Genomic DNA, 329,905 nt, shown 5'->3' with positions numbered 1-329,905 from the left:
CCCCCCCACACCCCCCCCCCCCCCCCCCCCCCCCCCCCCCCCCCCCCCCCCCCGCGCTCGTACTGTGGGTTCTCAGGCTTTGCGTGCCGTCTTCATTGCACGGTCCACTTCCCAGAATGCTCGAAGCGACGCGATCTTGCCGTCGTCGTTCACGCGATAGACGAACACGCCCTCGGCGTCGATGATCGAGCCGCCGATGGTGGTCCGGATCTTGCCGATGTTGACGTTCTCGTTGCCGCACACCAGTGAATCGTCGATCAGAAATTCGAGCTTGTCCGCGTTCGCGATCGTCATGTCGTAGAACTTGGAGATCGCTTCGCGCCCGTGATGGCCTTTGCCTTCGGGATCGAAGCCCGAAGGCCCGACCGGATCCTCCACCCAACCGTCCTCGGCGAAGAGGTCCAGCCAGGCTTCCTTGTTCTTGCCACTCGCTGCGGCGCGCGAAGCGTTACCCGCGACGCGGGCGGGGTGTTCGTCGGTCATCGCGGCTCCTCAGTTGATGTACTGCTCGGCGAATTTGCGCATCGAATCCTGCTTTGCCTCCAGTGGGGCATCGAATCCGATTCCGTCGAAAACCCAAGGCACGGTGATGATGTCCGTGACGCCGGCATCTTCGAGCTCTGCGTAACCGTCCTTGCCGAAACGGTCGATGCACACCGTCTGGATTTCGAACGGCTCGTTCTCGCGGCCGTACTCGGCGCGCAGTTCGCGTAGTCGTGCGATCACACCCACCAGGTCGTCGAACTTGATCATCGCCGAGGTCCAACCGTCGCCGACTCGCGCAGCACGCTTGAGTGCGACCTCGGTGTGGCCGCCGACGTAGAACGGAACCGGCTTGGTGGGGGCCGGGCTCATCTGCAGGCGATCGAAATCGAAGAACTCACCGTGATACTCGACCATGCCGCCGCCGAGGATCAGTTTGAGGACGTCGATCATCTCGTCCACACGTGCGCCCCGACGCTTGTACGGAGCGCCGCACCACTCGAACTCTTCCGGAGCCCAACCGATTCCGACGCCGAAGCCGAAACGGTTGTTCGTCAATGCGGCCACGGAACCGACCTGCCGCGCGAGCAGGACGGGATTGCGGCTACCCAGCTTGAGCACCTGGGTGTAGAACTCGATCTTCTCGGTCACCGCGCCCATTGCAGCCGCGGCGATGAGCGGATCGACCCAGGGGGTCTCGGCATTCCACATCCGAGACCCGTCCGGGGTGTACGGGTAATCCGCCGCCTGCGTTTCCATGAAGAACAGTGAATCGGGGAGAGCGATCGACGAAAAGCCGCATTCCTCGGCAGTTTTGGCGATACCGGCTAACTGGTCCAAGGGGTTCATGGCAACCCCGACGGTGTACTTCATCTTCGGCCTCTTCCTGATCGGCGTGTGTGCTGCTGCTTACGTGGTGGGACGTTCGGAGCCGACGACCCACATCGAGAAGTACTGCGAGCCACCGCCGTAGGCATGGCCGAGAGCCTTGCGAGCATCGGCTACCTGGTGATCGCCGGCGCGGTGCATGACCTGCATCGCCGACTCGGCAAAACGGATCATGCCCGAGGCGCCGATCGGGTTGGAGGAGAGAACACCGCCCGAGGCATTGACCGGGAGCTTGCCGCCGATCGCGGTTTCACCCGCCTCGGTGAGCTTCCAGCCCTGGCCTTCCTCCGCGAAGCCGAGGTTCTCGAGCCACATCGGCTCGAACCACGAGAACGGGACATAGATTTCGGCGCAGTCGATCTCGTTGAGCGGATCGGTGATTCCCGCTGACTTCCACAGTGCTGCTGCAGCGTCACGGCCGGCCTGCGGATTGACCTGATCGCGTCCGGCATAGAAGGTCGGCTCGGTGCGCATCGCCGTCGCGTGGATCCACGCGACCGAACGACCCTCGGCCTCGACCTGTGCGGCCGCTTCCTCGTTGCCGATCACCAGAGCGCACGCGCCATCCGAGGACGGGCAGGTCTCGTCGTAGCGGATCGGATCCCAGAGCATCTGAGATGCCTGTACCGATTCGAGAGTGATGTCCGGCTGCCGCAAGTGCGCATACGGATTGAGGCTGCCGTTGAGTCGATCCTTCACAGCGACGAGGTAGCCGATGTGCTCCGGTGCGCCCGATCGACGAATGTACGAACGGACGTGCGGCGCGAAGTATCCACCGGCACCGGCGCCGACGGGCATGTTGAACGGAACCGGTACGGACAGCGCCCACATGGCGTTCGACTCGGACTGCTTCTCCCAGGAAACCGTCAGAACCCGCTTGTGGACACCGGATTTGACCAGGCTGGAGGCGACGATAGCTGTCGAACCGCCCACCGATCCGGCAGTGTGAACACGCAGCAACGGCTTTCCGTTTGCGCCCAGAGCATCCGACATGGCGAGTTCGGGCATCATCGAACCCTCGAACAGGTCGGGGGCCTTTCCGATGACGACGGCGTCGATGTCGTCCCAGCCGACGTTGGCGTCGAGCATCGCGGCGTCGATGGCTTCACGAACCAAGCCCGCCATCGAGACATCGTGACGCTTTGCGACGTAGTGAGTTTGGCCGGTGCCGAGCACGGCCGCGAGTTGAGGCGTTCCGGCCATCAGTTCCGTCCCTCCAAGACTGCTACCAGGTTCTGCTGCAGCACAGGGCCGCTTGTTGCATGGGCCAGAGCGCGATTCGCCTGGCCGTCGAAGATTGCCTTGGCGGCGTGGCCGATTCGTTCCAGACCACCGGCGAACAGTGGGTTGCCGCTGAGCGGACCGCCGGACGGATTGATCGTGGTGGCGTCGGTCAGGCCGATCGCTTCCTTCAAGATCAATTCCTGGTGAGTGAACGGTGCGTGCAGTTCGGCGACGTCGATGTTGCCGACCTCGCCGCCCGTTGCCGCCTTGGCTGCGGACGTAGTGGACGGTGAGGTGGTCAGGTCACGTGCACCCAGGTTGGGGGAGTCGATGCGATGCTCGAGTCCGGTGATCCACGCCGGCCGCTCGCAGAGATCGCGGGCGCGGTTACCCGAGGCCAGGACGATTGCTGCCGCGCCGTCGGTGATGGGCGCACAATCGTGTGCGCGCAACGGATCTGCGAGGAAGGGGCTGGCGAGAAGGGCCTCGATGTCGACCTCGCCTGCGAGCTGAGCCTTCGGATTGCTCAGCGCGTGACGACGGCTACGAGCGGCAACCTCCGCCATGTCCTCGTGCGTCCACTTACCCGCGTCGAGTCCGAGTCGGGCTTGAAGTCCGGCGATCGAGACGGAGTCCGGCCACAGCGGAGTGACGAGGTACGGATCGAGCTGCATGGACAGGATCTTGCGCAGGTGCCCGGCGGAGGACTTGCCGAATCCGTACACCAGCGCGGTCTCGACCTCACCGGTCAAGATCTTGATCCACGCTTCGTAGAAGGCCCACGCGGCGTCCATCTCGACGTGAGATTCGTTGATCGGCGGGACCGCTCCGATGGAGTCGATGGCCGAGATGAAGGAGAACGCTCGTCCGGCCAGGTAGTCGGAAGATCCGGAGCACCAGAAGCCGATGTCTGACTTGGTAATTCCCAGATCGCTGTAGAGCTGCTGGAAGCACGGGACGAGCATCTCGACGCCGTTGGTGGTGCCGTTGGTTTCGCGGACGTGGGGTGCCTGAGCAAAGCCCACGACTGCGATGTCTGCAGAAGTCATTTCAGGAGCCTCACAGGTGGTGTTGGAAGGTGGAGTACTCGGCGTCGGGTTCACCTGTCGGCCGGAAGTATTCGATGTTCTCGAGGGTGTAACCCCACTCTTCGCGAGGCTTCCACTTGGCTTCGACGCGCATGCCCATGCGTACGTCCGCGGCATCACATTCGAGAATCAAGTGCAGGAACGGAATGTCGGCCCCGTCGAGAAGCACGTAGGCGGCCACGTAGGGCGGTTTGATTCGCTGCCCGAGGAACGGGACGTTGACGATGCAGAAGGTGGTGACGATTCCCTTGTCCGGCAATTCGATCTGCTCGCTCGTCGGCTTCCCGTTGGTGGGATTCGCGCCGCGCGGTGGGATGTAGATCTTGTCTTCGGGTCCGCTGCGACCACCGATCAGCTTGCCTTCTGCGAGACCGCGGAGGTAGAAACTCTCCTCGGCCGAAGCGGAATGCATGAAGTGCAGATCGACAGGCGTCGTGATCATGGTGACAGGATCGGCGCTGGAATCGACTGTCGCGATTCCATTTTCGCTCTCACCTGGTTCGAAGCACTCGATGTCCTTGATCTGCCCGATCCGCTCCGACGCCCAGCGAGCACGAACCCGCAGGCCGGTGCTGATGTCGTCGGGGGAGTCGACGTCGACTGCGTGGAGCATGGACGTGTCCGCGCCGTCGAGCTTGATCAGGGCCCACGCGAAAGGCTTCGTCAGTGGTTGACCCTCGATGGGTTCGGGCATCCACGTCCAACTCACGACCGTTCCGCCGTCGGAGACTCCGACGAAGTCGGTCAGTGGTTCGGCCGTGTCCGGATCGAATTCCGGTGGCGGCACGAAGACACGACCGTTCGACCCACGTGCGCCGATCACCTTGCGATCACGCAGGGCAGTCACGAACGCGCCGATGGTCGGTCCCGTCGATCTGGTGTAGTCGAAATGGAGATTCAATGGTGCGCTCAGGGGCTTGTCGGCCACCCCGCTCTTTCCGATGGTCACAAGATCGAGTAGAACAGGTTCTAGAGATTGTGGCAAGAGTCACTTCTGATCACCGGCAATGTGGAGGCCTGCGATGAAGCTTGGGTTGCAACTCGGATACTGGGGCGCACAGCCGCCGGCAAACGCCCCGGAACTGATCGAGGCCGCGGAAGGCGCGGGATTCGACGCGGTCTTCGCGGCGGAGTCGTGGGGCTCGGACGCGTTCACCCCGCTCGCCTGGTGGGGATCGCGCACCGAGAACGTCCGTCTCGGCACCTCCGTCGTACAGATTTCGGCGCGAACACCGACCAGCTGTGCCATGCACGCGCTCACTCTCGATCACCTCAACGGTGGGCGAACGATCCTCGGGCTCGGCGTATCCGGACCGCAGGTCGTCGAAGGTTGGTACGGCCAGCCGTTCGAGAAGCCGCTCGCGCGCACCCGCGAATACGTCTCGATCGTGCGCCAGGTCCTCGCCCGTGAAGCGCCCGTCACCAGCCCCGGCCCCCACTACCCTCTGCCGTATGCGGGACCGGGCAGTTCGGGACTTGGCAAGCCGCTCAAGCCCATTACGCACCCGCTGCGTGCGGACATCCCGATCTGGCTCGGCGCCGAAGGGCCGAAGAACGTCGCGCTCGCCGGTGAAATCGCCGACGGCTGGCTGGCGATCTACTACACCCCGCGCCTGGCCCCGATGTACAACAAGTGGCTCGACGAAGGGTTCGCGCGCGCCGGGGCCCGTCGTAGTCGCGAAGACTTCGAGGTGGCCGCCACGTGCCAGGTCATCGTGACCGACGATCGCGCCGCTGCCATCGCTGCTCTCAAGCCGATGACCGCCCTCTACGTGGGCGGAATGGGCGCCCCGGAGTTGAACTTTCACGCGCAGGTCTACAAGCGGATGGGCTACGAGAAGGAGGTCGACGAGATCGGTCGCCTCTTCATGTCGGGCCGCAAGGACGAAGCTGCTGCCGTCGTCCCCGACGAGATGGTCACCGAGACCATGATCATCGGCAACGTCGACGAGGTGCGCGCAGACGTGAAGCGTTGGGAGGAAGCCGGAGTCACGATGCTGCTGGTGACCTGCCGCGACGCCGACCATGTGCGAGAGCTCGCGGCCGCGGTGGGTGGTTGAGCGGGGCACCCCCCCCATTTTCGAGCGGTACCCCCCCTTTTTCGAGCGAACGGCACGTTCAGCGCATCTGAGGCGCTGAACGTACCTTTCGCTCGCCCAAAGTTATCCACAGGCGCACCGAAACCCCAGTTCGCCGCCGGGGCCCGCGCTGATGCTCGAGTCATGCTGCAACCATGCGGCGAGGAACGTGGGGCGATGATCTGGACGCGATTTACCGCGTCAGTCGAAGCGGAGTGATCCGAACGGCGGAGTTGGCGCGATTGGGCGTGTCCAACTCCGCAGTGCACACCCGGTGTCGGGTAGGTGGACCGTGGCAGCGCATATTGCCGGGGGTCATTCTGCTCAGAAACGGTCAACCGACGCCACGTCAACGCTCGATCGCTGCGCTCATGTTGAGCGGTGACGATTCCCTGCTGACCGGGCGATCAGCCATGTCGGAGTACGGATATCGAACGCACTCGGGGGATGTGCAGGTGCTCATCCCCATCGACCGTCGAGTTCAATCGGTTGGGTTCGTCACGGTGGAGCGCACTGTTCGACTGCCCGAGCCGGAGATTCGGAACGGTCTGCGCTGTGCTCCGCTGCCGCGAGCGTTACTCGACGCTGCGAGGCGGTACAAGGCGCTCGATCCCACACGGGCACTCATCGCTGAGGCTGTTCAGCGCGGCGATGTCTCGGTGCGCGAACTTGCGAAGGAACTCGAAGCGGGTAGCAGTCGGGGTTCCGCGCTACCTCGGGTCGTGTTGCGCGAAGTGAACGCGAACGTCCACTCGGTTCCGGAGGTTCACGCGCGAAAATTGTGGCAGCGGAGCGGGCTGCCGGAAATGTTGTTCAACCATGAGATCCGGGATGCCAACGGGGACTTCATCGCAGTTCCGGACGGATGGATCGATTCGGTTGCCTTCGCGTGGGACATCGACTCCTTGGAATGGCATGCCGCGCCGACGGACTACAAGCGCACGGTGGAGCGTCGGACGCGTATGCAGAATGCGGGAATCATCGTGTTGCCGACGGTGCCCAGTGCACTGCGAACGGACCCTGATCGCGTGATCGAGGACCTGCGTGCGCACTACAGATTGGCGCAGTCACGTCCCCGGCCGCAGGTGTTCGCGAGGTCGAGATGGGTGAAATTGGACGAAACCGGCTGAGCGAAAGTGCCTTTCGGCGCACTGAAGGCGCCGAAAGGTACGTTCGCTCGAAAAGGGGGTGGGTGGGACCGAGAGCGGACAGGAAAGGGGGCTCAGCCGGGGGTCGGTCAGACGGGGGTGGCTCAGACAGGGGTGGGTCAGACACCCTTGAACTGGGGCGCCCGCTTCTCACCGAAAGCCCGCGGGCCCTCCTTGGCGTCGGCGCTCATGAACACCTTCATGCCCAGCTGTGCGTCGATCTGGAAGGCCTCTTCCTCGTGCATGCCCTCGGTGTCGCGGATGGTCTTGAGAATCGCCTGCACGGCGAGAGGGCCGTTTGCACTGATCAGGTCCGCGAGCTCCAGCGCCTTGTCGAGGGCCTGGCCGTCCGGGACCACGTGGCCGATGAGCCCGATCTCCTTGGCCTCCGGAGCCTTGATGTGACGACCGGTGAGCAGGATGTCCGCCGCGATCGTGTACGGAATCTGTCGCACCAGGCGCACTGCGGAACCGCCGAGCGGGAAGAGCCCCCACTTGGCTTCGGAGACGCCGAACTTGGCGCTCTCACCCGCGACGCGGATGTCGGTGCCCTGCAGGATTTCGGTTCCGCCGGCGATAGCTGCACCCTCGACGGCGGCGATCAGTGGCTTGGTCAACCGACGACCCTTGAGGAGGCCTTCGATCTTGGACATGTCGACGCCACCGCCCGCGAAGGAATCTCCCGGCGGCTTGGCGGACATGTTCTTGAGGTCGGCGCCGGCGCAGAAGTCGCCGCCCGCACCGGTGAGGATGGCGACACGAATTTCGGGGTCGTTGTCGACCTGATCCCAGGCGTCGACCATGATCGCCATCATCTCGCCGGTGATGGCGTTCTTACGCTCGGGGCGATTCATGGTCACGATGAGAACGTGGCCACGCTTCTCCACGAGGCAATGCGGCGCGGTTTCCGAAATGTCTGATTTTTCGGTCGTCGAAGTGGACACTGATGGCTCCTGGCGGGTCTGTGAGCTGGCTCTCAAATTGGGTCTTGCCAGAAACGGTAACACGTTCTACTTTGAACTCGTGGCCCTTAACATCGCAGACTTCGTAGAGCACGCAATCGACCTCGTTCCGGACCGCGTTGCGCTGGTCTCGGACAACCGCGAGATGACTTATGCACAGTTGGAGGACCGAGCAAACCGCCTCGGTCACTACCTGCGTGAACATGGCGTTCAGCCGGGTGACAAGGTCGGCATCTACTGCCGGAACGTCATCGAGGCGATCGAGGCCATGGTCGCGGTCTTCAAGATCCGGGCCGTGATGGTGAACATCAACTACCGGTACGTCGAGAACGAGTTGCAGTACATCTTCGACAACTCCGACATGGTTGCGCTCATTCACGAGCGCCGCTACTCGGACAAGGTCGCGAACGTCCTGCCGAACACTCCCAAGGTCAAGTCCGTCATCGTGGTCGAGGACGGCACCGATCTGGACTTCAGTGCTTTCGGCATCGGCTACGAGGACGCACTCGCGCAGAGTTCGGGTGAGCGTGATTTCGAAGAGCGCAGCAACGACGACATCTTCATGCTCTACACGGGCGGCACCACCGGAAGTCCCAAGGGCGTCATGTGGCGTCACGAGGACTGGTGGCGTGTTCTCGGCGGAGGCATCAACTTCGTCACCGGAGTTCCGGTCGAGGACGAGTACGAGATGGCGAAGGTCGGCGCAGCCAACCCGAGCATGATCCGCTACCCGATCCCCCCGATGATTCACGGCGGTTCGCAGTCGGCGGTATTCCACAGCCTCTTCGGCGGTGGAACCTGTTTGATGCACCCGGAATTCGACGCCCACGAGGTGTGGCAGAACATCGACAAGCACAAGGTCAACCTGATCTTCATCACGGGTGACGCGATGGGCCGTCCGATGCTCGACGCACTCATCGCCGGAAACCCGGAGACCGGTGAGCCGTACGATCTTTCGACGCTCTACGTGATGGCCAGCAGTGCTGCACTCTTCTCGCCGAGTATCCAGGAGCAGTTCCTCGAACTGTTGCCCAACCGCCTGCTGACGGACTCCATCGGAGCATCCGAGACCGGCTTCGGTGGACTCGCCGTGCTGAGCAAGGGCCAGAAGCACACTGGCGGTCCGACGGTCAAGATCGACGCCTCCACAACGGTTCTCGACGACGACGGCAACGAGGTCGAACCCGGATCGGGCAAGCGCGGCATGCTCGCTCGCAAGGGCAACATCCCGCTCGGCTACTACAAGGACGAGGTCAAGACGGCCGAAACCTTCCGCACCATCAACGGCGTTCGCTACTCGATCCCCGGCGACTATGCGCAGGTCGAAGCCGACGGCACGGTCACGATGCTCGGCCGCGGTTCGGTGTCGATCAACAGCGGCGGCGAGAAGGTGTACCCGGAAGAGGTCGAGGGCGCTTTGAAGGCGCACCCGGACATCTTCGACGTCCTGGTGGTCGGTATCCCCGACGAGCGCTTCGGCCAGCGCGTTGCCGCAGTGGTCCAGGTACGCGAAGGCACGTCGCCGACGCTGCACGACATCGCCACCGCAGCACGCAAAGAGATTGCCGGATACAAGGTTCCGCGCAGCGTGTGGTTCGTGGACCAGATCAAGCGCAACCCGGCAGGCAAGCCCGACTACCGCTGGGCGAAGGCCGAAACGGAATCGCGCGAGGCCGATGATCACAACGGAAACGGCGCTCCTGTGGCGTCCGCAAACGAAAGCGTGGAAGCCTGATGCGTTCGGATCTCGCCGACAAGTTCGGCATCGAATACCCGATTTTCGGATTCACTCCTTCCGAGCACGTCGCGGCCGCGATCAGCCGCGCGGGAGGTCTGGGCGTGCTCGGTTGCGTCCGGTTCAACGACCCGGAAGAGCTCGAAGCCGCACTGACGTGGATGGACGAGAACACCGACGGTAAGCCGTACGGCGTCGACATCGTCATGCCGGCCAAGGTGCCGACCGAGGGCGGCGCCGTCGATCTCGACAAGCTGATTCCGGAGGAGCACCGCGCCTTCGTCAACCGCACGCTCGACGAGCTCGGTGTGCCGCCGCTTTCCGACGACGTCGAGCATGCGACCGGCGTACTGGGATGGCTTCACTCGGTGGCGCGGTCACACGTCGATGTTGCTCTGGGACACCGGATTGCGTTGATTGCGAATGCACTGGGATCACCGCCGAAGGACGTCATCGATCAGGCACACGAGAAGGGCGTACCGGTAGCAGCGCTGGCCGGCGCCGTCGAGCATGCACGTCGTCACGTCGAGAACGGTGTCGACATCGTGATCGCGCAGGGCTACGAGGCCGGCGGTCACACCGGCGAAATCGCATCGATGGTTCTCGTTCCGGAAATCGTTGATGCACTCGGTGATTCAGCTGCCGTACTGGCTGCCGGCGGTATAGGCAGCGGCCGTCAGGTGGCTGCCGCACTTGCACTCGGTGCGTCCGGAGTGTGGATGGGCTCGTACTGGCTCACCACGTCCGAATACAAACTCGGCAGTGCATCGGGCGAGGGCCCGTCCGCTATTCAGCGTGCACTGTTGGGCGCGACGTCGGCCGACACCGTTCGTTCGCGCATCTACTCGGGTAAGCCCGCTCGGTTGCTCAAGACCAAGTGGACGGAAGCCTGGTCGAACCCGGAAGCACCGGCGCCCTTGCCGATGCCGCTGCAGAACCTTCTGGTCAGCGACGCTCATCAGAGAATCGCTGCATCGGAGAACCCGGAAGTTGTGGCAATGCCCGTCGGTCAGATCGTGGGACGGATGAACGAGATCCGCCCGGTCGCCGAGGTCATGGCAGAGCTGGTGTCCGGGTTCGAGGACGCGCGAACCCGACTGGATTCGATGAAGTAGTAGATGACACGTGCGTGTGCCCTCGGCCGAGTTTCGGCCGAGGGCACACGTCGTTCAGCCGGCGAGGTCGTCCGGTCCGACGGTGTCCGACAACCATTCTCCGCGGCTGAGGGCGCCGTCGTCGCGGCGGCGTGCGATCACGAAAATGACCAGGGCGGCAGCGAGGACAACTGCGAGAACGCGCGAAGGCGTCAGGTTCGGGTTCTTCATACCTGTAATTTTGCCGGAAGAACGGGCGCGATGGTGAGCCAGCGGAGCAAAATCACGTGTTTCGAAATTACTGCGCTTCGGACGCATGGAGACTCGCGATCCGCTCGCGCAGGCCACCGAAGTGCACATCGAGAGTGTGCGCCGCCTCGACTGCATCACCCGTACGGATCGCGTCGAGAATCGCACGGTGCTTCGACGCGATGTCGATCAGTGGCGTATCCGAATGCCCGATGGCCTGCTGTATCTCGCTGTACACCTGCCAGAAGACGTCCATCAACTGACCGAGGACCTGGTTGTCGAGAGGGGAGTACAGGCGGGAGTGGAAGGTCGCATCGATGTCGGAGAAGTTCTTCCCGGCAGCGGCACGGACCTCCATGCCGGTGACGAGTTCGTCGAGGTCGGCGTGGTCGGCCGACGTCATCTCGGCCATCGCCGCACCGATCAGTCCGGTCTCGAGTGCCTGACGAATGTCGACCAGTTCCATCGCCTCGTGCCCGGTGCCCTGCAAGGACAACCGGCCACGGAAGGTCAGGCCGTCGGCGAGAGCGTCGAAGTTGCTAGGGGCGACGAACATTCCGAAGCCGTGACGGATCTCGACGACGCCCAAGGCCTGCAGAACCTTGAGCGCCTCCCGGAGCGTGTTTCGGCCGATACCCAATTCCTCGGACAGTTCGGCCTCGGTGGGCATCGGGTCGCCGGGGGAGAGCCTGCGTTCGAGGATCAAGTTCATGATGTCCGTCTGAAGTGCGCGCATGCGGTTTTGCGCGCTGAAACGAGCGCCCTGTGTGCCACTCCGGACAGACATCGATTCCCCTTTTCTGATACGAACGTCCTTCATCCTATGTCCGGTCATCCGCTCCATTGGTCAACCCACGTCAACGGTGCGTTGCAGGAGGCTGGGCGCCGCACCCAGCAGTTTGGCCGTGTACGCATCGGACGGGCTGTCGAATACTTCCTCGGCCGTTCCCTGCTCGACGATCCGCCCGGCGTTCATGACGACGATGGTGTCGGAGACGTACCGCACCGTCTGTATGTCGTGCGAGATGAACACCATGCCGAGCCCCAACCGAGCCTTGATGTCGCTGAGCAGATTCAGGATCTGCGCTCGCACCGAGACGTCGAGCGCCGACGTCGGCTCGTCGGCCACGATGACGTCAGGTTCGAGCGCGAGTGCACGCGCGATCGCGACACGTTGCCGCTGACCGCCGGAGATCTGGCTCGGGATGACTTCGAGCGCAGATTGGGGGAGTCCGACCAAACCGACCAGCTCGCGAACTCGGGCGGTTCGGCTCGCGCGGTTGCCGATGCCGTGGACGTCGAGTGGATCGGTGAGGATGTCGGCCACCGTCATTCGGGGATTGAGCGCGGTAGCCGGATCCTGGAAGACGATCGAGATCGCTCGGCCGAACTCCTTGCGCACGCCGGCCGACCGGGTCAGAGCGCTTCGGCCGCGAAAGACCACGTCGCCCGACGTCGGCTTCTGCAGTCCGACCATGACTTTGGCCAGAGTGGACTTGCCACAACCCGACTCGCCCACGATGCCGATCGTCGTCCCTCGTCGTACGTCGATACTGACATCGTTGACCGCGTGAACCGTGCCCGGTTTGAACAGTGATCCCGAACGGGTCTTGTGGACGACGTGAATGTTCTTCAGTTCCAGGATGGGTGCTTCAGCTGTAGTCATCGCACGCTCTCCAATTCCGATTCTGTACGTACGGGAGTCGCGGACTGGTTGGCGAACCAATGCTCGGTCCCGTCGACCCGGACCATCTCCGGCTTACGGAGGGGGTCGGAGTCCGGGCGAGTGGAACGCTCGGCGAAACGGTCACCCGCCGCGAAGTTTCCGGGCGAGGGAACAGTTCCCTGAATCTGATGCAGTCGCGGCGCTTCGTCCTCGATAGAGAGAACGGCACCGAGAAGGCCCTGGGTGTATTCGTGGCGGGGATCGACGAGCAGATCACTCGTGGGCGCCGACTCGACGACCTGACCGGCGTACATCACCGTGATCTTGTGGGCCAGGGAGGCTACCAGAGCCAGGTCGTGGCTGACGAAGACCATTGCAAATCCCAGCTTTTCCCGAAGATCGTTGAGCAAGTCCACGACCTGGGCCTGGACGGTGACGTCGAGGGCGGTGGTGGGCTCGTCCGCGACGATCAACCGTGGACTGCGGGTGAGCGACATGGCGATCAGAACGCGCTGGCGCTGACCACCGGAAAGCTCGTGTGGGTAGCTGGCGAGAGTGCGCACCGGATCGAGTCCGACGAGTTCGAGCAGTTCCTCGGCTGTGCGGGTACCGCCGCGCTTGGTGAGCTGCTTGAACTGCGCGCGGATCAGCATCGCCGGATTCAGTGAACTCAGCGCGTCCTGGTAGATCATGGCCATGTCGTGCCCGCGCAGCTTGTTTCGCTCCCGGTTGTTCAGCTCGAGGACGTTGACTCCGTCGAACAGGATCTCGCCGGTCACCACTGCCGCCTTGGGTAGCAGACCCATGATCGCCAGCGAGGTGAGCGACTTTCCGCAACCGGACTCGCCGACGAGCGCCATCGTCTCGTTCGGACGGACGGTGAAGCTCACGTTGTCGACGATCGCGGTGTCTCCGTAGCGTTCCGGGAACCGGATCGTGAGATTGCGGACCTCGAGGAGTGGTGCGGCATCGCCCTCGTACACAAGACGATCGGACCGAGATCGCTCGGTTTCCGCCAGGATCTTCAGGTGAGTTTCGAGAGGAGTCGGCTCGGCGGCCGGTTTCAGGACATCTTTCACGACGCTCGGGTCGGCGAAGTCGTCGATCAACTCCGGAGTGTTGGCGACCGATGCGGCTTCGTCCTCCAGAATGAGTTCGTTGGAGGTCTCCTCCGCTGCGGCGGTCTGCGCTGCTTGGAGTGCGGAGGGCGTCTTCTTGGTCTTCTTCAGACTCGGATCGGCCATCGCGTCCGTCAGGCCCTCGGCGAGCACGTTGAGGGATAGCACCGTCAGAAGAATCAGCAGACCGGGGAACACCGTTGCCCACCAACCACCGAGAAGGACCATGTTCTTGCCGTCGGCGATCACCGATCCCCACGACGGATCCGGGGGACGGACACCTGCTCCGATGAACGACAGGCTGGCCTCGAGCACGATGGCGTCGGCGACCATGACAGTGCAGAAGACGAGAACGGGCGCAGCACAGTTGGCTACGACGTGCTTGACGACGATGTGTGAAGTTCTTGCGCCGATGACCTTTTCGGCCGCGACGTAGTCCTCACCGTACTGAGCGAGAACGTTCGCGCGAACGACGCGAGCCACCATCGGTGTGTAGAGGAACGCGATAGTGACGATCAGAACTGGAATCGAACCACCGAAGGCTGCGACGAGTACGGCAGCGAGCGCGATGCCCGGGAACGCCATGACCACGTCGAGCACACGCATGATGGTCTCGTCGACGCCTTTTCGGCTCGTTGCGGCCACCGATCCGATGAGAGCGCCGGCGCACAGTGCGAGGAAGGTGGAACCGAGGCCGATGGTCAGCGACCAGCGTCCGCCGTAGAGCAAGCGGCTGAACAGATCTCGACCGAGACTGTCCTGCCCGAACCAGTGCTCGGCGCTGGGGCCCGCGGTACCCACCGCCTGTTCGAGCGGCGTGTACTGCGTGATCAGCGGCGCGAAGAGGCAGGCGAGCACGATGATCGCGAGAACCGCCATCGACAGCCAGGCCGAGAGGGGGAAGCGAGAAAAGGTGATGCCGGGTCGCGAAAGCTTCTCGGTGAGTTTTCTTCTCATCATGCTGCGCTCCGAAGTCGTGGATTGACGAGCAGGTAGAGGATGTCGACGGCGAGGTTGACGACGACGAAGCCGACCGCGATGACGATGACAACACCCTGAACGACTGCGGGGTCACCGTTGGTGACGCCGTTGATCATGAGCTGACCCATGCCGGGCAGGCCGAAGATCTGCTCGATGACCACAGCGCCACCGAGGAGATAACCGACTCGTAGACCCAGGACGGTGAGCGGGTTGATCAGTGCGTTACGCAACACATTCCGTCCGATCACCACGTGATAGGGCAGGCCGCTGCCGATCGCGGTCCGGACGTAGTCTTTGTCCAACTCCTCGACCATCGACGTGCGGATGATGCGCGTGAGTTGTGCTGCGACGGGCAGTGACAGGGACAGCGCCGGGAGCGCCATGTACCAGAGCCAGTCGCTGACGGAGTCGCTCGGATTGACGTAGCCACCGGTGGGGAACCATCCGAGTTGAACAGCCAGATACTGAATCATCAGCAGTGCCAACCAGAATGACGGTGCCGCCACACCACCGAGGGAGATCACTCGGATGACCTGATCCGGCCAACGATCGCGGAACAGTGCGCTGGTGACGCCGAAGATCAGCGAGAGCACGATGGCGATCACCAGTCCGAGAACCGTGAGCTGAATGGTCAGTGGCAGAGCGGTGGAGATCGAATCCAACACCGGGGTACCGGAAATCAGACTGTCACCCATGTTGCCGCTGACCAGATCGGTCACGAAGTGAACGTATTGCAGCGGAAGCGGATCGAGCAGTCCGTTCTCTTCCTTGAACTGCTGCAGCTGTTCCGCAGTCGGGTTGCCACCGTTGAACGCCGCGGTTGCGGGATCGGTGGGCGCGAACTGCATCACGATGAAGACGAACGCGATGATGCCGAGGATCAGGGGGATCAGTATCAGTAATCGCCTGATCAGCATGGGGAGGACTCTTGCCATCGGGGGATCTCTCAGTTGTGGGAAACGGCCGAGCGGGCGGGTATCAGGCCGGCTTCGCCTGAAGCAGGTTGACGCCGGGGTACGGCAGCGGAGTGACGTCGGCGATCTTCTTCGGATCCCACGCAGTCAGGAGTTCCTGATGGAGAACCGGGTAGTAGACAGCATTTTCGGCGATCTGGTTCAGGTACGACTGCACGAGGGTGCTGCGCTTTGCCGGGTCGGTCTCGCGGGTGGCTTCGTCCATGGTGGCGTAGATCTTCTGCGCTTCGGGGGTGTCGTCCCACTTGGCGTAGGTCTTCGTCCACAAGCCGCCCTTGCTGTACGTGTAGCGGACGAGAAGGTCGACGTCGCTGCCGAATGCCTGCGGGTTGGACGTACCGGCGGCGATCTGGAACTTCTGGCCGCTGTTGAGCTTGCTCACCATGGCGCTGGTGTCCTGCGGTTCGAGCGTCGTGTTGAATCCGACTGCGTCCCAAGACTCTTTGATGGTCGGCAAGCAGTCGGCCAGCCAGCTGACGTTGGTGGAGAGCAGTGTCAGGTCGAGGCCACTGACGCCGGCGGCAGCGAGGAGTGAGCGGGCCTTGTCCGGATCGTACGAGTAGACGGTGGACGCTCGCGCGTAGTCGGGGTTGCGCTCGTACAGGTAGCTCGTGGCCGGTGCTGCCTTGCCGCCGAGGGCGATCTCGATCATCTTCGGGGTGTTGATCGCGTAGAACATCGCCTGGCGAACACGAACGTCGTCGAACGGTGCCTGAGTGGTGTCGAAGAGCAGGTACATGAGGTTCATGCCCGGGTTGCCCTCGACGGTGCGCCCACCGGAGGTCAGAGTGGGGACGTTGGCGACGGGGATGTTGTCGGCGAGTTGTGCACCGGCATTGTTGCCCGAGACGCGCGCGATGCGTGAGGAGGTGTCGACGATGGAGAGCCAGTTCATGGTCGCGAAGTTGGCCGGACGCGGCCCGTTGTACGCCTCGAAGGCCTCGAAAGCTGTGTTGCTCTTGGGGGTGTGGCTCTTGAGCTTGTACGGACCGGAACCGACGACCAGCGCTCCGGACTTGGCCTCGTCCCAGTGGCCGTCGAAGACGTGCTTGGGCATGATCTTGGCGATCGAGAGACGCTGTGCGGCAGCGCTGAACGGGTAGTTGAAGTTCAGGGTCACCGTTTGGTCGTCGACCTTGGTGACGGACTGCAGCCAGGAGGAGAAGAAGGAGCGGATCAGTACGTTCTGCTGTGGATCGAGGATGCGATCGAAGGTGAAGACGACGTCGTCCGAGGTGACCGGAGTGCCGTCGTGCCAGGTTGCTCCCTCGCGGATTTTCATGGTCCAGCTCGAGGCGGTGGCGTCGGTCGGGACGGCCTGTGCGAGCGCCGCATACGTCTCACCGGTGCCTGGATCGTTTTCGAGCAGTCCCTCGTAGACGTGGTTGACCGCTGCCATGAGGAAACCGGATGCAGTCTGCATCGGGTCGAAGCTCTGGTCGTTGCCGTATCCGATGGCGGTGGTCAGATCGCCGGTGCTCGCGGAACCGCCGACAACCGAGGTCGATGACGGCCCGCCGCCACACGCCGCGAGAGTCGCGGTGATACCTGCTGCAGCTCCCAGTAGCCCGGTGTACCGGAACAGGTCTCGGCGGGTGAACGCGGAGCTCAGCGGTCGTTCGTTCTTCAAGGCGGCCTCCAAGGCGGGGAGCGGGACATCAAGGGAGTGGATAGGGGATGTCCTATGTTCGACGTCCGATGTTGCGTAACTTACATTGTGGATCAGAAAGCGTCTAGAGAATCTTCGGAACTGGCGGCGCCGAACTTCGACGTTTTGCCGGTTTCGAGCCAAAAATAGTGCGCTCACCTGCATAGATGAAGACTGTGTTACCGACGTCGAATTGACGACCGATGACGCTGGCCGTATAACATAGGACATCCCTCATCCAATCTTTGGAGACTTCATGACCCGATACAAAGTCGGTGTGGTCGGTTGCGGATTCTTCGGTAGTTCCCTCGCTCGCGAGCTGGCTGCCCATCCACGTTTCGAACTGACGATGCTGTGCGACCGTGACTTCGAGCGGGCCAAGGACGTCGCCGCAGAGTTCTCGGCAACCCCGACAGACGATCACGACGCGGTGGCCGCTCACCCGGAGTTGGCCCTCGTTGTCGTCGCGACGCCCAATCACGCGCACGCCGAACCTGCCATCGCGGCGCTCGAACACGGCAAGGCAGTTTTTGTCGAGAAGCCGCTCGCCGTCGAACTGGTCGATGCGCAGAACATGATCGCGAGCGCCGACGCGAGCGGTTCGCCGTTGATGGTCGGGCACATCATGCGGATGATGCCGGGTGTACGACGTCTGGCGGACTTGCTGGCGTCGGGGGAGCTCGGCGAGGTCGCTGCGATCGAAACGTCTCGCTCACGCTGGATCGACACCGACGGCGCAGATCCACAGTGGTGGAAGCTCGACAAGAGCCGAACGGGTGGAGAACTGACTCACGAGATTCACGAACTGGACCTGATGTGCTGGCTCGGCGGCGAGGTGACTGCCGTGTCGAGCATCGCCACCGCGGACGACGGCTTCCGCAACACAGTGGTGTCGTTCGCCGGCGGCGCGATCGGCAGACACACTATCTCAACGCGTTCACACACTTCGTCGTGGCAGCTGACCGTCGATGCCATCGAAGGTTCGGTCCACGCGGACTTCCATACCGGCCGGGTCAGCCGACTGCGCGGGGGACAGGTCGTAGAGTCGTGGCCGATCTTCGACGTCGACGCCGAGAACCAATCGTTGATCGACGCTGCGAGCAGGACGCAGAAGTACAACTCGGGAAACGGAGGATCCTCGCTGTGGATGCAGGCTGCGATTCGTCACGAAATCGACGAGATGGCAGCAGTTCTCGACGGCAAGGCTGATCCCGACTCGCCGTTGACGTACGCACGTGAACGCGCACTCGTCGTCGCCGAACAGGTGCGACTCGGTGGCGGCGAACCGGCAGCGCTCTCGGGAAGTGCCAAGTGACGGTGCGTGTAGCCGTCATAGGTAGCGGCGGAATCGCGCGGGACCACGTCAGCGCCTTGGCGCGAATCCCGTCGGTCGAAGTCGCCTACGTATTCGGCAGTGACTTGGACCGGGCCGCATCGGTTGCGGCGTTGGCGCCGGGCGCGAAGGCCAGTACCGATCTGGCGAAGATTCTCGCCGACCCGAGCGTGCAGGCGGTCAACGTTGTCGGGGCCACTCCCGACCACGCACCCGTGACGATAGCCGCGGGCCGCGCGGGAAAGCATGTGCACGTGGAGAAGCCGGCCGCGCTGACAGTCGCGGACTTCGACGCGATGGTCGAGGCCACCGAAGGTAACGGCACCTCACTGATGGTCGGACAGACCGTACGATTCCAGCCGTCGATCACCTCGATCGGAAACTCGGTTGCACAAGGTGCCATCGGCGACCCCCGGTTGATCCATCTCAGTTGGTACACCGGCCATGTCTGGCCAGGGGGCTGGCGAGGCTGGCAACACGACAAGGATCGTTCGGGTGGTCACCCCGTTCACAACGGAACCCACGCACTCGATCTGGTGACGTGGCTGATCGGTCGTCGTCCGACCCGTGTGTTCGCTCGTAGTTTCCCCACCTTCGCGGCGGGGATGCCCGTGCACGACAGCTTCCATCTGACCGTTCGCTTCGAGGACGGATCGCTGGCTCTGATCGAATTGGCCTACGCGCTACCACAATCGGGAAAGATGGTGCGTCGGATCGTGGTGTCGGGGACTTCCGGCACGCTCGCGCACGACACCGGCGACGACCCGGGACTGATGACGGACACGACCAACGCGCCGCCGTCGTCGATCGAGGACGCGATGTCGCATCAGATGCGTCACTGGATCGCCACTCTCGACGGTTCCGCGAGCCCGATAGTCGAGAACTGGCAGGTGCGTGCAGCTCTCGCGACTGCGATCGCTGCCCAGCAATCGCTCGACACCGGCCGCGCTGTCTCGATCGGAGAAAACCAATGACCGGCACCGGTTCGATCCGCGTCGGATTTGTCAGCGGCGTCAGGCATGCCGGCTCCTATGCGGACCTGTTGCGATCCGATCCTCGAGTGAGCCTGGTCGGGGCCTCCGACGAATCCTCGGTCCCCGATTGGATTCGTGAGGACGGGATCGCGATGGCAAAGGCCGCAGACATCGAGTGGATCGACGAACTCGGCGAGTTGCTCGACCCCGAACGGATTGACCTGGCGATCATCTGCAGTGAGCCGACCAGGCATGCGCGGCTTGCGATTGCCGCATTGAACGCCGGACTCGACGTCCTGGTGGACAAGCCGGTGGGCGTCGACGAGGCGGAGGCCGCGGCGGTTCAGCAAGCCGCACGGTCGAACGGGCGAATCTGCACGGTGGTGAACCGCACTCATTCACCTGCGCTCCGGCGACTGCGCCGATGGATCGACGCCGGAAATCTCGGACTGCCGCGCCACGTCGACATCGAGTTCCTCGCAAGCGGAACACATTTCGCGACGTCTGTCGAGCGTCCCGAACTGGTGGTGGATCCCGCGCTTTCCGGCGGGGGAGAAGTAGTGAACTTCGCCGGTTACGCCGCCGACTACCTCCGATACCTCACCGGCCTGGACGTCACCGAGGTGTACGCCGAGACGAGCACACTCTACGGCGGGGCCCACCAGCAGTTCGGAGTCGAAGACACGGCGTTGATCTCGCTCGCCCTGGAAAACGGCGTCACCGCGACGGTGACCGTCGGAAGAATCCCCGCAGCACCGGGTTTCGGCGCGAATACCGCGACGGTTCGCGTCCTCGGATCCCACGGATACGCGAGTTCCGACGACGACAAACCCGCGGTGACCCACTTCGCGGCCTCGGGAGACGTGACCGCACTACCCATCGGCGGCTTCGGTTCGGACAACGCGGTGTCGAGCTTTCTCTCTCACGTGCTCGATCGACTTCCCACACGGACCGAACCCGACTACACCGTGGCAGACGCCCGCGCGTCGATGCGCGTGATCGATGCTGCCTATCTGTCCGCCTCGAGCGGTCAGCCGGTCTCCGTTTCTCCCTGACAGCCGCACCCACAACTCAATCCGACAACCAACATATGGAGACCCCATGAGCACGGAAACCACCACCTTCAGCGGAATCGTCCCGCCGATCGTCACACCACTGACGCTCGAGGGCGAGGTCGACACCACGTCGCTCGAACGCCTGCTCTCACTGCAGATCGAAGCCGGAGTCGACGGCTTGTTCGTCCTCGGTTCCTCGGGTGAGGTCGGTTACCTCACCGACGCTCAGCGCGCCCAGGTGGTGCAGACGGCCATCGGTCACGTCGGCGGCCAGGTACCGGTCCTCGTCGGAGTGAACGACATGACCACCAACCGGGTCATCGCCGTCGCCGAGCAGGCGCGCGAGGCGGGTGCGGATGCCATCGTCGCGACGGCGCCGTTCTACGCGATCACCGATGCAGCCGAGACGGCAACGCATTTCCGCTCCATCCACGCCGCAGTGGATCTTCCGTTGTTCGCCTACGACGTCCCGGTTCGTGTCCACAGCAAGCTCAGCCCGGCAATGCTGGTCGAGCTCGGTCGCGAGGGAGTCATCGCCGGCGTGAAGGATTCGAGCGGCGACGACGTCAGTTTCCGTATGTTGCTCCGTCAGTCGGCCGGGCTCGAAAACTTCGCCGTCTTCACCGGGCACGAGGTAGTCGTCGACGGATGCCTGCTGATGGGTGCTTCGGGCGCAGTGCCCGGCCTGGCCAACGTGGACCCGCACGGCTACGTACGACTGTGGCGCGCTGCGCAGGCAGGAGACTGGGCCGCAGCTAAGGCCGAGCAGGATCGACTCACCGAACTGTTCTCCATCGTCGAGGCGCCGACACCGGGTCGCGTCAGTGCCGGTGCCGCGGGTCTGGGCGCGTTCAAGACGGCTCTGGCCCTGCGCGGCGTCATCACCGGCAACACGATGTGCGCGCCGATGCTCTCGCTCGACGAGTCCGAGACCGCAACGATCAAGGTCGTTCTGGAACAGGCCGGGCTCCTCTGACATGACATCTGGGCAGAAGCGATGGATCGGTATCGACATCGGCGGCACCAAAGTGGCTGCCGCGGTGGTGACGTCCGACGGAGACGTGATCGACACCGTTCGTGCGGCAACACCGACGGCGGGTAGGGAAGCCGTTCTCGGGACCGCTACCGCGTTGATCGACCGTCTGAGGGCGAATCACACGGTAGCCGGAATCGGAGTCGGTGCACCGGGAATCATCGATCGGGTGCGTGGCCGCGTCGTCTTCGCCTCCGACATTCTGTCTGGATGGAGTGGCGCCGAGGTTCGCGGAGAATTCGAGGCACACTCAGGCCTACCGGTGACGGTGGACAACGACGTGCGCGCGATGGCTCACGGCGAGAACATGATCGGCGCCGGTCGCGGTCGAACCTCTGCACTGTTCGTCTCGATCGGTACCGGAATCGGTGGCGCGTTGACCGTGGGCGGTCAGCTGTACCACGGTGCCCACGGAACAGCCGGCGAGCTCGCGCATCTGTTGGTTCCGGTCTCCGGGGCGATAGGTTGCGGTTGCGGCAGAACCGATCACCTCGAGGCAGTCGCGTCTGGCCCGGCGATGGCAGCCGAGTACGCAGCGCGGGCGGGTGTGCCCACTCAACCGTTACAGGCAGTGGTGGCGCTCATGCACTCGGGCGATCCGATCGCCCGTGCCGTGGTCTCCGACGCCGGTACTCTGCTGGGCCGCGTCCTGGCCGGCATCGCGACTGCATTCGATCCCGAGGTGATCGTCATCGGCGGCGGCGCAGCCCAGATCGGAGCCGACCTCCTGTCTCCGCTGACGTCCGCTTTCCGGGTGGAAGCGATGGGCCCCATTGCCGAAACCGCCATTCTTCCTGCTCGTTTGGGCACCGATGCGCCGCTCGTCGGCGCTGCGCTCCTGGCCGCCGCAACACGAATCGAGGTAACACCGTGACTGTCGAAGAATTGCTCACGATCATCAGCGGGAAGCTGATCGTGTCCTGTCAGGCCGGACACGGCCATGCCCTGCGCGACACCGGGACCATCGAGAGGATGGCCCGCGCCGCGGTCGACGGAGGAGCGGTGGCGATCCGCTGCGGCGGCGTGGGCGGTACCCCGGATGTCGCAGCAGTCGTGTCGGCAGTGAAGGTACCGGTGATCGGATTGACGAAGATCGGCTCCGAAGGCGTCTTCATCACGCCGACAAGGGAATCAGCCCTCGAAGTCGTGGACTCGGGTGCGCAGATCGTGGCTGCCGATGCCACACTGCGGCCACGTCCGGACGGGCTGACCTTTGCCGACACCGTCGACGCGGTCCATGATCGCGGCGGCCTCGTCATGGCCGACTGTGGAACACTCGAGGACGGCATCGCTGCCGCCGCGGCGGGCGCCGACGTCATCTCCAGCACACTGGCGGGATATACCGAGAACAGCCGACGGCTGGCCGGCCCGGACCTGGAGCTGATCTCGGAACTGCGGCAGGCACTTCCAGATGCAGTCCTCATCGCCGAGGGGCGGTACCACAGCCCGGAGGATGCGGCACGCGCCATCGCCCTGGGTGCAGACTCGGTGGTTGTCGGAACCGCAATCACGGATCCGGCGTTCATCACGTCGAAATTTGCAGCCGCAGTATCGGGCGCCGAAAGGCAGAGGGTGTGACCCCGACGTCGAAGGCTTTGAAGTCCAGGACTGCTGAACGGATTCGACTGGAGACTTTGCTCGTAGACTCCTCGACGCCGATACGGTGGGTCTTCACCGGCGACAGCATCACTCAGGGATTGACGCACACCGACGGTCATCGAAGTTACGTCGAACACTGCGCCGAGCGCGTCCGTGGTGAACTTTCCTTGTTCAACCACGTCCTTGTCAACACCGGGGTGAGCGGCAATCGATCCTCCGATGTGCGTGCGGGTTTCGCACACCGCATCGAAGTGTTCGAACCCTCGGTGGTGTTGATCATGCTCGGTACGAATGACGCATTGGATGGCGAAGAAGGACTGGAGCGGTTTCGAGACGACCTCTCGGACATGATCTTCCGGACGCGAGCGATCGGTGCGGTGCCGATCCTGCAGACGCCGCCACCGATCGACGTCGAGAATGCGCCCACCAGAGCGGGATTGGTTCAGTACGTCGAGGTCGTGCGGCAGGTTGCCGCCTCGACGCGCGTGGTGTTCGTCGACCACTACGCGCAGTGGACGGCCCATTCTCCCGAGGGCCCACCGCCGGCTCTCCTGGCTGACGCATTCCATCCGAACGAACAAGGGCACTACGTGCTCGCGGACGCCGTGCTCCGTGAGTTGTCGATCGCGGATACCGAAGTTCCCGTTGTACCGCAGGTGATGTCGTGACACATCGTGGACAAATTCTTCGTGGACAACTGGTGACCGGTGGGCAACTGCTTCCGGACGGGGTCGTCGAGATCTCCGGTGATCGTGTGGTGTGGGCCGGGCCCGCGTCGCAGCGAACCGACCCGTTACCCGAACGGGCAGCTGCGGGGACAACGATCATCCCGGGGTTGGTGGACGTTCACTGCCACGGCGCCGGCGGATTCGGTTTCCCCGAGGCAGACGAGTTCGGATCCACCGTGGCTGCCGATCACCACCGGACGAACGGCACGACCTCGGTGATCGGCTCGCTCGTCTCCGCGCCGCCGCAGATCCTGCGCAGTCGCATCGAGCTCCTGGCAGGACTGGTGGACGAGGGTACGCTGGCCGGAATTCACCTGGAAGGTCCATTCCTTTCGGTACTCCGTTGTGGCGCCCAGGATCCCGACAGCATTCTCGACGGCGACCCGGCTCTGCTCGAGTCGCTGCTCGAAGCCGGCCGTGGGCACATTCGCTCGATGACGATCGCTCCGGAGACAGCACACTTCGACGAACTTGCCTCATTGCTGGAGCGTCACGGTGCCGTCGTGAGTATCGGACACACCGATGCGTCCAACCCGATTGCGACACGTTCGATCGCACACTCGGCGCATGCACCGCTCAGTGCCACTCACCTGTTCAACGGTATGGCTCCGATGCATCACCGTGCTCCCGGCGCAGTGGCGGCATGTCTTGCCGCGGCTGCGAAAGGACAGATGGTGGTCGAGTTAGTCGGGGACGGAGTACATCTGGCCGACGAGACGGTGGCGACGGTGTTCGATCTTGTCGGTCCGCATCAGATCGCGTTGGTCTCCGACGCGATGGCTGCCGCCGGAATGCCCGACGGCCGTTACCCACTCGGGCCTCTCGACGTCGACGTGATCGATGGCGTGGCGCGATTGGCCGGCAAGGGGAAAACGGCCATTGCCGGCGGGACGAGTCGGTTGATGGACATCGTCCGCCGGGCTGTCAATCACGCCGGCGTCGATCTGCTTTCGGCTGTCATCGCAGCGACGGCAACGCCTGCTTCGCTGATGGGGCTGGCCGGAATGGTCGGCGATCTCGTGCCGGGTTGCCGCGCCGATCTGATCGTCACCGGTCCAGAACTCGAAACCCGCGCCGTCATGGCCGCTGGGAACTGGCTCATGAACTACACCGAAAGCTGAGGAATCAACCGATGGAAATTGTCATTGTCGACAGTGCGGAGGCGGCCGGCACCGTTGTTGCCGACGTCTTCGAACACGCGGTGCATTCAGGTGCACGGACTTTGGGCCTGGCGACAGGATCTTCACCGCTCTCGGTGTACCGCGAACTCGCGCGCCGTCACCGCGAGGAAGGGTTGAGTTTTGCCGGCGTGCAGGCGTTCCTGTTGGACGAATACGTCGGCCTGCCGGAAGGCCATCCGGAGTCGTATGCCCAGGTGATCCGCACCGAGCTGGTGAATCACCTGGACCTGGACGCGGCAAGGGTATTCAGCCCCGACGGAACCGCGCCGGATCCATTTGCCGCCGCGGCGGCCTACGACCGGGCGATTGCGTCGAATGGTCCGGTGGACGTTCAACTTCTGGGCATCGGCGGCAACGGTCATATCGGTTTCAACGAACCGACGTCCTCACTGAATTCGAGGACCAGGGTCAAGACGCTGACGGAACAGACTCGAACCGACAACGCCCGATTCTTCGAGAGTCCGGACGACGTACCACGGCACGTGATCACCCAGGGCCTCGGAACTATCTGCGAAGCAAAGCATCTGGTGATGATCGCGACCGGCGAGCACAAGGCCGCTGCGATTGCCGCTGCCGTCGAGGGGCCGCTGGCCGCGGTGTGCCCGGCATCGGTCCTCCAACTGCATCCACACGCGACGGTGGTGATCGACGATGCAGCGGCATCACAGCTTCGGCTCACCGAGTTCTACAAAACGGTGTCGGCGCACAAACCGCTTGCTCAGCACTACTGAGATATCGGGCTAGACGGGCTCTCGCGTCTTCTCGAGGCCGAGTGCCATTTCGGGAGTGAGTAATTGGAAGTCGGATTCTCCACGCCGTCGGATCCACACCGGATCGGAGGTGTTCCAGCGTTCGGCGCTCTGCGTTCGAGTGACCACCTTGAACGTCGCCGTTCTCGGGAACTCACTGCACACTCGGATCAAGGTCGGCTTCTGCTTCGGCCCGAGTTCCGGCCGGGAATCGATGTATTCGGCTACGGCTGCCGGGTCGAAGTTGTCGACATCGCCGACCGGAATCACCGACGCCATGACGCGGTCGCCGACGTCGCTGTCGGGGACTGCGTACACGGACACCTGCGCGAAGCCCGGGTAACCGACCAGGGAGCGTTCGATGGGTGCGGCACCGATGTTCTCGCCGTCCACTCGCAGCCAACCGGAACTGCGTCCCGCGAAGTAGACGTAACCGTCGACGTCGGTGTACGCCAGATCGCCACTCCAGTACTGGCCGTTGCGCATTCGCTCGGCGTCGGCTTCCGGGTTCTTGTAGTACCCGGCGAATGTGCCTGGGCCGGTGACATTGACCAGTTCACCAGTTGCCTCGTCGGCGTTGGTGATCCGGCCGTCGGCATCGAAGACTGCAGGCGGGCATGGCGCTCCGGTCTCGGGATCGAGGATCTTGACGCCGTCCGGGAGCAGTCCGAGGGCGCCGGGCCGGGGAACCGGTGCCGCGGAGATCGAAATGCCGCCCTCGGTGGAACCGAACCCGTCGATGACGCGAGCGTCGAAGCGCCGGACGAAGGTGGCGACGGCGGGCGCCGAACCCTCGTTGCCGTACATGATCTTCAAGGTGTTGTCCCGCTCGTTCGGCACCTCGGGGGTGGAAGCGATGAAGGACAACGGCTTTCCGACGTAGTTGGAGTACGTGATTCCGTACTTGTGAACGTCGGGTAGAAAACCCGAAGCGGAGAACTTGCGTCGCATGGCAATTCCCGCACGAGCGTGCAGCGCGACCGTCCACGCCGCCATCATCGCGTTGGAATGGAACATGGGCATCGCCATGTAGACGACGTCGTCGGCGCCGAGCCCGAAACGATCGGCAAGCATGACGCCGGGAGAGGCCAACTTGTGGTGCGTGCACCGAACCGCTTTGGGATCACCGCTGGTTCCGGAAGTGAAGATGAGCATCAACAGATCGTCGGGCTGCGCCGTCGACGCGTAGGCCGGCGTATCGGCGAAGGGCGCCAACAATTCCGCCCAGGCCGGAGAATCCACGTTGATCACCCGGACGTCGCCGAGATCGATGTCGTCGAGTAGATGTGCCTGGTTGTTCTCGGTGAAGATGACCTGGCAGTCGGAGAGCGCAATGTCTCGCGCCAATGCCGGGCCGCGCCTAGTCGTGTTCAGCCCGGCGGCGACCGAACCCGAGAACGATGCCGCTCCGAGCAGCAACGAGAACTCGGGGACGTTCTCCATCAGAAGTCCGAAATGCCTGGGGCGCGTTCGATCGAGCAGCGTGTCCAGCAGCGCTGCTCGATCGAACGAGCCTTGAACGTGCTCGCGCCAGGTGATGACCTGGTCCTCGAAACGGAGACCGCGGTCGTCGATCTCGCTGACTCCGAGGAGTAGATCGGAAACAGTGGGGCTCTGACTCATAGCTGCATCATCATCGATTCGTCTCGGACCAGGTCATGGATTTCCACTCGGTGGGACGCACTCAGGCAGGGACTGCGGCAAGTACCTTGCCGAGCGCGCGAAGCTGATCCGTTGCGTTGCCGAGCAGGAACTCGTGATGCTTGGCCGCGAGGAAGTAGCGGTGAACCGGATGGTCCTCGTCCAGACCGACACCGCCGTGAACGTGAACCGCAGTGTGCCCGACACGGTGTCCCGCATCTGCAGCCCAGAACTTGGCCGTCTGTACAGCGCCGTCGGAAGGAAGTCCTTCGCTCAGACGCCACGCGGCAGCCCACAGAGTCAGACGGACACCCTTGACGTCGATGTATCCGTCTGCGAGGCGCTGGGCCACGGCCTGGAAACTACCGATCGGTCGACCGAACTGCACACGCTCGGTGGCATATTCGGCGGTCAGCTTCAACGCTTGATCGAGCACTCCGTACTGGTAGGCGGTCGAACCGAGCTGAATTCGCTCGACGATCCACGCCGCGATGTCCGATCCCTGGGCAACCGAGCCGAGAACACGATCGGCCGGGATCTGCACCGAATCGAATTCGACGAGACCCGCGCTCGAGAAATCTGTGGTCGATTGCCTGGTAATGCTCACGCCCGCGTCCGACGGTTCGACGAGGAAGACCGCGACGCCGTCCTCGGTGATGGCGGGGACGAGGAACAGATCTGCGAGCGGTGCACTGTCGACGGTGATCTTGGCTCCGTCGATGCGCCAACCGTCGGCGGTCTTCTCGGCACGCGTGACGGGGTGGGCCGGGTCGTCGTTGTATTCCTCGGCGAGGGCCGCGGTGAGTATCTTCTCGCCGGCGGCGGCGGCGCTCGCCCATTCGTCTCGCTGCTTGTCCGAGCCGAATTCCGCTATCGCTGCGGCGGATCCGACGATGGACGTCAGGAACGGAACGGCTGCAACACCGCGTCCGAGTTCGGCCAGGATGCTGCACTGCTCGAGGACCCCGAATCCGTCTCCGCCGACCGACTCCGGAAGGGCCGCACCGAGGACGCCGGCCGAGGCCAGAGCGTTCCACAAGATGGCGTCGAAGCGGTCTTCCGCGGCGTCGAGTTCACGAAGGCGATCGTTGGTGACCAGTTCGGTGACTACGGATCGTGTCAGGCCGGACAGGTCCTGCTGGGCCTCGGTAAGGGTGAATTCCATGATCGTGGGTCCTTATCGCTTCGATGCGGGAAGCCGCAGAGCTGTCATTCCGATGATGTCGCGTTGCACTTCGTTGGTACCGCCGCCGAACGTCAGGATCAGCGAAGAACGATGCATACGTTCGATGCGGCCGCGCAGAAGGGCGCCGGGGGAGTTCTGCCTGATCGTGGCGGAGGATCCGAGGATTTCCATCAGCAAGCGGTAAGCCTCGGTGGCGAATTCGGTACCGAACACCTTGTTGGCGGACGCAGCTTCGGGGCCGGGAGCGTGATCGGTTGCGGAGGCGATTTCCCAGTTCATCAACTTCAGGTACTCGGCTTTGGCATGCACGCGAGCCAGATTGATCTGCACCCATTCCTGGTCGATCATGCGTCGGCCGTCGGGCAGCTTGGTGTTCTGTGCCCACTCACGGACCTCACGCTGCGCGGTCAGAATCGGTCCGGCCGAGGTGAGGGCAACGCGCTCGTGGTTGAGCTGATTGGTGATCAGTGCCCAGCCGCCGTGTTCCTGACCCACGATCGACGACGCCGGGACCCGTACGTCCTGGTAGTAGGTGGCGCTGGTGTCGGGGCCGGCCATGGTGTGAACCGGTGTGTAGGAGAAGCCTTCTGCCGTGGTGGGGACGATCAGCATGCTGATTCCCTTGTGCTTCTTGGCTTCCGGATCGGTGCGGCACGCCAACCACACGTAGTCGGCGTACTGGATCAGGCTGGTCCACATCTTCTGCCCGTTGATGACGTAATCGTCACCGTCACGGACCGCCGACGTGCGCAGAGAGGCCAGGTCGGTGCCGGCCTCGGGCTCGGAGTAGCCGATCGCGAAGTGGAGCTCACCGCGAGAGATCTTGGGCAGGAAGAAGGCCTTCTGCTCGTCCGTACCGAAATGCATGATTGTCGGCGCTACCGAATTGATCGTCAGGAACGGCACCGGCGCACCGGCGATGGCAGCTTCGTCGGTGAAGATCAGCTGGTCCATCGCGGAGCGTTCCTGTCCGCCGTACTCTTTCGGCCAACCCAGCGTGAGCCAGCCGTCCTGGCCCATCTGCGCGACGACTTCGCGGTACACATTGCCTTCGCCGTACTCACCCGTCGTGGCGGCGAGCGCTTCACGCCGCTCGGGAGTCATCAGTTGTGCGAAGTAGGCACGCAACTCCTCCTGGAGCTGTTGCTGCTCAGGGGTGTAGGTGATGTGCATGGTTACCTCTCCATAGAGATACGAATCAAAGCGCCAACCATTCGATTGACACAGGTTCTATCGATGCGTTCATCGGCGACAAGGGGCGCCCTCGCCGTCTCCGGCGGATCGTTCGACGTCCGTTCTCGGTACTTTTTCGAATCATTGCACACGACTGAAACAGGTTCTAGTGTTATCGCCAGGAACGGTGTGCGGCACAGCCCTGCGGCACTCGTTTCGTATCCGTGTTCGTGTGAGCAGTTGTGAGTAGAGAAGAGGAATCGCCATGGAGGTCAGGGTTGATCTGGACCGTTGCGAGGCAAACGGTGTGTGCGTCGGGATCGCGCCCGATATTTTCGACCTCGACGACAACGAGGAGCTCGTGATCAGTTCTGTGCGCCCACCGGAGGATCGCTGGGAGGATGTCCGTTCCGCGATCGCTCAGTGCCCGCGCGCGGCACTGACCGAACATCCGTGACGATGGTTGCCCAAAACAAGAACACGTTCTAAAGTTGCGAACTCGTGGGTCACGGCAATCGGGCCGGGTAACTCGACACACGACCGCAGAGAACCGGGAGAGCGCTTCGATGAATGCTGTGAACAGCCCAGAAACCAGTCTCGAAGGCAAGGTCGCCATCGTGACCGGTGCCGGATCGGGGCTCGGAAAGTTCGAGGCCATCGGTCTGGCGAAGGCCGGTGCGTCGTTGGTCGTCAACGATCTGGCCCCGAACGAGGCCGTCGAAGCAACGCTCGAGGAGATCCGCGGTCTCGGCGCCAAAGTCGAATTCGTGGCAGGCAACGTCGGTGAGCGTTCTACCGCCGACGCACTGATGGAAGCAGCGCAGGGGCAGTTCGGCAGTGTCGACATCGTCGTCAACAATGCCGGCGTCGTACGCGACCGGATGCTGTTCAACATGTCCGACGAAGACTGGGATCTGGTACTCGAAGTTCATCTTCGCGGCCATTTCCTCCTGTGCCGCAACGCCGCTGCCTACTGGCGGGCGAAATCCAAGGAAGCCGGGGCGCCGGTGTACGGGCGCATCGTCAACACTTCTTCGGAGGCGGGCCTTCTCGGACCGGAAGGGCAGCCCAACTACGGCGCTGCAAAAGCCGGAATCACGGCGCTGACGTTGTCGGCCGCACGTGGGCTCTCGCGCTACGGCGTTCGGGCCAACGCGATCTGCCCGCGGGCACGGACGTCGATGACCGAAGGTGTGTTCGGTGACGCGCCGGCCGACGGCATCGATCCGCTCTCGCCCGAGCATGTGGCATCGCTCGTCTCGTACCTGGCGTCACCGGCGGCCGACGCCGTCAACGGTCAGGTATTCGTGGTGTACGGACCGATGGTTGCGCTGATGGCGGCGCCCGTCGTCGAGCAGCGGTTCGACGCCGAGGGAGATTCTTGGTCGCCGGAAACGCTGTCCGCGGTGATGGGTGACTACTTCGCTGACCGTGACCCGGCAAAGATGTTCTCGGCATCGGCGGCCCTGCGCGCGTTGGGCTGATCGACGGCGCTGATTCTCGGGTGCGCGACACGTAGAACCGTTGTTCACACTCAGACGGTCTACGTGTCCACTTCCTGGTAGAAATAGCGTGTTCACGAGTCGGTGGGCGCGGCAGTTTGCCTGCGTTCTGTAACGAGACCAACGGTCTCGAAAAAACTGGACTGTGTTCCAATTTTGCATTCCTGCGAACGATGCGATATTCGATCGGCGTGCCCAGTCAAGGCTCTCGCATGGCTGAATTTCGAACCTGGCGCCGAAAGGCGCCGATCATTCAAAAGTATTAATTTCCAGGATATTTCGGCGAAAATCGCATCGAAAAGGGATGCTTCCCATGTCTCCGATCTTCCGGTTTCGGATCGGCGCCGTGAGGCTACTCCTTAGAGTTGGACACTTGTTTTTGACAGGTGAACACGTTCTAGTTAATATGACCTGAGTCACAAGCTGTCGGGGGCTGGACTATGAGAACAGACAGTACTGCGGCAACCAAGGACGAGGAGGGCGAATGGTAGACCTCGTCGAGGTGCCATTACGAGCGGTCGGTGGCTTCTTTCAGATGTCCGCCCAAACCTTGAGGGCAGTCTTCTCCCGCCCTTTCCAGCGGCAAGAGTTCATCGATCAGGCCTGGTTCGTGGCCCGAGTCTCGATGGTGCCGACGGTGCTGGTCGCAATCCCGTTCACTGTGCTGGTCAGCTTCACCATCAACATTCTCTTGCGCGAGATCGGTGCAGCCGACCTCAGTGGTGCCGGAGCTGCCCTCGGCACCGTCACGCAGGTCGGCCCCATCGTCACCGTGCTGATCGTCGCCGGCGCCGGCGCAACCGCCATCTGCGCGGATCTTTCGGCCCGAACCATCCGCGAAGAGATCGACGCCATGAAGGTGCTCGGGATCAATCCCATCCACCGGTTGGTCGTTCCCCGAGTGCTCGCGTCGACAGGTGTGGCGCTGCTCCTCAACGGACTGGTCTGCACCATCGGCATCCTCGGCGGTTTCGTCTTCTCCGTGTTCATCCAGGACGTGAACCCCGGCGCGTTCGTCAACGGCATCACACTGCTCACCGGATTCGGTGAGCTCATGCTCTCCATGGTCAAAGCAGGGCTGTTCGGCATGATCGCCGGCCTGGTTGCGGCCTACCTCGGACTCAACGTCAAAGGCGGCGCCAAGAGCGTCGGTGACGCGGTCAACCAGACCGTCGTGTTCGCGTTCATGGCGCTCTTCGTCGTCAACGTGCTCATCACGACCATCGGTATCAAGTTGACGGCCGGATGAGGCCCACGGCAGTCGGAGAGATCGAAGTGGACAGAACGACAAACGACAGACGGGAGGAGATCTGATGGCGTTGGCCGCAGCGGGACGCTTCCCGCGCACACGTCGACAGATCGGTTCGATCTCTCGCAGTATCGACAGCATCGGTGATCAAGCGCTGTTCTTCGCGAAGGCTCTCGGTCACGCTCCCAAGGCGCTGATGCGCTATCCACGTGAAACTCTGCGACTGATCGCCGAGATCAGCATGGGCACCGGTGCGCTCGCCGTCATCGGTGGCACCGTCGTGATCGTCGGATTCCTGACACTGTTCACCGGTGGCACCATCGCCGTTCAGGGCTACAGCTCGCTGGGCAACATCGGCGTCGAAGCACTGACGGGCTTCTTCGCCGCCTTCATCAACGTTCGCATCGCAGCGCCGGTCATCGCCGGAATCGGCCTCGCCGCGACCATCGGCGCCGGCTCCACCGCGCAGCTCGGTGCGATGCGCGTCTCCGAAGAGATCGACGCGCTGGAGACGATGGCGATCCCGTCGATTCCGTATCTGGTCAGCACCCGCGTCATGGCCGGCATGATCGCGATCATCCCGCTGTACTCACTTGCGGTGATCGCGTCGTTCGTCGCCAGCCGCTTTGCGACGGTGTTCCTCTACAACCAGTCCGGCGGCGTGTACGACCACTACTTCACGACCTTCCTGATACCCACGGACATACTGTGGTCGTTCGCCCAGGCGATAGTCATGGCGCTGGCCGTCATGCTCATCCACACCTACTACGGCTTCAACGCAACCGGTGGCCCGGTCGGCGTCGGTGTCGCGGTGGGTAACGCAGTGCGCGCCTCGTTGATCGCGGTCGTCACGGTCACCCTGCTCATCTCACTCGCCATCTACGGCGGGTCCGGCAACTTCAACCTGTCGGGATAGGCGGGCAAGCGATGACCGTACCCAGATGGCACAAGAAGTTGGCCGCAGCCGGCCTGGTCCTCGGACTCGTGGCGATCGTCGCCGTTGCTCTCACCATGTTCTCGGGTGGGTTCACCAAGAGCACGCCCATCACCGTGACGTCCACGCGTGCCGGCCTCGTCATGGAACCCAATGCCAAGGTGAAGTTGCGCGGAGTGCAGGTCGGCCGCGTCGAGTCGATCTCACTCGTCGGGGACCAGGCAAACCTGAAGTTGGCGATGGATCCGGGCCAGATGTCGAAGATTCCGTCGAACGCCCGGGTGGAGATCAAGACCACCACGGTGTTCGGTGCGAAGTACGTCAACATCGTGATTCCCGACGATCCGTCGACCCAACCGATCCAGGAGGGTGCTGTCATCGCTTCGGACAGCGTCACCGTCGAGTTCAACAGTGTCTTCGAACATCTTTCGGACGTGCTCGCGAAGATCGAACCGGAAAAGCTCAACGCCACACTCGGCGCGATCTCCACCGCACTCAACGGGCGCGGCGAGTCGCTGGGTGAGGTTCTCGAGCTCGGTGACACCTATCTGAAGAAGATGAATCCGGTTCTACCGCAGCTCCAGGAAGACTTGGTCGGCGCCGCCGATGTCACCAATCTGTACGCCGACGTGGCACCGGATCTGATGCGCATCCTCGACAATGCCACCGCGACAAGCGGATCGATCGTGGCCGAGCAGGCAAACCTCGACTTGCTGTTGCTCAACGTCACCGGCCTCGCGGACACCGGCAACGCGTTGTTGACCGACAACGAGCAGAACCTGACCACCGCCCTCGACACTCTGACCGCGACGACGACCCTGCTCGACAAGTACTCGTCGGGTCTGACGTGCTTCATCGTCGGGTTGAACGACGGTCGGATCAAGTTCGAGCCACTGGCAGGCACCGGGGACAAAGCGGCGCTGATGCTGAGTGCGAGCTTCATGTACGGCGCCGAGGCGTACCAGAATCCGCAATCTCTCCCCAAGGTCGCGGCCTCCGGCGGACCCAATTGTTATGGTCTGCCCGAATTCGATCCGAAGGTCGACGGGCATGCACCGTTCGCAGTCACCAACACCGGCAACGTGCCCTTCGTTCCCAACACCGAACTGCGCGTTACCGTGCCGACCATTTTCCAGTATCTCTTCGGTGACTCCTACGAGCAGGAAGACGGGAAGTGATGAGACCGACCACGGTCAAGCTGCTGATTTTCACCGTCGTCATGGCGGTCATCTTCGCCGGACTGGCGATCGTCTTCAGTCAGGTGCGCTTCAGCAGCAGCAACGGATTTCACGCCACCTTCTCGGACGTCTCGGGACTCAAGTCCGGCGACAAGGTCCGCATCGCCGGTGTTCCGGTCGGGTCGGTCACCGGAGTGTCCATCGGTGACTCCAACCAGGCCGAGGTCGAGTTCGACGTCGACACCAAGTACTCGCTGATGAAGAGCACCAAAGCGACTGTGCGCTACGAGAACCTGGTGGGCGATCGCTACATGGAACTGCTCGAGGGCGCCGGTTCCACCGAGACGCTTCCGTCGGGAGGATCCATTCCGGTCGATCAGACGTCGCCCGCTCTCGATCTGGATCTGCTGCTCGGCGGATTCAAGCCGCTGCTTCGTTCGCTCGACCCGCAGCAGGTCAACGACCTCTCCGGGGCCCTGCTGCAGGTACTCCAGGGCCAGGGCGGAACGCTGGTTTCGTTGCTGGGAAACACCAGTTCGTTCACCAGCACGTTGGCGGACCGAGACCAGCTGATCGGGGACGTCATCACCAATCTCAACGACGTACTCGGCACCATCAACGACAAGGGCGATCAGTTCTCCACCACGATCGATCAGCTCCAGCAGTTGGTCAGTGGATTGGCGAAGGACAGTGGCCCGATCGGTAATTCGATCACCGAGATCGCCGGTGCCACGGGAGATCTCGCGTCGTTGCTGCAGGCGACACGTCCGGACATCCAGACGCTGATCGGGGAGACCAACCGAACGATGACGCAGCTGGACCTGGGCAAGGACGACATCAACACCGCTCTCGATCGTCTGCCGTCCGACTACCGGAAGCTGATCCGAGTGGGCACGTACGGAGCGTTCTTCCAGTTCTATCTGTGCGCCAACACTTTCAAGTTCTCCGGACCCGACGGGACGACGATCATCTTGCCCACGGCAGTTCAGGACACGGGAAGGTGCGCAAAAGTCTCATGACCCCAACCCGTGAACGTAATCCGGTACAGATCGGTGTCATCGGTCTCGTCCTGGCGGTGGCAACCGTCGGTGCCGCGCTTCAATACGATCAACTCCAGTTCATCAACGGTGGCATTCGCTACTCGGCGTACTTCCAAGATGCCGGCGGCCTGGTCACCGGCGACGACGTGACCATGGCCGGCGTGAAGGTCGGCAAGGTCAGCGACGTCGAACTCGACGACCAGAAGGTGTTGGTCACCTTCACCGTTCAGGACGGTGTCGCCCTGGGCGAGCAGACAGCGGCTGATATCAAGACCAACACGGTTCTCGGGCGAAAGTCGTTGGCGGTACGGCCGGAAGGATCCGGACTGTTGCGGACGGACACGCCGATTCCGGTCGAACGCACCAACTCCCCGTACTCGCTCAACGACGCTCTGGGTGACCTCGGGACAACGGTGTCCGAACTCGACACGGAACAGATCAACGATTCGCTCAACGCGATCTCGGACACGCTGGCCGATACTCCGCCCGAACTGCGCACCGCGTTGGACGGAATGACGCGGCTTTCGCAGAGCATCAACTCACGCGACGAGAGCCTGCTCCAATTGCTCTCGCGGGCCGAAGATGTCACCAAGATCCTCTCCGACAGAAGCGGTCAGATCGATTCGTTGCTGGTCGACGGCAACAAGCTGTTTGCCGAACTGAGCTTGCGGCGTGACGCGATCAGCGAACTGATCGTCAACACCGGCGCAGTCTCACGTCAACTGTCAGCGCTGGTGCAGGAGAACGAGGCTCAGATGGGGCCGACCCTCGAGAAGCTGAATTCGGTCGCCGAGGTTCTCCAGCAGAACAAGGACAACATCGCGGGAGCGCTCGACGGACTCGGACCGTACATCACCGCGCTCGGTGAGACCGTGGCCAGCGGCCCGTTCTTCGACGCCTTCATCATCAACATTCTGCCGAGCAACTGGTGGAAGACCCTGGTGGACACCAGCGTCGCGCCCGAGCAGGTTCCGGGCGACCTGGAAGACTTCTTCCCCGGTATTCCACCGACGATCAGGGGGCCGGGAGAATGACCGAGACCATGACTTCACAGGATCCACAGGGCTCCACCAACCCACGCAAGAAGTGGGTGCTGATCGGAGCGGGTGTGCTGGTCGCGCTGCTCGTCGCCGGTGCGGCCTACCTCTTCATCCCAGGCCTGGGCAAGACCAAGATCTCCGCGCACTTCGTCTCGACCACCGGTCTCTACGAGGGCGATGTCGTGCGAGTGCTCGGTGTCAACGTCGGCAAGGTGACCAAGATCGAACCGCGTGATCGGGACACCTACGTCGAGATGAAGATCGATTCGAGCGTCAACGTTCCGGCAGATGCCAAGGCGCTCATCGTTGCTCAAAGCCTCGTGTCCGCACGCTTCGTGCAATTGACCCCCGTGTACTCCGGCGGGGAACAGATGCCCAACGGCGGCGAGATCCCGATCGAGCGCACCGCCGTTCCGGTGGAGTGGGACGAGATCAAGACCGAACTGACCAAACTGTCGGACGCACTCGGACCGGAGGGTCTGGACGATCAGGGTTCCCTCGGTCGATTCATCGACACCGTGGGAACGAACCTCGACGGTAACGGTGAGTCGATTCGGTCGACGCTGCGCGAACTCTCGGCCACGATGCACACGCTGTCCGAAGGCCGGACCGATTTGTTCTCCACCATTCGGAACCTGCAGGCGTTTGTCACTGCGTTGTCCTCGAGCAACGAGCAGATCGTGCAGTTCAGCGGTCACCTCGCTTCGGTGACAAGCGTTCTCGCAAGCAGCTCCGACGAGTTGGGTACCGCCCTCAGTGATCTCGACCTGGCCGTCGGCGACGTCCAGCGGTTCGTCAAGGACAACAGCGAGGGACTGAGCGAATCGGTTGCGCGTCTCGCCGATGCCACTCAGGTACTGACTGACAAGCGCCCGGAGATCGAGCAGGTTCTGCACTCCGGACCGACGTCGCTTGCCAACTTCTATCAGATCTACAAGCCGGCTCAGGGCAGTATGACCGGCGCAATTGCACTGAGTAACTTCAAGAATCCGATCCAGTGGATCTGTGGTTCCATCGAAGGTATCGAGAGTGGTAACTCCCAGAACAGTGCCGACCTGTGTAAGCAGTACCTCGGGCCGGTGCTCAGCACGATGATCGGCAACTACCCCGGATTCCTGTTCAACCCGGTCGCGGGCGTGCAGGCTTTCCCGGATCAGATCGTCTACACCGAGCCGGGATTGGAAGCGGCAAGTCAGAATCAGCCGGAAACCGTCGCAGGACCGATGTCAGGTGCTCCCATGACGAGTGTTCCCAAGGATCTCGCCGAACTCTTCAACATGGGCGGAGGGAACTGATGCGGGTAGCTCGCAAGACCACGGTTGCGGTGTTGGCCACGGCAGTGGCTCTCGGCGCCAGCGGTTGTGAATGGAACGGTCTCAACTCGGTGCCGATGCCAGGCACTCAAGGCCGGGGCGAAGGCGCATACGAGGTTCAGATCGAGATGCCGAACGTGACTACGCTGTCGCAGAATTCGCCCGTCCGGGTGGATGACGTGGCAGTGGGAAGCGTTTCGAACATCGAGGTTCAAGGCTGGCACGCTCTGGTAACGGTGTCGCTGAATCCCGAGGTTCAGTTGCCGGCCAACGCGACGGCAAAAATCGGTCAGACCAGCTTGCTCGGCTCTCAGCACATCGAGTTGGCGCCGCCGGTTGGAGAAGAGCCCGAGGGCCGACTCGAAGCCGGTGACCTGATTCCGATCGAGCGAGCGGGCGCTTACCCGACGACGGAACAGACGCTGTCGTCGCTGTCGGTTGTTCTCAACGGCGGCGGTCTCGCTCAGGTTCAGGACATCACGAAGGAACTCAACGCTGCTCTCGGTGGGCGTGAAGATTCCGTTCGAGACCTCCTACCTCAGCTCGATCAGCTGGTCGGCAGTCTGGACAAGCAACGGGGCGACATCGTTTCGGCGATGGAGGGACTCGATCGACTGTCCTCGACGGTCCAGGCCCAGCACGACACCCTGAACAAAGCACTCGAAGGTATTCCGCCGGCACTCGAGGTTCTTGTCGCTCAGCGTCAGGACATCACCAACGCCTTGACCTCCCTCGGTGGTCTCAGCGAGGTGGCCAGTCGCGTCATCCAGGAGAGCGGTGACGATTTCGCGACCAACGTTCGCGCGCTGTCGCCGACCCTGAAAGCGTTGGCGGATTCGGGCAACGCTCTCACGCAGGTTCTCGGAGTCCTCTTGACGTTCCCGTTCCCACAGAACGGAATCGACAACGTCATTCGCGGTGACTACGCCAACCTGGCCATGACCATTGACATCTCGCTGCCCCGACTGGACGCGAACTTCCTCACCGGAACTCCGTTGGCCGGAACGCTCTCCGGACCGGAAGGCGTGTTGGGTAAGCAGGCTGGGCTGGCCGGACAGACAGGCAACCCGTTGAGCGATCCGCTCAAGCCTGCCGCACCGCCCGCACAGGCCCCTGCCGGACAGGCTCCCGCAGGACAGGCTCCGGCAGCGGATCCGAATACCATTCAGATTCCGGGACTTCCGCCGATCAACATTCCAGGACTTCCTCAGGGGGCACCGGCACCATGATGCTCACAAAGTTCGTCCGCATCCAGCTCATCATCTTCGCCGTCTTGACGGTCGTCGGTTTGATAGTGATGGCCACTCAGTACGTGCGTGTTCCCGCTATGGTCGGTATCGGCCGATACGACGTCACCGTCGAATTGCCCGCCACCGGTGGGCTGTACAAGAACTCGAACGTCACCTACCGCGGTCAGACCATCGGCGTCGTGAACGCGGTGGAGTTGTCGGAAACGGGCGTGAATGCGCGTCTGTCTCTCGAGAGCGGCGTCAAGGTGCCCTCGGACGTCGACGCTGCGGTCAAGAGTGTGTCGGCGATCGGCGAGCAGTTCGTCGATCTGATTCCGCACACCGACAGCTCCGGAGCGATCGTGGTCGACGGGCATCTGGAAAACGGATCGGTGATTCCCGAAGACCGAACCAGCATTCCCCAGGATGTCGGCGCGATGCTCGATCAGGCAGATCTGTTGCTGCAGAGCATTTCCGACACCAAACTCAAGACCGTCATCGACGAATCCTTCAAGGCGTTCAACGGTGCCGGCCCGGATCTGCAGAAGCTGATCGACTCGGCTCGGCTGTTCGTCGAGGAGGCGAACAACAACTCCGACGCGACCAAGACCCTGATCGAGCAGGCCGGTCCACTCCTGGACACCCAGGTGGTCAGCAGCGATGCCATCCGTTCCTGGACAAGCAATCTGGTGACGTTCACCGACCAGCTCCGAGCCAGCGACCCTGATCTGCGTGCCGTCATCCAGAAGGGGCCGGCGGCAGCGGCGGAGGCGAATGCTCTTCTGCAAGACATGCAGCCGACATTGCCGATTCTTCTGGCGAACCTCGTGTCCGTCGGACAGGTCGGCGTGATCTACAACAACGCGATCGAGCAGATTCTGGTCATCTACCCGCCGCTGGCCGCAGCGCTGGTCACGGTGGCAGGCTCCGGCCCGGCTGCGGATGGTGCACTGGTGGACTTCCACATGGAGGTCAACGACCCGCCGCCGTGCACTACAGGATTCCTGCCCGCAGAGCAGTGGCGCAGTCCGAAGGACGAATCACCGATCGAGACGCCGTCGGATCTCTTCTGTCAGGTTGCCCAGGATTCGCCGATCGCCGTGCGCGGCGCGAGAAACCTTCCCTGCGAGGAGTATCCGGGACGTCGTGCGCCGACGGTCGAACAGTGCCGTTCCGGCTACGTACCGATGGGCACGAACCCGCAATCCGGGCCTCCGGAACCGATTACCGCGACCCCGAGCTCGTACACGTCGACGCCTTCGGTCTCGGCTCGTCGGTACGATCCGATTACAGGCACGTACATCGGGCCGGACGGAAGGACGTACTCGCAACCGAACCTCGGTGGCGGCGACGTCAGTCTCGAACAGTTCATGAAGGGTCAGCAGGGTTGATGACAGACGAAGATCCACAGGCCGGGCAGCGGGTGCGCCGTCGCGCGTCCCGCAGCGCGGGACCCACGGGTGCGGATGCAGACGCTGCCGCGGTAGTAGTGCCCACCGAAAAGAAGTCGGCCGAACAGAAGCCAGCCGAGCAGAAGGCGGCTGAGCAGAAGGTGGCTGAGCAAAAGGTGGCGGCGCCAGTTGCTTTGGGCAAGCCCGATACTCCACCTGAGAAGGTCGTCAGCGGTGATCAGGTCACGACCGAGGCTGAGCCGACCGGCGCCGCCGAAACCCCCGCAGAAACTGCTGTGGACACCCCTGTTCGTTCGAAGCCCAAGGCCGGGTTGGTAGTCGGGATCGCCATTGCTTCGGTGATCGCTGTTGCTCTTGCGGCCCTGACGGTGTTTCTTCTCGTCGACCGGAACAAGGCGTCCAATGCCGACGAGGACCGAGCCCGCTACGTGGCCGGTGCCCGGACCACCGCACTGAATCTGACGACACTGCACGCGGATACAGCGGCTGCCGACCTCGACAAGTTTCTCGCCGGCACCACCGACGAGTTCAAGTCGCAGTTCGACGGACGCAAGGATTCGTTCGTCAACGTCCTCGGGCAGGCCGGAGTTCAAACCGACGGCGAGGTGCTCGAAGCCGGGTTCGAGAAGTCGGACGGTGATTGCGGGACTTCTCTTGTCGCGGTGCGCGCGATGCAGAAGAACGGCGACGAAGCGCCCGCCGAACGCAACTACCGACTCCGAATCACCATGTGCGACGTCGACGGGCAGTTGCTTGCCTCGAATGTGGAGTTTGTGCCATGACCCCAGAAGTGAACCCCGAGACGTCCAAGCAAGTTTCGCCGAAGCCGAAGCGCGCCTCACCGCTCGCCATCATCCTGTGCGTCATCAGTGCAGTGGCCATCGCGTTGGCGGCAGTGTCGGCGTATCTCTACTTCGGTCCGGACGGAACGCGTGACACCGCAGCGATCGATCAGACCAGAGACGAAGTGGCACAGGCCTCTTCCGATCAGGCGGTAGCGATGTTCCAGTACGACTACAACAACGTCGACCAGCAGTTGCATGCAGCCACAGACGGTTTGACGGGCGATTTTCAAGGCACGTTCACCAATCTGATCGAATCGGTGATCATTCCGGGAGCCAAGGAAAAGTCGCTGACCGTTCAGGTCGTCGTCCAGGGCGCCGCGGTTCTCGACGCGGAGGCGGACAGTGCGACGACGATGCTGTTCCTCAATCAGATCACCACGTCTTCGGAATCGCCCGAAGCCGTTGCCAGTGGCAGTCGCGTGAAGATGAGTCTGGAGAAGCAGGACGGACGTTGGCTCGTGAACAACGTCCAACCCTTCTGATCAAACACACGAAGGCTGGAGCCGGGTACGAAAGAGGCTGGGGCCGCGGAGATTCACTCTCCGCGGCCCGAGCCTTTGTGCACTGTCCTCAGTGGTCTTGTGCTTCGGCCGGGGCGATCAGCGCCGGGCCTGCGGCACCGCCGTGTGCGAGCGCGTCGAGGAACGAGCGCGCCCAGCGGTCGACGTCGTGCGTCAGGACCTGACGACGTAGCGCACGCATGTGGCGCCGGCCGTCCTCGCGCGGTTGATTGAGGGCCTTCTCCATCGAATCCTTGACGTCGTCGAGGTCGTGAGGATTGCACAGGAATGCCTGGCGGAGTTCTGCTGCGGCACCGGTGAATTCGCTGAGCAGCAATGCACCACCCAGATCACTGCGGCAGGCGACGTATTCCTTCGCGACGAGGTTCATGCCGTCACGCAGCGGCGTGACGAGCATGAGATCGGCGGCGACGAAGAACGCGACCAGTTCGTCGCGTGGGATCGGCCGATGGATGTAATGGACGACGGGGCGGCCGACTTCGCTGAACTCGCCGTTGATCCGGGAGACCTTCTGCTCGATGTCTCCGCGCATCTGTACGTAGCTTTCGACGCGTTCGCGGCTCGGGGTCGCCAGCTGCACCATGACGGTGTCGGCGGGATCGATGCGCTTCTCCATGAGAAGTTCGTGGAGCGCAGCGAGCCTGACGTCGATGCCTTTGGTGTAGTCGAGGCGGTCGACGCCCAGCATGATGTGCTTGGGGTTTCCGAGTTCTTTGCGAATCTGCTTGGCGCGGTCTCGAATTGCCTTGGTGCGCGAGAGCTCGTCGAGCTTGCCGGAGTCGATGGAGATAGGGAAGGCGCCGACGCGGACGCTACGGAAACCTACTTGCACCACACCGAGTTTGGAGCGGACGCCGACGGTTCCACGTGAAGTCTGTTGCCCGGCAAGGCGTCTGGCCAGGTACAGGAAGTTCTGTGCGCCACCCGGAAGGTGGAAGCCGATGAGGTCGGCGCCGAGGAGGCCTTCGACGATCTCGGTGCGCCACGGCATCTGCATGAACAGCTCGACCGGGGGAAACGGAATGTGCAGGAAGAAGCCGATGGTCAGGTCGGGGCGCAGCATCCGCAGCATCTTCGGTACCAACTGCAGCTGGTAGTCCTGGATCCAGACTGTCGCGCCCTGTGCCGCTGCCTTGGAGGTGGCTTCGGCGAATCGCCGGTTCACCTCGACGTAGGCGTTCCACCATTCGCGGTGGTACTCGGGTTTGACGATGACGTCGTGATAGAGCGGCCAGAGGGTGGCGTTGGAGAATCCCTCGTAGTACTCGTTGATCTCCTCGGCGCTCAGCGGCACGGGGTAGAGCTCGAGTCCGTCTTCGACGATGGGGTCGAGCTCGGCGTCCGCCACCCCCGCCCAGCCCACCCACGCGCCCTGATTGCTGCGCAGGATCGGCTCGAGAGCGGTGACCAGTCCGCCGGGGCTTCGCTTCCAGCGGGTGGTGCCGTCGGGAAGCCGTTCCAAGTCGACGGGCAGGCGGTTCGCTACGACAACGAACTCAGCCTGCCCGGACACGGCTTCACCGGTCGAAGAAGCAGGTGCGCTGTCAGAAAGGGTTGAACTGGTCGAATCCGGACTGACAGGCACGTGGTTCCTTCTCGGTTGGTGAGGGAAAGATTCAGTCGAGCTTGGCGGCGGGGGAGATACCGAGCATCGAGAGCAGCATCCTGCACTCGTCGGCATCTTCCGCGTAGGCAGCGACGACGCGCTGTGCCTGACGAGCAGTTTCGTCCGCTACGGGCTCGAGGTCCTCGTCCGCGATCTCGGTTTCGACGGTCGTGTTCTCAGCCATCATGTTCCTCTCGTGCTTGCCTGCACGGCGCAAGCAATGGTTCTTACTCGCGACTCTATGAGAACTGGGCGTGTCGACGCTAGTTGCTCATGTATTAGGGTCGACTTACTTATCTCTGTACTCAACTTTATCGCTTCCATCGATGCTTGGAGTTCCATGAGTTCGACCCCCTCGAGTGTGACCGTCGACTCGGACGAGCCGGATAGTGGCAATCACAGCGGTGCTGCGATTTTGCGACGTGTCCTCGTCCGTAACCGTGGCCCGCTCGCCATCGGCACGGTTCTGGTCTGTCTGCACCAACTGACCGAGACGGCGGTGCCGATCTCCATCGGTGTGATCATCGACCGTGCGGTGGAGACTTCGGACACCACGGCCCTGATCGTCTCCATCGTCGGTCTCGCGGCTCTGTTTCTCGTTCTGACGGCCGCGTGGCGCTTCGGCGCACGCTTCATCGTCACCGCGATGCAGCAGGAGGCTCATCGCCTCCGGCTCGAGGTGGCGCACCGCGTCCTCGATCCGCGTGGGGTGCGCACCGATCTGCGTTCGGGTGAATTGCTGACAGTCTCGACATCCGATGCCGAGCAGACTTCGTGGATCGCGGACATCGTCCCGCGCGCCGCTGCGGCCCTGACAGCTGCGGTGGCGTCGGCGGTGGCGTTGGTGTGGATCGACCTCTGGCTGGGGCTGGCCGTTCTGATCGGAACGCCGGTCATTCTCGGTCTGCTGCAATTGGCGGCGCCTCTCATCACGTCGAGGGCTACCGGTCAGCAGGCGTCGATCGCTCGGGCGTCGGCGATGGCTACGGATCTGGTCAGCGGATTGCGTCCGCTGCGCGGTGTCGGCGGCGAGAAGACCGCGTCGGCGCGCTACCGCACGGTCAGCCGTCAAGCGCTCGCATCGACGATCGGCACGGCCAAGGCGACCGGTATCTACACCGGCGTTGCCGCGACCGTCAGTGCGTTGCTCGCGGTCGGTGTTGCGGGCTTCGCGGGATACTTCGCGTTGCAGGGCCGGATCACGGTCGGTGAACTGATCACCGTGGTGGGGCTTGCGCAGTTCATCATCGAACCGCTCGGCTTGCTTGCGTCCATTCCCGGATACTTCGCGGTGGCGCGAGCGTCGTCGGATCGACTGGCACTGGTCTTGGACGCGGAGCCACTGCGTGGCGCGGGTTCGCAGACCGAACTCGAAGGCACCGACCTGACTCTCGACGGAGTCGAGTACAAATCGCTCAAGGGCATCGATCTGCATCTGCCTGCCGGAGAACTGCTGGGCGTCGTGGCTTACCAGCCGCAGGACGCCGACGCCCTTGTCGCGGTCCTGTCCGGTCAGCTGGCGCAGGACGCGTATCGCGGAGTGGTGAGGGTTGGCGGAATCAGCCTGTCCGACATGGACTTGCGATTGGCACGTCGGACGGTGTTGGTGGAGCCGCACATCACCGATCTGTTTTCCGGGTCGCTTGCGTCGAACGTCACCGCGGGCGCCGGTGATGCCGCTGCTCTCGACATCCAGAGTGCTCTGGTGGCGTCGGCAGCGGCGGATGTCGTCGACGCACATCCGGACGGTCTCGACCTCGAAGTGACCGATCGGGGCGCCAGTTTGTCGGGAGGCCAGCGGCAACGCGTCGCCCTCGCGCGCGCCTTGGTGGCACAGGCACCCGTGATGGTCCTGCACGATCCGACGACGGCGGTGGACGCGGTTACCGAGGCATCGATCGCCGAAGGAATCGCAGAACTGCGGCACGAGGGTGCCAGTGGCATCCACACGACGGTATTGATCACCAGCAGCCCCGCCTTGCTGGCCGTGACGGATCGGGTGATCGTGTTGAACGACGGAGTGATCGCCTCGACGGGCACACATTCCGAACTCTCTCGCGGCGACGCGAACTACCGAGGAGCGGTGCTGCGGTGACGGCCACGGACACGACAACCGAAATGCCGGCCGGGGAGAACGCAGAGAAGGTGACAGAGCGCGAGTTGTTGCCGATCGCGAGTGGTCGCCAGACCTGGAAGTGGTTGCGGGCGGCGCTGACCGAACACCGGATGCAGAGCCTGCTGGTCCTGATCGTCGCGGCTTCGGCGTCGGCGATGGCCTTGGTGCCGATTTACGTCTTCGGCGTCCTGGTCGACCGGGTCCGGGACAACGCGCCCACGTCGACGATCGTCGGGGTGGTCGTGATCATCGCCGCTGCCGCAATCGTGGGCGGTGTGTTCACCGGTGTGGCTGCCTATCTGATCAAGCGGCTCGGTGAGACGATCCTGGCGGATCTGCGAGAGCGGACCGTGGACCGGGCACTGCGACTGCCGATCCAGACCGTCGAGAAGGTCGGTAAGGGCGATCTGCTCTCGCGTGTCGGCGACGACGTGTCGGTGATCGCCAAGGCCGTGTCCGACGTGGTTCCCGGCATGATCGCGGCGGTTCTGCTCGTGGCTCTGAGCATGGTGACCATGCTCGGACTCGACTGGCGACTCGGTCTGGCCGGAATGGTCGCGCTGCCGATGTACGCGCTGGCGCTCAAGTGGTACCTGCCACGCTCGGCTCCTGTTTACGCTGCCGAGCGGGTAGCGATGGGCGCTCGTTCACAAGCGCTGATCAGCAGTCTCCAGGGTGCGAAGACGGTCCGCGCGTACAGCCTCGAGAAGGAACACCTCGGGCAGATCGATGCGGCGTCGGCAAAAGCGCGCGATCTGGCAGTCGGAGTGTTCGGCCTGTTCACGAGGTTCGCCGGTCGAGGTAACCGCGCCGAATTCGTGGGCCTGTCCATGATTCTCGTCGTCGGATTCCTGCTGGTCCGTGAGGACGTCGTGACAGTCGGCCAGACGACGACTGCTGCCCTGCTGTTCCACCGCCTGTTCAACCCGATCGGCTCGCTGCTCTACACCTTCGACGAAGTGCAGTCGGCCGGCGCCAGCCTCGCGCGACTGGTCGGCGTCGTCGAGATCGAGGAAACGGAGCCTTCGACGGATGCAGGTTCCGTTCCGGCCGACGGTTCGCTGCGTCTGGATGACATTCGGCACAGCTACGACGGTGGTCATGAGGTTCTCCACGGAGTGAGCCTCACACTGCGAGCGGGGGAGCGCGTGGCGCTCGTCGGTTCGACCGGAGCCGGAAAGACGACGCTCGCGGCGATCGCTGCCGGTTCGATCACTCCGACGTCGGGCCGGGTGTCGATCGGCGGTGTCCCGCTTGCCGACCTCGACGACCTACGACGCCACATCGCGATCGTGAGTCAGGAGGTCCATGTCTTTGCCGGACCCCTGATCGAGGATCTGAGATTGGCGGCTCCCGAATCCTCGGACGAGGACGTTGCCGCGGCACTGCGGACGGTCGGCGCGTACGAGTGGGTGGAGGCTCTCGACGAGGGAATGCTGACCGTCGTCGGCGAAGGCGGGCACGAGATGACAGCGGCGCAGGCGCAGCAGTTGGCTTTGGCGAGACTGGTGTTGGCCGATCCCGCCGTCGCCGTACTGGACGAGGCAACAGCGGAGGCGGGCAGCGCCGGAGCGCGGGAACTGGAAGCGACTGCCGACGCCGCTACGGAGGGCCGCACCACTCTGGTTGTCGCACACCGGCTTACCCAGGCCGCGGGCGCCGACCGAGTGATCGTGCTCGAACACGGTCAGATCGTAGAAGAAGGCCCGCACCGCGAACTGGTGTCCGCGGGCGGGCGTTACGCACAACTGTGGGCGGCCTGGGAAGGTCGCGACTGAGGGGTTTGTACTGGGTTTTGTACTGAGGGGGTCTGATCCGGCGATCAGGTGAGGTACCCGCCGCCGTGGGGGAAGAACTCGGCGGCGGTGTACTCGCTGCCGTCGTCGAGTCGGACGCGCTCGATCCGCAGTCCCTTGTTCTTGCCCGACCACGCGTCGGGGCCCGCGACGATCACCATGCCGTCGTCTTCCTGGATGAACACTCGGCCGGGGGTTCCGCCGTAGTGCCCGCGTGAGACGGACGCCTTCAGGATGCGGATGCGCTGGCCCTTGAACTCGGCGAAAGCGTTGGGGTACGGATCGGACTGTGCCCGGACGAAACGTTCGATGACCTCGGCGGGCCAGGACCAGTCGACGTGGCTGTCCTGCGGTGCACGCTTGTGGAAGAACGTGGCCTGCGATCGGTCCTGCGGCGTCCAGTCGGTACGGCCGGACGCGATCAGATCCAGGGCGTCGAGTGTGATGGGGCCGATCATGTCGATCGTGCGGTGGAACAGATCGGTGACGGTGTCGGTCGGGCCGACCGTCGTCGATCGCTGCAGCACGATGTCGCCCGCATCGAGTTCCTCGTCCATCAGGTGCGCCGTAAGGCCGACTTCTTCTTCGCCGTTGATCAGAGCCCAGATGAGCGGGGAGAAGCCCGTGTACTTGGGCAGCAGCGAATCGTGGATGTTGAGGGTGCCGTACTTGGGTGCGTCGAAGACCTCCGCCGGCAGCCAGGTGCGCCAGTTGTTGGCGACGATGATGTCGGGAGCCGCTTCCGCCAGCGCGGCCTTGAAGGCGTCGTCAGGCTTGTTCGCCACGTGAACGGGTACACCGTTCTCGGCCGCCAGATCTGCAACCGAGTCCGCCCACATCTGTTCGTAGACGTGTTCGCTCTTCGGGTGTGTGATTGCCAGCACGACCTCGTGATCGGAGTCGATCAAGGCCTGCAGGGTACGGTGGCCCCAGGTTTGGTATCCGAGCGTAGCGACTCTCAACGGGGGTCCTCCTGGACGAGCATGGGCTGGGGTTGCGGTCACACGACCGCCCATCAGCTTAGGCTATCCAACCAAAATTGTTGATCACACGTACGAGGAGGAAGGCTGACATGACGGTCGCCACAATCAACGGAATCCCCATCAATTACCAGGTCAAGGGTGATGGAGATCTGGTGGTGCTCATCATGGGGACCGGCAGCCCCGGCCGCGTCTGGGATCTGCACCAGACCCCGGCACTAGTGGCCGCAGGCTACCGAGTCTGCACCTTCGACAACCGCGGAATCGCACCGTCCGGCGAGAGCCTCGGCGGCATCACGATGCCCGACATGGTCGCGGACACCGCCGGACTGATCGAGCACCTCGGTGGCGGTCCGGCCCATGTCATCGGAACCTCGATGGGCGCCCGGGTGGCGCAGGAACTGACGCTCGCCAGGCCCGATCTGGTTCGCAAAGCAGTGTTCCTCGCCGGTCACGCCCGGATGGATCATTTCCAGCAGGTCCTGACCGAGGGTGAGCGCCAGTTGTTCGACAGTGGAGTCGCTCTGCCGGCCAAGTACCGTGCCGCAGTGACCGCGGTGATGAACCTTTCGCCGGCCACGCTGGCAGACGATCACTCGGCGCGCGACTGGATGGATATCTTCGAGTTCACCGGCGGCGCAACGTCACCGGGTGTTCGCGCACAGCTCGGTATGGACCGCGCCTTCGATCGACGGGGTGCGTACAAGTCGATCATGCGCCCGTGCCTGTCCGTCGCTTTCGCCGACGACCGCATGATCCCGCCCTACCTCTCCCGCGAGGTGGCGGACTGCATCGCTACGGCGTCGTACGAAGAGATTCCCGACGCCGGGCACTACGGCTACCTCGAGCGTCCGGAGGCCGTGAACAAGGTGCTGATCGACTTCCTGGCGAAGTAGTTCTTTCGCACGCGAGAAAGGGCCTGACCTGCTAACTGCAGGTCAGGCCCTTCTCATGTTTCAGGCCAGTGCCAGGAACAGCTTCTCGAGTTCGGCCTCGGTCATCGGTTCCTGACCTTCCGCGCTGTCACCGCTCAGGCATTCACGCAGCCCGGAAGCGACGATCTTGAACCCTGCTCGGTCCAGCGCCTTGGACACGGCGGCGAGTTGCGTGACGACGTCCTTGCAGTCGCGGCCGTTCTCGATCATCGAGATGACCCCGGCAAGTTGGCCGTGGGCACGACGCAGTCTGTTCAATACGAGCGCAATGCTCTCTTCGTCGCCGGTCATGGTGGCCCCTTCTCGAGTGTTCGTGCTGCGGTCAAGGGTACCCCTGGGGGCATGTCACTGCTTGATTCAGTGTTTGATCCGACTGCGGTGTCAGATCAGCGAGTCGACGGCCGCGCGCAACTTGACGGCTGCGTCGGCTGCCACGGACTCGAGGCCGGGTTCGCCGGAAACCTGAACCATGAGAGCAGGGTTCATCGCTTCGACGAAGAACGAATTCTCGGTAGTCGTATCTTCGCGGACGACGACGTTGCACGGCAGCAGGAGGCCGATCTGACGATCCACCGAAACTGCCCGATGGGCCAACGGCGGGTTACAGGCACCCAGGATCAGGTACTTTTCCATGTCCTCGTCCAGCTTCGCCTTGAGTGTTGCCTGCATGTCGATCTCGGTCAGGATGCCGAAGCCCTGCTCGGCGAGAGCGCCACGCGTGCGGGTGACGACGTCGTCGAAGGTTCCGGTGACCTTGGTTGCGATCGCTATCGGTTCTGTGGGTGTTGTCATTGCGCACTCCTCGTCGTGGGCTGTCACTGTCGCCGGCTTTGATTTCTCTTGTCCCCATCATACCCCTGGGGGTATCAGTAGGACAGTGATGTCGGGTACACGATCAGCCATGCGAGAAGCTGATGTTCGGCAGGACGCGACGCAGCCATGCCGGCGCCCACCAGGCTGCCCGGCCGGTGAGGCGTAGGAGAACGGGCAGCAGCACCAAGCGGACGAGCACTGCGTCCAGGAGGACAGCTACGCCGAGAATGATGCCCATTTCCTTGGGTGGCAAGGGATCTGCGAGCGCAAAAGTGAAGAAGACCGCAACCATCACCGCTGCTGCCGCCGCAATGACCCGACCCGAATGCCCGAGGCCGTCGATGTGTGCGATCGCGGGGTCGCCTGTGCGTTCGTAGTGCTCCTTGGCACTCGAAAGCAGGAATACGGTGTAGTCCATCGCGATCGCAAAGATCATGGCGAAGAAGAAGACCGGACCCCACCCGTTGAGGAAACCCTGGGGGGTGAAGCCGAGTAGGCCTGCTCCGTGACCGTCCTGGAAGATCAGCTTCGCGATTCCGAATGCGGCCCCAGTGGACAGCAGGCTGACCAGCGTGCCGATCAAGGCGATCAAAGGCGCCTGGAGGGCGATCAGCAGCAACAGGAATCCGAGCGTCAGAATCACGACCACGACGATGGGAAGGTAGTCGTCGAGTGCCTGCTGAAGGTCGAGATTTTCGGCCGGAGCGCCGCCGACGAGCGCCGATTCCGGCAGTTGCGACCGAAGGTCGGCAAGGATGGTTTCCATCGCAGGATCTGACGGGTCGACGGTGGGAACTGCTTGCAGCATAACAAGATCGGACCCGTCGGCAGCTTGTTGCGCTGGGGTGACCATGGCCACGCCGTCAACGCTCATGGCAATACGTGAGGTGTCGGCTGCATCGTCGGCGGACGTGACGATCTGCAACATCCCCGGGGCGCCGTCCCCGAATTGCTGCTGCACCAGTTCATAGCCCTGGCGAACCGGGGCGTCCTCGGGAACCACGGCGATGGAGGGCATTGCCACCTTCAGTCCGAAGACCGGAACAACGAGTGCGATCAGGATGAGTAAGGCGCCGAAGCCGAATGGCCACGGGTGCTTGTGCAGCAATGATGCCCAACCTGCGAACATCGGGGAGCGGTGCTGCTGGCGCTTTGCATACGGTAGAGAACCGCCGTTGACCTTCGCGCCGATCCTGCCGAGCACGGCAGGCAACAGGGTGAGTGTTGCGGCGAGAACGAGGATCACAGCGAGCATGATTCCGACAGCCATCGTGCGTACGGCCGGGGCTGGAACGATGAGAACCGCAGACAAACTGACCAGAACTGTGAGGCCGGAAAGGACCACAGCCTTGCCGGCGGTGTCCATGGTTTGAGCCACGGCGGCCCTTGGATCCGGATCGGCTCGCAATGCATCCCGGAACCTGGCGACGAGGAAGAGTGCGTAGTCGATGCCCAGCGCGAGAGCGAACATCATCGCGAAGTTCATGGCCCACACGGAAATCGGCGTGATCTCGTTGAGGATTACAAGCCCGCCCGCCGAAGCGACCAGGCCCGCAAGCGTCAGCAGTAGTGGTAGACCCGCGGCAACCAGGGAGCCGAAGGCCAACACCATGATCGCGAGAGTGACGGGCCACGACATCATTTCGGCTTTGATCATGGCTTCGTGATTGGCCTTGTTGAAATCGCTCCACAACGCCGACGCACCCGTCGGGTACACCTCGATCGTGTCGGTGGACAAGCCCGTGAGCTTCTTGCCGAGTTCGTCTACCGCGCTGACCATCTCGTCGGTACTCGCGTTGGCGCCCGCGACCATGATGCCGGTATGTCCGTCCGGGCTGATGGTCATACCGGGCTGCGGGGCGATCACTTCGCCGAAGCGAGGGTCCGCGGAAAAGATTTCCGTTGCCGCGGCCAGGGTTTGCTGCATCGACGGATCCGTGATGGGTAGAGAATCCGAGTGAACGACCACCTGTACTGCGGCGGAGGAATTTCCACCGAAATGCTGCTCGGCCAACTCGCGAACTTGCACGGATTCGGATCCGTTTGCCTGCCAACCCGCGCCGGCCAGAGAGGTGAAGACGCTGGGTGCTGCGGCGCCGAGTGCGATCAACGCGATCAACCAGACGCCGACGACGAGGCGGGTGTGAGTCGCCATCGATCGACCGAGACGCGCAAGTATGCCGTCGGCTCGGGTGGGTGGGTCCGCGGTGACTGTTCTGGTCGCTGACATCTTCACTCCTGATACGGGTGGGGGTATTCCTGTCGTCACCTGTATACCCCCAGGGGTATCGATCTGTCACATTCGAGGGTTCTCTATGCTGCTGGGGGCACCGTCCGATCTGAAACGGTGAAACGGATATGGGAGAGCAATCATGGACGCACGCGACTGGGACGAGCGATACCGAGCGGTGACGGAGCCATGGGGAGTCGACCCGGCGGGAACCGTCGCAACAAGAATTTCCGATCTGAGACCAGGCACCGCGATCGATCTGGCCTGCGGCGACGGCCGTCACGCGCGGTGGATGGCTGGGCAAGGTTGGTCGGTGACTGCGGTCGACTACTCGTCGGTGGCGATCGATCTGGCACGGGCGAGTGACGGGGACAAGGCTGTCGACTGGCAGGTCGGCGACGCGACCGAGTGGCAGCCGGAAGGGCTGGTCGACCTGGTGTTGGTCAGCTTTCTTCACCTCGAGGTCGACCATCTGGCCGCAACCTTGAAGCGCGTCGGGGAGTGGCTGACGCCCGGCGGACGGGTCCTCTATTTGGGGCATTCCATCGAGAACTTCCATCGTGGTGTGGGCGGTCCACCCGAACCGACCATTCTGCCCGGTATTTCCGATCTCGCTCGCGCTGCGGAGGGATCGAGGGTCTATGCCCTCGAACATGTCGTTCGGCCGCAGGACGGTAAGACGGCAATTGACGTTTTGCTCGAATTCGGTCCGTGGGAACAGGTCTGACCAGGGCGGGAGCGCACCTTCACGTTCCTGGGTAGCCTACCCTAAACTTGCGAGGGTGTTCGTCGTTCGATGAGCATGAACGACGATGATCGGATTCTTGATGTCTGACCACTCTCAGGTAGCTCACCCGGCGGTATCGGGCGGTGCCGATCTGGACGCAGCGCTCCCGGCGACGGCCGCTCAGCGTGAGGTGTGGGTTGCTCAGAACGTCGATCCGAGCAGTCCGGTCTACAACATCGGACTTGTCGTCGAGGTCGACGGCACGATCGACATCGAGCGCGCGGCAGCGGCGATCGAGGCCAGCGTCGGACGCGTCGAAGCGCTGTTCGTGCACTTCGAGGTCGATGCCGACAACCAGCTGATCCAGGTGCCGATTCCGGATGCGCGCTGGGACGTGGAAATTCTCGACCTTCGGGCCGAGGCGGATCCCGATTCGACTGCGCAGTCGTGGATGGACACCGACATGGCTCGGGTCTTCGGTCCGGACGATCTGCTGTTCCGCCAGGTGCTTCTGCTGACCGCTGACGACCGAGTCATCTGGTATCAGCGCTATCACCACAGCGTGATCGACGGGTACGGCATCTCGCTCATCGTCGCCGACGTCGCCGAGCGATACGACGATCCGAATCTCGGGACTGCCGCGCCGCAGTGGTCACTCGACGCCGTGGTTGCAGCCGATCTGGATTACCGGAACTCTCCGCGATTCCAGACCGACCGTCAGTACTGGGCCGAGCGCGTTGAATCCGGACCGGAAGCGACGCGGATTCTGCATGGGCAGGTGGATGATTCGCTGCCGCCGATCTCAGCGATGCTCACGCTCGACGCTGATCGCGCGGCACAGCTCTATCGCTATGCGGCCGACGCCGGGATTCGACGAACTCGCCTGCCCATGGCTGCGCTGATCGCGTACATCGCACGAACCACGGGACAGCACGACGTTGTCGTCTCGGTACCGATGGCCGCTCGGGTGGGGCGCGACATGCGTCGCACTCCTTCGATGGCGTCGACGATTTTGCCGCTGAGTATTCGGGTAGAACGCTCGGAAAGCATCGGCCAGTTGGCAACTCGTCTCGACACCGCCCTGGTCTCGATTCTCAAGCACGGGCGGTACCGAGGTGAGGATCTTGCTCGCGACATTCGGGCGATCGATCCCGACCGTCAGGTCTTCGGCCCCGGCATCAACTCGATGATGTTCGAACACACACTCACCTTCGGCGGATGCCCGGTGCGCGTGCGTAATTCGGTAACCGGTCGAGTCAGTGACCTGGATCTGAGTGTGCGCGGTGGTCAGGACGGGGAGCCGATCGAGATCGACGTCCGCGCCCCGGCCGGATTCGACAGGGAGTTGGCCGATCACACCGCGAGAATCGAACAGTTCCTCGATCGATTCGTAGCCGAGCCGCAGCTTCCGATCTCGGCACTCGACCCCATGTCGCTCGCGGAGCGTGAACTCGTGCTCCACGGGTGGAACGACACCGCAGAACCGCAACCCGTGACGACGGTGCCGGATTTGTTGCGCAGCAGCTTCTCTGCCGATCGGGGCGCCGTCGCCGTGGTCGACGGCGATATCCGGCTGACCTACGGCGAGCTCGAAAGTCGGGTATCGCAGCTCGCCGCGCATTTGATCTCGCGCGGTGTCGCACCCGAAACCGTTGTGGCGATCGGCCTTCCGAGATCCGCCGAGATGGTGGTGGGGTTGTTGGCCGTCATGTGTGCCGGTGGTGCCTTCGTGCCGCTGGATCCGTCATGGCCTGCCGAACGCCGCGAATCGGTACTTGCCGACGCGGGCGCCACACTGGTGCTCACCTCGGACGGTGTAGACGACTCAGTTCCGGTCGATCTCTCCGCGTGGGCGTACGAGGACGGGCCCTCGGACCTATCCGAGACAATGACCTCCGACATTCGTAGTCACGGTGCCCAACTCGCATACGTCATCTTCACGTCCGGTTCGACCGGACGTCCGAAGGGCGCCATGATCCGCCACGAGGCAATCTGCGCAAGGTTGCTGTGGCAGCGGGAGCGGATTCTCGGGTTCGGGTCCGGCGATGCCTCACTGTTCAAAGCCCCACTCTCGTTCGACATCTCGATCAACGAGATCCTGCTCCCACTCGTCTCCGGCGGTCGATTGGTGATCGCGAAGCCCGAGGGGGAACGCGACCCGCAATACCTGCTCGACCTGATCGCCGGAGAATCGGTCACTTTCGTCTACCTGGTCTCGTCGATGCTCGACATCCTTCTGGATCTGGCGAACGGGACCGATCAGCTCGATTCGTTGAAGCACGTGTGGTGCGGCGGTGAGGTTCTCACGCCTGAACTCTTCGACCGGTTCCGTGCCCAACTGTCCACGACGCTGTATCACGGCTACGGCCCGGCCGAAGCGACCATCGGTGTCTCCCATGTGATCTACCGCGAGGACGCGGAACGAATCGCCACATCCATCGGTCGCCCGAACCCCAACACTCGTCTGTACGTGTTGGACGGCGACCTGCAGCCGGTTCCGATCGGCACCGGCGGCGAACTCTACGCCGCGGGCTTCATGCTGGGACGCGGATACGTGGGTGCTTCGGCACTGACCGCATCTCGTTTTGTCGCGGATCCCTTCGTCTCAGGTGATCTGGCCGGATCCCGCATGTATCGCACCGGTGACTTGGCCAGATGGACCGCCGACGGCACCCTCGACTTCCTCGGACGCACGGACAATCAGGTGAAGATCCGCGGCATGCGCCTGGAACTCGAGGATGTCGAAGCCGCCGTGATTTCGCACCCCGCAGTGCGTCACGTGGCAGTTCTGGTGCGCCAAGCACCAACAGGTGCAAAGTATCTCGCCGCCTACGTGAGCGCAGCGTCGGGGACGAACCTCGCGATCGACTCACGTGAGCTTCGCGAGTGGGCTGCGAGCAAGCTGCCCGACTACATGGTCCCGACCACCGTCACCGTCCTCGACAAGTTTCCGCTCACGGCAAACGGCAAACTCGACCGTCGCGCGCTACCCGAGCCCGATCTCGCCGAACTGAGTGCACATGTCGCTGCGAGAAACGAAGTCGAACAACAGTTCTGCACGTTGATCGCGTCGGCAGTCGGCCTCGATTCGGTCGGCGTTACCGACGACTTCTTTGCACTGGGCGGCGACAGCATCGTCGCGATCTCACTCGTGACCGCGGCTCGTGCTGCCGGTTTGTCGATCAGTCCTCGCGAGGTGTTCCAACTGCGCACCGCCGAGGCTATGGCGCGTGCCCAGTCCTCCCGAGTGGCTGAGATCGTCGACCACGCGGACCAACCGATCGGCCACGTAGACACGACGCCGATTGCCGCCAGGGTTCTCGGAGTGTCGGACGCAGTACGAACCTTCCACCAGCGAGCGCTGATTCAGACGCCGTCAGCCTTGACGTCCGAGCATGTCCAGGCGGCGCTCGACGCCCTGGTGGCGCGCCACGATGCACTTCGTGCGACGTTGACGCCCGAAGGAAGACTGCTCGTCCCGGAGACAAACGAAGTGGCTGTGGTCTTCGAGACCCGTGCACTACCGGCACCGCTCGAAGAATGCGGACCGTTGATCGTCGCCGAGACCGAGCGAGCTGTCGGCCGTCTGAATCCGGCCGACGGCACGATGGTCAGCGCTGTTCTGTTCCGCCCTGTGACCGGTCCCGGACGGCTGTTGCTGGTCATCCACCACGCGGTGGTCGACGGCGTCTCGTGGCGCATCATCCTCGAGGACCTCGCGCGCGCCGGCATCGCAGCGATGAATGGCGACGAACCCGCACTCGCTCCGGTCGGCACGTCGGTGCGAAGGTACGCCGAACTCGTCTCGGAGGCGGTCGGAGCCGGGCGACTGGACTCGGAAATCGAGTTCTGGGACTCGGTGACGTCCGCACAACGGGCATCTCTCGGCCGTCGGGCACTCGACCCGGCAGTTGACCTCGCGCGCACCGCTGCGGCGCGGTCGATCACCCTACCTCCAGAACTTGCAGATCAGCTGTTGGGCAGTGTCCCACGGGCGTTCGGAGCCGATGTGAGCGAAGTGCTGGTCACCGCACTTGCCGTGGCGCTGACCCGTTGGAGCGGTGCCGGATCGGTGACGATCGACCTGGAGGGGCACGGACGCGACGAAGACATCGTTCGCGGTGACGGCGATGCGCACGTCGACCTGACTCGTACCGTCGGATGGTTCACCACAGTGTTTCCGGTGGCGCTCGAGATCGGTACAGCCGCTCCCGATCTCGATGCGAGCGGCGAGTTGGCGGGGGTTCTCAAGAGCGTCAAGGAGCAACTTCGACGGGTCCCGAACGCCGGCTTCGGGTACGGAGCATTGCGATACCTCGGCGGCTCGGATCAGTTGCGTAGTTTCGCAGCGCCGGAGGTGGTGCTCAACTATCTGGGACGCACTGCCGCAGCGGAGGGGGACTGGTTCCCGGTGTCGATGGACGGTGCTGCCGATCCGTCCATGCCGATGGGTCACGCGTTGTCTGTCGACGTCGTAGCCGAGGACGCCGCCGGTGGACCACGCCTGCGAGCCACCCTGACCTGGGCGTCGAACATCTTCCTGCGTAGCGACATCGACAGGTTTGCGCGGTTGTGGCTGGACTCGCTCGAGGCCGTGTCCGGGCTCGCAGCCTTCGGCGGAGCCACACCCTCGGACTACCCTCTGGTGGCGCTCGCTCAGGCAGACGTGGACGGGTTACCGAAGGCTGAAGAGATTCTCCCACTCACTCCGCTGCAGGAAGGGATCTACTTCCATTCGGCGTTTGCCGATCCGGGGGCCGATCAGTATGTCGTGCAACAGGTTGTGGAACTGACCGGAGCCGTGGACAGTGCGGCGCTGCACCGCGCGCTGCAATCCGTCGTCGATCGGCATGAGGCGCTGCGCACCGGATTCTCGGTCCTGGGTGACGGCCGGGTCGTGCAGGTGGTGCACCCGAGCGCTGTCGTGGAGATGGCGGTAGTCGAGGTGGCCGGCGCCGATGTCGATGAACTGCTTTCCGCCGACCGCGCGCGCGGGTTCGACCTGGCGCAACCGCCGCTCGTCCGTTACACGCTTGTCCGTGCCTCTTCGGAGAAGTACCTTCTGCTGCAGTCGATTCACCATGCGGTCGCAGACGGATGGTCGGTTCCGGTGATGCTGCGGGAGCTGATGGCGTCGTACAGCGTTGGCGACTCCGGCGCGGTGCTCCCGACTCCGGCGCCGTACCGCAGCTATCTCGAATGGTTGGCCCGCCACGATCACGAGGCCTCGGCAGCGGTGTGGAGAGAAGCGCTGAACTCTCCCGGGCCGGCGGTCGAACTTCCCGCGCCGAGCGCGGGCAGCAGCGGCGTCTGTGCCACCCGAGTCGAGCTGTCCGACAGTGATACTCGCGCACTGGCGATCAACGGACGCTCCCATGGCCTGACGCTGAGTACGCTCGTGCACGGCGCCTGGGGGCTGGTGCTCGGCCGAATGACCGGCCGAACAGACGTGCTGTTCGGATCGACCGTATCGGGACGCGGTGGAGACCTGCCCGGCATCGAGTCCATGGTGGGCTTGTTCATCAACACCGTGCCGGCTCGGTTGCGGTTCGATCCGGCAGAGACAGCCGCGCAAGCGCTTTCCCGTTGGCAGAGGGAACAATCGGAACTACTCGACCATCAATACCTGGGGTTACCCGAACTGCGACGGACCGGCGGACTGGAGCAGGACTTCGAATCACTCGTCGTGTTCGAGAACTATCCACTCGGTGACACGGCAATCGCTGATCGGACGAACTCGGTGCGACTGACGGGAATTCGATTCGACGAGCGACCGGCCTACCCGCTGACCCTGATCGTCGTCCCCGGCGATCGATTGGCGTTGGAGCTCAAGTACGACGCTGCTCAGGTGGACGGCGACGCCGCTGCGTCGCTGGCCGAAACTCTCGCAGTCGTACTCACCGAGCTCTCGCGCGATCTCGATCAGGTCATCGGCCGGATCGCGCTGGCACCCGCACAGCCGGGGAGCGTCGGCACGGCCTTGGATCGGCCGCGCGCAACGCTGACCGAGCTGCTGAAGGATCAAGCCGGGCGTACGCCCGAAGCCACCGCAGTGATCTTCCGTGAAGAGTCGTTGACCTACGCCGAACTTCACTCTCGCGCTGATCGTTTTGCGCATCTGCTGCGCGAACGTGGCGTCGGACGCGAATCGTTGGTAGCGGTTGCCTTGCCTCGCTCTCTTGATCTGATGGTCGCGATACTCGGCATCGGAAAGGCCGGGGGAGCATACGTTCCCCTCGACACCGGCTACCCGGCGGAGCGGCTGACGTACATGCTGGGTGACGCCGATCCTGTGTGTGTCGTGGTGTCGGAAGACTCTTCACTCGATTCGGGTTCGGTTCCGCGGGTGACGGTATCGGAGTCGGCGCAGTTCCCCGCCGATCCGCTGAGTGTCCCAGGATCGCCCGCGGATGCCGCGTACATGATCTACACTTCGGGTTCGACCGGTCGCCCCAAAGGCGTTGTGGTCAACCACGAGGGTGTGGTCAACCGATTGCTCTGGGCACAGCAGATACGTCCGATGGACGTCTCCGACCGGATGCTGCAGAAGACCCCGTCGAGCTTCGACGTCTCCGTTCCCGAATTCTTCTGGCCGTTCCTGGTGGGGGCAACTCTCGTGATGGCCGAGCCGGACGGGCACAAGGACCCTGGCTATCTGGCCGACGTCATCGTCGAACATTCCGTGACCCGAGTGCATTTTGTTCCGTCGATGCTCGACGTGTTTCTCGCGGAGCCGAAAGCAGCACTGTGCTCTTCGCTCGAGATCGTCAACTGCAGCGGCGAGGCACTGCCCGTTCACGTTGCGCGCAAGGTCTCCGAGATCCTGCCGAATACTCTGGTGGACAACCTCTACGGCCCCACCGAGGCCGCCGTCGACGTCAGTTGGCAGCCGTCGGTGCAGGAAACTCCGGCAGACGCCGTCAGCGTCCCGATCGGCGCACCTGCCGCCAACACCGGCCTGTTGGTTCTCGATCCCTACCTGCAGAACGTCCCGGCCGGTGCCACCGGTGAGCTCTATCTGGCAGGGCCACAACTGGCGCGTGGTTACCACGGACGTGGGGGATTGACCTCCGAACGATTCGTGGCGAATCCGTACAGCGACGGCGGCTCGCGGATGTACCGGACCGGTGACATCGTGCGGTGGAATGCCGACGGCGTTCTCGAGTACCTCGGCCGTGCCGACGAGCAGGTGAAGGTTCGTGGATTCCGAATCGAACTCGGCGAAATCGAAGCGCAATTGGCGCTGTGCCCCGGAGTCACGGCAAGTGCCGTGATCGTCCGAACCGACGGTCCGAGCAACCGCGCACAGGTGGTCGCCTACCTGGTCGGAGATGCTGATGATGTTGCGGTTCGAGCTCAGTTGTTGTCAGTGCTACCGGAGTTCATGGTGCCAAGTGCCTTCGTGCGGCTCGAGTCGCTGCCGCTGAGCCCGAGTGGCAAGCTCGACCGAAAAGCACTACCTGCACCGGATTTTGCGGCACAGGTGGGCGACTTGACGGGAGTGGTTTCCTCGGGCGTTGCAGACCTCCTCGCCGGGCATTTCGCGACGGTTCTCGGACTGCCCCGTGTCGGGGTGCGCGACGATTTCTTCACTCTCGGCGGCGACAGTATCCTGGCGATCCGACTGGTCAACCTGGCTCGTCGTGATTCGGTAGTGCTGACCCCGCGTCAGATCTTCGAATTGCGCACTCCCGCTGCGATCGCTGCAGCGGTGGGTGATGTCGCCACCTCGGATGCCACCGTCACGGCCGACATCGGCGTGGGTGAGCTGGTTCCGCTGCCGGTGGTTCACCGCTTGTCCGAATGGACGGGTGGTACCGACCGCTTCAACCAGGCAGTTCTGATCCACTCTCCGGCAACATCTCTCGGTTCGATCACCGGCGCATTGCAGGCCGTGCTCGATCACCACGACGGACTTCGCCAAACCTTGATCCGACATGACCGCGGGATGTGGTCGGCGCGGATCGAGGAACCCGGTAGTGTCCGGGCAGCGAACCTGGTCGAACGCGTTGATGCTCGGGGACTGGATGACTCCGAGTTGCGAAGACTCGTCACTGAGCACTCCGAAGCAGCGACCAGTCGATTGGATCCGTCTGCAGGGCGGATGGTCTCGGTGGTCTGGTTCGATTGCGGCGCTGAGAGTCTGGGCAGACTCGCGATAGTCGCGCACCACCTGGTCGTGGACGGGGTTTCCTGGGGAACCGTGCTCGAGGATCTCGCGATGGCCTGGGTGGCAGTCGAAGCCGGAGAGCCCGCCGCACTGGATGCCGTCGGAACTTCGCTGCGTACCTTCTCCCGTACGGTGGCCGAACACGCATACAGTGCTCATCGATTCGCCGAACTCGATCACTGGCTGACCGTGACCGCTCCGGGCGCGCAGTTGATCCCCGACGCCGCGGGCGATGCCGTCGTATCCGGAGGCTCGAGGCGCACGGTCACGGTGGACGGAGCAATCTCCGAGGCAGCACTTGGATCGGTTGCGGCAATGGTGGGTGCCGAGGGAACGGATGTTCTGTTGGCAGCGCTGACGATGTCCGTCGATCGCTGGCGCCGCTCCACCGGCCGCAGTGAGCACGAATTGCTGGTCGATCTGGAAAGGCACGGCCGGGAGGAGTTGGTGGCGGGCATCGATCTGTCGCGAACAGTCGGCTGGTTCACCACGATTGCCCCGATGCGACTGCACGGCGGAATCGACCCGGTGGACACGCTACGCGAGGTGAAGGAGAGCCTGCGGGCGGCTCCGGACGGCGGTATCGGCTACGGGATGCTGCGATACGTGAATGCCCGCACGGCATCGACATTGGCGGGGCGCTCCGAATCTCAGATCCTGTTCAACTATCTCGGACGTACGACGACAGCTGGATCGACAGCATGGTCCTTGGCAGCGGAATCCGAAGCCTTGTCCACCGATCCCGACGCAGACATGGGAGGCCCGTACCGACTGATCGTGAATGTCGTCAGCGTGGATTCGGGGCTCCGCGCCGAGTTTGCCTGGGCAAGTGAAGATTTGTCCGAGGAGGACGCGCAGTCACTCTCCGACGGCTGGGTTTCGGCCCTCGGCGATCTGGCGGCTGCGGCCGCGCGTCACGCCGGGCCTCCCATTCTGACCCCGTCCGATGTGACGTTGCTCGACCTGAGTCAGACCGAGATCGACGCGATAGCCGATGCGAGTCCGGCAGGTGTCAGCAGCATCCTCCCACTCTCACCGTTGCAGGAAGGCCTGTACTTCCAAGCCGGCTACGCGGGCAGCAGCGACAGCAGCAGTGGTGGGGACATCTACACGGCACAGTTCTCGATGGACTTCGGGCACACCCTCGATGTCGACAGGTTGGCTGCGGCCGCCCGGACACTTCAACGACGAAATCCCACGTTGCGAGCGGGTTTCGTGAGCGAAGGGCTGAACGAGCCGGTGCAGTTCTTCAGCGCTGGACTCGATGTTCCGGTCGTCGTCCACGATCTCCGTGAACTCGACGACTCGGTTGCTCGTGAGCGTGCCGAGGCCGTCGCCGCCCAAGACCGAGTGACGCCATTCGACCTGACCGCGCCGCCGCTGTGGCGTATGAGTGTGCTGCATCTGCCTGGCGGCCAGGATCGTCTGGTGATCAACAGGCAGTTCCTGCTGTGGGACGGCTGGTCCAACGGCCTTGTCGTCAGTCAGCTTCTGGCGCTTTACGATACCGGCGGCGACGACAGCGCATTCGGCGAACCCGAGGGGTCGTTCGAGACATACCTCGCCTGGTTGGCCGATCGCGACGGTGCAGCCGCCGACGAGGGGTGGCGCGGAGCGCTCGCAGGACTCGAGGAGCCGACGCTTGTTGCCGAGCCGATGCCCGGTGTCGAAGTTCAGCTTCCGGATCGCCGCGATGCGGTTCTGTCGGAAACGCTTTCGCGTGCGTTGCGTGAGCGCGCTGCCGCGTCCGGCGTCACGTTCAACACGGTACTGAATGCAGCGCTGGCCCTCGTGCTGGCGTCGGCCACCGGTCGACAGGACGTCGTCTTCGGCTCCACGGTTGCCGGACGGCCACCGGAGGTACCGGGAATCGACACCGTGGTGGGAATGTTCCTCAACACCGTTCCCGTTCGGCTGCAACTGGATCCGAACGAGAGCGTCGAGGAACTTCTTCGTCGGACACAGGCGGATCGACTTTCGCTGATGCCTTTCGACTACCTCGGTTTGGCATCGATCCAGCGTGTTTCCGAGCATCGTCAACTCTTCGACGTGCTGATGGTCCTGCAGAACTTCGTGGACGAGAGGCAAGTCCACGCGCTCAACGCCGCTCACGACGTGAGTGGAAGCGACAGTATCGATCACACGCACTATCCGCTGACCGTCGTGGTCACACCGGGTGCCACCGTCAACGTCAAGTTCGAGTTCCATCCGCATCTGGTGACCGCGCGCCGGGCCGAGGACCTACTGCGTCACTTCGTCGACCTGCTGCAGAGTTGGTCGCAGGACATGGCGGGATCGGTTGTTGCGTCTCCGGTTCCCGCAGTAGCGCAGCAGACGCAGATCCGGGAGTTGCCGGAGCGCACCATTGCCGACCTGTTCGAAGAAGTCGCGTCGGCGCAACCGAACGACACGGCACTCGTGTTCGGGAAGCGCCGGATGACCTACGCCGATCTCGACGGCGAGATCAACCGGATGGCGCGGTTGCTGATCAATTACGGCGCCGGCCCGGAAAAGATTGTCGCTCTTGGCCTACCACGTTCGGTGGACATGGTCGTCGCGCTCTTCGCGGTATTGCGCACGGGTGCTGCCTACCTACCCCTCGAACTCGACCATCCGGCCGAACGGTTGGCCGTGATGATCGACGACGCGGATCCTGTCGTGTTGCTGACAACCGTTTCGGCCTCACCGAGGTTCGAAGGTGCGGACGTCCGCACTATCGTGATCGACGAACCCGATACAGCAGCAAGGAGACTGACGATCTCGGCGCGGGCACTCTCCGCGTCGGAACTCGGAGCATTCGCCCCGGGGGCACCGCATCGACTCGACCACCCCGCGTACGTCATCTACACCTCCGGTTCGACCGGCAAGCCCAAGGGCGTGGTCACCGGTTACCGCGGCTTGACGAACATGCAGTTCAACCACCGCGAGGCGATTTTCGAACCCGTGATCGCCGCGGCGGGCCGGCGCCTGCGGATCGCGCACACCGTGTCCTTCGCCTTCGACATGTCGTGGGAGGAACTTCTGTGGCTCGTGGAAGGCCACGAGGTGCACATTTGCGACGAGGATCTGCGTCGTGATGCCGAGGCACTCGTTGCATACTGCGACGCACTGGACATCGACGTCGTCAACGTGACACCGACCTACGCGACGCACCTGATCGACAGCGGGCTTCTCGACGACGGTGTGGGACACCACCGCCCGCCGTTGGTCCTGCTCGGCGGTGAAGCCGTTCCGGATTCGGTGTGGAACAGGCTGCGCGACACCGAGGGAACCGTGGGCTACAACCTCTACGGTCCGACGGAATACACGATCAACACGCTCGGTGGCGGAACGTTCGACAGCGACACCCCGACCGTCGGCAAACCGATCTGGAACACGGCCGCGCATATTCTCGACGGCTGGCTGCGCCCGGTCCCCGATGGAGTTGCCGGCGAACTGTACATTGCCGGAGCCGGTTTGGCTCGCGGCTACCTCGGACGCTTCGCGCTCACGTCCGAGCGCTTCGTCGCAGATCCGGCTGGGACCGGAGAACGTATGTACCGCACCGGGGATCTCGTGCGGCGACGCGGTGACGGCAACCTGGATTTCCTCGGCCGCACCGACGATCAGGTGAAGATCAGAGGTCACCGCATCGAGCCGAGCGAAATCGTCTCCGTTCTCGAATCCGACGAACATGTGCGGCAAGCGGCAGTGGTGGTCGACGTCGGGGCAGGTGGAGTCAAGAGGCTCGTCGGCTACGTGACACCCGTGCGACTCGGCGCCGGGCACGACTACCGCGCGCAGGCGCGAGTTCTCCTACCCGACTACATGGTTCCGGCCGTGGTGATCGAGGTGGAGACACTACCGATGACCGTCAACGGCAAGCTCGACGTCAAGGCACTGCCCACCGCCGATTCGGTGCTGGGGGAGCGGAGTGGGGAGTCGATCGCACCGCGTAACCACACGGAAGAGGTCCTCTGCGACCTCTTCTCCGACGTACTCGATGTGGACGATATCGGGGTCGACGACAACTTCTTCGACCTCGGTGGGCACTCGCTTCTGGCCACCAAGCTGATCAGTCGAGCTCGGATCGCCATTCCGAACAGTCTGACCATGCGTGATCTCTTCGAAGCGCCGACGGTGGCGGAACTCGCGGAACGTATTGCGGCCGAGCAGGGATCGACGCGACCGGTACTGGTAGCGAAGCCGCGGCCGGACCACCTTCCTCTTTCTGCCGCTCAACAGCGATTGTGGCTGATCGGACAGATGGAGGAGAACTCCGCGGCCTACAATTTCCCGATCGTGCTCCGTTTGGACGGCGCACTGGACGCGGACGTCTTCGCCGCGGCGCTCGGCGACGTCGTGGAACGACACGAATCCCTGCGTACGGTGTTCCGGTTGGTGGACGGATCGCCGGAGCAGATAATTCTCGAATCGGCGACGATTCCGGTCGAGACAGTTCATCGAGACGAATCCGGTGTCGCCGGTGAAATTGCCGTGGCAGTGGGTCGTCCGTTCGACCTGTCTGACGAGATTCCGATCCGCGCACGTCTGATCCGGGTGGACGGTGCCGAGGTGGACGGTGCCGTAGTGGTCGTGATCGTCCTGCATCACATCACAACGGACGAATGGTCCGATCGGCCATTCCTGCGCGATCTGATGTCGGCCTACTCCTCTCGGATCCAGGGCGAAGATCCAATTTTCGAACCGCTTCCGGTTCAGTACGCGGATTACACTCTGTGGCAACGGGAATTACTCGGCAGCGCCGACGATCCGTCGAGCATCCTGAGCACGCAGTTGGACTTCTGGGCGAAGAGTTTGGACGGAGCCCCCGAAGAACTGCTGCTTCCCGCCGACCGGAGTCGACCGGCCAGACCGAGTTTCTCCGGTGGTGCAGTGGTGACACGGTTGGGCGTGGAGACAACTGCTGCACTGCGAGATCTGGCGCGCGAGAGCCGGAGTTCGATGTTCATGGTTCTGCACGCGGCGTCGGCGGCGTTGCTGACTGCGCTCGGAGCGGGTGAGGACCTTCCCCTCGGCGCTCCCGTCGCCGGACGTAGTGAGCAGGGACTCGACGAACTGGTCGGCTTCTTCGTCAATACGATTGTGCTGCGCACGGATACGTCAGGTAATCCGACGTTCCGGGAGTTGGTGGATCGCGTTCGCGAGGGAGATCTCGAGGCCTTCGCCAACGCCGACGTTCCCTTCGAAACGGTGGTGGAGCGCCTCAATCCGTCGCGTACTTTGGCACGTAATCCGCTGTTCCAGGTCATGGTCGGCTATCACAGCCGCGAGGAGATGGGCGGCGATTCGTTCGAACTCGAGGAGTACACAGCCAAGTTCGATCTGGTGTTCAACTTCACCGAGTACCTCGGCGACGAAGGCTGCATCGACGTCCGGCTCGAGTACGGCAGCGACCTCTTCGATCGCGAAACGGCACAGCGAATTTCGAACCGATTGGAATCGGTGATCGCGGCCGTCGTGGAATCGGCCGACATCGAGATCGGTGATATCGACATCTTCTTGCCAGGCGAACTCGAACAGGTTGTCACCTCGTTCAACGACACCGCCGTCGACGTGCCGGAAGAGACGTTCTACGACGCTTTCGCGCGTGGAGTCGTTGCTACGCCCGAGGCGATTGCGGTGCGCGACGAGGCGGGGCAGGCCACGTACCGCGAACTCTCCGAGCAGTGTGATCGGATCGCCGGCGTGCTGTATCGCCGCGGAGTGTCGGTCGAAGACGTGGTGGGGCTTGCCGTCCCGCGCTCGGTGGAAATGGTCGCGTCGGTCCTCGCCGTGCTCAAGCTGGGGGCCGCGTATCTACCCCTGGATTTGAGTCACCCGAGCGAGCGCATCACATACATGCTCACCGATTCCCGCGCCTCGGTACTTCTGTCCACTGCGGAGGAAAGCTCGCGGATCGAGGATGTGGTCGGCGTCGAGCGAATCCTCCTGGACGATCCGCTGATCCGTGCGGAACTGGACGAGGCAGTGATCGTCGAAACTCCCCGGCCACCAGTTGGCGTCAGCCACGCTGCCTATGTCATCTACACCTCGGGATCGACCGGCAAGCCGAAGGGAGCCGTCCTCTCCCATGACGGTATTCCGAGTCTTGTTGCCACAGCCGAGGTTCGGATGCGACTGGTATCGGGTTCGGTGGTGATGCAGTTCGCTTCGGTCGGCTTCGACGTCGCGGTATTCGAGCTGGCGATGGCACTGTGCACGAGCAGCACCCTGGTGATCGTGCCGCAGAATGCACGAGTTGCCGGTCCGGCGCTGACCGATTTCATGACGAGCAATCGTGTCACCCACGCGATCATCCCTCCCTCGTTGCTGGCCGCTCTGCCGGCAGGATGTGAAGTGCCGCAGGGCTGCACCGTGTTGGTCGGAACCGAGACGGTGCCACCGGAGCTGATCGGGCGATGGGCGGAGCGGCTGAATTTGCTTGCTGCGTACGGACTCACCGAAGCCACGGTGAACAACACACTGTGGCAGGCGGAACCCGGTTGGAACGGTCCCGTGCCCATCGGAATCCCTGACCCCAACGAACAGGCGTACGTGCTCGACGATCAACTCCGTCCGGTTCCGCCGGGAGTATCCGGCGAGCTGTACATCGCGGGACGCGGCCTGGCGAGAGGCTATCTGGGCCGATTCGATCTGACGGCGCAGAGATTCATCGCCGATCCCTTCACCGCGGGCGATCGCATGTATCGCACCGGGGACCGCGCGCGGTGGCGCACTGACGGGAACATCGACTTCCTCGGCCGCGTCGACGATCAGGTCAAGATCCGCGGTTTCCGAATCGAGTTGGGCGAAATCATCGGAGCTCTCAGTGCCCATCCTTCGGTGAAGCAGGCAACGGTCGTCGCGGATCGGCAGGGCGAAATCACGCGCTTGGTCGGTTACGTGTCACCGGAACCCGGTGTCGTCGTCGACACGACGGCAGTGCGGAACCTCGCGGCAGTGTCGTTGCCCGACTACATGGTTCCGACCATGGTTGTTGCCCTTGACGGTCCGCTGCCGTTGACGCCCAACGGAAAGCTCGACCGCAAGTCGTTGCCCACTCCGGACTGGTCGGAGCTGGCGGGTGATGTTGCTCCTCGCACGGCAGTGGAGTCCACGGTTGCGGCTGCGTTCGCGGAAATCCTGCAACTCCCGAGTGTCGGAGTCCACGACAGTTTCTTCGAACTCGGCGGCCATTCGATGGCTTCGATGAAACTGGTCGGTCGCATTCGTGAAGCGTTCGGCGTGGACGTCAGTATTCGAGACGTATTCGACGCGCCGAGTGTTGCGGAGTTGGCGGCCGTCGTCGCGCGTTCGGAAGGTGGGCGTCCGATCCTGGCGCCGGCGGTGAAACGTCCCGAGACGATGGGTCTGTCTGCGCCGCAACGTCGTCAATGGGAGTTGTTCCGCGCGTCCGGCGCGCAACCGCAAGCAAGCCACGCTCTGGCGCTGACCCTGAAATCGAAGATCGATCCGGAGGTTCTCGGGCACGCCTTGGACGATGTGACTTCGCGGCACGAACCCCTGCGGACCACCTTCGTCGAGGTCGACGGCATCGTCGTGGCAAGAGAATCGGTGCGTCCGACTGTCGATGTGGTCGATGTCGGCGCCGGCGATGTGGGTCGAGTGGTGTTCGAACTGGCTCAACTTCCGATGGATCTGCGTGAGCAATCACCGTTGCGGGTTCATCTGGTGCTCGGTGAAGACGGCTCTAGGACACTGCTTCTCGTCATGCACTACATCGCCGTCGACGAGTGGTCCGTAGTGCCGCTGCTGGGAGATCTGGTCTCTGCTTATGCAGCCCGGTCGCAGGGAGATCAACCGGTTTGGGACGAGCTTGCATTGACGTACGCCGATTACACCGTGTGGTCGGACGAGCTGTTGGGAGACCCCCGAGACGTCGACAGCCGTGCGTCGAAGCAACTTGCATATTGGCGGGATGCGCTCGACGGAATACCGACCAGTGTGAATCTTCCGTTGCCGGAAGGTGACTCGGAGCCTCGAGGTGACGTGATCGCCGTCGACATCGACGCGGGTCTGCACGCCGGAATCGACGCCCTGGCTGCGCGCACCGGCACGAGTATGTTCATGGTCCTGCAGGCCGCACTGGCCAGCGTTCTCACGAAGGCCGGCGCGGGTACTGATCTTCCCATCGGTTCATTGGTTGCGGGCAGGTCGGATCCCCGTCTCGAACCGATGATCGGATCGTTCTTCAATGTTGTTCTCCTGCGCACGGATACGTCCGGTAGTCCGACGTTTGCAGACTTGCTGGCTCGCATCCGGGAAAACAATCTGGAAGCGCTGAGCAATCAGGACGTCTCATATGTGTATGTCGAGCAGGCGCTGGGTAATCCGGCGTCCATGAGGCCTCAGGTGATGGTGATCCATCATCAACAGGCCGATTTGGACGGGCTCGGCGACTTCGGTTCTCTCGTACCGATTCCGGTGGGAGTGCCCGAGGCAGATGTGACGTTGAGTTTTTACGAGCCGGTGGGCGATGGGCCTGTCTTTGCAACTCTCGGGTTCCGTGCCGACCGCGTCGATGCGGGTGCAGTCCGCGTATGGGCAGGTCAATTGGTCGACGTGATCGAGGCTGCAGTCGCCGCCGAAGGGGATGACGCGAGCGAGGGGGCAAAACTATGACATACGTCGCATCGCTCCGTGGGGTCGACCGCTATACGGGGGCTCACAGTGTTGATACCCTCACCTCATTAAGGGTAGCCTTTGCTACTTACTTCGGGACATCGATTGGCGGCCGTACCAGGTCGTTCCGTCGGGGATGGACTACCTGTAATGAGTGAATCACCAAGAGACTCCAGCGCCGAACCTGCCATTGTCGACATCGTCGGCGTCGGGTTCGGTCCGGCCAACCTCGCGTTGGCCATTGCTGTCGAAGAACACAATGCAAATTGTGCGGCCGTTGATCGGGTGAACGCGCGGTTCTTCGAAAAGCAGTCTCAGTTCGCGTGGCATCCCGGGATGCTGCTCGACGGTGCCACCATGCAGATCGCGTTTCCGAAGGACCTGGTGACGTTCCGGAATCCACAGAGCGGATACAGCTTCTTCTCGTATCTGTTCGAGCAGGGTCGACTGGTCGACTTCGTCAACCACCAGACCTTCTTCCCCACGCGCCACGAATTCAACGACTACCTGTGCTGGGCAGCTCGACGAGTCGACGCGGACGTGCAGTTCGGTACAACCGTCGACGGGGTCGAGGGCATCAAGAACTCCGACGGCGTTGTCGATCGCTTTGCGGTTCGCACCGCCGACGGTGACACGGTGATCGCGCGCAACATCGTTGTCGGAGCCGGACTGAAAGAGCGGATCCCGGAGTGGGCGACGCCTTCGTCGCGGTGCTTCCACAATCACCAGTTCCTCTTCCATCTCGAAGCAATGCCGGAGCCCGTACACAACCGGTTCGTCGTTCTCGGCGCCGGCCAGAGTGCCGCGGAGATCGTGGACTACCTGCACGCGAACTACCCGAACGCCGAAGTTCACAGTGTTTTTGCCCGCTACGGCTACAGCCCGGCAGACGACAGCCCGTACGCGAACCGCATCTTCGATCCCGAAGCCGTCGATCAGCTGCACGGTGCAGACGCCGCGGAACGACGCCGACTGCTCGATCTGCACCGCAGTACCAATTACTCGGTCGTCGACATCGAACTGATCAACAAGCTGTATGCCACCGAATATCAGGAGATGGTTCGTGGGCCGCGGCGACTGTTCATGCGTCGGGCCTCGGAGATCACGAGTGCCGTGGAGACCGAATCCGGCATCGAACTGGCTGTCCGTAGCAATCTCGACGGCTTGACCGACACGCTGGCGTGCGACGCACTCATTCTGGCCACGGGTTTCACCCCGGCACCTCTGGACGATTTGTTGGGTGAACTCGTGCCGGATTCGTCCGTTCCGCGTAACGTCAGTCGGGATTATCGACTGGCTGTAACGGAGGACGTGACAGGCGGTATCTATCTGCAGGGTGGGACAGAACAGACTCACGGATTGACGTCGTCGCTGCTGTCGAACGTGGCAGTGCGGGCGGGGGAGATTCTGGCGTCGGTGCTGAGCCACCAGAACCGAACTGGTGCGCTTGCTAGTCTGGGCGCACAAGACACGTACGTAACGAGTGAGGCGAGATGAGCACTAACCCTTTCGATGACGAAGACGGCCGCTTCTACGTGCTGGTGAACGACGAGGACCAGCACTCGCTGTGGCCCACGTTTTCCGAGGTCCCCGCCGGCTGGCGAGTGGTGTTCGGTGAAGACAGCCGCAAGGCGTGCCTCGAATACGTCGAGGCCAACTGGACCGACATGCGTCCGAAGAGCCTGCGTGAGGCCATGGAAGCCGATCAGGCTGCCGGTGGAAAGCACGCAGTCGAGAGCTGATTCTCTCACCGCTCGGAACCCCCGAGTGAACAGAAAAGAGCTGGGCACCGTCAGGTGCCCAGCTCTTTCTGCTTGAACGACGCCTACTTCTCGGTGACGGGAACTCGACGCCTGCGCTTGCGGACCATCGGGCGACGTAGCGAGTCCACGCGCATCAGAATCCGTGGACGACGCAGCGTGCGCGCTCCCCATTCGCCGAGCGTGACGCCCGCGGCCAGGGCGCAGCCGATGCCGAAGGCCGACAGCAAGGCAGTCAATCCGATCAGTACCTGGTCGTTGAGCAGCGCGTACAGGCCTCGGTACAGCGACAGACCGGGGAGCAGGGGAGTGATGCCTGCGACCGCGACAACCAGCGGAGGCGTCAGTGCGCGGCGAGCCATCAGGCCACCGGCAAGACCGACCACGGTTGCGGCGATTGCGGCGGCGATCACGGGACCGACGTCGAGTGTCTGCACGAAGATCGACACACCACTGCCTGCCGCACCGCCCAGGAACGCCGCGGTGAGTGCACGCCGCTCGGCGTAGCAGGCGAGCGCGTAGAACACCGACGCACACGCACCGGAGAGCATGAGGATCGGCAACTGCGTGATGGTGGAGACTTCCACATTGATCGGTGGAAGCGTCGAACCCAACATCCCGGTCATTCGCAACGAGATTGCGACGCCCGCGATGATGCCGCCCGTCATCATCACCACTTCGAAGAATCGCGCGACAGCTGTAATGGGTGCACCCATGATCGCGTCCTGGACCGAGCCCACCAACGACAGCCCGGACAGTAGAACGACCACTCCGGCCGCGATGACCAACGACGGCCGGATACTGATCCCCAGCTGGTCCTGAAATGTATAGAGCGTGGCGGCAGGCGCAGCCGCGATGAGACCACCGACAACCTGCTGGAAGAAGAACGGCAACCCGAACCGGTTCAGTACGCGGTTGACTCGATCGATGACCATCGTCGTCAGAAACGCGACTGTGGCAACGAGGAACCCGCCGCCGAGCAGGACGGAGACCGAAGCCGCCATCGCAGCCCAGGCCATGGTCGCGGTCCACCGGTTGTACGGGTGCGGCGCCGTCGTGATGGCTGTGAGCGCGTCGTGCGCTTGGTCCGGTGTGATCGCCTCACGGCGGATACGACGTGTCAGACGGTCGACGGCCGCCAGCCGCGTGAAGTCCATCGAGCGGTAGTGGACGATGCGCATCGTGCTCGCCGGCGGTCGCGTCGGGCCGCGATAGGCAGAGAGCACAATCGAGTTGTAAGTGACGTCGACGTCACACTGGGCAAGGCCGTACGTGGCGGCGATGAACTGCACCTGCTCAGCGGTGTCCATGGCCGCGGTTCCGGATGCGAGGAGGACTTCGCCCACCCGAACCGCGAGGTCCAGGACCTCTGCGACGACGGCGTCGTCTGTCAGGTCGATCGGTTGAAGCGGTGCGGGAGCCGACGTGACCGTGTCGACGGTGGCTTGCCGGTTTCCCGTCAGGCGTGTGAGTACTTCGGTGAATTTCGCCATCAGGGGGCGGAGTGGGAGTTGCGCATGGGGCCCACGCTATCTAACGTGACCCGCGCGCGGCCACCGTGACGGCTTGGATATGATGGCTCCGCAAAGTCAGTCGCGGCAACGAGTCGGTCTTCGCCTCCTTAGCTCAGTGGTAGAGCACTCGCCTTGTAAGCGAAAGGTCGTCGGTTCAATCCCGACAGGAGGCTCCACAAAATAGGGTACCTACCAGGCGATAAGCCAGGCGGGTGCCCTTTTTCGTTGTCACTACCCGGCGTCAGTGTCACGAAATGTCACAAGTGCTTGCAAACTCGCTGCAGCAGCGTTCAGTGCATCGTCCTGCGAATGCATGTACGTACGCATGGTGAAGGCACTGTCACTGTGCCCGAGCCAGGCCGAGATCACAGCAATCGGGACACCTTGCAGATGCATCAAAGTTCCGCAGGTATGACGAGCATCATGTAGTCGGATGGGAGAGACCTTCGCGGTCTTGCAGATCGCTCGCCAGCAATCCGAGATCGTGTCCGGGTGGTACGCCCTACCTGCTTCATCGCAGACGACGTGATCGCCAGGTCCGTAATCCTCGCCAAGTGCCAGAGGTTCGGCCTTCTGTCGCTTGCTCGCTGCCTTCAATGCCGCAGTGAGGTTCGGAGTCGACGGCAACGTGCGGATCGATTTTTCAGTCTTGGGTGCGCCGTCGACAGCCTTGCCGTTCGCGCTGACCCGGTTGTGGGCGATGGTTACGGTGCCGGCCTTCATGTCGACATCGGTCCAACGGAGGCCGCAGATCTCACCGCGACGCAGGCCGGACAGTGCAAGATGCCACGCGTGCCCGTTGCGATCCTTGTCAGCTGACGCGAGGAGCTTCCTCACCTCTTGCTCGGTGAAGGTCTTCATCTCCTTCTTCTGATTCGGGACACGGTCAACCAGCGCCGCAACGTCACGAACAAGATGTCCCTGCTTCATCAGTCCAGTGAGTACTGCTGAGATGACGTTCAGCATTGGGTTGATTGACTGGGAGCTCCACCCCTTCCGCATCCCGCCATCAGCCTTGGGAACCTTCCCAGCAATGAGGTCGGTGACCAGGTCGTCAAGATGTCGCTTGTTCAGCTTCTGAATCGCCAACGTGCCGTGACGGTTGCGGAGCGGTTGCAGTGCGTGAGTGTAGGCCGAGGGCGTGGTCGGTCGAATTCTCCTGCCTGCCAACCAATCTGAACAAGCCTTCTCGACAGTGAGTGTGGATGCTGTGACGTACACGCCCTTCGTGACCTGATCGAGGATCTCGCCGAGAGCTGTCCGGGCTTCCTTCTCTGTCCGATACCGCTTGCGGGTCTGTACACGCTTGGTGGTGGTGACGAGGTTTCCGTCGTCGTCCTCGGTGACCACGTCGCGACTGCCGGCGTCGACGGTGACCTGATATCGGATGACAGGCTTTCCGGTCGCGCGGTCGGTGACGGTGATTTTTTGGAGATGATCGCCGGCGTCATCAGTCATGTCCTTGCTCAGGCAGTGGAGATGCTCGTTCCGATCCTCGAGCAGTTGGCTCCGATGTTCGGTGAAATCGCGCAGCTCCTCGCGGATTCCCTGATGCAGGTCATTCAGGCTCTGGCGCCGATGCTTCCGCCGCTGGCGGATGCGTTCATGCGCATCGTGGAAGCAGTCCTCCCGCTGCTTCCGGTGATCTTCGAGCTGGCGTTGAGCATTCTGCCGCCACTGATTTCGGTGATCATGGCGCTGCTTCCGGTGATCGAGCCGATCATCGGCATCGTCACACTTCTTATCGAGATTTTCGCGAATCTGGTGGCGTTCCTGATGCCGATCCTGATCCCGGTAATCGAGAAGCTCGGCGAAATCATGACCAAAATTTTCAATGGCATCGCCGACGTGGTGAAGGACGTGATCGGGAAGGTCGCCGAAAAACTCGAAGGCTTCAAGTCCGGACTGCAATCCGCGAAGGACTTCGTTGGTGAGGCTGTCGAGAACATCAAGGGCTTCTTCACTGGCATGGGCGACGCCATCGGTGGGGTCTGGGACACGATGGTTCGAAATATCGCGAAGGCAGTTGGGCGCGTTGGCGAGCTGATGAAGAAGGCCGGAGGGATGTGGGGCGTACCGGACGGCGTCGGCAGCACGGGCGAGAAGCTGGTCAGTTGGGCGAAACTGAATGGGTTTGCGAACGGAGGCAAGGTCGCCGGGCAGCGTTCGAATGGTGTTCTGTTCGGGCCGGGCACCGGAACGTCTGACGACATCCTCGGGTTGTCGCAGTCCGGGCTTCCGACGGCTCGCGTTGCGGCCGGCGAAATGCTCGTCAACAAGGTGCAGACGGACCGCAACCTGCCGCTGCTCACTGCGATCAATGCCGGCTGGACTCCGTCAGCTGACATGGTCCGAGCGCTGGTTTACGGCTCTGGCCTGCCCACGTTCGCTGGTGGTGGTGTTGTCGGGTCGTTCAAGGAAACTCGCCCCCCGGTACGCACCAGGGCTGACGCTCACCTCCGCTGAGCGCGACACCGCCGACTACCACGGCCAAGGGAAAGCAGTCGACTACTCCAACGGATCGGGTAACACCGATCAGCAGTTGGCGTGGGCGAACTTCCTCGCCGACAACTACCAGTCGCAACTGTCGGAACTGATCAACTCCGACCGAGGTTTACCCGAAACATCAAGGACGGCAAGATCGTCGACCCCAGTTTCTATGGTGCGGCGACGATGGCGCAGCACGAAAACCACGTACACGCAGCGGCACAGGAACCGCTCGGTGCCCCCAGCCAAACCCCCGGCAACGGAGCGGGTGCAGACGGTCCGGACACTCGGACGAACAAAGAGAAGTACGTCGACGAAATCATCGGCGAAGGCAAGAAGCGCGGCATGTCCGTTAAGCAGATCAAGGCTGCGATCATGACGATGCTCGCCGAGTCCGGTGGGCAGATGTACGCGAATGCTTCCGATCCGGAGTCGATGAACTACGCGCACGACGCGGTCGGCTCGGATCACGACTCGAGCGGCTTGTTCCAGCAACGAAACAACGGCGCATGGGGCACGATCGCGGACCGCATGGACGCTACGAAGTCGTCGGGCATGTTCTACGAGGAACTCGCGAAACAGAACGAGAGCAGCATGTCGGAGGCTCAGCTCGCTCAGTCTGTGCAGCGCAGTGCGTTCTCGGATGGCTCGAACTATGCGGCGAAGGAATCGGAAGCGGAGTCGTTGATCGCGGAATCCAACTCCCGCGGTAATGGCAGTTCCGCAGCATCGTCCACCACCGACTCTGGTTCGACGCACCAGGTGTTCGTGACGAACTGGCCGTCGGGGATGGGCGGATCCTCCTCGTCGTCGTCGGCGCTGTCGTCGGCGGCGACTGCGGCGTCTGCAGCGTACGCCCCGGCACCGGCTGTGATGACCGCGGCGATGATGCCCGGGCCGTCGACGGCGTTCGATCCGAACAACACCGGCTACGACGACACGTTCTACAAGGACACCGTTGCGCGTGGCGGTAAGGAAGGCGCCGATGCCTGGCTGGCGCGTCAGGACTTCATGCCGCAGATCCGCGGCTTAGGTATCGACATGCTCAAAGAGGTTGGTGGCGAGTTCGCGGCGCCGTTGGGTATGTCCGACCGATGGAATTCACGTGTCGACGACAGCGCCGCAATGTACGCCCGCCAAGACGCTGACCAGCAGTTCACGGCGCAGCAGTCCGGTAACACCATCAATGCCACCTTCAGTGGCTACAACGGCACACCACAGCAGTTCATGAACGAGATGGATCGGCTGATGCGGACAGGCATGAGCGCGCTCAAGCCGTAGGTTCACCGTTCGGCTGGCCGATGAGGGGACGTTCATGTTGAAGGTTCCCTCGAAGGGGTTGGAATCTCCGGCGGCCGTTGTGTGGCCGGCACTAAAACCGACCAATCTAACGGTTTCGTCCAAGTCGTCTGATATGTATTTGCAACACCAACTTCTTCAAGGGGAATTCACATGCGCGTCTGCCGAACAACGTCCTTGCTTGCTGCCTGTTTCGCGGTACCGATACTTCTCGCGGGATGTGGGAACGAGTCCACGCCGGCGGCGATCACATCGACCACGTCGTCCGTTGCCGCCGCCTCGATCGAGGAAGTCGCAGCATCAGTGACCGCGGAAGTCGGCACCACGGAAGCGCCTGCGCCGAAGTCCTCGACGGGACGGCCCACCGGCGTGGAGCTCTACGCCCAGACATGCCTGGGCATGCTCGAATTCTTCGACGGATTCAGTGACATAGCCAAGGAAGGCGGAGCACCCTACGACAGAACTACTGCTGCCGACGAAATGATGAGCGTAGTCGTCAGTGGAGAACTCAGTGGCGAGGCTGATGAGTTGGTGTGGACTGACCTGTCACCATCTGATCAGGCCCAGTTCAAACGTGGGCTCTACGCCGCCGCGAATGGTGAATGCTGATCGATACTCCGCGGATGGCGGTCGATGAGACACGGGCATATGCGAAGAGTGGTAAGAACCAGATCTATGCCGCGTGCAGGACTGGCCGGTTGCGGGCTCGACAAATTGTTGCGCCACAAGGTAAGTGGCTGATTCATCGCGACGACCTGGGCGCGTGGTTGCGCGGCGACACCACGTTGAAGCCCGCACGCCGCAATCGCAAATGAACACTCGGAGGCCTTCCGAACTGGGGCCTGAATCTCTACCTTTGGATGTCGTTAGGTTCTCTCTGAAAGGGATGCAATGCCAGAGTTTGAGCGCCATGGTTCCCGTACAGCTTGGATTGAATCAGGTGATGTCGATCTCCAGACATGGCCGCCATTGCGACGCCCGGCAGATCATGCAGCGTCGCTCCTGCAGTGGCTTGAACACGCCGATCTGATAGGAAAAAAGCCGTTACCTGAATCGTTGAATCGTGCAGGCGATTGGCTGAGCCTCGCAGCGGATCTTGCGCAAATCGAGATCAACCTGTTGCGCCGTGACAGCTACCTATGCTCTCGCGCCGCGGCCTACGGAGAAGCAGTAAGTGAATCAACATCTCTGCATTTGACTGAAGCGACCAGGCTACTTTACGTGTACTGCGCCCTCGAGAACATCGTAAATCATTTGTATCCTGACCTCGATAAATCAGCAATGCCGCTTGCGCTGAGGGCTGTGGAAAGACAATCAAGCACCCTGCCTCATCTGCTGCAGGTGCTAAGCCACCTTGAGCTCCACGTTCGTCAAGACCCTGTGCTATCGGAAAACGCGAAACTGAAGAGGGCATTCACTGGAGACCTTGACAAACATGTTCAGGCTTCAATAGTGACGCGTGTCGGATTCCAGATGCGGCACAGCTTCGCCCACGGCGTACGGCATCCCAAAGTGCAACCAGAGGTGACCGTCGACTCCGGGCAAGGGCGGTGGGGTCAAGGGGGGAAGGAGCAGGTGTGTCTATCCACTTTGGGGACCACCTGCCTTCTTTTCGCGATTCAATACATCCTTCGCAGTGTGGTCTCGACGCTCTCGATCAATCCCAATTCTGCGGTGGAGCTCGCGGATGATTGGTGGGTGCCAAGCGAAAACGGTACGAGGCAGTATCTGGTTGAACCTTCTCTGGATGACTGCCTTTCGTTACTTCACCTGGACTTTGACTAGGCCACAGCTAGCGCGTCAGGGATGGGGATCAAGTCTGTACGGTGTATGGAAACCATCATCCAGAAACAGATCGACGGAACATCCATGCAACGCCACTGTCGCATCGGCCGCTATCCGGATGCACTCAATCCCGTCCGCAGCCCCTTCCGTAGTGAGGTGATTTCGCGTGAAAGTTCGGGATGAATGGGTCTATCGGAAGCATGATCAGGCTTCGTCAGAGCGTGTGAGGATTCTGGCCATCGAGGAGAAGAAGCATAGCGTCAGAGCTGATGTGGAATTCCTCGACGGTGAACGCGCTGGGATACAGGAGAACGTCTCGGGTCGTCGCCTAAAAACGCTCTGGAGCAAGGTCGTCGACTACGACAGGCGAATGGCCGAATGGGAGCGCCTGCGCGAATTCATTCCTACGCCCGAGGAAGACTACGCGGCGATCGTGGCGTTCGAGACGCTGATCCCAGATGTGGTCGCCGAACATCAATACAAGCCGATTCGTTGCATGGCGATCATTGCCGATCGAACTGCGCTAGGTGGACTACTCGCCGAACCGCTGGACTTCGTTCTCGATCGCTGCCAGTGGTTGGAAGATGTTGACGGGACTTTAGTGGTGTCGCCACGCGGGACCCTGCTTATCGCTGAACTCGCCTGCAGGAAGAACCCAATACCCGTCCTAGACCTCGTAATGGACGAAGAGAAGAAGGCGCGCCATCACTCGAAACATGGGCGCACCGAGCCAGGATCCAGGGGTGAGAAGGATAGAACGTATTCTGCGGAAGAGGAGCATCACTGGTATCTGAGCTGGACCCGCCCACGACATGAGATATTGCGGCAGTGGTGTGGACATCGATCAATCACTATCCAGGAACGCCTCGTGGCTGCGGAGTCCGAGGTTCAAAGACTCGATGAGCTTTTGCAACGAGCACTCGATCGCCTCGAAGCCGCCGGCGAAGATCTCCATGCGCAGATACTGACCCGTACACATGTTGAAGGTCGAATCACTCCCGAGAATGTCCGGCCGGTTGTCGAGCGCCCGCTCGGTTGGTGGGACGTTCCTCCGCCTCCGGAACGCCGGCAGTTCCGGCGCCGATCGTGGTGAGGCATCGCAAGAATCTTCCAGTGCCCCAACAAGACCGGGTTACCAGGTGACTCAGTCCGTCAAGACGCCGAACTCGTAACCAATCCCGTCGGAATCGACGATCGGTGGGGTGCCGCGAACGAGGCACCCCACCTGTCTGTCAGTCAGTCTTCCTTGATCGCTTCCGTCAGGTATGCCTTGGTGAACTTGCCCCAGTCCGAACGCAGTTCGTCGAAGATACTGGGATTGGGGTTGAGGTTCTCCGCTTTCGCGTAGGCGAGGACGAGCAGATCCATCGCTTTATCTGCCCTACGGATCAGAGCGATGAGCTCTTCTTCGCTGGTTCCATTCATCCCTTCCAACGCAACCCTTCTGATCGGGAGGAAGACATCGCGCCACAGAGGATGACGCTGGTTGATCTTCACGATCGCCTTGCCGTTGAGGTGCTCGATGTCGAACATTTCCGATCCCGGCCATGCCGCGTCGACCATGGTGATCGGCTTCGCCTTGACCTGCTCGCGAATCTGATCGATGGCTTCGGTCTTCTCGGCCTGATTCAGCTGAAGATCCTCGACCAGATCCATGAACACCTGCTCGGCCTGCTCTTCGGTGACATCGTGCCCCGCTTGCCCTCGCGGACTGGTCTTGTCGACCGTGGCGACGGTGTCGGTGGCGGCATCGTGTGCACCTGCCGCCGCGCGTTCCTGGGTTTCCACATCCCCCCAGTGTTCGCGAATCTTCTTCCGCGCCCGGCGGACAGGACGGTTCAGCCATTCACGAAGTTCACTGCGCAGCTTGTCCACGGGGACCGCGCCGTGCTTGACATTGCGGACCTGGAAGAACTCGTCGAGTTCGGCTGGGAACCGGATTTCGATTCCGACGTACCGATCGACCTTTTCGATACCGGCCGGAAGAAGGCGCGGAACGATGCCGTAGTTGATCTCACGGCCGTTGCGGACCATGCTGATCTTCCCGGCGCTGTCGGGGAGATCGAATTCCCTGATATCCCGACCCCGATGATCAATGTGTCCACCGTCGCCAGCCCTGCACCGGAATTCGGCGGGTGCCAGACTGACCGTGACGTGGATACTGTGCCCGTCGACGATCTCAATGTCTCCTTCGTCAACCACTTCGCCGCGGACGGTAGCGGGTTTGTAACGCTTGATGATCCGAGGGTTATCCATCAGGAACAGCGGATCGAGGAGAGTGACATGCTTGCCGTTGAGTTCGATAATCATCCCCTTGTCGAGGTAGGAGCGGTATGCCCGGGCGATGAACGTCCGCAGATCGGCGAGCTTCTGGTCCAGAGACGTCCCGAAGTGCCCACCGCTGGTCAATCGGTCGATCTTGCCGAACACCACCAGCGTTCCCGAACCGAAGGATTCGCCCGCCGGGTCGGTCATCAATGCCGCGAAGTGCGGTGGCCAGGCATCGACGGGCTGAGCCTCGATGGAGACCTGGGTTCCCCCTTTGACCTCGTCGAGGTCGAGGTAGCTGTGCCAGATCTGGTCATTGCCGCGGCGTTTGGTGTATATGTCGATCCTTCTACCCAGGCTCAAGCCGGCCAGCTTCATGCCGACTCCGAACCGGCCGAGCCCACCACGCTGTCCGTAGCGTGTGCTAAATCCCAATGACAATGCACGGGCCATGATCTCGGGCTTGATGCCGTCGCCGTCGTCGGCAAATGCAAGTTCCTCGATTGATTTCTTGCCTTCCCCATAACGGCTTTCAACCCTCATGACGTTGGCTCCGGCTTCGATGGAATTGTCGATAGGTTCTCCGGATGCGGCAGTGAGATCGAATCCGGAGTCGCGCATGGATTCGAGAGCCGTGTCGATCTGGATGATGTCGGCGGGACCGCTCTCGCTTGCGGCGGTGTCCTTGGTGGGTGTTGTGGTCATGATGGTGTCCTCTCGTTTCTGGGGCGGGAAGGTCTCCGTCCCGGTGATCAGATGTGCGGCGTTGCCGTGAGGTGAATCCGGTTCGCCAATATCGAGGCGATGGTGTGGGGGCAGAACGGGCAGGTGTGTTCGGTGTATCCGGGTGTCGCGGGGTGGATCAGGTTCGTCAAGGTCCCTTTCATGCCGTGGAACAAGCTGCACTCGCTTTCGAATGCATGCTGAACGGTGCGGTGGACGTCGTAGGTAAAATAGTCCGCCCTGCGCGTGAGTGCGTGCTCAACGAGCCGCCGGCGGAGGTCGGTGTCACTGCGGCCGACGTACGTGACGACACCGTTCTCGTAGAGCGAATAGGTACCGATCTGCGCTTGCGGGATCACAGCCCGAATCAGCCAGGGCCGGAGCTGCCAGGGCTGCATTGTGGCCATCAGTAACGCCCTGCCGCTGCATATGCGAGACGGCCTGCTTTTCGTGCCCGGGAGATCTGCTCGCGCATCCGCACGATCGGGATTCCCCAAGACTCTGCGAGATCCGGTGCTTCGGCGCCTTCGAGCATGGCGCGCAAGATCTTTCGATGAGGGGCCGAGACAGGTGCCGCTTCCAGCCACGTCTCGAGCTCGACGCGGGAAAATCCACCGTCTGTGAACTCGAGATCACGAGCGGTTTCGTCGAGGGAAGTGGGGGGAGCGAGGATGCGGCGGCGAGCGATCACTTTGGCGGCGTTGGAGTGCGCGCTGCGGACCTGAAATGCCGCGGGAGTGGACTTATCGGGATTGCGAACAAGTTCATCGAGAGCGTTATCGATGCGTTCAATCTCGTAAATATCGTGGGCCTTACCGGCCTGCTTCTGGAGCCCGAGGTACGCGGACTCCACCTGTGTGGTGAACATGGGATTCTCCTGGTCTGACTGCGGCCCCCATTCGGTGGGACGCGGTCGATAGTGGAAAAGCGATGTGAAGTTGTGTGATTGAGAGTACAGCGGCTGACCGACATTGGTTGACGAACTGAAATTTCGTACCTGTGGTGGTCGTGCTGCCCTTCACTGGAAGAGGGGGTGTGACCGGATTGATTGTTGCAGGCGGGGAGCGAATATTTCTTCATCGATGTCGAAGGCGCTGTCATCCCTGCGGGATTGGAGCCAATGACGGCACCCCCGCGCTGATGACTCACTCTGTGCTTGGCGGCCGGCCTCCGTATGATTGCGAACCGGGGCGAGCGGCTCGTCGAGACGCTGAAACTCAGACTCTGCGGCGATCAGACGTTCCTACACGATGCCCGCCCCATCGCTTGAGCGCTCCATGTCGCGGCCGACTGCCCGCATGTACGAGTCGGTCCAACTGAAGGCCGACTCAGGCAATAGAGAGCTGGCACCGCGAGATCGTTGCGGTTCTTACCTCGGTGTCACGAGGCTGTCACAAGTGCAGCACTCTGACCCGGATTCCATCGGACTTACACGTATGCCATTCCGCAGGTGAGAGCGTTTTCGGTACTTTCACGGACAACAGAAAACCCCTTGAATTCTCCTTGTAAGCGAAAGGTCGTCGGTTCAATCCCGACAGGAGGCTCCGAAAGAAGAGGCACTCACCAATGTGGTGAGTGCCTCTGTATTTGCTGAGGTGCCGATAGGCGCCCGGTTCAGTTGGTCTCGGGCTTGTTCGTAGCCTGGCGCGGGTCGATCGCGCCGTCGATGTACTGCTGGGCGATCACTCGCAGTTTGACGTTGCTGCGCTGCGAGTCCTGGATGAGAATGCGGAAGGCTCGGTCGGCGTCGACGTGGTGGGTGCCCATGATGATGCCCTTGGCCTGTTCGATGACGCCTCGCGATTCGAGTGCTCGCTCGAGGTCCATTGCGTGCTTTCTGGCGATGTCGAGGCGCTGCGAGCTGTGCAGCGCGTAGGCCGAGGTCACGGCGAACAGTTGGAGCAATGCCACGTCGGCGCCGGTGAAACCTCGGAGGTCGTGGCTGTAGAGATTGAGGGTTCCGAGCGGGCGTTCCCGGCCAGGCAGTGGCATGGACAAGAAGCTGACGGCGCCGACTGCCTTTGCCGCGCTTGCGAATTGAGGCCACCGGCTGTGGGCTTCGCTGGCATGTGCGCGGACAACGGTTCCCGTGCGTGACGACGTCACACTCGGTCCATAGTCCAGTCGGAATTGGATCGAGTCGACGGTGCGAACAAGTTGGTGGGTGGCGGCGACGGTTCGGAATGTCGTGTCCGAACCGCCGATGGTAATTCCGGCCATGTCGGCGTCGGCGATGAGATCGACGGCATGCCTGCAGACTTGTTCGAGAAATTGCTCGGCCTGGGCATGTGGATCGAGGTGCGCGTACAGCGATTGCAGGGCGCCCGAGGCGGCGTCCAGGCTGTCCTGCGACGCGGAATTTCGGCCCCCGGTGGGGCCGCGGTGTCCTCTGGCGATGCGCGGCGCCGTCATTGTCTCAACCACCCTTCCCCATCACGTCGCAGGCATGTCCGATTCGTCTCATTGTTGCACCGGACTAACTGTTGTGCACTCTGTTTCGGTGGACAAGTGTCTGATGGGGCGGACGGTTATGTGAAGTGGTCTGCGTATGCCCAATCGTGATGTTTGATTCGGCCGTTAGCGGGTAGTGCGCCGATCTTGGAATTATGTTGTCCTGCAACAGTTAACGTGGAAACTGCGACCGGGGTACAAGTTTTCTCCGCAATGGCGCGCAGGTCACGAACTTGGCCTATTGTCAGCGCCAGCGCACAATCTTGTACGCGTAACCCGTAGACAGTGAAGGGGATACGACGATGAACGGACTGATCGCGGCTCTGAACAGTGGAATGACCGTTGGCTTGGCCAACACGATCCTGACTTTCGGCGGAATCATCATCAACCTCAACATCGTGATCAACAACTGACCGCGTAATCGGCGAGTAACCGTTTGTTATGCCGATTCGATCGGAAGGTCCGGCCCTGGGCGGTCGCTCTTGCTCTTGAGCCACCGATTGGGAAGTTTGCCGGCAAGTTCTCCGAGTGGACCGACTGCAGCGCTGAGGATTCCGACGGTTTCCTGAAGGACCTCGATGCTCGCGCTCATCCGCTCGAGGTTGGGGGCGAGGGAAGTCAAGGTGTCGGACAGTGCAACGATCTGGTCAAGCGGGCCGCCTTCGGCGATGAGCCGTTCGAAGGCGCCGTTCTCTGCCAGGAGTGTTTCGAGGATGCCGTTCTCGGCCAGTGCGCGATCGATGACACCGTCCTTGGCAGTCAGGCGTTCGACGGCACCGTCTTGCGCTGTCAGGCGTTCCAGCGGACCGTCCTCCGCCATCATTCGGTCGAGGAGACCGTCCGGCGCGAGCAAGCGTTCCAATGCGCCGTTCTCGGCGAGCACCCTATCCAGCGGTCCGCCGGGGGCAAGAAGTCTTTCGAGTGGTCCGCCGGGAGCGAGTAGTCGTTCGAGAGTGCCGTCGGGTGCAGTCAGTTTGTCGACCGGACCGCCGGGAGAGAGAAGTCGATCGAGTGGCCCACCGGGGGCCAAGGCCTGCCCGATGGGCCGATCGTCAGCGGTGAGCGATGACAACTGCTGGATCATCTGCATGGGTCCGCGGGGGCTTGCCAAGCCGGCAGCACCCGCCGTCACGGCGCCGGTATTGCCGACGGCGATACGAACTGTCGTGACCGTCAGCTCGGCGATTCCCAAACTGATCTCTGCGGCTGCAATGCCCGCGCGTAGGGGAAGCGTGAGCATCTCCAGCAGTTTCATGCGTTAACTGTAACCGGTAACACACAAACACTCACCAGGATCGCCGGTCAGTGAAGGACCTTCAGACCGACGACACAGCCGACGATGCCCAGGATCAGCAGTATCTTGACGATCGACGTGGACTCCGCGCCGGTGATCATCGCATATCCCACAGTCAGGGCGGCGCCGATGCCGACCCAGATCGCGTAGGAAGTCCCGATGGGAAGGGTACGCATTGCATACGCGAGGCCGGCCATACTGACGATCAGGCCGAGGACGAAGACGATGGTAGGCGACATCTTGCTGAATCCGTCGGACTTACCGAGTGCGGTAGCCCAGACAGCTTCGAAAAGTCCGGAAATGACGAGCACGATCCATGCCATGGTGAACAACTCCCAAGGCACCGTCTTTTCGCTGGCCGGGTACGGTGCGCTCGTCCGGATGTCGTCGTTGACCACCCAACCATAGCAACAGAATTCTGCGTTCCGACCCGATCAGCTGGCGATTTAGGTCACCACCGCCGGTCGAACCCGCTTCAGATGGATGCTCGTCACGGCCACCACGATCGTCGCCGTTGCAGCGAGAACAGCCAGAGGAATCGGCGTGTTCACGGCGGCCGGTCCGTGTTCGACGAGCGGACCGGTAGACCACCCGAATTCCCGCGAGCCCGGGTCCAAGAAGGTCGGTGAAGCCGAGAACAACGTGAAAGCGACGGGCAGCATCGCCCCGCTCGAGACTGCTTCGACGGCAACAGGCATGCATGACGTGACGGCCAGTCCCAGCGCAAGCGGGAGGACGAGGACGTAGGCAACCGTGGTCGCGGCGGCATCCAGCAATCCCGAGAGTGCAGTCACGGCAAGGAGTCCCAGCCCGAGTTGCGGCATCGGTCTTCTCCAGCCGACGACGACGCCCAACGCCAGGGCAGCAGCTCCCGCGGGCATCGCCCAGGTCCAGTCGGATGGAAAGGAAATCGAGCTGACCGAAACCGCGCTGACTGCCAGTCCGACGAGTACGAAACGACCGTCGTGTGGCGGCAACCGCCAAGCCAGTGCGACGGTAACGGCAACCGCCAATACCACCGCGATCACCCATGACCCAGGTGATGTCGTCGAGCCCAACCACACATAGAGAGCCGTGAATACCAGGGGCAGAACAACTCCCAGCTTCACCAGGCGTGCGTCGATGTCGCCCGGCTCCTGATTCGGTCGTGAGAGTGCGGCGACTCCACCCACGAGAAGAGTTGCGGCGAGCAGAATCCAGACGGGAACCGTGGACGGCACGGGGTAGGAATCGCCCGGAAGTGTGAGCGACCACCTGGGGACGCGATCGCGCCATAAGTCCGCTGCGCCGAAGTACAGGGTCGTCGTGGTTACGCCGAGTCCGAGAGCGGTTTGTGCTCCGCGGTGACCCTTCGTCGGAAATGCCGCTGCCGCGAGGAAAGCGCCTGCTCCGATTGCGTTCAGAGTCACCGAGATTACGCCGGCGTCGGAGAAGGAGAAGTCGTCAACTCGGGACTCGGCCACTGCGTACGCGGCCACCACACCGCCGACCAGCGCGGACGCCACAGGACCGTAGAGCTGAGCGATTTGAACTGGGCTACGTTGCTGCATAATTCGTCGAATTTTTGCACAACTCGCCGATACGACTTATCGTCACATCGCCGTGCGGATCCATCCACACCGGTTCCCCGTCCCGAAGTCGAGGAACCAGCAGATGGCGTCCTCGACTCGGCCACTGAACGAAGTCGTAGCCGGCCAAATTTGTCTGAACTGCGTCGGCGACCCACACCGCAGCGTCCGCGAATACAGTCTCCATCGACAGTGCGTTGAAGTAGCTGAATCCGCTGATGTCACGTGTGCCTTGCCAGCCGATCGAAGCCTGGATCCTGCTGTCAGCTTCACCTGCACCCGGCCGTTCACAGGAAGCTCCCAGGGAACATACAGCGGGAATCCAGTGGCAGGGGAGAAGATGGTTCTCGTGACCGACAAGACCCCCGAAGCCCGCATCCTCGTTGTCGACGACGAACCCACCATCGTGGAGTTGCTCTCCGTGAGCCTCCGATTCCAGGGTTTCGAGGTGGCAACTGCTTCGAGCGGCGCCCAAGGCCTGGACGTCGCACGGACATTCCGTCCCGACGCGATCGTTCTCGACGTCATGATGCCCGGGATGGACGGCTTCGGTCTGCTTCGACGCCTGCGCGCCGACGGTGTGGACGCGCCCGTCCTGTTTCTGACGGCGAAGGATTCGCTCGACGACAAGATCAGCGGCCTGACCCTCGGCGCGGACGACTACGTGACCAAGCCGTTCAGCCTCGAAGAAGTCGTGACGCGGTTGCGGGTCATCCTGCGCCGCGCCGGTCGCGGGGTCGCGCCGGAGCAGTCGCCGCGGGTGAAGTTCGCCGACATCGAACTCGACGACGACACCCGCGAGGTCTGGAAGAAGGGCGAGTTGGTTGCACTCTCGCCCACCGAGTTCACACTGCTCCGATACTTCATGGTCAACGCCGGGACGGTTCTCAGCAAACCGCGGATTCTCGACCACGTCTGGAATTACGACTTCGGTGGGGAGGTCGGAGTTGTCGAGTCCTACGTTTCCTACCTGCGGCGCAAGGTGGACACGGGGGAGACACCGCTGATTCACACATTGCGTGGGGTCGGCTACGTGATGCGTGAACCGCGGCAATGATCGCCGCCGCGGAAAACGATCAGCTTCCGAAGCGGGGTCGTTTCCGTCTCCATTCACTGCCGCTGCGCTTCACCCTGGTTGCGGCCTTGCTGGTGTTGGCCGCGCTGGGTCTGTTGGCGTCGGGTGTAGCGGTCACTTCTGCTCTCGAGAATTCACTGACCCAGCGAACCGACAAAACGCTGTACGAAGCGGTCGACGGTTGGGCAAAGCCGCACAGCAGAGATCTGCAGCCGCCCAGTGACGTCGGCCCGGGCACCCGCCCACCCAGCCCCTTCTTCGTTCGGACCGTGACCCCGGACGGACGGGTGATCATCCTGAACGACAAGTCGACGACGACCGAACCCGACCTGTCGAAAGATTCCACCAACGGCCCGATCACCGTCGGATCGAGCGACGGTTCGGACGTGAACTGGCGGGTTCTCACGACGGTCCGCGACGGCACGACCACGACTATCGGTGTGCGACTGACGGATAACGAGCAGACCGTCGACGACTTGGTCGGCCTGCAACTCGGCATCGGCCTGGTTGTCCTGCTGATCCTCGGCGGCGCAGCGTATTTCGTGGTTCGTCGGAGCCTCCGTCCGCTTGTCGAGGTGGAGGAAACTGCCGCTGCCATTGCCGCCGGCGACCTTCATCGACGTGTTCCGGAGCGCGATGACCGCACCGAGGTCGGTCGACTGTCCGTGGCGCTCAACGGAATGCTCGCGCAGATTCAGCACGCATTTGCCGCGACCGAGGCTTCGGAGGAATCGGCCCGGCGTTCCGAGGAGAAGATGCGTAGGTTTGTCGGCGACGCGAGCCACGAGTTGCGCACACCCTTGACGACTATTCGTGGGTTCGCCGAGTTGTATCGCCAAGGCGCCATGACTGATACGGAAACGCTGATGAACCGGATCGAGGGCGAGGCGTCGAGGATGGGACTTCTGGTCGAAGATCTGCTCATGCTGGCAAGACTCGACGAACAGCGTCCACTCGAGAACAAGCCTGTGGATCTGCTTGCAGTTGCGGCGGATTCGGTACAGGCGGCACGAGCGATCGCACCGGATCGAACTGTCGAACTTCAGATGGCCGGCGGCCCAGGCCTGCCCGAAGTGCATGGTGACGAGGCCAGGCTGCGTCAGGTAGTTGCCAATCTGGTGGGCAACGCGATCAAACACACTCCGCCGGATGCGCAGGTCACCGTTCGTGTCGGTACGACCGAGAACTCCGCGGTGGTCGAGGTTTCGGATACCGGTCAGGGTTTGAGTGACGAGGATGCCGCGCGGATCTTCGAGCGTTTCTACCGCGCCGACACCTCTCGCACCCGTGAGACCGGGGGCGCCGGTCTCGGCCTGTCCATCGTTTCGGCTTTGGTTGCAGCGCACGACGGAACCGTCAGCGTCGAGACCTCCCTCGGGCAGGGGACGACGTTCCGCGTCGAATTGCCGCGTGACCCGAAGGACGACTGACGCCGGATTGCCGCAACCGGTCCCCTCAGAAGTAGGTGTGCACCGTGCCGACGACGCGGTAATCCGAATCGACCTCGGGAATCAGTGACCACTTGTCGAATGTGGTGCAGGGATGCGAGATTCCGCAACCGAGCAGATCGCCGGCCTTCACGTCGAAGTCATCCGGAACGTCGACGTACGCGTGCTGGTCGTTGAGTGCGGTGATCGTCAGCTCTCGCGCTGATCGGTTGGATCCGTCGCGTCGGCGCCACAGGACTATGGGAAAGCCTGCGTCGGAACCGACATCGCGGCGGCCGAAGCCCAGGATCACCCGTCCGGGTTCAGGTATGGAGAGCACTACGCCCCAGACCTCTGCGGCTCCCTGCAGAGTTCGCGGACCGTCAGCCCACGGCGAAGTTTCGGCATAGAGACCGTGATCGTGAGTGATGTAGCAACCGCTGCGCAGCACGATGCGTACACCGTTGTCGAGTGCCCATCGGCCGGCCAGCTCGCGTACAACCAGATCGTGAAACGCACTGCCGCCGAAAGTGACCAGTGGCTGGGGAGCCTTTGCGGAGTTGTTCTCGAACAGGTTCTCGGCCACACAGATTTCCGTGAAAACCCGCGCGGATTTGAGATACGAATCGACGGAGATACGGCGGGCTGCTACCGAGGCTCCGGGCATCATGCCCTCGAACCCCTCGACTCCGGTGAGTATCAACGAAGGTGCCTGCGATGCTGCGCGTGCGACGTCGAGTGCTTGCTCGACAGTGCGAGCGCCCGCGCGTCCGCTGTCGTAGCCGAGTTCGACGAGAACCCGGATACGGCTGGCCGGTGAGACTTTCGCGATCAACTGTTCCATCAGGCGGACGCTCTCGACCGAGTCCACGAGGGTGGTGACGAAGAAATCGGGGTCGGTGGCCTGGGCGTCGCAGATCCACCGAATACCGGCGGGATCGAGAACCTGGCTGGCGATGATGATGGTGTCCACACCGAACTCACGCAGAATGCGTGCCTGCGCAACGGTTGCCGCCGTCATCGCCCAAGCCCCGGCGTCGAGTTGCCGTCGAACCAGTTCGGGGCTCATCGTGGTCTTCGCGTGAGGCGCCAGATCCACATCGTGGTCGGAGCAGAACTGCGCCATGAGGTCGACATTGTGCGCGATCGCTGCACGGTTGAGTGTCATCACGGGTAGCAGGAGGTTGCCGTCGAGTGCCGAGATCCCCAGCGGCTCGAGGTCGGAACCGTCGCGACCTTCGAGGTCGGTGCCGAAGGCCTTGTGCTGCCAACCGATCGGGGGGTTCGCGAAATCCGTCATGGCATCGATTGTGCCGTTGATTGCAGACGATGTGTTCATGTGTGGTGACTTTCTGTCAGAACTATGCAGGTCAGAATGAGATCCGGCTACGAGCGGCGTACCGGGCGACCAGGCAACGCGTCCTGGACCACGACACCGTCTTCGACGACGGGTACTCCGCCGACCAGCACGCGGCTGATACCGGTGGAGGGGCGGGTGCCGTCGATGTACGTGGCGTTGTCGGTGATTCGCTCGGGGTCGAAAACGAGGATGTCCGCGTCGCTACCGGGGCTGATCCGGCCTTTCGTCGCCATCGAGGGAACCGACTCCTCCAGAATCTGCGCAGGGATCAACGAGCAGCGCGCGATGATCTCCGACAGCGACAGCAGCCGACGCTCGCGGTACAGCGTACGAATCGCACGTGCATAGGTGCCTGCGCCGCGGGGGTGGCCGAGTGCCTTCTTCGGCAGTGGCCACTGCAATGAGTCGGCAGGCGAACGGCCGGGCCAGGTCAGTGGCATCGCGTCGCTCGCGATGGCGGCGCGATCGAAAGTCATCGCCCGTTCGAGGAATTCGCGCTGCACGGTGTCGTTCTCGTCGAGGAACTCCACCAGCACCAACCCACCGGGGTCGGTGGCCCGAAGATGTTCCAGCTGCTTGCGGTCCGCGATACGTTCACCGGTGGGTACGAATGTCAGCGACCGTGGTGTCAGATTCATCAGGTGCAGCTTGTCGGGATCGAGAAACGCAGCTCCGACGGCCGTCGACCCGGAACCGTACGGATACGCCTCCGTCGTGACGCGCGATCCGGCTGCCTGAACCTGCGCCACCACCGACAGCGCGTGGTCGACGTGCATTCCCGAGGTGCTGTTGACGTGGCAGTAGTGCATGTGTGCGCCGGTTTCGGCTGCTGCACGGGCGATTTCGACGGCACCATCCACCGGGCTCGACGGATCGGCCGAGATGAGCGGGCGCGCATGGGTATAGGTGGGAACGCCGGCTCGGGCCGCGAGATCCGCCACCTGTAGGTACTCCACCGGATCGGATTTCGGCGCGTACCCGACCACCACGCCGATGCCGAGAGCGCCTGCGGCCAGATCGTTTTCGAGGAGTTCGAGAATGTGGGCGCGCTGGGAGGCGGTGGGCTCGCCCTGCCAGCTCGGGGAACCGAGATGGTGCAGGAGCGTTCTGATGTCGCCGTCGGGATCGGCCCCTGAGAGTTCGATCATTCGGGCGTGCGCCCACGACGTCGCGTACCCGTAGTTGATCGGGCGGCCCTCGGCGCCGGCCCGGGCATATGCCTTTGCAACAGGAATGACGCCGGCTTCCAGTTCGAGGGCCGTCGTGACTCCGTCCAATGCCTGAAGTCGCTGCTCGGCGATTTCCTGTCCGTGGCTGTGCAGGTCGATGAATCCGGGGCAGATGACCTGACCGGTCACGTCGATCGTCTGCCGGGCTTCGATCGCGTCGCGACCCCACGCCGAGACCTTGCCGTCGGTGATCGCGATGCCCCGAACCTCGTCGGTCCCCGATGCGGGATCGACGACACGGCCGCCGGTGAACACGATGTCGTGGACCTGCATCAGCGCTGCACTCCTGTCGTTGGTCGAACCGCCTGGCCCGGCGAATGTCCCGATGGTTTCACGGCTCGGGTATCGGATTCTGGTGTGAACGTCCCAAATGGAGGCCGACTCACCGTTCGAGCGGACAAGAAACGGATGCGCTCGAGTGTGAAGGTGAAAGCGAAGTTATCAATTCAGCCGATTGAGATCGATGGAGGACAGGAATGCACGTCTATATTTCGGTGGACATGGAGGGCATCGCGGGTATCGCGACGCTCGATCAGACGATCCGCGGCGGTGGCGGCTACCACCGTGCGCAGATGCTCATGACCGCCGAGACCAATGCCGCGATCGCCGGTGCGTTCGACGCCGGTGCGACGAGCGTCCTGGTCAACGACAGCCACGGAACGATGGACAATCTGCTTCACGCCGACCTGGATCCACGGGCGCGTCTGATCTTCGGAACACCGAAGATGCAGTGCATGGCGGAGGGACTGACGTCCGATCACGACGTCGCTCTGTTTGTCGGCTATCACGCACCAGCCGGTGGGCCCGGCGTCCTGGCGCACACGTTCTCGAGCTTGTTCGCCGACGTCCGCCTCGACGGCAAGTCCGTCTCGGAGACCGACGTCAACACCCTCTACGCTGCCACCCAGGGCGTTCCCGTCGGCCTGGTGACGGGTGACGACATCATCTGCGGCTTGGTCGACGCGGCCTCGCCGACAACCGAGACCGTCGAGGTCAAGAAGGCACATGGATGGTCGGCAACCAATTCGCTGCCGCCGTCGCTGGCGTGCGAGCAGATCCGAGCAGGAGCCGAGCGCGCAGTGCGTAAGGCCGACACACTGAAGCCGGTCGAGCTGCGTGACGAATGGACCCTCGAGATCGTTCACCCCACCACCACGGGAGCTGAACTCGCCGAGGCTGTTCCCGGCTCGCGACGGATTTCGGATCGTACGATTTCGCACACACTCGGTAGCGTCGACGACATTCTCGGTCTGATCACTGTCAATGCTCGGCTTGCAGCCGCAGGCGTCTCGACGATCGTGGCAGTCGCCAATCGCACGTGATGAAGTAGCGACTCCATCGCGAAATGCCGTCGACGCCGTGTGCGCCGGCGGCATTTGTCATCTCTTGGGGCAGAACATGTTCCGACCGACCAAACGTTGCTTCGGCTATTGGTGAAACGGACCAATGCGGTAGACGTGTTCGCTGTCACACTTCATCAGTCTTTTCAATGTTCCAGTCCATGCGGCACAAGACAATTCGGGAGGCTTGATGAAGGCGGAACGCGTCACAGTGGAAGCGCCGTCGCGGGCGAGCGACGGTTCGGTTCGGAAAATGATGGACAACAAGTCGATTCGTCGTACGACCACCGTTACGGTGGGGCTGCTCAGTACCATCTGGTTGATCGACATGGTGGATCGCGTCATGATCGGGCTTGCGCTTCCGATGATCGGCGACGAATTCTCGCTCAGCAGTACGCAGTTGGGTGGCGTGGTCTCGGTATTCGCGATCTTCTACATGCTCGGGCAGGTCCCCGGCGGAATGTTGGCCGACCGCTTCGGACCCAGGCCCCTGTTGATCGTTGCTTTGATCCTGTGGTCGGTGTTCACAGCGTTGACAGGGTTCGCGTGGGGTCTCGTCTCGCTGATGGTCATGCGCGCGATGTTCGGCATCAGCCAGGGGCTCTTTCCAGCGGCGTCGTTCAAGGCTTTGGCTGAGCGGACGCGTCCGAAAACCAGGGCGACCGCGATGGGTTTCATGCTCGGCGCCAACAACCTCGGCCCCGGCATCGCACCGCTGATCATCGCGCCGGTCCTCATGGCCGTGGGGTGGCGTGACGCGTTCTGGCTGGTGGCGATCGTCGGCGCAGTGATCGGCACGGTGGTGTGGTTGGTGCTGCCCGCACCGCTGGACACGGAAATCTCGGAAGATCCCGAGGCAGCCTTGCAACCTCTGGCGAGCGAGCACTCTCGCGCCGCGGTGTTCAAGTCCGCGTCGGTGTGGAAGTTCGCGATTCTGTTCTGCCTGGCCAACATGTCCGCGTACGGGCTGATGACCTGGGTGCCGAGTTATCTGCTCAACGACAAGGGACTCTCGCTGATCGACACGGGAATCTTTGCCGCAATCCCCTTCATCGTCACGGCGCTGGCCACGATTGTGGGCGGGCGGTTGGTGGACAAGTACTTCCACGACCGGGCCAGGATCCTTCTGGTTCCGTGTATGGCCACGTCGGCAGTCCTTTTGTTCCTGATGACCACCGCTGACACCGTCGCGATGTTCACGTTCTACGAGACGTTGGCTCTAGGCATCAGCGGTCTGTGTTCGATGTCGATCTTCGCGATGCCGTTGCGGGCACTTCCGGCCGAATTCCTCGGTTCCGGAATGGGTTTGATCAACGGTTGTGGTCAGTTCGCCGGTTTCATCACCCCGCTCGTGATGGGATGGATGGTGGACCAGTTCTCGTACATGGCTGCATTCGGAGTCCTGGTCGGAGCGACGAGCGCTGCCGCATTGGTGGCCATGATCGTTCCTCAGACCCCGGCGAAATTCTGACAAGGAGACCGAAGATGTCGGCAACGGACGGCACACGAAAGATCGAAGACGACGTCGTCACCGATTTTTCCGGGAAGATGAGTTACGGGGCCTACCTCGGACTCGATACCCTCCTGGATTCGCAGCACCCGGTGAGCGAGCCGGAACACCACGACGAACTCTTGTTCATCATTCAGCACCAGACCAGCGAGTTGTGGCTCAAGCTGTTTCTCCACGAGATACGGGCGGCCAGAGCAGCGATCGCTGCCGACGACATTCGGGTTGCGTTCAAGCGGATCGCACGTGTCAAACATATTCAGGCCACCTTGACCGAGCAGTGGTCGGTGTTGGCGACACTGACGCCGGCGGAGTATGCGGAGTTCAGGGGCGTTCTCGGCAACTCATCGGGGTTCCAGTCGTACCAGTACCGCGCCGTGGAATTCGTGCTCGGAAACAAGAACGCGGGCATGCTGAAGGTGTTCGAATCGGATCCGTCCGCCCATCGATTGTTGGAGACCCTGCTCGGGGAGCCGACACTGTACGACGAGTTCTGGCAGTACCTGTCCAGGCAGGGGTACGACGTTCCGGCGTCGGCTCTCGAACGAGACGTCAGCGCGCCCTACGTGCGAAACGACGAACTGATTCCGCTGGTCAAAGCAATCTACGAGAACGTCGAACAGCACTGGACGGCGTACGAGGCGTTCGAGGAGTTGGTCGACCTCGAGGAGAGCTTTCAGCTGTGGCGGTTCCGGCACCTTCGGACCGTGCTGCGGGTGATCGGCATGAAGAAGGGGACCGGCGGTTCGAGTGGTGGTGCCGGCTTCCTGCAACGTGCGCTGGAGTTGAGCTTCTTTCCCGAGCTGTTTGCCGCCCGAACAGAGATCGGTACCTGACACACCTGCTTGATGGCACCCAGCTGTTCGTGACACACGACGAATCCGAGCCCGAAGGACAGGAGTCTTGGACAAGATCCGACAGGGTCGCTTCGACCAAGCTTGACTGCGAAGTTGCAAGTCGGTGACAGGAGAGCGTCGGAGTGGACAAGAAATCAATGGTGGCAGACCTGGCGGCGTTGGTAACCGCTGAGTCGCCCAGTTCCGATCTCGGCGCAGTCGATGCATGTGCGGACGTGGTGGCCGAAATCGGCGAACGCCACCTCGGAAGCACCCCCGAACGTATCCGCATCGACGGGCGTCAGCACTTGCGTTGGTCGTTCGGCGCGGAGCCGAAGGTGATGCTCCTGGGCCATTTCGACACCGTCTGGCCGCTCGGAACGCTCGCGGAGTTGCCCTGGTCTGTCACCGACAACATCGCCACCGGACCCGGAGTCTTCGACATGAAGGCCGGCATCGTCCAGCTCTTCCATGCGCTCGCATCGCTTCCGTCGCTCGACGGGGTGGTCGTGCTCCTCAATTCCGACGAGGAAATCGGCTCCCCGACCTCGCGCGCACTGATCGAGGAGCAAGCACGTCAGGTCGACGCGGTGCTGGTCCTCGAAGCCGCAGCCGACGGCGCAGTGAAGACCGCGCGCAAGGGTATGTCGCTGTACTGCGTCGACATCGAGGGACGCGCTGCACACGCCGGACTGGAACCGGAACGAGGTGTGAACGCCGTAGTGGAGCTCGCACACCAGATTCAGGCCGTGGTGGAGCTCGCGGACCCGGTGGCGGGAACGTCGGTGGTGCCGTCCGTGATCAGTGGCGGCACGACCACCAATACTGTTGCAGCGCAAGCGCAACTGTGGTGTGACGTTCGCATGTGGTCGGCGAAGGAACAGGAACGCATCGACCGTTCGATCCGTGCACTGACACCGGCGCTGGCCGAAAGTCGAATTTCGGTGTCCGGAGGCCCCAACCGTGGACCACTGGAATCAGTGTCTTCGGAGAAGCTGTACTTTCTCGCTCACCAGGTCAGCAGTGAGAGCGGGTTGGGAATGCTTCGCGACTGCGCAGTCGGCGGTGCGTCGGACGGAAATTTCACCGCTGCAGTCGGAACTCCCACGTTGGACGGCCTCGGTGCCGTCGGCGGTGGTGCCCACGCAGCGACAGAACACGTAGAGATAGATCAGATGATCCCGCGCGCCACCTTGTTGGCCGGTCTGGTGACTCGAATCCTGGAGGGAGGACTGTGACGATGACGTCGCCGAACAATGTCCAACGCAAGACCGTTCAACCATTCGGAGGTGTATCGCCTTCACGGATGCGGCAGGCAATCAGCCAGGCCGAGCAGGCCGCTCTGCTTGCATGTGTGACTATCGAAACCGTCACCGGGCATGCCGAGTTGGAACAGGTATTCGGTCTGTTCGAGAAGGTATGGCAGCCGGAGAGCGGTAACCCTCCCGTCCATCGGGACATGATGAAGGCGCTCGCACACTCCGGTAACTACGTCGCCGGCGCGTTTCGTGGCGGGGATCTGATCGGCGGCTCGGTTGCATTCTTCGAGGAACCGCAACACCGTTCGTTGCATTCGCACATCACGGGGATCCTCCCGAACGTGCAGAACGGGCACATCGGCCTCGCGTTGAAACTGTTCCAGCGTGCGTGGGCACTGGAACGGGGAATTCTCCACGTGCGGTGGACTTTCGACCCGCTCGTCGCACGCAATGCCTACTTCAACGTCTCGAAACTCGGTGCGTTCCCGATCCAGTATCTGCCGCGTTTCTACGCGCCGATGAACGACAGCCTCAACGGCGGCGCAGACAGCGACCGGTTGTTGATCGACTGGGAAATCGGTAGTAGCAAGGTTGCCGACGTCGTCGCCGGTTCGGGAGAAGTCCCGACTCCCGAGTCCTTGGGGGCGAGCGAACTGCTGTCCGTCTCCGAAGCCGGCCTGCCCGTGTTGAAGTCGACCAAGAATCGATTCGTCACGGTGGCTACACCGAATGACGTGTACACACTGCGTAAGTCGGACCCGGCGGCGGCGAACGACTGGCGCCTGGCAGTCCGCGAGACTCTCGGTGGTGTGCTCGCCGAGAACGGAGTGGTTCTCGCAGTTACCAGAACCGGAAAGTACGTGCTGGACCGTGCGCCGGGAACACAGGCAGGCAGGACAACAGCGGAGGTTACATCGTGAAGATCGAAGGAGTTGAATTACGCCGGGCGGCAATGCCGTTGAAAGCGCCGTTCCGTACCTCGTTCGGCACCGAGACCACCAAGGACGTGTTGTTCGTCAAGGTCGTCACCTCGGAGTCGGAGGGCTGGGGCGAGTGCGTGGCGATGTCCGAGCCTCGCTACTGCTCCGAATACACGGACGGCGCCGCCGAAGTCCTTCGTAAGTTCCTGATTCCGTCTCTGGGTGAACTCACCGATCCCGACGTGCACGCACTGAGCGCGACGATGGAACAGTTCGCCGGGCACCCCATGGCCAAAGCGGCATTGGAAACCGCATTTCTCGACGCCGAGTTACGGGCTGCCGGGACGAGCATGTCTTCGTACCTGGGTGCAGTAGTCGATCGCGTACCCGCGGGTGTCTCGGTGGGTATCAAGAATTCGATCGATGAGCTGCTAGAGGAGGTAGGCGGGTTCCTCGATGCCGGATACCTGCGCATCAAACTGAAGATCGAACCGGGCTGGGACATCGAGCCGGTTCGCGCAGTCCGCGAGAGGTTCGGCGACGACGTACTCCTCCAGGTCGACGCGAACACCGCGTACACCCTGGCTGACGCCCGCAATCTCCAGCGGCTCGACGACTTCGACCTCCTGCTGATCGAGCAGCCGCTTCCCGAAGAGGAACTGCGCGGCCACGCCAGGCTGGCCGAGATGATGCGGACGCCGGTCTGCCTCGACGAGTCGATCACCTCCGCGAAGGTCACCGCCGACGCGCTGGCAATCGGTGCGTGCAGCGTGGTGAACATCAAACCGGGACGTGTGGGCGGTTATCTGGAATCGCGTCGTATCCACGACGTCTGCAAGGCCAACGGAATTGCCGTGTGGTGCGGCGGAATGCTCGAGACCGGAATCGGCAGGGCCGCCAACGTCGCGCTTGCCGCGCTCCCCGGATTTGCCCTACCAGGCGATACATCGGCTTCCGACCGGTACTTCGCCGAAGACATCACCGAGCCGTTCGTACTCGACAACGGTTACGTGAAGGTTCCGGAAGGACCGGGCATCGGCGTCGAACCGATCCCCGACCTGCTCGAAGCAATTACCACGTCGGTCGAATGGATCGGCATGGATCGGCTTTGACGAATCACTATGACACACTTCGTTCACCGGACGAAGGAGTGATAGACGTGGGCACCGTACGACCTCGCATCAGTTTGGTGCGGCTTCTCGAAGACGTGGGAACTACGGTGCTGAATCCGGTTGTCGGCGACCCGGAGGCGGTCCAGGAGATCGCCTCGGTGGTCATTCACGACCCCGACGACGACTCACCCTCGACACCGGACTCCATGGTGCTGCTCGTCGGCGTCACCGGAGGCGAACGTATCGCGGAGTCCGTGGCCGGCCTGGCCGAGCGCGGAGTACGCGTGGTGGTCGCGCGAGTGACCGCCGAGGTCAGCGATGCGGACCGCGAATCCGTCATCGCCTCGGGCGTCGTGCTGTTGGCCTTGGCGCGTGGAGTCTCGTGGGTTCAGCTGACAAGCCTGCTTCATTCGGTGCTCTCGGCCCGAAACGAAGTCGGGCACATCCACTCACGCGGAGGTGGCCCGGCCGGCGATCTGTTCGCCTTCGCCAACGCTGTCAGCGCACTTCTCGATGCGCCGATCACGATCGAGGACCGAAGCTCACGGGTCATCGCCTTCTCCGGCCGCCAGGAAGAAGGAGACGGTCCACGTATCGCGACCGTGCTGGAGCGGCAAGTTCCTGACCAGTACATTCGAGTGCTCGAAGAGGCCGGGGTCTTCGACCGGCTCTATCGCAGCGACGATCCGGTGTGGGTCTCGGCCGAGACCCTCGGTACCAAAATGGGTCGTATCGCCGTGTCCATCAGAGCCGGCGACGAGTTCCTCGGCTCCATGTGGGTGGCAACCGGTGAGCCGATGTCCGACGACCGTATGCGTGCGTTGCGCGATTCTGCCGGGTTGATCGCGCTGCAGATGTTGCGGTTGCGCGGCGGCGCCGACGCCGAGCGCCGACTGCGCGCAGACCTGATCGCAACCCTTCTCGACGGTGGGTCAGGTGCGGTCGACGCGATGAATCGCCTCGGTCTCGGGACCGGCCCCGCACTCGTGATGGCTTTGGGTCGTAGGTCTTTCGAGGGATCGTCGAAGCCGGACGATGCCGCCCACGTGGTGCGACTGACCGACGCTCTGGCCATGCACCTCGGCGCCGTCCACTCGCAGTCGGCGGCAGCCTTGGTCAACGGAACCGGCTACGCGGTGCTGTCTGTACGAGGGCATTCCCCGGCCGAAGCCGAGTTGCAGGCGTTCCGTGTGGCCTCGGACTTCCTGGACCGCACCGGAGCGTCCGGCGACACGATCATCGGGATCGGCCGGGTCGTGACCAGACCGGCGCAGCTGAGCCGATCGAAGCGCGACGCCGAACATGCCCTCGAAGTGTTGTTGGCGGGACGAGCGTCGGGCAGCGTCGCCACCTTCAGTAGCGTCCACGTCGATGCCATCCTGTTGGAGATCGCGTCGGAAGCTGCAGCCGAAGGGTTCTCGGACCTCGGACCGATCGAGGCGATCGCCAGCCACGACGCCGCTCATGCGACCTCGTTCGTGGACACTCTCGATGCGTGGCTCAACGCGTTCGGTGATGTCGGTGACGCCGCGGCGTCATTGCACGTGCACCCCAACACCTTTCGGTATCGCCTCAGCAAGTTGAAGGGTATGGCCGCGTTGGATCTCGACGACCCCAACGTCCGCTTCCGGTTGATGGTGCATCTTCGTCTGCGCGGTCCACGCTAGCTCGAAAGCCGAAAAATGCGGGTCGCACTGATTTCTCAGCGCGACCCGCATTCTTTGTCAGTGGGTTCGGATCAGCTGTTGTTGCGAAGTGCTTCGACAGCGATGCGGCCGACGGTTCCGATGGAGGCGTCGATCTTCGGGGCGCGGTGGGTGAGCTCGTGGGACTTGGTGAAGACACCGACGGCGTAACGCTTGCCGTCCGGGTACGCCACGACGCCGGCTTCGTTTCGTACCAGTCCCAGCGTTCCGGTCTTGGCGGCGACAGTGACCTCGTCGGGGAAACCGGACGAAAGGCGGTGCGGCCAGACCTGCTTGCTCATGATGGTTCGGACCTCTTCACAAGCCGATGCGGGGCCGGCTTCGTCCCTCCAGATTGCAGCCAGCAACATTGTGATCTCACGAGGAGTACTGGAATTGGAGCGGGCGGGATCCATGACGGAAATTGTCCGAAGAATTTCGATGGGGGGCATTTCCAGCAAGGTGCCCTTGTCGACGCCGAGGTCGTCGTAGACCGTCTTGAAGAGGCCTCGGCAGTCACGGACCAAGTTGGTCTTCTCCAAACCGAGCCCGCGCAGCGTTGCGACGATGTTGTCGAGTCCGAGACGTTCGTACAAGAAATCCGTGGCGGCGTTGTCGCTGAAGCTCATCATGAGCAGAGCGAGGTCTCGCCAGCTTGCAGTCACGTCGTCGGCGCAGCCGCCGATACCGATGCCGCCGGAGCGGAACTCGGAGGTCACCGTGGCGTGCTCGGTCGGATCAAGGGTGCCTGCCGCTACTTCACGGGCGTACTGAAGCACAACAGGAATCTTGAAAACGGAGGCGAGGATGACACCTTCGTCCGCGCCGTAGCCGAACTCTTCGCCGGAATCGATGTCGCGTGCGTGGACGTAGGCATCGGTCTTCGCTTCGGCGAGTACAGCAGCGATCTCCTGCTGTGCGCTCTCAACGTACGTGGCGGTTTCGGTCATTCGAGAAGCCCTTTCGTCGGTATCCATGTATCTGGGTTATTCGTGGATCTGACGATAGTGAGTCGACGACGGGGGGTCTTGTACGAATCGACGAAGGTTGGCGCACGGTTCGGTGCTGATGCGCCGAATCATCCGGGCGTCGGGGTGTTCTCCGGATCAGGACACATAAGTTTCGAGGCGACATCCGACCAGTTCGGCGACGGCGCTGCGTCGCTTGTCGGAGACCACGCCTGCCAACAGGAGGGCGAACAATTCGTCGATACGGTCGTTCAAATCGCTTCGTCTGGTGAGCACGTTCGAAACCAGTTGAACGCCGGTGAATGCCGAGATCACCACGCGACCCACCGATTCCGGCTCCACATCGTCGCGGATGTCGCCTTCGAGCTTCGCGGCCTCGGCCAGTTTTCGAAGCTCGCGGATCCACGCGACGTACGGGCCTTGCGAACCGTCGGCAGAGGCCAACTCGAGGGTAAGTCGGATTCCCGCACGAACAATAGGTTCTGCGACGAGTTGGCGGCCCATCTCGTGGCACACCATGACGAGCTGTTCCAGTGCCGGTGCGCCTGTGGCTGCAACTGCGGTGAAGGCACTGATCGAGATCTGGTGCTGTTCTTCGATCACCGCCTGAGCCAGTTCGTCTTTGGACGAGAAGTGAAAATAGACCGCGCCCTTGGTCATCTGCGCCGCGGACACGATGTCATTCATGCTCGTGCTGCCGTACCCCGTGACTTCGAACCGATCAGCAGCACCTTGAAGAATCTGTCGGCGACTGATCTTGGCACGTTCCTGCATTGCTCCCTTGTCCTCCGACTGTTAACACGTGAACCAGTTTTAGGGCCCTAGGTCCCGGACCAGCGACCCACGGTAGCAGCGAATCTCGTGCTCGCGCGACAGCGCGAAACGGACTGTTCGGTGTGCAATCGCAGGTCACGGTCGGTAGGAGCGACAAATGCGACCGCCGCAACCTCCGTTGGAGGCTGCGGCGGGGAGTCCAGTTATCGGCCAGCGAAATTCGGTCGAAGGTATGCGATCAACGAGTCGAGACAGTTGCCTCGAAGCCGAGGTCGCGTAGCGCCGACTTGAGTTTGGTCTGCGCCTCGTCGAGAGATTCGGGTGACGGCGAGGTGTCGGCGCCACTGATGTCGAAGTTCCCCATGTCGTATGCGGGGAAAACATGAACGTGAAGATGCGGAACTTCCAGACCTGCGATGAGGAGACCCGACCGAGGCGCGTCGAACGCCTTACGCACGGCTTGGCCGAGGTTGCGGGCAACAGCGGTGACCTTGGCAAAGAGTTCAGGATCCACGTCCTGCCACTGATCGACCTCGGCTCGCGGAACCACAAGCACGTGGCCCTGCGTTACCGGCGCGATGGTCAAGAACGCGACGACGTCCTCGTCCTCCCACACGAAACGTCCTGGTAGATCCCCGTTGATGATGGCACTGAAGACTGAAGGCATACCCCGAGATTAGCCCGCGTCCGGTTGCCAGGAAACTCCCAGGCTGGACGCAGGTTCGTCGGAGCCGGCCCGACAAATCTAGGACGTATGACGACAGAAGCCATGCAGACCGCGGGCAGCACGGACGCAGAGGAGGTCTCCGCGACGACTGTAGTGCTGGACGTGGTCGTCCCGGTATACAACGAAGAGGCAGGCCTCGAGACGTGCGTGCGGCGCCTGCGCCGGCATTTACGCACGCAGGTGCCATTCTCTGCACGAATTACCATCGCGGACAACGCCAGTGTCGACGGCACGTTGGCACTCGCCCGTTCCCTCGCCGAAGAATTCGACGACGTCCGGGTCGTCCACCTGGATGCGAAGGGTCGTGGTCGAGCACTGCGGCAGGTATGGAGCGAGTCCGATGCCGACGTGGTCGCGTACATGGACGTCGACCTCTCGACCGACCTCAACGCCCTGATGCCGTTGATTGCTCCGTTGCTCTCCGGACACTCGGACATCGCCATCGGTTCCCGGCTGGCACGATCGTCCCGCGTGGTGCGCGGCCCCAAGCGTGAGTTCATCTCACGTAGCTACAACCTCATCCTCCGAAGCGCACTGCATGCTCGCTTCTCCGACGCCCAGTGCGGATTCAAAGCCATGCGCGTCGATGTTGCACGCCAACTACTTCCGCTGGTGGAGGACACCGGGTGGTTCTTCGATACCGAATTGCTGGTGCTGGCCGAGCGAGCGGGCATGCGGATTCACGAGGTCCCTGTCGACTGGGTGGACGACCCGGACAGCCGGGTGGACATCATTGCCACGGCAGTTGCCGACCTCAAAGGTGTGGTCCGTGTCGGGCGAGCACTGTCTACTGGTTCCCTTCCATTGGCCGAGCTCAGGGCTAGTTTCGGACGTGAACCGTTGGTTCCCGGAGTTCCACGAGGAATGGTCGGGCAGCTCTCACGCTTTGCCGTGGTGGGAGTCATTTCGACGCTCGCGTACGCGCTGCTCTACCTCGCTCTGCACTCGATCATGGGTGCGCAGTGGGCCAACGCCGTCGCATTGCTGGTGACCGCGGTATTCAACACCGCCGCCAACCGGGCCTTCACCTTCGGGATCCGAGGGTCGGAAGGATCCGCTCGTCACCAGATGCAGGGCCTGCTCGTGTTCGGGTTCGGTCTACTGCTCACCAGCGGATCGTTGTTCGTGCTCGACGTCATGGCGCCCGATGCTTCCAAGCATGTGGAGCTTGCCGTACTCGTCATCGCCAATCTTGTTGCCACAGTCAGTCGATTCATCGCACTGCGCTGGGTGTTTCGCACCGCACAATCCGTAGGAGCCAATCGATGACCGCCGCTGCAGAGACACTCGCCGCGCCGCTGCCAGCGCCGGAACCGCAACGTCAGGTGCGCTGGGAACCGTGGGCGCTGGGAGTGTTGTTGGTGGGCACCGGAGTCGCCTACATCTGGGGCCTGGGCGCGTCCGGATGGGCCAACTCGTTCTATGCCGCTGCGGTACAGGCAGGTTCGGTGTCGTGGAAGGCTTTCTTCTTCGGCTCCTCGGACGCTGCAAACTCGATCACCGTCGACAAGCCGCCCATGTCCCTGTGGTTGATGTCGCTGTCGGTTCGCATCTTCGGACTCAATTCCTGGGCGATGTTGGTGCCGCAGGCACTCCTCGGGGTCGGATCGGTTGCACTGTTGTGGGGAACGGTTCGACGGTATTTCGGTGCGGCCGCCGGCCTCCTCGCAGGCCTGGTACTTGCGCTCACACCCGTAGCGGCGCTGATGTTCCGGTTCAACAACCCGGATGCTCTGCTGGTGCTCCTGATGATCGCAGCAGTGTGGGCGATGATGCGCGCCGTGCAGGACGGCCGCACCCGCTGGCTCGTGTTGGTCGGTATCTTCTGCGGATTCGGTTTCCTGACAAAGCAATTACAGGTCATGTTGGTGGTTCCACCGCTGGCGCTCACCTATCTGATCGCCGGACCGCCGAAACTGGGTAAGCGCGTACTCCAACTGTTCGCGGCACTGGGCGGACTGATCGTCTCCGCCGGATGGTGGTTGGCAATCGTCGAACTGTGGCCGGCCGACTCGCGTCCGTGGATCGGTGGTTCACAGAACAATTCGATTCTCGAACTGACGCTCGGCTACAACGGGCTCGGGCGCTTGAGCGGCAACGAGACCGGAAGCGTCGGCGGCGGCGGAATGCGCGGTGCTGGTGATGCCGCGGCCGGCGCTGCTGCGGGCGGTTTCCCCGGCATGGGCGAGGCCGCAGGTGGTATGGCCGGGGGAGGTATGGCACCAGGTGGTGGGGCCGGCGGTGGTATGTGGGGGAGTACCGGCATTACCCGACTGTTCGAATCGGCCCAGGGCGGACAGATCGCCTGGTTGATTCCTGCTGCACTGATACTTCTGGTGGCTGGAATCGTGCTGCGAGGCAAGGCACCCCGCGCTGACACACAGCGTGCGTCATTCATTGTCTGGGGGCTCTGGCTGTTGGTGACCGGACTGACCTTCAGTTTCATGGCGGGAATCTTCCACGCCTACTACACCGTTGCGCTGGCGCCGGCGATCGCCGCGCTGATCGGTTCAGGATCGGTAGTGGCGTGGCGTCATCGTGACGTCCTCTGGGTTCGCATCATTCTGGCGGTGTCCTTGGCCGCAACCGTCGCGATGGCGTGGGTACTGCTCGGACGCTCGCCCTCCTTCGTACCGTGGCTTCGCTGGACCATTCTGGTGGTCGGCATCGTCAGTGCCGTGGCAGTGCTGATTCCGGCAGTGACGCGAGGTCGATTGGCTGTGGCAGTGATTCTCGCAGCGATCTTCACCGGTCTGGCAGGTCCGACTGCATACGCGATCGACACGATCAATACTCCGCATACCGGTTCCATAGTTTCGGCCGGACCGAGCGTCGAAGGTGGAATGGGCGGGCCCGGCGGTGGCCGCGGAGGCTTCGGTGGATTCGGTGGCACGGCTGATGGCGGTAACCGTCGGACTGACGGGGCTGGGACCGGAATGCCGGGCACGCCCCCTGCAGGAATGGGTCAGATGCCCGGTGGTGCAACAGTTCCGGGCGGTACCACGCCGACCGCCGACGGGACGCGAGGCGCAATGGGAGGCGGTGCCGGCGGCCTACTGCAGGGCAGCACGCCGGGAGCCGCTGTTGTGTCCACTCTCGAAGAGAACTCCGACCAGTTCACGTGGGTAGCCGCGGCAATCGGGTCCAACAGCGCCTCGGGTTATCAGCTTGCGACGCAGTCACCGGTCATGGCTATCGGAGGGTTCAACGGGAGCGATCCGTCGCCGACGCTCGCGCAGTTCCAGCAGTACGTGGCAGAGGGCAAGATTCACTTCTTCATCGCCGGCGGTGGGATGGGTGGCGGTATGAACGCCGAAGGCACCGCTACCGCTATCTCGACGTGGGTGACCGAAAACTTCACCGCCACAACGGTGGACGGAGTAACCCTCTACGACTTGACGGTTGCAGGCTGACCATAATGAACGCACGCCAGGTCCGCATCGGATGTGCTTCCTCCGATGCGGACCTGGCGTGAAGTTGTATGCCTGCGGTTCGTCCTCAGGTTTTGAAGGTGGTGTTCGCCGGCCGCGGTTGCTGGCCGGGGTCGATCGAGGGTGGTGGGATGAACCAGGGTTTGTTGTCGGCGCCGATGCGGATTTTCCATTTCCCGACGAACCCGGATTTGCGGTGCATCAGCCGGTGATTTGAACGGCACAGCAGGACCAGGTTGTTCATCACCGTCGGGCCGCCGTTGGCCCAGTGCCGGATATGGTGCGCATCCGTCCAGGCCGGTACACATGTGCAGCCGGGGAACGCGCAGCCTTTGTCCCGGGCGATCAACGCCACTCGCTGTTCGGCGGTGACCAATCGTTTTCCTGGTTGCGCATCCAACGGCGCGCCGTGACTGTCGAGCAGGACGGTGGACAGGAAACAATCGCACCCAAGGAGTCTGGTCTGCGAGACCGAGAGCGGCCCCAGCCACGGCATGTGCCCGACATCAAGATCAGACACAGTCACTCCACCACCATCAGTTGGTGTGGCGGCGCAGTCCCGATGCTCCGCCAAATCACGGGCGTTGATGTGCACGTTCACATGCGGACGCTGACCACCATCCGTACCGGTCTTCGCGCAGTCCAGGTAACGGCGGATCAGTTCGGTGAACCCGTCCGCCGTGCGTTTCGCCGCCGACCGAGAATCGGGAGTCCCGTCCGGTGCCGGGGTCGGCATCGTCAGATTCGACAACGCCGACAACAACATTTCTCCGGTGAGGGCGTCGAAATCGCCGCGCACCACCACCCGACCGTTCAATGTCGAGGCGATCCGCAACTCATTGAGATCGACATCTTCGGCGGGCGGGATCTCATCGGATTCGAACAACCGCTCCAAGGTCGCGATCACGTTCCGCACCTTCGTCGTCGTCGCCTCCACACCCGACGCAGCCGCAAGCAGTAGGTCGATACAGCGAGGGAGCGCGGCGTCTGGCATGCCCTTCGGTGGTGACTCGCAGAACGCCACGATCAACACGGCATGCTCGAACGAGCAGTCCCCGCCATCGAACCGAGCAGCCACCGCCGGAAACGGCCGCAAAGCTGCACCGAGAGCGGCGATCTTTTTCCCGTCCCGAACCTGCAGCATGGTGTTGGCCGCCAACCACGCACCCGTCCCGCGGCTGGCGATCACCTGATCATCCGGGCGCAACGAGAGTTCGTCGACCACAGCCACTCGAACGGCTTCCAGGCGCAGAATCTCCGCACTCGCCTCGACAGCAGCAGCGCGCAACTCGGCAGCAGTCAACCGCCACAGGCGTCCGCGTAACTCCACCGCAGAACCAGACACCACATCCGACAACAAGACACTCATTGAATCCCCCGATCCCCTGCCCAAATCATACTCGAACATACGTTCGGGTCAAGAGTTGATTTCGCAGGGGCTAAGCGCTGATACTGTCGAGGTCGTGGACCACGTCGCAGCAGGCGCCGAGTAATTCGCGATCATGGCTGATGAGTAATACGCCGACGCCGGTTTCGGCGGCGCGACTCTCGATCAACCGAATGAGCGCGGCCGTCGTGGCGGCGTCGAGCATCGCCGTCGCCTCGTCACAGATGAGGTATTTCGGTTGTTGCGCCAGCGATCTCGCCAGGCAGGCGCGCTGTAGTTGGCCGTCGCTCACCTGGTGTGGTCTGCGCGACAAGAGATCGGGAGTGAGGCCCACTTCTGCTGCCAGCGCGGCCACATCGATTGACCTACTGGCAATGTCACCGGGTTGGCCGATGATCGAGGCGAGCGTCTGCCGAGGGTCGGTCGATGCGCGAGGTGACTGAAACAGCATGGACACCGTGCCGCGTAGTGCCGCGGGTACCGAGAATTTGGTACCCACAACGGGTGATCCGTCGATCCGCACTTCGCCTGACCACGGTGCATCCAGCGAAGCGAGAATCCTTGCAAGTGTTGATTTTCCGGTGCCCGAAGGCCCGGTCAGGCCGATCAGCTTTCCCGACGGAATCTCGAGCGAGACGTTCTCGAGAACTGGCCGGTTGCGACGGTAACCGCTGGTGATTCCCAGAGCTTGCAGACTCATGTCAGCCCACCTTCCGCAGCGTTCGGTACGTGCGGTCACCCAATGTGACGAGTTCGGTCGGGCCACCGGATTGTTTCGACTCCGGGCGTCGTAGGTGATAGACGCACTCCTCGGGGAGATCGGTGAGTTGCGGTGGCGATCCCGGCATGGGAGTCAAACCTCTGGAAGGTAAGGCGCCGAGAAGGTCTCGGGTGTAATCGTGAAGCGGATCTTGGAACACCAGCGCGGCCGGACCGGTCTCCATGATGCGTGATGCGTACATGACGGCAAGTCGATCCGCGACACCGTTGCGGGTAAGGGATGCCAGGTCATGGGTGATGAGCAGGACCGCCGCTCCGGCGTCCGCGCACTCTCGAAGTAATCCCATGACGTGGTCGGTGAGTTCGCGGTCGAGGTTGGCGGTGGGTTCGTCTGCGACGATCACCGACGGATTCCCGGCCAGCGCACCGGCAATGGCCACGCGTTGCGCCATGCCGCCCGACAGTTCGTGCGGGTAGCAGTCCAGGGCCGACGGTTCGAGTCCGACGCGAAGTGCCAAGGCATCGCAAGTGCGATCGCTGCCGAGTGCGTCGATCGTCTCCTGTAGCTGCGATCGCGCAGTGCGGACGGGGGTGAGATGTGTTGCGGCGGATTGTGGAACGAGAGCCACGTGCCGCCCACGGAACGCGGTGCCGGAGAAGACGTCGATCTCGAGGTCCGGTGTTCCGACGGTGACCGTTCCGGTTCGAGAAGCATTCGGCGGCAACATGTTCATGACCGAGGTGGCGATGATCGACTTGCCACACCCCGATTCCCCGACAAGTGCGGTCACCGTGCCGGCTGGAACGTCGAGGTCGATGTCGCTCGCAGCGTGAACTACCGATCCTCCGAGTAGAGGGATCCTGACGGTGAGAGATTCGATGCGCAGGCCGTGGTTCACAGTCGCAACTCCGAAGGTCGAGGGGGAGTGAGCATCGACCGCAGGGCCGAACCGGCGACGGCAACTGCGACGGTGGCGATCACGAGAACTGCGGCGGGGAATGCCAGCGTCCACCAACCGCCGAGGAGTAGAGAACTGCGTGCCTCTTCGAGAAGCGTCCCGAGACTGGGCTTGTGCGGGGGAAGGCCGAATCCCAGGAAGGACAACGTCGATTCGTGCCAGACGGCGTGGGGCAGCAGGAGAACGACTGCGATCAAAGCCTGCGGCGCCGTCGCCGGCACGAGGTGGCGCATGATCACGTGACGTCGACTGGCTCCCGCGAGAATGGCGGCGTCGATGTAGTGACGCTCGCGCAGACTCAAGATCTCGGAGCGGATGATCCGGGCCACTTGGGTCCAGTGGGTCAGTGCGATCGAAAGCACGATGGCGGCAATGCTTCCACGGAACATCGCGACGATGACGATGCCGAGCAACAGGTGGGGGAGTGCGTTGACGGCATCGGTGCCGCGCATGACGAACCTGTCCACCCAGCCACCGACCAGTCCGGCCGTAGTGCCGACGGCGACGCCGATCACCGTGGCGAGTAGCGCGCAGGCGAGTGCGATCAGAAGTGAGGTTCGAATGCCTGCAGCTATGCGCACGAACAGATCTCGGCCCGCCGAGTCCGTTCCGAAGGGGTGATCGAACGACGGAGCCAGGCGAGCCGCCGAGAAGTCTGTGACTCGGTCGTCGACGTCGGCCAACCATGGGACCAACGCCGCGTACAGCGCAACGAGGATCAGCACGCCGAGGGCGATCTTGAAGCGTCGTTCAGCCATCGGTACTCACTCTCGGGTCGAGTACTGCAACGAGGACGTCGGCAAGCAGTGAGCCGAGCATGACCGTCAATGTCGTACCGACGGTGAGGAACGCGAGCAGTGCCATGTCGAGGTCACGGGCTGACGAGACGATGGCGCCGGCGATCCCCGGCCAACTGAACACCTCTTCCACCAGCACTGCCCCGACTATCAGCTCGGGCAACCGCACGCCGACGATGTTGACGAAAGGTGCCAGTGACGTGGGCAGTATGTGGCGCTTCGTGATGGTCGGCGTCGGGATACCGCGTGCTACCGCGCCGGCGACAAATCCCTCACTTTTCGAACCCACGACGGACTCTCGGACCGCAAGTAGGAGCCACGGCATTTGCGAAATGGCGAGCACCGTCACCGGTAGGACCAAGTGCCGGATGACCTGTGCCGGTGTGGGATCGGCACCCCCGTCGGTCAGTCCGGCGACGGGGAGCCAGCCGAGAGTCAACGCGAAGAGCGCGATGGCACCCAGCGACAAGACGAACGGCGGAAGTCCTTGGACTACGACGCTCAGCCCGGACACGGTCTTGTCCAGGAATCCTCCACTGCGGATTCCGGCGAGAACACCGAGTGTCAGCGAGGCGAGAATCGCGATGAGGAGTGAGATCCCGACCAGCAGCAAGGTCCATGGCAGACGTTCGAAGATGACTTGGGAAACAGGCTGATTGAACGATCTGGAGATCCCGAGATCGCCGGTGAACACACCCTGGAGCCAATTCCAGTACGTGCTGTACCAGGGGTTGTCGAAACCCATCTGGTCGGCGATCAACGCTTTGTCCGCGTCGCTTGTCGTCATATATCGCGTGCCGAGGTAGCCGACCAGTGGATCGAACGGTGAGATCGCGGCGGCGGCAAAGAGTCCCGCGGACACCACGGCGATGACCGGCACGATGAACAACACCCGCCGACCGACCATCGTGAGGATGGCCTTTCGGCGGGAGTTGTCACGGTGGCCCCGTGTCGGCCCCGCGTCTGGCCGAACGTCGACCGCTGTCATTGCCCTCGGGCCCACGTCTGCAGTGACCACCATGGACCCCAGGTCGCACCGTGTGAGTGTGGTTCGAGTACCGGTCCGGACATCTGCCAGTCGGAATCCTTCGACACGTACGTATGGTCGAGGAATACGAGGATGACAAATCCGGGATCCTCGACGTACGCCTGCTGCACGTCGCGATACGCGGCGTCACGCGTTGCCTGATCCAGGCTGCGGCGTCCTACTTCCAGGCCTGCGTCGACTGCTGGATTGGAGTAGTCGCTGGCGTTGTCGTAGATGCTGCCGACCCCGGGCGCTATGTACTTCGAGTTCAGCGCGTCGTACGCCTGCGTGTCTGGATCGAAAGGTTCGTCTCCACCACCGAGAAGCGTCGAATCCTGGTTGATTCGAGGGTCTATGCGGTCCCAGGAGAGCGCTTCGAGATCCACCTCGATGCCGACAGCGAGAGCATCGGAGGCAAATGCCTGAGCGAGATCACGTCGAACGGTGTCGACGGAGTTGTACATGATCGTGAACTGCGCCCGCTGACCGTCTTTCGAACGGATTCCGTCGGAACCTTCGATCCAGCCCGCTTCGGTGAGAATTCGCTCGGCCTCGGCCGGGTCGTAGGCGAAGGTTGCGTTCGGGTTGTACGAATCGCCGTAGACCTCGGGGATCGGAGTGGCGGCGACGCGGCCGTGTCCGCCCAGGACGTTGTCGATCATCGACTGGCGATCGGCGGCGAGGTTGAGCGCCATCCGTACGGCTTTGTCGCCTGCCACGGGATTGTTCGTCGGAAGTGAGAGACCGCGCCAGTCCGCTGACTGATGGGCAGTCACCGACATTTTGTCTTTGCCCGAGAACGTATTGGCAAGCAGTGGAGGGAGATTGGTTCCGTCGATCTCGCCGGACACCATACGTTGGGCGCGGGTGTTGTCGTCCGGAACGTAGAGGAGAGTGAGCTTCTTGATCTCCGGTGCACCGTCCCAGTAGTTCTCGTTCGCCTCGAAGACCGCTCGATCCGGTGAGAGATCGACGAGTGTGTACGGACCCGTACCGACAGGCGCGGTGTTCAACGGCGATTCGGCGGCAAGTCCGGGTGTCGCGAGGGATTCCGACGGGACCATGCCGATCAGCATCTTCGTCAGCAGGGGCGCATACGAGTACGCGAGGCGGAACTCGACTGTGTTGTCGTCGACGGCCACGACATCGCTGATCATGTCGTACGACGAACGCGCTTCGGAGGCGGAAGCGGGATCGAGGATCGCCTTGTACGTGGCAACCACGTCGTCGGCGTCGAAGGTCGATCCGTCGGAGAAGGTGACCCCGTCGCGGAGTTTGACCGTCCAGACTGTCGCGTCGGCGTTGGCAGTGGGCATCTCCGCGGCCAGAGACGGCTCGAAGCCCGGCATGCCGGTCCCTCCGGTGAGTCGGACGAGGTCGTCGTACATCTTGGCCTCACCGGCAGCGCCGAAGCCTGCGACCGGGTTGTAGCCGCCCAGCTCGTAGCCGTCGGCCAAGATCAGGCCGTCGTTGTTGCCCGAGGAGTCGGTGCCAGTCGGGCTACTGCACGACGTGATCAGAAGTGCGCCGATTGCGGCGGTTGCGGTGAGCGTCAGAACGCCTGGTTTGTGGAGTTTCACGGGTGTCCTTTCCTTGGTGGACAGGTGTACGAAAACATCTGTTCACCTATTCAGGTATTCATATGATCTCATCTCGAAACGGATATTTCGCACAAAGGCCGAACGCTGGGACCTTGGCCCCGCCAGTGGCACTCCGAGAGCCCTGTTATCGCAGGCCGTAGTCTGTTCACCGTGCGCGTACTAGTAATCGGCTCCGGAGCCCGTGAACATGCCCTCCTTCTCTCTCTTGCTCGCGATCCAGGTGTCACGGCCCTGATCTGCGCGCCTGGCAATGCCGGGATCGCAAAAATCGCCGAGCAGCACCCCATCGACGTCGCTTCGGGTGACGCGGTTACCGCGCTGGCCCAGAAGGTCGAAGCCGACCTCGTCGTCATCGGACCCGAGGTTCCGCTGGTCCTCGGTGTCGCAGACGCGGTGCGCGCAGCAGGTATCGCCTGCTTCGGGCCTTCGGCCGACGCCGCCCGCATCGAGGGATCGAAGGCTTTCGCCAAGGACGTGATGGCTGTCGCCGGCGTCAAGACCGCTCACAGTGAGATCGTCGACAATCCGGCCAAGCTCGACGAAGCACTCGACCGCTTCGGTCCCAACTGGGTGGTCAAGGACGACGGATTGGCCGCGGGTAAGGGCGTAGTCGTCACGACGGATCGTCTCGCCGCGCGCGATCATGCCGCAGAACTGCTCGAGACCGGACACCCGGTTCTCCTCGAGTCCTTCCTCGACGGTCCGGAAGTTTCGCTCTTCTGCCTCGTCGACGGCGAAACCGTGATCCCGCTGCTCCCGGCTCAGGACCACAAGCGAGTAGGCGACGGAGACTCCGGACCCAACACCGGCGGCATGGGCGCGTACACCCCATTGCCGTGGCTGCCCGACGAGATGGTCACGCAGATCGTCGACGACGTCGTCAAGCCTGTCGCTGCCGAGTTGGTCGCGCGCGGTAGCAGTTTCTCCGGCCTTCTCTACGCCGGTCTGGCGATCGGTGTCGACGGCCCGGCCGTCGTCGAATTCAACTGCCGGTTCGGTGACCCCGAAACTCAGGCCGTGCTTGCTCTCCTCGAAACGCCGCTGGGCGGTCTACTCAATGCGGCCTCGACCGGAACACTCGATTCGGTCGGTCCGTTGCAGTGGCGCGACGGTTCCGCTGTCACGGTCGTGATTGCCGCGGAGAACTACCCGTCAACCCCACGCACCGGCGACGTGATCACCGGAGCCGACGCCGACGGAGTCCTGCACGCCGGTACCAAGAAGCGTGAAGACGGTGCCGTCGTCTCGGCCGGCGGGCGTGTGCTGAGTGTTGTCGGAGTGGGCAAGGATCTGACCGAAGCTCGCGACGACGCCTACGCAAAGATCGCCGACGTCAAGCTTCCCGGCGGTCATTTCCGCAAGGACATCGGGCTCGGCGCCGTCGAAGGTCGCATCTCAATTCCCTGACTCGTTCTTTCGGAGGGCCGGTGAACTTTCTGTTCATCGGCCCTTTTCATGGAAAATCAACGGTTCCTTGAAGTTACCCACGAGTATGGACTTCTCGTTCGGTTTCTCCCGGTATATCTCAGCGCGGGGGTCACGGAAAGAGAAGGGCACACTTGAGCATTCGCGCTGGATCCAACGAACGGCACGCACGTACCAATTCCACGCTCTCGCGTAGAAACTTCTTGGCAGCAACAGGATTAGCTGTGGGGGCCGCCGCACTCTCGTCCTCGTGGACCACGGCGGCCGCTGCGCCCAGACGAGCATTGAACGACGGAGACCGTGTCCCCGCGCTCGTGATCGGCAGTGGATACGGCGGTGCCGTTGCGGCACTTCGCCTGACACAGGCCGGTATCGACACGCACATGGTCGAGATGGGGAAGTCGTGGACCACACCAGGGTCCGACGGCAAGATCTTCTGCCCGATGCTCTCGCCCGACGGTCGGTCCTTCTGGCTCAGAGACCGTACAGTTCAACCGGTTTCACACTTCTCCGGCGGCTCGGTGGACAAGAACATCAGCCGCTACGTCGGTGTTCTCGACGCCGAGGACTTCGGCGGGATCAAGGTCTACCAGGGCCGAGGGGTCGGCGGTGGGTCGCTGGTCAACGGCGGTATGGCCGTCACACCCAAGCGTAACTATTTCGAAGAGATCCTGCCCGGTGTCGATTCCAACGAGATGTACTCGACGTATTTCCCGCGCGCGAACGCTGCGCTCGGAGTCAACAACATCGACCCGGCCTGGTTCGAATCGACCGAGTACTACAAGTTCGCGCGGACGGGGCGAAAGACCGCTGAGAGATCCGGTTACACAACAACGTTCGTGCCGAATGTCTACGACTTCAACTACATGAAGCAGGAAGCTGCCGGCCAGGTCACCAAGTCTGCTCTGGTCAGTGAGGTCATCTACGGCAACAATGCCGGAAAGAAATCTCTGGACAAGACGTACCTCGCTGCGGCATCCGCCACCGGCAAGCTCACCATTTCAGCTCTGCACGTCGTGACCTCGGTTGCCCCGGCCGCGACCGGCGGTGGCTATCAAGTGGTGATGAACCAGATCAACGAGCAGGGCAATACCGTCGGCACCAAGACAGTGACGGCGGACAAGGTCTTCTTCGCGGCCGGCAGTATCGGGACCAGCAAGCTCCTGGTCGCGATGAAAGCGCAAGGGCAGCTGGCGAATTTGCCGGGTGCAGTTGGACAGGAATGGGGTCACAACGGCAACGTGATGGTGGGCCGCGCCAATCACATGTGGGACGCCACCGGTGCGAAGCAGTCCGCGATCCCCGTGATGGGTATCGACAACTGGGCCGACACATCCGCTCCCGTCTTTGCGGAAATCGCACCCTTCCCGGCCGGTACCGAACTGTGGGTCAGCCTGTACTTGGCGATTGCCAAGAATCCGCAACGTGCTCAGTTCCAATTCAACTCGGCAACAGGCAAAGTCGGATTGAACTGGCAGCGCTCGCAGAACCAGCCGTCGATCGACATGGCGAAGAAGCTCTTCGACAAGATCAACAAGAAGGAAGGCACGATCTACCGGACCGACCTCTTCGGCCCGACGCAGACGTGGGGCGATCAGTTGACGTACCACCCCCTCGGCGGTTGTGTGCTCGGCAAGGCGACCGACGGCTACGGTCGTCTGCCGGAGTACCCGGGTCTGTACGTCATGGACGGATCCCTCGTACCGGGCAATGTGGGAGTCAATCCGTTCGTCACCATCACCGCTCTGGCCGAACGGAATATCGAGAACATCATTGCGAACGACATGAACTAGGGCGGTAACTCGTCAGCAGGTGCGGTGCGGTGCGGCAGGTGCTGCACCGCACCGCTTCTGTATGTCCCGGAGTGTCACCGCGGTGCGTGATCTCGCAATGATCGATTGACTCGGTCGAGGATACCGACGGCAGTGGTCAATGTGTCGAGGTCGCCCTCGTCGAGGGCCGCCAATTCTTCGGCGAGAACGCCGATGCGTAGTTCGGATCGACGGTCTCGTCGCGCGCTTCGCTCGTCCTTCACGAAAAGTGTGCTCACTCGGCCGTCCGTGGGATCGGGTCGCCGTTCGATCAGGTCTTTGTCGGAGAGTGTGCGCACCAGCGTGCTGACGGTGTTCGGGCGTCTGGAGAGACGATCGGCGACCGCCCCGATGCGAGTGCCCGGATGGTGTGCGACATCGTGAAGTACTTCGGATTGTGCCTCTGGCAGAGTCGCGTCGGTACCCGACGTATCCATGTATTCCCGCAGCGCTCGACGCAATTCGAACGCCGCAGCGATGAGTGATCTCGATGCTTCTTCCGCGGTGGGCATGCGATCGGAGTAGCGATCGACCCCGTGTGATCCACGCCCTGGAACTGTATCTGACACAGATATAGTTTACAGTTCTTCAAAGGGTAGGGTCACCTAACCATGACGGAAGATGAAGCTGTCATGCTTCACGACGTACGGGACACGATCATGAATTTTCGAAAGAAGTCACGCAGTGTAATGCTGATCGGCGCACTGACATTGGTGGCAGCTCTCAGTGGCTGCTCGAGCGAGGACGCGTCGCCCACAGATGCCGAGATCAGTGCGTCAGCTCCGGCGGACTCTGCGTTTGTCGCTCCGCGAGAAGTCCCGGTTGGAATGGGGAGCGGAAAGTCGGACGGCGAGTTCCCTCGTACCGTCTCACACTTCAAAGGGGACACCACGATCGAATCGCAGCCCGAAAAGGTTGTCGTCATCTCGACCGGGCAAGCAGATGCACTCCTGTCGCTCGGTGTCGTGCCCGCAGGTTCGACGCGTGGTGACGGTGCGGACCTGGTGCCTCCGTACTTGTTGTCTGCGTACCCCGAATTCCGTACTCAGCTAAGTGATGTCGTTGACGCAGGTGGACGCTTCACACCGAATTTCGAAGCGATCGTCACGCTCGATCCTGACCTGATCTTGATGAATGTTGCAGGAAAGGACGCTGATTCGCTGTACGACCAGCTTTCCGCCATCGCACCCACGGTGGCAACACAGGGAACCGGCGTCTACTGGAAGCAGGACTTCCTGCTGGTTGCCGACGGGGTAGGTAAGACGCAGCAGGCGACGGCACTGCTGGATACCTTCAATACCGATGCCGCGGCCCTCGGTGCTTCCCTCTCGTCGCCGCCGACGGTGTCGTTCACGCGCCAGAACGGAAATCGTCTGCGCATCTTCGGTATTCCTTCGTTCACCGGCAGTATCGCCGAGGATGCCGGCTTGACCCGTCCGCAGTCGCAGCAGTTCGACGACACTTCCCGAGACATCAGTGAAGAAGAGTTGAACGTGGCGGACGCCGACTGGATCTTCTACGGCGTGCAGGGCGGGGACCCGGCGACATTGACGAACGCGCCGTTGTGGGCGCAGTTACGTGGTGTGGTCGCCAACCACGCCGTCGCTGTTGACGATGACGTCTTTTACCTCAATACCGGGCCGACTGCGGCTCGTGAAGTGCTGAAGGTTCTGCAGAGCGCATTGCAGCAGTAGTCGATTCAGCTTGGTTGTGAGTGCTGACGAACCGGAAGACGGCTCCGCCCACGGTGACGGCAAGCGTCGCGAGAATGGCCCCGGCGATGACGTCGGTGAGCCAGTGAACTCCCAAATACAGGCGAGTCAGGGCTACAACGATTGTGACTGTCACGGCGAGGAGCATCAGCAGTCTCTTGACGGCGGGTGTGCGGTGCGCGCTCAGAACGAGGACGACGATGCCGAACAGTGCAGCGGTCCCGGTGACGTGACCAGACGGGAACGAGTGGCCGGTCTCGAGAAGAACCTGGATGTTGGTCGGCGGACGTTCGCGACCGACGAGCGCTTTGATTACCGTGCTGGCGACCGCCGCCCCGCCAACGGTTCCGATCACGATCAAGCCCGGAACGACCGAACGCGCTCGCCATGAGATGAGCACTCCGCTGGTGATCCCGAGTAGCGCGGTGGCGACCGGGCTACCGAGATCTGTGACGGCGACCGCGATCTGGTTCAGGGCGCCGCTCCGATGATCGACCATCCAGTCGGTCACCGGCCCGTCGAAGCTCGTCAACCACCCGCTTCCATACACCTGGATCGACAGCGTCACCAGTGCAAGCACGAGTCCGCACGTGCGAAGGGCTGTAGACCGAACGCTGGAAGCTCGGTAGATCGAACCGAACGCGAACAGAGCTGCGGCCACCACGATTGCGGCAACCGCGATCTCTGCGGTGGTGCTCTCGGTCAGGACTTCGGTGACCACGTTTCGCACGGTCGACACAGTTGCAGGCATGAATGCAGTGTGACGAGCCGAAGCTGAAGAAACGCTGAACGGAACTCGGCTCTGGGTCTACCGTCTGCTCTACTGGGTGCATCCGAACAACTGCGTGGCGACGAAACGGGGCCGGTGGTGCGAGTACTGGTGGTCGAAGACGAAGTGCGCCTGGCCGAGACGATCCGGCGGGGATTGGTGGCCGAGGGATTCGTGACCGCGGTCGAACTCAACGGTGACGACGGATTCGCGACTGCGTGCAGTGACGAATTCGACGTGATCGTTCTCGACATCATGTTGCCGGGCAAACACGGGTACGACATCGTGCGGGATCTACGCGCCCGGGAGATCTGGACGCCGATCCTCATGCTCTCGGCAAAGGACGGCGAATACGACCTGGCTGATGCATTCGATCTCGGCGCCGACGACTACCTGGTCAAGCCATTCTCGTTTGTCGTGTTTCTCGCTCGGCTGCGCGCACTGGTGCGTCGCGGCGCTCCACAACGTCCGGCGATACTCTCCGTTGGAGACCTGTCCCTCGACCCGGCCAAACATCAGGTGAGCAGAGCGGGAATCGAATTGACCCTGACGCCAAGGGAGTACAGCGTTCTCGAATTCTTGATGCGCAACAATGGTGTGGTGGTCACGAAGACCGAGATCGTTCGCGCTGTCTGGGACACCAACTACGAAGGTGACGAGAACATCGTCGAGGTGTATATCGGTTACCTTCGTAAGAAGCTCGACCTCCCGTTCGGAACTCAGAGCATCGAAACGGTCCGAGGCGTCGGGTACCGCTTTGTCGGCACTGCCTGATCGTCAGTCGTTCGGTACCGGAATCGTCACCTCGAATCGACTTCCACCGCCCGCCCTCTCGCTGACGGAAATGGTTCCGTGGTGCGCCGCAACTATTTCCGACGCGATGGCGAGTCCGAGTCCGGACCCGCCTCCCTGCCTCGACCGCGGCTGGTCCAGGCGGACGAAGCGTCCGAAGATTCGTTCGCGTTCTGCTGCAGGGATTCCGGGCCCGTCGTCCTCGATCACGATGTGGGCTTCGTTTCCGGCTTCGGAGCACTCGAGATACACGAGGGTCTCCGCATGCCGCACTGCATTGTCCACGAGGTTTCGCACCATCCGCGTCAATGCTCTCGGGTCTCCGGAGACCCGAACCGGAGCCACGGCAGCGGCGACCGTAACTGCGGAGATACCGTCGATCCTTTTCTGCTCGGCGAACAAGATGTCATCGAGGTCGACGTCGACGACGATGCCGAACTTTTCGAGTTCGCTTTCGTCAGAGCGCGCGAGAATCAACAGGTCTTCGATCAACTGCCGCATTCGGCGCGCCTCGGGAAGTAGTGCGTCTTCGATCAGCGCGTCGTCGAGGAGATCCGGGCGTCGGTGTGCCAGTTCGAGGGCCGTCGTGATCGTGGAAAGCGGACTGCGTAACTCGTGTGAGGCATCGCTGACAAATCGTTGCTGGGCCAGCGCACCTTCGTCGAGGCGCGCCAGCATGTCGTTCATTGTTGTTGCCAGTCGGGCTATCTCGTCGTTCCCTGACGGGACAGGCACTCGTTCACCTTGACGCCCACTCGAAATCGACGCTACCCGAGCGCGGATGCGTTCGACCGGAGCGAGGGCCGAGCCGACAAGGCGGTAGGTGGCAAACGCAGCCAGCCCCAGGACCAGGGGTCCGACTATGGCTAGCAGAACGGCAACGGTCGTCACCACGGTTTCAACCGGTTCGCGGTCGGCGCCGACGAAGACGGTGACTGGTCCGGTCGGCGTCTGAGCGCCTCGCCCGATCAGCCAGTAGTCCTCGTCGTCGGACTTCTTGACCCTTCCGAGAGCGTCCGACTCGTCAGGGCCGAGAAAACGTTCGGACAGGAGGTCGCTGTCGGTTCCCGGTGATTGGGCGACTATTCGGTGATCGGCGTCGACGATCTGCACGATTCCGATCTGACTGTCTGTGGACAGAAGCGAAGGGTCGAGATCGGCCGGGTTCTTTCCGTTGAGCTGCTGGACCAATTGCGTGGCGCGAGCGTCGGAGCTGTTCAGCGCGGACAGATGCAGGGAGTTTGCCAGCACGAAAATCAGTGCAAGCCCGGCGATCACCAGGCAGAAGGCGATCACGAGTGTCGAAGCCACGGTCGAACGGGCACGCACGCTCCACCGGGAGGGGTGCAGAATCGACTCGCCGATGAAGTTCATGGCGTCCAGTCTGTACCTTCTCGGCTGTGCATTTACGAAGACGGGTGACGCGGTCCCGTAATCGGACCGCGTCACCCGTCTAGAGGATCAGGCCACTCGCTTGGCGGTGCGGCCGCCGAATTCGAGCATCACGGCGCGACCGGTGTCGTCGGTGACGAAGCGTCCCAACGCCCGGGTGGTGTCGGCGCGCGCAGCGAAGTCACGGTCGTTGAGGAAGGCGATCGGGATTGCCGGCGGCCAGACGATGTCCTCGTATTCACCGAGATCCTGCGCGCTGCCCATCCGGATGCCGATTCCCTCGTCACCGGGGGCGACGGTCATCGTCAGTGAGCCGGCCTGATACTTGCCCAGGACTGCGTCGACGGCAGCGGGTTCGGGCTCGACCACGTCGAGGGATGCCGGCGTGGGTAGTTCAGTGAGGTTGGCCATGCACCAGTCGACGATCTTCTTGCCGATTCCGCCGCCGAGGGCGTTGGTCAGCACGGTGACGGCGAAGTTCTTCTCGGGCACTGTCATGAACTCGGAGACCTGGAGGTTGCTCACGTTTCCGCCGTGCCGCACTACCTGTGTGGTTCCGTATCGAGTCAACAGCCATCCCAGGCCGACTTCTTCGAACATCATCGCGGCGGGACGCTGCGGCTTCTGCATCAACAACCGGGTGGACTCGTCGAGCGGCTGTCCTTCGCCGGGGTGTTCGCCAGACAGTGCGTAACGTGCCCAGACGAGTTGGTCTCGCACCGAGGACCACATTCCGCCGCAAGGGATCATGCCGCGGTCCAGCCCGGTTTCGTTGGACACGAACGGCACACCGTCGCGGATGTAGTGACCGAGTGCGAACCGGTGGGTCATCACGTCCCAGGGCAGGAAGGCCGAGTTCTTCATTTCGAGGGGGTCGAGCACGCGCTGCTTGACCAGCTCTTCGAAGGTCAATCCGCTGATCTTGGCCACGACATGTCCGGCGAGAACGAATCCGGAGTTGCTGTAGGAGAAGACTTCTCCGACGGGAAATTCTTGTCGCAGTTCGTTCAGCCGTGAAACCGAGCGTCCCAGGGCGTCTTCGCCCCAGCCTGCCGAGAGGCCCGCGTCGCCGGTGAATCCGCCGGTATGGGTGAGGAGGTGACGCATCGTGACTGTGCGCGTGGCTGTTTCGTCGGCGAAGGTCAGTTCGGGGACGTACTCGACCAACGGGGTGTCGAGATCGAGTAGGCCGTCCTCGACGAGTGCCATCGCGGCTGTTGCGGCGAACACCTTTGTGGTGGAGCCGATCATGAACATCGTCTTGTCGGTGACCGGGAGTTGGGTTTCGACGCTCTCGATGCCACTGGTGACGACGATGTCCTTGTCGCCGTGAACGATGCCGACCGAGACGCCGGGGATGTTTGCCTCGACCCTCCACTGATCGACGAGTTCTTGAAGCTGTTCTTGCATCTTTGATTCCTCGAGTTCGCTGGCGTTCTGTGTTTCGGCGTTCTGTGTTTCCGTCATCGTATGTGTATCGGTCATCGTCACGCGTTAACCCGTGGTAGGAAGCGGAATCCGACGTACACTCCGTCTCGGTGCGGCCGTACCGTCGTCCAACCCGCGGCCCCGGGTTGACGGGTGGTCCAGGTCCCCGGGATCTGCGACGGTACGAGAGTGGCTACCGTTGCAGGCTTCTTCGGAGCTGTCTCGTCTTCCTCGGGATTCGGGATTACGTCGCCGATGACGGTGATCACGGCCTCGTCAGCGGACTCTCCACGACGGAACTCGATTGCTATTCCGCCCGAGCTGTACTTTCCCAGAACCGAATCCGGAATCGACTCCACACTCGCGGGGTTCGGGGCGAGGGCTTGCGGAGGTTCGAGTCCGACCAACGCGGCCGCGGCTTCGGTGAAGAGATCACGGTAGAGGCCGTCGGCCTTGCCGCCGCTGGTCAGCAGTGCGATCGCGACATTGTGGCGGGGGAAGATGCGCAGATACGCGTGCTGGCCGATGGTGCTGCCGTCGTGCCCGAAAATCTCTTCGCCCGACCAGGTTTCGTGGAACCAGCCCAAGCCCCAACCCGACTTGTCCGGGAACAGTTCGCTGATGTCGATTTCGGGTGTGCGCATCGCGGCGGCTGACTTTTCCGACACGATCCGTACGCCGTCGACGCTCTGTCCTTCGAGAAGACCGAGTTCCGCGAACGTGAGTAGATCTCCGATGCTGGCAGTGATGCAACCCGCGGGCCCCATCGAGCGCGTGATCGGCCAGACGGGCATCACGACGGAGTTCCCCGTATGACCCGCTGCCACAGAGTATCTCGGTGTATCTCCGGTCAACGTGAGTGTGTGCGCGAGGCCGAGCGGATCGATGATCCGCTCCTTGAGGATGTCGTCCCAGATGCCGCCGCGAAGAACCTCGACGATACGAGCTGCAAGGACGTACGCGGAGTTCGAGTACGCGAAGCCGTCCTCGAGTGGATGAACCTGACGGAAGTCACGCAGGCCCTCGACGTAGCGTTCGACGACGTCGTCGCCGCGACCCTTGTCGATGAACAGGTCACCGTCGATTCCGTTGCGATGGTTCAGAAGTGCGCGAACCGTGATGCGGGCAGCTGTTTCCTCGTCCTGCAGTGCGAAATCGGGCAGGATCGACCGGACGGTCGCGTCCAGGTCGAGCAAGCCTTCGTCGACCAGCTGCATGACCAGCATCGCGGTCCATACCTTGGTGATGGATCCGATCTGGAACAGGGAGTCGGTGGATACCTCGACCCCGGTGTCTGCATTGATCACGCCGGAAGCAACCGTCGTGCGGGTGATTTCCTTGCCGCTGGAATCGAGTGTGAGAATCCCGAATTGAGCACCGGTGACGCCGTAACGCTCACACAGTACGTCCAGCGAACGCTTCCACGCGTCGGCTCCGGCAGACGCGTTGGCCAGGCCGGTCTTGGGCAGCTTCGCGGAGGTGTATCGCTTGACCCATTCGATGAGTCGTGTGCTGTAGTCGATTCGGTGCGAGATCGAGCCGTTGACGAGGAACCCGTGGCTTGCACCGGGATACGCCACCAGACGGGTGGGTACGTGCTGCTGGCGCAGTGCGGCGAACCAGGCCTCGGCTTGACCCAGCGGGCACCGCTCGTCCGACTTTCCGTGCAGGATCAGCGTCGGGGTCACCACGTTCTTCACAGCGGCGAGCGGTGAGGCTGCCAGCAGCTTGGCGGAGTTCTCGGGAACAGTCGTGCCGGTGGCGAGTGACGCGAGGTGCGGACCGAAATCGCAGACTCCGGCCATGGCGTTGAAATCGCAGATCAGCCCGCCGGCAACCGCAGCGGCAAAACGATCCGTCGCGGACGTCAGGTGACACGTACTGTATCCGCCGTAGCTGTACCCGGTGATCGCCAGACGGTCCCCGTCGACAAGTCCCTCGGCGACAAGCGCGTCGATCGGCTCGAGGAAGTCGGCTTGGTCGGAGGTACCCCAGGCGCCGTTGACGGCGTACATGAAGTCTGCGCCGTACCCGTCCGACCCACGTGGATTGAGGGTCAGGATGCGCCAACCCTGGGCGGCGAGAACCTGGTGGGCGGGGTGATAGGTATCTGCAACGCCGGTCCACGCGTTGTGCGGTCCGCCGTGAATGTCGAGCAGAAGGGGTGCAGCGCCACTGGTTTCGGGAGCGGACAGCAACCAACCATGCACGGTGCGGCCGTCGGAGATGGTGAACTCGCGTTCCTCGGCGGCAAACAGTGTCACCTCGGGGAGTGCTTCTGCGGTGAATTTCGTCAGCGTGGTGACCGCGCCGCTGTCGAGATCGACGAGTGCGACCTCGCCGAAGGACTGCTGCGTGGTGACGATGACGGAGGCGACGCGGGCGTCACGGGCAACGGAGAGCGCCGAGACGACCTCGTTGGGATTGGCGACGAGGGATCGAGAGGTGCCGGTTTCGATGTCGGCCGCGTACAGATGCGTCCATCCACGATCGCGTAGGCAGAACACGATTTCGTCGCGAGTATTCGACAGTGCCGGTGTGCCGCCGGGGTAACCGGGTGCACCGGGCATCACGTTGCGATCGAGATGAGCTGTGAGGGTGACGTCGACCGGTGTCTCGGTTGGGCCGGGGACGGACAGCCGGATCAGGTCTGCAGTTCCGACACGGACCTCGGGAGTGCCGATGGCGACGACCGAATCTCCCTGCGGATGCCACAGTGTGGAGCCCTGCACTCCGGTGGCATGACCGAGTCGCTGCGGGGGAACCGACAGATCGTCGACGAGGATTCGGTAAGCGCTGAACGTGAGGTTCAGATCACTGTCCGGTTCGAGATTCGCGGTGAAGGCAAGAGCCGTGCCGTCGGGCGACCAGGACGGAACGTCGGCATTCCAATCACCGTCGGTGAGCCGTCGAACTGCCTTCGTCTCCAGATCGACGGTGTGAAGGTGGCGCCGGAAGGTGCCGAGCCAACCGGCACCGTCCACCTTGTATCCGAGTCGGTCGGTGACGATGGGAGCATTCGGATCGGTGGAGTCCGAACGTGAGACCACAGCGGCGAACGCGATGGCATTTCCGTCCGGGTTCCAGGCTGCTGCACCGGCGCCGAGGGGGAGTGATGCTGATGTGGTGAGAGTTTCGGCCTCGCCACCGGCGAGCGGGATCAGGTGCAGCTGCGCGGAGTCGCCGACCTTACGCAGGAAGGCAATCGAGGTTCCGTCCGGAGAGAACCGAGGGGCAGAATCGGCGGGCCCTGCGGTGAGGCGGCGAGCCTGGGAATCGCGGGACACCGCCCAGAGCGATGTAGTTGCCTTTCCGGCAACAATTTCCGAGCGAACGAAGACGACCACGGTGCCGTCGGGAGAGATTGAGGTCTCAGTGGGTGTGACCACACGGTGGAGGTCGTCGAGAACAAATGGACGGTCAGTCATGTAGATCCTTCGAATCGGAGAAATAGATGCAGACGTAAAGCTTTGTCTTCCGGCTTATTTCAGAACGCGAATGCCAGGGCCGGCCAGGGTGCCGCCAACTGGTGCATACAGGGCCGTTGCGCCGTTGAAGAACATGAAGTTCGGCGACGTGGACACCGGAATGACGTCGGACGAGGTGAACAGTGCTTGTTCCGCTTCCTTCCACACCGAGCAGGATTCCTGCCCGGGCAGAACCGAGGCCTTCGCCGCCAGTTCGGCGTACTTTTGATTGTCGATCGATGCGAAGTTGACACCCGACGGTGGGGTGGGGCCGGCGAAGTACGGAACGAAGATGCTGGGGGTATCGCTCTGGACGGTCAGTCCGATCGAGATCGACCATGACGTCAGGTCTTTCGCTGCGAATGTGTTGGAAATGATGAAGTTGTTGTCACCACCACGAAGCTCTACCTTCGCACCGAGCTCCTGCCACTGCTTCATCGCGTATTCTGCTGCTGCAGAGGTGGTGTCGCGGTAGTTGGCAAAGATGACCGTCAATTGCAGCGCTTGACCGTCCTTGGTCAGGACACCGTCGGATCTGGGCTTCCAACCGGCGTCCGCAAGAGTCTTTTTCGCAGCGGCCATGTCGAACTTCGGAACTACACCGGTGACGCTGTCGAAGTCACACGCCCGCGGATCGACTACTGCCAGTGCCGTAGCTCGTGAGCCTTTGCCACCGGTGTTGATGTCCGTGTAATCGTCGAGATCGATCGCTTGCACGAGTGCGGTGCGTACGGCTTCGTCCTTGGTGGGGAGAGCCGCATTGTGGTTGAAGATGAACTGTCCGCTCAGGGTGTTGGACGTCATCGACTCGAGGCCTGAAGCTTCCACACGTTCGATATCCGCGCCGGCAACCGGGGCCGCGTTGACCGTTCCGGTGAGGACGAGATTCGCCGTCGTCGCGGCGTCGGTCACGACCTTGATCGTGACCGTCTTGGGCACTCCGAGCGTGTCCGACGTGGTTTCGCCGTTCGGCCCCCAGTTGTATCCGTCGCGGCGTTCGAGCGTGACGTGATCGTTGGCCACTACTTCGGTGATCTTGAACAGTCCGGTTCCGTTGCTGCTGCCTCGAACACTGGCAGGGTCGTCGAGGGCTGCCTGGCACGCCATCTTGAGAGCGCCGATGCGCTCGAGGAGGAAGGGCGCGGGTTCCGTTGTCTTGATCGTGAGCTCGTCACCATCAGCGGTTGCTACCGCAGTTTCGGGTACGGATGCTCCCAACCACGGCGAGCCGTTGGTCGTGTCGACGACCCAGTTGATGTTGTTTGCCGCTGTCTGGGCAGTGAAGGTCGTGCCGTCTTCACACGTGATCCCCTTTTTGAGGGTGAAGTTCAGCGAAGTTCCGTTCTCGCTCCATTTTTCGGCCAGATACGAGCCCGCTGCGCGGGTTTTGGGGTCGATGGCCAACAACGAGTCGTTCGTATAGCTGTTGATCGCCTGCGTGGCAGTCAGATTGGTGATCAGGGGATGAAGGTTGCCGGGATCGGTGTTCACGATCGTGGTGAAACTGCCGTCCTTCGCGTAGTCGCCGGAAGAATTGCCGCCAGGATCAGAGGTGCTTCCGCACGAGGCAACCGTGAGAACGCCGATCGTGACCAGAGCCGCAGTGGGCACTGAGCGAGCTTTCATCTGATGCACCTTTTGATCGAAGGAAGTCGTTGATCAATGTTGCGCGAGGGACGTGGCCCAGGTCTCGTTGAATCGACTCATGCTGAGCGCCTGAATCTGTCGGATCGTCACAATGGGTGGTCGTCGTTTCTTGCCGCACCACGGTTCGACTACCGTCGGAGTGTGCGCTCAGAATCTCGTCGATCAGATATCCAGACCTTCCATGTCATGGATGTATGGAAGGCCGCGACCGAACGTCAGCGGACACATGGTGACGTCCTGACCTTGGCGGCAGGTCAACCGTCGACGCCCGCGCCGGCACCGGTGCTACGTGCGACGCGAGAGATTCTGGGCACCGAACTACTCGGGTATACCGAGACTTTCGGGATCCTGCAGCTACGCGAGGCTATTGCGCGCTACCACAGCGAGCGATCGGGAATCGCCGTCGACGCCGAAGACGTGGTGGTGACGACCGGTTCGTCCGGGGCGTTCACCTTGCTCTTCCTGGCCGCGTTCGACGAGGGCGACACCGTGGTGGTTGCTCGACCCGGATATCCCGCGTACCGCAATACCCTTGCCGCTCTCGGCTGCAACGTCGTCGAACTCGACTGCGGGCCGGCAACTCGATACCAGCCGACAGTGGAAATGCTCGAGGCTTTGCCGTCGCCGCCTGCCGGTCTGATCGTCGCGAGCCCGGCAAATCCCACGGGCACGGTGATCTCGCCCGAGGAGCTCGCTGCATTGGCGACGTGGTGCGAGCAGCACGGAACTCTTCTGATCTCGGACGAGATCTACCACGGCATCGGATACGGCGATCAGCACACGTCGAGCGCCTGGGAGACCTCACGCGAATCCGTCGTGATCGGCTCGGTGTCCAAGTACTTCTCGATGACGGGTTGGCGACTCGGGTGGATGTTGGTGCCGACCTATCTTCGGCGCCCGCTGCAGAGACTCGCGTCGAACATGACCGTGTGTCCGCCCGCGATCTCTCAGTACGCCGCCGTCGAGGCATTCTCGGACGAGGCGAAGGTCGAGTTGGACGGGCACGTTCAGCGGTACGCCGTCAATCGTGAACTGTTGTTGACCGGGTTGCCGAAACTGGGCATCACCGAGTTGGCTCCCGCCGACGGTGCGTTCTACGTCTACGCGGACATCGGCCATCTGTGTGGCGACGAGGGCGCCACCGCGTGGTGTGCCCGGTTGCTGACAGATACCGGGGTCGCGCTGGCACCCGGAATCGATTTCGACACCGTCCACGGAAACCGGATGGTCAGACTCTCGTTCGCGGGTGCGACAGCAGACATCCAGGAGGCACTGGCCCGCCTCGAGAAGTGGCTCGGGTAACAAACAGCAGGGTCTTCGAGCTGTTTCGCCATGCGGAGGTGCCCTCTGCTGGCACGATGTCGTGGTGTCTTCTGCAGCTACGCCCAAGGGCGAACGACGTCGCCAAGCTCTGGTGGCGTCCGCTGCTGAACTTTTGCTGGAGGGCGGGTTCGACGCCGTTCGTCACCGAGCGGTGGCAACCAGAGCTGACCTTCCACTGGCTTCGACGACCTATTACTTCGACTCACTCGACGATCTGATCGCGTGTGCCGTCGAGCTCAACGGCAACGCCGACATGGAAGCGATGCGCGCCAGAGTGGCTGCGGTGACCCAACGTCGGCGGGGCGCGGAATCAACCGTCGAACTGTTGGTCGAGCTGCTGCTCGGAGACGAAGAGAAGCGGCCGGAGAGCCGCGAGCGTTTGATCTCGCGCTACGAACGATTCGTCGCGTGTGCCCGTCATCCCGCACTTCGTGACGTGCAGTTGCGCCTACGAGCCCAGCTCGACGACCTGTTGACCGATGCGCTTCGACGCTCGGGCCGGTCGGCTCCCGAGGGGCAATTGCGCCGTCTTGTCGCGATGGTCGACGGTGCGATGATCACGGCTCTGGGGGAGTACGACCCGGACCCACGGGGGTTGGCCAGGGGAATGCTCTTGGAATCGATCGACGTGATGGCGCCGCCGGTCTAGCTCGGTCTCTATCGGGGGTAACGGCACTGCTTGGCCCCCGTTAGACTGAGGCCTCGTGAGCCGCATCCCGAATGTCCTTGCCAACCGCTACGCCAGCCCGGAGCTCGTTGCTCTGTGGTCTCCCGAGTACAAGATCGTGCTCGAGCGTCAATTGTGGGTGGCGGTGTTGCGTGCGCAGGCAGAGCTGGGCATCGACATTCCGGCCGACGCCATCGACGACTACGAGCGTGTCATCGACAACGTCGACCTCGAGTCCATCGCGGACCGCGAGCGGGTCACCCGCCACGACGTGAAGGCACGCATCGAGGAATTCAACGCACTCGCCGGGCACGAGCAGGTCCACAAGGGCATGACCAGCCGCGACCTCACCGAGAACGTCGAGCAGCTGCAGATCGTGCGTTCTCTCGAACATGTCTACAACCACGGCATCGCCGTTGCCGCCCGCTTGGGTGAGCGCGCTGCCGAGTACTCGTCCATCGTCATGGCCGGCCGCTCGCACAACGTCGCAGCTCAGGCCACCACCTTGGGCAAGCGTTTCGCTTCGGCCGCCGACGAGCTGCTGGTTGCACTGACGCGTCTGCGCCAGCTGATCGACCGGTACCCGCTTCGTGGGATCAAGGGCCCGATGGGGACCGCTCAGGACATGCTCGACCTCCTCGACGGCGATGCGGCCAAGCTCGAGCAGCTCGAAGCGAAGGTTGCGGAGCACCTCGGATTCGCTCACGTGTTGACCAGCGTCGGCCAGGTGTACCCGCGTTCCCTCGACCACGACGTCATCTCCGCGCTCGTCCAGGTCGGCGCGGGCCCGTCGTCGTTTGCACACACGATCCGCCTGATGGCCGGCCACGAGTTGGTCACCGAAGGCTTCCAGCCCGGCCAGGTCGGCAGCTCGGCGATGCCGCACAAGATGAACACCCGCTCGTGCGAGCGAGTCAACGGACTTCAGGTGATCCTGCGCGGATACGGCTCCATGGCAGCCGAGCTTGCGGGTGCGCAGTGGAACGAGGGCGACGTCTTCTGCTCCGTCGTGCGCCGCGTCGCGCTCCCGGACGCGTTCTTTGCGATCGACGGCATGTTCGAGACCTTCCTGACCGTGCTGATCGAGATGGGCGCGTACCCGGCCGTCATCGAGAAGGAACTGACCAGGTATCTGCCGTTCCTCGCCACGACGCGCGTGCTCATGGCCGCCGTCCGCGCCGGCGTCGGACGCGAGACCGCACACGAGGCGATCAAGGAGAATGCCGTCGCAGTTGCGCTGGCGATGCGTGAAGAGGGCAAGGAGCCCGACTTGCTCGATCGCCTTGCCGCCGACGACCGTTTGCCGCTCGACCGCGTTGCACTCGACGAGGCCCTGGCCGACAAGGCTGCTTTTGTCGGTGCCGCTTCGGCTCAGGTCGATGCCGTTGTCGCCGAGGTGCAGAAACTTGTCGACGCCAACCCCGAAGCTGCGGCGTACGCGCCGTCGCCGATTCTGTAAGGGCTACGCCCCGTGCGCCTTTTCGGTGGTCACCACTACCGAAAAGGCGCACAGGGGCCGGAGACCATGGACTGCATCTTCTGTTCCATCATCGCCGGTGAGGCCGAGGCCAGCGTCGTCTACGACGACGCGAATGTCCTTGCCTTCATGGATATTCGGCCGTTCACATCCGGCCATCTCCTGGTCGTGCCGAAGCGCCACGCCAGTGGATTGTCCACGCTCGATCCCGACGACGGTGCCAGGATCTTCGCCGTCGCGCAGAAGATCGCCGCGGCGATGCGTACCGGATCTCTCCCCGTCGACGGAGTGAATCTGCACCTCTCCGACGGAGCTGTTGCGGGGCAGGAAGTCTTCCATGTTCATCTGCATGTCATTCCGCGAAATCGCGGCGACGGCTTCGGCCTGCGCGCCCTACCTCGCACGCCCAATCGGACAATCCTCGACAGCACGGCTGCCGTCATTCGAGGCGCACTGAACTAGAGGTTCACCCGGTGTGGGTGATTCGCGCCGAGGTTTCTCCCAGCACCATCTGGGTATGGCCGACATCGAACTGACGTATTCCTCCGGACTTGTCCCGAGGGACGGAGAGCTTCCCGCTCGCGAAACCATCGCAACGGTCTTCGACGAGCTCGACTTCCAAACAGCAGTGCAGGCGTACTTGTGGGCCATACCCATCGTGTCCTGGGCTCAGTGGATGGACGTGCATACCAACATCTTCGGAGCAACTGCCTCCGATATCGTCGTCTACCGCTCATATCGTGACCGACTAGGCCTGATCACCGCCAACGCGACGACTCCGTACATCTTGAACTTTTTCGATCTCGGTGCAACGGGGCCGTTGGTGATCGAATTGCCGCCAGGGCCGACCGCCGGGGGCATCGCAGATTTCTGGCAACGAGAATTCGCGGTGCTCGGTGAGATGGGCCCCGATGCAGGCAAGGGTGGCAAGACCCTGGTAGTCGGCCCAGGTCAGAGTGTCGAGGACACAGGTGATTACACCGTTGTCCACTCCCCGATGATGCACATCATGTTCGGCTTCCGCACGCTCGATCCCGACCCGGCGCGCTCGGACACGTTGGTCGACGCCGTCCGGGTGTACCCGTACTCCGATCGTGAGAATCCGAGTCCGACGCGTCTGGTCTCACCGGACGGCAAGCCCTGGAGCGGAATTCAGCCGCGAGACCTTCGATACTGGGAACTCCTGCACGACATCGTGCAGGACGAACCTGTCGAAGAGCGCGACCGCTTCCCGATGGCGTGGCTTCGGCAGCTGGGGATTGAGAAGGGCAAGCCCTTCGCCCCGGATGATCGAGTGAGAAAGATCTTGCAACGGGCCGTCGAAGTGGGGGAGGTGTTCGCCCAGGCGAATGCGTTCGTCAAACGCTTCCCCGGTTCGCGCTACTGGCCGGATCGCCAGTGGGACTTGGCGATTGTCCTGGACAACTCAGCTCAGCGAGGGGACAACTACGACGAGTTCTACGAACGCGCGTCGTGGTTCTACGAGGCGGTCACCTTCTCCGAGGCGATGAAGAGTACGACGCCCGGACTCGGGCAGGCATATCTGGGTAGCTACGCCGACGCCGAGGGCCACTGGTTGGACGGAGCAAAGAGTTACACACTCCACGTACCCGCCGATGTCCCGGCAAAGTTGTTCTGGTCCGCGACGGTCTACTCGGTCGACACACGCTGCCTTGTCGACAACGAGCAGGGCCGAGGTGACCGTGGCTCGCGAGATCCCGATCTTGTTGTCAACGAGGACGGTTCGGTGGATCTTTACTACGGACCTACAGCTCCGGTAGGGAAGGAACCCAATTGGGTTCAGACCATTGTGGGTCAGCACTGGTTCTCGTACTTCCGCTTCTACGGACCGCTCGAACCGTATTTCGATCGGACTTGGAAGCTTGGTGACATCGAGCCGGCCTAGAGCGTGGTCTGTCTCACGGACTGCCGATCAGTTCGACAACGGAGTCCAGAAGGACACTGCGCCAGCACAACCAGTCGTGGCCGCCGTCGAAGATCCGACACGATACTTGCGCTCCTGCGGCCTTCAGTGCCTGTGCGACCGCTGCGCTGTGCCCGACCATGTCGGACTCGTGCTTACCTACTTCGAGGACAACGCGTAATCCGTCCGGTACGCCGTCGCGCTCGATGCGTGCGGCTATGTCTCCACCCGGCGGGCCGTTTTCCCCGCGCTTCAAGCCGGTTGGCCACCAGAACGAACCGGACCCGCTGGCGACCAGCGCGAAGTGTTCGGGGAATTCGAGTGCTGCGAACATCGAAGCCAGGCCGCCGAAGCTCTGCCCCGAGACCACCGTTCGCGTTCGATCAGACGAGAAAGGTGTGACGGCGCGCACCTGCGGAAGCAGTTCGTCGACGACTGCACTCCAGTAGTCGCGGTTGCACGGCAATTCCTGCGAACGGCGTTGATTGTCAACGGAATCGATGGCCAGCAGAACGCAGGATTTCAGTTTGCCGGTCTGGACCGCACGATCGAAGGCGGCGCCTGCCGGCATGACCTCGGCCCAGTGACGCCCGTCGAGAAGTATCACGAGCGGCCGTTCTTCGAGCGGTGTCAATCCGTCGTCCACGGTCTCGTAGATCCACACCGGCCGCTCGACGTCCAAAGTCGAACTAGCCCAGGTGAGCTGTACCGACTTCCTGAAAACTGGAGCATCCCAACCGAACTGGACCGGCGCCAAGGGCATCTCGGCGACGGAACGCCTTGTGTCCACACCTGCGGAAAGCGGATTGAGTGGGTCGGCAATTCGGTGCTCGAGCAACCCCAACCAGCGTGTGCGGCGGGTCGAGTCTTCCTTGCCTGCTCCCGGATAGTCGAACTCGTCGACTACGGACTTCGGTACCGGGATGATGCTGTAACTGCTACGCCAGGTGTTCGAGACTTCGGCGGTGTAGAACCACACCGGACTGTCTCCGAGTCGCTGCATCACGCTGAGTTGTTCTGCGTGATGGTCGGTCAGCGAATTTGCATCCAGGTAAACGCGCTCGACCTCGGTCTCCTCGGGCTGACGCCAGAGGAACGTAACTCGAACAGTCTGTGTATCAACGCTTTCGATGATCGGCGTTCCTTGTTGCACTATCCGATTCCAGGACGTCTCGATGTCGGGCGAGGCTGCGAGGGTAGCGGACAATTCGGTCACCGCCTGAGTTAGCATGAGCACAGCCTAACCTAATTTGATGGGCTTTTGAATTCGAGGAGTGGTCCGCCAGTGGGCGTCACAATGAAAAAATCACGCACCCTGAAGGTGCTCTCCGCAGTCTTGGTGGCAGGGTTCGCCCTCGTCGGTTGTAGTTCTGCGGATGCCGATTCCGATGCTGACTCAGCTGCATCGCAGGGTAATTGGCCGCGTACCGTGGAAACGCCGAAGGGGCCGGTGGAGATCACGTCGAAGCCGGAGAGGATCGTCTCGACCAGTGTGACGCTGACGGGCACGCTGTTGTCGATCGACGCTCCGGTGGTGGCTACCGCATCGACGGGACCGAACACCGACGTCTCGGATGCGCAGGGGTTGTTCACACAGTGGGGCGACATAGCAGAAGAACGCGGACTCGCAGTGTTGCCGATGGGCGGTGCGAACGCGGAATCCGTTCTGGCGCAGAACCCGGACCTGATCGTCGTCTCGGCAACTGGAGGTGACTCCGTCGTCGATCTGTACGAACAGTTCACGGCCATCGCGCCGACAATCGTGGTGGACTACGGCGGAAGTAGTTGGCAGGAAGTCGCCGCTGTGCTGGGTAAGGCGACAGGTCTCGAAGACAACGCGGCGGCCACGGTCGCGAAGTTCGACAGCGCAGTAGAGGCCGCGAAGGCCAAGATCACACTTCCCCCGCAGCCGACCACTGCGCTGGTCTACTACGAGGACGGCAGCGGTGCCAACATCTGGACGCACGAGTCGGGGCAGGCGAAGTTGCTCACGGCGATGGGTTTCACGGTCGCCGACATTCCCGAGTCCGCGAAGAGCAGTGAATCCATGGGTAAGCGCAAGGACATCATTCAGGTCTCGGCGGAGAACCTCTACGACGGTATCTCGGGCAACACCCTGATCTTGGTCAGTGCCGACGACGGTGCGGTGAAGGCGGTCGAGGCACTTCCACTGTTGGCCCAGCATCCGGCAATTCGTGATCACCACGTCTATGCCGTGGGTCTGGACACCTTCCGTCTCGACTACTACAGCGCAACCAACATGGTGAACCGGTTGGTCGAGCAGTTCAGCTGAGCCATAAGTACTAGGCCTTTCACCTTCAACTAGTGCTTTGGTAGGAGCCGGGAATCGAACATTCCCTTCACGTTCGCCGAATGTGGGACCAAGTGGTGCGCGCATGCCACCATGAACGTCAATCATCGGATGCGGAATGGGGAGTGGATGTTCGACTCGGCTGGTCAGAATGCCCCGGGGCAAGCCCTGGCATCGCGAGGGTGGGGACGTTTCAACCTGAACAACCCGGCCACGGCGGCCGTGATCGTCGGCCTGCTGAGTGTGCCGTGGGTGTTCGGTCTCGCCAGTCTCAAGACTGAACCCGAGACGAGCAATCGAGTGCTGAGCGATCCGGGAACCGTCGTCGGCATCATGGGTTTCCTGACGGTGTTGACCGTTGTGGCGTGTGCGCGCCGGCGGTACCCGATCGCGTACTACCTCCTGACGTTGGCAGGATCCGGCGGATTGATGCTCTTCCTCGGCAGTCGATCGCTGGGGGCCACGCCGCTTTTCTGGTTCGCGATCATGGCAGTGTCCATCCGAGTGACAGGCATGCGCCTGGTCGGACTGCTGGTCCTCGGAATGGCGATGGACGTGATCTTGGCGATGTATCTCACCGAACGGGACGGGCTGACGGTCGCCGAGGTTCAGGTGGGGGAGTTGCCTCACTTGTTCCTCGAACCGGCGGCAAACACCGTCACGAGTTTTCTGGTCGTCGCAGCCATGGGAAAGATCGTCGCGCGCCTGCGAAAACAAGCAGTGGAGAACAGTCAGGCAGTAGCGGATCTGCACCGGGACCGCGAACGCAAGATTGCGAATGCCGTTGTTGCCGAACGGCAGGACATGGCACGTGAACTGCACGATGTCGCTGCCCACCACATGACCGGCATGATCATCCAGGCTCGTGCCGCCGACAAGTTCTTCTCGAGCAATCCCGAACAAGCACAAGCCCTTCTGGGGGGCGTCATCGAGCAGGGTCAGCGGGCCCTCAACAGCTTGCGGCAGATCGTGGGGATACTTCGCCTGGGTGAGGAAGACCCCGATTTCCCGACGCCCATGGTCTCCGACATCGACGAGTTGGTGGACGACTGCAAGCGCACCATCTCGTCGATCTCGTTGGAGAAGGTCGGCCGCTTCGACGACCTGGACAGCGGAGTCCAGTTGACGTGTTACCGCATCGTGCAGGAGGCGTTGTCGAACGTCCTTCGCCATGCGCCGGGTAGCGAGTCCAAGGTGTGTCTGAGTCGAGAAGCCGGTGCGGTGAGGGTACGGGTGGTCAATACTCTCGGGAATGCTCGCCCGGCCTCCGACGGGCAAAACCTCGGAATTGTGGGAATGCGCGAACGCGCGACGCTCATGGGTGGTCAACTGGACGCCGGACCGAATTCGGAAGGTGAGTGGGCTGTGCAGGCACTGGTGCCGGTGAACGGGAGGATCAACGCATGATCGATGTCCTTATTGCAGACGACCAGCAGGTGGTACGGCAGGGGTTCGAGCTGTTTCTCTCCGGTCACCCCGAGATTCGCGTCGTCGGGCATGCCAAGACGGGAGTCGAGGCGTACGAGCAGGTGCGTGCACTGCGTCCGGACGTCGTGCTGATGGATATCCGAATGCCGCACGGCGACGGGTTGACTGCGACCCGGGAGGTCCTTGCCGAGTTTCCCGGGACCCGCGTCATCGTGATCACCACGTTCGATCTCGACGAGTACGTTTTCGAGGCGCTCGACAGCGGTGCCGCAGGGTTCTTGCTCAAAGACGCCGATCCCGAAGAGCTCTCGTCGGCAGTGTTGACCGTGGCCGAAGGTGGTTCGGTGCTCTCGCCGAGATTGACGTCGAGACTGATCGTGGAGTTCGCGAGGCGCAAGCCGGCACCGATGTCCACGGCGCGCTCCGGATCGGATCACGGTCTCAGTGCGCGTGAGATGGATGTGGTGCAGTTGCTGTCACAAGGCTTGGGAAACAACGACATCGCAGATTCCCTCAGCCTCGAACAGAGCACGGTGAAGTCGCACATCAGCAACATCTGCAAGAAGCTGCAGGTGCGTACCCGTGTGCAGATCGTCATCTGGGCGTACCGAAACAACGTGATCGCCGTATCGCGCTGACGCACGGGACGCTGCGGCGCATCCGCCGCGGCACGGGCAGAGAAGTACACGTGCCCCGGGTCCGATCCCTCGTCGAACCCGGGGCATCCGTGCCACTCAGCCCAGCAGTTTGGCTTTGAGCGTCATGACAGTCGCCGGGCTCAGACCCAGGCCCTCGGTCAGGTACCGATCGACCGACCCGTAGGTCTGGTCCAACTGGGCGAGACCGGCATCGAGATAGCTTGCCTCGACACCCAACAGGGGCTCCATGTTGACGGCCATCTGTTCGCCCAGGCTCGCCGCGATGCCCGCGCGCGTGGCCTTCATGCCTTCGGCTGTGTACTCGTTGGTCAGCAAGTAGTCGTTCATGATCACCGAGCGGTCGACACCGGCGATACTCAGCAGCAGAAACGACGTCCAGCCGGTGCGGTCTTTGCCTGCGGTGCAGTGGAAGACCTGTGCACCTTCGGTTTCCGCGAGACCCGTGAGCAACTGCGCGAACCCGGCTCGCTCCGTCGCTCCGGTGACGAAGGCGCGGTTCATGTCCTGCATCATCGATCGTGAGTCCTCGGGGGACTTGATCTTCGCGATCATCTCGGCGATGTTCCCGGACAGGATCGGAATGTTCTCGTACGCAACCCCGTCGGGCAAGACATCGGGCTTACTGGCGATCTCGGGTTCCGTGCGCAGATCGTAAACCTTTGTCAGTCCCAGCTTTTCGAGATTGTTCATGTCATCGCCCTTGGGCGTGATCGCGTTCGCGCGGTAGAAGACTCCCTTGTTCACGGGCAGGCCGAAAGTTCCCGAGTATCCGGCGCCGGTGCCTGCGACGTCGCGGAAATTGTCGATCCCGGTCAGCCGCGGCGCATTTGGGGTCTGCTCGGAACTGCCGAAGTTGCTGGATCCGAAATCCAGCGAGCCGAATAGCGGAGCCGAGGGGCCAGGTTCGGCCTGCGCGATCGAGGCGCCGAAACCGGTGATGAGAAAGCTACTGGTCAACGCAATGGCCGCGGCAGACCGTAGTGAGCAGGTACGGGTGGATCGGGACATGTGTGAGCCCTTCGTCGAGCGGAGAGAGTGGCGAGTCGATGAGGTATCGCGAAGGCAAGGTAGCGAGTTCGCGTGTCCGATTCGAGAGGAATCTTGCTTTGCTCCCTCTCAGTGGGAGGCGTGCTGCTGTGAGCGTGGGCGGCTCGGGAGGCGCAGTTCATTCCTCGGGACCTGTGTTTGTGTAAAGGTCCAGTGCCCTGATATTGGTTAGCCTCACCAAATCAATTCCGGAGCAGTCCGGTGCGTTCAGATGGAGTTCAACATGCGGGTTCAAGGTCTGTCGCGGTTTCGCCGCGCAGTGGTGATCGGCGCAGCAGCTGCGCTGGCGGTCGGCGTCGCCGGCTGTAGCAACTCCGAGGAGGCGTCGTCCGAATCGTCGACGACAGCCGCGAGCTCGCCGACCCGTGTCTTCGAGGCACAGAACGGATCCATCGAGATCCCGAGCGACCCGCAACGGATCGTGGCCTGCGGATACGCAGTTCTGCCGCTGATTCAGGCGGGAGCGAACCTGGCAGCAGTATGTGAGTGGACCCGTGAACTCGGCAACATGGACGACAAGACCAAGGCCGCTTACGAAGCTCTGCCGAAGGTCGCGCCCGACGGCAACGTCTCCCAGCTCAACTACGAGGGAATCGTCGCTGCCGAGCCCGATCTGATCATCATGGGCGTTCCCGCTCGAGTCGAAAGCCAGCTGGACATGGCGCAGCTCGAGGCGGCCGCTCCCGTCGTCTTCCTGGGGCCGACGGTTCCTGCTGATTGGCGAGTGCTGGGCGAGCAGTTCGCCGATGCCGCGAATGTCTCCGGCAACTACGGCGAGTTCAAGGACGACTACGACGCCAAAACCGCCGAACTGGCCGCGAAGTACAAGGACAAGCTCGGCTCGCTGACCTTCGGCGGCGTGTGCAACGTCTGCAAGCCGGAAGCCGGCACCTTCTCACGCGAGTACGCGTCCTCGTACACGACCAATCTCTTCGACGGACTCGGACTGCAGTTCCCCGGCACCCCCGCAGACCCCGCCGACATCCACGTCGAACAGGTATCCATCGAGAAGATCGGCGAAAATCTCGGAAATGTCGACGTGATCGTCTACGGCCTCAATGCCGACGGCTCGATGTCTCCGCAGTTGCAGGAGCTGGTCAATTCCGAGCTGTGGAAGGAATTGCCCGCAGTGAAGGCCGGCAACGTCGTCCAGGTCCAGCATTCGCTGGCCGCGACCTATCAGACGGCTCTTCTGACGCTGGATTCGATCGACGAGGGCCTGTCGAAGCTGCCCGCAAACCAGTAGTTCATCGACTGTGACGGTGGCCTCTCGCCTGCTGGCGAGGGGCCACCTGCATATCCGGATGAGCAGGGCGGACAGCTCTCCGATCGGCGAGGACGCTTACCTGTCCCGGCTACCGGGGTTCTGTACGAACTGCGAACGCCCGATAGGGTGACCGGGTGCGTCCTACACTTGATTCCTACACTCATCTGGCCGGTGGCAAGGTCCGTGACCTTTACACGATCGACGACGAGCATCTGCTGCTTGTCGCGAGTGATCGGATCTCGGCCTACGACCACGTGCTCAGCACGCCGATCCCGGACAAGGGTCGCGTGCTCACCGCGATGAGCGTGTTCTTCTTCAACGTCCTCGGTGGCACCAACCACCTGGCCGGCGAGCCCGACGACGATCGCATCCCGGAAGAGGTTCTCGGCCGCGCTCTCGTCGTGCGCTCCCTCGACATGGTTCCCGTCGAATGCGTCGTTCGTGGCTTCCTCACCGGCTCTGGCCTGGTCGACTACAACAACACCGGCGCAGTGTGCGGCGTCGCGTTGCCCGAGGGCCTCGTCGAGGCGTCGCGTCTGCCCGACCCGATCTTCACCCCGGCGTCCAAGGCGGCTCTCGGGGATCACGACGAGAACATCAGCTTCGATCAGGTAGTGGAGAAGGTCGGCCAGAAGCTGGCAGTGCAGCTTCGCGAGGACACTCTCGACGTCTATGCCCGCGCCTCCAACTTCGCAGCCGATCGCGGAATCATCCTTGCCGACACCAAGCTCGAATTCGGTCTCGACTCCGCTGGAAACCTCGTGCTCGCCGACGAGGTGCTCACCCCCGACTCGTCGCGCTACTGGCCTCTCGAAGGCTACGAAGCGGGCAAGGTGCAGCCCAGTTTCGACAAGCAGTTCGTGCGCGACTGGCTCACGAGCCCTGAATCCGGCTGGGACCGTAGCTCGGACACGACACCGCCGCCGTTGCCGCAGGAGATCGTCGACGCGACCCGTGCACGCTACATCGAGGCGTACGAGCGCATTTCCGGTCTGTCCTTCGACGATTGGGTCGGTCCCAGCGCATGAGCCTGATCCCGCCGGTCGCAAAGAAGGTCCCCGCCGAACGTACCCATCACGGACACACGTTCGTCGATGACTACGAGTGGCTGCGGGACAAGGACAACGCCGAGGTAGTCGCATACCTCGAAGCCGAAAACGCGTACACCGACGAGCAGACGGCCGCGCTCGAGCCGTTGCGCGAGAAGATCTTCCAGGAGATCAAGTCGCGGACGCAGGAAACCGACATGTCGGTGCCCACGCGCATGGGTAAGTGGTGGTACTACTCGCGCAGCGTGGAAGGCAAGTCGTACACCGTCCAGTGCCGGTGCCCCATCGCCGGTGAAGACGACTGGACTCCGCCCGACCTGACGCCCGGCGTCGAGCTGGCCGACGAGCAGATCCTCATGGACGGTAACGTCGAAGCCGAAGGGCACGAGTTCTTTTCGCTCGGCGCGTTCTCCATCAGCGAGGACGGCACGTTGCTCGCGTACTCGGTGGACATCGTCGGCGACGAGCGGTACACCTTGCGGTTCAAGAACCTCGAGACCGGTGAGATGCTCGCCGACGAGATTCCCGATACCGCGCCTGGCGCCACCTGGGCGATCGACCACAGTCACGTCTTCTACATGACGGTCGACGACTCCTGGCGTCCGGACACGGTGTGGCGTCACAAGCTGGGAACGCCGCAGAGTAAAGATGTTTCGGTGTTCCACGAGCCCGACGAACGGTACTGGGTTTCGGTGGGGTCCACCCGCAGTGAGAAGTACCTGATGATCTGGGTCGGTTCCAAGGTGACCAGCGAAGGCTGGATGCTGGAATCGGCGAACCCGGAAGGCGAATTCCGCGTCATCATCCCACGTCGCGAGGGCGTCGAGTACGGGGCCGAGCACGCCGTGATCGGGGGAGAGGACCGTTTCCTCATTCTCCACAACGACGTCGTCGACGGCATCAAGGCCGAGAACTTCGTGTTGGTGGAAGCTCCCGTGTCGGATCCGACGAACATGACGACGCTGATCGAGCACAGCGCCGACGTTCGGCTGGAAGAAGCCGAAGCCTTTGCCGGACACCTCGTCCTGAGCTACCGACGCGAGGCGCTCACTCGGGTTGCCGTGTGGCCGTTGACGGATGACGGCTACGGCGAACGCCACGAGATCGACTTCGACGAAGAACTCTTCAGCATCGGCATGGGGTCCAACCCGGAATGGGCGCAGCCCACTATCCGGCTCGGCTTCACGTCGTTCATCACTCCCGGGCAGGTGTACGACTACTACGTCGCCAGTGGTGAACTGGCACTGCGCAAGTCGCAGCCTGTTCTCGGTGACTTCGATGCGAGTAACTACGAGCAGCGTCGCGACTGGGCAGTAGCCGACGACGGAACCCGCATTCCGCTCTCGATCGTGAGGCGCGTAGGTGCGCCGGAAGGTCCCGCGCCGCTGCTGTTGTACGGCTACGGTTCCTACGAGGCGAGCATCGACCCGTCGTTCTCGGTTGCCCGCTTGTCGTTGCTCGATCGCGGCGTCGTCTTCGTCGTCGCACACGTGCGCGGCGGCGGCGAGATGGGCCGTCACTGGTACGAAAACGGCAAGACGCTCACCAAGAAGAACACCTTCACCGATTTTGTCTCTTGCGCAAAGCATTTGATCGACACCGGTGTCACATCGGCCGACCGGATGGTTGCCGACGGCGGTAGTGCAGGTGGATTGCTGATGGGCGCTGTCGCCAACATCGCTCCGGAACTGTTTGCCGGCATTCTCGCCAATGTTCCGTTTGTCGACCCGTTGACGTCGATTCTCGATCCGTCGCTGCCGTTGACGGTCATCGAGTGGGACGAATGGGGAGATCCGCTGCACAACAAGGACGTCTACGACTACATGCGCTCGTACAGCCCGTACGAGAACGTGGAAGCCAAGGACTATCCCGCCATTCTTGCGATCACGAGCATCAACGACACCCGTGTTCTGTACGTGGAGCCGGCCAAGTGGGTCGCAAAACTGCGCGCCACCAAGACCGGTGATGCTCCGCTACTTCTCAAGACCGAGATGAGCGCCGGACACGGCGGTGTCAGCGGTCGCTACGAGAAGTGGAAAGAGGTCGCGTTCGAGTTCGCCTGGGTGCTGGACACCGTGGGTGCGAACTAGCTCCGGTGTCAATCGGGTTCGGTGACTGTCAGGTTCTGTGTCAATCAGGTTCTGCGGTAACGAACCTGAGGGCGCCCAGCGCGCCCGTACTCGGTCTCCCGGGTGAGCATGCCGTCGTCTGCCAGCTTTTCCAGGTAGCGCCAGGCTGTCACCCGGGACACGCCGACCGAGGCTGCCACCTCTGCAGCGGTCACGGGTCCCTCAGAATCCCGGACAGACGCTGCGACGAGTCCGAGTGTTTGAGACGCAAAGCCTTTCGGTGCCGCTGCTCGATCGTCGGACGTTCGTAGCGCAGACATCGCGCGGTCGATGTCGTGTTGACTGACCGCAGACTCTCCAGCGGGAAGCGCTGCACGATATTCGAGGTAGCGCTCGAGCTTGTCGCGGAATGCTGCGAAAGTGAACGGCTTGAGAAGATAGAGGACGATCCCGCGAGCCACGGCGCTTCGGACCACCTCCAGATCGCGCGCCGAGGTAACCGCGATGATGTCCGGACTGGGCCGCAAACCGCCCAGGGCGGAAGCCACGTCGAGACCGCTGGCGTCGGGCAACCCGATGTCGAGCAGGACCAGGTCGATGGGCTGGTCGGTGGCGTTGGCCGCCGTAACTGCACGCACGGCGGCGTTCCCGGAATGAACCACGCCGTGGACCACGAATTCCGGCACACGCTCGACGTACGAACGGTGCGCCTGGGCGATCAACGGTTCGTCGTCGACTATCAGCACACGGATCATCGCGGTGCTTCCGCCTCGCGCAGCGGGATACGGACAACCAGCATGGAGCCCATCGCCGGCTCGCTGGTGAGCGTGCCGCCGTGCCGTTTCACCACTTGAGAGACCAGTGCGAGACCGAGTCCGCGAGAGCCGGATTTTGTGGAGTAGCCACGGCCCTTGGCCTTTTCGAGTGCTTCGGGTGTCATTCCCGGGCCGCTGTCGGCGACGGCAACAACCATCATCGAATCCTCTTCCATTACCGTCACTTCCACCCACGGAGACTCGCTCGCGCGCGATGCGTCAATAGCATTGTCCACGAGATTGCCGACCAGCGTGACCAACTCGCGTGCATTGAGCGAAGGAACCGGACCGAGCGCGGTGTCTTCGGTGATGGTCAGGTCGACCCCGCGTTCGGCCGCTTCACTCATTTTCCCGAGCAGCAGTGCGGCGAGCGCCGGCTCGTGGACCGCATTCATCAGACGATCTATCAACTGTTGGGACACTCGCAATTCATTGGTGGCGAAGGCCACTGCGTCTTCGTTCCGGCCCAACTCGACCATCGTGATGATCGTGTGAAGACGATTTGCACTCTCGTGGGCTTGCGATCGAAGCGACTCGGCAAAACTGCGTACCGAATCCAATTCCCCGAGTACGTTCTGCAATTCGGTGTGATCGCGAATTGTCAGCACGGTGCCAATTCTGTTGCCCTCCCACTCAACCGGGTGTTGGTTGACCACCAGCACACGCTTGTCGGTGAGGTGCACTTGATCCTTCGCGGGAGAGGCGTCGTCGACTCGCATGGTCTCGGGGATGGACGAAAGTGGCACGGGCCCGTCCGGTAGATCGAGGAGGCGACGCGCTTCGTCGTTGACGATATCCACTCGCGCATCTCTGCTTCGGCCTCGCCCGATCACCACCAGACCCTCACCGATGCTGTGCAGGACGGCGTCGTGGTGTTCGTACATGGTGCGCAGTTCATCCGGCGCCATCCCCAGGGTCTGTCGCCGGATACGCCGACTCACCAGAAGTGAACTCAGGAGGGCGGCAAGAAGACCGCCGCCGGCAACGAACAGGATGACCGGAACACTTTGGGCGAACTGCTTGCTGATCTGCTCGCGGGTGACACCGGCAGAAACCAGACCGACCAGGGTTCCGCCGGAATCGTAAACAGGAGTGACTGCGCGGATCGACGGCCCCAGCGACCCGGCGTACGTCTCTGTGAAGGTCACGCCGGCAAGTGCGCGGTCGATGTTCCCGGTGAAGAGTTGACCGATCAGCTCCGGGCTCGTGTGGGTGAACCGAGTGCGATCAGGCGCCATCACCACGATGAAATCGACGCCGGTTGCCTGTCGGATCTTCTCGGTCTGTGGTTGCAGAATCGCGGTCGGGTCCGGACTCGTCAGGGCTGCCGCCGTCGAATCCGACAGGGCGAGAGTCTGCGCTATCGAGCTCACCTGCCTGCGGATCGCGTCGTCGCTGTCTCGGCGTTCGTCGACAACTGCGAGCGCGGCTCCCACACCGATGACCAGCGCCAACAACGCCAACTGCAGGAGCAGGATCTGCCTGGCGACGCTCATACGTCGGCCGGTCTTTCGTTCGACCATCGAGCGCCTCCTGAACGTAATGAACACAAACTTCCGGGCCCACCTGTTTGCAACAAGAATTCTCCACGACTCGAAGTGATCCCGATCACTTCACAGATATCCGATCCAAAGGACACCCCATGAGCAGCACGGCAACAGGGACAGTAGACGGTTCCCCACAGCCCGAGGGCACCAAGGCAAAGCGCGACAAGACGCATTGGCTCTACATGAGCGTCATCGTCGCGGTCATCGGAGGCATCCTCGTCGGTTGGCTCGCACCCGAGTTCGGTAAGTCCGTCGGTGTACTCGGCACGTTGTTCGTCAGCCTGATCAAGATGATGATCAGCCCGGTCATCTTCTGCACCATCGTGCTCGGCATCGGCTCGGTTCGAGCGGCGGCCAAGGTCGGCAAGGTCGGCGGCCTCGCACTCGCCTACTTCATCGGGATGTCCACCATCGCACTCGCGATCGGCCTGGGCGTCGGCAACCTGCTCAACCCGGGCAGTGGCCTGAACATCACGCCCAATGCGGCCTCCGTGGCCAAGCTTGCAGATCAGGCCCACAGCGCGGGCGGTACCTGGGACTTCATCGCGTCCATCATTCCGACGTCGATGCTGTCCTCCCTCACAGCCGGCAGCGTGCTGCAGACTCTGTTCGTCGCCCTTCTGGTCGGCTTCGCGATCCAGTCGCTCGGCAAGTCGGGTGAACCGATCCTCAAGGCCGTCGGATACATCCAGAAGCTCGTGTTCAAGATCCTGACGATGATCCTCTGGCTCGCCCCGATCGGTGCTTTCGGTGCCATCGCCAGCGTCGTCGGCCAGACCGGTTTGAACGCCGTCGTCCAGCTCGGCACGCTGATGATCGGCTTCTACCTGACCTGCCTGATCTTCGTCTTCGGTGTTCTCGGAACGCTGCTGCGCGCGGTCACCGGATTCAACATCTTCAAGCTGGTCAAGTACTTGGCCCGTGAGTACCTGCTCATCTTCGCCACGTCGTCCTCCGAATCGGCACTGCCGCGTCTGATCGCCAAGATGGAGCACGTAGGCGTCGAGCGCACCACGGTGGGCATCGTCGTTCCCACGGGCTACTCGTTCAATCTCGACGGCACCGCGATCTACCTGACGATGGCCTCGATCTTCATCGCCGACGCCATGGGACAGCCACTCGGTTTCGGTGAACAGCTCTCGCTGCTGGTGTTCATGATCATCGCCTCCAAGGGCGCTGCCGGAGTCAGCGGCGCCGGTCTGGCCACGCTGGCAGGCGGACTGCAGAGCCATCGCCCCGAGCTTCTCGACGGCGTCGGACTCATCGTCGGAATCGACCGCTTCATGTCGGAAGCGCGAGCGATCACCAACTTCTCGGGCAATGCGGTTGCGACTCTCCTGGTCGGCGCCTGGACCAAGACGATCGACAAGGAACGCGTCGTCGAGGTACTCGACGGGAAGATTCCGTTCAACGAAGCCACGATGCTCGACGACGAGGACGAAGAAGAGCAGCACAAGCTCGAAACGGCTCCGACCGGCACCAAACAGTCGTTCGTGAGCCATCACTAGAAACGTCCGCTCTGCTGAACGTTTGACTGCGCTGCAGGCGCGGAACCCGATCTACGATCAGTGATCCTGGTCGTAACGATGAAAGAGACCGCCGCACCAACCGTGCGACGGTCTCTTTCTGTTCGTGGCTAGGTGTACCAGGTCGGTTCGGGAATCTCGCCGGTCAGAAAACGACTACCGACTTCACGGCGCTTGTACGCGAGCGGATCGTGAAGGGTATGCGTCCGGATGTTGCGCCAGTAGATGTCCAGGCCGACGTCGTTGGACGTGGCTCGGGCACCGGTCAGTTCGAAGATCTTGTTGCTGATCTCCAAGGAGACGTCGGCGGCGCGAAGTTTTGCGGCCGCGATGCGTACGGCGAGGTCGCCGCGAGCCTGCTCGGTGAGGTTTTCGCGAGCGTCGTGGAGCACTGCGTCGGCCTCACGGCTGACCTGATCCACGAAGGCCTCCGCTGCCCACAGCTTGGATTGCAAGTCGCCGTAGCCCTCACGGAGGTACCACTCGTCGGTTGCGATTTCGCGGTTGTCACCGCCGTACGGCCATGGACGCGTACGGGTTCGGGTGTACTCGGCGGCAGTGTCCAGTGCGCCACGAGCGATCCCGAGGTAGAAGTTGGCGAACACGATCTCGATCGCCGGGAAGTTCAGGGTGTTGTAGACCAGAGGTTGGAATTCCTTGTCGACAAAGCCTGCCGCACTTGCCCAGTCGACCTCGACGTCGTTGATCTCGACACTGCCGGAATCGGTGAGGCGCTGCCCGAGATTGTCCCAATCACCGCGGAAGACTATGCCGTCCCGAGCAGTCGGCACGATTGCGAACACATGCGTCGCAGTTCCGTCGATGATTCCTTCGAGCACCGTGAGGTCGGTGACTCGGCCGCCGGTGGAAAACGACTTCACACCGTTGAACACCAGGGTGTCTCCGCGGTCCGCGACGGTGAGGTCGGTGTCTCGAGGGTTGACCGCGCCGCCGAAGAAGAATCGGTTGCTCGTGTACAGCTCCTCGACAGCGGAGATCTGCGGATCGGTTCCGACCAATCTGGCTGCCCATGCCCACAGATAGTGGTATCCGAGCAGTTGTCCGATGGAGCCGTCGGCGCGGGCGATCTCCCGAACCACCTTGTAGGCGGTCTCCCATCGCTGCCCGCCGCCGCCGAACTCGACCGGGCCCAGGAGCGTCACAAGACCACTGTCCTTGAGCAGCTGAACTTCTCGGAACGGTGGTTCGCCGGCTCGGTCGCGGGCGAGTGCGTCGGCGGCAAGGATGTTGCTCACCTCGCGAGCCCGGTCGATCCAGCCCTCGGATGTGTCGGGAACGCCGACGAAGACTTCGGTTTCACTGGTCACGGTCATGCCTGTTCATCCTTTTCGGTCGGTGCGGTCCCGATGGCCCACACGTAAATCGGTTCGGTTCCGTTGATTTCGTAGTCGCCGACAACTTTGGATTTGAAGACGACCGGATTGTGGCTGGCGACGGTGCGGGCGTTGCGCCAGAATCGATCGAGATCGAGGTCGCGGCTGACTCCGGAAGCACCGAGTGCGTCGAAGATCTTGGCCGTGGCCGGCACGACGAGTCCGATCGAGGCGACTTGCCCTCGCCCCGAATCGATTTCGGCTGCGATGTTGGCGGCCTTCTCTTCCTCCGGCGAGCCGGAGAATGCGGCTTCGTAAGCCCATTGGGACGACTGTGCTGCGTGCAGTGCAACGGCCTCGGCTGCAAAGGCTGCAGAGGACACCTCGCCGACAACTTGCTGGATCTGCGAATCCTGCGCGTATCTCGGAGCGTTGCCGTGACTGAAGGTTCGAGTGCGAGAGGCAACTCGACGAGAGATCTCGATCGTAGCAGCCTTGGCGATGCCGGCGAGAGTGGCGAGGTGGAACAATTGGTAGAACGCGGTCTGGTATTTGAATCGCGTCGAGAAGTCGAAGATGTTCTCCGGCTGTACAATTGCGTTCTCGTAGACGGACGAACCGGAGCCAGTCGTCTGCTGGCCGAACCCGTTCCAATCGTCACTGTGTGTGACACCGGGTTGTCTCGCCTCGACCGCCGCGATCACGAATGCGCCGGTGTCGGTGCGCTGCGAGTACAGGTCGATCCAGTCGGCGAAGATGGAACCCGTGCTGTAGAACTTTGCCCCGTTCGCCAGGAAATGGTCGGCATCGGGTGCGGGCGAGACCTTGGTGTTGGCTTCGCCCAATGCAACGTCGCCGATTTCGGTCCACGCGTTGCCGACTAACTGTCCCTCCGCAAAGCGTCGGAGCCAGATGTCACGCTCCGGGCCGGGGTCGGCGACCAGTCGGTCTTCGACAAACGCGAAATGTCCGCGCAGGGCCTGGGTGATATTGGAATCGGCGCTCGACAGCTCGACTAGTAAGCGGATCAATTGCGGGATGCTCGCACCCGATCCACCGTGTGTTGTCGGCACCCGAACGGCGCCGAAGCCTGCATTCTTGAGTGCGTCGATCTGTTGGAAGGGAAGTACGTGATCGCGTTCGCGTTCGACGACGCCTTGTGCGATGTCCGCGAAGATCGGACGGAATTTCTCTGCCAGTGTTTCGTAGTCGACCTCACTTTTGATCGGATCAGCAGACCGGGGTACGGCATTCGGCGTCAGTGCGGTGGTCATGGGAAGAATGCAAGCTGTAAACACCAGGGGCGTCGATCCTTCATCGCGACCTGATTCGAAGTGTTGTCAGTCCGCGCAAATCTCGGTTCGATGGCCTGCCGGGCACTCTTGTCGAAATCGAGTGGTCAGTGGGGTTGCTCGTGAACGTGCTCGACGGTCCATCCGCTCCATTCGACGGTCCCTCCGGCACCACAATCATGTCGGAACGGCAGCCCTGGAGGACCGGAGCGAACGACGACGCGAAAGTCTCTCCCCTCCAACCGAAGATCGACAGTCGTGTGTTCTCCGTCGACACTCTCGCTGATGCTCTCGAGTGCGTCCGTGGCGACGATGTCGGTGGCGCGTCGGACAGCATGTTCGGCTGCCTGAGCGGCCTGTGACAGTGCCGCCCGGCCGCGCAGGTGCAGCAGCTGCAATTCTCCGGCTAGGTATTTCTCGGCAGTATCGATTGCGGAGTTGCCGTCCAGTCGGCTGAAATAGACTGCGGCAGGCCACGCAATCATGTTGGCCGCGAAACGATCTCCGCCGATGTGACTGCATTCCCACACATCTGCGATCTGTGCCGCGTTCAGCGCCGAAACGACCGGGCGGCCGAGTTCCGCGCAGCACGCATCCTTCTTTCCATGCGTGCAGACTGCGAAGAGCGGTTCCGTGCGGGAGCGGCCGAAGTCGGGTTCCGCTCCGGCGGCCATCGATTCGAACGGCAGTACCGACAGGTCCTCGTATCGGTCGACCGCCCCTTCCCGCATCCATTGGCGTGTGCCGTCCGTCCAGGCGAGTACACACGTCGGGGTGAGCACCCGGCGGTTGCGGGTCCGCCGGATCACCACGACACGGATACGGCCCTGCGCTGCGTAGATCTTTTCGGTGAGCGCGACGGGGAGAACGTCGTCAGGGGCGGACGCCGGCCAGGGGCCGGGATGCTCGATCAATACCCACAGATGTGTCATTCCGGCGCGACCGACCATAGGTTCGCCGGCGGTCGACGACTGCCGTGTACAGGCGTGAGGGCGTCGACTGGTTTGCGGATTGGCGACAAATTCCGAAAGGCACTGCATAGATCCTTTCCCCAGGACACCGTCGCTGTGGCAGGGGAGGGAAGACATGATGAGGCTCCAGTCTCGTAGGTTAGGCTCACCAGACTATTGGATGGTGAATCCTTTGCTCAGCCGCGGTGAATGCACGTGGCTGTGACGGTCGGAAGCAGTCGGTAACAGGAGTTTGTGAATGAAACGCAGTAACTCGCGGACGAAGTACATGCTGGGTGGTTTTGTCCTCGCCGCCATAGTGGCAACGACAACGGCGTGTGGCAGTGACGACAAGACGGATACCGGCAGTCAGTCTGCCGACACCGTGCACGCGGTCACCCACGCCCGCGGAACTACCGACGTACCGACGGATCCGCAGCGAGTTGTCGTGCTCGAGCCGGTTCAGCTCGACACGTCGGTAGCGCTGGGCGTGATTCCCGTGGGCACCGCGGTACTCAGCGAGACGACCGGCGTTCCGGCGTACCTCGGTGAGAAGGCGGCGGAGATCGAGATGGTCGGAACCGTCGCGGCACCGAACCTCGAGAAGATCGTCGCACTGAGCCCGGACCTGATCATCGGAACGGAATCGCGGCACGGTGATCTGTACGAGCAGCTCGCTGCCATCGCACCGACCGTCTACATGGCAACTCAGACCGATCCGTGGCAGGACAACGTCCAGTTCGTCGCAGAGGCGTTGAACAAGACCGATCAGGCAGGTGAACTGCTCGGTGACTACACGGCACGCTGCGAGGAAGTGGCGAGCAAGCACAGCACCGAGGGCAAGACCGCTCAGCTGATCCGCCCACGCGACGACGTTCTGACGCTGTACGGACCCACGTCGTTTGCCGGAAGCACTCTCGAATGTGCCGGACTCACGATTCCCGCACGCGACTGGGAGAACTCGATCTCCGTCGACCTCTCCCCGGAATTCGTCTCCGGAGCCAACGCCGACCTCATCCTGGTCACCTCCGCGAAACCGGCCGATGCCGGCACGATGCCGAAGGCCGTCGCCGACAACGCCGGATTCTTCCCGAACCCGCATCTGGTCGACATGTCCTACTGGATCACCGGCGTCGGACCGCTCGGCGGCCTCACCGTTCTGGACGACCTCGATCGCATTCTCGGAGCGTCGAATTAGCAGTGCGCGAAGGAGCAGTGCGCGAGAGAGTCGCTAAGTTGGAGCCTATGACAACTCCAGTACAGAACATCGCGATCAACACCCTCGGTGGCGTGCCCACCTCTTTGGGTGAATACGACGGCCGCGCCGTCCTCGTGGTCAACGTCGCGTCCAAGTGTGGACTGACCCCGCAGTACTCGGCGCTCGAGAAGCTGGCCAGCGAGTACGCCGATCGCGGTCTGACCGTGATCGGTATCCCGTGCAACCAGTTCATGGGGCAGGAACCGGGTACCGCCGAAGAGATCGAGACGTTCTGCTCCACTACCTACGGCGTCACGTTCCCGCTTCTCGAGAAGATCGAGGTGAACGGCGAAAACCAGCATCCGCTGTATGCCGAGCTCACCAAGGCGGCCGACGCCGAAGGCGCTGCGGGAGACATTCAGTGGAACTTCGAGAAGTTCCTGATCGGACCGGACGGCACCGTCGTCAACCGCTTCCGTCCGCGGACCGAGCCTGACGCACCCGAGGTTGTCGCCGCGATCGAAGCTGCGCTTCCCAAGAACTAGAGGTTTCCAAGAACCAGTAGGTGCGCTGAAAACTGCCGCCGGATGATCATCCGGCGGCAGTGTGCTGTTCACCCACAGCTGCCACTATCGGAGTATGTCCGCAGAACTGATCGTGTCGGTATCCGGAATCAGAGACGAGACATGTTATCTCGCTGCCGGATTCGCAGACGAGATGGACACTCGAGGTGTCCGCTTGTCGCTCCTGGTGGCGCCGCGACTGAAGGACAAATACCGACTGGCCGACGACGCGGTGACGACGGCTTGGCTGCGTGAGCGTCGCGAGCACGGCGATGCCATCGTTCTGCACGGCTACGACCAGGCCGCGACCAAGCGTCGCCGAGCCGAGTTCGCCACTCTGTCGAAGCACGAAGCGAAACTGCGACTACTCGCTGCGGACCGCGTTCTCGAGCATGCAGGCCTTCGGACCCGGGTGTTCGCACCGCCGCGCTGGGTGGCGTCGCCCGGTGCCATGTCGGTGTTGCCGGAGACGGGCTTTCGCACGATGGCAGGCCTCGGGGCAGTACATGATCTGACCCGCGGAACCTTGCAACGGGGAAGGGTTTTCGGGATCGGCGAAGGCTTCAAGGCCGAGCCGTGGTGGTGTCGCGCATTGGTTCTCGGAGCCGGGCGTGCCGCCAAACGTGGGGGACTGGTCAGATTGTCGATCACGGCCAAGCAGTTGGGAAACGAGGGCCCACGTCAGGCCGTCCTCGACGCCGTCGACCTTGCCCTCTTCCACGAAGCCGACTCGCAGGTGTATCGGTGGAACTCCCCGTCTCAGGAGCTCGGCGCTGCCTGAATTCGGCAGTTGGCAACTATTTGATAGCTACGAGACTATGTCGTCTGTCCGGGTTGTCCGAGCGGGCAGACTCTTCGCGTTTCTCCACTTCCTTGCTGGTAGTAGTGCAGAGTGGGTCAAAATCGCATAAAACGGACGTTCAATTAGAGCGCTGGGTCAGCCAACTCTCCCACTGCTAGAGTGCGTGCAGTTAATCTGCCGCTAGTAGATGGGATTGGGATCTCGCCATGCGCACGAGAGTGTTCTCCAAGTCGGCCGAGGGTCTTGTCGCCGTGGCTGTGGGCGCAGTCGTCTGTGCTGCGTTCGTTCCGGCGCTCGCGACTGCCGCTCCGACCGGCGCGGTTCACATGCTGCCGACGGGCAGTGTCGACGGCGGGTCGAGCGGATCGAGCGGATCGAGCGATGGCGTCCGCACCGCAACCGTCGACGATGAAGGTGAGCAACTCACACTGCGCCTTCACAAGATGAACCTGCGGGGATCCGAGTTCTCGATGGCTGTGCAAGACAGCGACGGAGAGCTGACCGACGCGGTGATCCCGGCGCCCCGTTCGTACATCGGCAGCGTGGAAGGGCGTCCGGACGCAATCGTCTCGGCCATCGTCGACTCCGCCGGAACACTGCGCGGGCAGGTGATTTTCGATCGTGGTGTTTCGATAGAGTTCGTCGGATCCGAGGTGGTCGGTCGCAGCACGGCGCCGATCGACGCAAAACCCAAGTGGCCCACCGCGGCCATTGCGCCGGCCTCGGCCGCAAGGGTCGGCAAGACGGTCAAGCAGTTCGTGGTCGGACTGGACCTCAGTGGCGAGTGGTACTCCGCGCACGGCGCAGGCAGTGCCGCCGTCGCTCTGGATCGGGCCGAGGAATCAATGGCCCGCACCGCTGCCATCTGGATCAGAGACGTCGGGATTCGGCCGGTCCTCGGTCGAGTTGTCCTGCGGGCAGATTCCGCCGGCGATCCGTACTCGAGCAGTTGTGAAAATCTCGAGCAGTTAGAAGATCTGTGGTCCGATCAGGTCGGGTCGAGTGTCGATCAGGCGACCGTCGTGTGCGCATCCGGTGGCGGAAATGCCTACTACTCGAAGTTCGAACTCGACCACAGCTACGCGCATGTCGGTGCCGAGTCCGACGGCAACTTCAGCCGCGTTCTCCGCCACGAGTTGGGCCACAACTTCGATGCCGACGACTACCACGGCGGCGGCGCCGAGGGATCGACCATCATGAACGGTAACGACCTCTCGCGCTTCGACGGCACCGAATTCGCTGCCATCGTCGATGCGGCGGAGGTTGCCTCGGCTCGACTCGACGACGTCGGTCGGTACACGGCAAGCCCGATCCCACCGTACGCCGCACTCGACACCGCGCGGGTCCGCTCAGGCGGCACAGTCACCGTCGACGCCGTCGCGAATGATCATGACAGCAACGGAGATTCGATCAAAGTGACCGGCGTCGGGGCGACGTCACTTCTCGGTGGCACCGTGAAGCTCGAAAACGGCGAAGTGGTGTTCGAAGCCGGAACGAAGGCAGGCACCGACAGGATTCTCTACACACTCACCGACGCAGCCGGTGGCACGAGCACCGGCTGGATCATCGTCGATGTGAGTGCGTGAGAACCGAATCAGGCGACTTCGACGCTCGACTCCTCGTCGAGAACTCGGAACTCGGTGCCGTCGGCAGCCATTTCCGAGTAGCGACCGTAGAAGATGCCTGCGGCCTCGTCGCGGATGATCGCTTGATGAATGGGAACCGCAACGCGCGGCGCCACCGCGCGGAGGTAGTCGATGGCTTCCGAGATCTTGAGCCACGGTGCGGCGGCGGGGAGGGCGAGAACGTCGATCTTTTGTTCGGGGACGTAGAGGGAATCGCCGGGATGCATGAACCGTGCCGGGTTGGTGGCGTCACCGAGGAGGAACGCGGTGTTGTCGATCATCGGTAGGTCCGGATGGATGATTGCGTGCTCTCCGCCCGTTCCGGTCACCTCGACGTCGCCGATGCTGAACCGGTCGCCCGGCCGGACGCCGGTCCAGCGCCCACCGAGCTTTTCAGCCGTCTGCGGATCGCTGTAGAGCACGGCGTCGGGATTCGCTTCGGCCAGTTCGGGCAGCCGCGCCGGGTCGGCGTGATCGGGGTGTTGATGTGTCACGAGGATGGCGTCGAGGCCGGTGATGCCTTCGAATCCGTGCGAGAAGTTGCCGGGATCGAAGAGGATCTTCGAGCCGTTCAACTCCACGAGCACACAGGAATGGCCAAAATGTGTCAGTCGCATGATTTCGAGTATGCGCCGCCCCGAAGGGACTCGCAGGCGGGTTTCACAGGTGGTGGCCGTCACGCCCCGATCACTCGATGCGAACCATCTCGGGTCCGCCCGGTAAACTGGCCATCACCCGAGCGTTTCACTCCGGGTTCGCGCACTAGTACCGAGGAGCAGCACGTGGCCCGTGTCGTCGTCGAAGTCATGCCCAAGGCCGAGATTCTCGACCCCCAGGGACAGGCAATTGTCGGGGCACTGTCTCGCCTGGGCTTTGCAGGAGTATCCGATGTCCGTCAGGGCAAGCGGTTCGAGTTGGAGATCGACGGCAGTGTCGAAGACGCCGAACTCGAGAAGATCGCCGAAGGCCTGCTGGCCAACACGGTGATCGAGGATTGGACCGTCAGGCGAGTCGAGGCATGAGCGCACGTATCGGAGTAATCACTTTCCCCGGCACGCTCGACGACATCGACGCGGCGCGGGCAGTGAACCTGGCCGGCGGTGAAGCTGTCGAACTCTGGCACGGCGATGCAGACCTCAAGGGTGTCGACGCGGTCATCGTTCCTGGCGGATTCTCGTACGGCGATTACCTTCGTTGCGGCGCGATCGCACGTTTTGCTCCCGCGATGGGCAAGGTTGTGGAAGCAGCCAAGGGCGGCATGCCGGTCCTGGGCATCTGCAACGGTTTCCAGATCCTCTGCGAAGCAGGTTTGCTGCCCGGTGCCCTGACCCGTAACCAGGGTCTGCACTTCATCTGCCGCGACGAGTGGTTGACGGTCGAAGCCAACAACACGGCGTGGTCCTCGCGATACGAGGCCGGCGCGCAGATCCTCATCCCCCTCAAGTCGGGTGAAGGTCGCTTCCAGGCGTCCGAGAAGGTTCTCGACGAACTCGAGGGCGAAGGCCGCGTCGTCTTCCGTTACTCGGAGGAGAACCCCAACGGCTCGCAGCGTCGTATCGCCGGCATCTCCTCGGCCAACGGCCGGGTCGTCGGTTTGATGCCGCACCCCGAGCACGCCACCGAGGCTCTCACCGGTCCCAGTGACGACGGATTGGGCTTATTCTACTCGGCCCTCGACGCGATCGTCACTGCCTGATCGCCTGCTGATTTTCACCACTGAACGCCGACCGGAAATCCGGTCGGCGTTCAGTCGTATGTGGGCCCGGTACCCAGGGCTACTGGCTGTAGGAACTGAGGAAGTTGCCGAGTCGCTCGAGTGCCGTCGAGAGATCGTCGGTGTTGGGGAGAGTCACCAACCGGAAGTGATCGGGTTCGATCCAATTGAACGCGCGGCCGTGGCTGACAAGAATCTTCTCCGATTCCAGTAGATCGAGAACGAACCTCTCGTCGTCGACGATGCCGAACTTGTCGACGTCGAGCTTGGGGAACAGGTACAGCGCCCCGTCGGCCTGTTGGCAACTGATCCCGTCGATGCTGTTGAGCGTGGTGTGTGCGAGATCGCGCTGGGCCGTCAGCCGACCTTGTGGAAGCAACAGGTCCTCGATGGACTGGCGTCCGCCGAGTGCAGTCTGGATAGCGTGCTGCGCCGGCACGTTGGCACACATTCGCATGTTGGCCAGCAATTTGATGCCTTCGATGAAGCTCGACGCCCGCTCGAGTGGTCCGGTGACGGCCAGCCATCCGGCTCGGAATCCGCACACGCGGTAGGCCTTGGACAGTCCCGAATACGTCAGACACAGAACGTCTCGCCCGGTCATCGTCGCAAGGTTTGTCATGGATCGGCCGTCGTAGACGATCTTTTCGTAGATCTCGTCGGCGAAGAGCATCAGATCGTGTTTGCGCGCTAGATCCACGAAGCGTTGCAGCACCTCCGTCGAGTAGACGGCGCCCGTCGGATTGTTGGGATTGATGACGACAATCCCTCGGGTGCGCGGCGTGATCCGAGCTTCCAGATCGTCGAAGTCCGGTGCCCAGCCTTGGCTTTCATCGGTGAGGTAGTGGACGGGCGTGCCGCCGGCAAGTGAAACCGAAGCCGTCCACAAGGGATAGTCGGGAGCGGGAATCAGGATCTCGTCCTCTGGATTGCAGAGGGCCTGCATCGTCAGGGTGATCAGTTCGGACACACCGTTTCCGAGATAGATCTCGTCGACGGTGACGTCGGTGATACCCCGCGTCTGGTAGTACTGGACCACCGCAGTGCGCGCCGAATACAGTCCGCGAGAATCGCAATATCCCTGCGCGGTAGGGAGATTGCGGATCATGGCCATCATGATTTCGTCCGGAGCTTCGAACCCGAAGGGGGCCGGATTGCCGACGTTGAGTCGCAGGATCGTGTGTCCCTGATCCTCGAGTTCTTCGGTCTTGTCGAGAATTCGCCCTCTGATGTCGTACCTGACATTCTCGAGCTTGCGGGCCTGATCGATGGGTGTGTTCACGCGGTTACGTACCTCTCCGGTTCGGGTGGGTGAGTTGGTTTCAGATGAGAAGGGCGCCTCAGGGTTCGGTCTGGAAACGGACATTGATTCGCGATAGCGCTAGCGACGAAAGAAGAGTAGCGCTACTATGATTCGACATGTCCAATGATAGCAGTTCGAGGATTGTCGCAGCCTTGCGTGAGTGGATCGCGACGGCTCCTCCAGGCGCGAAGCTTCCGTCCACTCGGTCGCTCGTCAGCCTGCACGGGGCGAGTCCGGTCACCGTGCAGAAGGCGCTGCGAACACTGGTATCTCAGGGGGTTGTGGAGGCTCGTCCCGGTGTGGGGACCTTCGTGCGCGCGGCGCGCGTCGTGCGACCCAACGACTACGGGTGGCAGACAGCGGCGCTCGGATCGCCGAACTATCGTCTGCAGTTGCCCATGGCGCTGCAGTCCACCTCCAACGACGTGATCGCGCTGCATTCCGGCTATCCGGCCCGAGAGCTGTTGCCGGAAGGTCTGGTTCGTGCAGCCTTCACCAGGGCGACGCGAACCGACGCCGTGTTCAATCGGCCCCTCGCTGCCGGGCTTCCGGAACTGCAGTCCTGGTTTGCCTCCGAATTGGGTTCCGCCACTCCTGCCGGGATCACTCCGCCGGGGCCGAACGACGTGGTTGTACTTCCCGGCAGTCAGGGTGGGCTTGCGACGTCCTTTCGCGCGTTGGTGGGGGAGGGACGTCCGTTGCTCATGGAATCGCCGACCTACTGGGGAGCGATCCTGGCCGCCGCACAGGCTGGAGTCACGGTCATTCCGATTTCCAGCGGCGCCAACGGTCCTGATCCTGAAGAGCTTTCGCGTGCATTCGAACAGACCGGTGCCCGTGCGTTCTACGCACAACCGAGCTTCGCGAGTCCGACCGGAGCGCTGTGGTCGCCGTCGTTGGCTGACAAGGTTCTCGACACCGTCCGTCGGCACGGCGCATTCCTCATCGAGGACAGTTCGGCGCTCGACTTCGGAATCACCGCAGATCCCAGCCCCATCGCTGCACGAGACGACAGCGGTCACGTCGTCTACCTTCGTGCGCTGACCAAGAGCGTGTCCCCATCGGTGCGAGTTGCCGGATTGATCGCTCGGGGTCCGGCGTACGAGCGGATTCTGGCTGATACACAGGCAGATTCGATGTACGTCAGCGGCATGCTGCAAGCGGTAGCGCTCGACGTCGTGACCCAACCGGCCTGGCGAACGCACTTGCGTAGGCTTCGTCACCAACTCGAGGCCAGACGCGACCTCCTCGTGTCGAGTCTGCGCGAGCACGCGCCGGACGCTCACCTCGACGCCGTACCGAAAGGCGGACTCAACCTCTGGCTTCGGCTCCCGGACACCACGAACGTCGAACGCGTGGTGCAGGACTGCCGGTCGGCCGGCGTCATCGTCGGGGCCGGTGACGATTGGTTCCCGGCAGAACCGACTGGAAAGTTCTTGCGGCTCAACTACGCCGGACCGAACCCGGGTGAGTTCCCCGACGCCGCCCGCATTATCGGCAGAGCAATCACGCAACATATGTAGAACTTCACCTCGCTGGTGGTTGACCTGAACTTCCGTTGAGGTTTTATCGTCGTGTGCATGAACAAACAAGCGATGCAGCCACCGGCCAACCAGCCGATCGGATTCTGGACCGCGCGAGCCGGTCAAGCGATTCGCACGCGCACGCGCGGAGCACTCGAAGCGATCGGCGTCACCCAGCCGGGGTGGTGGGTCCTGCACCAACTTTCGCTGCACCCTGAAGGGGTGGAGCGTGCTGTCCTCTTGCGGACGATCGGTCCGAACGAATCCACCGACGTGATCGATGACGCCGTCGACTCTGCCCTCGAACTGGGGTGGGCGCGCGAAGACGGGTCTGTCCTTCGCCCGACTGATGCGGGCTCCGAGCAGTTCGATCGCGCCGCGCGGGTACAGCAGATGCTGCAGGAAGAGCGGATGCAGGGAATCACCGAAGAGGAGTTTGTCACCACCATCACTGTGCTGCAGCGAACCATCAAGAACGTGGGCGGCGACGCCTGGCACTGGTAGCAGACATTATCTGGGCCCGCTGCCGGGTAGAGCGGCTTCGATCAATTCGACGGCGCGGGACACACCGCCCGCCGCTGCGAGTTCTTCTGCCAACTCCGCGCTGCGTCGGCGGAACTCGTCGGCGCTCACCAGAGTCAGCGCCTCACGAAGCTCTACTGCCGTGACGGTAGCGCTGTCGACGCGTACTGCGACACCGGCGTCGACGAGCGAGTCGGCGTTGCCGAACTGATCGACGGCTTGCGGCACTGCGATCATGGGTGTCCCGGTCACCAGTCCCTCGCTGGATCCGCCCATACCCGCGTGGGTCACGAACGCGTCGGCCTGCTGCAGAATCGCGAACTGCGGTACCCAACGGTGTATTTCGACGTTGTCGGGCAATGGTCCGAGATCTGAGATCTGCACCTGCTTTCCGATCTGGAGGACGACGTGCCAGCCGTCCATCTGGCCGAAAGCCTCGACGCAGGTGCGGTAGAAATCCGGATGATCGGTGAATGCTGAACCCAGCGAGATCAACAAGAGCTTGCGTTCGGGATCCGGGTTCACCCAAGGTTGGCTGCTCGGTTCGAGTGCGGGGCCGACGAACGTGTAGACGTCGCGGTTCACGCGTTCGGCGTTGGGCTGCATCGATTCTGCGATCAGCACGATTGCACGGGGTGGGCGTCCGGTGAACTCACGTGGATCGACCTCGACGCCTTCGGCGCGGAAGAACCGGGTCTCCCGATCGAGCAGGTCGACGCCTCTCGGATCGGAACGAATTTCGTCGTACATCGGTGCGGCGTCGGCTTCGTAACCGTCCCAGGCAACGTACGTCGGCGATAACTGGATGATGGGAACGCCCCACTGCTGAGCCAGTATTCGTGCCGGAATGCCGGCGATGTCGTAGAGAAAGAGGTCAGGGCGATCGTCTTCGTAGATTCGGCGTAGCTGCGGCAGCATCGACTCGTAATCGTCCTGGAAAATCGTCAACTGATCGATCAGATCCCCGTCCCAGCTCTTCTCCGGTTCGGCGCCGTCGGGAGAAGGGACGAGGCTGGGCAGCGTGGAGACGTACGGTGCGAATTCGGCCCCGGTCGCCTCGATGATCTCACGCATCGACTCGTCGTTGGCATAGGTGACGCGGTGACCGGCGGCGACGAGACGCGCGATGATCGCCAGGCTCGGATTGACGTGGCCCGGTGCCGGAATGCTCACCATGGCGATATGTCTGCGGGTCATCGATCACTCCTGCCGTCTGACTGCTCTGGAACAACTCCGGATACCGGACCGAGACTATCCACCAGGATGGGTAACGGCATCTGATTTTTGCCGGGGAAGTACCGTGCACACTCGAGTAGGACTACGCATCCGAGTGCCGGGATGGGCGAGCAGACTTCGAAGCATGAGCACACCGACAACACCCTCGAAGACCACTGCAGCCTTCTATCTTCAGGCCGGAATAGCCTTTGCCGTCAGTTTTGTCGGCACCCTCCTCGGAATTGCGTATCTTCCGATCGATGCGTGGCAACGCGGATTTCTCGGAATGTCCTTGCTGTTCTTGGTCACCAGTACGTTCACGTTGGCCAAGGTGATTCGTGATCAGCAGGAGGCATCCACAGTCAGGGTTCGAGTGGACGAGGCTCGACTGGAGAAGCTGATCGCCGAGCACGATCCGTTCAAAGCGGCAGCCTGAAACCTGTCGGCAAGGTGAGGATCAGCGTGCTGCCGAGAGGTTGCTCGTTTCGGAGCGCCGACAGATCGCCGCCGTGTGCGAGCGCGAGGCTGCGCGCAATCGTGAGCCCCAAACCGGAACCGTCGGATCGATCACCGCGATGGAAACGGTCGAAGACTGATTCGAGTTGGTCTGCGGGAATTCCGTCACCGGTGTCGGTGACGGACACCGAGAGGTGGTCACCTTCCCGTGCGAGTGTCACCGTCACCGAACCTCCGCTCGGAGTGTGCCGCAACGCGTTTTCGAGCAGATTGGCGAGGATCTGTTCGATTCGTTGGCGATCGACCTCGGCCGTGATCGGTTGCGGAGGTAGCGCGGTCGTCAATTCGACTCCACGATCGGCGAAACGTGGCGCCGCTGCTGCCGTTGCGCTGCAAACGATGTCGTCGATCTTCTCATCTCGGCGATCGAGTTCGAGAGCGTGTTCGTCGGCCGCGGAGACGTCCGCCAGATCGCAAGAGAGCCGACGCAGTCTTTCGAGTTGATCGCGCATGACCGACCATGAAGAGTTGTCCGTGGGGAGGACGCCATCCTCGATGCCGTCCACGTACGCAGCCAAAGTCGATACCGGAGTGCGTAATTCGTGGGCAAGATCGGCAAGCAGGCGTTTGCGGACCCGATCCGAATGATCAAGGCGTGCCGCCATGTCGGCAAAGGCAGTTTCGAGACGCGTGAAATCGGCATCTACGTCGGACCTGCCGATAGTCACGTCGAAGTTCCCGTCTGCGACGCTTTGAGCCGCCTCCGCCAGCGTTGAGATCGGGGCCGTGATGCGTCGGACGATGTAGACCGCGGCGATGCTTGCGCCCACCAGTGCGACCGCGATCCCGCACAACAGTGCAATGGTCATGGTCTGAGCGAATGCCTCTTCGGTGTGGGTACGGACATTCGAGTCTTCGATGCCGGCCATCATGAGGTGGTTGTGAAAGAGCGGGGCAGCGACGGCAATGGCGACTGCGGCGATGGCGAGGCAGGAGACGAACAGGACGACAAGCTGCGCCAGCAGCAGTTTTCCGCGTAGCCCGAGTTTCTTCATGACGACCTCGTTCATGACGACCTCAGGGAGTATCCGACGCCCCTGACGGTTCTGATGAACCGAGGATCGGTCGCGTCGTCGCCGAGTTTGCGGCGTAATGCACGCACATGGACGTCGACGATGTGCTGGTCCCCGAACCAGGACGAGCCCCACACCGAGGTGATGATCTCGGCCCGACTCCAGGCAGCGTCGGGTCGGGACGCAAGCGCGGACAACAGGGTGAACTCGGTGGGAGTGAGATCGACCAGGGTGTCGTCGACACGGACCGTGCGGGCCACGACGTCGATGTCGAGTCCGGGAGGCGTCGGCAGCACTTTTGGCAGCAAACTCGACGCGCGTGGCCGTCTGAGCAGTGCTTTCACTCGCGCAACCAGTTCGCGGGGGCCGAAGGGTTTGACCACGTAGTCGTCAGCGCCGGCCGCCAGACCCGTCACCTTGTCCGACTCTTCACCGCGGGCGGACAGCATCAGGATGTACGCATCGGAGAAGGTACGGATTCGTCGGCAGACTTCCATGCCGTCGAAGCCCGGGAGCATCAGATCGAGCACTATCAGCGCGGGCTCGAATTCGCGCACCGAACGTACTGCGCTCGGCCCGTCGTGGGCGAGGCGCACGGTGAATCCTTCGCGTGTCAGATAGTTGGCGACAACCTTGGCGAGGGCAGTCTCGTCGTCGACGACAAGAACGCGCCCCGGTTCCTCGCCAGGTCGTAGTTCGGCGCTCATCAGACCGAGGTTAGTCGACTGCGTGTCTGCATTGCTGTCGCGTGGTGGTTTCCACTCGACTGTGAAGATTCGATGAAGGAAGCCTGTTCGAGCCGGTTATCGGGCTTCGCGGTGGATTTTCGCCGGTAACGTGGCAACTGTGCATGTGCAGCACTCTTGTCAAATCAATTGTGGTGCAGTGCATATCGAACAGAATCAATTCTCGGGAGTGAAAACATGTCTTTGACGGTCAGGAAGAGCGCCGCGCGGTTCGTTCCGGTTGTGGCAGCGGCAGCACTGTTGATTGCCGGATGCTCGGACAACTCCGGGGAGAGCATCAACCATTCTTCCGAAACAACCAGCGTCGCAGCACAGTCGGAGATTCCTGCGGGTGTCAATGCCGCCGACATCGAGTTTCTCGAAGGAATGTACCCGCATCACGCGCAGGCATTGGACATGGCCAGAATGGTCGACGGTCGAACCGACAATGCCGAACTTCTCTCTCTTGCAGCGCAGATAGAGGCAGCGCAAGGCCCGGAGATGGCTCAGATGACCGAATTGTTGACGGAGTGGGGACGCCCCGAGCCTTCGTCGAGTTCGATGGAGGGCATGGATGAGTCGGCGCACGCGGGACACGGCGTCGGGATGGCCGAGATGCCGGGAATGATGTCGGCCGACGACATGACCGCCCTCACCGATGCCAGTGGCGCGGAGTTCGACAAGTTGTGGCTGACGATGATGATCGAGCACCACAAGGGTGCCATCACCATGTCCCAGACCGAACTCGACAACGGGCTCGACCCGTCGGCGGAGAAGATGGCAGAAGCGATCATTGCCGGTCAGCAGGCGGAAATCACTCAGATGGAAGCGATGTTGAAGGGGAGTTGAACAGGAGGCCTTGGCCGCGTGACCTTGCTCGGGTGGCTACCTGGGCATACGTTCGAGGCTGATGGCTTGACCGGTGCTGTGCTGCAATCACACGCGAGGGGATGACCGCCACATGGATCACAGTCAGATGGACCATGGCCAGATGGACCATGGCCAGATGGACCATAGCGAGATGAGCCATGGCCAGATGGAGCATGGGGCACACGGTGGTCACGGGGATCACGTCGCACAGTTCCGGACGTTGTTTGCAGTCATGCTGGTCATCGCGGTTCCGGTCGTTGCGGCAGACGCGATGTTCGCTGATCTGGTCGGGTACACACTGCCGGAAAACTCTCTGGTGGAATGGATCTCACCGGTACTCGGCACGGTGATGTACTTCTGGGGTGGCAAGCCGTTCCTCACCGGCGCTGTCGCCGAAATACGTTCTCGGCAACCCGGAATGATGCTTCTGATTGCACTTGCCATCACCGTTGCCTTCTTCGCTTCTTGGGCTGCAAGTCTGCACTGGGTGGATCACACTCTTGATTTCTGGTGGGAGCTCGCGCTTCTGATCGTGATCATGTTGTTGGGTCACTGGATCGAGATGCGTTCGCTCAGTCAGACATCGAGCGCCTTGGATTCGCTTGCCGCTTTGCTGCCCGACGAGGCCGAACGGGTGGTGGGGGAGTCGGTGGAAACCGTGCCCACCGCAGCTCTGGCCACCGGCGACCTGGTGATAGTTCGTCCCGGCGCCCGCGTTCCCTCGGACGGAACGGTCGTCGAGGGCAGTGCCGACATGGACGAATCCATGATCACGGGCGAGTCGAAGACCGTCCGCCGGACTGTCGGAGATCAGGTGGTGGCCGGCACCGTAGCCACCGACTCGGCACTTCGGCTTCGAGTCACCGCTGTGGGAGAAGACACCGCGCTCGCCGGTATTCGGCGCCTGGTCGAACAGGCGCAGAACTCGTCGAGTCGTGCTCAGGTGTTGGCGGACAAGGCCGCTGCTCTGCTGTTCTGGTACGCACTGGGCGCGGCAGTGCTGACCGCGATCGCCTGGAGTATCTGGGGCACACCGGAGAGCGCAGTCACCCGGACGATCACCGTTCTGGTGATCGCCTGCCCGCACGCGCTCGGGTTGGCGATTCCGCTGGTCGTCTCCATCGCGACGGAACGAGCAGCTCGGGCCGGGATTCTGATCACCGACCGCATGGCCCTCGAGGCGATGCGCAACGTAGACACCGTTCTCTTCGACAAGACCGGCACTCTCACCAAGGGGGAGCCCGCAGTGGTCAGTGTGCGCGGCGTCGACGGGTACTCCGACGACGAAGTTCTCAGCGCAGCAGCTGCCGTCGAATTCGACAGCGAACATCCACTCGGGCGCGCCGTCGTCGCAGCGGCGCGGGAGTTGTCGCTCGAATTCACTTCGGGTTCCGTCTTTCAGGCGCACAACGGGATCGGGGTTGCTGCGGACGTCGGCGGCTCACGCGTCGGTGTCGGCGGACCGGGGATGTTGAGATCGGTCGGGGCCACAGCGATCCCGGGGACCGAAGAGTGGCTCAGTGACGGGTCGACGATCCTGCATGTAGTGCGTGACGAGAAGGTAATCGGCGCATTGGCATTGGCCGACGAGATTCGCCCGGAATCAGCATTGGCCGTCGACGCCCTCCATGCTCGCGGTGTTCGAGTGGCCATGGTCACCGGAGACGCGGAGGCCGTGGCCCATTCGGTGGCTCGCAGGCTCGGGATCGACGAAGTTTTCGCCGAAGTGCTTCCTCAGGACAAGGGCGCGCAGGTATCTCGGCTTCAGGCTGCGGGCCACCGCGTGGCGATGGTCGGTGACGGGGTCAACGATGCGCCGGCACTCGCCCAGGCGGATGTGGGTATCGCGATCGGTGCCGGAACCGACGTGGCGATCGCATCGGCGGGAGTTGTTCTGGCCAGCGATGATCCGCGTTCGGTGAGCTCGGTCATCGAGCTGTCCCGCGCCACCTACCGCAAGATGGTTCAGAACCTCTGGTGGGCAGCGGGATACAACGCGATCTCGGTTCCCCTCGCTGCGGGAGTACTGGCGCCCGTCGGGTTTGTGCTGCCGATGGAGGTCGGAGCAATCCTGATGTCGGTATCCACTGTGGTCGTTGCCGCGAATGCCCAGTTGCTGCGACGCTTGGACTTGCGGCAACCACCGGTGACCGCGTTCGAGTCGAGAGTGCTCACACCGCAGTAGTGAGCGGATGAAGGCGGACTACTGTCGGCTCAGGAACGGAACGAGCGCACGCAGCACAGCTTCGGAGTCCGCGACTGCGCTCGCGTGATCAGCCCCCTCGATCACAGTCAAGGCACTGTCCGGGATCAGCGACGCGAGATGCTCGGTATCCGGCAGGCGCTCGCGATCTCTCGATCCGACGAACAACAACGCCGGTGTGGTGATCCGTTGAAGCACGGCGTCGTCGATGCCCTGCTCCTTCTCGGCCCGGCGCATGTAGGCCGCGAGTGCGAGGGCATCGTTGATTCGAAAGGCAGTCGCAGTCTGTGGATCCACCGGTTTGCCGCGCCTCGCGCCCCAACCGCTCAGAAACCCCTCGATACCGCCGCTTTCGAGTGCGTCGATGCAGCCTGGGAAGAACAATGCGTCGAACGCCCCCGTCATCGGTCGGCTACTACCGCCCCCGACGGTCAGCGATCGCACCCGTTCGGAGTGCTCGACAGTCAGCGACATCACCGAGCGCCCGCCGAACGAGTATCCGAGGACGTGCGCCGGTTCGAACGGAGACTCCGTGTCGAGGATCTCCAGGAGATCGCCGACCACCAGATCCATTGCATACGAATCGGAGTCGTGTGGTTTGTCACTGCGTCCGTGACCCCGCATGTCGACGAGGATCAGACGATACTGTTCCTGGAGCGCCTTGACGTACCCGAAGCCACGCCAGATGGAGCGCGACAACGCTGTGCCGTGCACCATCAACAGGGGTGGGCCATCGCCCACGATCTGATAGGCGATCCGCGCACCGTCCACCGGATTTCTCACGTCGTGCAACACCCGTCCAGTATGGGTGCCCGTTACTACGCACGTGAACTCGAGTAGTCGTCCGGAGCCATTCCGGCGGATGCCGTGAACTTTCACGACCAGTCGAGCAATCAACTCGGCCTCCCTCAGAGCTACCGGTCACTGCCCGGCCGGGCAGTACCCACCGTTCCAAGCAGTGCATCGGTGAAGGGGTCTGCCGTGCTGACGCCTGCGGCTATGCCCCGAAGCAGAGCCTCGAAATCAGTGGCAACTACGGTGACCTCCTCGAACTCAGGCTCTCCCCCACGGACAACCTGACCGTCCGGTGCGAGCGCCAGGTACTCGTACCCATTGCGTACCGACAGCAGAACCGGGAGGTGAGTGGACCAGAAGGCGTTGATCGCCGCGCGCTCAGCCGGCCCGGAAGCGACCGCCAGGCTCTCGTGCCGGAACGCATTCCAAGGAAACGCCTCATCACTGACGCCAACGCCACCGGCATAGTTCTCCGCCGAGAGAAACCACACCTGGTCGTCGGAACTGGCAAGTACGGAGAACGAACTCGCCCACACGAGGAGTTGATCACAAACGCCGACCAGCGGTTGCGGAACTGGGGCAGAGGCCGATCGAGTAGGTTCTTCGCGAACCCAACCTGCGATCGACAGCGCGGCGGTTGCGTCGAGGTGAAGGCACATCGCCCCACAGTAAGGCCAGACCGTCTCGCACCGATAGCGTCAACCGTCGGCCTACTCGGGATCGATGTCCTGAATACCATTCTCGTCCATGCTGATCCACCGCGTTATGCCGATGTCGCGCAGGAACGGCAGATCGTGACTCACCACCACCATGGCACCGCGGAAATCGGAAAGTGCCTGCGTGAGGTGGGTGAGACTCGGTAGGTCCAGGTTGTTGGTCGGCTCGTCGAGAAGAAGCAGCTGGGGCGCGGGTTCGGCCAGAAGGATCGTCGCTAACGCCGCGCGCAATCGTTCACCGCCGGAGAGCGCAGAAGCCAACACGTCGGAATCCGCTCCCCGGAAAAGGAACCGTGCCAACTGCCCACGAATTTCTTCGGCTGTTGCATGTGGCGCGGCCAAAGCGACGTTGTCCGCCACCGAGAGATCCTCGTCGAACACGTCGAGACGTTGGGGGAGCGCACGAGAGGCTACGAACGGAGTCGACGCAGCGAGTGCATCGAGCAACGTTGTCTTGCCGATTCCATTGCGCCCCAGTAGCGCAATCCGCTCCGGCCCGGTGATCTGGAGCGACACCACTTGGCCGCTCCGCAACGTCACCTCGGCGAGCCGCGCAACCTGCTGCCCCGGATGAACCTCTGTAGCAGGCAGATCCAGACGAATCTCGCGATCGTCTCGAAGGAGTTCCTCTGCCTCCGACAGGGCGGACTTGGCCTCGTCCACCTTCCCGATATGGTTGAGGGCCAGCTTTCCGGCCGAAACTTGGGCTTGGCGTTTTCGTTCCTGCGCGATAATCAGTGGGACCCGCTTGTTCTCGAACATCTTCTGCCCATAGCGCTTACGTCGGTCCAGTTTTGTTCGAGCGTCGATCAGCTCGCGGCTCTGCTTCGCCAGATCGGCCTTGGCGTCGCGAACAGTGGCGAGTGCGTTTTCCTGCTCAGCGGTCACGACCTCCTGGTAGTGCGAGTAGTTGCCGCCGAACACGCGTAGATCCCCCCGACGTAGTTCGATCGTGTACTCCGCGGTGTCGAGCAGTTCCCGGTCGTGGCTGACGATCAGTACGGTTCCCGGAAACTGTTGGACTGCAGCATGAACTCGTGATCGAGCGTCGCGGTCCAGCTTGTTGGTCGGCTCGTCGAGGAGCAGCACCTGCGGATTCTTCAGCAGCGTTGCGGTCAGGCCGAGTAGGACGGTCTCTCCGCCGGAGAGGGTGCCGACGGTTCGGCTCAATGCTGCGGTATCCGGAACTACCTTCTCGAGGCCGAGTCGATGCAAGGTGGAGAGAGCGCTCTCCTCGATATCCCAGTTGTTGTCCACGAGTGCAAAATCGGACTCGGATCCGTCTCCGGTTTCGATGCGGTGCAATGCGTTTCGTAGTTCGTGGATACCGAGGATGCCGTCCACCCGAACACTCGGATCGAGTGTGATGTCCTGACGGAGGTAGCCGACCTCGCCGGAAGCGGTTACTGATCCGGATTCCGGTGAGAGCTCTCCCGCGATCAATCGCAGCAGAGTCGACTTTCCCGATCCGTTAAGTCCCACGAGACCGACACGGCCACTGGGGAATACAAAATTGGTGCGGGAAAAGACTGATTCGCCGTCCGGCCAGATGAAGGTGAGATCCGAGAGCGACAGAGAAGGATGGGATTGGGCCATGAGTACTCCAGAGGGTGCTTGGACTGTGCGCCCGGCTCAGCAATTGCTGATGGGTGCGAGTGCCTTCGCGTGATGAACCTCTAGAGGAGCAACGGCCCGTTTCCTGTTCTGTCGGGAATGATTCGTGTTCCAGGTTAGAACACTCGAGTGGTCCCCTGCAATCGAATTAATTTGTGCTGTCGGTCTCGTCAGTGTTCGGTGCTGAGATTTTCTGGTCCTCAGATTTTCGGGCCTTCGGACCGAAGATCGTCGACCTTCGACATTGCTTCTCGGAGTTCCGTGAGCCATTGTTCGCTGTGCTTGCCCGCCAACCGGACTGTCCACATGAGAGCGTCCGCTCGCGAGCGAGCAACTCCCGCGTCCACCAAGGTGTCGAGAACCTTGCGTTCGGGCTGACGTAGTCGTGTCATCACCGGAACTGCGAGATGTGTGAACAGGACGGTCTTTTCGTCCAGGCGTACACCCCAGGCGACCTTGCGTCCGTAGCGAGCCTCGGCCTCGTCGGCGATGCGCATCCGGTCGGCGCGCGTGGTTTCACGAAAGCGCGAGATCCTTCCGTCCGCGGCGGCCTCGCCACCGTCGACTGACGGGAGTTCACCGATCACGACGATTTCTTCGCGGTCGACCTGGACGTCGGCGGTCCCGGTGAACCAGTCATCTGGAAGTCGACCGGCAAACCAGTCGGACGCATCACTCGCGTCGGGAACCGATGCTTGTTGCCAACCTCCGGGACGGCCGAACCTGCGGTCGCCGGAGCTTTGTGAGTTCTTCATGGCGTTCTCCTCGGAAACCTGGTGGAGCATGACGTGCGTTTATTGCACTGATTACATGATTACACCGATAGTCGAACCGGCGCCACAAATTCGGGCATGATCGGAGTCGTGCGCCTTTCACACGCTCGTCAGAGCTTCCGAACTTTCCGTCGTCCCGTGGCTGCCGTGGCTCTGGGGGTATTGGCCGCAGGATCGGTAGTTGCCTGCAGTTCTGGCCCTGACCAGCCGAAATCAGTGGCAGAGGAGTTCGCCTCCGCGCTCACGTCGGATGACGTGCAAGCGGCGGCAGCCCTGACCACCGATCCGGCGGCGGCCTCGACTGCGATTTCGGCTCTGATCGACGGGCTGGGCAAGGACGAGGGAACATTCACCGTCTCCGACGCCACCGAGTCCGGTGATTCTGCGGGGACGTTCACACTCGATGCGGCGTGGAAGTTCGGTGAAGGTCAGGACTGGAACTACTCGACGCAGGGAAACGCGTCGAAAAGCGGGGACAACTGGCTGATCCAGTGGGACCCGGCGCTGCTGGCCCCGGACCTGACCTCCTCGACCACTCTGCGCTACACGCCCACGACCGGTGCGCCGCCGTCCGTGCTGGACGCGGCGGGTCAGCCGATCATGGAGCAGCAGGTGGTGACGCTGGTCAATCTGGATTCCGCTGCGGTTCCTCCGGTGGACACCGCAGCTGTGGCCGCCCTGCTCTCGCCCGTCGCACCGACGATCACGGCGGCATCGCTCAGCGGCGACCTTGCGTCGGCGAGCGGGAAGCCGGTCACCGCAATCACTTTGCGTGCCGAGGATCTTGCACCGATCGAGGAGCGGTTGGCGGCGATTCCCGGAGTGAGCTTGGCGCCGCAAGCGCGGTTGCTCTCGGTGGACAAAACTTTGGCGTCGCCGACGTTCAGTGGGCTGTCCGATCTGTGGCAGGAGGGGCAGAACAAATCCGCAGGCTGGGCGGTACAGCAGGTGAAGCAGAACGGAACCGTCACCACCGTCGCCGGCCAAGACGGGCCGGTTGCTCCGAACATCGCGACAACGATCGACCGACCGATGCAACTCGCGGCCGAGAATGCGCTCGCCGGGGTGACACAACAGGCGGCGATCGTTGCGCTGCAGCCGTCGACCGGAGCGGTGTTGGCGGTGGCCCAGAACGCCCCCGCCGACGCACAGGGCCCGATCGCTCTGACCGGCCTGTACCCACCGGGATCGACGTTCAAGACCGTGACGACGTCCGCGGCCCTGCAAGCCGGCGTCGCTACACCGGACACCGTTCTGCCGTGCCCGGGTACCGAGAACATCGAGGGCCGTCAGATTCCCAACGACGACGAGTTCGACCTCGGATCGGTTCCGCTGCACACCGCGTTCGCGAAGTCGTGCAACACCACAATGGCGAGGATGGCCGTCGGTCTGCCCGCCGATGCTTTGCACAAAGCGGCGCTGCAGTTCGGGCTCGGCGTCGACTACGTCACCCCCGGACTCACGACGGTGACGGGCAACGTCCCTGACGCGAACACCCCCGCCGAACGCGTCGAGTCCGCGATCGGACAGGGCACGGTGACCGCCACGCCCTTCGGGATGGCTCTCGTGGCGGCCTCGATCGCCAACGGAACGACACCCGCGCCGATGTTGGTCAAGGGACAGCCCGGCGTGGCAGATCAGACCGTTGCACCGGCTCCCGCGGAGGTGACCGAACAGTTGCGGGTGATGATGCGCGAGACCGTCACGGGCGGTACGGCGACGTCGTTGCAGGACATTCCGGGGCTTCTCGGCAAGACCGGCACGGCCGAAACCGAGGGTGGCCCGGCACATGGGTGGTTTGTCGGAATCAAGGGAGACCTCGCATTTGCGGTATTCATCGCGGGTGCGGACAGCTCTTCGCCTGCAGTGCAGGTAGCGGGCACTTTTCTGCGCTGAAACCTGTTTTCCGTTGCAGTTGGATCACACCGTCGTAGCTCAACCGTGACACGTTCGTAGGCATCCCGTGCTTGTTACTCGTGTGACAGAAGTAAAGAGTTAGATGCATGGGGCCCGGAGGACAGCACAACCGTCGTGGAAAATATGTCGTTGCGTCGATAACTGCTGTCGTTCTGACAGTGGCGCTCGCGTCGTGTGTCATCGGTGGGGAGAAGAAAACCGACGCCGCGTCGGTGGTGGAGGACTTCGTCACCGCCCTCAACAACCACGACGCCGAAGCTGCTGCGGCGCTCACGTCGTACCCCAACGCGGCGCGGCCGTCGATCCAGCAGATGTTCGACGGACTGGCCGCCAAGTCCACCGACTTCGACGTCGCTCAGGTCATGGATCTGGGTAGCGACTCCGGACTCTTCACACTCGACGCGTCTTGGAACTTCGGCGAAGGCAAGGACTGGAGTTACCAGTCGCAGGGTGAGGTTCGTGATCTGTCGGTCGGCTGGCGTGTGTCCTGGGACCCGTCGGTCCTCGTCCCCGACCTCGGCAACGGTCGCACCGTTTCGTACACCCGCACGGACGCAGCGCCGCCGAAGGTAGTCGACAGCACCGGCACCCTGCTCATGAACGAGCAGACCATCAACGCGATCACTCTCGACCCGGCCACCATGCCGGACCCCGTCGACACCACTCGTCGCCTCGCCACGGTGCTCGAACCTGTCGCACCGTTGGTCACTTCGGAGTCGATGTTGGCCGACCTCGCCGCAAACCCCGGCAAGCCCGTCACCGCCGTACTGCTCCGCGATCCCGACTACGCCTACCTGGAAAGCGATTTTGCGATCCCCGGTGTCGTCGTGGTCAAGACACCCAAGCTGATCGCCTCCGACCGTCGCATCAACTCGCCGTTGCTGGACCCACTGCGGACGGTGTGGCAGGCCAATCGCGACGCCACCGCCGGCTGGGCGGTCAATCTGGTCGAGCCCAACGGATTCCCGATCAAGCAAGCCGGCTTCCAGGGACCTCCCGGCCCCGACGTCGCCGCGACCCTCGACTCGCACGCTCAACTCGCCGCGATCGAAGCTGTCGTCAGTGCAGGTACTCCTGCGGCCATCGTCGCGATCCGCCCGTCGGACGGCGCCATTCTGGCTGCCGCACAGAACAATCAGGCCATCGAACAGGGCCCGATCGCCTTCACCGGGTTGCGCCCGGCCGGCGGCGCCCTCGATCTGGTCCGTCTCGCATCGTCGATGCAGAACGGCGTCGACCCCGGCGCCGTGTCACCCGAGCAGTTGGCCGACACCGGGCAGCAACTCGGACTCGGCAACGGCTTCCACATTCAGGGACTCGAACAGCAGACAGCAGTGCTTGCCGCGAACCGCCCCGGCGTGGACCAGGCGATGAACAACGTCATGGCCAACAAGACGTCCAACGACGCGAGCACACCGACGGTAACTCCGTTCGGAATGGCGATGCTCGCGGCATCGATCGCCCGCGGCAGTGCCCCGATGCCGATGATGGTCTTCGGACAACCGGCTACCGCCGACGTCACGCCGACGGTATTGCCCGGCGACGTCAACAATCGTCTGCGTGACGCCATGCGAGGCGCCGGCGGACTGGCTGGGTACCCGGACATGATGGCGGCCGGTGCAGCGAGCGGTGACGATCGCTGGTTCTACGGATCACGCGGAGACTTCGCGTTCGCGGTGTTCGTCGCAGACGCCGACGGCGGTGATCGAGCAATGCAGATGACGGACAAGCTCTTCCAGGAACTCGGCAAGCCTGCCGACAAGTAGTACCGGGCACCGCGAGTAGATTCCTGTTTCGTGAACCTGCTCGATTTCCTTTTCCTCGTCGTAGCGGGATTCTTCAGCGGTCTAGTCGGTTTTGTCACCGGTCTTGCATCGATCGTTTCGTATCCGGCGCTGCTGAGCGTCGGGCTCTCACCGGTCAGCGCGAACATGACCAATACCGTCGCGTTGGTGGCCGTCGGCGTCGGAGCGTTGGCGAACTCGTCCCGTGAAGTTGCCGATACCGGTCCGAAACTTGTTCGCTGGTCTCTCTATTCGGCGGCCGGTGGCATCATCGGTGCCCTCATCCTGTGGCTGGCACCGGAAGGTTCGTTCGAATCCGTTGTGCCGGCGATGGTCGTGTTCGCCTCGCTCGCGCTGCTGCTGCAACCGAAGATTCGTGAGTTGTCCGGCGGCGGTGACCGCCCCGGAATCTACTCCGCAGCACTGTTCGCCGTCGCGGTATACGGGGGCTATTTCGGTGCCGGTGCCGGCGTCATCTTCCTGGCTGCGACGCTCATCCTCACTTCCGAAACGGTGTGGCGTGCAACGATCCTGAAGAGTTTCTTTCTCGGCATCGCCAATCTTGTGGCTGCACTCATCTTCGCCTTCTCCGGACAGGTGCATTGGGTGGCCGCGTTGGCGATGGCGCTCGGCGCGTTGGCCGGAGGTTGGTGTGGCCCGCCCGTCGTCAAGAAAATCCCGCCATCGGTACTGCGTGTGGCAGTAGCGATAGCGGGATTCGTGTTGGCTCTGTGGTTGTGGGTGAAGTGAGCCCGTCTACTTCACGCCCTGCATCAGCTTCTTGATCCACGGCGAGGCAAGAGCAAGAATCACTCCGATTCCGATCGACGAGAAACCGATGATCAGGAAGAACGGGCGACTGTCGTCGATGTCGAAGTAACCGGCCAAGGTTCCCGCCATCGAAGAACCCAATGCAACGGACAAGAAGAACAACGCCACCATCTGAGTGTGGAAATGCTCGGGCGCGAGTTTGGTTGCAAGGGAAAGGCCGACGGGGGACAGGAAGAGTTCGGCGAAGGTGAAGAGCAGAAGCACACCGGCAAGGCCGAGGAGCGGTGCACTGTTCGGTCCGCCCCCGGTGATCGGGATGAACGCCAGGAACGCCAGACCCATCGTGCCGGTACCGAGCGCGAACTTGATCGGCGACGACGGCTGACGGTCACCGAGTTTGGTCCACATCGCTGCGAACACACCGGCAAAGATGATGATGAACACCGGATTGATCGACTGCACCCACGTCGGCGGGAAGTCCCAACCGAAGAGATTGCGGTCCAGGAGCTTGTCTGAGATCACCGGCACGGTGGTGAACTGCTGCTGAAACAGCGACCAGAAGGCCGCGCTCGCGATGAACATCGGGATGAACGCAAAGACTCGACTGCGTTCGACCTTGGTGACCTTCTTGCTGGTGAGCATGAGGAGGAAGTAACCGACCGACGCGACGATCGTGAGTCCGACAACGACGTCGGACATGTTGTCCGCCGTGATCAAGCCGGTGACGGAGGCGACCGCGACGACGACGATCGCGGCAATGCCGATCCCGATGTAGAGTGCGCGCTTGTCCGCGGGCAACGGGTTGCCGGGTTCGGCACCGATTCCGTGAAGATGCTTGCGGCCCAGCGTGTACTGGATCAGGCCGAGCGCCATGCCGACGGCAGCGAGAGCAAAACCGGCGTGGAATCCCCAGGCGTCCTGGACGGCTCCGGTGAGCAGCGGACCGACAAGACCGCCGATGTTGATGCCCATGTAGAAGATGGAGAATCCGGCGTCGCGGCGAACATCCTGTTCGGAATAGAGATCTCCGACCAGAGAGGTCGCATTGGCCTTCAAGCCGCCGCTGCCGAAGGCGACCATGACGAGGCCGACGCCGACACCCCACATGCCGGGAAGAACCGACAGTGCGATGTGGCCGGCCATCACCAGCGAAGCACTGTAGAAGAGCGTGCGCTCGGAGCCGAGCAGTCGGTCGGCCACCCACGCCCCGAGAATCGTCGACAGGTAGACGGTGCCGCCGTACGCGCCGACGATGCTGGTCGCTGCCGCCTGGCTGATGCCGAGGCCGCCGTCGCTGACGCTGTAGTACAGGTAGTAGATGAGGATGCCTTGCATCCCGTAGAAGGAGAATCTCTCCCACATCTCGACGCCGAACAGGTTCGCCAGCGCAAAGGGTTGGCCGAAGAACCCCCGGTCTTCCTTCTCGCTACGTTCGACGGGCTCCGTAGTGTTGCTCATCCGAAAAGTGTCCTACGTGCTCGGGCATTTCGGGTGGTTCCGAGCCGTGGAGTTTGGTTACGACTTGGTGCGGATTTTCACTACCAGCGGAGCGAGTGCGCGCCAACCGAGAAGGAACACCGCGAGTGAGAGAGTCGCGACCATGACAAACCTGATCTTGAATTCGTGCCCTGAGACGCCTATGCGCAGAGCCATCCCCAATATGACGGTGGAGAGCCAGACGATGACTCCAGTCGGGATCACGAGATAGGCATCGAACTTGTCGCGATAGAGCGCGTACGTTGCTGCCCACCCGATCAGGAGCCCGCTCAGGAACGGCCATGCAGTCGTTGCAAGACCGGCGATCGCATTTTCCTCGTCGTGTGTCTGACGTCCGATCGCGCAGAACACGATGACGAGAACGACGTCGAGGATCAAGGGGAGTGCGTACTTCTTCACGCTCACACCATACGACTGTGCGCCTTTATTAACCGCGGGCGGTTAATAAAGGCGCACAGTGTTGTTAGGCCTGGAGGCCGGCTTCGATCTCGAGGGTGATCGTGATCTTGTCGCCGACAACTGCTCCGCCGCCTTCGAGGGGCATCTCGATGGAGATGTCGAAGTCCTTGCGGTTGATGACGGTGGTGGCCTCGAATCCGGCGACGGGGCCCTGGCCCATGCCCGGGTTGACGCCGTTGAACTCGAGGTTCAGCTCGACCTCGCGGGTGACGCCGTGGAGCGTGAAGTCGCCGGCGAGGACGAAGTCGCTGCCCTTGGAGCGCACTGCGGTGGACTTGAAGGTGGCCTTCGGGAACTTCTCGACGTCGAAGAAGTCAGCGGACTTGATGTGGCCGTCGCGCTGCTCGTTCTTGGTGTTGATGGAGTCCACGGAAATCTCGGCCTCGACGGCGGGGGTTCCGTCTTCGGCAACGGTGATCGTTCCGGAGAACTCGTCGAACGTTCCACGAACCTTGGAAACCATGAGGTGGCGAACCGAGAATCCGACAGTGGAGTGGACGGTGTCGATGACCCAGGTTCCGGCGGTCAAAGCGGGCAAGGTTGCGGTGGTCATGGAAGCTCCTGAATAAGTAGTTGAATGTTCAAGTTCTTGTAGCTTCAACTATGGACCCCAGGAAATCCTTCCGCAAGATCATGTGAGCTGCATCACAGTGTTTGTGCTTGCGGCGTAGACCGCGTGAAGCGCCGACGCTGTCACCGACTGATGCACCGCAATGCCCCAGCGCCCTTCGGCGTTCACCACGCACTCTGCAATGGTGACTGCCGAATTCGCACTCCCGGAAGAATTCGGGTTGCGGGGCAGTGAATGCTGGGTGAGCGAGACGACCTCGACGGCTGAGCCCTGTTCGGTCAGGATTTTGCTCAATGCCTCGACTGGCCCGGACGCACTGGCCGCGGCGGTGACCTCGCGCCCGTCGCGATCGATGGCAACGAACAACTGATCACCGTCGGCGGTGTGTTCCAGTGAGTACCGACGCACTCCTCCGTTGTACCCGTACTCGCGCAGCAGCAGTTTCCACAGTTGGTCGGCAGTCATTTCGGTGCCCGAGTCGTCGGTTTCGAGCTGCACCCGCGAGGCGAAGTCGATCTGCAGGCGCCGGGGGAGTTCGACCCCGTACTCGGTCTGCAGCAGATATGCGATTCCGCCCTTGCCCGACTGGCTGTTCACACGAATGACCGCCTGGTAGTCGCGGCCGACGTCGGCGGGGTCGATCGGCAGGTAGGGGACCGCCCACGGCGCCGATCCCGGATCGACGCCGGCAGCCTCCGCGCTCTCGTAGTGATGCGCGAAGCCCTTCTTGATCGCGTCCTGGTGGGTTCCGGAAAATGCCGTGTACACGAGATCGCCGCCGTACGGGTGGCGTTCGTGGACGGGAATTCTGTTGCAGTACTCCACCGTTCGACGGATCTTGTCGATGTCGGAGAAGTCGATTTCCGGATCGACGCCCTGTGCATGCAGATTCAGCCCCAGTGTGACCAGGTCGACGTTGCCCGTCCGCTCGCCGTTGCCGAACAGGCATCCCTCGACGCGCTGCGCGCCGGCCAGCACTGCCAGTTCGGCGCACGCAACGCCGGTGCCGCGGTCGTTGTGCGGGTGGACCGAGAGGATCACCGAATCGCGTCGGGCCAGATTCTGGTGCATGTATTCGATCTGATCGGCATAGATGTTGGGGGTGGCGATTTCGACTGTGGCAGGCAGGTTGTGGATGACCGGGCGATCGGGACTGGCGTCCCAGAGTTCGGTGAGACTGTTGCAGACCTGCAGGATGTAGTCGGGTTCGGTGAGGTTGAAGACCTCGGGTGAGAACTCGAATCGCCAGCCGTCGTGGCCTTCGCCGCCACGAGCAACGTCTTGCGCGGCGCGGAAAATCATGTCGTGCAGCTCTTCTCGCTCCTTGCCGAGAACGACGTTTCTCCACGTCGGCGCAGTCGCCGTGTACATGTGGACAACCGCGTTCGGCAGCCCCTCGATCGATTGATACGTCCGTTCGATCAAATCCGTACGCGCGGCAGTGAATACGACGATAGTGACGTCGTCGGGAACGAGATCGAAGCGCACCAGGTCGCGAACGAAATCGAAATCGGTCTGACTCGCGGAGGGGTAGCCGACCTCGATTTCCTTGTAGCCGATTGCCACCATCAGTTCGAACATTCGACGCTTGCGTTCGGGGTCCATCGGTTCTGCGAGGGCTTGGTTGCCGTCACGCAGATCGACGGGCACCCACAGGGGCGCCGCGGTGGTGCGATTGGACGGCCACGTCCGCTCGAAAGTCGGAATGTCGACGCGATCCCACGCGGCGCGATAGCGCTCGGACGGCATGGGTGACGGCTTCTGGTTGTTCCAGCGGTTGGCGCGGGTAGTACTCATCTTCGGTTTCTCCTGCGGTCGAGTCGAGAGACCGGCATGGCGAAACCCCGCGGAGGGGTGCCGGTCTTTCAGGCCCCGCCGCGGCAGTCGAGAAGGAGTGCTCCTGTAGCCATGCGGGCTACACTAGAACGAAATTACTTATCAGACAACCTGAGGAGTTCACGTGTCCCCGATCGTCGAGCGTCGGCTGCTCACCGACCAGGCCGCGGAGTTGCTACGCGCGCGGATCGTGAGCGGTGAATGGGAAGTCGGCGCCAAACTTCCAGGTGAAACCACTCTTGCTGCGCAGTTGGGTATCGGGCGGTCCACTATCAGGGAAGCAGTGCGGACTCTCGCGGGCCTCGGCATGCTCGAATCGCGGCAGGGCGCCGGGGTCTTCCTACGGAGTACGACGCCTCCGGATCAGTGGCCCCGAGTGCTCGAAGCCGAGGCGATCCTTCACGTCGTCGAGGTGCGCAACGCGGTCGAGATCGAAGCAGCTCGCCTCGCTGCGCAGCGGCGCGATGCCGTTGACGTCGCGGCTCTGCGGCAAGCGCTCGACGGTAGAACTGCCGCAGCGCACTCTGGCGACGCAGCGTTCGTCGACGCCGACATCGCCGTCCACCGAGCAGTGGTGGACGCGGCACACAATCCCGTGCTGTCGGAACTCTTCGAGACCTTTGTACCGCGTCTGCGGGCTGCGTTGATCGAGTTGATCGCGGTTCTGGACCTGCATCCCCACAGCCAGCCCGATGCGGACGAGCATCGAATGTTGGTGGACGCCATCGAAGCCGGCGACGCGGAGGCAGCCGTACGGATCAGCCGGGCACACCTCGACGACATGGCGGCAGCGTTGCGACGCTAGACGCCCGGCTGTTCGCGGCGTTCGAACTCGAGGTCCATCTCGAGGTCTTCGTGGTGGGTTGCACGGAAAGTGATCAAGAAGACGATCCAACCGGCGACAGCGACCCCGACGAAGCTGACCATCCGATATACAAACCATGCCGCAATTGCCTGCGCTCCACTGGCACCGGCGATCGTCAGCGCGGTGATCAGTGCGGTGTCCACGTAGCCCAGCCCGCCGGGCAGCAGCGGAATGCTGCCGACTGCTTTGGCGGCGGTAAAGGCAATCAGGAGCCCCGCGAAGGAGGGTTCCGCGCCCACCGCCCAGCATGCGAAACCCAAACAAGCGACATCGGCGACACGATGGATGGCCGACCACCCGAATGCGATGACCGAGTCGGTGCGGCTGAGCTCGACCGAATCCAGTTGCTTGAGGATTTCGGACCAACGGTGCATACCGCGCCCGGTCGGGTTCTTGCGAGAACGGTTGTACAGCGCCAGAACTCGGTGCCCGATGCGCTCGATGCTGCCGGGATTCTGGGCTATGTATCGCAACGCCAGAAACAGTGCTGCCATGCCGACGAGCGAAATCGTCAGCGTCACCGGGCTGACCTTGGTGCCGAACGCCGCCGCGCCGGTAGCGCCGAGTAGTGCCAGAGTCGCCGCGGCGATGACACCGCACATCGCCAACTGCCAGGATGCGACAACCGGTGTAGCGCCCCACTTTCGAGTCTGCTTGTACGTGAACGCAGTGGAGAAGACCTGGCCCGCAGGCAACGTCAGCGCCATTGCCGTACTGGCATAGATGACCGAGAGGTTCTTGAGGTGACCGGCAACCACACCAGCGGCATTGAGCAGACGTTGTTGAACGGACGCGTAACCGCTGAGTGAAATGAGTTGGGCCGCGACGCACGCGGCCACCCAACCCCAATGGATTTCGGTCAGGACCCGCCAGGCCTCACTTAGCCTGGGCCAGAGATATGCGCCTTCGACTATCAGGAGGGCGATGAGTGCTATCCCGAGCACCCACTTCAGCCACCAGAAGCGCCCTCTGGCCCGACTGGTCTCGGCCACGGGCGAGCGTGGTCGTCTCAGTCGCCGTGGGGTGTTTCCAGGCTGAGCCATCGACTCACCCTAACCAATTTGATCCGGATCGACCTCTGGATACTTTTCCGGCCACGCCAGATGCGTCAGTCGTCGGCGCCCACGCAGTTGGACTTGCTCTCCGAGTTCCCACTCGGCCTGTTCCTCTTCGTCGGCGAAGTACAACGCGCTCGTCGACGCCAGCACCCGGCTGGGCCGAAGTTTCGCGAGCTCGGTGAGCCGTGACGCCTCGTTGACCGGATCACCGATCACGGTGTACTCGAAACGTTCGGCAGCACCGATGTTGCCGGCGACCGCGAGCCCCGCGCTCACACCGATTCCGACGTCGAGGCCGGTGATGTCGTTGAGCTTGAACCGCAGCTCGCGAGCCGCCGCCAAGGCCGCAGTCGGAGCGTCGGGCCGATCTAGTGGTGCACCGAAGATGGCGAGTGCCGCATCACCCATGAACTTGTTGACAAAACCATGGTGACGATCGATGACGTCGACGACCACACGGAAGAACTCGTTGAGCAGTTCGACCACTTCACCCGGCGGGCGCTCGGCCGCGGCACCGGTGGATCCGACCATGTCGACGAACAGAACTGCCACGAATCGAGTTTCGCCGCCCAGCTCGGTACCGAACTTCAACGCGCGCCGGGCCACGTCCTCGCCGACGTGCTGACCGAACAGCTCACGCAGCAGACGACGCTCGTCGGACTCTTTCATCATGCGGTTGAAGCCGACCTGCAGCCGGCCGATCTCACTGCCGTCGAACACCTCGACGCGTACGTCGGTGGCGCCGCGCTGCACCCGCTCGATGGCGCGTCGCAGTTGGCGGATCGGATCGGAGATCTGGGTAGCCGTCAGCATCGACAGCGCAAAGGCCTGCACGATCGCCATGATCGAGATGAGCAGGATCGCCCACGCGAGCGAGTCGGGGGAGAACTCGAGATCGGTCGTGAGCTGCGTCGAGCACAGCAAGATGATGCCTGCGACGGGCATCAGCGTGCCGAGACCCCAGGTCATCGCCAGCCGGGTTCCGACGCCAGGCGCCATGGTCCGATCGAATTCGCCCTCGCTCAAGGCCTGGGCGGCGACCGGACGCAAAATGCGCTCACCGAGCATGTAGGTGAACCCGAAGGTCGTGGTCGCGGCCATGCAGACCGTCACGATCACGGCGATCGCGAGTCCGGGCATCTCGGTGATGGTCAGGAACACGAAGATGATGCCGCCCAGAATCCACAGCACCAGGTGGACGATGGCCTGGCGAAGCGGCGCGTGCAGTGCCGCCATCTGCTCGGACCTCGTCGGTGGACCCCCGCGCAGCCGCCAGCGAATGACCGACTTCAACATCATCGCCGCCGCCGTGAGGCTGACGGCGCCGGCGAATGCCAGGTACACGCCGAAGATCGCGAAGTTGCGGACCCGGTCGGCAACTATCGCGTCGGACTCCTGGATCGGCACGCCGTACCGGACGAAGGCAAAGACCAGTACCGCGCCGATCAGATTGGCTGCGAGCATGGAGAGCATATAGAGGGGCCACCGGCTGCGGATGGTCACCGCTATTGCTCTGTATGAGGCCCGCACAGGGTTCAATTTAGCTGGCAGAGGTCGAAGTGTTGGTACGCGCGTCCGATTATTCGTCCGCTCACCTGTGTCGGCCGGGCCGGTTAGGCTCGCGATGTGAACGCAAACAGGGGGCGTGCGGAGCGAGCATCGAGGATGAACAAACCCATCTCCGCCGACGCTCGGGCGGTGCATCCCGGCGTGCGCATCGCTGCGGAATGGTCGTGGCGCCTCATTGTGATCTTCGCCGGACTGTTGGTTCTCGGGTACGTCGTACTCCGCCTCGAAACCGTGCTCATCCCGGTGGGGCTGGCTCTGCTGGCATCAGCTCTGCTGATCCCGATTGTCGATCGGCTACAGGTGTGGGGTGTTCCCCGCTCGGCAGCCGTCATCGTCGTTCTGCTTGCCTCGATCGGGCTGGTCGCGGGAATCATGACGTTTGTCGTCGAGCAGTTCATCGACGGGTTGCCCCAGCTCACCGACCAGTTCACGGCCAGCGTCACGCAAATTCAGAACTGGCTCACCAGCGGTCCGCTGCACTTCAGCGAGGATCAGATCCGCCAGGCAGGTGATTCGGTCGTCAAGTCGGTGCAATCCAATCGTGAGTCCCTGACCAGCGGCGCTTTGACCACGGCGACAGTCATCGGCGAGATCTTCACCGGGGCATTGCTGACGCTGTTCACTCTCATCTTCTTCCTCTACGGCGGCGATCAGATCTGGCAGTTCGTCACCCGGATAGTTCCCACCGACGCGCGTCGTCGCGTACGGATCGCCGGTTCTGCAGGTTTCGGGTCGCTGATCGGCTACGTGCGCGCCACGGTCGCGGTTGCCGCCGCCGACGCGATCGGTATCGGTGCCGGCCTGGCGATCCTCGGGGTGCCGCTCGCCCTGCCGCTGGCGTCGTTGGTGTTCATCGGCGCGTTCATTCCGATCGTCGGTGCATTTCTGACCGGTTTTCTCGCGGTGCTTGTCGCTCTGGTCACGAAGGGTTTCCTGACGGCGCTGATTGTCCTCGGCATCATCATCGGCGTCATGCAGCTCGAAGCGCACGTGATGCAACCGCTGTTGTTGGGTCGCGCTGTTCGCCTGCATCCGCTGGCAGTCGTTCTCGCCATTACAACGGGCATCGTTCTCGCTGGAATCGTCGGCGGGCTCTTGGCTGTTCCGATCGTCGCGGTCCTGAATACCGCTATTCGTTCCCTCCTCGCCGACGACCCGGACATCGCGTACGCCGAACTGCACGTCGAAGATCCGGAAACCCCACTGTTCCCCGCCGAACCCGACGAGCCGCGCGCCGAGCCTCGCATCGTGAACCCCACTCCTCCCGATGACTGAGCCCACCCGCCGTCGTCGGCTGCACTATCAGCCGACCGTTCGCGAGGCGTCGGGCGTCGACACCGACCCTGATGCCCCGCTGTGGCGGGCGGCGCAGGCATTTCGGCTCGTCACGCTGGTGTACGCGATCAGCTACCAGTTCGCCTCGGCCTCCGACTACACCAACTCTCGGCTCAGCTGGTTCTTCGTCGCTCTGATGGCCGTGTGGACCGGGGTGTCGGCACTGTTGCTCGGGACATCCGGTGCTTTGTTCGGGAAGAAGCTGCCGCGGTATCAGGTGGTGATCGCCGATCAGGTGGTCGTCATCTTGCTGATGGCGTCGACGAGGCTGGTCTCCGACCACGAGTGGTATCAGAATCACCAGACGCTGCCCACCACGCTGTGGGCCACCAACGCGGTCATCTCCGCGGCAATTCTCGGCGGGCCGTGGCTCGGTATGGCGTCCGGAGTTGTCATCTCGGCGGCCAGCGCGATCATCCGCGACCAGGTCAACCTGGACCTCTGGCGCGATGCGACGGCTCCCGTGCTCGTATCGGTCGGCCTGGCGTTGGGCTTGGCCACCACCACCGCTCGGCGCTCGCATCGACAACTCGAGCAAGCCGTCCGTCTGGCGGCGGCCACCGAAGAGCGCGAGCGTTTGGCACGCGAAGTACACGACGGCGTTCTGCAGGTGCTGGCGATGGTGCGCAGGCGAGGTGCGGCACTCGGCGGCGAGGCAGCTGAACTGGCTGCTCTGGCCGGTGAGCAGGAGGTCGCCTTGAGAATGCTGATCTCCGAGCAGGTTTCGGGCGCCGCGGCAGACGTCGGCGGACAGACAGTGGATCTGTGTCCGCTGCTGACCACGCAGGCAAGCACGTCAGTGTCGGTGTCGACGCCCGCGCACCCCGTCGTGATCGAGCGTGATCGAGCCATCGAACTGGCAGCCATCGTCGACAATGCTCTGTCCAATGTCGGGCTGCACGCCGGGCCCGCGGCGAAGGCATACGTATTGCTCGAAGATTTGCCGGACGAGGTGATCGTCAGCATCCGCGACGACGGCGTCGGAATCCCCGAGGGTCGCTTGGCGCAGGCCGAAGCCGAAGGCCGCATGGGAGTATCGAAGTCCATTCTCGGCCGAGTGCAGGTGCTCGGCGGCACTGCAGTACTGCAAACCGGGCCGGGGGAGGGCACCGAATGGGAGATCAACGTTCCGAAGGGGAAAAGTGAGCGCGGCTGACGAACATGGCGAGAATCCGGTGACGGTGATGGTCGTCGACGATCACCCGATGTGGCGCGACGGTGTCTCCCGGGACCTCGAAGCTGCCGGCTTCACCGTGAGCGCCACGGCGGAGGGTGTCGAGAGTGCGCGCCGCCGGGCCGCCGCCGTGCAACCGGCGGTGGTTCTGATGGACATGAACCTGCCGGACGGAAACGGTGCCGACGCCACCACCGCAGTTCTCGAGGTTTCGCCGAAGAGCAAGGTACTGGTGCTTTCGGCCTCTGCCGAACGTGACGACGTCCTCGACGCGGTCAAAGCCGGAGCGTCGGGTTACCTGGTCAAGAGTGCTTCGGTGGCGGAACTGCTCGAGGCCGTGCGAGCGACTTTCGACGGACAAGCCGTCTTCACCCCCGGCCTCGCCGGATTGGTGCTCGGTGAGTACCGCCGGATGTCGACGGCACCGGCCGACGATCGCGCACCCGAGCTGCCTCGGCTCACCGACCGTGAGACCGAAGTGCTCCGTCTTGTCGCCAAGGGGCTGAGCGCAAAACAGATCGCCACGAGGCTCTCGCTCAGCCACCGGACCGTCGAAAACCATGTGCAGGCAACGCTTCGGAAGCTTCAGTTGGCCAATCGCGTCGAGCTCACGCGATACGCGATAGAACAAGGTCTCGAATAACGTTTATCCTGGAAATCATGGAGGCCAGGAATCTACGCGTATCCGATGCCGAACGAGAGCATGTCGGCGAGCTGCTGCAGAAAGCTGTCGGTCAAGGGATGCTCTCGCTCGGTGAGTTCACCGAGCGCATGGACACTGCCTTGGCCGCAAAGACACGAGGTGAGCTCAACTCGGTTCTCGCCGATCTTCCGGGCATCACACTGATCTCCGACTACGACCCACCCGCGTATCCCAATGCGGGTCAGCCGATGTACCAAGGCCAGCCCTACCCGGCGCCGACGTACCAACCCCAACCGCCGCCGGTTCACCCGAGCCCGCCTTACCGCGCTCCCGTCGGGGCTCCGGTTGTAGGTACTTACGGAGCGGCAAATGCTGCCGTGATCCGTGGACGAATGGCGACGGTGACGCGGAACGGTGCCTGGATCGTTCCACCAGCTGTCGTGGTCGACACCAGAATGTCCAGTGTGACTATCGATTTCACGCGTGCGGTGATGCAGACGCAGGTCGTGAACATCTCGATCGACGACTACGCCAGCTCGATTTCACTGATCGTTCCCGAAGAGGCGACGGTGGACATGAACGGTGTCGAGGCAGTCGGGGGAAGCGCGTCGAACAAGGTTCGGTCCGGCCCACAGATGGGCCCGCTGCATCTGGTGGTGCACGGCAAGGTGCGATTCGGCAGTGTCACCGCGAAGCATCCCTTCGGTACCACGATCCGAAAGATGTTCGGCTCCTGACCTTTCAGTGATACGCGCGGGTCAACATCTCGGCGACGCACACGGGCTTGTCACCGTGTTCTCGTTCGAACGTCTGCGTCACCGTGATCTGGACACCGCCGTTGATCGGTTCGACTTTGCTCAACGTCGCGCGCATGCGGACACGAGAGCCGACCGGAAGCGGAGCAGGCAACCTGACCTTGTCGAATCCGCAGTTGAGAGCAAACGCAAAACCTTCGAGCGAGAACATTGCGTACGAGAACTTGGGGCCGAGTGAGAGCGTGTAGTTGCCGTGCGCGATGGTTCCGCCGAACGGTGACTCCTTCGCGCGATCCACATCGACGTGAATCCACTGATCGTCGCCGGTGACCCGGGCGAACTCGTCGATGGACTCCTGGGTGACATCGTGCCAGTCGCTGACGCCCAGCTCTTGGTTCAGGTTGGCGCTGAGGTCTTCTGCTCCGGTGAGTACAAGCATGAATCTTCCTTCGATCGGTAGGTGCTGACAGTCGGTCAGTGACTTTCGATGCCGAATCCCACACCGTGTGTCTGTGCGATCTCGGCGGTGGCAACGAGATCGAATTCGATCCCGAAGTCTGCTTCTACCCGCGCTGCAACCGATTCCGCGGCGGAACCTGCTTCGGCCAGTAGTTTCGTCATCAGTTCGAACAGGTCTTCCATTCCTCCGGGCGTGATGATTTCGAGAATCCGCGCTGGAGCGTCGTCGGGATTCCACACGGCGTGCCACTGGCCACGCGGTTTGAAGATCATGGCGCCGGTCTCCGCGTAGACGACCTCGTCTCCGACCATCGCTGCGACGCGGCCACTTTGAACCACCGTGTACTCGTCTTCCCGGCTGTGGCGATGGACCGGTGAGGTCATCGAATGCGGAGCGATGCGGTGTTGTACAAGAGAGAAACCTCCCTCGGTTTGTTTGTTACGAACCATCATCCGGACGCCGGTGGCCGCGAGGGTCCCGGCGAGGTCTTCGTCCGGTCCGAGGACGGTCGTGGTGGTGTTGTTCGGGGAATTCGGTGACATCGATTCAGTCCTTCGTCGTCGTGAGCGTCGTTGGCCGCGCTCCGGTTTGTTGATTCCCGAATCATGTACCAATCGGTCTAGTGATGCAAGGTTTTGACAATTTATGCACTTCAACTGTTGTCGATATGTGTACTGATCGGTATATTGAACGTATGTCTACGAGGGATTTGTTGGTCGATGCCGCTGCCGATCTGTTGCAGCGGAAGGGCTACGCCGGAACGGGTGTGTCGGAAGTTCTCTCGGCTAGTGCGACTACCAAAGGTTCCTTGTACTTTCACTTTCCCGGCGGCAAGGAAGAACTCGCAGGCGAGGCTCTGAGACGACGTGGCGAGGCAATGGCCGATTTCATCCGGCACCTGCTGGAGAGCTCACCCGATGCAGCCACCGCGATCTCGGCATTCGCCGCCGCATTGGCTGCGCGTTTGTCGGATTCGGACTACGAACGTGGATGCGCCCTGGCTACGGCAACACTGGATGCCGCAACCGAATCCGAGGTCATCCGCGGTGCTTGTGCGGACGGGTACAACTCGTGGCTCGCACTGCTGGCTCAGCGCCTCGAGGCAGACGGTTGGTCCCGCGAAGACGCCGAGTCCGAGGCAATTCTCGCTCTGTCCGCACTCGAGGGCGCGCTGGTCCTTGCTCGGGCGCGTCAGGATCCCGCTCCGCTTCACACTTCGGGTCGGCTTCTGTCCGAACGATTGCGGAACGCGGCACCTCGGCGTTAGTGCCCTGTCAGTCGATGATGCAGTCAGTCGAAGGTGTCCTCAGTTGAGTACGAGAAGTCCTCAGGCTGATCGAGTAGTACTACTCATCTGATCGGTTCGGCCACGCAGCAAGCTCGAAGCCATGACCACACCGAGCTCTTCCGCCGTCGATCCGCGACTGGTGACCGCCCTCTCGGCCGAGTGCGACAGCATCGGCCGGCAGTTGCGTCACATGGGCCAGAACCTGTCGATCCTGCAGACTCAGCTGGCCTCGGCTACTGCGACCCCGCCCATGCCGGTAGTTCCGGCACCCGCAGCTCCGGTGCCACAGGTGCCGCAGATGCCGCCAATGCGTCCTCAGCAGAGCGTGCCCGCGTGGCAGCCGCCGACGTATCCGGCTGCCGCACCTCGCCAGCCCTGGTGGCAACGCGACGGTGTCATCAGTCGACTCCTGGCCGCGGCCGGTGTTGCCGTCACACTGATCGGCGTCGTGATGCTGCTGGTACTTGCAGCGCAGGCCGGATTCTTCGGACCTCCGCTGCGGGTGCTCGGCGGTGCGCTCCTTTCCGGCGCCTTGGTGTCTGCCGGGGTGCGGGTCCACGGACGACCAGGGGGCAAAGTGGGGGCAATTGCCCTGGCTGCCACAGGTTTTGCAGGGATGTATCTCGATGTCGTCGCAGCCTCCGTTCTCTACGGTTGGGTGACGACACCGCTCGCGGTGGTGATTGCCTTCGGAATCGCCGCCGCCGGCGTTGCCCTCGCCGTGAAGTGGCATTCCGAATCGCTGGCGCTCATGATCGTTCTGGGAGCAGCGCTGCTGGCTCCCGTGTTGACGTCGGGAATATCGTTGACCCTCATCGGTTTCCTCTTCGCGATCCAGTCGGCGACATTCTCCGCCCAGCTCGGTCGTGACTGGAAGTACCTGGGCATGGCGCGCACCGTACCGGTGGTTCTCGCACTGCTCGCAGCGATAGCGTCGGAGTCCATCTTTGACGAATCCGGTAACAGTGCAGTGCAATTGGTGGTCAGTGCCGGCGTGGTTGCAATCGTGGGGGCCGGCTGCGCGATGGTTATGCAGTGGACGGGTTCGCCCTCGCGTGACGGCATTGCAGGGGCGTGGTCCACCGCTACCTTTGTTGTCTCGTCCCTTCCGCTGATGAGCGTCGGAGCCGTGCTCGGGCGCACCGAATCCGCAGTGCTGTACGGAATTGCTGCGGCACTACTTCTTTCGGCTGCAGCGGCGGCCAAGCCTTTGCCGACGCAACTGCGATTCGGACTGGGCGCAACCGGCGCCCTCGCATTGTTGCTCTGCTGCTTCTCCGGGGCGACTGAATCTCTGGTCGTACCGCTGATCCTCACGGTCGGAATGATCTTCCTCGGAGTCTCGCTGTATGCGGGTTCGCGCTTCGTCTTCGCACTCGGAACCGCCTTTGCGGCAATCGGATCGATCGGATACCTCACGACGGTTCCGCCGGAAGCGTTGACGACCGCTCGCGCCGCGTCCAGGCAACTCGGTGCGATCACGGCACTCTCGAGCCTGACGGCGATAGGCGCGCTGGTGATGCTGGTCTGGGCGATTCACCGACTGAAGTTGATCGCCGATTCGAATGCAGCGGTTCTATGGGCGGCCGCAGGGTTCGGTGTCCTCTACGCGGTGACGTGCGCGCTCGTCTCATCCGGCGTCGAAATTTTCGACAGTGCAACCGGTTTCGTTGCCGGGCACAGCGTTGCAACCATCGTGTGGATGCTTGCCGCCACGTCAGCGCTGGTGCTCGGATTGAACAACCGCCAGCACGCTCGCGTCTTGCTCGGAGCCGGGCTTGCTCTCACCAGTGCGGCCGTGGCAAAGCTGTTCCTCTTCGACCTGGCCACACTCAGTGGGCTGGTGCGCAGCGTTGCCTTCCTGGTGGTCGGCTTGCTGCTCCTGCTGGTCGGGACACGTTATGCACGAGCCTTCGCCAAGCAGGAGCAGGAGCAGGTCAGCTTCGCTTCTGGCGAGCGATGAGCTCGCTCACGCTGATGGCGCCTGCGTCGTCAGGCCGGTGCCTGCCGGTGGCGTTGTCGTCGCCGTCAGGGGTGGCGTCCGAGACTCGGGGCTCGTTGGTAGGCGAAGGCGAATCCGTGAAAACCCCGTTACGACGCTCCGGAGCGGTCGGTGGAGGCGGCGACTGGGGGGTCGCCTCCACCGAGGTCGGGGCTGAACCGTTTGTTGCAGAGCCGTTGGTAGCACCGTTTGCGGAGCCGTTCCGGCTCGCGCCGTTGGAGCCTGAACTGCTGCTGGCAGCACCGTTGGTCGCCGAACCGTTTGTCCGCGAAGGCGTCCGGACCACCGGCAGTGGACGTGAGGCCGGGGGAGTCTGTTCCCGGGCCCGCAGGTCCGACAACCAACTCTCGATGGGACGCTCGGCCGGCGCAGCGGGCGTGGGGTTTCTGCGCTTGTCGCTGGCATTCGGTTGCGGCCGGTACGAGGGATTGGGTACAGGTGCCTCGATCAGGTTCTGGGGGGCGCTGGCTGCACTCCCGATATCGAGACGACGTCGCGGTGCCGGCTTCTCCGCGGCGGGAGCCTCCGTGTTGGGTGCCTTGATCGCCATTTCGCTGAGCGGAATGGGCTCGGTGAGAGGATCGGGAACGCGAGGTCCGCTTTCCGGCTGTGCAGCCGGGGCAGGCGGCGGCATGACCCGCGAGGCCGCTTCGATCTTGCGCGGCTGCCCCGGTCCGGCGATCGCACCGACAGGCGCGATCTGCGGGACGTTCGCGAGTACCAGCTCGTTGTCGAGGATCGGCTCGCCCAGCCCGATCTTCTGCTGGATCCGCTTCATCCAGGCCGGAGCCCACCAGCAGTCGTCGCCGAGCAGTTTCATGGTCGCGGGGACCAGGAACATTCGGATGAGAGTCGCGTCGATGATCAGCGCGGAGATCATGCCGTAGGAGATGTATTTCATCATCACCAGATCGGACAGGCCGAATGCGCCGGTGACCACGATCAGAATCAGTGCGGCAGCGGTGATGATCCGGCCGGTATGTGCCGTGCCGATACGGATGGATTCGGTAGTACTCGCGCCCTGCGCGCGCGCTTCGACCATGCGGGAGAGCAGGAACACTTCGTAGTCGGTCGACAGGCCGTAGACGATCGCGATGATCAACACCAGGACGGGAGACATGATCGGTCCCGGCGTGAAGTTCAAGAGACCGGAACCGTGCCCGTCGATGAAGATCCAGGTCAGGATTCCGAGCGTCGAACCCAGTCCGAGCGCGCTCATCAATGCGGCCTTGATGGGCAGGACGAGCGAGCCGAACGTCAAGAACATCAGCAAGGTCGTCAGCAGGATGACGGATACGACCATCAGCGGCAGACGATCGAGCAATGCGTCGACGCTGTCCTGCTCGATGGCCGGAGTACCGCCGACCAGCACAGTTGTGCCCTCGGGCCAGTCCGCGGACCGCAGATAGTCGATGGTGGGACGTGCCTCGTTCCGCTCCGTCAGACCGGCCTTGAGGACGTTGACACCGTCCTTCGTCGCAACCTCCGGGGTGAACTTCTCGACCAGACCCGGCGCAGCATTTGCGGTCTTGGAAATCTGACCGAGGGTGGTGTTGTCGGCTCCCTCGATGACGAGTCGAACGGGCTCGGTGCGATTGCCGGGGAAGAGTTCGTCGAACTGCGCCTGCGCGACACGCGTGGGGCTGTCCGGGGGCAGGTACGTCTCGTTGATACCGCCGAACTTGATGCCCGTCAGCGGAATGATCATCAGCAGTAGAGCCGCGACGATCGGGACCGCGACCTTGAGCGGATGCTGCATGACCCAGCGGGTGAGCTTGCCCCAGAAACCGTTCTCGATTTCCTCGTTGGTCTTGGTCTGGCGCAGCTTCTTGAAGGTCAGCGCGTCGATCCGCTTGCCGAGAATGCCGAGAATCGCGGGAAGAATCGTGATGGACGAGATCGCGGCAAGCATGACGGCAGCAATGGCGCCGTAAGCCACCGATTTGAGGAAGCCCTGCGGGAACAACAGCAGACCGCCAAGGCTGACGGCAACCATGGTCGCCGAGAACATGACCGTTCTACCCGCCGTCATGACCGTTCGGCGTACTGCGGTCGGGGTGTCGTACCCCTCGGCTATCTCTTCTCGGAAACGGCTGACGATGAACAGTCCGTAGTCGATCGCGAGACCCAGGCCGACCAGAGAGACCACGGGCGCAACAAACGCGTTGACCTCGGTGAAGTTGGTGATCAGTCGAATGATGCCGTTGGCGCCGATGACGGTCAGACCGCCGACGATCAACGGGAGGGCAGCAGCGACGACGCCACCGAAGACGAAGAACAGCAGGACACCGACAGCAGGAATCGCGAGCATTTCCATGCGCTTGATGTCGTTGGCCATCGTGTCGTTGAGCGAATTCGCGACAGGTTGCAGGCCGGCGAGTTGCACGTCGACGCCGTCGATGTAGAACTGCGACTCGACGTCGCGGAAGTTGTTGGACACCGCGGTGTCGTTGTCTCCGGCGATCGCGATGCTGGTGACCGCGTGTTGCTTGGTCTTGTCCGCCAGGGCCGCCACCGAGAGACCGTTGTCGACCTTGAAGTACGAGCCGTTGATCTTCATGATCTGGTCGGGGTTGTCGGCGACGAGTCGCTGCAGATTGTCGATGACCTTCGCTTGGAACTCGGGGTCGTCGACGGTCTTGCCCTCCGGCGCCGTGTACAGCGCCAGAACGTCACCCGTCGTGCTGCGTCCGAACGTGCCGTCAGCGAGTTTGGCAGCCTCTACCGATTCCGACCCCGGATCGTCCCAGCCGCTCTGGCTGAGATGATCCTGCAGGCTCAGGCCGTACGCAGCGAGCCCGAGGAGCCCCGCCACCATGACAGCGATGACGGTGAAGCGGGCTCGATAGACGATGCTTCCCCAGCTGGCGAACACTGATCAACTCCTACTCGGCAACACTTTTTCGCCCGATGAGCAGGGCAGAAAGCGGTCGGAACGGCTGCAACCAGGCGCCCTCGTCGGGCAGGGTGTCCAGGCTTACCCGTGGCAGAGGCTCACGGAAGACACCTGGGATGTCCTCGAGATCGACGAAGTCCAAGATATCGGACGACACAGCCCAGCTGGCGTGTTCACGGAACCCGAGAACCTGGACCGGGATACCGGTTGCTGCGATGTCCTCGAGAGGTTCGCGGAACGCTTGGCCGTCGGCGGACGCGACCATGATTCCGGCGAGGCCCTCGCCGTACCGGAGCGCGATGTGCTCGAGCATGTCCGAATCGACATCGCTGTCTTCATCGACCTTCGGCTTGGCGAACACCGCGAAACCCACGTTACGCAAGGCTTCGACCCAAGGACGAACGACGTCGGCGCTGCCGGACGCGATGTTGGTGAAGACGGTCGCTTCAGGCTCGAGCGTGCCGCTGTTCTGTGCGGACAGTTCGGCGGTGCGAGAGAGCAGCCAACGACCCAAAGCGTCGAATCGTGGCCGGTAGGCGGCGGTAGGCCGGCCACCGAGGATAGCGCCGAGGCCCATGTCGAGGTTAGGGGCGTCCCAGACCAGAAGCACCCGCTTGGGGTGGCGGGAGTCACGACCGAAGTCGAGAGGAGATTCCGACGACGTCACGTCGTCGGATAGCTGTTCGCTGACGCTCATGCTCTGATCTTCCCCCATATAAGCTCGGTGATTGCACTTCCGACCTTATGGGCTTTGTCCTCGAACTTGGTGACCGGACGCTCGTGGGTCATCGGAGACTCCCAGTCGAGTGCGGTCAGCAGCGGCTCGGCATTGCCGGCTTCTTCGATCCATTCGGCGTACTCGGCGTGATCGGTTGCCACGTGCAGGACTCCGCCGGGCTTGAGGCGGTTGGCGATCAGCGAGAACGTCGGCCCCTGCAGGAGGCGACGCTTGTGATGGCGGGCCTTGGGCCACGGATCCGGGAAGAACACCCGGACGCCCGTCAGGGACTCGGGGGCGACCATGTTCTCGAGTACGTCCATCGCGTCACCGCGCAGTACGCGGACGTTGGGAATTTCTTCGCGTTCGACCTGCTGGAGAAGCTGCGCGAGCCCGGGGCGGTACACCTCGATCGCGATCAGGTTCACGTGCGGTTCCGCCTTGGCCATTGCGGCCGTCGCGGTGCCGGTACCCGAACCGATCTCGATGATCAGGGGTGCTTCGCGTCCGAACCATGCGTTCGCGTCGAGCGGTGTGTCCGAGACGTCGGCGCCGATGAGCGGCCACTGACGGTCCCAAGCCTGCTGCTGTGCGTCGGTCAGCGCACCCCGGCGAGAGCGAAAGCTGGTCACTCTCGGATGGAGACGGGACCCCTTGGTGTGGTCCGTCTGCCCCGTGTCAGGGGTCTGCGGTGCATGCTGATCGGCTTCGTTCACGAACCCATTGTCACGCATGACCCCCGTTTAGCGCAGACGGGTCTGAAGTTTGAGTTGAGACTTTCCACGGAAAGTCCTGAAACCGTCGACTTCGGACTGTCGGCGAAAGGGCGGTGTCACCTGCCGTCCTTGCCGAGAACCTGACAGAATCCCACCGACACGATGGGGACGTGGGGTGGGGATGAACACAGGATTTGCATGCAGTAATTGGTCACGAATGTTGCCCGCAGAATCGATCGACGACGCCTGCGTGGAGCCGATCGATCAGTTGCGCGCTCTGGCATATCGGCTGACATCGATCGATTCGGGAGCCGCCGAGGCGGTTCACTCGGTGCTCGGATCGCTGACAGCGCCGCTCGAATTGGTGGTCGCCGGGCGAGCCGGGGTGGGGCGGTCGTCGTTGGCGCGGATCCTGGGGCGCGACGACCGGTTCTCGCGCAGAGTTGTCGGCGCACCGGTTGTGGTGACCGAGTCGAGGGCATTCGATGTCCCTGGAACGTCGAACCCCGATCTGGGTCGTCGTTGCGTTGTCTACGTGGTGGTCGACGCGGTCCGCGACGTCGACGGCCGAGCCATTGCTCGAGTTTCCGATCGTGTGGTCGTCGCTGCGAACAAGGCTGACTTGTTCGGTCCGCGCTGGGACGAGGCGCTGGGACGGGCGGCGGAAATCTCGGAGAACGTCGGCGTGCCCACGGTTCCGGTGGAGACACTGACCGGGCGCGGCGTCGAAGAGTTGTTCGCGGCTCTCGGACCTGTTCTGGAGGCGCAGTGGTGGGGCCGGGTCGAGCAGATCGGCCCGGCGCTGAGGCGATCTGCCTCGCGCAGCATTGCGGGCAGGGACGAGATCGAGTTGTATCTGAGTTCGGACTCCGCGGTGTTGTTCGGCGCTGCGGCGGCGATGATGAGCCCCGAAATTCGAGCCCTGCGTCAAGGCGAGCCTCCCGATCCTCGTACCGCTGACGACGCGGGCACGTGCAGCCGGTGGTGGGGCGAGCTCGTGGACGAGTCGGAACAGTGTCCGCAACAAAGGGTCTCACTGATTCGACGCGGGTATGTGCGTCGGTGGGCGCAGCTCGGAGGCGATCGCTCTGCCCCGGCGGTGACCGATGAATAGCGTTTCGGTACTTCCGGATTCGGTGCTGCGCGTGGTGCAGCGATGGAATCCGGCATCCGATCCGGGTCGCCAGGTCGCCGCCGAAACATGCAGGGGCACTCGCATTTACGTTGTCGGTCCACCAAGGGGTGGACGGGAAGACGTCGCGCAGATGTTCGATGCTTCGGATGATTGTTCGTCAGTGACACGCGAGGTGGACGCCGACGTCGTACTTCTGGTCGTCGATGCCGCCAGTGTGATCGGACGCGAGGATCTCCTTCTCCTCGGCGACGCTGCGGCGAGCGGAACCCCGGTGGTGGTGGCGCTGACCCGCGTCGACGTCTATCGAGACTGGCAGGCGGTGCGCCGGCGTGATGCCGAGATTCTCGCTTCGCACTGCACCGCTTTTGCGCAGGCTCCCGTGGTCCCGATTGCGCCTGGTCAGGAGCAGTCGCTCGTTGCGGTCGTGAGCCGGGCGGCACGGGAGAGGGAAGCAGGTGGTTCGGATTCCGGAGTCATCGCACAGACGCGCCGGATGATCGAGATGGAGATCCGGAATCTACGTGACGGTGTTCCTGGTGCCGAACTGCGGGCAGAGCGATCGCAGCTGCTCGCAGACCGTGACGGCCGGCGAGGCGAACGCCTGGTGCAGGTGCGAAGCCGACTGCAACGAGCGCGCGGGGATCTGTCACAACAAATCGCCGAGGCAACCCGGGCGACGGTCGCCGGGGCACGTGCATGGGTCGACACGGCCTCGCGAGCCGAATTGGGCAGCGTGCCGACGCGACTGCAGCACGAGGTCGACCACCACACCCGGGTGTTCGACGCCGCGATGGCGGCAGCGGTGGAAGTGGCGGGCACGACCGGATACATGCCTTCCCCACGGATTCCGGAGGGCCCGCCGCGCCGTCAGCGCGGAAACGAGGACCGGGTGACAATTCTTGTCGGCGCGTCCGCGGGTCTCGGCCTCGGCCGTATCGCAGTGACTCCGCTGGAAATGATTCCGGCCTTGGAGTTCGCAAGTATCCCCGTGACGTTGATTCTGGGTGGCGCCGCGGCGTGGTGGTTGGCGCGAACTCGCGGGCTGACGGCGGATCGTGCCTACTCCAGGTCGTGGATCGTCGAATCGATGTCGACGGTTCGCGCACAGTGGGAGCAGCGAGTCCAGAGTGTTCTGCTCGAGGCCGAGGCGGATCTGGGAGCGGCGATCATGGCGGAGAGCCGCGAGCAGGTGGCGTCGGCGCAGGCCCGAATCGTGGAGATCGACGGTGAACTTCGTGAGCTCGCCGCGGCCAGATCGGGTCAGCTCGCGTCGTGCGAGCGCGACCTCGCCGTTTTGAACGCCGCCTACTGATCATTCCGCGAGTGCAGAGTTCTCCACAGTGCCGCAATTTCGGCCTCGACTGATCGTCGGGGTCTGGTAATACTGAGCGGACGGTTTCGGTAGGGGTTGCCGAAGCAGTAGGTCACCATCCAGTAGGGGGAGTAATGGACGCATTTCTGATCACGGCCGGACACATCGACGGGCACGAAGCCGAAGCGCTCGATCCTGGGCGTATCGAGCCCGAGGCCTTCGGGCCCGCGTCGGGACCGGTCGATGCCGGCGACCTGAACTTCGACGCCTTCGACTTGGACGGTGACGGAACGGTCGACAGCCGTGTCGTCCACTCCGACGACGCCGTCGTGATCGTGTCCGATTTCGATCGCGACGGTAGCGCCGATCGCCTCACGATGATCGACTCGGACGGCGACTACTCGGCCTGGGAATGCAGTCGAGACGACGAAGGCGCCCTCGTCTGGCAGAAAATCGATGCCGGAGCGCTCTGAAAAGCTTCCGTTTATGTGCTCTGAGCGCCGGGTAGGCACCTGAACACACCAACTGAATCGTTTCTGTGACATTTCTGACCGCACCCGATTACCTGCAGGTGAACAGCCAGCGTTAACCTCAATACATAGGACACCCGGCGTCCGTGAAATCCACGTGAGTGGATGACGCGGCTGGACCCCGTCGAGAGGGGGACACCGGGATCGACTGGTATCGGGGCGCTGCAGTTCGCATCCGGTGTCACGAGAACCCGGTTCCGGCTCACCCCAGGAGAGTTTGATGACCTCAGCGACCATTCCCGGTCTCAATGGAACTGACGGCACGCCCCCCACGCAGCACAAGGAACTGCTTGCATGGGTGCAAGAGGTTGCCGAACTCACCCAGCCTGATCGCGTCGTCTTCGCAGACGGCTCGGACGAAGAATGGGACCGACTGACAACGAAGTTGGTCGAGGCAGGAACCTTCACCCGCCTCAACGACGAGAAGAAGCCGAACTCTTTCCTCGGCAACTCCGATCCGTCCGATGTCGCGCGAGTCGAATCGCGTACGTACATCTGCTCGAAGGAAGAAATCGACGCAGGTCCCACCAACAACTGGATGGACCCGGCGGAGATGCGCACCCTCATGGGTGACCTGTACCGCGGTTGCATGCGTGGACGCACCATGTACGTCGTGCCGTTCTGCATGGGCCCCCTCGACGCCGAGGACCCGAAGCTGGGCGTCGAGCTCACCGATTCCGAGTACGTCGTCGTCTCCATGCGCGTCATGACCCGCATGGGCAGCAAGGTTCTCGACAAGCTCGGCACCGACGGGTTCTTCGTCAAGGCGCTGCACTCGCTGGGCGCTCCGCTGGCCGAAGGCCAGGAAGACGTCGCGTGGCCGTGCAACGACACCAAGTACATCACCCACTTCCCCGAGGATCGTGAGATCTGGAGCTTCGGTTCCGGCTACGGCGGAAACGCTCTCCTGGGCAAGAAGTGCTACTCGCTGCGTATCGCCTCGGCAATGGCGCACGACGAGGGCTGGCTGGCCGAGCACATGCTCATCCTCAAGCTCATCTCGCCCGAGGACAAGGCCTACTACATCGCGGCGGCATTCCCCTCCGCTTGTGGCAAGACCAACCTCGCGATGATCCAGCCGACCATCCCCGGGTGGCGCGCCGAGACCCTCGGTGACGACATCGCCTGGATGCGTTTCGGTGAGGACGGACAGCTGTACGCCGTCAACCCGGAATTCGGTTTCTTCGGCGTGGCTCCCGGCACCAACTGGTCGTCGAACCCCAACGCCATGCGCACCATCGACCAGGGCAACACGGTCTTCACCAACGTCGCTCTGACGGACGACGGTGACGTCTGGTGGGAAGGCCTCGAAGGCGACCCGCAGCACCTGATCGACTGGAAGGGCAACGAGTGGACGCCCGAGTCGGGCACCCATGCGGCTCATCCCAACTCGCGTTACTGCACCCCGATGTCGCAGTGCCCGATCATGGCTCCCGAGTGGGACGACCCGAAGGGCGTGCCGATCTCGGCAATCCTGTTCGGCGGCCGCCGCAAGACGACGGTTCCGCTGGTCACCGAGGCTCGCGACTGGCAGCACGGCGTCTTCATGGGTGCAACGGTCGGCTCCGAGCAGACCGCAGCAGCCGAAGGCCAGGTCGGTACGGTTCGCCGCGATCCGATGGCAATGCTGCCGTTCCTCGGCTACAACGTCGGTGACTACTTCCAGCACTGGATCGACCTCGGCAAGTCCGCGGACGCGTCCAAGCTCCCCAAGGTCTTCTACGTCAACTGGTTCCGCCGCGGCGACGACGGACGCTTCCTGTGGCCAGGCTTCGGCGAGAACTCTCGCGTCCTGAAGTGGATCGTCGAGCGTATCGAGCACAAGGCTGCCGGTATCGACACCCCGATCGGCGTCGTTCCCACCGGATCGGCACTCGACATCGAAGGCCTGGACGTGTCGGACGCCGACATCACCGAGGCTCTCGCGGTCAACATCGACGAGTGGAAGGCCGAGATCCCGCTCATCGAAGAGTGGTTCGACTTCGTCGGCGAGAAGCTGCCGACCGGCATTCGCGACGAGTTCGAAGCTCTGAAGCAGCGGTTGGCCTGATAAACCGCCCCCGTATGTAGTGGCCTGATGCCGCATTGGTTCAATTTGATGAACCGATGCGGCATCGGTCGTCTGTATGCCCTTGCCTGTAGCCGTTAAGCAGTTCAGCCGTTATGCAGTTCAGCCGTAAAGCAGTGATCAGCGAGCGGGTCGACACACTCGATCCTCAGGAGGACCAGATATGAGCGGGATCTACAACAACGTGACCGAATTGGTCGGGCGCACCCCGATCGTGCGGCTCAACCGTCTGACCGAGGGCCTGGACGCACAGGTCGCCGTCAAGCTCGAGTTCTACAACCCGGCCAACAGCGTCAAGGACCGGATCGGCGTGGCGATCATCGACGCCGCCGAGAAGTCCGGTGCACTCAAGCCCGGTGGCACCATCGTCGAGGGAACCAGCGGTAACACGGGTATCGCACTCGCCATGGTCGGTGCTGCTCGCGGCTACAAGGTCATCCTGACCATGCCCGAGACCATGTCCACCGAGCGTCGCGTGATGCTGCGTGCTTACGGCGCCGAGATCGTGCTGACCCCGGGATCCGAGGGCATGGCCGGTGCGGTCGCCAAGGCCAAGGAAATCGTCGAGCAGACCGAGAACGCTGTCTCGGCCAGCCAGTTCGCGAACCCGGCCAACCCGGCCATCCACGAGGCAACGACGGGCGAAGAGGTCTGGGCCGACACCGACGGCGCCGTCGACATCTTCGTGTCCGGCATCGGCACCGGCGGCACTATCACCGGCGTCGGACGCACCCTTCGCAAGTACAAGCCCGAGGTCAAGATCGTGGGCGTCGAGCCCATCGACTCGCCGATCCTCAACGGTGGCCAGCCCGGCCCCCACAAGATCCAGGGAATCGGCGCGAACTTCGTGCCCGACGTCCTCGATCGCGAGATCTACGACGAGATCATCGACGTCTCGTTCCCCGATTCCATCGAGGTCGCTCGCGCACTCGGCACCAAAGAAGGCATCCTGGGCGGCATCTCGTCCGGCGCCATCGTCTGGGCAGCACTCGAGTTGGCGAAGCGTCCGGAAAACGCCGGCAAGCTGATCGTGGCTGTCGTGTGTGACTTCGGCGAGCGTTACATCTCCACCCCGCTGTTCGAACACATCCGGGACTGAGACTTGTGAGTATCCTCGGGACAATTCGCGAGGACCTGCAGGCTGCGCGCGGTCAGGATCCTGCCGCGCGCAGCAATGTGGAGAACGCGCTCGTTTATTCAGGGCTGCATGCTATTTGGGCGCATCGGGTTGCACATCGCATGTGGGCCGTCCCTGCGCTACGCGGCCCGGCGCGAGTGCTCTCGCAGCTGACACGCTTCGTCACCGGCATCGAGATTCATCCCGGTGCCACCATCGGTCGACGGTTCTTCATCGACCACGGCATGGGCGTCGTGATCGGGGAGACGGCCGAGGTCGGTAACGACGTGATGCTCTATCACGGCGTCACTCTCGGTGGTCGCTCGCTCGAACAGGTCAAACGTCACCCGACGCTGGGTGATCGGGTAACCGTCGGCGCTGGTGCCAAGATCCTCGGACCTGTCGTCATCGGTGAAGGTAGCGCTATCGGCGCCAATGCCGTTGTCACCAGAGATGTTCCGGCCGAATCCATCGCGACGGGTATCCCGGCGGTGGCGCGGCCACGGACCACCAAGGAAAAACTGGTGGACCCGAACAGCTACATCGATCCGGCGATGTACATCTGAAGCACTCCTTCTTCGATGGCCACCCTCGTGTAGACGGCGGGTGGCCGTCGGCGTCTGTTCAGGCTCGCGTCAGGTGCCACCCGCGACGTCCCAGTACGACGGCCGTCGCAGCGCCCAATGCTGCTCCGATCAAGGGATAGCAGGCCAGGACGAGCCAGCGCGGTCCGTCTAAGGGTTCGTAGGCGGTGGCTATTGTCGACTCGTAGTCCCGAGCCATCTGCACGTCCCGGAACGGTACGTAGGAACCCTGATAGACGATGGTCTCGTCAGGGCTGGTCATCACGTCGATCAGACTGCCCACCAGGGGAATTCCCCCGACTACAAATCCCAGAACCGCCAGAATCACGATCAGTGTGCGCATCGCCCGAGCCTATCGCCCGGCCGGAAGTTCAGACTGTGATCGACGGTTCTTCGGGGGTCGAGAGGGTCAGGATCGCCCGCACGACACGTGGGCTCTGCTCGAGTGAGCGCTCGAGTTCGCGCAACGTGTGGGCCACACGGGATTCCGCGTAGTCACCGACCAGGTCGACGCTGGCCACCAGGTAGACCTGTCGCGGCCCGAGGTATTCCATACGCAGGAACGTGATTCGGTTGATCTCGGGCAGTTGGGTGAGAGCTTCGACGGCTGCTGCCCGCAGCGTCGGTGAGGCCTCTTCGCCGACCAGGAAGCGGCGGTTCCGATCTATCAGAATTATTGCGATGACCCCGAGGAGAATGCCGACGAAGATGGAGCCGAGGGCGTCGGGGATCGGCGAACCGGTGACCTGGTGCAACAGAACACCGACGAACGCGATGACCAAACCGATAAGTGCCGCAGCATCTTCGGCGAACACGGCCCGAGTCGTCGGGTCGGATGTGTTGAGTGCCTGGGTCATGACGTCGCGGTTCACGGCGGACGCTTCGTGTCGGAGTTGTTTGTACGCCTGCCGGAACGAGATGCCTTCGAGGATGAACGAGACGCCGAGGACGGCGTAGGCGACACCGAAGTCGGACGCCGGTTCGGAATGGAACAGTTCCTGGATGCCATGGGTGATCGAGACACCCGCGCCGAGTGCAAACAGTCCGAGGGCGGCGAACATCGACCAGATGTAGGCCTCCCGGCCGTAGCCGAGTGGCTGGTCTCGGTCGGGAACCCTTTTCGAGCGGCGGTTCGCGATCAGCAGCAGCACTTCGTTGCCGGTATCGGCCCAGGAGTGGGTGGCCTCTGCGACCATCGATGCAGATCCGGTGACGATGGCGGCCGCCGTCTTGGCACCGGCGATCAGCGCGTTCGCCGCAAACGCCAGTACGACTGTCGTGGTGCTCTCGTCGGCCGATGCTTCCGTTTCGGTGCTCACGATTCTCAGGCTAGGCGGGTGACGACGGTTTCGTGCGGTGACGCTCGGCGACGGAGTGCAGCAGTGTGGCGACGGCGTCGTGGAACTGCGTCAGGCCCGGCTCTTCGACGGGAAAGTGCCCGCACCCGTCCAGCATCACGAATTCGGTGGGTGCGTTGATGCGGCGGAGGAACTGCAGGCTCAGTTCGGGTGGCGTCCATCGGTCGTCGGCCGGGTGGGTGAGCAGAACGGGCGTCGTCCGAAATGCTTCGGGTGCGGTGTGCTCGAACGAGAAGTAGCTGCTGAGGAATCCGAGTGGCACCCGAACACCGCCACCGCGCGGATCGGTTGCGCACAGCGTTGCGAGCTCCCGATTGCTGCTCATGTTCGCCACGTCGGCGACCCAACGGATGGGCACGCGGATACGGCCCACCAGTCGTTCGGTGCGCCGCATCAGGGGAGCGCCGTAGACACCCATCGGGCCGAACCGCGCCGCGGCAGCTCTGGCCGATGGATCCGAGGGATCGAGCAGGCAGGTAGCGACGACGGCGTCGGCCAGACCGGTCCGCGCGGCTACCTCGTAGGCCAGCAGACCGCCGATGCTGGCTCCCAACAACACCAGCGGCCGATCGTCGGCTGCCTTCTCGGCCCGGACGAGATCGCAGAGGAGATCGACCCACTGCTCGTACCGGACGCCGGCGGGATCGGCTACGACGGTGTCGCCGTACAGCGGAAGGTCAGGGAAGAGGACTTCGGCTCCGAGTTTCACGCCGATCCCGGCGAACGGCCACAACGCGCCCGAGTAGCCGCCGGCGCCGTGGATGCCGAGAACACGAACCGGCGCGTCTGGAACCACGGCCCGTGCGACGTGGACGGTGTTGCCGTTCCACTCCCACCACGTCGGGGTCGGCGCCGGCATGTGGTCGGTGTACCGGTCGGGCATAAACTTCGAGTAATCGGCGCTGGTCACCTACACAATTCTCGGTATCGGCGTCGCGGCTGACAACTCGCATCGGAGGACCGTGTCGACTCGGCGGAAAAGGCCCTCCCAGCAGCGCTCGAGGGCTACCTACGACGCGATCCTGGAGGCAGCTACTCGCGTTTTCGCTTCGGAAGCCATGGCAGCGACCACCAACCGGATCGCTGACGAAGCAGGGGTGTCGGTGGGCTCGCTCTACCAGTATTTCGGCGACAAGTACGAGATCCTCTCGGAGTTGGCGAACCGTCACGTGAGTGCTGCGCGGGAGAGTTTTGCGCTCTGCCATGCCGACATCGTCGAGCGTGAGCTCACCCCGGACGAGGCCGTCCGGATGTTGGTGGAGTGCGCGGTCGAAGTGAACAGTAAGCCACGAGAGTTCTTTCACCTGCTCTACGATCAGGTTCCGCGTACGCGCGAGCTCATCGAGCAGGTCGAAAAAATGAATCGGCAACTGGTACTGGGTTTTTCGGAGTACTTGCAGAGCCGCGGTTTCAGTGCGGACGATGCGTTGCTGACGTCGCGGCTGACTGTGACTGCCGTGGACAGCCAGGTGCATCGGGTTGTGCTGGAATCGGATTCACCCGAAGAACTTCGAGTGCGAACGGAAGCCGTCGTACGGCACGCGAGATCGATGATCGGGTCGCAATCTTGATCCGGTGTGCGGAATGGTGACCACAGTCCGTTATGGTTCTGACGTCATCATCGAGGTAATGGGAAGTCGGTGCAATTCCGGCGCGGTCCCGCCACTGTGAGGTCGTCCCTGCGTCGACCGTAGCCAGATACCACCCTCGTTGACGTTGTGTCATGCCACGAGGATGGATCGGTCACACCATGAATGCTGTTGGCGGAGCTCTGTCTCCACCTACCCACCTGCTTTCGCCGAAGGCTGGTGCGCCGCGAGGACGGCTCAGTCCGGGTATCGTGCTGCCCGCTCTGCTGGTCGTCGCCGTGCTCTCTGCTGTGTGCGCGTTGGCATTCGGATCCGAGATGCTCCCCGTGTCCACTGTGGTGGACGTGGTGCACTCGCGCTTCGGAGGCCCACCCGTCACGCGTTCCGAACTTGCGATCGTGTGGGGGATCAGAGCACCTCGGGTACTGCTCGGTCTGGCCGTCGGCGCTGGTCTTGCCGTCGCCGGCGCGGTGGTGCAAACCCTCGTCCGTAACGCTCTTGCCGATCCCCACCTGCTGGGAGTGTCGTCCGGCGCGAGTGTCGGTGCCACCGCCGTCATCACCACCGGACTGTTCGCCGGCGCGGGAGTGTGGGCGCTCAGTTTCGGCGCGATGATCGGGGCGTTGGGAGCTGCGATTCTCGTCTTCACCATCGCGACGCTGCAAGGCGGTATCACTCCACTGCGATTGGTTCTGACCGGCACCGTTACCGCATCCGCCCTGTCGGCGATCGCGAGTTTTCTGGTGCTGCGTACCAATGATTCCCAGGCCGCGCAGTCCGTATTGTTCTGGCTCCTGGGAAGTTTGGCCGGGGCATCCTGGGACAAGTTGTGGGCGCCGGTCATCGTTGTGTTCCTGCTGACGGCAGCGGTGTTCGCCCTGCACGGTTGGCTGGATGCGCTGGCGGCCGGACCGGACGTCGCGGCTTCGCTCGGTATTCCCGTCCGAACCCTGCGAAACGTGCTGTTCGGCGTGCTGGCAGCGTTGGTCGGCACGATGGTTGCAGTGTCCGGCGCGATTGCCTTCGTAGGCTTGGTCATACCGCACGTCACACGCATGCTCGTCGGAGCCAGACATCGAGTGGTGTTACCGGCGGCAGCACTGATCGGCGCGTCCTTCCTGGTGTGGGTCGACGTCGTGGCGCGGACCTCGTTGCGGCCGACCGAGATCCCGCTGAGCGTGGTGACCGGGGTGATCGGGGCCCCGCTGTTTCTCCTGCTTCTCGGCCGTCGGCGCTACCGATTCGGTGGCAGTTCGTGAGCGCCCGAGCCCTGGCGCTGACCGCGTCCGGAGTAGTTGTCCGCATCGACCGTCGAACCATCGTCAAAGGCGTCGACATCGCGGCCGACGCCGGCGCAGTGGTCGGCGTGGTTGGTCCGAACGGCTCGGGCAAGTCGACGTTCTTGCGTGCTCTCGCCGGTCTCGGGCCGATCGCCGGCGGTGACATTCGTGTCGGCGGCGACTCCGTGCACGCGATGTCCGCGCGGTCGAGGGCCAAAGCCATTTCCTTTGTGGCGCAGGAAGAGCAGAGCCCCGCCGATTTGTTGGTTCACGAGTACGTGAGTCTGGGCCGCACACCACATGCAAAGCCCTGGAGCGTCGGTGGAAAGCACGAGAATGCCGTCGTCGATCGTGCTCTGGGCGAGGTCGGAATGATCGAGCACCGGTTCTCTTCGATGGACACGCTTTCCGGCGGTGAGCGTCGGCGGGTGTTTCTCGCCCGAGGTCTCGCGCAGGACGCCGGTGTGCTCATCCTCGACGAGCCGACCAATCATCTCGACATCCGGCATCAACTCGAACTGCTCGATCTGGTCCGGTCGTTGGACCGGACGGTGATCATGGCACTGCACGACCTCGATTTGGCTGCGGCAGTGTGCGATCGGGTGCTAGTGCTCGCGGATGGAGTGGCCAGGGCGTTCGGACATCCATCCGACGTACTCACCACCTCGGTGGTGGCAACTGTTTTCGGCGTCGAGACTTTCGAACTCGTGAACCCCGCGACAGGCCGTTCACACCTCGTATTCGAATCACGAAATTCTCAACCACAACAATCATTTTCGGAGAGTGCACTTTGATACAGGTCAAGACCCGCGCGTCGTTCGGTGCGGTTGTAGCCGCGACAGCGTTGTTGACAGTTGCCGGCTGCTCGGCAACTGCACCGGTGGACGAAGCTGCAGACAAGACTTCGGTGACATTGGAGAACTGCGGGACCGAAAGCACTTTCCAGCTTCCGATCGAGAACGTCGTTGCGACAAGCAATGCGGCCAATATCGGCACCATTCTTCGAGTCGGCGGTTTGGATCGTCTCGCGGCCGTCGTGTTGAACACGAACAACGACGCGGTCATGGAGTCGATGTTCGGCCCTGGAATTGCGGACGTCCCACACCTGGACGGAACGATCACGATGGAGACGATTCTGGGTAAGCAGGCGGACCTGGTGGTCGGCTCCTACAGCGGCTTGTTCAAGGGCGCCTCCGGTGTGACGCCGGAATCGCTGCAGAGCAACAACATCGATGCATATGTGATCTCCGATAGTTGTCGGCAGAGTGCCGCAGCGGATTCCGCGCTCGGCACGATGGGTCCGTGGGATGCCCTTCGTGCGGACGTGACCAATTACGGAAAGCTGTTCGGAACCGAGGACATCGCCGCCGAGGCATTGACCGAATTGGATTCACGTTCGGCACGTCTGGAGTCCGCGCCAGATGCCGCCGACAAGCCGAAGGTTTTGATCTACGACAGCGGTGAAGAAGATCTGTACACCAGCGGAGGCAACGGAGCCCCCAACGGAATCATCGACGTCGCCGGGGGAACCAACGTGTTCGCCGACGTCGACAACACCTGGTTCAAAGCGAGCTGGGAGACCGTCGCGAAGGCAGAACCCGACGTCATCGTGATCATGGACTACAAGAAGAGTGCCGACGAAGTGCAGGGCAAGATCGACGCGATCAAGAGCCGAGAAGGCCTGCGTGACCTCGACGCAGTCAAGCAGAACCGTTTCGTCGTACTCCCGCTCGCCATGTTCACCAGCGGGTTCCCCAATATCTACGGCGCGGAACAGTTGCGCGCGAAGATCGAAGAGTTCGGACTCGCTCCGTCGAGCGGGATCGACTGGACAACCGCGCCGTCGGCATGAGCAACAACCGGTGCTCGCGTCGGGTGATTGTCGTACTGCGGCCGACCGTCAGCGGCCTCGACGAGTCGGCCGCGCGACGGATGTTCGACGCTGTTCAGGCGGGCACCGACGCCGACGTTCGCGTTGCGTACCTCGATGTCGCTTCGCCGAGCCTTCACGAGGAACTCGATCGAGCCCATGTCGATGACGTCGACAAGGTCGTGTTGATTCCAGTTGCGGTGCCGAGGGATCGGTACCTGCTCACGTGGACCAGCAAGGCGGTTGCGAACTGGCGCGAAACCCGGATCGACGCCGAACTGGAAGTGACGCTCCATGAAACGGAAACGCTCGAAGGTGCGGTGGCCGGGCAGGTGATCGACGAACTCGACTCGGCGGGAAAGCCGATCACCGCGAGTCCGGCGTCGTATCGCAGTCCGGCGTGGTCCGTGATCGAGCAGCACGATAGGCATCTGTTGGTGTGCAAGGGCCCTCGCTGTATGGCGTACGGAGCAGGACCGTTGCACCGGGCGATGAGCGCGGCGGCCAAAGGCACTTCGGCAAAGGTGACCGGAACCGGTTGTCTGAGCCCGTGCAACCTGGGGCCGTTGGTGATCGCGAACCCCGGCGGTACCTGGTTCGGGCACGTGGACGCCGGTGACGCTGAAGCATTGGTCGCAGGTCAGGAGAATCAATTGGAGGATCACGTTCTGGACCGGTAGATACAGGTCGGCGAAACAGAGAACCCGCTGAGCGCGAAGTGCGCTCAGCGGGTTCTGTCCATCAGTGAGACGGTCAATTCGATTCAAGTGGTCGAATATTTCTTGCGGACCCGGTCAGCCTGAATTGATTTCTCTTGAATGCAACCAGGACCCTGTGGCGATTGTCCGTCAATCAGACGACTGCCATGAGTATCGAGATTGGGTAGAAATATTCAGACCAATGCGAATTCGAGGAGTGAACCATGGGATACGACAATAGGTGCCGGGATTGCCAGCACGGCAAATGTTCGGTCTGCAACGGGGAGGGGAAGGTGTGGGGAACCTTTGGAAATTGCACGAGGTGCCACGGGCAAGGCGGTAGCCCATGCGCGCAGCACCGATGAGTCAATGCTGCTCAGGCTAGCGCAGTAGGTTCGGTGAACGTCGATGTCAACGCTATGAGAGTTGGCTGCCGAATGCCTGAATCCGGCGAAAAATATTCGTTATCAATCGGTCGAGAGGATATTCAATGGACATGGTAGTAGTCGGATTCATTGCATTCATCTCCTATGCTGTAATCGGTCGGGCAATAGGGACGTCTTACTGGAGAAGGAAACACGGAGTGTATCGCTCCTTTTTCTCGACAGAGGCGATATTTACAGGAATGTTCGGATTTCTAGCAGTTGGTCTCACGTGGCCCGTTTCCATATTCATCCCTGCAGTTCGAGCGCCCGAGCTTTGCACGCACGGCAGTCATATCCTGGAACGGGATTCTGCGCGTCGCGAGTATGAGCAGGTGGAGGATGCGCTTCGTCGGGAGCGTGGACTGGCCTGAATGGTGCCTCGATTACGTTTGAAGCCCGCCGATTGACCAATCGGCGGGCTTCAAACATTCATGTCTCAGGAACCGAAGGGAAGGGTTCCCGGCGGGATCTGGTATCCACTGCTGCCGACGGAGGCGCTGCCCCAGAGTGCGAGGAAAGCGTTGATGGCGTTGGTGAGCATATGAATGTCCTTTGTGAGATGACTGATTCGTTTTCGACGGTACCGGGTGGATCTGTGGATTCGCTGGGAGTTGGCACCCATTTCATGGGGCTGGCACCCGTTCCGGCAGGTCGGAACGGGTGCCAACTGTCAGCAAAGGGTGCCAACTCCCGGGTGGGTCAGCCCACGTAGCCGGGCGGCATGAGTACGGACTTGGTCTCGCAGAAGGCTTCGAGGCCCTCAGGTCCGTTCTCGCGACCGATACCGGAGTTCTTGTAACCACCGAACGGTGATCCGGGATCGAAGGCGTACCAGTTGATCGCGTAGGTACCCGTGCGGATCTGCGCGGCAACTTCGAGTCCGTGATCGATGTCGGTGGTCCACACCGATCCGGCGAGGCCGTAATCCGAATCGTTGGCGATCTTGATGGCCTCGTCCTCGGAGTCGTACGGGATCACCGAGAGAACGGGTCCGAAGATCTCCTCGCGTGCGATGGTCATCGAGTTGTCCACGTCGGCGAAGATGGTCGGCTCGACGTACCAGCCCTTGTCCAGGCCGGCGGGACGTCCACCACCGAGTACGACGCGCGCGCCTTCTTCCTTGCCCTTGGCGATATAGCCCTCGACGCGCTCGCGCTGCTTCTCGGAGATCAGCGGGCCGAGTTGTGCTGCGGGATCGGACGGATCGCCGACGGTCATGAAGCCTGCGGCGGTCTTCATTCCCTCGATGACCTCGTCGTAACGCGAACGGGGAGCGAGGATTCGGGTCTGAGCGACACAGGCCTGACCGGTGTTCATCAGGCCGGACATGACGAGCATCGGCATTCCGGCGGCGATGTCGGCGTCCTCGAGGATGATCGCGGCGGACTTGCCACCCAGTTCGAGGGAGCAGCGCTTGAGGTTCTGTGCGGCGATGGCACCGATCTTGCGGCCGACGGCACTGGATCCGGTGAACGTGATCTTGTCGATGCCCGCATGAGAGACCAGATATTCGCCGGTCTCGGCTCCGCCGGGGAGCACGGAGATGACGCCTTCGGGAACACCTGCCTCGGTGAAGATCTCGGCGATCACGTGGACAGAGAGAGGGGATTCGGGTGCGGGCTTGAGCAGTACGGTGCAGCCGGCGAGCAGTGCGGGGGCCAGCTTGTTGATCGCCAGGAACAGCGGGACGTTCCAGGCCAGCACGGCGGCGACGACGCCGACGGGCTCACGGGTCACCTTGGTCTGCCCGAATGCGCCGGTGCGCTTCTCTTCCCACGCGAACTTGTCGGCCAGCTCGGCGTAGTAGCCCAGCGTCGCCATCGACGGGGTCTGCTGCATCATGCCGACCATGGCGGGCGGCTGGCCCATCTCGTTGGAGATGAGCTGGTTGATCTCCGCGCTGCGCTCTTCGATCAGCTTGGCGGCCTTGGCGAGGATCGCGCCGCGCTCGGCGGGGGTGGTGCGTGACCACGGTCCCTCGAACGCCGCGCGGGCTGCGGACACGGCCGCGTCGATGTCTGCCGGTGCTGCGATGGGACAGCTGCCGACGCGCTCCTCCGTTGCGGGAGAGAACACTTCGAGTACCTGGTCGGTGGCCGGGGCCACCCATGCTCCACCGATGTAGAGCTTGTCGTAGTCAGTCATCAATTCATTCCTCGGTGTTGTCGGTCGCCGCGAGGGCATACGCGTCGTCTGCCTGTGCGGTGTCGGTGAAACTGGTGAATCCGTATTTCTCGTGCGGTCCGATGGCGGCTACCTCGAAAAGACCGGTGCCGGTGTTGGTGTTCGTGCCTTCGGTGAGCGTGAAGGACGCGAGGTTGTCGACGGGGGAGAACATGCGTTGGAACGGTTCGATCTCGTGGACCTTGTGGCGGAGCCCTTGTACGACGAGTTCGCCCTGCCACATTCCGTGACGCCAGTCCTGTTCGAGCCCGTAGCCGGTGCCGATTCCGATGTAGTTGGCCAGCAGCAGTTCGCAGGCGACGGTGAGGACTTCACCGCCTGGCCGGTGGAAGGTGATGGTCGCTCCGGTGACGTCGCGGGTGTCGGGGCAGAACGTCAGTTCGTGTTCGGGTCGGCCGAGCCATTCGTTGTCCCTGGCTTCGTCCGGCCACACTCGCATGGCTTCTTCGACGATGCGCCTGCCTTGCTCGTCTTCCTGCATGATCACCGAGATCGTGAACTCGTCGAACTGCATGACCGCGTAGATCCAGAAGAAGTTCTGGATTCCGTCGACGGCGCGTCTGCCTTGCGGTTCGGCTTCACCGACCGGACGCACACCCCACGAGCGGTCGCGGTTACCTCGCCACGTCTTCGGGTCGATCGCGAAGTCCTCCCCGTCGACGGTGAGCGATCCGGTCCACGTGCCGGTCTGCAGGAAGCGTGAGGTGTCGAACGTGACTCGTTCGAGTTGACGGCGAAAGTGCTTGGGCTCGAGCGCCGCGGGGATGGTGGCATCGAAGGTGATGTCGAAGGAGAGATCGTATTCGCTGCCCGGTTCGAGGACGACGCGGAGCTTCTGCAGCCCTTCGAGCACTTCGATGCGCAAAGGCCCGACGGTGGTGTCGGTGCGGTCGGCGCCCAGAGCCTTCGACATACGAGCAACGATGTGGTCGTCACCGCGGCGCAGTACCGCGAAGGCGTCCATGACGCCGAGGTTGGGGTACTGGCCGAGTCCGACGATGAGGAACACGTCGGGGGATTCGGTGGGGTAGCAGTTGAAGTAGTAGCGGTCGTAGAAGTTTCGATCCGAGGTGGCTACGTGACGGATCGGTTCGGCGATCTGGTGAACGGGATAGTCGTCCATCGGTGAGAGCATGTCAGGCCAACCTCTCCCAGTAGGTACCGTCGAGCATCGCGGCCAGCGAAGCGCGGTGCATGATCATGTCGTCGGGGTCTTCGGGTCGCTGTGACTGGCCGAAAGCTATGGCGCGAGCCTGGATTCGCCACATGATGACCGCCTGACGCAGTGCGGCATAGGTAACGTAGAACTCCAGATCGTGTGGGGTGTGGCCGGTGATCTCGGCGTAGGTCTGCGCGAGATCCGGCAGTCGAAGGAAGTCGGGAAGACCGGGTAGGTTCGCCAGTCCGGCGATGTCCTCGAAGAACCTGTGCAGGAATGCCATCCAGCCCAGATCCATCTCCCGCGGGCCGAGAGTTGCCATTTCCCAGTCCAGTACGGCTACCGGCGCGAAGTCCTGGTACATGACGTTGCCGATGCGCGAGTCGCCCCAACAGAGCACTGCCGGCGAATCGTCCGCGGGATTGTTCTCCTCGATCCAGTCGAGGGCACGTTCGATGAGCGGTGATCTGATCCCGTCGGAGACCACCCACTCGTAGTACGCGCGCTGCTCGGCGATGTGCGCCGTGAATGCTTCTCGTGCAGTCGTTCCCGAATTCGGGAGTCGGAGGAAGTCGAAACGCTCACCAGGTTTGTCGATGGCATGCAACTGAGCCAGGACGTCGACCGAGCTGCGCTGCAGGGTCTTTCGCTGCTCGGGTGACGCTTCGGTGACCCACGATCCGAAGTTGTACGGCATGACGTCCGGTGGCACGTCGCCGGAGATGCGTTCCATCACGAAGAACGGCGCACCCAACGCGTCCGGGTCGGATTCTGACCAGTACACCGCGGGTACGGGCACTGCCGAGTGCTCGCGCACCTGAGCCATGGTGCGGAACTGGGATTCGAGGTCGTAGGCAGGAAAGACCGGCATGGTCGATTCCGTCGGCGCCACCCGAGCGACCAAGGGATGATGTTCGCCGTCCCAGGTGGCGTCGAAGAGGATGGTTTCGCTGGACATGCCGTTGGCTGCGGGCAAGGTGACGTCGGCGACGGTCACAGTGGATCCGCTCGGCACCTTGCCGGCCATCCACCGTTCCAGGCGCTCACGGAGGTCTTCGGTGTCGCGGAGGGAATCGCTTGGTCGGGCGACCTGGGCGTGATGCTCGGTTTCATCGGTCGAAGAAGCAGTCGAGGCAACGTCAGATGAGGAAGCGTCTGGGCTCACGGTCACCTCCTTCCCGTAGGCGTCACGTGCAATGCCCGTAACGGTGTGAGTCAGAACACTAAAACACGTTACAGAAATTGGGAACAGGTGGCACCCGTTTAGTGGGACTCCCTGCGGATTTATCGAGGAAGAACGCGTGTCAGATAACGGCGGTGAGCGCGAGCAAGCCCGCACCGGTCAGAGTTCCGGCGCCACCCAGCTCGGCGGGAACGATCCGGAGCCCGGCGATGAACGACAAACGGGCATGTCGGGCAGCCGCGTCGAGCATCGGTTCCCACAGCGGTGCACCCGACTGGGCGAAACCGCCGCCGATCACCGCGAGGTCCATGTCCAGGAGGGCAGCCGCCGAGGCGATGGCACCACCGAGCGCCGTGCCTGCACGGTGAAGCGCGTCCACGGCGATCGCGTCGCCGCTGCGTGCACCCTCGGCTAGTTCACGGCCGGTGTTCCCCGACCAGCCCTGGCTACGAGCCCATCGCACCGCGGACGGTCCACTTGCCACCGTCTCGAGGCAGCCGACGCCCCCGCAGCTGCACGGTTCGGCAGATCCTGGAACGACGAGGTGGCCGATGTGACCGGCGTTCCCCGTGCGACCCCGAGCAATCTCACCGCCGAGAACGATTCCTCCGCCGATTCCCGTCGAGACGACCAGGCTCAGGAGGTTCGGGGTTCCGCGTCCGGCGCCGTGGTGGAACTCCGCCAATGCCGCTGCGGCTCCGTCCATTGCGAGGGCGGTTCCGGCATCGGGAAAGACGCTGCGGACGCCCGCTACGAGCTCGAATCCTTGTGCCCACTCGGTGATGTTGATGGGAGCGACGACGCCGGCGACGGTGTCCACCGGCCCGGCGCACGCGATGCCGACACCGTCGACCTCTCGGCCGTCTGCGACTCGTTCGAGCAGCGCCGCACAGGATCCCCACGGGTCGGTCTGCGGCGTCGGAACGCTGTCGAACACGGGAACGCGGCCGTCCTCGGACACGACCCCGGCAGCCATCTTGGTACCACCGATGTCGACTGCGAGGCGCATGTCGCTATCGCTTTTCGAGAACCACGACGAGGTTGCTCACCAGGAACTCCCGCAGACCGGGGACTCGGACCATCCACCACGCCCACGACGGGTGGTAGCGCGGGATCGCGGCGAGCAACGTGCCCTGGCTGGTTCCACGGGCCCAGCGTAAGCCGTCCGTGGCGCCGACTTTGAACAACGACACCCCGAATCTGTTCTTCGGTTCGCGTCCGGTCTTGCGTAGGTACCGCTTGGCTGCGTACTCGCCACCCAGCGCGTGCCACGGTCCGGTTTCGTGGCCGCCGAACGGACCCCACCACAGGGTGTACGAGAGAACCATCAAGCCGCCGGGCTTGGTCACGCGCAGCATTTCCTCGGCCATCAGCCAGGGCTCGCTGACGTGTTCGGCCACGTTGGAGGAGAAGCAGATGTCCACGGACGAGTCCAGGAACGGCAGTGCCAAACCGGATCCGCGCACCGCGCCGCCCACCGTCAGACCTGCTGCGTGCATCTCCGACGGATCGGGTTCGACGGGAATGTAGCGGGCACCTGCGGCCTGGAAGACCTCCGCGAAATAGCCCGGACCGCCGCCGACGTCGAGGACAGTGAGACCGTCGAGGGATCGTCCGGTGTGACCTTCGTGCAGGTCCGAGATCAATTCGACGGAGTCGCGCGCAAGCGCGCCGTAGAAGATGTCGGGCGCGGACTGCTCGTGGCGGAAGTCGCTGAGCAGGCCGAACGAGCGTTTCAGGGTTGCCCGTCGGCCGAAAATGCGGGTCACTGCGGGCTTGGTCACGGGTAGCAACTTTAGCCACTGGGTCGCCCGGTCCACGAACACCGTCAGGAGCGCGGCAATACGGACGCTCGAACAGTTAGGGTGTTCGGCAGGGTTACCGGCCGGTCAGGCGGGGCATCCCGCAGGATCGCCCGAACCGGGGTGGCCACCGACCAACTCAGGGAGTAACGCACGTGCGCGAGGTTCTGTTGCTCTGCTGGCGCGATACCGGGCATCCCCAGGGCGGTGGAAGCGAGCGTTACCTCGAGCAGGTCGGATCCCAGTTGGCCGAGCGCGGTATCAAGGTGACGCTGCGGACGGCGTCGTATCCCGGGGCGCCCTCGTCGGAGGTTCGAGACGGCATCACCATCAGCCGGGCCGGTGGACGTTTCAGCGTGTACCCCAGCGCTCTGGCCGCCATTGCCGCCGGACGTCTGGGTTTCGGATCACTCAAGGGCATTCGCCCCGACGCGGTGATCGACACCCAGAACGGCATCCCTTTCTTCTCGAAGACCGTGGCGGGTGCACCGGTCACGCTTTTGGTCCATCACTGCCATCGCGAACAGTGGCCGGTGGCAGGCAAGCTCGTCGGCCGGATCGGCTGGTGGGTCGAATCGCGATTGTCACCGCGCACCCATCGACGTAGTCAGTATCTGACGGTGTCGCTTCCCTCAGCGGAAGAATTGGTGGACCTCGGTGTCGAGCGCGAACGAATTGCCGTGGTGCGTAACGGTGCCGATCGGCTCCCCGTCGGCGTCGACGCGGGCGGATCGATCACCAGGGCCGAGCGTCCCACCATCTCGGTTCTCTCACGGCTGGTGCCGCACAAGCAGATCGAGGACGCACTCGAAGCGGTCGCAGCCCTGCGGCCGACGCTTCCGGACATCCATCTCGACGTCATCGGTGGTGGTTGGTGGGAGCAGAACCTGCGCGATCGCGCCGCCGAGTTGGGGATCGGTGACGCCGTCTCGTTCTACGGCCACGTCGACGAGGCTCGTAAACACGAACTGCTGGCGCAGTCGTGGATCCACCTCATGCCTTCGCGGAAGGAAGGGTGGGGCCTGGCGGTCATCGAGGCTGCGCAGCACGGTGTTCCGACGATCGGTTACCGCAGTTCCAAGGGCTTGACCGATTCGATCGTCGACGGAGTGACCGGGCTGTTGGTCGGCGGTGAGCACGCCGGCGACGGCGACATCGCTGATCTGACGCAGGCGGCAGGCACCCTGCTCCGCGACCACGAACTCCGCACGGTGCTCGGTGAGAAAGCTCGGGTGTGGTCGGGCGAGTTCTCCTGGGAGCAGACCGGCACCGGAGTGCTCGAGGTGCTGACCGCGCACAAGGACGGTCGGTGGGTCTCAGGACTGGCCGCGCCTCGCGAGTCGAATTCGGTTCTGGTTCAGTCCGACTGAGATCAGCGCGATCACGCCCATCAGTATCCAGGCGAGATGCGCAACTATGACGGCCGTTCGGGCGCCGGTCGAGGCTTCGTGCGCGGCAACATCTCCCGGTACCCGGTAGAGCTCGAGATCGTTGTCGGCAAAGACCTGTTCCAAGCCGTCGAGCGTGGTTGCCGAGTTGCCGAGCTGGCCTGGTGTCTCACGCTCGATCAGTACCCATCCGACTCCGAGATCGGCCAACTGCGTAGGACTCCCGCCGGCAAGCAGCACATCCTCGACCTGGGTGGCCCGGGTTCCTTCACCGCCGACAGCACCACCGGCAACCACCAGTTGGCCGGTCTGCAGCACGTCGAGGGGCAGGAAGCGTGGTGCGGGGTCGAGTACCGGCGCATCACCGCTGTAGGGGAACGCGCGGAACATTCCGGCGGGAAGCACTGCAACGTCACCGGTTTCGTCTCGCAGTTGCTCGGTCACCACGGTCCGGGAACCGGGGTAGTGCACGGGCTTCAACGCGCCGCCGACACCCCACACCAGATCCGGCAGTGCCACGATCGTCACCACGACGGCGGCGACCGAGAATGCCGGGCGGGGGAGGGAGAACCGATTGCCTGCCCACATCACCGCGGCGGCCGCAGCAAGTGCGTAGAACGGGACGGCCAGCGCGACCCACTTCTGCGCGTCACGCAGTAGACCGGCGCCGGTGAACACCTCGACCGACCATCGGCCGGCGTCGAGACCCCACGGGGTAGCGCCCATGGTCGGACCCAGCACCGCGAACAGGGCCAGCAGTCCGAGTCCACTGACAACAGGATTCCGGCGTCGGCGCCACAGAGCGGGCATACCGGCGAACACCACGACAAGCAGAAGAACTGTTCCCACCAATGCGAAGAGTGTTGTGCGCGTGGACGGTACCGCTGCCGAGTTCCAGATACCGCCGAGACCGGCGAGGCTGCCGAGCGTCGCGAGTCCCGGTTCTGCTCGGGCGGCAAAGGCGGCGACTCCCGCCGGATCGGAACCGTCGCCTGCTGCTCCGGATACGAAGGTGGCGACCAACCACGGCGAGGCGGCGACGAGGAACAGCCCGATAGCGCCGCAGACACGCCGCATGGCCGAGGTTCGGCCTCCGGGGGTGGCAACTACCACCAGTGCGGCCGTCAGAGCGAGTAGAGCGCCGGTAGGTGTCAGGCCCGCGAATGCCAGTGACGCGGCCAACGCCCACCAGGACCCGGGCGTGGCTCGGCGAACTCCGATTCCGGCACACACGATCCACGGCAGTGCGGCATAACCGGTCAGCAGGCTCCAATGTCCTTGCAACAGGCGCTCGGCCACGTAGGGGTTCCAGAGCATCACCGTCGACGCGACCAGTTGTGGACCGAGACCGGCCGTCGGCAGCAGGACGGCGACCATGCGCGCCGCACCCCAACCGGCGAGCCAGAGCGCCACGAGCAGGATGAACTTGACCACCAGTCCGCCGTCGATCACGGTGCTCAACGCTGCGATCAGCGCGTCCTGGGGAACGGCGCGGGCTGCGGCGTCGGTGAGTCCGAGGGCGGAGTCGGTCAAGTACGAGCGCGGCGTGCTGACGGCGTCGCGCAGCAGGAGGTAGCCGGGGCCGAGCAGCGGTCCGAGGATCAACAGTGCCAGCGCCAGGCTGTACGCCGCAGGCAGGTAACGGCGGTATCCGGCTTGCACTGTCATGACGCGCACGATACGTGGTGCATCATTACTGCCATGCCTCGCCAACCACTCGATCGCGCCGCCGCGGCCGGGGTCGGCATGGTTTTGGTGGGATCGATGACGGCCAATGTCGCGTCGTACCTGTTGGCATGGTTGGCCAGCCGATGGTTGGGTCCGGTCGGCTACGGAGAGTTCGCGAGTCTGCTTGCCGCCCAGTTGGTACTTGCGGTTCCGGCTTTGGCGTTGCAGACGGTGGTCGCCCGCGAGGCGGTGCGTGGCAAGAGCACAGATGCGTTGCGGTCGTTGGGGTATCGATGCACCGCGATCGTCGCCGTCCTCGCGGTGGCGCTCACTCCGGCGATGGCGTGGCTGCTCGACACCGGAATCGTGGCGTCGTTCTCGGCATTGGTGACTGCGCCCATGTTGGTTCTGCTGGCCACGGAGCAGGGGTTGTTGCAAGGACACGGTCGATTCGGCACTCTCAGCGCCGTACTGGCCGGGGCCGGGGTGATGAAAGTCCTTCCGGCAGTGATCGTTCTGGCTTTCGGTGGCGGGGCAGGCGCGGCATTGGTCGCGGGCGCGGCCGGAACTGCGTTGCTGGTGGCGATAGTTCGAGTGGTCGACCGAACCGTCTCGGTGAGCGAGGACCGTCCGGTGCGTATCGGCGTCGTCTCCGTGCTCGCGGCGTCACAAGTCCAGCTCGCGCTGATCGCGTTGTCTTCGCTGGACCTGCTGATCGTCCGTGTCGTTCTCAGCGAATACGACGCCGGTGTCTACGCACTCGGCGCCGTCGCGACGAAGGTGGCGTTCTGGCTGCCACAGGCAGTGGGCGTCGTGCTGTACCCGAAGATGGCGAATCCGGCGCACTCGGCGCAAGCGGTTCGCTCGGCGTTGGCTGTGCTCGTCGGCATCGGCGCCGTGTTGGTTCTGGGGGCGGCGGTTGCCGGCCCGCTGGTGCCGATGCTCGTGGGCGACGCGTACGCCGCCGTGGCTCCGATGCTGTGGGCCTTCGCACTGCACGGTGCAGCGCTAGCGGTACTCCAGGGTGCCTTGCTGTCCGCAATCGCGTCAGAACGCACGCGAGTGGCCCTTCTGGCGTGGGCAGGACTGGCCGTGGAGGCGACGGTGATGCTGGTGTGGGCGAAGACGCCGGGAGAGTTGATCGGCGTCGCCGTGGTGGTTGCGTCGACGACGGCGTTGGCGGTGTCGGTCGCCGCAGTGCGAAGTGCCGACCGCGCCCGGCCGGCACCTCACACCGGCGTCAGTTCTCCAGACGCGTGAACAGATCGTCGAAGTAGTCGAGCGTACGCATCGCGGTGTAGACGGATCCGTAGTTGATGTTCCCACCCGTGTAGACGACGTTGTCGCCTTGTACTGCGCGGATACGGTTCCACATCGCGCGGTCGTCGCTGACGGGATCCACGCCGGGCGCGGTGGTGACGATCATTCCGTCGGCCGAGTCGAGAGCAGTCACGAGGTTTTCGGTAGAGATCTCCTTCTGTCCCTCGACCGGCCACTGGAGCTGGACGCCGAGGTCTTCGGCCACCTGCGTGGAGATGCCCTTGCGGTTGACGCCGTTGACCTTCTGATTCACGTAGTTCAGCAGCACGATCTGCTTGCTCGCCAAGCTCGGGGCGTGACGTTCCTTCAATCCGGCTGCCTTGTCCTCGTACGCTCCGATGACCTGACGGACGTCGGGGTTCTCGGTGCGATTCAGCCAACTCGCCAGCTGATCGATGTTCTCGCGCCACGGGCGCGTGAAGTCCATCGGAAGCACAGGCGCTGTCTGGCTCAACTGCTGTAGCGGCCACATGTCGGAGGCCTCACCGATGTCGGTGCAGATGATCAGGTCCGGTTCCAGCGCGAGAATTGCCTCGACGTTGACCGGTGCCTCGAACACCTGTGCCGTGGGATCGGCCGGAACCCACGGCTCGGCGGCGTCGAAGCTGTACGCGATGACCGGCAGGCCCATCGCAACGGCTGGTTCGAGGTCGAGTCTGGAGTCGATGGCGACGACGCGCTTCGGGGTGACCGGAATGTCATAGGTTCCGAGCGAGGTCGTGACCGTGCGCATCCCGGCCGAATCGCCCTCGGTACCGGCGGACCTCGCGCAACCGGCGGCGAACAGCCCGGAGAATGCAGCCGTGCCGACAACAAATCTCCGTCGCGTCAGATCGCTGACACAGATGTGCGAACCCAGAACTGTTGATGCGGGCATGTGGCTCCTCGTGTTCGGGGTGGTCTGGACTTCCAGAAAACGCTAAGCCCGCAACCACGCGGAGGGAACGACCCGTTGCGCCAATCCGTACGCCGATCCGGCAACAAAGCCCCGAAACGCAGCAGAGCGCCCCTTCCGTGTGGAAGGGGCGCTCTGCTTACTGTCTGAATCAGTCCTTGCGCAGATCCGGACGCGGAATCACCTGAGTGTCGTCCGAGGTCCAGTCGTGCTCACCCGGAGCCGGCTCGGGCGAGCCCTGGCCGCTGGGATTCTGGTTCGTTCCGCCGTGTGCAGCGCGGGCCGGAGTTCCGCCCTTGCCGCCGCGAATGCCGAGGAAGATACCGGCGATCAGCGCGATGACGCCGAGCACACCTGCCACGATCGGGACTGTGCGGCCGAACAGCGAGAGCTTGTCCATGCCGTCACGTGCCTGCTGGACCTGGTACTCGATGGTTGCTTCGTCGAAGGGCAGCGTGACCTTGAGAACCTCGACGTCGACCGAGTCCTTGTTGCGTCCGTAGTACTGGTGCAACTGCTCCTGGCCCTTGACGACGACGCCGGTCTTGGGCTCGACCCACAGGTCACGGACGTTGGTGTACCAACGCGTCATCGTGATCGGAGTAGCGCCACCGGGAACGCCCCAGGTGTCGGCGGGCAGGCTCAGCTTGTTGGTGGGGGAGTTGACGACCTTCGACAGGTCGACGGGATCGATCGTCTGCTGGAAGTGGTACACCTTCAGACCGTTGATCTCGGTCTCTTCGACGAAGTCGATGTCCTTCGTGGCGCGAGCGTTCAGGTCGAAGTAGGGGTAGCTCTTCTGTTCCGTGTTGAACGGGAACTTGTACTGCAGACCGTCGCGGGAAACTTCTTCGGCGGGCTGGTCGCTGGACGTCTGGACGGTTCCGACCGGATCGTTGGTCGGCATCGAGCTGACGCGATCGAGCGTGACGCGGTCCAGGGTTGCGGTCAGCAGTCCGGTGTCGCCCTGCTTGTCGGTACGACGGACGGTCTGGCCGGCTTCGACGGTGATGATGTCGGCGTCGGACGGGTCCTGCGTGGTGACGTAGCGCTGAGCGACGATCGGCACGTTGTTGTCGACCTGCGCCTTACCGGCGAGGAGGGCCGCCGAGTTGAGGACGCTACCGGTGCCTGTGGCGACGGTGGTCACCTCGAGGTCGAGTGGCGTCTTCTCCAGCTTGCCTACCGTGTAGGTAGGAATGAGGATGGCGATGGCCAAAAGGAAGGCACCGAGGCCCACCAGAATGCAAGGAAGTATCCGGCTCGGCCCTGAGCGTTCCGCCATGCTGTGACTCCTAACCCGTTAAGTCTTTCGAGGTTCCCCAACCGGCACAATATGAGCTGCGCAGATCGCATGGGGCCCCCGATGGACACCATGTGTGGCAGAACACTAACAGTCCACCGGCCCGGTTTGTCGCATGAGGGCATGAATTGGCCAGGCATTTTGTTGTGAGTCCCTGGTGGTTTCCCTCAATCGGCCTGGGGTGCACACTTATCCGTGATGATCAGTTCCACGAATTCCCCTCAGACGGTCCCGCCACAGGCTCGGGGCTTCGTTCCGGCTTTGGACGGTATGCGTGGATTGGCGGCGCTCGGTGTCCTCGTCACCCATGTCGCGTTCCAAACCGGTGAAGCGCAGTCCGGCGCGATCGGGCGCGCGTTCGGTCGACTCGATCTCGCCGTAGCGGTGTTCTTTGCCTTGTCCGGATTTCTCCTGTGGCGCCCCCACGCGGCAAAGGCCCGCGGAATCGGGCAGCCGCAGTCGACCGTCCGGTACTGGATCTCCCGCGCGACGCGCATTCTGCCGGCGTACTGGGTGGCAGTGGTCCTGATCCTGCTGTTCCTGCCCGGTGCCGGCGGGGGCTACCAAGTGTGGTTGGCGAATCTCGGGTTGGCGCAGGTCTTCGTGCCGTTGACACTCACCGAGGGCCTCACGCAGATGTGGAGCCTGTCGGTCGAGGTGGCGTTCTATGTTCTGCTGCCGCTGTTCGCGTATCTGATGGTGCGACTACGCGGAAACTCGGCCCGGTTCCGGCTACCGCTTCTGCTCGGGGTGTCGGTGTTGGCGCTGACGTGGGCTTTCATTCCGATCCCGACTCCGGACGCCATTCACCACGACAACTGGCTGCCGGGCTACCTGCCGTGGTTCGGCGCAGGCATGGTGCTGGCCGAGTTGGCCGTGGGCCCGTCGACGTGGATGCATCGCCTCGCGCACCGGCGGGTGCTCCTGACTTTTGTTGCGTTTGTGGCCTTCGTTCTCTCGTGCACCGATCTGGCCGGGCCCGAAGGTCTGGTGCGGCCTGAGCCGTGGCAGTACGCGATCAAGATTGCACTCGGTGCGATCATCAGCTTCTCGTTGATCGCTCCACTGGTTCTGCGCGATCAATCGCAGCATCGATTCCTGGCGAGCCCGCTGGCGCTGGCAATCGGACGCTGGTCCTACGGCCTGTTCATCTGGCACCTGGCCGTACTGAACGCTGTGTTCCCCGTGTTCGGCATAGTTCCGTTCTCGGGCAGCTTCTTCTACGTCCTGGCGCTGACGGTCGTCCTGAGCGTCGCTGTGGCCTCGGCCAGTTACGCCTTGGTGGAGGAACCGGCGCGCGTCGCGGTGACGCGCTGGGAGAAGCGCCGCCATATCGGTGAACCGGCAAAGGGCAACGCGGCCAACCCGGTCACGACCAAGGCCACCAACATCGAGAACTGAATCGCGAACGAGTCGCCCACATAGCCGCCCGGTGCTCGCCACGGTCCGGTCGAGAGCAGCGTGATGCCGATCATCGCGGCCACGCCGGCGGTGCCGACGAGAATGCGTGCGGTCCGAGCCGGGCCGAAGATTCGCAGCGCGGCAAGTCCGAGGATCGAGCACACAACTGCGATCGCCGCTCCCACTCCGCCGCCGATGACGGTGGCCGCCGCGAGCACGCCCACCCATCCTGCCGCGACGCTGCGCCACGGTCGGGGTGGTGTGAGGGGCTTGGGCTCTCGGCGCGTGGGGACAAGAGCCGCGAACAGCAGCGGGATCAGCAACACGAGCCCGCCGAATATGCCGAGGCGGTACCAACGGTCGCTGGGGAAGTCGATGGTGACGGTTCCCGCGGTGCCTGCCGGCACGATCCAGCCCTGCTGCCAACCGTTCACGACCACCGGCGTCAGCTCGGAACCGTCCGGCGCCGTGGCGATCCAACCGATGCTGGTGCTCTCGGGATTGACGATCAGCTGATCGGCGGACGAGTTCGTGACGGTGAGTTCGCGGTGATTCGCCGTCCACGCGGTCGATTCGAGCGGTGTATTCCGCTGCGCGGCTGAAGGACCGACCGCCGCCAGGTCGAGATTGTCGACCGAGAATGCGGGGCCTGGTTCGACGACCACTTCAGGCTGTCCCGCCGGCAAAGTCGCCGAAGCGTCCAGACCGCACACACGTGCCTCGACGGGTGCGCCGGTCCGAAGTTGCGTCGCCGTCGCCGTGATCGAGGTGGGGAATTGCTGTCCGGCAACCGAAATGGTCGGGCCGTCGCCACAGGTGACGGTGACGGTGCGGTTGTCGAATGAGTCCGAGCCCTGCACTCCCGAACCGGCGATCGGGGTTCCGTCGGCACCGATGACGCCGACCTCGGCGAGGCCGGTGGGCTGCGCCTGGGCGAAGCCGAGCGCCGTCTGATCGAGGACCGGTTCCCAATCGGTGATGCTCAGGACGATCTTGTCGGTGACGAAGGGGGAGAGGGTAATTCGACTGGTTCGAGGCGTGTCGTCCGAGGGTTCGGGCAGCTCTCGCACCTGCGGCCCGTTGCCGAGATTCACCGCGACGCTGGTCGGCAGCGACGGCAGGGTGCCGAGTCCCCGGGTGATGTCCAGGCCGGTGACCAGGGTGGGCTCGGGAAGATTGAGAGTCAGCGTCGGTTTCGGGCCGCCCGGTTCTGTGGTGCTCTGCGGCGCCGACCACGTGGTGCGTGCGTCGCCGTCGGTGGCAGCGAAGGCAGATCCGCGTGTGTCGCCGATGTCGCTCGAACCCGAAGCCGTGATTCGGCCTGGGACGGCAAGCAGATCTTCGAGGGCGTTGCCCTGACGCGCTCGGACAGTCAGTGTCGGTGTAACGACTGTGTTTTCGGGCACCGTGAGCGTGCGCTGGAAGCGGCTCGGCTCTTCCGGTATCGCCATGAATGCATTGCTGCACCGCACGCGGTCGGTCGAGTCCGCGCACGCGTTGCGACCGGGGAACTCCTGGCTCAGATTCCAGGCGTTCACGGATGCGCCCGTCGGCGTATTCGGCAGGACCGTGTCGAAACGGATCGGTACGGTCTTCGGTGCGCTGCGATCGGAGAAGTCTTCGACGGAGAGTTCGCTGATGCCGAACTGTGTTCCAGGCGATCCGTTTTCGGTGTGAGTCGCTGTGATGCGTACCCACGGAGTGGTGCCGCCCGGGATCGAGACGGTGATGGGCTCACCGGGACGCTCCACCTTCACCGCTGTGCTGCCGTTCGGTGTCGAGACCTCGAGCCATTTGACGGGAGCTCCGATTGCCGCGGCACTGGTGGTCAGATGAAGCAACCCGCTGGAAATCGGTGTGTCGAAGTCGATCTGCAACCACTGGCCCAGTGCGCGCTCGATGCCGTTGCTGAACCAGCCGGTGGCGGGATCGCCGTCGACCGTCGACGCGGGACTGCTCGACGGTGAAGTGCCGCCCAGCTGGGTGGCATCCGAGGCGGCGCTGGAGACGGTGATCGAAGCTCCGATCCAACGGCCTTCCACGAGAGGCGTGTTCGCAACCGGGTAGTCGGGCACCAGATTGTAGGTACGACGAGCGTCGTCAGGGGTGCGCAGGGCGGAACTGTGGTTGTCGACCTGACCGAAATCGGTTTCCCGATCGCGCGGTGTGTCGGTGACGGTGACAGAATCGACGGGCAGTCCCGCAGCTTCGGCGTCGGCGGCAAGAATCATCGGCCCGGTCCCCGGAACCAGCCCGCTTTCGTGAAGTCGCACAGACGATTCCGGCCCACCTTGTACACGCGGAACCTGGTTCAGGTCGACGGAGTACGGGCCGCTGACCGCCGGGGTGCCGTCGGGCGGGGTGACCTCGAAGATCTCGATGGCTGGGTAACCGGGACGCAGATCGCTGTCCGCGACCAGCCCTTCGATCGGTTCGGGGCTGTCGTCTTCACCGAAGTGGGCGACTCGCTTGATCCCCGGCGAGCCTTCGACCGCCTGGTGCACGAGTATCGGCCTGGCCGAGCGCGACGTTTCGCCGTCGAGGTCGTTGCGCATCACCAGGTAGTGGATGCCCTGCCCCAGCAAGGTCTGTGCGAGGCCGTCCGACGGACGTCCGTCGGCGATGAGACGTTGCACCGAATCGAGCGCTCGGATGGCGCCGGGAGGGGTCAGCGGGACCGAGTCACGTACTGCCCACGGCGTACTCGCCAACGCCTGAAGCGGTTCGTCACGCGTCAGACCCCACACCTGGCTGCCGAAGGGCGCTCCCGGGACGACCAGGGCACGTTCGGCTTCCGATCCGGGGGAGGTGTTGTCCTCGAGCCACTGCGCCGCCTCGTTCCAGTACGAGGGGACGTCCGGATACGCACCGCGGGGAGCGAGCTTTCCCGTCCAGGCCAAGGCGGTCGAGAGGGTGAGGGCAACGAGGATCAGGCTGGTCAGTGCGACCATCGGTTCGCGCTCGGGATGGGCGAACGCGCGGCGCCATCGGGCGAGTGGAACCGATCCCGGCAGTGGCACTTTGGCCAGCAGGTGTGCGAGTCCGAGCACCAGCGGCAGACGGACCAACGGCTCGAGCTTGTGGACGTTGCGCAGCGGCGCGCCTGCCGAGTCGAGGAACAGGCGCACCGACTCCGACACCGGCGAGCTGAGTTCACCCACGTAACCCGCGGCCAGGCCGGTGATACCGACGAACAGGATGAGCGTCAGCCGGCCGCGAGCAGGCATGGACCGCATGCAGAGCCCGGCGAGGCCGGCGGCGGCAACCAGGCCGGTGGCGACGACTGCTGCGGGTTGGGTGACCAGGACGGCGCCGGCAATGCGTTCGGGGGAGACGAACGGGGTCCAACTGTCCGTGCCGCGAAGTATCTCGGCGAGCGATGCCCACTGAGTGGTGACACCGGCGGACTCGATGTAGTCGAGAAACGGTGGGCTGATCTTGCCGAGCAGAAGTAGCGGCACGATCCACCAGAGGGTGCCGAGAGCGACGAACAGCGCCCACCACGCGGTGAACGTCAGCCATGTTCGGTTGGGTTTGTGCGAGAGCCACCAGATGATCGCGACCAGGCAGGCCGCGGCGGTGGCGACGGCGTTGATCGAACCCATGAGTGCGACGGCAAGTGCGGATTGTGCGGCCAACCGCCTCAACCCCCGTGAGTGGTCAGGGAGTCCAGGGACTCCTTTTCCACGCACAGGGCCGAAGGCCAAAACCACCGGCAACAACACCCACGGCGCCAACATCATCGGAAGGGTTTCCGAGGAAATCGAACCGAGCGTGGTCAGCACGCGGGGAGAAAGAACAAAGGCAACCGCTGCGATCACGCGCGAACTACGGCTGCCGATGCCGAGAGCCTCGGCAACTCGGATGATGCCCCAGAAACCTGCGATCAGAAGCAGCGCCCACCAGATGCGCTGGGTGACCCACGGCGGAACGTTCGCCAACTCGCCGAGCGCGAAGAACGGCCCGTGCGGAAAGAAATATCCGTAGGCCTGGTTTTGAACCTGGCCGAGTGGGGCCTGACTACTCCACTGATGCGAGGCGCGTTCGAGAAAACCGAACGGATTCTGCGTCAGGTCGTACTTGGTGTCAGCGGTGATCAGACCCGGCGATTGCAGAAAAGTGAGAAGAAACGCTACGACGGAGGCGCCGAACAGCCACCGCTTCGACAGGGGCTCTGCCGACGGGGCGGTGTCTACCGAAGACACCGCTGCGTCGGCGGAAGAACGGGAACTCGCGAGGCCTGCGCTCTCAGCGGCTGCCGTACTCAACCTGGTTCAGCACGGAAGAATCTGCGTTTCCGCTGCGGTCGATCTCGGGACGAGTGTTGTCCGACGCGGCGGCCGTGACACCGAAGATGACGCCGGCACCCAGAACGGCACCGATGACAGCGCTGGCCACACCGGGGACAAGGAACTTCGTCATCGCGGATCTCCCAATTGGTCGTTAGTCGGTCGTTCGCGGTCGGACGGACTTACCGGCCCGTACGAACTGCTCGGGTCAAGGTATCACCCGCACTCGAGAATCCGGACGATTACCCTCGTGACGTGCTGGTCAGTCGAGGGTTTCGGCGCCAAGCGCGGTCAACAGAGTGCGCAGTTTCGTAGATGTCTCGTCGAGTTCGTCCTGCGGATCCGATTCGGCGACAATTCCACCACCCGCGCTGGCCCAGGCGTTGCGGCCGTCTGCACTGATCTCGGCGCAGCGGATGGCAACCACCCAATCGCCGTCACCGGCCTCGTCGCACCATCCCACGGCGCCGCCGTAGAAACGCCGAGGCTCCTCGGTCTCGCGGATGACCTTCAGTGCCGCGTCGGTGGGTGTTCCGCACAGCGCGGGCGTCGGATGCAGCGCGATGGCGAGGTCGAGCGCAGTGGTGTCGTTTCGCAGTGTGCCGCGGATCGGGCTGGCCAAGTGCCAGACCTCGTGAGTATTGGTCAGTTCGGGAGTTGCCGGCACCGACAGATCACTGCACATCGGTTGCAGGACCTGGCGGATCCACGACGTCACGAAGGCGTGCTCGGCCAGATTCTTCGTCGAATGCAGAAGGCTTTCGCCTGCCTCGCGGTCTTGATCGGCGTCGGCGGATCGCTTGGTGGTCCCGGCCAACGGGCGACACGTCACGACGCGCCCGCGTCGACTGACCAATACTTCGGGCGTCGCGCCGACCAGGCTGTGGCCCTCGAATTCGGCTCCCGCAGCAGAGAGGTCGACGGCAAAGGTGTTGGCGACGGGATTGAGCGCCGCCATGCGTGCGGCGAGCGCGGTTGGGGAGATCGGGGTCTGCGTGCGAAGTTCCACAGTGCGAGCCGCGACAACCTTGTCGATCTCTCCACTGCGGAGGCGTCCGATCAACTTTTCCACTCGACGAAGATGCTCCGACGACGACGGGATCTCCCGGTCAACCCGGGTCGTGGGCAGGGCCTGGGGATCGCGCGGTTGCCACGGCCGCGACGCGATCGTCGCCTCGGCAGGTTCGTACAACGCCGTTGCGGCAGCCGGGTCGAAGGGGAGCGCTCCGACGATCAGCTTTGTCGTACCTGCCGACAGAGCGTGGGTGGCCGCGTCGGAGCTGTCGAAGCTGCGTTGTACGCCGCGGGTGACCACGCTGTGATCGGGGCGCGAGAGAACAAAACCGTCCATGGTGCTTTCGACACTAGTCGGCCACGGATCAGGAATGCGCGAAGGTCACTTCCCCGGAGGGACGATCAACACCGGCCGATGACTGTGACGCAGAACATGATCCGCGACGCTGCTCTGCAGTAGCGACCGCAAACCCGTGGTGCCGCGGGTGCCGGTCACGATGATGTCGACGTCCAATTCGTCTGCGGTTTCGACGATTGCAGACCAGATCGCGGATCGGCACTCGGCGCTTCTGCCTTCGACGGTCAGGCCTGCGGCCTCGGCCAGTGCGACGCCCTCGGCGAGGGTGACTTTGGCGTCGGTGTACGCGATGTCCTCGACGTCGTCGTCGGGAACCCACTCCGGTTGCATCACCCCGGACAGGCCGGACATGCGAGCGGCCTGGCGAACCATGGGCTCCCAGGCAGTGACGAGAACAGCACGATTGGCGGAGAGGAAACGCCCCGCATAGTCGACTGCACGCTTGGCGTTGTCGGAACCGTCGTACGCGATGAGCATCAGACCTTGTGGCATCACGACCTCCTCGTCAGCGGGGGAATCGGTTCTCTTCCAGGCTACCGTCCCGATGTGCCCGTGAGGGAGTGTATGGGTACCGGGTCCGTTACGGTCGAGGTATGCGGATCAAGTTTCTGAAGGCTGCGACGACCATTGCTTTGTGCGGAGGGTTGGTTGCGGGATGCTCGGGCGAAAACGGGACCGCCGATCCGGTTTCGAGCGCCCCGACCAGCACCACCTCCGAGATCACGTCGACGCCTGCGGCATCGAGCTCCGCACCCGTCGCCGCGTCGTGCGGTAGTGACCTTCTAGCCTCGCTGTCCTTGCGTCAGAAACTTGCCCAGCTGCTCAACGTCGGCGTCACCGGGACCGACGACGCATTGTCGATAGTGCAGAACGAGGAGATCGGCGGCATATTCGTCGGAAGTTGGACCGATCAGTCGATGCTCACCAATCGCGAAGTGCCGCAGGTTGCTTCGGCGTCGAAGTTGCCGTTGATGGTGACGATCGACGAAGAAGGTGGACGGGTTTCGCGCGTCGCGGACATCCTCGGGCCCGATCCGTCGGCCAGGGAAACGGCGCAGACCATGACAGTGGAACAGACGTACCAGATGGCACTCGAGCGTGGACGCGGTTTGAAGGATCTCGGGATCACCGTCAACTACGCACCCGACGTCGACGTCAGCAGCCAACCCGACGACTCCGTGATCGGGGACCGCTCGTACTCCGACGACCCCCAGACCGTGGTTGCCTACGCCGGTGCGTACGCGCAGGGGATGCGCGACGCCGGAATCTTCCCGGTGATCAAGCACTTTCCCGGGCATGGCAGCGCGTCGGGTGACTCGCACCGGGGTGAGGTGACAACGCCGCCGCTACAGGATCTGATCGCGTCGGACCTGATTCCCTTCCGCGAGCTGTCGGGAACCGGAGTCGGCGTCATGATGGGGCACCTCGAGGTTCCCGGTCTGACCGAGCCCGGTACCCCTGCCAGCATCAGCCCCGCAGCCGTTGCGTTGCTTCGCGACGGAGTGGGTTACGGCGCAGCGCCGTTCACCGGCCCGGTGTTCACCGACGACCTCAGCGGCATGCAGGCGATCACCGACCGATACGATATTGCCGACGCGGTTCAGGCTGCGCTGGTGGCTGGAGTCGATCAGGCATTGTGGCTGACCACCGACGACGTTCCGCGGGTTCTCGATCATCTCGAGCAGGCCGTCGCGTCGGGTGAGCTTCCGCAGACGCGGGTCGATCAGGCCGTGGTCACAGTTGCCGCTGCCAAAGGTGCCGTGACCTGCTGAGTCGAAGTCAGGATTCGACGCGCAATCTTACCGTAGAGTAAGATCGACATTTACCCTGTGGTTGGAGGAAGCATGGCCGGCGGTACCAAGCGACTGCCACGCGCAGTGCGTGAGCAGCAGATGCTCGACGCGGCTGTGGACGTGTTCTCCGACAGGGGGTTTCACGAAACTTCGATGGACACCATCGCAGCCAAGGCCGAGATCTCGAAGCCGATGCTGTACCTGTACTACGGCTCGAAGGAAGAGTTGTTCGCGGCGTGCATTCATCGTGAAGGGCTCCGCTTCCTCGAGGCCCTCGCCCCGGCCGGCGCGCCGAACCTGACTCCGCGTGAACAATTGCGCGCCGCTCTCGAGGGCTTCCTCGGGTTCGTGGGCGCAAACCGCAAGTCGTGGATGGTGCTCTACCGTCAGGCCGTCGGGCAGCAGGCTTTTGCGGGCACCGTGCAGTCCAGTCGCGATCGGTTGATCGAGTTGACCGCGCATCTGCTCGAGTCCAGCACCAAGGATCCTGATGCCGCGCACGATTACGGGATCATTGCCATCGCGCTCGTCGGCGCCGGTGAGGCGGTAGCGGACCGGGTTGCGGGTGGGGAAATCGAAGTGGATGCCGCAGCGGATCTACTCGAATCCCTCGCGTGGCGCGGTCTGTCGGGCAAGAAGAAGTCCGAATAGCTCTCAAACCAATCTGAGCGAACGTACCTTTCAGCGCATCCAAGGCGCCGAAAGGTACGTTCGCTCAATTGGGGCGGGTGGGAACCCGACAAAACTCAGGTCAGCGCAGCGTCGCAGTGACGTGCGGGTAACCCTTCTTCGGGTGGCGCAGTGACAGATCCCAGCCGTCGTCGGTGCGATCAGCGTAGGCATTCAGCGTCGCCGGTAGCAGAATCGGCTTGCCGAAACGCACGCTGTAGGTGACCTTGTCCGCGACGGACCCCTCGACGGTCCGCAGAACTGCCGCGGCACTCCACATTCCGTGAGCAATGGTCTTCGGGAAACCGAAAGCCTTCGCGCCCAGAGACGAGACGTGAATCGGATTACGGTCGCCGGAGACAGCGGCGTACTTGCTGATCGTGGTCTGGTCGACGCGGATGGTGCTCATCGGCATCGGGGGGACCTCGTCGGCCTTGGGCTCCGGACCGGGCTGGCCGGACAGGGAGGTCTTCTGCTGGTTCAGGAAGCTCGAGGTCTGTCGCCAGACCAGTTCCCGCCCCACCCGAATTTCGGTGATCACGTCGATCAGCAGGCCCTTGCGGTGCTCACGCAGGTTCTCGGCATGCACCGAGAGGTCCAGCGGTTCGCTGACGGAGATGGGCCGCAGCGATTCGATGACGTTCTCGGCGTGAACGGAGCCGACGGCGGCGAAGGGGAAGTCCTTCGACACCATCAGCTTCATCACGGTCGGGAAGGCCAAGGTGAAGGGGTACGTGATCGGCAGAGTGTCGCCGAACCGCAGTCCGGTCACGCGGCAGTACGCCGCCAGATTGTCGGTGTCGACCTTCAATCCGGTGAGGGTGAAGGTCTGCTGTGGCACCGAGCGCGAGTTGGACTTGTTCCACGGCAACAATCCCAGTACCGCGCGGGAGTAGATGTCGAGGGTCTTCGGCTGCTCGGTGAGCGCGACGGTCTTTGTTGCCATCATGCGCCCAGGAGGCTCTGGCCGCAGACGCGAACGACCTGTCCCGTAACGGCATTGGAGGCCGGGCTGGCGAAGTATGCGACGGTCTCGGCGACGTCGACGGTCTCGCCGCCCTGCAGGAGCGAGCTCATGCGGCGGCCGGCTTCGCGGGTGGCGAAGGGGATGGCTGCGGTCATGGCGGTCTCGATGAAGCCCGGTGCGACGGCGTTGATGGTGATGTTCCTCTTCGCCAGGACGGGAGCTTCGGCGTGCACGAGACCGATGACGCCGGCCTTGGAGGTGCCGTAGTTGGTCTGGCCGCGGTTGCCCGCGATGCCGGCGATGGAGGAGACGTCGACGACGCGGCCGCCTTCCTTGAGGGCGCCCTTCTCGACGAGGTGCTCGGTGATCTTCTGCGGTGCAAGAAGATTGACGTTCATGACCATGTTCCAGCGGCCCTCGTCCATGTTGGCGAGGGTCTTGTCGCGGGTGATGCCGGCGTTGTGGACGATGATGTCCGCTCCACCGTGACGCTCGAGGAGGTGAGCTGCGAGGACCTCGGCTGCGTCGGCTGCCGTGACGTCGAGGGCGAGGGACGTGCCGCCGACCTTGTTCGCGGTCTCGGACAGCGCTTCGCCGGCGGCCGGGATGTCAGCGCAGACGACGTGCGCGCCGTCGCGGGCCAGGACCTCGGCGATGGTGGCGCCGATACCGCGGGCTGCGCCGGTGACGACGGCAACCTTGCCTTCGAGCGGCTTGTCCCAGCTTGCGGGCGCGACGGAATCTTCAGCGCCGACGACGATGACCTGGCCGTCGACGAAGGCGGACTTTGCCGAAAGGAGAAAGCGCAGAGTCGATTCCACGCCGGAGAGTCCGGTGGATGCCTTGGGGGAGACGTAGACCAGCTGAGCGGTGGAGCCGCGCTTGATCTCCTTGCCGACACTGCGGGTGAAGCCTTCCAGAGCGCGCTGCGCGACATGCTCGTCGACGCTCGACGTTTCTTCCGGAGTCGTGCCGAGAACGACGACGCGAGCCGACGGTGCGAGGTTGCGGATTACGGGCTGGAAGAACTCGAACAGCTGCTCGAGCTCGCTGACCTGAGTGATTCCGGTGGCGTCGAACACGAGTCCACCGAAGCTGCTGTCGTGTGCCTGAGCCGCCGGGTAGTCGGAGAGCAGTACGCGAAGTGGTTCTGCGAGTCGACCCTTGCCGCCGATGAGGACAGGTCCGGCGAGTGCGGGTTCTCCTGCTTTGTATCGACGCAGGTTCTCGGGCCTGGGCAGGCCGGCCTTCGACGCGATGAATGCGCCGGGGGCGGACGAGAGGAACTGTGAATAGAGGTCGGGAGCTCCCTTGCTGGCTGCCACGGTCCTACCTTCTGTTGTGTTTCGGGTTGTCTCTCACCGGGCAATCGAAAGAATGCGGCGATAGACAAGTAACTTACTACTGAGTAAGAATAGTCTTCAACAGGTAATCGCACCATCCTTGGAGACGCAAGTGACAAGCAAAGCCCGTTCAAATGCAAAGCCCGCCGCACCGCGCACTGCACCGGCCGCAGCCGCTGCAAATTCTGCAGGTCAGCGCCGTCCGGTTGCGATCGTCGGCGGAAATCGCATTCCGTTCGCACGCTCGGACAAGGCGTACGCACAGGCGTCCAACCAGGACATGTTCACTGCGACGCTCGACGGTCTGGTGAGCCGATTCAATCTGCAGGGCGAGAAGCTCGGCATGGTCGTCGGCGGTGCGGTGCTCAAGCACAGCCGTGATTTCAATCTCATTCGCGAGTCCGTTCTCGGCAGCGCGCTGAGCCCGTACACGTCGGCGTACGACCTTCAGCAGGCGTGTGGCACGGGACTGCAGTCGATCATCGCCGTCGGCGACGCCATTTCGGCCGGCCGCATCGATTCGGGCATCGGCGGCGGCACGGACACCACGTCCGACGCCCCGATCGGCGTCAACGATCAGGCGCGCGAGTTCCTGCTCTCCCTCAATCGCGCGAAGTCCACGGGCGACCGCATCAAGCTGCTCGGCAACGTCCGTGCGGGCATGCTCGGCCTGGAAATTCCGCGCAACGGCGAGCCTCGCACCGGCAAGTCGATGGGTGACCACGCTGCGATCACCGCCAAGGAATTCGGCATCAAGCGCGAGGACCAGGACGAACTTGCCGCTGCCAGCCACAAGAACATGGCAGCTGCCTACGACCGCGGTTTCTTCGACGACCTCGTCACCCCGTTCCTCGGCCTGACCCGCGACGACAACCTCCGTCCCGGTTCGACCGTCGAGAAGCTGTCGACGCTCAAGCCCGTCTTCGGTACCAAGCTCGGCGACGCGACGATGACGGCAGGCAACTCGACGCCGCTCACCGACGGCGCTTCTGCAGTGCTCCTCTCCACCGACGAGTGGGCAGCCGAGCGCAATCTTCCGGTTCTGGCGCACCTCGTCGATTCCGAAACCGCTGCCGTCGACTACGTCCACGGCAAAGACGGGTTGCTCATGGCTCCTACGTACGCGATCCCGCGTTTGCTGGCCCGCAACGGTCTGACCTTGCAGGACTTCGATTACTACGAGATCCACGAAGCCTTCGCTTCGGTGGTTCTGGCAACCCTGCAGGCCTTCGAGTCGGACGAGTACTGCAAGGAACGCCTCGGCCTCGACGGCGCATTGGGATCGATCGACCGAAGCAAGCTCAATGTCAACGGATCGTCCTTGGCTGCAGGTCACCCGTTCGCGGCAACCGGCGGACGTATTGTGGCTTCCCTCGCAAAGATGCTCGCGGAGAAGGGTTCGGGCCGCGGCCTGATCTCGATCTGTGCGGCCGGTGGCCAGGGTGTCACGGCGATCATCGAGCGGTAACCGCTCCACAATCTCCCCATGCGACTGAAAACTGCGCTCACCTGCAGTGATCGTCGCGAGGGGATGCGTAATCGGGGATCCGGCCACGAGGGGTGGCCGGATCCCCGAACTCTTTGCAAACTTTTTCGCGCAGGCGTGTAACGCTGCAGAATAGCTACCGATATTCATGACAGCCCCGTGTTGCTGCCTGACCCCCGACCTGGCAGCAGCGCGGGGCTCTCGTATGTCCGGATATCCTGTATTGAGTTGTCGGTGAGCGCCGCAGCGACGGTTGATGCAGCGAGGAGCCAACAGGTGAGTGACGAAGAGGGTCCGTCCGTCGAGAAGACGAACAGCGAGGACTCGTCCCTCCCGGAACAGGAACTCGAGTCGGTCGAGGAACCTCAGGCGGTCGAAGAGACCGAGTCGGTCGAGGAAACCCAGTCGGTCGAGGAACCCAAGGCCCCTGAGGACACCGAGGCCGTTGTCGAGGCTGAATCAGTAGAACCTGAACCAGCCGAAGCACCAAGGCCTGTCGACGAAGAAGCAAGCGATTCCACGGAAGCGACAGTCGACGAATCGGCAAACGAGGTCACCACCGTCATCCCTGTCGTCCCAGCGGAGGACGCACCGCCGACGGAAGTAGTCAACTCGGCTCCGGCGACAGAAGCCATCGACGAGCAGACAGAGCAGTTCGAGCCCCCTGCAGTTGTGGTTCCCCCGAAGCCGCCGCGTCCCGAGTTCGTGCAGCAGTACGACACCCAGCAACTCGAACCCATCCAGCAGCAGTACGAGCCTGTTGTCCGAGAAGCAGAGGTAGTTGCACCCCCGGCGCCGCAACAACCGGTGGCGCCCGCTTCGCAGTCTTCCCGCAAGTGGGTCAAACCGGCGATAGCAGTCGGCGCCATCTTTGCCGTCGCAGCGATTGCCTACGGAGTGGACATCTTCACCTCGTCCGGGAAGACACCACGCGGCACTCAGGTCGCCGGGGTGGACATCGGTGATCTCACGCCCGCCGACGCGGAGGCCACGCTGCGCGCCCAACTCGGCCCGAGGCTCGTCGAACCGGTAGCGGTACATGCAGGCGGCGTCGACTCCGAGATCGTTCCCTCGTCTGCGGGTGTGGACGTCGACTGGTCGGCGACGCTGTCGGGCGTGAACGCTCAGCCCATCAACCCGATCACCCGCATCACGTCGTTCTTCGGCTCCCGCGAGGTGCCCGTGGTGTCGGCAATCGACCAGGGTGCGTTGGATGCGTCGATGGCGCAGCTCGCGGCGAACAGCGATCGTGCGCCCGTCGAAGGTGCAGTCGTGTTCGAGAACGGGAAGGCGACTGGTGTTTCGCCCGCTGCCGGTCAGGCGCTCGAAACGCAGCAGGCGGGTTCGACCTTCGCCGCTGAATGGTCCGATGGTGGCGTCGTCGATCTTCCGGTCGACGAGGTTCCGGTGACGGTCACTCAGGCCGGTGTCGATCGTGCGCTGCAGGAGATCGCTATTCCAGCTGTCTCGGGTGACGTAGTGGTCAACGGCCGTGACGGCAAGGTCGCGACACTCGGCGTCGATCAGATCGGCGAGGTTCTGACCTTCACACCCGACGGCTCGGGTGGGCTGACTCCGCAGTACAACACGGATGCTGCGATCAAGATTCTGACTCCGCAGTTGGCGTCGACGGAAGTACAACCCAAGGACGCGTCGTTCACCTTCGCCGGTGGCAAACCGTCGGTTGTGCCCGGTGTCGTCGGTGATCTGATCAACTGGCCGGACACGGTCAAGGAACTTCCGGTTCTGTTGGGCAGCACGGCTTCTCGGGCAACGCCCGCCGTTTACGGACCGGTCCCGCCGGCGTTGACCACCGAAGCCGCGGAGGCCCTCGGCATCAACGAGGTGATCGGCGAATTCACTACCGGTGGTTTCGAATACGCGTCTGGTGTGAACATCGGCCTGGCCGCGTCGGAGATCGACGGGGCCGTGATCAAGCCCGGTGACACGTTCTCGCTCAACGAGTACACGGGCCCGCGCGGTGCGGCGCAGGGATACATCGAGTCGGGGATCATCAACAACGGTCGCCCGGACAAGGCTGTCGGCGGCGGTATCAGCCAGCTCGCGACGACGCTCTACAACGCGACGTATTTCGCAGGTATGGAGGACGTCGCGCACACCGAGCACAGTTACTACATCTCGCGGTACCCCGAGGCTCGTGAGGCGACCATCTTCGATGGTGCGATCGACCTGCAGTTCCGTAATCCGGCGAAGACCGGCGTGATGATCGAGACGATTGCGACATCGTCGAACATCACCGTTCGGATCTGGGGAACCAAAACTGTCGATGTCACGTCGACGACCGGCCCGCGGACGTCGCCGACGTCGCCGAACACCGTGACCTTGCCGGAGGGGCCTGGCTGTGTGGCTTCGAGCGGTGCGCCCGGGTTCACGGTCAGCGACACTCGCGTGATCACCGACCACGCGAGTGGCGCCGAGATTTCCTCGAACACCCGGACCGTCAAGTACGACCCGGTGCCGATCGTGAAGTGCGAGTAGGGAACTACTTGCCGACGAGTGGGCCGAGGGTGCGGCCCGCGAGGTCGACGATGCCTGGCTCTTCGCCGTTGGTGATCAGGTTGATCACGACGCCGTCGATGCCGTGGTCGAGGATGCGCGTCTGAACCTGCTCGGCGACGTCGTCCGGGCTGCCGACGAAATGGCGTTCGGTGGCCTTGGCGACCACGTCTTCCGGCGCCGTGGTGATGTCGAGGCCACGCTCCGCGAGAAACGTTCGCTGATGGGCGCGAGCCTTGTCGCCGTCCTCGTCGATCATCATGAACGTGAGGAAGCTCGTCTCGAGGGTTGCGGGATCGCGACCGGCTTCGTCGCAGCGTGCCGCAAGTGCTTCCATCTTGCGCGGCAGTTCCGACGGGTCGCAGATGATGTTGAGGTGATCCGCGAAGCGAGCGGCGAGGCCGAACGTCTTTTTCTCACCGCCACCGCCGAGCAGGATCGGCAGGTCGTCGCGGACGCGAGGCTCGTTGATGGCGTCCTTGACGTGGTACCACTTGCCGTCGAAGGTGGGGCGATCACCGCGGAGCATCGGCGCGATGATCTGCAGTGCTTCGTCGAGTTTCTGGAAGCGCTCGGTGAACGTTCCGAACTCGTATCCGAACGAATTGTGTTCGAGTTCGAACCAACCGGCGCCGATGCCCAGGATGGCCCGACCGCCGCTCACAACGTCGAGGGTGGTGACGGTCTTGGCGAGCATGGGCGGATTGCGGTAGGTGTTTCCCGTGACCAGTGCAGACAACTGGATGGTCTCGGTGGCCGTCGCCAGCGCGGAGAGCGCCGAGTAGGCCTCGAGCATCGGGGCGTCCGGCGCTCCGATTCCGGGGAGTTGGTAGAAGTGATCCATCACGAATGCAGTGTCGAAGCCTGCGGCTTCGGCTTCGCGGGCCTGCGCTATAACGGTGGGGAAGAGGTCCTTGACCGGACCGCCGTAGCTGAAGTTGGGCATCTGGTATCCGAGGCGAGTGCTCACCGTTTCGACGTTACTCGCGATCGGTTGACCTGGCACGATTTTACCAACTCTATGGATTCCGTTGTGCTGGGCAGACTTCCGGAAGTCAGAGAAGTTCTTCGGCCGCGTCGCGTCGCTTGGCGCGCTGCTGGTGAAGTTTGACGACTGCGATTGCGATGCCACCGCCGATGATGGCGCCTACCAGCGCGCCGACCCAGGTTGACGATTCTTCGTACGAATCGAATTCGAGACGGGCAATGATTCCGACAGCGGCCACGAGGTAGAGCGCGATGCTGATCACCACGCGAGGGCGTCCGTAGGTGGACAGCAGGTACACGTCCACATCGCGGCGCTTCGCATAGATGATCGTGATCAACGAGCCGAACAACGCAACGATCAGCAGGGCGAGCGAGATCCACGCCCCTGTTCGGCCGGCGACCCAGGGCAGAATCGCCGAGCTGACGAATATTGCCCAGAAGACACTCTGGAGTCCCACCGCCGAGGCTTCGTTCCAGACGTCGCGCTGACGCTCGTCCTTGTAGAAGTCGTCGTCCAGATCTCCGACGAACCGCATTGCCTTCATCATGGTGCTCATGCCGTCTCCTCTGGAATTTCTGTGGTGAGTTCCGATTCGTGTAAGGGGAAGAGCGCTTCGACGGTGGTCCCCAGCGCCAGGGCCAGGCGAAGTGCCAGGTACACACTCGGTGCATAGTCACCGCGTTCGACGGAGACGATGCTCTGTCTGCTCACCTGACCTGCCGTGGCCAGTTGCGCCTGGGTGAGGCCGGCGAGGCGTCGGTGCTCCCGCACGTTGTTGTCGCCGGCCTTTCCAGTCATGCAAAAAGTAAAGAATACTTGTCACTAGATGTCAAGTTTGCTTGTCATATGAGAGGCTGAAGAGCATGCGTGAACGATTTCTCGAGATCGCCCTGGCCAATCCGGTGGTCGCAACGATCGTGGATCGTGCGCCGAAGCTGGGATTGCCGGAGTGGTACCTGACGGCGGGTGGGCTCTTCCAAACCGTCTGGAATCACATCGACGGCCGTGACCTCGGCGCCGGAATCAAGGACTACGACCTCTTCTATTTCGACGCCGGCGATCTGAGCTACGACGCGGAGGACTGTGTGATTCGTTCGGCGGCAGAACTGTTCGCCGATGTGGATGCCGATGTCGAAGTACGCAACGAAGCCCGCGTGCACCTGTGGTACGAGCAGCATTTCGGGATTCCCGGCGTTCCGTTCACCAGTTGCTGCGACGCTGTCGACCACTTCGCTTCCACAACTTGCTGTTTCGGGATCACCAAGTCTGCGGGCGGCACTGTGGACGTGTATGCCCCGCACGGATACGACGATCTTTTCGACATGATCGTCCGTCCCAACCCGGTGCTGGCACCGAGAGAGGTTTACGAGGCCAAGGCGGCACGGTGGCGCAGGGAATGGCCTGCGCTGACCGTGGAGCCTTGGCCGGAGACCCTGACCTAGACTTCGATCGGCGGATGCAGCCTGTCCATGGTCCATTGCCGATTTCGGCGTGCAGCAAGTGAACTGGCGCCGAGTGAGGCGACGAGAAGGCCGCCGAGGACGGCGATCGAGACCCACAGTCTCGAGTCGATACCGCCGACGGTGAGTTGTCGTAGCCCGTTCACCGCGTAGGTCATCGGGTCGAAGGGGTGGATGATCTGGAACGGTTTCGCGGTGGTTTCGACGGGATAGATGCCGCCGGCCGAAACCAGTTGCAGCATCAGGAACGCCAGGGTGATGACGCGTCCGACGGAGACTCCGAAGATGGCGTTGAATGCCTGGATCAACGCCATGTACGTGGCAGTGATGAGCATCAGGAATCCGACGGTGCCGAGGGCGTGTGTGGGGTGCAGGCCGACGGCGAAGTGCACGACCAGGTACATCACGATCACCTGGCAGATGCCGATGAGCAATGCCGGCCAGTACGAGGCGAGGACCACTCGCAGCGCGCCGAGTCCGTTTGCGATGGGCCGGTTCTGGAGCGGCTTGAGCAGCATCCAGGTGATGATGCCGCCCACGAACAGCGCGAGGGGCAGGAAGAACGGTGCAAAACCGGTACCGAACGTGCTTGCCCGGTTCTCGTACGTCTCCTGTAGTTCGACCGGGCTGGAGAGGGTTTGAGCGGTTGCGGTTCGCTGCTGATCGCTCCAACTGGGGACCTGACCGGCGCCCTCGGTGAGTTTGGTCGCGAGTTCGGCAGACCCGGCACGGAGTTGCTCGGTGCCGTCTGCGAGTTTGGCTGCACCATCGGAGAGTTGAACGCTTCCGTCGGTGAGTTGAACCAGTCCACTGCTGAGGGTTTGAGCGCCGTCGTTGACTTGTTGACCGCCGTCACGCAGCTGTACCAGGCCGTTGCGGAGTTCACCACCGCCGTTGGCCGCGGCGCTGAGCCCGGCTCGGAAGGTGCTCGACGGATCGTCGAGTTGGTAGGCGAGTTGTTGTGCACCGCTCTTGAGTTCGCCCAGTTGGCCCATGGTCGCTTCACCGAAACCCTGAGTGCGCAGCATGTCCTGGGCAGGCGCGAGGGCATTGGCGATCTGTTGGCTGACGGGATCCGGGTTCAGTCGAAGGCTGGCCACTGCCTGCCCGACCAGCTGTGCGACGTCTGCTTGTGTGTTCCCGAGGACACTCAGTTGGTCGACGACCTGGGTGACGCCACCACTGAGTTGGCTTGCGCCGTCGCCAAGTTGGACGGCTCCGAGATCGAGCTGCCCCAGACCGTCGGTCAGTGCGAGGACGCCGTCCGTGGCGGTGTTGATACCGGTCGAGAGTTGCGCTGTACCGCCGGCAAGAGTGGCTGCACCGTCACGTGCGGTAACCATGTTGTCGGCCAGAGTTTTCGAGCCCGACGCCAATTCGCCGGCTCCGGCGTTGGCAGTGTTCACTCCGGCCGAGAGCTGGAGCGCTCCGTCGGCGGCCTGCTTCAAACCAGCACCCGCATCGGTCAATCCGACCAGAACTGTTTCGACGGACTGCGCGCCGATCTTGTCGCTGACCTGACTGAGGACCTGCTGGGCGGCGTTTTGGCCGATGATGGTGCCGAGGTAGTTGTTGACGTCGTTGAAGGTGAACTGCAACTGAGCTTTGTGGGGGTCCTTGGTCGTCGGGGAGGCGACGGCCTCGCTGAAATTCTCAGGCAATGTGAGAGAGAAGTAGTACGTGCCGTCCGAGACTCCCTGAGCGGCTTCCTGCTGCGAGACCAGGTGGAGATCGAGCTCACCGGAATCGAGCAGCGCTTGGCTTACCTCGTCGCCCGCGTTGAGCTCCTGACCCTGCACCATCGCGCCGCGGTCGGTGTTGACCAGCGCGACGGGGACCTTGTTGACCTCACCGAACGGATTCCAGAACGCCCACAGGTACATCGCGCCGTACAGCAGTGGCATCAAGATGATGGTGACGAGTGCGATCCTGGGCATCGCGCCGCGGGAGAACCGCTTGAGTTCGGTTCCGAGAGACATTCCAGCGAGCATCGCGGTTACCTCGCCCCTTCTTGGTCGGGATTGGTGACTTCTTGGAGCAGGGTGACGGCATCGATGGGTGATCCGTCTGGCAGCGGGTTGACGGTCGACGCGATGATGGTCTGGTAGCTCCCCATCTCGACGAGTCGCTCGACGAGGTACGCACGTTCGGAGTCGCGCCGCACTTGTTCGAGATCGTCGACGACAAGCAGGGCCGGCTTTTTCGTGTTCGCGACGGCGATACGCAGCAGGATCGCCTCGAGTTCCCCGAGATCGCTGACGTACCGGCCGAGCGCAGGTAACGGATGATCGCCGAAGACGGGAGCGCACACCGCTTCGAGTTCGCGGTCTCCGGCGCGTCCGATGAGCTTGTACCAGGGCGCATCCCAGCGAATTTGTTCGGTGATCAGATCGCGGACGGTGACGGATTCGGCAAGCTCGTCGATGTCCTCGAACCCGGCGACCCCGGCGATCTCGAAGATCTCGCGGGGACGCGTCCGACCGAAGACGGACAGTGAGCCGGAACTGGCTTTCATTCGTCCGCTGAGTGTCAGAAGTAAGGACGTACGTCCTGAACCGGCCGAGCCTTCGAGGATCGTCACACCGCCCGCACGAATCTCGAGATTGACGGGTCCGAACACCGGCCCCCATGGGCCGTCGAGCGCCAAGTCCGTGGCGGTCAATGCCAGGTCGGGGGCGTAATCGGGTTGTGAATGCTCTGGTGCGACCACGATGATCACCTGTCTGTTGATCTACTCGGCCTGCGAAAGAACCGAGTGCTGGTTCAGTGGACGTTCGTGCTCACCCAATCACATCGGTAGCGGGCGAGCGGTCCCAGGAATGGGATGTGTCGGACACGTTCGATAACTTGAAGACCGAACGGTATGTATTCTGTTGGAAACGGAACGGGGGAGTCGAGGTGCCGGTTCGTAGACGCGGTATGTGTGCGTTACTGGTCATGGCCACCCTGTCGGTTGTCTCCTGTGCCGGTGAGCGCGAGTCGCCCCCGTTCGTGTCGAGCGAGAGGCTTTTCGAGTTCACCGGTCGCAATGTCGGACCCGTGACCGTTCCGCCCTTGCCTTCCGATCGGCACGAGTCCGAAGCAGCGCCGTACGGAGCCATCACCCTGTCCGGTGGGTGGAGCGGCGCAGCCAATGTCTCGCTGCCCGGATCCGTCACGTGTTTCGAGCACAACTGGGCGGATTCGGTGCCCGCCGGTCACCGCCAGTGGGCCTACGAGGTGCACACCAGTTCCTTTTACGAGTACGACGGCGGCGGCGAGTATCCGGGACGTGATTTCCAGTTGCAGGTCTACGTGAACGAAAAACCGGAACCAGGTCAGCACGGGTCGGCGATCATGAAGTTCTCGGATCAGAGCGGACAGTTCGTGTCCTTCGGGGGCGGTGACGACAAGTCCATCGAAATCGTCAGTTCTCCGGACCGCAGGCGCGTGGCGCTTTCCCTGGTGGGAAGGGCGGCACGGCCCGGCGAACAACCGACGACGTCCGTACTGTCCGCACAGATCAGTTGCCCGACCGTCGAGCGCAGATGACCTCGGATTCCATGGACTGCTGAGCATGAAAATGCCGGCCCCGAAACGTTCTCGGGACCGGCACTTTTCATGAATCAGGAACGAATCAGAATGCTGCTTCGTCGATCTCCATGATGTCGTTCTCGGTGTTCGCGATGATCTCGCGTGAAGCGGTGAGCTCGGGCAGGACGTTCTTGGCGAAGAAGGAAGCGATGGCGACCTTGCCCTCGTAGAAGCCCTTGTCCTTGTCGGAAGCGCCGTTGTCGAGTGCTGCGAGAGCGATCTCGGACTGGCGGAGCAGCTGCCAGCCGATGAGCAGGTCGCCGACGGACATCAGGAAGCGGACGGAGCCGAGGCCGACCTTGTACAGCTCGGTGGGCTGCTCCTGAGCTCCCATGAGGAAGCCGGTGAGCGTGGCGGCCATGGCCTGGACGTCTTCGAGTGCGGTGGCGAGCAGTGCGCGCTCCGCCTTCAGACGACCGTTGCCGGCTTCGCTGTCGATGAAGGTCTTGATCTGTCCGGCAACGTGAGCGAGCGCGACGCCGCGGTCACGAGCGATCTTGCGGAAGAAGAAGTCCTGAGCCTGGATGGCCGTCGTGCCTTCGTACAGCGAGTCGATCTTGGAGTCGCGGATGTACTGCTCGATCGGGTAGTCCTGCAGGAAGCCGGATCCACCGAGGGTCTGCAGGCTGTCCGTCAGGTACTGGTACGCACGCTCGGAGCCGACGCCCTTGACGATCGGGAGCAGCAGGTCGTTGACGCGGAACGCGGTGTCCTTGTCTGCGCCCGAGACGAGCTGGGCGACAACCTCGTCCTGGTGAGCTGCGGTGTAGAGGTACACCGCGCGCAGGCCTTCGGCGTATGCCTTCTGCATTGCCAGGCTACGACGCACGTCGGGGTGGTGCGTGATGGTCACGCGCGGTGCTGCCTTGTTGGTCATCTGGGTCAGGTCTGCGCCCTGCACGCGCTGCTTGGCGTAATCGAGAGCGTTGAGGTAACCGGTGGAGAGGGTGGCGATTGCCTTGGTGCCGACCATCATTCGAGCGTGCTCGATGACGTCGAACATCTGGGCGATGCCGTTGTGGACCTCGCCGACCAGCCAGCCCTGTGCGGGGATGCCGTGGCCGCCGAAGGTGACCTCACACGTGGCGGAGACCTTCAGGCCCATCTTGTGCTCGACGTTGGTGACGAAGACACCGTTACGCTCGCCGAACTCTTCGGTCTCGAAGTTGAAGTGCGTCTTCGGGACGAAGAACAGGCTCAGGCCCTTGGTGCCCGGTCCGGCGCCTTCGGGGCGAGCGAGAACGAGGTGGAAGATGTTCTCGAACAGGTCGTCCGAGTCGGCCGAGGTGATGAAGCGCTTGACGCCCTCGATGTGCCAGGAGCCGTCGTCCTGCTTGATCGCCTTGGTGCGTCCGGCACCGACGTCGGAGCCGGCGTCGGGCTCGGTGAGGACCATCGTGGCGCCCCATCCGCGTTCGACGATGGTGGCTGCCCACTTCTTCTGCTCTTCGGTGCCGTTGTTGAACAGCACGTCCGCGAAAGCGGGTCCGGCCTGGTACATGTGCGCTGCAGGCTGTGCGCCCAGGATCAGCTCACCGATGGCCCACACGACGGAGCGGGGAACCGGCACGCCGCCGACCTCTTCGCTCAATCCCATACGGTACCACTCGGCATCCCACAGAGCCTTGAACGACTTCTTGAAGGATTCCGGAAGTGCAACGGTGTGCGTCTCGGGATCGAAGACAGGGGGGTTGCGGTCCGCATCGGCGAAAGATTCGCCAAGCGGTCCCTCGGCCAGGCGTGCGACCTCTGCCAGCATGTTGCGGACAGTGTCGGCATCCAGGTCGCCCCAAGCGCCTTCGCTCAGTGGCTTCTCCAGTCCGAGAACCTCGAAGAGGTTGAACTCCAGGTCCCGAACGTTGCTCTTGTAATGGCCCATGTCTTCTGCTTCTCCCAGTGAGGTGGTGCGGTCCAGCACTCCTAGTACCGCCCGAAGTTTATTACTCGTCGGTAACTTAATACATGTTACTAGCCGTTCTTTGCATTGCCAACACCGGATTTGCGTCCGATGACAAGCGCGTCGACCGCGATTCCCGTTTCGGTGTGCCTGTGGGGATTTCCGGCGATCTCGAACTCGAGCTTTCCGCGGAACTCCTGCATCAATTCTTCTGGTGTGTAAAGGATTTCGGGATCTTGCGGCCCGCCGACGCCGTAGTCGATGTTGCTTCGGTCGTGACCCAAAATCATGAGGATTCCGTCAGGTTTCAGAGAATTTATGGCACGGTTCACAACCAGGGTGCGTTGTGGTGCGGGCAGATGAAGGTAAAGAAGCAGGGCCAACTCGTATCCCTGCCCGTTCCTCGAGGCGTAATCCGCGACGGTGACGTCGCCGCATCGGTAGTCGAGCCGGTCGAGAACCGATCGGGGCGAGCGGGCCGCGATCGTGCGGGCTTTCTCGATCGCGACGGCCGAGTAGTCGATCCCGGTGACCTCCCAACCGCGGGTCGCGAGCCACAACGCGTTACGGCCCTCGCCGCACGCCAGGTCCAGTGCCTGGCCGTGGGGGAGGGCCGTCGCGTATTCCACCAGCAGTTCGTTGGGAGGAGCGCCCCAGACGAGCTCGGTTTCTTCGTACTTCTTGTCCCAGGCCGCCGCATCCATAGATGACGACGGTAGTGCCACTCAGTGGTTACGCACTCCGTCCATCGGGTTCTTGCGTAGAGCGGCGCGCGTCGGGATCGCGATGGAGACAAATCCCAGAACAGCGGTCACCGCGACGATGGAACCGTAAATCGCCGGTGAAATCGCCGGGATCGGCTGCCCGGACACCGCTACGGCAATGCCCATCAGAGGCGGCAGGGCGATCAGTGATCCGACCACGACGGCGATTCCCGCCACCATCAACGACTCGATGCGCATCATTGCTCGGACCTGCCTCGTCCGCGAGCCCACCAGTTGAAGGAGCGCGAACTCGCGGGAACGCTCGGCAGTGGCGGCGACCAGGGTGTTCACGACTGCGACTGCGAGATAGCCGAGCAGGACGAGGACGGCGAGGATGCTGACCCACGACTGCATACGACGCTGATCTTCGCCCGCGGCCCCGAACTGGTCCTGGTTCATCGCGGCGATCGAGGGGAACGAGCGCAACGACTGCTGGACTTCGGCCGACCGTCCGGGTTCGGCAGCAACCAGAACGGTGTCGATCAGAGCGTCGGTGGAGTGCTGACGCAAAGTCTCGATCGGCATGGTCACGTCCCCGAATCCGAGGCCGCGACCATATTTTGCGACGACCATGGGATGTACCAGTGTTCCGTCACCCAGATAGAGGTCGACGCGCTGGCCTACCTTGGCTCCGAGGGTGAAGGCGCCGTCTTCGCTCACGGCAACGGTATCGCCGGTCAGAGCGCTGAGGTCGCCCTCGGTCACCGCGAGATCGAGGGTCGCGTCGGCGCTGGCGGCGTCGATGCCCTGGGCCGCGATCGCGCTGTCGGCTGAGCCGCCTTCCTCTCCGCTGGGTACCGGGAGGACTTGACTGCGGACCACCGGGTTTGCCGCACTCACTCCGGGCACCGATGCGATCGACTCGAGTAGCGAGGGAGCGATACCGGCTGGTGCGCCGACGATCAGGTCGGCGGTGACGCCCTTGATCGACTGGTTGGTCGCCTCGGCGGCGACGGTGCTCTGGCTGAAGAACTGCACCGAGCCCAGTGCGATTGCGAGAGCCAACGGAACAACCGCCGACGAGAGCCGTCTCGAATTGGATTCGGCGTTGGCGGCAGCGAGAACTTTGGACGCCGACCCACTGCGGCGCAGCGGACCGCCGATCACCTTGATGATGCCGCGCACCAACAAGGGGCCGAGCAGCGCGACCGAGAAGATCAACAACAGTGCGCTCGAACCGGCTCCAGCGGCCGCCACGCTGCCGGGCAGGAAAGCAGGGAGGACGCAGGCGCTGAGGCCGGCGGCGCCGAAGATCAGCCCGGTGACGATACGTCCGCGGCTCAGTTTCGCCGGGCCGCTTTCGGATTCGCGAAGCGCTTCGACGGGGTCGAGCTTCGCCGGTCGTCGTGCCGCGATCGCCGCTGCCGCGCGGGCAGTGAGTACGCAGATCAGGAAAGCTGCGATCGCCGGAAGCGGGCTGTAGGCCAGCGCGAAATCGGTGGGCATGACACCGGCGTCGGCGAACTGTGCGCCCAGCACTCGGGCGAGCAGGTATCCGGGCACCGCGCCGAGAGCTGCCGCCGCAGCAGCAACGAGCAGCACTTCACGTCCGATCATGACGTGCACTTGTCGCGTGGTGGCTCCGATTGCCCGCAGCAGAGCGAACTCTCGGCGTCTGGCGTTGATCGAGAGCGACAGCGTGCTGGAAACGACGAACATACTGACCATCAACGCGAGACCGGCAAACGACGCGCAGAGCACGATCAACTGCGTCCGCGCAGCACCGGCGTCGAGGAATTCGATGCCTCCGCGTGCGGTGCCGGTCGAGACCTCCGCACCGGATCCGGCGAGTGCGTCGCGAGCGAGAGCGGCGGCGTTGACGCCTTCGGGAGCGATCAATCCGACTGCGGTGACCGAGTTCTGGTGCGGCCACAACCGTTCGGCCTCTGCGTCGTCGAGGAAGACGAGTGCCGGACGGTCGGGTGACGGCGCCGAAGCCGAATCAGCTGTGCCGACGACGGTGTACTCGTCCGTTACCGCGCCGTGAGCCAGCGTGATTCGCTCGCCGAGCGCGGCGCCCGTGGTCGAGACCACCTCGTCGCGGCTCTGCGGAGCGCGCCCCTCGGTGAGCGAGTACGGCGCCAATTGTGCTGTGTTCCAAGGATGTGCATCGAGTACGACGCCCTCGGCGGTGCTGACGGGGACGGAGATGTCGCGAACCACGGTGACATCGAGTGCGTCGAGCTTGCGGACCGTATCGCCGGCGAGGAGAACTCGCTCGGCAAAGGGCTGATCGGCGTCTTCCTTGACCTCGAGCGCCTGTGGCGCACTCACGATGGCGTCGGCACCGGCGTAGAGATGTGGTGAGACACCGCCTCGCACTCCCGATTCCAGCAGCACACCCAGACCGCAGGTGAGGAGCGCTGCGCAGAATACGGAGACGAACACGGCGACGAAACCGGAGCGATGCGCTTTCAGGTGCGCAAAGGTGTGCGCTTTCATCATCACCAGTCCCCGAGGTGTGTCATGCGCTCGGCGATCTGCTGCGGGGTCGGGCGGTCGATGTGCCCGACAAGTTTCCCGTCGGCGAGGAACAGCACACGATCGGCGTACGACGCGGCCACCGGGTCGTGCGTGACCATGACGATGGTCTGATCGAACTCGGCGGCTGTCCGGCGCAACAACTCCAGAACCTGCTTGGCGCTACGGGAGTCGAGGGCGCCGGTCGGTTCGTCGGCAAAGAGTGCGTCGGGGTGAGTGACGAGGGCGCGCGCGATTGCGACGCGTTGCTGCTGACCGCCGGACAGTTCGGAGGGTTTGCGCTTTCGGTGTGATCCGAGTCCGACGGATTCCAGGACGAAGGTCAGGTACTGCTTGTCGGCTCGTCGCCCGGCGAGGAGTAGGGGGAGCGTGACGTTCTGCTCGACGTCGAGAGCGCCGAGCAGGTTGTAGGCCTGGAAGACGAAACCGATGTGATCGCGACGGAAGATGCTGCGGGCCTTCGGCTTCAGTTGTGAAATTTCGGTGTCGCCCAGCCACACCGATCCGCTGCTCGGTCGGTCGAGGCCCGCGGCGCAGTGCAGGAAAGTGCTCTTACCTGATCCGGACGGGCCCATCACTGCGGTGAAGGTGCTGCGCGGCAGAGTGAGGCTGACGTTGTCGAGGGCGGTCACGGCGCCGCGGCCGTTGCCGTAGACCTTGCTGACCCCTTCGAGTCGCACGGCAGATGTTCGAGCTCCCGTGGCACCAGGAGCCGGCGGGGCGAGGACCGAGTGTCGATTCTTCATGGGAAGAACGCTATGGAGATTCGCCATTCGTCGACATCCAGCAGAGTCCCGAATCAATGGTGTAGCCAGCTGTAGTGGATCGTGCGGTGTGGTGCGGCATGCTGGGGCAGTGAAGAAGAGAACCAGGGCTGCGGTGTACGTGCTCGTCGAGGGCGCGGCAGCTGTGGTTTCCCTGTTCTTGCTGATGGTCGGTCTCATTCTGTTGTCGCTCTCGATTCTGATCGTCGGCTGGTTGCTGTTGCCGTCGTACGTGCGAGTGCTCCGGTGGTGGGCCGGCCTGGCTCGCAAACGCACCGCTGCGTACACCGGACGCCCTGTTCTGCAGCGATACCCACCGATGCCCAGCAATCCGACATTCGGGGACTGGAGCCGGTTCCTCACCGATCAGTCGACGAGGCGCGACGCGGCCTGGTTGTCGATTCATGGTCTGGGTGCTTTCGTCGCGGCGATGCTGACCATTGCTCTGCCACTCGGTGCGCTCAATGCGATTGCAGTCCCGCTGTACTGGCAGCAGATGCCCGCCGGTGAACCCGTCAACAATCCGTACCCCGTGACGTCGTGGCTGGGCGCTGCCGGAATGCCGTTGATCGGCATCCTGTACTTCCTGATCGCGTGGTGGTTGATCCCCGCGATGGCGAAATGGATCAGCTGGTCGACCACGACTTTGCTTGCGCCGGATACGCGTTCGGACCTCTCGAAGCGCGTCACCGCCCTGACGGCCAGCCGCGCTGCGGCGCTCGACGCGCATTCGGCCGAACTCAAGCGCATCGAGCGGGATCTGCACGACGGAGCGCAGAACCGTCTGGTCGCGGTGGTGATGATGTTGGGGATGGCCGAGCGGTCGTTGCAGAACAATCCGGACCAGGCTCTGCCACAACTGCATCGGGCCCAAGATGCGGCCACCGAGGCGTTGAGCGAACTCCGGACGTTGGTGCACGACATCTACCCGCCGATCCTCGACGAGTTGGGTCTGGAGGGCGCGATCTCGGCGCTCGCCGGGCGCTCCGCCGTGCCCTGCGTACTCGAGATCGACGAGCTCCGCCGTGCCCCGGCTGCCGTCGAGGCTGCTGCGTACTTCGTCGTCGCCGAGGCCTTGACCAACGTCGCAAAACACAGCGGAGCCCGCAGGGTCACCGTCACGGCACGGACGGAGACGTCGGACGACTCGTCGGGTGAGACGATGCTCATCGACGTGATCGACGACGGTCACGGCGGCGCGAACGAACGCCCGGGCGGCGGCGTGGCGGGTATTCGACGCCGGGTCGAGGCTTTCGAAGGAACCGCAGTATTGGAGAGCCCGGAGGGTGGACCGACAACGATGAGGGTGGAACTACCGTGCGGATTCTGATTGCCGAGGACGACGCTCTTCTGCGAGAGGGGCTGGCCCTGCTGCTCCGTGGAGAGGGCTTCGAGGTGTCTGCCGTCTCCGACGCCGCACAGTTCCTCACGGTGTTCGAGGAGACAACCCCCGACGCCGCGGTGCTCGACGTCCGGATGCCTCCTACTTTCACCAACGAGGGACTTCGAGCGGCGATCGAGGTGCGCAAGCTTCGCCCGGGCTTTCCCGTCCTGGTCCTTTCCGCTTACGTCGAGGATCGCTACGCCGGTGAATTGTTGGCAGGAGGCGCCGGCGGGGTCGGGTACCTGCTCAAGGAACGGGTCGGCAAGGTAGCCGAGTTCGTCGACGCATTGAACCGGGTCGTCGACGGCGGAACCGTGATGGATCCCGAGGTCGTATCCCAACTGATGAGCCGTCGACGCGCCGACGATCCGATCAGATCGCTGACGCCACGCGAGTCCGAGGTTCTCGGACTGATGGCGGAGGGGCTGGGAAATCAGGAAATCGCCAGGAAACTGGTCGTCAGCGACACTGCTGTGAGCAAGCACATAGGAAATATCTTCGCAAAACTCGGCCTGTCGGCTTCCGAAAGCGGGCATCGTCGTGTTTTGGCAGTTCTAGCTCATTTACGCGCCTGATCGTGGATCTGGACTACATACCTGACCGAAGCGTAATGTGAGCCAGCCTCATGTTGTTGCCGTGATCGAACGGTGACCTGAGAGGCAGGGGCTTATGTCCTGTACGTAACGTGTGATGTCGAATGCGCGTCATCACCAGAAACCAACGAGGAGATCGATCAATGGGTAAGCCGATTGCCAGTGTGGCCGGAGGTCGGCAGTCCGTCCTTCTCGGGCTCGGCGTTCACCGCCCGGAGCGAGTCGTGACCAACGACGAGATCTGCGAGCTGATCGATTCCACCGACGAGTGGATCCAGACGCGATCGGGTATCAAGTCGCGCCGGTTCTCCGGCGAAGGTGAAGGCATCCTCGCGATGTCGATCAGCGCGGCGCGTAAAGCACTGGACGTCAGCGGCATTGCCCCTGAGCAGATCGGCGCCGTGATCATCGCGACGTCGACGTGGGACCTGCAGACTCCTCAGGCTGCGTCCATCGTCGCCCACGAGCTCGGCATCAAGGGTCCGGCTGCATTCGACGTCGCGGCAGGCTGCGCCGGTTTCTGTACCGCCCTTGCGGTGGCCAGCGACCTGGTTCGCGGCGGCACGGTTGATCACGTACTCGTCGTCGGCGTCGAGTTGATGAGCGAGGCCACCGAGCCCACCGATCGCAGCGTTCGCTTCATCTTCGGTGACGGCGCAGGCGCAGTTGTCGTCGGCCCGAGCGATACCGTCGGAATCGGCCCGGTCGAGTGGGGTTCGGACGGCAGCCAGTCCGACGCCATCGTTCAGGAGCCCAGCTGGCTCGACTACACCAAGAACCCGACCGGACCTCGGCCGTGGATCAAGATGGCCGGCACCGCGGTGTTCCGCTGGGCTGCCTTCGAGATGGGCAAGGTCGCCACTCGCACCCTGGAGAAGTCGGGGCTGGGTATCGAGGACATCGACGCTTTTGTGCCGCACCAGGCAAACCAGCGCATCAACGAGGTCATCGCTCGCAGCATGAAGCTGCCCGAGGGCTTCCCCGTCTCCAACGACATCGCCGAGACGGGCAACACGTCCGCGGCCTCGATCCCGCTCGCCATGGAGCAGATGCTGCGCGACGGCCAGTGCAAGCCGGGCGACAAGGCATTGCTTCTCGCCTTCGGTGCGGGTCTGTCCTTCGCCGGTCAGGTTGTCGTCATGCCGCCGTTGGCTGGAGCAGAATCCGCCTGATTGTTCCTTTCGCAAGGGCGCCTCGAACCCACGGTTCGGGGCGCCCTTCCGTTTCCGTCCGGATCGTCGAACGTCTGCGATGTGGCACTCTGGCGAGATGGTCGAGAACGTGGGGGAGTCCGAACGAGAGTCCGAACGTAATGGTGTGACGGGCGGCAGCTTGGCGAAGATGGGCGGGCAAGTGGCGCTCGCCAGCACGGTCAGTCGGATCACCGGCTTCGTCCGCACCCTTGCCCTTGCCGCGGTCCTGGGCATCGCCCTGGTCAGTGATGCGTACAACGCGGCCAACAGCTTCCCGAACATGGTCTATCAGCTCCTCCTCGGCGGGATTCTCGCCAGCGTCCTGCTTCCGTATCTGACGCGGCAACGGAGCCGTGGGCGGACGCTCGAACGAGAGCAGACGCAGCGCGTTCTCACCGTCGGAGCGCTGGCTCTTGCGCTCGTGACGGTAGTGGCCGTGGTGTGCGCGCCGCCTCTGGTCTCGGCCGTGATCGATGATCCGGCTCAACGAGAGCTGACGACGCTCTTCGCGTACTTGCTTCTTCCGGAGATCTTCTTCTACGGCGTCACGGCGATGATGACGGCTGTGCTCAGCGTTCGATCGGTGTTCGGCGCGCCGGCCTGGGCACCGGTGATCAACAACGTCGTCCTTCTGGTGACGGTCGCGGTCTTCCTGTGTATCCCGGGGCCGGTGGCTCTGACTCCCGAGTCGATGACCACCGCGCAGGTTCTGGTGATCGGTATCGGCACTCTGCTCGGGATCGTGGCGCAAACCGCCGTCGTTGCTCGAGCGCTGCACCGCAACGGGTTTCGGTGGCGCCTTCGCGTGCGGGTCGTACCGCACACCTGGCGCCCGGTGCGCGTCGGGGCGCCGTTGCTCGGCTGGGTACTTGTGTACGTCGTTGCCGGCCAGATCGGTGTGTGGGTGACGATGAAGGTCACTCTCTCCCGTCACGTCTACTCGATGTACACGCACGCGGATCTGCTGTTTCAAGTGGCGTACGGCATTCTCGGTGTGTCGTTGTTGACGGTGCTGATGCCGCGGATCGCCAGGTCGGTTGCTGCGGGTGACGACGTCGGCGTCGTATCCGATCTCGGCCGGGGAGCCCGGTATTCTGTGGTGGCGCTGATTCCGGTCACTGTGGCGCTCATGGTGTTCGGTCCCTCGTTGACCACCTTGATCTTCTTCGGCCGGGTCGACGGCAGCAGTGCCCGGTTGATCGGGACGGCCGTTGCGGTCAGTGCATTCGGGCTGGTGCCCTTTGCGATGGTCATGCTTCAGCTGCGAGTGTTCTACGCCGACAACAACACCCGAACTCCCGCGGTCATCGCCCTGGTGATGGTGGTCGCCAAGACTGCGCTCGTCCTTCTTGCGTCACTGTCGGCTAGTGACGAAAGGCTGGTCCTGGCCGTCTGTGCTGCCGGCTCGTTCTCCTACGTGTGTGGAGCGGTACTCGGCCACATCCTTCTTCGAAAGCGATACGGGCTGTTGGGATTCCGTCGCGTGCAGGCCACCGTCGGAAGGATTTCGGCGGCGGCAATTCTGGCAGGTGGTTGTGCGTTCGCTTTGGTGGTGGCGGTTCAGAACCGAGTTCCCGAGCCCAGGCTTGCTGCTGTTATTTCATTGTCGGCGGGTGCGGCCGTCGGTGCCGTCGTCCTGTTGGGTGCATGCAAGGTCGTCGGTGTTCCCGAGATTCGCCGGGCGCGAACCCTATTGCTGTCCTGAGGACAAGAGCGGTACCAGCAGTTCGTCCGGAGTGAGGGCGCCGTGCTGTCCACGGAGTCCGGACAGTCCCGATTCGACAGATCGACGTACGACGGCCACGTCCCCGGACGCAATGGCGATGACATCACCGATCCGGCCGTGATACTCGGAATGCACTGCAGGCCCGAACAATCCTGCGACTATGCCCTCGGACCTCGTCCCGATCCACATGCGGTCACCCAGTTCGGCGCGCCAGCGGTCCGCAACATCTTGTGCAGCGCCTTCTCGGGTGTGGATGTGACGACATCTAGGTTCACCGGCAAGAGCGAGTACATCTTTGGACAGAATCGGAGTGTTGTCGAAGTCGATCTTGTTCTCGTCCGACACGTCGACCATTCCGTGGTCTGCCGTCACCAGCAATCTCACGTCCGGACCGAGAGCCGCGGCGAGTTGCTCGACCAGTCGATCGACCAGCATCAGTTGGAAAATCCACGGCTCGGACTCGGGTCCGTAGACGTGGCCGAGTGCATCGATCTCGCTGATGTAGCAGTACGTGAACGTGCGGTCGGCAGATTTCGACGCCGCCACGGTGCGAGCGAGGAGGTCTCCGTATGCCTGGATTCCGGCGAACTGGGCACCGCGCATCCCGGCACGGGTGAGGCCGCTGCCGTCGAACTTCGACGGTACGACGGTTGTAACGGTGATGCCGGCTGCGGCGGCGCGATCGAACGTCGTGGCCTGCGGCTGCAGGGTTTCCGGGACGATGGAGTCGGTCTGAGATTCCTTCTTGCCCGCGCTGTGCCAACCCAGCCAGTTGAACACCGAATCGGCTTCTTCGACGTAGGACTGGTAGCCGGTGATGCCGTGCGCTCCCGAAGGCAGACCGGTCCCCAGTGAGACAATGCTGGTGGCCGTCGTCGTGGGGAAGCCTGCCCGGATGGGCGTTCCGACGAGTGAATTCAGGAATGGTGCGTGTTCGGCGTTGCGGGCGAGCAAGTTCGCGCCCATCCCGTCTACCAGCAGAATTACGGTCTTCTTGCTGGGCTGTAGATCGAGACGGTTCGCTTCGCCGCTCACTCCGAGAGAAGCGAGTACCGACGGCGCAAGCGTCGACAGAGTCGGCTGCGAGTACACATCGAGGAGAGGGGCGGGGGCGGGCATCCCATGAGATTAGGCGTTGGACGCAGAAAACTGCATACCTTCTGGGCGAGTGTTCAAATCTGTGCGGTCAAATCCGGACTTTCCAGATGATCAGCGCGCAGAGACCGCGGACCGGTGCGGCCTCCGCGCGGAGATTCATTCCATGATCGTGGAGATCTGGAACTTGGCACCTAGTGGATCGGCCACCGACGCGAGACGACCGAAGGGCGTGTCCTCGGGATCGCGCAAGACGCTGCCGCCGAATTCGACGACCTTGGCGACGGCCGCATCGGTGTCGTCCGCCCCGAAGTACACCTGCCAGAACGACGGCGCCTCTGCCGGGAGGAACGAGCTGGCATCCATCAAACCGGCGACGACGGTGTCGCCCTGCTTGGCCTGTGAGTACCGGAACTCGTCGCTGTCACCGATCGACTCGTAAGTCCAGCCGAACACGTCGGTGTAGAACGGCAGGACCGCGGCGTAGTTCTTGGACAAGGTCTCGTGCCAGACCGGCGCTCCGGCCTCGCCGACCAAACCGAAGCCGTGGTGCTGATCTGCCTGCCAGATGCCGACGACGGCACCGGCCGGATCGCCCACGATCGCCATGCTGCCCTGAGGACCGACCTGCATCGACGGCATCATGATCGTTCCGCCCGCGGCTTGGGCCTTGGACGCCGACGCTGCCGCATCAGTCGAGGAGATGTAGGTGGTCCACACGTTGCCGTAGGGGTTTCCCTCCTGCTGGGGTCCGAGCCCGGCGATGGGCTGCCCGTCTTTGCTGAAGATCGCGTAGCCGCCGTACTGCGGGTCGTCGTTTGTGTCAGCCTGCCAGCCGAACACGTTGGTGTAGAAGGATTTGGCAACCTCGGTGTCGGAGCTGGTGAGGTCGATCCAACAGGGTGTTCCGTCGAGCGCTGTGCGTGCGGGCATCTGAAAACTCTCCTTAACCGAAACGGATACACAAGCAGGGGACGCGGAGTGCTTGGCCGAGGAAGGCCTGAATCTCACGCTACGCGCGTACCCCGACACATTCCCAGGGTTCGAGAGCTTTGGGGTATGTGACCGTTTCGCGTTCCCCGGTGGGCCGGACCTGCCAACGCAGACGACCGCCGAATCGTTCTTGATACTCCGAAGTTGATGGGGCACTTGCTCGATCGGCGAGGCCGTTCCACCGGGGAGTGTTGGTACGTGTCAGCTCCTGATCAGCCCCGTGCGATCGAGCCACGCGAGCGCATGACGGGTGAACTCGTCCGGAATCTCCAATTGTGGGGTGTGGCCGGTGTCGCCGAGAATGATGGTGGTCCAGTGTGGATGTGCAGCAGCGGCTGCCCGTGCGGCCTCGACCGGGACAAGCCGATCGCGATCGCCGTGCATCAGGAGCGTCGGAGTCGTGATCTCTCGCAATGTCTTTCGATAGGAGGCAGGACGGGCGAGGGTCATCAGCAGTGACCGTGCTGCCTGAAGGAATTCGGCATCCTGGGTAGGTTCGTTGCGGCGAATCGCCGTCAAGGCAGCGCCCGCGTCGAGGACCGCGGGGTCGGCTCGCGTCGGATCGGCAAAACACAATCTGGTCATCTGAGCGGCCAACTGCCGGTCTGACATCTTTCGGCGTCCGAAGCTGAGAACCTGCTCACCGACGTACGGCATCGAGTAGAGCGCGAATTGGGCGGCGACGGTCAGATCGGGAAGCTGGACGGGCAGGGGGAGCGCCGGATCCACCAGCACCAGGCCGGCGACTGATTCGGGACTGGCATGGGTCGACATTGCCGAGACCATTCCGCCCATGGAATTGCCGAACAGGACGGCGGGCTCACCCACCACTGTGTCGAGAAAGCGATTCAGAAGTACTGCGTTGGCGTCGACGCCGGTGTGTCGCCCACGGGCAGAGGTGAGTCCGAATCCGGCGAGGTCAAGTGCGTACACGCGCGTGCGCGCCGCCAGCGCCGGTGCCACCCGCACCCAGTTCAGGTGCGAGCCGCCCAGACCGTGAACGAGCACGATGGGCGGCGCTCCGCTGGGACCGCCGAAGTCGATCCAGTGAACGTCACCGCCGAGATCGGTGATGTTGCTCGTCCCGCCCCACGGGTGTGTGAGGGTGCTTCCGTCGGCGAGTTGGGCCGAAACAGCGGATTCCATACCTGCCAGGATGCACCGAGGTGTCGTCGTAGTCACGCACGCGTTCCGGTTCGGGATCCGAATATGTGTCATCGATCACGGATTCTCAAGAAGCTCAGGAAACGGGCAAAACGGAATTTGACTGGTGTTCAGCACTTTTCGAGGCTGTCGCCGCTTTCCGACGGCCGTGGCGCGCGTCCGGCGGAGGTCGGTTCGGGCATACTGAAAACCATGTGGTGGATGGTCGGGCTCATTGTTCTGGCCGCCTTGGTTTTGGCATCCGTTCTGGTCGGTTTCGTTTTCCGCCGCCCGATCGCCGAAGCCAAGTCGGCGGTGCTTGCCTTCGACGACGCCAGCTCTCAGCCCCAGCGCGACTGACCACCGTCGAGCGGAATTGTTGCTCCAGTCAGATACGCGGCATCCGGGCCGACCAGGAAAGCCACCGCGGTTCCGATGTCCGTTTCGCAGTCGCCGATCCTCCGTAGCGGAATCCCGGCAACAAAGGCGGCAGCCTCCTCCGGGCGTGCATCTGCCCACCGCTGCAGCCCCGGCGATGACGCGTGGGGAGCAACCGCGTTGACCCGGATCCCGTCGACGCCCCATTCGCATGCTGCCGCGCGACTGAGGGCTCGGACGGATTCCTTCACGGCCGCGTAGCCGCCGTAGCCGGCAGCGTCCCAGCGGACGGCCACGGAGCTGACCATGTTGATGATTGCCCCGCCGCCGCGCTCCTTCATGAACGGGTAACAGGCTTGCATGGTTCGCAGAGTCGCGACGGGGCCGGACGTCAATCCGTCGGCAAGGCGCTCCGGAGTGAGGTCGAGGACGTTGCCGAGCGGGTTGAGGCTGGCGTTGTTGATCAGAATGTCGACGCCGCCGAACAGTTCCACCGTTCGCGCCACGGCTCCGGTGATGGAATCCGCGTCGGCGATATCCATGAGCACCGGTTCTGCACGGCCTCCGCGTTCGGCGATCTCGTTACATGTGACGACGAGTTTCGACTCAGTGCGGCCCGCGACCGCGACGGAAGCGCCCTCCTTGGCTAGCGCAAACGCAACTCCCTGGCCGACGCCTTGCCCTGCGCCAGTGATCAGGGCCACTTTTCCATCCAACTTGCCCACTGCTGTTCTCCTGCTCGTCATTCAACGGTTCCCGAAGCGTTGTCCGAATCGCGCATTGTTACTCGTGGGTTCCCGCTGGATGAGATGTGAGTTACGTCCCACTCAGCGGTGCCGCTTCAAATTTCGGCCGTCTTACGTATATTGTGAGCGCCGTTACACACCGGACGCGCGGAACGCGTACACACATTCCATGATGAGGAGTTAGACATGGGTTCTTCGGACGCAGACCTGGCATTGATCAAGCAGATTCAGCCGGTTATCACGGGTGTTGCTGGCCTGATCTCGGGCATCGGCGCAATCGTCGGACTGGGCGTTGCCCTGCAGTCCTTCAGCTGATTTTTCGCTGAGCTGATCCTCCGGCCCGTGGCCTGAAGGCATTGCCTTCGTGGACGCGGGCCGGAGGTTTGTCTGCACCTGAATATCTGTGTCTTGCAGGCACATTCAATTCTGTGATACGTCCATTGCTGCCGGAACGTCCACACCTTCTTCGTAGACCTGGGGTCCGAAGTTCGGCAACGGAGTGAAGTCGAGTGCCGCTTCCGAACCGCGGTAGTGGCGGAAGTAGTAGAGCGATCTGTCCGGCCGCACCAGGCTGTCCGGTTCGCTTGTCTTCCATCCCCAGTGGACGTCTGCTCGCAAAATCTCCGACAGCTCCAGTATGTTCTTGCAACCATGGCTCTGTAGCCCAAGGCATTTCAATTCCTCGACGTCTCGCAATTGCCCGTCGCGCGTCCACCTGGATTCGTAGACCAGAGCATCGAGAACGACGCGGTGCGAACCCGCTTGAGTAACGCCGGCAAGTAGAACCTCCCAGTCCAATCCTGGTGCGTGTTGGAGGTATTCGTCGGCGTCGATGAATGCTGCCCATGCGACGGTGTCGCGGTACCGGCTCACGTAATCGACGTACGCCTCTACCTGTCCGTGCACGATCCGACCGTCCGCGTCGCGCGGTTGCCAGTCGACGATCGTCACCGGAAGGTCGTGCAGTTCTTTGCGGAATGCGACCTGAACTTCACTGTCCGACATCGATCGGGTGAAGGCGCCGTAAGAGTTGCCTCTCTTGTCCTCGCTGCGGCCGTGCCAACGGTTGAGGCTGAATGCGCTTGTCTTGCGGGTGGACCCGACGGAACCGGTGTTGTCGTAGAGAACAACCTCCCAGCCTTGCTCGATGTGGTGCAGGCACCAGTCTCTGATGAAGGGGAGATGTTCGCGGGGGAGCAGGACCGCAACCACGGCGCGGCGCCCGGCGTCAGCGCTGTTCGGATGATTCTTCGGATCCGTGATCACCCGACACACGATAGTGCTCTGCGTGGATGCGAGTTACTCAATGCTGCTCGTGGGAACGGTTGATCGTAGAACGTTGACACATTCGGCAATTTGTCTCATAGTCGAGTCATGACAACTTCTGTGTCACATTCGCCACGGTTTGTACCTTCCACCGGGGAGTCCTGGCGTTCGCCCTGGGCCATGTACGACGCATTGCGCGAGAACGACCCGGTGCACAACGTTGTGCCGGAAGCTGCGCCGCGGGACGACTACTGGGTGCTCACCCGTCACGAAGACGTCTACAACGCCGCTCGCGACTACGAGACGTATTCGTCGGCAGAGGGATTGACCACTGTCTACGGTGAACTCGAACAGATCGGGATGCAGGACAATCCGCCGTTCGTGATGCAGGATCCGCCAGTGCAGTCGGAGTTCCGGCGCATGGTGTCGAAGGGTTTCACTCCGCGTCAGGTATCGGCGGTCGAGCCGATGGTTCGCGCATTTGTCGTCGAACGTATCGAGGCGCTGAAAGCGCGTGGCAGCGGCGATATCGTCGTCGAGCTCTTCAAACCGTTGCCGTCGATGGTTGTCGCACACTATCTGGGTGTGCCGGAATCGGACCGTGACCGGTTCGACGGCTGGACCGAAGCCATTGTCGCTGCCAATTCGGCAGGTGGTGTGGCCGCGGCAGCGACGACGGCGCAGGCCGCCACCGGTGAGTTGATGATGTACTTCGCTTCGCTGATCGAACGCCGCAAGGTCGAACCGGGTGACGACACGATTTCGCACCTACTCGCCGCTGGACTCGGTGAGGACGGCGACATGTCCGGCCTGCTGTCGATTCTGGGCTTCGCCTTCACCATGGTGGCCGGTGGAAACGACACCACGACAGGAATGCTGGGTGGTTCGGTGGCGATGCTGACCGAACGCCTCGACCAGCGTCAGATCCTGCTGGACGATCCCGCATTGATCACCGACGCGGTCGACGAGTTGCTTCGACTCACCTCACCGGTCCAAGGACTGGCACGCACCACGACGCGAGATGTGGCCTTGGGTGGCAAAGTGATTCCGGCAGGACGTAAGGTTCTGCTGATGTACGGTGCGGCCAATCGTGATCCCGAGAAGTACGGACCCGACGCGGCGGAGTTGGACGTCTTGCGTCGACCGCAGAAGATCCTCACCTTCAGCCATGGCGCCCACCATTGTCTGGGCGCATCGGCAGCTCGAATGCAGGCGCGAGTTGCTTTGGAAGAGTTGCTTTCCCGGATTCCCGACTTCCATGTCGACATCGACGCGATGCAATACGCGCCGGGCAACTACGTGCGCCGTCCGCTCTCGGCTCCGATGTCGGTGACTCGGCCATGAGCAACGACTGGCTCGGCGAGGGGCGCGCCTTGGCGGCAGCCGAGAAGATCCTCGACAGCGCGGCACAATTGTTCGTCGCGAAAGGCGTCAACGCGGTCGGTATGGCGGAGATAGCCTCTGCTGCAGGATGTTCCCGGGCCACCTTGTATCGGTACTTCGAGAATCGGCAGGCTCTTCACATTGCGTTCGTTCACCGCGAAGCTCGCAGGCTGGGAACTGCGATCGCGGAATCGGTAGCGACCATCGACGATCCGAGTGAGCGTCTGGAGACGGCCATACTCACTGCAGTGTCCGCGGTGCGTAGCACTCCGACGTTGGCTGCATGGTTCACCCCGGGTGATGCGAGTCTTGCCGGTGAACTTGCCAATTCATCCGACGTCATCAACGGACTTGGTGTCGCGATGCTGGGTGAACTCGGAGCAGGCACAGCGTCGCGGGCGCGCTGGATCGTGCGAGTGATTCTCTCGCTGCTCATGGTGCCGGGGGCGGACGAGAACGACGAGCGGACGTTGGTGCGTGAGTTCGTCGTTGCGCTGTTGATTGCTGGACGGGCCACCTGATCATCCCTTCCGGGTGATGTGCGAGGGCTGCGTGGGGATCGAGGATGAACCGATATCCCGACACAGGTCACCGCGAGTTCCCGAGGAGCGTAAGAGAAGATGACTACACCGTCCGAACTCGACCCCAAGCCCGCCACCGAAGCGACTCGCCTGGCAAATACCCAGGTTCTCCGTGACCTTCCTTTCGACGACACCTTCGACTTCGAACTGATTTCTCGAGGTCTCGTGGCACCGCTCATCGATGGCGGACTGGTCAAAGGTGACAAAGGGCAGTTCATCTTCTCGTACGACGCCTACGGGTTCGCCGACGGCGATGCACCGGATACCGTCAACCCGAGTCTGTGGCGCCAAGCCACTTTGATGGGAAAGGGCGGTGGACTGTTCAAGCTGGCTGATCGTCTGTACCAGGTGATCGGCCAGGACTTGTCGAACACGACGATCATCGAGGGCGACACCGGGTTGATCATCGGTGACACTCTGATGTCCGCGGAAACAGCCGCTCTCGCGCTGGAGTTGTACTACCAGCACCGCCCGAAGGTTCCGGTCAAGGCAATCATCTTCACGCACTCCCACGGCGATCACTTCGGCGGTGTCAAAGGATTTGTCACCGACGAAGAGATCGAGTCCGGTGCCGTAAAGGTCTACGCACCAGACAGTTTCACGGAGGAAGCGATTTCCGAGAACGTACTTGCCGGCACGGCGATGACACGTCGCGGAATGTACATGTATGGATCGTTCCTGCGTCCGGGGCCACAAGGGCAGGTATCCGGTGGTCTCGGCCTGTCCACTTCGCACGGCACTTCGACGTTCGCCGTGCCTACCGACGTCATCACCGAACCGGTGCACGAAGAGGTCATCGACGGTGTGCGCGTGACGTTCATGCTCGCGCCGGGAACCGAGGCGCCATCCGAAATGCTCTTCTATCTACCCGATTTCAAGGCGCTCGGGTCAGCTGAGGACGTCACGCACACGATGCACAATCTATACACGTTGCGCGGCGCCAAGACTCGCGACGCCAAAGCGTGGTCGCACTACGTGCGTCTGGCAATGGAACTGTTCCCCGACGTCGAAATCATCTTTGCGCAGCATCATTGGCCCACGTGGGGCAACGACAAGATCTTGAAGCTGATGTCGGATCAGGCAGATCTGTACAAGTATCTGCACGATCAGACGTTGCGCCTTGCCAACAAGGGACTGACACCGGTAGAGATTGCCGACCAGATCGAGGTACCCGACGCGATCGGAAAGCAGTGGTACAACCGTGGGTACTACGGCTCGCTCAGTCACAACGTCAAAGCGATCTACACCTTCTATCTCGGTTGGTTCGACGGCGTTCCCGCTCACCTCAATCCCCATCCGCCGGTGGAGAACGGCAAGCGCTACGTCGAAGCCGTCGGCGGGCCGGACGCACTTCTGACCAAGGGCAAGCAGGCGTTCGACGACGGAGACTACCGCTGGGCCGCGGAGTTGGTGAACCATCTGGTGTTCGCCGATCCGAGTAATCAGAAAGCGCGAGAGTTGTTGGCGGACACGTACGAACAACTCGGCTACCAAGCCGAGAACGGTACGTGGCGCAACTTCTACCTGGTCGGAGCGATGGAATTGCGGCATCCGCTGGCACCGATGCCGTCCAACAACCCCACTGGCCCGGCCGTGGTCGCAGTGATGCCGCTCGAGCAGATGCTGGACTTCTGGGCAGTTCGCCTCGACGGTCCCAAAGCAGCCGATGTAGACCTGTCGTTGCGATTCGTGTTGTCGGACACCGCGGACAACGTCCTGGTCACAGTGCGCAACGGCGTGCTGAACTACGACATGGACAAGGCAGATGCTTCGGCCGCCCTGACTCTGACCTTGACCCGTGCCGTGTTCAACGAGGTGTATCTGGGAACGACCTCGCTCACCGAATCCATCAAGGCCGGAACGGCAAAAGCTGTGGGAGATCAGTCCGAACTGGAGACGTTCATCTCGCTGCTGGAGGACTTCGATCTGTGGTTCGATATCGTCACGCCGTGACTGGTCGACTCCATGATGTGGCCCGGGCGGGGGATCATTCGAAACGAGAAGGATCTCCCGCGCCGACCCGCACGATTTCGGGAACACCGGACGAATAGTCGACGACTGTGGTGGGTTCGGTTCCACAGTCACCCGAGTCGATGACGGCGTCGAGTTGGTGGTCGAGTTCTTCCTTGATCTGCCAGCCGTCCGTCATCGGTTCCTCGGCGCCGGGCAGGAGAAGGGTGCTGGAGAGGATGGGTTCACCCAACTCTTGCAAGAGTGCCCGCACTACCGGGTGGCTGGGGATACGCACTCCGACGGTCTTCTTCTTGGCGTGTGCCAGCCGACGCGGAACTTCCTTCGTGGCGGGAAGGATGAACGTGTACTGCCCAGGCGTAGCCGCTTTCACCGCGCGGAACGCCGAGTTGGTGACGTGAACGAAGTGCCCGAGCTGCGCGAAATCGGCACAGACCAGCGTGAAGTGATGGTCCGAACGCAGATGACGGATCTCGCGGATCCGATCGGTGCCCGAGTGATTGTCCATTCGGGCGCCCAGGGCGTAGCAGGAGTCGGTGGGGTAGGCGATGACCGCGTCGTTGCGCAGCATTTCGACGATCTGGCTGATCGCGCGCGGCTGCGGGTTTTCCGGGTGAACGTCGAAGTATCGGGCCATCAACTCAGCTTAGTTCAGCTTGCAGATCACGAATGCCGTTCACCGTTGAGACTGTGGTCGGCGAGCAAACCCGTCAGCTCTTCGGCGTAGGCGAGTTGCTTACGTAAGTGTGTGCAGCTTTCTTCCGCCCGGGTGTGGCAGTCGGTGACGAATTCGGTTGCAGCGGTGAGCGTTGACGCGTCCGAAGCTTCGTCGCCGAGCACTGCCAGAGAATCGAGAAGTTGTTTCATTTCTTCGAGACTGAATCCGAGCGGCTTCATTCGTCGGATTACCAGTAGCCGTTGGACATCGGCCTCGGTATAGAGGCGGAATCCTCCGGCGCTCCGCTCGGACGGAGTAACCAGACCGACCTCGTCGTAATGACGAATCGTCTTGATCGACAGTTCGGTGCGTTCGGCAACCTGTCCGATCTGCATGTTCGGCCCTTGGCCCGCATGTTCCGGCTCAGACATCACTCCCACTTTCCTCGCGCTGGGCCTCCATACTCTCAGTGACCGTCACCCAGGCGACCGGACAGGCGCAGGTGGCGCTCGGCCGATGCGTCGTCGAGCCCCACGATCTCGACATTCTTGCCTCTGGCCGCGTACTTGGTGGTGATGGCGTCTAGTGTCGCGACGGTCGACGCGTCCCAGACATGAGACTCGGACAGATCGATGACAATGTTCTTCGGGTCGCCGGCGTAGTCGAACTGGTAGATCAGATCGTTGCTGGATGCGAAGAACAGTTCGCCTCGAACCGCATAGACACGGGTGTCCTCGTCCGGATGCGCGACGTCGATCACTTCGGTGAGATGCGCGACGCGGCGAGCGAAGATGACCATCGCGGTGATCACTCCGACGATCACGCCGTAGGCAAGATTGTGGGTCGCGACGGTGACTGCCACGGTGACCAACATGACCACTGTCTCGCCGATCGGCATGCGGCGCAGGGTCTTCGGATTGATGCTGTGCCAATCGAAAGTGCCGACCGAGACCATGATCATGACGGCCACCAATGCGGCCATGGGAATCAACGCCACCACATCGCCGAGGCCGACGACGAGTATCAGCAAGAACACGCCCGCCAGGAAAGTCGAGATTCGAGTGCGAGCGCCGGAGACCTTGACGTTGATCATGGTCTGGCCGATCATCGCGCACCCTCCCATGCCCCCGAAGAAGCCGGTGACGATGTTCGCGACGCCTTGGCCCCACCCTTCTCGGGTCTTGTTCGAGTGCGTATCCGTGACGTCGTCGACGAGCTTGGCCGTCATCAACGATTCGAGGAGTCCGACGAGCGCCATGGCCAATGCGTACGGCGCAATGATCGACAGTGTGTGCATGTCCAGGGGGACATCGGGGAACAGTAGCGTCGGTAGGCTCGACGGAAGCTCGCCCTCGTCGCCGACGTTGGGGACATCGAACGCGAAAACGACTGTGGCGGTTGTCAGTAGCACGATTGCCACCAGTGGAGCCGGGACGGCGTTCGTCAGTTTCGGCAGGAATACGAGTAGCAGAAGTGCGACTGCAAGGAGTGGGTAGACGAGCCACGGAACATCGATCAGGTGGGGGAGTTGGGCGATGAAGATCAAGATGGCGAGTGCGTTGACGAATCCCACCATGACGCTGCGCGGAATGAAGCGCATCAACTTTGCGACGCCCAGGAGGCTCAGCACGATCTGGAGAAGGCCGGCCAGAAGGACTGTCGCAATCAGGTAGTCGATTCCGTACTCGCGCGTCAGTGGAGCGACGACCAGTGCGACGGCGCCGGTAGCTGCGGAGATCATTGCGGGTCGTCCGCCGACGACGGCGATGGTCACTGCCATCGTGAACGACGCGAACAGTCCTACCCGCGGATCGACGCCGGCGATGATCGAGAACGAGATCGCCTCGGGAATCAGTGCCAACGCCACGACCAGTCCGGCCAAAACCTCCGTTTTGAGACGGTGAGGTGACCGGAGCGCGGCCCGAACCGAATTGTCGTTGGTGGATGAAGCGATGGTTACTGCCATGAGATTCCGTCCTGACGAGGTTCTCATACTCTACCCTCCTGTAAGGGTAGAGTATGACCGGAGATCTCACTACGGTGCGAACTTCTGTCGAATTGTGTTTCCCCGCAGTGAATCTCGAATCGCGAGATTGGTCGAGAGGGGAAAGGCCTGCGGCGGCGGTCAGATGTGACGACCAGTAACTCTTACCAAGTATTTACCTACTGTGTGGGTTTTGTTTATTGAAAACGGGTCAACTCGGGCGCTGGCTCCGTTACAGTTCGGCGGCAAACGTCAATCAGGTTGTTCCGAGAGGACATCATGTCAAAACGCCTACTGAATGCTGCGCTCCTTACCGGCCTCCTTGCCGGTGGAACCGCTGTGGCCGTGATTCCGGCGACCGCGGCGCCCGTTGCAGAAACCACGTCGACAACGTTCCAGGTCACGTGCCGCGCAGTTCCGAGTGCGTTCTCCGGTCCTTCGTCAGACGGAAAGCCTGCCACGGTGCGGGTTTCGGCTCCGACGGTAGTCGCGCCAGGTCAGGTCTTCGACATCGACGTGGATCCGGGTAGCGTCCAGATCCCGAACGATGTGAGCGGCGCAAGCGTCAAGAAGATCTCGCGTCTGAAGATTGATCTGCCGATTCCGACCAACGCGGAGTTCGTTTCGGCGACGGTCACCGATCCGGGCAATGTTATTGCCGGGAAACCTGCTTCGGTGATTCGTGTCAACGAAGACGGCACTCCCGCAGCGGACGGTCCGATACTCCGGTTGTCCGGCGCAAACGAAGCGATCGGCAACAGCCCGTCATCGTCGTCGGGTGCGCACGGTGGGCTGGCGATCAATGCTCAGTCCGGTGCCGAGACGAACATCGTCTTTCCGAAGATCAGAATCACCGTGAAAGCCGGGCCTTCCGGCGCAGTCGAAACCAATGTCCGGACTTCGGGTGCTGCAGGTACTTTCGGTGGGCCGGAGTCATTTTTGACCTTCCTCCCTCAGGTCGGTCACTGGCTCGCGGGAACCATCTGGGCGCCCACATCCTGCTCGCCGCGCGACGCTGAGACCGGCCCCCTCAATGCCGGTGCCGGCGCCCTGGCATCCACGAAGATCGACGGGGACCTGGGGCCCGTTGATCCTGAGCCAGGCGCGGACATCGTGACTAAGCTCGAAGGACCGGCTACCGCCGCGACCGGTACTAAGGTGTCTTTTGCTTCTCACGTCGATCCGGAAAACACAACGGGAACAGTACAGTTCATGGTCGACGGCAAACCCGTCGGTGACCCGCGGCCGGTGGTTCGCGGTATTGCGCGCCTGGATCTCACCTTCGGTAAGGCGGGTACCAAGTCCGTGACTGCAGTATTCACCGCTACCGGAGACGAGGCGAAGTACTCGTCGGCGGCACACGTACTCAAGGTGACCGGTGACACCACAGGTCCGGTCGATCCCGACCCGACCGATCCGGGCACTCCGGGCGGTCTCGGCAGCCTCGAGTCCGTTCTGCCGCAGCTGCCGACGGGTTCGCTCGGAGGCAAGTGATCACGGTCCTACCTCACTGAACTTTCAATGGCCGAGTTCTTCTGAAAGGCAACACATGAACCCCCGCACTCTGGCAGTTTGCGCTGTCGTACCAGCACTCGCGGCCGGACTCCTCGCTGTGTTCGCGCCGGTGGCAGCGGCTTCCGATACCGTGACGCGGACAGTTTCCTTCGAACACAAGTGCCGGGTCGACGGCGCCACCGATTGGGATTCGTCGTTCTCCGACAACATGGAGGTAACGGCGCCCACGTCCGTGCGTCCCGGCGAACAGTTCACAGTGAAATTGCATCCAGGCACCATGCGTAGTTCGGATTCGGACACCGGTCGTATCAAGTACGACATCGCACTACCGCAAGGGGCAACCCTGGTTTCGTACTCCCTCGTCGGTGATTCGTCGTCCAACTTGACCGGCGAGACTGCGGTGCTGCTCCGGGTGGGCGCAGACGGAAACGCAAACCCGGCGGGTGAGTACCTGCGAATTACCGGTACCGGCAACAAGACAGTCAACGACGGTCCGAGCGCGAACGACAACAAGCCCAAGGAAGGGCTGCAAGTCAAGGCGAACACGGACTTTCGTTTGCCGGCAGTCGAATTGAAACTCGAAGCTCGGTCCGACGAGGGAAATGCGACGACGCACCTGCGCGCCGGGGCGACGAGCCCGAGCATCAAGATCAAAGACACGAGCATGAGTTTCGGTGAGTCCCGGTGGGTCAATGCCGCTGGGTATTGTGTTGCTGCGGGGGAAGGACGCAACGCCCTCTCGACTACCGAGGTCTTCACGACCAACCAGACCGAGACGATGGTCGCTGTCGCACTGGAGGCACTGACGGGCGAAGACGTCAAGATTGCGGCGAGTATCGACCCGAACCCGGGTGAGGGAACGGTCGAGTTCTTCGACGGCGATACGAAGATCGGCAGCGCCACAGTCGATTCCAATGGCCATGCAGAACTGGTCTGGCCGTTCCGCGACCAGGGCGAGCATCGCATCACCGCAAAGTTCTTGGGTACCAAGAAGTTCAGTTCTTCGGAATCTGCGGACAAGACCGTGACCGTCACCGTGCCTGGTGTCATCGTCGTCGAGCCGGTGGATCCGACGGAACCGGAAACTCCTGGTGGAACCGGAAGCCTCGGGGACATCTTCTCGAAGCTGCCGACGGGCTCACTCGGAGGCTGAGTCACCCAAACGGCAGGGGAGCGTCGACGTTTCGGCTCGAAGACGGGTGTGTGATCGAATACTGGAATGACAGGTTCGAATCATGCCGAGAGCCGCAACGCCGGCGTTCCCAGTTTTTCTCAATGGGAGTCTCCGTCACGTAAATCGGGCCAGAACCACAAAAGGTAGCTCACCAAAACTGGTGCCCTTTTACTACCGTTAGTTGAAGAACTGCGCGAACCGCGGGTTCTTACATCAACAAGCCTTCGAACTCGCCGCTGCGGTTCAGGTATGAACAAGGTAGGGAAAATGCGCAAGGTTAGTTTGCTCGCGTCCGCTGCAGCAGTAGCTGTCGGTGTGGCAATGATCGGGACGTCTGCGGCCTCAGCAGCGCCGGGAACGATTCCTGGTCACGGACTGTTCGACGTGCCGTGGGAGGTGTTGCCGGGAACCTACACGACGTCTGGGCCCGTATCAGCTGACATGCCGTGCATATACGGCCGAGCGAAGGTCGACGGCGATGGTGAATTGAATGTCCTCGAGTTCGAAAGCACCCTCGAACCGGCGACAGTCACGATTCTCTTGACGGATTCTCGCTTCACCACCGCATATTGCGCTGATTGGAAGCGAGTGTCGTCAGTCGGATCGTTGGATCTCGGATCACTTTTCGGGTCATAGACGTCTCCGCTCTGATTCCAGATGGGCCTCTGGCCGTGGCCACGGACCTCTGCTATCTCGGCTAACGCTCGCCTCGCGGATGTGCTCGTTCGTCTCGAGTTTCCGACCACTCGTCGCATGAGTCCATGACCAGGGACTTTAGCCCTCGGTAATTACCTACCAATCGGTATATTCTGCGAAGGTACGGACTTCGTGAACCGATGTGAGTTGGCTCCGGGGGACGTGCCGGCCTCGCAGGACCGCCCGCAAAGTCAGCCCGGTGAGGCCACCGGAGTTCGCGCATTTCGACAGATTGCCGCTGGGTCCGTCCGCTACGAGGGGAGCGGACGGACCTGACAGCACGAGAGAGTGCCATGCCTGAACGTGGTCAAAGCAGAGTGGACGCGGGGATCATTGCCGTCGTCGCAGTCATCACCGGTGTGTTCGTCGCACTGACCGGTCACGGTCTGGTTGCAGCGCTCGCCACCGTAGTGGGCCTCGCGCTCGGAATGGCGATTGTGCGGTATCTGATCAAGGGCCGCTGATCACCGCAAGAGTTCAGCAGGTCGCGAGAATGTCTGCGATGGTGTCGTGTTCGGCTTGGGTGACCCACAAACCGTATGCCGCTTTGACTTCCACTTGAGCAGTCACGTACTGGCAGCGGTAGGCCTTGTTGGGTGGCAGCCAGGTCGCCGCGTCGGAATCCGACTTCTTCTGGTTCGTGGGCCCGTCGACAGCGCGCAGGTTTCGAGGGTCGTTGGCCAGATTGGTTCGCGTCTGTGTATCGAGCTGTTGTGCGCCCTTCTGCCAGGCGTCCGAGAGTGCGACTACATGATCGATCTGGACTGCAGAAGACGTGTCCTGGCCGCGGGTGAACGCGATGGTCTTGTTCGTGTACGGGTCACGGAGCGTACCGGTTTGGACCGAGCAGCTTTTGGAGCCGTCCTTGAATGTCAGGTCGGTGAGGTCACGCCGCAGGATGTCGTTGCGAGTATCGCAGCCGTTGTGGCCGAATTCGACGGTGACGTCGTCGGTCCAGGCGGTACCGAACAGCGCGCGGTCGTATCCGGTCTTGGGTGCGCGTCCCTTGACGGGGATCTGTGCCAGCAGTTCAATTGCGGCGGACGAAGGAGCCGAGGCTTCGGTCACGACCGTCGTGGTGACACCGGATCCGATTCCCGAACCGAGAGAAGATGTTTCGGGCGCGTCGGCGTTGGAATTGGCGCAACCTCCCAGCACGATCACGGCAGCAATGCCGATGGTGACGCCGGTGATGCCGCGCCTGTGATATGCCGTGCGTGCCATGTGTGAGAGTCCATTTCTGCGAGAGATGAACTACAAGTATGTCATTCACGACAATTCGGGCCTAACCGGCACTGTCTGTCAGTCTGGTCGAAGGAACCATCGAGTCACCGGGACAGAGACGAGGACCCGCGGACCGTCACGAGTTTCGTCTGCGGCATCCCAGCCGTCGTACTTCTCGCCGAAAAGTCTCAGGAGGTCGACGAATTCGCCGACATCGTGATGAATTGTCGCGAGGCCCTGTGCGACCCACGGGTCGCCAGCGGATCCGTCGACTGCCAACGAGACCCGAGGATCGTCCAGCAGGTTCCGAACCTTACGATTCTGCTCAGCGCTCGGTATCCAGAATGTGTTCTGATGCAGTAAGAACCAGACCGGAGTCGTGTGCGGCGAGCCGTCGCTTCGGAGGGTGGTCAACCACACGCAAGGAGCATCCGCGATAGTCACGGTCCCAGTATCGGCGCCGGCGCGAGGTTCACCAATCGAGTGTTCGGAACGAACAATGCCCGGCCCTCGCCGTTGGCGAGGACCGGGCATTGTCGGGAAGGGAGTGGAAGCGTCAGATCTCGATCTTGGGGGTCTGTTCGCCCAGCTTGTGGCGGGCCAGCGCCAGGTTCGCACGCGCACGGTCCAAAACGAGGTACACGAACAGCGTCGACAGTCCGGGCGTCTCGAGGACGCGAATGAGGTGGTACTGGTTGCTCAGGGTGATCAGGATGTCTTCCAGGGTGTCGGTAATCCCCAAGTTACTCATCGTGCGGAGCTTTGCTCGCACAACCTCGGAGTTGCCGGCGCCGGCGTACTCGAGGCTGAATGACGGGTTGCCGCTCATGCCGAGAACCATTCCGCTGTCGGCGTCGACGACGGCTGCACCGCTGGCACCGTCGATGCGCATCAATTCGCCGAGGATCTTGTCGATGTTGCTCATTGCTTCTCCTTGGTAGGGCCGAGTCGCGCGGGGCGACTCCAGGTGATGCTTCGGTGGTGAAGTCATCGGTACATTTCGAGGTGGAATTGTTGGTTGCGGCGTCGGGAGTGGGTCGGGCGGCAACTTTTCAGTTTGTGAGATTTGTGGGCTCGTTCCGTTCGGTGCAGATGGGCGGCCATTCGACGACTCGAATTCGTCGATGCGGTCTGCGGGTAGCCAGCCGTCTCCGGCGGGTGCGTTGAGTGGCCGTCTCGTATCCGTCTCGTAGTCCGGGGCCGGCGGCTGGAGTTGCGGATACACCGGTGCGGTCAGCGGTCGCTTGTACGGAATCGGCTGACCACCCGCGTCGGCGACGTTCGCGAACCAGGCGGCGTACCCGGGGTCGCTGCGATCGAGGTTTTGCCCGCGATCGTCGTCTTCCTCGCGGGAACCTCGTCGACGAAAAAGTCCCACTCGTTCCAGCCCCTTATAGACGAACTATTTCCGATCGGAGCGTTCCGGATGAACGCGGCAGACCGGACAATCCCACCCGTAGTTATTTTGCAGTTAAGTCACCGTAGCATGGGTTCGCGAACGGGGCATACAGTCCAATCCCGCAGTCGGGAGGGCGAGGCGCTCGGATTCGGCCGGATGCTCGGGCAATTGGCGCTGACGGGCGATGCCGGTCCGTTCGAACGCCAGTGGCCCTCTGGCATCCTTGAGGGATGAAGAAAACGATCACCGGGTTCATCGGTGCCTGCTCGCTGGTGGCGCTGGTTGCCTGCGGTTCAGACGGAGACAAGCCGACCGAGGTCGGAACACTCACTTCCTCTGCTTCGGCGACCACCACAGCGACGTCGACGACGTCATCCGAGGCTCCGGCGACGTCGTCGGAAATACCTACCGAGACCCCTTCGGTCGACTCGAGTGCTCCGGCTGAGGTCCCGTCCGACCCGAATGTGAGTTCGGCGCTGCCACGGACCTACGCGCAGGCGTGCTCCGACGTTCTCCGGTACCTCGACGCATACCAGCCGGCCATCGACGAGTCCGGAGAGGAAATGGGCATGACGCGTGAATCATTGGCAAACGACATGCTGACCTCCATCCAGGCTTATCCCGAATGGTCGAGCCTGTCTGCCGACGAGCAGGCCGAGGTCACTCGCGGATTCGCCGCAGCGACCGCGGGAAGTTGCTGACCTACTTTCAGAACAACGATTCCTGAATTGCCACGCCAGGGGACTCGAACTCGCCGACGGTGATGGTTCGACCGACCAGTCCGGACACATCCGCGACGAAGCGTGGCGATTCAGGATCGGGGTCGATCCGCAGCGAGGCGATCGAACCGGCAAGGCCCTGCAGATACAAGGAATGTTCGCCGGACTCGAAAGTGTGCGGGTACGCGATCAACGGTGCCGCATCGAAGACCATGTCAGCGCACGCCGGCGCCGTCCATTCTTCGGGAGCCTCCAGGATCTCGATTCCGTCGATGTCCGATCCGATGTCATTCAGCTCGTCTTTGATCGACGATACGAAGTGGTGCAACGACTTTCGTAGTTTCTCTCGATCCAAGGGCCCTGTCAACGCTTCGATTTTCCGAGACGTACGTATTGCCTGGCTCAAGTGGAAGTGCTCCGAAACTCGGGCTTCGAGGGCGCGAATGCTGTAACCGTCCGTCGACCGCGCTACGAACAATGCGCAGACTGCCCCTTGTTCGGCGACTCGCGGATGCTTGCGGAACTCGGAAGCCGTCCCCACCTTCATCTGGCCGCCGGCGAATACGTCGACGTAGAGCCATTGTGGTTGTGCGAGGTAGGTACGCACATTCGGATGAATGTGCGCGCCGCTGACGTGTGCCTGATGAACCGTGGTGAACCCCTCACGATTTCGGCATCGGTCGCATTGGCGTCCTGCGGTGACCGTCGCCCCGCGGTCGCACGGCGAGTGTCCTGGACCTTCGGCGGTGAGATCTCGCCAGCCGAGGCAGCGGCGGCCCTTCGTCTCGTCGACGGAGAATCGCAGCACCGAGTCGTGAGTGAAGAAGGTCGTAGCGGAAGTGGTGTCGTCGACGCATCGGATCCGCGGTGCTGTCGGGTTCGACCAATCGATTCCGCGAACAAGCAGGGTCATGATGAAGTGTCGATTCCTTCTGTAGTTCGCAGGTCGACACCTATGGTAGTCACTGCACATGCGGGTCAGTGCAGTGGTTGTGCCCCACGTTGTTCGAGCATCAGCGTCATCAGCCCGGATTCCTGACTCTGGGTGTTGATCATGTCGCGGGCGGACTGTTTCACCGGCCCGCTCTCGAGTAGGGCGTCGGCGGCCTGCGCCATGGCGATCCCGCCACGGTGGTGGCGTTCCATCAGTTGAAGGAAAAGGACCTCGGCGTCGAGCCCGCGAGCGCTGCTCAGTTTCTCGAGTTCTTCGGTCGTAGCCATACCAGGCATGGAGTCGGTCTCGGTGTCCAGCGTTGCCGGGTGATGACGAGAGTCGCCGGCGCCGCTCGGCGACGCCTCCATCCACGCCATCGGCGTTCTACTGTTCGGCGGGACACCGGCCAACCTCAGCCAACCGAGCATGACACCGATTTCCGTTCGTTGAACATCGTCGATCTGCTGGGCCAGTCTCGTCACCGCCGGGTCCACATCGGGACTCAGACGCGCGAGAATGAAGAGGGCCTGTTGATGGTGGGCCGCCATGTCGTGCACGAATCCGATTTCGGTTTCGCTCAGAACAGCTCTCTGCGTGTGGTTCTCGGGTGCGAACAGCGGACGTAGTGCTGCGCCGAGTACGAGCAGCATCAGTGCCGCGGCCACGAGTGCGACGGCTTTGACCGCTCGCGGTGCCGTCATGATCCCACGGTCGTCTTCTGGTCAGCCGGTGGTGTGTAGACACCGTTTTCGAGTTGCATGGCAACAAAGCCGTTGTCGGCGCACGTCGCCCACAACGTGGTCCCTCGCCATTCGGGTGGGGAGAAACACCAATCGGTCGAGATGTCGCCGAGAGCGACCATGCCCGACCGCGAACTCAGTGCTTGGCCGGGGTCGAACTGGCCCTGCGCGATCGACTGCGCGATTGCCGGGGTGCTGAGAACGGGTACGCCGATGAGCGACGCGAGAGCGTGTGGCGAGTTGGCGAGTTCGAGATTGCCGCCGGTCCGAGCAGGTGGGTTGAAGTACGCAATTTCGTGGACGTCGAAGGGATCTCGAACATCGAAGACCCGAATCCCGCTCGAGATCCATCCACATGCCAGCGCCGTCGGGTCGACCGGGCGATCTGCCGAACAGTAGTGAGATTCGTACGCGAACAGCGATCCGCCGGCAGCAGACGCCAGCGCAGCGTCTTGATTCTCCGGCAGATTGATTTCGAGCTTCACCGAATTGACGACCGACGGTTCGTCGTCATCGGAGACGTCGATCAATTTGACTCCGCCGGAACCACCTTCGTCGACGGTGAACAGGTACGGCGAACCGTCGTAGGTGACCGGAATGCTGTGTTGGGTGGCCCACCCGTCGGTCCACGAGAGCTGGGACAGTTGGCGCACCCGAGGATTCGGGACGCGGCGCTGAACCTCACTGATGTCGAGGACATGTATTCCGCCGAGATTGTTCGACAAGTACATGCGATTTCCGTCGGGACTGATTCCGAAGCCGTGCGTCGACAACCCGATGAGGTCCTGCCAGACGACGCGTGGGTTGGCGGGTTCGGTGAGATCGACGGCGCTCACCACGCCGGGAGCGGTGCCGGAAGACCAGTAGGTGTTCCCGTCCGGTGAAAATCCTCCCTCGTGATTGGTGATAGGCAGCAGCATCCCCAGATCGGTTCCTGGTCCGGGGTTGAGTAGTTTCGGGTGCGCGCAATCGGAGATGTCGTAGACCGACATCAGGCCGACGCCGGTCAAGAGCGGAACGCCCGTGCCCACCAGCAGCTTTCGCGCGGTGTTGACCTTGAGGCTCTCCCACGTTCCGGCCAGCATCGCGGGTTCGGTCAGCGTGGCGGTGAGAGCGGGATTGGCAGGATCCGACACGTCGAGAACTTGGACGCCCTGGGCGGGGCCCAGGAGGTTCCCGGGGAAGAAACTGCCGACGTACGAGCAGTGTTCGAAGTTGGTGGACGTGATCCCGCCGCCGCGACCCGAGTAGCCGCCGATCTGAGACATGTTGCAGCTGTAGCCGTCTCGGCTGCGTCCGCTGTTTCGGTCCTCGGCCGGAACATCACCCTGCAACCCGGTCTCGGGCATCGATCCCGGGCCGCATTCGGCGCGGCTTGCGGCGGTGGAAGCGACACCCGGGTTCTCGTGGATCGAGCCCGGGGCAGTGGCGGGCTCAGCCGACGCGACGCACACGGGAAGCACGGTGATCAAGGCGACGAGTGCGATGGCAGATCTGGTTCTGATGGTCGTGAACGATTTCATCGAGTCCAACTCCCGGTGCGGGATTGCCTTTCGTATCTCACGGGCAGACGTATCTCACGGACAGGCAGCACGGAGGGCAGGCGCGTGTTCGAGCGCTCACGACGATCGGGTCGGGGTGTGAACCGGTGTCGGGCCGCAACCAACCGGACAATGCTGTCCGGTTGGTATCGTAGTGTGCGTGACATCGTCTGGCCGCGTCAATAGCGGATCTCTCAACAGAGGGCCGAGAGATGCGGCGCGCAATCGTGCGGCACTCGTCTCAGCAGCTCGTGAGGTGTTCGCCACTCAGGGTTTTGCTGCTCCGCTCAGCCTGATCGCCCGCACGGCCGGCGTCGGTCAGGGCAGCCTCTACCGGCACTTTCCCACTCGCGAAAGCCTCGCACTCGCGGTGTTCGACGAGAACATCGTCGAGCTGCAAGATATGGCTGCCGATCCGGATTCGACTCTCGACGATCTTTTTCGATTGTTGGTAGACCAGATCACCACCTCCATCGTGTTCGTGGAGGTCATCAAGCCCGTCTCCTTCGGCGACTCACGACTGAATTCGGCAGGCACCCGCCTGACCGATCTCCTCGAAGGACGCCTCGAGGAGGCGCGTCGAGCTGGGAAGATACGCGAGTCCGTGACTGCTGAGGACGTGATCCTGGCGATCGCCATGTTCGCCGCGATCATGGAACGGACTGCCGAGAGCTCGCGAAAAGAAGTCGCGCACTCGGCCTGGAACCTACTTGTGCAGGGACTGGCCGGGCCGGCAGCGGCGGGCTGAGTCACGTTCGCCTCGCGTCTCGAGGTGATCGCCTAGGCTCGTGGCATGGCTATTGTCTGGACAGTTCCTCGCGCTATCGGCTCCACTTTGCTCGTTGCTCCGTTGATCAAGGAGTTCCTTGTCGAGGGTGACGGCACCCTCGATGCAAAACTGACTGCGGTCGGTACGGTCTCTGCATCTCTCGAGAAGCAAGTCGGCCGCACGTTCACCTCGATCAGCGCTGCTTCGGCGGCAATCTTTTCCGGTGCTGCCGGTTCCACCAGCGTGCCAGACGCACTACGTCTGGCCGTGATGCGCACTCTGTCCACCGAGGTCGTCGTCAGGAAGCCGGCTCCGCAGGCGTTCTCCGAGAAGGTCGGGAAGAGGTTGGGGCAGTATGTCTTTGCTTTGCGTGACCCGCGTAACGACCAGGTGTTCCATGTCGGGCACGGCACGGGAAATCAAGTATTCGCGCCGGTATTCGAAGCGCTCGGTGAACTCGCGAACCTCGAAGGAGCGGACGCTCCGGCCGAGTCGAATGCTGCTGTGACGGCAGCCAAGATCGCTCGGATCCGCGAGATCTACGACGCAGGTTCGGCGGTGGAGCACTTCGTACTCCTCCGCTCGGTCTCTGGCGCCACGGATTCGGCCGCCACTACCGACGAGGTCGTCCGAGGCATCGTGGAAGCCTTGCGGATCACCGACGCGGGAGAGGGTCTGACCAATCTCGCAGGCGATACCTCGGACAAGGACGCCCGTGCGACGCGCGTCGAGGAACTCGCATTGCGCTACTCGGCTGATCCCGCGCCGGAACTCCCGACGCCGAGCATCGTCCTCCACGTACCGGCCTCCGCCCGTCCGGGAGCAACGCCGGAAGAGATCTACGAACTCGCGCGCGCCGAGTGGTCTGCCGGTGCGGCTGTTCGTGCCGAGATCGGAATTCCCGTTCTGGTGTTTGCCGACAGCATCATTCGTGGTGCCTTCCGTGCTCAGTCATGGGAGGTGTCCACCCGCAATGCCGACGGAAGCCAACTGTGGCGGTTCAACGGAACCGTCGACGACGAGCTTGCTGCCAAGTACGTCGGAACCGAGGTCACCCCACACAACGTCGGCCTGAAGAAGTGGCCCGTCAGTGGTTGGGTCACGAGGTTGACTACCGCCCGTCCAGGTGCGGTCGTGCCGGGACCTCGTAAGTCCAAGTAACGCAACAACTTCAGGTAGAAGGAATTGTGGGGGCGGGATCCGTTCGGATCCAGCCCCCACAATATCGTTGCCCGGGGTTGTCAGCCGAGCAATCCGCTTCCCAGATAGTCGTTCTCGGTGCATCCCGGCGGAATGAGATACACCGCAGAACCGATCGGCGTCGTCCACTCGTTGAGTGCGTCGAAGTCACTCAATCGCTGTTGGACCGGTAGATATTGCTCGGCGATGTCCCGTTGGAATGCTGCGAAGATCAATCCCGAATTCGAGGTCTGCCCGCTCTCGGGTGCGTCGTCGTAGTTGTATGCCCGACGGAAGAACTGCTCCTTCTCATGCGTCTGGTGGGCTCGAGCGATGTGTGATCCTGGCGGGATCACCGGAATCCCGAACTTGTCCGTGAGTGTGAAATCCGCTTCGTCGAATTCGTTGGTTCCGTTGAGCGGAGCGCCATTGGACAACGTGCGCCCCATCGTGAGTTCGCGCCCCGAACGGTCGAGTTCGTCCCAGGTATCCATTTCCATGCGAATGCGTCGCAGTACCAACGAGGTTCCGCCCGCCAGCCACGACTGACCCGCGCCGTCGTGCCAGATCAGTGAATCGAAATCCACTGTTCCCGGAGCAGGATTGACGGTCCCGTCCACTTGGCCCATTAGGTTGCGCATCGTGGTTCCCTCAGGCGTGGTGCCGCGAGCGTTGCGGAATCCCTTTTGCGTCCACCGGATGGTCGTCAGTGATCGGACGTTCTTGGTCAGAACTCGCACAGCATGAGCAATGGTCACCGGATCGTCGCCACAAATCTGCAGCAACAGGTCCGATCCGCCCCATCGATCGTCAAGTCGGTCGATCGCGTAGCTCGGCAACGGCTCGAACCAGTCCGGTTGACGTGCTTGCAATCCCAGCTTGGTGAACAGGCCAGGGCCGTAGCCGACGGTCACTGTCAAGCGTGCCGGATCCACAGCCAGTTCCCGTTCGGTGTCCGCCAACGCCGGGTTTCCCGCGGTGAGCCGTGACGCATCCTCGGACCACATCTTCATGATTCCGACGACGACTGCTCGATCGGTTCCAGGCAAGAGGTCGAACCCGATGAAGGTGCCGTGCGCTTGCGGCGTGGTGTCGATGCCGGCTTGGTGGACTCCGTAGAACGGTTCCACCAGCTTGCCTGCTTGCTGCTCGTGTTCGCTGCGCTCGACCACTGTGGTTGCGCCCCAGGTTATTCCCGCCACGCCGAGCGCGGCGGCGCCTCCTCCGAGAAGGCGCCGCCGGCTGAGTGCTCGGCTGGGCGGGTTCGTGTTCTCAGCCACCGTGATTCGGGTCGTAGTTCTCCTGATTACCGGAGAAGTCGCGAATCTGGGCTGTGAACGTGGTGCTGGAACCGTCGTCGTAGATCAAGGTGAGTTCGGTTTCTGCGCCTGGGAGCAGCGGCGCGGACAGGTCCATGAACATGAGGTGGTCACCGCCCGGGGTGAGGGAGGCGGATCCGTTGGCAGGGACCAGGAAACCGCCGTCCTTGGGACGCATCGTCATCGTTCCGCCGTCGCCGGTCACGACTTCGTGCAGCTCGAGTCGAGACGACGCGGGGCTGGTGGCCGAGACCACGCGTACGTCCTTGTCACTGGAGTTGACGAGTTCGGCGAACGCCGCGCTCATTCCTTCCGGCGCGGCCTTGACCCATTGATCCTGAACTGTGATGGATTGTGCAGCTTCGGTTTCCTTGTCGGAGTTGGAAGAACAGCCGGTCAGGGCGAGAGCTGCGGACAGTGCAACAGCTGCGAATATCTTTGTGCGAACAGTCATGTGTGTCTCCGTAATTCGTGAAGTGTCAGGTGGTGGCACGGCGTTTGAACGCCGCAAGGCACAGGTCGATCAGCAGGAATGCGAGAAGGCTGATGCCGAGTAGCGGAACGAACCAACCGACCAACGCCGTGATCGCGACGAGCGCAACGAGGCCGACCGGGGAGAGGTTGCGGATTCCGCCGCGGGCAGGAACCCGGCCGACTGCCCAGTCGGAGCCACGAGTGGGGCGTCGGCGCCACCACATGATGTAGCCCCGAATGACCACGCTGACCAGTGCGAGTGCCAGTGCGGCGAGTGCGATCTGGTTGGCAAGACCGAACAGCAGGCCCATGTGGAGTTGGATTCCCCAGGCCGAAAGTTTGGCTGCGAGTGGCCAATCCGAGAACCACAACTCGTCGGTGACCTTTTGCGTCGCTCCGTCGATTGCGATGGTGTTGTTGCTGTACACCCAGGGCTGACGTGTCTGGGCGACGGTGAACGCCGTCTCGGCGTTCGCGGGTATCGATACTTCGACAGGACCGGTGATCCCGTTGTACCTGGCGATACCGAGGACGGTGTCGACGCGTCCGACGTTGGTGTCCGTCAGCGTGCCGGTGGCGGCGGGGGCCATGTCGTGACCCTCGTGCCCGCCTGTCGCCGGAGGGGGAGCGTCGCCGAGAGTTTTCACAACTGAGGGCGTCGTCCAACTCAACGCGGTTCTCAGATTGCTGACGTTCTCTCCGGCGTAGGTCGACCACGTGAGGCCGGTCGCCGAGAGGAAGACCAATGCAACTGCTATCCAGATGCCGACGACACCGTGCCAGTTCAGGGTCCGGCTTCGTCCGGTGGATGCTCGGTCGATCGTGAGCAGTCGAGCGTTCCGGGCGGTGCGGTAACGACGGAACCAGAGGTAGACACCGCCGAGTGCGACCACCCACATCCACGACGCGGCCAATTCGCTGTAGAGGCGGCCGGGTTCGCCCAGATGAAGGTGGCGATGCAGTTGGGAGATCCAGGTTCGCAGCGGCAGCGAACCACTGCTTCCGTAGACCGCCAACTCGCCGACCGGCTGTGCGAGCACCGGATCGACGAAGACGGCGAGCCTCTCCGATTCGCCCAGTGACGGATCGGTGAACAGGACTCGGGTGGTTTCGCCGGCAGCAGGGGACGGACGTACTGCCGAGACGGTCAAGTCGGGGCGGTACTGCTGAGCGGAACGGATCTGGTCGTTCAGTGACGCGATCTGTCCGGTGGTGTCGGTCTGGAGGTAGTCGCTGTAAACGAACTTCTCGATGGTGGGTGCCATCGCGTAGAGGCCACCGCTCAAAGCGGCGATGAGGATGAACGGTCCGATCAGGACGCCGGCGTAGAAGTGCAGACGCAGGATCAGTGGTCTGGCGCCGCCAACCTGCTTCTTCGGGGGAGAACTGTCGTTGGACGCGCGCGTCTGTGCGCGCTCCAATTCGGGTGCGGACATGCGTGTACTCGATCCCGCTGTGCGCCTTTGTTAACCGCGGGCGGTTAATAAAGGCGCACAGCAAAGTGGCGCACGTAATCACGTGCGTGAAAGGAAAGGGGAGGTGAGTTACACGAATGCCGGTGGGCCGCGAGTGCCCAGGCCTGAGGTGAGAAGTTGACGTAGAACAACTTTGGCGCGGTATCGAGTACGTGCAGCGAACGGTGACGGTTCAGCTGCCCACGGGCGCAATAGAACGGCGACGATTGCCGCTACCGTCGATGCGGCCACGACGTATCCGCGTTCTGCGCCGCGGATCAGCACTGCGCACACTCCGACGGCAGCGATGTGTGCTGCGAGCATCGGAAGGGACAGGAGCAGGCCGTGTTGATGATCCGAAGCGATGGTCAACGTCGCGTGACCGATGGCCTGACCCGCAGCGAGCATGAGGGCGAGCAAGAGCGCGGGGGAGCGACGGGTGTCGATGGACGTGACCACCGCGCCGACGCTCGCGCAGGCGAGGATCAGCAACACGACAGCGCTTTCGGACGGGGCCATGCCGCCGCCACCGAGCGCGTGGGCTGCGACGGAAACCGCGCCGGAGGTGCCGCCCACGAAAGCACCGCGCAGCTGCGCGACATCTTTCGGACCCGGCGTCATACGCGAAAGGATACAGGCGCCTACTACCGGGCTTAGTAGGTGATCGGTCGGGATCGTTTCGGTGGCCGACCGACGAACGCGTTAGGTGGGGGATTTGTCCGATTCGCCAAACTTTGCCGAGGACCGGGTGAAACAAACGTGACGGTCATTTTCCGGTGCCAGACTTGGCTCTGGTCGCCGGCAACGGGTCGACGGCAGGGCAAACACATAGGAGAGTTTCATGAGGCGTCGATTCTTTGCGATATTCGCCCTGATGGGTGCGTTCGGTCTCTTCCTGTCTTCGGTGGCCTCGGCGGACCCGGTCACACGCTCCGTGTCGGGCACCCTTGTCAACTCGTGTAGCGATACTGGCGATCCGGTCGGGATATGGATGGTCGTATGGGATGGCTCGACGCAGATATCCTCGGCCACTGTCGGGGCGGGTGGCGGATACACGATCACGAACGTTCCTCCGGGCAATTACACGGTCAGTCCATACTCGCCGGCTGGATGCGGATCCGTACCCGACAGGACGGCGGTAGATCTGACGACGTCCGACGCGACCGGGATCGACTTCGAGTTGGTGAAGGTGTTCAGCATCGTCGGAACTGTCACTGGGTGTCCGGGTGCTGACGGGGTCGGCGCGTCTGACGTGACGTTGAATCTCCTCGATGCCGGCACGCAAATCGCGACGACAACGACGGATGATTCCGGTGACTACTTCTTTCAGTACAAGCCGGCCAAGGACGGCTATTCCGTAGAAGTGGTTCCCGGCAGCGGATGCGGTGCCGATCCAGCAGTAATTCCGGTGAATCTGAGCACGAATGACGTCACCGGTGTCGACTTCGCGCTCACTGCCGACGGCTGCGATACGGGCAGTTCGTTCGGAAGTGTGGATCTGTCGACGATTTTCGGAAGTCTCGGCAGTTCGGAATTCTGCAGCAGCTGAACACTTGTCCATGAAGGGAGGGCGATCGCCGAGGCGATCGCCCTCCCTTTTCTCGTTTGTTACCAAGGGATTTGCCCTGACATTGCGGAAGGCTGTTTCTAGCGGCAGATGAAGATATCTGTGCCGCATATCGTTACGACGTTCGTATTTGCTGAGATCGGCACAAGCTTGGGGACCAAAGTCATCGAAGTGCGGGTGTAACGGTCTGTTGTGCCACGACGGTATTGAGCAGAGAACGGCAAGCCCGCCAGAGTGATAGCGTCCGAGAGGCTATGTCCGAAATGATTCCGAACTCGACCTAGGAAAACGGTGCGCAGCGATAACAACGGTTCGAATAACGGAGTCCTGGGGAACAACTCCGGAACGACTCAGGGCGACGGCCATTTCGACGCGTCCGACGACGGCTATGCGACGTCGATTCGAACCGTCACCTTCACACCACAATTCGACGAGCCTGCAGCAAAACCGTTGCCCAGTCAGCGGATGCGCCAGCAACGTCGTGAAGAGCCGACCGATTTCCGGACCTCGACGCCCAGGCCTATGACCTCCGTCGACGACCTGGACATCATCAAGCGGGCGAAGCGTCCACCCGAACGCGGTTTGGGCAGTGTGTTGTTCAAACTCACCGGGGGCCGGATCAACACTGGGCAGTCGGCTGCCGAACTCGAACACCAGGCTCTCGTGCGCCGCGCCAACCGAACGGTGCGCGGCGTGTACAAGATTGCTTTCATCTCACTCAAGGGTGGAGTGGGGAAAACCACGGCGGCCAAAACTGTCGGTTCGACGTTCGCATCGATCCGTGGGGATCGAATCGTAGCCATCGACGCCAATCCCGACCTGGGGACTCTGGCTGATCGCGAACGACGTGAACATCACCTGACCGTTCGTGATCTGTTGGCCGACGGTGACATTCGTACGTACAGCGATGTTCGTTACTACACCTCGCAAGGCGACAGCCGACTCGAAATCCTTGCGAGTGAGGCAGATCCGGAAACTTCGGAGTCGTTCAACGAGCAGGACTACCTCGATACTCTCCGAATTCTCGAGGTGCACTACAACATCGTCATCACCGACTGTGGCACCGGAATCATGCACTCGGCCATGTACGGAATTCTCGACGAAGCAGATGCCTTGGTTGTCGTCAGCCCGACAGCTCAGGATGGTGCCCGTAGTGCTGCAGCAACGCTCAGTTGGCTGACCAAGCACGGATACGCAGAACTGGTGAGCAGGTCGGTCGTGGCGATCAATTCGACGCGGCCGGGTTCGTCTTCGCTCGACCTCGATCAACTCGAGGACGTTTTCGCTCAGCGTGGAGTGCGAGCGGTCAAGACGTTGCCCTACGACGATCACCTGGGCGAAGGCGGTCCGATCGACTTGAAGTTGTTGAACAAGCGCACGGCACGGGCATATCTGGAACTCGTCGCAGCAATTGCCGATGGGTTCCCGGACTCGGTGGGCAAGCACGCTTCTCGATAGAACGTGCTCGCCACCGAATCTGATCAGCAGGCTCCAGCGTTCAAGGGTGCCGAAGTATCGCGCCGTATCCGTCGGCGAGAACGAGGCGTTCGTCGATCTGTACCAACTCGGTGCCGGTCCCGATTGCGATGTAGGGGAGTACGCGATCGGCGGGCCCGATCAACTCTCCACTGGTGACTTCCTTGTCGTCAGGATCGGTGAGCAGCAGCGTCTCGACCTTGCCCTGTTCGAGGGCGTCGAGGACGCGTGCGGTCCCGTCGATGGAGAGGCCGGAGTCCCGGCCCTGCTCGGCGACGTAGCGTTCGGTTTCCACATCCATTCTGCGCAGTCGCTGCGTGTCGATCAGTTCACGAATCGACTTGGACACCTCGGCGGGTGTCGAACCGACTGAACGCGAACCCTTTTCGACGTCCACCACCCGTAGCGTCGACGGCAAAAGCTGTGCAAAAGCTTTGCGGGATTGTACTTCTCCGATGACAACCACCAGCGCGACCTTGTGTTCACGGGCGAGCGCCGCCGCGCGCTCCACAGCCTGAGTCAGGTTCTTCCGGATATTCTCCTCCACGAGGCTTTGGCTGTCGGTGTATCGCTCCTGACCGCCCACGTGTGCCTTGTGGACCGGGAAGCCGTCTCCGTCTACCGTTTCGCCGTACACGTCACGCCCGCGAGCATCGCGCACGCACAGGTCCGCGCCAGTGTGGTCGACCTTGGCGATGAGGAACGGTTCGGTGTCGTATCCGTGTGCGATCAGTGGAATCAGGTAGGGCAGTTCGCCCAAGGTCGCGATAGTGGAGCCGGCAGGTTCGAGCAGAATATCGTCGATCAGCACTGCCTCGGAAGTGGCGACGATCGCGCGCCCGGCGCGACCTGAGATGCCGTGATGGTTGTCCTTCACCTCGTCCAGTCGTGCGATCAGCGATTCCGATGCTCCCTGTTTCGTGAGTTGATTGCGCATCGAGCGCCATTCGAGTTCGAAGCGCTCGCGCGCATCTTCCCGGTTACGGACGTCTTCGAAGTACACGGAGGCAAACGGGCCGTCACTCGAACCGACCTTCTTCAGTCGCCCAGCATGCATGTCGGCTCCCTTCTGTAGTGGTCCTATGCCGCGTACCCGACAACCGGTGATTCGACACGACCGCTTTCAGTTCGCACGTTTGTTCGACTGCTGGTACTGTCTGTGAACGTGAGGGTGGTGCAGAGGGAAGCCTGCATCACCTTCACGCCAAGAGCCCGGGACCTGCCGCCGACTGCCTTCGGTGGCAGGTCCCGATTCTGCTTACTCGGCGTCGTCAGTGCCCTTCGACCTGTCGGAACTCTTGCGCCAGTGGGTGAATCGTTCCTTGATGTCCGACGCTACATCGCCGACGCCATTCCCCACGGCGCCCACCGCACCGCCCAATCCGCTACCGATGTCGCGCACCATGCGGATCAAAGGGTCCTCCGACTCGTCGAAGTTCTGCTTGTAGGTCTTGGCTGCATTCTTGAACTCGTCGCTGATCTTCGCTCCGTCGTCATCGCCGCGACGGGGGTAGTTTCCGCGCAGAATCGCGGCGTAGTCTCCGCTGTCCACCCACTTCTTGAGCTCGGCGGCGCGAAGCACCGAGAACGGGTGAGAGAGCAGTTCGATGTTGAGGAGCTTGAGTACACCGTCGCGGAGGTCGCCGCTGGCGTCGTACTCGGCGGCCTGGGCAAGAAACGCGTCGATGTCGATTTCACTGACTCGGGATCCGCCCGCCAATTTCATCTGGACGCGAATCGCGGTGTGTACGTCCTGCCCGCACAACAGTCCGGCACGATCACCGGACAGTTCTGACTTGCGCTGCCATTCCATGAGGGCGGCGATGATCGCGCGCAATGCCCACCCGCCGACGGGCAGCCATCCGATGGTTCCGGCCAGTCGCATCAAATGCATCAGGATGGTCCGATACACAGCATGACCGGACAGCGCGTGGCCAAGTTCGTGGCCGATGATGAACCGCTGTTCCTCGTAGTTCATCACGTCCAATAGGCCGGTAGTGACCACCATGAACGGCTTGTCCATGCCGATGGTGAAGGCGCTGACCATCGGGGTCTGGAGTACGAACAGCTCGGGTGTCTCGTCGGCCTGCAGGATGTCGACGCAGTCACGGCGCAGGTCGTTCAGGTCGCTGAACTGGCGTTCGTCGACTCGCACCGACGTGGCGAGGTACATGAGGCGGTGCTGACGTTCTTGGAGCAGTCCGGACAGCGTCCGCAGGACAGTGTCGAACCCCCGAAGCGTCCGGAGCGTCACCAATGCAGCCCGATCGGCTGGGTGTTCCCACGCACGCGAGCTGATGTCCGGGAACTCGATTCGGGTGCGATCTGGTGCAGTGGTCATGGTGGCCCCTCACTTCGATGTGTGTCGACTCACCTCCAGGGTAACGACTAGTCGGTTTAGCGTGGATTTCCGGCAGCTCACTCGGTGGGCTGGGGGAGCGTGCAATCGGTGACTTTGGGGTTGACGCCGAAGTAGTTCAGCGGACCCGCGATGACCGTGAGCGCGATGGTCCCGACGCCGGCGCAGTTGGTCGGCGAACTGCTGTAGTAGCCGCGTTGGCCGGCCGCGACGGCCCCGACTATCAGCCAGATCAGAACGATCAGAGTCACAATTCTCATCATGGCGGGCTCGATTCTTCAAATATTATGGTGCCCAGCGAAATACCCGGTCAGAGTGGGTATGAAACGCTCTGCCGACGGGTATCCGCGGTGTATGCGGCTCGAGGCGGGCGTATCCGCCCGAGTGAACGCACTGAAGGAGCTTGTGATGATCATCCTCGGCGTGATCCTGCTGATAATCGGTTTCGTGGTGAACATTCCGATCCTGTGGACGATTGGTGTCGTCTTGCTGGTGATCGGAATCATCCTGTACGCGCTGGGCGCGGCCGGGCACGCCATCGGTGGTCGGCGGCATTACTACTGATCCGTTGTCGGCTCGTCGTGCGTATCCGTGCCAGTCGGCGCGGTCGGTACGGTGCGCTGAACGGCACGCGCAATCAGTTCCCGAAGGCAGACCTGGCGCAGCGTTCGCTGTTGCCAGTCGCTGCCGTTGCCTGTGACTGACTTGAGCTGCAGCGCCGACTCCACGCTCGAGTACTCGCCTCCCTCGTCGAGGGAGTCACGGACATGGATCAGGAGCCGGTGCAACAGTTCCGTGGCTGAAATTCTTTGTGAGGTAATCGGATCGATCGACGCTCCCAGGACGCCTTCCTTCGCGGACACCCAGGTTGCGAGGCGGAGGCTCTCGAGGGAAATGTTCGGAGCCTCGATGCCCCGGTCTATCGCGCGTAACGCAGTTGCCACCAGAGCTCGTCCAAGGGTTGCAAGTAGCGCTGCATCCTCTGCTGTCGGCTGAACGTCGCAGACTCGGATCTCGACGGTCGGTAGGTGGCAGGAAGGTCGGATATCCCAGTAGGCCATCCGCTTGTCGAGCATCACGCCGCAATCCACCATCTTCGCAACCGCGGTGTCGAAGTCCCCGGTGGTCTCGAAGTACGGCGGCGGCCCGGCGACTGGCCACCTGGACCATTGGATCGCCCGCCAACTCGCGAAGTCGGTGTCGACTCCTTGGTGGACACGGGAATTGGCGCTCAGTGCCAACAAGGCGGGCAACCAGATGCGCACGTGATTGCAGACCTGCACGGCCTGTACTTGATCAGCGACGCCCACATGTATGTGGCAACCGCAGATGCTTTGTTCGGCAGCGAGGGCGCCGAAGCGTTCGCCCATCCGGCGGTAGCGAGGCGAGTCGCTGATCTCGAAACGCGAAGGCCCCGAAAGCGGTGCGCCGACGGCCAACAGCCTGCAGCCGTTCAACTCGGCAGCTTTTGCCGCGAGCCGACGCATGTCGATCAAGTGGGTTCGGAGTTCGTCGATGCCATGGCACACGGGAGAGTTGGTCTCGACTTGGCAGCGGGACAACTCGAGCTGAAGATCCAACCCCAGTGTCGACGCGGTTTCCGCAACCGCAACATTGTCGGTGGACGGCAACCAGGAGGTCGGGTCGACGAGGATGAATTCTTCTTCGACGCCGACAGTCGGGGTCGTCGATTCGTGGCGGCCAGCGGTGGATTCGGTCGAGCAGGTGGCGCCCATGCTCGCGTCTACCCGGTCGGTCGAAGGCGGAAACCGACCCGAGGAAGCCCCGTTCTCGTCGGGAGAACGGGGCCTGTGGTCGGCCTTGCCAACATCTCGGAAGCGTCAACGAGTCCTTGCACACCGTATGAATCTGGGGACTGGCGTGCCTGGGAAAACGTACTGTGTCGGACTCGGTAAAACGAGACCCCAAGGCATGTCTCACCCCCTATTTCACCCTCGTGTGGACTTGTCCGCACGCCCTTCGCCGAGTCGCGGATCATGACCTGGCGGCCTGCGGTGGTGCAGTCTCGGTTTTATCCGTGGGGCCGCCGTTATCGAGCAGATTCCGAGAATTACGAACCCATCTAAACTAACGTCCAGCATTCGGATGTGACGTTCTGGCGGAGTGTGGGGGGTCGGTGAGTCAGCAGATATTTGATCAGTTAATCGCGTGCACAGCATCCGGAGAAGTTATGGAACTTTCGAACTGGTATTGCGTTTCACCAGCGAACATCTTCAGTGGTCATGTGTAAAAGTCAGAAGATGGGAGAAAGTGCCTGGGATTGTGTTGCTACCAGTTCGTTATTGCAGACGAATGTCCACTATGTGCATGGAAGGCGACTCTTGAATGCGGGCAAAACTGCGTGTCAGCTGTGTCGGCGCTCCCTCTGCCTGGTGCTCTTGGATTGATAGTTTCACCAGGAAGATCGTTCGTGATCGACGCGCCGGGAAGTTTTTCTCAAGATTTACCCACTTGCGAATTGGGGAAATAAGCGGGTTGCGGAAGACCGAAATGTTGCGGGTGGGAGCTGTTATTTCCGGTGATTTGCCCATATCTTGCTGAGTGACGTATTTGCAACCGAAGTGTCGCGCGGTCGAGAAATAATGCTTTTCATGCTTTACATTGGAAATTGCAAGATGCACGTTTCATCCTCAGTGTTAAACGAAAGGACGAACGCAATGGGTAGCTTGGAAGATTTCGACATCGCGGCACTTCTTCAGAAGGTCATCGCATTCTTCGACGGATTCTCGTCGGACGAGACCGAGCCCCCCACGGGCTAAGACTTAGCGAAGCCGCTGTGCATCCGGATGACACTGGATGTGCAGCGGCTTCTCTGTGTCCGGCGCCTTCATCGGCGAAGGCAATGAATCGGGGTGCATGGTTTCGGCCCGCCACTGGGCACTAACTGGTTGCATCCGTCTGGATCAAGAGCATCGCGTCGTCGACCGGATCGAAGTACAGAGCCGGGTCGGCAACCAGTGCAGCGTCGTCACCATGAGTTTGCATGGTGACAACCCAGGCACGATCGTCGTGTTCCACGTAATAGGCACCCGCGAGGACCCCGATGGAACTGCCGCCCTTGAATCCGCCGTAAGTGAACCATTTCGCGGACTCGTCACTGAGCGCCGGATCCTCGGCGAGAATGTCTCGAACCGGTGCGCCGCTCTCGGTCTTCGCCTTCTCTTGCAACGTGCCCAACGCGGCACGCAGGTCGGCAGGCGAGGCGAACCAATCGATGTCGAAAGGCCATGCGGGGGTGGTGAATGCTGACGCCGGGATGTCCACCAGGCCGCCAGGTAGTGCCGCGAGTATCGCTCGACGCTCGTCCGGAGTTCCGTCGCGCCAAGCGATACGTTGTGCGCCTTGGCCACCCCAGCCGAGTTGGAACAGTGCGCGGGTCGGCTTGAGCGGGATGTTGAGCGAAGGATTTGCCATGCCCATCGGGGCGAATTCGGCTTCTACCTGCTCGCGCCCGACAGCAGCGATCAGCATGTCGGTGGCGGTGTTGTCGCTGATCGAGATCATCTTGCCGGCGGTATCTCGGACCGTGACTTCAGTTCCCGATGGCAGGTCCTGCATGGTCCCGCCGGGCATCGATTTGAGGTCGTCGGTGATGGTGAGCTTCTGATCCCAGGAGAGTGTCCCGTTCTGGACGGCCGTCGCGACCGCGCCGAGAACGTACAGCTTGATCGTTGACCCTGTGGGCTGTGGTGAGGTGTCGCCGACACTGAAGACTTCGGCGTTCTTTCCTTCGGTGACCTCGGTGACGGTCAGATTGGTCGGCGCGGGAAGCGCTTTGACAGCTGCCTCGAGTTCTTGCCAAGATGCCGCCGGCACATGAACGTCCTTGGTCGGTGTGATCGCCATCCCGAGGATCAGCCCGTTGCCGTCGACGACGACGTTGACGTCGAACGCACCGCCGGAGGTGCTGGTGATGGAAACTGTGCCGTCGGAGTCGCCTCCCTTGTACTTCACTGTTGTCCAAGGCTGTCCGGCTCGGATGGAGTCGAAGTCCGGAGGTGTCAGGACTACGGGTGCAATGGGCCCGAAGTGTTCGGCGATTTCTTCCTGGGGCAACGGCGTGCTCGTGTTGAACGCACTGAGAAGCCAGGTGATCTGCTTGCCGACGGAGCTGTCAGGGATCGTGACCGTAGCGGGTGCCGCGGTGGGGGCTTCGGCGCGCGTCCGTCTGAGGTGTAGACATACTTAGCCTGAGGTACTGAATCGCTTCATCCTGGAGTACCGTCAACCACTTGTAGTGGTGACACGCGCCTTGCCGCTGGACAAATGGGAGAAAGGCTGCGCTCGAAGAACTTTCGTGATGACTGCGAGAGCTAGTTCTTGGTCGCGGCCAAAAAGGACGGTTGCGTTGACAGCGCTGCGATTTCTTCGGGGAGTTCGGGGATCCGACGATCGTACAGTTCTGCCAACTCGACCGAGCTGAAGCGTCGGACAGTCCAATTGTGTTCAGCCAACCACTGGCCCGGATCGGATCGCTTGTCGCTGTAGAACAGTTGCGAAATGTCCAGGTCTCCGAACGGGTCCTTGGCGAAGTACTTGGATCTGATGGCCGCAAGCTTGCTCGGGTCGGTTCCGGCCGGAAAGTCGTTCACCGCCAAGCGACTACCGGTGGCCGAGAGTTCGTCGATCCGCTCGAACAGGGCGTCGTGGGCCGGGCCGGGGAGATAGGCGAGCAGGCCTTCCGCCGACCAGGCGGTGGGTTCGTTCGGGTCGAAACCAGCCTCCTCGAGTGCGGCCGGCCAGTCGTTTCGCAGATCAGTAGGCACAGTGCGTCTATCGGTCTTCGGCTGGGCGTCGTGCGCAGCGAGCACTTCGGCTTTGAACTCCAGCACCTTTGGCTGATCCACTTCGAATACCGTCGATCCTGAGCTCCAATCCAGCCGGTACGCACGCGAATCCAACCCTGCTGCAACGATTACCGCCTGTCTTACTCCGGATTCGGTTGACGACGAGAAGAATTCGTCGAAGAACCTGGTTCGCAACCCCATGAAACCGCCGAAGGGGGTGTCCTCGAGGAGCGTGGGATCTTTCAGAAGAGCTGTGAAATGCGGCTCGGCTGCAGCTTCTACGAACCACGATGCGAACTTGTCTTCGATGATCGCGTCCGGACGGGTGCTCTCCAGTGCTCGGAACGTTGCCACTGCCAGCGCAGTAAGTCCGACGCTACTGACGATGTCCCACGTATCTCCATCGCTCCGCATTGTCTGGGTGTCCTTCCGCTCTTGACGACTGAGCCGAACTCTCTCGACCCTACGCCCGTGTGACCCCTCGTCGCCTGGAACGGAACGGTCGGACTTGGAGCAGCAAATACACGCTGACCGGATCGAAAAATTCTGCAGTGCAAGGCGTTCGGTTTGAATCAGCATTCTGCCAGGAATTTGCCAGGTCAGTGCCAGTGAGCGGCAAGGATGCAGGACTTCACTGGGGTGTGCCTCAGGGCTGAGAGAGAGCCTCGAGAATCCTTCGGGCAGGGGATTGATCGTGGCATGACCATCCGCCGGAACCACTTCGTGGGACCGTTCGGTTCCAGTTGATCTCTCGGACCGCACAACGAATGTCCCGTCGAGAAAGAGAGATGTGAGCCCATGTTGCAGGAAGGCTCGCTGAATGTATTGGCCGCCGCGGCGCGGAGCGGTAGCCGTGAGTCCATGGCCAGTTTGTATGCGGCGTTTCGTCCGATGGTTGTGCTGCGGTGCCGCGCCGAGCTTGATCAGGCCGTTTCCGATTTCGCCGCGGATGCCGCGTGCGTCGCCGTTCTCACGGCAGTGTGCGACGGATCGGAGACGTATCAGCCTTTTCTACGCGTGCTGTACGCGAGTACAAGCATCGCGATTGCTCGGGCGGCATCCGACGGGTTCAGCGGTGGATCGCTCCCGCTTCCGACAACGCTCCCGGTTGTCGAACGCGATGTCCTGGTGTTGCGGCTGATCGTCGGGCTCGATACAAAGGCGACCGCAACGTCGCTTGCCCGTACGACAGACGAGGTGTCGCTCGACCTGCATCGGGCGCTGCGGCGACTGCGAAAGTTGTCTTCTCCGAATGCAATCAGAAAAGTATTGACAGTCACCCGTGAGGTCGGCGAAGGTTGGCACTCTGGCGTCTGTCGAGGGCGATCTGGGGGATCGCCCATCTCGGACTGATGGCTCTCGTGACATGGTGCCTCGTTCTTGCTCAGCCTTCGAATCGAGTATCCCTGGATACCAATGTATTTCGAAGAATACCAAGCTTTTCGACTTCGACCTCGACCTGATCGCCTGGTTGTAGTAGCCATTGGGGTGAGCGTGCGTAGCCGACTCCCGACGGTGTGCCCGTAGCGAGGAGATCGCCGGGGTGCAGTGTGAAGGTTTGAGAGATGTGAGAGAGGGTGTCGCCGACTGTATAGACCATTTCGTCGGTGCGGGCGTCCTGAACGATTTCGCCGTTGACGCGGGTTTGTATTCGCAGGCCGTCGCGCAGGTCGCCGACTTCGCTCGCAGGAACCATCGGTCCTAGTGGGCCGGATCGGTCACCGTTCTTTCCGAGTATCCACTGCGAGGTGAGTTTCTGTGCTCGCCTGCAGGTGAGATCGTTGAACGTCGAGTATCCGACGACAGCTGCAAGGGCCTGGTCGGGAGTGGCGTCGGCAAGCTTTTGCCCAACCCAGGCGACCACCTCTCCTTCCCAGTCGAGACCCTGCTCGTTGGCTGGAACGGGGACATCGGTGTCGCCGACAGTGAGGGAGTTGGGCCACCGGGCGAACAGAGTCGGATAGGCGGGTAGAGGATCTGCGCGGTAGCTCCCCTCTGCGACGTGGGCAAGATAGTTCAGTCCGATGCAGACCACCCTCGCGCCCGGCAGGACCGGTGGAACGAACTCGATGTCGGCTACCGGCAGGTGTGGCCCGGTCGGAGTCGTCGCGAGCTTGCCGGCGGGATCCGACCAGAACTCTTCGAGAGTGCACACGACACTCACGTGGGAGCCGTCCTCGGACAGTTGAGCCACCTGAACTCCACGATCGGGTTGCTGAATCCCAACGATTTTCATCAGTTGCCTTTCAGGTTCGAATTAAACCTATAAACCTTCTGAGGTTTATGGTTTCATAGGACTATGCCTCACGACACCCCAGATGGACAAGGCGGACGCATGCCCCGGATTTCTGTTGCGCCGAGTGACCCGATTTCTGTGCTGTCCAAAGCGGTGGGGAGGGGGACCCGAGCCGAGCAGTTGGCGGCGGCGATCGACAGCCGGATTCGGGAGCAGAACCTGGAGCCCGGTGCGCCAATCGGCACGCTGGAATCGCTTCGCGGCGAGACCGGATTTGCATATTCGACTGTCAGCGAAGCGGTTCGACTGCTTCGTGATCGAGGAGTGCTGGAGATCCGCCAGGGGCGAGGTGGCGGCTTATTTGTCGCAGAGAAAAGCCCGGCGGTTCGCTTGCGCCATACGTTGCTGAGTGTCACCGAGGGGGCCTCGGTCGTCGCGGATGCCATCGAGTTGCGTGATCACCTCGAAATCTTGATCGACACTGCTGCGGCTCGGCATCGAAGCCGGGCCGACATCGCCGACTTGGGGGCACACCTGAAGCGGATGGAATCCGCCCCCGACTGGGACACCTTCCTCCGAGCGAACTGGGCCTTGCACGAGCGAATCGCGACGATCGTTCCCAATGACCTTGCGCGATCGGTCTATATCGGCACTCTGGGCCCGCTGCACGGCACGGCCACCGAGTTCGACAACGAGCGTGACGCAGCGGGCTACCGCACCGAGAGGTTTCACATCCACGTCGAACTTGTCGACGCAATCTCCGCCGGCGATGTGGCTGCAGTACGTGCGGCCGTCGTACGGCACAACACTCCAGTCTGAAAGGACGATTCATGTCCGGTGAGTTCCGCTCACATCTGTTTCCTCACGACCATCGCCGACTATCGAGTGTTCGAGGTTTGGATCCCTACGCCTATCGCGATGTGTCAAGGCGGCCTGGGACCTTTACCGGTGATCTCGTTGAGGGATGGAAGCCGCTATATCTCAACGAATTTCGAGGAGTCACCGAAAACGGCACGATCACGGACGGGCTTTACCCTTTGACAGCCGTCACGCACGGTGAAGAGGCTCCGGTGGATGAAATGGTGGATGCTGCGAGAGATCTACTTGCGGAGTTGAGTGACGTCGATCGCTCCAGGATCAGTTATCCGATCGATGCTGTCGAGTGGCAGACGTGGGCGAACCCCGAGTTCATGCAGTTCGACACCGGAGTACGACTCGAGTTCCAATCGCAACGTGTTCGACAGTTGGCATTGCGATTGGTCGAGGCCTCGCTGAGCCCCGAAGGTTTTCGAATCGTCCGAAACATGATGTTGATCAATGGTTTTCTCGGCGAGGTTGTCGGATTGGAGACGATACTCAACGAATTCAGTTACAACGTCGCTCTGTACGGTGAACCGAGTGTCCTCTCGCCGTGGGGATGGCAATTGTACGGTCACCACTGCGCGGTCAACTGTCTGATCATCGGCGGGCGGATGGTTGTGAGTCCGGTCTTTCTCGGCGCGGAACCCAACGAGATAGACGATGGTCCCCACGCCGGCATCGAATCATTCACTGGTCGAATCGAACTCGGTATAGAACTGATGGCCGCACTCACTGACGACCAGCGGCGTGAGGCCACTGTATACGGGCTGATGAACGATCCGGCCATGCCTCCCGGGCGAGTGCACCCCGGGGATGAGCGGCACCTCGCCGGAGCGTTTCAGGACAACCGAGTGATTCCCTTCGAAGGCATTCCCGTCGATCAGATGGACACGCGTGCCAGACAACTAGTGCTCGCGATCGCCGAACAGTTCGTGGCATTGTTGCCCGCGGGACCTCGGACTGCTCGTCTGCGCGAGATCGAAGAGCACCTGGACCGGACATGGTTCTGCTGGATCGGCGGGCACCGCCCTGGAGACGTCTTCTACTACCGCATCCAATCCCCGGTCTTGATAGCTGAACTGGATCACCACTGCGGTGTCTTCCTCGACTACGACACTCCTCAGCCCTTCCATATTCACACGGTGATGCGCACTCCGCATGGCAACGATTACGGACGTTCCTACGTTCGACAGTGGCAAGAGCAGACGGAATCGTGACCTGCAGTCAACTCCAGGGAGTCGTCTCGGCCAGACACTGGATTTCGAACCTACTTCACACGTACGTCGACTTTGCGGACCGCAAAGACGTCGACGGTGCTGTGGGGCTCCTGGCTTCTGCCCGGGTTAGCTTCCCCGGGACGGGTTTCGATCATCCGGACGATGCGGAGAAGTTCTTCGCAGAATTGTGGAAATCACCTGTCGCACATCGCCATGACGTCAGCAACCTCGTGGTGCTCGCCGGGTCTGGCCCCCGAGTGTGGAAAGCTCACGCGCACTACACTCGGTGGGTGTTCGAACCCGATCCCTCGGTGCACACCCTCGGTGAATACACGATGGTTGTCGACGAACGAGACTGGAGCATCATCGAACTTGCGGTAACCAGGACCTGGACGAGGAGTTAGTCGTGGCGAACATAGGCAGGGCCACGGTGATTCTGGATTCGATCGCCGAGAGTCGCTGGCCGATGACGCTGACAGACCTCGCAACCCGCACCGGACTTCCACGTTCGACGGTGCACCGAGTTATTCAAGCTCTCGAACGTGAGTTGTACGTGGTCCGAGTTCCGGACAGATCCGGATACATCTTGGGCCCCGGCTTACTCAAGTTCGGGATGAATGCTCACCTACGGCTACTCTCGGCCAATCGATCTCAGCTGGCGACGTTGGCTCGTACCGTCAACGAGAACGTGGAGTTGGCGATCTTCAGTGGTCGCGAGGTTGTCGTCGTCGATCAGATTGCCTCACCGGAAAGGCTCAGAGGCGTCACCAAGGTCGGCAAGAGCTTTTCGCTGCATGCGAGTTGTATCGGGAAGGCCATGCTTGCTCAGTTGCCGGAGGAGCAGGCAGTTGCGTTGTTGTCACCGGTTCTACCGCGATTTACGGAAAAGACGATCACCGAACGGGCGGCGCTGCTGGCGGAACTGGCGGAGGTGCGTCGCTCCCACGTCTCCGTCGACATCGAGGAGCACGACGTAGGGATCTGCGCCGTGGCTACTGCAATGATCGGACCGACTGGCGCGCTTCAAGCGATCGCCATCGTCATTCCGTCCGGGCGGTTCAAAGCGAAGAAGGAACTCGCGGTCGAAGGTCTCAAAGTGGTGAACAGTCAGGTGGATCTGGGTTTGTCGCGAGCGCAATTCTGAATGCGACTGCCTGAGAGCTTCTTCTGTGTGCTCCCGTGACTTCTGCAGATCGCGCGAATCAGTTCCCGGCTCCTACTGGGAGGTCGGGAACTGATTCGTGATCAGTGGTATCCCTACCGTCTGATGCGCCTATCTGCAAAACAGAGTGCACAGACCGCGACCAAGCACACTGCCGCGGCACCCGCGAACGTACTGAACAATCCGACGGCTCCACCCGACGCAATGGAGGTACCGCCGATTACCGGGCCTAAGAACGCCCCGACGAATGATGTCCCGTTCGACCAACCAAGGGCAGTTGCTCGTGCAGGCAACGGGTAGACATCGGCTGTGGTCGTGTGCACCAGATTCATCGTGGAATGGCCGCCGATGCCCATCAGTGCCACACAAATCATGGTCCCCGTCAACGATGTCGGCAGATAGACCATTCCGAGAAGTCCGACGAGCGTGCACGCGCTGGTGGCTACCGCTATAACTGAGGCCCCGCGGCGGTCGGCCGCCCACGCACTGGCAAAGGAACCGATTACTGCGGCACCGGTCAGAGTAAAGGTGATCACAAGAGCAGTGTTCAGCGTGTACCCCAAGTCAATAATCGACTGCGCTGCCCACACGTTGAGTCCCTGCCACGCAACCATGTTGGAGATTGCGCATACCGCGACAACCAGTGCGATTGTGGACCCGCGGCCGGTGAACAGTGCGGCAATCTTTTGCCGACCAGACCATAAACGCCCCGCCACCTCCTGGGGAGTGTCGGTCGGGATGTCGATTATCACGACGGCGGCGAGGATCACCAGAGCCGTACATGCACCGATGAAGAACATCGGGCGCCATCCGAGCGCAGGAAGCACTGGAATCGCGAGCAGTGACGCGACGACGCCGCCGAGTGGGATACCTGCCATTGTGATCGTGACGACCAACGACGCCCGTGACGATGCCGCACTGTTGCGAGCGACTGTCATCGCGGTGGTGAGCGCGCCGCCCACGCCGAATCCAGTGACAAATCGACCCACTGCGAGCATGACGATGCTGATCGACGCTCCGGTGATCACGGCTCCGAAAGCGAACAGTGCGATGGCAACAATGAGAACCCACTTTCGACCGGAGCGCTCGGCAGCGAGAGGGGCCAGTACTGATCCGGCGATGGCTCCGATATAGACGAGCCCGCCGACCAGCCCTGCTTGTTGATCGGTTATGCGCAGGTACGAGTCTTCCAACAGCAACGGAATAACAGATCCGTAGACGATCAGGTTGAATCCCTCGATCACGGTGATAACCATGCACAACCCGATGACTGCGGGGTGGGATCGAGTCTCCCCACGTTCATCGGTTCGCGCGGGTGCATTGAGATGCATGTGTTGTCTCTCCAGACAGTGAGCCCGATTCGGGCGGTCGATGTGATGCGTGCCATCGTCCGATGTCGACTTCTCGGGCGTAACCGTTTAGTCCCGGAAACCGGGACAAATGGGGTGACGCGCAGCACATCTGGCTCATACCTTCAGCTCGTTGGAAAAACTCGATCCGAGGAGCTGAATCAATGGACCTGTCAGAAGTCACCGCTCTACTAGATCCGAAGCCTCTGCAATTGGAGATGGGATACGAGCGACTGCCATCTGGAGGGCTGCACGTCGCAGTCCGTACGGATATGCACGGTTGCACCGGCGAGATGCTCGAATGGTGGGTCCGCTGGCGTTGCGACACACAGAAATACATCTGGTGGCATCCCATCGACCACACGTACAGCAGTTGGCAGGGTAATCTCTCGGACGACACTCATATCGGCAGCGAGCACGTCGTCACCGAATACTTCTCGGGGCAGCCGGCCGATGATCTGGTCATCCAATTTCGGGATCCGTCCGAGTTCTTCGACGAAGACGCCTATTCCAGAGCAAGAGAATCCGGCGCTGTGTCCGGAGTGGTTGTCGGACGATTGGGGGTCACCCACAATCCACCTCGTCTCCCGGACGGGCGCGTGCTCGGCGGCAGGCTGCTGCACATCGCTCGCGATACCGAGTGGGGGATGGCCCTGCGAAGTCACTTCTTCATCGGACACGATCTCGAGACACTCGGGCAAACCGCGGAACAGATTGCGGCACAAGCAACTGTGGAGTTCGGTCAAGGACTCCTGCAGCACGCGTACGACGAGTTCACATTTTTGTCTCGTTTCCTGCCGTCGCTCTACGTAGCCGAAAACCGGGACGTATCTCCGCCGCGAGCACCGTGGTGACGGCAGTTGTCTCGGTGCCCGCCAGGGTCGTGCAGCCGTTTCAGGCGGCACCGAGAATTTCGGCTCGTCCCGATTTCCGGGACCTGATCCGTGACAAAAGGAATTAACGAACCGATCCTTGTTCTCAACATCAAAGCTATTTCACCAGAACGGAATTCGCTGTGCAGAGTGTCAACGCCGAAGCAACGAGGATAGCTGCTGACGTGATGATCGTCGGTTTCGGGCCGGTGGGGAAGCTTCTCGCCGTCAAACTCGCTCGGAAGGGCCACGATGTCGTCGTCGTGGATCGAAATGAAGTCGGATACCCTCTGCCGCGTGCAGTAACCCATTGCGCCGATTTCGCGCGAATCCTGCAGTCGGTCGGGCTGGCGCCGGACACCATTCCCGAGATAACCGAACCTTATGACGACATGTATGTGTGGCGAAACGGTGACGGGCGGACACTGGTGGAGGTCGACTGGAGTGGTAAAGGTGAATCCGGTTGGTACAACACCTATTTCTTCAGCCAGCCCGCATTGGAAGAGGCCTTGGACGCCATTGTCGCCGGGTTGTCCAATATTCGGGTGATGAGGGGGTGGGAAGCGGTGGCATTGACGCAGAATTCGGCACTGGCAACAGTAGTCGTCCAATCCGTGGACAGCGGTAGGTGTGTCGCCGTCGATGCGCAGTGGATTGTCGGTGCAGACGGGGCGAACAGTCGCGTTCGTCAATGGGCCGAAATCGACTGGCACGACGAGGGGTACTTCTACGATTGGTTGGTTGTGGACGTCAAACCTTCGGGCGGAACCAGTTTTCCGAACGTTGCCGCGCAGAATTGCGACTACCGACGCCCTTCCACGATGGTTCCCGGTGGTCCGGGCCGCCGTCGCTGGGAGTTCATGCGACTGCCGGAAGAGAGTCCAGAATCCCTTCAGCGCGAAGACACGGCATGGGAACTGCTCGAGCCGTATGGGCTGACCCCTGACAATGCAATCCTTGAACGGCATTCCGTGTACACGTTTCAGGCTTGCTGGGCGACGCGATGGCGACAAGGACGCGTGTTGCTCGCCGGCGATTCCGCGCATCTTATGCCGCCGTTCGCCGGACAAGGCCTGGGTGCTGGTGTCCGTGACGTGATGAATTTGTCGTGGAAGCTCGATGCGGTGTTGCGTTCGGCAGCGGACGACCACCTGCTCGATACATATGGAACAGAACGACTAAGGCACGCACAAGCTTTTGTGCAGTTCTCGACCGAACTAGGTCAAGTCATCTGCATGTCCGACCCGCAGCAAGCTGCTGAACGTGATGCCCGCATGGTGGCGAACTGGACTGCGGGAATGAAGCCTCCTGCTCCGCCACGACCAGGGCTCGGCCCAGGGATACATGTCGGGACTGCCGGTGGCAGTCTGGCTTTACAAGGTCAGGTTCGAGTCGGAGATGGCGAAGTTGCCAAGTTCGACGATGCGTTCGATGGGCCAGGGGCTTTGATTTCACGCACATCGGCCGCGCTGCGAGAAGTTCCGGAGGCGACGCGAACAGCTTTGGCGACGTTGGGGATCGACCTCGTAGCGCTCGGAGGTGCCGAATCGGCGGGCGTGACCGTTGTCGACGACGTCGACCTCACCTACACGCGCTGGCTCGACGATCAGGACGCAGATGTCGTTCTGGTCAGACCGGATTTTCACGTCTACGGCGTTGCTGGAACGCACCAGGCAACCGAGCTGGCAGCAGGTTTTCTAAACAGGTTGCGTGTGCCGGAACCTGCTCGGACGCTTGCCTGACAGCGCGACCGCCACATCGACTATCGACAGGAAGTTACATGTTCAACTCAGTGACCGACGACATCGATTCGGTCGAATCATCTTCGGAACAATCCGGATCCGATGTTCGAAGAGGGCCCTTGGCAGGCATAGTCGTTGCAGACCTCACGCGCGCACTCGCGGGACCTCACGCTTCAATGATGTTCGGCGACCTGGGGGCGACGGTCATCAAGATCGAGACACCCGGTACCGGCGACGATACGCGCGGCTGGGGGCCACCTTTCATGGAACCTGCAGGTGCACAGCGAGAATCGACATACTTCTTGTCCACGAATCGAAACAAGAAGTCAGTCGTACTCGATCTGAAATCTGAAGAGGGTCTTGCACTACTGGAATCCCTTGTCTCACGCGCCGACGTTCTGATGGAGAATTTTCGGACCGGCGTCCTCGATCGTTTGGGGCTTACCGCCGAACGACTTTCGGAGCTGAATCCGCGACTCGTCGTGCTGTCCATCAGTGGATTCGGTCACGACGGACCGGAAGGCGGACGTGCGGGGTACGACCAAATCGCACAAGGGGAGGCGGGTCTGATGTCGCTGACAGGTTCGGGTCCCAACGACTTCCAAAAGGTCGGAACTCCGATAGCTGACCTACTGGCAGGGATGTACGGCGCATTCGGTGTACTCGCGGCACTGCAGGAGCGAGCGCGAACCGGCGTTGGGCAGACGGTACGAACCTCTTTGCTGGCCGGCATAGTAGGTATCCACGCCTTCCAAGGAACTCGATTTACCGTCGCTGGTGAAACTGGTAAGGCACAAGGGAATCACCATCCGTCGATCTGCCCCTACGGGCTCTTTCCGACAGCTGACGGCGTAGTTCAGATTGCGGTTGGTAGTGAAGGACTTTGGAAGCGGTTCTGCTCGGGCTTCGGGTTGGCCCCAGATGCCCCCGGGATGGAAGACAACTCCGAACGAGTTCGAAACAGTAAGGCGGTCCGCCAGCTTATCGAAAGCATTTTTTCGAAGTATGGCACGGACGAGCTGCTGCTCGAGCTGGACCGTACGGGTATTCCGGCGGGACGTGTTCGTGGAATCGACGAGGTGTACCGCTGGGAACAGACTCGTTCGCAGGGGTTGATGGTCGAAGTCGAACACGAAAGCCTAGGTCGGATAACGCTTCCTGGGCCCCCACTCCGGTTCTTCTCTGTGGACGGCATGGAGGTCACGAAGAACTGTCACTCGGCTCCACCGCTTCTCGGTGCAGACAACGCTGTTATCACCGGTTGGCTCAGCGAAGCACGCCGATGAGACAGACATCGATGGTTTCTGCTATGAGGCCGAGCCGGCGCGACTCCGGCATGGTCGATGTGACGTTCGACGGCCCAATCGCGACGGTGACGATCGGCACAGGCCGTCGTCGAAACGCTTTGAACGGTGATGCTTGGAAAGATCTCGCGCATCAGATCATTGGCGTCTCGACCCACGCATCGCTCGGTGTTGTCGTCCTTCGCGGCGTCGGCGATACCTTCTGCGCCGGGTCCGATGTCACCGAGTGGGTTGGTGCCTGTGCCGAGGACGTGGAGGAGTCGTTCGCGCAAATGGAGGCAGCCTTCCGCGCTATCGAAATTTGTCCCGTTCCTGTCATCGCACAGATTTCCGGCGTAGCAGCTGGAGCAGGGTGTCAGTTGGCACTCGCGTGCGATATTCGAGTCGTGGCGACTTCCGCCAGAATCGGAATGCCTATTGCGCGTCTCGGGATTCGACCCAGTCCGGCATTCGCGGCGCGCCTTGTCCGTGTTGTGGGACCGGCTGTGGCCGCTGAACTGCACTACACCGGACGGCTGGTGAAGGGACCGGACGCGGTAACAACAGGTTTGGCGAATCGGTGTGTGTACGGCGAGCTCCTCGCGTCGACTGTTCGGGATTTGGTAGAGGAGATTGTTCGCCAGCCGACATCAGCCGTGCGTGCGGCGAAGGAGGCATTGATTGCTGTTACCGGCCCTCCTCCTCACCACACCCTCGGTCCGGCCGTGAATTTGCGCGACCTCCAACTTGGCATCGCGCAAATTCTGCATACGTGAGTCTGCAAGGCTGTTACTGGCCGGCGATGTATTCGATCGACGGGCCGGCAGTCCAACCGCCGTCGACGGCGATCTCGGAACCCGTTGTGTACGAGGCATCGTCGGAAAGCAGGTAGGTGACCGCTCCGACCAACTCCTCCGGGCGACCGACACGGCGATACGGATTGTTGGGGAATGCGCCCTCTTCGAGGCTGATGCCCGTCGGTGCAGTCATGGGCGTCAGGACCATGCCGGGGTGAACCGAGTTGACCCGGATCTTGTCGCGACCGAGTTCGACGGCGGCGATCTTGCTCAGCCCACGCACGCCCCACTTGGCTGCGCCGTAACCGCTGGTCAGAGCCATGCCCATCAGGCCGGCGGCCGAGGAGATGTTCACGATGGATCCGCCGCCGGCTGCCTTCATGAACGGCACTACCGTGTGGATACCGGTGTGCACGGACACCAGGTTGATCTGGATGATGCGCTGGAACGTCTCGAGTGGTTCCTCGGCGACTGTCTGGCCGGACGCCGAGATTCCGGCGTTGTTGACCAAACCGTTGATCGCGCCGAACTCGGATACCGCGTACTCGGCGGCGGACTTCCAAGACGCTGGATCGGTGACGTCGAGGTGAACGTAACGCGCTGCGTCGCCGAGAGATTCGGCCACTGCTCGACCGTCGTCGTCGAGTAGGTCGCCGATGACGACGCGGCCGTTGCCCGCGACGATGCCGCGGGCAAACGCCTCGCCCAGGCCGCGTGCGCCGCCGGTGACGAGAACGATTTTTCCGGAGAGATCCTGAGTCATGATTGTTCCTTACCTGTTGGTGTTGCGAGATATGGCTTCGAGAACGCCCCGAGCGCGCGGGTGATGGCCTCGGGTGCGGGCGTCCGGAGGTCTGCCATCTCACGCAGTGCGGCGACTACCGCAAGTGTTGCCTGGCCCGAAGCCGCTGTGGTGTCGAGCGAGGTTTCCGGACGGTCGATCAGGCGTGCGACTTCTGGGCGAATCAGTTCCATCGTCTCGAAAGTTGCTGATTCCCAAACTCTCCGGAGTGCCGCATCACCGAAGATGATGGGCATCAGTGATCGGGTCATCGGCTCGAAGGACTCGCCGACCGATGCGATAAAGGCATTCTTCACAGCCGCTGCGAGCCCGAATTCGCGGGCTTGCGCGCTGAGTGCCGTGGCCAGACTGCGGTTTCCCTCGTCGAGCATCGGCCAGATGCTCTCCTCTTTGGTGGCGAAGCAACGGTAGAACGTTCGCTCGGAGATTTCTGCCCGCTCGGCGAGCTCCGCGATGGTCGTCGAAGTGTCGCCGCGTTCGACGAAAGCGGCAGCACAACTCTGCGAGACGCGGAGAAGTAGTGCAGTGCGGCGGGCTGTTGCCATATCCGCACTGTACCAAAAGTGGCAGAAACTGCCACAAATGGTGTCGGCCGGTCAGCCGACGTTACCTTCGATTCCGGAAACCTCCTGCTCAACTGCGTTCTTGAGGTTCAGGAGCGTCTTGCGGATGTTGCCGCGCTGAAAGTCGGCGAAGGTTTTTCCTCCGGTGGCAATTTTGTCGAACATGTCGGCGGCGAAGTCCGGCCAGCCGCGCCTGTCGTCGGTCCACGTTTCGGTAACTCGGGTTCCGTCGGGCACCGGCGAGAATCGGTACTGCCAGGTTGCGATAGAGGCGGGGATCCGGGGAGTACCGAGGCCGATCTTGTGAACACGGAATTCGAAGAGCTTCCCGGCCTCGGCAGCGGTGACTGTGCATCGCGTGGTCCACTGCGCGCGCCCACGCTTGTTGTGCCCGTCGAACTCCATGCCCAGGAAAGCGCTTTCGCGGTCTCCCCGCAAGGTTGCGCCTAAGTTCTCGGGACTCCAGGCACCCATACGAGTGGGATCGCTGATGAGCTCGTAGAGGGAAAGCGCGTCGGAGCTGACGACGATGCTGTCGGAGACGGTAAGTTCGCGAGCCATTTCGGTTTCAGGTTCTTTCTGTCGAGCGCGTGTGAGGTGAGTATGACGATCGGTGGTTTCGCGAACAAGATGCGGACGTGGCGGATGAACCGTCGAACTGATCGGCGTTGAACTACAGGTGCGGTTTCAGTTGGATCTTGACCGCGCCTTCCTGCTTCTTCTGGAAGATCTCGTAGGCGTGTGGCGCCTGATCGAGCGGCAGCTGATGGGTGGAAAAGGTGTCGACACCGAGTGGGTCGTCGTCAGTGAGCAGGGGCATGATGTCCTCTACCCACTTCTTGACGTTCGCCTGGCCCATCCTGAGCTGAATCTGCTTGTCGAACATGGTCATCAGCGGCAGCGGATCAACCATTCCGCCGTAGACACCGATCAAAGAAATGGTTCCGCCGCGCCGAACGATGTCGATGGCCGAATAGACAGCGCCAAGGCGATCGATTCCTGCGTTACGCATCGCAGGCGCGGCAAGAGCGTCGGGAAGGAGTCCGACGAACTGCTGCGCGAGCTTTCCGATCGGAGACCCGTGCGCTTCCATACCGACAGCGTCGATCACCGAATCGGTTCCGCGGCCGTTTGTCGCGTCTCTGATGGCATCGCCGATCTTGCTGCCGTAGTCGTCCAGGTTGAGGGTCTCGATACCGCGTTCGGCAAGGCGCGCAAGGCGTTCGGGTACACGGTCCACACCGATTACTCGAAACCCCTTGTGGTGGGCGATACGAGCCGCCATGTCACCGATCGGTCCGAGGCCGAGGATTGTCACGGACCCACCCGGCGGAATGTCGGCGTATTCGACCGACTGCCAAGCGGTGGGGAGCACGTCGGAGAGGTAGACGAATCGCGAATCCGCGGGACCTTCGGGAACTTTGATGTGTGTGAAATGTGCTTGCGGTACTCGGAGGTACTCAGCCTGCCCGCCGGGCACCGAGCCGTAGAGCTCGGAGAAGCCGAACAATGCTGCGCCCGTTCCCTGATCGCGGACCTGCGTCGTCTCGCACTGTGTGTAGAGGCTCGAATCGCACATGAAACAGTTGCCACACGAGATCTGGAACGGAATCACGACGCGGTCACCTATCTCGAGATTCGTGACTTCCGAACCGACTTCTTCGACGATTCCCATCGGTTCATGGCCGAGAATGTCGCCGGCATTCATGAACGCACCCAGAGTCTCGTACAGGTGCAGATCGGATCCGCAGATATTCGTCGTGGTGACCTTGATGATCGCGTCGGTGGGTTCGACGATCTTCGGGTCCGGAACCGTATCGACGCTTACTTTCCGTTTGCCTTGCCAAGTCACTGCGCGCACTGGGATCGACCTCTCATCGTGGAAATGCTGTTCGCAGTCACCTGCCCGAAAGCACTGAAATGCAAACAAAATCGGTGAGGGTTGCGAGAAGTCCTGAGCGCGTTAGATTGAGATGGAGCTGGGTCCCGGTCTCTTTGCACCGGCTCCAGGACTGAGACGACGAGATGATGAGGACGATCGCATGACCGACAAAGACGACAACGACCAGTCGCCCAAGGGTGGGCACCCAGGACCCGTGGACAAGGGCGGCGACGGGGGAATGGCAACGCGAGAACAGGCGCCTGAACTGGTCGAGGAGACCTCCGGCGAGAAGTCTGACGACGAGTAGTTTCCTTTTACTCCGCGTTGGGTAACAACGGGGATAGGCCGCATCGGACCGTCCCGGAATCAATGCGGGCGAGGTTCCTCGAGGTTGAGCAGCCAGCCACGGGAACCGCCTTGAGCAGATCCCTCAACCCTGTTGTCATTCAACCCTGTAACAGCACGTGATCGAATCGGGTCCGCAGTAGTGTCGGGACCCGGAAGTCGTCAAGCGTTCGAACTATCAACTGCTCGGCAACATCCCGGAGTTTCACGTTGGTCTCTTGAGAACGCCACACGAGTATGTCGAAGGCGCGATCGGCCGAAATGCCGTAGATCACCATGAGCATGCCTTTGGCTTGCTCGATTACTCCGCGAGAAGCGGTGATTTCGTTGACCAGCACGTCGACAGACGCTTTCACCGTGCTGTCGAGGGTTTCGGTGACGTCGATGTAGAAGCCTGAGCTGCCGACCACGGCACCCGACTCGTCCACGACGCTGTCGCCGACGACGATTACCGAGTGAGTGTCCCCTGCAGTGTCGATGATGCGGTGGCGGCTGCTGAACGGTCCGCCTGAAGTGCGGATGGCATGCAGTGTCTGGGCAACGTGTCTTCGGTCGTCGGGATGCTTGTGCGAGAGCATCAATTCCGTCGTCGGAGCTACTTGGTCGGGTTCGTATCCGTGAATCCGTGCAACTTCGTCCGACCACTCCCACCGGTCGCCGTTGCGGTGATAGAGAAAGCCGCCCACCCGGTGTGGAGCCCCCGATCCTGACGTTCGCCCCAACCCGTCCTCGTTCACCACACACGCCCCCTCGTTCTCGACCTCGTCCCAACCGGCGTACTCGCCAGTTAGTTATATCGGACAAATCCGGCGGAGGTGGTGTCCGTCCCATATTTCGGAGCATCGTCTGGATCGCTACCGCATGGGTCGGGGAAACCGGCGCTCAGAGTACTTGGCGACGGTCCCACGTCACTCGCGGTTGAAACAGTGTTGCCGCTGTGTCCATTCGATGATCGCCGCCGCGATGGCCGCAGGCTGATCCTCGGGGGCGAGATGTCCTGCGGGACCGCACTGTTCCACCTCGAGATTTGCGATATTCGATCGGCTCCACGTGACTTCGTCAGGTCCGATCATGAGAAGTTCTGCGGGGCCGCTGAAGGTGAGAAGAAGTTTGGGTACGTCAGTGCTTTCTGTGAGCCAATCGCTGTACGCCGCCACACGTGCATTCACGTCACCGGGAGTTCCTTCGATGGGGAAGGATCGTGGCCACTCGAGAAGGGGTCGGCGACTCTCTCGTGACGGATAAGGGGAGCGATAGGCCTCGGCATCGGTTTCGGTCATTTCACCGAGAACCGTTCTGTGAAGCGCTATTTCGAGAAAGAAGTTCTCGTCGAGTACCTTTGTCTCTCCTGTGTCGGAGTCCCTCAGAGCTTCCACCCGTGCCCGTGCCTCTCCCGGGAAGTGTTCGTCCCAGGTCATCGGACGAAGGATCGTTTCGAAGAAGGCCACACCTCGGACGCGATCGGGGTGGCGGGCAGCCCAGTCCAGTGCAAGTGCCCCGCCCCAGTCGTGTCCGACGAGTACGACGTCGTCGAGTTCCATCTGGTCGAACCAGGCGTCGAGGTAGCGGGCGGTGTCGAGGAAGCCGTAGTTGATTGGCGGTTTGCCTGACCGCCCCATTCCGATGAGGTCAGGGGCAAGTGCGCGGCCTAGATTTCCTATCTGCGGCAGGATGTTTCGCCACAAGTGCGAGGATGTGGGGTTTCCGTGGATGAGTACGAAGGGTGTTCCTTCACCGCGCGAGCGGTAGGCCATGGTCGAGTCGAGCACGGGAATTGTGGGCATTGCGACTCCTCAAATAGTTTCCATATACTCTAATTGAGATAGTAGCCATGTATTCTATTTGTATGCAAGATCGAGAAACATGGACGACAGGGTCGCTGGTGTGGCACCTTGGCTTGCGCTGGCGGGCGGGGGTTGACCGAGCGATCGCGCACCTGGGGTTGACTCACGCCCAGTATTCAGTGCTCGCGTCTCTGCATGGTTTGGTGAGTGCGGGGGAGAGGCCGAGTCAGCGAGAACTCTCAGCGCACACTGGATTGCAGCGAATCTACATATCCAAGCTCGTGCGAGCGTTGGAGAAGAGCGGGTTTGTTGTCAGTGAACGCGATAGACGCGATGCGCGAGCCGTTCGCCTCGATCTCAGTGACGAGGGCAAACGAGTCATAGAGCTCGCTAAAGACATTGTCCGCCAATTGGATGTAAAGAATACGGAAGTGCTGACGAAAACCGGAGGGCGGGAACTCGCCGAGCTCCACCGCGCCCTTGACGCGTTACTCGACGCCACCGAAGCAGCAGATGGATAATGCGCCGGTCCGCTTCGTGGCGCAACCGAAGGCGATCGTGTGCGGACCCGGTCCACAGGACGTTCGTTGGAGGACCGACGGAAGCGTCGATCCCCCAACGAGCCCTATTGTCTAGCTGTCGATCGTCACGGTGTCACGTTGATCGGTGTGGCCGATGCGAACTGCAGTGTGCCCGACATTGTTGCCGTGCCAGTGGCTGCGGCGGGGCAGACGGGTCCGGTGCCGGTGCGTGTGTAGTTCACGGTGCCGGTGTTGCTTGCCACGACGCGCTGGTTGGGAATATCGAATGGCAGCGGTCCGACAGTGCTGGCCCCGACGGTGACTGTGCATGTTGATCCGGGCATCGTGACGACTGCGCCTCCTGCAGGAATGACCAGGGATCCCTGAGCCGATCCGGTGTCTGCCGAGACGTTCAATAGCCACGAGCCGGAGGTCGTGACCACAGCGGGTAGGCCGTTAGCCTTGCACCCGGTCAGGCTGGGGGTGCCGATATTGACGTTGACTCCGCCGGTGCCGGTGTTGGAATTACCCGGCGCGGATGGGATGGTCCCGGAGCCCGTCGTACTGGAGCAGGTAAGTGTGATCGTTCCTGTCTTGATACTGAGATTGCTGCTCGAAGCAGTCACGGCTTGACCCGCTGGAGTGACGACGGTCGAAGCCAGAGCGGTGCCGGCTGCGACCGCAATCGCGGCTGCGGCGGCAGCTGTGACGATGGTGGTGCGGCGAACTGCATGGGACATCGATATCTCCTTGTTGTCGGTGATACTTCGTGAGTCGCCGGTGCTTGCTCTACTGCGTCCGCAGGCTGTCGGCGCCGATGTTGAACACATCGCTTGTGGTGGTCAACGAGTTGTGGCCACTCGAAGACGGAACGTTGGCGCGAAGATTGACTGCCCAATTCAATGCGCCGAACAGTCCACATCCAGATGCGCCCGGTACCGCGAACGTCTGGTCGGCGTGCGTCACGTTTCTGACGGCGGCGGTATCCGGAAATCCTGGAACTTCCTCCAGGACACCATTTTCGGACACTCCGAGTTTGAACATGATCGGGTTGCTCGCAGAACCCAGATAGCAGTTGCCGCCCAGCAAGGGGTTGGAGATCTTCAATCTTGCCGGAAGTGTGACACCGAGTTGGAATGCGTCGACTGTTGGCAACGCGACCGGTTCGACTGTTGCCTTGATGGTGGTCAAGCCGCCGGGGAACGGTATACCGAGCCCGAAGATTCCTCCTGGTACCTCGATGGGGCTGGAATAGACGCCTTTGGTGCCGTCAGTGGGAGGAATGAAGATCTGGTCGAACCCGAATTCTGCGTCGGGGTTCTCGCGATAGGCGACACCGCCGGCGATATTCAACGAGCCGGAAGGAATCGGTACTTTGAGCCCGTTGATGTTCATTTCGCCGCCTTTGACGACGACATCGACACAGGTGCTTGTCTCCGGATTGGCTATCGGGCATTTTCCCCAGCCCCCGAACGGCGCATTGGGCAGCGGGGCCGCCGTCGCGGTTGACACCGCCCCGAGAGTGAGGACTCCCGCTGCGACGACGGCGAGCGCGGCTCTGAATCGTATTGTGCGCATGGACAAGTGAACTCCGTTTCGAGGTGGCAATCTGTCGTCGATGACGGTTCTGTGGCAGTGGTTGGATTGCTAGTTGGCACTACGTTCGGCAACGACGGCAGCGGGTTCGGGTGAGCCGTCCGGCTGGGGCCTGAGGCTGTCGGCACCGATGTTGTAGACGTCACTCGTCGTGGCGAGGGAGTTGGACGTGGTGGACGAGGGAAGCCCGGCGCGCCAGTTGACGATTGGATTCAGAACGCCGAACGGGCCACATCCGGAAGCTGTCGGGACCGCGAAGGGCTGTCCGGTGTGCCCGGTGTTTCGAACGACGGCAGTATCCGGGAAACCTGGAACCTCTTCGAGGACACCGTATTCGGTCACATCCAAGTTGAGTTGGACGGGGTTGTTGTCCGAGCCCAGGTAGCATTTGCCGCCGAGGAGAGGGTTCGCGATCTTCAGTTTGACGGGTAGCTTCACACCAAGCTGAAATGCGTCCACGGTGGGGAGTGCAGACGTCGACTCTACGGTGGCTGAAGCCTTGTTCAGTCCGAAGAGATTGTTGAATGGCAGGTCGATTCCGAGTGCGCCCCCGGGGATGTCGATGGGTTTGGCGTAGATCCCCCGACTGTTGTCGTTCGGCGGGATGAATACTTGGTCGAATCCGAATTCAGCCTCTGGATTCTCCCGGTATGCAACTCCGCCTGCGATGCGCATCGCCCCGGCGGGAATGCTGACGGAAAGCTTGCCGATCTTCATGTTTCCGCCGGTGACCGTGACGTCCATACAGGTGCTGGTCTCGGGATTGTCGATCGGACATGAATCCCAACCGCCGAAGGGGATCTCCGCTGCCGGGGCGGCTCCTGCAATGCTTGCTGACAAGCTTCCCACCGCAGCGGCGGTGGCGAACACAGTTGCGGTGGCGAGTGCGCCGAAAAGCCCACGCGACGTCGAACGTCGGGACATGTATTTCTCCTTTGGGTACAACCGACCAGTCGGGATTGTGATGATGAGTGACGGTAGTCACGTGTGACTTGGATGTACAGACAATTTGAAACAATTCCGACAAAAGTATTACTGCGATCGCCTCCGCTACTACTTGCGGCTGTGAGGATTGAAATTTGTTGCAGTGCTCTGTGTCTCGTCATTCACCCGCGAATCGCTGTGAGGTGCTTCGACCCGAAAAGGCGTTCGTCGACGGGAATATCGGACTCCTGTCGAAATCGAGGGGGCAATGTTTTGTCGGAGTCGCCAATGAGGGAAGTCAGGGCGAGTAACTTTGTCGAACAGCGGCTGATCGGTACTCCGGGCAGCTGCCCGAGAGAACGGATCGCCATGACGCTGATGCTGCCGCTCGACTCGATGTTCCTTCTGATGGAGTCACGGGAGCATCCCATGCACGTCGGTGGCCTGTCGCTTTTCGTTCCGCCGGAAGGGGACGACGGCGAATTCGCCAGGTCGCTCTACCGTTCGCTCACCGACGTCGACTCGATTCGGCCCCTCTTCCGTCGCAAGCCGGTGCAGTTCTTGTCGAACTTCGCGCCGGTGCGTTGGACGGAGGACGCAGACGTCGATCTCGAGTATCACGTCCGGTTGCTCGCGCTGCCCAAGCCGGGTCGAGTCCGCGAGTTGCTCGAGCTGACCTCCATGCTCCACGGCACGCTGCTCGATCGGCATCGGCCGCTGTGGGAGGCGTACGTGATCGAAGGTCTCGCCGACGGCCGAGTTGCCGTGTACATGAAGACGCACCACGCGCTCATGGATGGTGTGTCTGCTGTTCAGGCGTGGTACCGCAGCCTCTCGTCGGATCCGCACGATCGACATTCGATGCCTCCGTGGGCGCAACGACCTTCTTCGGGGCGGGTTCGTGCCGGTCGCGGGCTGGACCTGCAGAGGCGGGTGGGCTCCGTGATCGAGACCGTGCAAGATGTGGTCGGGGTCGGCCCTGCGATAGTGAACGCCGCTGCCTCGGCAGTGAAGGACCACGTCGCACCGTTGCCGTTTGCTGCCCCGAAATCGATCTTCAACGTCCCGATCACCGGAGCGAGGCGTGTCGCCGCGCAGTCGTGGCCGATCGAGCGCCTGCGCAAGGTCAGCTGCGTTGCAGACGTGACGCTCAACGATGCGGTGTTGGCAATGTGCGCGGGTGCGCTACGGCGATACCTGATCGAACTGGACGAGTTGCCGGACAAACCGTTGATCGCGATGGTGCCGGTATCCCTTCGCAAAGGCGAAGAGGGTGAGGCTTCCGGCAATGCCGTGGGTGCGGTGTTGTGTGATCTGGCAACCGAATTGGCAGATCCGGCGGCCCGACTTCAGAGAGTTCACGACTCGATGAGTAGCGCCAAGTCCCTGATGTCGGGCCTGACGCCCCTGCAGATCACGGCGCTCAGTGCATTGAACGTCGCGGGTCTCGGGCTGCCGCTGATCCCCGGTTCATCCCGACTGATCACTGGGCGTCCAGTCTTCAATCTGGTGATTTCCAACGTCCCCGGCCCGACAACGACGCGCTATTGGAATGGCGCGAAACTCGAGAGCTGTTACCCGGCATCGATTCCGTTGGACGGGCAGGCGATGAACATCACCGTCATCGGCTACGCGGACACCATGCAGTTCGGGCTCGTCGGCTGCCGCCGCAATGTTCCGCACTTGCAGCGGCTCCTCGGCCATCTCGAGGAATCCTTGAGTGAGCTCGAAGCCGCCGCAGGCTGATCAATTCGACTCGCGCCTTCCGACGTCACGTCCGTTCACGACCAACTGGTGGACGTCCAGTTCTTTGTCGTCGAGGCCGAAGCTGATGATGCGTTCGGGGTGGATACGGATGATCGGTGCGTCGAGACCATGTGCAGCAGCACCAGTAGCATCCAAAGCCTCTGCCCGGCCACGGATTTCGACGCACCTGACCTGCCATGGATCTACGGATGCGATGTCGTCCACGACGAACGCGACCCGACCGTTGTCTGCGACATTGTGAAACTTACGGCTGCCCGTCATGTTGTAACCGCTGATGTCGATCGTGGCTGTATCCGGGTTGTAGTGGAACCCGACCGGACTGACTTGCAGCGTTCCGTTCCGTTGAACCGTCGCGAGGCGACCGAGAGTCTGTGTGGCCAGGTAGTCGAGTTCGATTCGGGTGAATGTCATGAAATCACGCTAGAACCTGAACTGCTGTAGAGGTCAAGATCTCCGAACGTACAACTCATTCCATCTCGTCGAGGGCCTCTTCTGCTTCGTCGACCCGCCACTCGGCCTCGCGAAGTTCCTCCTCGGACTCTCGAACTGCGACGCGGGCAGCCTTCTCGGTGTTCTTGGCGAACTGTCGTTCTTGTTCTGCGTGTTCGAGATCGGCGCGGAGTTCTTCGATGCGACGGTCGAGGTCGGACAGCTTTGACCTGGTATCCTCGAATTGGGCGGTCTCGGCCTTGACCCGTCGTCGGATCTTCTCGACGCCTGCCCTGGCTTCCTTCAATTCTGCTTTCGCCTTGGCTTGTTCGGCCTTGCGATCCGGAGCAGTGGACTTGGCCGGAGCGTGTTCTTCGGTGGGGATCGCAGGGGCGTCTTGTGCAGAATCCTCCTCCACTACAGCAAGTCCCGCCGGCCCGAAACCGCTGTAACTCGCGGCGGTCACGACCCGTCCGAGTCGAACCTGCGCGGCAGTCTCCTCATCGGCCAGGGCGGCATTGAGAGTCTGCGCGACATCGCGCAACGAATCCTCGCCGACGCTCTTTCCCCGCGAAGCGGCGATCTCACCGGATTTGTGGGCGAGACTCCGCACCACCTGCTGCCTCTGTGTCGTCAGCCGTCGCAAGTCCGGGCCCGAGAGATGGCGTTGAGCGTCGCGTAGCGATTCGCCAAGCGCGAGAAGTGCATCCAGATCCTCTGGTGCATCGCGCGAGATGAGATTGACCAACCACCCCACGGTGGTCGGCTTCCGAAGTTTTCCGATCTCTGCGGCCAGTGCGCGGTCGTTGTCGTCCCGGGCAGCCTTCACATGCTTTGTACGCGACTCTACGAACTCGCCGGGGTCGAGGCCGTAGAGTTCGTCGGCGACATCATCGAGGGTCACGTATCAATACTGTCATTCGGCGAATCGTTCGAAGACTGTCTTCCAGTCGTTCTTGATGCTCACCACCGTCCACCCGTTTGCGCGCGAGACGTCGAGTGCGTGCTCGGCCCCGTCCACGTAGTCGAACTCGCGTTCCGGATCGTCATGGAGCACCAGAAGGCGAAGTGCCGGAACGTTCGGGTGTTCGGCGAACTTCAACATAGGTAGGTCACCGTTGCTGTTTCCGGCCGCGATGACAGGTCGTCGGCCGATTCGGTTCCAGATCTGTACGGGCTTGGCCGGCCCGTCGTCGACGACATCGGTTTGGGGCTGACGGAGAATTGTGCCGCTGTGCCCGTCGTCCTTCCACGTCAAGGCCACGCCGCTGCCGATGACGCGATCTCGGGGGATTCCGTAGACCTCCTGGCTGATCGGACGCATGAAGTCACGTCCGCCTCCAGAGACTATGTAGTTCGAGAATCCCTTGGCTGCAAGGTAATCGAGCAACTCCACCATGGGTGCATAGCTGCAGTGCAGATACTCGCGACCGAGAGTGGGGTGCGAAGCAGTGCGCAGGTAGGTATCGGCGTGGGTTTCGAATTCGTCGACCGTGACTTCGGCGAATGCCGCCAGGACACCGGCCGCGAGCACCTTCAGTGCGCTGTCGTCGCCGCGATAGTGCTTCGAGATCACATCGTTCAACCAGGCGTAGTCCTTTTCGAACGCCGCCTGCCACGGTTGACGGTTGCGAAGAGTCGGATCCTGGTTGGTCATCTCGACGAGGCGGCGCAGGATGAAGTCGAGTTGGATCGGCATCGGCTTCTCACACCACAGGGTTCCGTCGTTGTCGAAGACTGCGATCCTGTCTTCCGGTGCGATTTCGTCCGGACTTCCCTCAGTCGTCGCGCGTTCGACGAATCGCCGGACGGCCTGCTTCGGCGGGCCGTCTTGCCAGCTCGGTAGCGGGTCGCAGGTGTCGGAGGTGGAGGCTTCAACGAATTGACTGCTCATGTGGTCCCTGGCTTCCAGTGAGTCGATGACAAATCCGGCACTCTCATACTCGGATCTCCTGCCGAAAATGGCATCGCCCATTTCGGGCGACAGCGGTTCGGTGACCACAATCGGGGTATGCGATTCACCATGCGGCCGTAGAGGCTGGAAATCAGATGACCTACAAGGAGCCAGATCATGGCCAACGCATTCAAAGGCGTCGTCAACCTCGATATTCGCGATTCGATTCCCGACTGGAGCCCGTACGAGCAGCCGAAGGCCGCCGCCGGCACACCGAGTATTCTTTACATCGTTCTCGACGACGTCGGATACGGCGCCTTGGGTTGTTACGGGGGACCGATCGAGACGCCCAACATCGACCGCATCGCGGGCAACGGATTGCGGTACGGGCAGTGGCACACCACAGCGCTGTGCTCCCCGACGCGATCGTGTCTGCTCACCGGGCGAAACCACACGACCAACGGCATGGCCTGCATCAGCGAGTGCGCGGTCGGTTTTCCCGGCGGAAACGGTCACATCCCTCCCGAATGTGCCACGCTCGCCGAGGTTCTGGTCGAGCAGGGATTCAGCACCGCGATGGTCGGCAAGTGGCACCTGTGCGCAGAAGACGAGATGAATCTTGCTTCCACGAAACGGAATTGGCCGGTCGGCCGCGGATTCGAGCGGTTCTACGGCTTTCTCGGCGCCGAGACCAATCAGTGGTATCCCGATCTCGTCCACGACAACCACCCCGTCGAACAGCCGTCGACGCCCGAAGAGGGGTATCACTTCAGCGTCGATATCACCGACAGAGCGCTCGAATACATCGGTGACGTGAAGTCGATAGCTCCGGACCGGCCTGTATTTCTCTACTACGCACCCGGGTGCGCACACGCTCCGCATCACGCGCCCCGCGAATGGGCCGATCGCTACGCAGGCAGGTTCGACGCAGGGTACGAAGCCATGCGGGACGAGATTCTGGCCAGACAGAAGGAAATGGGACTTGTCCCGAAAGACACGACCCTGCCCTCACTCAACCCGATAGGCACTCCTGAGACCCGCACCGGGCCCGACGGCGAACCGTTCCCGCCGCTGGATTTCACCCGCCCCTGGGACACCCTCTCCGCTGACGAGCAGCGACTGTTCTCACGGATGGCGGAGGTATACGCGGGCTTCCTCTCGCACTGTGACGATCAGATCGGACGCCTGCTCGGATACCTCGAAGAAATCGAGCAGCTCGACAACACGATCATCGTGGTGGTCTCCGACAACGGTGCCAGCGGTGAGGGCGGACCCGACGGATCTGTCAACGAGAACAAGATTGCGAACGGTGTACCCGACGACCTAGCCGAGAACCTGGCGAAGCTGGACGAGTTGGGCAGCACCGAGACGTACAACCACTATCCCAACGGGTGGGCGATGGCGTTCAACACGCCCTTCAAGATGTGGAAGCGGTACTCGTTCAACGGTGGAACCTGCGACCCATGCATCATCTCGTGGCCGGAGGGCATCGATGCCCGTGGCGAGATTCGAGATCAGTACCATCACGCCATTGACGTCGTCCCGACTCTGCTCGACTGCGTCGGCGTCGACTTGCCTGACACGGTGAAGGGGTACACCCAGCACCCGATTCAAGGCGTGAGCATGCGGTACAGCTTCGATGCCGGCAACATCCCCACCGCCAAGCACACCCAGTTCTATTCGATGCTCGGAGGACGAGGAATTTGGCATGACGGCTGGAAGGCCGTCACCACGCACCCGACTCTGAGCGGGTGGGGCCATTTCTCGGAAGACACCTGGGAGCTCTACCACACAGAGTTGGACCGAGCCGAGCTCCGGAACCTTGCGGATGAAGAACCCGGCAGGCTGGCAGAGCTGGTGGGGTTGTGGTTCCACGAGGCCGGTGCCAATCAAGCTCTGCCACTGGACGATCGGTCCGGTGTCGAACTTCTCACCACGCCTCGCCCTCAGTTGGCCCCGCCGCGAAACCGGTATGTCTACCGCCCGGGCGGAGCCGAGGTGCCGGAGGCCGTCGCCGTCAACCTTCGTAATCGTTCATTCTCGATCGGGGCAGTTGTCGATTTGGCCGAACCCGGTGCGACCGGTGTGCTTTTCTCGCATGGTGGCAGGTTCGGTGGTCATTCGCTGTACGTCAAGGACAACCGCCTGCATTACGTGTACAACTTCCTCGGCAGTGAACAGCAGAAGATCGATGCCACCGAAGACCTTCCGATCGGCGAAAATATGATCTTGGCAGCAACTTTCGAGAAGGAAGGCGAGGATCCGCCGGGCACTGCGCACGGGGTGCTCGGCCTCTACTACGGCGATCGGAAAGTCGGTGAGGGCAGAATCCGCACTCAGCCAGGCAAGTTCAGCATCGGTGGCGGCGAAGGGCTCAATGCAGGCCGTGACAGCGGGGAGCCCGTAACCGACGACTACCCGGGTACGTCACCTTGGGCGTTCACGGGTGGAACGCTCAACCGGGTGGCCATCGACGTCAGTGGTGAACCGTACGTCGACCTCGAACGCGAAGCAGTGGCGATGCTCTCGCGTGAATGACAGTTCCGAGTGCGTCTAGTTCGAGCCGGGTGGAAGGTATCGCACGGTAGGTACTCCGCCGGGACCGTCCAGGCGAACCTCGGCGTCGACCTGGTAGACCTCGGCTATCAGGTCAGCGGTGAGGACCTCGGTCGGGCTTCCGTGGGCAACGATGGATCCCCGGTTCAGCATCACTATCGAATCGCAGAACATGGCGGCCAGATTCAGATCGTGCAATGCCATGATCGTGGTGGTGGGGAGGCGTCGCACGAGCGCGAGCAATTCGAGTTGATGGTTGATGTCCAGGTGATTGGTCGGCTCGTCGAGTAGCAACTCGTGCGGTTCCTGAGCGAGGGCGCGCGCGATCTGGACGCGTTGGCGCTCCCCGCCGGACAGGGTGTGCCACGACCGGTCCAGCATGCCGGCGAGGTCGGTGTGTTCGATCGCTGCCCGAACGGCGTCGCGATCGGAATCCGACTGCCCACCCCACAGTCCGCGGTGCGGTGTGCGTCCGAGTTCGACTACCTCCGCGACCGTCAGATCGATCTCGGTGTTGCTGTGCTGATCAACGGTCGCGATCCGACGCGCGACGTCGCGGCGTTTCCAGTCGGACAACGGGGTTCGGTCCAGGGTCACGACACCGGACGTCGGACGATTGTGCCCGGCAAGCAGTTTCAGCAGCGTCGATTTCCCCGAACCGTTGGGGCCGAGAAGCCCCACCGTACTTCCGGTTGTAGGCGAGACGTCGAGGTCGTCGACTATGAGCGCCCCGCCGACCCGCCAACTGACGCCGGTAGCTTCGAGTGTCATGGCCTGGCCTTCCGTCTCCAGAGGATGACGGCAAACGCAGGCACACCGACCAGCGCGGTCACCACACCGGCCGGGAGTTCCTGCGGCGCAATGGCTGTGCGTGCCACAGCGTCGACCCAGACAAGGAAGATGGAGCCGATCAGTGCGGACGCGGGCAGGAGTCGGCGGTGGTTCGAACCGACGAGAGCCCGCGCCGCGTGCGGGAGGACCAGGCCCACGAAGCCGATGGCACCTGCGACGCTCACGATCACCGCGGTCATCAAGGCTGTTGCCAACAACAGGGTCACACGCACCCGCCACACGTTCACCCCCAGCGACGACGCCGCGTCCTCGCCGAAGGCAAAGGCGTCGAGTGCGCGGGAGTGAGTCAGACAGACCACGAGGCCGACTGCGACCACCGCAGCGCAGAGTGCGACGTCGAGCCAGTCGGCGCCGCCGAGTGAGCCCAGGAGCCAGAACATCACGCCGCGGGTCTGCTCGGGATCGGCCGAGGTGATGACGATGAACGAGGTGAGCGCGGAGAACAGTTGGGTCGCGGCGACACCGGCCAGGATCACCCGATCCGGCGTGCCGCCGGCCGCATGGGCGAGCAGCAACACAAGGGCGAAGGAGATCACCGCGCCGATGAAGGCGCCGCTCGACAAGCCGATCACTCCCGACCCGACTCCGAGGATCACGATCAGTACGGCACCGGTCGAGGCGCCGGACGAGATACCGAGGACAAACGGATCGGCCAGCGGATTGCGAAGCAGCGACTGCATGATCGCACCGCACAACCCGAGACCGGCACCGCAGAGCGCGGCGAGCAGGGTGCGCGGCAGACGGAGGTCCCACACGATGCCGTCACGGATAGGGGTGACGTCCGCCGCGGTACCGCCGAGATGGCCGACGACAATCGAAGCCACCTCACCGACCGACAGACCGGCCGGCCCCAACGTGATGGCAACGGCGGCTGATCCGGCCAGCGTGACAACACCGATCACCCACAGCAGGGTGACGGTCGTCGGGTTGTCACGCAGCCGAACTCTTGTCGTCATCTCACGCCGTAGACCACGTAGTCGTCGAACAGTTGCCAGACCGTCCCCGACTCCCGAAAACCTGCTTGCGCGAGCGCCGCCAACTGGAAGTCGACGGCTGTGGGCGCGGTGGCGTCACGTCCGGCGAATCTACGCTCACGCTCGTCGGTCAGTGCCCCGATGCCGTGAGTGGCCCGCAGCTCGTCCCACCAGCTGTCCCACTCGGGAGCGCCCGCAGCAAAGGCGGAGCGTTGCGTCTGCTCGTCGTGAGCGTTCGCCCATCGGCTTATGACGGGGGATCGGCCGTCGAAGCGAAAGTGATCACCATTGAGCAGAACGCCGGCAGGGCTCAGCAGTTCGCGGCACTGCCGATACACCTCGACGAGCTGCTGCGGTTGCAACCAGTGCAGCGCGGTTGTCGACACTATCGCCTGAACCGGCGCAGCCACCGAATTCGGCCAATCGGCTCCCGCCAGGTCTGCGTCGATCAGCTGCAGTCGGTCACCGAAACGCGTCGACGACTGGCGGGCGAGCTCCAGCAGCATCGGGTCGTAATCGATCCCCACAACGCTCGCATGCTCGAACTTTTCGAGAATCCGGGCGCTCAGTGAACCCGGCCCGCAGGCCAGGTCGACAACCGTGAACGGGGCGTGCGCGTGCTGCAATTCGAGGACGTCGAGAATCACGTCGAAGCGCTTCTCACGGTCGGCGATGTATGCCGCCTGCTGGTCGTCCCACCGACGCACCAGTTCACAGATCTCCGCGGACATCTAGACCACACCCAACTGGCGCAGCCCGTCGGAGAGCTGTTCGATGCCACCGACATTGCGGATCGAGGGATCCATCGTCGTTCCTTCGAGGATGATGTAACGCTTGTTCTTCACTGCGGTGAGCTTGCTGGCGACCGGGTCCGATTCGAGGAACGCGATCTTGTCTGCGGCACTGTCGCCGTCTCCACCGCGGTCGAGATCTGCGAGCACCAGCACGGTCGGGTCTCGATCGAGGACACTCTCCCAACCGATTTCGGGCCAGTACTGCTTGTTGTCGTCGAAGGCGTTCTTCGCACCCACCGCGTCGGTCATGATTCCCGGTGCACCGCAGCACCCGGCGAAGTACGGAGTCTTCGTGGCTGCGTACCACCACGCCAGCGTCACGTTCTCAGCTCCCAGTGCCGCCGTGGCGGTGGCCGCGCGATCCTTCAAATTCTCGGTGAGGTCGACACCTTTGTCCTTGACATCGAACAGTGTTGCCACGTCGTCGATTTCGTCGTACAAGTCGTCGAGCGTGAGGGCCTTGCTCTGCTCGGCATCCTGACCGGTGCACTCGCTGGGTGACTGATATGTCGCGACACCGAGGTCGGTGAACTTGATCCGGTCGGCGATGCCCTCCGAGGTGAACGTGTAGTTGAACGTCGTGTAGACCATGTCCGGTTCGCGTTCGAGGACACTTTCGAATGACGGGAACTCGGTGTCGAACGCCTGGACCTGACCACGCGCCTCGCGCAGTTCTGGGAGGACATCGTCATCGCTCATGGCGTACCCGGCCATCCGGTCCTGCACTCCCAGTGCGAACAGCATCTCTGCTGCAGGTTGATTTACCGCGATTGCCCGTTCGATCGGTCGCTCCACCGTGACGTCTCGGCCACAGTTCTGGACTGTCACGCGCGATTGTTCGGAAGAGTTGGATTGTCGGGCAGCACTGTCGTCGGAGGAGCAGGCAACCAACGACGCGCTCAACAGGGCAGCGACGGCGGCGGCGGGTAGGCGAAGTCTGGACAGACGCATGGAATCTCGTTCTCGCAGGGGCTCGTTCGCGGAGCCCGTTACCGTGTGAACAGGCGCCTGTTGACCCCTGCTGCCAGCCGGTATTCGGACTCGAGATCGCCCCACCCGAGCGCCTTCCCAGATTCTCATCCAGTGGCGTAAGCCCGGGCGGTCACCCTCACCGCTGCGCGTCAGTTCCGGATTCACACCGGATTCCCTGACCCCCTGTGTGGAGGTCCGCTGGCACAGAGGAACTTATCACCGCAGTGCACCGCCGGTCAGGTCGGCTGGTGTGAGGCAATCAGATCTCGATGGCCAGGTCGTCGATGTCGGTGAGGGTTCCGCCGTCGGCGAGGATGCGCTCGTAGTTCTCGCGTCGACGGAGGTCGATTTCGGTGTTGCTGACGCCCTCCTTCCAATATCCGAATATCGCGACGTCGTTTTTGTCGAGTCCGACGGTCGATCGAAAGTGCTTCCGGATTGCGCGCATCTCGTTGCGTTCACCGGCGCCCCACACGACGTAGCTCGCGGGATTGGCGAGCTCGCGTGCTCGTACCGCCAGTGGGCCGTCGGGCTCGGCCGGATCTGCGCTCACGCGGTGAAGCTCCAGGCCGGGGAGGGCGGGCAGTTCGGCGAAGGCGACCTCGTCATCTGTTGTGACCCAGCCGATTCCGACGACGTCGGTAGGTAACTGCTCGATGATCGAGTGCAATGCGGGTATTGCGGTGCCGTCCAGAAAAAGTGCGATACGTCGACCAGGAACATCAGGGATCAAGAAGTGTGGCCGCGGACCGGTGAGGCCGAAGGTGTCACCGACGGCCAACGTTGCTGCCCACCTCATCATCGGACTGGTCTGTCCGTGCAGGACCACATCGACGACGATCGATCCGCTCGCTGAATCGTAGGAACGCACCGTGTACACGCGCGAAGCGTCGTCGAAGGCCGGCCCGAGATTCATGCGTACGGTCACATTCGGGCGTGACCAGGTCGGATCGTCGGTCGACTCCGTCAAACGAGCCGTGATCCGCAGCAGGTGATCGCTCGGTCGCTCCATCGCTTCGACGATCGCGAGAACGTCGTTGAGTCCGCGATTGTGGTCAGCGGTCCTTAGGACGGTCGTCGGGGGAGTTGTTGTGCGCGAGGCGTCTGCATGTGTCATCGACTGTGCTCCTGGATCGGGTTTTCGGGATGCCGCCAGGTTAGTGCTGCCTAAGTCGAGCGAGTTGTCCAGAAGTGACATCTGATTACCTGAATGATTCGGGTCTCGAAACGACGCGGTTGAGCGAGTGGTGCCGGCGCTGCTACCGTGCCTGTGATGTCCATACGCCGCTGTTCTCTCGCTTCCGGCCGTGCACTGCGCACGGCCCGATTCGGCGTAGCGACTTTCCGACGTGGGCGTAAGGCGATCGACCGCCGCCCGTCCGGTCTTGTCTGGATCGAAAGAGCCTTGGCCGCACCGGCCGGATCCGTCTGACATTCGCCACTTCGGCGAGCATTGCCTCGCCGAGATTTCGCAGTGCCACACCTGTTGCAGTGCTGCGCATTTCCCGTACCTGAAGTTTCTCGCGGGTGAGTTGTGAGTGTCGGCGCCACCGAGCCTGGAATGCCAGCCAACTCGTTTTCGTGAAAGGTACACAGCAATGAATCGTTTCGAAGGTCGTCGTATTCTCGTCACCGGCGCAGGATCTGGAATCGGGCAGGCCACCGCGCTGCGGTTGCTCGCCGAAGGTGGCCGCGTGGTCGCTGCCGACATCTCCGAGCAGGGTTTGGCGAACACCCGGAAATCGGCAGAACATGCTTCGACGGAGGATCGCCTCGACACCGTCGTCGTCGATATCGTTGACGAGAGTTCCGTCATCAAGGTTGTGGGTCAGGCGATTTCGACTCTCGGGGGATTGGACGTACTGGTCAACGCCGCCGGGATACTGCGTGGTGGGCACACCCACGAGACCTCGCTGGACCTGTGGAATCAGGTGCTCTCCGTGAATTTGACGGGCACTTTCCTCGTCACCCGCCAGGCACTGCCGGCTCTCCTCGCCACCGCCAACGCAGTCGTGGTGAATTTCAGTTCCACCTCCGCGGCCTTCGCGCACCCGTACATGGCCGCGTACGCCGCAAGTAAGGGAGGAATCCAGTCCTTCACTCACGCACTGGCTCTCGAATACGGCAAGCAGGGTCTGCGTGCCGTCGCGGTGGCTCCGGGCAGTGTGAAGAGCGGGATCACCGACACTACGGCGTCGTACTTGCCGGAAGACACCGACTGGTCGCTCTTCGGCAAGTTGTCACCGATTCTGAGCACTGATCTGGAGTCCGGTGGTGCCCCCATGGCCGGGCCGGAAAGTGTTGCGGGAGTTATCGCGATGTTGGCATCCGACGATGGTGCCTTCATCACGGGCACGGAGATCCGTGTCGACGGCGGCACACACGCCTGATTCTGAGTCCGTCTGACGGCCCGCACAGGCAGGCCGTCAGACGCGAGCCGTCATTCTTGCGAGCGAGTGATGGCGGGGACGACGTAGGACTGATCGAGCACGGCGGGCGAAGGTTCGTACATTCTCAGTACCGGTCGGAAATCCCCGCGCGGTGCGGGCAGCCAGTTTGCCTTCGCCGTGGGATCTTTCGGCTCCTCGTGGCTGATCGTGATCGTCAACGCACCGTCGGCGTCGTGGACGATTCCTGGAGTGCGGTCGCCGATCGAGTATCGGTCGACGGGGTTCGCCACGAGGAAGAAGTCCGGCACCGAGTACATCGTCAGCGACCAGAAGGCGCTCACCGGCGGAGTGGGGTCGAGTCTTATTGTGTAGGTGTGGGTTCCGTTCAACTGCTCGCCCTGATCGTCGACGTAGGTCATGATGTACGCCGCTTCGTAAGGGTGGTTGCCCCACAGCCCGCCCTTGGCAGCCGCGGCGCGTTCGACGATGCGCAACTTGGGATCGGCGATCTTGAATTGTGAATCGTCGATTGTGCCGACCTCGAAGTAGTCGAGGTTGTAGTCGAAGGCGTGGAATGTGAGCTTCCATCCGTTGACTTCGGGGCTGGAGCCTTTCGTGAGGGCCTCGAGCAGGTTCTTCTCACCGATCGTCAATCCGTCAGCCAACGCGGCTGCCTCGTCGGCAGACAGCGATACGTAGGGAGAGGCCCCGTGCTCGGTGATTCCGATCAGGGAGAAGGAATCCTGGAGTTCTCGATCTCGCGGGGCCGGCGGAAACGCCTGTGACCAGATGCGGAGTTTCTCGAGGAACAGGAGGTCCTGGCTTACCCCGGGTTCGGGCACTGGGAGACCCGCCGAGTTTCCGGTGGAGTCGACGACGGTCAGCGTGGTGGCGTCCTGCAAGGCGTGCACCGCAGGGAGGTCGTCGTCGCCACCGCATGCCCACCGGCCCACGATCGACGCAATGTTCGTGGGAAATCTGATCACCGTGGTCTGGTCCGCCGGGGTTCCCGTCCAGGTGGGTGGGACGAGAAGGAAGTCTCCGCTCTTCGTGCCGGTGGCCCGATGCCCGACGTAAGCGAAATTGTTTGTCCAGGCGTCCACGAACTGGAGGACGTAGTAACGGCCATCGGTATCGGGGACGTGCAGCGCAACGGGGCCGACAGAGAGATCGATCTGCGCCATGGAATACACGGTGTCGTTGTTGATCGTGACGAAAGTGTCTGCCGGCCCGGCCAGTGTTCGGGCGTGGCTGAAGGTGTTGAAAGGTGCGGCGGGGTTCGCTCCGACACCGTTGTGAACATACCGATGGACCTGGTCGAGATTGAAAACGAGGGGAAATCCGTAGATATACGCCTGAGCTGCAAGCTCGGTGCGACTGGTGTCTGTCATCTCTGCCCTCTCGTCGTGCACGTCGGTTCGAAGTCCACCCTGCGGGAACCCTGCCGTCGGGGCATCACCCGCCGAGGGTGACGACGGTAGAGGGAGAAGACATGTCGGATCAGGAGAGTGCGGCATTGGTCGCTGTCGCAGACGAGTGGAACGTCGCGATGTGCTCGAACGACGCCGAACGGATCGGCGATTTCATGGCAGACGACTGGGTGATCGTCTCGGAATCCGGAGTGTCGACCAAAGCGGAGTTCCTGGGTTTCGTGGCCTCGGGCGACCTGACTCATTCGACGATGGACCGCGTCGGGAGCGCTCGCGTGCGTTTCTTCGGTGACGTCGCACTGTTCACCACGCGGATCGTCAATACCGCGCACTACGGCGGCAGACAATACGACGCCGACGAGTGGACCACCGACGTGTTCGCGCGGCGAGACGGTCGTTGGTGCTGCGTGTTGAGCCACATCACGCCGGCGGTCGAGGCGAAGATCGAGGACGTGGAACTATGACGTAGAGATAAGAGAAAGGCTGATGTTTTAACGGTGACACTATTGGGTAGTAATACGAGTTTCGCATTTATGAATGTATTTATCGGATTTATCGATTGTGAAGTTTCTGTAGTAGCGTCAGTTGAGTAGATCATTTTGATACGCATACCGGATGAGGTTCTCACATGATTGTTCTCGGCATTATTCTGGCGTTGATCGGCTTTTTCACGGGGTTGAGCATTCTGACCACCGTCGGCATCATCTTGGTCGTCGTAGGTGCAGTTTTGTCCATCCTCGGTGCTACCGGGCGCGCAGTGGGCGGACGAAAAGTCTGGTATTGATCAATACTGCGCGAGTAGCTGAGAAGGCGGTACCCGATCTCTTCGGAGATCGGGTACCGCTTTTTGTGCTCCAACTGGTTTTCGGTCTCTCTACCCCAAATTATCGATCTGAGCGGCATCGGGTAAACATGAAGGATGCTTTCTCGAGACCATGACGAAGAGAAATCTGCCGAGCGATTCAGATTCCCTCGCAGATGGAATCAGGTTGACGAATCGCGCCGCGGTTTGGTGTTGGCGTGGGTGGCCTTCACGTTGACGTTCGGCGGAGCACGTCTGGTGACCTGGTTGATCCAGATCGATACCAGGGATGTCGGCGACATCAGCGCCGGTGGCACTCATCTGCATCACTACCTGTGGGGAATTCTCCTGTTGGCGGGAGTAGCGATCTTCGGACTCGTCGACCGAAGTCCTCGCGCAAGAACCTGGATGGGCATCGCCTTGGGTATTGCGCTCGGACTCATTGTCGACGAAGCCGCACTACTGATCACTCTCGACGACGTCTACTGGCAGAGCGACGGTTGGCCGAGCATCGCCATCGCCGTGTCGATCATCGGTGTTGTGGGAACCGGGCTCGCGCTGACACGGAGCGGAGCGGAGAAGCCTCGAGGTTGATCCGACTGCGGCACGGGTACTCACCCTCGAGCCGGGAAGTCGCGCGGATCGTGAGGTGGCTTGGATGGATCCCAGTTCCGCGGACACATCACCGGATTCCGAAAGCGAAGTTCAACCGATAGATCCGATGGCGGAAGCCGAACGTGAAGCCGCAGCATTGGCGACGCCCGTCCGGCCGCTGGGCGAACCCGGACCGAGATTCGATCGTCGTTCACCGTTCTTCATCGGACTGAGCGCCGCGGCCGGAGTTGCCGTGACGTACGCGGTGATCGAGGTGCTGCTTGCGGCGCGGGGCATGTTGATCCTGATCGTGGTCGCATTGTTTCTCGCGGTGGGCATCGAACCGATGATCGTCTGGCTGGAGCGGAGACATTTCCGGCGCTGGATCGCGGTCACCGTGGTACTCCTCGGAATTGCGGTGATGCTCGCGCTGTTTCTCGTTGCTGCGATCACTCCGCTGGTCGAGCAGGGACGTCAGTTCGCATCACACGCTCCCGAACTTCTGACACACATTCGTGACCGGTATCCGATCGTCAGCGACCTCGACGAGAAGTATCACCTCGAGGAGCACCTCACCACCCAACTGGACGGTTCGGGGTCTGCGCTCGCGACGGGTTTGCTCGGAGCGGGGCGGGCGGTGTTCAGCGCAGTCGCCGACGCTGGAATCGTTGCTGTACTGACGACGTACTTCTTGATCGACTACCCACGAATCCGCACGAATCTGTATCGGCTGGTGCCACATTCGCGGCGGCCACGAGCAATCGCCATCGGTGATCAGATACTGGCAGGTGTGGGTGGATACGTCCTCGGCAATGTTCTGATCTCCGTGATCACCGCAGTGTGCACCTTCGCGTGGTTGTTGATCTTCGACGTGCCGTATCCGTTGATCCTGGCGCTGCTGGTCGCTCTGCTCGATCTGATCCCGATAGTCGGTTCCACGATCGCAGGGGTTGTCGTCGCCCTGGTCTCCTTGACAGTCTCTGTCCCAACGGCATTGGCGACAGTTGCATTCTTCATCGCGTTACGTCTGCTCGAGGACTACCTGCTCGTTCCGAAGATCATCGGGAAGACGGTAGCGGTCCCGGCGTTGGTGACTGTGGTCGCGGTCCTGTTGGGCGGAGCGTTGCTCGGTATTGTCGGTGCGTTGCTGGCGGTTCCGGTCGCTGCGGCCTTGCTGCTGCTTGCAAGGGAGACGCTCTTCCCGCGCCTCGACGCTTCTTGACCGGCTTCTATCGGACGCTTCGCGCGCGACGCCGAGAACCAGGATTCGGCTTGGGGCACATCCGAGTCGGGATGGTTTCTCCCTCGGCGGTGATACGGAATACCGAGACTTTCTCGCTACAACCGTGATTCAGATCGACCGCGTATGCGATTGCGGCGCGATCCGAGACGAAATCTTCCATCACCGTTGTACCGTCCGGTAGTTCGATTCTGTAGTTTTCCATGACTTACACAACCTTCTTTCGCTAAGACGATCCTACCCGGCTCGAGAAGTGGCAAACCCGTGGAACACAACGTGCGACAGTCGTCTTCGTGCCTCGCCGGTGCAATGTTTCGATACCTCGCCTGCTGGGTAGTGAGAGTCGGTCAGCCGCTCAGGCGGTACGTATCGAACCACGGAGGATCCGCGCAATGAGCGCAGTATCGAAAGCGATGTACAAGCCACTCTCACTGGCGACCAGCGTCCTGGGCGGCATCTTGGCCGGCGCTGTCTTCCAGCAGGTGTGGAAGCGCATCGGTGACGACAAGAATGCGCCCGAGCCCAAAGACTTGAGCAGGTCGAGCAAGGAAGTCCTGATCGCCGCAGCCCTGCAGGGAGCCATCTTCGCTGTTGTGCGAGCCGCAGTGGATCGTGCGGGGGCAAAGGGCTACCGGGCCCTTGCTCATGAAGATCCTCGGTAGGAACGCCCGGTTCGGTTCGAGTTCAGTCGACGACGGCCGCGATTGCCTCGATCTCGACCAGTTGATCGTCGTAACCGAGAACGGTCACACCCATCAGAGTGCTCGGGGCGTCGTGATCACCGAACGCGTCGCGGACTACCTCCCACGCCGCAACCAGGTCGGCTTGATTGCTCGACGCCACCAGAACGCGGGTGTTGATCACGTCGGTGATGGACGCGCCCGCGTCCGAGAGAGCTGTTCTCAGGTTGTCGACGGCCTTGGCTGCCTGTCCTGCGTAGTCGCCGATGGCGGCAGTAGAGCCGTCCGCGTTCAGAGGACAAGATCCGGCCAGGAAGATCAGTCGGGCCTCGGCGGGAGCCGTTGCTGCATAGGCATATTCAGCCACCGAAGAGAGTGACGTGGAACGGATCAGAGTTACCGACTTCGACATTATTTCCCCAAGGAATAGTAAAGTTTTGCAGCGAGTCTTTCACAGCACGCCAGGGGTTGCCAATTCATCGTCGGACCCATCCATTCAGTCGGCAGCTACGAATGACTGCCAATGAGCCGAGAAGAAGAGCACACAGCACCTGTCGACGAGTGGCTGACGACCAAACAGGTTGCAGCACTGTTCCACGTCGACAGGACCACGGTGTCCAGATGGGCGAGGGAGGGCAAAGTCGGCACTCTGAGAACCCTTGGCGGGCATCGGAGGTACCGGCGATCGGAGATCGAGACGTTGCTGCGTAACCGCTCGACGACGCTCGATCACCAATAACCTCCGGCACGAAACAGACAGGTCGCCGAGCATGATGAGGGCTCGGCGACCTGTCTGGTCAGCAGGAAGTAATCAGGCCTTGGGGACGCGGACGATGAGTGCGTTGCCTTGT

General features: G+C 62.5%; 290 protein-coding genes, 1 tRNA gene, 2 pseudogenes and 3 riboswitches. Of the genes and pseudogenes, 146 read left to right on the top strand and 147 right to left on the bottom strand.

Annotated features, from left to right (window positions below; translation table 11 throughout):
• Positions 1 to 72: 72 nt before the first annotated feature.
• Genes ACN50D_RS19725 through ACN50D_RS19705 form a run of 5 tightly spaced genes read right to left on the bottom strand, consistent with a single transcriptional unit; the run spans position 73 to position 4,632 of the window.
• A complete protein-coding gene (locus ACN50D_RS19725) occupies positions 73 to 483 on the bottom strand; it encodes a nuclear transport factor 2 family protein (protein ID WP_007734269.1) in 411 nt (136 codons plus the stop codon).
• A gap of 9 nt (positions 484 to 492) precedes the next feature.
• Positions 493 to 1,356, bottom strand: coding sequence for a TIGR03619 family F420-dependent LLM class oxidoreductase (locus ACN50D_RS19720; RefSeq protein ID WP_019746978.1), 864 nt, complete (start codon positions 1,354 to 1,356; stop codon positions 493 to 495).
• A gap of 36 nt (positions 1,357 to 1,392) precedes the next feature.
• Positions 1,393 to 2,574, bottom strand: coding sequence for a thiolase domain-containing protein (locus tag ACN50D_RS19715; RefSeq protein WP_007734272.1), 1,182 nt, complete (start codon positions 2,572 to 2,574; stop codon positions 1,393 to 1,395).
• A complete protein-coding gene (locus tag ACN50D_RS19710) occupies positions 2,574 to 3,644 on the bottom strand; it encodes a thiolase domain-containing protein (RefSeq protein WP_007734273.1) in 1,071 nt (356 codons plus the stop codon). The genes ACN50D_RS19715 and ACN50D_RS19710 overlap by 1 nt, the downstream gene beginning before the upstream one ends.
• A gap of 10 nt (positions 3,645 to 3,654) precedes the next feature.
• Entirely contained in the window at positions 3,655 to 4,632 is a 978-nt protein-coding gene (locus ACN50D_RS19705) for a Zn-ribbon domain-containing OB-fold protein (RefSeq protein WP_019746979.1), read from the bottom strand.
• 73 nt (positions 4,633 to 4,705) lie between these two features.
• Here ACN50D_RS19705 and ACN50D_RS19700 point away from each other — a divergent pair, with 73 nt between their 5' ends.
• Both ACN50D_RS19700 and ACN50D_RS19695 read left to right on the top strand, forming a co-directional pair.
• A complete protein-coding gene (locus ACN50D_RS19700; RefSeq protein WP_019746980.1) occupies positions 4,706 to 5,743 on the top strand; it encodes an LLM class F420-dependent oxidoreductase in 1,038 nt (345 codons plus the stop codon).
• Between the two features lie 173 nt (positions 5,744 to 5,916).
• Positions 5,917 to 6,891 carry a hypothetical protein gene (locus ACN50D_RS19695; RefSeq protein ID WP_042920440.1) on the top strand — a complete coding sequence of 325 codons (975 nt, stop codon included), beginning with the start codon at positions 5,917 to 5,919 and terminating at the stop codon, positions 6,889 to 6,891.
• Positions 6,892 to 7,028: 137 nt separating this feature from the next.
• Here ACN50D_RS19695 and ACN50D_RS19690 read toward each other — a convergent pair whose 3' ends face one another.
• Complete coding sequence (locus ACN50D_RS19690) at positions 7,029 to 7,853, bottom strand: crotonase/enoyl-CoA hydratase family protein (protein ID WP_007734275.1); 825 nt, start codon at positions 7,851 to 7,853, stop codon at positions 7,029 to 7,031.
• Between the two features lie 79 nt (positions 7,854 to 7,932).
• Here ACN50D_RS19690 and ACN50D_RS19685 point away from each other — a divergent pair, with 79 nt between their 5' ends.
• Entirely contained in the window at positions 7,933 to 9,606 is a 1,674-nt protein-coding gene (locus tag ACN50D_RS19685) for an acyl-CoA synthetase (RefSeq protein ID WP_039973409.1), read from the top strand.
• Positions 9,606 to 10,721 carry an NAD(P)H-dependent flavin oxidoreductase gene (locus tag ACN50D_RS19680; RefSeq protein ID WP_116057216.1) on the top strand — a complete coding sequence of 372 codons (1,116 nt, stop codon included), beginning with the start codon at positions 9,606 to 9,608 and terminating at the stop codon, positions 10,719 to 10,721. The genes ACN50D_RS19685 and ACN50D_RS19680 overlap by 1 nt, the downstream gene beginning before the upstream one ends.
• Before the next feature lie 54 nt (positions 10,722 to 10,775).
• Here the strand turns inward: ACN50D_RS19680 and ACN50D_RS19675 are convergent, their stop codons facing one another.
• From ACN50D_RS19675 to ACN50D_RS19650, 6 genes are all read right to left on the bottom strand, one after another.
• Complete coding sequence (locus ACN50D_RS19675; protein WP_003945810.1) at positions 10,776 to 10,931, bottom strand: hypothetical protein; 156 nt, start codon at positions 10,929 to 10,931, stop codon at positions 10,776 to 10,778.
• A 67-nt stretch (positions 10,932 to 10,998) separates the two neighbouring features.
• Positions 10,999 to 11,736, bottom strand: coding sequence for a FadR/GntR family transcriptional regulator (locus ACN50D_RS19670; RefSeq protein ID WP_050655749.1), 738 nt, complete (start codon positions 11,734 to 11,736; stop codon positions 10,999 to 11,001).
• 60 nt (positions 11,737 to 11,796) lie between these two features.
• On the bottom strand, positions 11,797 to 12,615 hold the full coding sequence (locus tag ACN50D_RS19665) for an ABC transporter ATP-binding protein (protein WP_065456127.1): 819 nt from the start codon (positions 12,613 to 12,615) through the stop codon (positions 11,797 to 11,799).
• Positions 12,612 to 14,690: a dipeptide/oligopeptide/nickel ABC transporter permease/ATP-binding protein gene (locus tag ACN50D_RS19660; protein WP_249342998.1), complete on the bottom strand. Its 2,079-nt coding sequence runs from the start codon at positions 14,688 to 14,690 to the stop codon at positions 12,612 to 12,614. Before ACN50D_RS19660 ends, ACN50D_RS19665 begins: the two co-directional genes overlap by 4 nt.
• Positions 14,690 to 15,649, bottom strand: a complete 960-nt coding sequence (locus tag ACN50D_RS19655; protein WP_003945671.1) for an ABC transporter permease — start codon at positions 15,647 to 15,649, stop codon at positions 14,690 to 14,692. Before ACN50D_RS19655 ends, ACN50D_RS19660 begins: the two co-directional genes overlap by 1 nt.
• 43 nt (positions 15,650 to 15,692) lie before the next feature.
• Positions 15,693 to 17,318, bottom strand: coding sequence for an ABC transporter substrate-binding protein (locus tag ACN50D_RS19650; RefSeq protein WP_003945716.1), 1,626 nt, complete (start codon positions 17,316 to 17,318; stop codon positions 15,693 to 15,695).
• A 274-nt stretch (positions 17,319 to 17,592) separates the two neighbouring features.
• Between ACN50D_RS19650 and ACN50D_RS19645 the strand changes: the two genes are divergently transcribed.
• Genes ACN50D_RS19645 through nagB form a run of 9 tightly spaced genes read left to right on the top strand, consistent with a single transcriptional unit; the run spans position 17,593 to position 25,970 of the window.
• Complete coding sequence (locus ACN50D_RS19645; RefSeq protein ID WP_064111894.1) at positions 17,593 to 18,651, top strand: Gfo/Idh/MocA family protein; 1,059 nt, start codon at positions 17,593 to 17,595, stop codon at positions 18,649 to 18,651.
• Positions 18,648 to 19,643, top strand: coding sequence for a Gfo/Idh/MocA family protein (locus ACN50D_RS19640; protein ID WP_158170170.1), 996 nt, complete (start codon positions 18,648 to 18,650; stop codon positions 19,641 to 19,643). The genes ACN50D_RS19645 and ACN50D_RS19640 overlap by 4 nt, the downstream gene beginning before the upstream one ends.
• Positions 19,640 to 20,698 carry a Gfo/Idh/MocA family protein gene (locus ACN50D_RS19635; protein WP_007734307.1) on the top strand — a complete coding sequence of 353 codons (1,059 nt, stop codon included), beginning with the start codon at positions 19,640 to 19,642 and terminating at the stop codon, positions 20,696 to 20,698. Before ACN50D_RS19640 ends, ACN50D_RS19635 begins: the two co-directional genes overlap by 4 nt.
• 46 nt (positions 20,699 to 20,744) lie before the next feature.
• Positions 20,745 to 21,674, top strand: a complete 930-nt coding sequence (locus ACN50D_RS19630) for a dihydrodipicolinate synthase family protein (protein ID WP_211921488.1) — start codon at positions 20,745 to 20,747, stop codon at positions 21,672 to 21,674.
• 1 nt (position 21,675) lies between these two features.
• The gene (locus tag ACN50D_RS19625) at positions 21,676 to 22,605 is read left to right on the top strand and encodes an ROK family protein (protein ID WP_070161469.1); all 930 of its coding nucleotides are present in this window, start codon (positions 21,676 to 21,678) and stop codon (positions 22,603 to 22,605) included.
• The gene (locus ACN50D_RS19620; RefSeq protein WP_070161471.1) at positions 22,602 to 23,309 is read left to right on the top strand and encodes an N-acetylmannosamine-6-phosphate 2-epimerase; all 708 of its coding nucleotides are present in this window, start codon (positions 22,602 to 22,604) and stop codon (positions 23,307 to 23,309) included. Before ACN50D_RS19625 ends, ACN50D_RS19620 begins: the two co-directional genes overlap by 4 nt.
• Positions 23,306 to 23,998, top strand: a complete 693-nt coding sequence (locus ACN50D_RS19615) for an SGNH/GDSL hydrolase family protein (RefSeq protein WP_070161473.1) — start codon at positions 23,306 to 23,308, stop codon at positions 23,996 to 23,998. Before ACN50D_RS19620 ends, ACN50D_RS19615 begins: the two co-directional genes overlap by 4 nt.
• A complete protein-coding gene (locus ACN50D_RS19610; protein WP_070161475.1) occupies positions 23,995 to 25,179 on the top strand; it encodes an N-acetylglucosamine-6-phosphate deacetylase in 1,185 nt (394 codons plus the stop codon). Before ACN50D_RS19615 ends, ACN50D_RS19610 begins: the two co-directional genes overlap by 4 nt.
• A gap of 11 nt (positions 25,180 to 25,190) precedes the next feature.
• Positions 25,191 to 25,970, top strand: a complete 780-nt coding sequence (gene nagB, locus ACN50D_RS19605) for a glucosamine-6-phosphate deaminase (RefSeq protein WP_063315002.1) — start codon at positions 25,191 to 25,193, stop codon at positions 25,968 to 25,970.
• Positions 25,971 to 25,979: 9 nt separating this feature from the next.
• Here the strand turns inward: nagB and ACN50D_RS19600 are convergent, their stop codons facing one another.
• The 3 genes from ACN50D_RS19600 to ACN50D_RS19590 form a co-directional block, all read right to left on the bottom strand.
• Positions 25,980 to 27,611: a long-chain-fatty-acid--CoA ligase gene (locus ACN50D_RS19600; protein WP_042920426.1), complete on the bottom strand. Its 1,632-nt coding sequence runs from the start codon at positions 27,609 to 27,611 to the stop codon at positions 25,980 to 25,982.
• Between the two features lie 61 nt (positions 27,612 to 27,672).
• On the bottom strand, positions 27,673 to 28,794 hold the full coding sequence (locus tag ACN50D_RS19595) for an acyl-CoA dehydrogenase family protein (protein WP_054825143.1): 1,122 nt from the start codon (positions 28,792 to 28,794) through the stop codon (positions 27,673 to 27,675).
• Between the two features lie 12 nt (positions 28,795 to 28,806).
• On the bottom strand, positions 28,807 to 29,988 hold the full coding sequence (locus ACN50D_RS19590) for an acyl-CoA dehydrogenase family protein (RefSeq protein WP_003945878.1): 1,182 nt from the start codon (positions 29,986 to 29,988) through the stop codon (positions 28,807 to 28,809).
• A 265-nt stretch (positions 29,989 to 30,253) separates the two neighbouring features.
• On the opposite strand from ACN50D_RS19590, the gene ACN50D_RS19585 reads away from it, so the two are divergent.
• The 12 genes from ACN50D_RS19585 to ACN50D_RS19530 all read left to right on the top strand — a co-directional run bounded on the left by ACN50D_RS19585 (position 30,254) and on the right by ACN50D_RS19530 (position 42,212).
• Positions 30,254 to 30,445: a ferredoxin gene (locus ACN50D_RS19585; protein ID WP_007734330.1), complete on the top strand. Its 192-nt coding sequence runs from the start codon at positions 30,254 to 30,256 to the stop codon at positions 30,443 to 30,445.
• Between the two features lie 109 nt (positions 30,446 to 30,554).
• On the top strand, positions 30,555 to 31,472 hold the full coding sequence (locus tag ACN50D_RS19580; protein ID WP_007734334.1) for a 3-oxoacyl-ACP reductase: 918 nt from the start codon (positions 30,555 to 30,557) through the stop codon (positions 31,470 to 31,472).
• A gap of 502 nt (positions 31,473 to 31,974) precedes the next feature.
• Positions 31,975 to 32,739: an MlaE family ABC transporter permease gene (locus tag ACN50D_RS19575; protein ID WP_003945687.1), complete on the top strand. Its 765-nt coding sequence runs from the start codon at positions 31,975 to 31,977 to the stop codon at positions 32,737 to 32,739.
• 64 nt (positions 32,740 to 32,803) lie between these two features.
• Entirely contained in the window at positions 32,804 to 33,655 is an 852-nt protein-coding gene (locus tag ACN50D_RS19570; RefSeq protein WP_003945759.1) for an MlaE family ABC transporter permease, read from the top strand.
• Between the two features lie 11 nt (positions 33,656 to 33,666).
• Positions 33,667 to 34,851 carry an MCE family protein gene (locus ACN50D_RS19565; RefSeq protein WP_003945815.1) on the top strand — a complete coding sequence of 395 codons (1,185 nt, stop codon included), beginning with the start codon at positions 33,667 to 33,669 and terminating at the stop codon, positions 34,849 to 34,851.
• Positions 34,851 to 35,870: an MCE family protein gene (locus tag ACN50D_RS19560; protein WP_007734337.1), complete on the top strand. Its 1,020-nt coding sequence runs from the start codon at positions 34,851 to 34,853 to the stop codon at positions 35,868 to 35,870. The genes ACN50D_RS19565 and ACN50D_RS19560 overlap by 1 nt, the downstream gene beginning before the upstream one ends.
• Entirely contained in the window at positions 35,867 to 36,925 is a 1,059-nt protein-coding gene (locus ACN50D_RS19555; protein WP_003945728.1) for an MCE family protein, read from the top strand. Before ACN50D_RS19560 ends, ACN50D_RS19555 begins: the two co-directional genes overlap by 4 nt.
• Positions 36,922 to 38,226, top strand: a complete 1,305-nt coding sequence (locus tag ACN50D_RS19550) for an MCE family protein (RefSeq protein ID WP_081377453.1) — start codon at positions 36,922 to 36,924, stop codon at positions 38,224 to 38,226. Before ACN50D_RS19555 ends, ACN50D_RS19550 begins: the two co-directional genes overlap by 4 nt.
• Positions 38,226 to 39,473 carry an MCE family protein gene (locus ACN50D_RS19545; protein WP_042920418.1) on the top strand — a complete coding sequence of 416 codons (1,248 nt, stop codon included), beginning with the start codon at positions 38,226 to 38,228 and terminating at the stop codon, positions 39,471 to 39,473. Before ACN50D_RS19550 ends, ACN50D_RS19545 begins: the two co-directional genes overlap by 1 nt.
• Positions 39,470 to 40,864, top strand: coding sequence for an MCE family protein (locus ACN50D_RS19540; protein ID WP_020906318.1), 1,395 nt, complete (start codon positions 39,470 to 39,472; stop codon positions 40,862 to 40,864). Before ACN50D_RS19545 ends, ACN50D_RS19540 begins: the two co-directional genes overlap by 4 nt.
• Positions 40,864 to 41,667, top strand: coding sequence for a hypothetical protein (locus ACN50D_RS19535; protein ID WP_081377452.1), 804 nt, complete (start codon positions 40,864 to 40,866; stop codon positions 41,665 to 41,667). The genes ACN50D_RS19540 and ACN50D_RS19535 overlap by 1 nt, the downstream gene beginning before the upstream one ends.
• Complete coding sequence (locus ACN50D_RS19530) at positions 41,664 to 42,212, top strand: hypothetical protein (protein ID WP_007734345.1); 549 nt, start codon at positions 41,664 to 41,666, stop codon at positions 42,210 to 42,212. Before ACN50D_RS19535 ends, ACN50D_RS19530 begins: the two co-directional genes overlap by 4 nt.
• Before the next feature lie 88 nt (positions 42,213 to 42,300).
• On the opposite strand, the gene ACN50D_RS19525 is transcribed toward ACN50D_RS19530, so the two are convergent.
• Together ACN50D_RS19525 and ACN50D_RS19520 are read right to left on the bottom strand one after the other, a co-directional pair.
• Positions 42,301 to 43,764, bottom strand: a complete 1,464-nt coding sequence (locus tag ACN50D_RS19525; protein ID WP_085989962.1) for an alpha,alpha-trehalose-phosphate synthase (UDP-forming) — start codon at positions 43,762 to 43,764, stop codon at positions 42,301 to 42,303.
• Positions 43,765 to 43,867: 103 nt separating this feature from the next.
• Positions 43,868 to 44,041 carry a hypothetical protein gene (locus tag ACN50D_RS19520; RefSeq protein ID WP_164490548.1) on the bottom strand — a complete coding sequence of 58 codons (174 nt, stop codon included), beginning with the start codon at positions 44,039 to 44,041 and terminating at the stop codon, positions 43,868 to 43,870.
• A 156-nt stretch (positions 44,042 to 44,197) separates the two neighbouring features.
• Here ACN50D_RS19520 and ACN50D_RS19515 point away from each other — a divergent pair, with 156 nt between their 5' ends.
• Positions 44,198 to 45,952 (top strand): ABC transporter ATP-binding protein, encoded by a 1,755-nt coding sequence (locus ACN50D_RS19515; RefSeq protein ID WP_249342967.1) that lies wholly within the window; start codon positions 44,198 to 44,200, stop codon positions 45,950 to 45,952.
• 23 nt (positions 45,953 to 45,975) lie between these two features.
• Positions 45,976 to 47,751, top strand: a complete 1,776-nt coding sequence (locus tag ACN50D_RS19510) for an ABC transporter ATP-binding protein (protein ID WP_042920544.1) — start codon at positions 45,976 to 45,978, stop codon at positions 47,749 to 47,751.
• Between the two features lie 44 nt (positions 47,752 to 47,795).
• Here ACN50D_RS19510 and ACN50D_RS19505 read toward each other — a convergent pair whose 3' ends face one another.
• Positions 47,796 to 48,731 (bottom strand): methionyl-tRNA formyltransferase, encoded by a 936-nt coding sequence (locus tag ACN50D_RS19505; RefSeq protein WP_007734348.1) that lies wholly within the window; start codon positions 48,729 to 48,731, stop codon positions 47,796 to 47,798.
• 110 nt (positions 48,732 to 48,841) lie between these two features.
• On the opposite strand from ACN50D_RS19505, the gene ACN50D_RS19500 reads away from it, so the two are divergent.
• On the top strand, positions 48,842 to 49,645 hold the full coding sequence (locus tag ACN50D_RS19500; protein WP_003945829.1) for an alpha/beta fold hydrolase: 804 nt from the start codon (positions 48,842 to 48,844) through the stop codon (positions 49,643 to 49,645).
• Positions 49,646 to 49,705: 60 nt separating this feature from the next.
• Here ACN50D_RS19500 and ACN50D_RS19495 read toward each other — a convergent pair whose 3' ends face one another.
• The 3 genes from ACN50D_RS19495 to ACN50D_RS19485 form a co-directional block, all read right to left on the bottom strand.
• Positions 49,706 to 49,975: a metal-sensitive transcriptional regulator gene (locus tag ACN50D_RS19495; protein ID WP_007734349.1), complete on the bottom strand. Its 270-nt coding sequence runs from the start codon at positions 49,973 to 49,975 to the stop codon at positions 49,706 to 49,708.
• A gap of 90 nt (positions 49,976 to 50,065) precedes the next feature.
• Complete coding sequence (locus ACN50D_RS19490; RefSeq protein WP_003945447.1) at positions 50,066 to 50,476, bottom strand: DUF302 domain-containing protein; 411 nt, start codon at positions 50,474 to 50,476, stop codon at positions 50,066 to 50,068.
• 103 nt (positions 50,477 to 50,579) lie between these two features.
• Positions 50,580 to 52,727, bottom strand: coding sequence for an MMPL family transporter (locus tag ACN50D_RS19485; RefSeq protein ID WP_211921490.1), 2,148 nt, complete (start codon positions 52,725 to 52,727; stop codon positions 50,580 to 50,582).
• A gap of 142 nt (positions 52,728 to 52,869) precedes the next feature.
• Between ACN50D_RS19485 and ACN50D_RS19480 the strand changes: the two genes are divergently transcribed.
• The 4 genes from ACN50D_RS19480 to ACN50D_RS19465 all read left to right on the top strand — a co-directional run bounded on the left by ACN50D_RS19480 (position 52,870) and on the right by ACN50D_RS19465 (position 71,991).
• Positions 52,870 to 53,454 (top strand): class I SAM-dependent methyltransferase, encoded by a 585-nt coding sequence (locus tag ACN50D_RS19480; protein WP_003945672.1) that lies wholly within the window; start codon positions 52,870 to 52,872, stop codon positions 53,452 to 53,454.
• 85 nt (positions 53,455 to 53,539) lie between these two features.
• Positions 53,540 to 70,249, top strand: coding sequence for a non-ribosomal peptide synthetase (locus ACN50D_RS19475; protein ID WP_211921492.1), 16,710 nt, complete (start codon positions 53,540 to 53,542; stop codon positions 70,247 to 70,249).
• 150 nt (positions 70,250 to 70,399) lie between these two features.
• Positions 70,400 to 71,746 carry a lysine N(6)-hydroxylase/L-ornithine N(5)-oxygenase family protein gene (locus ACN50D_RS19470; protein ID WP_211921494.1) on the top strand — a complete coding sequence of 449 codons (1,347 nt, stop codon included), beginning with the start codon at positions 70,400 to 70,402 and terminating at the stop codon, positions 71,744 to 71,746.
• Positions 71,743 to 71,991: an MbtH family protein gene (locus ACN50D_RS19465; RefSeq protein ID WP_003945538.1), complete on the top strand. Its 249-nt coding sequence runs from the start codon at positions 71,743 to 71,745 to the stop codon at positions 71,989 to 71,991. Before ACN50D_RS19470 ends, ACN50D_RS19465 begins: the two co-directional genes overlap by 4 nt.
• Positions 71,992 to 72,074: 83 nt before the next feature.
• On the opposite strand, the gene ACN50D_RS19460 is transcribed toward ACN50D_RS19465, so the two are convergent.
• Complete coding sequence (locus ACN50D_RS19460; RefSeq protein WP_007734361.1) at positions 72,075 to 73,502, bottom strand: threonine/serine ThrE exporter family protein; 1,428 nt, start codon at positions 73,500 to 73,502, stop codon at positions 72,075 to 72,077.
• A gap of 122 nt (positions 73,503 to 73,624) precedes the next feature.
• Here ACN50D_RS19460 and ACN50D_RS19455 point away from each other — a divergent pair.
• A tRNA-Thr gene (locus tag ACN50D_RS19455) sits at positions 73,625 to 73,699 on the top strand.
• A 55-nt stretch (positions 73,700 to 73,754) separates the two neighbouring features.
• Here the strand turns inward: ACN50D_RS19455 and ACN50D_RS19450 are convergent.
• Positions 73,755 to 74,981 (bottom strand): tyrosine-type recombinase/integrase, encoded by a 1,227-nt coding sequence (locus tag ACN50D_RS19450; protein ID WP_211921495.1) that lies wholly within the window; start codon positions 74,979 to 74,981, stop codon positions 73,755 to 73,757.
• On the opposite strand from ACN50D_RS19450, the gene ACN50D_RS19445 reads away from it, so the two are divergent.
• The 5 genes from ACN50D_RS19445 (at position 74,958) to ACN50D_RS19425 (ending at position 80,187) form a co-directional block, all read left to right on the top strand.
• Entirely contained in the window at positions 74,958 to 75,989 is a 1,032-nt protein-coding gene (locus ACN50D_RS19445) for a phage tail protein (RefSeq protein ID WP_211921497.1), read from the top strand. The genes ACN50D_RS19450 and ACN50D_RS19445 overlap by 24 nt on opposite strands.
• A gap of 81 nt (positions 75,990 to 76,070) precedes the next feature.
• Complete coding sequence (locus ACN50D_RS19440; protein WP_211921499.1) at positions 76,071 to 77,291, top strand: hypothetical protein; 1,221 nt, start codon at positions 76,071 to 76,073, stop codon at positions 77,289 to 77,291.
• A gap of 171 nt (positions 77,292 to 77,462) precedes the next feature.
• Entirely contained in the window at positions 77,463 to 77,918 is a 456-nt protein-coding gene (locus ACN50D_RS19435) for a hypothetical protein (RefSeq protein ID WP_211921500.1), read from the top strand.
• A 282-nt stretch (positions 77,919 to 78,200) separates the two neighbouring features.
• The gene (locus ACN50D_RS19430; protein ID WP_211921502.1) at positions 78,201 to 79,094 is read left to right on the top strand and encodes a hypothetical protein; all 894 of its coding nucleotides are present in this window, start codon (positions 78,201 to 78,203) and stop codon (positions 79,092 to 79,094) included.
• Positions 79,095 to 79,260: 166 nt separating this feature from the next.
• Complete coding sequence (locus ACN50D_RS19425) at positions 79,261 to 80,187, top strand: hypothetical protein (protein ID WP_211921504.1); 927 nt, start codon at positions 79,261 to 79,263, stop codon at positions 80,185 to 80,187.
• A 143-nt stretch (positions 80,188 to 80,330) separates the two neighbouring features.
• Here ACN50D_RS19425 and ACN50D_RS19420 read toward each other — a convergent pair whose 3' ends face one another.
• The 7 genes from ACN50D_RS19420 to ACN50D_RS19390 all read right to left on the bottom strand — a co-directional run bounded on the left by ACN50D_RS19420 (position 80,331) and on the right by ACN50D_RS19390 (position 87,380).
• Positions 80,331 to 82,067 (bottom strand): ATP-binding protein, encoded by a 1,737-nt coding sequence (locus ACN50D_RS19420; protein WP_211921506.1) that lies wholly within the window; start codon positions 82,065 to 82,067, stop codon positions 80,331 to 80,333.
• 47 nt (positions 82,068 to 82,114) lie between these two features.
• Complete coding sequence (locus ACN50D_RS19415) at positions 82,115 to 82,492, bottom strand: hypothetical protein (RefSeq protein ID WP_211921508.1); 378 nt, start codon at positions 82,490 to 82,492, stop codon at positions 82,115 to 82,117.
• Positions 82,492 to 82,953: a hypothetical protein gene (locus ACN50D_RS19410; RefSeq protein WP_211921510.1), complete on the bottom strand. Its 462-nt coding sequence runs from the start codon at positions 82,951 to 82,953 to the stop codon at positions 82,492 to 82,494. Before ACN50D_RS19410 ends, ACN50D_RS19415 begins: the two co-directional genes overlap by 1 nt.
• A gap of 746 nt (positions 82,954 to 83,699) precedes the next feature.
• Positions 83,700 to 84,497, bottom strand: a complete 798-nt coding sequence (locus ACN50D_RS19405; RefSeq protein WP_211921512.1) for a GAF and ANTAR domain-containing protein — start codon at positions 84,495 to 84,497, stop codon at positions 83,700 to 83,702.
• Positions 84,498 to 84,975: 478 nt separating this feature from the next.
• Positions 84,976 to 85,791: a hypothetical protein gene (locus ACN50D_RS19400; protein ID WP_003945831.1), complete on the bottom strand. Its 816-nt coding sequence runs from the start codon at positions 85,789 to 85,791 to the stop codon at positions 84,976 to 84,978.
• A gap of 47 nt (positions 85,792 to 85,838) precedes the next feature.
• Positions 85,839 to 86,153 carry a DMT family transporter gene (locus tag ACN50D_RS19395; protein ID WP_007734365.1) on the bottom strand — a complete coding sequence of 105 codons (315 nt, stop codon included), beginning with the start codon at positions 86,151 to 86,153 and terminating at the stop codon, positions 85,839 to 85,841.
• Positions 86,154 to 86,167: 14 nt separating this feature from the next.
• Positions 86,168 to 86,233, bottom strand: a riboswitch (guanidine-III (ykkC-III) riboswitch).
• Positions 86,234 to 86,276: 43 nt separating this feature from the next.
• Positions 86,277 to 87,380, bottom strand: a complete 1,104-nt coding sequence (locus ACN50D_RS19390) for a hypothetical protein (protein WP_211921514.1) — start codon at positions 87,378 to 87,380, stop codon at positions 86,277 to 86,279.
• A gap of 358 nt (positions 87,381 to 87,738) precedes the next feature.
• Here ACN50D_RS19390 and ACN50D_RS19385 point away from each other — a divergent pair, with 358 nt between their 5' ends.
• Positions 87,739 to 88,455 (top strand): response regulator transcription factor, encoded by a 717-nt coding sequence (locus tag ACN50D_RS19385; protein ID WP_007734368.1) that lies wholly within the window; start codon positions 87,739 to 87,741, stop codon positions 88,453 to 88,455.
• The gene (locus ACN50D_RS19380; RefSeq protein ID WP_064111860.1) at positions 88,452 to 89,903 is read left to right on the top strand and encodes a sensor histidine kinase; all 1,452 of its coding nucleotides are present in this window, start codon (positions 88,452 to 88,454) and stop codon (positions 89,901 to 89,903) included. The genes ACN50D_RS19385 and ACN50D_RS19380 overlap by 4 nt, the downstream gene beginning before the upstream one ends.
• A 25-nt stretch (positions 89,904 to 89,928) precedes the next feature.
• Here ACN50D_RS19380 and ACN50D_RS19375 read toward each other — a convergent pair whose 3' ends face one another.
• Together ACN50D_RS19375 and ACN50D_RS19370 are read right to left on the bottom strand one after the other, a co-directional pair.
• Positions 89,929 to 91,239 carry an alanine racemase gene (locus tag ACN50D_RS19375; protein WP_211921515.1) on the bottom strand — a complete coding sequence of 437 codons (1,311 nt, stop codon included), beginning with the start codon at positions 91,237 to 91,239 and terminating at the stop codon, positions 89,929 to 89,931.
• Between the two features lie 47 nt (positions 91,240 to 91,286).
• Entirely contained in the window at positions 91,287 to 92,762 is a 1,476-nt protein-coding gene (locus ACN50D_RS19370; protein WP_007734370.1) for an amidohydrolase family protein, read from the bottom strand.
• A 203-nt stretch (positions 92,763 to 92,965) separates the two neighbouring features.
• Between ACN50D_RS19370 and ACN50D_RS19365 the strand changes: the two genes are divergently transcribed.
• The 7 genes from ACN50D_RS19365 to ACN50D_RS19335 all read left to right on the top strand — a co-directional run bounded on the left by ACN50D_RS19365 (position 92,966) and on the right by ACN50D_RS19335 (position 101,130).
• Positions 92,966 to 93,811 carry a M55 family metallopeptidase gene (locus ACN50D_RS19365; RefSeq protein WP_007734371.1) on the top strand — a complete coding sequence of 282 codons (846 nt, stop codon included), beginning with the start codon at positions 92,966 to 92,968 and terminating at the stop codon, positions 93,809 to 93,811.
• 208 nt (positions 93,812 to 94,019) lie between these two features.
• Complete coding sequence (locus tag ACN50D_RS19360; protein WP_007734373.1) at positions 94,020 to 95,300, top strand: MFS transporter; 1,281 nt, start codon at positions 94,020 to 94,022, stop codon at positions 95,298 to 95,300.
• Between the two features lie 14 nt (positions 95,301 to 95,314).
• A complete protein-coding gene (locus ACN50D_RS19355; protein WP_211921517.1) occupies positions 95,315 to 96,172 on the top strand; it encodes a tryptophan 2,3-dioxygenase in 858 nt (285 codons plus the stop codon).
• Between the two features lie 143 nt (positions 96,173 to 96,315).
• Positions 96,316 to 97,410 carry a M20 family metallopeptidase gene (locus ACN50D_RS19350; protein WP_051649497.1) on the top strand — a complete coding sequence of 365 codons (1,095 nt, stop codon included), beginning with the start codon at positions 96,316 to 96,318 and terminating at the stop codon, positions 97,408 to 97,410.
• Between the two features lie 2 nt (positions 97,411 to 97,412).
• A complete protein-coding gene (locus ACN50D_RS19345) occupies positions 97,413 to 98,351 on the top strand; it encodes a GNAT family N-acetyltransferase (RefSeq protein ID WP_230359511.1) in 939 nt (312 codons plus the stop codon).
• The gene (menC, locus tag ACN50D_RS19340; protein ID WP_211921519.1) at positions 98,348 to 99,463 is read left to right on the top strand and encodes an o-succinylbenzoate synthase; all 1,116 of its coding nucleotides are present in this window, start codon (positions 98,348 to 98,350) and stop codon (positions 99,461 to 99,463) included. The genes ACN50D_RS19345 and menC overlap by 4 nt, the downstream gene beginning before the upstream one ends.
• Before the next feature lie 47 nt (positions 99,464 to 99,510).
• Entirely contained in the window at positions 99,511 to 101,130 is a 1,620-nt protein-coding gene (locus ACN50D_RS19335; protein WP_058039306.1) for a PucR family transcriptional regulator, read from the top strand.
• A 71-nt stretch (positions 101,131 to 101,201) separates the two neighbouring features.
• Here ACN50D_RS19335 and ACN50D_RS19330 read toward each other — a convergent pair whose 3' ends face one another.
• The 3 genes from ACN50D_RS19330 to ACN50D_RS19320 all read right to left on the bottom strand — a co-directional run bounded on the left by ACN50D_RS19330 (position 101,202) and on the right by ACN50D_RS19320 (position 103,557).
• Complete coding sequence (locus tag ACN50D_RS19330; protein ID WP_054188096.1) at positions 101,202 to 102,098, bottom strand: serine hydrolase; 897 nt, start codon at positions 102,096 to 102,098, stop codon at positions 101,202 to 101,204.
• 156 nt (positions 102,099 to 102,254) lie between these two features.
• Complete coding sequence (locus ACN50D_RS19325; RefSeq protein WP_064443148.1) at positions 102,255 to 102,890, bottom strand: ScbR family autoregulator-binding transcription factor; 636 nt, start codon at positions 102,888 to 102,890, stop codon at positions 102,255 to 102,257.
• 238 nt (positions 102,891 to 103,128) lie between these two features.
• Entirely contained in the window at positions 103,129 to 103,557 is a 429-nt protein-coding gene (locus ACN50D_RS19320; protein ID WP_042449536.1) for an HIT family protein, read from the bottom strand.
• An 87-nt stretch (positions 103,558 to 103,644) separates the two neighbouring features.
• Here ACN50D_RS19320 and ACN50D_RS19315 point away from each other — a divergent pair, with 87 nt between their 5' ends.
• Positions 103,645 to 104,886 carry a glycosyltransferase gene (locus ACN50D_RS19315; RefSeq protein ID WP_063314987.1) on the top strand — a complete coding sequence of 414 codons (1,242 nt, stop codon included), beginning with the start codon at positions 103,645 to 103,647 and terminating at the stop codon, positions 104,884 to 104,886.
• Complete coding sequence (locus tag ACN50D_RS19310) at positions 104,883 to 107,030, top strand: ArnT family glycosyltransferase (protein WP_211921521.1); 2,148 nt, start codon at positions 104,883 to 104,885, stop codon at positions 107,028 to 107,030. Before ACN50D_RS19315 ends, ACN50D_RS19310 begins: the two co-directional genes overlap by 4 nt.
• Before the next feature lie 85 nt (positions 107,031 to 107,115).
• Here the strand turns inward: ACN50D_RS19310 and ACN50D_RS19305 are convergent, their stop codons facing one another.
• The 6 genes from ACN50D_RS19305 to ACN50D_RS19280 form a co-directional block, all read right to left on the bottom strand.
• Positions 107,116 to 108,417, bottom strand: a complete 1,302-nt coding sequence (locus ACN50D_RS19305) for an HNH endonuclease signature motif containing protein (protein ID WP_211921523.1) — start codon at positions 108,415 to 108,417, stop codon at positions 107,116 to 107,118.
• A gap of 70 nt (positions 108,418 to 108,487) precedes the next feature.
• A complete protein-coding gene (locus tag ACN50D_RS19300; protein ID WP_003945821.1) occupies positions 108,488 to 109,135 on the bottom strand; it encodes an ABC transporter ATP-binding protein in 648 nt (215 codons plus the stop codon).
• Position 109,136: 1 nt separating this feature from the next.
• A complete protein-coding gene (locus ACN50D_RS19295; RefSeq protein WP_211921525.1) occupies positions 109,137 to 110,054 on the bottom strand; it encodes an ABC transporter ATP-binding protein in 918 nt (305 codons plus the stop codon).
• On the bottom strand, positions 110,051 to 110,872 hold the full coding sequence (locus ACN50D_RS19290; protein WP_211921527.1) for an ABC transporter permease: 822 nt from the start codon (positions 110,870 to 110,872) through the stop codon (positions 110,051 to 110,053). Before ACN50D_RS19290 ends, ACN50D_RS19295 begins: the two co-directional genes overlap by 4 nt.
• Positions 110,865 to 111,899, bottom strand: a complete 1,035-nt coding sequence (locus ACN50D_RS19285; protein ID WP_211921529.1) for an ABC transporter permease — start codon at positions 111,897 to 111,899, stop codon at positions 110,865 to 110,867. Before ACN50D_RS19285 ends, ACN50D_RS19290 begins: the two co-directional genes overlap by 8 nt.
• A complete protein-coding gene (locus ACN50D_RS19280) occupies positions 111,896 to 113,518 on the bottom strand; it encodes an ABC transporter substrate-binding protein (RefSeq protein ID WP_211921531.1) in 1,623 nt (540 codons plus the stop codon). Before ACN50D_RS19280 ends, ACN50D_RS19285 begins: the two co-directional genes overlap by 4 nt.
• Before the next feature lie 171 nt (positions 113,519 to 113,689).
• Between ACN50D_RS19280 and purD the strand changes: the two genes are divergently transcribed.
• Positions 113,690 to 114,946, top strand: a complete 1,257-nt coding sequence (purD, locus tag ACN50D_RS19275; protein ID WP_007734401.1) for a phosphoribosylamine--glycine ligase — start codon at positions 113,690 to 113,692, stop codon at positions 114,944 to 114,946.
• A gap of 242 nt (positions 114,947 to 115,188) precedes the next feature.
• Positions 115,189 to 116,757 (top strand): GMC oxidoreductase, encoded by a 1,569-nt coding sequence (locus ACN50D_RS19270; protein WP_007734403.1) that lies wholly within the window; start codon positions 115,189 to 115,191, stop codon positions 116,755 to 116,757.
• A gap of 74 nt (positions 116,758 to 116,831) precedes the next feature.
• Here the strand turns inward: ACN50D_RS19270 and ACN50D_RS19265 are convergent, their stop codons facing one another.
• Positions 116,832 to 117,344, bottom strand: coding sequence for a MarR family winged helix-turn-helix transcriptional regulator (locus ACN50D_RS19265; protein ID WP_307850482.1), 513 nt, complete (start codon positions 117,342 to 117,344; stop codon positions 116,832 to 116,834).
• 42 nt (positions 117,345 to 117,386) lie between these two features.
• On the opposite strand from ACN50D_RS19265, the gene ACN50D_RS19260 reads away from it, so the two are divergent.
• On the top strand, positions 117,387 to 118,469 hold the full coding sequence (locus ACN50D_RS19260; protein WP_230359514.1) for an iron-siderophore ABC transporter substrate-binding protein: 1,083 nt from the start codon (positions 117,387 to 117,389) through the stop codon (positions 118,467 to 118,469).
• On the opposite strand, the gene ACN50D_RS19255 is transcribed toward ACN50D_RS19260, so the two are convergent.
• Positions 118,405 to 119,238 carry a phosphatase PAP2 family protein gene (locus ACN50D_RS19255; protein ID WP_230359515.1) on the bottom strand — a complete coding sequence of 278 codons (834 nt, stop codon included), beginning with the start codon at positions 119,236 to 119,238 and terminating at the stop codon, positions 118,405 to 118,407. The two genes, ACN50D_RS19260 and ACN50D_RS19255, sit on opposite strands and share 65 nt — an antisense overlap.
• A gap of 117 nt (positions 119,239 to 119,355) precedes the next feature.
• On the opposite strand from ACN50D_RS19255, the gene ACN50D_RS19250 reads away from it, so the two are divergent.
• The gene (locus tag ACN50D_RS19250; RefSeq protein WP_058227663.1) at positions 119,356 to 120,030 is read left to right on the top strand and encodes a response regulator transcription factor; all 675 of its coding nucleotides are present in this window, start codon (positions 119,356 to 119,358) and stop codon (positions 120,028 to 120,030) included.
• Positions 120,031 to 120,033: 3 nt separating this feature from the next.
• Here ACN50D_RS19250 and ACN50D_RS19245 read toward each other — a convergent pair whose 3' ends face one another.
• The 4 genes from ACN50D_RS19245 to ACN50D_RS19230 all read right to left on the bottom strand — a co-directional run bounded on the left by ACN50D_RS19245 (position 120,034) and on the right by ACN50D_RS19230 (position 127,961).
• The gene (locus ACN50D_RS19245; RefSeq protein ID WP_047269574.1) at positions 120,034 to 121,422 is read right to left on the bottom strand and encodes a sensor histidine kinase; all 1,389 of its coding nucleotides are present in this window, start codon (positions 121,420 to 121,422) and stop codon (positions 120,034 to 120,036) included.
• A gap of 87 nt (positions 121,423 to 121,509) precedes the next feature.
• Complete coding sequence (locus ACN50D_RS19240; RefSeq protein WP_007734413.1) at positions 121,510 to 122,907, bottom strand: serine hydrolase domain-containing protein; 1,398 nt, start codon at positions 122,905 to 122,907, stop codon at positions 121,510 to 121,512.
• Positions 122,908 to 122,927: 20 nt separating this feature from the next.
• Positions 122,928 to 126,296, bottom strand: coding sequence for a serine hydrolase (locus tag ACN50D_RS19235; protein WP_211921533.1), 3,369 nt, complete (start codon positions 126,294 to 126,296; stop codon positions 122,928 to 122,930).
• Positions 126,297 to 126,350: 54 nt separating this feature from the next.
• Positions 126,351 to 127,961, bottom strand: a complete 1,611-nt coding sequence (locus ACN50D_RS19230) for an ABC transporter substrate-binding protein (protein WP_211921535.1) — start codon at positions 127,959 to 127,961, stop codon at positions 126,351 to 126,353.
• A 162-nt stretch (positions 127,962 to 128,123) separates the two neighbouring features.
• On the opposite strand from ACN50D_RS19230, the gene ACN50D_RS19225 reads away from it, so the two are divergent.
• From ACN50D_RS19225 to ACN50D_RS19205, 5 genes are all read left to right on the top strand, one after another.
• Positions 128,124 to 129,284, top strand: coding sequence for a pyridoxal phosphate-dependent aminotransferase (locus ACN50D_RS19225; RefSeq protein WP_037132442.1), 1,161 nt, complete (start codon positions 128,124 to 128,126; stop codon positions 129,282 to 129,284).
• A 64-nt stretch (positions 129,285 to 129,348) separates the two neighbouring features.
• Positions 129,349 to 129,954, top strand: coding sequence for a TetR/AcrR family transcriptional regulator (locus ACN50D_RS19220; protein WP_003945736.1), 606 nt, complete (start codon positions 129,349 to 129,351; stop codon positions 129,952 to 129,954).
• A gap of 55 nt (positions 129,955 to 130,009) precedes the next feature.
• The gene (gene purB / locus ACN50D_RS19215) at positions 130,010 to 131,431 is read left to right on the top strand and encodes an adenylosuccinate lyase (protein WP_003945775.1); all 1,422 of its coding nucleotides are present in this window, start codon (positions 130,010 to 130,012) and stop codon (positions 131,429 to 131,431) included.
• A gap of 66 nt (positions 131,432 to 131,497) precedes the next feature.
• Entirely contained in the window at positions 131,498 to 131,911 is a 414-nt protein-coding gene (locus ACN50D_RS19210) for an HIT family protein (RefSeq protein WP_042920316.1), read from the top strand.
• Positions 131,912 to 131,966: 55 nt separating this feature from the next.
• Entirely contained in the window at positions 131,967 to 133,355 is a 1,389-nt protein-coding gene (locus ACN50D_RS19205; protein ID WP_211921537.1) for a DUF1254 domain-containing protein, read from the top strand.
• A gap of 13 nt (positions 133,356 to 133,368) precedes the next feature.
• On the opposite strand, the gene fes is transcribed toward ACN50D_RS19205, so the two are convergent.
• Complete coding sequence (gene fes / locus ACN50D_RS19200; protein WP_075832282.1) at positions 133,369 to 134,604, bottom strand: enterochelin esterase; 1,236 nt, start codon at positions 134,602 to 134,604, stop codon at positions 133,369 to 133,371.
• 66 nt (positions 134,605 to 134,670) lie between these two features.
• Between fes and fepB the strand changes: the two genes are divergently transcribed.
• The 3 genes from fepB (at position 134,671) to ACN50D_RS19185 (ending at position 137,750) form a co-directional block, all read left to right on the top strand.
• Positions 134,671 to 135,666, top strand: a complete 996-nt coding sequence (fepB, locus tag ACN50D_RS19195; protein ID WP_054188018.1) for a Fe2+-enterobactin ABC transporter substrate-binding protein — start codon at positions 134,671 to 134,673, stop codon at positions 135,664 to 135,666.
• Positions 135,667 to 135,813: 147 nt separating this feature from the next.
• On the top strand, positions 135,814 to 137,091 hold the full coding sequence (locus ACN50D_RS19190; protein WP_007734428.1) for a sensor histidine kinase: 1,278 nt from the start codon (positions 135,814 to 135,816) through the stop codon (positions 137,089 to 137,091).
• Entirely contained in the window at positions 137,088 to 137,750 is a 663-nt protein-coding gene (locus tag ACN50D_RS19185) for a response regulator transcription factor (RefSeq protein WP_003945911.1), read from the top strand. Before ACN50D_RS19190 ends, ACN50D_RS19185 begins: the two co-directional genes overlap by 4 nt.
• A 96-nt stretch (positions 137,751 to 137,846) precedes the next feature.
• Here the strand turns inward: ACN50D_RS19185 and ACN50D_RS19180 are convergent, their stop codons facing one another.
• Complete coding sequence (locus ACN50D_RS19180) at positions 137,847 to 138,779, bottom strand: tyrosine-protein phosphatase (protein WP_211921539.1); 933 nt, start codon at positions 138,777 to 138,779, stop codon at positions 137,847 to 137,849.
• Between the two features lie 250 nt (positions 138,780 to 139,029).
• On the opposite strand from ACN50D_RS19180, the gene ACN50D_RS19175 reads away from it, so the two are divergent.
• The 3 genes from ACN50D_RS19175 (at position 139,030) to ACN50D_RS19165 (ending at position 143,224) form a co-directional block, all read left to right on the top strand.
• A complete protein-coding gene (locus ACN50D_RS19175; RefSeq protein WP_080726727.1) occupies positions 139,030 to 140,064 on the top strand; it encodes an ABC transporter substrate-binding protein in 1,035 nt (344 codons plus the stop codon).
• A gap of 155 nt (positions 140,065 to 140,219) precedes the next feature.
• Positions 140,220 to 141,113: a phosphoribosylaminoimidazolesuccinocarboxamide synthase gene (locus ACN50D_RS19170; protein WP_003945463.1), complete on the top strand. Its 894-nt coding sequence runs from the start codon at positions 140,220 to 140,222 to the stop codon at positions 141,111 to 141,113.
• Positions 141,110 to 143,224, top strand: a complete 2,115-nt coding sequence (locus ACN50D_RS19165) for a S9 family peptidase (RefSeq protein WP_158170189.1) — start codon at positions 141,110 to 141,112, stop codon at positions 143,222 to 143,224. Before ACN50D_RS19170 ends, ACN50D_RS19165 begins: the two co-directional genes overlap by 4 nt.
• A 44-nt stretch (positions 143,225 to 143,268) precedes the next feature.
• Here the strand turns inward: ACN50D_RS19165 and ACN50D_RS19160 are convergent, their stop codons facing one another.
• Together ACN50D_RS19160 and ACN50D_RS19155 are read right to left on the bottom strand one after the other, a co-directional pair.
• A complete protein-coding gene (locus ACN50D_RS19160) occupies positions 143,269 to 143,958 on the bottom strand; it encodes a response regulator (RefSeq protein ID WP_003945570.1) in 690 nt (229 codons plus the stop codon).
• The gene (locus ACN50D_RS19155) at positions 143,955 to 145,541 is read right to left on the bottom strand and encodes a sensor histidine kinase (RefSeq protein ID WP_007734437.1); all 1,587 of its coding nucleotides are present in this window, start codon (positions 145,539 to 145,541) and stop codon (positions 143,955 to 143,957) included. The genes ACN50D_RS19160 and ACN50D_RS19155 overlap by 4 nt, the downstream gene beginning before the upstream one ends.
• 119 nt (positions 145,542 to 145,660) lie before the next feature.
• On the opposite strand from ACN50D_RS19155, the gene ACN50D_RS19150 reads away from it, so the two are divergent.
• Complete coding sequence (locus tag ACN50D_RS19150; RefSeq protein ID WP_007734438.1) at positions 145,661 to 147,073, top strand: C4-dicarboxylate transporter DctA; 1,413 nt, start codon at positions 145,661 to 145,663, stop codon at positions 147,071 to 147,073.
• Between the two features lie 128 nt (positions 147,074 to 147,201).
• Here ACN50D_RS19150 and ACN50D_RS19145 read toward each other — a convergent pair whose 3' ends face one another.
• From ACN50D_RS19145 to ACN50D_RS19135, 3 genes are all read right to left on the bottom strand, one after another.
• On the bottom strand, positions 147,202 to 148,425 hold the full coding sequence (locus ACN50D_RS19145) for an acyl-CoA dehydrogenase family protein (protein WP_211921540.1): 1,224 nt from the start codon (positions 148,423 to 148,425) through the stop codon (positions 147,202 to 147,204).
• Positions 148,422 to 149,699: an acyl-CoA dehydrogenase family protein gene (locus ACN50D_RS19140; protein WP_007734440.1), complete on the bottom strand. Its 1,278-nt coding sequence runs from the start codon at positions 149,697 to 149,699 to the stop codon at positions 148,422 to 148,424. Before ACN50D_RS19140 ends, ACN50D_RS19145 begins: the two co-directional genes overlap by 4 nt.
• A 125-nt stretch (positions 149,700 to 149,824) precedes the next feature.
• Positions 149,825 to 150,649 carry a sucrase ferredoxin gene (locus ACN50D_RS19135; protein WP_249342970.1) on the bottom strand — a complete coding sequence of 275 codons (825 nt, stop codon included), beginning with the start codon at positions 150,647 to 150,649 and terminating at the stop codon, positions 149,825 to 149,827.
• 277 nt (positions 150,650 to 150,926) lie between these two features.
• Here ACN50D_RS19135 and ACN50D_RS19130 point away from each other — a divergent pair, with 277 nt between their 5' ends.
• The 4 genes from ACN50D_RS19130 to ACN50D_RS19115 all read left to right on the top strand — a co-directional run bounded on the left by ACN50D_RS19130 (position 150,927) and on the right by ACN50D_RS19115 (position 154,816).
• A complete protein-coding gene (locus tag ACN50D_RS19130; protein ID WP_042452648.1) occupies positions 150,927 to 151,865 on the top strand; it encodes an ABC transporter substrate-binding protein in 939 nt (312 codons plus the stop codon).
• Positions 151,866 to 151,912: 47 nt separating this feature from the next.
• Positions 151,913 to 152,410: a glutathione peroxidase gene (locus ACN50D_RS19125; RefSeq protein WP_003945816.1), complete on the top strand. Its 498-nt coding sequence runs from the start codon at positions 151,913 to 151,915 to the stop codon at positions 152,408 to 152,410.
• Positions 152,411 to 152,504: 94 nt separating this feature from the next.
• Positions 152,505 to 153,209 carry a DUF2334 domain-containing protein gene (locus ACN50D_RS19120; RefSeq protein WP_007734443.1) on the top strand — a complete coding sequence of 235 codons (705 nt, stop codon included), beginning with the start codon at positions 152,505 to 152,507 and terminating at the stop codon, positions 153,207 to 153,209.
• Positions 153,210 to 153,436: 227 nt separating this feature from the next.
• The gene (locus ACN50D_RS19115) at positions 153,437 to 154,816 is read left to right on the top strand and encodes an Ig-like domain-containing protein (protein WP_058227294.1); all 1,380 of its coding nucleotides are present in this window, start codon (positions 153,437 to 153,439) and stop codon (positions 154,814 to 154,816) included.
• A gap of 8 nt (positions 154,817 to 154,824) precedes the next feature.
• On the opposite strand, the gene ACN50D_RS19110 is transcribed toward ACN50D_RS19115, so the two are convergent.
• Positions 154,825 to 155,472 carry an MBL fold metallo-hydrolase gene (locus ACN50D_RS19110; RefSeq protein WP_054781003.1) on the bottom strand — a complete coding sequence of 216 codons (648 nt, stop codon included), beginning with the start codon at positions 155,470 to 155,472 and terminating at the stop codon, positions 154,825 to 154,827.
• 165 nt (positions 155,473 to 155,637) lie between these two features.
• On the opposite strand from ACN50D_RS19110, the gene purS reads away from it, so the two are divergent.
• Together purS and purQ are read left to right on the top strand one after the other, a co-directional pair.
• Entirely contained in the window at positions 155,638 to 155,877 is a 240-nt protein-coding gene (gene purS / locus ACN50D_RS19105) for a phosphoribosylformylglycinamidine synthase subunit PurS (RefSeq protein WP_003945817.1), read from the top strand.
• Positions 155,874 to 156,551 (top strand): phosphoribosylformylglycinamidine synthase subunit PurQ, encoded by a 678-nt coding sequence (gene purQ, locus ACN50D_RS19100; RefSeq protein WP_003945887.1) that lies wholly within the window; start codon positions 155,874 to 155,876, stop codon positions 156,549 to 156,551. The genes purS and purQ overlap by 4 nt, the downstream gene beginning before the upstream one ends.
• 79 nt (positions 156,552 to 156,630) lie before the next feature.
• Here purQ and ACN50D_RS19095 read toward each other — a convergent pair whose 3' ends face one another.
• Positions 156,631 to 157,851 (bottom strand): pyridoxal phosphate-dependent aminotransferase, encoded by a 1,221-nt coding sequence (locus ACN50D_RS19095; protein WP_058227295.1) that lies wholly within the window; start codon positions 157,849 to 157,851, stop codon positions 156,631 to 156,633.
• A 137-nt stretch (positions 157,852 to 157,988) separates the two neighbouring features.
• Here ACN50D_RS19095 and ACN50D_RS19090 point away from each other — a divergent pair, with 137 nt between their 5' ends.
• The gene (locus tag ACN50D_RS19090; RefSeq protein WP_042452643.1) at positions 157,989 to 159,395 is read left to right on the top strand and encodes a PLP-dependent aminotransferase family protein; all 1,407 of its coding nucleotides are present in this window, start codon (positions 157,989 to 157,991) and stop codon (positions 159,393 to 159,395) included.
• Between the two features lie 57 nt (positions 159,396 to 159,452).
• Positions 159,453 to 159,899, top strand: coding sequence for a MarR family winged helix-turn-helix transcriptional regulator (locus ACN50D_RS19085; RefSeq protein ID WP_211921542.1), 447 nt, complete (start codon positions 159,453 to 159,455; stop codon positions 159,897 to 159,899).
• A 6-nt stretch (positions 159,900 to 159,905) separates the two neighbouring features.
• Here the strand turns inward: ACN50D_RS19085 and ACN50D_RS19080 are convergent, their stop codons facing one another.
• Entirely contained in the window at positions 159,906 to 161,114 is a 1,209-nt protein-coding gene (locus tag ACN50D_RS19080; protein ID WP_064111953.1) for a macrolide family glycosyltransferase, read from the bottom strand.
• Positions 161,115 to 161,277: 163 nt separating this feature from the next.
• Between ACN50D_RS19080 and ACN50D_RS19075 the strand changes: the two genes are divergently transcribed.
• On the top strand, positions 161,278 to 161,568 hold the full coding sequence (locus ACN50D_RS19075; RefSeq protein WP_003945505.1) for a YiaA/YiaB family inner membrane protein: 291 nt from the start codon (positions 161,278 to 161,280) through the stop codon (positions 161,566 to 161,568).
• Here the strand turns inward: ACN50D_RS19075 and ACN50D_RS19070 are convergent.
• Positions 161,552 to 162,643, bottom strand: a complete 1,092-nt coding sequence (locus ACN50D_RS19070) for a sensor histidine kinase (protein ID WP_039973422.1) — start codon at positions 162,641 to 162,643, stop codon at positions 161,552 to 161,554. The two genes, ACN50D_RS19075 and ACN50D_RS19070, sit on opposite strands and share 17 nt — an antisense overlap.
• Before the next feature lie 11 nt (positions 162,644 to 162,654).
• Positions 162,655 to 163,368 carry a response regulator transcription factor gene (locus ACN50D_RS19065; protein ID WP_162114322.1) on the bottom strand — a complete coding sequence of 238 codons (714 nt, stop codon included), beginning with the start codon at positions 163,366 to 163,368 and terminating at the stop codon, positions 162,655 to 162,657.
• A gap of 216 nt (positions 163,369 to 163,584) precedes the next feature.
• Here ACN50D_RS19065 and ACN50D_RS19060 point away from each other — a divergent pair, with 216 nt between their 5' ends.
• Positions 163,585 to 164,235, top strand: coding sequence for a DUF305 domain-containing protein (locus tag ACN50D_RS19060; RefSeq protein ID WP_054188009.1), 651 nt, complete (start codon positions 163,585 to 163,587; stop codon positions 164,233 to 164,235).
• A 127-nt stretch (positions 164,236 to 164,362) separates the two neighbouring features.
• Positions 164,363 to 166,441, top strand: coding sequence for a heavy metal translocating P-type ATPase (locus ACN50D_RS19055; protein ID WP_211921635.1), 2,079 nt, complete (start codon positions 164,363 to 164,365; stop codon positions 166,439 to 166,441).
• Between the two features lie 18 nt (positions 166,442 to 166,459).
• Here the strand turns inward: ACN50D_RS19055 and ACN50D_RS19050 are convergent, their stop codons facing one another.
• From ACN50D_RS19050 to ACN50D_RS19035, 4 genes are all read right to left on the bottom strand, one after another.
• Positions 166,460 to 167,230 carry an alpha/beta fold hydrolase gene (locus ACN50D_RS19050; protein ID WP_024487536.1) on the bottom strand — a complete coding sequence of 257 codons (771 nt, stop codon included), beginning with the start codon at positions 167,228 to 167,230 and terminating at the stop codon, positions 166,460 to 166,462.
• Between the two features lie 143 nt (positions 167,231 to 167,373).
• Positions 167,374 to 167,913 (bottom strand): hypothetical protein, encoded by a 540-nt coding sequence (locus ACN50D_RS19045; protein WP_046378009.1) that lies wholly within the window; start codon positions 167,911 to 167,913, stop codon positions 167,374 to 167,376.
• A 51-nt stretch (positions 167,914 to 167,964) separates the two neighbouring features.
• Positions 167,965 to 169,566 (bottom strand): ABC-F family ATP-binding cassette domain-containing protein, encoded by a 1,602-nt coding sequence (locus tag ACN50D_RS19040; RefSeq protein WP_211921546.1) that lies wholly within the window; start codon positions 169,564 to 169,566, stop codon positions 167,965 to 167,967.
• A gap of 218 nt (positions 169,567 to 169,784) precedes the next feature.
• Complete coding sequence (locus ACN50D_RS19035) at positions 169,785 to 170,339, bottom strand: hypothetical protein (RefSeq protein ID WP_020968571.1); 555 nt, start codon at positions 170,337 to 170,339, stop codon at positions 169,785 to 169,787.
• A gap of 96 nt (positions 170,340 to 170,435) precedes the next feature.
• Between ACN50D_RS19035 and ACN50D_RS19030 the strand changes: the two genes are divergently transcribed.
• The 3 genes from ACN50D_RS19030 (at position 170,436) to ACN50D_RS19020 (ending at position 174,808) form a co-directional block, all read left to right on the top strand.
• On the top strand, positions 170,436 to 172,253 hold the full coding sequence (locus ACN50D_RS19030; RefSeq protein WP_211921548.1) for a penicillin-binding transpeptidase domain-containing protein: 1,818 nt from the start codon (positions 170,436 to 170,438) through the stop codon (positions 172,251 to 172,253).
• Positions 172,254 to 172,360: 107 nt separating this feature from the next.
• Positions 172,361 to 174,040, top strand: a complete 1,680-nt coding sequence (locus ACN50D_RS19025; RefSeq protein ID WP_211921550.1) for an NTF2-like N-terminal transpeptidase domain-containing protein — start codon at positions 172,361 to 172,363, stop codon at positions 174,038 to 174,040.
• 30 nt (positions 174,041 to 174,070) lie between these two features.
• A complete protein-coding gene (locus ACN50D_RS19020; RefSeq protein ID WP_003945554.1) occupies positions 174,071 to 174,808 on the top strand; it encodes a sulfite exporter TauE/SafE family protein in 738 nt (245 codons plus the stop codon).
• A gap of 6 nt (positions 174,809 to 174,814) precedes the next feature.
• Here ACN50D_RS19020 and ACN50D_RS19015 read toward each other — a convergent pair whose 3' ends face one another.
• The 4 genes from ACN50D_RS19015 to ACN50D_RS19000 all read right to left on the bottom strand — a co-directional run bounded on the left by ACN50D_RS19015 (position 174,815) and on the right by ACN50D_RS19000 (position 179,153).
• Complete coding sequence (locus ACN50D_RS19015) at positions 174,815 to 176,287, bottom strand: peptide MFS transporter (protein WP_003945468.1); 1,473 nt, start codon at positions 176,285 to 176,287, stop codon at positions 174,815 to 174,817.
• A 57-nt stretch (positions 176,288 to 176,344) separates the two neighbouring features.
• Positions 176,345 to 176,725, bottom strand: a complete 381-nt coding sequence (locus tag ACN50D_RS19010) for a DUF3054 domain-containing protein (protein WP_054826969.1) — start codon at positions 176,723 to 176,725, stop codon at positions 176,345 to 176,347.
• Between the two features lie 64 nt (positions 176,726 to 176,789).
• A complete protein-coding gene (locus ACN50D_RS19005) occupies positions 176,790 to 177,338 on the bottom strand; it encodes a YceI family protein (protein ID WP_003945643.1) in 549 nt (182 codons plus the stop codon).
• Between the two features lie 78 nt (positions 177,339 to 177,416).
• Positions 177,417 to 179,153 carry a 2-isopropylmalate synthase gene (locus ACN50D_RS19000; RefSeq protein WP_211921552.1) on the bottom strand — a complete coding sequence of 579 codons (1,737 nt, stop codon included), beginning with the start codon at positions 179,151 to 179,153 and terminating at the stop codon, positions 177,417 to 177,419.
• 163 nt (positions 179,154 to 179,316) lie between these two features.
• On the opposite strand from ACN50D_RS19000, the gene ACN50D_RS18995 reads away from it, so the two are divergent.
• On the top strand, positions 179,317 to 179,997 hold the full coding sequence (locus ACN50D_RS18995; RefSeq protein ID WP_007734477.1) for a FadR/GntR family transcriptional regulator: 681 nt from the start codon (positions 179,317 to 179,319) through the stop codon (positions 179,995 to 179,997).
• On the opposite strand, the gene ACN50D_RS18990 is transcribed toward ACN50D_RS18995, so the two are convergent.
• Both ACN50D_RS18990 and ACN50D_RS18985 read right to left on the bottom strand, forming a co-directional pair.
• The gene (locus tag ACN50D_RS18990) at positions 179,994 to 181,100 is read right to left on the bottom strand and encodes a TIGR00374 family protein (protein ID WP_058039159.1); all 1,107 of its coding nucleotides are present in this window, start codon (positions 181,098 to 181,100) and stop codon (positions 179,994 to 179,996) included. The genes ACN50D_RS18995 and ACN50D_RS18990 overlap by 4 nt on opposite strands.
• Before the next feature lie 9 nt (positions 181,101 to 181,109).
• Positions 181,110 to 182,588 (bottom strand): adenylate/guanylate cyclase domain-containing protein, encoded by a 1,479-nt coding sequence (locus tag ACN50D_RS18985; protein ID WP_003945952.1) that lies wholly within the window; start codon positions 182,586 to 182,588, stop codon positions 181,110 to 181,112.
• 192 nt (positions 182,589 to 182,780) lie between these two features.
• Between ACN50D_RS18985 and ACN50D_RS18980 the strand changes: the two genes are divergently transcribed.
• The 4 genes from ACN50D_RS18980 to ACN50D_RS18965 are packed head-to-tail and all read left to right on the top strand — an operon-like array spanning position 182,781 to position 186,573.
• Positions 182,781 to 183,959, top strand: coding sequence for an AI-2E family transporter (locus ACN50D_RS18980; RefSeq protein ID WP_007734480.1), 1,179 nt, complete (start codon positions 182,781 to 182,783; stop codon positions 183,957 to 183,959).
• Positions 183,952 to 185,175: a MacS family sensor histidine kinase gene (macS, locus tag ACN50D_RS18975; RefSeq protein ID WP_007734482.1), complete on the top strand. Its 1,224-nt coding sequence runs from the start codon at positions 183,952 to 183,954 to the stop codon at positions 185,173 to 185,175. The genes ACN50D_RS18980 and macS overlap by 8 nt, the downstream gene beginning before the upstream one ends.
• A gap of 28 nt (positions 185,176 to 185,203) precedes the next feature.
• The gene (locus ACN50D_RS18970) at positions 185,204 to 185,836 is read left to right on the top strand and encodes a response regulator (RefSeq protein WP_047269712.1); all 633 of its coding nucleotides are present in this window, start codon (positions 185,204 to 185,206) and stop codon (positions 185,834 to 185,836) included.
• A gap of 17 nt (positions 185,837 to 185,853) precedes the next feature.
• Positions 185,854 to 186,573 carry a DUF1707 SHOCT-like domain-containing protein gene (locus ACN50D_RS18965; RefSeq protein WP_007734485.1) on the top strand — a complete coding sequence of 240 codons (720 nt, stop codon included), beginning with the start codon at positions 185,854 to 185,856 and terminating at the stop codon, positions 186,571 to 186,573.
• A 4-nt stretch (positions 186,574 to 186,577) separates the two neighbouring features.
• Here the strand turns inward: ACN50D_RS18965 and ACN50D_RS18960 are convergent, their stop codons facing one another.
• Both ACN50D_RS18960 and ACN50D_RS18955 read right to left on the bottom strand, forming a co-directional pair.
• The gene (locus ACN50D_RS18960; protein WP_003945664.1) at positions 186,578 to 187,030 is read right to left on the bottom strand and encodes a MaoC family dehydratase; all 453 of its coding nucleotides are present in this window, start codon (positions 187,028 to 187,030) and stop codon (positions 186,578 to 186,580) included.
• A 35-nt stretch (positions 187,031 to 187,065) separates the two neighbouring features.
• Positions 187,066 to 187,593: a cupin domain-containing protein gene (locus ACN50D_RS18955; protein ID WP_211921554.1), complete on the bottom strand. Its 528-nt coding sequence runs from the start codon at positions 187,591 to 187,593 to the stop codon at positions 187,066 to 187,068.
• A 152-nt stretch (positions 187,594 to 187,745) separates the two neighbouring features.
• Here ACN50D_RS18955 and ACN50D_RS18950 point away from each other — a divergent pair, with 152 nt between their 5' ends.
• Positions 187,746 to 188,318 (top strand): TetR/AcrR family transcriptional regulator, encoded by a 573-nt coding sequence (locus ACN50D_RS18950; protein ID WP_042920278.1) that lies wholly within the window; start codon positions 187,746 to 187,748, stop codon positions 188,316 to 188,318.
• Positions 188,319 to 188,439: 121 nt separating this feature from the next.
• Positions 188,440 to 190,302 (top strand): DUF2339 domain-containing protein, encoded by a 1,863-nt coding sequence (locus ACN50D_RS18945; protein WP_211921556.1) that lies wholly within the window; start codon positions 188,440 to 188,442, stop codon positions 190,300 to 190,302.
• Here the strand turns inward: ACN50D_RS18945 and ACN50D_RS18940 are convergent.
• From ACN50D_RS18940 to trmB, 3 genes are read right to left on the bottom strand one after another with little or no spacing between them, the layout of a single operon-like run.
• The gene (locus tag ACN50D_RS18940) at positions 190,277 to 193,216 is read right to left on the bottom strand and encodes an MMPL family transporter (protein ID WP_007734492.1); all 2,940 of its coding nucleotides are present in this window, start codon (positions 193,214 to 193,216) and stop codon (positions 190,277 to 190,279) included. The two genes, ACN50D_RS18945 and ACN50D_RS18940, sit on opposite strands and share 26 nt — an antisense overlap.
• A 10-nt stretch (positions 193,217 to 193,226) precedes the next feature.
• Positions 193,227 to 193,934, bottom strand: coding sequence for an NYN domain-containing protein (locus tag ACN50D_RS18935; RefSeq protein WP_003945733.1), 708 nt, complete (start codon positions 193,932 to 193,934; stop codon positions 193,227 to 193,229).
• The gene (gene trmB, locus ACN50D_RS18930; RefSeq protein ID WP_007734493.1) at positions 193,931 to 194,689 is read right to left on the bottom strand and encodes a tRNA (guanosine(46)-N7)-methyltransferase TrmB; all 759 of its coding nucleotides are present in this window, start codon (positions 194,687 to 194,689) and stop codon (positions 193,931 to 193,933) included. Before trmB ends, ACN50D_RS18935 begins: the two co-directional genes overlap by 4 nt.
• A gap of 199 nt (positions 194,690 to 194,888) precedes the next feature.
• Between trmB and ACN50D_RS18925 the strand changes: the two genes are divergently transcribed.
• The 6 genes from ACN50D_RS18925 (at position 194,889) to epsC (ending at position 201,399) form a co-directional block, all read left to right on the top strand.
• Positions 194,889 to 195,785, top strand: a complete 897-nt coding sequence (locus ACN50D_RS18925; protein WP_007734494.1) for a GTPase domain-containing protein — start codon at positions 194,889 to 194,891, stop codon at positions 195,783 to 195,785.
• A gap of 181 nt (positions 195,786 to 195,966) precedes the next feature.
• Positions 195,967 to 197,118, top strand: coding sequence for a hypothetical protein (locus ACN50D_RS18920; RefSeq protein WP_231782974.1), 1,152 nt, complete (start codon positions 195,967 to 195,969; stop codon positions 197,116 to 197,118).
• Positions 197,119 to 197,252: 134 nt separating this feature from the next.
• Positions 197,253 to 197,591 carry a DUF6802 family protein gene (locus tag ACN50D_RS18915; protein WP_007734497.1) on the top strand — a complete coding sequence of 113 codons (339 nt, stop codon included), beginning with the start codon at positions 197,253 to 197,255 and terminating at the stop codon, positions 197,589 to 197,591.
• A gap of 277 nt (positions 197,592 to 197,868) precedes the next feature.
• Entirely contained in the window at positions 197,869 to 199,698 is a 1,830-nt protein-coding gene (locus tag ACN50D_RS18910; RefSeq protein WP_003945806.1) for a phosphoenolpyruvate carboxykinase (GTP), read from the top strand.
• Between the two features lie 181 nt (positions 199,699 to 199,879).
• Positions 199,880 to 200,815 carry a cysteine synthase A gene (gene cysK / locus ACN50D_RS18905; protein WP_003945916.1) on the top strand — a complete coding sequence of 312 codons (936 nt, stop codon included), beginning with the start codon at positions 199,880 to 199,882 and terminating at the stop codon, positions 200,813 to 200,815.
• 5 nt (positions 200,816 to 200,820) lie between these two features.
• Complete coding sequence (gene epsC / locus ACN50D_RS18900) at positions 200,821 to 201,399, top strand: serine O-acetyltransferase EpsC (RefSeq protein WP_003945907.1); 579 nt, start codon at positions 200,821 to 200,823, stop codon at positions 201,397 to 201,399.
• A 58-nt stretch (positions 201,400 to 201,457) separates the two neighbouring features.
• Here the strand turns inward: epsC and ACN50D_RS18895 are convergent, their stop codons facing one another.
• Genes ACN50D_RS18895 through ACN50D_RS18885 form a run of 3 tightly spaced genes read right to left on the bottom strand, consistent with a single transcriptional unit; the run spans position 201,458 to position 203,685 of the window.
• Positions 201,458 to 201,760, bottom strand: coding sequence for a hypothetical protein (locus ACN50D_RS18895; protein WP_063314961.1), 303 nt, complete (start codon positions 201,758 to 201,760; stop codon positions 201,458 to 201,460).
• 28 nt (positions 201,761 to 201,788) lie between these two features.
• On the bottom strand, positions 201,789 to 202,736 hold the full coding sequence (locus tag ACN50D_RS18890; protein ID WP_070162145.1) for a cation diffusion facilitator family transporter: 948 nt from the start codon (positions 202,734 to 202,736) through the stop codon (positions 201,789 to 201,791).
• A gap of 10 nt (positions 202,737 to 202,746) precedes the next feature.
• Positions 202,747 to 203,685, bottom strand: a complete 939-nt coding sequence (locus ACN50D_RS18885) for an alpha/beta hydrolase (RefSeq protein ID WP_007734503.1) — start codon at positions 203,683 to 203,685, stop codon at positions 202,747 to 202,749.
• Between the two features lie 52 nt (positions 203,686 to 203,737).
• Between ACN50D_RS18885 and ACN50D_RS18880 the strand changes: the two genes are divergently transcribed.
• The 5 genes from ACN50D_RS18880 to ACN50D_RS18860 all read left to right on the top strand — a co-directional run bounded on the left by ACN50D_RS18880 (position 203,738) and on the right by ACN50D_RS18860 (position 208,194).
• Positions 203,738 to 204,346, top strand: a complete 609-nt coding sequence (locus tag ACN50D_RS18880; protein WP_073511967.1) for a TetR/AcrR family transcriptional regulator — start codon at positions 203,738 to 203,740, stop codon at positions 204,344 to 204,346.
• A gap of 16 nt (positions 204,347 to 204,362) precedes the next feature.
• Positions 204,363 to 204,500, top strand: a riboswitch (cobalamin riboswitch).
• 115 nt (positions 204,501 to 204,615) lie between these two features.
• Positions 204,616 to 205,623, top strand: coding sequence for a FecCD family ABC transporter permease (locus ACN50D_RS18875; protein WP_075832326.1), 1,008 nt, complete (start codon positions 204,616 to 204,618; stop codon positions 205,621 to 205,623).
• Positions 205,620 to 206,438, top strand: a complete 819-nt coding sequence (locus ACN50D_RS18870) for an ABC transporter ATP-binding protein (protein WP_070162149.1) — start codon at positions 205,620 to 205,622, stop codon at positions 206,436 to 206,438. Before ACN50D_RS18875 ends, ACN50D_RS18870 begins: the two co-directional genes overlap by 4 nt.
• Positions 206,435 to 207,496: an ABC transporter substrate-binding protein gene (locus tag ACN50D_RS18865; RefSeq protein ID WP_211921558.1), complete on the top strand. Its 1,062-nt coding sequence runs from the start codon at positions 206,435 to 206,437 to the stop codon at positions 207,494 to 207,496. Before ACN50D_RS18870 ends, ACN50D_RS18865 begins: the two co-directional genes overlap by 4 nt.
• Positions 207,493 to 208,194, top strand: coding sequence for a (2Fe-2S) ferredoxin domain-containing protein (locus tag ACN50D_RS18860; protein ID WP_211921560.1), 702 nt, complete (start codon positions 207,493 to 207,495; stop codon positions 208,192 to 208,194). Before ACN50D_RS18865 ends, ACN50D_RS18860 begins: the two co-directional genes overlap by 4 nt.
• Positions 208,195 to 209,336: 1,142 nt before the next feature.
• On the opposite strand, the gene ACN50D_RS18855 is transcribed toward ACN50D_RS18860, so the two are convergent.
• From ACN50D_RS18855 to ACN50D_RS18835, 5 genes are all read right to left on the bottom strand, one after another.
• Positions 209,337 to 210,782, bottom strand: a complete 1,446-nt coding sequence (locus ACN50D_RS18855; RefSeq protein ID WP_003945530.1) for an aldehyde dehydrogenase — start codon at positions 210,780 to 210,782, stop codon at positions 209,337 to 209,339.
• 4 nt (positions 210,783 to 210,786) lie between these two features.
• The gene (locus ACN50D_RS18850; RefSeq protein WP_042452600.1) at positions 210,787 to 211,956 is read right to left on the bottom strand and encodes a hypothetical protein; all 1,170 of its coding nucleotides are present in this window, start codon (positions 211,954 to 211,956) and stop codon (positions 210,787 to 210,789) included.
• 1 nt (position 211,957) lies between these two features.
• Positions 211,958 to 213,145 carry a phosphotransferase family protein gene (locus tag ACN50D_RS18845; protein ID WP_007734522.1) on the bottom strand — a complete coding sequence of 396 codons (1,188 nt, stop codon included), beginning with the start codon at positions 213,143 to 213,145 and terminating at the stop codon, positions 211,958 to 211,960.
• A 139-nt stretch (positions 213,146 to 213,284) separates the two neighbouring features.
• Positions 213,285 to 214,172 carry an ROK family protein gene (locus tag ACN50D_RS18840; protein WP_211921562.1) on the bottom strand — a complete coding sequence of 296 codons (888 nt, stop codon included), beginning with the start codon at positions 214,170 to 214,172 and terminating at the stop codon, positions 213,285 to 213,287.
• Positions 214,173 to 214,176: 4 nt separating this feature from the next.
• Positions 214,177 to 214,947 carry a class I SAM-dependent methyltransferase gene (locus ACN50D_RS18835; protein ID WP_003945692.1) on the bottom strand — a complete coding sequence of 257 codons (771 nt, stop codon included), beginning with the start codon at positions 214,945 to 214,947 and terminating at the stop codon, positions 214,177 to 214,179.
• A gap of 173 nt (positions 214,948 to 215,120) precedes the next feature.
• Between ACN50D_RS18835 and ACN50D_RS18830 the strand changes: the two genes are divergently transcribed.
• Positions 215,121 to 216,335: a glycosyltransferase family 4 protein gene (locus tag ACN50D_RS18830; protein ID WP_211921564.1), complete on the top strand. Its 1,215-nt coding sequence runs from the start codon at positions 215,121 to 215,123 to the stop codon at positions 216,333 to 216,335.
• Here the strand turns inward: ACN50D_RS18830 and ACN50D_RS18825 are convergent.
• Complete coding sequence (locus ACN50D_RS18825) at positions 216,282 to 218,021, bottom strand: hypothetical protein (protein WP_211921566.1); 1,740 nt, start codon at positions 218,019 to 218,021, stop codon at positions 216,282 to 216,284. The genes ACN50D_RS18830 and ACN50D_RS18825 overlap by 54 nt on opposite strands.
• A gap of 33 nt (positions 218,022 to 218,054) precedes the next feature.
• Between ACN50D_RS18825 and ACN50D_RS18820 the strand changes: the two genes are divergently transcribed.
• A complete protein-coding gene (locus ACN50D_RS18820; RefSeq protein ID WP_042920247.1) occupies positions 218,055 to 219,281 on the top strand; it encodes a lipopolysaccharide biosynthesis protein in 1,227 nt (408 codons plus the stop codon).
• Here the strand turns inward: ACN50D_RS18820 and ACN50D_RS18815 are convergent.
• Positions 219,262 to 220,218 (bottom strand): ABC transporter substrate-binding protein, encoded by a 957-nt coding sequence (locus ACN50D_RS18815; RefSeq protein WP_064074119.1) that lies wholly within the window; start codon positions 220,216 to 220,218, stop codon positions 219,262 to 219,264. The genes ACN50D_RS18820 and ACN50D_RS18815 overlap by 20 nt on opposite strands.
• Before the next feature lie 169 nt (positions 220,219 to 220,387).
• Positions 220,388 to 221,521, bottom strand: a complete 1,134-nt coding sequence (locus ACN50D_RS18810) for a DUF3068 domain-containing protein (protein ID WP_064443181.1) — start codon at positions 221,519 to 221,521, stop codon at positions 220,388 to 220,390.
• Positions 221,522 to 221,737: 216 nt separating this feature from the next.
• Between ACN50D_RS18810 and ACN50D_RS18805 the strand changes: the two are divergent.
• A pseudogene (locus ACN50D_RS18805) lies at positions 221,738 to 222,787 on the top strand (acyltransferase family protein); the annotation flags it as partial.
• Positions 222,788 to 222,810: 23 nt separating this feature from the next.
• On the opposite strand, the gene ACN50D_RS18800 reads toward ACN50D_RS18805, so the two are convergent.
• From ACN50D_RS18800 to ACN50D_RS18785, 4 genes are all read right to left on the bottom strand, one after another.
• On the bottom strand, positions 222,811 to 227,145 hold the full coding sequence (locus ACN50D_RS18800; RefSeq protein ID WP_204856200.1) for an alpha-(1->3)-arabinofuranosyltransferase: 4,335 nt from the start codon (positions 227,143 to 227,145) through the stop codon (positions 222,811 to 222,813).
• 43 nt (positions 227,146 to 227,188) lie between these two features.
• Complete coding sequence (locus ACN50D_RS18795; protein ID WP_003945488.1) at positions 227,189 to 227,362, bottom strand: DUF2613 domain-containing protein; 174 nt, start codon at positions 227,360 to 227,362, stop codon at positions 227,189 to 227,191.
• 129 nt (positions 227,363 to 227,491) lie between these two features.
• Positions 227,492 to 228,580 carry an isochorismate synthase gene (locus ACN50D_RS18790; protein WP_211921567.1) on the bottom strand — a complete coding sequence of 363 codons (1,089 nt, stop codon included), beginning with the start codon at positions 228,578 to 228,580 and terminating at the stop codon, positions 227,492 to 227,494.
• 45 nt (positions 228,581 to 228,625) lie between these two features.
• Positions 228,626 to 229,093 carry a universal stress protein gene (locus ACN50D_RS18785; RefSeq protein WP_058039142.1) on the bottom strand — a complete coding sequence of 156 codons (468 nt, stop codon included), beginning with the start codon at positions 229,091 to 229,093 and terminating at the stop codon, positions 228,626 to 228,628.
• 101 nt (positions 229,094 to 229,194) lie between these two features.
• Between ACN50D_RS18785 and ACN50D_RS18780 the strand changes: the two genes are divergently transcribed.
• Together ACN50D_RS18780 and ACN50D_RS18775 are read left to right on the top strand one after the other, a co-directional pair.
• On the top strand, positions 229,195 to 230,373 hold the full coding sequence (locus tag ACN50D_RS18780) for a glycoside hydrolase family 3 N-terminal domain-containing protein (protein WP_003945797.1): 1,179 nt from the start codon (positions 229,195 to 229,197) through the stop codon (positions 230,371 to 230,373).
• Between the two features lie 72 nt (positions 230,374 to 230,445).
• Positions 230,446 to 231,045, top strand: a complete 600-nt coding sequence (locus tag ACN50D_RS18775; RefSeq protein WP_003945885.1) for a TetR/AcrR family transcriptional regulator — start codon at positions 230,446 to 230,448, stop codon at positions 231,043 to 231,045.
• A 100-nt stretch (positions 231,046 to 231,145) separates the two neighbouring features.
• Here the strand turns inward: ACN50D_RS18775 and ACN50D_RS18770 are convergent, their stop codons facing one another.
• Positions 231,146 to 232,009, bottom strand: coding sequence for a MaoC/PaaZ C-terminal domain-containing protein (locus ACN50D_RS18770; protein ID WP_007734551.1), 864 nt, complete (start codon positions 232,007 to 232,009; stop codon positions 231,146 to 231,148).
• Positions 232,009 to 233,355 (bottom strand): 3-oxoacyl-ACP reductase, encoded by a 1,347-nt coding sequence (locus ACN50D_RS18765; RefSeq protein ID WP_211921569.1) that lies wholly within the window; start codon positions 233,353 to 233,355, stop codon positions 232,009 to 232,011. Before ACN50D_RS18765 ends, ACN50D_RS18770 begins: the two co-directional genes overlap by 1 nt.
• Before the next feature lie 130 nt (positions 233,356 to 233,485).
• On the opposite strand from ACN50D_RS18765, the gene ACN50D_RS18760 reads away from it, so the two are divergent.
• Together ACN50D_RS18760 and ACN50D_RS18755 are read left to right on the top strand one after the other, a co-directional pair.
• Positions 233,486 to 234,841 (top strand): acetyl-CoA C-acetyltransferase, encoded by a 1,356-nt coding sequence (locus tag ACN50D_RS18760; RefSeq protein WP_003945465.1) that lies wholly within the window; start codon positions 233,486 to 233,488, stop codon positions 234,839 to 234,841.
• Positions 234,842 to 235,135: 294 nt separating this feature from the next.
• Positions 235,136 to 237,358: a VanW family protein gene (locus ACN50D_RS18755; protein WP_211921571.1), complete on the top strand. Its 2,223-nt coding sequence runs from the start codon at positions 235,136 to 235,138 to the stop codon at positions 237,356 to 237,358.
• A 4-nt stretch (positions 237,359 to 237,362) separates the two neighbouring features.
• On the opposite strand, the gene ACN50D_RS18750 is transcribed toward ACN50D_RS18755, so the two are convergent.
• The 3 genes from ACN50D_RS18750 to ACN50D_RS18740 form a co-directional block, all read right to left on the bottom strand.
• Positions 237,363 to 238,346 (bottom strand): LLM class F420-dependent oxidoreductase, encoded by a 984-nt coding sequence (locus ACN50D_RS18750; RefSeq protein ID WP_007734562.1) that lies wholly within the window; start codon positions 238,344 to 238,346, stop codon positions 237,363 to 237,365.
• 85 nt (positions 238,347 to 238,431) lie between these two features.
• A complete protein-coding gene (locus ACN50D_RS18745) occupies positions 238,432 to 238,920 on the bottom strand; it encodes a hypothetical protein (RefSeq protein ID WP_211921573.1) in 489 nt (162 codons plus the stop codon).
• On the bottom strand, positions 238,917 to 239,162 hold the full coding sequence (locus ACN50D_RS18740) for a helix-turn-helix transcriptional regulator (RefSeq protein ID WP_211921575.1): 246 nt from the start codon (positions 239,160 to 239,162) through the stop codon (positions 238,917 to 238,919). Before ACN50D_RS18740 ends, ACN50D_RS18745 begins: the two co-directional genes overlap by 4 nt.
• Before the next feature lie 65 nt (positions 239,163 to 239,227).
• On the opposite strand from ACN50D_RS18740, the gene ACN50D_RS18735 reads away from it, so the two are divergent.
• The gene (locus ACN50D_RS18735; RefSeq protein WP_211921577.1) at positions 239,228 to 239,806 is read left to right on the top strand and encodes a nucleotidyltransferase family protein; all 579 of its coding nucleotides are present in this window, start codon (positions 239,228 to 239,230) and stop codon (positions 239,804 to 239,806) included.
• Here ACN50D_RS18735 and ACN50D_RS18730 read toward each other — a convergent pair.
• Complete coding sequence (locus ACN50D_RS18730; protein ID WP_007734572.1) at positions 239,803 to 241,815, bottom strand: YhgE/Pip domain-containing protein; 2,013 nt, start codon at positions 241,813 to 241,815, stop codon at positions 239,803 to 239,805. The genes ACN50D_RS18735 and ACN50D_RS18730 overlap by 4 nt on opposite strands.
• 5 nt (positions 241,816 to 241,820) lie before the next feature.
• Positions 241,821 to 242,543 (bottom strand): ATP-binding cassette domain-containing protein, encoded by a 723-nt coding sequence (locus ACN50D_RS18725; protein ID WP_064111899.1) that lies wholly within the window; start codon positions 242,541 to 242,543, stop codon positions 241,821 to 241,823.
• A 179-nt stretch (positions 242,544 to 242,722) separates the two neighbouring features.
• On the opposite strand from ACN50D_RS18725, the gene ACN50D_RS18720 reads away from it, so the two are divergent.
• A complete protein-coding gene (locus ACN50D_RS18720) occupies positions 242,723 to 243,355 on the top strand; it encodes a hypothetical protein (RefSeq protein WP_228401942.1) in 633 nt (210 codons plus the stop codon).
• A gap of 85 nt (positions 243,356 to 243,440) precedes the next feature.
• On the opposite strand, the gene ACN50D_RS18715 is transcribed toward ACN50D_RS18720, so the two are convergent.
• The 4 genes from ACN50D_RS18715 to ACN50D_RS18700 all read right to left on the bottom strand — a co-directional run bounded on the left by ACN50D_RS18715 (position 243,441) and on the right by ACN50D_RS18700 (position 249,285).
• Positions 243,441 to 245,276: an acyl-CoA dehydrogenase gene (locus tag ACN50D_RS18715; RefSeq protein ID WP_007734578.1), complete on the bottom strand. Its 1,836-nt coding sequence runs from the start codon at positions 245,274 to 245,276 to the stop codon at positions 243,441 to 243,443.
• An 89-nt stretch (positions 245,277 to 245,365) separates the two neighbouring features.
• Positions 245,366 to 245,998 (bottom strand): class I SAM-dependent methyltransferase, encoded by a 633-nt coding sequence (locus ACN50D_RS18710; RefSeq protein ID WP_211921581.1) that lies wholly within the window; start codon positions 245,996 to 245,998, stop codon positions 245,366 to 245,368.
• 21 nt (positions 245,999 to 246,019) lie between these two features.
• Positions 246,020 to 248,503: an FtsX-like permease family protein gene (locus ACN50D_RS18705; RefSeq protein ID WP_211921582.1), complete on the bottom strand. Its 2,484-nt coding sequence runs from the start codon at positions 248,501 to 248,503 to the stop codon at positions 246,020 to 246,022.
• Positions 248,503 to 249,285 carry an ABC transporter ATP-binding protein gene (locus ACN50D_RS18700; RefSeq protein WP_051649487.1) on the bottom strand — a complete coding sequence of 261 codons (783 nt, stop codon included), beginning with the start codon at positions 249,283 to 249,285 and terminating at the stop codon, positions 248,503 to 248,505. The genes ACN50D_RS18705 and ACN50D_RS18700 overlap by 1 nt, the downstream gene beginning before the upstream one ends.
• A gap of 109 nt (positions 249,286 to 249,394) precedes the next feature.
• On the opposite strand from ACN50D_RS18700, the gene ACN50D_RS18695 reads away from it, so the two are divergent.
• The 4 genes from ACN50D_RS18695 (at position 249,395) to murJ (ending at position 254,178) form a co-directional block, all read left to right on the top strand.
• Complete coding sequence (locus ACN50D_RS18695; RefSeq protein WP_179090776.1) at positions 249,395 to 250,633, top strand: sensor histidine kinase; 1,239 nt, start codon at positions 249,395 to 249,397, stop codon at positions 250,631 to 250,633.
• Positions 250,621 to 251,262 (top strand): response regulator transcription factor, encoded by a 642-nt coding sequence (locus ACN50D_RS18690; RefSeq protein ID WP_042452561.1) that lies wholly within the window; start codon positions 250,621 to 250,623, stop codon positions 251,260 to 251,262. Before ACN50D_RS18695 ends, ACN50D_RS18690 begins: the two co-directional genes overlap by 13 nt.
• A gap of 161 nt (positions 251,263 to 251,423) precedes the next feature.
• Entirely contained in the window at positions 251,424 to 252,452 is a 1,029-nt protein-coding gene (locus ACN50D_RS18685; protein WP_003945837.1) for a beta-ketoacyl-ACP synthase III, read from the top strand.
• Positions 252,453 to 252,549: 97 nt separating this feature from the next.
• The gene (gene murJ, locus ACN50D_RS18680; RefSeq protein WP_230691611.1) at positions 252,550 to 254,178 is read left to right on the top strand and encodes a murein biosynthesis integral membrane protein MurJ; all 1,629 of its coding nucleotides are present in this window, start codon (positions 252,550 to 252,552) and stop codon (positions 254,176 to 254,178) included.
• Here the strand turns inward: murJ and ACN50D_RS18675 are convergent.
• The 3 genes from ACN50D_RS18675 to ACN50D_RS18665 all read right to left on the bottom strand — a co-directional run bounded on the left by ACN50D_RS18675 (position 254,164) and on the right by ACN50D_RS18665 (position 257,433).
• Positions 254,164 to 255,318 carry an alkaline phosphatase family protein gene (locus ACN50D_RS18675; RefSeq protein WP_007734589.1) on the bottom strand — a complete coding sequence of 385 codons (1,155 nt, stop codon included), beginning with the start codon at positions 255,316 to 255,318 and terminating at the stop codon, positions 254,164 to 254,166. The two genes, murJ and ACN50D_RS18675, sit on opposite strands and share 15 nt — an antisense overlap.
• 135 nt (positions 255,319 to 255,453) lie before the next feature.
• A complete protein-coding gene (locus ACN50D_RS18670; RefSeq protein WP_042452552.1) occupies positions 255,454 to 256,227 on the bottom strand; it encodes a VOC family protein in 774 nt (257 codons plus the stop codon).
• A gap of 261 nt (positions 256,228 to 256,488) precedes the next feature.
• Entirely contained in the window at positions 256,489 to 257,433 is a 945-nt protein-coding gene (locus ACN50D_RS18665) for an alpha/beta fold hydrolase (protein ID WP_073511959.1), read from the bottom strand.
• A gap of 219 nt (positions 257,434 to 257,652) precedes the next feature.
• Between ACN50D_RS18665 and ACN50D_RS18660 the strand changes: the two genes are divergently transcribed.
• Entirely contained in the window at positions 257,653 to 257,790 is a 138-nt protein-coding gene (locus ACN50D_RS18660) for a hypothetical protein (protein ID WP_003945592.1), read from the top strand.
• On the opposite strand, the gene ACN50D_RS18655 is transcribed toward ACN50D_RS18660, so the two are convergent.
• Positions 257,772 to 258,533: an SDR family NAD(P)-dependent oxidoreductase gene (locus ACN50D_RS18655; protein WP_042452547.1), complete on the bottom strand. Its 762-nt coding sequence runs from the start codon at positions 258,531 to 258,533 to the stop codon at positions 257,772 to 257,774. The two genes, ACN50D_RS18660 and ACN50D_RS18655, sit on opposite strands and share 19 nt — an antisense overlap.
• 207 nt (positions 258,534 to 258,740) lie before the next feature.
• On the opposite strand from ACN50D_RS18655, the gene ACN50D_RS18650 reads away from it, so the two are divergent.
• Positions 258,741 to 258,869 (top strand): hypothetical protein, encoded by a 129-nt coding sequence (locus tag ACN50D_RS18650; RefSeq protein ID WP_007734598.1) that lies wholly within the window; start codon positions 258,741 to 258,743, stop codon positions 258,867 to 258,869.
• A gap of 105 nt (positions 258,870 to 258,974) precedes the next feature.
• Here the strand turns inward: ACN50D_RS18650 and ACN50D_RS18645 are convergent, their stop codons facing one another.
• A complete protein-coding gene (locus tag ACN50D_RS18645; protein WP_158170210.1) occupies positions 258,975 to 259,820 on the bottom strand; it encodes a hypothetical protein in 846 nt (281 codons plus the stop codon).
• Between the two features lie 108 nt (positions 259,821 to 259,928).
• Here ACN50D_RS18645 and ACN50D_RS18640 point away from each other — a divergent pair, with 108 nt between their 5' ends.
• The 3 genes from ACN50D_RS18640 (at position 259,929) to ACN50D_RS18630 (ending at position 263,737) form a co-directional block, all read left to right on the top strand.
• Positions 259,929 to 261,164 (top strand): cytochrome P450, encoded by a 1,236-nt coding sequence (locus tag ACN50D_RS18640; protein ID WP_211921583.1) that lies wholly within the window; start codon positions 259,929 to 259,931, stop codon positions 261,162 to 261,164.
• Positions 261,161 to 261,724 (top strand): TetR/AcrR family transcriptional regulator, encoded by a 564-nt coding sequence (locus tag ACN50D_RS18635; RefSeq protein ID WP_054826166.1) that lies wholly within the window; start codon positions 261,161 to 261,163, stop codon positions 261,722 to 261,724. Before ACN50D_RS18640 ends, ACN50D_RS18635 begins: the two co-directional genes overlap by 4 nt.
• 99 nt (positions 261,725 to 261,823) lie before the next feature.
• A complete protein-coding gene (locus ACN50D_RS18630) occupies positions 261,824 to 263,737 on the top strand; it encodes an alkyl/aryl-sulfatase (RefSeq protein ID WP_211921584.1) in 1,914 nt (637 codons plus the stop codon).
• 34 nt (positions 263,738 to 263,771) lie between these two features.
• On the opposite strand, the gene ACN50D_RS18625 is transcribed toward ACN50D_RS18630, so the two are convergent.
• Genes ACN50D_RS18625 through ACN50D_RS18615 form a run of 3 tightly spaced genes read right to left on the bottom strand, consistent with a single transcriptional unit; the run spans position 263,772 to position 266,379 of the window.
• A complete protein-coding gene (locus ACN50D_RS18625) occupies positions 263,772 to 264,392 on the bottom strand; it encodes an L-threonylcarbamoyladenylate synthase (RefSeq protein ID WP_003945756.1) in 621 nt (206 codons plus the stop codon).
• A gap of 26 nt (positions 264,393 to 264,418) precedes the next feature.
• A complete protein-coding gene (locus ACN50D_RS18620) occupies positions 264,419 to 264,844 on the bottom strand; it encodes a MerR family transcriptional regulator (RefSeq protein ID WP_211921585.1) in 426 nt (141 codons plus the stop codon).
• Between the two features lie 35 nt (positions 264,845 to 264,879).
• Entirely contained in the window at positions 264,880 to 266,379 is a 1,500-nt protein-coding gene (locus ACN50D_RS18615; protein ID WP_039973399.1) for a SulP family inorganic anion transporter, read from the bottom strand.
• Positions 266,380 to 266,676: 297 nt separating this feature from the next.
• On the opposite strand from ACN50D_RS18615, the gene ACN50D_RS18610 reads away from it, so the two are divergent.
• The 4 genes from ACN50D_RS18610 to ACN50D_RS18595 all read left to right on the top strand — a co-directional run bounded on the left by ACN50D_RS18610 (position 266,677) and on the right by ACN50D_RS18595 (position 270,246).
• Positions 266,677 to 267,891 (top strand): Ig-like domain-containing protein, encoded by a 1,215-nt coding sequence (locus tag ACN50D_RS18610; protein WP_211921586.1) that lies wholly within the window; start codon positions 266,677 to 266,679, stop codon positions 267,889 to 267,891.
• A gap of 55 nt (positions 267,892 to 267,946) precedes the next feature.
• The gene (locus tag ACN50D_RS18605; protein ID WP_118602765.1) at positions 267,947 to 269,065 is read left to right on the top strand and encodes an Ig-like domain-containing protein; all 1,119 of its coding nucleotides are present in this window, start codon (positions 267,947 to 267,949) and stop codon (positions 269,063 to 269,065) included.
• Positions 269,066 to 269,353: 288 nt separating this feature from the next.
• Positions 269,354 to 269,722 carry a hypothetical protein gene (locus ACN50D_RS18600; protein WP_029537646.1) on the top strand — a complete coding sequence of 123 codons (369 nt, stop codon included), beginning with the start codon at positions 269,354 to 269,356 and terminating at the stop codon, positions 269,720 to 269,722.
• Positions 269,723 to 270,075: 353 nt separating this feature from the next.
• Positions 270,076 to 270,246, top strand: coding sequence for a hypothetical protein (locus ACN50D_RS18595; protein ID WP_007734610.1), 171 nt, complete (start codon positions 270,076 to 270,078; stop codon positions 270,244 to 270,246).
• Between the two features lie 16 nt (positions 270,247 to 270,262).
• Here ACN50D_RS18595 and ACN50D_RS18590 read toward each other — a convergent pair.
• The 3 genes and pseudogenes from ACN50D_RS18590 to ACN50D_RS18580 form a co-directional block, all read right to left on the bottom strand.
• Positions 270,263 to 271,006, bottom strand: a pseudogene (locus ACN50D_RS18590) (HNH endonuclease family protein); the annotation flags it as partial.
• Between the two features lie 78 nt (positions 271,007 to 271,084).
• On the bottom strand, positions 271,085 to 271,450 hold the full coding sequence (locus ACN50D_RS18585) for a pyridoxamine 5'-phosphate oxidase family protein (protein WP_047269305.1): 366 nt from the start codon (positions 271,448 to 271,450) through the stop codon (positions 271,085 to 271,087).
• 112 nt (positions 271,451 to 271,562) lie between these two features.
• The gene (locus tag ACN50D_RS18580; RefSeq protein ID WP_020906454.1) at positions 271,563 to 271,931 is read right to left on the bottom strand and encodes a hypothetical protein; all 369 of its coding nucleotides are present in this window, start codon (positions 271,929 to 271,931) and stop codon (positions 271,563 to 271,565) included.
• Positions 271,932 to 272,635: 704 nt separating this feature from the next.
• Between ACN50D_RS18580 and ACN50D_RS18575 the strand changes: the two genes are divergently transcribed.
• Positions 272,636 to 273,106: a hypothetical protein gene (locus tag ACN50D_RS18575; RefSeq protein WP_003945723.1), complete on the top strand. Its 471-nt coding sequence runs from the start codon at positions 272,636 to 272,638 to the stop codon at positions 273,104 to 273,106.
• 7 nt (positions 273,107 to 273,113) lie between these two features.
• On the opposite strand, the gene ACN50D_RS18570 is transcribed toward ACN50D_RS18575, so the two are convergent.
• The 3 genes from ACN50D_RS18570 to ACN50D_RS18560 all read right to left on the bottom strand — a co-directional run bounded on the left by ACN50D_RS18570 (position 273,114) and on the right by ACN50D_RS18560 (position 276,321).
• Positions 273,114 to 274,037, bottom strand: a complete 924-nt coding sequence (locus ACN50D_RS18570; RefSeq protein ID WP_211921591.1) for a DUF2797 domain-containing protein — start codon at positions 274,035 to 274,037, stop codon at positions 273,114 to 273,116.
• A 65-nt stretch (positions 274,038 to 274,102) separates the two neighbouring features.
• Positions 274,103 to 274,759 carry a DUF305 domain-containing protein gene (locus ACN50D_RS18565; RefSeq protein ID WP_007734614.1) on the bottom strand — a complete coding sequence of 219 codons (657 nt, stop codon included), beginning with the start codon at positions 274,757 to 274,759 and terminating at the stop codon, positions 274,103 to 274,105.
• Complete coding sequence (locus ACN50D_RS18560) at positions 274,756 to 276,321, bottom strand: LVIVD repeat-containing protein (protein WP_211921593.1); 1,566 nt, start codon at positions 276,319 to 276,321, stop codon at positions 274,756 to 274,758. Before ACN50D_RS18560 ends, ACN50D_RS18565 begins: the two co-directional genes overlap by 4 nt.
• A 178-nt stretch (positions 276,322 to 276,499) precedes the next feature.
• Between ACN50D_RS18560 and ACN50D_RS18555 the strand changes: the two genes are divergently transcribed.
• Together ACN50D_RS18555 and ACN50D_RS18550 are read left to right on the top strand one after the other, a co-directional pair.
• Complete coding sequence (locus ACN50D_RS18555; protein ID WP_223304676.1) at positions 276,500 to 277,087, top strand: TetR/AcrR family transcriptional regulator; 588 nt, start codon at positions 276,500 to 276,502, stop codon at positions 277,085 to 277,087.
• Positions 277,088 to 277,132: 45 nt separating this feature from the next.
• Positions 277,133 to 278,269, top strand: coding sequence for a GIY-YIG nuclease family protein (locus tag ACN50D_RS18550; protein ID WP_211921595.1), 1,137 nt, complete (start codon positions 277,133 to 277,135; stop codon positions 278,267 to 278,269).
• Positions 278,270 to 278,349: 80 nt separating this feature from the next.
• Here the strand turns inward: ACN50D_RS18550 and ACN50D_RS18545 are convergent, their stop codons facing one another.
• The 4 genes from ACN50D_RS18545 to ACN50D_RS18530 all read right to left on the bottom strand — a co-directional run bounded on the left by ACN50D_RS18545 (position 278,350) and on the right by ACN50D_RS18530 (position 282,155).
• Positions 278,350 to 279,567 (bottom strand): Dyp-type peroxidase, encoded by a 1,218-nt coding sequence (locus tag ACN50D_RS18545; RefSeq protein WP_042920208.1) that lies wholly within the window; start codon positions 279,565 to 279,567, stop codon positions 278,350 to 278,352.
• The gene (locus tag ACN50D_RS18540) at positions 279,560 to 280,060 is read right to left on the bottom strand and encodes a copper chaperone PCu(A)C (protein ID WP_209922958.1); all 501 of its coding nucleotides are present in this window, start codon (positions 280,058 to 280,060) and stop codon (positions 279,560 to 279,562) included. The genes ACN50D_RS18545 and ACN50D_RS18540 overlap by 8 nt, the downstream gene beginning before the upstream one ends.
• Before the next feature lie 25 nt (positions 280,061 to 280,085).
• On the bottom strand, positions 280,086 to 281,516 hold the full coding sequence (locus tag ACN50D_RS18535) for a PepSY-associated TM helix domain-containing protein (protein ID WP_063314929.1): 1,431 nt from the start codon (positions 281,514 to 281,516) through the stop codon (positions 280,086 to 280,088).
• Positions 281,517 to 281,624: 108 nt separating this feature from the next.
• Positions 281,625 to 282,155, bottom strand: a complete 531-nt coding sequence (locus ACN50D_RS18530) for a hypothetical protein (RefSeq protein WP_007734626.1) — start codon at positions 282,153 to 282,155, stop codon at positions 281,625 to 281,627.
• Between the two features lie 220 nt (positions 282,156 to 282,375).
• Between ACN50D_RS18530 and ACN50D_RS18525 the strand changes: the two genes are divergently transcribed.
• Both ACN50D_RS18525 and ACN50D_RS18520 read left to right on the top strand, forming a co-directional pair.
• Positions 282,376 to 283,083 (top strand): hypothetical protein, encoded by a 708-nt coding sequence (locus tag ACN50D_RS18525; protein ID WP_211921597.1) that lies wholly within the window; start codon positions 282,376 to 282,378, stop codon positions 283,081 to 283,083.
• Between the two features lie 309 nt (positions 283,084 to 283,392).
• The gene (locus ACN50D_RS18520; RefSeq protein WP_076949148.1) at positions 283,393 to 284,559 is read left to right on the top strand and encodes a MinD/ParA family ATP-binding protein; all 1,167 of its coding nucleotides are present in this window, start codon (positions 283,393 to 283,395) and stop codon (positions 284,557 to 284,559) included.
• 40 nt (positions 284,560 to 284,599) lie between these two features.
• On the opposite strand, the gene ACN50D_RS18515 is transcribed toward ACN50D_RS18520, so the two are convergent.
• The 3 genes from ACN50D_RS18515 to ACN50D_RS18505 form a co-directional block, all read right to left on the bottom strand.
• Positions 284,600 to 285,634, bottom strand: a complete 1,035-nt coding sequence (locus ACN50D_RS18515; protein WP_007734628.1) for a hypothetical protein — start codon at positions 285,632 to 285,634, stop codon at positions 284,600 to 284,602.
• Between the two features lie 201 nt (positions 285,635 to 285,835).
• Positions 285,836 to 286,918, bottom strand: coding sequence for a M48 family metallopeptidase (locus tag ACN50D_RS18510; protein ID WP_211921599.1), 1,083 nt, complete (start codon positions 286,916 to 286,918; stop codon positions 285,836 to 285,838).
• Positions 286,919 to 286,995: 77 nt separating this feature from the next.
• Positions 286,996 to 287,199 carry a hypothetical protein gene (locus ACN50D_RS18505; RefSeq protein WP_003945456.1) on the bottom strand — a complete coding sequence of 68 codons (204 nt, stop codon included), beginning with the start codon at positions 287,197 to 287,199 and terminating at the stop codon, positions 286,996 to 286,998.
• Positions 287,200 to 287,344: 145 nt separating this feature from the next.
• On the opposite strand from ACN50D_RS18505, the gene ACN50D_RS18500 reads away from it, so the two are divergent.
• Positions 287,345 to 287,500 carry a DUF6131 family protein gene (locus tag ACN50D_RS18500; RefSeq protein ID WP_003945912.1) on the top strand — a complete coding sequence of 52 codons (156 nt, stop codon included), beginning with the start codon at positions 287,345 to 287,347 and terminating at the stop codon, positions 287,498 to 287,500.
• On the opposite strand, the gene ACN50D_RS18495 is transcribed toward ACN50D_RS18500, so the two are convergent.
• From ACN50D_RS18495 to ACN50D_RS18480, 4 genes are all read right to left on the bottom strand, one after another.
• Positions 287,494 to 288,672, bottom strand: coding sequence for a carboxylate-amine ligase (locus tag ACN50D_RS18495; protein ID WP_058037545.1), 1,179 nt, complete (start codon positions 288,670 to 288,672; stop codon positions 287,494 to 287,496). The two genes, ACN50D_RS18500 and ACN50D_RS18495, sit on opposite strands and share 7 nt — an antisense overlap.
• A gap of 564 nt (positions 288,673 to 289,236) precedes the next feature.
• Positions 289,237 to 289,578, bottom strand: coding sequence for a hypothetical protein (locus ACN50D_RS18490; RefSeq protein ID WP_143173121.1), 342 nt, complete (start codon positions 289,576 to 289,578; stop codon positions 289,237 to 289,239).
• A gap of 259 nt (positions 289,579 to 289,837) precedes the next feature.
• Positions 289,838 to 291,079 (bottom strand): serine hydrolase, encoded by a 1,242-nt coding sequence (locus ACN50D_RS18485; protein WP_307850492.1) that lies wholly within the window; start codon positions 291,077 to 291,079, stop codon positions 289,838 to 289,840.
• A 191-nt stretch (positions 291,080 to 291,270) separates the two neighbouring features.
• Positions 291,271 to 292,158, bottom strand: a complete 888-nt coding sequence (locus ACN50D_RS18480) for a class I SAM-dependent methyltransferase (RefSeq protein WP_047269285.1) — start codon at positions 292,156 to 292,158, stop codon at positions 291,271 to 291,273.
• Positions 292,159 to 292,542: 384 nt separating this feature from the next.
• Between ACN50D_RS18480 and ACN50D_RS18475 the strand changes: the two genes are divergently transcribed.
• A complete protein-coding gene (locus tag ACN50D_RS18475) occupies positions 292,543 to 293,097 on the top strand; it encodes an RNA polymerase subunit sigma (protein ID WP_211921601.1) in 555 nt (184 codons plus the stop codon).
• A gap of 31 nt (positions 293,098 to 293,128) precedes the next feature.
• On the opposite strand, the gene ACN50D_RS18470 is transcribed toward ACN50D_RS18475, so the two are convergent.
• Positions 293,129 to 293,938, bottom strand: a complete 810-nt coding sequence (locus ACN50D_RS18470) for a fumarylacetoacetate hydrolase family protein (protein WP_370852731.1) — start codon at positions 293,936 to 293,938, stop codon at positions 293,129 to 293,131.
• A 141-nt stretch (positions 293,939 to 294,079) separates the two neighbouring features.
• On the opposite strand from ACN50D_RS18470, the gene ACN50D_RS18465 reads away from it, so the two are divergent.
• The 4 genes from ACN50D_RS18465 to ACN50D_RS18450 all read left to right on the top strand — a co-directional run bounded on the left by ACN50D_RS18465 (position 294,080) and on the right by ACN50D_RS18450 (position 297,202).
• Positions 294,080 to 294,799, top strand: a complete 720-nt coding sequence (locus ACN50D_RS18465; protein ID WP_249342976.1) for a FadR/GntR family transcriptional regulator — start codon at positions 294,080 to 294,082, stop codon at positions 294,797 to 294,799.
• Positions 294,800 to 295,050: 251 nt separating this feature from the next.
• Positions 295,051 to 296,058, top strand: a complete 1,008-nt coding sequence (locus ACN50D_RS18460) for a DUF3500 domain-containing protein (protein ID WP_257216902.1) — start codon at positions 295,051 to 295,053, stop codon at positions 296,056 to 296,058.
• Entirely contained in the window at positions 296,055 to 296,462 is a 408-nt protein-coding gene (locus ACN50D_RS18455; protein WP_042452483.1) for a nuclear transport factor 2 family protein, read from the top strand. The genes ACN50D_RS18460 and ACN50D_RS18455 overlap by 4 nt, the downstream gene beginning before the upstream one ends.
• Positions 296,463 to 296,464: 2 nt before the next feature.
• Positions 296,465 to 297,202, top strand: coding sequence for an IclR family transcriptional regulator (locus ACN50D_RS18450; protein WP_149357793.1), 738 nt, complete (start codon positions 296,465 to 296,467; stop codon positions 297,200 to 297,202).
• A gap of 113 nt (positions 297,203 to 297,315) precedes the next feature.
• Here ACN50D_RS18450 and ACN50D_RS18445 read toward each other — a convergent pair whose 3' ends face one another.
• Positions 297,316 to 298,551 carry an MFS transporter gene (locus tag ACN50D_RS18445; RefSeq protein ID WP_211921603.1) on the bottom strand — a complete coding sequence of 412 codons (1,236 nt, stop codon included), beginning with the start codon at positions 298,549 to 298,551 and terminating at the stop codon, positions 297,316 to 297,318.
• 182 nt (positions 298,552 to 298,733) lie between these two features.
• Here ACN50D_RS18445 and ACN50D_RS18440 point away from each other — a divergent pair, with 182 nt between their 5' ends.
• The 4 genes from ACN50D_RS18440 (at position 298,734) to ACN50D_RS18425 (ending at position 303,242) form a co-directional block, all read left to right on the top strand.
• Complete coding sequence (locus ACN50D_RS18440) at positions 298,734 to 299,423, top strand: DAPG hydrolase family protein (protein WP_054187957.1); 690 nt, start codon at positions 298,734 to 298,736, stop codon at positions 299,421 to 299,423.
• Positions 299,424 to 299,584: 161 nt separating this feature from the next.
• On the top strand, positions 299,585 to 301,183 hold the full coding sequence (locus ACN50D_RS18435; RefSeq protein WP_211921605.1) for a bifunctional 3-(3-hydroxy-phenyl)propionate/3-hydroxycinnamic acid hydroxylase: 1,599 nt from the start codon (positions 299,585 to 299,587) through the stop codon (positions 301,181 to 301,183).
• A gap of 38 nt (positions 301,184 to 301,221) precedes the next feature.
• Positions 301,222 to 302,469, top strand: a complete 1,248-nt coding sequence (locus tag ACN50D_RS18430) for a CaiB/BaiF CoA transferase family protein (protein ID WP_007734649.1) — start codon at positions 301,222 to 301,224, stop codon at positions 302,467 to 302,469.
• A 23-nt stretch (positions 302,470 to 302,492) separates the two neighbouring features.
• Positions 302,493 to 303,242 (top strand): enoyl-CoA hydratase/isomerase family protein, encoded by a 750-nt coding sequence (locus ACN50D_RS18425; RefSeq protein ID WP_099696961.1) that lies wholly within the window; start codon positions 302,493 to 302,495, stop codon positions 303,240 to 303,242.
• 13 nt (positions 303,243 to 303,255) lie between these two features.
• Here the strand turns inward: ACN50D_RS18425 and ACN50D_RS18420 are convergent, their stop codons facing one another.
• The 4 genes from ACN50D_RS18420 to ACN50D_RS18405 all read right to left on the bottom strand — a co-directional run bounded on the left by ACN50D_RS18420 (position 303,256) and on the right by ACN50D_RS18405 (position 306,489).
• Positions 303,256 to 304,026, bottom strand: a complete 771-nt coding sequence (locus ACN50D_RS18420; RefSeq protein ID WP_003945779.1) for a glucose 1-dehydrogenase — start codon at positions 304,024 to 304,026, stop codon at positions 303,256 to 303,258.
• On the bottom strand, positions 304,023 to 304,610 hold the full coding sequence (locus tag ACN50D_RS18415) for a TetR/AcrR family transcriptional regulator (protein ID WP_007734655.1): 588 nt from the start codon (positions 304,608 to 304,610) through the stop codon (positions 304,023 to 304,025). The genes ACN50D_RS18420 and ACN50D_RS18415 overlap by 4 nt, the downstream gene beginning before the upstream one ends.
• Before the next feature lie 51 nt (positions 304,611 to 304,661).
• Entirely contained in the window at positions 304,662 to 305,189 is a 528-nt protein-coding gene (locus ACN50D_RS18410; protein WP_136471554.1) for an SRPBCC family protein, read from the bottom strand.
• Positions 305,190 to 305,301: 112 nt separating this feature from the next.
• A complete protein-coding gene (locus ACN50D_RS18405) occupies positions 305,302 to 306,489 on the bottom strand; it encodes a zinc-dependent alcohol dehydrogenase (protein WP_042452468.1) in 1,188 nt (395 codons plus the stop codon).
• A 181-nt stretch (positions 306,490 to 306,670) separates the two neighbouring features.
• Between ACN50D_RS18405 and ACN50D_RS18400 the strand changes: the two genes are divergently transcribed.
• Entirely contained in the window at positions 306,671 to 306,817 is a 147-nt protein-coding gene (locus tag ACN50D_RS18400) for a hypothetical protein (RefSeq protein ID WP_164490549.1), read from the top strand.
• Between the two features lie 139 nt (positions 306,818 to 306,956).
• Here ACN50D_RS18400 and ACN50D_RS18395 read toward each other — a convergent pair whose 3' ends face one another.
• Both ACN50D_RS18395 and ACN50D_RS18390 read right to left on the bottom strand, forming a co-directional pair.
• Positions 306,957 to 307,595 (bottom strand): PAS and ANTAR domain-containing protein, encoded by a 639-nt coding sequence (locus tag ACN50D_RS18395; protein WP_037132380.1) that lies wholly within the window; start codon positions 307,593 to 307,595, stop codon positions 306,957 to 306,959.
• Between the two features lie 168 nt (positions 307,596 to 307,763).
• Positions 307,764 to 308,639 (bottom strand): haloalkane dehalogenase, encoded by an 876-nt coding sequence (locus tag ACN50D_RS18390; protein WP_058228149.1) that lies wholly within the window; start codon positions 308,637 to 308,639, stop codon positions 307,764 to 307,766.
• Between the two features lie 47 nt (positions 308,640 to 308,686).
• Between ACN50D_RS18390 and ACN50D_RS18385 the strand changes: the two genes are divergently transcribed.
• Positions 308,687 to 309,160, top strand: a complete 474-nt coding sequence (locus ACN50D_RS18385) for a MarR family winged helix-turn-helix transcriptional regulator (protein ID WP_412778664.1) — start codon at positions 308,687 to 308,689, stop codon at positions 309,158 to 309,160.
• A gap of 125 nt (positions 309,161 to 309,285) precedes the next feature.
• Here the strand turns inward: ACN50D_RS18385 and ACN50D_RS18380 are convergent, their stop codons facing one another.
• The 3 genes from ACN50D_RS18380 to ACN50D_RS18370 form a co-directional block, all read right to left on the bottom strand.
• Positions 309,286 to 309,900, bottom strand: a complete 615-nt coding sequence (locus tag ACN50D_RS18380; protein ID WP_003945583.1) for a hypothetical protein — start codon at positions 309,898 to 309,900, stop codon at positions 309,286 to 309,288.
• 49 nt (positions 309,901 to 309,949) lie between these two features.
• The gene (locus tag ACN50D_RS18375; protein ID WP_021333197.1) at positions 309,950 to 310,738 is read right to left on the bottom strand and encodes a hypothetical protein; all 789 of its coding nucleotides are present in this window, start codon (positions 310,736 to 310,738) and stop codon (positions 309,950 to 309,952) included.
• 69 nt (positions 310,739 to 310,807) lie between these two features.
• Complete coding sequence (locus tag ACN50D_RS18370) at positions 310,808 to 311,680, bottom strand: hypothetical protein (protein ID WP_211921607.1); 873 nt, start codon at positions 311,678 to 311,680, stop codon at positions 310,808 to 310,810.
• A gap of 369 nt (positions 311,681 to 312,049) precedes the next feature.
• Here ACN50D_RS18370 and ACN50D_RS18365 point away from each other — a divergent pair, with 369 nt between their 5' ends.
• Positions 312,050 to 313,426 carry a WS/DGAT/MGAT family O-acyltransferase gene (locus tag ACN50D_RS18365; protein ID WP_003945789.1) on the top strand — a complete coding sequence of 459 codons (1,377 nt, stop codon included), beginning with the start codon at positions 312,050 to 312,052 and terminating at the stop codon, positions 313,424 to 313,426.
• Here ACN50D_RS18365 and ACN50D_RS18360 read toward each other — a convergent pair whose 3' ends face one another.
• From ACN50D_RS18360 to ACN50D_RS18350, 3 genes are read right to left on the bottom strand one after another with little or no spacing between them, the layout of a single operon-like run.
• On the bottom strand, positions 313,427 to 313,858 hold the full coding sequence (locus ACN50D_RS18360) for a PPOX class F420-dependent oxidoreductase (RefSeq protein ID WP_065456058.1): 432 nt from the start codon (positions 313,856 to 313,858) through the stop codon (positions 313,427 to 313,429).
• Positions 313,859 to 313,913: 55 nt separating this feature from the next.
• Complete coding sequence (locus ACN50D_RS18355; protein ID WP_211921609.1) at positions 313,914 to 314,780, bottom strand: hypothetical protein; 867 nt, start codon at positions 314,778 to 314,780, stop codon at positions 313,914 to 313,916.
• Positions 314,781 to 314,792: 12 nt separating this feature from the next.
• Positions 314,793 to 315,770, bottom strand: coding sequence for an HAD family hydrolase (locus tag ACN50D_RS18350; protein ID WP_208689817.1), 978 nt, complete (start codon positions 315,768 to 315,770; stop codon positions 314,793 to 314,795).
• A 177-nt stretch (positions 315,771 to 315,947) separates the two neighbouring features.
• Between ACN50D_RS18350 and ACN50D_RS18345 the strand changes: the two genes are divergently transcribed.
• Positions 315,948 to 318,308 carry an arylsulfatase gene (locus ACN50D_RS18345; RefSeq protein ID WP_208689816.1) on the top strand — a complete coding sequence of 787 codons (2,361 nt, stop codon included), beginning with the start codon at positions 315,948 to 315,950 and terminating at the stop codon, positions 318,306 to 318,308.
• Between the two features lie 15 nt (positions 318,309 to 318,323).
• Here ACN50D_RS18345 and ACN50D_RS18340 read toward each other — a convergent pair whose 3' ends face one another.
• The 5 genes from ACN50D_RS18340 to ACN50D_RS18320 all read right to left on the bottom strand — a co-directional run bounded on the left by ACN50D_RS18340 (position 318,324) and on the right by ACN50D_RS18320 (position 323,035).
• A complete protein-coding gene (locus ACN50D_RS18340; RefSeq protein ID WP_054827307.1) occupies positions 318,324 to 319,097 on the bottom strand; it encodes an ABC transporter ATP-binding protein in 774 nt (257 codons plus the stop codon).
• On the bottom strand, positions 319,094 to 320,134 hold the full coding sequence (locus ACN50D_RS18335; RefSeq protein WP_007734694.1) for a FecCD family ABC transporter permease: 1,041 nt from the start codon (positions 320,132 to 320,134) through the stop codon (positions 319,094 to 319,096). The genes ACN50D_RS18340 and ACN50D_RS18335 overlap by 4 nt, the downstream gene beginning before the upstream one ends.
• Positions 320,131 to 320,883 carry a class I SAM-dependent methyltransferase gene (locus ACN50D_RS18330; protein WP_054827306.1) on the bottom strand — a complete coding sequence of 251 codons (753 nt, stop codon included), beginning with the start codon at positions 320,881 to 320,883 and terminating at the stop codon, positions 320,131 to 320,133. The genes ACN50D_RS18335 and ACN50D_RS18330 overlap by 4 nt, the downstream gene beginning before the upstream one ends.
• Positions 320,884 to 321,897, bottom strand: coding sequence for an ABC transporter substrate-binding protein (locus ACN50D_RS18325; RefSeq protein ID WP_054827305.1), 1,014 nt, complete (start codon positions 321,895 to 321,897; stop codon positions 320,884 to 320,886).
• Between the two features lie 57 nt (positions 321,898 to 321,954).
• A riboswitch (cobalamin riboswitch) is annotated at positions 321,955 to 322,136 on the bottom strand.
• A gap of 41 nt (positions 322,137 to 322,177) precedes the next feature.
• Positions 322,178 to 323,035 carry a siderophore-interacting protein gene (locus ACN50D_RS18320; protein ID WP_054827324.1) on the bottom strand — a complete coding sequence of 286 codons (858 nt, stop codon included), beginning with the start codon at positions 323,033 to 323,035 and terminating at the stop codon, positions 322,178 to 322,180.
• A 156-nt stretch (positions 323,036 to 323,191) separates the two neighbouring features.
• Between ACN50D_RS18320 and ACN50D_RS18315 the strand changes: the two genes are divergently transcribed.
• Both ACN50D_RS18315 and ACN50D_RS18310 read left to right on the top strand, forming a co-directional pair.
• The gene (locus tag ACN50D_RS18315; protein ID WP_155419158.1) at positions 323,192 to 323,350 is read left to right on the top strand and encodes a hypothetical protein; all 159 of its coding nucleotides are present in this window, start codon (positions 323,192 to 323,194) and stop codon (positions 323,348 to 323,350) included.
• Positions 323,351 to 323,516: 166 nt separating this feature from the next.
• Positions 323,517 to 324,308, top strand: coding sequence for an SDR family NAD(P)-dependent oxidoreductase (locus ACN50D_RS18310; protein ID WP_054827304.1), 792 nt, complete (start codon positions 323,517 to 323,519; stop codon positions 324,306 to 324,308).
• A 50-nt stretch (positions 324,309 to 324,358) separates the two neighbouring features.
• On the opposite strand, the gene ACN50D_RS18305 is transcribed toward ACN50D_RS18310, so the two are convergent.
• A complete protein-coding gene (locus ACN50D_RS18305; RefSeq protein WP_054827303.1) occupies positions 324,359 to 325,699 on the bottom strand; it encodes a DUF1254 domain-containing protein in 1,341 nt (446 codons plus the stop codon).
• A 101-nt stretch (positions 325,700 to 325,800) separates the two neighbouring features.
• On the opposite strand from ACN50D_RS18305, the gene ACN50D_RS18300 reads away from it, so the two are divergent.
• The 4 genes from ACN50D_RS18300 to ACN50D_RS18285 all read left to right on the top strand — a co-directional run bounded on the left by ACN50D_RS18300 (position 325,801) and on the right by ACN50D_RS18285 (position 328,356).
• A complete protein-coding gene (locus tag ACN50D_RS18300; RefSeq protein ID WP_054827323.1) occupies positions 325,801 to 326,202 on the top strand; it encodes a nuclear transport factor 2 family protein in 402 nt (133 codons plus the stop codon).
• Positions 326,203 to 326,366: 164 nt separating this feature from the next.
• Entirely contained in the window at positions 326,367 to 326,522 is a 156-nt protein-coding gene (locus ACN50D_RS18295; protein WP_003945564.1) for a DUF6131 family protein, read from the top strand.
• Positions 326,523 to 326,657: 135 nt separating this feature from the next.
• On the top strand, positions 326,658 to 327,134 hold the full coding sequence (locus ACN50D_RS18290; RefSeq protein ID WP_003945539.1) for a hypothetical protein: 477 nt from the start codon (positions 326,658 to 326,660) through the stop codon (positions 327,132 to 327,134).
• A gap of 64 nt (positions 327,135 to 327,198) precedes the next feature.
• Positions 327,199 to 328,356, top strand: coding sequence for an AI-2E family transporter (locus ACN50D_RS18285; protein ID WP_211921611.1), 1,158 nt, complete (start codon positions 327,199 to 327,201; stop codon positions 328,354 to 328,356).
• A gap of 7 nt (positions 328,357 to 328,363) precedes the next feature.
• Here ACN50D_RS18285 and ACN50D_RS18280 read toward each other — a convergent pair whose 3' ends face one another.
• Complete coding sequence (locus ACN50D_RS18280; RefSeq protein WP_003945874.1) at positions 328,364 to 328,579, bottom strand: hypothetical protein; 216 nt, start codon at positions 328,577 to 328,579, stop codon at positions 328,364 to 328,366.
• Positions 328,580 to 328,766: 187 nt separating this feature from the next.
• Here ACN50D_RS18280 and ACN50D_RS18275 point away from each other — a divergent pair, with 187 nt between their 5' ends.
• Complete coding sequence (locus ACN50D_RS18275; RefSeq protein WP_003945929.1) at positions 328,767 to 329,036, top strand: DUF4235 domain-containing protein; 270 nt, start codon at positions 328,767 to 328,769, stop codon at positions 329,034 to 329,036.
• 22 nt (positions 329,037 to 329,058) lie between these two features.
• Here ACN50D_RS18275 and ACN50D_RS18270 read toward each other — a convergent pair whose 3' ends face one another.
• A complete protein-coding gene (locus ACN50D_RS18270) occupies positions 329,059 to 329,466 on the bottom strand; it encodes a RidA family protein (RefSeq protein WP_003945735.1) in 408 nt (135 codons plus the stop codon).
• A gap of 111 nt (positions 329,467 to 329,577) precedes the next feature.
• Here ACN50D_RS18270 and ACN50D_RS18265 point away from each other — a divergent pair, with 111 nt between their 5' ends.
• The gene (locus tag ACN50D_RS18265; RefSeq protein WP_003945782.1) at positions 329,578 to 329,793 is read left to right on the top strand and encodes a BldC family transcriptional regulator; all 216 of its coding nucleotides are present in this window, start codon (positions 329,578 to 329,580) and stop codon (positions 329,791 to 329,793) included.
• Positions 329,794 to 329,905 lie beyond the last annotated feature (112 nt).

The organism is Rhodococcus sp. SB1D (assembly GCF_048573875.1).
GTDB lineage: Bacteria > Actinomycetota > Actinomycetes > Mycobacteriales > Mycobacteriaceae > Rhodococcus_F > Rhodococcus_F qingshengii.
Note: the sequence above shows the minus strand (reverse complement) of the source record. Positions and strands in the feature narration are given on the sequence as shown.

Bases quoted from the DNA above. Each gene is read 5' to 3' on its own strand.
- ACN50D_RS19680 (WP_116057216.1), top strand. From the start codon at position 9,606: ATGCGTTCGGATCTCGCCGACAAGTTCGGCATCGAATACCCGATTTTC.
- nagB (WP_063315002.1), top strand. From the start codon at position 25,191: ATGGAAATTGTCATTGTCGACAGTGCGGAGGCGGCCGGCACCGTTGTT.
- ACN50D_RS18310 (WP_054827304.1), top strand. From the start codon at position 323,517: ATGAATCGTTTCGAAGGTCGTCGTATTCTCGTCACCGGCGCAGGATCT.
- ACN50D_RS18855 (WP_003945530.1), bottom strand. From the start codon at position 210,782: ATGACTGACTACGACAAGCTCTACATCGGTGGAGCATGGGTGGCCCCG.
- ACN50D_RS18910 (WP_003945806.1), top strand. From the start codon at position 197,869: ATGACCTCAGCGACCATTCCCGGTCTCAATGGAACTGACGGCACGCCC.
- ACN50D_RS19435 (WP_211921500.1), top strand. From the start codon at position 77,463: ATGCGCGTCTGCCGAACAACGTCCTTGCTTGCTGCCTGTTTCGCGGTA.
- ACN50D_RS19550 (WP_081377453.1), top strand. From the start codon at position 36,922: ATGACCGAGACCATGACTTCACAGGATCCACAGGGCTCCACCAACCCA.
- ACN50D_RS18330 (WP_054827306.1), bottom strand. From the start codon at position 320,883: ATGTCCGCGGAGATCTGTGAACTGGTGCGTCGGTGGGACGACCAGCAG.
- ACN50D_RS18825 (WP_211921566.1), bottom strand. From the start codon at position 218,021: ATGACAGTGCAAGCCGGATACCGCCGTTACCTGCCTGCGGCGTACAGC.
- ACN50D_RS18740 (WP_211921575.1), bottom strand. From the start codon at position 239,162: ATGACTGGAAAGGCCGGCGACAACAACGTGCGGGAGCACCGACGCCTC.
- ACN50D_RS18710 (WP_211921581.1), bottom strand. From the start codon at position 245,998: ATGGATGCGGCGGCCTGGGACAAGAAGTACGAAGAAACCGAGCTCGTC.
- ACN50D_RS19570 (WP_003945759.1), top strand. From the start codon at position 32,804: ATGGCGTTGGCCGCAGCGGGACGCTTCCCGCGCACACGTCGACAGATC.
- ACN50D_RS19135 (WP_249342970.1), bottom strand. From the start codon at position 150,649: ATGACACATCTGTGGGTATTGATCGAGCATCCCGGCCCCTGGCCGGCG.
- ACN50D_RS18810 (WP_064443181.1), bottom strand. From the start codon at position 221,521: ATGGCGGAACGCTCAGGGCCGAGCCGGATACTTCCTTGCATTCTGGTG.
- ACN50D_RS18625 (WP_003945756.1), bottom strand. From the start codon at position 264,392: ATGGCCCGATACTTCGACGTTCACCCGGAAAACCCGCAGCCGCGCGCG.
- cysK (WP_003945916.1), top strand. From the start codon at position 199,880: ATGAGCGGGATCTACAACAACGTGACCGAATTGGTCGGGCGCACCCCG.
- ACN50D_RS18895 (WP_063314961.1), bottom strand. From the start codon at position 201,760: ATGCGCACACTGATCGTGATTCTGGCGGTTCTGGGATTTGTAGTCGGG.
- ACN50D_RS19140 (WP_007734440.1), bottom strand. From the start codon at position 149,699: ATGACCACCGCACTGACGCCGAATGCCGTACCCCGGTCTGCTGATCCG.
- ACN50D_RS19025 (WP_211921550.1), top strand. From the start codon at position 172,361: ATGGGGCCCGGAGGACAGCACAACCGTCGTGGAAAATATGTCGTTGCG.
- ACN50D_RS18400 (WP_164490549.1), top strand. From the start codon at position 306,671: ATGACCGACAAAGACGACAACGACCAGTCGCCCAAGGGTGGGCACCCA.
- ACN50D_RS19125 (WP_003945816.1), top strand. From the start codon at position 151,913: ATGACAACTCCAGTACAGAACATCGCGATCAACACCCTCGGTGGCGTG.
- ACN50D_RS19430 (WP_211921502.1), top strand. From the start codon at position 78,201: ATGCCAGAGTTTGAGCGCCATGGTTCCCGTACAGCTTGGATTGAATCA.
- ACN50D_RS18955 (WP_211921554.1), bottom strand. From the start codon at position 187,593: ATGTCACCGAATTCCCCGAACAACACCACCACGACCGTCCTCGGACCG.
- ACN50D_RS19155 (WP_007734437.1), bottom strand. From the start codon at position 145,541: ATGGTCGAACGAAAGACCGGCCGACGTATGAGCGTCGCCAGGCAGATC.
- ACN50D_RS19080 (WP_064111953.1), bottom strand. From the start codon at position 161,114: ATGACCCGCAGACATATCGCCATGGTGAGCATTCCGGCACCGGGCCAC.
- ACN50D_RS18380 (WP_003945583.1), bottom strand. From the start codon at position 309,900: ATGTCCCATGCAGTTCGCCGCACCACCATCGTCACAGCTGCCGCCGCA.
- ACN50D_RS19635 (WP_007734307.1), top strand. From the start codon at position 19,640: ATGACCGGCACCGGTTCGATCCGCGTCGGATTTGTCAGCGGCGTCAGG.
- ACN50D_RS19445 (WP_211921497.1), top strand. From the start codon at position 74,958: ATGATCGCCGGCGTCATCAGTCATGTCCTTGCTCAGGCAGTGGAGATG.
- ACN50D_RS19300 (WP_003945821.1), bottom strand. From the start codon at position 109,135: ATGAGTCTGCAAGCTCTGGGAATCACCAGCGGTTACCGTCGCAACCGG.
- ACN50D_RS18600 (WP_029537646.1), top strand. From the start codon at position 269,354: ATGCGCAAGGTTAGTTTGCTCGCGTCCGCTGCAGCAGTAGCTGTCGGT.
- ACN50D_RS19320 (WP_042449536.1), bottom strand. From the start codon at position 103,557: ATGCCTTCAGTCTTCAGTGCCATCATCAACGGGGATCTACCAGGACGT.
- ACN50D_RS19055 (WP_211921635.1), top strand. From the start codon at position 164,363: ATGGACCATGGCCAGATGGACCATGGCCAGATGGACCATAGCGAGATG.
- ACN50D_RS18370 (WP_211921607.1), bottom strand. From the start codon at position 311,680: ATGTCCCGACGTTCGACGTCGCGTGGGCTTTTCGGCGCACTCGCCACC.
- ACN50D_RS18580 (WP_020906454.1), bottom strand. From the start codon at position 271,931: ATGAGCAACATCGACAAGATCCTCGGCGAATTGATGCGCATCGACGGT.
- ACN50D_RS18300 (WP_054827323.1), top strand. From the start codon at position 325,801: ATGTCGGATCAGGAGAGTGCGGCATTGGTCGCTGTCGCAGACGAGTGG.
- ACN50D_RS19575 (WP_003945687.1), top strand. From the start codon at position 31,975: ATGGTAGACCTCGTCGAGGTGCCATTACGAGCGGTCGGTGGCTTCTTT.
- ACN50D_RS19655 (WP_003945671.1), bottom strand. From the start codon at position 15,649: ATGGCAAGAGTCCTCCCCATGCTGATCAGGCGATTACTGATACTGATC.
- ACN50D_RS18535 (WP_063314929.1), bottom strand. From the start codon at position 281,516: ATGTCCGCACCCGAATTGGAGCGCGCACAGACGCGCGCGTCCAACGAC.
- ACN50D_RS19410 (WP_211921510.1), bottom strand. From the start codon at position 82,953: ATGTTCACCACACAGGTGGAGTCCGCGTACCTCGGGCTCCAGAAGCAG.
- ACN50D_RS19355 (WP_211921517.1), top strand. From the start codon at position 95,315: ATGTCGGCAACGGACGGCACACGAAAGATCGAAGACGACGTCGTCACC.
- ACN50D_RS19360 (WP_007734373.1), top strand. From the start codon at position 94,020: ATGAAGGCGGAACGCGTCACAGTGGAAGCGCCGTCGCGGGCGAGCGAC.
- ACN50D_RS19500 (WP_003945829.1), top strand. From the start codon at position 48,842: ATGACGGTCGCCACAATCAACGGAATCCCCATCAATTACCAGGTCAAG.
- ACN50D_RS19710 (WP_007734273.1), bottom strand. From the start codon at position 3,644: ATGACTTCTGCAGACATCGCAGTCGTGGGCTTTGCTCAGGCACCCCAC.
- ACN50D_RS18605 (WP_118602765.1), top strand. From the start codon at position 267,947: ATGAACCCCCGCACTCTGGCAGTTTGCGCTGTCGTACCAGCACTCGCG.
- ACN50D_RS19675 (WP_003945810.1), bottom strand. From the start codon at position 10,931: ATGAAGAACCCGAACCTGACGCCTTCGCGCGTTCTCGCAGTTGTCCTC.
- ACN50D_RS18790 (WP_211921567.1), bottom strand. From the start codon at position 228,580: ATGGACGGTTTTGTTCTCTCGCGCCCCGATCACAGCGTGGTCACCCGC.
- ACN50D_RS19515 (WP_249342967.1), top strand. From the start codon at position 44,198: ATGAGTTCGACCCCCTCGAGTGTGACCGTCGACTCGGACGAGCCGGAT.
- ACN50D_RS18285 (WP_211921611.1), top strand. From the start codon at position 327,199: ATGGATCCCAGTTCCGCGGACACATCACCGGATTCCGAAAGCGAAGTT.
- ACN50D_RS19540 (WP_020906318.1), top strand. From the start codon at position 39,470: ATGATGCTCACAAAGTTCGTCCGCATCCAGCTCATCATCTTCGCCGTC.
- ACN50D_RS18780 (WP_003945797.1), top strand. From the start codon at position 229,195: ATGCGGATCAAGTTTCTGAAGGCTGCGACGACCATTGCTTTGTGCGGA.
- ACN50D_RS19115 (WP_058227294.1), top strand. From the start codon at position 153,437: ATGCGCACGAGAGTGTTCTCCAAGTCGGCCGAGGGTCTTGTCGCCGTG.
- ACN50D_RS19375 (WP_211921515.1), bottom strand. From the start codon at position 91,239: ATGAACACATCGTCTGCAATCAACGGCACAATCGATGCCATGACGGAT.
- ACN50D_RS18770 (WP_007734551.1), bottom strand. From the start codon at position 232,009: ATGGCAACAAAGACCGTCGCGCTCACCGAGCAGCCGAAGACCCTCGAC.
- ACN50D_RS19400 (WP_003945831.1), bottom strand. From the start codon at position 85,791: ATGAAACTGCTGGAGATGCTCACGCTTCCCCTACGCGCGGGCATTGCA.
- ACN50D_RS18985 (WP_003945952.1), bottom strand. From the start codon at position 182,588: ATGCTCTCCATGCTCGCAGCCAATCTGATCGGCGCGGTACTGGTCTTT.
- ACN50D_RS18935 (WP_003945733.1), bottom strand. From the start codon at position 193,934: ATGAGCGTCAGCGAACAGCTATCCGACGACGTGACGTCGTCGGAATCT.
- ACN50D_RS19345 (WP_230359511.1), top strand. From the start codon at position 97,413: ATGACGTCGCCGAACAATGTCCAACGCAAGACCGTTCAACCATTCGGA.
- fepB (WP_054188018.1), top strand. From the start codon at position 134,671: ATGAAAAAATCACGCACCCTGAAGGTGCTCTCCGCAGTCTTGGTGGCA.
- ACN50D_RS19530 (WP_007734345.1), top strand. From the start codon at position 41,664: ATGACCCCAGAAGTGAACCCCGAGACGTCCAAGCAAGTTTCGCCGAAG.
- ACN50D_RS19035 (WP_020968571.1), bottom strand. From the start codon at position 170,339: ATGAAGAACTCACAAAGCTCCGGCGACCGCAGGTTCGGCCGTCCCGGA.
- ACN50D_RS19385 (WP_007734368.1), top strand. From the start codon at position 87,739: ATGGTTCTCGTGACCGACAAGACCCCCGAAGCCCGCATCCTCGTTGTC.
- ACN50D_RS19075 (WP_003945505.1), top strand. From the start codon at position 161,278: ATGAGCACACCGACAACACCCTCGAAGACCACTGCAGCCTTCTATCTT.
- ACN50D_RS18745 (WP_211921573.1), bottom strand. From the start codon at position 238,920: ATGAGCACCATGATGAAGGCAATGCGGTTCGTCGGAGATCTGGACGAC.
- ACN50D_RS19305 (WP_211921523.1), bottom strand. From the start codon at position 108,417: ATGAGTGTCTTGTTGTCGGATGTGGTGTCTGGTTCTGCGGTGGAGTTA.
- ACN50D_RS18965 (WP_007734485.1), top strand. From the start codon at position 185,854: ATGGAGGCCAGGAATCTACGCGTATCCGATGCCGAACGAGAGCATGTC.
- ACN50D_RS18840 (WP_211921562.1), bottom strand. From the start codon at position 214,172: ATGCGCCTCGCAGTCGACATCGGTGGTACCAAGATGGCTGCCGGGGTC.
- ACN50D_RS19015 (WP_003945468.1), bottom strand. From the start codon at position 176,287: ATGAGCAACACTACGGAGCCCGTCGAACGTAGCGAGAAGGAAGACCGG.
- ACN50D_RS19395 (WP_007734365.1), bottom strand. From the start codon at position 86,153: ATGGCATGGATCGTGCTCGTCATTTCCGGACTTTTCGAAGCTGTCTGG.
- ACN50D_RS18465 (WP_249342976.1), top strand. From the start codon at position 294,080: ATGCCCCGGATTTCTGTTGCGCCGAGTGACCCGATTTCTGTGCTGTCC.
- ACN50D_RS19185 (WP_003945911.1), top strand. From the start codon at position 137,088: ATGATCGATGTCCTTATTGCAGACGACCAGCAGGTGGTACGGCAGGGG.
- ACN50D_RS19520 (WP_164490548.1), bottom strand. From the start codon at position 44,041: ATGGCTGAGAACACGACCGTCGAAACCGAGATCGCGGACGAGGACCTC.
- ACN50D_RS19630 (WP_211921488.1), top strand. From the start codon at position 20,745: ATGAGCACGGAAACCACCACCTTCAGCGGAATCGTCCCGCCGATCGTC.
- ACN50D_RS19145 (WP_211921540.1), bottom strand. From the start codon at position 148,425: ATGACCGTGACCAGTGAAACCGAAGTCTTCGTCGGCGTTCCCGACACA.
- ACN50D_RS19120 (WP_007734443.1), top strand. From the start codon at position 152,505: ATGTCCGCAGAACTGATCGTGTCGGTATCCGGAATCAGAGACGAGACA.
- ACN50D_RS19180 (WP_211921539.1), bottom strand. From the start codon at position 138,779: ATGTCCCGATCCACCCGTACCTGCTCACTACGGTCTGCCGCGGCCATT.
- ACN50D_RS19000 (WP_211921552.1), bottom strand. From the start codon at position 179,153: ATGAGTACTACCCGCGCCAACCGCTGGAACAACCAGAAGCCGTCACCC.
- ACN50D_RS18685 (WP_003945837.1), top strand. From the start codon at position 251,424: ATGGGTAAGCCGATTGCCAGTGTGGCCGGAGGTCGGCAGTCCGTCCTT.
- ACN50D_RS19325 (WP_064443148.1), bottom strand. From the start codon at position 102,890: ATGCAGGAACGTGCCAAGATCAGTCGCCGACAGATTCTTCAAGGTGCT.
- ACN50D_RS18815 (WP_064074119.1), bottom strand. From the start codon at position 220,218: ATGCCCGCATCAACAGTTCTGGGTTCGCACATCTGTGTCAGCGATCTG.
- ACN50D_RS18795 (WP_003945488.1), bottom strand. From the start codon at position 227,362: ATGACGAAGTTCCTTGTCCCCGGTGTGGCCAGCGCTGTCATCGGTGCC.
- ACN50D_RS18925 (WP_007734494.1), top strand. From the start codon at position 194,889: ATGTTGCCCGCAGAATCGATCGACGACGCCTGCGTGGAGCCGATCGAT.
- ACN50D_RS19330 (WP_054188096.1), bottom strand. From the start codon at position 102,098: ATGACCGAAACCGCCACGTACGTTGAGAGCGCACAGCAGGAGATCGCT.
- ACN50D_RS18415 (WP_007734655.1), bottom strand. From the start codon at position 304,610: ATGGCAACAGCCCGCCGCACTGCACTACTTCTCCGCGTCTCGCAGAGT.
- ACN50D_RS18610 (WP_211921586.1), top strand. From the start codon at position 266,677: ATGTCAAAACGCCTACTGAATGCTGCGCTCCTTACCGGCCTCCTTGCC.
- ACN50D_RS18980 (WP_007734480.1), top strand. From the start codon at position 182,781: ATGAACAAACCCATCTCCGCCGACGCTCGGGCGGTGCATCCCGGCGTG.
- ACN50D_RS19480 (WP_003945672.1), top strand. From the start codon at position 52,870: ATGGACGCACGCGACTGGGACGAGCGATACCGAGCGGTGACGGAGCCA.
- ACN50D_RS18915 (WP_007734497.1), top strand. From the start codon at position 197,253: ATGGACGCATTTCTGATCACGGCCGGACACATCGACGGGCACGAAGCC.
- purQ (WP_003945887.1), top strand. From the start codon at position 155,874: ATGAGCGCACGTATCGGAGTAATCACTTTCCCCGGCACGCTCGACGAC.
- ACN50D_RS18420 (WP_003945779.1), bottom strand. From the start codon at position 304,026: ATGACTCAGGATCTCTCCGGAAAAATCGTTCTCGTCACCGGCGGCGCA.
- ACN50D_RS19495 (WP_007734349.1), bottom strand. From the start codon at position 49,975: ATGACCGGCGACGAAGAGAGCATTGCGCTCGTATTGAACAGACTGCGT.
- ACN50D_RS18565 (WP_007734614.1), bottom strand. From the start codon at position 274,759: ATGACGGCACCGCGAGCGGTCAAAGCCGTCGCACTCGTGGCCGCGGCA.
- murJ (WP_230691611.1), top strand. From the start codon at position 252,550: ATGGTCGAGAACGTGGGGGAGTCCGAACGAGAGTCCGAACGTAATGGT.
- ACN50D_RS18715 (WP_007734578.1), bottom strand. From the start codon at position 245,276: ATGGGCCATTACAAGAGCAACGTTCGGGACCTGGAGTTCAACCTCTTC.
- ACN50D_RS18620 (WP_211921585.1), bottom strand. From the start codon at position 264,844: ATGTCTGAGCCGGAACATGCGGGCCAAGGGCCGAACATGCAGATCGGA.
- ACN50D_RS18595 (WP_007734610.1), top strand. From the start codon at position 270,076: ATGCCTGAACGTGGTCAAAGCAGAGTGGACGCGGGGATCATTGCCGTC.
- ACN50D_RS18495 (WP_058037545.1), bottom strand. From the start codon at position 288,672: ATGGGCGCCACCTGCTCGACCGAATCCACCGCTGGCCGCCACGAATCG.
- ACN50D_RS18700 (WP_051649487.1), bottom strand. From the start codon at position 249,285: ATGAAGAATCGACACTCGGTCCTCGCCCCGCCGGCTCCTGGTGCCACG.
- ACN50D_RS18820 (WP_042920247.1), top strand. From the start codon at position 218,055: ATGCCTCGCCAACCACTCGATCGCGCCGCCGCGGCCGGGGTCGGCATG.
- macS (WP_007734482.1), top strand. From the start codon at position 183,952: ATGACTGAGCCCACCCGCCGTCGTCGGCTGCACTATCAGCCGACCGTT.
- ACN50D_RS18475 (WP_211921601.1), top strand. From the start codon at position 292,543: ATGTTGCAGGAAGGCTCGCTGAATGTATTGGCCGCCGCGGCGCGGAGC.
- ACN50D_RS18510 (WP_211921599.1), bottom strand. From the start codon at position 286,918: ATGACCACTGCACCAGATCGCACCCGAATCGAGTTCCCGGACATCAGC.
- ACN50D_RS19190 (WP_007734428.1), top strand. From the start codon at position 135,814: ATGTTCGACTCGGCTGGTCAGAATGCCCCGGGGCAAGCCCTGGCATCG.
- ACN50D_RS19625 (WP_070161469.1), top strand. From the start codon at position 21,676: ATGACATCTGGGCAGAAGCGATGGATCGGTATCGACATCGGCGGCACC.
- ACN50D_RS19700 (WP_019746980.1), top strand. From the start codon at position 4,706: ATGAAGCTTGGGTTGCAACTCGGATACTGGGGCGCACAGCCGCCGGCA.
- ACN50D_RS18615 (WP_039973399.1), bottom strand. From the start codon at position 266,379: ATGGCAGTAACCATCGCTTCATCCACCAACGACAATTCGGTTCGGGCC.
- ACN50D_RS18275 (WP_003945929.1), top strand. From the start codon at position 328,767: ATGAGCGCAGTATCGAAAGCGATGTACAAGCCACTCTCACTGGCGACC.
- ACN50D_RS18670 (WP_042452552.1), bottom strand. From the start codon at position 256,227: ATGCCCGCACGCACAGCGCTCGACGGAACACCCTGTTGGATCGACCTC.
- ACN50D_RS19565 (WP_003945815.1), top strand. From the start codon at position 33,667: ATGACCGTACCCAGATGGCACAAGAAGTTGGCCGCAGCCGGCCTGGTC.
- ACN50D_RS19240 (WP_007734413.1), bottom strand. From the start codon at position 122,907: ATGACGGAAACACAGAACGCCGAAACACAGAACGCCAGCGAACTCGAG.
- ACN50D_RS19090 (WP_042452643.1), top strand. From the start codon at position 157,989: ATGTCCAATGATAGCAGTTCGAGGATTGTCGCAGCCTTGCGTGAGTGG.
- ACN50D_RS18335 (WP_007734694.1), bottom strand. From the start codon at position 320,134: ATGACGACAAGAGTTCGGCTGCGTGACAACCCGACGACCGTCACCCTG.
- ACN50D_RS19595 (WP_054825143.1), bottom strand. From the start codon at position 28,794: ATGGAATTCACCCTTACCGAGGCCCAGCAGGACCTGTCCGGCCTGACA.
- ACN50D_RS19065 (WP_162114322.1), bottom strand. From the start codon at position 163,368: ATGAGCGCCGAACTACGACCTGGCGAGGAACCGGGGCGCGTTCTTGTC.
- ACN50D_RS18290 (WP_003945539.1), top strand. From the start codon at position 326,658: ATGCTTTCTCGAGACCATGACGAAGAGAAATCTGCCGAGCGATTCAGA.
- ACN50D_RS19260 (WP_230359514.1), top strand. From the start codon at position 117,387: ATGACGGAAGATGAAGCTGTCATGCTTCACGACGTACGGGACACGATC.
- ACN50D_RS18445 (WP_211921603.1), bottom strand. From the start codon at position 298,551: ATGCATCTCAATGCACCCGCGCGAACCGATGAACGTGGGGAGACTCGA.
- ACN50D_RS19585 (WP_007734330.1), top strand. From the start codon at position 30,254: ATGGAGGTCAGGGTTGATCTGGACCGTTGCGAGGCAAACGGTGTGTGC.
- ACN50D_RS18305 (WP_054827303.1), bottom strand. From the start codon at position 325,699: ATGACAGACACCAGTCGCACCGAGCTTGCAGCTCAGGCGTATATCTAC.
- ACN50D_RS18440 (WP_054187957.1), top strand. From the start codon at position 298,734: ATGGACCTGTCAGAAGTCACCGCTCTACTAGATCCGAAGCCTCTGCAA.
- ACN50D_RS19545 (WP_042920418.1), top strand. From the start codon at position 38,226: ATGCGGGTAGCTCGCAAGACCACGGTTGCGGTGTTGGCCACGGCAGTG.
- ACN50D_RS19580 (WP_007734334.1), top strand. From the start codon at position 30,555: ATGAATGCTGTGAACAGCCCAGAAACCAGTCTCGAAGGCAAGGTCGCC.
- ACN50D_RS18320 (WP_054827324.1), bottom strand. From the start codon at position 323,035: ATGACACATGCAGACGCCTCGCGCACAACAACTCCCCCGACGACCGTC.
- ACN50D_RS19205 (WP_211921537.1), top strand. From the start codon at position 131,967: ATGGCCGACATCGAACTGACGTATTCCTCCGGACTTGTCCCGAGGGAC.
- ACN50D_RS18775 (WP_003945885.1), top strand. From the start codon at position 230,446: ATGGCCGGCGGTACCAAGCGACTGCCACGCGCAGTGCGTGAGCAGCAG.
- ACN50D_RS18410 (WP_136471554.1), bottom strand. From the start codon at position 305,189: ATGGCTCGCGAACTTACCGTCTCCGACAGCATCGTCGTCAGCTCCGAC.
- ACN50D_RS19285 (WP_211921529.1), bottom strand. From the start codon at position 111,899: ATGACAGCGGTCGACGTTCGGCCAGACGCGGGGCCGACACGGGGCCAC.
- ACN50D_RS18315 (WP_155419158.1), top strand. From the start codon at position 323,192: ATGTCCATACGCCGCTGTTCTCTCGCTTCCGGCCGTGCACTGCGCACG.
- ACN50D_RS18505 (WP_003945456.1), bottom strand. From the start codon at position 287,199: ATGATGAGAATTGTGACTCTGATCGTTCTGATCTGGCTGATAGTCGGG.
- ACN50D_RS19600 (WP_042920426.1), bottom strand. From the start codon at position 27,611: ATGAGTCAGAGCCCCACTGTTTCCGATCTACTCCTCGGAGTCAGCGAG.
- ACN50D_RS19255 (WP_230359515.1), bottom strand. From the start codon at position 119,238: ATGCCTGCAACTGTGTCGACCGTGCGAAACGTGGTCACCGAAGTCCTG.
- ACN50D_RS18425 (WP_099696961.1), top strand. From the start codon at position 302,493: ATGAGGCCGAGCCGGCGCGACTCCGGCATGGTCGATGTGACGTTCGAC.
- ACN50D_RS18500 (WP_003945912.1), top strand. From the start codon at position 287,345: ATGATCATCCTCGGCGTGATCCTGCTGATAATCGGTTTCGTGGTGAAC.
- ACN50D_RS18990 (WP_058039159.1), bottom strand. From the start codon at position 181,100: ATGGCTCAGCCTGGAAACACCCCACGGCGACTGAGACGACCACGCTCG.
- ACN50D_RS19475 (WP_211921492.1), top strand. From the start codon at position 53,540: ATGATCGGATTCTTGATGTCTGACCACTCTCAGGTAGCTCACCCGGCG.
- ACN50D_RS18945 (WP_211921556.1), top strand. From the start codon at position 188,440: ATGACCACACCGAGCTCTTCCGCCGTCGATCCGCGACTGGTGACCGCC.
- ACN50D_RS19510 (WP_042920544.1), top strand. From the start codon at position 45,976: ATGCCGGCCGGGGAGAACGCAGAGAAGGTGACAGAGCGCGAGTTGTTG.
- ACN50D_RS19590 (WP_003945878.1), bottom strand. From the start codon at position 29,988: ATGCACATCACCTACACCCCTGAGCAGCAACAGCTCCAGGAGGAGTTG.
- ACN50D_RS18960 (WP_003945664.1), bottom strand. From the start codon at position 187,030: ATGCTTGTACTCACCGGAGCAGAAGACCTCAGCGCCAACCTGAACCAA.
- ACN50D_RS19315 (WP_063314987.1), top strand. From the start codon at position 103,645: ATGACGACAGAAGCCATGCAGACCGCGGGCAGCACGGACGCAGAGGAG.
- ACN50D_RS19165 (WP_158170189.1), top strand. From the start codon at position 141,110: ATGAGCCTGATCCCGCCGGTCGCAAAGAAGGTCCCCGCCGAACGTACC.
- ACN50D_RS18660 (WP_003945592.1), top strand. From the start codon at position 257,653: ATGGTCGGGCTCATTGTTCTGGCCGCCTTGGTTTTGGCATCCGTTCTG.
- ACN50D_RS18280 (WP_003945874.1), bottom strand. From the start codon at position 328,579: ATGGAAAACTACAGAATCGAACTACCGGACGGTACAACGGTGATGGAA.
- ACN50D_RS18390 (WP_058228149.1), bottom strand. From the start codon at position 308,639: ATGCCCACAATTCCCGTGCTCGACTCGACCATGGCCTACCGCTCGCGC.
- ACN50D_RS18860 (WP_211921560.1), top strand. From the start codon at position 207,493: ATGAGCAACAACCGGTGCTCGCGTCGGGTGATTGTCGTACTGCGGCCG.
- ACN50D_RS18540 (WP_209922958.1), bottom strand. From the start codon at position 280,060: ATGACTGTTCGCACAAAGATATTCGCAGCTGTTGCACTGTCCGCAGCT.
- ACN50D_RS18575 (WP_003945723.1), top strand. From the start codon at position 272,636: ATGAAGAAAACGATCACCGGGTTCATCGGTGCCTGCTCGCTGGTGGCG.
- ACN50D_RS19415 (WP_211921508.1), bottom strand. From the start codon at position 82,492: ATGGCCACAATGCAGCCCTGGCAGCTCCGGCCCTGGCTGATTCGGGCT.
- ACN50D_RS19150 (WP_007734438.1), top strand. From the start codon at position 145,661: ATGAGCAGCACGGCAACAGGGACAGTAGACGGTTCCCCACAGCCCGAG.
- ACN50D_RS19665 (WP_065456127.1), bottom strand. From the start codon at position 12,615: ATGACTACAGCTGAAGCACCCATCCTGGAACTGAAGAACATTCACGTC.
- ACN50D_RS19460 (WP_007734361.1), bottom strand. From the start codon at position 73,502: ATGGCGAAATTCACCGAAGTACTCACACGCCTGACGGGAAACCGGCAA.
- ACN50D_RS19645 (WP_064111894.1), top strand. From the start codon at position 17,593: ATGACCCGATACAAAGTCGGTGTGGTCGGTTGCGGATTCTTCGGTAGT.
- ACN50D_RS19380 (WP_064111860.1), top strand. From the start codon at position 88,452: ATGATCGCCGCCGCGGAAAACGATCAGCTTCCGAAGCGGGGTCGTTTC.
- ACN50D_RS18375 (WP_021333197.1), bottom strand. From the start codon at position 310,738: ATGCGCACAATACGATTCAGAGCCGCGCTCGCCGTCGTCGCAGCGGGA.
- ACN50D_RS18675 (WP_007734589.1), bottom strand. From the start codon at position 255,318: ATGCCCGCCCCCGCCCCTCTCCTCGATGTGTACTCGCAGCCGACTCTG.
- ACN50D_RS18340 (WP_054827307.1), bottom strand. From the start codon at position 319,097: ATGACACTCGAAGCTACCGGCGTCAGTTGGCGGGTCGGCGGGGCGCTC.
- ACN50D_RS19715 (WP_007734272.1), bottom strand. From the start codon at position 2,574: ATGGCCGGAACGCCTCAACTCGCGGCCGTGCTCGGCACCGGCCAAACT.
- ACN50D_RS19040 (WP_211921546.1), bottom strand. From the start codon at position 169,566: ATGGCCCAATCCCATCCTTCTCTGTCGCTCTCGGATCTCACCTTCATC.
- ACN50D_RS18365 (WP_003945789.1), top strand. From the start codon at position 312,050: ATGACGCTGATGCTGCCGCTCGACTCGATGTTCCTTCTGATGGAGTCA.
- ACN50D_RS18705 (WP_211921582.1), bottom strand. From the start codon at position 248,503: ATGATGAAAGCGCACACCTTTGCGCACCTGAAAGCGCATCGCTCCGGT.
- trmB (WP_007734493.1), bottom strand. From the start codon at position 194,689: ATGCGTGACAATGGGTTCGTGAACGAAGCCGATCAGCATGCACCGCAG.
- ACN50D_RS19005 (WP_003945643.1), bottom strand. From the start codon at position 177,338: ATGACCACCGCAACCTTGCCCGCTTTGACCGCCGGAACCTGGGTCATC.
- ACN50D_RS19535 (WP_081377452.1), top strand. From the start codon at position 40,864: ATGACAGACGAAGATCCACAGGCCGGGCAGCGGGTGCGCCGTCGCGCG.
- ACN50D_RS18560 (WP_211921593.1), bottom strand. From the start codon at position 276,321: ATGAAATCGTTCACGACCATCAGAACCAGATCTGCCATCGCACTCGTC.
- ACN50D_RS19175 (WP_080726727.1), top strand. From the start codon at position 139,030: ATGGAGTTCAACATGCGGGTTCAAGGTCTGTCGCGGTTTCGCCGCGCA.
- ACN50D_RS18735 (WP_211921577.1), top strand. From the start codon at position 239,228: ATGCGTGAACGATTTCTCGAGATCGCCCTGGCCAATCCGGTGGTCGCA.
- ACN50D_RS18325 (WP_054827305.1), bottom strand. From the start codon at position 321,897: ATGCGTCTGTCCAGACTTCGCCTACCCGCCGCCGCCGTCGCTGCCCTG.
- ACN50D_RS18530 (WP_007734626.1), bottom strand. From the start codon at position 282,155: ATGACGCCGGGTCCGAAAGATGTCGCGCAGCTGCGCGGTGCTTTCGTG.
- ACN50D_RS18650 (WP_007734598.1), top strand. From the start codon at position 258,741: ATGGGTTCTTCGGACGCAGACCTGGCATTGATCAAGCAGATTCAGCCG.
- ACN50D_RS18350 (WP_208689817.1), bottom strand. From the start codon at position 315,770: ATGAGCAGTCAATTCGTTGAAGCCTCCACCTCCGACACCTGCGACCCG.
- ACN50D_RS18970 (WP_047269712.1), top strand. From the start codon at position 185,204: ATGGTCGTCGACGATCACCCGATGTGGCGCGACGGTGTCTCCCGGGAC.
- ACN50D_RS18525 (WP_211921597.1), top strand. From the start codon at position 282,376: ATGAGGCGTCGATTCTTTGCGATATTCGCCCTGATGGGTGCGTTCGGT.
- ACN50D_RS19370 (WP_007734370.1), bottom strand. From the start codon at position 92,762: ATGCAGGTCCACGACATCGTGTTCACCGGCGGCCGTGTCGTCGATCCC.
- ACN50D_RS18640 (WP_211921583.1), top strand. From the start codon at position 259,929: ATGACAACTTCTGTGTCACATTCGCCACGGTTTGTACCTTCCACCGGG.
- ACN50D_RS19465 (WP_003945538.1), top strand. From the start codon at position 71,743: ATGAGCACTAACCCTTTCGATGACGAAGACGGCCGCTTCTACGTGCTG.
- ACN50D_RS19450 (WP_211921495.1), bottom strand. From the start codon at position 74,981: ATGACTGATGACGCCGGCGATCATCTCCAAAAAATCACCGTCACCGAC.
- ACN50D_RS19560 (WP_007734337.1), top strand. From the start codon at position 34,851: ATGAGACCGACCACGGTCAAGCTGCTGATTTTCACCGTCGTCATGGCG.
- ACN50D_RS18265 (WP_003945782.1), top strand. From the start codon at position 329,578: ATGAGCCGAGAAGAAGAGCACACAGCACCTGTCGACGAGTGGCTGACG.
- ACN50D_RS18950 (WP_042920278.1), top strand. From the start codon at position 187,746: ATGTCTACGAGGGATTTGTTGGTCGATGCCGCTGCCGATCTGTTGCAG.
- ACN50D_RS18570 (WP_211921591.1), bottom strand. From the start codon at position 274,037: ATGACCCTGCTTGTTCGCGGAATCGATTGGTCGAACCCGACAGCACCG.
- ACN50D_RS19235 (WP_211921533.1), bottom strand. From the start codon at position 126,296: ATGACTGACCGTCCATTTGTTCTCGACGACCTCCACCGTGTGGTCACA.
- ACN50D_RS18360 (WP_065456058.1), bottom strand. From the start codon at position 313,858: ATGACATTCACCCGAATCGAACTCGACTACCTGGCCACACAGACTCTC.
- ACN50D_RS19060 (WP_054188009.1), top strand. From the start codon at position 163,585: ATGTCTTTGACGGTCAGGAAGAGCGCCGCGCGGTTCGTTCCGGTTGTG.
- ACN50D_RS19670 (WP_050655749.1), bottom strand. From the start codon at position 11,736: ATGTCTGTCCGGAGTGGCACACAGGGCGCTCGTTTCAGCGCGCAAAAC.
- ACN50D_RS18480 (WP_047269285.1), bottom strand. From the start codon at position 292,158: ATGCGGAGCGATGGAGATACGTGGGACATCGTCAGTAGCGTCGGACTT.
- ACN50D_RS19725 (WP_007734269.1), bottom strand. From the start codon at position 483: ATGACCGACGAACACCCCGCCCGCGTCGCGGGTAACGCTTCGCGCGCC.
- ACN50D_RS19045 (WP_046378009.1), bottom strand. From the start codon at position 167,913: ATGTGCCTTCACCTCGACGCAACCGCCGCGCTGTCGATCGCAGGTTGG.
- ACN50D_RS18665 (WP_073511959.1), bottom strand. From the start codon at position 257,433: ATGGAATCCGCTGTTTCGGCCCAACTCGCCGACGGAAGCACCCTCACA.
- ACN50D_RS18515 (WP_007734628.1), bottom strand. From the start codon at position 285,634: ATGCATGCTGGGCGACTGAAGAAGGTCGGTTCGAGTGACGGCCCGTTT.
- ACN50D_RS19070 (WP_039973422.1), bottom strand. From the start codon at position 162,643: ATGAAGAAACTCGGGCTACGCGGAAAACTGCTGCTGGCGCAGCTTGTC.
- ACN50D_RS19490 (WP_003945447.1), bottom strand. From the start codon at position 50,476: ATGACAACACCCACAGAACCGATAGCGATCGCAACCAAGGTCACCGGA.
- ACN50D_RS19365 (WP_007734371.1), top strand. From the start codon at position 92,966: ATGCACGTCTATATTTCGGTGGACATGGAGGGCATCGCGGGTATCGCG.
- ACN50D_RS19720 (WP_019746978.1), bottom strand. From the start codon at position 1,356: ATGAAGTACACCGTCGGGGTTGCCATGAACCCCTTGGACCAGTTAGCC.
- ACN50D_RS18385 (WP_412778664.1), top strand. From the start codon at position 308,687: ATGTATTCTATTTGTATGCAAGATCGAGAAACATGGACGACAGGGTCG.
- ACN50D_RS19660 (WP_249342998.1), bottom strand. From the start codon at position 14,690: ATGAGAAGAAAACTCACCGAGAAGCTTTCGCGACCCGGCATCACCTTT.
- ACN50D_RS19160 (WP_003945570.1), bottom strand. From the start codon at position 143,958: ATGATCCGTGTGCTGATAGTCGACGACGAACCGTTGATCGCCCAGGCG.
- ACN50D_RS19130 (WP_042452648.1), top strand. From the start codon at position 150,927: ATGAAACGCAGTAACTCGCGGACGAAGTACATGCTGGGTGGTTTTGTC.
- ACN50D_RS18630 (WP_211921584.1), top strand. From the start codon at position 261,824: ATGACTACACCGTCCGAACTCGACCCCAAGCCCGCCACCGAAGCGACT.
- ACN50D_RS18430 (WP_007734649.1), top strand. From the start codon at position 301,222: ATGTTCAACTCAGTGACCGACGACATCGATTCGGTCGAATCATCTTCG.
- ACN50D_RS19485 (WP_211921490.1), bottom strand. From the start codon at position 52,727: ATGTCAGCGACCAGAACAGTCACCGCGGACCCACCCACCCGAGCCGAC.
- ACN50D_RS18270 (WP_003945735.1), bottom strand. From the start codon at position 329,466: ATGTCGAAGTCGGTAACTCTGATCCGTTCCACGTCACTCTCTTCGGTG.
- fes (WP_075832282.1), bottom strand. From the start codon at position 134,604: ATGCTAACTCAGGCGGTGACCGAATTGTCCGCTACCCTCGCAGCCTCG.
- ACN50D_RS19290 (WP_211921527.1), bottom strand. From the start codon at position 110,872: ATGGCTGAACGACGCTTCAAGATCGCCCTCGGCGTGCTGATCCTCGTT.
- ACN50D_RS19030 (WP_211921548.1), top strand. From the start codon at position 170,436: ATGATCGGAGTCGTGCGCCTTTCACACGCTCGTCAGAGCTTCCGAACT.
- ACN50D_RS19390 (WP_211921514.1), bottom strand. From the start codon at position 87,380: ATGCAGCAACGTAGCCCAGTTCAAATCGCTCAGCTCTACGGTCCTGTG.
- ACN50D_RS18785 (WP_058039142.1), bottom strand. From the start codon at position 229,093: ATGCCACAAGGTCTGATGCTCATCGCGTACGACGGTTCCGACAACGCC.
- ACN50D_RS19085 (WP_211921542.1), top strand. From the start codon at position 159,453: ATGAACAAACAAGCGATGCAGCCACCGGCCAACCAGCCGATCGGATTC.
- ACN50D_RS18850 (WP_042452600.1), bottom strand. From the start codon at position 211,956: ATGCTCTCACCGATGGACGACTATCCCGTTCACCAGATCGCCGAACCG.
- ACN50D_RS18635 (WP_054826166.1), top strand. From the start codon at position 261,161: ATGAGCAACGACTGGCTCGGCGAGGGGCGCGCCTTGGCGGCAGCCGAG.
- ACN50D_RS18295 (WP_003945564.1), top strand. From the start codon at position 326,367: ATGATTGTTCTCGGCATTATTCTGGCGTTGATCGGCTTTTTCACGGGG.
- ACN50D_RS19555 (WP_003945728.1), top strand. From the start codon at position 35,867: ATGACCCCAACCCGTGAACGTAATCCGGTACAGATCGGTGTCATCGGT.
- ACN50D_RS19405 (WP_211921512.1), bottom strand. From the start codon at position 84,497: ATGACGGCGCCGCGCATCGCCAGAGGACACCGCGGCCCCACCGGGGGC.
- ACN50D_RS19230 (WP_211921535.1), bottom strand. From the start codon at position 127,961: ATGAAAGCTCGCTCAGTGCCCACTGCGGCTCTGGTCACGATCGGCGTT.
- ACN50D_RS19245 (WP_047269574.1), bottom strand. From the start codon at position 121,422: ATGAACTTCATCGGCGAGTCGATTCTGCACCCCTCCCGGTGGAGCGTG.
- ACN50D_RS19110 (WP_054781003.1), bottom strand. From the start codon at position 155,472: ATGCGACTGACACATTTTGGCCATTCCTGTGTGCTCGTGGAGTTGAAC.
- ACN50D_RS19695 (WP_042920440.1), top strand. From the start codon at position 5,917: ATGCGGCGAGGAACGTGGGGCGATGATCTGGACGCGATTTACCGCGTC.
- ACN50D_RS19310 (WP_211921521.1), top strand. From the start codon at position 104,883: ATGACCGCCGCTGCAGAGACACTCGCCGCGCCGCTGCCAGCGCCGGAA.
- ACN50D_RS19470 (WP_211921494.1), top strand. From the start codon at position 70,400: ATGAGTGAATCACCAAGAGACTCCAGCGCCGAACCTGCCATTGTCGAC.
- ACN50D_RS19420 (WP_211921506.1), bottom strand. From the start codon at position 82,067: ATGACCACAACACCCACCAAGGACACCGCCGCAAGCGAGAGCGGTCCC.
- ACN50D_RS18345 (WP_208689816.1), top strand. From the start codon at position 315,948: ATGGCCAACGCATTCAAAGGCGTCGTCAACCTCGATATTCGCGATTCG.
- ACN50D_RS18550 (WP_211921595.1), top strand. From the start codon at position 277,133: ATGGCTATTGTCTGGACAGTTCCTCGCGCTATCGGCTCCACTTTGCTC.
- ACN50D_RS18730 (WP_007734572.1), bottom strand. From the start codon at position 241,815: ATGCTCGCTGGAATGTCTCTCGGAACCGAACTCAAGCGGTTCTCCCGC.
- ACN50D_RS19210 (WP_042920316.1), top strand. From the start codon at position 131,498: ATGGACTGCATCTTCTGTTCCATCATCGCCGGTGAGGCCGAGGCCAGC.